At 70.6% G+C, this 461,373-nt stretch carries 379 protein-coding genes, 3 tRNA genes and 14 pseudogenes (2 of these 396 only partly in view); 215 read left to right on the top strand and 181 right to left on the bottom strand.

Annotated elements, in window-relative coordinates; translation table 11 throughout:
• Positions 1 to 2,051, bottom strand: partial view of a hypothetical protein gene (locus tag OG787_RS22210; RefSeq protein WP_405536161.1) — the 5' portion only. Its footprint begins 619 nt before the window's first position; 2,051 of the gene's 2,670 nt are visible here — the first part of the coding sequence; the start codon lies at positions 2,049 to 2,051; its stop codon lies off the left edge, out of view.
• A 31-nt stretch (positions 2,052 to 2,082) separates the two neighbouring features.
• Between OG787_RS22210 and OG787_RS22215 the strand changes: the two are divergent.
• From OG787_RS22215 to OG787_RS22240, 6 genes and pseudogenes are all read left to right on the top strand, one after another.
• Positions 2,083 to 2,541: pseudogene (locus tag OG787_RS22215) on the top strand (ATP-binding protein); the annotation flags it as partial.
• Between the two features lie 360 nt (positions 2,542 to 2,901).
• On the top strand, positions 2,902 to 5,400 hold the full coding sequence (locus OG787_RS22220; protein WP_405540550.1) for a LuxR C-terminal-related transcriptional regulator: 2,499 nt from the start codon (positions 2,902 to 2,904) through the stop codon (positions 5,398 to 5,400).
• A gap of 456 nt (positions 5,401 to 5,856) precedes the next feature.
• Complete coding sequence (locus tag OG787_RS22225; protein ID WP_369030294.1) at positions 5,857 to 6,747, top strand: hypothetical protein; 891 nt, start codon at positions 5,857 to 5,859, stop codon at positions 6,745 to 6,747.
• A 206-nt stretch (positions 6,748 to 6,953) separates the two neighbouring features.
• The gene (locus tag OG787_RS22230; RefSeq protein WP_405536162.1) at positions 6,954 to 7,715 is read left to right on the top strand and encodes an SDR family NAD(P)-dependent oxidoreductase; all 762 of its coding nucleotides are present in this window, start codon (positions 6,954 to 6,956) and stop codon (positions 7,713 to 7,715) included.
• A gap of 69 nt (positions 7,716 to 7,784) precedes the next feature.
• Complete coding sequence (locus tag OG787_RS22235; protein WP_405540552.1) at positions 7,785 to 9,260, top strand: MFS transporter; 1,476 nt, start codon at positions 7,785 to 7,787, stop codon at positions 9,258 to 9,260.
• Positions 9,261 to 9,405: 145 nt separating this feature from the next.
• Positions 9,406 to 10,110: pseudogene (locus tag OG787_RS22240) on the top strand (sensor histidine kinase); the annotation flags it as partial.
• Between the two features lie 17 nt (positions 10,111 to 10,127).
• Here the strand turns inward: OG787_RS22240 and OG787_RS22245 are convergent.
• The 3 genes from OG787_RS22245 to OG787_RS22255 form a co-directional block, all read right to left on the bottom strand.
• On the bottom strand, positions 10,128 to 11,138 hold the full coding sequence (locus tag OG787_RS22245; protein ID WP_369030291.1) for a TAXI family TRAP transporter solute-binding subunit: 1,011 nt from the start codon (positions 11,136 to 11,138) through the stop codon (positions 10,128 to 10,130).
• A gap of 262 nt (positions 11,139 to 11,400) precedes the next feature.
• Positions 11,401 to 12,861: a sensor histidine kinase gene (locus OG787_RS22250; protein WP_405536163.1), complete on the bottom strand. Its 1,461-nt coding sequence runs from the start codon at positions 12,859 to 12,861 to the stop codon at positions 11,401 to 11,403.
• A 10-nt stretch (positions 12,862 to 12,871) separates the two neighbouring features.
• Complete coding sequence (locus OG787_RS22255) at positions 12,872 to 13,540, bottom strand: response regulator transcription factor (RefSeq protein ID WP_405540553.1); 669 nt, start codon at positions 13,538 to 13,540, stop codon at positions 12,872 to 12,874.
• Positions 13,541 to 13,710: 170 nt separating this feature from the next.
• Between OG787_RS22255 and OG787_RS22260 the strand changes: the two genes are divergently transcribed.
• The 3 genes from OG787_RS22260 to OG787_RS22270 are packed head-to-tail and all read left to right on the top strand — an operon-like array spanning position 13,711 to position 17,067.
• A complete protein-coding gene (locus tag OG787_RS22260; protein ID WP_405536164.1) occupies positions 13,711 to 14,736 on the top strand; it encodes an amidohydrolase family protein in 1,026 nt (341 codons plus the stop codon).
• Between the two features lie 5 nt (positions 14,737 to 14,741).
• On the top strand, positions 14,742 to 15,662 hold the full coding sequence (locus OG787_RS22265; protein ID WP_405536165.1) for an amidohydrolase family protein: 921 nt from the start codon (positions 14,742 to 14,744) through the stop codon (positions 15,660 to 15,662).
• A gap of 1 nt (position 15,663) precedes the next feature.
• A complete protein-coding gene (locus tag OG787_RS22270; RefSeq protein WP_405536166.1) occupies positions 15,664 to 17,067 on the top strand; it encodes an MFS transporter in 1,404 nt (467 codons plus the stop codon).
• Positions 17,068 to 17,278: 211 nt separating this feature from the next.
• On the opposite strand, the pseudogene OG787_RS22275 reads toward OG787_RS22270, so the two are convergent.
• The 4 genes and pseudogenes from OG787_RS22275 to OG787_RS22290 form a co-directional block, all read right to left on the bottom strand.
• A pseudogene (locus OG787_RS22275) lies at positions 17,279 to 17,603 on the bottom strand (RNA polymerase sigma factor); the annotation flags it as partial.
• A 182-nt stretch (positions 17,604 to 17,785) separates the two neighbouring features.
• Positions 17,786 to 19,276 (bottom strand): MFS transporter, encoded by a 1,491-nt coding sequence (locus OG787_RS22280; RefSeq protein WP_405536167.1) that lies wholly within the window; start codon positions 19,274 to 19,276, stop codon positions 17,786 to 17,788.
• A gap of 157 nt (positions 19,277 to 19,433) precedes the next feature.
• The gene (alr, locus tag OG787_RS22285) at positions 19,434 to 20,600 is read right to left on the bottom strand and encodes an alanine racemase (RefSeq protein ID WP_369030284.1); all 1,167 of its coding nucleotides are present in this window, start codon (positions 20,598 to 20,600) and stop codon (positions 19,434 to 19,436) included.
• A gap of 89 nt (positions 20,601 to 20,689) precedes the next feature.
• Positions 20,690 to 20,854, bottom strand: a complete 165-nt coding sequence (locus OG787_RS22290) for a hypothetical protein (RefSeq protein WP_369030283.1) — start codon at positions 20,852 to 20,854, stop codon at positions 20,690 to 20,692.
• Positions 20,855 to 21,133: 279 nt separating this feature from the next.
• On the opposite strand from OG787_RS22290, the gene OG787_RS22295 reads away from it, so the two are divergent.
• Both OG787_RS22295 and OG787_RS22300 read left to right on the top strand, forming a co-directional pair.
• A complete protein-coding gene (locus tag OG787_RS22295; protein WP_405536168.1) occupies positions 21,134 to 21,283 on the top strand; it encodes a hypothetical protein in 150 nt (49 codons plus the stop codon).
• Positions 21,284 to 21,302: 19 nt separating this feature from the next.
• A complete protein-coding gene (locus OG787_RS22300; RefSeq protein WP_369030281.1) occupies positions 21,303 to 21,587 on the top strand; it encodes a hypothetical protein in 285 nt (94 codons plus the stop codon).
• Positions 21,588 to 21,734: 147 nt separating this feature from the next.
• Here OG787_RS22300 and OG787_RS22305 read toward each other — a convergent pair whose 3' ends face one another.
• A complete protein-coding gene (locus OG787_RS22305; RefSeq protein ID WP_369030280.1) occupies positions 21,735 to 22,730 on the bottom strand; it encodes a DUF6879 family protein in 996 nt (331 codons plus the stop codon).
• A gap of 29 nt (positions 22,731 to 22,759) precedes the next feature.
• Positions 22,760 to 23,560: an SGNH/GDSL hydrolase family protein gene (locus OG787_RS22310; protein ID WP_405536169.1), complete on the bottom strand. Its 801-nt coding sequence runs from the start codon at positions 23,558 to 23,560 to the stop codon at positions 22,760 to 22,762.
• A gap of 132 nt (positions 23,561 to 23,692) precedes the next feature.
• On the opposite strand from OG787_RS22310, the gene OG787_RS22315 reads away from it, so the two are divergent.
• The 6 genes and pseudogenes from OG787_RS22315 to OG787_RS22340 all read left to right on the top strand — a co-directional run bounded on the left by OG787_RS22315 (position 23,693) and on the right by OG787_RS22340 (position 32,137).
• A complete protein-coding gene (locus OG787_RS22315; protein ID WP_405536170.1) occupies positions 23,693 to 24,862 on the top strand; it encodes a sensor histidine kinase in 1,170 nt (389 codons plus the stop codon).
• 110 nt (positions 24,863 to 24,972) lie between these two features.
• Positions 24,973 to 25,638 (top strand): response regulator, encoded by a 666-nt coding sequence (locus OG787_RS22320; RefSeq protein ID WP_369030277.1) that lies wholly within the window; start codon positions 24,973 to 24,975, stop codon positions 25,636 to 25,638.
• Between the two features lie 147 nt (positions 25,639 to 25,785).
• Positions 25,786 to 26,208 (top strand): hypothetical protein, encoded by a 423-nt coding sequence (locus OG787_RS22325; protein WP_369030276.1) that lies wholly within the window; start codon positions 25,786 to 25,788, stop codon positions 26,206 to 26,208.
• Between the two features lie 33 nt (positions 26,209 to 26,241).
• Positions 26,242 to 26,925 (top strand): annotated as a pseudogene (locus tag OG787_RS22330) (ABC transporter ATP-binding protein); the annotation flags it as partial.
• A 458-nt stretch (positions 26,926 to 27,383) separates the two neighbouring features.
• The gene (locus OG787_RS22335) at positions 27,384 to 29,909 is read left to right on the top strand and encodes an FtsX-like permease family protein (RefSeq protein WP_405536171.1); all 2,526 of its coding nucleotides are present in this window, start codon (positions 27,384 to 27,386) and stop codon (positions 29,907 to 29,909) included.
• Positions 29,906 to 32,137 (top strand): BTAD domain-containing putative transcriptional regulator, encoded by a 2,232-nt coding sequence (locus OG787_RS22340; RefSeq protein ID WP_405536172.1) that lies wholly within the window; start codon positions 29,906 to 29,908, stop codon positions 32,135 to 32,137. The genes OG787_RS22335 and OG787_RS22340 overlap by 4 nt, the downstream gene beginning before the upstream one ends.
• A 262-nt stretch (positions 32,138 to 32,399) precedes the next feature.
• Here OG787_RS22340 and OG787_RS22345 read toward each other — a convergent pair.
• A pseudogene (locus OG787_RS22345) lies at positions 32,400 to 32,756 on the bottom strand (protein kinase domain-containing protein); the annotation flags it as partial.
• Positions 32,757 to 33,064: 308 nt separating this feature from the next.
• Here OG787_RS22345 and OG787_RS22350 point away from each other — a divergent pair.
• The 3 genes from OG787_RS22350 (at position 33,065) to OG787_RS22360 (ending at position 36,390) form a co-directional block, all read left to right on the top strand.
• Positions 33,065 to 34,375: an ice-binding family protein gene (locus tag OG787_RS22350; protein WP_405536173.1), complete on the top strand. Its 1,311-nt coding sequence runs from the start codon at positions 33,065 to 33,067 to the stop codon at positions 34,373 to 34,375.
• A 310-nt stretch (positions 34,376 to 34,685) separates the two neighbouring features.
• Positions 34,686 to 35,273, top strand: a complete 588-nt coding sequence (locus tag OG787_RS22355; RefSeq protein WP_405536174.1) for a DUF5819 family protein — start codon at positions 34,686 to 34,688, stop codon at positions 35,271 to 35,273.
• Positions 35,263 to 36,390, top strand: a complete 1,128-nt coding sequence (locus tag OG787_RS22360; RefSeq protein ID WP_405536175.1) for an HTTM domain-containing protein — start codon at positions 35,263 to 35,265, stop codon at positions 36,388 to 36,390. Before OG787_RS22355 ends, OG787_RS22360 begins: the two co-directional genes overlap by 11 nt.
• Positions 36,391 to 36,428: 38 nt before the next feature.
• On the opposite strand, the gene OG787_RS22365 is transcribed toward OG787_RS22360, so the two are convergent.
• Positions 36,429 to 37,094 carry a response regulator gene (locus OG787_RS22365; protein ID WP_405540555.1) on the bottom strand — a complete coding sequence of 222 codons (666 nt, stop codon included), beginning with the start codon at positions 37,092 to 37,094 and terminating at the stop codon, positions 36,429 to 36,431.
• Positions 37,079 to 39,454, bottom strand: a complete 2,376-nt coding sequence (locus tag OG787_RS22370) for a histidine kinase (protein ID WP_405536176.1) — start codon at positions 39,452 to 39,454, stop codon at positions 37,079 to 37,081. Before OG787_RS22370 ends, OG787_RS22365 begins: the two co-directional genes overlap by 16 nt.
• A gap of 147 nt (positions 39,455 to 39,601) precedes the next feature.
• Between OG787_RS22370 and OG787_RS22375 the strand changes: the two genes are divergently transcribed.
• Together OG787_RS22375 and OG787_RS22380 are read left to right on the top strand one after the other, a co-directional pair.
• Complete coding sequence (locus tag OG787_RS22375; RefSeq protein WP_405536177.1) at positions 39,602 to 40,726, top strand: CPBP family intramembrane glutamic endopeptidase; 1,125 nt, start codon at positions 39,602 to 39,604, stop codon at positions 40,724 to 40,726.
• A 328-nt stretch (positions 40,727 to 41,054) separates the two neighbouring features.
• Positions 41,055 to 41,825: a polysaccharide deacetylase family protein gene (locus OG787_RS22380; protein ID WP_369030334.1), complete on the top strand. Its 771-nt coding sequence runs from the start codon at positions 41,055 to 41,057 to the stop codon at positions 41,823 to 41,825.
• A 9-nt stretch (positions 41,826 to 41,834) separates the two neighbouring features.
• Here OG787_RS22380 and OG787_RS22385 read toward each other — a convergent pair whose 3' ends face one another.
• Complete coding sequence (locus OG787_RS22385) at positions 41,835 to 43,478, bottom strand: helix-turn-helix domain-containing protein (protein WP_369030267.1); 1,644 nt, start codon at positions 43,476 to 43,478, stop codon at positions 41,835 to 41,837.
• A gap of 476 nt (positions 43,479 to 43,954) precedes the next feature.
• Between OG787_RS22385 and OG787_RS22390 the strand changes: the two genes are divergently transcribed.
• The 8 genes and pseudogenes from OG787_RS22390 (at position 43,955) to OG787_RS22425 (ending at position 51,830) form a co-directional block, all read left to right on the top strand.
• Positions 43,955 to 46,129: a fibronectin type III domain-containing protein gene (locus OG787_RS22390; RefSeq protein WP_405536178.1), complete on the top strand. Its 2,175-nt coding sequence runs from the start codon at positions 43,955 to 43,957 to the stop codon at positions 46,127 to 46,129.
• The gene (locus OG787_RS22395; protein ID WP_369030265.1) at positions 46,126 to 47,106 is read left to right on the top strand and encodes an AAA family ATPase; all 981 of its coding nucleotides are present in this window, start codon (positions 46,126 to 46,128) and stop codon (positions 47,104 to 47,106) included. The genes OG787_RS22390 and OG787_RS22395 overlap by 4 nt, the downstream gene beginning before the upstream one ends.
• Entirely contained in the window at positions 47,106 to 48,263 is a 1,158-nt protein-coding gene (locus OG787_RS22400; protein WP_405536179.1) for a DUF58 domain-containing protein, read from the top strand. Before OG787_RS22395 ends, OG787_RS22400 begins: the two co-directional genes overlap by 1 nt.
• Complete coding sequence (locus tag OG787_RS22405) at positions 48,260 to 48,415, top strand: hypothetical protein (RefSeq protein WP_369030262.1); 156 nt, start codon at positions 48,260 to 48,262, stop codon at positions 48,413 to 48,415. Before OG787_RS22400 ends, OG787_RS22405 begins: the two co-directional genes overlap by 4 nt.
• Positions 48,412 to 48,567: a hypothetical protein gene (locus tag OG787_RS22410; protein ID WP_369030262.1), complete on the top strand. Its 156-nt coding sequence runs from the start codon at positions 48,412 to 48,414 to the stop codon at positions 48,565 to 48,567. The genes OG787_RS22405 and OG787_RS22410 overlap by 4 nt, the downstream gene beginning before the upstream one ends.
• Positions 48,564 to 50,858, top strand: coding sequence for a DUF3488 and transglutaminase-like domain-containing protein (locus OG787_RS22415; protein ID WP_405536180.1), 2,295 nt, complete (start codon positions 48,564 to 48,566; stop codon positions 50,856 to 50,858). The genes OG787_RS22410 and OG787_RS22415 overlap by 4 nt, the downstream gene beginning before the upstream one ends.
• 148 nt (positions 50,859 to 51,006) lie before the next feature.
• Positions 51,007 to 51,216, top strand: a pseudogene (locus tag OG787_RS22420) (hypothetical protein); the annotation flags it as partial.
• A complete protein-coding gene (locus OG787_RS22425; protein WP_369030260.1) occupies positions 51,213 to 51,830 on the top strand; it encodes a DinB family protein in 618 nt (205 codons plus the stop codon). The pseudogene OG787_RS22420 and the gene OG787_RS22425, both read left to right, overlap by 4 nt.
• Before the next feature lie 130 nt (positions 51,831 to 51,960).
• On the opposite strand, the gene OG787_RS22430 is transcribed toward OG787_RS22425, so the two are convergent.
• Positions 51,961 to 52,524 carry a hypothetical protein gene (locus OG787_RS22430; RefSeq protein ID WP_369030259.1) on the bottom strand — a complete coding sequence of 188 codons (564 nt, stop codon included), beginning with the start codon at positions 52,522 to 52,524 and terminating at the stop codon, positions 51,961 to 51,963.
• Between the two features lie 740 nt (positions 52,525 to 53,264).
• Between OG787_RS22430 and OG787_RS22435 the strand changes: the two genes are divergently transcribed.
• From OG787_RS22435 to OG787_RS22480, 10 genes are all read left to right on the top strand, one after another.
• Complete coding sequence (locus OG787_RS22435; RefSeq protein WP_405540556.1) at positions 53,265 to 54,296, top strand: LacI family DNA-binding transcriptional regulator; 1,032 nt, start codon at positions 53,265 to 53,267, stop codon at positions 54,294 to 54,296.
• Between the two features lie 58 nt (positions 54,297 to 54,354).
• Complete coding sequence (locus OG787_RS22440) at positions 54,355 to 55,956, top strand: FAD-dependent oxidoreductase (protein ID WP_405536181.1); 1,602 nt, start codon at positions 54,355 to 54,357, stop codon at positions 55,954 to 55,956.
• A gap of 85 nt (positions 55,957 to 56,041) precedes the next feature.
• Positions 56,042 to 58,186, top strand: coding sequence for a hydantoinase/oxoprolinase family protein (locus OG787_RS22445; RefSeq protein WP_405540557.1), 2,145 nt, complete (start codon positions 56,042 to 56,044; stop codon positions 58,184 to 58,186).
• 44 nt (positions 58,187 to 58,230) lie between these two features.
• Entirely contained in the window at positions 58,231 to 58,830 is a 600-nt protein-coding gene (locus tag OG787_RS22450; RefSeq protein ID WP_405536182.1) for a hypothetical protein, read from the top strand.
• A gap of 2 nt (positions 58,831 to 58,832) precedes the next feature.
• Positions 58,833 to 60,113, top strand: a complete 1,281-nt coding sequence (locus tag OG787_RS22455; protein WP_369030255.1) for a TRAP transporter large permease subunit — start codon at positions 58,833 to 58,835, stop codon at positions 60,111 to 60,113.
• Between the two features lie 38 nt (positions 60,114 to 60,151).
• Entirely contained in the window at positions 60,152 to 61,153 is a 1,002-nt protein-coding gene (locus OG787_RS22460) for a hypothetical protein (protein ID WP_369030254.1), read from the top strand.
• A 79-nt stretch (positions 61,154 to 61,232) separates the two neighbouring features.
• Positions 61,233 to 61,835, top strand: a complete 603-nt coding sequence (locus OG787_RS22465) for a hypothetical protein (protein ID WP_405536183.1) — start codon at positions 61,233 to 61,235, stop codon at positions 61,833 to 61,835.
• 141 nt (positions 61,836 to 61,976) lie between these two features.
• Complete coding sequence (locus tag OG787_RS22470; protein WP_405536184.1) at positions 61,977 to 63,185, top strand: 4-hydroxybenzoate 3-monooxygenase; 1,209 nt, start codon at positions 61,977 to 61,979, stop codon at positions 63,183 to 63,185.
• A 73-nt stretch (positions 63,186 to 63,258) separates the two neighbouring features.
• Positions 63,259 to 64,968 carry a methyltransferase gene (locus OG787_RS22475; RefSeq protein ID WP_405536185.1) on the top strand — a complete coding sequence of 570 codons (1,710 nt, stop codon included), beginning with the start codon at positions 63,259 to 63,261 and terminating at the stop codon, positions 64,966 to 64,968.
• Positions 64,965 to 65,429 carry a GNAT family N-acetyltransferase gene (locus tag OG787_RS22480; protein WP_405536186.1) on the top strand — a complete coding sequence of 155 codons (465 nt, stop codon included), beginning with the start codon at positions 64,965 to 64,967 and terminating at the stop codon, positions 65,427 to 65,429. The genes OG787_RS22475 and OG787_RS22480 overlap by 4 nt, the downstream gene beginning before the upstream one ends.
• Here OG787_RS22480 and OG787_RS22485 read toward each other — a convergent pair.
• The 5 genes and pseudogenes from OG787_RS22485 to OG787_RS22505 all read right to left on the bottom strand — a co-directional run bounded on the left by OG787_RS22485 (position 65,414) and on the right by OG787_RS22505 (position 68,090).
• Positions 65,414 to 66,049 (bottom strand): hypothetical protein, encoded by a 636-nt coding sequence (locus OG787_RS22485; RefSeq protein WP_369030249.1) that lies wholly within the window; start codon positions 66,047 to 66,049, stop codon positions 65,414 to 65,416. The two genes, OG787_RS22480 and OG787_RS22485, sit on opposite strands and share 16 nt — an antisense overlap.
• Before the next feature lie 41 nt (positions 66,050 to 66,090).
• The gene (locus OG787_RS22490) at positions 66,091 to 66,462 is read right to left on the bottom strand and encodes an STAS domain-containing protein (protein ID WP_369030248.1); all 372 of its coding nucleotides are present in this window, start codon (positions 66,460 to 66,462) and stop codon (positions 66,091 to 66,093) included.
• Between the two features lie 243 nt (positions 66,463 to 66,705).
• On the bottom strand, positions 66,706 to 66,909 hold the full coding sequence (locus OG787_RS22495) for a hypothetical protein (protein ID WP_369030247.1): 204 nt from the start codon (positions 66,907 to 66,909) through the stop codon (positions 66,706 to 66,708).
• 29 nt (positions 66,910 to 66,938) lie between these two features.
• Positions 66,939 to 67,406, bottom strand: a pseudogene (locus OG787_RS22500) (DUF5994 family protein); the annotation flags it as partial.
• Positions 67,407 to 67,604: 198 nt separating this feature from the next.
• Positions 67,605 to 68,090: a DUF5994 family protein gene (locus tag OG787_RS22505; RefSeq protein WP_369030246.1), complete on the bottom strand. Its 486-nt coding sequence runs from the start codon at positions 68,088 to 68,090 to the stop codon at positions 67,605 to 67,607.
• 129 nt (positions 68,091 to 68,219) lie between these two features.
• Between OG787_RS22505 and OG787_RS22510 the strand changes: the two genes are divergently transcribed.
• The 3 genes from OG787_RS22510 (at position 68,220) to OG787_RS22520 (ending at position 69,312) form a co-directional block, all read left to right on the top strand.
• Positions 68,220 to 68,513 carry a hypothetical protein gene (locus tag OG787_RS22510; protein WP_405536187.1) on the top strand — a complete coding sequence of 98 codons (294 nt, stop codon included), beginning with the start codon at positions 68,220 to 68,222 and terminating at the stop codon, positions 68,511 to 68,513.
• A gap of 257 nt (positions 68,514 to 68,770) precedes the next feature.
• On the top strand, positions 68,771 to 69,127 hold the full coding sequence (locus tag OG787_RS22515; protein WP_369030244.1) for a PRC-barrel domain-containing protein: 357 nt from the start codon (positions 68,771 to 68,773) through the stop codon (positions 69,125 to 69,127).
• Between the two features lie 11 nt (positions 69,128 to 69,138).
• Complete coding sequence (locus OG787_RS22520) at positions 69,139 to 69,312, top strand: hypothetical protein (protein WP_369030243.1); 174 nt, start codon at positions 69,139 to 69,141, stop codon at positions 69,310 to 69,312.
• A 31-nt stretch (positions 69,313 to 69,343) separates the two neighbouring features.
• On the opposite strand, the gene OG787_RS22525 is transcribed toward OG787_RS22520, so the two are convergent.
• The 5 genes from OG787_RS22525 to OG787_RS22545 form a co-directional block, all read right to left on the bottom strand.
• The gene (locus tag OG787_RS22525) at positions 69,344 to 71,335 is read right to left on the bottom strand and encodes an RICIN domain-containing protein (protein ID WP_405536188.1); all 1,992 of its coding nucleotides are present in this window, start codon (positions 71,333 to 71,335) and stop codon (positions 69,344 to 69,346) included.
• Positions 71,336 to 71,454: 119 nt separating this feature from the next.
• A complete protein-coding gene (locus OG787_RS22530; RefSeq protein WP_405536189.1) occupies positions 71,455 to 74,574 on the bottom strand; it encodes a fibronectin type III domain-containing protein in 3,120 nt (1,039 codons plus the stop codon).
• Positions 74,575 to 74,755: 181 nt separating this feature from the next.
• Positions 74,756 to 76,108, bottom strand: coding sequence for a phosphatase PAP2 family protein (locus tag OG787_RS22535; RefSeq protein WP_369030240.1), 1,353 nt, complete (start codon positions 76,106 to 76,108; stop codon positions 74,756 to 74,758).
• A gap of 108 nt (positions 76,109 to 76,216) precedes the next feature.
• Entirely contained in the window at positions 76,217 to 77,812 is a 1,596-nt protein-coding gene (locus OG787_RS22540) for a GMC family oxidoreductase (protein WP_405536190.1), read from the bottom strand.
• Between the two features lie 145 nt (positions 77,813 to 77,957).
• Positions 77,958 to 79,217 (bottom strand): MFS transporter, encoded by a 1,260-nt coding sequence (locus OG787_RS22545; RefSeq protein ID WP_405536191.1) that lies wholly within the window; start codon positions 79,215 to 79,217, stop codon positions 77,958 to 77,960.
• A 117-nt stretch (positions 79,218 to 79,334) separates the two neighbouring features.
• Here OG787_RS22545 and OG787_RS22550 point away from each other — a divergent pair, with 117 nt between their 5' ends.
• Together OG787_RS22550 and OG787_RS22555 are read left to right on the top strand one after the other, a co-directional pair.
• Positions 79,335 to 79,940, top strand: coding sequence for a CGNR zinc finger domain-containing protein (locus OG787_RS22550; RefSeq protein ID WP_405536192.1), 606 nt, complete (start codon positions 79,335 to 79,337; stop codon positions 79,938 to 79,940).
• A 40-nt stretch (positions 79,941 to 79,980) separates the two neighbouring features.
• Positions 79,981 to 80,810, top strand: a pseudogene (locus OG787_RS22555) (IS5 family transposase).
• Positions 80,811 to 80,839: 29 nt separating this feature from the next.
• On the opposite strand, the gene OG787_RS22560 reads toward OG787_RS22555, so the two are convergent.
• The 6 genes from OG787_RS22560 to OG787_RS22585 form a co-directional block, all read right to left on the bottom strand.
• On the bottom strand, positions 80,840 to 81,331 hold the full coding sequence (locus OG787_RS22560) for a flavin reductase family protein (RefSeq protein ID WP_369030237.1): 492 nt from the start codon (positions 81,329 to 81,331) through the stop codon (positions 80,840 to 80,842).
• A 58-nt stretch (positions 81,332 to 81,389) separates the two neighbouring features.
• A complete protein-coding gene (locus tag OG787_RS22565) occupies positions 81,390 to 82,814 on the bottom strand; it encodes a trehalose-6-phosphate synthase (protein WP_405536193.1) in 1,425 nt (474 codons plus the stop codon).
• 97 nt (positions 82,815 to 82,911) lie between these two features.
• Positions 82,912 to 83,711 (bottom strand): IS5 family transposase gene (locus OG787_RS22570; RefSeq protein ID WP_369033439.1). Its coding sequence is split into 2 segments (ribosomal slippage): positions 82,912 to 83,363 and positions 83,363 to 83,711, totalling 801 coding nucleotides; the frame shifts between segments, so codons are not numbered across the junction.
• Between the two features lie 43 nt (positions 83,712 to 83,754).
• Positions 83,755 to 84,822: a zinc-binding dehydrogenase gene (locus tag OG787_RS22575; RefSeq protein ID WP_369030235.1), complete on the bottom strand. Its 1,068-nt coding sequence runs from the start codon at positions 84,820 to 84,822 to the stop codon at positions 83,755 to 83,757.
• A 69-nt stretch (positions 84,823 to 84,891) separates the two neighbouring features.
• Entirely contained in the window at positions 84,892 to 86,103 is a 1,212-nt protein-coding gene (locus OG787_RS22580) for an acyl-CoA dehydrogenase family protein (RefSeq protein ID WP_369030234.1), read from the bottom strand.
• Positions 86,104 to 86,271: 168 nt separating this feature from the next.
• Complete coding sequence (locus OG787_RS22585) at positions 86,272 to 87,198, bottom strand: ParB N-terminal domain-containing protein (protein WP_405536194.1); 927 nt, start codon at positions 87,196 to 87,198, stop codon at positions 86,272 to 86,274.
• 420 nt (positions 87,199 to 87,618) lie between these two features.
• On the opposite strand from OG787_RS22585, the gene OG787_RS22590 reads away from it, so the two are divergent.
• From OG787_RS22590 to OG787_RS22600, 3 genes are all read left to right on the top strand, one after another.
• Positions 87,619 to 88,737, top strand: coding sequence for a helix-turn-helix domain-containing protein (locus OG787_RS22590; protein ID WP_405536195.1), 1,119 nt, complete (start codon positions 87,619 to 87,621; stop codon positions 88,735 to 88,737).
• A gap of 213 nt (positions 88,738 to 88,950) precedes the next feature.
• Positions 88,951 to 89,160 carry a hypothetical protein gene (locus tag OG787_RS22595; protein WP_369030231.1) on the top strand — a complete coding sequence of 70 codons (210 nt, stop codon included), beginning with the start codon at positions 88,951 to 88,953 and terminating at the stop codon, positions 89,158 to 89,160.
• A gap of 126 nt (positions 89,161 to 89,286) precedes the next feature.
• Entirely contained in the window at positions 89,287 to 91,509 is a 2,223-nt protein-coding gene (locus OG787_RS22600) for an MMPL family transporter (protein WP_405536196.1), read from the top strand.
• Positions 91,510 to 91,776: 267 nt separating this feature from the next.
• Here the strand turns inward: OG787_RS22600 and OG787_RS22605 are convergent, their stop codons facing one another.
• The 4 genes from OG787_RS22605 to OG787_RS22620 all read right to left on the bottom strand — a co-directional run bounded on the left by OG787_RS22605 (position 91,777) and on the right by OG787_RS22620 (position 95,990).
• The gene (locus tag OG787_RS22605; RefSeq protein ID WP_405536197.1) at positions 91,777 to 92,016 is read right to left on the bottom strand and encodes a hypothetical protein; all 240 of its coding nucleotides are present in this window, start codon (positions 92,014 to 92,016) and stop codon (positions 91,777 to 91,779) included.
• A gap of 159 nt (positions 92,017 to 92,175) precedes the next feature.
• Positions 92,176 to 94,992, bottom strand: a complete 2,817-nt coding sequence (locus tag OG787_RS22610) for an FtsX-like permease family protein (RefSeq protein WP_405536198.1) — start codon at positions 94,990 to 94,992, stop codon at positions 92,176 to 92,178.
• A gap of 3 nt (positions 94,993 to 94,995) precedes the next feature.
• A complete protein-coding gene (locus OG787_RS22615; protein ID WP_369030227.1) occupies positions 94,996 to 95,769 on the bottom strand; it encodes an ABC transporter ATP-binding protein in 774 nt (257 codons plus the stop codon).
• The gene (locus OG787_RS22620) at positions 95,766 to 95,990 is read right to left on the bottom strand and encodes a hypothetical protein (protein ID WP_369030226.1); all 225 of its coding nucleotides are present in this window, start codon (positions 95,988 to 95,990) and stop codon (positions 95,766 to 95,768) included. The genes OG787_RS22615 and OG787_RS22620 overlap by 4 nt, the downstream gene beginning before the upstream one ends.
• A gap of 443 nt (positions 95,991 to 96,433) precedes the next feature.
• Between OG787_RS22620 and OG787_RS22625 the strand changes: the two genes are divergently transcribed.
• The 4 genes from OG787_RS22625 (at position 96,434) to OG787_RS22640 (ending at position 99,324) form a co-directional block, all read left to right on the top strand.
• Positions 96,434 to 97,723 (top strand): sensor histidine kinase, encoded by a 1,290-nt coding sequence (locus OG787_RS22625; protein ID WP_369030225.1) that lies wholly within the window; start codon positions 96,434 to 96,436, stop codon positions 97,721 to 97,723.
• Positions 97,724 to 97,745: 22 nt separating this feature from the next.
• Positions 97,746 to 98,405: a response regulator transcription factor gene (locus OG787_RS22630; RefSeq protein WP_369030224.1), complete on the top strand. Its 660-nt coding sequence runs from the start codon at positions 97,746 to 97,748 to the stop codon at positions 98,403 to 98,405.
• A 28-nt stretch (positions 98,406 to 98,433) separates the two neighbouring features.
• Complete coding sequence (locus OG787_RS22635; protein ID WP_369030223.1) at positions 98,434 to 98,649, top strand: LysR family transcriptional regulator; 216 nt, start codon at positions 98,434 to 98,436, stop codon at positions 98,647 to 98,649.
• A gap of 186 nt (positions 98,650 to 98,835) precedes the next feature.
• On the top strand, positions 98,836 to 99,324 hold the full coding sequence (locus OG787_RS22640; RefSeq protein WP_405540558.1) for a flavin reductase family protein: 489 nt from the start codon (positions 98,836 to 98,838) through the stop codon (positions 99,322 to 99,324).
• Here the strand turns inward: OG787_RS22640 and OG787_RS22645 are convergent.
• Positions 99,212 to 99,580 carry a PRC-barrel domain-containing protein gene (locus OG787_RS22645; protein ID WP_369030221.1) on the bottom strand — a complete coding sequence of 123 codons (369 nt, stop codon included), beginning with the start codon at positions 99,578 to 99,580 and terminating at the stop codon, positions 99,212 to 99,214. The genes OG787_RS22640 and OG787_RS22645 overlap by 113 nt on opposite strands.
• 288 nt (positions 99,581 to 99,868) lie before the next feature.
• Between OG787_RS22645 and OG787_RS22650 the strand changes: the two genes are divergently transcribed.
• Positions 99,869 to 100,531: a GAF and ANTAR domain-containing protein gene (locus OG787_RS22650; protein WP_405540559.1), complete on the top strand. Its 663-nt coding sequence runs from the start codon at positions 99,869 to 99,871 to the stop codon at positions 100,529 to 100,531.
• Positions 100,532 to 100,623: 92 nt separating this feature from the next.
• A pseudogene (locus OG787_RS22655) lies at positions 100,624 to 100,728 on the top strand (DUF6766 family protein); the annotation flags it as partial.
• A gap of 30 nt (positions 100,729 to 100,758) precedes the next feature.
• Here OG787_RS22655 and OG787_RS22660 read toward each other — a convergent pair.
• Positions 100,759 to 101,319 (bottom strand): SRPBCC family protein, encoded by a 561-nt coding sequence (locus tag OG787_RS22660; RefSeq protein ID WP_405536199.1) that lies wholly within the window; start codon positions 101,317 to 101,319, stop codon positions 100,759 to 100,761.
• Positions 101,320 to 101,575: 256 nt separating this feature from the next.
• Here OG787_RS22660 and OG787_RS22665 point away from each other — a divergent pair, with 256 nt between their 5' ends.
• Positions 101,576 to 102,490: a peptidoglycan-binding protein gene (locus OG787_RS22665; RefSeq protein ID WP_369030219.1), complete on the top strand. Its 915-nt coding sequence runs from the start codon at positions 101,576 to 101,578 to the stop codon at positions 102,488 to 102,490.
• 53 nt (positions 102,491 to 102,543) lie between these two features.
• Here the strand turns inward: OG787_RS22665 and OG787_RS22670 are convergent, their stop codons facing one another.
• From OG787_RS22670 to OG787_RS22680, 3 genes are read right to left on the bottom strand one after another with little or no spacing between them, the layout of a single operon-like run.
• Positions 102,544 to 104,400, bottom strand: coding sequence for a carbohydrate-binding domain-containing protein (locus tag OG787_RS22670; RefSeq protein ID WP_405536200.1), 1,857 nt, complete (start codon positions 104,398 to 104,400; stop codon positions 102,544 to 102,546).
• Complete coding sequence (locus tag OG787_RS22675; RefSeq protein WP_369030216.1) at positions 104,397 to 105,212, bottom strand: polyphosphate polymerase domain-containing protein; 816 nt, start codon at positions 105,210 to 105,212, stop codon at positions 104,397 to 104,399. The genes OG787_RS22670 and OG787_RS22675 overlap by 4 nt, the downstream gene beginning before the upstream one ends.
• Positions 105,209 to 105,811: a DUF4956 domain-containing protein gene (locus OG787_RS22680; RefSeq protein ID WP_369030215.1), complete on the bottom strand. Its 603-nt coding sequence runs from the start codon at positions 105,809 to 105,811 to the stop codon at positions 105,209 to 105,211. The genes OG787_RS22675 and OG787_RS22680 overlap by 4 nt, the downstream gene beginning before the upstream one ends.
• Before the next feature lie 238 nt (positions 105,812 to 106,049).
• Here OG787_RS22680 and OG787_RS22685 point away from each other — a divergent pair, with 238 nt between their 5' ends.
• Positions 106,050 to 107,363: a glycosyltransferase gene (locus tag OG787_RS22685; protein WP_405536201.1), complete on the top strand. Its 1,314-nt coding sequence runs from the start codon at positions 106,050 to 106,052 to the stop codon at positions 107,361 to 107,363.
• An 87-nt stretch (positions 107,364 to 107,450) separates the two neighbouring features.
• Here OG787_RS22685 and OG787_RS22690 read toward each other — a convergent pair whose 3' ends face one another.
• Positions 107,451 to 107,888, bottom strand: coding sequence for a PIN domain-containing protein (locus OG787_RS22690; protein WP_405540561.1), 438 nt, complete (start codon positions 107,886 to 107,888; stop codon positions 107,451 to 107,453).
• Between the two features lie 65 nt (positions 107,889 to 107,953).
• The gene (locus tag OG787_RS22695; RefSeq protein ID WP_369030213.1) at positions 107,954 to 108,226 is read right to left on the bottom strand and encodes a hypothetical protein; all 273 of its coding nucleotides are present in this window, start codon (positions 108,224 to 108,226) and stop codon (positions 107,954 to 107,956) included.
• 300 nt (positions 108,227 to 108,526) lie between these two features.
• Here OG787_RS22695 and OG787_RS22700 point away from each other — a divergent pair, with 300 nt between their 5' ends.
• The 3 genes from OG787_RS22700 to OG787_RS22710 all read left to right on the top strand — a co-directional run bounded on the left by OG787_RS22700 (position 108,527) and on the right by OG787_RS22710 (position 115,491).
• Positions 108,527 to 111,376, top strand: coding sequence for an AfsR/SARP family transcriptional regulator (locus OG787_RS22700; protein ID WP_405536202.1), 2,850 nt, complete (start codon positions 108,527 to 108,529; stop codon positions 111,374 to 111,376).
• Between the two features lie 168 nt (positions 111,377 to 111,544).
• Positions 111,545 to 112,381: an alpha/beta fold hydrolase gene (locus OG787_RS22705; protein ID WP_369030211.1), complete on the top strand. Its 837-nt coding sequence runs from the start codon at positions 111,545 to 111,547 to the stop codon at positions 112,379 to 112,381.
• Positions 112,382 to 112,461: 80 nt separating this feature from the next.
• The gene (locus tag OG787_RS22710) at positions 112,462 to 115,491 is read left to right on the top strand and encodes an AfsR/SARP family transcriptional regulator (RefSeq protein WP_405540562.1); all 3,030 of its coding nucleotides are present in this window, start codon (positions 112,462 to 112,464) and stop codon (positions 115,489 to 115,491) included.
• Between the two features lie 21 nt (positions 115,492 to 115,512).
• On the opposite strand, the gene OG787_RS22715 is transcribed toward OG787_RS22710, so the two are convergent.
• Entirely contained in the window at positions 115,513 to 116,292 is a 780-nt protein-coding gene (locus OG787_RS22715) for a DUF4232 domain-containing protein (RefSeq protein ID WP_405536203.1), read from the bottom strand.
• 219 nt (positions 116,293 to 116,511) lie between these two features.
• Here OG787_RS22715 and OG787_RS22720 point away from each other — a divergent pair, with 219 nt between their 5' ends.
• The 4 genes and pseudogenes from OG787_RS22720 to OG787_RS22735 form a co-directional block, all read left to right on the top strand.
• Positions 116,512 to 117,858, top strand: a complete 1,347-nt coding sequence (locus OG787_RS22720) for a helix-turn-helix domain-containing protein (protein WP_405536204.1) — start codon at positions 116,512 to 116,514, stop codon at positions 117,856 to 117,858.
• Between the two features lie 342 nt (positions 117,859 to 118,200).
• Positions 118,201 to 119,496 carry a sensor histidine kinase gene (locus tag OG787_RS22725; RefSeq protein WP_369030207.1) on the top strand — a complete coding sequence of 432 codons (1,296 nt, stop codon included), beginning with the start codon at positions 118,201 to 118,203 and terminating at the stop codon, positions 119,494 to 119,496.
• A 137-nt stretch (positions 119,497 to 119,633) separates the two neighbouring features.
• Positions 119,634 to 121,115, top strand: coding sequence for an MFS transporter (locus OG787_RS22730; RefSeq protein WP_369030205.1), 1,482 nt, complete (start codon positions 119,634 to 119,636; stop codon positions 121,113 to 121,115).
• 230 nt (positions 121,116 to 121,345) lie between these two features.
• A pseudogene (locus OG787_RS22735) lies at positions 121,346 to 121,798 on the top strand (GtrA family protein); the annotation flags it as partial.
• A 185-nt stretch (positions 121,799 to 121,983) separates the two neighbouring features.
• Here the strand turns inward: OG787_RS22735 and OG787_RS22740 are convergent.
• The 4 genes from OG787_RS22740 to OG787_RS22755 all read right to left on the bottom strand — a co-directional run bounded on the left by OG787_RS22740 (position 121,984) and on the right by OG787_RS22755 (position 125,046).
• Positions 121,984 to 122,445 carry a PIN domain-containing protein gene (locus tag OG787_RS22740; RefSeq protein ID WP_405536205.1) on the bottom strand — a complete coding sequence of 154 codons (462 nt, stop codon included), beginning with the start codon at positions 122,443 to 122,445 and terminating at the stop codon, positions 121,984 to 121,986.
• On the bottom strand, positions 122,442 to 122,708 hold the full coding sequence (locus OG787_RS22745; protein WP_369030203.1) for a CopG family transcriptional regulator: 267 nt from the start codon (positions 122,706 to 122,708) through the stop codon (positions 122,442 to 122,444). The genes OG787_RS22740 and OG787_RS22745 overlap by 4 nt, the downstream gene beginning before the upstream one ends.
• Positions 122,709 to 122,807: 99 nt before the next feature.
• Entirely contained in the window at positions 122,808 to 123,608 is an 801-nt protein-coding gene (locus OG787_RS22750) for an SGNH/GDSL hydrolase family protein (protein ID WP_405536206.1), read from the bottom strand.
• A 154-nt stretch (positions 123,609 to 123,762) separates the two neighbouring features.
• Positions 123,763 to 125,046, bottom strand: a complete 1,284-nt coding sequence (locus tag OG787_RS22755) for a PucR family transcriptional regulator (protein WP_405536207.1) — start codon at positions 125,044 to 125,046, stop codon at positions 123,763 to 123,765.
• Between the two features lie 306 nt (positions 125,047 to 125,352).
• Between OG787_RS22755 and OG787_RS22760 the strand changes: the two genes are divergently transcribed.
• Complete coding sequence (locus OG787_RS22760) at positions 125,353 to 126,231, top strand: DUF4394 domain-containing protein (protein WP_369030200.1); 879 nt, start codon at positions 125,353 to 125,355, stop codon at positions 126,229 to 126,231.
• Positions 126,232 to 126,262: 31 nt separating this feature from the next.
• Here OG787_RS22760 and OG787_RS22765 read toward each other — a convergent pair whose 3' ends face one another.
• From OG787_RS22765 to OG787_RS22775, 3 genes are all read right to left on the bottom strand, one after another.
• Positions 126,263 to 126,553: an SCO4225 family membrane protein gene (locus tag OG787_RS22765; protein ID WP_369030199.1), complete on the bottom strand. Its 291-nt coding sequence runs from the start codon at positions 126,551 to 126,553 to the stop codon at positions 126,263 to 126,265.
• Between the two features lie 91 nt (positions 126,554 to 126,644).
• Entirely contained in the window at positions 126,645 to 127,334 is a 690-nt protein-coding gene (locus OG787_RS22770) for a response regulator (RefSeq protein WP_405536208.1), read from the bottom strand.
• A 106-nt stretch (positions 127,335 to 127,440) separates the two neighbouring features.
• On the bottom strand, positions 127,441 to 130,347 hold the full coding sequence (locus tag OG787_RS22775) for a histidine kinase (RefSeq protein WP_405536209.1): 2,907 nt from the start codon (positions 130,345 to 130,347) through the stop codon (positions 127,441 to 127,443).
• A gap of 189 nt (positions 130,348 to 130,536) precedes the next feature.
• Between OG787_RS22775 and OG787_RS22780 the strand changes: the two genes are divergently transcribed.
• Complete coding sequence (locus OG787_RS22780) at positions 130,537 to 131,016, top strand: DUF5707 domain-containing protein (protein ID WP_405536210.1); 480 nt, start codon at positions 130,537 to 130,539, stop codon at positions 131,014 to 131,016.
• A 3-nt stretch (positions 131,017 to 131,019) separates the two neighbouring features.
• On the opposite strand, the gene OG787_RS22785 is transcribed toward OG787_RS22780, so the two are convergent.
• Positions 131,020 to 132,075: a formylglycine-generating enzyme family protein gene (locus OG787_RS22785; RefSeq protein ID WP_405536211.1), complete on the bottom strand. Its 1,056-nt coding sequence runs from the start codon at positions 132,073 to 132,075 to the stop codon at positions 131,020 to 131,022.
• Between the two features lie 223 nt (positions 132,076 to 132,298).
• Between OG787_RS22785 and OG787_RS22790 the strand changes: the two genes are divergently transcribed.
• Complete coding sequence (locus tag OG787_RS22790; RefSeq protein WP_405536212.1) at positions 132,299 to 133,771, top strand: FAD-binding protein; 1,473 nt, start codon at positions 132,299 to 132,301, stop codon at positions 133,769 to 133,771.
• Positions 133,772 to 133,831: 60 nt separating this feature from the next.
• On the opposite strand, the gene OG787_RS22795 is transcribed toward OG787_RS22790, so the two are convergent.
• The 3 genes from OG787_RS22795 to OG787_RS22805 form a co-directional block, all read right to left on the bottom strand.
• On the bottom strand, positions 133,832 to 134,251 hold the full coding sequence (locus OG787_RS22795; RefSeq protein WP_405536213.1) for a hypothetical protein: 420 nt from the start codon (positions 134,249 to 134,251) through the stop codon (positions 133,832 to 133,834).
• A 33-nt stretch (positions 134,252 to 134,284) separates the two neighbouring features.
• Positions 134,285 to 136,543 (bottom strand): hypothetical protein, encoded by a 2,259-nt coding sequence (locus OG787_RS22800; RefSeq protein ID WP_405536214.1) that lies wholly within the window; start codon positions 136,541 to 136,543, stop codon positions 134,285 to 134,287.
• Positions 136,544 to 136,743: 200 nt separating this feature from the next.
• Entirely contained in the window at positions 136,744 to 140,127 is a 3,384-nt protein-coding gene (locus OG787_RS22805; RefSeq protein ID WP_405536215.1) for a S8 family serine peptidase, read from the bottom strand.
• A gap of 342 nt (positions 140,128 to 140,469) precedes the next feature.
• Between OG787_RS22805 and OG787_RS22810 the strand changes: the two genes are divergently transcribed.
• From OG787_RS22810 to OG787_RS22820, 3 genes are all read left to right on the top strand, one after another.
• A complete protein-coding gene (locus OG787_RS22810) occupies positions 140,470 to 140,592 on the top strand; it encodes a hypothetical protein (protein WP_268828177.1) in 123 nt (40 codons plus the stop codon).
• A gap of 105 nt (positions 140,593 to 140,697) precedes the next feature.
• Positions 140,698 to 141,879, top strand: coding sequence for an NAD(P)/FAD-dependent oxidoreductase (locus OG787_RS22815; RefSeq protein WP_405536216.1), 1,182 nt, complete (start codon positions 140,698 to 140,700; stop codon positions 141,877 to 141,879).
• Positions 141,880 to 141,935: 56 nt separating this feature from the next.
• Positions 141,936 to 142,862, top strand: coding sequence for an RNA polymerase sigma-70 factor (locus OG787_RS22820; RefSeq protein WP_405536217.1), 927 nt, complete (start codon positions 141,936 to 141,938; stop codon positions 142,860 to 142,862).
• Positions 142,863 to 142,983: 121 nt separating this feature from the next.
• Here OG787_RS22820 and OG787_RS22825 read toward each other — a convergent pair whose 3' ends face one another.
• Positions 142,984 to 144,306: an MFS transporter gene (locus OG787_RS22825; protein ID WP_405536218.1), complete on the bottom strand. Its 1,323-nt coding sequence runs from the start codon at positions 144,304 to 144,306 to the stop codon at positions 142,984 to 142,986.
• A gap of 244 nt (positions 144,307 to 144,550) precedes the next feature.
• Here OG787_RS22825 and OG787_RS22830 point away from each other — a divergent pair, with 244 nt between their 5' ends.
• From OG787_RS22830 to OG787_RS22900, 15 genes are all read left to right on the top strand, one after another.
• Positions 144,551 to 145,369, top strand: coding sequence for a 2-amino-3,7-dideoxy-D-threo-hept-6-ulosonate synthase (locus OG787_RS22830; protein WP_369030187.1), 819 nt, complete (start codon positions 144,551 to 144,553; stop codon positions 145,367 to 145,369).
• Entirely contained in the window at positions 145,366 to 146,577 is a 1,212-nt protein-coding gene (locus OG787_RS22835) for a 3-dehydroquinate synthase II family protein (RefSeq protein ID WP_369030186.1), read from the top strand. The genes OG787_RS22830 and OG787_RS22835 overlap by 4 nt, the downstream gene beginning before the upstream one ends.
• Before the next feature lie 6 nt (positions 146,578 to 146,583).
• Positions 146,584 to 147,984 (top strand): class I adenylate-forming enzyme family protein, encoded by a 1,401-nt coding sequence (locus tag OG787_RS22840; RefSeq protein WP_405536219.1) that lies wholly within the window; start codon positions 146,584 to 146,586, stop codon positions 147,982 to 147,984.
• A gap of 124 nt (positions 147,985 to 148,108) precedes the next feature.
• Positions 148,109 to 148,393 carry an acyl carrier protein gene (locus OG787_RS22845; RefSeq protein ID WP_369030184.1) on the top strand — a complete coding sequence of 95 codons (285 nt, stop codon included), beginning with the start codon at positions 148,109 to 148,111 and terminating at the stop codon, positions 148,391 to 148,393.
• The gene (locus OG787_RS22850; protein WP_369030183.1) at positions 148,390 to 148,680 is read left to right on the top strand and encodes an acyl carrier protein; all 291 of its coding nucleotides are present in this window, start codon (positions 148,390 to 148,392) and stop codon (positions 148,678 to 148,680) included. Before OG787_RS22845 ends, OG787_RS22850 begins: the two co-directional genes overlap by 4 nt.
• A complete protein-coding gene (locus OG787_RS22855) occupies positions 148,670 to 149,950 on the top strand; it encodes a beta-ketoacyl-[acyl-carrier-protein] synthase family protein (protein ID WP_405536220.1) in 1,281 nt (426 codons plus the stop codon). Before OG787_RS22850 ends, OG787_RS22855 begins: the two co-directional genes overlap by 11 nt.
• Complete coding sequence (locus tag OG787_RS22860; RefSeq protein ID WP_405536221.1) at positions 149,947 to 150,690, top strand: hypothetical protein; 744 nt, start codon at positions 149,947 to 149,949, stop codon at positions 150,688 to 150,690. Before OG787_RS22855 ends, OG787_RS22860 begins: the two co-directional genes overlap by 4 nt.
• Positions 150,677 to 152,386 (top strand): AMP-binding protein, encoded by a 1,710-nt coding sequence (locus tag OG787_RS22865; protein WP_369030180.1) that lies wholly within the window; start codon positions 150,677 to 150,679, stop codon positions 152,384 to 152,386. Before OG787_RS22860 ends, OG787_RS22865 begins: the two co-directional genes overlap by 14 nt.
• Positions 152,383 to 152,952: a hypothetical protein gene (locus OG787_RS22870; protein ID WP_369030179.1), complete on the top strand. Its 570-nt coding sequence runs from the start codon at positions 152,383 to 152,385 to the stop codon at positions 152,950 to 152,952. Before OG787_RS22865 ends, OG787_RS22870 begins: the two co-directional genes overlap by 4 nt.
• A 5-nt stretch (positions 152,953 to 152,957) precedes the next feature.
• Positions 152,958 to 153,887: an NAD-dependent epimerase/dehydratase family protein gene (locus OG787_RS22875; protein WP_405536222.1), complete on the top strand. Its 930-nt coding sequence runs from the start codon at positions 152,958 to 152,960 to the stop codon at positions 153,885 to 153,887.
• A complete protein-coding gene (locus tag OG787_RS22880; protein ID WP_405536223.1) occupies positions 153,884 to 155,860 on the top strand; it encodes an FAD/NAD(P)-binding protein in 1,977 nt (658 codons plus the stop codon). The genes OG787_RS22875 and OG787_RS22880 overlap by 4 nt, the downstream gene beginning before the upstream one ends.
• 5 nt (positions 155,861 to 155,865) lie before the next feature.
• Complete coding sequence (locus OG787_RS22885) at positions 155,866 to 157,320, top strand: adenylosuccinate lyase family protein (protein WP_405536224.1); 1,455 nt, start codon at positions 155,866 to 155,868, stop codon at positions 157,318 to 157,320.
• A complete protein-coding gene (locus tag OG787_RS22890; protein ID WP_405536225.1) occupies positions 157,308 to 158,912 on the top strand; it encodes an MFS transporter in 1,605 nt (534 codons plus the stop codon). The genes OG787_RS22885 and OG787_RS22890 overlap by 13 nt, the downstream gene beginning before the upstream one ends.
• Before the next feature lie 65 nt (positions 158,913 to 158,977).
• A complete protein-coding gene (fabG, locus tag OG787_RS22895) occupies positions 158,978 to 159,700 on the top strand; it encodes a 3-oxoacyl-ACP reductase FabG (RefSeq protein ID WP_369030329.1) in 723 nt (240 codons plus the stop codon).
• 118 nt (positions 159,701 to 159,818) lie between these two features.
• A complete protein-coding gene (locus OG787_RS22900) occupies positions 159,819 to 160,865 on the top strand; it encodes a Rieske 2Fe-2S domain-containing protein (RefSeq protein WP_405536226.1) in 1,047 nt (348 codons plus the stop codon).
• A 135-nt stretch (positions 160,866 to 161,000) separates the two neighbouring features.
• Here OG787_RS22900 and OG787_RS22905 read toward each other — a convergent pair whose 3' ends face one another.
• On the bottom strand, positions 161,001 to 161,192 hold the full coding sequence (locus OG787_RS22905) for a DUF397 domain-containing protein (RefSeq protein ID WP_369030173.1): 192 nt from the start codon (positions 161,190 to 161,192) through the stop codon (positions 161,001 to 161,003).
• Entirely contained in the window at positions 161,179 to 162,066 is an 888-nt protein-coding gene (locus tag OG787_RS22910) for a helix-turn-helix domain-containing protein (RefSeq protein WP_369030172.1), read from the bottom strand. The genes OG787_RS22905 and OG787_RS22910 overlap by 14 nt, the downstream gene beginning before the upstream one ends.
• A 576-nt stretch (positions 162,067 to 162,642) precedes the next feature.
• On the opposite strand from OG787_RS22910, the gene OG787_RS22915 reads away from it, so the two are divergent.
• Both OG787_RS22915 and OG787_RS22920 read left to right on the top strand, forming a co-directional pair.
• Positions 162,643 to 162,843 (top strand): hypothetical protein, encoded by a 201-nt coding sequence (locus OG787_RS22915; RefSeq protein WP_369030171.1) that lies wholly within the window; start codon positions 162,643 to 162,645, stop codon positions 162,841 to 162,843.
• Entirely contained in the window at positions 162,840 to 163,223 is a 384-nt protein-coding gene (locus tag OG787_RS22920) for a hypothetical protein (RefSeq protein WP_369030170.1), read from the top strand. The genes OG787_RS22915 and OG787_RS22920 overlap by 4 nt, the downstream gene beginning before the upstream one ends.
• A gap of 58 nt (positions 163,224 to 163,281) precedes the next feature.
• Here the strand turns inward: OG787_RS22920 and OG787_RS22925 are convergent, their stop codons facing one another.
• The gene (locus tag OG787_RS22925) at positions 163,282 to 164,034 is read right to left on the bottom strand and encodes a phosphotransferase family protein (RefSeq protein ID WP_369030169.1); all 753 of its coding nucleotides are present in this window, start codon (positions 164,032 to 164,034) and stop codon (positions 163,282 to 163,284) included.
• 789 nt (positions 164,035 to 164,823) lie between these two features.
• Here OG787_RS22925 and OG787_RS22930 point away from each other — a divergent pair.
• Entirely contained in the window at positions 164,824 to 165,192 is a 369-nt protein-coding gene (locus tag OG787_RS22930) for a hypothetical protein (RefSeq protein WP_405536227.1), read from the top strand.
• A 339-nt stretch (positions 165,193 to 165,531) separates the two neighbouring features.
• On the opposite strand, the gene OG787_RS22935 is transcribed toward OG787_RS22930, so the two are convergent.
• From OG787_RS22935 to OG787_RS22945, 3 genes are read right to left on the bottom strand one after another with little or no spacing between them, the layout of a single operon-like run.
• Positions 165,532 to 168,477 (bottom strand): CHAT domain-containing tetratricopeptide repeat protein, encoded by a 2,946-nt coding sequence (locus OG787_RS22935; protein WP_405536228.1) that lies wholly within the window; start codon positions 168,475 to 168,477, stop codon positions 165,532 to 165,534.
• A 16-nt stretch (positions 168,478 to 168,493) separates the two neighbouring features.
• Positions 168,494 to 169,837 (bottom strand): hypothetical protein, encoded by a 1,344-nt coding sequence (locus OG787_RS22940; protein WP_405536229.1) that lies wholly within the window; start codon positions 169,835 to 169,837, stop codon positions 168,494 to 168,496.
• The gene (locus OG787_RS22945) at positions 169,837 to 171,216 is read right to left on the bottom strand and encodes a hypothetical protein (RefSeq protein ID WP_405536230.1); all 1,380 of its coding nucleotides are present in this window, start codon (positions 171,214 to 171,216) and stop codon (positions 169,837 to 169,839) included. Before OG787_RS22945 ends, OG787_RS22940 begins: the two co-directional genes overlap by 1 nt.
• A gap of 150 nt (positions 171,217 to 171,366) precedes the next feature.
• On the opposite strand from OG787_RS22945, the gene OG787_RS22950 reads away from it, so the two are divergent.
• Together OG787_RS22950 and OG787_RS22955 are read left to right on the top strand one after the other, a co-directional pair.
• A complete protein-coding gene (locus OG787_RS22950; RefSeq protein WP_369030164.1) occupies positions 171,367 to 171,804 on the top strand; it encodes a hypothetical protein in 438 nt (145 codons plus the stop codon).
• 1 nt (position 171,805) lies between these two features.
• Positions 171,806 to 172,312, top strand: a complete 507-nt coding sequence (locus OG787_RS22955) for a hypothetical protein (RefSeq protein WP_405536231.1) — start codon at positions 171,806 to 171,808, stop codon at positions 172,310 to 172,312.
• On the opposite strand, the gene OG787_RS22960 is transcribed toward OG787_RS22955, so the two are convergent.
• The 5 genes from OG787_RS22960 to OG787_RS22980 form a co-directional block, all read right to left on the bottom strand.
• Positions 172,302 to 174,893: a hypothetical protein gene (locus tag OG787_RS22960; RefSeq protein WP_405536232.1), complete on the bottom strand. Its 2,592-nt coding sequence runs from the start codon at positions 174,891 to 174,893 to the stop codon at positions 172,302 to 172,304. The two genes, OG787_RS22955 and OG787_RS22960, sit on opposite strands and share 11 nt — an antisense overlap.
• A 185-nt stretch (positions 174,894 to 175,078) precedes the next feature.
• Entirely contained in the window at positions 175,079 to 178,429 is a 3,351-nt protein-coding gene (locus tag OG787_RS22965; RefSeq protein ID WP_405536233.1) for a S8 family peptidase, read from the bottom strand.
• 144 nt (positions 178,430 to 178,573) lie between these two features.
• Positions 178,574 to 179,650, bottom strand: coding sequence for an ABC transporter (locus OG787_RS22970; protein WP_369030160.1), 1,077 nt, complete (start codon positions 179,648 to 179,650; stop codon positions 178,574 to 178,576).
• Positions 179,647 to 180,579 carry an ABC transporter ATP-binding protein gene (locus tag OG787_RS22975; protein WP_369030328.1) on the bottom strand — a complete coding sequence of 311 codons (933 nt, stop codon included), beginning with the start codon at positions 180,577 to 180,579 and terminating at the stop codon, positions 179,647 to 179,649. Before OG787_RS22975 ends, OG787_RS22970 begins: the two co-directional genes overlap by 4 nt.
• A 4-nt stretch (positions 180,580 to 180,583) precedes the next feature.
• Positions 180,584 to 181,081 (bottom strand): GntR family transcriptional regulator, encoded by a 498-nt coding sequence (locus OG787_RS22980; protein WP_405536234.1) that lies wholly within the window; start codon positions 181,079 to 181,081, stop codon positions 180,584 to 180,586.
• 216 nt (positions 181,082 to 181,297) lie between these two features.
• Between OG787_RS22980 and OG787_RS22985 the strand changes: the two genes are divergently transcribed.
• From OG787_RS22985 to OG787_RS23050, 14 genes are all read left to right on the top strand, one after another.
• A complete protein-coding gene (locus OG787_RS22985) occupies positions 181,298 to 184,552 on the top strand; it encodes an FG-GAP-like repeat-containing protein (protein ID WP_405536235.1) in 3,255 nt (1,084 codons plus the stop codon).
• Between the two features lie 356 nt (positions 184,553 to 184,908).
• The gene (locus OG787_RS22990; protein WP_405534951.1) at positions 184,909 to 186,111 is read left to right on the top strand and encodes an IS110 family transposase; all 1,203 of its coding nucleotides are present in this window, start codon (positions 184,909 to 184,911) and stop codon (positions 186,109 to 186,111) included.
• Between the two features lie 367 nt (positions 186,112 to 186,478).
• Positions 186,479 to 187,183: a Crp/Fnr family transcriptional regulator gene (locus OG787_RS22995; RefSeq protein ID WP_389356302.1), complete on the top strand. Its 705-nt coding sequence runs from the start codon at positions 186,479 to 186,481 to the stop codon at positions 187,181 to 187,183.
• Between the two features lie 105 nt (positions 187,184 to 187,288).
• Positions 187,289 to 188,011: a hypothetical protein gene (locus OG787_RS23000; protein WP_405536236.1), complete on the top strand. Its 723-nt coding sequence runs from the start codon at positions 187,289 to 187,291 to the stop codon at positions 188,009 to 188,011.
• The gene (locus tag OG787_RS23005; protein ID WP_405536237.1) at positions 188,008 to 190,482 is read left to right on the top strand and encodes a hypothetical protein; all 2,475 of its coding nucleotides are present in this window, start codon (positions 188,008 to 188,010) and stop codon (positions 190,480 to 190,482) included. Before OG787_RS23000 ends, OG787_RS23005 begins: the two co-directional genes overlap by 4 nt.
• Positions 190,475 to 191,659 carry a hypothetical protein gene (locus tag OG787_RS23010; protein WP_405536238.1) on the top strand — a complete coding sequence of 395 codons (1,185 nt, stop codon included), beginning with the start codon at positions 190,475 to 190,477 and terminating at the stop codon, positions 191,657 to 191,659. The genes OG787_RS23005 and OG787_RS23010 overlap by 8 nt, the downstream gene beginning before the upstream one ends.
• Positions 191,649 to 192,218 carry a Pycsar system effector family protein gene (locus OG787_RS23015; protein WP_369030153.1) on the top strand — a complete coding sequence of 190 codons (570 nt, stop codon included), beginning with the start codon at positions 191,649 to 191,651 and terminating at the stop codon, positions 192,216 to 192,218. The genes OG787_RS23010 and OG787_RS23015 overlap by 11 nt, the downstream gene beginning before the upstream one ends.
• 155 nt (positions 192,219 to 192,373) lie before the next feature.
• On the top strand, positions 192,374 to 194,704 hold the full coding sequence (locus OG787_RS23020) for a VWA domain-containing protein (protein ID WP_405536239.1): 2,331 nt from the start codon (positions 192,374 to 192,376) through the stop codon (positions 194,702 to 194,704).
• A 250-nt stretch (positions 194,705 to 194,954) separates the two neighbouring features.
• Complete coding sequence (locus OG787_RS23025) at positions 194,955 to 198,491, top strand: tubulin-like doman-containing protein (RefSeq protein ID WP_405536240.1); 3,537 nt, start codon at positions 194,955 to 194,957, stop codon at positions 198,489 to 198,491.
• Positions 198,488 to 201,178 carry a hypothetical protein gene (locus OG787_RS23030; RefSeq protein WP_405536241.1) on the top strand — a complete coding sequence of 897 codons (2,691 nt, stop codon included), beginning with the start codon at positions 198,488 to 198,490 and terminating at the stop codon, positions 201,176 to 201,178. The genes OG787_RS23025 and OG787_RS23030 overlap by 4 nt, the downstream gene beginning before the upstream one ends.
• Positions 201,175 to 203,379 carry a hypothetical protein gene (locus tag OG787_RS23035; RefSeq protein ID WP_369030149.1) on the top strand — a complete coding sequence of 735 codons (2,205 nt, stop codon included), beginning with the start codon at positions 201,175 to 201,177 and terminating at the stop codon, positions 203,377 to 203,379. The genes OG787_RS23030 and OG787_RS23035 overlap by 4 nt, the downstream gene beginning before the upstream one ends.
• A 77-nt stretch (positions 203,380 to 203,456) precedes the next feature.
• A complete protein-coding gene (locus OG787_RS23040) occupies positions 203,457 to 205,223 on the top strand; it encodes a hypothetical protein (protein ID WP_369030148.1) in 1,767 nt (588 codons plus the stop codon).
• Between the two features lie 56 nt (positions 205,224 to 205,279).
• Complete coding sequence (locus tag OG787_RS23045) at positions 205,280 to 205,804, top strand: hypothetical protein (protein WP_405536242.1); 525 nt, start codon at positions 205,280 to 205,282, stop codon at positions 205,802 to 205,804.
• A gap of 219 nt (positions 205,805 to 206,023) precedes the next feature.
• Complete coding sequence (locus OG787_RS23050; protein ID WP_405536243.1) at positions 206,024 to 207,379, top strand: alpha/beta fold hydrolase; 1,356 nt, start codon at positions 206,024 to 206,026, stop codon at positions 207,377 to 207,379.
• A gap of 122 nt (positions 207,380 to 207,501) precedes the next feature.
• Here OG787_RS23050 and OG787_RS23055 read toward each other — a convergent pair whose 3' ends face one another.
• The 8 genes and pseudogenes from OG787_RS23055 to OG787_RS23090 all read right to left on the bottom strand — a co-directional run bounded on the left by OG787_RS23055 (position 207,502) and on the right by OG787_RS23090 (position 214,667).
• Positions 207,502 to 207,903, bottom strand: coding sequence for a hypothetical protein (locus OG787_RS23055; RefSeq protein WP_405536244.1), 402 nt, complete (start codon positions 207,901 to 207,903; stop codon positions 207,502 to 207,504).
• A 447-nt stretch (positions 207,904 to 208,350) separates the two neighbouring features.
• Positions 208,351 to 208,631: pseudogene (locus tag OG787_RS23060) on the bottom strand (type II toxin-antitoxin system RelE/ParE family toxin).
• A gap of 4 nt (positions 208,632 to 208,635) precedes the next feature.
• Positions 208,636 to 208,917: a type II toxin-antitoxin system Phd/YefM family antitoxin gene (locus OG787_RS23065; RefSeq protein WP_405536245.1), complete on the bottom strand. Its 282-nt coding sequence runs from the start codon at positions 208,915 to 208,917 to the stop codon at positions 208,636 to 208,638.
• 170 nt (positions 208,918 to 209,087) lie between these two features.
• Positions 209,088 to 209,555, bottom strand: a complete 468-nt coding sequence (locus OG787_RS23070) for a hypothetical protein (RefSeq protein ID WP_405540824.1) — start codon at positions 209,553 to 209,555, stop codon at positions 209,088 to 209,090.
• Between the two features lie 487 nt (positions 209,556 to 210,042).
• A pseudogene (locus tag OG787_RS23075) lies at positions 210,043 to 210,975 on the bottom strand (IS481 family transposase); the annotation flags it as partial.
• Between the two features lie 1,156 nt (positions 210,976 to 212,131).
• Positions 212,132 to 212,257, bottom strand: a complete 126-nt coding sequence (locus tag OG787_RS23080; protein ID WP_405536246.1) for a DUF6959 family protein — start codon at positions 212,255 to 212,257, stop codon at positions 212,132 to 212,134.
• Positions 212,254 to 213,210 (bottom strand): BsuBI/PstI family type II restriction endonuclease, encoded by a 957-nt coding sequence (locus OG787_RS23085; protein ID WP_405536247.1) that lies wholly within the window; start codon positions 213,208 to 213,210, stop codon positions 212,254 to 212,256. The genes OG787_RS23080 and OG787_RS23085 overlap by 4 nt, the downstream gene beginning before the upstream one ends.
• Positions 213,207 to 214,667, bottom strand: coding sequence for a class I SAM-dependent DNA methyltransferase (locus OG787_RS23090; protein WP_405536248.1), 1,461 nt, complete (start codon positions 214,665 to 214,667; stop codon positions 213,207 to 213,209). Before OG787_RS23090 ends, OG787_RS23085 begins: the two co-directional genes overlap by 4 nt.
• A gap of 1,690 nt (positions 214,668 to 216,357) precedes the next feature.
• Between OG787_RS23090 and OG787_RS23095 the strand changes: the two genes are divergently transcribed.
• The 3 genes from OG787_RS23095 (at position 216,358) to OG787_RS23105 (ending at position 218,608) form a co-directional block, all read left to right on the top strand.
• Positions 216,358 to 216,984: a hypothetical protein gene (locus OG787_RS23095; protein WP_405536249.1), complete on the top strand. Its 627-nt coding sequence runs from the start codon at positions 216,358 to 216,360 to the stop codon at positions 216,982 to 216,984.
• Positions 216,985 to 217,030: 46 nt separating this feature from the next.
• Positions 217,031 to 218,192 (top strand): IS3 family transposase gene (locus tag OG787_RS23100; RefSeq protein ID WP_405536250.1). Its coding sequence is split into 2 segments (ribosomal slippage): positions 217,031 to 217,300 and positions 217,302 to 218,192, totalling 1,161 coding nucleotides; the frame shifts between segments, so codons are not numbered across the junction.
• Positions 218,189 to 218,608 carry a hypothetical protein gene (locus tag OG787_RS23105; protein WP_405536251.1) on the top strand — a complete coding sequence of 140 codons (420 nt, stop codon included), beginning with the start codon at positions 218,189 to 218,191 and terminating at the stop codon, positions 218,606 to 218,608. The genes OG787_RS23100 and OG787_RS23105 overlap by 4 nt, the downstream gene beginning before the upstream one ends.
• A 101-nt stretch (positions 218,609 to 218,709) precedes the next feature.
• Here OG787_RS23105 and OG787_RS23110 read toward each other — a convergent pair whose 3' ends face one another.
• On the bottom strand, positions 218,710 to 220,116 hold the full coding sequence (locus OG787_RS23110) for a TerD family protein (RefSeq protein WP_405536252.1): 1,407 nt from the start codon (positions 220,114 to 220,116) through the stop codon (positions 218,710 to 218,712).
• A 175-nt stretch (positions 220,117 to 220,291) separates the two neighbouring features.
• On the opposite strand from OG787_RS23110, the gene OG787_RS23115 reads away from it, so the two are divergent.
• Entirely contained in the window at positions 220,292 to 220,657 is a 366-nt protein-coding gene (locus tag OG787_RS23115; RefSeq protein ID WP_369030141.1) for a hypothetical protein, read from the top strand.
• Positions 220,658 to 220,772: 115 nt separating this feature from the next.
• Positions 220,773 to 221,258: a DUF4265 domain-containing protein gene (locus OG787_RS23120; protein ID WP_405536253.1), complete on the top strand. Its 486-nt coding sequence runs from the start codon at positions 220,773 to 220,775 to the stop codon at positions 221,256 to 221,258.
• A 53-nt stretch (positions 221,259 to 221,311) separates the two neighbouring features.
• Here the strand turns inward: OG787_RS23120 and OG787_RS23125 are convergent, their stop codons facing one another.
• Together OG787_RS23125 and OG787_RS23130 are read right to left on the bottom strand one after the other, a co-directional pair.
• Positions 221,312 to 222,730, bottom strand: coding sequence for an ATP-binding protein (locus OG787_RS23125; protein ID WP_405536254.1), 1,419 nt, complete (start codon positions 222,728 to 222,730; stop codon positions 221,312 to 221,314).
• 185 nt (positions 222,731 to 222,915) lie between these two features.
• Positions 222,916 to 224,511 (bottom strand): carbohydrate-binding protein, encoded by a 1,596-nt coding sequence (locus OG787_RS23130; protein ID WP_405536255.1) that lies wholly within the window; start codon positions 224,509 to 224,511, stop codon positions 222,916 to 222,918.
• Positions 224,512 to 224,762: 251 nt separating this feature from the next.
• Here OG787_RS23130 and OG787_RS23135 point away from each other — a divergent pair, with 251 nt between their 5' ends.
• On the top strand, positions 224,763 to 225,620 hold the full coding sequence (locus tag OG787_RS23135; protein ID WP_405536256.1) for a calcium-binding protein: 858 nt from the start codon (positions 224,763 to 224,765) through the stop codon (positions 225,618 to 225,620).
• Positions 225,621 to 225,719: 99 nt separating this feature from the next.
• Here OG787_RS23135 and OG787_RS23140 read toward each other — a convergent pair whose 3' ends face one another.
• The 3 genes from OG787_RS23140 to OG787_RS23150 all read right to left on the bottom strand — a co-directional run bounded on the left by OG787_RS23140 (position 225,720) and on the right by OG787_RS23150 (position 229,657).
• Complete coding sequence (locus OG787_RS23140) at positions 225,720 to 225,884, bottom strand: hypothetical protein (protein ID WP_369030136.1); 165 nt, start codon at positions 225,882 to 225,884, stop codon at positions 225,720 to 225,722.
• Positions 225,885 to 226,042: 158 nt separating this feature from the next.
• Positions 226,043 to 227,761, bottom strand: a complete 1,719-nt coding sequence (locus OG787_RS23145; RefSeq protein WP_369030135.1) for a lysyl oxidase family protein — start codon at positions 227,759 to 227,761, stop codon at positions 226,043 to 226,045.
• A 195-nt stretch (positions 227,762 to 227,956) separates the two neighbouring features.
• Positions 227,957 to 229,657 carry a sigma-70 family RNA polymerase sigma factor gene (locus OG787_RS23150; RefSeq protein ID WP_405536257.1) on the bottom strand — a complete coding sequence of 567 codons (1,701 nt, stop codon included), beginning with the start codon at positions 229,655 to 229,657 and terminating at the stop codon, positions 227,957 to 227,959.
• Between the two features lie 157 nt (positions 229,658 to 229,814).
• Between OG787_RS23150 and OG787_RS23155 the strand changes: the two genes are divergently transcribed.
• From OG787_RS23155 to OG787_RS23170, 4 genes are all read left to right on the top strand, one after another.
• A complete protein-coding gene (locus tag OG787_RS23155) occupies positions 229,815 to 230,228 on the top strand; it encodes an SsgA family sporulation/cell division regulator (protein ID WP_369030133.1) in 414 nt (137 codons plus the stop codon).
• 82 nt (positions 230,229 to 230,310) lie between these two features.
• Positions 230,311 to 231,051, top strand: a complete 741-nt coding sequence (locus OG787_RS23160; RefSeq protein WP_369030132.1) for a response regulator transcription factor — start codon at positions 230,311 to 230,313, stop codon at positions 231,049 to 231,051.
• Positions 231,048 to 232,529, top strand: a complete 1,482-nt coding sequence (locus tag OG787_RS23165) for a sensor histidine kinase (protein WP_405536258.1) — start codon at positions 231,048 to 231,050, stop codon at positions 232,527 to 232,529. Before OG787_RS23160 ends, OG787_RS23165 begins: the two co-directional genes overlap by 4 nt.
• Positions 232,530 to 232,731: 202 nt before the next feature.
• On the top strand, positions 232,732 to 234,072 hold the full coding sequence (locus OG787_RS23170; protein ID WP_405536259.1) for a DUF3500 domain-containing protein: 1,341 nt from the start codon (positions 232,732 to 232,734) through the stop codon (positions 234,070 to 234,072).
• Positions 234,073 to 234,139: 67 nt separating this feature from the next.
• Here the strand turns inward: OG787_RS23170 and OG787_RS23175 are convergent, their stop codons facing one another.
• Positions 234,140 to 234,871, bottom strand: coding sequence for a dienelactone hydrolase family protein (locus tag OG787_RS23175; protein ID WP_369030129.1), 732 nt, complete (start codon positions 234,869 to 234,871; stop codon positions 234,140 to 234,142).
• A 272-nt stretch (positions 234,872 to 235,143) separates the two neighbouring features.
• On the opposite strand from OG787_RS23175, the gene OG787_RS23180 reads away from it, so the two are divergent.
• Positions 235,144 to 235,566: a hypothetical protein gene (locus tag OG787_RS23180; protein ID WP_369030128.1), complete on the top strand. Its 423-nt coding sequence runs from the start codon at positions 235,144 to 235,146 to the stop codon at positions 235,564 to 235,566.
• Between the two features lie 14 nt (positions 235,567 to 235,580).
• Positions 235,581 to 235,769, top strand: coding sequence for a hypothetical protein (locus tag OG787_RS23185; protein WP_405536260.1), 189 nt, complete (start codon positions 235,581 to 235,583; stop codon positions 235,767 to 235,769).
• A gap of 13 nt (positions 235,770 to 235,782) precedes the next feature.
• Here the strand turns inward: OG787_RS23185 and OG787_RS23190 are convergent, their stop codons facing one another.
• On the bottom strand, positions 235,783 to 236,439 hold the full coding sequence (locus OG787_RS23190) for a TetR/AcrR family transcriptional regulator (protein ID WP_405536261.1): 657 nt from the start codon (positions 236,437 to 236,439) through the stop codon (positions 235,783 to 235,785).
• An 88-nt stretch (positions 236,440 to 236,527) separates the two neighbouring features.
• On the opposite strand from OG787_RS23190, the gene OG787_RS23195 reads away from it, so the two are divergent.
• From OG787_RS23195 to OG787_RS23245, 11 genes are all read left to right on the top strand, one after another.
• On the top strand, positions 236,528 to 237,361 hold the full coding sequence (locus OG787_RS23195; protein ID WP_369030125.1) for an SDR family oxidoreductase: 834 nt from the start codon (positions 236,528 to 236,530) through the stop codon (positions 237,359 to 237,361).
• Between the two features lie 190 nt (positions 237,362 to 237,551).
• Positions 237,552 to 237,770, top strand: coding sequence for a hypothetical protein (locus OG787_RS23200; RefSeq protein ID WP_369030124.1), 219 nt, complete (start codon positions 237,552 to 237,554; stop codon positions 237,768 to 237,770).
• A gap of 64 nt (positions 237,771 to 237,834) precedes the next feature.
• Positions 237,835 to 240,069, top strand: coding sequence for an MMPL family transporter (locus OG787_RS23205; protein WP_405536262.1), 2,235 nt, complete (start codon positions 237,835 to 237,837; stop codon positions 240,067 to 240,069).
• A 262-nt stretch (positions 240,070 to 240,331) separates the two neighbouring features.
• Positions 240,332 to 241,336, top strand: a complete 1,005-nt coding sequence (locus OG787_RS23210; RefSeq protein ID WP_405536263.1) for a GDSL-type esterase/lipase family protein — start codon at positions 240,332 to 240,334, stop codon at positions 241,334 to 241,336.
• Between the two features lie 22 nt (positions 241,337 to 241,358).
• A complete protein-coding gene (locus tag OG787_RS23215; protein WP_405536264.1) occupies positions 241,359 to 241,961 on the top strand; it encodes an SDR family NAD(P)-dependent oxidoreductase in 603 nt (200 codons plus the stop codon).
• A gap of 59 nt (positions 241,962 to 242,020) precedes the next feature.
• On the top strand, positions 242,021 to 243,055 hold the full coding sequence (locus OG787_RS23220) for a zinc-binding dehydrogenase (RefSeq protein ID WP_369030120.1): 1,035 nt from the start codon (positions 242,021 to 242,023) through the stop codon (positions 243,053 to 243,055).
• A 171-nt stretch (positions 243,056 to 243,226) separates the two neighbouring features.
• Positions 243,227 to 245,530: an MFS transporter gene (locus tag OG787_RS23225; protein WP_405536265.1), complete on the top strand. Its 2,304-nt coding sequence runs from the start codon at positions 243,227 to 243,229 to the stop codon at positions 245,528 to 245,530.
• Positions 245,531 to 245,741: 211 nt separating this feature from the next.
• Complete coding sequence (locus OG787_RS23230) at positions 245,742 to 246,554, top strand: YceI family protein (protein WP_369037649.1); 813 nt, start codon at positions 245,742 to 245,744, stop codon at positions 246,552 to 246,554.
• A 169-nt stretch (positions 246,555 to 246,723) separates the two neighbouring features.
• On the top strand, positions 246,724 to 247,464 hold the full coding sequence (locus OG787_RS23235) for a hypothetical protein (RefSeq protein WP_405536266.1): 741 nt from the start codon (positions 246,724 to 246,726) through the stop codon (positions 247,462 to 247,464).
• Positions 247,465 to 247,573: 109 nt separating this feature from the next.
• Entirely contained in the window at positions 247,574 to 248,149 is a 576-nt protein-coding gene (locus tag OG787_RS23240) for a YdeI family protein (protein ID WP_369037647.1), read from the top strand.
• Between the two features lie 173 nt (positions 248,150 to 248,322).
• Positions 248,323 to 248,583 carry a hypothetical protein gene (locus OG787_RS23245; RefSeq protein ID WP_369037646.1) on the top strand — a complete coding sequence of 87 codons (261 nt, stop codon included), beginning with the start codon at positions 248,323 to 248,325 and terminating at the stop codon, positions 248,581 to 248,583.
• A gap of 16 nt (positions 248,584 to 248,599) precedes the next feature.
• Here OG787_RS23245 and OG787_RS23250 read toward each other — a convergent pair whose 3' ends face one another.
• Positions 248,600 to 249,502 (bottom strand): NAD(P)-dependent oxidoreductase, encoded by a 903-nt coding sequence (locus OG787_RS23250; protein WP_369037645.1) that lies wholly within the window; start codon positions 249,500 to 249,502, stop codon positions 248,600 to 248,602.
• A gap of 95 nt (positions 249,503 to 249,597) precedes the next feature.
• Here OG787_RS23250 and OG787_RS23255 point away from each other — a divergent pair, with 95 nt between their 5' ends.
• Complete coding sequence (locus tag OG787_RS23255) at positions 249,598 to 252,711, top strand: beta-N-acetylglucosaminidase domain-containing protein (protein ID WP_405536267.1); 3,114 nt, start codon at positions 249,598 to 249,600, stop codon at positions 252,709 to 252,711.
• Positions 252,712 to 252,834: 123 nt separating this feature from the next.
• Here the strand turns inward: OG787_RS23255 and OG787_RS23260 are convergent, their stop codons facing one another.
• The 7 genes from OG787_RS23260 to OG787_RS23290 all read right to left on the bottom strand — a co-directional run bounded on the left by OG787_RS23260 (position 252,835) and on the right by OG787_RS23290 (position 258,669).
• Positions 252,835 to 253,122 carry an SCO5918 family protein gene (locus OG787_RS23260; protein ID WP_235476686.1) on the bottom strand — a complete coding sequence of 96 codons (288 nt, stop codon included), beginning with the start codon at positions 253,120 to 253,122 and terminating at the stop codon, positions 252,835 to 252,837.
• Between the two features lie 62 nt (positions 253,123 to 253,184).
• Entirely contained in the window at positions 253,185 to 254,735 is a 1,551-nt protein-coding gene (locus OG787_RS23265) for a DEAD/DEAH box helicase (RefSeq protein ID WP_405536268.1), read from the bottom strand.
• A 323-nt stretch (positions 254,736 to 255,058) separates the two neighbouring features.
• Positions 255,059 to 255,262: a cold-shock protein gene (locus OG787_RS23270; RefSeq protein ID WP_006373337.1), complete on the bottom strand. Its 204-nt coding sequence runs from the start codon at positions 255,260 to 255,262 to the stop codon at positions 255,059 to 255,061.
• A 395-nt stretch (positions 255,263 to 255,657) separates the two neighbouring features.
• Complete coding sequence (locus tag OG787_RS23275) at positions 255,658 to 256,404, bottom strand: amino acid ABC transporter ATP-binding protein (RefSeq protein ID WP_369037642.1); 747 nt, start codon at positions 256,402 to 256,404, stop codon at positions 255,658 to 255,660.
• A complete protein-coding gene (locus tag OG787_RS23280) occupies positions 256,401 to 257,051 on the bottom strand; it encodes an amino acid ABC transporter permease (RefSeq protein ID WP_369037641.1) in 651 nt (216 codons plus the stop codon). Before OG787_RS23280 ends, OG787_RS23275 begins: the two co-directional genes overlap by 4 nt.
• Before the next feature lie 5 nt (positions 257,052 to 257,056).
• The gene (locus OG787_RS23285) at positions 257,057 to 257,791 is read right to left on the bottom strand and encodes an amino acid ABC transporter permease (protein WP_369037640.1); all 735 of its coding nucleotides are present in this window, start codon (positions 257,789 to 257,791) and stop codon (positions 257,057 to 257,059) included.
• Between the two features lie 41 nt (positions 257,792 to 257,832).
• Positions 257,833 to 258,669, bottom strand: a complete 837-nt coding sequence (locus OG787_RS23290; RefSeq protein ID WP_369037639.1) for a transporter substrate-binding domain-containing protein — start codon at positions 258,667 to 258,669, stop codon at positions 257,833 to 257,835.
• A gap of 227 nt (positions 258,670 to 258,896) precedes the next feature.
• Between OG787_RS23290 and OG787_RS23295 the strand changes: the two genes are divergently transcribed.
• Together OG787_RS23295 and OG787_RS23300 are read left to right on the top strand one after the other, a co-directional pair.
• Positions 258,897 to 259,703: an IclR family transcriptional regulator gene (locus tag OG787_RS23295; protein ID WP_369037638.1), complete on the top strand. Its 807-nt coding sequence runs from the start codon at positions 258,897 to 258,899 to the stop codon at positions 259,701 to 259,703.
• 24 nt (positions 259,704 to 259,727) lie between these two features.
• Positions 259,728 to 260,063, top strand: a complete 336-nt coding sequence (locus tag OG787_RS23300; RefSeq protein WP_369037637.1) for an ArsR/SmtB family transcription factor — start codon at positions 259,728 to 259,730, stop codon at positions 260,061 to 260,063.
• Between the two features lie 102 nt (positions 260,064 to 260,165).
• Here OG787_RS23300 and OG787_RS23305 read toward each other — a convergent pair whose 3' ends face one another.
• Entirely contained in the window at positions 260,166 to 260,351 is a 186-nt protein-coding gene (locus tag OG787_RS23305) for a hypothetical protein (protein ID WP_369037786.1), read from the bottom strand.
• A gap of 177 nt (positions 260,352 to 260,528) precedes the next feature.
• Here OG787_RS23305 and OG787_RS23310 point away from each other — a divergent pair, with 177 nt between their 5' ends.
• On the top strand, positions 260,529 to 261,215 hold the full coding sequence (locus OG787_RS23310) for a DUF4142 domain-containing protein (protein ID WP_405540563.1): 687 nt from the start codon (positions 260,529 to 260,531) through the stop codon (positions 261,213 to 261,215).
• 6 nt (positions 261,216 to 261,221) lie between these two features.
• Here OG787_RS23310 and OG787_RS23315 read toward each other — a convergent pair whose 3' ends face one another.
• Positions 261,222 to 262,901, bottom strand: coding sequence for a glycoside hydrolase family 13 protein (locus OG787_RS23315; RefSeq protein ID WP_405536269.1), 1,680 nt, complete (start codon positions 262,899 to 262,901; stop codon positions 261,222 to 261,224).
• A 309-nt stretch (positions 262,902 to 263,210) separates the two neighbouring features.
• On the opposite strand from OG787_RS23315, the gene OG787_RS23320 reads away from it, so the two are divergent.
• Complete coding sequence (locus OG787_RS23320) at positions 263,211 to 264,158, top strand: LAETG motif-containing sortase-dependent surface protein (protein WP_369037789.1); 948 nt, start codon at positions 263,211 to 263,213, stop codon at positions 264,156 to 264,158.
• 200 nt (positions 264,159 to 264,358) lie between these two features.
• On the opposite strand, the gene OG787_RS23325 is transcribed toward OG787_RS23320, so the two are convergent.
• Positions 264,359 to 265,363 carry a nucleoside hydrolase gene (locus OG787_RS23325; RefSeq protein ID WP_369037790.1) on the bottom strand — a complete coding sequence of 335 codons (1,005 nt, stop codon included), beginning with the start codon at positions 265,361 to 265,363 and terminating at the stop codon, positions 264,359 to 264,361.
• Between the two features lie 149 nt (positions 265,364 to 265,512).
• On the opposite strand from OG787_RS23325, the gene OG787_RS23330 reads away from it, so the two are divergent.
• Positions 265,513 to 266,499, top strand: coding sequence for a hypothetical protein (locus tag OG787_RS23330; RefSeq protein WP_369037791.1), 987 nt, complete (start codon positions 265,513 to 265,515; stop codon positions 266,497 to 266,499).
• 19 nt (positions 266,500 to 266,518) lie between these two features.
• Here OG787_RS23330 and OG787_RS23335 read toward each other — a convergent pair whose 3' ends face one another.
• Positions 266,519 to 267,286, bottom strand: a complete 768-nt coding sequence (locus OG787_RS23335) for an ANTAR domain-containing protein (RefSeq protein ID WP_405536270.1) — start codon at positions 267,284 to 267,286, stop codon at positions 266,519 to 266,521.
• 103 nt (positions 267,287 to 267,389) lie between these two features.
• Between OG787_RS23335 and OG787_RS23340 the strand changes: the two genes are divergently transcribed.
• The 3 genes from OG787_RS23340 (at position 267,390) to OG787_RS23350 (ending at position 272,550) form a co-directional block, all read left to right on the top strand.
• Complete coding sequence (locus OG787_RS23340; protein WP_405536271.1) at positions 267,390 to 270,413, top strand: BTAD domain-containing putative transcriptional regulator; 3,024 nt, start codon at positions 267,390 to 267,392, stop codon at positions 270,411 to 270,413.
• Positions 270,414 to 270,517: 104 nt separating this feature from the next.
• A complete protein-coding gene (locus OG787_RS23345; protein ID WP_405536272.1) occupies positions 270,518 to 272,092 on the top strand; it encodes a hypothetical protein in 1,575 nt (524 codons plus the stop codon).
• Positions 272,093 to 272,226: 134 nt separating this feature from the next.
• Positions 272,227 to 272,550: a MiAMP1 family antimicrobial peptide gene (locus tag OG787_RS23350; protein ID WP_405536273.1), complete on the top strand. Its 324-nt coding sequence runs from the start codon at positions 272,227 to 272,229 to the stop codon at positions 272,548 to 272,550.
• A 66-nt stretch (positions 272,551 to 272,616) separates the two neighbouring features.
• On the opposite strand, the gene OG787_RS23355 is transcribed toward OG787_RS23350, so the two are convergent.
• From OG787_RS23355 to OG787_RS23380, 6 genes are all read right to left on the bottom strand, one after another.
• Complete coding sequence (locus OG787_RS23355; RefSeq protein WP_405536274.1) at positions 272,617 to 274,695, bottom strand: TerD family protein; 2,079 nt, start codon at positions 274,693 to 274,695, stop codon at positions 272,617 to 272,619.
• 119 nt (positions 274,696 to 274,814) lie between these two features.
• Positions 274,815 to 275,477, bottom strand: coding sequence for a hypothetical protein (locus OG787_RS23360; protein ID WP_405536275.1), 663 nt, complete (start codon positions 275,475 to 275,477; stop codon positions 274,815 to 274,817).
• Positions 275,474 to 276,082 carry an RNA polymerase sigma factor gene (locus tag OG787_RS23365; RefSeq protein WP_369029254.1) on the bottom strand — a complete coding sequence of 203 codons (609 nt, stop codon included), beginning with the start codon at positions 276,080 to 276,082 and terminating at the stop codon, positions 275,474 to 275,476. The genes OG787_RS23360 and OG787_RS23365 overlap by 4 nt, the downstream gene beginning before the upstream one ends.
• 68 nt (positions 276,083 to 276,150) lie before the next feature.
• The gene (locus OG787_RS23370; protein ID WP_405536276.1) at positions 276,151 to 276,903 is read right to left on the bottom strand and encodes a TIGR03943 family putative permease subunit; all 753 of its coding nucleotides are present in this window, start codon (positions 276,901 to 276,903) and stop codon (positions 276,151 to 276,153) included.
• Positions 276,900 to 277,937: a permease gene (locus tag OG787_RS23375; RefSeq protein ID WP_369029252.1), complete on the bottom strand. Its 1,038-nt coding sequence runs from the start codon at positions 277,935 to 277,937 to the stop codon at positions 276,900 to 276,902. Before OG787_RS23375 ends, OG787_RS23370 begins: the two co-directional genes overlap by 4 nt.
• Positions 277,938 to 278,016: 79 nt before the next feature.
• Positions 278,017 to 279,360, bottom strand: a complete 1,344-nt coding sequence (locus OG787_RS23380) for a tetratricopeptide repeat protein (protein ID WP_369029251.1) — start codon at positions 279,358 to 279,360, stop codon at positions 278,017 to 278,019.
• A gap of 138 nt (positions 279,361 to 279,498) precedes the next feature.
• Here OG787_RS23380 and OG787_RS23385 point away from each other — a divergent pair, with 138 nt between their 5' ends.
• Together OG787_RS23385 and OG787_RS23390 are read left to right on the top strand one after the other, a co-directional pair.
• Complete coding sequence (locus OG787_RS23385) at positions 279,499 to 279,672, top strand: hypothetical protein (RefSeq protein ID WP_369029250.1); 174 nt, start codon at positions 279,499 to 279,501, stop codon at positions 279,670 to 279,672.
• Positions 279,673 to 279,760: 88 nt separating this feature from the next.
• Positions 279,761 to 284,119: an NACHT domain-containing NTPase gene (locus OG787_RS23390; RefSeq protein ID WP_369029249.1), complete on the top strand. Its 4,359-nt coding sequence runs from the start codon at positions 279,761 to 279,763 to the stop codon at positions 284,117 to 284,119.
• A gap of 35 nt (positions 284,120 to 284,154) precedes the next feature.
• Here OG787_RS23390 and OG787_RS23395 read toward each other — a convergent pair whose 3' ends face one another.
• Positions 284,155 to 284,709 (bottom strand): Uma2 family endonuclease, encoded by a 555-nt coding sequence (locus tag OG787_RS23395; RefSeq protein ID WP_369029275.1) that lies wholly within the window; start codon positions 284,707 to 284,709, stop codon positions 284,155 to 284,157.
• Between the two features lie 224 nt (positions 284,710 to 284,933).
• Entirely contained in the window at positions 284,934 to 286,469 is a 1,536-nt protein-coding gene (locus OG787_RS23400; RefSeq protein WP_405536277.1) for an NCS1 family nucleobase:cation symporter-1, read from the bottom strand.
• 267 nt (positions 286,470 to 286,736) lie between these two features.
• On the opposite strand from OG787_RS23400, the gene OG787_RS23405 reads away from it, so the two are divergent.
• Together OG787_RS23405 and helR are read left to right on the top strand one after the other, a co-directional pair.
• Entirely contained in the window at positions 286,737 to 287,969 is a 1,233-nt protein-coding gene (locus OG787_RS23405; protein WP_405536278.1) for a glycosyltransferase, read from the top strand.
• 4 nt (positions 287,970 to 287,973) lie between these two features.
• Positions 287,974 to 290,178 (top strand): RNA polymerase recycling motor ATPase HelR, encoded by a 2,205-nt coding sequence (gene helR / locus OG787_RS23410; RefSeq protein ID WP_405536279.1) that lies wholly within the window; start codon positions 287,974 to 287,976, stop codon positions 290,176 to 290,178.
• 61 nt (positions 290,179 to 290,239) lie between these two features.
• Here the strand turns inward: helR and OG787_RS23415 are convergent, their stop codons facing one another.
• The gene (locus tag OG787_RS23415) at positions 290,240 to 291,130 is read right to left on the bottom strand and encodes a LysR family transcriptional regulator (protein WP_405536280.1); all 891 of its coding nucleotides are present in this window, start codon (positions 291,128 to 291,130) and stop codon (positions 290,240 to 290,242) included.
• A gap of 188 nt (positions 291,131 to 291,318) precedes the next feature.
• Here OG787_RS23415 and OG787_RS23420 point away from each other — a divergent pair, with 188 nt between their 5' ends.
• The 5 genes from OG787_RS23420 (at position 291,319) to OG787_RS23440 (ending at position 294,307) form a co-directional block, all read left to right on the top strand.
• Positions 291,319 to 291,765, top strand: a complete 447-nt coding sequence (locus OG787_RS23420; RefSeq protein ID WP_405536281.1) for a nuclear transport factor 2 family protein — start codon at positions 291,319 to 291,321, stop codon at positions 291,763 to 291,765.
• A gap of 81 nt (positions 291,766 to 291,846) precedes the next feature.
• Complete coding sequence (locus OG787_RS23425) at positions 291,847 to 293,052, top strand: NAD(P)/FAD-dependent oxidoreductase (RefSeq protein WP_369029274.1); 1,206 nt, start codon at positions 291,847 to 291,849, stop codon at positions 293,050 to 293,052.
• Positions 293,053 to 293,069: 17 nt separating this feature from the next.
• Positions 293,070 to 293,192, top strand: coding sequence for a hypothetical protein (locus tag OG787_RS23430; protein ID WP_369029243.1), 123 nt, complete (start codon positions 293,070 to 293,072; stop codon positions 293,190 to 293,192).
• Positions 293,189 to 293,857, top strand: a complete 669-nt coding sequence (locus OG787_RS23435; RefSeq protein WP_369029242.1) for an NAD(P)-dependent oxidoreductase — start codon at positions 293,189 to 293,191, stop codon at positions 293,855 to 293,857. The genes OG787_RS23430 and OG787_RS23435 overlap by 4 nt, the downstream gene beginning before the upstream one ends.
• A gap of 138 nt (positions 293,858 to 293,995) precedes the next feature.
• A complete protein-coding gene (locus OG787_RS23440; protein WP_369029241.1) occupies positions 293,996 to 294,307 on the top strand; it encodes a DUF6401 family natural product biosynthesis protein in 312 nt (103 codons plus the stop codon).
• A gap of 4 nt (positions 294,308 to 294,311) precedes the next feature.
• Here the strand turns inward: OG787_RS23440 and OG787_RS23445 are convergent, their stop codons facing one another.
• Positions 294,312 to 295,499, bottom strand: coding sequence for a helix-turn-helix domain-containing protein (locus tag OG787_RS23445; protein ID WP_405536282.1), 1,188 nt, complete (start codon positions 295,497 to 295,499; stop codon positions 294,312 to 294,314).
• A 170-nt stretch (positions 295,500 to 295,669) separates the two neighbouring features.
• Between OG787_RS23445 and OG787_RS23450 the strand changes: the two genes are divergently transcribed.
• Both OG787_RS23450 and OG787_RS23455 read left to right on the top strand, forming a co-directional pair.
• Positions 295,670 to 296,245, top strand: a complete 576-nt coding sequence (locus OG787_RS23450; protein ID WP_369029239.1) for a hypothetical protein — start codon at positions 295,670 to 295,672, stop codon at positions 296,243 to 296,245.
• 160 nt (positions 296,246 to 296,405) lie between these two features.
• Positions 296,406 to 297,602 (top strand): glycoside hydrolase family 64 protein, encoded by a 1,197-nt coding sequence (locus OG787_RS23455; RefSeq protein ID WP_405536283.1) that lies wholly within the window; start codon positions 296,406 to 296,408, stop codon positions 297,600 to 297,602.
• Here the strand turns inward: OG787_RS23455 and OG787_RS23460 are convergent.
• The gene (locus OG787_RS23460) at positions 297,595 to 301,752 is read right to left on the bottom strand and encodes a hypothetical protein (RefSeq protein ID WP_405536284.1); all 4,158 of its coding nucleotides are present in this window, start codon (positions 301,750 to 301,752) and stop codon (positions 297,595 to 297,597) included. The genes OG787_RS23455 and OG787_RS23460 overlap by 8 nt on opposite strands.
• A gap of 299 nt (positions 301,753 to 302,051) precedes the next feature.
• Between OG787_RS23460 and OG787_RS23465 the strand changes: the two genes are divergently transcribed.
• Entirely contained in the window at positions 302,052 to 302,915 is an 864-nt protein-coding gene (locus OG787_RS23465) for an NPP1 family protein (RefSeq protein WP_405536285.1), read from the top strand.
• A gap of 120 nt (positions 302,916 to 303,035) precedes the next feature.
• Here OG787_RS23465 and OG787_RS23470 read toward each other — a convergent pair whose 3' ends face one another.
• Complete coding sequence (locus tag OG787_RS23470; RefSeq protein WP_369029235.1) at positions 303,036 to 303,836, bottom strand: mechanosensitive ion channel family protein; 801 nt, start codon at positions 303,834 to 303,836, stop codon at positions 303,036 to 303,038.
• Positions 303,837 to 304,065: 229 nt separating this feature from the next.
• On the opposite strand from OG787_RS23470, the gene OG787_RS23475 reads away from it, so the two are divergent.
• The 3 genes from OG787_RS23475 (at position 304,066) to OG787_RS23485 (ending at position 308,372) form a co-directional block, all read left to right on the top strand.
• Positions 304,066 to 305,346, top strand: coding sequence for an amidohydrolase (locus OG787_RS23475; RefSeq protein ID WP_405536286.1), 1,281 nt, complete (start codon positions 304,066 to 304,068; stop codon positions 305,344 to 305,346).
• 324 nt (positions 305,347 to 305,670) lie between these two features.
• Positions 305,671 to 306,174 (top strand): hypothetical protein, encoded by a 504-nt coding sequence (locus OG787_RS23480; RefSeq protein WP_405536287.1) that lies wholly within the window; start codon positions 305,671 to 305,673, stop codon positions 306,172 to 306,174.
• On the top strand, positions 306,171 to 308,372 hold the full coding sequence (locus tag OG787_RS23485; RefSeq protein WP_405536288.1) for a tetratricopeptide repeat protein: 2,202 nt from the start codon (positions 306,171 to 306,173) through the stop codon (positions 308,370 to 308,372). The genes OG787_RS23480 and OG787_RS23485 overlap by 4 nt, the downstream gene beginning before the upstream one ends.
• 196 nt (positions 308,373 to 308,568) lie before the next feature.
• Here the strand turns inward: OG787_RS23485 and OG787_RS23490 are convergent, their stop codons facing one another.
• Together OG787_RS23490 and OG787_RS23495 are read right to left on the bottom strand one after the other, a co-directional pair.
• Positions 308,569 to 308,793 carry a DUF397 domain-containing protein gene (locus OG787_RS23490; protein WP_405536289.1) on the bottom strand — a complete coding sequence of 75 codons (225 nt, stop codon included), beginning with the start codon at positions 308,791 to 308,793 and terminating at the stop codon, positions 308,569 to 308,571.
• Positions 308,790 to 309,659 (bottom strand): helix-turn-helix domain-containing protein, encoded by an 870-nt coding sequence (locus OG787_RS23495; RefSeq protein WP_405536290.1) that lies wholly within the window; start codon positions 309,657 to 309,659, stop codon positions 308,790 to 308,792. The genes OG787_RS23490 and OG787_RS23495 overlap by 4 nt, the downstream gene beginning before the upstream one ends.
• 222 nt (positions 309,660 to 309,881) lie before the next feature.
• On the opposite strand from OG787_RS23495, the gene OG787_RS23500 reads away from it, so the two are divergent.
• From OG787_RS23500 to OG787_RS23510, 3 genes are read left to right on the top strand one after another with little or no spacing between them, the layout of a single operon-like run.
• Positions 309,882 to 310,319, top strand: a complete 438-nt coding sequence (locus tag OG787_RS23500) for an ATP-binding protein (protein ID WP_405540564.1) — start codon at positions 309,882 to 309,884, stop codon at positions 310,317 to 310,319.
• A complete protein-coding gene (locus OG787_RS23505) occupies positions 310,316 to 310,588 on the top strand; it encodes a hypothetical protein (protein WP_405536291.1) in 273 nt (90 codons plus the stop codon). The genes OG787_RS23500 and OG787_RS23505 overlap by 4 nt, the downstream gene beginning before the upstream one ends.
• Complete coding sequence (locus OG787_RS23510; RefSeq protein WP_405536292.1) at positions 310,578 to 311,216, top strand: ATP-binding protein; 639 nt, start codon at positions 310,578 to 310,580, stop codon at positions 311,214 to 311,216. The genes OG787_RS23505 and OG787_RS23510 overlap by 11 nt, the downstream gene beginning before the upstream one ends.
• Positions 311,217 to 312,191: 975 nt before the next feature.
• Here the strand turns inward: OG787_RS23510 and OG787_RS23515 are convergent.
• Both OG787_RS23515 and OG787_RS23520 read right to left on the bottom strand, forming a co-directional pair.
• Positions 312,192 to 312,905, bottom strand: a pseudogene (locus OG787_RS23515) (hypothetical protein); the annotation flags it as partial.
• A 126-nt stretch (positions 312,906 to 313,031) separates the two neighbouring features.
• Positions 313,032 to 314,216, bottom strand: a complete 1,185-nt coding sequence (locus OG787_RS23520) for a PP2C family protein-serine/threonine phosphatase (RefSeq protein ID WP_405536293.1) — start codon at positions 314,214 to 314,216, stop codon at positions 313,032 to 313,034.
• Between the two features lie 99 nt (positions 314,217 to 314,315).
• Between OG787_RS23520 and OG787_RS23525 the strand changes: the two genes are divergently transcribed.
• The gene (locus OG787_RS23525; protein WP_369029231.1) at positions 314,316 to 314,729 is read left to right on the top strand and encodes a hypothetical protein; all 414 of its coding nucleotides are present in this window, start codon (positions 314,316 to 314,318) and stop codon (positions 314,727 to 314,729) included.
• A 2-nt stretch (positions 314,730 to 314,731) separates the two neighbouring features.
• Here OG787_RS23525 and OG787_RS23530 read toward each other — a convergent pair whose 3' ends face one another.
• Positions 314,732 to 315,163 (bottom strand): SH3 domain-containing protein, encoded by a 432-nt coding sequence (locus tag OG787_RS23530; RefSeq protein ID WP_369029230.1) that lies wholly within the window; start codon positions 315,161 to 315,163, stop codon positions 314,732 to 314,734.
• A gap of 155 nt (positions 315,164 to 315,318) precedes the next feature.
• On the opposite strand from OG787_RS23530, the gene OG787_RS23535 reads away from it, so the two are divergent.
• Positions 315,319 to 316,260, top strand: a complete 942-nt coding sequence (locus OG787_RS23535) for a hypothetical protein (protein WP_369029229.1) — start codon at positions 315,319 to 315,321, stop codon at positions 316,258 to 316,260.
• On the opposite strand, the gene OG787_RS23540 is transcribed toward OG787_RS23535, so the two are convergent.
• Positions 316,166 to 317,530 carry a PLP-dependent aminotransferase family protein gene (locus OG787_RS23540; protein WP_369029228.1) on the bottom strand — a complete coding sequence of 455 codons (1,365 nt, stop codon included), beginning with the start codon at positions 317,528 to 317,530 and terminating at the stop codon, positions 316,166 to 316,168. The genes OG787_RS23535 and OG787_RS23540 overlap by 95 nt on opposite strands.
• 101 nt (positions 317,531 to 317,631) lie before the next feature.
• Between OG787_RS23540 and OG787_RS23545 the strand changes: the two genes are divergently transcribed.
• The 3 genes from OG787_RS23545 (at position 317,632) to OG787_RS23555 (ending at position 321,497) form a co-directional block, all read left to right on the top strand.
• Complete coding sequence (locus OG787_RS23545; RefSeq protein ID WP_369029227.1) at positions 317,632 to 318,405, top strand: alpha/beta fold hydrolase; 774 nt, start codon at positions 317,632 to 317,634, stop codon at positions 318,403 to 318,405.
• 134 nt (positions 318,406 to 318,539) lie between these two features.
• On the top strand, positions 318,540 to 319,520 hold the full coding sequence (locus OG787_RS23550) for an endonuclease/exonuclease/phosphatase family protein (protein WP_405536294.1): 981 nt from the start codon (positions 318,540 to 318,542) through the stop codon (positions 319,518 to 319,520).
• A gap of 30 nt (positions 319,521 to 319,550) precedes the next feature.
• Entirely contained in the window at positions 319,551 to 321,497 is a 1,947-nt protein-coding gene (locus OG787_RS23555) for an FUSC family protein (RefSeq protein ID WP_369029226.1), read from the top strand.
• A gap of 83 nt (positions 321,498 to 321,580) precedes the next feature.
• Here OG787_RS23555 and snpA read toward each other — a convergent pair whose 3' ends face one another.
• A complete protein-coding gene (snpA, locus tag OG787_RS23560) occupies positions 321,581 to 322,222 on the bottom strand; it encodes a snapalysin (RefSeq protein WP_405536295.1) in 642 nt (213 codons plus the stop codon).
• A gap of 240 nt (positions 322,223 to 322,462) precedes the next feature.
• On the opposite strand from snpA, the gene OG787_RS23565 reads away from it, so the two are divergent.
• A complete protein-coding gene (locus OG787_RS23565) occupies positions 322,463 to 323,416 on the top strand; it encodes a LysR family transcriptional regulator (RefSeq protein ID WP_405536296.1) in 954 nt (317 codons plus the stop codon).
• Positions 323,417 to 323,427: 11 nt separating this feature from the next.
• Here OG787_RS23565 and OG787_RS23570 read toward each other — a convergent pair whose 3' ends face one another.
• Positions 323,428 to 325,488: a PhoX family phosphatase gene (locus tag OG787_RS23570; RefSeq protein ID WP_369029223.1), complete on the bottom strand. Its 2,061-nt coding sequence runs from the start codon at positions 325,486 to 325,488 to the stop codon at positions 323,428 to 323,430.
• Between the two features lie 322 nt (positions 325,489 to 325,810).
• Between OG787_RS23570 and OG787_RS23575 the strand changes: the two genes are divergently transcribed.
• A complete protein-coding gene (locus OG787_RS23575; RefSeq protein ID WP_405536297.1) occupies positions 325,811 to 327,478 on the top strand; it encodes a VWA domain-containing protein in 1,668 nt (555 codons plus the stop codon).
• A gap of 236 nt (positions 327,479 to 327,714) precedes the next feature.
• Here OG787_RS23575 and OG787_RS23580 read toward each other — a convergent pair whose 3' ends face one another.
• A complete protein-coding gene (locus tag OG787_RS23580) occupies positions 327,715 to 327,936 on the bottom strand; it encodes a transposase (protein ID WP_405536298.1) in 222 nt (73 codons plus the stop codon).
• On the opposite strand from OG787_RS23580, the gene OG787_RS23585 reads away from it, so the two are divergent.
• Positions 327,935 to 329,158: an RNA-guided endonuclease InsQ/TnpB family protein gene (locus OG787_RS23585; protein ID WP_405536299.1), complete on the top strand. Its 1,224-nt coding sequence runs from the start codon at positions 327,935 to 327,937 to the stop codon at positions 329,156 to 329,158. The two genes, OG787_RS23580 and OG787_RS23585, sit on opposite strands and share 2 nt — an antisense overlap.
• A gap of 91 nt (positions 329,159 to 329,249) precedes the next feature.
• Here OG787_RS23585 and OG787_RS23590 read toward each other — a convergent pair whose 3' ends face one another.
• Positions 329,250 to 329,666 carry a PIN domain nuclease gene (locus tag OG787_RS23590; protein ID WP_369029220.1) on the bottom strand — a complete coding sequence of 139 codons (417 nt, stop codon included), beginning with the start codon at positions 329,664 to 329,666 and terminating at the stop codon, positions 329,250 to 329,252.
• Complete coding sequence (locus OG787_RS23595) at positions 329,663 to 329,872, bottom strand: type II toxin-antitoxin system VapB family antitoxin (protein ID WP_369029219.1); 210 nt, start codon at positions 329,870 to 329,872, stop codon at positions 329,663 to 329,665. Before OG787_RS23595 ends, OG787_RS23590 begins: the two co-directional genes overlap by 4 nt.
• A gap of 129 nt (positions 329,873 to 330,001) precedes the next feature.
• Here OG787_RS23595 and metG point away from each other — a divergent pair, with 129 nt between their 5' ends.
• On the top strand, positions 330,002 to 331,726 hold the full coding sequence (metG, locus tag OG787_RS23600; protein ID WP_405536300.1) for a methionine--tRNA ligase: 1,725 nt from the start codon (positions 330,002 to 330,004) through the stop codon (positions 331,724 to 331,726).
• Between the two features lie 9 nt (positions 331,727 to 331,735).
• Here the strand turns inward: metG and OG787_RS23605 are convergent, their stop codons facing one another.
• Positions 331,736 to 332,176, bottom strand: a complete 441-nt coding sequence (locus OG787_RS23605) for a hypothetical protein (RefSeq protein WP_369029217.1) — start codon at positions 332,174 to 332,176, stop codon at positions 331,736 to 331,738.
• A gap of 258 nt (positions 332,177 to 332,434) precedes the next feature.
• Here OG787_RS23605 and OG787_RS23610 point away from each other — a divergent pair, with 258 nt between their 5' ends.
• Together OG787_RS23610 and OG787_RS23615 are read left to right on the top strand one after the other, a co-directional pair.
• On the top strand, positions 332,435 to 332,800 hold the full coding sequence (locus OG787_RS23610; protein WP_235476740.1) for a PH domain-containing protein: 366 nt from the start codon (positions 332,435 to 332,437) through the stop codon (positions 332,798 to 332,800).
• Between the two features lie 115 nt (positions 332,801 to 332,915).
• The gene (locus OG787_RS23615) at positions 332,916 to 336,113 is read left to right on the top strand and encodes an FG-GAP repeat domain-containing protein (RefSeq protein ID WP_405536301.1); all 3,198 of its coding nucleotides are present in this window, start codon (positions 332,916 to 332,918) and stop codon (positions 336,111 to 336,113) included.
• Positions 336,114 to 336,183: 70 nt separating this feature from the next.
• Here OG787_RS23615 and OG787_RS23620 read toward each other — a convergent pair whose 3' ends face one another.
• From OG787_RS23620 to aspS, 5 genes are all read right to left on the bottom strand, one after another.
• The gene (locus tag OG787_RS23620; RefSeq protein WP_405540565.1) at positions 336,184 to 336,966 is read right to left on the bottom strand and encodes an MFS transporter; all 783 of its coding nucleotides are present in this window, start codon (positions 336,964 to 336,966) and stop codon (positions 336,184 to 336,186) included.
• A complete protein-coding gene (locus OG787_RS23625; protein WP_405536302.1) occupies positions 336,876 to 337,538 on the bottom strand; it encodes an MFS transporter in 663 nt (220 codons plus the stop codon). Before OG787_RS23625 ends, OG787_RS23620 begins: the two co-directional genes overlap by 91 nt.
• Before the next feature lie 186 nt (positions 337,539 to 337,724).
• Positions 337,725 to 338,726 carry an intradiol ring-cleavage dioxygenase gene (locus OG787_RS23630; protein ID WP_405536303.1) on the bottom strand — a complete coding sequence of 334 codons (1,002 nt, stop codon included), beginning with the start codon at positions 338,724 to 338,726 and terminating at the stop codon, positions 337,725 to 337,727.
• A 165-nt stretch (positions 338,727 to 338,891) separates the two neighbouring features.
• Positions 338,892 to 339,803, bottom strand: coding sequence for an intradiol ring-cleavage dioxygenase (locus OG787_RS23635; protein WP_369029213.1), 912 nt, complete (start codon positions 339,801 to 339,803; stop codon positions 338,892 to 338,894).
• Positions 339,804 to 339,925: 122 nt separating this feature from the next.
• On the bottom strand, positions 339,926 to 341,689 hold the full coding sequence (gene aspS / locus OG787_RS23640) for an aspartate--tRNA ligase (RefSeq protein ID WP_369029212.1): 1,764 nt from the start codon (positions 341,687 to 341,689) through the stop codon (positions 339,926 to 339,928).
• A gap of 286 nt (positions 341,690 to 341,975) precedes the next feature.
• Here aspS and OG787_RS23645 point away from each other — a divergent pair, with 286 nt between their 5' ends.
• The 3 genes from OG787_RS23645 to OG787_RS23655 all read left to right on the top strand — a co-directional run bounded on the left by OG787_RS23645 (position 341,976) and on the right by OG787_RS23655 (position 346,524).
• A complete protein-coding gene (locus tag OG787_RS23645; RefSeq protein ID WP_405536304.1) occupies positions 341,976 to 344,126 on the top strand; it encodes a SpoIIE family protein phosphatase in 2,151 nt (716 codons plus the stop codon).
• A gap of 66 nt (positions 344,127 to 344,192) precedes the next feature.
• A complete protein-coding gene (locus tag OG787_RS23650) occupies positions 344,193 to 345,581 on the top strand; it encodes a cytochrome P450 (RefSeq protein ID WP_405536305.1) in 1,389 nt (462 codons plus the stop codon).
• A 73-nt stretch (positions 345,582 to 345,654) separates the two neighbouring features.
• On the top strand, positions 345,655 to 346,524 hold the full coding sequence (locus OG787_RS23655; RefSeq protein WP_369029209.1) for a Bro-N domain-containing protein: 870 nt from the start codon (positions 345,655 to 345,657) through the stop codon (positions 346,522 to 346,524).
• A 90-nt stretch (positions 346,525 to 346,614) separates the two neighbouring features.
• Here the strand turns inward: OG787_RS23655 and OG787_RS23660 are convergent, their stop codons facing one another.
• The 3 genes from OG787_RS23660 to OG787_RS23670 all read right to left on the bottom strand — a co-directional run bounded on the left by OG787_RS23660 (position 346,615) and on the right by OG787_RS23670 (position 350,332).
• Complete coding sequence (locus OG787_RS23660) at positions 346,615 to 347,586, bottom strand: pirin family protein (protein ID WP_369029208.1); 972 nt, start codon at positions 347,584 to 347,586, stop codon at positions 346,615 to 346,617.
• A 113-nt stretch (positions 347,587 to 347,699) separates the two neighbouring features.
• Entirely contained in the window at positions 347,700 to 349,634 is a 1,935-nt protein-coding gene (locus OG787_RS23665; RefSeq protein WP_405536306.1) for a YncE family protein, read from the bottom strand.
• A 233-nt stretch (positions 349,635 to 349,867) separates the two neighbouring features.
• Complete coding sequence (locus OG787_RS23670) at positions 349,868 to 350,332, bottom strand: SseB family protein (RefSeq protein WP_235476750.1); 465 nt, start codon at positions 350,330 to 350,332, stop codon at positions 349,868 to 349,870.
• 228 nt (positions 350,333 to 350,560) lie between these two features.
• Between OG787_RS23670 and OG787_RS23675 the strand changes: the two genes are divergently transcribed.
• The 4 genes from OG787_RS23675 (at position 350,561) to OG787_RS23690 (ending at position 355,287) form a co-directional block, all read left to right on the top strand.
• Positions 350,561 to 351,418, top strand: coding sequence for an intradiol ring-cleavage dioxygenase (locus OG787_RS23675; protein ID WP_405536307.1), 858 nt, complete (start codon positions 350,561 to 350,563; stop codon positions 351,416 to 351,418).
• Between the two features lie 174 nt (positions 351,419 to 351,592).
• Positions 351,593 to 353,419 carry an acyl-CoA dehydrogenase gene (locus OG787_RS23680; RefSeq protein ID WP_369029205.1) on the top strand — a complete coding sequence of 609 codons (1,827 nt, stop codon included), beginning with the start codon at positions 351,593 to 351,595 and terminating at the stop codon, positions 353,417 to 353,419.
• A gap of 246 nt (positions 353,420 to 353,665) precedes the next feature.
• Positions 353,666 to 354,988 (top strand): M18 family aminopeptidase, encoded by a 1,323-nt coding sequence (locus OG787_RS23685; protein ID WP_405536308.1) that lies wholly within the window; start codon positions 353,666 to 353,668, stop codon positions 354,986 to 354,988.
• A gap of 83 nt (positions 354,989 to 355,071) precedes the next feature.
• Positions 355,072 to 355,287, top strand: a complete 216-nt coding sequence (locus OG787_RS23690; protein ID WP_405536309.1) for a hypothetical protein — start codon at positions 355,072 to 355,074, stop codon at positions 355,285 to 355,287.
• A 6-nt stretch (positions 355,288 to 355,293) separates the two neighbouring features.
• Here OG787_RS23690 and OG787_RS23695 read toward each other — a convergent pair whose 3' ends face one another.
• Positions 355,294 to 355,698, bottom strand: a complete 405-nt coding sequence (locus OG787_RS23695) for a cupin domain-containing protein (protein ID WP_369029202.1) — start codon at positions 355,696 to 355,698, stop codon at positions 355,294 to 355,296.
• 51 nt (positions 355,699 to 355,749) lie between these two features.
• Here OG787_RS23695 and OG787_RS23700 point away from each other — a divergent pair, with 51 nt between their 5' ends.
• Positions 355,750 to 356,763 carry a helix-turn-helix domain-containing protein gene (locus tag OG787_RS23700; RefSeq protein WP_405536310.1) on the top strand — a complete coding sequence of 338 codons (1,014 nt, stop codon included), beginning with the start codon at positions 355,750 to 355,752 and terminating at the stop codon, positions 356,761 to 356,763.
• Positions 356,760 to 357,254 (top strand): LURP-one-related/scramblase family protein, encoded by a 495-nt coding sequence (locus OG787_RS23705; RefSeq protein WP_369029200.1) that lies wholly within the window; start codon positions 356,760 to 356,762, stop codon positions 357,252 to 357,254. The genes OG787_RS23700 and OG787_RS23705 overlap by 4 nt, the downstream gene beginning before the upstream one ends.
• Before the next feature lie 161 nt (positions 357,255 to 357,415).
• Here the strand turns inward: OG787_RS23705 and OG787_RS23710 are convergent, their stop codons facing one another.
• Entirely contained in the window at positions 357,416 to 358,213 is a 798-nt protein-coding gene (locus OG787_RS23710; protein ID WP_369029199.1) for a carbon-nitrogen family hydrolase, read from the bottom strand.
• Positions 358,214 to 358,448: 235 nt separating this feature from the next.
• Between OG787_RS23710 and OG787_RS23715 the strand changes: the two genes are divergently transcribed.
• Complete coding sequence (locus OG787_RS23715) at positions 358,449 to 359,273, top strand: maleylpyruvate isomerase family mycothiol-dependent enzyme (protein ID WP_369029198.1); 825 nt, start codon at positions 358,449 to 358,451, stop codon at positions 359,271 to 359,273.
• Between the two features lie 158 nt (positions 359,274 to 359,431).
• On the opposite strand, the gene OG787_RS23720 is transcribed toward OG787_RS23715, so the two are convergent.
• Together OG787_RS23720 and OG787_RS23725 are read right to left on the bottom strand one after the other, a co-directional pair.
• Positions 359,432 to 360,787, bottom strand: coding sequence for a nitrate/nitrite transporter (locus tag OG787_RS23720; RefSeq protein WP_405536311.1), 1,356 nt, complete (start codon positions 360,785 to 360,787; stop codon positions 359,432 to 359,434).
• Positions 360,784 to 361,446 carry a GntR family transcriptional regulator gene (locus OG787_RS23725; protein WP_405536312.1) on the bottom strand — a complete coding sequence of 221 codons (663 nt, stop codon included), beginning with the start codon at positions 361,444 to 361,446 and terminating at the stop codon, positions 360,784 to 360,786. The genes OG787_RS23720 and OG787_RS23725 overlap by 4 nt, the downstream gene beginning before the upstream one ends.
• 314 nt (positions 361,447 to 361,760) lie before the next feature.
• Between OG787_RS23725 and OG787_RS23730 the strand changes: the two genes are divergently transcribed.
• The gene (locus OG787_RS23730) at positions 361,761 to 362,666 is read left to right on the top strand and encodes a D-alanyl-D-alanine carboxypeptidase family protein (RefSeq protein WP_405540566.1); all 906 of its coding nucleotides are present in this window, start codon (positions 361,761 to 361,763) and stop codon (positions 362,664 to 362,666) included.
• A gap of 69 nt (positions 362,667 to 362,735) precedes the next feature.
• On the opposite strand, the gene OG787_RS23735 is transcribed toward OG787_RS23730, so the two are convergent.
• The 3 genes from OG787_RS23735 to pdhA (OG787_RS23745) are packed head-to-tail and all read right to left on the bottom strand — an operon-like array spanning position 362,736 to position 366,500.
• Positions 362,736 to 364,139 (bottom strand): dihydrolipoamide acetyltransferase family protein, encoded by a 1,404-nt coding sequence (locus tag OG787_RS23735; RefSeq protein WP_405536313.1) that lies wholly within the window; start codon positions 364,137 to 364,139, stop codon positions 362,736 to 362,738.
• Between the two features lie 10 nt (positions 364,140 to 364,149).
• On the bottom strand, positions 364,150 to 365,175 hold the full coding sequence (locus OG787_RS23740; protein ID WP_369029194.1) for an alpha-ketoacid dehydrogenase subunit beta: 1,026 nt from the start codon (positions 365,173 to 365,175) through the stop codon (positions 364,150 to 364,152).
• Positions 365,176 to 365,177: 2 nt separating this feature from the next.
• Positions 365,178 to 366,500: a pyruvate dehydrogenase (acetyl-transferring) E1 component subunit alpha gene (pdhA, locus tag OG787_RS23745; RefSeq protein ID WP_369029193.1), complete on the bottom strand. Its 1,323-nt coding sequence runs from the start codon at positions 366,498 to 366,500 to the stop codon at positions 365,178 to 365,180.
• 320 nt (positions 366,501 to 366,820) lie between these two features.
• Here pdhA (OG787_RS23745) and OG787_RS23750 point away from each other — a divergent pair, with 320 nt between their 5' ends.
• The 4 genes and pseudogenes from OG787_RS23750 (at position 366,821) to OG787_RS23765 (ending at position 370,024) form a co-directional block, all read left to right on the top strand.
• Positions 366,821 to 367,510, top strand: coding sequence for a response regulator (locus tag OG787_RS23750; protein WP_405536314.1), 690 nt, complete (start codon positions 366,821 to 366,823; stop codon positions 367,508 to 367,510).
• A 101-nt stretch (positions 367,511 to 367,611) separates the two neighbouring features.
• Positions 367,612 to 368,028, top strand: a complete 417-nt coding sequence (locus OG787_RS23755; RefSeq protein ID WP_369029191.1) for a pyridoxamine 5'-phosphate oxidase family protein — start codon at positions 367,612 to 367,614, stop codon at positions 368,026 to 368,028.
• A 103-nt stretch (positions 368,029 to 368,131) separates the two neighbouring features.
• Positions 368,132 to 368,605 (top strand): annotated as a pseudogene (locus OG787_RS23760) (phosphotransferase); the annotation flags it as partial.
• A gap of 378 nt (positions 368,606 to 368,983) precedes the next feature.
• Positions 368,984 to 370,024: a phosphotransferase gene (locus OG787_RS23765; protein WP_405540567.1), complete on the top strand. Its 1,041-nt coding sequence runs from the start codon at positions 368,984 to 368,986 to the stop codon at positions 370,022 to 370,024.
• Positions 370,025 to 370,094: 70 nt separating this feature from the next.
• Here OG787_RS23765 and OG787_RS23770 read toward each other — a convergent pair whose 3' ends face one another.
• A complete protein-coding gene (locus tag OG787_RS23770; protein ID WP_405540568.1) occupies positions 370,095 to 371,693 on the bottom strand; it encodes a protein kinase domain-containing protein in 1,599 nt (532 codons plus the stop codon).
• 348 nt (positions 371,694 to 372,041) lie between these two features.
• On the opposite strand from OG787_RS23770, the gene OG787_RS23775 reads away from it, so the two are divergent.
• Positions 372,042 to 373,631, top strand: a complete 1,590-nt coding sequence (locus OG787_RS23775; protein ID WP_369029190.1) for a protein kinase domain-containing protein — start codon at positions 372,042 to 372,044, stop codon at positions 373,629 to 373,631.
• A gap of 82 nt (positions 373,632 to 373,713) precedes the next feature.
• Here the strand turns inward: OG787_RS23775 and OG787_RS23780 are convergent, their stop codons facing one another.
• Positions 373,714 to 374,256 carry a bacterial proteasome activator family protein gene (locus tag OG787_RS23780; RefSeq protein ID WP_235476769.1) on the bottom strand — a complete coding sequence of 181 codons (543 nt, stop codon included), beginning with the start codon at positions 374,254 to 374,256 and terminating at the stop codon, positions 373,714 to 373,716.
• A gap of 148 nt (positions 374,257 to 374,404) precedes the next feature.
• Between OG787_RS23780 and OG787_RS23785 the strand changes: the two genes are divergently transcribed.
• The gene (locus tag OG787_RS23785) at positions 374,405 to 374,815 is read left to right on the top strand and encodes a hypothetical protein (RefSeq protein WP_405536315.1); all 411 of its coding nucleotides are present in this window, start codon (positions 374,405 to 374,407) and stop codon (positions 374,813 to 374,815) included.
• 8 nt (positions 374,816 to 374,823) lie between these two features.
• Here the strand turns inward: OG787_RS23785 and OG787_RS23790 are convergent, their stop codons facing one another.
• Positions 374,824 to 375,804 carry an NAD(P)H-quinone oxidoreductase gene (locus tag OG787_RS23790; RefSeq protein WP_405536316.1) on the bottom strand — a complete coding sequence of 327 codons (981 nt, stop codon included), beginning with the start codon at positions 375,802 to 375,804 and terminating at the stop codon, positions 374,824 to 374,826.
• A 162-nt stretch (positions 375,805 to 375,966) separates the two neighbouring features.
• On the opposite strand from OG787_RS23790, the gene OG787_RS23795 reads away from it, so the two are divergent.
• Both OG787_RS23795 and OG787_RS23800 read left to right on the top strand, forming a co-directional pair.
• Entirely contained in the window at positions 375,967 to 376,980 is a 1,014-nt protein-coding gene (locus OG787_RS23795) for an ATP-binding cassette domain-containing protein (protein WP_405536317.1), read from the top strand.
• Positions 376,977 to 377,828 carry an ABC transporter permease gene (locus OG787_RS23800; protein ID WP_405536318.1) on the top strand — a complete coding sequence of 284 codons (852 nt, stop codon included), beginning with the start codon at positions 376,977 to 376,979 and terminating at the stop codon, positions 377,826 to 377,828. Before OG787_RS23795 ends, OG787_RS23800 begins: the two co-directional genes overlap by 4 nt.
• Before the next feature lie 8 nt (positions 377,829 to 377,836).
• On the opposite strand, the gene OG787_RS23805 is transcribed toward OG787_RS23800, so the two are convergent.
• The 6 genes from OG787_RS23805 to pdhA (OG787_RS23830) are packed head-to-tail and all read right to left on the bottom strand — an operon-like array spanning position 377,837 to position 384,825.
• On the bottom strand, positions 377,837 to 378,937 hold the full coding sequence (locus tag OG787_RS23805) for a TrkA family potassium uptake protein (RefSeq protein WP_369029185.1): 1,101 nt from the start codon (positions 378,935 to 378,937) through the stop codon (positions 377,837 to 377,839).
• 31 nt (positions 378,938 to 378,968) lie between these two features.
• Entirely contained in the window at positions 378,969 to 380,393 is a 1,425-nt protein-coding gene (locus OG787_RS23810; RefSeq protein WP_405536319.1) for a molybdopterin molybdotransferase MoeA, read from the bottom strand.
• Positions 380,390 to 381,328 (bottom strand): NTP transferase domain-containing protein, encoded by a 939-nt coding sequence (locus OG787_RS23815; RefSeq protein WP_369029183.1) that lies wholly within the window; start codon positions 381,326 to 381,328, stop codon positions 380,390 to 380,392. The genes OG787_RS23810 and OG787_RS23815 overlap by 4 nt, the downstream gene beginning before the upstream one ends.
• A gap of 55 nt (positions 381,329 to 381,383) precedes the next feature.
• Positions 381,384 to 382,688, bottom strand: a complete 1,305-nt coding sequence (locus OG787_RS23820; protein ID WP_369029182.1) for a dihydrolipoamide acetyltransferase family protein — start codon at positions 382,686 to 382,688, stop codon at positions 381,384 to 381,386.
• A complete protein-coding gene (locus OG787_RS23825) occupies positions 382,688 to 383,692 on the bottom strand; it encodes an alpha-ketoacid dehydrogenase subunit beta (RefSeq protein WP_369029181.1) in 1,005 nt (334 codons plus the stop codon). Before OG787_RS23825 ends, OG787_RS23820 begins: the two co-directional genes overlap by 1 nt.
• Positions 383,692 to 384,825, bottom strand: a complete 1,134-nt coding sequence (gene pdhA / locus OG787_RS23830) for a pyruvate dehydrogenase (acetyl-transferring) E1 component subunit alpha (RefSeq protein WP_369029180.1) — start codon at positions 384,823 to 384,825, stop codon at positions 383,692 to 383,694. The genes OG787_RS23825 and pdhA (OG787_RS23830) overlap by 1 nt, the downstream gene beginning before the upstream one ends.
• 190 nt (positions 384,826 to 385,015) lie before the next feature.
• Here pdhA (OG787_RS23830) and OG787_RS23835 point away from each other — a divergent pair, with 190 nt between their 5' ends.
• The gene (locus tag OG787_RS23835) at positions 385,016 to 385,501 is read left to right on the top strand and encodes an Lrp/AsnC family transcriptional regulator (RefSeq protein WP_235480016.1); all 486 of its coding nucleotides are present in this window, start codon (positions 385,016 to 385,018) and stop codon (positions 385,499 to 385,501) included.
• 20 nt (positions 385,502 to 385,521) lie between these two features.
• Here the strand turns inward: OG787_RS23835 and OG787_RS23840 are convergent, their stop codons facing one another.
• Positions 385,522 to 386,112 carry a TetR/AcrR family transcriptional regulator gene (locus OG787_RS23840; protein ID WP_235476780.1) on the bottom strand — a complete coding sequence of 197 codons (591 nt, stop codon included), beginning with the start codon at positions 386,110 to 386,112 and terminating at the stop codon, positions 385,522 to 385,524.
• Positions 386,109 to 387,623, bottom strand: coding sequence for a 3-hydroxyacyl-CoA dehydrogenase (locus tag OG787_RS23845; RefSeq protein ID WP_405536320.1), 1,515 nt, complete (start codon positions 387,621 to 387,623; stop codon positions 386,109 to 386,111). Before OG787_RS23845 ends, OG787_RS23840 begins: the two co-directional genes overlap by 4 nt.
• 172 nt (positions 387,624 to 387,795) lie before the next feature.
• Between OG787_RS23845 and paaN the strand changes: the two genes are divergently transcribed.
• Complete coding sequence (paaN, locus tag OG787_RS23850; RefSeq protein ID WP_405536321.1) at positions 387,796 to 389,487, top strand: phenylacetic acid degradation protein PaaN; 1,692 nt, start codon at positions 387,796 to 387,798, stop codon at positions 389,485 to 389,487.
• Positions 389,488 to 389,580: 93 nt separating this feature from the next.
• Here the strand turns inward: paaN and OG787_RS23855 are convergent, their stop codons facing one another.
• From OG787_RS23855 to OG787_RS23865, 3 genes are read right to left on the bottom strand one after another with little or no spacing between them, the layout of a single operon-like run.
• Positions 389,581 to 390,345, bottom strand: coding sequence for a TrmH family RNA methyltransferase (locus tag OG787_RS23855; RefSeq protein WP_405536322.1), 765 nt, complete (start codon positions 390,343 to 390,345; stop codon positions 389,581 to 389,583).
• Positions 390,342 to 391,607, bottom strand: coding sequence for an HTTM domain-containing protein (locus OG787_RS23860; protein ID WP_405536323.1), 1,266 nt, complete (start codon positions 391,605 to 391,607; stop codon positions 390,342 to 390,344). Before OG787_RS23860 ends, OG787_RS23855 begins: the two co-directional genes overlap by 4 nt.
• On the bottom strand, positions 391,604 to 392,461 hold the full coding sequence (locus tag OG787_RS23865) for a DUF5819 family protein (protein ID WP_405536324.1): 858 nt from the start codon (positions 392,459 to 392,461) through the stop codon (positions 391,604 to 391,606). Before OG787_RS23865 ends, OG787_RS23860 begins: the two co-directional genes overlap by 4 nt.
• A 323-nt stretch (positions 392,462 to 392,784) precedes the next feature.
• Here OG787_RS23865 and OG787_RS23870 point away from each other — a divergent pair, with 323 nt between their 5' ends.
• Positions 392,785 to 393,918 carry an acyl-CoA dehydrogenase family protein gene (locus tag OG787_RS23870; protein ID WP_369029174.1) on the top strand — a complete coding sequence of 378 codons (1,134 nt, stop codon included), beginning with the start codon at positions 392,785 to 392,787 and terminating at the stop codon, positions 393,916 to 393,918.
• A gap of 45 nt (positions 393,919 to 393,963) precedes the next feature.
• Here the strand turns inward: OG787_RS23870 and OG787_RS23875 are convergent, their stop codons facing one another.
• From OG787_RS23875 to OG787_RS23885, 3 genes are all read right to left on the bottom strand, one after another.
• Positions 393,964 to 394,293: a rhodanese-like domain-containing protein gene (locus OG787_RS23875; RefSeq protein ID WP_369029269.1), complete on the bottom strand. Its 330-nt coding sequence runs from the start codon at positions 394,291 to 394,293 to the stop codon at positions 393,964 to 393,966.
• Positions 394,294 to 394,330: 37 nt separating this feature from the next.
• Positions 394,331 to 395,218 carry a hypothetical protein gene (locus OG787_RS23880; protein ID WP_369029173.1) on the bottom strand — a complete coding sequence of 296 codons (888 nt, stop codon included), beginning with the start codon at positions 395,216 to 395,218 and terminating at the stop codon, positions 394,331 to 394,333.
• 109 nt (positions 395,219 to 395,327) lie between these two features.
• Positions 395,328 to 396,782, bottom strand: coding sequence for a DUF2252 domain-containing protein (locus tag OG787_RS23885; protein ID WP_405540570.1), 1,455 nt, complete (start codon positions 396,780 to 396,782; stop codon positions 395,328 to 395,330).
• A gap of 273 nt (positions 396,783 to 397,055) precedes the next feature.
• Between OG787_RS23885 and OG787_RS23890 the strand changes: the two genes are divergently transcribed.
• Entirely contained in the window at positions 397,056 to 398,027 is a 972-nt protein-coding gene (locus OG787_RS23890) for a substrate-binding domain-containing protein (protein ID WP_405536325.1), read from the top strand.
• A gap of 72 nt (positions 398,028 to 398,099) precedes the next feature.
• Here OG787_RS23890 and OG787_RS23895 read toward each other — a convergent pair whose 3' ends face one another.
• Both OG787_RS23895 and OG787_RS23900 read right to left on the bottom strand, forming a co-directional pair.
• The gene (locus OG787_RS23895) at positions 398,100 to 400,544 is read right to left on the bottom strand and encodes a family 78 glycoside hydrolase catalytic domain (protein ID WP_405536326.1); all 2,445 of its coding nucleotides are present in this window, start codon (positions 400,542 to 400,544) and stop codon (positions 398,100 to 398,102) included.
• Positions 400,545 to 400,891: 347 nt separating this feature from the next.
• The gene (locus OG787_RS23900) at positions 400,892 to 401,023 is read right to left on the bottom strand and encodes a hypothetical protein (RefSeq protein WP_405536327.1); all 132 of its coding nucleotides are present in this window, start codon (positions 401,021 to 401,023) and stop codon (positions 400,892 to 400,894) included.
• A gap of 149 nt (positions 401,024 to 401,172) precedes the next feature.
• Here OG787_RS23900 and OG787_RS23905 point away from each other — a divergent pair, with 149 nt between their 5' ends.
• The 6 genes from OG787_RS23905 to OG787_RS23930 all read left to right on the top strand — a co-directional run bounded on the left by OG787_RS23905 (position 401,173) and on the right by OG787_RS23930 (position 406,777).
• Complete coding sequence (locus OG787_RS23905; RefSeq protein ID WP_405536328.1) at positions 401,173 to 401,697, top strand: DsbA family protein; 525 nt, start codon at positions 401,173 to 401,175, stop codon at positions 401,695 to 401,697.
• On the top strand, positions 401,690 to 401,845 hold the full coding sequence (locus OG787_RS23910; RefSeq protein WP_369029168.1) for a hypothetical protein: 156 nt from the start codon (positions 401,690 to 401,692) through the stop codon (positions 401,843 to 401,845). The genes OG787_RS23905 and OG787_RS23910 overlap by 8 nt, the downstream gene beginning before the upstream one ends.
• Before the next feature lie 100 nt (positions 401,846 to 401,945).
• Positions 401,946 to 402,536, top strand: a complete 591-nt coding sequence (locus OG787_RS23915) for a TetR/AcrR family transcriptional regulator (protein WP_405536329.1) — start codon at positions 401,946 to 401,948, stop codon at positions 402,534 to 402,536.
• A 330-nt stretch (positions 402,537 to 402,866) separates the two neighbouring features.
• Positions 402,867 to 405,203, top strand: a complete 2,337-nt coding sequence (locus OG787_RS23920) for an MMPL family transporter (protein ID WP_405536330.1) — start codon at positions 402,867 to 402,869, stop codon at positions 405,201 to 405,203.
• Between the two features lie 159 nt (positions 405,204 to 405,362).
• Positions 405,363 to 406,151, top strand: a complete 789-nt coding sequence (locus OG787_RS23925) for a LuxR C-terminal-related transcriptional regulator (RefSeq protein WP_405536331.1) — start codon at positions 405,363 to 405,365, stop codon at positions 406,149 to 406,151.
• Positions 406,091 to 406,777, top strand: coding sequence for a response regulator transcription factor (locus tag OG787_RS23930; protein WP_405536332.1), 687 nt, complete (start codon positions 406,091 to 406,093; stop codon positions 406,775 to 406,777). The genes OG787_RS23925 and OG787_RS23930 overlap by 61 nt, the downstream gene beginning before the upstream one ends.
• Positions 406,778 to 406,919: 142 nt before the next feature.
• On the opposite strand, the gene OG787_RS23935 is transcribed toward OG787_RS23930, so the two are convergent.
• Positions 406,920 to 407,003, bottom strand: a tRNA-Leu gene (locus tag OG787_RS23935).
• Between the two features lie 439 nt (positions 407,004 to 407,442).
• Between OG787_RS23935 and OG787_RS23940 the strand changes: the two genes are divergently transcribed.
• From OG787_RS23940 to OG787_RS23970, 7 genes are all read left to right on the top strand, one after another.
• Entirely contained in the window at positions 407,443 to 408,315 is an 873-nt protein-coding gene (locus tag OG787_RS23940; protein ID WP_369029163.1) for an FhaA domain-containing protein, read from the top strand.
• A gap of 10 nt (positions 408,316 to 408,325) precedes the next feature.
• Positions 408,326 to 408,850: an FHA domain-containing protein gene (locus tag OG787_RS23945; protein ID WP_164315837.1), complete on the top strand. Its 525-nt coding sequence runs from the start codon at positions 408,326 to 408,328 to the stop codon at positions 408,848 to 408,850.
• Between the two features lie 98 nt (positions 408,851 to 408,948).
• Complete coding sequence (locus tag OG787_RS23950) at positions 408,949 to 410,505, top strand: Stp1/IreP family PP2C-type Ser/Thr phosphatase (RefSeq protein ID WP_405540571.1); 1,557 nt, start codon at positions 408,949 to 408,951, stop codon at positions 410,503 to 410,505.
• A gap of 27 nt (positions 410,506 to 410,532) precedes the next feature.
• Positions 410,533 to 411,972, top strand: coding sequence for an FtsW/RodA/SpoVE family cell cycle protein (locus OG787_RS23955; RefSeq protein WP_369029162.1), 1,440 nt, complete (start codon positions 410,533 to 410,535; stop codon positions 411,970 to 411,972).
• Positions 411,969 to 413,441: a peptidoglycan D,D-transpeptidase FtsI family protein gene (locus OG787_RS23960; protein ID WP_369029161.1), complete on the top strand. Its 1,473-nt coding sequence runs from the start codon at positions 411,969 to 411,971 to the stop codon at positions 413,439 to 413,441. Before OG787_RS23955 ends, OG787_RS23960 begins: the two co-directional genes overlap by 4 nt.
• A 171-nt stretch (positions 413,442 to 413,612) precedes the next feature.
• Positions 413,613 to 415,604 carry a Stk1 family PASTA domain-containing Ser/Thr kinase gene (gene pknB, locus OG787_RS23965; RefSeq protein WP_369029160.1) on the top strand — a complete coding sequence of 664 codons (1,992 nt, stop codon included), beginning with the start codon at positions 413,613 to 413,615 and terminating at the stop codon, positions 415,602 to 415,604.
• A gap of 145 nt (positions 415,605 to 415,749) precedes the next feature.
• Complete coding sequence (locus OG787_RS23970; protein WP_369029159.1) at positions 415,750 to 416,799, top strand: restriction endonuclease; 1,050 nt, start codon at positions 415,750 to 415,752, stop codon at positions 416,797 to 416,799.
• 102 nt (positions 416,800 to 416,901) lie between these two features.
• Here the strand turns inward: OG787_RS23970 and OG787_RS23975 are convergent, their stop codons facing one another.
• Genes OG787_RS23975 through OG787_RS24000 form a run of 6 tightly spaced genes read right to left on the bottom strand, consistent with a single transcriptional unit; the run spans position 416,902 to position 421,422 of the window.
• Positions 416,902 to 417,654, bottom strand: coding sequence for a class E sortase (locus OG787_RS23975; RefSeq protein ID WP_405536333.1), 753 nt, complete (start codon positions 417,652 to 417,654; stop codon positions 416,902 to 416,904).
• A 43-nt stretch (positions 417,655 to 417,697) separates the two neighbouring features.
• Positions 417,698 to 419,047, bottom strand: a complete 1,350-nt coding sequence (locus OG787_RS23980; RefSeq protein ID WP_405536334.1) for a class E sortase — start codon at positions 419,045 to 419,047, stop codon at positions 417,698 to 417,700.
• Positions 419,044 to 419,682 (bottom strand): aminodeoxychorismate/anthranilate synthase component II, encoded by a 639-nt coding sequence (locus OG787_RS23985; RefSeq protein ID WP_369029156.1) that lies wholly within the window; start codon positions 419,680 to 419,682, stop codon positions 419,044 to 419,046. Before OG787_RS23985 ends, OG787_RS23980 begins: the two co-directional genes overlap by 4 nt.
• Positions 419,679 to 419,861: a hypothetical protein gene (locus tag OG787_RS23990; protein ID WP_198539328.1), complete on the bottom strand. Its 183-nt coding sequence runs from the start codon at positions 419,859 to 419,861 to the stop codon at positions 419,679 to 419,681. Before OG787_RS23990 ends, OG787_RS23985 begins: the two co-directional genes overlap by 4 nt.
• A gap of 43 nt (positions 419,862 to 419,904) precedes the next feature.
• The gene (locus tag OG787_RS23995; RefSeq protein WP_405536335.1) at positions 419,905 to 420,615 is read right to left on the bottom strand and encodes a class E sortase; all 711 of its coding nucleotides are present in this window, start codon (positions 420,613 to 420,615) and stop codon (positions 419,905 to 419,907) included.
• A gap of 27 nt (positions 420,616 to 420,642) precedes the next feature.
• On the bottom strand, positions 420,643 to 421,422 hold the full coding sequence (locus OG787_RS24000) for a DUF881 domain-containing protein (protein WP_369029154.1): 780 nt from the start codon (positions 421,420 to 421,422) through the stop codon (positions 420,643 to 420,645).
• A 142-nt stretch (positions 421,423 to 421,564) separates the two neighbouring features.
• Here OG787_RS24000 and crgA point away from each other — a divergent pair, with 142 nt between their 5' ends.
• A complete protein-coding gene (crgA, locus tag OG787_RS24005) occupies positions 421,565 to 421,819 on the top strand; it encodes a cell division protein CrgA (RefSeq protein ID WP_006383246.1) in 255 nt (84 codons plus the stop codon).
• Between the two features lie 317 nt (positions 421,820 to 422,136).
• Here crgA and OG787_RS24010 read toward each other — a convergent pair whose 3' ends face one another.
• Both OG787_RS24010 and OG787_RS24015 read right to left on the bottom strand, forming a co-directional pair.
• A complete protein-coding gene (locus OG787_RS24010; RefSeq protein WP_369029152.1) occupies positions 422,137 to 423,033 on the bottom strand; it encodes a rhomboid family intramembrane serine protease in 897 nt (298 codons plus the stop codon).
• Between the two features lie 152 nt (positions 423,034 to 423,185).
• Positions 423,186 to 423,713 carry a peptidylprolyl isomerase gene (locus tag OG787_RS24015; protein ID WP_369029151.1) on the bottom strand — a complete coding sequence of 176 codons (528 nt, stop codon included), beginning with the start codon at positions 423,711 to 423,713 and terminating at the stop codon, positions 423,186 to 423,188.
• A gap of 390 nt (positions 423,714 to 424,103) precedes the next feature.
• Between OG787_RS24015 and OG787_RS24020 the strand changes: the two genes are divergently transcribed.
• Positions 424,104 to 424,811, top strand: coding sequence for a DUF5324 family protein (locus OG787_RS24020; RefSeq protein WP_405536336.1), 708 nt, complete (start codon positions 424,104 to 424,106; stop codon positions 424,809 to 424,811).
• Positions 424,812 to 424,934: 123 nt separating this feature from the next.
• On the opposite strand, the gene OG787_RS24025 is transcribed toward OG787_RS24020, so the two are convergent.
• Positions 424,935 to 425,531: a GtrA family protein gene (locus tag OG787_RS24025; RefSeq protein WP_405536337.1), complete on the bottom strand. Its 597-nt coding sequence runs from the start codon at positions 425,529 to 425,531 to the stop codon at positions 424,935 to 424,937.
• 241 nt (positions 425,532 to 425,772) lie between these two features.
• Between OG787_RS24025 and OG787_RS24030 the strand changes: the two genes are divergently transcribed.
• On the top strand, positions 425,773 to 426,228 hold the full coding sequence (locus tag OG787_RS24030) for a tellurite resistance TerB family protein (RefSeq protein ID WP_235476813.1): 456 nt from the start codon (positions 425,773 to 425,775) through the stop codon (positions 426,226 to 426,228).
• Positions 426,229 to 426,312: 84 nt separating this feature from the next.
• Here the strand turns inward: OG787_RS24030 and OG787_RS24035 are convergent.
• Positions 426,313 to 426,385, bottom strand: a tRNA-Ala gene (locus tag OG787_RS24035).
• 182 nt (positions 426,386 to 426,567) lie between these two features.
• Here OG787_RS24035 and OG787_RS24040 point away from each other — a divergent pair.
• Together OG787_RS24040 and OG787_RS24045 are read left to right on the top strand one after the other, a co-directional pair.
• A complete protein-coding gene (locus tag OG787_RS24040; protein ID WP_235476814.1) occupies positions 426,568 to 427,116 on the top strand; it encodes a DNA-binding protein in 549 nt (182 codons plus the stop codon).
• Positions 427,117 to 427,359: 243 nt separating this feature from the next.
• Positions 427,360 to 429,231, top strand: coding sequence for a serine/threonine-protein kinase (locus OG787_RS24045; protein WP_405536338.1), 1,872 nt, complete (start codon positions 427,360 to 427,362; stop codon positions 429,229 to 429,231).
• A 46-nt stretch (positions 429,232 to 429,277) separates the two neighbouring features.
• Here OG787_RS24045 and OG787_RS24050 read toward each other — a convergent pair whose 3' ends face one another.
• Both OG787_RS24050 and OG787_RS24055 read right to left on the bottom strand, forming a co-directional pair.
• Entirely contained in the window at positions 429,278 to 430,669 is a 1,392-nt protein-coding gene (locus OG787_RS24050) for a hypothetical protein (RefSeq protein WP_405536339.1), read from the bottom strand.
• A gap of 190 nt (positions 430,670 to 430,859) precedes the next feature.
• On the bottom strand, positions 430,860 to 430,988 hold the full coding sequence (locus tag OG787_RS24055; RefSeq protein ID WP_003999697.1) for a DLW-39 family protein: 129 nt from the start codon (positions 430,986 to 430,988) through the stop codon (positions 430,860 to 430,862).
• Between the two features lie 318 nt (positions 430,989 to 431,306).
• Here OG787_RS24055 and OG787_RS24060 point away from each other — a divergent pair, with 318 nt between their 5' ends.
• Positions 431,307 to 431,636: a DUF6344 domain-containing protein gene (locus OG787_RS24060; protein ID WP_369029146.1), complete on the top strand. Its 330-nt coding sequence runs from the start codon at positions 431,307 to 431,309 to the stop codon at positions 431,634 to 431,636.
• Positions 431,637 to 432,107: 471 nt separating this feature from the next.
• Here the strand turns inward: OG787_RS24060 and OG787_RS24065 are convergent.
• The 9 genes from OG787_RS24065 to dnaA all read right to left on the bottom strand — a co-directional run bounded on the left by OG787_RS24065 (position 432,108) and on the right by dnaA (position 445,025).
• Positions 432,108 to 432,184, bottom strand: a tRNA-Ile gene (locus tag OG787_RS24065).
• A gap of 143 nt (positions 432,185 to 432,327) precedes the next feature.
• Positions 432,328 to 433,233: a DUF3566 domain-containing protein gene (locus OG787_RS24070; protein ID WP_369029145.1), complete on the bottom strand. Its 906-nt coding sequence runs from the start codon at positions 433,231 to 433,233 to the stop codon at positions 432,328 to 432,330.
• 18 nt (positions 433,234 to 433,251) lie between these two features.
• Positions 433,252 to 435,858, bottom strand: coding sequence for a DNA gyrase subunit A (gyrA, locus tag OG787_RS24075; RefSeq protein ID WP_405536340.1), 2,607 nt, complete (start codon positions 435,856 to 435,858; stop codon positions 433,252 to 433,254).
• Positions 435,859 to 435,900: 42 nt separating this feature from the next.
• Positions 435,901 to 437,973, bottom strand: a complete 2,073-nt coding sequence (gene gyrB, locus OG787_RS24080; RefSeq protein ID WP_369029143.1) for a DNA topoisomerase (ATP-hydrolyzing) subunit B — start codon at positions 437,971 to 437,973, stop codon at positions 435,901 to 435,903.
• A gap of 374 nt (positions 437,974 to 438,347) precedes the next feature.
• Positions 438,348 to 438,908 (bottom strand): DUF721 domain-containing protein, encoded by a 561-nt coding sequence (locus OG787_RS24085; protein ID WP_405536341.1) that lies wholly within the window; start codon positions 438,906 to 438,908, stop codon positions 438,348 to 438,350.
• Positions 438,905 to 440,026, bottom strand: coding sequence for a DNA replication/repair protein RecF (gene recF, locus OG787_RS24090; RefSeq protein WP_405536342.1), 1,122 nt, complete (start codon positions 440,024 to 440,026; stop codon positions 438,905 to 438,907). The genes OG787_RS24085 and recF overlap by 4 nt, the downstream gene beginning before the upstream one ends.
• Positions 440,027 to 440,078: 52 nt before the next feature.
• Positions 440,079 to 440,954 carry a phosphogluconate dehydrogenase (NAD(+)-dependent, decarboxylating) gene (gene gnd, locus OG787_RS24095; RefSeq protein WP_405536343.1) on the bottom strand — a complete coding sequence of 292 codons (876 nt, stop codon included), beginning with the start codon at positions 440,952 to 440,954 and terminating at the stop codon, positions 440,079 to 440,081.
• 163 nt (positions 440,955 to 441,117) lie between these two features.
• On the bottom strand, positions 441,118 to 442,248 hold the full coding sequence (dnaN, locus tag OG787_RS24100; RefSeq protein ID WP_105970234.1) for a DNA polymerase III subunit beta: 1,131 nt from the start codon (positions 442,246 to 442,248) through the stop codon (positions 441,118 to 441,120).
• 881 nt (positions 442,249 to 443,129) lie between these two features.
• Positions 443,130 to 445,025, bottom strand: coding sequence for a chromosomal replication initiator protein DnaA (gene dnaA / locus OG787_RS24105; protein WP_405536344.1), 1,896 nt, complete (start codon positions 445,023 to 445,025; stop codon positions 443,130 to 443,132).
• A 387-nt stretch (positions 445,026 to 445,412) separates the two neighbouring features.
• On the opposite strand from dnaA, the gene rpmH reads away from it, so the two are divergent.
• The 9 genes from rpmH to OG787_RS24150 all read left to right on the top strand — a co-directional run bounded on the left by rpmH (position 445,413) and on the right by OG787_RS24150 (position 452,443).
• The gene (gene rpmH / locus OG787_RS24110; protein ID WP_006381191.1) at positions 445,413 to 445,550 is read left to right on the top strand and encodes a 50S ribosomal protein L34; all 138 of its coding nucleotides are present in this window, start codon (positions 445,413 to 445,415) and stop codon (positions 445,548 to 445,550) included.
• Between the two features lie 21 nt (positions 445,551 to 445,571).
• Entirely contained in the window at positions 445,572 to 445,943 is a 372-nt protein-coding gene (gene rnpA, locus OG787_RS24115; protein ID WP_105970237.1) for a ribonuclease P protein component, read from the top strand.
• Positions 445,940 to 446,293 carry a membrane protein insertion efficiency factor YidD gene (yidD, locus tag OG787_RS24120; protein WP_105970238.1) on the top strand — a complete coding sequence of 118 codons (354 nt, stop codon included), beginning with the start codon at positions 445,940 to 445,942 and terminating at the stop codon, positions 446,291 to 446,293. Before rnpA ends, yidD begins: the two co-directional genes overlap by 4 nt.
• Positions 446,294 to 446,296: 3 nt before the next feature.
• Complete coding sequence (yidC, locus tag OG787_RS24125) at positions 446,297 to 447,583, top strand: membrane protein insertase YidC (protein WP_369029138.1); 1,287 nt, start codon at positions 446,297 to 446,299, stop codon at positions 447,581 to 447,583.
• Between the two features lie 15 nt (positions 447,584 to 447,598).
• Positions 447,599 to 448,114 (top strand): protein jag, encoded by a 516-nt coding sequence (locus OG787_RS24130; protein ID WP_369029137.1) that lies wholly within the window; start codon positions 447,599 to 447,601, stop codon positions 448,112 to 448,114.
• A gap of 181 nt (positions 448,115 to 448,295) precedes the next feature.
• Complete coding sequence (rsmG, locus tag OG787_RS24135; protein WP_405536345.1) at positions 448,296 to 449,012, top strand: 16S rRNA (guanine(527)-N(7))-methyltransferase RsmG; 717 nt, start codon at positions 448,296 to 448,298, stop codon at positions 449,010 to 449,012.
• Positions 449,013 to 449,320: 308 nt separating this feature from the next.
• A complete protein-coding gene (locus OG787_RS24140; protein WP_369029266.1) occupies positions 449,321 to 450,394 on the top strand; it encodes an AAA family ATPase in 1,074 nt (357 codons plus the stop codon).
• Positions 450,391 to 451,494: a ParB/RepB/Spo0J family partition protein gene (locus OG787_RS24145; protein ID WP_369029136.1), complete on the top strand. Its 1,104-nt coding sequence runs from the start codon at positions 450,391 to 450,393 to the stop codon at positions 451,492 to 451,494. Before OG787_RS24140 ends, OG787_RS24145 begins: the two co-directional genes overlap by 4 nt.
• Positions 451,495 to 451,825: 331 nt before the next feature.
• Positions 451,826 to 452,443: a GNAT family N-acetyltransferase gene (locus OG787_RS24150; protein ID WP_369029135.1), complete on the top strand. Its 618-nt coding sequence runs from the start codon at positions 451,826 to 451,828 to the stop codon at positions 452,441 to 452,443.
• A gap of 85 nt (positions 452,444 to 452,528) precedes the next feature.
• On the opposite strand, the gene trxA is transcribed toward OG787_RS24150, so the two are convergent.
• The 7 genes from trxA to OG787_RS24185 form a co-directional block, all read right to left on the bottom strand.
• Positions 452,529 to 452,858: a thioredoxin gene (gene trxA, locus OG787_RS24155; protein WP_369029134.1), complete on the bottom strand. Its 330-nt coding sequence runs from the start codon at positions 452,856 to 452,858 to the stop codon at positions 452,529 to 452,531.
• A 42-nt stretch (positions 452,859 to 452,900) separates the two neighbouring features.
• Complete coding sequence (trxB, locus tag OG787_RS24160; RefSeq protein WP_369029133.1) at positions 452,901 to 453,872, bottom strand: thioredoxin-disulfide reductase; 972 nt, start codon at positions 453,870 to 453,872, stop codon at positions 452,901 to 452,903.
• Between the two features lie 169 nt (positions 453,873 to 454,041).
• Positions 454,042 to 454,884 (bottom strand): anti-sigma factor family protein, encoded by an 843-nt coding sequence (locus OG787_RS24165; protein ID WP_405536346.1) that lies wholly within the window; start codon positions 454,882 to 454,884, stop codon positions 454,042 to 454,044.
• Positions 454,881 to 455,591 carry an RNA polymerase sigma factor SigM gene (sigM, locus tag OG787_RS24170; protein WP_405536347.1) on the bottom strand — a complete coding sequence of 237 codons (711 nt, stop codon included), beginning with the start codon at positions 455,589 to 455,591 and terminating at the stop codon, positions 454,881 to 454,883. Before sigM ends, OG787_RS24165 begins: the two co-directional genes overlap by 4 nt.
• Before the next feature lie 21 nt (positions 455,592 to 455,612).
• Positions 455,613 to 457,310, bottom strand: coding sequence for a protein kinase family protein (locus tag OG787_RS24175; protein WP_405536348.1), 1,698 nt, complete (start codon positions 457,308 to 457,310; stop codon positions 455,613 to 455,615).
• Between the two features lie 116 nt (positions 457,311 to 457,426).
• Positions 457,427 to 459,688, bottom strand: a complete 2,262-nt coding sequence (murJ, locus tag OG787_RS24180; RefSeq protein ID WP_405536349.1) for a murein biosynthesis integral membrane protein MurJ — start codon at positions 459,686 to 459,688, stop codon at positions 457,427 to 457,429.
• Between the two features lie 47 nt (positions 459,689 to 459,735).
• On the bottom strand, positions 459,736 to 461,373 hold the 3' portion of the coding sequence (locus tag OG787_RS24185) for a DUF6049 family protein (protein ID WP_369029128.1). 744 nt of this gene lie beyond the right edge of the window; only the last 1,638 of its 2,382 coding nucleotides appear in the window; its start codon lies beyond the right edge, outside the window; the stop codon is at positions 459,736 to 459,738.

The raw sequence follows: 461,373 nt of genomic DNA on the forward strand, positions 1-461,373 counted from the left end.
AGCAGCGACCGGGCCTGTCCGGCCTCTCCCCTGACCAGGTCGCACAACGCCTGTGCGGAATCGAGCAGATGGGGCAGCATCGGCTGTCTGGCACGGGCCAGCGCGAGGAGTTCGCGGGCCCGGGTGAGTCTGCCGCCGCACACCAGCTGGACCGCCGCGTGGTGGTACATCGCGCTCTGGACGGCGTCGCAGGTGTGCACGCCGGTGACCGCGCTCCGGCGGGCCAGGTCCATCGCCTCCCGGGGACGCCCCCGGTGGAGGGCGATGAGCATCCGGCTGGGCAGGCCCAGCTGTCCCGGGGTACGTCCCGTGTCGGCGAGGAGTTGCTCGGCCCGGCGGATCTCGCCGAGCGTCAGCAGCTCGCCGACCCGGGAGTGCACCTCGGCGGCCGTGACCCCTCCCGCGCGGTGGCGGGCGGGCAGGGTGGCCGTGCTGCGGTCCGTCCCGTCCCTGTCGCCCAGCCACAACTCCGCCGTCGCGACGAGGAATTCGGCCCTCCATTCGGCCAGACCGCGCTCGTCGTGGCGCCGGACCGCCCCCAGCAGGTCGCGGACCTCACGCCAGCGGCCGAGCAGCAACAGGGCGCATCCGCGGGTGAGGGCACGCTCCAGCGGTCCGGCCGGGCCGTGGCCCTGGAGGGTGCCGTCGGCCGCGATCTTCTCCAGTGTGGCGAGTTCGCCCGCCCGGTACAGGGCGGCCAGGTGTGCGAAGCAGACGTCGAGGAGCTGGTCCGGACGCAAGGCGGCGCGATGGGCCCGCAGGACGAGCCGCAAGGAGTTCAGCCCCTCCTCGGGCCTGCCCTGCGCCAGGCAGATCTTGGCGTGCTCCAGCAGCAGGCGGGGCCGTTCCACCGGGTCCGCGGTCAGTTCGGCGGCCGCGCGCAGCCACCGTACGGCGCGGTGGTCGTCGTAGGCGTCGCCGTTGTGGCGTGCCAACCGCTCGGCGGCGGCCATCAGTTCGGCCCTGGCCCGCTCGGGGTCCACCAGCCGTCCGGCGGCGGCGAGCTGCTCGGGGAGGTAGCCGGGGTCGGCGCAGCGCGCGGTGCCCTGCCAGAGCGCGGAGACGGCGATCCGGGCCAGGCTCCGGCGCTCGTAGGGGCCGAGCGACGCCCCGGCGGCGGCCCCGGCCAGTGGCAGCCGGTACTGCCAGGCGGAGTCCGACCGGTGATAGCGCAGTACGCCGGCGTCGGCCAGCCGCGCGAGCAGGTCGTGGGCCTCCCGCTCGGTGACCTGGAGGGCCTCGGCCACCAGCCGTGGCACGGCCTCGCCCAGCGGGCCCAGTACGGCCACGGCCTTGGCGACCTGCCAGGAGCGGCCGTTCGTCTCGCGGACGGGCAGCACCAGTTCGCCGATGGTGGACGGGCACGCGCAGGGGCCGCCGCTCACGAGATGGGCGTGCCGGTCGACCACCCGGACATGGCCCTGGTCCCGGGCAGTCCTGAGCACCGCGCGGGCCGCGGCGGGCCAGCCCCGGGTGAGGGCCCACAGCCAGTCGACCAGCGCCGGCTCGGCCCTGGCCTCCAGCTCGGCGGTGATCATGGCGCCGAGCCGGCGCCGTGACAGGGGGCGCAGGTTCACATGGTGGACCAGGCCGTCCTGCCGCAGCCGGCCGGTCACGGCGGCGAACGCGGCGCGGGAGGCGCGGGGCACGGGCAGCGTGACGGTGCACACGCAGCGCGTGTTCGTACCGTCGAGCTGGCGGATGACGTGTTCCAGGGAGAACAGTTCGTCCGGGGACAGGTACTGGAGATGTCTGAGCACCAGGATCATCGGGCGTTTCTCGCCCGCGGCGACGCGCCGGAGCAACCTGTCGACCATGGGAATTTTCGGTGAAGAATCGTCGAAGGAAATGCGCACCAATTCCGGGGGCGGGCCGACGGCCTTCTCCCGGAAATTCCTGTCGCGTGCCGACAACTCATCGAGAACGGAACCGAGTTCGAGCGCGGAGGGCCCGCTCACCACGACGACATTCGGAGTTCCGGGCGTGTGGACCGCCGCGACCGTTTCGACGGCGACACGTTCGTAGGGCGGGACGCTATGCGCTGTGTGCATGAATCCTCGCTGAGCAACGGGGGTCAACCAGATGCTAACCGGCCGCGTCCTACCGGTGGTGACGACAGGGAGTGGGGCCGTGTCCGGCAGAGAGGCCGAACTGTCGGCGGTCGACGAGGTGTCCGGACGCGCTCTGCTGCTGGTCGTGCGCGGACAGTCCGGCATGGGGAAAACGACCCTGCTGAAGGAAATCCACCGCACGTGGCGTTCCCGTGGCCCCGGCATCGTACGGATTCACTGCTCCGCCGCCGCAATTCCGCGGTGGGACCTGTTCGGCGCGCGTGCGGTACTGAAAGGGTTCCGGAACGCCTTTCCCGACCTCGGGGATTCGCCGCCGGCCGATGCGATGGCGGCGGTGAACCGGCTGTGCCGGCCGGAGAGTTACGGGTCCGCCCGTGCGCGGTCCACCCTCTTCGCCGAACTGGTACGGCTTTTCGGACACGTGAGCGGGAGCGCGCCCGGCGCCGTGCTGATCGACGACGTGCACGCGGCTCCCGACCCGGCGCTCATCGTGGCGGCGGCCCATCGCGTCGGCTGCACGGTGGTGGCGACGTATCGGGAGGACGGGTGGGGGGCTTGGCCGACGGGGGTGGGGTCGGGGTGGGGGTCTGGGTCGGGTTCAGGGGCTGGTTGGGGGTCGGGCTCAGGGTTGGGATCGGGGTCGGGCGCAGGATCGGGGTCGGGTTCAGGGGCTGGTTGGGGGTCGGGCTCAGGGTTGGGATCGGGGTCGGGCGCAGGATCGGGGTCGGGTTCAGGGGCTGGTTCGGGGTCGGGCTCAGGGTTGGGATCGGGCTCAGGGTCGAGGTCGGGCTCAGGGTCGAGGTCGGGCTCAGGGCTCGGGGTGGCCTCGTTGAGCGGCTTCGCGGATCGGGTCGTCGACCTCGGTCCGTTGCCGGAGCACCGGATCGACGCCCTGCTGGCCGACGCCGCACGCGAGCCGCTGGACGCGGCCCTGGTACTCGCGCTGCGCTCCGCGCTGGGCCCGCTCGCCGGGAACCCTGGCACCGTCCTGGACACCTTCGAGGCGCTCCGCCTCGACGGGCGCCTCGTCCGGTTCCAGGGGCACCTGTGTCTGCGCGACCCCGCGACCGGATTGGCGCTGCCCGTCGACCACCCTCTGGTGCGGCGGGTCGAGGAGTGCGGTGACACGGGCAGGCAGTTGCTCGCGCTGACCACCTCGGCCGGCCGCTTCGCCATGGACGACCTGCCGGACTTCGCGGCGGCCACCGGCCACGAACTCGCCGCCTGCGGCCACACCGTGGACCGTCTCGTGGCCGTCGGAGCACTGGTCTGCGACGAGTACGGGGTCCTGCGCGTCCCCTGCCCCGCGCTGGTCCCCGCCGTACTGCCCGGCACGGCCCGGGACGAGGCGGGCGAGGTGCACCGCGCGCTCGCCGAACACCTGCTGCGCGGCGAGCGCGTGCCGTCGCCGGACCCCATGGCCACGGCCGAGCACATCGCGCTCGCCGGCTCGGCGCTGCCGGCCACCCCCTCCGCCGTACCGCTCCTGGAGCGCGAGGCCGCACGGGTACTCCCGACCTGCTCCACCATGGCCGCCCGCTGGTACCGGGCCGCCCTACGGCACTGCGAGCCGGGCGACCAGGCGCACGCGCGCGTCCTGGCCACCCTGTTGCCGCTGCTGATGCGGATCGGCGACTACGAGGGGCTCGCTGCGGCGGTGGCGGAGGCGGTGCGAGCCGACTCCGACGGCAACGGTGGCGGTGGCGGTGGCGGTGGCGATCGCCGACGTGCGGAGTTGGCGGCGTACGCCGCGCTGGCCGCCGTACACACCGGGCGCCCGGTGGCGGAGGGGGTGCGTGAGGGTCTGGCCGAAGGCGACGGCCGGGCGGCCGGTGGAGCGGCGGGCGGTAGAGCGGCTGCCAACGATCCGACAGCCGGTGGACCGATGAGCGGCGAACGGGTGGCCGACAAACCCGCAGGCCGCGAACCGGCGAGCGGCAAGCCGGCGACCGATGAACCCGCAGCCAGCCAACCGGCGGGCCACGAACCGACAGCCGACAAACCCGCGGGCGGCGAACCAGCGGCCGATGAACCGGCAAGCCCCGCGCTGGAGTTCACCGACCGCTCGGCCACCGGGCAGGAGCCGCTCCAGCCGAGCGAGGCCGACCACGACCGGTCCGACCCGACGGCCCGTGAACCGGGCGGCAGTGAACCGGCAAGCCCCGCACTGGAGTTCGCCGACCGCTGGTTCAGCGGGCGGGTGCCGCTCCGGGCTGGTGAGGTCGGGGCCGTCTTTTCCTGTCTCCGCCCAGGTGGGACCTCCGAGGACGGTCCGCCCCGAGTGGAGGGGACGAGTGCCGATCGGCTCGATCCGGTCGGGCTCTTCCGGCAGGTGGTCGGGGTCGCGGGCTACGGCGAACCCGTCACCGGGCCGCTGGCCGCGTACGCGCGGATCGTGCGGGACTATCGGGACGGGGACTGGGCCGGGATTCCGTCCGGGGCCCGTGCGCTCGAGCTGGCGGGGCCGTACCGGACCCCCGTTCACCATGTCGTGCGGCTGATCGCCGCGGAGGTGCACTCGACCGTGGGTGACTTCGAGCGGAGTGCCGCGTGGCTGGGGTTGGGGCTTGTGGGGGGCGACTGTCCGTTTCCCGCTCTGCGCACCTGGGCCGGCATGGGGCTCGCCTACCGGACCGGGCAGTGGGAGCGTTGCCGGGAACTGGGGTGGGCCTTCTGCGAGGAGCCGGTGGAACGGGCCGCCGAGGGAAGCTCGGTGGGCATCGACTGGCTGCTCGTCCGGCTCGCGTTCGCGCAATGGGGTAACGGCGGTCGTCAGGTGGTGCTGCCCCGGCTGCGTGAGCGGTCGGAGGAGTGGTACGGCCGGCTCGGCGGTACCGGGCTCCAGGCCGCATCGCTCATCGTCCGCGCCTTCGCCGAGCGCGACCTCGTCAGCGCGCACGCGGCCGTGGACCTCCTGCGCGAGCACGGCGGGCGGAGCGAACTGATGCGGGCGTGCATGACCGTCGCGTTCCTGGCCGACGACCCGCGTCCCTGGCACCAGGAGGCCCACGACATCGCCCGGAGCCTCGGCGACGGCCTCCACCGGACGACGATCACGGAGTCGATGCGGGCCTCCGGCACGGATCCGGCCTCCGACGACGCCGATCGTGACAGCTCCGTCGGCCTGTCCGGGCTCGAAGGGCGTATCACCTTCCTGGTCGGACGTGGACTGACCAACCGGCAGATCGGCCGGGAACTCCAGGTGAGTGAGAAGACCGTCGAGAACAACCTCACCCAGGTGTTCGCGAAGACGGGCTGCCGCTCACGGCTGGACCTGGCCCTGGCCGTGATGGAAGGCCGTCTCGCGGGGCTCCTCCGGCGTTCGTGAGGGATTCCCCCCGGGAAGCGGTCGTGCCCTCCGGCCAAGTGGACTACTCCACCAGGATGTCCGACAGAGGCGCACATCCGCCTCACAGCACACCAGCACACCAGCACGGAAGGTACGGCACCCCCCACCCGGCGCCGAACGAGCCCTGGCGGCTCCCTCTCGGCCTTAGCCGGCCCCGGCGCGACGTCCACGACGCCGGCGACCGACCCATCGACGTCAAACCCGTCCAAGACGTCGGCTACGTCAGCTACGTCATCGGCGTCAATGACTCGATGGCCCCGCGGATCTGATCCGCCATCAACTTCTCATCCCCACCGGGGAGTTCACCACCTCAGCAGAGCGGATCTCCGCCTGCTCACGGTGGCGTGCGGCTCCTCTCGTGAGCCTCCCCCGCTCCCCCACACCCCCCCACTCCCCCACATCTTCGGGGCTTCCCGCCCCCCAGAAAGGAAGATCATGAAGGACCGGGCCAAGGTCGAGGACCTGCTCGTGACGTCGGATCTGCTGGTGCAGACCTCGGAGACCGCGTGGAAGCACGTCCACGCCGAGTACGTCGACATCATCGACGACATCCTGGCGACGCTGGCGCCGAGCGGGCCCTACGCGTACACCGTCAGCCCCTCGGTCGAGGAGGGCAAGGAACTCCCGACCCAGCGCATCGTCACCACGTTCGACGAGATCGCCGCGTCCTACCGCGGCATGCACCGGTTCGCCGCCGTGGTGGCGATCCGTCCCGTGGCCGAGATCAACTCCTCCTGGTACACGTTCGTCAGCGGCCGGGGTCGCGGGCGCCTCAAGACGACCGGTGAGGAGAGCGAGCGGCCGGTCGTCGTGATCTTCCCGACGATGGGCTCCGAGGGCATCACCGGCGAGCTGTTCTGGGGCAGGACCCAGCAGGACAGCATGCCGGGAGACCCGGCCGACGGGGCGCTGGCCAGCCGGTACTCAGTGGCCGAACTGCACGGGACGCTGCTCGACGCGTACCGCAAGGGCGATGTCGACGCGATCGTCGAGAAGGCGCACCCCGAGATCCAGGGGGGTGTGCGTGACTACGTGTCGCATTCCGGGACCCTGCCCGAGATGCACACCAAGGACGATCTGCGGGCCCACCTCGAAGCCTTCTACGACGCGTACTCCGTCCGCTCGATCGAGGTCGTCCAGCGGCACTTCGACGACTGGTTCTTCTTCCACGAGCTGCGGTGGACGGTCGAGGCACGACAGGGCGCGGACGCCGGGCAGAGCTTCCGCTACCACACCGCCGAGTACGCCGAGGTGTCGGCCGCCGGGCTCGTCGTCGCCCACATCGGCCACGGGACGGACCAGATCAGGCTCGGCCGTCGACCGTAACACCGACTGATATCACCTGATATCTGTCGATATTCCCTGATAGCCCACCCCCTCTGACCGGGGGCGCCCTGAGCGGGGGTGCCCCCACCGCGCCGCGTCCCGTGGGGACGGGGAACGGCGCTTCCTTCGGGCCCGGCGGCCGGGGCGACCCCTGCCCCGGCGCCGGGTCCGAGGCAGACACAGCCGGCCGAGAAGGAGCACCCCGCATGAGCACCGGCCTTGAAGGACACAGCGTCATCGTCACCGGTGCCGGGTCCGGCGCCGGCCGGGCCGCCGCCGTACGGTTCGCGCGAGAGGGCGCGTACGTGCTGGTCGCGGACGTGAGACGGGCGGGTGCCGATGACACCGTCAAGGCCGTCGCGGACGTGGGCGGCACGGCCGTCGCGGTCGTCGGGGACCTCAGCGACCAGCAGATCGTGCACCGGGTCGTCGACACCGCCGTCGAGGCCTTCGGCGGAGTGGACGTCCTTGTGCACAGCGCCGCGATCCTGGACCGGATGTCGGTCGTCAGCGAGACCGACGACGCCGAGTGGTACCGCGTCATCGAGGTCAATCTGACGGCACCGTTCCTGCTGACCCGCGCCGTGCTGCCGCACATGATGGCCGAGGGGCACGGCTCGATCGTCTTCACGGCGGCCGAGGCCGGTCTGCGCGGCAGCATCGCCGGGGCCGCCTGCACCGCCGCCAAGCACGGCGTCCTCGGCCTGGTCAGGTCGCTCGCCGTGACCTACGTCGGCGTCGGCGTCCGTACGAACGCCATCGCCCCCGGCGGCACCGGGCCCGACTTCTCGGTCGCCGCCCGGCCCGAGACCCACGGCGACAACGTCCTCGCTCCCCGGTTCGGCGGCATCGGGCGCATCGCCACCGCCGAGGAGCAGGCCGCCGCCATCGTGTTCCTCGCCTCCGACGCCGCCGCCCACATCAACGGCACCGTCCTGCCCGTCGACGAGGGCTGGTCCGCCGCCTGACGGCCGGACCGTCCGCCCTCGACTCCCGCGAAACCAGCGGTTCCAGAAAGCGAGTTCCTCATGGCCACGATGAAGTCCGAGCCGGCCGGCGAGACCGGCGAAGCGGGCGCCGATGCCGCCGGGCTGGTGGCGGTGCTGGCCTTCGCCGGGATCGTCGTCTCGCTGATGCAGACCCTGGTCATCCCGATCCTCCCCTCGCTGCCGAGGCTGCTCGACGCGTCGGCGTCGAACACCGCCTGGGCGGTCACCGCCACGCTGCTCGCCGCCGCCGTCGCCACCCCGGTCGCCGGCCGGCTCGGCGACATGTACGGCAAGCGCCGCATGCTGCTGGTGAGTCTCGCCCTGCTGGTGACCGGTGCGGTCGTGTGCGCCCTCAGCGACTCCCTGGTCCCGATGATCGTCGGCCGTGCCCTCCAGGGGCTGGCCGCCGCCGTCGTACCGCTCGGCATCAGCGTCATGCGGGACGTCCTGCCCGCCGAGCGGCTCGCCGCGTCGACCGCGCTGATGAGCGCCTCGCTGGGCATCGGCAGCGCTCTCGGCCTGCCCGCCGCCGCCTTTCTCGCCGACCGGTTCGACTGGCATCTGCTGTTCTGGGCCTCCGCCACGCTCGGCACCCTCGCCGCCGTACTCGTCACGGTCGTCGTGCCCGAGTCCACGGTCCGTACCGGCGGACGCTTCGACCTGGTCGGCTCGCTCGGGCTGGCGGCCGGTCTGGTCTCCCTGCTGCTGGCCGTCTCCAAGGGCGGCGACTGGGGCTGGGCCAGTCCCGCCACGCTCGGTCTGTTCACCACCGCGGTCCTCGTCCTGCCGGCCTGGGGCCTCTACGAGCTGCGCACCGGCCAGCCGCTGGTCGACCTGCGGACCACCGCCCGCCGCCAGGTGCTGTTCACCAACCTCGCCTCGGTGGCGTTCGGCTTCTCGATGTTCGCGATGTCCCTGGTGCTGCCGCAGGTGCTCCAGCTGCCCGAGGGCACCGGGTACGGCCTGGGCAAGTCCATGCTGGCCGTCGGTCTGGTCCTGGCTCCGCAGGGCCTGGTGATGATGACGATGTCGACCGTGTCGGCGCGCCTCACCAGGGCCAAGGGCCCGAAGACCACGCTGATGTGCGGCGCCGTCATCGTCGCCTGCGGCTACAGCCTGAGCCTCGTGCTGATGTCCGAGGTCTGGCACATCACGCTGATCGCCTGCACCATCGGCGCGGGCATCGGCTTCGCCTACGGCGCCATGCCCGCGCTCATCATGGACGCCGTACCCGCCTCGGAGACGGCCGCCGCCAACAGCCTCAACACACTGATGCGGTCGCTCGGTACGTCCTTCGCCGGGGCCCTCGCCGGTGTCGTCCTCGCCCGGATGACGACCGACTTCGGCGGCTATCCGCTGCCCGCCGAGAACGGCTTCAAGGTCGTCATGGCCATCGGCGCGGGCTCGGCCGTCCTCGCCTTCGCCGTCGCTTCCTTCATCCCGGCCCGGCGCACCACCGCGCAGGAGGAGCCGGCGGCCGACGGCGCGGCGGAGGCCGCGGAGGCCACCCGGGCGAAGGCCTGAGACATCGCGCGCACGGGCTCCCCGCGGTCGCCCGGCGGAGGATCCCCACCGACCCCGACCCCGCCCCCGACCTGACCCCGCCCCCGGCGCCGAAGGGAACGAGCTCGTGACCAGGACCAGGACCAGTACCAGTACCGTCGTCCTCAGCAGAGCCCTGCTCAAGCTCAAGACCGTCCGACCGAAGGCGCGGCTCGTCGAGCCGGTACTCGTCGAGCCGGCCTCGACCCGGGCGGGGGCCGTCGCGGCGCACAGCGCCGAACTGCGCCGTATCGAACGGGACCTGCACGACGGCACCCAGGCCCGGCTGGTCTCGCTGTCCCTGCGGATCGGCCTCGCGCAACGTGCGTACGACCGTGATCCACAGGTCGCGCACCGGCTGCTGGAGGACGCACAGGAGCAGGCCCAGGAGGCACTGGCGGAACTGCGGCACATCGTGCGCGGCATCCACCCGCCGATCCTCACCGACCGGGGGCTGGTCGGCGCGGTACGTGCGCTCGCCGCGAGCAGCGGACTCGACGTCACGATGCGCGTGGACGGCCTGGAGGACAGGCCGGGGGCCGGGCCGCGGGTGCCGGCGGCGGTCGAGGCGGCGGCGTACTACGTCGTGGCCGAGACCCTGGCGCTCGCCGCCGGACGCGGAACCCGACGGGCCTCGGTCCGGCTCGCGCGGCTGGGTGCCCGGTTGAGGGTCGTCGTACGGGACGAGGGGAGGGGAGCTACGGAGGAGACCGACGGCCCATGTCTGCTGGGAGTCCGCCGCAGGGTCGCCGCGCTGGCCGGGACGGTGACGGTGAGCGGCCCCGCCGGGGGCCCGACCGTGATCGAGGTGGAGCTGCCGTGCGTGTGGTGAGTTGAGCCGGGGAGACGTCAGCCGTGCAGTGAGCGGTACGCCGCTGCCGCACCGGGGTGCAGGGGGATGCCGCCCGTGCCGATCAGGCTGCCGACGTCGAGGAACTGGGTGCCGACGGCGTTGTCGGGGACGAGGGCGGTGGCGCGGAGGACCAGCAGGCGGGTCAGCGCGTCTGCGACGGTGCGGGGCAGGTCGGGGCGGCACACCAGCAGGTTGGACACGCCGATGGTGGCGACTCCGCCCGCTGTCCGGTACGCGCTCTGCGGCAACGACACCTCCTCCAGACCGGAGCCGGCCAGGCCGTCGCGGCCACCGAGCCCGGGCAGCAGACCGGCCAGCGGCAGGAACCGCAGGCCGGGGCGTTCGTCGAGGCCGGAGAGGACCGGCAGGGGCACACCGCCCGCGACCAGCAGGGCATCGACCGACCCCGCCCGCATCGCGTCGGCCGCGTCGGCCAGCGGGAGATGCCGTACGGGGACGTCTGCGCCGGGGGCAAGGCCCGCGGCGTGCAGGATCCGTTCGCCGAGCACGGCCGCGCCGGATCCGACCGCGCCGAGCGAGACGGTACGCCCGGCCAGGTCGGACACCGCACGCACGGGCGAGTCGGCGCGGACGACGAACTGTAGGTAGGTCTCATACACCCGGCCGATCGCCCGCAGGGGCACCGGGCGCGGGAAGAGGGCGGTGCCCTGGGCCGCCCGCGCGGTGTCGGTGAGGACCAGGGCGAGATCGGCGCGACGGTCGCGCAGCAGCTCGATGTTGGCGACGCTGCCCGCAGTGGTGCGGACGCGGCAGCGCAGGCGGGGGTACGCCGTTTCGACCTCCGCCGCGAGGAGGCGGCCGAACGCCTCGTAGAACGCCGTGGGTTCCCCGGTCGCGAACCGCAGAACACCACTCGGGCCGGGACGCTGCCGTGAGACGTCGCCGGTCAGCGCGCCGCCGAGCACGGCTACGGCTGCCGCGCCGAGGCCGGCGTGGAGGAGGGTACGGCGGTCGACGGGGCGGGGGTGGGGACGGGCACGGGTCATCGCGCACCACCGTGCGGGTTCCCCGGGACGGTGGCCCCGGGGAGGCCCGGGCCGAAGTCGGTGCCTCTGCCGCTGCCGGGACCGGAAGCGCCCCACCCGACCCCCGACCGACAAGCCCCGGAGCCGCCGTTCACCACACACCCCCGACGGTCACCACACGCGGTACGACCGACCAGGCCGAAGCCGGTGCCCGTGCCCGTGCCCGTGCCCGAACCGGCAACACCCCGCCCCACCCCCGACCGACAAGCCCCGACGCGCCCGTTCACCACGCACCCCCGTCGCTGCAACCGGCGCCACCACCGCCACCGCGGACGCCGTCCACCCCGTCGGACATCGCCCGCGGCACAACCGCCCTCGCCCGCAACCCCCGTGGCTTCGCCGCCCCCAGTTCCAGTCGGCCGCCCCGCCCTGCCAGCAGCTGTTCGGCGATGGCCAGGCCCAGCCCCGTGCCCGCTGTGCCTTCGTGCCGTTGGCGGCCCGCGCGCCAGAATCTCGTGGTGGCCAGGGCGAGTTCCTCCGTGCCGAGGCCGGGGCCGTCGTCCGTCACCGTGAGGACTGTGACCGGGCCCTCCGTCGTACAGCTCAGGGTGATCTCGGCACCCGGCCCCGCGTACTTGATCGCGTTGTCCAGCAGGATGTCCGTGATCTGGGCGAGTTCGCGGTCCGTGCAGGCCGCCGGGGACGGGGACGGGGCCGTCTGAAGGGTCAGGTGGGCTCCGGCGCCGTGGGCTACCGGCTCCCACAGGCCGTACTGGGCCCGCGCCACCGCCGCCGCGTCGCAGCTCGCGTCCGAGTCGTCGGTCACCGTCAGTTCGCCCGCCCGGTGTTCGGCGGTGGCGAGGGCCAGCATGTCGTCGAGGAGGGTTTCCAGGCGGTCCAGCTCGGTGGTGACCCCCGTGTACGTGCGGTCGGCGGACGCGGGGAGGTGGGTGTGCAGGGCGTCTACGCGCAGGCGTAGTGCCGCCATGGGGTTGCGCATCTGGTGGGACGTGTCGGCTACCAGCCTGCGCTGCTGCTCCAGGGCCGCCGTGACCGTACGGGCCATGCGGTTGAAGCCGGTCGCGAGCTGGCGCAGTTCGGGCGGGCCGCCGGCCCGGGTCTGTTCCGGCGGGAGACCGGCCGCGAGCTGCCCGACCGCCCGGTCGAGGCGGCGCAGTGGACTGACCACCCATCCTGTCGCCGCCCGGGCCAGGACCGTACAGGCGACGGCGACCAGGGCCGTACCGGCGAGGACGAGTGCCCAGCGGCGGGTGATGTCGTCCGCCGCGGTGCCCACCGAGGCCCGCAGGACGACCGCCCCGGAGACCCGGGTGCCCGTGCCGGCCGGCTCGGCGAACATCCGGGACCCGCGTGACCAGGGACGCAGCGCGCCCCCGGGATGCTCGGCCTGGTTGCGCAGCGCCGCGTCGAGCAGCCGGGCCACGGCGGGATCGGCGGCCCGCATACCGCCGGTCTGGACGACCGGGCTGCGGTGGGTGTCGATGACGACGAGGGGTTCGCCGTACAGCTGGGTGTAGCGCCGCGCCTCGGCGACGACGGCCGATGTGTCGCCGGTCGCCGCGGCCTGGTCCATGAGGGACGCGAAGCGGTCGAGGTCGGCGCTGCGGGCGAGGACCAGCTGCTGGGTGCGGTCGGACGCGGTGAACAGCAGCAGCGGTACGGCGAACGCGGCCACCGCGATCACTACGAAGAGCAGTAGCGCGGCCTGGACCCGGGTGCGCACGCCTCGCCTCTCAGCTTCCGTCGTCCCCGAAGCGGTAGCCGAAGCCCCGGATCGTGGTGAGCAGCTCGGGGCGGCGCAGCTTGGCGCGCATCTGGGTGAGGTGGACGTCCAGGGAGCGGGACACGGTGTGGGAGGCGTCGCCCCACACCTCGTCGAGCAGCTGCTCGCGGCTGACCGCGGTGCCCGCGCGTCCGGCCAGCACGGCGAGGATGGCGAACTCCTTGGCGGTCAGCTCGACCTCCGCCCCGCCGACCCGGACCCGGCGTGCGTCGAGGTCCACCTCCACGTCGCCGGCGCGGACCGTCCGTACGGCGGAAGCACTCTTGGCCGCGCGCCGTCTGGTGACTGCGTCGATGCGGGCCAGCAGCTCGGCGAGACGTACCGGCTTGACGAGGTAGTCGTCGGCGCCGAGCCGCAGCCCGCGTACGACCGAGCGCTCGTCGCCGCGCGCGGTGAGGACCACGACCGACATGTCGCTCACGGCCCGCAGGGTGCGCAGCACGTCGAGACCGTCGGTGTCGGGCAGGCCCAGGTCGAGAAGGAGCAGGTCGGAGCTGCGGTGGTAGGTCAGTACGTCCCTGCCGTAGCGGACGCGTCTGGTGACGTGACCGTGGTCGTACAGGACCTCGACGAGCGCCGAGGCCACGCCGTCGTCGTCCTCGGCCAGCAGAATCTGCACCCTGTCCACCTCCTCCTCGGCCACGGTTCGCAGCCGAATGTAGACCACACCGGCCGCGCGCCCGCCGGAGTGTTAAGGGGAGGTTAGTTCTGCGTTCGGTCCTCTCCCCCGCGGGTGCGGGGCGGGGTCAGGCTGCACGGCACCCAGCACAGCCTGAGAAGGACGCCGTAATGATCATTGACTGTCACGGTCACTACACGACCGCCCCGCCCTCCCTGGAGGCCTGGCGGAACCGGCAGATCGCCTCCCTCACCGACCCCTCGGCCACCCCCACCCGCACCGATCTGCGCATCGGCGACGACGAACTGCGCGAGACCATCGAGCCGAACCAGCTGCGGCTGATGGACGAACGCGGCATCGACGTGACGGTCTTCTCGCCCCGCGCGTCGTTCATGGCGCACCACATCGGGGACTTCGAGACCTCGGCCGCCTGGGCGGCCATCTGCAACGAACTCTGCTTCCGGGTGAGCGAGTTGTACCCGCAGCGCTTCGCACCCGCAGCGATGCTCCCGCAGTCGCCCGGCGTCGACCCCGCCACCTGTATCCCCGAACTCACCCGCTGCGTCGAGGAGTTCGGCGCCGTGGCGGTGAACCTGAACCCCGACCCCTCGGGCGGCCACTGGACCGCGCCGCCGCTCACCGACCGTTCGTGGTACCCGCTGTACGAGAAGATGGTGGAGTACGACATCCCGGCGATGGTCCACGTCAGTACGAGCGTCAACCCCGCCTTCCACACCACCGGCGCGCACTATCTCAACGCCGACACCACGGCGTTCATGCAGCTGGTCCAGGGCGATCTGTTCGCCGACTTCCCGACCCTGCGCTTCGTCATCCCGCACGGCGGCGGTGCGGTGCCGTACCACTGGGGCCGGTTCCGGGGGCTCGCGATGGCGCTCGGGAAGCCTCCGCTGGAGCAACACGTCCTGGGAAACGTCTACTTCGACACCTGTGTCTACCACCAGCCCGGCTCGGACCTCCTGTACGAGGTCGTCCCGGCCCGCAACATCCTCTTCGCCTCGGAGATGATCGGCGCCGTACGAGACATCGACCCTTGCACGGGCCACCACTTCGACGACACGCGCCGCTACGCCGAGGCGGCGAAGCTCCCCCCGGACGACCTGGCGGCGATCCAGGAGCACAACGCCCGCGCGGTGTACCCCCGCCTGGACGCGCTGCTGAAGCGCCAGGGCCGGTGAGCCGCATGAGCACGCTTGCTCCGAAGAGCCCCAACTGGCTGGACTGGTACGAGAATCCGTCGAAGCCGACTTTCCAGCTGCCGCCCGGGACCGTCGACGCGCACTGTCATGTCTTCGGCCCGCAGGCCGAGTTCCCCTTCGCGCCGGAACGGAAGTACACCCCCTGCGACGGCGGGAAGGACCAACTGTTCACGCTCCGCGACCACTTGGGCGTCGCCCGGAACGTCATCGTGCAGGCCACCTGCCACGGCGCGGACAACAGCGCCATGGTCGACGCCGTCCGGGCGGCCGACGGCAGGGCACGCGGCATCGCGACCGTCCGCCCGGACATCACCGAGGGCGAGCTGCTCGCACTCGACGCGGCGGGCGTACGCGGGGTGCGGTTCAACTTCGTACGGCGGCTGGTCGACGCCTCGCCCGAGGACGACCTGCGCACGATCGCGAGGAAGGTCGCCCCGCTGGGCTGGCACGTCGTCCTGTACTTCGAGAGCGTCGACCTGCCCGAACTGGAGGGCTTCTTCGGGGAGTTGCCCGTTCCGCTGGTGGTGGACCACATGGGCCGACCGGACGTGACCCAGCCGGTGGACGGGCCGCAGTTCACCCGGTTCCTGCGCTTCGTCGACGCCAACGACGTGTGGGTGAAGGTGAGTTGCCCCGAGCGCCTCAGCGTGACCGGGCCCCCGGCCCTGGACGGCGAACGGCACGCCTACACCGACGTCGTCCCCTTCGCCCGCCGCGTCGTCGAGGAGTTCCCCGACCGCGTCCTGTGGGGCACCGACTGGCCCCACCCCAACCTGACCACCCACATGCCGGACGACGGCCTCCTCGTCGATCATCTGCCGCACATCGCGGTCACCGACGAGCAGCGGCACAAGCTCCTGGTCGCCAACCCGATGGGCCTGTACTGGCCCGGCGAGGACTTCTGACATGACAACCTCCGACACGACACCTTCTGACGCGACACCTTCTGGCACGGGTCACGCGAACGCGCTGAACCGGCTGGACCGGCTTCCGGTCTCCCGGTTCCACAAGGTCACCCTGCTCGCCGTCGCGTTCGCCTATTTCTTCGAGTTCGCGGACATCAACAGCTTCGCCACCACCGCCCCGAAACTGATCAAGCTGTGGGGCATCACGGTCGACCAGATCGCCTACGTCACCTCGCTCTCGTTCGTCGGCATGTTCGTCGGGGCGATCGTCGCCGGGTCCATCTCCGACCGTTGGGGCCGCAAGCGGGCCCTGCTCTGGACGACGCTGTTCTTCGGCGTCTTCTCGTTCGCGGCGGCCTTCTCCTGGGACCTCGTGTCCCTCGGCGTGTTCCGCGTCCTGACCTCGGCGGGGCTGTCGGCGATGACCGTCGTGGGCGTCGTCTACATCAACGAGATGTACCCGTCGGCGATCCGCGGCAAGTTCCAGGCGTACGCCATCGTCATCGGCATCTGCGGCACGCCCGTCACCAACCTCATCGCCAGCGCGGTCGTCCCGCTCAACGACTGGTCGTGGCGGCTGGTCTACGTCTGGGGCTCGCTGGGCATCCTGCTCGTCCTGTTCACCCGGCACCTCAAGGAGTCACCGCGCTGGCTGGAGAGCAGGGGCGAGCACGCCAAGGCGGACGCGGTCCTGAGGGAGATCGAGGCGAGCGTCGCCGCGGAGCACGGCCCCCTCGCCGACCCCGCGCCCCCGGTCCCCGAGACCCCGTCGGCGAAGGCGCCGCTCCGCCTGCTCCTCCAGAAGAAGTACCTGTACCCCACCCTCCTCCTCACGGTCCTGTGGATGACACAGACCATCGGCTTCTTCGGCTACTCCAGCTGGGCGCCCACCCTGCTGGCCAAGGAGGGCTTCAGCGTCGAGAAGTCCGTCTTCTACGTCGCCCTGACCACGGTCGGCGCACCGCTCGGCTGCTATCTGGCGTCCCTGGTCACCGACCGGTTCGAACGCAAGTGGTGCCTGGTCGCGTTCGGCACGGTGATCGCGGGCTGCGGCCTGCTGTACGGGCTCACCTTCAACCCGGCCCTCATCATCGTGTTCGGCTTCCTGGTGAACCTCTTCGAACGCGGCTACACGGCCCTCGCCTACGCCTACTCCCCCGAGCTGTTCGACACCCGCAGCCGCTCCCTGGGCACGAGCGTCTCGTACGGCCTGGGCCGCCTGTCGAACGCCGCCGGCCCCCTGATCGTCGCGGCGCTCTACAACGGCCACGGCTACCAGAGCGTCTTCTACTTCATCGCCGGCACGTGGCTGGTCGGCGCGATCGTCCTGGCCGTCTTCGGCACCCGCACCCGCTCGACCCGCCTCGCCGAGACGGAACGGCAACGGGTGGGGGTCCCTGCCTGAGGCGGGGACCCCGGTCCGAGTCAATGGCGAGACGGAGCCGCTCTCCGAGAACAGGGAATCACGCGGCCGGCGTCTCGCCTGTCTCGTCCGTGACCCCCACATCCAACAGCGCCTCGTCGGTCGAGCCCAGGAAGGCGAGGGAGTTCCGGTCGAAGACCCAGACCGTACGGTCGTCGCGTTCCCCGTAACTCAGGCCGATGCCGGGGCGGCCGGGGAGCCGGGCGAGCGCGGCGCTGTGCCGGCGGGCGGCGCGGCGCGTGTTGCGCAGGACGTTGGTGGCGATGCCGTACAGCCAGGGGCGCAGTCCGTCGGCGTCGGACGCGTCGGCGTCGGGGGGCCGCCTCGGCCTCGGGTCTCAGTTTCTCCCTGAGCCGCCAGGCTTCCAGGAAGGTCAGGGACACCACGTCCTCCGCGGTGCCCCGGTCCGCCGACAGACGGGCGGCATGTCCGTAGACGGCCCGGGCATGCGCGCCGAACAGTTCGGCGAAGGCTGCCGGATCGCCGGCGCGTATCCGGTCACGCAGGGAAAGTTCCACAACCAGCCCTGTCCGCTTGGCAGTTGCCGTCTCTGTGGCGACGATCACACGGGGGGGCGGCCACGGTCGACAGCGGTGCGCGTTCGGTTCCCTCCCACCCGCTCCATGGTGAGACCCCAGGTCGATGACCTGGGGTCTCGGTTGGCATCTGGGCCGATTCGTCGGGGTTGGACCGCCGACCGCTACGACGCCAGGCCGAGGTTGTCCCGGTTGACGGCCTTGGCCTGGGTCTGGTCGGTGAGGACCGGGGTGGTGGCCGGGGCCGGCGTACGGCGGAGGAAGACGAACGTGATGGCTGCGGTGGCGGACAGGATCGCCACGCCGGTCAGGACGCCCGTGCGGAGGCCGTCCAGGAAGCCGGCCTGCTTGCTGACCAGTCCGCCGAGCAGGGCGATGGCGAAGCAACTGCCCACCTGGCGGCAGGTGTTGAGGACGGCCGCCGAGGTCGCGGCGATCTCGGACGGTACGCCGCCCAGCAGGGTGGACGTCAGGGGCGGTACGGCGAGCCCGGCGCCGAAGCCGAGGGGAAGCAGGAGGAGTGCGGTGAGCCAGGCGGGGGTCGAGCCGTCGACCAGGAGCATGAGGCCCGCGCCGAGGGCCATCAGCAGCTGGCCCCAGACCAGGAGTACCCGGGCGCCGAACCTGGCTTCCAGCTTCATCACCACGATGTTGCCCAGCGGGTCGACGGCGCACATGGGGAGGAAGACGGCTCCGGCCAGTACCGGGCTGTAGCCGTTCACCTGCTGGAAGTAGAGGCCGAGCGCGAACACCATCCCGTAGAAGACCGCGTTGACGGCGAATCCGGCGGCGATGGTCACCAGGGCGGGGCGGCTGCGCAGGATCTTCGGGGGGACCATCGGCTGGGCGCGGCGGGCCTGGAGGGTGAAGAAGACACCGAAGGCCAGCGCGGAGAGGAGCAGCAACTGCGGTACGGGGTACGTGAATCCGGCGTGGCCCATGGTGATGACCGCCTGCGTGACGCTGACCAGGGCGAGCAGGAACGTCAGCTGGCTGGGGATGTCGATCGGGGCGGGGCGGCGGGGCGAGCGGGCGATACGGGCGAGGAGGGCCAGGCCAAGGAGGCCGATCGGGACGTTGAGGAGGAAGATCATCCGCCAGCCGGTGGCGGAGGTCACGGCCCCTCCGATGACCGGACCCAGGGCGATGGCGACACCGCCCACCGCCGTCCAGATCGCGATGGCACGTGCTCGTTCCGCCTGGTCCTCGTACGCCTGACGGATCAGGGCGAGGGAGGTGGGCAGCATCAGCGCCGCCGCCAGGCCCTGTGCCATCCGGGCGGCGATCAGCGCGTTCAGGTCCGGTGCCAGGAAGCAGACGGCGGAGGCGACGCTGAACCCGGCGAGTCCGATGGCGTACACGCGCTTGGCGCCGAGGCGGTCGGAGAACACTCCCGCGGACAGCATGAACGCGGCGAACGTGAGGGTGTAGCCGTCGATCACCCACTGGAGGCCCGACATACCGCCGCCGATGTCCTTCGAGATGGCCGGCAGCGACACGTTGATGGCGGAGCCGTCGAGCGAGATCAGGAAGAAGCTGACCAGGGCCGAGTACAGGACGAAGCGCTTGGACGAGCCGGCGGGGGCGCTGCTTGACGCGGACGTGGCCTTGGACCGGCCGGTCGTGGCGGGGCGCCTGGGCATGACGAGAGACATGAGGGCATCCGTAAGGGGTCGCGCGGCCTCAAGGGCCGGGTGGCAGTGGGGTTCTGGCGTCAAGGGCGGGGCGGAGTGGCAGCGCGGTGCTGCGGATGCCCTTGGGATGAGGGACGAGAAAGGTGTGCGGTGTCGGGTTCTGTGTCGGCGGGGTCGGTCAGGCCGGTTCCCCCGCCGCGTTCAGGAAGACGCGCGGGACCCGTGGGCCGATCCTGGTGACGATCTCGTACGCGATGGAGCCTGTCGCGTCGGCCCAGTCCTGGGCGGTGGGCTCGCCGTGGTCGCCCGGTCCGAAGAGCAGTGCCCGGGAGCCGGGCGGCACGGTGTCGCCGCCCAGGTCGACCGCGAACTGGTCCATGGCGATCCGCCCGGCGACCCGCCGCCAAGCGGTCTCGCCCTCGATCAGCAGCGGTCCCCGGCCGGAGGCGTGGCGCGGGATGCCGTCGGCGTATCCGACGGGCACGAGGCCCAGGGTGGTCCTGTGGGTGGTCGTGTAGGTGTGGCCGTAGCCGACGCCGTGTCCGTCGGGCACTTCCTTGACCTGTGCCAGCGACGCGGACAGCGTCATCACCGGCCGTAGTCCGAAGTCCTCGGGCCGGCCGAGTCCGGGGCTGGGCGGGATTCCGTACAGGGCGATGCCCGTTCGTACGAGATCGAAGTGTGTTCGAGGGAGGGTGAGCGCTGCCGCGGAGTTGGCGATGTGGCGGACCTCCGGCTCGACGCCGGCCTTCTCGGCGTACGTGGTCATCTCGTGGAAGAGGTCGAGTTGTGCGTCGATCGAGGGGTGTCCGGGCTCGTCGGCGCACGCGAAGTGCGACCACAGGCCGGTGACGGTCAGCTCGCCCGCGTCCTGGCGGGCGAGTGCCATGTCGACCAGTTCGGCCCAGTCGGCGGGCTGGCAGCCGCTGCGGCCGAGTCCGGTGTCGGCCTTCAGCTGCACCCGTGCGGGGCGGCCCGCCGCACGGGCGGCGGCTCCTGCCTCGGCGAGCGCCCAGAGGTCGCTGACGGATACGTCGATCGCGGCCTCGACGCATGCCTGCCAGGGGTCGCCCGGTGTCCACAGCCAGCACATGAGGGGGCCGTCGATGCCCGCTGCACGCAGGGCCAGCGCTTCGTGCGGGGTGGCCGTGCCCAGCCATCGCGCACCGGCCGTACGGGCGGCGCGAGCGCACTCGACCATGCCGTGGCCGTATGCGTCGGCCTTCACCACGGCCATGAGTCCGGCGCCGCCGGGCGCGACCCGCGCGCTCAGGGCGCGCACGTTCGAGCGCAGCGCGGCGAGGTCGATCTCGGCGCGTGCTCTCACCTGGGGTGCGTGGCGCATGAGGCGGCTCTCCTGACTCGGGTTCACGTGGTGGCGGCTGGCAGGGAAGGGCAAGGGCGAGCGGGAGGTCAAATGCCCGGCGGTCGTGGTCAGTTGACCAGGACGAAGTCGTTCCGGTTCAGCTTGCGGGGCTGTGCGGCGATCATCAGGACGGGGACACGCGCACCCCGGTCGCCGGTCCCCGTACCCCTGTTGCCGCGTACGGCGGTCGTGGCGGTCGGGCGGACGGCGGTGGAAGCAGTGTGGTTGGCCATGATCGGTTCTCCCTGGGTGCGGCGGGGGCCGGTCCCGACGACCGGCGATGTCGCCAATCATTACGGGCCGTTCGCGGCGGACGACAGCCGAGCGGGCTGGTCGGAACAGGCCTGTCCGCAAGCGTCCACGGGGCCCGCGCGCGGTGCCGCGGTTGTCACCTTGCTGCCAGGCCGGTTGGTGCCGGCCTTCTCGCCTTCCGCACTCCCACCTGCCGGTACAGACTTGATTCCGGAAGACGGAGCCGCCCGGCCTCCCCGAATTGAGCGAATGGATCTGCCATGCGTGTCACGACCCGAACCCTGGTCTCCCTGGTCCTGTCGGCCGCGGTGCTCTTCGGCCTCGCGTCCGCCGTGATGGAGACGTCGGGGGGCGGCGGTGACCGCACGGTCGGCGCCGAGGCCGGCACGAGCAGCGTCATCTGGGACTGAGGGGAAGAAGGGGGATGAAGTGATCTGTGCGTACACGTACTTGAGACGGCACGACGGTCTGCCGCCGGGGGTGGGGGAATCCCAGATCGTCCAGGACGCCGTCTGGGTGCATTCGCGGCCGGAGGACGGACTTCAGCACATCAGGGTGCGGGACGACGGCGCCGGTCTGGCGCTGCATCTGTTCCTCCGGGGGACGGACGCGGGCGAGGTGTCCTCGCGGCTGGAACGTCTCCTGAGGGGGCTGCGGATCGTCCCGGCGCTTCAGGCGTACCAACGTCTGAGCGCTCCGATGGAAGTGCCGTGACAGGTCGTCGGTCACCTGCGGCATCGTTGTGGCTGGTCGCGCCCACGCGGCGGAGCCGCAAACAGACACAGCCCCGCGCCCCTTTGGGGCGCTGCCCGCTGAGCCGTGGCATACCGGCTCAGCGGGCTGGATCCGGGGGTGGGGGCTCTACAGCCACCCCCGTCTGGCGGCGTTGATTCCCGCCTCGAAGCGGCTGGACGCGCCGAGGCGCTCCATCAGTGCCGCCATCTGGCGGCGCACCGTTCTCATGGAGACGCCCAGGCGTCGCGATGCGGCCTCGTCGGTGATGCCGCTCGCGAGGAGCCGGAGGATCTCCCGCTCCGTCGGGGTCAGGCTGCCCGCGTCCGACGTCCCGTCCGCCCCGAGGGGTACGGCCATCTCCCACGCCTGCTCGAACATCGCCACGAGGTTCCTCACCACGGCGGGATCCTCGGTACGCAGGGCCCCGGCCCGGGTGTCGGACGGCTTGAGCGGGATCATGGCGATGCGGCCGTCGAAGACCAGCAACCGCGGTGGCAGGAGCGGCGCCGTACGGACCTGGCCCTCGTGCTCGGTCAGCCATTTCGCGTGCTCGATGGTCGCGGCGTCGTTGCGGGCGCTGTCCTGGTAGAGCGTCCGCATCTGCACGCCCCGTGCGAGGACCTCCGCGTCGAGGGGGCGGGCCGCGGCCAGCGCCGCCGCGGACTGGGCGCCGCCCGGGACGACGGAGCGGAGATCCGAGCGCAGGCCCCGGGCCAGGACCTCGAGTTCGTTCTGGATGGCGTCGAGGCCGGTGATACGGACCGACCGGTGCTCGTCGCCGCTCTCCACCCGGCCCGGCCGCTCGAACTCCGCGAGGACCTGTGCGGCCTTGGCCTTGCTGTCCGCCAACTTCCGCTGCTTGCGGTGGAGTTCCTCTTCCTCCTGCTGGAGAGCCCGCTCCAGGGCCACCCTCGGGTCGACGACCCTGAACATGCCGGGGGTCGCCCTCGACGGTTCCAGCAGTGCGCTGTCGGCCAACGCGTCCAGTGCGTCCGCGACTTCACCCACGGTGAGCCGGAGCATGCCGCTCAGCTCGGCCACGTCGGCCGCGGGGTTGCCGAGCATGGCTCGGTAGACAGCGGAAGCCGTCGTGTCGAGACCTATGACATCGGACAGTGACACAGTTCGTCCTCCTGTTGCCTGTTGCGTGGTCAGCCCCAGGTCGCCTTGAGCTTGGCGGAGTAACCGTTCGTGTAGCCCGCCGCGTTGGGGTGGAAGACCTCGGCCGTCCCCTTGCTCAGGTCGTTGATCCACGAGTCGGAGCCGCACGCGCCGTGGCCGGTGAACGTCGCCCGCATGTCGAGGAAGTAGACCGGCTCCTTGACGGACGCGGCCTTGGTGCCCTCGGCCAGGGCGTCGGCCAGGCCGTTCATGGCGGTGCGCTTGGCGGAGCTGAGATCGATCACGGGGCACGTGCCGGTGTCGGCGAGCGTCTTCGGGTAGCCGAGGACCAGGATCAGGGCCTTCGGCGCACGGGTCTTGATGTCCTTGTAGAGGCCGGCCAGCTCCGTCACCAGCTGGTTCCTGGCGTAGTACGACATCCAGCCGGTGGCCGTCCGGCAGTAGCTGTCGCTCTCGGTGAGGCAGGCCTTGACCACCGAGGCGAACTGGGCGTCGTTGCCGCCGACCGTGAGGGTGACGAAGCTGGTCGTCGAACTCAGGGCGGACAGCTGGTTGTTGCGCACATCCGCGATGGTCGCGCCGCTGCAGGTGACGTCCTTCAGCGTGTACTCGGGGTTCGCGGCCGCCCACTGGTGCGGGTAGTTGAGCGTGCTCCGCTTGCAGTCGCCGCTCGCGGTGTCGTACGAACCGGCGCCGACGCCGGATGCGTACGAATCACCCAGGGCCACATATTCAGGGGCCGACGCCGCCTGGGCGGAAGTTCCGGACATTGTCGCGGCACCGGCGAACGCCAGCATCGCACCGAAGACAACCGACTTGAATTTACGCATGAGTTCCCTCTGATTGCAGATCGCGGATCCGAAGGTAACCGCGGCCTGTTGCTCGGGAATTGTCGGTTTGTTGTCGGGAATTGACTTCCTTTCAAGAAAGCCGGCGCGTGGCGATGTCGTAGCCTGTTCGCCATGTTGCGCCGCATACAGGCACTGCCGTGGATCCACACGGCGTACGACATCGCCATCGTGGTCCTGATGGTCTGGCTGGCTCTGCGCTACGAGGACGCGAACGACTGGTTCATCGGCGTGGCGATGGCCCTGGCACTGGCGTTCCGCCGGCGTCGGCCGATGGCGGTGATGGGCCTGGTCTCGGGGCTCGGGCTGATCCAGTACGCGCTGGCGTCCGTCCCGGCGTCGTACGACCTGGCGCTGATCGTCGCGATGGTGTCGGTGGTCACCCACTCCCCGCGGATGTGGCAGCACTTCACCGCGGGCGGGATCGTCCTGCTGGGTTCGGCGATGGCCTTGGGCGCCCACGAGGCCCTCATCGACATGATCGCCCTCGAGGGTGTCTGCGCGGCCGTGTGGCTGACCGCCACGGCCATGCGGACCCGTCGGCTGTACGCGGAGAGCCTGGAGGCCCGGGCCGCCACCGCCGAACGGGAACGTGAGCACCTGGTGCGGATCGCGGCCGCCGAGGAGCGCGCGGAGATCGCCCGGGAGCTGCACGACGTGGTGGCCCACAGTCTGGCGGTGATGACCCTGCAGGCGGACGGCGCCAGGTACGTCCTCAAGTCGGATCCGGACAAGGCGGGTTCGGCACTGAAGGCGATCGGCGACACCGGGCGCGACGCGCTGGAGGACATGCACCGGATCGTGCGGGTGCTGCGGACCGGCCGGACCTCCGCGCAGTCCGCGCAGGACACCGACCCCGGCTCCGTGCGCCGTCGGGTATCGCTGGACGACCTGGAGACGGTGGCCGAGCGGGCCGAGGCCGCGGGGCTGAAGGTGGACCTGATGGTCGAGGGTGAGCGGGGCGGGCTGTCGACGGCGGACGAGCTGACCGTGCTGCGGATCGTCCAGGAGAGCCTGACCAACGTGCTGCGGCACGCCGGTCCCGGTGCGCGGGTCGAGATCACCCTGCGCTTCGACCGGGACGTCGTACGGATCGGCGTGGTCGACGACGGGGCCGGCCGGCTGGCCGACCCCGGGGCGGCGGCGGAGCGGGTCAGCGGTGGGAACGGGCTGGTGGGCATGCGCGAGCGGGTGGAGGTGTCCGGCGGCCGTTTCACCGCCGGGCCGCGCCTGGGCGCGGGGTGGCAGGTCGACGCGGAGATTCCGGTGAGGACGAGCGCATGAGTGGCAAGGGCGTGAGTGACGAAGGTGTGGGTGACGGGGGCGTGGGTGACGAGGGTATGAGTGACCGGGGCGTGGATGGCATGAGCGTGGATGGCATGGGCGTGGATGGCATGAGCAGGCCCATCCGGGTCGTCGTGGTGGACGACCAGCCGCTGATCCGGGCGGGGTTCGCGATGGTGCTGGCCGCGCAGAGCGACATCGAGGTCGTGGGGGAGGCCGAGAACGGCGCGGACGCCCTCGCGTTGCTGGCCCGCACCAGGGCCGACGTGGTCATCATGGACATCCGGATGCCCGTCATGGACGGGGTCGAGGCGACTCGACGGATCGGCCAACTCTCCTACACACCGAGGGTGTTGGTGCTCACCACCTTCGACACCGACGAGGACGCCTTCGCCGCGCTCCAGGCCGGGGCGAGCGGCTTCCTGCTGAAGAACACCCCGCCAGAGGAGGTCGTCTCGGCGATCCGTGTCGTGGCGGCCGGCGAGTCCGTCGTCGCCCCGCGCGTCACCCGCCAGCTCCTGGACCGGTTCGCGGGGAAACTGGCGCCCGAGGCCCGCCACGACGCGCGGCTGGACCTGCTGACCGCGCGGGAGCGAGAGGTTCTCGGTCTGGTCGGCGAGGGGCTGTCCAACAGCGAGATCGCCGCCCGTCTGTTCATCGCGGAGGCGACCGTGAAGACGCACTTCGGCAAGATCCTGACCAAGCTGGAGCTGCGCGACCGGGTGCAGGCCGTCATCTTCGCCTTCGACTCGGGGCTTGTCAGCCCACAGTCGTAGGCCCGCCCTCTAACCGCGGTTGCAGATACGGGGCGTAGGGATCGGGTTCCGGTCCGATGTGCCGCGCCGCCCGGCCTTCGAGAATCGATCCGTACCGAATGACGAAAGCGTCGGACGGAAATCGGACGGAATTCCTCGGAGGTCATCATGACTGCTCTCGCACGCCCGCGGCACAACAGGGCAATTCTTTTCGGCGTCGTCGCCATGCTCTTTCTCACGGGGGCCGGGGTCGCGGGCGCCTCTTGGTGGAAGAGCGAGCGCGACCGGCCGAGCCAGGCGTCCAGGACCGACTGCCGGCTGGCGCAGGAACTCGTCGACTCCGCGCGGGAGATCCCCAGTGGCGGGGCGGCCGTGGAGAAGTGGGTGACGAGCGAGCGGCAGCTCAGGGCGCAGCTGGATGACGGGTACCTCGGCGCCAGCATCTCGGTCTACAGCGGGTGGGCGGCCCAGAACGCGAAGGGGGAGGGCACGCCCCCGGCGAAGGAGAGGTTGCAGGAGTTGGCGGACGACGCCAACAGCCACTGCTCGAATGCGAAGGTCACGATCCAATTCCCTCCGATCGCCTCCTGAGTACGACGGGACGGAGGGAAGGGAATTCAGCTCATGAACATGCCGGAACACATCGCCGCGGCCGTGGACCTGGTCAAGGTCTACCGTCAGGGCGAGGCCCAGGTCAGGGCTCTGGACGGAGTGACCGTCGGGTTCGCTCCCGCGCGGTTCACAGCGATCGTGGGCCCGTCGGGCTCGGGCAAGTCGACGCTGATGCACTGCCTGGCCGGGCTCGACTCGGCGACCTCGGGCCAAGTGGTCCTGGGCGACACGGAGTTGACCGGTCTGTCCGACCGGCAGCTGACCCGCGTACGACGGGACAAGGTCGGTTTCGTCTTCCAGTCGTTCAACCTGCTGCCCCAGCTGACGGCCCTGGAGAACATCGTGCTGCCCGTCACCCTGTCCGGCCGGCACCTGGACAGCGACCTGCTCGACCACCTCGTCGGGGTGCTCGGCATCGGCGACCGGATGACCCACCGACCCGGTGAACTCTCCGGCGGCCAGCAGCAACGCGTGGCACTGGCCCGGGCCCTGCTGGCCCGACCCGTCGTCCTCTTCGCCGACGAGCCCACCGGCAACCTGGACTCCCGCTCCGGCGCGGAGGTCCTCGACCTCCTGCGCCGCTCTGTACGCGACCTCGGCCAAACCGTGGTCATGGTGACCCACGACCAGCAGGCCGCCGCCCACGCCGACCGCATACTCGTCCTCGCGGACGGACGCGTGGTCGAGGACGTCGATGCGACGCGGGGGCCGGGGATGCGGGGGATGGCGGGGACGCCGGGCACGACGGGAGCCGCGGACACCGCAGGAGCCGCCGGAGTCGCAGGAGCCGCCGGAACTACAGATGCTGCATGCCTCGCCGGAACCGCGGGCTTCGCCAGAACCGCTGGCACTGCGGGCAGCGCGGGCAGCGCGGGCAGCGCGGGCAGCGCGGGCAGCGCGGGCAGCGCGGGCAGCGCGGGCAGCGCGGGCAGCGCGGGCAGCGCGGGCAGCGCCGGAACCGCGGGTTTCGCCAGAACCGCTGGCACTGCGGGCAGCACAGGCAGCGCAGGCAGCGCGGGCAGCGCCGGAACCGCGGGTTTCGCCAGAACCGCTGGCACTGGGGGCAGCACAGGCAGCGCAGGCAGCGCCGGAACCGCCGGAACCACAAACACCGTGGGCGCCGCCCCAACCGCGCGCCCCGCAGGGAGGACCCGGTGAGCGTCTCCTGGCGTGCGAGCGTTCTCGGCTCGCAGCTTGCCGAACTGCTGCGTCGGCCAGGGCGGTTGCTGACGACCGGGCTGTCCGTGCTGGTGGCCGCCTTCGTGGTGTTCGGCGCGGTCATGGCGCAGGAGATCGCCACCAACACCGCCCTCGACCGTTTCCGTGGCACCCCCGAGACCGTGAGCCTGGTCGCGATCGCCGGTGACTCGAACATCAGCGGTGCCGCGCTCGAGCGGATCCGCGCGCTGCCCGGTGTCGCCGAGGCCGTCGGCCGGGTCGACTCCGGCGCGCCGCTCGCCGGCCCGTCCGAGCGCTGGCTGGAGCTCCGCGCCGACCCCGGCACCGGACCGCTGTCCCTGGTCCGGCTCGTCGAGGGCAGCTACCCCGACCGGGCCGGCCGGATCGCGGTCAACCGGCGGGCCGCCGAGGAGCTGGGCCTCGCCCCCGGCTCCCGCACGACCTTGGTGATCCCTGATCCCGAGGACGCGGAGAGAACCGTCAAGGTCGCCGTCATCGTCACTGGCGTCGTGAAGAGCACCACCACCGCCGAGCAGCGGTCCAGCGGTTACACCACCGACGCGTACGTCGGGCGGCTCGCGGATCTGCCGGGCTATCAGCACGTCGACATCCGCGCCGAGGACGGTGCCCCGGCGGGTGAGCTGTCCGCACGCGTGCGCGACGTGCTCGGTGGCGGCGCGTCGCTCAAGGCCGGTGCGGCCGTACGGGCCCAGGAGGAGCGCGAGGCCGTGGGCGGGGACCTGCGTGAGGTGTTCCTGCTTCTCTCCGTGTTCCTCGCCGTGGCGGTGGGGGCGGCCGCTCTGGTCGCCACCTCGTCCTTTCGTATCGTCTTCGCCCAGCGGCTGCGGCAGTTGGCGCTCCTGCGCGCCATCGGTGCCTCGCGGCACCGGCTGGTGACCGCGCTCGCCGTCGAGGGCGCCCTGGTGGGCGGGATCGCGGGCTCGCTCGGGGTGGCGGCTGCCCTGGGTGCCGGGCACCTGGCCCCCGTGGTGGCCCGCAGCGCCGGACGGGAACTGTCGGCGCCGGGTCTCCCCGTGACGTACGCCGTGCTCGTGGTCTTGGGAACCATGCTGGTGACGGTCGGCGCGGTCCTCGCCCCCGCACTGTCGGCGGCCCGTGTGTCCCCGCTCCAGGCGCTGCGCGCGGCGGGCGGTGGCGCGAGCGAACGCCGTGTCGAGGCCTCCCGCCTCGTCACCGGAGCCCTCCTCGCCGCCGCGGCCACGGCACTCGCGGCACTGCGCGGCAGTGACCGCGACCTCGCCATGATGACCACGGTCGCGTCCGCCGCCCTCGCCTTCCTGGCGCTGATCGCCCTCGGCCCCCTCCTGGTCCGCCCCGTCCTGACGGTCGCCGGATGGCCGCTGCGCCGGCTCGGCACCACCGGCAGGCTGGCCGTCAGCGGTGTCGGAGGCATGCCCCGCCGTGCCGCCGCCGTCTCCGTCGTCGTCGCCCTCGGTGCCGCCCTGGTCTCCGGCGCCCTCGTCTGCGTCGCCTGTCTGGGCGGCTACATGGAACGCACCGACGCCGTCGACGCCCCCGCCGACTTCCGGGTCGCGGCCGGCGACAAGGGCCTGGACGCCACCGTCGTACGGCAGTTCGCCGCAGCGCCCGAACTCACCCATGTCACCGGCTACCGCACCGTCCAAGTCACGGCGGGATCCCGGGAGTTCGAGGTGACGGACCTGGACCCCGGCGCCCTCCCCAAGGCCGAGTCCATCGACACCGCCACCGGCTCCCTCGACGAACTCGGCCCGGACCACGCGGTCGTCTCGGCCGACGTGGCCGACCTCCTGGGCGTACGGGCGGGCGACACCCTCACCCTCGCCTCCCGGCGCGGCGACATCCGGCTGACCGTCGCCGCCACACTGCCCGGCAAGGGGCCGGGCCTCGCGGACGTACTCGTCGCACCTGCCGATCTCGACCGGATGGGCGCCGCCGAGAACGCGAGCGGCATCTACGCCGACGCCGCCACGGACGGTCTCGTCGCCCGCGGCAAGGCGCAGCGGGCCCTGGAGAGCACGATCCGCGCGCAGGTCGCCGACCCGGACGACGTCGGCATCAGCGTCCTGGCGGAGAGCCGGGACAGCAGCCAGGACACGGTCCGCACGATGGGCACGGTCTCTCTCGGGCTCGTCGCCCTGACCGTCCTCATGGCCGTCGTCGGTGTCACCGCGACCACCAGCCTGACCGCGATCGAACGCACCCGTGAGTTCGGGCTGCTGCGCGCCCTGGGACTGAGCGGCGGCGCACTGCGCCGGACCATCACCCTGGAGGCGGGCCTGTACGGGGTCCTCGGCGGCGTCCTCGGGCTGGCGCTCGGCATCCCCTACGCCCGGCTCCTCATCAGCACAGCCGTCACCGACGCGCCGCTGCGACTACCGGGCGCACAACTGCTACTGGTCTTCGCGGGGTTGGCGGTACTCACCGCGCTCGCCGGTCTGCTGCCCGCCCGCCGCGCCACCCGTATCACGCCGATGACCGCGCTGGGAGACACCGAATGAACCAGGACCGCCGCGAACCGCACGCGGACGGCAGCGGAGCGACACCCCCTCGGCCGGCCGCTCCGGGACCCGCGGTGTCGGCGGCGAGCACCGGCGGCGGTAGCGGTAGCGGGGCGGCCGGGACCGGACCGGGCGCCCTGGACCGCTCTCCCCTTTCCTCTCTTTCTCCCCTTCGCCGTGCGGCCCGCATGCCCCAGGACGTGTCCGGCCCGTCGGACCTGCCTCACGCGCACCCGACGCGGTTCTGCGTGCTCGGTCCCGTCGAGGTGCTGCACGGTGACGTCTGCCTCGAAGTGGGGCCCCCGCAGCGGCGGTTGCTGCTCGTCCGGCTGCTCATCGAGGACGGCCGCCCCGTCTCGCAGGACACCCTCCTGCGCGATCTGTGGCCCACGGACCGGCCGACGGGTGCCGCCTCCTCCGTACGCGCCCACATCAGCAGGCTGCGCGCGGTACTCGACCCCGTACGGCAGGGCCGCTCCACCATGCTGGTCAGCGGCCCGACCGGCTACGCCCTGAAGGTGCCCCGCGAAGCCCGCGACACAACCCTGTTCGAGGAGTCCGTGAGCAGGGCCCGCGAGGCCCTGCGGAACCGTCAACTCCCCGCCGCCCGGCAGGAGATCGACACGGCGCTCGGGCTGTGGCGCGGCGAGGCCCTCGCCGAGGCCTGCGAGCACGCCTTCGCGATGCGCGAGCGCACCCGGCTCGACGGCGCCCTCCAGGACGCCAGGGAACTCCGGGCCACGATCCTCGTCCAGCAGGGCGAGACGGAACAGGCGATCGACGTCGCCGACAGTCTCGTACGCAGGGACCCGCATCGGGAGACGTCCTGGGCCCTGCTGATGCGCGCGCTCTACGCGGCGGGGCGGCCGGTCGAGGCGCTGCGGCAGTACGAGCGGTTCCGCACCAGGCTGGCCACGGAGCTGGGCCTGGACCCCAGCCCCCAGCTGAGGGACCTGCACACCGCGATCCTGCGACACGACGTCGACGTACTCGGCACACCTTCGTCCGGCTCCACGTCCGGTTCCACGTCCGGCTCCTCGTCCGGTACGACGCTGTCCCCAGGGTCCGGCTTCGCCACCGCGTGCGTACGCCCCGAGCCGGAACCCTTCGTGGGCCGGGACGAGGAGATGACGCGACTGGCGGCCCTGCTGGCGGCGGCTTCCGCGAACCGCCCCCAGTGGGCCGTGGTGGGCGGGGAGCAGGGAACCGGCAAGACCCGGCTGGCGGAGGAGCTGGCCGCCCGGGCCGTGGCGGCCGGGTTCACCGTCGCCCGCACCAGGGCCGGCCAGGCGCTCAGCGGGAACCGCGGGATCTCCCGCACCTGCCCCACCGTCCAACTCCTGGACGCGCTACGGCAGGACGGCACCGACTCCGGCCAGGACGACGTCGCGCGCCAGGACCCGCTCGGCACGGTCGTCCGGGAACTCACCCAAGCCCCCACCCTGTGTGTCGTCGACGACCTCGACCAGGCCCCGCAGGGCTTCCACCGCCTCCTGAGGCGCCTCGCGAAGGTGCTGCGGGAGGCCCCGGTCGTCTTCGTGTGCACCCTGCGCGACCCCGACGCCCCCGTGTCCAGCCTGCTGCTCGCCGACCTGGCCCGGCTCGGCGCGACCTGGCTCACCCTGGACCCGCTGACCCCCGACGACGTGGCCGAACTGCTCGCGGCGCACGGCGAGAAGGGCGTCCCGCCGGAGGAGGCGGCGGCGCTGCACCGGCGTGCGGAGGGGCACCCGTTCGCCCTGGCCGAGCTGCTCAGGCTTCCGCCGGCGCGGCGCACCGGTCCCAGGGCACAGGTGCCGGCCGCGGTACGCAACATCCTGCACGCCAGACTGGTCGAACTGCCCGACGGGACCCGGACGATGCTCGCCTTCGCCGCCGCCGACGGTGACTGGCTGGACGTCGGCCTGCTCGCCGCCGTCCAGGGCCTGGCCCCGGACGGGTTGCTGCGGCTGATCGACGCCGCCGTCACCGCCCGCGTCCTGGTCTGGGACGCGGATCCCGGCACGAGCGGCACCGGCCGCTACCGCCTGCCCGAGCTGGCCCGCGACGTGGTCCTGAGCACCCAGACGCCGTCCGCCCGACAGCTCCGGCACGCCGTACTCGCCCGCGAACTGGCGTCCCGGCCCGACACCGACCCGGCCCGCCTGGCCCGGCACCTGCGCGGGGCCGGCCCGACGGCTCCGGGAGCGTGCCCGGCCCGCAAGGACGACCCCGCCTCGGGACACTGACACTCTCGCCTTCTCTCCGGGGTGCGACTGCGCTCGCAGGCGCCCCTCTGTCCACGGTCGCAGACGGGCGGGGCGCGGGGGCTGTCGTGGTCTGCGTCTGGCGGTGTCGACGGTTGGACCACTCACGTGGCGGGACGCCCAGCATCGCTCTGCCGGTCAGCGCGAGCGCGAAGACGGTGCGCACACTGCCCGTCGTGCAGTGGGTGACGTCGCTCCACAGGGCCCGTGAGATCCCGAAGCCGGTGAGTCTCGCGACGCCTTCGCCGGTGACGATGATGTTCTCCGGAGTCACATCGCCGTGCAGCACGCCCTCGTGGTGGGACTTCGCCAGCGCGGCCGCGATCTGGCAGCCGATCGACCCGGCCTCCTCAGGCGTGAGCGGGCCACGCTCCGTCACGATCTGGGCGAGGCTGCGCGAGGAGACGTACGTCGTCCAGGCGTGCGCACTTGACCGCGACCCGCCGTTCGAGCCGCTCTTCCCAGGCCAGCCAGACGACGCCCATCCCACCGCTGCCGGTGTTGCCACCCCGGTCCTGATCCGAGCACTCACTCTCCACGAAACGCCTCCTACTCGGACCTGAAAGGCCCTGACACCGCCTTGGAGAATCGTTCGGTGCATGAATACAAATCCTGGAAATCGCCCGCGAAGCAGGGAAATTAATTCCCGAACCCGCACCTCGGCCAGGTTGCTCTCGCACCACGCTCACGAGGGCCGTCGGCCCGCCGTCAAGCCAGGCGAACAGCAGCAGCATTCAGCCCATTAATCATTTGTACAGCTATCACAAAGGGCTCTTCCATTTCAGCTACCTCACCCGGAGAGGCAAGAAACCGGAGTACTTTTCTGCGTAATACGCCACCCGCAGAATCAGGCGATTCTGCGCGGCCGAGAATCGCCAAGATCATCCTCTCAAAGGAGTTGGCCCCTCGATGACGCTGAATATCCAAGACGCGCCTGCGCGGCGCACGATGTCGATGTGGATCACGGCGGTGACGGCCGTGGTGATCGCCGCTGTCGTGATCGCTCTGACGCCGACACGCGCAAATGCCATTGCCACCCCCGTACCGATCGGTACGACGCTGGCCACTTACGGAGTACTGGGTGGGGCGACGGTCACCAACACCGGCCCCACGGTGGTCGAAGGTCTCAACGTCGGTGTGAGCCCCGGTACAGAAATCGTCGGGTTCACAGGACCCCCGGCGGGCACCGTGACCCCGCCCGGGACTCTGCACGCTGCCGATGCCCACGCGGGCCAGGCCAAGATCGAGCTGACCACGGCGTACAACCAGGCCGCCGGACAGTCGCTGGACCCCGTGGTGTACAACGACGCTCCCCACGAGTTCGGCGGCCAGGTGCTGACGCCGGGCCTCTACAGGGCGAACAGCAGCGCACAGATCACCGGCACACTCACCCTGGACGCCCTGGGAAACCCCAATGCCGTCTGGGTGTTCCAGATCGGTTCGACTCTGACGACGGCAGCCGAGAACAGCACGGTGAGCCTGGTCAACGGCGCCTCACCGTGCAATGTGTTCTGGCAGGTGGGCAGTTCGGCCACGCTCGGTACCCACACCTCGTTCGTGGGCACCATCCTGGCCAACACCTCGATCAGCGCCACCACGGGGGCGATCATCAACGGCCGACTGCTTGCCGATGCGGGCGGTACCGGTGACGGCGCCGTGACGCTGGACACGAACAGGATCTTCCTGGGCCCGTGCGCGACCGGCGGGACCACGGGCGGGCTGGTCAGCGGCGGTGTCATCGCCGGGGCCACGACCACGGGCACCACGGGCAGCACCACCGTCGGCGCCATCGGCGGCGTGCCGACGGGCGGCGGAACCGGCGGCACCCCGGGTGGCCTCCTCGGCGGCGTCCTGACGTCGGGCGGCACCACGGGCGGAGTGCTCGGCGGCCTGGTCGCCGGCACCACGACAAGCGGGACCACTGGCGCCACCATCGGAGGCGTCAACGGCGGCGCGAACGGCGGCGGCAACGGCGGACCCGGACACGACCACGGCGGGCAGCCGGGCAAGCCCGGTGGCCATGGCCACGGTGGGAAGCCCGGCGAACACGGCGAGCACGGCGGACACGACGAGCACGGCGGACACGACGAGCACGGCGGGAAACCTGACGAGCACGGCGGTTACGACGAGTACGGCAGCAAGCCCGAAGAGCACGGCGGTTACGACGAGCACGACAGCAAGCCCGGCGAAGACGACCACTACGTCGACGCTCGTCACTGAGTCGTACATGCGTCCCTGAGGGGACGGACGGCGCCCGGCGCGCGGCGGATCGTTGTCGATTCCGCCGCACGCCGCCGCCGAAAGCTCGGGAGAAGCAGTGAGAGAAGCCGGGATCGAAAGGCCGGGTGGGGCCGTGCCGGATGGCGTTGCGTCGACGGATGCGGACGTATCCGCGGACGTACCTTCGGACGAATTCACGCAGAAATCCACGCGGGAATCCACGCGGGAACCGACGGAAGAATCCGAGGAGAGACCCACGGAACAATCGGAGCCTCCGCCGGTCCTCCTGAGAGCGGCGACGAGTGCTGCCGTGTTCCTCTGCCTGACGACAGTCCTGGTCCATGTGCTCCTGGTGTTCCTGCACGTGGCACCCCCGAATCCGCTCTCCCAGCAGTACAGCCGCCAGGTCAACGCGTGGGTCTTCCCGCTGTTCGAGCAGAACTGGCGGCTCTTCGCCCCGGACCCGGAGTCCGTCAACCGGCAGATCTCAGCGAGAACCACGCACACCGCGCCGGACGGCACCGTGCAGGTGAGCGGCTGGTTCGAGCTGACCGCCGTGGACAGTTCCGCGGTGAAGCACAACGTCTTCCCGAGTCATACGGCGCAGAACATGCTGCGCCGGGCCTGGAGTTCGTACCTCGAACACCACGGCGGCGACGACCGGCCGCGCTCGCAGCGGGCGTTGATGATTCAGCGGTACCTGACCAACATCGCGTCGGAGCGCGTCGCCGGGCGCCGTGGCGGGAGCTTCGAGGCCATCCAGCTACGGGTGGTCACCGTGCCCATCGCCGCGCCCGCCCCGGCGGGCGGCACGGGCGTGGCCGCGGTCGCGCCAGGAGCGGCCGACACGCGGTATCTGCCCTGGTGGAAGGTGGAGGCGGACTCCCATGGAAACTGAGCCGGCACCCGTACGGCACCCTCGTACCGCCGAGAGGGCCGGGGCGGGCGGGCCGCACCGCGCACCCGACCGTGTTCATGCGGCCCTCGGCGTCCTGACCGAGCGGCCGGTCTCCCTGTACGCCGCGGCGGTCCTGCGCATCGGATACGGATTGCTCTACCTCGTCTTCCTGCTCCGCGAGTTTCCGCACCGCGACGAGATCTGGGGTCCGGGATCACCGTGGACGCCGGAGCTGGCGCGGCAGCTGTTCGACCAGACGGGATGGGTGGGCATCCTCACCCTGTCCGACAACCGGGCCTACTTCGAGGCCTGTTACGCGCTGGCCCTCGCCGCGTCGGCGCTGTTCGCCCTCGGCTGGCGGACCAGAGCGGTGTCCGTGCTGTTCGCGGTCGTGGTCGCGTCGTTCCACGGCAGGGCGATCTTCATGACCGACGGCGGAGACAACCTCATCCTCCTCATGGCCGTCTACCTCGTCCTCACCGCATGCGGCCGTCGCTGGTCCCTGGACGCACGCAGAACCCGGCTTCGGGCGGGCGCGGATGCTGAGGCGCGCCTGCCGGTGGACCGGCCGGCGGGCGGGCTCGGGCAGCACCTCCGCGCCTCCCGGCGGACGCTGACCGCCGTACTGCACAACTGCGGGATGTTCGTCATCGCGGCCCAGGTCTGCTTCCTCTACGGATCCGCGGGTCTGTACAAGGTGCAGGGCGGATCCTGGGGCAACGGGACCGCCCTCCACTACGTCCTGAACCTCGACCTGTTCCGGCCCTGGCCCGAACTCTCCCTCATGGCGGACGAGCACGACCTGCTGATCGCCCTCGCCTGCTACCTGACGGTGCTGTTGCAGGTCGCCTTCCCGTTCGTCCTGTTCGGGCGGCTCAAGTACCCGGTCCTGACCATGCTGTTGGGCATGCACCTGGGTATCGGGGTACTCATGGGACTGCCCCTCTTCTCCGGCGCGATGATCATCGCCGACGCCGTCTTCCTTCCGGACCGCTTCTACCTGGCTCTGGGACGGCTGTGGCGCCGCACCGTGCGAGGAGCAGGTTCCGGAAGGACTGCGGACGCGTCCCGGACACCCCGCGCACGGGTACCCGCACAGAGCGAACCGGTTGGCTGAGGCCACGCCGACCCGCGCTGGGGTTCGCTCTCCCGTGCTCAGGCCGTTCCGCGCGGCCTGACCAACCCGCTCTCGTACGCCAGGATCGTCGCCTGGACCCGGTCCCGCAGGCCCAGTTTGGTCAGCAGGGCGTTGACGTGGGTCTTCACCGTGCCCGTGGTCACTCCGAGGGCGGTGGCGATCTCCGCGTTCGTCAGGCCCGAGGCGATGTGCAGCAGGACGTCGTTCTCGCGGGGTGTGAGGGAGGACAACTCGCCTGTCACCGACGGTGGTTGCGGGGCACCCTGGGCGAAGGTGTCGATGAGGCGGCGGGTCACGGTCGGGGCCAGGATGCCCTCGCCGGTGGCGACCACGCGGATCGCGGACAGCAGGTCCTCGGGGAGGGCGTCCTTGAGCAGGAACCCGGAGGCCCCGGCGCGCAACGCCTCGTACACGTAGGCGTCCAGGTCGAAGGTGGTCAGGACCAGGACGCGGGGGCAGGGCTCCTGCGCGGTGATGAGACGGGTCGCGGTGAGGCCGTCCATGCCGGGCATACGGATGTCCATCAGGACCAGGTCGGGCGCCGTGGCCGCGGCGAGTTCCACCGCCGACGCCCCGTCACCGGCCTCGGCGACCACCGTCAGATCGGGTTCGGCGTCCACGATGGCGGCGAATCCTGCGCGGACCACCGCCTGGTCGTCGACGACCATCACACGGGTGGTGATGACGGGAACACCTCCTGGACGGGCTCCCGCGGACTCGGGCGCGTCGACAGCAACACCCGTACCGTACCGGTCTGTTCGAAGGTGACGCTGCCTGTTCCCGTCCCCACCTGCACCTTCAGGCGTTCCGCCACGGGGCCGGTCACGGCCGCCGGTACGCCCGTCACCGTGACGCGCAGGGTGTTCCGCCGTCGGCGCAGCGTGACCCGTACCGGGCCCCGGCCCCCCGCGTCGAGCGCCGCCTCGACCATCCGGTACGCCGACCGGGTCACGGAGGGCGGCAGGTTTCGCGCGGCCCTCGGCAGGCCCCGCAGCGTGACGTCCCGGCCGGCGGCGCGCATCGACCGGCACAGCGCGTCGAGGTCCGCCGCCGTGGGCGCCGGAGCAGGCCCCGGCCCGGGAGCCTCCTCCGGTTTCCCCAGGCTGTGGAGAAGTTCGCGCATGGCGGCCAGAGCCGCACGGGCACCGGCGGCGACCTCCTCCAGCCGTCCCTGCCTGGCCTGTTCGACCAGTGCCGTCGTGGGGTGCAGGACGGCGTCGTGCAACTTCGCCGCCAGCCGGTGCCGTTCGGCGTCCGCGGCCCGTTCCGCGTGCCACAGGGTGCCGGCCAGCGCGTAGTCGTCCCAGGCGAGGATGCGCAGGCGACGGCGCCTTACGGCGAGTCCGGCGCCCCACAGGGCGGCGAACACGGCGGCGAACAGCACGGTCAGCGGGATGAACATCACCAGGGCGACGGGCCATATCGAGGTCTCGTCCATCAGCCTGCCGTCCGCGCCCGCCGTCGCGACGAGGGTTCCGGAGAGCGAGACCGCCGCCGCGCACCACGCGGGCCAGGTGCGGGCGGCTCCCCGGCCGTAGACCGCGACGGCGTACACCGCGAGCAGTTCCGCGAGCGCTCCGCCGGCGAAGAACTCGGACACCCGGGACGGCAGGCCGGCCACGGCGACCGCCACCGGCCACAGCCACGATGTGGCCAGCACGCCGAGGAACGCCGGCCACGGAGCGCGCCGCCGCCACAGCAGCGGCACCGCGTGCGCGGTCAGCAGCGCGGCCACGAGGAGCAGGTCCGGGAGGGTGGCGCGCAGGCTCGTGGCCGTCCACTCCTCCATCGTGACCAGGGCGAACACCAGGGGGAGGAGCGTCGCCGTCAGCACCAGTGCGGGGTCGGCCAGTCGCTGTTCCCGCAGCACGTCGCGCCCGCCCGCGCCCTCGGGTGCGCCCCACGGCCCCGTGACGTCGGGCAGCGTGGCCCGCACCCGCCAGCCACCGCCGGGTGCGGGGCCGGCCGTCAGTTCCCCGCCCACGGCCGCCGCCCGCTCCTTCATCCCCGCGACACCGCGCCCCGACCCCAGACCGGCCACGCCGCCGACACCGTCCGGCACCGCGCCGCGCGGGGGCGCGTTGTCGACGGTGAGTTCCAGTACGCCCTCCCCGCGCACGACGCTCACGTGCGCCGCCGAACCCGGGGCGTACCGCAGGGCGTTGGTCAGGGCCTCGCGGACGATCCCGTGGACCGCCTCGGCCGCCGGACCGGCCAGGTCGGCGGGGAGTACGGCGTCGATCGGACGGCCCAACCGGCCGAATCCGGCGATGAGTTCCTCGATACGGGCGGTCATCGGGCGCGGATCCGGGCGGTCCGCGTCGCGCAGCAGGCCTACGAGCCGTCGCAGCGCCGTCAGGGTCTCGGTGCCGGTGCGCTCGGCGAACGTCAGCGCCTCGGCCGTCAACTCCGGCCTGCTGTCGCCGAGTCGGCGTGCGGCGTCGGCCGTGATGACGACGGAGGTGAGGTGATGGGCGCTCACGTCGTGCAACTCGCGGGCCAGCCGCTGCCGTTCGGTGTCGCCCGCCCGCCGCCGGGTCTCCTCCGCGCCGGCCAGCCGCCCGGCCGCGAGCGAGCGCCCCTTGAGCCACTGCCGCCGCGCCTCACCGAGCCCCACGCACACGGCGTACACGAGCGCGCCGAGCACCAACTCCGCGGCGAGCGCGGGCCGGACCCCGAGGTGGACGAGGGAGAGGAGCCACTCGACGCCCACGGCGGCGGCGAGCGCGCGTACGGTCACGGGGACCGGGCAGCGGACCGCGACCGAGTACAGCGCGATCGGCGTACCCAACCCGAAGTAGCCGTCCTGCCAGGCCAGTTGACCCACGAAGAGGGCGCCGAGGGACCAGGCGAGGGCCCGGACCGGTGTCTGTCGTCGCCGGCCCAGCGCGGCCGTCTCGGCGGCCACCGCGCCCAGGACGGCGACAAGTGCCGCCGCCCCGGGCACCTCCGCGCCGACCAGGCCGGCTCCGGGCCACAGCCAGGCGAGCTGTCCGGTCGCGAGCAGCGCGGGGAGCAGCCAGTTGCGTATCGTCGTCTCCATCTCGGCACGAGCGTAGGACCAGGGCGCTACGGCCGACACGGGACCCGGGTGCCAGGTCGCTCTCCACCCGCCTCTACCCTCCGACAGAGGCGGCGTTCGTGCCGGCGGCGGATGTGGGTGCCCGCGCCCACGGAGAGGCTTGTCCCCATGACGAACCCCCTCCCCGAACTGCTCCCCTACCACCGCATGGCACGCGTCTCGGTACGCCATCGATGGTGGCGGCCCGTGCTGGGCACCGGGTTCGTGGCCGTGGCGTGTGTGGTCGTGGCCGGGCTGCTGTACGGCATCGGCTCCGTCCTGGGGTCGGCCAAGGGGTATCCCGAAGGTCCCGACGGGACCGTCGAGTTCGGCCCCGTCACCGGCACGGCCCTCGATCTGCTGGCGATCGCCTCCGCCCTGCCCGTCGTGCTGCTCGCGGTGCTCTGGATCGGCCGCCGCCCGGCGGGCACCGTCTCGTCCGTGACGGGCGGACTGCGGTGGCGCTGGCTGGGGTGGTGCGTGCTGGCGGCCCTGCCGGTCCTCGCCGTGACCACCGGAGCCATGTTCCTCCTGCCCATGGACGATGCCGAGCCGGCGCGGTGGGCGGGCTGGGAGGTCTTCGGTCCGGCCCTCGCCATGCTGGTCGTCCTGGTGCCGCTTCAGGCCGCCGCCGAGGAGTACGTCTTCCGCGGCTGGCTCACACAGGCGGTCGGCGGTTTCCTGCGCTCCCCCTGGTGGGCGCTCGTGCCGCAGGCCGTCCTGTTCGGCGCCGCCCACGGCTGGGGCACCCCGTGGGGCTTCGCCGATCTGGTCGTGTTCGCGATGGTCGCGGGCTGGCTCACCGTACGTACGGGTGGACTGGAGGCGGCGATCGGGCTGCACGCCGTGAGCAACCTGCTGGCGTTCGGCGTCTCGGCCGCCGTCGTGGACGGCCTCAAGACCGACGACACGGCTGCGGACGCGCCCTGGCAGGTCGTGGCCGTCGACCTGACCGGCATCGCCCTGTACACGGCAGCCGTCCTCTGGCTGGCCCACCGCCGCACGCCGACCCGCACCGTCCCCGCGCCGGCACCGGTCCCACCGCCGCTGCCCTTCTCGGCCGCGCATCCCCAATCCCCCGCCGCGTACGCCCAGTTCCCCTCGGCGCACCCCCAGTTCCCCGCAGGTCACGCCCCTCTCCCCTACGTCCCGGGCCCGGCTCCCCACGGCGGCCGCACGAACGCGCGGGACCTGCCGCCGGGGGCGACTCCCACCGCACCCCCACCCGGCGACACCACCCGGCCCCCGCACTGACGGCGTACGGCCCTATCCCCCACGTCCCAGACGTCCCAGACGTCCCAGTGCCCGGTTCCCCCGGCGGCCACACAGACGCGCCGGATCTACCGACGGGGACGACAACTCTCGCCGCACCCCCGCCCGGTGACTCCACCCGGCCCCCGCGCTGACGGCGTGCTGGCGGCGTGCTGGCGGCGCGGAGCCCGTTCCCCCGTTGTCCGGGAACCACCCCGGGATTGTCCTTGATCGGTAACGGACGCATCCTCCGGCCTCCGTTCCTCGTCCTGCCAGTTGGTCGCGAAGTGACCAAGGAATCGGCGTGGAACTGCGGGAGAGCGGGGCGGACATGGCACGGCACAGCGGCGGGCGTGGCTGGTACGGCAAGGTGCTCGGCGCGGCGCTCGGGGTGACGCTGCTCGCCACCGGTGCCTCGATGTGGACCGCGCAGGCCGGAGCCGTCGGCGACGCGTCGCCGAAGGTGACCTCGGCCAAGCCGGCCACCGCCGTCAAGCCGGTCGCGGTGACCATCGCGCACGCCTCGGACGCGGGTGCGCGCGGCGTCAACATCACCATCGACGACGGCCCCGACCCCGAGTGGACGCCCCAAGTCCTCGACGTACTGCGGGAGTACGGCGTGAAGGCCACGTTCTGCATGGTGGGGACGCAGGCGCAGGCCCACCCGGACCTCGTGAAGCAGGTCGTCGCGGCCGGGCACCGCCTGTGCGACCACTCGGTGTCCCACGACACCACCATGGACAAGAAGTCCGAGGCCTACCAGTCGCAGCAGATCCTCGACGCCGAACGCATGATCACCGAGGCCTCCGGCGGCGTACGGCCGATGTACTACCGGGCGCCCGGCGGCGCCTTCACCCCCTACAGCCGCAAGCTGGCCGCCTCCCGGGGCATGCGCCCGCTGGGCTGGAACGTGGACACCAAGGACTTCGAACTCCCGGGCGCGGACGCCATCGTCGCCACCGTCGAGCGCGAGCTGCCCAACGGGCCGACGCTCCTCTTCCACGACGCCGGAGGCGACCGTTCGGAGACCGTCGAGGCCCTGCGCCGGGTCCTCCCCCAGCTCAAGGCCGAGGGCTACGCCTTCGGCTTCCCGGTGCGCTGAACCCCCGGCTCACTGCCACCTGGTGTCACGGGCGATGGGGGACAGCGAGGACCGTGTCTGGATCTTCTCCGTCGAGAACCCGTACGTGTCGAAGACCGTCCGGTCCGCGATCCAGCGGTAGCCGTACCACGCGTCCCAGATGTAGGTCCGCAGGCTGCCGCTCGTCCTGGCCATGAACGCGTCGGCGAACTCGCGGGCCTCGTCCCACCCGCAGTCCGCGAAGACACCTCCGCTGACGGTGGCGACCCCACGATAGTCGTCGTCCCAGAGGTTGAAATAGACGGTCGCGTCGGGGATGTAGTAGAGGCGGCTGCCGGGGCCGACCAGGTACACCCGGTCGTGGGTGGCCGTCTTGAACCGCTGCCCCGGCGCCGGGCAGTTGGCGGCCGTGGACGTCGAGGACGACGAGGACGCGGGGGTGTCCGGTGGCGATGTCGCCGGCCGGCTGTCGACCGCCTGCACCAGGGCAGGACCCGTCGCTGTGGAAGAGGCGGAAGAGGCGGTGGGGGCCGGAGAGGCGGCCCGGTCGCAGTTCGGCCAGTCCCCGAAGTTCTGCGCGCGGCTCCACAGGCGGTGGGCGGCCTGGATGTTCCACTCCGGGTCCAGCGCGTCGCGAGGTGTGCCGCCGAGTTGCCGCAGCGTGGCATCGGAGATCTGGAAGACGCCCCAGTTCCGGGTGGTGTCGGTGTTCGGCAGGACGTGCAGCGGATCGAGGAACGACTGGCAGTCCGCGATGGCGACCGCACGGTCGGGTTCTTCGCCGAACACCTCGCGGATCCGCAGGCGCACCTTGTCGGGCGACCAGGTGTCCATGCGGGTCTTCGACGCGTAGAGCGCCTTCTTCGTCTCGTCGCCGACCACCCCGGTGACACCGACGCCGGACAGCACCTGGAAGGCGGTCACCCGGCGCAGGGTCACCGGGCCGAACTCGCCGTCGACGTCCAACTCGGCCCCGGCCCGGGCGAGGAGCCGCTGCATCTCCCGTACGCAGGCACCGCGCTGCCCCATGGTCACCGGCCCGGCGCACGCCGCCGAGAACAGCGGACGGTCCTCGTCGTCGGAGGATCCGCCGCCGGACCCGGCCGTGAGCCCCCATGCCGTCGCCCCCAACGCGAGGGACAGCACGATCACGACGAGAGCCGATGATCTCCTGCGGTGCCAGGGCGGGCGGGGGGTGGGTACGGCGGGCAGGGCGCGGGTGGGTATGGAGGCGTCCGGGTCCGGGGCCGGGTCCAGGGCTGGGGCCGATCCGTGGGGCCCGTCCTGGGCGACGTCTTGATCGGCAGCCCGGTCGACAGCCCGGTCCCCCACACCCCCGTCGGCAGCCCGGTCGGCACGACGACCGTCTCCCCGGCCGTCCCGCCCCCGCCCCCGCTCCGTGTCCGTCCCGCGTCCCGGATCCCGTGCGGCGTCCGCCAGGGCCCAGAGCCGGTGTAATCGGCGCAGTTCCTCCGGTGACGCCCCGCAGGCCGTGGCGAACCGGTGCGCCGACCCGTAGTCCTGGGGAACGTACGAGCCGGAGCAGTACCGGTGCAGGCTGGATCCACTGATGCCGGTCTTCCCTGCCAGCGCCTCGTAACTGAGGCCCGCCCGTTCCTTGAGCGCCCGCAGACAAGCCGCGAACTCGTCGAACTCCACGGGCTGCGATCCCATTACGTCCTGCCCCCTTGACCCCAACCGTCATGCCGCGCCGCTGCCCCGTCCCACCGGCGTCCCAGCAGACCCCCGAAGTGCAAGGTCACCACGTGTCTCGGAGTCCCAGCATCCCACCGGACGCCGATTCGTTGCCAGGCGCCGGAGCGTCCTGCCAGCGTCGGCACGGCCCGGGCACGGCACCGGCTCTCCGGTCCCGTCCGACACGGGGGTATCGGTCGGCGACGGGGGCCGGACCGCGCCCGGGCAACTTCGCACACACACCTGTGGGCACAGCAGCACCAAGCCGACCACAAGGGGAAGCATGCTCGTACGTGTTTTGAGCCATCCAAGTCGTGAGCCATCCGTGTCCTGAGTCGTCCCTGACAGTCACACCTCTGTCAACTACCCTGGCCCCAGGAGGAGTTGCGCGTCTCACCAGGGAGCACGAGATGTCGGGGGAATCCGCGAGGCCCGGGGTCCGACAACGTTGTTCGATGCTGGTCACGGCGGCCCGGGCAGGGCTGCGGCCGACCGGCAACCGCGTCACCGGCTACCTGGCGATCGGCGCGGTCGGCGCGCTCGTCGCCACCTCGCTCGCCGTCGGAGCCGGTACGGCCGACACCCGGCCCGGGCTCGCCGACATCGGTGCCTGGCTGGCCAGCAGCGGGAAGGGCGAGGTCGCTCACGCCCATGGGCTGACCGGCGCGGTGGACGGCAAGGCCGTGCTGCCGGCCGGGATGGCGGGCCACCCGCTCTCGATCGCGCAGAACGGCGACACGACCCTCGTGCTGGACGAACGTACCGGCCGGGTCGTACGGATCGACTCCGCCCAGCTGACCGCCGAACAGTCGGCGGACTACGGCACGGCCGGGCTGCAACTGGCCGCAGGCGGCGCGTACGCGTACGTCCTCGACCCCGCGAAGGGCACCGTCCAGCGGATCGACCCGGCGCTGACGACGCCCGAGAGCCCGCCCGTCGAACTGGGCGGGAAGCCGGGAGCCGCCGTGGTGGACGGGCAGGGCACGCTGTGGGTGCCGTTGCCTGACCAGGGCACGGTGGTGCCGTTCGTCAAGGGCAGGAAGGGCACGGCGGTCGAGGTCGCCGACGCGGGCCACGATCTGGCGCTGACCGTGGCCGACGGCCGCCCCGTGGTGACCGACAAAACCGCCGCAGCGATGAAGGTGCTGACGGTCAGGGGCGTGCAGGGCACCTTCGAACTCGGCGGCGCGCCAGCAGGGGCGGACCCGGCGGCCGGTCTCCAGGTGCCGACCGGCACCGACGGTTCCGTGGTGCCGGTGCTGGACACCGACAGCGGGGATCTGGTGGTCGTCGACGTCCGCAGCAGACACACCCTGCGCGCCCGTGTACCCGTACAGGGCCAGGAGTTGGGGGCACCCCAACTGCTCGGCAAGCGGGTCTACTTACCGGACGAGTCCACCGGCAGGCTGCTGGTGTACGACACGTCCCTCTCCGCGCTCGGCGAACCGGTACCGATCACCGACGGGCCGGGCGAACTCGAACTCTTCGTCCGCGACGGCCTGTTGTGGGTGAACGACCAGGACGGTGCCGCCGCAGCGGTGATCGACGCCGACGGCGAGGTCAGGCACATCGGCAAGTACGAGACGGACGTGCCGTCCGCCCGCAAGCCCGGGGAGAGGCCGGTCGAGGACAGCGTCCCGACGAGCGTCCCCGCCGCACAGCTGCCGCCCGGGGCGCCCGCTCCGGGCGTGACGGTGACGGCCCCGGGCGCGACCGTCACCCCGTCGAACGGCACGTCGGTCCCGGCACCGGTGCCGGGACAGCCCGGACCGACGGAGACGGGGCCCTCGCCCTCGGCGCCGCCCGTCCAGGAGCCCGGGGCCCCGGGAGCACCGCAGTCGGAGTCGCTGTCGGGCGCCATCCGGATCACCTTCGCCGAGGCGCTGGGCGCGACTCCGCAGCGCTATGTCCTCAAGGGCGCGACACCGGACCAGACCGTGACCCCGGCCGAGATCGGCCCCGACGGCCCGTTCGCCTTCGAGGTCGAGGGCGGGTCGTGCGAGGAGCAGTACAGCTTCACGGTGGTCGCGGAGTACGACGGGGGCAGGCCGGGCAAGGAGTCCGCGCCCTCGGCACTCGCGCGGCCGTGCATCGCGCCGGGGGCACCACGGGAGTTCACCGTGACTCCCGCCCAGGGCGGCCACGGCGGCACGGTGAGCTGGCAGCCGCCGCAGGACATCGGTGGCACGGTGACGTACGCCGTCAGCGGGCCCGACGGGACGGTGGAGACCGAGGAAACCAGTCACACGTACGCGAATCTGGAGAACGGCTACGCCCATGTGGTGTCGGTGACGGCGCGCAACGCCGCCGGGGCGGGCGGCGCGGCGGTCGGGACGCTCGACCTGATCCCACGTCCTCAGAAGATGAACATCGTGAACAACCAGAACAACAGTGCCACCGTCGGGATCCGTACGAAGCCCACCACCCAGGAAGGCGAACGGGCAGGCAGCATCCCCGGCAAGACAAGCCCCGAGGTCACCGTCACCTGCTACACGCAGGGCGAGGAACTCACCCAGCTCGGTGAGACGACCAACATCTGGGCTCGCATCACCTACCTGGGCATGAGCGGATACACGTTCGACGTCTACGTCCACGCCCGGTTCAACCCCGACGTCTGGGAATGTAAATGACCTCTCCCCCCACCCACAGCACCGACAGCACCGCCCGCCTGGCCAAGTGCTTCCACGCCCTCGCCGACAACGTCGAGCGGGTCGTCAAGGGCAAGCGCGACACCGTCGAACTCGCCCTGATCTGCCTGTTCGCCGAAGGGCATCTCCTCATCGAAGATGTGCCCGGCACCGGCAAGACCACCCTCGCCCGTTGCCTCGCCGCCTCCATCGAGGCGGACTTCGCGCGGGTGCAGTTCACCCCGGACCTGCTGCCGTCCGACATCACCGGCGTCACCGTCTACCGGCAGAACACCGGCACCTTCGAGTTCCTCCCCGGCCCGGTCTTCGCCAACATCGTGCTCGGCGACGAGATCAACCGCGCCTCCCCCAAGACCCAGTCCGCCCTGCTGGAAGTGATGGAGGAGCGCCGGGTCACCGCCGACGGCACCGCCCACCCGGTGCCCCGCCCGTTCATGGTGCTCGCCACCCAGAACCCGGTCGACATGGGCGGCACCTACCCGCTGCCCGAGGCCCAGCTCGACCGCTTCCTGATGCGGATCACCGTCGGCTACCCCGACCACGCCTCCGAGGTCGCGATCCTGACCGGAACCCCAACAGCCCCCACCCCCGAGTCGCTGACCCCCGTCACCACCGCCCACGAGATAGCCGAACTCATCGCGTCCGCCGACGAAGTGCAGGTGGCCGACGCGCTGTACGACTACCTGGTGCGGGTGGTGGCGGCGACCCGCGCCCTCCCCGACGTACGCCTCGGCGCCTCGCCGCGCGGCTCCGTGGCCCTGCTGCGCGCGGTCCGGGTGCGGGCGGCCTCGCAGTCCCGGCCGTACGCCTTCCCCGAGGACGTCAAGGCGCTGGCCGGGCCCGTCCTCGCGCACCGGCTGATCCTCACCCCGGAGGCCGAACTGAGCGGCCGTACCGGCACGGACGTGATCGACGAGGTGCTGGCCACCGTCCGGCTGGACAGCGGGGCACGCGTCTGATGCTGTCGGCCACCGGGTGGGGCACGCTGGCCGCGGGCGTCGTACTCACGGCGACCGGTTACGCGTTCGGGTACGGCGAGGCCGCGGCGCTGGGTGTCACCTGCCTGCTCGCCGTCGCCGTGGCCGTCCTGTGGGCGCTGCCCGCGCCCGCGCTGGACGCCGAGCGGCGAACCGCGCCGAGCCGGGTGGTCCGGGGTTACCACGCCGAGGCCGTCGTCACGCTCACCAACACGGGCGACCGCACGCGGCGGGGCCTGCGCGCCCTCGACCGGTGCGGTGACCGGGACATCGCCGTCGACGTGCCGCCGCTGCGCCCGGGCACGTCCCACGAGTTGCGGTACGCGCTGCCCACCGCCCGCCGTGGCCGCGTCCCGGTGGGACCGCTGCGACTGGAACGCACCGACCCCCTCGGGCTGGCCCGCCGTATGCGCCCGTACGGCGACGCGGACACGCTGCTCGTACGGCCCCGGATCTGCCCGCTGCCCGTGCTGCCGTCCGGGCGGGCGCACCATGTGGAGGGGCCGGCCTCCGACACCGCCGACGACGGCTCGCTCACCTTCCACGCGCTGCGCGAGTACGTGCTCGGCGACGACCTGCGAAGGGTCCACTGGCGGTCGACGGCCCGCACCGGCACGCTGATGGTCCGCCAGATGGTCGACGTCTCCCTCCCGCACACCACCCTCATGCTCGACACGCGGCAACGCGCCCACGCCTCGGAGGACGACTTCGAGCTGGCCGTGGACTGCGCGGCCTCCGTCGCGTACGCGGCCGCCCGCTCCCACTTCCCCGTGCACCTGGTCGGCGCGGCCGGACCGCTCCTGCACACCGAGGGCTCGGGCGACGACGGCGAGGCGCTCCTGGACGCGCTGGCCGTCGTACACCGCGCGGACCTGACGTCCGTGACCGCCGCCTTCGACGGCCTGGAACACCACCGCGGAGGCGGAACCCTGATCGTCGTCACCGGCACCGGTGACACCCGGGGCCTCGGCACAGCCGACCGGGTACGCCACCGCTTCGACCGCGTGACCGTGCTGCGCGTCGGCACGGAGGACGCGGCCACGCACGAGACGTCCGGCCCCGGTACCGACGTACCGCAGATGCGCGTCACGTCCCTGGAGGACCTGGTGACCGGATGGCGCCGGGAGGCCGTCCGATGAGCACCGTCACCGCCGTCCGCGACACACCGGACAGCGGCGCCGAGGACGCGGCCACGGGCGAAGGCGTCGGCCCCGGCACCGACGTACCGCAGACGCACGTCGCGCCACCGGAGGACCCGATGGCCGGATGCCGCCGGGAGGCCGTCCGATGAGCACCGTCACCGCAGTCCGCGACACACCGGACAGCGGCGCCGAGGACGCGGCCACGGGCGAAGGCGTCGGCCCCGGCACCGACGTACCGCAGACGCACGTCGCGCCACCGGAGGACCCGATGGCCGGATGCCGCCGGGAGGCCGTCCGATGAGCACCATCACCGCAGTCCGTGGCACCCCGGGCCGAAGCGACGTACCGGCCCCGGCCCCGGCGGCGAACCCCACCGCGGACGAGGCCGACCGGGCCCGGCGGCTGTGGTCGTTGTTGCCCGTGGTGGTCATGTCCGGTGCCGCCGGGTACGGATTCGCGCGGGTCTTTCCCGTGTCCGAGCTGCTTCCGGTGGTGGCGGTGGCCGTGTTCGCGCCGGTCGTCCTGTCGGCGGTGCTGTCGGGGCTGCTCCGCCGCCGGACAGAGCCGACAGCGACCGCGCCGCTCTGGCCGTCCGTGCTGCTGACCGGCGTCGCCTGGGCCGTCGTCGTCAGTGCGACGCTGTTCCACGAGGTGAGCGACGGGCTGCCCGGCGGGCCCGCACTGCGGGCCGCGTGGGCCGCGCTGCTCGACGCGCCGCACGCGCTGCTCTCCACCATCCTGCCCGCGCCCGGCGAACCCGAGCTGCTGGTGCTGCCGCACGCCGTCGTGTGGACGGCCGCCGCCGTCTCCGCGGAACTCGCCCTGCGCACCCGCGCCCCGCTGCTCCCGGCCCTCCCGGCGGTCCTCGCCCTCGGCTTCCCGCTGGTGCTCGGCGCGGACGGGCCGGGGTCCGCCTACCCGGCCGCGGGTGCGCTGGCCGGGGCAACTGCCCTGCTGGTGCTGGTGCGTTCGCGGTCCCGGCTGCCGCTGCGCGCCATGGCGGTCCGGCTGCCGGTCGTGGCCGTGCCCGCCCTCGTCGCGGCGCTGCTGGGCCCGCACCTTCCGGGTCTCGGTGCCCCTTACGACCTCGCGGAGACGGTCACGCCGCCGACCGTACGGCCGCAGGCCACCAGCCCGCTGGACCAGGTCGCGGCCTGGATGCGCAACGGCGACGAGAAGGTCTTCACCGTACGGACCTCGGGCACGGCCCCCGGGAACTACCGGCTGGCGGTCCTCGACCGGTACGACGGGACGACCTGGACCAGCGGCGCCGGGCTGACCCGTACCGGTGGCCGGGTCCCGGCAGAGAAGGACGCCGACCCGGGCCGCACCAAAACGCTCGAACAGCGCTTCACCGTGCAGTCGTTGCCCGGCATCTGGCTCCCCGCCGCCGACCGGCCCGCGTCGGTGAGCACGCCCGGCGGCACCTCCCTGTCCGTCGACCCGGACAGCGGCGTGCTCTCCACGGGAGAGACGGTCCCGCCCGGTTTCACCTACACCGCGACCTCGCACCTCCCCGTGTACGACGCCGAGCGGTTGCGGTACGCGACCGCCGCCGACGACCCGGCACGGGTGGCCCTCCCCGCCGTCGACGCGGCCGGGCAGCCGATCGGCTCGGTGCGGTCGTTCCGGAAGATCGCCGAGCAGGTGACCCAGGGCAGCACCCAACCGTACGAGCAGGCCGTGCGGCTCGCCGACTGGCTGCGCACGGCCTACCGGCTCGACCCCGGCGCGCTGCCCGGCCACACCTACCGCAGCCTGGAGTTCTTCCTGGCGGACGGCGGACGCGGTACGTCCGAGCAGTTCGCCGCCTCCTTCGCGGTACTGGCGCGCACCCTGGGCCTGCCCACCCGAGTGGCCGTGGGGTTCCGCCCGGGCACGCAGACCGGCGCCGGCACCTGGCAGGTGCGGGGACAGGACGTACTGGCCTGGCCGGAGGTGGAGTTCACCGGGGTCGGCTGGGTGCCGTTCCATCCGACGCCCGGCGAGGCCGCGCAGGGCGGTTCCGTCGGCGTATCGGCGCAGGAGCCCGAGGAACCTCGGAACGCGGGCCGGGACACCACCGAACCGACGCGGCCGTCGCCCTCTACGTCACCGCGCACGCCGGACACGGCGGCCCCCGCCGCCGGAGGCGGGCCCGGCTCGGGTCCGCCCCTCTGGCTCACCGTCCCGCTCGCGCTGCTCCTCCTCACCACGGCCTATGTGCTGTACGCGCTGTGGCTGCCGTACCGCAGGCGCAGCAGACGGCGCGGCGACCCGGACACGCGGCGCAGGGTCCTCGGCGCCTGGCAGCAGATCATCGAACGCCTCACGGAGATCGGCCTGCCCGCCACGGGAGCACACACGGCGCAGGAGGTCGCCGACTTCGGCGCGGAGCGCATGGGCGGCGCCGTGGGCCGGCGCCTGCCGGCGCTGGCCACCCTGGTCAACGAGGTCGAGTACGCGGGCCGCAGACCTGACGCCGCGACCGCCGACGCAGCCTGGGCGGACTGCGAAGCGGTCGAGGAGACCGTCCGGGACCGCGTCCCGCGCCGCACCCGCCTGCTTCGCCTCCTGCGCTCCGCGGCCCCGGGGCACGGGCGAAGGGCGTGACGGACAGCCCGTCAGCGGCCATCTGCACAGGTCAGACCCTCCTGTGCCCCCTCAGTGGGGGTCGAACAATCGCATCCGCAGGCCAGGGCGGGCGCGGTTGGCCCGGTGATCGCCAGGCCGAGCGGATGGGACGGCCGGTCCGAGCCTCGGCTCCCTGGCCCCCGCACGCGGCCTTTTCTGGCACCCCGCCCCCGGCACCGATCCCGCCGACGACATCTGGTTCCACTACGGCTGCACCGGCACCGGCGTGTGGATCTCGCCCAGGCTCCAAAGGTGGGCCTCGGCTCTGCCAGTCGTTGCGGACCACGTACGGGATCTTGAGACCACGAACAGCCCATGGAAGGCTCATGCCGCATGATCGACGATTTCGCGAAGGACAACCTGCACAGGAGACTGCGGCGGGACCGCGAGGCGCTGCTCTGGAAACTCGACGGCTTGTCCGAATACGACGCCCGCCGGCCTTTGACAGCGACCGGGACCAACCTCCTCGGCCTGGTCAAACACGTGGCCGCCGTCGAGGCCAGGTACTTCGGCGAGGTCTTCGACCGTCCTTCTCCGGAACCGTTGCCCCGGTGGCAGGACTACGACGGCGGCGATCTGTGGGCGGCCGAGGACGAGACCCGCGATCAGATCATCGGGTTCTACCGGCGCACGTGGGAACACTCGGACGCGACGATCAACGAGCTTCCCCTCGACGCCCCCGGCCACGTGCCGTGGTGGCCGGAGCCTTGTCCCAACACGAACCTGTTCGCCGTCATGGTCCACGTCCTCGCCGAGTCCAACCGGCATACCGGCCACGCCGACATCCTGCGCGAGGGCCTCGACGGCCGGACCGGGGTGCGCCCCGAACACGAGCAGCAGATCGACGAAGAAGCCCGTGCGGCCTACCGCGCGAAGATCGAGCAGGCCGCCAGGTCGGCCGCACCAAGAGATCGCGGGTGTGAGCCCGAGGCGGCAGGGCAACCCACTTGAAGTGATCTCACCCTCGAGGGCAGACTCCAGCAGCCGCTTCGTCAGCTGCTGGAGTCTGCCTGCCCTCACCTGTCAGCTACAGGCCCTGGGCCACCGCCTTCGCAGACTGCGGTCCCCCTCGGGCCGTGGATCAGGCGATGACTTCCGCGGTCGTGAGCCAGGAGTCACGGGACGCGTCGTACACGTCGATGTAGACGTAGGTCCCCTCAGCGATGCCCAGGTCGACGATCTTGTAGTCGATCACGCTGCTCGTGCCGGTCGGCTGGACCAGGCCGGTCGAGTGGTAGGCGCCGCTCCCGTCGAACCACCATGCTTCCGCGTAGATGCCGTCGCCGTCGTTCTTGGTGTCGTACACCCAGAGCTTCTCGGCGTAGGGGTGGAACTCCACCTTGGCGATGTACGAGCCGCCGTAGTACAGATTGACCTTGGCCGCGTAACCTCCGGCGTCCTTCTCGAAGTACGTGCCGTCGAACGGATCACTGATCGAGCACGGGCAGTTGTCCGTGTCGCGGTAGTTGATGGTGTGCGTCGGCAAAGGCGAGTACGCCTGGGCCGGTGCGACCGCCGTGCCGAGCAGGGCTCCGGTCGCCAGGGCCACCCCCGCGGCGAGTCCCAGCGTCCTCCGCCACACGCGGCCGGCCGATGATGTGGTTGCAGCTGACGAGTCCGCAGCAAAGCCCCTACGAGTGTTCATGGTTGATTTCCTTCTCCTTCATGGGTGAGACCGGGTCGCTCCACCCACGGTGTTGCCGGGTGGGCGCGGCCGTTCCGGATTGGGTCCACACAGGCCGTTGCGCACCGCTTCGCTGCCCGTCGGCCGCTGTAGAGGGCACCGAGGCGGTACGACCGCCCTCAAAGGCTGCTTACGGGGCCACCACGCGACAAGCTGCTGCGGCGAACTGGGATGCTGAGACGCCGTCGGCGTTCCTGACCTGCGCACTCTGTTGCGCGGTGGGACGCTCCTGGGACGCGAATGCCCTCCCGGGCTGTGCACCGGGCCGACGGCCCCTTCGGCCGGGCCCGCCCCGGCCCGCCTCGCGGCCAGGCGGCGCCGAGCGGCCTGCATCCGTACGGCACCGGCGTTCCAGCCGCGGGCCGAACCGGCCAGTCCCCTCCGAGCGGCTTCCTGGCTGCGGCGTCCGGGAGCCGGACTGAGCAACAGCGCCCGCCGGCTCCTCCCGGCAACACCCATCGCCCTGCCGCCGAGCGCCGACTCGGTGGTGCCGCTCTGTCCCGTCGCACTTCCGTCCCGGTACTTGACCCGCCGGGCGGGGAGGTACAGTCTCCATTAATGCGCATTAGGTAATACGCATTAACTGGCGCCTCGGAGGAGAGAGGCCACCTCGGAGGAGAGGAGCCCCCGTGGCACCCAGGAAGCGGCCCGGCCGGACCCCCGCGCCCACCGGACGTACCGCACGGCCACGGCAGGCCGAGGTGGCCCGGCTCGCGGGTGTGTCCCAGGCGACCGTGTCCCTGGTGCTCTCCCCGAAGCCCGACGGCAAGGGCCCTCTCATCTCCGAGGAGACCCGCCGACGGGTCCTGGAGGCGGCCCGCAGCCTCGGTTACGTGCCCGACCCGGCCGCCCGGCGACTGGCCGCCGCCCGCAACAACCTCCTCGGCGTCTTCAGCTTCACCGCCACGTTCCCCACCGATGTGCGGCACTCGTACTACCCCTTCCTGGTCGGCGTGGAGTGCGAGGCGGCGGCGCTCGGCTACGACCTGGTGCTGTTCACCGGGTCGAGCAGTGGCGGTGCGGGGGCCTCGGGTCCCGACGCGCTGGGGCGGGTCCGGCTCGCCGACGGCTGTCTGTTCATGGGGCGGCACACTCCCCGGGCGGAGCTGAAGCGGCTGGTCGAGGACGGCTTTCCGGTCGTCCACCTGGGCCGCCGCGAGGAGTTGGAGGGTGTCGCGTGGGTGGGTGCGGACTATGTCCACGCCACCCGTGAAGTCGTGGGCCATCTCGCCGAGTTGGGGCATCGGCGGATCGTTCTCGTCCGGGAGGACGACGACGCGCCTGCCTCGGCGGATCGTCAACGCGGCTTCCTGGAGGGGCTGGAGGTCGCCGGTCTGCCCTCCGGGCCCGCCGCCGTCTTCCGGTCCGCCGATCCGGAGCGCGACCTCACGCCCGAACGGCTGCGCGCCTGGGCCGACGAAGGAGTGACGGCCTTCGTCGCGGAGGAGACCGACACCGGGGCGGCCTGGCGGAGCCTGCTCTCCGCCGTGCGCGGGGCGGGCCTCGACTGCCCGGCGGACGTGTCCCTCGCCCTGCTCGGCAGCCCGCCCTCGGATCTGGCGAGCGAGCCCGTGCCGACCGGATTCGACATCCCCCGGCCGGAGTTGGGCGCGGCGGCGGTACGGCTGCTGGCCTCGCTCGTGGCCGGTGAGGAGGGGACCCGGGAGCCACTCGTCGGTTGTCCCTTCCGGCCGGGGCCGACCACCGGACCGCCCCCGCCCGCCCGTCCCTGAGCACGGTCCGCACAGCCCCCTCCCCCCACCCGCCCGTGAAGCAGCAGCAAGGAGCAGCGTGATACCCGAAGCGGACATCCTCGTCGTGGGCGGTGGCCTCGGTGGTGTGGCCGCCGCGCTCGCCGCCTGCCGGGCCGGACGCAGCGTCGTGCTCACCGAGGAGACGGACTGGATCGGCGGCCAGCTCACCAGCCAGGCCGTGCCGCCCGACGAGCATCCGTGGGTGGAGCGGTTCGGCACGACCGCCTCGTATCGGCGGCTGCGCGAGGAGATCCGGCGGTATTACAGGCACTGGTATCCGCTGCGGGCCGAGGCCCTGGCCCTCACCGACCTCAACCCCGGAGCGGGCCGCGTCAGCAAGCTCTGCCATGAGCCGAGGGTCGCACTCGCCGTCCTGGAGGGCATGCTCGCGCCCCACCGTGCGGCGGGCCGGCTGACCGTACTCACCGAACACCGGCCGGTCTCCGCCGAGTCGGACGGGGACTTCCTGCGGGCGGTGACCCTGCGGGATCTGCGTGACGGGACTCGCCGTACCCTCACGGCGCGTTACGTCCTGGACGCCACCGAGACAGGCGAGTTGCTCTCTCTCGCAGGCGTCGAGCACGCCAACGGGGCCGAATCGCAGGCCGAGTTCGACGAACTGCACGCTCCCGACGAGGCCCAGCCGGACAACCAGCAGGGCATCACGGTCTGCTTCGCGCTCTCCCATCACGAGGGCCAGGACCACACCATCGACCGCCCGGACGACTTCGACTTCTGGCGTGCGTACCGGCCTGCCTTCTGGCCCGGCCCTCTGCTCGGCTTCGAGGCGCCCGACCCGCGCACGCTGGAGCCGATGCCGCGCACCTTCGTACCGAACCCCGAACTCGACCCGCTCGCCGTCTCGGCCGACCAGAGCGCCGACGCCGGTGACAAGGAGCTGTGGGGCTTCAGGCGCATCCTCGCGCGCAAGCTGCACACGCCCGGGGCCTTCGACTCCGACATCACGCTCGTCAACTGGCCGCTGAACGACTACTGGTTGAAGCCGTACGTGGGAGAGCAGCAGGCCGAAGCGCTGCGCGAGGCACGGCAGTTGTCGCTGTCGCTGCTGTACTGGCTCCAGACCGAGGCCCCGCGCGCGGACGGCGGCACCGGCTTCCCGGGGCTGCGGATCCGCCCGGACGTGACCGGCACGGCGGACGGGCTGGCCAAGTCGGCGTACGTGCGCGAGTCCCGCCGTATCAAGGCCGTCACCACGGTCACCGAGCACGATGTCGCGATCGACATCGTCGGGCCGTACGGCGGCACCCGGTACCGGGACTCCGTGGGCGTGGGCGGGTATCGCATCGATCTGCATCCCTCTACCGGTGGCGACAACTACGTCGACATCGGGTCCGTGCCGTTCGAGATCCCGCTCGGGGCGCTCGTACCGCGCCGGGTGCGCAATCTGCTGCCCGCCGGCAAGAACATCGGCACCACCCACATCACCAACGGCTGCTACCGGCTCCACCCGGTGGAGTGGAACGTCGGCGAGGTCGCCGGCGCGCTGGCCGCGCACTGCGTGGCCGAGGACGTCGAGCCGCAGCAGGTGCAGGCCGAGGAGAAACGGTTCGAGGACTTCGCCCGGCTCCTCGACCGCGACGGAGTGCAGCGCCACTGGCCGGACGTACGCGGCTACTGAAACTCCCCCGCACACGGACGGTACGGACAGTACAAGGAGGTGCCCCGACATGAACTCTGCCCACGACCCCGACTTCAGCCATGACATGAACACATCCCGCATACGCGTCGGCATCGACGTGGGCGGAACCTTCACCGACGCCGTGGCCGTGGACGCCACGACCCTCGAACTCCTGGGGCAGGTCAAGGTCCCCACCAGCCACCACCACGCGGACGGTGTCGCGCACGGCATCGTCGAGGCGCTCGACCGGCTCATGGAGCAGACCGGCCGTGCCCCGGCCGACGTCTCCTTCCTCGCGCACGGCACGACCCAGGCCACCAACGCCCTCCTGGAGGGCGACGTGGCGACCGTCGGACTGATCGGCATCGGGACCGGCCCCTCGGCGGTGTTCACCCGCCGCCTCGCCTCCTTCGGCAAGCTCGAACTCACCCCCGGCAAAAGGCTTCCGCTCGTCTACGCGCATGTCGCCGACCCCAGCGACACTGCGGCCGTCCGCCGTGCCGTCGAGCAGTTGAAGGACGAGCAGCTGCCCGGCGGAGGCGCCCAAGTCCTCGTCGCCAGCCAGCCGTTCAGCGTCGACCGGCCCGAGGGCGAGCGTGCCGTGCTGGACGCGGCCCGGGCGTACGGGCTGCCGATGACCGCCGCGCACGAGATCACCTCGCTGTACGGGCTGCACAAGCGCACCCGTACCGCCGTGGTCAACGCCGCGATCCTGCCCCGCATGCTCGCCACCGCCGACCTCGTCGACGCCTCCATCACCAAGGCGGGCGTGACCGCGCCGCTGATGGTGATGCGCTGCGACGGCGGGGTGATGTCCCTCGACGAGATGCGCCGACGGCCGCTCCTGACCGTCCTGTCGGGACCGGCCGCCGGAGTCGCGGGCGCGCTGATGCAGGAACGGGTGAGCGAGGGCGTGTTCCTGGAGACCGGGGGCACGTCGACCGACATCAGCGTCGTACGGCGCGGCAAGGTCGCCGTCCGGCACGCCACCATCCTCGGCAAGACCTCGTACCTCAACGCCCTCGACGTGCGCACGGTCGGCGTCGGCGGCGGTTCCATGGTGCGGATCGGAGACGGTCGAATCACCGGCGTCGGACCGCGCAGCGCCCATATCGCGGGGCTGCCGTACGCCTGCTTCGCCTCCCCCGCCGAACTGCGCGACGCGCGCGTCGACACCGTCCGGCCGATGGACGGCGACCCCGACGACTACGCCGTGCTCGACGCGGCGGGCGGACGGTTCGCCGTCACCATGACCTGTGCCGCCAACGCCCTCGGCCGCGTCCCCGAGGGGGACTTCGCCCACTGCGACCCGGAGACCGCACGGGCCGCGATCGCGCCGCTGGCCGCCCTGCTCGGCACCGACATCGCGACCGCTGCCACGCGGATTCTCGACGCGGGCGTCGCCCAGGTGCGGAAGGTCGTGGACGCCATGATCCGCGACTACCGCCTCGACAAGGACACGGCTGTCGTCGTCGGCGGGGGCGGCGGGGCCGCGTCCGTCACCCCGCACCTCGCCCTCGTCAGTGGCATGGAGGGGCGGATCGCCCGCCACAACGAGGTCATCAGCCCCATCGGCGTCGCCCTCGCGCTCGTACGGGAACAGGTCGAACGGATCGTGCCCGGCGCCTCGCAGGAGCAGATCCTCGCCGTCCGCGCGGAGGCGGAGCGGGCGGTCGTGGCCCAGGGTGCCGCCGCCGAGGGCGTCGAGGTCGAGGTCACCGTCGATCCGCAGACCCACACCGTGCGCGCGGTCGCCACCGGGGCCACCGAACTGCGCACCCAGGACCGGGCCCACCGCGCCGACGACACCGAGCGGCTGCGTGCGGCGGCGGCCAGCCTCAAGGCCGACCCGGCTGCCGTCCACGTCCTGGCGGGCACGGCCGCGCACACCGTCTACGGGACGGAGACGCGCCGCCGACTGCGACCGACCCGACACGCCGTACGGATCGTCGACATGGACGGCGTCGTACGCCACCACGCCGCCGACGCCCACGTGGAGACCACCACCGTGGCCGGCGCCCCCGAGGTGCTCGCCCGGCTGGTGGGCGAGTCCACCTCGTACGGCGACGGCGGGGTACGCGCTCCCGCCCTGCGGCTGCTGCTCGGCTCCCGTATCGCCGACCTGTCCGGCGTCCTCGACCCGCAGCCGCTGCTCGCGCTGGCGCAGAGCGAGTTGCGGGCGCGAGCAGGCGACGAGCCGGTGGTCGCGGTGCTGGAGGTGCGGTCATGACGGACCGTCATCTTATTTATGCAGAAGGTGAGTTGATGGACCCGATGTCCATCGATGAGGTCGACGACATCGAGTGGGGAGTCCGGCTGCTCGCCGCCACGCCCACCCACGAGGGCCGCGACCCCGAGCTGCTCCGCCAATGGGCCCGTACAGCCGACGAGTTCGGATCCCGACTCGCCCTCGCCCCCGTGCCCTCCTCCACCGCACGCGTGGTCGAGCGGGCCGACGGCCTGGAGCGGATGCTGCTCGCCCGCTACACGTCACGGCCCCCGACCGTCGAGCTGTACACCGACACGCTCGCCCTCGCCGAGGAGTTGGTCGACGCGCGTGGCTGGCGGGCCTGGTATCCGCCGGGCTCGGTGCGGGCCGCCGCGCTCGCCCACGAGGCCGTGCACGCGCACCTGCACCACGGCCCGGCGAAGGCCGCGCTGAAGCAGGCGCTCGGCCACACCGTGCTGCGGCTCGGCCGCCACCGCCTGGCCGGCCATGTCGCCGGTGCCGAAGAGGTCGCCGCCCACGCCTACGCCCGGACCGTCTGCGGGCTCGGCCGCAGCCCCCTGCTCATCACCGCCGCGCTGCGCACGGCGCTCACCCGGCCCGGGACTCCAGCTCCGCGAAGCCCCGCTCCGAGAAGAGAGAACTGACCATGGGCGTCGTCATCCTCCTCGTCATGGCCGCCGGTGTCGGCCTGATGCTCACCCGCAGACTCCCCACCGCCTTCGCGCTGGTGCTGCTCGCCGTCGTCATCGCCTTCCTCGCCGGGGCGCCCCTCACCGGCGAGAACAGCGTGCTGGACACGGTTCTCCAGGAGGGCGCGCCGACCCTGGCGGCCACGATGATCGCGATCGTCCTGGGCTCCTGGCTGGGCAAGCTCCTCGACGAGACCGGGATCGCGGCCACGCTCGTCCGCAAGATCGTCGAGTTCGGCGGCGACCGCCCGACCGTCGTCGCCCTCGGCGTCCTCGCCGTGTCCGCGCTCGTCGGTACGGTGACCGGCTCGGCGCCCGCCGCCATGCTCGCCGGGATCATCGGCATCCCCGCGATGATCGCCGTCGGCGTGCCCAAGGTGACGGCGGCGGGCACGGTGCTGATGGGCATCGCCGTGGGCATCCCCTTCGAGCTGCCGCTGTGGCAGTTCTTCTCCACCGCGCTGGACCTGCCGGTCCCGACCGTGCGCGGCTTCATGGTGAAGCTCTTCCCGTTCGCGCTGGTTGCGGCCCTCGCGTTCGTCCTCGTCGAGACACGGCGGCGCGGCACGGAGCACGCCTGGTCGCTCAAGTCCCTTGAAGAGAAGCCCCGTTCACGTCGCCGAGAGCTGGGCGACGCGCCCTGGTACGCGCTGCTCGCCCCCGCCGTCCCGCTCGTTCTCGCCCTGGGCCTCGAACTCGCCATCATTCCCTCGCTGTTGGCGGGCGTCCTGTACGCGCTGGTCACCACGACCCGGCCCGGCGAGATGAACAAGCGGCTGCTGCGCACGCTCTACGGCGGCTTCGAGGTGGCGGCCCCGCCGCTCGTCCTGTTCATCGCCATCGGCATCCTGCTCTCGGCCGTGAAACTGCCGGGTGCCGTGGAGGCGCTCGAACCGCTGGTCAAGTCGGTCAGCCCGCAGAACCCGGTGCTGTTCGTCCTCGTCTTCACGCTGCTCGTCCCGCTGTGCCTCTACCGGGGCCCGCTCAACGTGTTCGGGCTCGGCGCGGGCATCGCCGGTGTCCTCATCGCCGCCGGGATCTACCCCGCGGTCGCCGTCCTCGGCATGGCCACCTCGTACAACCAGGTCTTCGGCGTCGCCGACCCCACCAGCACCCAGACCGTGTGGAGCGCCCAGTACGCGGGCGTCACTCCCCAACAGGTGATGGTGCGCACACTGCCGTACGTGTGGGCGGTCGCCCTCGGCGGGCTGTGCGTCACCGCCGCCACCTACCTCTGACCACCTCTGAGTCCCCCAGTCCGCCATTGGAGCCCCCCATGCACGACCACCACCTCGGCCGGCGCCTCTTCCTGCGCGCCGGCGCCGCCACCGGAGCCGCGCTCACCGTCGGTACGACGCTGGGTGCCCAGCCCGCCGCCGCCGCGCCCGGCGGATTCCCCAACTACACCTACAAGGGCACACTTCTGACAGCGTCTCAGCTCAAGTACAACCCCACCAACGAGATCATCTTCCCCTGCATCAGGGGGGTTTACGACAAGATCGCCTCCCCGCTCGGCCGCTACTACCTCTACTACGCGCCGCACGACCCGCCCGGCGGGATCTGCCTGGCGTACGGGGACTCGCTGGAGGGGCCGTTCACGGAGTACCCGGCGAACCCGATCGTCTCCAACAACTGGGCGGGGCACTATTCCGTCAGCCATGTCTCGTCGCCCCACGTGCTGTGGAACGCGGACGAGAAGGAGTTCTGGCTGTACTTCCACGGCGAGAACCACACGACCCGCCTGGCCCGTTCGGCCGACGGGATCCACTTCACGTACGACAAGGTCGTGCTGTCGAAGTCCATGCTCCCGGCCGGGACCACGGAGACGTCGTACGCCCGGGTCTTCCGCCACGACCTGCCCGCACGCGGCGCCCGCTACGTGATGCTCTTCATGCTGAACAACACCACCAACCACCGTGACATCCACTGGGGTTGGTCCGCCGACGGCCGCACCTGGACCTTCGACCAGACGGCGCTGATCCGGCACACCGACGTCGACGCGGTCAACGTCGGTGGCCCGCACCTCCTCCACCGGAACGACAGCACGTACGTCGTCTACAACAAGGACAAGTCCAGCGGCGGCGACATCATGATCACCGAGGTCGGCAACGACTTCGGCAAGCGCTCCCACCTCGGCGTCTTCTACAACTCGCACAGCGCGGCACCCGAGGACGGGCGTGCCGCGGCGCCTTCGTTCGGTACCGACGGCGGCGTCCCGTACATGATCTACGAGGCGGGCGAGCGGCTCTCGGGAGCCATCGCGGTGGCCCGGGGCTGACCACGGCTTTCCTGATTCACCCGATTCCAATTCACCCAATTCCAAAGCCAGTTGCACCTCTCGGAAGGAACCACCCGTAATGAACCGCCCCCTGCGCAGGACCGTCTTCGCCACCGCCGCGCTCACCGCCGGCCTGCTGATGACGGCCTGCCAGAGCGGCACGGACGACAACTCGTCCGGCTCGGCCGGCTCACCCAGCACGTCCAGCTCACCCACCGCATCCAGCTCGCCCAGCTCGTCCGCCACGACTGGAACGGACTCGGCGTCGGGCTCCGACACCTCCCAGGGCACCCAGGCCACCCCGCCCGGAAGTTCCGACGCGGACTCCTCCGGCTCCTCCGACTCCGGCTCCGATTCCGACTCCGGTTCCTCCGGGACCGTCGTCGAGGGCCTCAACGACGGCAAGGGCGTCAGCGGAACCTGGTTCGGCAACGTCTCCTACCTGGCGCCGGGCAAGTACACCGTCTCCGACTCGAAGGGCACCGAACAGCAGTTCTTCACCGCCGAGGACACCAAGATCATCGGCTACGACGACATCTGCGACGCCATCAACACGGGTCCCGGCGGCGAGGGCGGCGTCGAGTGCACCGAGGCCCAGCTGGAGACGGCCGCCAAGAAGGGCTTCAGCGCCGAGGTCGTGATCAGCAACGGCATAGCGACCAGCATCCGCGACGACAACTGAGCCACACCCGCACGTGAGACGGGTGGAGGCCCGGGTCGGCGCGCCGACCCGGGCCGCACGCCCCACGTCACTGCTACGGCTCTCCTCGTTCAGGTGATTTATGTCCAGTCGGTGACGTAACTGGACCTAATATCCCGTCTCATGACAGAAAGTCAGACCCGGCGGGCGACCGACACCGACGTGGTCATCCTCGGTGCCGGACCCGCCGGGCTCGTGCTCGGCAACCTCCTCCAGGACAGCGGCGTCGACTGCGTCGTCCTGGAGCGTGCCGAGCGCGCGCACGTCCAGACGCGGGCGCGCGCCGGGTTCCTGGCGGCCAACACCATACGGATCCTGGAGCGGCACGGGCTGGCCGAGGGCCTGCACCGGCACGGCCAGGCCCACAGCACCTGCGAGTTCCGCACCCCCGACGGCAGGTTCCGGCTGGACTACAGCGGGCTCGGGCGCGGTGAACGGCACACGGTCTATCCCCAACAGCTGCTGGTCACCGATCTGTTGACACGGTTCCTGGCCGCCGGCGGGCGGGTCGACTTCGCCACCGAGGCGGTGGCCGTCCTCGACGCCGGCACCGACCGGCCCTCGGTGACCGTGCGCGAGGCGGACGGCCGGCCCGGCCGATGGCACGCGCGATACGTGGCCGGGTGCGACGGACGGCACGGCGCGGCCCGGCGGTCACTGCCGCCCGGCTCGGTGCGCCGGCACCACCGCGACCACGGCGTGACCTGGCTCGGCCTGCTCGCCGAGGCACCGCCGAGCCTGGACGCCGTCGGCTACGCGGTGCACGAGCGGGGCTTCGCCGGGCACATGGCACGTACGAGCGAGATCACCCGCTACTACGCGCAGTGCGAGCGCGGTACGGCGCCCGACGCCTGGTCCGAGGAACGGATCTGGGACGAGCTGGACCTGCGGATGCGGGCCACGGAGTACGGCCCGCTGCACCGCGGCCGCATCGTCCAACGAGCCGTCGTCGACCTGGAGTCCGACGTCCTCGAACCCCTCCGGCACGGCTCGCTGTTCCTGGCGGGCGACGCCGCCGCCCTCATCAGCCCCTCTGCCGCGAAGGGCGCCAACCTCGCGATCCTGGAGGCGGAGATCCTCGCCGAGGCCCTGGCCGACGACGTCGTCCGCCATGACTCCAAGGGGCTCGACGCCTACTCCGCGCGCTGTCTGCCGTACATCTGGCGTGCGCAGGAGTTCTCGCACTGGATGATCCGGCTGCTGCACAGCCCGTCCGGCGCCTCGGACGAAACGTCACTGTTCCTCAACTCCCTGCGGCGCTCCCGCATGACGTCGCTGCGGACTTCGCGCAGCGCCCAGGACTGGTTCGCCGAGCACTACGTCGGCGTCTGAGGCCCCTTTCCCCGACCCCTTTCCCGACCCTTTTTCCCTTTTTTCCTTACGTCTATGAATGAGGACCCCCGCAATGATCACGACGTTGTCGGGCGACACGTCGCGCCTGCTCGCGACGGTCGGCTTCGTCAAGGAGCAGGACACCGCCGCCCTGCTCCCGCTCCTGTTCCCCGGGCTCGACGGCCCCGAGCTGCGGACGCTCGTCGAGCACTGCCGCTTCTCGCATGCCGCGCTGCTCGTCTTCCCGTCGGACGAGGCGGAGTTGGGCGCCATGCTCACCGACTGCGGACTCGTCGCGGCCCTGCCGGCGCAGCCGAGTGTCGTCGTACGGGAGCGACTGGCCGTACGGCACCGGCGACGACCGGCCGAGCTGGACGTCGGCATCCTGCGCCCCGCCGTGACCGGCGCGGACGGCGCACACCGCATGGTCGAGGTGTTCGCGCTGACCGTCCCGCCGGGCTCCGGCCTGGACACGATCGCCGCGTACGAGCGTGAGCGGCAGCACGAGACGCACGTGGCCTTCGACGTCGCCTCGCCCGACCCTCTCGTACTGCGCGGCCTGTGCGCGACCTTCGCGCGGTACGGGGCCACCCCGGACGGCGGCGGCTACAACCCGCACGAGAACGGCACGGTGTTCTACTTCGGCGCGCCCGCCGAGGCCAAGGTCGGCTACCGGCGCGTGGAGCTGTACGTCCCCGGCGACCACCGCGACGTACTCGCCGCCCACCTGGACGAGCATCGCGCCCACCAACCCGCCGAAACGCTCCTGCGCCTGCTGACCGGGGCCTGGACGACCCAGGCACTGGCCACGTTCACCCAGCTCCGGGTGCCCGACGCCATGGACGTCGAGCGAGGGGTCGGGGTCGAGGAACTGGCACGGAAGGTCGACGCGAGGCCACGGAACCTGGCGACGCTGCTGCGCTATCTCGCGATGCTGGGGGTGGTGACGGAAGCCCGCGACGGCTTCCGGCTCACCGGGTCGGGCGCACTGCTGCGGACCGGCACCCCAGGCTCCATGCGGGCGCTGGCGCTGATGTACGGCGGCCCGTTCTACGAGTCCTTCGCCGCGCTCGGGCACACCGTACGCACGGGAGAGGTCGCCTTCGAGCACGTCTTCGGCGAGAACCACTTCGACCACTTCGCCCGCGACCCCCGCCTCGCGGAACTCTTCGACCAGTCCATGGCCGCCGGATCCGCCATGTTCGACCCGGTCCCCGCCCACCCGGCGCTCACCGCGGCGGCCGAGGCGCCCGCCGGGGCCACGGTGGTCGACATCGCGGGCGGCAACGGGGAACTGCTCGGCCGCATCCTCGCCGCGCACCCCCGTCTGAACGGGGTCCTGCTGGAGCGCCCGCACGCGGTCGAGGCGGCCCGCTCGCGGCTGTCGGAGTCCGGCCATGCCACCAGATGCGCCTTCGTCACCGGCGACTTCGCGGACGTACCGACAGGCGGAGACATCTACGTCCTCTCCCGCGTCCTGCACGACTGGGACGACGACCGCTGCCGCGACATCCTGCGCCACTGCGCCCGCGCGATGCCGGACCACGCCGACCTGCTCGTCGTCGAACGCGTCCTGCCCTCCGACGGCTCGGTCTCACTGGCGACCGCCTGGGACCTCCACATGATGTGCAACGTGGGCGGACGAGAACGCCGGGCCGCCCACTACGACAGGCTCTTCACCGACGCCGGCCTCACCCTGGTGGACCAGACACCACTGCCCCTGGACGGCAATGTGCTGCACGTCAGAAAGGCCCGGCCCGGTCATGCAGTATGTAATGCATGACAAGGACAGCTAACCCTTACTCGCTGATTGCCGGCGTCCCGTCCGTCGAGGTCTTCCGCCGCCTGCGGACCGACGCCGGCCTCTCGGACAAGGCCCCCGAAGCGGTCGAGCTCGCCCTGCCCAACACCTGGCACGGCGTGGTCCTGCACCACGAGGGGGAGCCCATCGGCATGGGACGGATCATCGGCGACGGCGGTACGGCGTTCCAGATCGTCGACGTCTGCGTGCACCCCGCCCACCAGGGGCGGGGTCTCGGCAGACGCATCATGGCCGCACTGACGGAGGAACTGGAGCGCCGGGCACCCGCCACCGCGTACGTCTCCCTCATCGCGGACGGCCCCGCCCGCTTCCTCTACGAGAGGTTCGGCTTCGCCGACACCGCCGCCCACGACTCGATCGGCATGTACCGCGTGATGACACGGGACACCGTCCCGCCGCCCGGGCGTCAGTCGGGCCGTTGAGTGCGGTTCTCGTGGGCGAGGCCGTCCGGGTGGCCGGCCGGGTGTGGCCCGAGGGCGAGGACCAGCGCCCGCAGCGGCACGGGGGCCGGCGGGCGGAGGATCGAGGGATCCGGCGGACGGAGGATCGTCCCGATGTCCTGCCATCCCCACGACCGGAAGGCGTCGTAGGCCGGAGCGTCGGTCCCGTCGACCAGCGTCGCCCCGAGCGAGGCGTGGTGGTCGGCGAGGAGCCGCTCCTGGAGCCGGCGGGCAAGGTCCTGGTCGCCGGCATGAGGGTGCACCACGATCTCGGTGATCGCGAAGACGTGTCCGGAGGCGGTGAGCCGTTCCACGCTCTGCGGAAGGGGCCCGTCGAATCCCCTCCACCATGTCCCGTCACGCGGTACGGAGAATCCGTAGGCGCATCCGGCGAATGCCGTGTCCTCCGCGATCAGCAGGGCGAATCCGGGCTTCCGGATGCTGCCGGTGAGCCGGCGCAGGAACCTCTCGCGACCTCGGTACTCCTGGCCCGCCTGCGCGCGGGAGGACTCCACGTACAGATCGGCCAGGTCCTCCCGCAGGGTCTCGGCCTGCCAGCGGTTCAGCCGGCGCAGCCGGACCGCCCGGGTGGGAGTCGGCATGCCACCCGTACCCCGTGCCGGCCCCTGGCGGGGCGGGGCCGTCACGGCGCACCGCCCGCGACGGCGAGAACCCGGTGCGAGGGCGGTCGGGGGGCATGGGCTTCATGGAGGAGGAAGCCGGAACCGGTCATCTCGATGACGCGGGCCATGATCGGCGGCGGACAGTGCAGTTGGAGGGTCATTCCGGCATCGACGCCGAGCCGGGATGCCGTGAGGAACGCGTTGAGCCCACTGGCGTCGCAGAAGGTGACCGCCGTGAGATCGACGTCGACGGTCCGGACGCCGTCGCGCAGGCATCCGGCCACTGCGGCGTGCACCAGCGGGGCGGTGGTCAGGTCGATCTCTCCGGCGAGAGTGATCAACGTGCGGGTGGTCCGGTCGTGCCGGTGGACGTGCAGATGGGGAAGGGGCATGGCTCCTCGGTTCGGGGTGCCCGTCGAGAGTGCCGCGCGACTGGGCCGGGTCCGGCCCTCGCGGCGTGCCTCCGGTACGGGGTGTACGCGGTAACGGGTGAACGGCCGGTCCGGCAGGCCGAGTTGGCGAGCAGGGGGTGGATCGGCCGTCCGGGGATGCGCCGAAGACGGATGGGGCGGCGCGTACTGCGGGCGTCGTTCTCCGGTCGTGTTCTCAGGGGCCGCCCGGTCCGGGCGGACGGCTCAGCGGTGGGTGCGGCGCCGGAGGCGGAGCCACTCGCGGACCTTCCGCGGAGCCGACGGAGCCGGTCCCGCCACGGGCATCCCGGAGCGGCCGTAGTGGAAGGAGGCGATGCGGTCGTCGTGCTGCGAGTTGAGCCGGTGGATGAGGAGCACCCCCACGGCGATCATCGCGATGGTCACGATCACGGTCACGAATGTCTCCACGGTTCTCACCTTCCCGTCGGCTGATACGTCGACTGCTCCATCAACCGGCTCGCGGTCGACGTGCCCAGTGGGTCGCTCGCCGCGGCCATCAGCCACGCGGCCGGGGCGGCGGGCGTCTGCGGCGGGACCACCAAGAGGTTCCAGCGGCCCGTGCGGTACGAGAGCAACAGCAGTTCGTGCGGGTCCTGTTCCGCCAGGAACCAGCCCACCTTCACCACGCGCCCGCCGACGGCCACCTTGCGCGGAACGACCGGCCAGTGGACGGGATTCACCGTGACCCGGGTGATCCGCCCCCACAGCGGATCCAGTACGGCGGTCAGGGCGGGGAGTTCCGCGCCGAGGTCGCGGGAGCGGGGCCACCATGCGCCGTCCAGCAGAGCGGGTGCGGGACCTGCGGGAGCCAGCGACAGACGGAGAGAGGACGGGGACGAGGACGAGGCTGAGGCGGACCGGTCGTCGGCTTCGGCTCTCGGCGGGTGGGAAACGGTCGCGGTCATCACGCGAACCCTGCCCCGGGCCGGTCACGACCGGTCCGGCGTATTCGATCGCCGAAAACGACACGGGCATGGCAGCCCGTGCGCGAAGTGTCCTCGGTAGTTCCAGAGTACTCCGCGGACAGGCCGGACGGACCGTACGGCCGACGGCGAACCAGTCCCGTACGCCTGTGCCCGGAACCGCTGTCCCTGGGGCAACGGTCAAGTCTGCCGCGCGCGGGTGCCGGTGTCGATGAGGATCTGTTCGGCCCGCCTCCCGCTGTCGGCCCGGACGGCCTCGGCCATGGCCGCGCGTGCGGCGTCGGGTGTCGCGTGCGGTGGGATCACGAGGAGGGAGAAGAGATCCTGTTCGCCCCGGGTGATGAGCACGGTGTCGTCGCCTACCGGGAAGGAGTCGAGATGGACGACGCGGCCGTCGATGGTCATCCGCGTCGGCAGCGCTTCCCAGGCCCCGGTGTCCAGGCCGACCCGGGTGACGGGCCCGAGGTGCTCGGTCAGTGCGGTGATCAGGCTGGGGAGTTCGGCGGTGATGTCGCGGGAACGGGGCCACCACACTCCGTCGAGCACGCCCCGCCGGTCATGTGTCGTCTCCAGCCGTACGACAGCTGTCCCGGGCCGCACGGCCTGGTGGACGGCGTCCGGGAGGAGCCTCGTCACACGTGGGGAGCCGGAGTCGAATTCGACCATCGCACTCACCTGCCCGCCTGCCTGGAATGAAGGGGTTCAGGTGGATTCCTCGTTCTCACGGTACTCCCCGGCAGTAGGGTGAGGTATCCGGCCCCCTCCCGTACGGGGACACCGAACCCCGAGGTCGCCATGCAGGCCATGCAAACACCTTCGGACGAGTACGCCGAGGTCCGGGTCGTCGCCGCATCCCCCGAGGTCGCCCGTCGGGTCGCGGAGATCCTCCGCCGTTGCTTCGACACGACCGAGCAGCGCAGCTATCCGGCTGGCCCGGACGGCGGGACCCTCCTCGACCTGACCGTGGACACCACCCACGCGGCGGAACCCGCTCGGTCGTGGCTGGAGACCAGCCGGTCCGCGGGGGCGGCCCCCGGCGAAAACGGGACGCCGTCCCGGAACGGTCCGCGCGGCCCCGTCGGGGAGTAGCGTGAACTCACCGGGAGCACTTCGTACACCGACTCCGATGCCGGTGTCGTTCCCGGTGAGCGACAGCACCGGGCAACTGCCCTTGAGCAGCGGTCCGGAGACGGGTCTGCGCGATGTCCGCGACCATCCCTCGCCCCCACCCGTGATCGTCGCCCTGGCCGTTGGAGTGGGCACTCGATGCCGACGAAGTGTTTCGGTCATACGATGACAAACAGGTCCACCACCCGCCGGAGTCCGCACAAACCAGGGAGCAGGGCATGATCCGTTCAGCCGACATCCGCGAGTGGCGCAACCAGGACGTGGTCGACGTCAAACAGCGTCGGATCGGCATGCTCGAAGCGGTCTACGTGGACACGGCCACCGACGAACCGGCCATGGCGACCGTCCGGACCGGGCTGCCCACGCGCCACCGGCTGGTCTTCGTCCCCCTCGACGACGTGGTCCTCGGGCCGGGGTACGTCCAGGTCTCGTACGACAAGGGGCGGGTGCGGAAGGCTCCGTCGATCGGGACGGACGACGTGCTGCCCGCCGAGCAGGAGGAGGAGATCTTCCGGCACTACGGCATGACGTACCGGCCGGGAGCCGGGGGCGAGCGTCAGCTCGCCCGGCGCTGAGGCGGTCCGGCGTGCCGGCGCTCTTTCTGCTGCTGGTCCTGGTGGCCGTCGTCCTGGGAATCATCGGTGCGGTGGCCGACGGGCTGGGTTTCCTGCTGGTCATCGGCATCGTGGTCTTCGTCGCCGACCTGGTCTTCTTCGGCGCGCGGGTGTCCCGACGCGCCCGGCGGCGCCCCGTCCGCTGATCGCGTACGGGACGCCGGTCGTCCGTGCGGTTCAGTCCGTGAGGTGCGCGATCGACAGGGTCGTGGTCGTCGGGGAGGTGCCCGACATCGCGGAGCCGTAGTCGGGCGTGGCGGACGCGAAGGCCCAGGCGAGGCTGCCGTCGGGGAGGGTGGCTATGTCTCCGGCCATCCGGGCGTCCACGACCTCGTCCGCCGCGACCGGCTTCCCGGTGGCGTCGACGACGCGCAGGTGGGTGCCGGTGAACTTCCCGGTGCAGGTGCCGTCCTTGCAGGTGGCGTCGGCGACGCTCTCCCAGGAGACCAGCAGGTTCTTGCCGTACGGGGTGACGCGGACGTTGCGGTGATCGGTGCCGGGGTCGTTCGTCAGCGCCACCACGCTGCCCGGTGTCGAGGCGTCCTTCAGAAGCGCGAGCGCCACCTGGTGGGTGTCCGTCTTGGGGGTGACCGTCCAGCCTCGGCCGCTGCTGTCCGCCGTGTTCTTGACCGCCGAGGCCGCTCCACGGGAGGCGAAGGCGGTGGCGTATCCGCCGGTGGACGTCTTCACCAGGTCACCGGAGTTGCCGGGGTACGCGCCGCCGCAGTAGCCCGCCCAGCACTGCTCGCGCTGGACGACGGGGGCGTCGTCCGGAGCGCTGATCCCGGTGCTGACGAACAGTCCGGAGCGCCAGTCGTCGAAGCAGAGGGACGGGAAGTCGCCGGAGGCCGCCGGGGCCAGGGCGATGCCCTCGTTGTGGCTGCAACCCCAGTCCCAGCCGCCGGACTTCACGGCCCCGGTGTCGTCGACGTAGGCCAGCTTGTCGCCGTAGTGGCCGTCCGCGAAGCCGCCCGCGCCGTGCACGACGAAGTAGGCGCCGTACTTGCTGCCGTTCCACTTCAGCGCGCCGTCCAGCACCGGCGAGGTGTCGTTGCTCGCGGTGCCGGTCAGCTTCTTGCTGAACAGGGCGGAGCCGTCCTTGTAGCGGATCAGGGCGGCGGCCGTGTCACCCCACTTGTTGGTGTCCGGGACCCTGGTCAGCAGCGCGAAGCCGTCGTCGTGGGCGACGAGTCCGCCGACCTCCTTCGTGTCCGGGACCACGGTGTCGGTGCCCTGCCGTGCCAGGGCCGGTGACAGCGAGGTCACATGGACGCCGTCGGACGCCGGCCAGGCCACCCGTACCGAACCGTCGGGGGCTGCCTGGGTGTCGACGCGGGTCCACTCCCGGAGCTGGTTGTAGCCGGGCTCCTGGTAGCCGAAGGCCACCGGCAGGGTCACCTTGGAGACGCTGAGCTTCTGGGCGAGCGTCGCGCTCGTACCCGTACTCGCGGAGGCGGAAGGCGAGGCGACCGGGGCGGCGGAGGCAGATGCGGAAGGTGAGGCGGTGGCGGAGGGCGTCGCCGATGTCGACGGGCTCGCAGAAGCCGTACCGGTTCCCGTACCCGTACCGGGAACCGCCGCCAGCTTCCACTGCTGGTTGCCGCCGCCGTTCGCCTTGTACTGGATGATCCCGGCACCGTCGGCGGTCGAACGCCCCCTGACGTCCAGCACCTTGCCGCTGTTGCGGTTGACGACCTTGACGGCGCCGCCGGTCAGGTCGGTGATCTTCCACTGCTGGTGCGTGGCCCCGGAGTCGGCCGACTGGTCGACCGCGGCCTTGTCGGTCTTCGAGGCGCCCCTGACCTCCAGCGCCTTGCCGCTGTTGCGGTTGACCAGTGCGTAGTAGCCGCCGCTGGTGGACTTCAGCCGCCACTGCTGGTTCGCGCCGCCGTTGTCGGTGCGCTGGACGGCCGCCGCGCCGTCGGCGGTGGAACCGTCCGCGACCTCCAGCACCTTGCCGCTGCTGACCGACACCAGACGGTAGTAGGCGGTGGAATCGATCGTCGCGGCCTGGGACTCCGGCTGGGAGAGCAGCAGATACGGCCCCACCACCGCCGGCACGCCGATCAGCAGGCCGGTCACGGTCCAGCGTCTGCGGTGCCGGCCGCGCGGTCGCCGCCGGGTGCCGGCCGCCCGGTCCGTGCGGCCGGGCTCCTTGATGTCGCTCATGCGCTGGATCTCCTTGGACGCGCCACGTACGGGTCGATCCACGAGCCGACTCGTGGATCGGCTCGTGGATCGATCGGTAGTGGCCGCCGAGGAGAAGAAGGTTGCCGGGCGCGGTGCCCTTATGCCGCCGGGCGGGTGCCCGGCACCGCTCCGTGGCCGATCTGCTCGGGAATGTCACTGTCCTGGCCGTACACCTGGACCCGGTAGTACGAGGTGGCCCCGGCCGGTGCCTCCGTGTCCAGGTAGGAGACCGCCGTGCCGGGAAGGGTCGAGGTCAGTTCGTCCCACACCTGGGTGGTGGTGTTCCAGCGCTGGATCGCGACCGAGGACGGTTCCGGGCAGAAGTCCCACTGGCAGGCCCACGCCCAGGTGAGCAGCACACCGTCCGCCGAGCCGCTCGCGGCCAGGGTCATGGAGTTGCCGAAGCCCGCGCCGATCCAGGGCAGCACCTTCGCCTCGGAGCGGACGCCGGCCGCGTTCACCGCCACCACCGCGTAGTAGCCGTTGGAGTGGTCGACCATCGCGTCGGTGTCCGTCACGGTGGCGGCGGCCACCGGCTGCTCCTGGATCCGGATGCCGGGGTGGGCCGCGTCGTTCCAGTACCGGTAGACCAGGTACCCGGTGGCGTCGGGCACCGGCTGCCAGGACAGCACCACCGTCAGGTCACCGGTCCGCCGTCCCGTGAGGTCCGCGGGCCGGGCGGGACGCGTGACGTCCTCGGCGTACGGGCGTACCGCGCAGGTGTCCTCGGAGAAGTTCGAGCGGACGCCCGCCGCGCTCACGGCGATGACCCGGTAGCAGGCGGGGACGCCGGCCGGTGCGCCGGTGTCGGTCCACTCCGGGGCGGCCGTGGCGGTGAGGCCGTCGACGGCCTTGATGTACACGGCGTCCGTCTCGGTGCGCCGCCAGACCTCGTAGCTCGCCGCGGCGGGGTCGTTGAGCGGCCAGGTCAGCCGGATGCCGTCGGCGGTGGCCGCCGCGGCCGGCATCTCCGGGATCTGCGGGGCGCCGGGCAGCGGCCCGTCGTTCGAGTCGGGCACGTCGACCCAGATCCAGTCGCTGTAGTTGCCCTCGAAGCCGCGCACCCGCAGGCAGTAGCGGGACTTGCGGTACGGATCGGTGTCCAGGTAGTAGGAGTCGACCGTCTCGAAGGTCCAGGTGCCCATGTCGCACACGCCGCCGTAGGTCGTGCGGAACAGGTAGTAGCTGTAGACCTCGGACGGCGGGGAGTCGTTCCAGTCGAGCAGGATGCCGGCGGTGGAGGGGTCGCGGGTGGCGGTCAGTCCGGTGGGCGCGGGCGGCTCGGGCGCGGGCGGGGCCAGCCGCTGGAGCCGCACGACGGTGCCGGCGGAGCGATTGCCCAGCTGGTCGACGGAGACGACCCGGTAGTACGGGCTGGCATCCGCGGCGATCGGGCTGTCGGTGAGGGTGCAGCGGACCAGCTCACCGGCGTCCGGCAGGGCCGCGCACTGGGGCGTGCGGGCGCTCCCGCTGTCGGTGAACGGGCCGTCGGCGCTCGTGCTCCGGGTGATCTGGTAGCCGGCGAAGTCCTGCTCGTAGCCGGGCCAGCCGGTGGTGGTCCAGGCCAGGGTGGCGGTGGTGCCGCCGACGGGTGCGGTGACCTCGGGCGCGGCGGGCGCCTGGGGCGCGGTGGTGTCGGGCGGCAGCGGACGGCTGACGGAGACCGGCTCGGTCCAGGCCGAGTACGTGCGCGATGTGCCGCCGTCGATGACCTTGCCGACGGCACGCACCCGGTAGTGGCGGGTACCGCCCGCGGGCAGGCCGGTGTCGGTGAACCACGGCATGGTGCGGGGGGTGTCGGCGCCGACGAGCAGGTCCCAGGGGCCGGAGGCCGAGGAGGCGGACTGCACCTGGTAGCCGGCGGTCAGACCGTGCACGGGGCTGCCGAACGGGTTGGCGGTCCAGTCCAGCACGGCCTTGTCCTCGCTCGACGAGCCCATGAGCCCGGTAGGGCGCTGCGGCGGGTACAGCCCGGTGTCGGGGCGGAGCGCGGAGGCGACGGTCTGGGCGTACTCACCGGGTTCGGTGGTGGCCGGGGCGGACTCGTTGCCGGCGGTGTCGACGGCGGTCACCTTGTAGTACGCGGTGACGCCGATCGGGGCGCCCGTGTCGTCGTACCCGTTGTCCTGGACCACTCGGGCGTCGGCGCTCCGGATCCGGGTCCAGGGGCCGCCGGGGGCGGTGGCGCGGTAGATGTGGTAACCCGCGAAGGCGTCCGTCGTACTGAAGTCGTCGTCCCAACTCTGGCCCCAGCTCAGGAAGTTATGGCCGAGTTCGTCGCCCTCGTCGGGTACGCCGTTGCCGTTGAGGTCGATGTCGCCGAAGCCGTCGGCGCCCAGGATGTCCGGGGCCTTGGGCGGGGTCTTGTCGGCCGGGACGGCGGAGACGTCGGCCGAGGCACGGGACTGGTTGCCCGAGCGGTCCACGGCGGTGACGGCGAACCAGTACTTGGTGCCGTTGCGCAGCCCGGTCGAGTTGAACGAGTTGCCGGTCAGCAGGGCGGAGCCGCTGACCCGGTGGGCCGTGTCGATCTTCACGGGGGTGCTGGTGGAGCGGTAGACCCGGTAACCGGCCAGGTCCGCCTCGGCGTTGCGCGCCCAGCTGACGGTCGCCCTGGCGTCGCCGGGCGTCGCCTTGGCCGAACCGGGGGCCAGTGGGGCCACCTTGTCCGGGGTGGTCGGGGCGAGGCCGGCCGAGACGTTGGCCGAGCCCGTGTAGGCCACGTAGTCGACCCGCACGGTGTGGGTCCCGGCGGGCACGGTCACCTTGACGCTCGCGCGCTGCGTGGAGGCGTAGTCGCGCCACAGGTTGACGTACCGCTTGCCGTCGACCCAGACCCGGATGCCGTCCTGGGCGGCGGTCTTCAGCAGGAAGGGGCCGCCACCGCCGAAGTTCCTGCGCATCGTCCAGCGGACGCCGAAGCGGTCGTTGGGCAGGGAGATCCCGGCCGGGTGGCCCTTGCCCCAGTTCTCGCTGACGGCCTTGTCGCACAGGGACTTGCGGGGTGTGCCGGTGAGGGTGGTGTTGGCGTAGTAGTCCGCCTTCCACACCCCGGCGGCACAGCTCACGGCCGCGACCGGCACCGTGTCCGGCCCGGCCTGGGGCGCGGACGGAGGCTGCACGGTACTGACGAAGAGCGCGGCCCCGGCGGCGGTGACCGGCAGCAGCAGCCGGTGCGGCGCTCGGACACGGGAACGCGGGGGAACGGGTCTGCCCATACGGGGCGGCATCCTTCCTCGGGCCCGGGGCAGCACCAACTGGCAGGACGGATCGGATGGTTCCCCCGGGTGATCACTTTTCCTGCCCGGCGATGATGACATGCGCACAGTTGTTCGCGCGCCAATTCGTGCAGAACTCGTACAGAGATCGTGTCCGCGTGTGGAAGCGGTGCGATGCGGCTCAGACCGGTTCGAGTCGCCGGTCCCCGTCCCGCCGCGATTCCGGTTGCGGTTCCGTTTGCCCGGGCGGCGCCTGCTCCCTTTCCCACTCTCCGGTCGTGCGCAGATAGGCGTCGACGACCGAGATCATCGCCAGGAGGATCAGGGGGCCGAAGACCCACGGCTGCCCGGCCAGCTCCAGCGACAGATAGCGGTACGACACCAGCAGCAGGGCGAAGACCGCCGTGCCGTGGGCGACCAGTTGGATTCCGGATCGGTCCCAGCCGCGTGCGTGCGCGCGCAGGGCCCCCTCGACCGTGAGCGCGAACACCACACCGGCCACGAGATCCGCGCCGTAGTGGTAACCGAAGCCCAGGGTCGCGGTGAGCGTGGCGATCAGCCAGAACGTGCCCGCGAACCGCAGGAACCGCGGCCCCTTGCGGGAGTGGATGAAGATCGCCGTGGCCCACGCCGTGTGCAGGCTCGGCATGCAGTTGCGGGGCGTGATCCCGTCGTACGGCATCGGCTGCGGGACGCTGTGCGGCGGGAGCGTGTTGGGCCACAGGTCGGCCACCGCCCAGTGCCCGCCGCCCGTGCCGAAGGCGCCGGTGCCGTAGGCGAAGACCGGGCCGACCACGGGGAAGATCATGTAGATGCCGGGGCCCAGGACGCCGATCGCGAGAAAGGTGCGCACCACGTGATGGCGGGGGAAGCGGCGCTCGGCCGCGACGTGGCGCAGCTGGTACAGCGCGACGAGGACGGCGGCCACCGCGAGCTGGATGTAGACCCAGTCGAGGAGATGGGCGCCGACGGGGCCGGTGGCCCGGACGATCCGGCCGACGACCCACGCCGGGTCGCCCAGCGCGTGATCGGCGGTCGCCACGTACTGGTCGAGCACGAACGGGCGGGTCTTCGCCGTGATCAGCAGCCAGGTGTCGCCCGCCTTGCGCCCGGCCACCAGCAGCAGAGCGAGCCCGACACCCTTCAGCAGCAGGACCCGTTCCCGGCCGGTGCGGCGCGTGACGGCGACGACCCCACAGCCGAGGACCACCCACAGCGCGCCGTTCCCGAAGCAGTGCCCGCCGCCCGTACCGGCCCCGGCCGCCCATCGCACCAGCGCGAAGACGAGGTCGATGCCGACCGCCGCACCGGCCGCGACGAAGCGCTGCCGCCGGGTGAGCACCACCGTCATCAGCGCCATGCTGGCGTACAGCAGAGGCCCCGACTTGGGAGCGAACACGACCTCCCGCGCCTGGTTGGTGATCGGCCCCGGCAGGCCGTGGCGACGTGCGGCGATCTCCAGTGCGAGGAGGAATCCGCCTACTGCCACGGCCGCCACGGCCCAGGGTCTGAAGAAGGGTATTCGCGACGGCATGGACTGCTTCCCCCTGGTTTGCCGGACTGTTGCTCGGTGTTCATGGCTTCCGGCAGAGGAAGAGGGAAAGATCGGCGTCCGGGTTCCCGTCGGGGTTCCGTCGGTCGGTCAGCGTTGCGGAAGAAGGACTTCCTGCTGGACGTCCTGTTGGTCGGCGTCCTGCTGGAGGAGGACGTCCGCCGCCCGTTCCGCGAGCATCGTCACGGGGGCGTGCGTGTGGGCTCGTACGATGCTCGGCATGGCCGAGGCGTCCACGACGCGCAGGCCCGTCAGGCCCCGGACCGCGAAGGTCGGGTCGACGACCGACTGTTCGTCCGTGCCCATCCGGCAGGTGCTGACGAGGTGGTGGATGCTGCCGCCCGTGGCGCGGACGTAGGCGGCGATGTCGTCGGCGTCCTCGGACAGTGCTCCGTCGGTGAGCGGCTTGCCGAGCCACTCGGCGAAGTCCGGCTGCCGCAGGACGCCTTGGGCGGCGCGGACCCCCGCCACCAGGGTCGCCAGGTCGTCGCCGTCCGGGTCCGAGAGATAGCGCGGGTCGATGACCGGGGCTTCGTGCGGATCGGCGCTGCGGAGCGTGATCGCGCCCCTGCTGCGCGGGCGCAGGAGGATCACGCCCAGGGCCATGCCGTGTTCGGCGGTCCGCTGGTGCTCGCCCAGGGGAAGCACCAGGTGGACGACCTCGATGTCCGGGGCGTCGAGCTCCTCGCGCGTCCGCAGGAAGAGCAGGGCCTCGGAGATGATCGAGTCCAGGGTGCCGTGGCGGTCGCGCAGATACTGGTCGATCTGCTCGGCCGACGCCCCTGATCCGGGCGACCAGAACCCCATCGCCTCGAAGGCCAGCGGGACGAGCAGATGGTCGGTCAGGTCCCGGCCGACGGACGGGAGATCCCGTACGACGGGAACGCCGTGCCGGGACAGCTCCTCGGCCGGGCCCACGCCCGACAGCAGCAACAGGTGGGGGCTGCCCACGGATCCGGCGGAGAGGACGACCTCGCGCCGGGCGCGGATGATCTCGGTGCGCGCGCTTCCCTCGGCCTCCGCCTCGATCTCGACGCCGATCGCCCGGGTGCCCTCGAACACCACCCGGCGTACCAGGGTGTCCGCGAGGACGGTGAGGTTCGGGCGTTCGCGGGCCGGCGTGAGGTAGGCGTCGGCGGAGCTGTGGCGGAGGCCGTCGCGGTGGGTCGCGCGGGCCAGGGCGTAGCCCTCCTGGACCTCGGCGGCGGGGACGTGCCCGAGGCGGGCGCACGCGTTGGTGAACGCCGGGGTCACCGGCAGCGGGTAGCGCAGGCCGGCCAGGCTGATCCGCTGCTCGGCGCGCTCGAAGTAGGGCTGGAGGGTGTCGTGGTCCCAGCCGTCGAGGCCGGCCTCGGCCCAGCCGTCGTAGTCCGCGCGGTGGCCGCGGGTCCACAGCTGTGCGTTGATCACCGAGGAGCCGCCGACCGCCTTGCCGCGCGGGATCGGTATGGTCCGGTCGGCCAGGCCGGGCTGCGGCGCGGTGGCGAAGTCCCAGTCCAGGTCGCCGCCGAAGAGGCGGGGGAACAGGATCGGCACCTGGACCTCGGGGCGGGTCTCCGGTGTTCCCGTGCCGGCCTCGATGAGCAGCACCTGTGTCGTGCCGTCCGCGCTGAGCCGGTCGGCGAGCACGCATCCGGCCGAGCCGGCGCCGACGATCACATAGTCCCACTGGCTCTCGCTGCTCACTTCGCTCACCTCACTCACTTCGCGACCGCCTCTCGGCTCCGGTCGAAGGCCACACCCCAGGTCGTGCTCCTCAGGCGGCGATTCTCGGTCATGACGACTCCATTCCTTGCCGTGTGTTCACTGTCTGTGTGCGTACGCGTGTGCTTCAGCGGGTCGCGGGTACGCCGTCCCCGGTGGCGGGAGCCGGGGCCTGGGCCTGCGCGGCCTCGGGGTGCCGGTCCCGCAGGACGTGGCGGAGCAGGGCGAGGCCCGCCAGCAGGGCCACCAGGCCGCACACGCCGTTCCAGCCGAAGGCGGAGTACGCCCGGACGCCCAGCCAGGATCCGGCGCTGCCGCCCAGGAACGCACAGGTCATGTACGCGGTGTTGAGGCGCGAGCGGGCCTCCGGGCGCAGCGCGAAGATACGGGCCTGGTTGGCGACCTGACCGGACTGCATGGCCACGTCGAGCAGCAGCATCCCCGCGCCCAGGCCCACCAGACCGACGGCGCCGCCGAGATGACCGGTGAGGAGCAGGGCCCCCGCGGCGATGGCGCCCACCATGCACACCAGGTTCACGGGGTCGGGGCCGAGCCGGTCGACGCGCCGGCCCGCGACGGGCGTGGCGAACATGCTGGCCGCGCCGACCAGGGCGATGACGCCGACGGCCGGGGTGCCCAGGTCGTAGTGCGGGCCGGTGATGTAGAGGGCGAGGGCGGTCCAGGCGGCGCTGAACGCGGCGAACACCAGGACCTGGTACTGGCAGGAGCGGCGCAGCAGCGGTTCGGTGCGCAGCAGGTGCAGGGAGGCCGCGATCAGGGCCGGGTAGCGCTGGTCGGTGCTCGGCGTGGTGTGCGGGAGGGCGGCGGCCAGCGCGAGGGTGAGGATCAGGACCAGGCCCGCGGCGACCAGGTAGGGGGCGCGCCAGCCGAGCCATTCGCCGAGGGTGCCGGAGAAGGTACGGGCCAGCAGGATGCCGCCGATCAGCCCGGAGAGCAGGGTGCCGGTGACCGCGCCGCGGTGTTCAGGGTCGGTCAGACCGGCCGCCATCGGGATGAGGATCTGCGGGACGACCGTGGTCAGACCGACCAGGGCACTGGCGACGGCGAGGACGGGCAGCGAGTCGGCCGCGCCGGCCAGGACGAGGCCCACGCTGGTCACCAGCAGCAGGGTGGTGACCAGCCCCCGGTGGCGGAGCCGGTCGCCGAGGGGGACGAGCAGGAAGAGGCCCGCGGCGTAACCGAGTTGGGCGCACGTGACGACGACGGCCGCGGAGGCGGGGCGTACGTGCAGGTCGTCGGCGATCAGCGGACTGATCGCCTGCGGGAAGTAGATGTTGGCCACCGCGACGCCGCAGGCGACGGAGAGCAGCAGGATCAGCGGCCGGCTCAGCACCGGCGGCGCAGGGGAGGGAACGGCAGAAGCCACGACACACCTCGACCAGGAAGGGAGAAATGAGAGGGGTGGCACCGCCACCCCAGGGAACCGTTTTAACCGGTTCCATCAACGTACCAGTAATACCGGTTCCGCAGTAGGCTGTCTGCCATGACCGCATCCCCCGCACCGCAGACGTTCCGATTCCGCAGCGGCTCCGGACGGATCTCTCTGGACTTCATGCGGACCCTGAGGCTGCGCGGCCTGGACGGTGTCACCGAGGAACTGGACACCCCCGAGGCGCTGACCGCCTGGGTCGTCCAGCTGGGCCCGTACGCCGAGGACACCGTCGTCCCGGTTCCGTCGCGGGCCGTGCTGCGTCAGGCGCGGGAGGTGCGGGAGGCCGTCCACACGCTCCTGACGACGGCCCGCGACGGCGGCGGCCCCGCCGGATGCCCTGCGGAGGTCCGTACGCTGCTGAACCGGGCGGCCTCCGCCGCGCCGCCGGTGCCGGTGCTCGACGACCACGGCAGGCTCGTCCACACCGCCGCGGACCCGGTCGGCGCGGTGCTCTCCGACATCGCCCGCGACGCGCTCACCCTGGCGACGTCCCCCGCCCTGGAGCGGGTCCGCGCCTGCGCCGGTCCGGCGTGCGCGGCCTGGTTCCTCGACACGTCACGCCCGGGCAACCGGCGCTGGTGCTCGATGGACGCCTGCGGGAACAAGGCGAAGAAGACGACGTGGCGGACGAAGCAGGTGACAGGTACGAGGGCCTAGGTCGTGTCCGCAAAGTGGTGGGGTCGTTGGTCTGTTCGTGGTGCGTCGTCATGAGCTGATTGATGAGTCGTGGGCGGTGATTGAGCCGTTGCTGGCTCCGTCGAGGATGGGCAGACCGGTGCGCGATCGCCGCCAGGTGGTCAACGGGATCCTGTGGAAGCTGTCCACGGGGGCGGCCTGGAGAGATCTGCCTGAGCGGTACGGGCCGTGGAAGACGGTCTACGAGCGTTTCCGCCGCTGGTCGCAGGACGGTACCTGGGACCGGCTGTTGGCCCGTGTCCAGCAGCACTGCGACGCTGTCGGCGCCGTCGACTGGACGGTCGTCTGCGTGGATTCCACCACTGTGCGGGCCCACCAGCATGCGGCCGGAGCCCGAAAAGGGGGCTCTGGCCGGGCGAGGCGATCGGACGGTCCCGCGGCGGGCTGACCACGAAGATCCACCTGGCCTGCGACGGGCAGGGCCGGCCGCTCGCCTTCACCCTCACCGCCGGGAACGTCAACGACTGCACCCAGTTCGAGCAGGTCATGGCCCGCATCAGCGTCAGCCGGTGCGGGCCCGGCCGACCCAGATCGCGGCCCGAGCGGGTCGTCGCGGACAAGGGCTACTCATCCACGAAGATCCGCTCCTACCTGCGCAGACGAGGCATCAGAGCAGCGATCCCCGAACGCATCGATCAGATCAACGGCCGCATCCGGCGCGGCGAGAGCCGCTGCCGACTCAACCGGGCCGCCTACCGGCGCCGCAACGTCGTCGAACGCTGCTTCAACAAGCTCAAACACAACAAAGCCCTCGCCACCCGCTACGACAAACGCGCCCGCCACTACCAGGCCCTCGTCACCATCGCCTGCCTACGACTCTGGCTCCCCTGACATTGCGGACACGACCTAGTACGAGTACGTCACTGGACCGGGCGGACGAAGGCGCGGTCGACGTACACCAGCGCGTCCCTCTCCACGTCGGTGACGCAGTCCAGCACATGGCCGATGAGCATGCTGTGGTCGCCGCCGTCGACGACGTCGTGCAGCCGGCACACGAGCCGGACCGCCGCCTCGGGGATGCCGGGCAGCCCCCGTTCGAGCGGGACGGTGTCACCGGCGGCGAACCGGTCGACACCGGAGGTCGCGAAGCGCCGGGCGATGTCGGACTGGTCGTGGGCGAGCACGTTGACCATGAAGTGCCCGGCGGAGGTGAAGGCGGAGTGCGTGCTGGCCTTCTTGTCCAGGCTGACGGTCACCAGCGGCGGGGCCAGGGACAGCGAGACGAAGGAACTCGCGGTGAAGCCCCAGCGGCGGCCGGCCTCGTCGACCGTGGTGGTGACGACGACGGGCCCCGGGACACGGGCCATGGCACTGGTGAAGTCGAGCTCTCGGGTGTCGGTGTCGGTAGGCATGGGATACGGCGCCTCCTCGAACGAAGTCGGGAACAAAAGGGGTTGGTCATGCGGCGGGTCATGCGGCCAGTTCGCCGCTGCGGAAGTCGGCACCGGCCAGGACGTCGAGGAAGGACCGGGCCCAGTGGTGGACGTCCCGTTCGCGGACGTGCCGGTGCAACTCCCCCATACGGAGCCTGCGTTGGGCCTCGTCCAGGTGCAGGGCCGCGGCCATGACGTCCTGGAGTCCGGCGAGATGGTGCGGGTTGACCAGGAGCGCCCGGGTCAGTTCGTGCGCGGCGCCGGCGAACTCGCTGAGCACCAGCGCCCCGCCGAGGTCCGGGCGGGCGGCGACGAACTCCTTGGCGACCAGGTTCATCCCGTCGCGCAGGGGCGTCACCAGCATCACGTCGGCGGCCCGGTAGAGGGCCGCGAGTTCGGTACGGTCGACGGTGGTGTGCAGATAGTGGACCGGCACCCGGCCGACCGTCCCGAACGTCCCGTTGATCCGGCCGACCTGCGCCTCGATCCTCGTACGCTGACGCCGGTAGTGCTCGACGCGCTCCCGGCTGGGGGTGGCGATCTGGACGAGGACGGCGTCCCGTGCGGTGACCCTGCCCTCGGCCAGGAGCCCCTCGAAGGCCCGCAGTCGCTGTTCGATGCCCTTGGTGTAGTCGAGCCGGTCGATACCCAGCATGATCCTTCTGCCGTCGCCCAGTTGACGGCGGATCCGCCGGGCCCGTTCCCGTACGGCCTCGCTGCGGGCCAGGGTGTCGAGGCCGGCCGCGTCCACCGAGATGGGGAACGCGCCGACGTGTACGTCCCGTTCGGGCAGCCGTACAGTCCCCGCCACCGGCGTACGGTGCGGACCCCCGACGCCGCCGACGCCGTGCAGTCGACGTACCAGCCGCAGGAAGTTCTGTGCGCCGCCGGGCAGTTGGCAGCCCACGAGGTCCGCGCCGAGCAGGCCCTCCACGATCTCGGTGCGCCAGGGCAGTTGGAGGAAGAGTTCCGGGGGCGGGAAGGGGATGTGCAGGAAGAAGCCGATCCGCAGATCGGGCCGGAGGGCCCGCAACAGGGCCGGGACCAGCATCAGTTGGTAGTCCTGGACCCACACGGTGGCCCCGGGCCCGGCGACGCCCGCCGTGTACTCGGCGAACCGCCGGTTGACCCGGTGATAGCTCTGCCACCACGTCCGGTCGAACTCGGGCGCCGCCACCGCGTCGTGGAACAACGGCCACAACGTGGCGTTGGAGAAACCCTCGTAGTAATCCCGGTGTTCGTCGGCATCGAGGGGCACGGGATGCAACCGCACCCCCTCGTGCCGAAAGGCGGCGGGCGTACTGCCGGTAGTCCCCGCCCACCCCACCCAGGCCCCCCGCCGCCCCCGCAACACGGGCTCCAGAGCGGTGACAAGCCCACCGGGACTGCGCCGCCACTCCCCCGACTCCAGATGAACGGGAAGACGATTGGCGACGACGACAAAATCGGCGTCCGTTTCCATTTCCCTGCATCCCTTTCTCCGCGCCCCAAAGGGACGCGGGGAACTGCGCGACCAGCCACGACGAACCAGCAGCCGAAGAACGACCTAAGACATCATCTCATTTGGCGAGTCTGCGGTAGCAGATGAGGGTGCAGGCGATGCTGGTGAAGGCCAGGAAGTGATCGGCTTTGCGCTCGTAGCGTCGGTGCAGTCTGCGGCATCCGGCGAGCCAGGACATCGTGCGTTCTATGGTCCAGCGGTGGCGGCCAAGGCGGGTCGAGGACTCGATGCCTCTGCGGGCTATGCGGTGCCGGATGCCGCGTCCGCGTAACCATCGCCGCAGATGGTCGTAGTCGTATCCCTTGTCGGCGTGGAGTTTGGCCGGCCTGCGCCGTCGGCGTCCGCGCCGGGAGCGGATCGGCGGTATCCCTTTCACCAGCGGGATCAGCGCCTGGCTGTCGTGCAGGTTCGCCCCGGAGATCCCGACGGACAGGGGCAGACCGGTCCGCTCGGTGATCAGGTGGATCTTCGAGCCGTACTTGCCTCGATCCACAGGATTCGGGCCTGTCAGCTCCCCCTTTTCAGGGCCCGCATGTTGACGGAGTCGATCGCACAGCGGGACCAGTCCAGCTCGCCGCGGGAGCCGAGTTCGTCGAGGACCAGGCGGTGGAGCTTGGCCCACACCCGGGCCTTCGACCACTCGGCAAAGCGCCGGTGAGCCGTCGCTCCCGACGGACCGAACGACGCGGACGGCAGCTGCTGCCACGTGCAGCCCGACGTGGCCACGAACACGATTGCCGCCAGTACCTCCCGGTCACCATGCCGACGCCGACCGCCGCCCTGAGGCCGCGACGGCGCCTCCGGCACCACTCGCTGGAACAGCTCCCACAACTCATCCGGCACCAGCCGCTCAACGATCGAAACCACGACGGACAGGCTACCGAACCAAATGAGATGACGTCTAAGCGGCCCGAAAATCGACGATCGTCTTCAAATCCGTCGTGCTCCGATAGTTCTTGAAGATCTCGACGAGCCCCTCATAGTCCTCAAACCGATGCACGGTCGACAGCAACCGCCGCCCATCCACAATCCCCGACAACAACATCTGCATCGCCGCCTGAATCACATTGGCGGAGTGATGCATCGGAAACGCCGTGACATCGAACGGCGACGCGCTGATGTTGATCCCCTTCGCGAGCATCAGCCACGTGTCGAACTTCTGCATCTCCTGCGAAGCCCCGTACAGCACATACCGCCCCTTCGGCTTCAGCCGCCGCATGGCAACCCGCCGGGGATCCTTCTCCTCGTCGTCGACCTTGACGGTCGGCAACGCGTCGAAGACATAGTCGAACGTGTTCTCCGGAACCTCGGCGATCAGCTCCTCCGGCAGATACGCCCGCTCCGAGAAGTGCTCCCCGGCATGCTGGTTGCGCACCGGGTTGGCGTCCACGGACACCACCTGGTTGGGGGCGAACATGCGCCTGATGACGCTGCCCGCGATGACACCGATCGGGCCGGTGCCCATGATGAGGACCCGGTCGCCGATCTTCGGCGGGTTGGCCAGGATCGAGCGCAGGGCGCCGGTGGTGGGCTCGATGAACGACGCCTGGAGGTCGTCGAGGGCGTCGGGGACCTTGACGGCGGCGGCCCGCAGATCGTCGGAGAAGTTCCGGTCGGCCCAGAACACGTCCTCCTTGACCTCCCCGGAGAAGATCGGGCGCAGCGTGCGGTACTCGGCGAAGCCGCCGAAGTCGGTCTGTCCCCAGTAGACGATCCGGTCGCCGATCGCGATGTCGGGGCGGGTGAACTCCGGCCCCTTCTCGACGACTTCGCCGAGGTACTCGTGGCCGAGGACGATCGGGTACTCGGAGGGGAACAGGTGCCCTTCGAAGAAGGAGATGTCCGTCGAGCAGATCGACACGCAACGGGTGCGCAGCAGCACGCCGTCGGCCGGCGCCGAGGGACGCGGCACCTCCGCGACCTGGGTCTGGCGCGGGGCGACGAGCTGGAGGGCCTTCATGGTCGGCATGGTTGTCCTTCCGGGCAGATGACGATTCACGACAGATTCCGACAGATTCACGACAGGTTCAGGTGGCTGCTAGCGGCGCATGCTCAGACCGCCGCCGAGCAGGTACTGGCCGGTCATCTCGACGTTGGTCGGCGACAGGGTGATGTGCTTCGCGGCCGAGTGCGCGTCACGGAAATAGCGTTCGAGCAGGCTGCTCGCGTACAGCGAGGACGTACCGGCGACGGTGAACAGGCTGTCGATGGCCTGGCAGCACTGCTCGGCCACGGTCGCCGCGGCCAGCCGTACGGTCGCGCTGAGTGCGTCCCCGCCGACCTCGCCGAGCCGTTCCGCGTGCCAGGCGGCGTCCGCAAGGAGCAGCCGGGCCGCCCGGACCTGCGCCTCGGCGCGGGCGTACCGCTCCTGCACGGTGTGACTCGCGGCCAGGGTGGTCGTACCGGCCATCGGCCTCTTCGCGACGGCGAGCCGCTGGAACTCGTGCAGCGCGCCCCGGGCCGCGCCCAGCACGGTCGAGGACGAGCCGAACAGCCCGAAGTCGTAGTAGCTGATGCCGTATCCGCGCGAGGGACGGGCGGGCGGGGCGAGGAACATGTCCCGCTGGGCGACCGTGTACGCGTCGGCGACGAAGACGTCCTCGACCTCGTAGTCCTCGCTGCCGGTGCCGCGCAGCCCGAGGGTGCGCCAGTTGTCCAGCATCCGTACGGCGTGCCGGGGCACGAACAGCATCCGGATCTCCGGGCCCTGCTCGGTGAGCCGGGGTGTGCCGCCGTCGGTGATCCGGGCCGCGCACACCAGCCAGGTGGCGTGCGCCGAGCCGCTGGCGAAGCCCCAGCGCCCGGAGAGGCGGTAGCCGCCGTCGACGGCCTCGGCGAGCCCCGTGGGGTTGACGGAGCCGATCACCAACCCGTCCTGGTCCCGGAAGAGTTCACGCGCGACCGGCTCGGGAAGGTAGTCCGACAGCCGGCCGATGGCGGCCTGCACCCCCATCTGCCAGGCGACCGCCGGGTCGAGCCGGGAGAGCGCCTGGAGTGCTTGCGACCCCGTCTCCAGGGTCACCTGGGAGCCGCCGAGGCCGTGGGAGACCAGCATGCGGGGGAAGCCGGCGTCCCGCAGTGCCTCGAACACCGGCACCGGGGAGAACCGCTGCCGCTCGCCCTCCTCCCGCCACTTCTCGATGACCGGGGCGATGTCGTCGACCCGCCCGAGCCAGTCCGCGGTCTCGGCCGGTACGGGCCTGTCGTCGACCAGTGCGAAAACCTGATCGCTCTCTTGGTTCTGAGCCATGTCCACCTCCTGATGTTGGTGGGAACGTAGGCGGAGGAACCTCGCGTTCAAGACCGGAATCCGGCGGGCGTGGGGGCCTCTTGACCGACGTATTACGGCGGGAAGAGACACGGAAAAGGGGGTGGCCGGCGTCCTGAGGACGCCGGCCACCCCCTGTAGAGCGGCAGATCAGCCCGCCCGGTCGAGTATGTCGACGAAGGCCAGCCAGATGTCGATGTGCTGGTGCACGGCCACGGTCAGGGCGGCCCGGCTGTGCGGCGGTACGGCCGCCAGCAGGGCGTCGCCCCCGGCCCCCAGCAGGGCCCGGTTGTCGAGCAGGCGCAGCAGTTGCCGCCCGGACGCGGAGAACCGCAGGGTGGGGTCACGGGCCAGGACGGCGAGCGGGTCCTTGCCCGGGGCAGGGCCCGTCGGGGTGCGGGGCCGGGCCGGTTCCCGGAGGCGCCCGTTCCGTTCCACGGCGGTCAGCGCCACGGGCTCGTCCCGTACGGCGGCTGCTGCGGCTGCTGCTCTGCGGCCGACGGGATCCTCGCCCCGCTGCACCCGGGCCCGGACGTCGCGGGCGGTCCCGACGGAGATCCCGGCGGCGCCCGCGATCTGGCGCAGGGAGGCGTCCGGGTGTTCGCGCAGATAGGTGGCGGCGCGTCTGCGGCCGATGGTGGGGTCCACGGGGCGGGCCCGGCCGTCGCGGCCCACCCGGGTGTTCGACTGGGGCTCCTCCCCGGTTGCACGCCGTCTGACGGCCGCCACCGTCTTCGTGGACAACCCCGCGGCCTGGGCGACCGCACGGTTGGACCAGCGCGGGTAGGTGGCCAGGATGCGCCGGGCCGCCGCGAGCCGCTCCCGCTGGTTCAGCCGCCGCCCGCGGTGCAGATTGGACTGGACGGCCTCGACGAACGCCTGCTTCTCGTCGCCGTCGAAGTAGCGGACGTCGATGTCCGCGCGGCCGGCCAGGGTCGCCGCCGTGAGCCGGTGCATCCCGTCGATGACGCGCAGGCTGCGCCGGCACACCAGGATCGGCGGCAGGTCCCGTACCTCCGACAGTGATCTGGCGTAGGCGAGATCGATGTCCCCGGCACGCGGGGAGTCGGCGGGCACGAGCGCCGCGACCGGTAACCGTCCGGTGGGCGACGCGGCCCCATTTTCAGGTGGTTCTCGAACTGGAAAAAGCGCAGAACTGCTGGTCATGCTCCGACTCCCCCGTCGTATGGCCGCACGTAGCTCTCTGCAATCGCTCCACCACCGAGTTCACTTGGCGCCCGGTCCGATTGCCAGGGGCAGTTGTGGCCGACTGGACACAAGCGGCCAGAATCGCGCGTTCCGCACCCCCGGATCCGCGTCGCGGCCTCCCCCGTCCCCCCTGCCCACGGCACCCCGGGCGCCTCCTCAGCAACCCCTCCGACCTGCGCGGACACCTCGAAGACGGCAATTTTCCGCACAAGTTCCGGTCAGTTCACGGGAGTTGTAACGGACCTTTGGGAGAGTGTGGCGCTCGAACACAGAACGGGGAGGAAGAAAGTGGACAACCGGCCATTGACAGCCGCGGCACCCATTGACGTTTCGGCCGACATCCGGGCCAGGCCTCTCGGCGCGGCCTCGGAGCTGCTGACCCGGGCCGTCGACACGCTCGCGGCGCTGACGAGTGCCGAGATCGCCGACAGCTACCGCGCCCTCGCGGAGGCGGACGGGCCCACACCGCTCCAGGAGGCCGACGCACCGCACCAGGCGCGGGGCGGGAGTTCGGCCCCGCTGCTGGCCCTGGGCCTCGCCCATGTGCTGCCCCACGACCCGCCGCTGCTGCGGGCGGCGGCGCCGGTGCCGGCCGTGGAGGCGGCCCTGGTCCACAAGAAGCACGAGCTGGACGCCCAGTACGACGTCGTCGCCCGCGCCCAGCGCGAGGTGCTGCGCATCCGCCAACTCGCCGACCAGCAGGCCCAGGACACCTCCTCGCACCGGCTCGCGCAGGTGCTCACCGACTCCGACGACATCGCCGCCCTGTCCAACACGATCGGCACGGCGGCCGTCCAGGAGCATCTGACACTGGAGACCTTCCAGTACGACCTCCCCCTGAAGGCGAGTTCGGCGCAGCCGCCGACGGACGCGTCGATCGCGCGGGGCGTACGGCACCGGAGCATCTACGAGACGGGCTTCCTGAGCGACCCCGTGGGCACCGAGATCGTCGAGCACTGTGCAGCGGCAGGCGAGGAGATACGGCTGCTGCCCCGGCTGCCGATGAAGCTGAAGATCACGGACGGCGCGCAGGCCCTGCTGGCCCTCACCCCGACCGGGTCGAGCGTGGCCCTCCATCTGACCTCACCCGTCGCCGTGGAGGCGCTGCGCCACTACTTCGAGCTCCTGTGGCGCGAGGCCCGCCCGCTGACCAACGCCCCCTCGCCCAGCGGCAGCGACCGGGAACGGCAGCGCCACGAGATCGTCGCGCTGATGCGGCAGGGCTTCAAGGACGAGGCCATCGCCCGGAGGCTGGCACTGACCCCGCGTACCGTGCGCCGGCGCATCAGCGAGTTCATGGACGAACTCTCCGCCGAGACCCGTTTCGCCGCGGGGGCGGAGGCGCAGCGGCGCGGCTGGTTCGACGCGCCGGACACGTCGGACACGTCGGACACGTCGGACGAGTAGGGCGAGTAGGGCGAGCAGAGCAGCCGAGGGGAGGCGCCGCCGGGTCCCGCGTCCTGCGCGGGCCCGGTCGCCGTACGGCCCGGGAGTGGAGCCTGCTACACCATCGATCAGGGAGGACGCTCCCTCGTGGCGTCGAGCCGTTTCCGGGATCGTCGATCTCACCAGGTCAGCGGCTCCCACCGGGAGCCCACCCCTCCCGAAAGGCTGTCTCCCGTGAAGGCGCTGCTCTCCTCCCGTCCCGTCCTGTGGTTCCTGTTCCTGTTCAACCTCGTGGTCGCCCTGGCCGCGCCGCTCATCGACGACAGCGCGAAGGGCATCGCGACCAGCCTCGGCATGGCGGTCGTCTCCCTCGGCGCGGGAAGCGCCCTGTACAAGGGCCGCGCGCAGGCCCGCGTGGAGACCGCGCAGGGCCGGCGGCACTGACCGGGTCCGGTCCGGCACGAGCGGTGGAAGGGCACCTCCTCCTGCTCCTGAGGGCCGGCCCGAGATGCGGGACTCCACGGCCGGCTCCACTCTGTGAGCCGGGGGCAACCGTGAGGAGTGCCGTTCATGGCTTCGCTGCTCTACCGGCTGGGCCGCTTCGCGTTCCGGCGGCGCTGGTACGTGACCGTCATGTGGGTCGTGGTCCTCTTCGCCCTCGGCGGTGCCTCCGCCAAGGCTCCCGAGGCGCCGAACAGCACGTTCTCGGCGCCGGGCATCGAGGCGCAGCGCGCGTTCGACCTGATGGAGCAACGGTTCCCGGGTGCCCAAGCGGACGGCGCGACCGCCCGGATGGTGTTCGTCGCCCCGGCCGGGCAGAAGGTCACAGCACCCGCCAACCGGGCGGCCATCGACCGGGCCGTGACCCGAGCGGCCGACGGGCAGCAGGTCGTCTCCGCCGTGGGGCCGTTCCAGGCCCGGGCGGTGAGCAAGGACGGTTCGACGGCGTACGCGACCGTCACCTACACGGTGGCGGCCGACGACCTCACCGACGCCGCCAAGGACACCCTGCGCGGCGCTGCCCAGTCGGCCCGTGACGCGGGCCTGACCGTCGAGATGGGCGGCACCGCGCTGGCGACCACGCCCTCGGCGGGCGGCGCCGGCGAGGTGATCGGCATCCTCGTCGCGGCGGTGGTGCTGCTGTTCACCTTCGGTTCGCTGGCCGCCTCGGGGCTGCCGCTGCTGACCGCGGTGCTCGGCGTCGGCATCAGCATGACCGCGATCACCGTCCTGTCCGATCCGTTCGGGCTGTCCTCGACGACCGGCACGCTGGCCATGATGCTGGGGCTGGCCTGCGGTATCGACTACGCCCTGTTCGTGGTCTCCCGCTTCCGCGAGGAGCGGGCCAACGGGCACAGCGAGGACGTGGCGGCCGGACTGGCCGTCGGCACGGCGGGCTCGGCGGTGGTCTTCGCGGGGCTCACCGTGGTCATCGCGCTCGCGGGTCTCTCGGTGGTCGGCATCCCGATGCTCACCAAGATGGGCCTGGCCGCGGCGGGCGCGGTCGCCGTCGCCGTCCTCGTGTGCCTGACCCTGGTCCCGGCCCTGATCGGGTTCTGGCCGCGTGCCGTCCTGTCCCGCCGCTACCGCAGGACCGGGCGCCGCGTCCAGGGTGTGCTGGGCAACTTCGGCAGCCGCTGGGCGGAGTTCGTACAGCGCCACCCCTTCCCCGTACGGTTCACCGCGATGTGCGCCCTGATCGTGCTCGCGCTCCCCGTTCTCGGCCTCCAGCTGGGCATGCCGGGCGACGAGACCAAGCCCACCTCAAGCACCGAGCGCCGTGCCTACGACGACCTCGCCCAGGGCTTCGGGCCCGGCTTCAACGGCCCGCTGACCGTCGTCGTCGACGTGCGGGACGCCGACGACCCGAAGGCCGCCGTGGCCGCGGTCGAGAAGCGGATCGGGGCCACGCCGGGAGTCGTCTCGGTCAGCACGCCCCGCTTCAACGCCGCCGGTGACACCGCGGTCTTCTCCGCCGTACCGGCCGACGCGCCGACCGACAAGAAGACCGAGGACCTCGTCCACACCATCCGCGACGAGCGCGCCGCGACCGTGGCCGGCACGGGGGCGACCTTCGAGGTCACCGGCTCCACCGCGCTGAACATCGACGTCGCCCAGAAGGTCCAGCGGGCCCTGATCCCGTATCTGGTCGTCGTGGTCGGTCTGGCCGTCGTACTGCTGCTGATGGTCTTCCGGTCGATCTTCATCCCGCTCAAGGCGGCCATGGGCTTCCTGCTGTCGGTGCTCGCCGCGCTCGGCTGCGTGGTCGCGGTCTTCCAGTGGGGCTGGGGTGCGAGCCTCATCGGGGTCGAGTCCACCGGTCCGATCATGAGCATGATGCCGATCTTCCTGGTGGGCATCGTCTTCGGTCTGGCGATGGACTACGAGGTCTTCCTGGTGTCCCGGATCCGCGAGGCGTACGTCCACGGGGAGGGGGCCGGACAGTCCATCACCACCGGGTTCCGCTACAGCGCCCGGGTGGTGGCCGCTGCTGCACTCATCATGATCGCCGTGTTCGCGGGCTTCGTCACCGCCGACGAATCCATGATCAAGATGATCGGTTTCGGTCTCGCGATCGCCGTCCTGTTCGACGCGTTCGTGGTCCGTATGGCCTTCGTCCCCGGTGTCCTCGCCCTGCTCGGCGACAAGGTGGCCTGGCTGCCGAAGTGGCTCGACCGCATCCTGCCGCACCTCGACGTGGAGGGCGAGTCGCTCAGCCGCGCCCACCCCGTACCCCGGAAACAGCAGGACGAGGAGCCCGAGAACCGCGAGGAGACCTCGGTTCCCGGCTGAACGCCCCACTTCGGCCGTGCGGGCCGGCGCCGCAGTCGGTGGTGCTCACGGCGAGGAGGACACCCGAACAGGTCGGTACGACGCGGGAGTTGATCCGCACGGCGGCGGAACGGCTGTTCGCCGGGCGAGGTGTGCACACCGTGTCCGACCGCCGGGCAGGGGCGACAACACCGCCATCCACACCCTCGCCGTGCAAGCCGACCGGAACGAAGTAGGCGACCTGCGTACGCGACGCGCCGGTCGGCCCGTGGTCCGCTCCCGTTCCCGTCACGCGGTGATCCGCTCGGGCCCGCGGTCGCGTCGCCGTTCCATTTCGACGAGTGCGACGCGCGCCTGGAGCGCGACCAGTCCGGCGACGAGGACGACGGCGACGCCCTGGCCCGCGTCGACGGAGTAGGAGACGACGGGCACGGCGGCCACACCGGCGAGGAACAGCGACCACAGGACCGGGGTCGAGCGCCTCGACGACTGCGGCGACTTAGGCGACTTCGGCGACTTCGTGTTCATGACGGGACTTCCCTTCGGGCCTTCAGAGCGGGGCCTCTGTTGCTTGAAGGAACGATCCCGCTTCCCACCCCTCGGCCACGAGGGCGCGTACTCCCGAACGCATGGTGCAGCAGGCTCCACCATGCCTGCTCTTGCAGGCCGACAGTGATCCTGACCCGCTCACTGTGCGCGGAGGGCGTCCGCGGGTGGGGTGCGGAGGGCCTGGCGGGTGGGGAGTTCGATGGTGAGGAACGCTGTGACGGTGACCGTCAGGGCGAGGGCGGGCAGCAGCCAGACCGGGCCCGCCGGCCAGGGGCGGCCGAGGAAGCCCTGGCCCACGAGGGCGAGGGGTACGGCGGACAGCAGCAGGGCCGTGGTGAGTGCGGTGGCCGCGGTCACCGCCGCCTCGCGGCGCATCATCGCGCGGATCTGGCGGGGCGTCGTGCCGTTGAGGCGCAGGGCGCCCAGTTCGACCCGGCGCTGGGCGGTCGCGGCGACGAGCTTGTTGGCGATGCTGAGCAGCAGATAGACGAGCAGGACGATGATCGTGGCCAGGTTGATCCACACCTCCGGCGGCGCGTCCTTCAGCCCGTCACCGGAGGAGACCGGGTCGGTGTCCTCTACCGCGAGCCCCGGGCGTGACGCGGCGAATGCGGTGAGGGCCTGCCGGGCGTCCGCCGTGCCGTCCGTACGGACCAGGATGCTCTGGTCGAGCCCGGTCGTGGTGTGACCGGCGGCCAGGTCGTGCGAGAGGACCACGTCGCCGAAGCCGAGGCCCCGGTCGTAGACGGCGACCACCTCGGCGTCGGCCTTCGCGCCGTCGCCGAGCACGAGACTCACCCGACGCCCCACCCCCGCGTCCCGCGAGCGGGCGGCATCGCTGCTGACGGCGACGGTCGCACCGGTGAGCCGGCTCAGACTGCCGTCCCGTACGCCGAGGTCCAGGACGTCCGCCGCGTCCGGCGTGAGGATCATCGCGGAGCCGGACTCGGCCTGCGGCTCGCCGAACTGCTCGTACGTCCACACCACACCGGTGTCGCTCACGGGAGCCGCCGCACGCACACCGCTGGTCCCGCGTACGCCGTCCAGCGTGCCGCCGGGCAGTCCGCCCAGTCCCGGTGCGCTCAGGCGCTGTTGGGCGAGGGTGCCGGTGCGGGTGTCGTCGGCGGTGGCGGCCAGCACGGTGGTCTGGGTGAGGGTGTACGTCAGCACGAACACGACCGCCATGGCCAGCGTGCTGACGATCCCCGCGTTGCGCAGGGCGTAGGCGCGGACGTTGGCCATCGCCAGCCAGGTCGGCGCGGAGGCCCCGGTACGCGTCAGCCGGACCGCCGCACCGCCGATGCCCCGCACGAGCGCCGGGCCGGCCAAGGCCAGACCGATCGCGCCGAAAACGCCCGCAAGGGAGGTGGCTGTGGCGCCGATGACCGTACGGGAGAAGAGCGGCAGGACCGACATGGCGGTCGCGCCGACGATGACGAGGACGCCGACGCGCGTCCGGATCCGCGAGGGCTCACGCGGCTCGCTGCGGGACTCGGCGACCGCCTCGGTGGCCGGCATCCGCGAGGTGCGCCACGCCGATCCCCGGGCCGAGACCTGCACGACCAGGCCCAGCAGAAGGACCGTCGCGAGGGCGGGCAACGGGCTGAAGGTGAGCGGGAGTTCGGCGGGGACGAAGCCCCGATCCGCCAGCAGCCCACGGAACCGCCCGGCCAGCAGATAGCCGAGCGCCACACCGGGTACGAGGGCCACGGCCGCGACGACGCTCGACTGCGCGGCGGCAAGTCGCCGTATCTGCCGGGGAGTTGCTCCCACGGCCCGCATCAGCGCGAGATCGCGGCGCTGCCCGCCGATCGACACGGCCAGCGCACTCGCCATCACGAACCCGGTGATCAGCAGGACGATCCCGGAGAGCGACCCGGCGAGCACGATCAGGAGAGAACGGGACGCACCCGCGCCGGGTGACACCAGGTCCCCGCGATCGGCACCGGTGACCACTTCAAGTCCGGTGCCCTTCAACTTCGTTCGGACTTCGGCGGCGACTTTCGCTTCGGCGCCGGGGACGGTGCGGAGGGCGATCAGGTCGACGGTTCCGGCGCGGGGGCTGGTGGTGCTGGTGCCGTTTGTGGGGGCGGTGCTGCCAGCGCCGCTGCTGCTGCCGGGCGTGGTGTCGGCGGCGATGCTGCTGACGGTGGTGTCGCTGTCGGTGACGGAGGCGGAGGCGGAGGCGCCGCTGCCGCTGCCGCTGATGGTGTCACCGCTACTGCCGATGCCCTCGCCGCTGGCGCCGGTGGGGCCGGCGCCAGTGCTGCCAGCGCCGCTGCCGGTCTCACCACTGCCCCCGCTGACCCCGCTCCCCCGCCCCGCCAGTCGCACGGCCGTCGCGTCCGCGAAGAAGACTCCGGTGTCCGGTGCGTCGACGATCGCCGAGACGCGGTAACCGGTGGCCGGGCGGGCGTTCGCCATCACCTGGATCCTGTCGCCCAGCTCGACGCCCGCCGCCGTGGCAGTGGCGCTGTCGACTGCGATCTCGTCGGCGCCGGTCGGCCCGGCGCCCTCCACCCTCGCATCGCCCAGCAGCTTCACCGAGGACCAGCCGTGCCCGGCGGCCCGGGGATCTCCGGCCGGTACGACCCGACCCTGGGCGTCGACGAGCGCGGCGGGGAAGCCGAGGTCGCCGACGGCGTCGGTGACGCCTGGCAACTCCGCCAGTTCGCGCACCAGTTGGGCCGGGACGGTACGGCGTTCCGGGAGCGCCAGAGGCAGGTCGCCGGGCGGATGGAACTCCTGGTCGGCGGCGACGATCACGTCCGCGCCGGCGAGCCGGCCGGCGGGGAGGTGGGAGCGCAGGCCGGACTCGGCGAGAACGCCGGTGCCGGTGATCAGGGCCGCGCCGCCGAGGACCGCGCACGCCACGGCGATCAGCGCGGAGATACGGTGCCGGACCATCTGTACGGCTGGACCAAGCATGGCAGTCTTGCCAGTCATGGCAGTCATGGGTCAGACCTCTCCCAATTCGACGAGACGGCGGGCCAGTTCGGGGGCGGTCGGTGAGTCGAGGGCCTCGACCACCCGGCCGTCGGCCATCACCAGCACGTGGTGTGCGCGGGCCGCGGCGGCCGGGTCGTGGGTGACCATCACGACCGTCTGACGCAGGTCGTCGACGAGGTCCCGCAGCAGGTCGAGCACCTCGTGCGCGCTGCGCAGATCCAGCGCGCCGGTCGGCTCGTCGGCGAACACGACGGCTGGCCTGGCCACCAACGCCCTTACGACGGCGGCCCGTTGCTGCTGCCCGCCGGACAGTTCGGCCGGGCGATGGGCGAGCCGGTCGCCGAGCCCGACCCGCTCCACCAGCGTCCGCAGCCAGTCGCGGTCCGGCGTACGGCCCGCCAGACGCAGCGGCAGCGTGATGTTGTCCTCGATGCTGAGCGAGGGGATCAGGTTGTACGCCTGGAACACGAACCCGACGCGCTCCCGGCGCAGTTCGGTACGGCGGGTCTCGTTCAGGCCGGCGATCTCGTGACCGTCGATCCGGACGCTGCCCGAGGTCGGGGAGTCGAGCCCGGCGGCGCAGTGCATCAGCGTGCTCTTGCCGGAGCCCGAAGGGCCCATCACCGCGAGGAACGTGCCGCGCCGCACGGTCAGCGACACCTCGTCGAGGGCGCGTACGCCACCCGCGTACTCCTTGCCGACCCGGTCCAGGACGATGGCCGGCGCCGACGCGTCGTACCCGGTGGCCTCGGGGCGGCGGGTCCGGGCGAACACGGGGCTCATCGACGGCCCCGCAGGCTGCGTACGACGAGGGTGCCACCGGCGAGCACGGTGACCGCACCGCAGGACAGGTTCACCCAGGTGTGCGCACCACTGAACGAGGCCGCCATGTTGGCGACCGCACTGAGCACCACCAGGACCCAGAGCAGGCTGCGGGCGATGTCCGCACGGCTGGGAGCGGTGTCGCGCCGCTGGTCAAGGGGGTAGGGGTCGGTGTTCGTCATGGGGTTCCTCCCGAGGTCGGCTGTCGTCACCGACGCTATGGACCGGACCCCCCTCGGACCGATCCCGCAGCCCGCCCGGTTCGGGGTACAGCAGGCTGTACCCCGAACCGCGACCACCCGGCTCCCGGACCGCGCACTCCGGGTTCCCGGCGGCGGCTTCCGGCACCCGGCCCCGGCCACCGAACTCCCGGTTGCCGGCTCCCGGCTACCCCCCGGCCCCGGCTCCCGACTTCCGGCCCCGGCCACCGGGCTTCCGGTTGCCGACTACCCGCTCGCGGCTACCCGGCCCCGGCTCGCGACTCGCGGCGCCTGGGCCACTGGTCCCCCAGGCCCCGGTCCCCAACCCCCGGCTCGCTGCTCGCAGCCCCCAGCCCCCCCCTTGCCCCCGACCGGACAGCGAACGGCCCTACGCCATAAGGTCCTTGGCGACAGAGGGAGGGCGTATGGCCAGCCATCGAGAGGGCCTCGCCGGTGACCGGAGCGCGGAGTTCAAGGACTCGGGGCTCCAGGAGACCGTCGTACGGAGTCTGCGTGCCGCGCGTGCCGCCGTCGGGGAGCTTGCTTCCGGGCTCCGTACCGCTCTCCCCGCCCTGCTTCTGCTGCTCTGGCTGGCCGTCACCGCCGTGACCAGCGTGGTCGGTGTCGGGCTGCTCATGGTGCCCGCGCTGTTGCGCGCCCTGCACGGGCTCGCCGGGCGGGAGCGGGCGCGGCTGGGGCGGCGTGGGCCCGAGGTCGTCGCGCCCGAGGCCCCGCCCACGCGGCTGCGGGCTGCCCTCGTCGACCCCACCACCCGGCGGGAGCTGCGCTGGCTGGTGCGGCACGCCAGTCTGGGGCTGGGACTCGGGGTGCTCGGCGTGCTGCTGCCGGTCGTCGCCGTGCGCGACACCCTCTTCCCGCTGTACTGGACGTTCATGCCCGGCAACGCCACGGCCACGTCCGTCGGTTACGGCAACGCGCACTCCTGGCCCGACGCCCTCGCCGTGTCCATGCTCGGCCTGGGCTGGATCTTCATCATCCTGGGGCTCGGTCCGGGTATGGCCCGGCTACAGGCACGCCCCGGGCGGGAACTCCTCGCGGCCGGACCGGAGACGGATCTGTCCCTCCGTATCGTCGAACTCACCGCGACCCGCGCCGCCGCGCTCGACGCCCACGCCACCGAACTGCGCCGTATCGAGCGGTCGTTGCACGACGGCACCCAGAACCGGATCGTCTCCGTGACCGTCCTGCTCGGCGCCGCCCGCCGCATGGTCGCCCGCGATCCGGCCGGCGCCGACGAACTCCTCGAACGTGCCCAGTCCGCCGCCGAACAGGCCCTGGCGGAGCTGCGTACCGTCTCCCGGAGCATCCTGCCGCCGGTGCTCGCCGACCGCGGTCTCGCCGGGGCGCTCTCCGGGCTCGCCGCGAACTGCGCGGTGCCCTGCCGGGTCGACGTCGACGTGCCCGCACGCTGCGCCGCCTCCGTCGAGGCCACCGCCTACTTCGTCGTCGCCGAGGCCCTCACCAACATCGCCAAGCACAGCGGCGCCACCCAGGCCACCGTCACCGCACGCAGCGGTGGCGGCCGGCTCCTGCTGTGCGTCGAGGACGACGGCCGGGGCGGCGCCGACGAGGACGGCGGCTCCGGACTCACCGGCATCCGCGGCCGGATCGCCGCGCACGACGGCACCCTCTCCCTGGCCAGCCCGCCCGGCGGCCCGACGACCCTGAAGGTGGAACTGCCCTGTGGAGCATGACCGTACGGATACGGATACCGGTATGCGGATCGTGATCGCCGAGGACGACGCCCTGTTGCGCGAGGGCCTCGCCCTGCTGCTGCGCGCCGAGGGCCTCGACGTGGTGGCCACCGCGGGCACCCCCGACGAGGCGCTGGCCGCCATCGACGCGCACAAGCCGGACGTCGCCATTCTCGACGTACGGATGCCGCCGACCCACACCGACGAGGGGATCGTCGCGGCGGTCGAGGCCCGGCGCCGACGGCCCGACCTGGCCGTCCTCGTCCTGTCCGCGTACGTCGAACAGAGCTTCGCCACCGAGCTGTTGGGCGGCGGGGTGGGCGGGCTCGGCTACCTCCTCAAGGAACGCGTGGGCCGGGTCGAGGAGTTCCTCGACGCCCTGCACCGGGTGGCGTCCGGCGGCACCGCCATCGACCCCGAGGTCGTCGCCCAACTCTTCACCCGCTCCCGCCAGGACACCCGCCTCGACCGGCTCAGCCCGCGCGAACGGGACGTACTCGCCCTGATGGCCGAGGGACTCGGCAACACCGCGATCGCGGAACGGCTCGTCGTCACCGAGGGCGCCGTCCACAAGCACATCCGCAGCATCTTCGCCAAGCTCGACCTCTCCCCCACCGACCGGGTGGACCGGCGGGTGGCAGCCGTCCTGCGCTACCTGGAGGACCTGCGCCGACTGGCCTGACCGCCGCCAGAGAAACAACGGAGACCCGATGGAACGACGTCAGCTGGAGTATTTCATCGCCGTCGTCGGGCACGGCGGATTCACCGCCGCGGCCGTCGCACTCCATGTCGCCCAGCCCTCGCTGTCGCACGCGATCCGTTCCCTGGAGCGGGAATTCGGCGGCCAGTTGTTCCACCGGCTGCCACAGGGCGTCGGCCTGACCGCCGCCGGCGAGGCGATTGTTCGGCAACGGCTCGAATTGTGAGCCGTCTTTTCGTCCGGGAGCGGCCCCCTGTTCCGTACGTATTCACCGACCGCCGCCGAGACAGGGCCGCGGGCGGACGGCAGGGGCGGCTCTTTCGGTGGGAGGCGCATGCGCACCGAGTACCCACGATCGGACCGCTCACCTGCCGGCTTCGCCTCCCAGTGTTCGATTCGGCCGGCCCGGTTCATGGTCTGGCTGTCCAGGGCCAACCGGACCTACCGGGTGGCCCTGCGCGCCGAGCGGCTCACGGTCCATGGTCTCCGCCGCGACCAGGACCGGCTGGCCCGGCTCTTCGGCGGTGAGACCGGCGACCGCACCGACAAGTTCACCGGCGTCGCATGGCATCCGGGACCGGCCGGATCGCCGGTCCTCGACGAGGCCCCCGCCTGGTTCGTCGGCCGCGTGGAGAACCGGATCGACGGCGGCGACCACGTCGGTTTCCTGCTGGCTCCGGAGGCGGCGGAGAACGTCGTGGGCGACCGAACCACTCTGCTGTCGCTCAAGGACGCGCACGGCATCACCCCCGGGTCATCCGGTGGACTGACCGCCACCCCGCTCCGGGTCAGGCGTGCGGGCCGCCGAACGGGGTGCCCGTGCCGTAGTGGGTGCCCAGCTCGTCGTGGTAGCCCTGGTTGCCGAGATGCTTCTCGCGGTCGAACTCCGGAGCGTCCTTGATCTCCTGCTTGGTGAGACCGACGAAGATCTTCCGCTCGTTCGGGTCGATACCCACGACCGTGCTCGCCGGGAGCAGGACCTCCTTGCCGAAGATCCACACACCGGTGTCCACCACCAGGTACGCGGCATCGGCGTCGTCGGAGTGCTTGTCGACCTTGCCGATGCTGCCGTCCGTTGCCTCGACCTTGAATCCGATGAGGTCGACGCCCGCCTGATGGCCCGCGGTCGCACCGTAGTTCCACATATTCTCGGTCACGCGAAAACAACTCCTCCGGTAAACAGAGGGGGGCGGGAATTCCCGCCGCTCCTCCTTTTTCCGTACATCCCTTTTCCGTGCGTCGTGCACGGCGGTTTTCGTGACCGCCTTTTTGCGAGTGCCCTACGTCCGGGGTTCCACACACACGGGAAATGGCGGCGGGGCGGTGATCCGGTTCGCCGACGCGGTTGTGTACGTCGCGTGAAAAGTTGGGTAGGAGACGTGTCCAGGCGGCGCGGAACGCAGGAGGACGCAGTGGACGTGGACTGGGGCCGGTTCGCGCAGCAGATGGCGTCGATGGCACGGGACCTCCTGGCACAGGAATCGGTGGAGGCCACGCTCGAGCGGATCACCGCGTCGGCCACCGAGCTGGTGGACGGGTGCGACGCGGCCGGCATTCTCGTGCTGCGCGACACGAAGGTGGAGACCCTCGCTCCCACGCACCGGCTGGTCGTGGACAGTGACCTGCTGCAACAGCGGCTGAGCGAAGGGCCGTGCTTCGATGCCGCCCGTACTTCGCGGGGGGAGCGGGTCTTCCGCATCTCCGACCTCACCGACGAGCACCAGCGCTGGCCCGCCTACGCCCCGCAGGCCCGCGCGCTCGGCGTGGGCAGCATGATGGGCTTCCTGCTGTTCACCGAGGACGAGGACCTGGGCGCGCTGAACCTCTACTCCCGCGAGCCCGGCGCGTTCACCGAGACCAGTGAGCTGGTCGGATGGCTACTGGCCTCGCACGCCGCGGTCGCCTTCTCCAGTGCCCGCACCCACGCCCAGATGGAACAGGCCGTCGCCACCCGCCATGTCGTCGGCGAGGCCATGGGCATTCTCATGGGCCGCGACCACGTCACCGAGAAGGAGGCGTTCGACATGCTGCGTCACTCCTCACAGGTGAACAACGTCAAGCTCCGCGAGGTCGCCCACCGGGTGTGCGAAGAGGGCGGCCTCCCGTGACCCCGGCCGGCCCGCCGCCACCCGTCGGCGGCGACTTCACCCAGGTGTCGGCCGGGCGGGGGAAGGCCGAGGCGCGGTAGCCGTCCGTGCCGGCCGTCGCCTCGATGGCGGTGCCGTCGGTCTGTCTCCGCCGGCGGGGTTCCCCCGAGTCCAAGCCGGTGGGCGCCGCGCACGACGCCACCGGCGTGGAGGGGTAGGGCTCTGACAGAGCTGTCAGAGGTCGGCTGTCAGAGGATCGGGCCCGGGCCGCCGGGGGTGCCAGGGGCACCGGGCATGCCGCCGGGGCTGCCGGAGGGGCCGGGCGTACCGGGCGTACCGGGGTCGCCCGGCTCTCCGGGCCGGATGCGGCCCCGCCAGGCACCCGTCTCGCCGCCGCGCTCCTCGATGTAGTCCTTGAAGCGGTGCAGGTCGCCCTTGACCCGGCGGTCGATGATGCCGAGCGCGTCCGCGCCCTTCTCGGCCATGCCGCTGGGCTCGACGTCCATGGTCAGCTCGACACGGGTATGCGTGTCGTCCAGGCGTTCGAATCGGACCGAGCCTCGCTGCTCTGTGTCACCACCGACGGACCGCCAGGTGATCCGGTCGTCCGGCAGCTGGTCGACGATCTCGGTGTCGAACTCGCGCCGCACCCCGCCGATCTTGGTGGTCCAGTGGTTGTGCCGGTCGTCGAGCTGCCGCACCTCCTCGACGCCCTCCATGAACCGCGGGAACTCCTCGAACTGCGTCCACTGGTTGTAGGCGGTGTGGACGGGAACCTCCACGTCCACCGCTTCCTTGACCGTGCTCATGGTTTCCTCCTCATTCGCGCCGTTAGCGGTTTTTCTTCCGTACGACGCCGGGTACCCACCTCGGCCGATTGAAGACATCCGGAACAGACACGGCCGGCCGCGGCCCTGATCGTCGTCCGGCCGGGGTCGTAGTCCGGCCTCTAACCCCGGTTGTAGACAGCAATGTTGGGATCACACGGTGAGTCGATGTCCCGCGGAGCCCGTTCTTCAAGAATGATCGGGCCGATCAAGGAGACAACCGACTCAGGAGTCTGTGATGAGCACCAAGACGGGACCCCAGCGCTTCCCCGGCGCGAGCCGTGCGAACTGGTACCAGGACGACTTCGGTGGTGACCCGATGCAGGTCGACGTCGTCGTCCTGCACACCACGGAGGGTCCCACCCTGCCCGGGTACGACGGCGGTTCCTCCGCGCCGAACCTGACCGCGGTCCCCGACCTGGCCGCCAAGAAGCTGAAGTGGTACCAGCACTTCGACATAGAGACGTCCTCCAGAGCGCTGGTCAACCTGCGCGGCGGCGTCGAGACGAACACCCTCAACGTGTGCCAGGTCGAGCTGGTCGGCACCTGCGACCCGAAGACCCACGCGAAGTGGCAGAAGTCCGGTACGGCGCACATCTATTGGCCCGACGCGCCCGACTGGGCCCTCCAGGGCGTCGCCCGCTTCCTGGCGTGGATGCACGAGGAGCACGGCGTACCGCTGTCCGGCCCCAAGTCGTGGCCCGCGTACCCCACTTCGTACGGAGCGGGCGGCCAACGGCTGACCGCCGCGCAGTGGAACGCCTTCAAGGGCGTCTGCGGGCACATGCACGTGCCCGAGAACGTCCACGGCGACCCCGGCGCGATCGACTTCGCCAGGATCGTCAAGTACGCCAAGGCCGAACTGGACCTGGACGACGACACCCCGGCGACGAGCACCCCGGCCAAGCCGGCCGTCCCCGCGTTCCCGGGGCGCAAGTACTTCGTCGCCGGGGCCTCGAACGCGTACGTCCTCCAGCTCGGCAAGCAGCTGGTGAAGCGCGGCTTCGGCGACCACTACAAGGTCGGCCCGAGCAAGTCCTGGGGCGAGTCGGACCGGCTGAACGTACGGGACTTCCAGAAGTCCCAGAAGCAGCTGCGCGGCGACGCCGACGGCACGCCCGGGCCGCTGACCTGGCGTCTGCTGTTCTCCTGACGGTTCTCCCGGCGGGCACCCGTCGGGCTGTGTGTGCGGAACGGCCGTCAGTGTCAGGGGCGGCCGCCCCCGCCTCCGCCCCCTCCGCCGAAGCCTCCGCCGCCCTCCGGGGCCTCCCCCGCCGTGACCGTGGCGATCTTCTCGGCGGAGCCCAGCTCACCCGACTCGGCCAGACCGCCGGTGTCGGTGCCCGAGGCACTGCCACCGGCGTGGACCGTGTACTCCTCGCCGCTCTTGATGCCCGCGCCGGAGTACACGATGTTCTGGGCGGCCTTCGAAGTGACGTACGACGCCACAACCTTGCCGTCGGAGTCGACGATGTGCACGGTCGTGCCGGCCTCGACGGCCGAGTCGAGCGTCGCCGAGAGCCAGCCCTGCGCGGACTCGCTGTCCGGGGCGACGACCATGCCCGCGCTGCCGGCGGCGAGCAGTGTGCCGCCGCTGACGGTGAAGCTGCCGTTGACGTCGAGCGCGCCGTTGCCGTTGCGCTCGGGCCCGTTGACGACGACCGTCCCGCCGGTGATCTCGGCGGTGCCGTTGGAGTCGAAGCCGTCGCCCTCGGAGTCGATGACCAGGCTGCCGCCGGTCACCTTGACGATGAAGTCGCCGACGCCCTCACCGCCGCCGCCCCCACCAGGACCGCCGCCTCCACCGAAGCCGCCCTGGTCACCCTCTTCACTCGAAGTGGCCTCGCTGCCCGACGCGTTGACGCCGTCGTCACTCGACGTGACGTCGGTCGAACCGCCGCTGACGAGGATGTCCTTGCCCTCCAGGCCCTCGTTCGCCCGCGTGACCTTCACCGTGCCCGCGCTGATGACGAGTTCGCCCTCCGCGTGCACTCCGTCGTCACCGGCGGCGAGAGTGGCGGCCACGCCGCCGAGGTGGACGGCGCCGTCGCCGTGCAGGGCGTCGGCCGAGGACGTGACGTCGACGGTGCCGCCCTCCAGGACGGTGATGACGCCCGACTTGAGCCCGTGGGCGGAGGAGTCGTCGGATGCCTCGCTGGTGACGGTGACCTTCCCGCCGGTGGTGACGAGGTCGGTGGCCGCGTCGACGCCGTCGCCCGCGCTGGTCACCTTGACGGTGCCGCCGCCGACGGCGATGTAACCCCGGTCGGCGTCCTCGGTGTTGTCGGCCTTGAGCCCGTCGCCCTTGGCGGTGACGGTGACCGTGCCGCCGTTCACCACCACGTAGTCCTTGCCGCGGATACCGTCGTCGGCGGCGTCGACGGTGAGGGTGCCGCCCTGGATCACCAGACCGTCGGTGCTGGTGATCCCGTCGTTGCCGTTGCCCTTGACGGTGAGCGAGCCGCTGCCGCCGATGGTCAGGTCGGCGGCGCTGTGCAGGGCGGCATCGGCCGTCGCGTCCTCGGCGTACGTGTCCGTGTCGCTCAGCGTGTTGGCGCTGCCGTCGGCGAGGGCGACCACGACCTCGTCGGCGTCGGTGACGTCGATCGCGGCGCCCTTGGAGTTGGCGATCTTCACGCCGTCGAGGATCAGCGTGACCTTGGCCTCGGGGGCGGTGACCACGACCTGCCCGTCGTCGAGACTCCCGCTGAGCCGGTAGGTGCCCGCGGCCGTGACGGTGACGGTGGTCCCGTCGACCTTGACGCCGGCCCCGTCGGAGGAGGCGGAGTCACCCGTCAACTCGATACCGACGACCCCGGAAGCGTCCACGTCCACATCCGTGTCGTCCGACTCCGCGTGGACGTCCTGGTTGTCGGCGAGCACGGCGGCGGCCTTCTGGGACCCGTCGACGGCAGCGGCGGCCGACGACGATCCCGAACCGGCCTCGGAGGACCCGGAGTTGTCACCGGACGAGGACGAGCATCCGACGAGCGCGGCGCCGGCGAGTCCCACCGAGGCGAGCAGACCCGCCAGTTTGTACGCGCTCCTGTTGTAGGCGCTCATGCTGCGCTCCCGTGAAGTGCGGTCGGATCGGTCGGAAAGTTGGGGAAGTGGCGCCGCAGAACGGGCAGCCACCGATGCGCGGGCAGTCCGGGCCGCAGCGCGGCAAGCCCGGTGCCGTACTTGGAGAGCGGAACAGGCCGGTGCTTCAGCGACCACAGCAGCCGGTCCGCCTCCGACCCGGCCCGCCCCGACTTGGTCTCGACGACGGCCCGTTCCGGCGTACGCAGCCCGGTCCCGTCGGGCAGCGCCCAGGTCAGCCCGGTGTCGACGGTCACCCTGCTGTCGCTCGCGGGCAGGAACAGGGTCGTACGCCGGTACGAGGTGACCAGCGTGGGCACGAACCGGAACCCGCCGGAGTCGATCCCGGCCCCGGCGAGCACGTCGTCGGCGTACGCCCGCGCCTCCGGCGACAGACGCCACAGATCACCGTCGTACGGGATGCGCTGCTTGACGGTCGTACCGCGCGGGCCGCTCGTCTTGACCTCGAAGTAGTGGTCCCCGGAGTCGAGATACGTACGGACACGCAGCTTGTACCGGCGCCGGCGGCGGCGCGCGGTCCGCAGATAGCCGTCCAGCCCGGGGGTGTCGAAGTAGACGGACCGATACCCGAAGTCCCGCGCACCACCCATCTCCAGAACCTGCACACCCATGCCCAACCCACCTACGAACAGGGGGAGTTCACGGACCGGAAGCACGTACTTCCGGTCCAGACGGGTCAACAGCGAGGCCCGCTCGACGAGTTCGTCGAGGCCGATCGGGCGCAGGGCGCCGACCATCGGACCGAGGCCGAGGGAGGAGGCGGGTGCGGTCACGCCCCGACTCCCTGCCGTGCGGGGGAAGTTCCGGCCTCCCGGGGTGCCTTCGACCCCTCGGTGACGAGGTAGCGGACGTCGACTTGAGTGGTGTCGTTGACGAGGTCGACGCCCTTGACCGACAGGTTCACCACGCGTCCGCCGAGCAGCACCTCCAGATGCGCCCGCAGGGCCTCGTCGTCGGTGTAGGCGGAGTCGAGCCGCAGGCTGAGCTGCCGGTGCCGGCCGAAGAGCCGGGGGTGGTCGCCGACGTACATCGTGAGGACGATCAGCCCCATCAGGGCGGTCGTCAGCACGTTCACGCTCGTCGGCAGCCCGGCGAGCAGACCGAGAGCAAGAGCGGAGAAGTAGTAGGCGATCTCGTGCTGGGCGATCTCGTACGACCGCAGCCGGATGATCGACAGAACCCCGAACAGCCCCATCCCCAGCCCGATCCCCACCGAAGCGGAGCTGAGGGTCATCGCGACCGAGAGAACCCCGACGTTCACACCGAGGAAGGCGGCGATCAGGTCCCGGCGATGGTGGCGCGGGAAGTAGACCCCGAAGGTGAGGGCGGCGATGGCGACGAGATCGACGGCGACGAGCAGCGACTGGTTCACGACGCGCTCCCCGACCCAGTCTTTACGGTGACTTGGCTCATTGTTTGACCATGAGCAACCTGGCTGTGAATCAACTGGGCCGTTTCTTAAGGAACCTTGAGAATCGCGGGCACCACAGCGGACAACTCGGGCAAGGCAGGCAGGGCGGGCAGGGCGGGGACGCACTGCTTCTGCACACAAGATCCCTACGCTCCCGTGGCAGCGACCGACCGTCCACCGAGCGCGCAGGGAGTCGTCCATGACACTCGTCATCGCCACCGCAACGCCCTTCCACGGCCATGTCCAGCCCGTCCTCACCGTCGCCGCCGACCTGGTACGGCGGGGACACGAGGTCGTCGTACTGACGGGGAGCCGTTTCGCCGAGCAGGTGCGGGCCGTGGGAGCCCTCCATGTGTCGCTGCCGTCCGCCGCGGACTTCGACGACCGGAAACTGGAGCTGTACTTCCCCGAGCGCGCCGCTGTCCCGGTGGGCCCGGCACAGATCGACTACGACATGAAGTACATCTTCGGCGACCCGACGGCGGCCCAGTACGGCGCGTTGAAGAACCTCCTGGACCGGCGCTTCCCGGCGTCGGTGGTCATCAGCGACCCCTTGTTCCTGGGAACGGCCGCACTGGCCCTCTCGGCACCCCCCGGCCGCCGACCGGTGACCGTCAGCCTCGGCATCACGATGCCGACCCTGCTCAGCGAGGACGCCCCGCCCATCGGACTCGGTATGCAGCCACTGACCGGGGAGGACGCGAGGGAACGGCACAGGGAGATGAACGAGCAGGTCAAACAGATGATGGCGGGAACCCAGCAGCACATCGAGGAAAACTTCGGCGAGAGCGGAGTCGAACTCCCCGGGTTCTTCCTCGACTGCCTGATCACCGTGCCGGACCACTACCTCCAACTGACCGTCCCGGGCTTCGAGTACCCACGCGGCAACGCCCCGTCCTCCTTCCGCTTCGTAGGACCGCTGACCACCGCACCCCGCACCACGGAGGAACTGCCGGAGTGGTGGGCGGACGTCCAGAACGCGGGCCGGCCGGTCGTCGTGGTCACCCAGGGCTCACTCGCCAACCGCGACCTCGGCCGCCTGATCCGCCCCACCCTGGAGGCCCTGGCCGACGAGGACGTCCTGGTCGTCGCCGCAACAGGCCGCCCGGACGGCCCGGCCGAGCTCGAGTCCACGGGCCCGGTCCCGCCCAACGCCCGCCTGGCCGGCTACGTCCCCTTCGACCTCCTCCTCCCCCACGCCTCCGTCCTGGTCACGAACGGCGGCTACGGCGGCGTCCACCAGGCCCTCCAACACGGCGTCCCCCTCGTCGTGGGCGGCGACGGCGAGGACAAGCCGGAGATCGCGGCACGGGTGGAGTGGAGCGGCGCCGGCATCGACCTGCGGAGCGGGGACCCTTCGGCGGCGGATGTGCGGAAGGCTGTGCTTACGGTGCTGGGGGAGACGGGGTATCCGAAGCGGGCGGGGGAGTTGCGGGGGGAGTTCGGGGGACGGGATGCGTTGGGGGTTATTGCGGGGGTGGTGGAGTCGGCGGGGGCGGCGGCAGGGTCGTGACTCGTCGGGCCCTCGGGGGCGACACCCGCTCTCCTGAGGCGGGTGTCGCGGGTTCGGATCCTGCCGGAGGCACGGAGAAGTACCAGGTCAGGAGTGCTTCCGTCCGACGAAGGAAGGGCCTCTGCGGTGGCGGCACACATACGGCACCGACGCCGCGGGGCCACCTAACAGTTGCTGCTCCCACGGATTGACCACCAGAGCCCCGGTTCGGGCCATGTGCTTGATATTGCGTGTGGCCACCGTCCAGCCGCCGGCCAGGGCGGTCGCGGCGATCAGGGCGTTCGGTGGGTCGATGCTGGTGCCGGCGGCCTTGAGCGTCTTGTGGATGGTGAGGTAGGCGGCCGCTTCCGCTTCGCCGATCGCTGCGATGCGGTCACGGAATTCGTGCCGTACCGCAGCGAGGGCTTGTGCGTAGCGGGCTTGTCTTACGGGGTCCGGGGTCGAGGCAACGCCGGCCTCGATCTCGGCGACGGTGATCACGCTCAGGAAGCGGTTGGGGCGGGCCGTGGACCGGAACCAGGCCAGAACGCGCGGATCGGGCTTCGCCCGGGTCGTGAGTTAGGCGACGACATTGGTGTCGAACAGGTAGATCACTCGGCGTCCGTCTGCGCATCGTAGGAGCGGGCGCCGAACTCCAGACCCTCGAACGGCCGGGAGAGCAGGAATTCCTCGAAACCGTCGTTGCTCAGCGCCACCCAGCGGTGCAGCATCTCGGGCAGAGCCTCGATCTCCGTGTCGGCGAGCTCCGCGTCGAAGTGCCGACGCCGGTCCTCAGGCAGAGACTCCCGGATGTCACGGATCGTCCGCAGCGGATGCGACGACGAGCGCGGCAGGTGAGGCACACCGCTCGGAGCCGTGGTCATCGGCAACCCTTCCGCGTGCATCGGGCTGCGTACTGCTGCTGGTCCCAGGCTACTCCACCAGGAGTTCCTTCAAGAACGAGCCCACGCCGCGGATCACGCGTAGGACCCGGCTCCGAGCCGCAGGAACAGCCACACGCCCCCCGGAGCCCGTCTCGAATGATCGGACTCTACGAAAGCGCGAAGCCTCGGGGAAGAGCAGACCGCACCCTCCCGATTACGCCGCGCCCGAAATGTCCTACCCCGTGAGTGCCATCCCCCCGATCCCTAGCATGAGAATCCGGTCGGGGGTGGAGGTGAAGCGTGCCAGAGGAGCCGGTTCCTCTACGGTTCAGGGTTCTTGGGGAGGTGCGGGTCTGGCGGGGTGGGGTCGAGGTCGATCCGGGGCCTCCGGGGCGTCGGACTCTGCTCGCGCTGCTGCTGGCGCGTGCCGGTTCTCCGGTGCAACTGCCCGACATCGTCGACGCGTTGTGGGCGGACCGGCCGCCCGGGCATGCCGTGAACATGGTGCACCGGCATGTGGGCGAGCTGCGGCGACTGTTGGAGCCGGGGCTGCCGCTGCGGGCCGAGGGCGGGCTGCTGTTGCGCGGGGGCGGGGGCTATCGGCTCGCGGTGCCGCCCGACGCCGTCGACCTGCTTGTCTTTCGTCAACTCGTGGGGCGGGCCAGGGAGTCCGGTGATTCCGCGGGTGCCGTCGACCTCTTCGTCGAGGCGCTCTCCCTGCGGGGCGAGCCCGCCTCCGGACATGCCGAGGTTTCGGCGTCTCCCCACCCTCTCTTTGTCGAACTGGAGCGCGAGTACGACTGCGTTGTGCGTGAGGCCGCCGCATTCGCGCTCGGCTGTGGGCGGGCCGACCGTGTGCTGCCCGTCCTCTCCGCCAGTGCGGCTCGGTGTCCGCTCGACGAGGGGATACAGGCCCTGCTCATGCGCGCCCTCGCCGCCACCGGGCGCCCCGACCGGGCCCTCGCGGTGTTCCGCGCCACCGCCGCCCGGCTCGCCGACGAGCTGGGTGTCGACCCCGGGCCCGAACTCACCGCCGCCCGGCCGCAGGTGACCGAGAGACCCTCGACTACCTCGGCCACCTCCAATACCTCGACTTCCCCGGCTCCCCCTCCCCTCACCACCCCACCCGTCCCTCCCGCCCAACTCCCCTCCGCCCTCCCCGCCTTCGTCGGACGGCATGCCGAACTGGAGTTGCTGCGCGGGCTTCTGGAGGGCGTCGACGGGGCCCGCCCCTCCTCCGCCCCCGTCATCTGCACGATCAGCGGCACAGCCGGTGTCGGCAAGACCGCGCTGGCCGTGCATCTGGCCCACGAGGTCGCCGACCGGTTCCCGGACGGGCAGTTGTACGTCGATCTGCGCGGCTTCGCCGCCGGGGTGTCGCCCACGGCGCCGGAGAACGCCGTACGGGGATTCCTGGACGCCCTCGGTGTGCCGGCCGCGCGGGTGCCCGAGTCGCTGGACGCGCAGGCCGCTCTGTACCGGAGTCTGTTGGCGGGGCGCCGCATGCTGGTGGTGCTCGACAACGCCCGTGACGCCGCGCAGGTCAGGCCGCTGCTGCCCGGTGGCGGCGGGTGTCTGGTCCTTGTCACCAGTCGGAACCGGCTCAGCGGGCTCGCCTCCGCCGACGGCGCCCGGCCCCTCACCCTGGATCTCGTCACGTCCGACGACGCCCGCGACGCGCTGGCCGCGCGGATCGGCGCCGACCGGGTGGCCGCCGAGCCCGAGGCCGTGGCCGAGATCGTCGCGCTCACCGCACGGCTGCCCCTCGCCCTGGCGGTCGTCGCCGCCCGTGCCGTCGTCCACCCCTCCTTCCCGCTCTCGGCACTCGCCGACCAACTCCGGGGCTCGCACAGGGCACTTGACGGCTTCCACGAGGCCGGCGCCGACACCGCGACCGACGTACGGGCCGTCTTCTCCTGGTCGTACGACGCGCTCGGGGCCGAGGCCGCCCGGCTCTTCCGGCTGCTGGCCCTGCATCCCGGGCCCGATCTCACCGTTCACACCGCGGCGGCCCTCGCGGGTCTGACCGTCGGACGGACCCGGCCGCTGCTCGCCGAACTCGCCGACGCCCACCTCCTCACCGAGCGGGCCCCCGGCCGGTACGTCTTCCACGACCTGCTGCACGCCTACGCCACCGAACTCGTCCACGCGGACGAGACCGACGACGAACGGCGGGGCGCTGTGCGGCGGTTGCTCGATCACTGTCTGCACACCGCCCACGCCGCCGCGCTCCACTACGACCCTCCGACAGCCGTCATCACACCGGAAGAGGCGTCCCAAGGGTCCGTGCAAGCCCAGGCGCTCGGCGACGACGCCGCCGCCTGCGCCTGGTTCCGCTCCGAACGGCCGCTGCTGCTCGGGGTGTTCAGACAAGCCCTGGAGCACGGTCTCGACGGCCATGTGTGGCAGCTGGCCTGGTGTCTGGAGCGGTATCACGAACGGCTCGGGCACTGGCACGAGTACCTCGCCCTGCAACGTGCCGCCCTGCCCGCCGCCCGTCGGCTGGGCGATCCGGTCGCCCTCGGGCACGCCCATCGCGGGCTCGGCCGGGCCTGCGTGATGCTGCGGCACTACGCCGAGGCGGAGGAGCAACTGCGGTGTGCACAGGGGGTGTTCGAGGAGGCCGGGGACGGTCACGGCCTGGCGCAGGTCCAGTTGTCGCTGTGGCTGCTGCTGACCCGGCAGGATCGGTTCAAGGAGGGGCTCGACGAACTCGCGCCCGCCCTCGGCATCTACCGGGCGTCCGGCCATCGCCGGGGGCAGGCGTACGTCCTGGTGGCGACCGCCTGGGGCGAGGCCTGCCTCGGCGACTGCCGCAACGCCCTCGTCCACGCCCACCAGGCACTCGCCCTGTTCCAGGAACTCGGCGCCCGGCTCCCCGAGGGCTACACCTGGGACACCCTCGGCCATGTCCACACCCGACTCGGCGAGCACCCGCGGTCGGTGACCTGTCACCAGCGGGCCCTCGCCCTGTTCCGTGAGGCCGGCGACCTGTTCAACGTGGCCTGTGTGCTCGACCGGCTCGGCGACGCCCACCTCGCGGCCGGCGACCGGGCGGCGGCCCTGAGCACCTGGCGGGCCGCGCGGGAGGCCATGCAGGACTTCGACCCCGTATGGGCGGCCGAGGTGCGGAGGAAGATCGATGCGTGAGGTCGTGAGGTCGTCAGGCCGTGAGGTGCCGAAGCGGTGATCACTGAGGTGTTGAACTCCTGCCGCGCGCTCCGCTCCCCCGCTCACAAGCGAGGCACACTTCGTCCACTCCCCCCTGCCTACGCTCCCGCCGACATCGCCAACACCCGTACACGGGGAGCAAGTTCCATGACGTACACCATGATCAACGGAAACCGGCTGTTCCACACCGACGAGGGGCCCGCCGCCGACGCGCGCGGCGAGACGCTGCTGCTGGTGCACGGCGCGACCTGCGACTCGCACGACTGGTCCGCGCAGATCGACGCGTTCTCGGCGCGGCACCGGGTGATCGCGCCGGACCTGCGGGGGCACGGCCGTTCGTCGGGGCTCACGGGCGGTCAGCGCCCGCGCGACTTCGCCGCCGACCTCGCGGAGCTGCTCGACAGCATCGACTCCGGCCCCGTGGTCGTGGTCGGGCACTCGCTGGGCGCGGTCGTCGCCTCGGTACTCGCGGTCGAACACCCGTCGCTGGTACGGGCCGTGGTCGCCGTCGACCCCGGCTACGGCTTCGAGGACGGCTTCGCGCCGCAGCTCGCCGCCGCCTTCCGCGTCCCGGACCCGGTCGGCACCGCCGTGGCCGTCATCGGCGGGCTGGAGAACAACACCACGTCCGGACCCGAGGCGGAGTCCCTGCGATCCTGGCACCGTCGGCGGATCCTCGGCATGGACCCGATGACCGTGCGGGACGTCTTCCACGGCCTGTTCGACGAGGCGGCGACCCCGCTGACCTCCCGGCCCGGCGTCGAGACGTTCCTGGCGCGCAGGGCATGCCCGGTGCTGTCGCTGTCGGCCGCCAGCTCACTGAAGGCCAAGGGGATCGACGGGGACTGGGAGGAGCGGCTCAGCGGGCATCCGTACAGCGCCTCGGTGGTGCTGGAGGGGGTCGGACACTGGCTCTTCCAGGAGCGGCCGGCCGAGTTCAACGCGCTCGTGCTGGGCTGGATGGACGGGCTGCCCGCCGTCTGACGGAGAGTGGGGAGTGCGGACGGCGGGGCGAAATCGGGGGGCGTACGTGCGGGGCTACAGCGGGAGTTACGACGGTGACTATGCGGTTCTCGGTACTGGGACCGGTGCGGGTGTGGCGCGACGGCGGGGAGGTGCGGCTGGGGGCCGCACAGCAACGGCTGTTGCTCGCCCTGCTGATGGCGCACGCGGGGCAGCCCGTGACCATGGAGGAGACGGTACGGGCACTGTGGGGCGAGTCGCCCCCGGGCCGGCCCGCCAACGCCGTGTACCGGCACATCGGGGTGCTGCGCCGGTTGCTGGAACCGGAGTTGGCGATGCGCGCGACGGGCGACTGGCTGATCCGGGACATCGGCGGCTACCGCCTCAACGCGTCGCCCGACACCCTGGACCTGCTGCGCTTCCGGGAGTTGGCGCGCCGAGCGCGGGCGGCAGCGAAGGGCCTTGAAAACAGCGGCACTTCACCAACTGCCGCTGTTCCGCTGTTCCTTGAGGCACTGGCCCTGCGAACCGGGGCCGTCGCCACGGGAATTCCGGCCGAGGCCCGCTCGCATCCCGCGATCGAGGCGCTCGAACGCGAGTACCTGACGGTGGTGAAGGAGGCCGCCGACGTGACACGGGCGGCCGGCGCGTCCGGTCAGCTGCTCGGCGTACTCCACCGCACCGCCGCCGACCACCCGCTCGACGAGTCCCTCCAGGCCCGGCTCGTACGGGCGTTGGCGGCCACCGGGCAGCGCGCGGAGGCCCTGGACACCTGGCAGCGCGTACGCGTCACGCTCGACTCCGAGCTGGGCGTGGCCCCCGGCCCCGAACTACGGGCCGCACAACGGGATGTACTGCGGCTGGACACACCCGCGCCCAGCGCCCGGACAAAGGGCCCGACGGGCACGCCGGTCCTGGCCCGCGCGAACGGAACAGCCCGTACGCCGCGCACGGAGCGCGTGCGGCCCGTGGCGTCCGGCCACCTCACCGCCGTCCCCGCACCGGCCGAGGCCCGGCACGGGGAGTCCTCGGCGGGCGACGGCGCCGGTCCCCTCGTACAGTCCGCCCCCGATCCCTTCGTACGGCCCGCCCAACTCCCCGCGGACCTCGCCACGTTCGCGGGTCGCAGGGCCGAACTCGCCCAGGTGAACGGACTGTCGGCGGATCCGGCGCCCGGGCTGCGGATCGCCGTGATCAGCGGCATGGGCGGCATCGGCAAGACCACGCTCGCCGTGCGCTGGGCGCACCGGATCGCCCACCGTTTCCCGGACGGGCAGCTGTACGTCAATCTGCGCGGCTTCGATCCGGGCGGGGCGGCGACGGACCCGGGGCAGGCCCTGCGCGGGTTCCTGGAGGCGCTCGGGGTGCCCGGGCAGCGCATACCGGCCGGGGCGAACGCCCAAACCGGGCTGTACCGCAGCCTGTTGGCACGGCGCCGGGTGCTGATCCTGCTCGACAACGCGCGCGACGCCGAACAGGTCCGCCCGCTGCTGCCGGGCAGCCCCGGCTCCTTGGTCGTCGTCACCAGCCGGGACCGGCTCCTCGGCCTGGTCACCGCCGAGGCCGCCCGCCCCCTGGCCCTGGACCGGCTGCCCGCCGCGGAGGCCCGCGAGACACTCGCCCGCCGCCTCGGCGCCGAACGTGTCCTGACCGACCCCGCCGCCGTCGACGAGATCGTCGCCCGCTGCGCGGGACTCCCGCTGGCCCTGGCCGTGGTCGCCACCCGGGCCGCCACCAACCCGGACTTCCCGCTCACCGCCGTCGCGGACGAACTCCGCACCGCCCAGGGCAGTCTGGACGCCTTCACGGACACGGACCCGGCCGGGGACGTACGGGCGGTGCTCTCCTGGTCGTACCGTGCGCTGAGCCCCGGCGCGGCCCGGCTGCTGCGGCTGCTGTCCCTGCATCCGGGCCCGGACGTCACCGTGCCGGCCGCGGCAGCCGTCGCGGACGTCGAACCGGGGGCAGCGCGCAGCCTGTTGGCCGAACTCACGCGCTCCCACCTCCTCACCGAGCACGCCCCCGGCCGCTACATCTGCCACGACCTGCTGCGCACCTACGCGATGGAACGCGCCGGCCAGGACGAGACGACGGAGGCCCACGAGGCCGCCGTACACCGACTCCTCGACCACTACCTCCACACCGCGCACGCCGCCGGACTCCTCTACTCCCCGCTGTGGCGGACCAGTCCGCTGGCCGCCGCCGCACCGGGCGCACGCCCCGAGGCGCTCGCCGACGACGGGCAGGCGCTGCGCTGGTACACGGCCGAACGTCAGGTGCTGCACGCCGTCGCCGCTCTCGCCGCCGAACAGGGGTACGACGGCCATGTCTGGTCCCTGGCCTGGACGCTGGAGCGGTTCATGGACCGGCAGGGGCACAGCCACGAGTCCGTGGCCCTGCACCGGGCCGGCCTCGACGCGGCCGTCCGGGACGGCGACCGCACCGCCCAGGCCCATCTGCACCGCGGGCTGGCCCGTGCCTCGGCCCGGCTGGAACAGTACGACGACGCCCGCGCCCACATCGGGCGGTCCCTCGCCCTGTGCACCGAACTCGGCGACCGGCCCGGCCTCGCCCACGCCCACCGCAGCCACGCCTGGCTCCTGGACCGGCTCGGCGACTACGACGGCGCCCTCGAAGCGGCCGGCCGCGCCCTCACCCTGTACCGGGCCGTCGGCGACCACGCGGCGGCGACCAGTGCGCAGCACGCCCTGGGCTGGACCCACGTCCTGCTCGGCGACCACCGCCGGGCCACCGTGCATCTGGAGGAGGCCCTGGCCGGGCTCGACGGGCACTACGGCACCCGCTACGGCAAGGCCAACACCTGGGACAGCCTCGGTATCGCCCGCCACCACCTGGGCGAACACCAGCGGGCCATCGCCTGCTTCCAGTGCGCGCTGCGGCTGTACCGGGAGATCGGCGACACCTTCAGCGAGGCCAACACGCTGCGCCACCTCGGCGACACCTACCTCGCCGTCGGCGACCCGGGCTCGGCCCGCACGGTCTGGGAGCACGCCCTGCGCCTCCTCGTCCGGACCGACCCGGCGGCGGCCTCGGAACTCCGGACGAGACTGCGGGCCCTGGGCGACGCGGTACCGGCGCCGAGGATCAGCGCCGTGTCCGCGTACCCCTGACAGGGATGTCACCAGGGGATGTCACCAGGAGAGAGCGTCGGCCATGTCCGACTGCCAGTACGTGACGGTGATCGAGCTGTCGACGTACACGCCCTTGGCGGGCAGGGTCGGGCGGGCCGGGCTCGTGCTGTCCGTGTTGAAGTAGACCTCCAGGGTCTTGGCCGTGTAGCCGTCCCTGCCGCTGCCGTCCGCCGCCGAGACGGTGACGCCGGCGTAGCCCGACTCGCCGGGGGCGAGCGTGACGACGGCCTGCGGCTGGGAGTCCTCGATGACCGGCGGGACGGACTGGGCCTCGCCGAACCGCACGGCCGGGTAGTACGCGAGGTCGCAGTTCCCGGCGCCGGTGTTGGTGACGGTGAGCAGGACGTGGTTCAGGGGACGGTTGACCACCGTGGCGGTCGTCCTGGTGTTGGCGGGGGTGCAGGGGGACAGGTTGGACTCGGAGTCGTCCGAGCTGTCCGAGCCCGTGGAGCCCGACGAACCCGTGGACCCAGAGGTGCCCGAGGAGCCCGTGGAGCCCGAGGTGCCGGTGGAGCCCGTCGTCCCGCTGGAGCCGCTGCTACCGGTCGAGCCGGAGGTGCCGGTGGTACCCGTCGAGCCCTTGTCGCTCGCCTGTCCCGCCCCCGTGGTCGTCCCCCCGCTCGTCGTGGACGAGGAGGAGGACCCGGTGGCGGTGGAGGAGGCGGACGGGGCGCCCTCGTCGCGGGTGCCCTCCGCGCTGCTGCACGCCGTCATCGTCAGAGTGGCGACCGTGAGTGCGGCGGCGGCGAGCAGACGGGTGCGGGCGGTACGTGCGGACATGTGATTCCCCGATTTCGCTACAAGAAGGGTTTGTACGCAGGCCACTTGACCGGGTGCCGGAAGCGGCGTGCTTGGATGGCCAGAGCTTGTCCGGTGATCCGTCCCAGCCGCCACATACGCCGGGGCATCCGGGACGCTGGAACGCCAGAACCCCCTCTGACCTGGGGGAACAACACCCGCCTGGAACGGCGGTCCGGGACACGGGAAGAGGGAGGAACGGTGACGGGGGATGAGTTCCCGGAACTGCTGGGCCGGTTGAAGGAACGGTCCGGGCTGAGTTACGGCGTGCTCGGGAAGCGGCTGCACATGAGTGCGTCCACGCTTCACCGGTACGTCAACGGGGACGCCGTACCGGCGGACTACGCACCCGTGGAGCGGTTCGCCCGGCTGTGCAAAGCGACACCCGAGGAACTGGTGGAGCTGCACCGGCGGTGGATCCTCGCGGATGCCATGCGGGGGCAGCAGAAGGCGGGCGCCGCCACGGCTCCGGTGACGGAACCCGTGGGTGCCGTGGCCGGGGAGGCTGCCGCAGCCGCCGTATCCGCTGAAGCCGAAGAGGAACCGAAGGTGCCGGCGGCGGACCCGGCGGCCGAAGCGGACAGGCCCGTGACCGTGGAAGCGGTGGCTCCCACGGCTCGGCGCCGGCGAACCGTCGTCCTCGCCGGGGCCGCCGTGGTCGCGGCCGTCGTCGCCGCCACGCTCGTGGTGAATCTCGTACCCGGCAAGGGAGATGACGACGAGAGCGGGAAGCGGTCCGTGGGGGTCGCGGTCCCCGGGGCCGACAGCAGTCCCAACGCTTCCGCGCCGACCGGCGCGAAGAGCGCGTCGGCCGCACCGTCCGTCTCGTCCAGCGGCAGTCCTACGGTCTCCTCCTCGCCCTCCGTCTCCGCCTCCCGGAGCGCCGAGGCCGGGGCAGGGGCGGGAGCGCAGGACGACGCCGTCGAGGACGGGGCGACCGCGCCGATCGTCACCGTCAACCCGTACAAGTGGGCAGACCCGTGCGGTCCGCACCTCCTGATCGACCGGGAGCCCGATCAGGTGCCTCCGCCGCCGAACGAGCCGGACGCGCGCGGCTGGAACACCGCGCTCGGCGGGGTCACCGCCGGGCAGCAGATGATCGCGCTGACCATCCAGGGCACCGGGAAGGCCACGGTCGTCCTGGAGGACCTGCATGTGCGGGTGGTGGACAAGGGCGATCCGCTCGCCTGGAACGACTACCAGATGCACGACGGCTGCGGCGGCGGCGTGGACACGAAGGCCTTCGACGTGAACCTCGACGAGGGGCGGCCCCTGGTCTCCCCCAGGTCGGGTCAGCGCGGCTTCCCGTACAAGGTGAGCGAGTCGGATCCCGAGGTCTTCTACATCTTCGCGGACGCACGGGCGTACTACGTGGGCTGGTACCTGGAACTGGAGTGGTCCAGCGGCGCACAGCACGGAATCCTGCGCCTCGACGACAACGGCAACCCCTTCCGCACGAGCGGCAACGTGGGCCGACCCTCGTACGTGTATCCGAACGGTTCCTCCGCCTGGGAGCGCCACCCGTACGAGCCCAACATTCCCGGCTGACGGTGGAGCCGGCTACACCCCCGGTCGGGGAGGGCGCTCCCTGGCGACACCAGGGAAAGGTTGCTTGACTTAAGTAACTCGATTATGTTTGCCTAAGTCAAGCAATGAAACCCCCGAACCGGGGCCGCCTCAACGCGGAGGAGGCCCCGTCGCGCCCGACCCGTGGGGACGGGGAACGGCGCGGTCACCGGACCGGAATCCGGAAACACCCCCCATCCGGCATCCGGTCCGGTGACACCCACAACGCCTACGGCACCCACGACGCCCCTCTTCGGCGCACACGAGGCCGACATCCCCCGCACCGCTGCCAGCCCGCCCGCCACCGGACAGGAACGCTCCCCCATGATCAGCAGCCTCAAGCGGCAGCTGCGCAGCCGCCCCGGCCCGAATCCGCACACCAACCCGAGCCCGACCGGGCATCCCGCCCCCGTGCGCCGCCCCGGCCGCACGGACGCGGCCGTCGCCGTCGCGGTCTTCGCCTGTTCCTTTCCCGGCAGTGTCTTCACGCTCCCCGGCGGCCCGGAACTGCCCTGGGGGCCGGGCGCGCTGCTGACCGGCGTCTCCTGCGTGGCGCTGCTGTGGTACCGCTGCCTGCCCCGCACCACCGTGGTGGTGACCGTCCTGTGCGCCACGGCGATGGCCGGGATCGGCCACGTGCTCTCCGTCCTGCTGCTCGGGCCGCTCATGGTCGCGCTCCACTCGCTGGCCCTGCGCACCGACCGCAGGACCGCCAACCTCTTCACCCTCGGCGGGATCGTCCTGCTGGTCGGCACGGGGCTCTTCGTCGGCCCCGCCGGTGAACCGCTGATCCTCAAGCTGGGCGGTCCCGCCGCCTGGCTGCTGCTCCCGACCTCGCTCGGCACCGTGACCCGGCTGCGCGGGGCCTGGCTGGAGGCGGTCCAGGCCCGTGCCGAGCACGCGGAACGCACCCGGGAGGAGGAGGCGCTGCGCCGGGTCGCCGAGGAGCGGATGCGGATCGCGCGTGATCTGCACGACGTGGTCGCCCACCATCTGGTCCTGGCCAACCTCCAGGCCGGCGCCGTGGCCGGCCGGCTGCCCGACCGGCCCGACGAGGCGGCGCGGATCGTCGCCGACCTGACCGGCACCACCGCCTCGGCCCTGCGTGAACTCAAGGCCACTGTGGGCCTGTTGAGACAGTCCGACGACAGGGACCGGCCGGACCTGCCCACGGAACCCACCCCCGGACTCGCCCGGCTGCCGGAACTCGCCGCCTCCTTCGAGCACGCGGGGCTCAAGGTCGCCGTCACCGTCGAAGGGGAACCTCGGCCACTGTCGGCCGGTGCGGACGTCACGGCGTACCGGATAGCGCAGGAGGCCCTGACCAACGTCACCAAGCATGCCGCCGCCCGGTCCGCCGAGGTGCGGCTCACCTACTCCCCGGCGTCCGTCGTGCTGGCCGTCACCGACGACGGGCCGGGGAAACAGCCCCGCGCCGGTGCCGGCACCGGCGCTCCGTCCAACTCCCCTTGCCCGAGCGGCGGTTACGGCCTCATCGGGATGCGGGAGCGGGCGCACTCCGTCGGCGGGCACTTCCGTGCCGAGCCTCGACGCGAGGGCGGCTTCGGGGTGGTCGCCGAGCTGCCGCTCCGGTCCGAGGAGACCGATCGGGCCCAGTAGGCCCAGCGGGCCGAGCACGACTCACTGTGATCTAACCCACGCCCCACCCCCTCGATTTAACTTGCGTAAGTCAAGCAACCCTTCTTATGCTTGCGTAAGTCAAGTAATTGATTCTTCCCAAACGGAGGCCCGACGCCATGTCCGACGCCCTTACCCGTCCCGCCGGAGCGGGGACATCCGCCCCGCCGCGGCCGAACGCCGTGGTGGCGGTGCTGGCCCTGGCCGGGATCGTCGTCTCGCTGATGCAGACCCTGGTCATCCCGATCGTGCCCGAGCTGCCGAAGCTCCTGGACGCCCCCGCGTCCGACACCGCCTGGGCGGTCACCGCCACCCTGCTCGCGGCCTCCGTGGCCACCCCGGTGGTGGGCCGGCTCGGAGACATGTTCGGCAAGCGCCGGATGCTGCTGGTCAGCATCGTGCTGCTGGTGTCCGGCTCGCTGGTCTGCGCGATGGCCGACTCCCTCGTCCCGATGATCATCGGGCGCGCCCTCCAGGGCCTGTCCGCCGCGGTCGTCCCGCTCGGCATCAGCATCATGCGTGACGCGCTGCCCGCCGACCGTCTGGCCGGCTCCACCGCGCTGATGAGCGCCTCGCTCGGTGTCGGCGGCGCCCTCGGTCTGCCCACGGCCGCCTTCATCGCGGACCGCTGGGACTGGCACATCCTCTTCTGGGTCTCCGCCGCGCTCGGCACCCTCGCCCTCGTTCTCGTCCTGCTGATCGTGCCGGAGTCGAAGGTGCGTACCGGCGGCCGGTTCGACCTGGTCGGCACGGTGGGTCTCTCCGCCGGGCTCATGTCCCTGCTGCTGGCCGTCTCCAAGGGCGGCGACTGGGGCTGGACCAGCGGCACCACGCTCGGCCTGGGCGCCGCGTCCGTCCTGATCCTGCTGGCCTGGGGCTGGTGGGAACTGCGCAGCACGCAGCCGCTGGTGGACCTGCGTACGACCGTCCGCCCGCAGGTGCTGTTCACCAACCTCGCCTCGATCGCGCTCGGCTTCTCGATGTTCGCGATGTCCCTGGTCCTGCCGCAGCTGCTCCAGCTGCCCGAGCAGACCGGCTACGGCCTGGGCAAGTCCATGCTGACCGTCGGCCTGGTGCTGGCTCCGCAGGGTCTGGTCATGATGGTGATGTCGGCGGTGTCCGCGAAGGTCACCAAGGCCAAGGGCCCGAAGGTCACCCTGATGATCGGCGCGCTGATCGTGGCCGGCGGCTACGGCCTGAACCTCCTCCTGATGTCCGAGGTCTGGCACCTGGTCCTGGTCTCCTGCGTCATCGGCGCCGGTATCGGCTTCACCTACGGCGCGCTGCCCGCCCTGATCATGGGTGCCGTGGACCCGACCCAGACGGGTGCGGCCAACAGCCTCAACACCCTGATGCGGTCCCTGGGCACCTCGTTCGCCAGCGCCCTCGCCGGTGTGATCCTGGCCCAGATGACCACGGACTTCGGCGGTGCGGCACTGCCCGCGGAGAACGCCTTCAAGGTCATCATGGCCATCGGCGCCGGAGCCGCCCTGCTGGCCTTCCTCCTCGCCTCCTTCATCCCGCGTCGCCGTGAGCCGGCGCAGGAGGCCGTGGCCGACAGCCCGGCCGGGACCCCGAAGACGGCCGCGGTCAAGGCCTAGGCACCAGGCGCAGGCATACGTCTGCACAGGCACCCCCCTCAAGGAGGCCGCCGTCCGCACCCGCGGGCGGCGGCCTCCTTGCGTGATCCGCGCAACATCCGGCGCCATCTCCACCCCGACTACTTGCGTAACTCAAGCAATTCCATATACTTGAGTAAGTCAAGCAATCTAAACGACGGCATCGCGACCGCTCGCACGAATCGCGAACCACGAACCGGATGGAGACCGCCATGGAGAACACGCACCGGACCCCGGCGGCTCCGACCGCTCCCGGTCCGTTCGCCTCCTTCGTCCGGTTCGTGGTGTGCGGCGGCGGGGTCGGGGTCCTCTCCAGCTTCGCCGTGACCCTGCTGGCCCTCTCGATGCCGTGGGGACTGGCGAACGCAGTCATCACCGTCGCCTCCACCGTCCTGTGCACCGAGCTGCACGCCCGCTTCACCTTCGGCGCCGGCCGCCGCGCCGACCGGCGCGAGCACTGGCAGTCGGCGGGTTCGGCGGCGGTGGCGTACGTGGTGACCTGCGCGGCGATGCTCCTGCTGCACCTGATCCAGTCGTCGCCCTCGGCGCTGACCGAGCAGATCGTCTACCTCGGCGCGTCGGCCCTCGCGGGGCTGGGCCGGTTCCTGGTGCTGCGGCTGGTCGTCTTCGCGGGCGGTCGCGGTGACCGTGGCGCCAAGGAAACCGGTCTCGGCACGGCGAGCGGTCCGGTCACGGCGAACGGTCTCGTCACGGCGCCGGTGCGGGAGTACGTCGTCCCGGTCGGCGCGGGTGTTGGCGGGCGGCACGGGGTCCCCAGCGGGGGCCACACCACGACGGCACTCACGGCGCGTCGACTGTGCCCGCCCTCCGCACGGCCCCGCCCCCGGCGTCAGAGCGGCAGGTCGTCGGGGAGCACCCGGAACGCCTTGTGCCGACTCAACGGTCGCACGGCCCTGAAGTCGCGCCCGTCGAGGGTGAGGATCGCGTCGGTGTCGTAGTCGGCCGCCAGCGTCACGTTCACGGCGGCGGCCAGGTCCAGGTCCAGGTCCAGGTCCAGGTCCAGCGCACGGTAGCGGGCACGGACCGACTGAGCGGCGGACAGATGGTCCTCCGTGATCTCCGGCAGGACGACACGGCCCCGGCTCATCCAGCGACGGATGTCGTCGACCGCGCTGAGGGCGGCCTCGCGCCCGAGTTCGCGCGTGGCAACGTGATCCAGTTCCGCCAGCAGGAGCGGGGACATGACCAGGAGGCCGGCCGCCGTGATCGCCTCGTTCGCCGCCGCACGCTCCGGGTGGGCGGAGTCCAGGGCCGCCAGCAGGCCGGACGGGTCCGCGATGACGATGATCACCTGTCGGCTCCGGGCTCGGGGTCGGTCTCGCGGCGGACCGCGTCGGCGACCGTGTCACGGACCTCGGCCTTGGACGGCGTACGGCCCGGTCCCTCGAAGGTGCGCGAGAACAGCGGCTCGTCCCAGACACGGTTCGCCATGGCCGCGAGATGGATCCCTTGGCGGATGATCTCGGCCTCGCTTATCCCCCGGCGCTTGGCGGCCTCCTTGATGATCGCCAGATCCTCGGGGTCGGCGTAGACATTGGTGCGCTTCATGGACATGTACCAACGGTAGTCCATGTACCAGAATGATGTACGGGAGTGATTCAGGCGTGGCGGCCCGGGAAAGACTCCACCCCGGGCCGCCCGGCGAAGCCCAGGTCAGGAGTCCAGGGCCTTGTTGAGCTGGTCGGCGTAGTAGATGTAGCCCGTCAGGTTGGGATGGAAGACCTCGGTCGTTCCGCTGCTCAGGTTGTTGATCCACGGGTCGGTGCCGCACGCCCCGTGGCCCTTGAACGTGTCGCGGACGTCGACGAACGTGACCGACTCCTGGGCCGTCGCTGCCTTGGCGCCCTCGGCGAGCGCGTCGGCGAAGGCGTTCATGTAGGTGCGCTTGGCGGTGCTGAGGTCGATCACCGGGCAAGTACCGGTCAGGGAGAGCGCCTGCGGGTAGCCGACGACGACGATCTCGGCGCCCGGCGCCTTGGCCTTGATGTCCTTGTACAGCGTGGCCAGCTCCGTCACCAGCTGGTTCTTGGCGTAGTACGACATCCAGTCCGTGGCCGTCTTGCAGTAACTGTCCGACTCCAGCAGGCAGTTCTGGACGACGGTGGAGAACTGGGCGTCGTTGCCGCCCACCGTGAGCGTGACGAGGTCGGTGCCGCTGGTCACGGCGGACAGCTGGTTGGCGCGCACGTCCGCGATGGTGGCGCCGCTGCACGTGACGTCCTTCAGCGTGTACTCGGAGTGCGCCGCGGCCGACTGGGCCGGGTAGTTGAGCTGGCTGCGCTTGCAGTCGCCGCTCGCGGTGTCGTAGTACCCCGCGCCGACCCCGGAGGCGTACGAGTCGCCCAGGGCGACGTACTCCTTTTCGCCCGCCGCGTGGGCGGGGGTGCCGGCCACCGCCGCCATACCGGCGAATGCCACCACAGTGCTGACGACAACTGACGCCACTTTACGCATGAGTTCCTTCTGGAGACTGGAAGGGGGAGGGCGTGAGGATCGTAAAGTGGTGCATCATTCGGGCAATTCGGGGCCGCCCAGCCGCAAGTGAGGGAAAATGCCCGGCATTTGGTGCCCTCGTCGCCGAGTACTGCCCCCGTTCCTGTACCGGGGGTCAGCGCCACGCGCCCGACAGGTCACGGGCGACGACCGCGCTGAACAGCCGTACACCGTGGGTCGAGCCGGGGTCGGTGTCGGTGAGTTCGCGGACCCGGCGCAGGCGGTAGTCGAGGGTGCGGGGGTGGATGTTGAGGGCCGCCGCCGCGGGACCGCGGTTCATGTCGTGGCGGTAGTACGCGTCGAGGGTGACGAACAGGTCCGGGCCGGACTCCAGGCGCCGGGCGGTCGTACGGAGCCAGTCGTCGACGAACGGCACCTCGCCGACGGCGAGTTCGACGAAGACGTCCGCCAGGGTGTGCGGTCTCAGCCGGGTGGACGCCCGCCGCAGCGGGGCCGCCCTGCTGATCCGGCGGGCCCGGTCGAACGCCTCGGCGAGGCCGGTCAGCGGTGCGGTGGCGGTGCCGGCGGCGCAGGGGCGGCCGAGGGCGTCGGCGAAGTCCCGTAAGAGGTCGGGCACGACGTCCGGTAAGAGGTCCGGTACGAGGCGTCCTGTCTGGTCCGGTGGGAGGTCAGGCAGCGCGTCGGGGGCGGGATCCGGGACCAGGGCGACCAGTTCGCCGCCTCTGCCGGCACCACCACTGATGACGGCGCCGTCTCCTTCGTGCTCCGGGTACCACGTCATCGGCACCTGGTACGTCTTCACCAGCGCCTCGATATCGTTGTCCAACTCGCGGTCGCCGGGCGAGCGGTCCGGCACCCGGATCACCAACACCGTGTAGGACTCGGCCGGTTCCATGTCCGCGACCTGAGCCAGTTCCGCCGCCGCCCCGTTCTCGGACAGCAACGCCCTTGCCAGCAGGGCGACTTGTTCGACGTACGGCATACGGCGGCGCATGACCGTCACGAAGCCCCGGCGGTAGGCGCCGATGCCACGCTCGCCCTGGGGGGCGAACCAGCCCATGATGCGCATGAGTTCGTCGAGGTCGCCGCCGCGCTGGGCCTCCGTCGCCTCGTTGATCTCGCGCAGCATCAGCTCGGTGTGGACGCGCAGGATGCGTTGCCGTGAGTCCAGCGACATCCCGGCGCCCGCCCGGACCTCGCCCATCGACGCGATGTAGCCGAGGTCGTCGTCGGTCAGCACGTCGTTGCCCGGGGCCAGTGCGACCGTGCGGCGGCGGAGCCAGACCGAGTACTCCATGGTCTCGGCCCTGGCCCGGGAACTCGTGTCCAGGGACCCGAGTTCCGGTATCTCACGTACGTACGTCTCGACCTCGCGGTGGGCGTTGGTCGACGCCCGCCGGGCCAGTTCGGCGAAGAGGCTCCCCATAAGCGTGAGCATGTCACCCACGGTGAGGGGGTCGACAGACGAAAACCGGACGGGCATTTATCAATCCGGGTGAAACGGTGAAGGGTGTGCGGGTGGCGTATTTGTCACAGTGCGCAAAGTTCCCGTATCGGGGCGTTCTTGCGGCTCGATTCCCTTGTGAGGGGGCTGTGGCCTCGGCTTAATGAGAACCGTGCCCGACGCCCAGGGGGACCGTTTCGGAAAAGGGACCACCTTCGAATTCGCGGGGCTCGTGCCACCCAGTGACCTGTGTTCTCCAGTGACCTGTGTTCAAACGGGAGGGTAACAATGCTGAAAGCCATGAAATCCGGAACGAGAAAGAGAATCGCGACCGCGGTCGCCGTCGTGTCCGCGGCCACCGCGCTCATGGTGACCGCGCCCGGCTCAAGCACGGCCGCCGTCACCGCCACCCCCAGGCTGTTGGCGTACGGGATCACCGCCGACGGCCTGACCATGGCGAGCTTCTACACCGACACCCCGGGGACCCTCAACTGGGTCCAGGATGTCACCGGACTCAGCGGCGACACCAGGCTGGTCGGGGTCGACCAGCGGGTGCAGAACGGTCTCATGTACGGGCTCGGCGAGCAGGGCGGCATCTACACGATCTCCACCCCGCCGACCACCTCGGCCGTGGTCGTCACCAAGGTCTCCCAGCTCAAGGTCGCGCTCTACGGCACGTCCTTCGACATCGACTTCAACCCGGCGGCCGACCGGCTGCGGGTGATCAGCAACAACGGCCAGAACCTGCGGCACAACCTGAACGACGGCACCACGGTCGCCGACACCAACCTGAACATCCCGCCGTTGACCACGGCCGCCACCGGGGTGACCGGCGCCGCGTACACGAACAACGACCTGGTCGGCGCCACCGGCACCACGCTCACCAACGTGGACACCTACAACGACCAGATCACCATCCAGTCGCCGCCGAACGCCGGCAACCTCGTCGCGACCGGACTGCTCGGCTTCGACGCGAACCTCGAAGCCGGCTACGACATCTTCAGCACCCTCACCAACGGCAAGACGACCGCCAACACCGCCTTCGCCGCCCTCACGCCGTACGGCGGCAGGGCGTCCTTCTACGGCATCGACATCCTCACCGGCACGCCGACGCTCATCGGTACGTTCCCGAACTTGGTCCAGCTCACGGACTTCACCGTCAGCCTCAGCGGCAGCTGACTCTCCGAGTCCTCGACAGCGCCTACGGCACCTACTCGCCGCGGTCCGGCTTTCCCGGGCCGCGGCGCAGTACGCGGGCGCACCAGCCGATGACCGTGGCGTTGACCAGGGCCCCGACGCCTATGGCGAGGACGACCATCGCGGGGCCGTCGGGCAGGAAGAACAGCACGAAGCTGGCCGGGGCGGTGGCGAGCATCGGGATGACGAGCGCCATGGACTCGTCCGTGCTGTCGTTGATCGTCACGACGAGCGCCCACACGAGCAGGACGGCGCAGATGCCGAGGTAGACGAGGGCGGCGAGGTCGCCTAGCGCGTGCCGCACCCGGCGGGGAAAGGTACTGGGAAGACTTCGGCCGGAATCGGAACCGGTACCGGTCACGGGAACTCCTGAATCGTGTCGATGACCGTGGTGGTCAGAGGTGGGCGGCGCCGGGCGGGTTCGGGCGGGCCAGCCCGAGGTCGTACGCGAGGATCGTCGCCTGGACGCGGTCGCGCAGGCCCAACTTCCGCAGCAGCGCGTTCACATGGGACTTCACGGTGCCGACGGTGATGCCGAGTTCCTCGGCGATCTCCGCGTTGTTGAGTCCGGCGGCGATCAGGGCGAGGACGCCCCGCTGGCTGTCGGTCAGGCTGTCCAGTTCGCGGGGGCCGCCGCTGTCGGTGCGGTTCCCGGCGTTCGGCCGGGAGGCGTAGTGGCCGATGAGGCGGCGGGTCGCGGACGGGGCGAGCACGCTCTCGCCGGTCGCCACCACCCGTATGCCGTCGAGCAGTTCGGCCGGGCGTACGTCCTTGAGCAGGAACCCGGAGGCACCGGCACGCAGCGCGTCGAAGACGTACGCGTCGAGGTCGAAGGTGGTCAGGACGAGGACGCGGGGCGCGTTCTCCCGGCCCGTGATGATCCGGGTGGCGGCGATGCCGTCCAGTTCGGGCATGCGTACGTCCATCACGATCACGTCGGGAGCCAGTTCCTCGGCGAGCCGCACCGCTGTCGCTCCGTCGGCGGCCTCGCCGACGACCGTCAGGTCCTCCTCGGCGTCGATCACGGCGGCGAATCCCGCCCGGACGATGCCCTGATCGTCGACGACCAGCACCTTGAGGCTCATCGCTCCCCCAACTCCCTCTTCTCGTCGGCCGGCTCAAGTGGGAGCCGGAGGTGGACCGTACAGGGCCCGTCCGTGGTCGGCGTGCCGACGACCAGCGCCTTGAGCGTCATCGCTCCCCTCGCCCCCTCTCCTCGCCGACCGGCGCGAACGGCAGCCGGAGGTGGACCGTACCCGGCCCGTCCGTGGTCAGGGTGCCGCCGAGTGCCTCGACCCGGGCGGCCAGCCGTTCCCGTACGGCGGAACCGGCCGCGCGCGGGACGCCGGTGGCCGTGAGCGTCAACGTACCGTCGGTCGCGTCGAGTTCGAGCACCGCCGGGTCCTCGCCGCCGGCCGCGAGGACCGTCTCGGCGGCGTGGTAGGCGGCCAGGTCGACGGCGGTGGGCAGGTGTTCCGGTACGCGCTCGGTGAGGCGTATCTCGACCTCGCGGCCGGTGGCGCGGCACTGGTGGGCGAGCAGGTCGAGGGCCTGGAGGGTGGGCTGCGGGCGCAGTTCGGGGCCCGCGCCGCCCTCGCCACCCTCCTCCTCCGGCTGCCGGACCGCGTCCAGGAGGGCGCGCATCGCGGCGAGGGCCTCGCGGGCGCGTTCGGCGGTCTCGTCGAGGCGGCCCGCCTCCGCCTCCGCGACCATGTCGGCGGTGCGCGAAAGTACGGTCGTCTCCAACCCGGCGGCGATCCGGCGCCGTTCGGCCCACGCGTCCCGAACGGCTTCCTCGGTCCAGGCAGCGAGCCGTTCGTCGTGCGTACCGCGGTCGGCCCGATCGCGCCGCCCGCGCACGGAGCCGGCCCAGATGGCGGCGACGACCACGAGGGTCGCGCCGCCCCCGGCGCCGAGGGCCACCGCCCAGAACGGGAGCGTGGTGCCCCGGTCCAGGACGGCTGCGGCGACGGCGACACCGTGAACCACGACGGCCAGTACCGGGAGCACCCGCTCCCAGGGCGGAAAGACACGGGCGGCAGCGGAGTTCCGGGCACCGCCCACCGACCGGAACGGACGCGTCACACCCCGGACCAGCACAGCCACGACAGCCGCGACCCCGGTGGCCACCACCGCCGGGGCCGGGACCACCCGGTCGTCGGACGGCGAATCACCAGCAGCAGCCGAGTTGCGGGCACCGCCCACCGACCGGAACGGACGCGTCACACCCCGGACCAGCACAGCCACGACAGCCGCGACCCCGGTGGCCACCACCGCCGGGGCCGGGACCACCCGGTCGTCGGACGGCGAATCACCAGCAGCAGCCGAGTTGCGGGCACCGCCCACCGACCGGAACGGACGCGTCACACCCCGGACCAGCACAGCCACGACAGCCGCGACCCCGGTGGCCACCACCGCCGGGGCCGGGACCACCCGGTCGTCGGACGGCGAATCACCAGCAGCAGCCGAGTTGCGGGCACCGCCCACCGACCGGAACGGACGCGCCGCACCCCGGACCAGCACAGCCACGACAGACCCGACACCGTGGGCCGCCGCCGACGGGCTCGGGAGCCCCCGGTCCTGGGACGGCGAGTCGTCCGTGGCCGTTCTGCGGGCAGTGTTCGTCGCCAGGGCCGTGCAGGTTGCGAGTGTGCTCAGGGCGGGTGGGAGCAGGGCCGGGCCCGTGTAGTGGCCGACCGTCATCGCCACCGGCCAGAGCAGGGCGAGGGCGAGCAGGGTGCCCTGGGTGATGCGGGGTGCGCGGCGCAGCCACAGCAACGCGACCGCCTGGGCCGCCGCCAGCAGTGCGAAGAGCAGGCCCGCCGACACCCGCCCGCCGCTGGACGCGGTCTCCGCCCGGAAGATCAGCGCCGGGAGCAGTGGCTGGAGGACCAGGCCGGCGGCGGCGATCAGCTGGGCCGCGCGGTAGGCGCGTGGCACCGACCGTTCCACGGGGGCGGCGGTACGGCCGGGCAGGACCGCGCTCACCTCCCAGCCGCCCTCCGCCGTGGGACCGCTGTGCAGGGTGCCGCCCGCCTCCCGGGCCCGGGACCGCAGGAACCCCTGGCCGCGCCCTCCACCGAGGCCGGCGCCGTGTGCCGCCGCGCCGGCGGGCGGGGCCGCGCTGATGACCGCGACGTCGGTGCGCGTGTCGCCGTACCGCACGAGGACCCGGGTGTGCGCGCCCGGTGCGTGCCGGGCCACGTTGGTCAGGCCCTCGCGCACGATGCCGTACACCGCGTCCGCGACGGCGCCGTCCGGCAGGGGGTCGATCTCGCAGTCGACCTCCTGGTCGAGGCGCCGGAATCCGGCGACCAGGTCCAGGAGCCGTTCCTCCGGTGAGGGAAGGTCTTCGCGCGAAGGTGCCGGGGCCCGTACCGCGCCGAGGGCCCGAGTGACCTCGCGGCCCGTGTCGACCGCGAACTCCAGGGCCTCGGCGGCGAGTTCGGGCCGGCGTTCGCGCAGTCCGAGGGCGGCGCCCGCCGTGACGACCACGGCGGTCAGATGGTGGGCGCTGACGTCGTGCAACTCCCTTTCCATTCGGCGCCGTTCGGCCGCCGGGAGCCGGTGGCGCTCGGACTCGGCGCGTTTGAGGAGGAGTTCGGCCGTCCGGCGGGCGAGCCGGGTCCGGCGTACGAAGAAGCCCGCGCCGCAGGCCGACCCGTACAGGAGGGCGGTCAGGGCGAGGTCTAGGCCGTCGTGGTCACGGAGGCCGTGCAGGGTGATGTCCTGGAGGGCCTGCCAGACCGCGAGCGACAGCACGCACAACACCGTCGTGAACGTGTCGCGTTCGGTCGCCACGGTGAACAGGGCCAGCGCGACCCCGGCGGTGCCGAACACCGCCGTCGCACCGGTGGGCAGCGCCCCCGCGCCCAGCGCACAGGCGACGGCGACCAGGGTGAGCGTGACCACCGGGCGGGTGCGGCGCAGGGCGAGCGCGGCCGTGACGGGGCCGGCGACCAGGGCAGCGACGAGGAGCGCGGACGCGGACGGGAGGTTGCCCCGTACCAGCGCCGCGCCGGGCCAGACCGCGGCCTGGGCGCAGAGCAGCAGGACCGGGAGGAGCCGGTCGTCGGTGGTGATGTCTGTTCGTCTCATGGCTCGACCAGGCTAGGTCCGCAGGTGAGCGGCCCGGCTCCCGCTGAAGGGGGATCCCTTTCCCGGTCTCTCTATCTCCGGTTGCACGCGCTGATCGTCCGTCCGCTCGAAGACCGGGCGGTGTGCCCGGCCATAGATTCGATCACATCAACCACAGCGGCCGAGCCGCCCAGTTCAGGGGGATCTCCCATGTTCAAGACGTCCAGCTCCTCGAAGCACATGCTCTTCTCCTCGCTCCTCGGTGTCGCCCTCGTCGGCGGTATCGCCGCCGGTGGCCTCGCCATGGCCTCCGCCTCCGCGCCGACCGAGCCGACCCTGGAGAACGGCTCGGCCCGCTTCACCGCCCCGTCCGACGGCAAGGCCGGCGCGCTCACCTTCACCGCCGACGTGAGCGACGACTCGGGCGTCAAGGGCGTCAAGGTCATCGCCTGGCCCGCGAGTTCGAAGCTCGACCCGACCGAGGCGGAGCTGCGGAACGTCGACAGCGCCGTCTGCACGAAGGCCACCGACGACACCTCCCGCTGCACCTACACCCTGCGCGTCACCAAGGCGGAGGCGGCCGAGTTGGCCCAGGGCACCTGGTACGTCTCGGCGCTCGCGACGGCCGTGGACGGCGGCACGACGTTCGTACCCCGTGCCGCCACCTTCGACGTCACCGTCACGCACTGATCGTCACGCACCGACCGTGGCGGCGACGCGGAAGCCGACGGTCGGGTAGCGGCCCGACGGGTCGCGACCCTCGCCCCGGTAGACGGCGGTGCAGCTGTTGAGGTTGGCGTACCAGGAGCCGCCCCTGATGGCGTTGACCTGCTCGCCCATCTCGCCGCCGTGGGTGGCGGTGATGACGGAGGTGGTCCACTCCCAGCAGTTGCCGCAGAGGTCCAGCAGGCCGGTGGTGCTCGTCCCGCCCGGGTAGGCGGTGACCGGGGTGGTGTAGCCGCCGGTGCCGGTGAGGGCGTCGTAGACGTCGGTGTAGACGAAGCCGGTGCGGCTCGCGGTGACGTTCCAGCCGGCCACGGTTCCGGTGCCGCCGATCGAGAGGATCTCCGAGATCGGGAAGCTCTGCCCGTACAGGTCGGAGCCGGTGGCGGTGTAGGTGGCCAACTCGTCGCCGTGCTCGGCGAGTTCATAGGCCGCGCAGACCGCCATGTAGTTGTAGTTGCTCGTCAGCACCAGGTCGGCGTAGGTGGTGCCGGCCGTGTCGCCCCAGGGGTAGTCGAGCGCGTCGGGGCCGGAGGCGGCGTACTCCCACTCGGCCTCGGTGGGCAGCCTGAAGGTCCAACCCTCCGTGTCCGCCTGGCTGTTGAGCCACGCGCAGTAGGCGGTGGCGGAGTCGAGGGAGACCGTCAGTACGGGGTGGTCGGCCTTGCCGTCGGGGTAGGTGCCGCCGTCCCAGTACGGGGGCGCGGTCCGGCCGGTCTCGGTGACGAACTCCAGGTACTGGGCGTTGGTGACCTCGTGGACACCGAGCCAGTAGCCGGCGTCGATGGGCGAGGCCTCGCCCGAGCCGGCCGTTCCGGCGAGGTCGGTGGCGAAGACGAAGGCGGGGTTGGCCGCTATACCGGCCAGCTCCTGGCCCGCGACCGTGTTCGTGACCGTCGTGACGGCGGCGGTGGCGGCGGTGGCGGTGGCGGTGGCGTGGGACGGCCGCAAGAGGGCTGCCGCACCCGTGAGGGGGAGGAGGCCGAGAAGGGTCCTTCTGTCGATACCGGGGGAGGTCGCGTCCATGACTGCTCCTGAGGTGATGACGTCGCGCGTCTCTGCGCAGAGCTGATGTTCCATCAACTCCCCTTAACTGTCGACACTTTGGCGCGTAACAGTCAGCTTAGAGCCTGCTGTGCGTGCACCGAGTCGACACTGTTCAAGACGGTCATACTGCGGCCAAATGGATGAACTCCCTTACACTGATCCGGAATTGACCATTCCAGGTTGTTTGCGAGGTGTAGCGCACATGTCCCACACACCGTCACGGCGTAGCGTTCTGCGCGGATTCACGGTCACCGGCGCGGTGGTGACCGGTTTCGCCACCGGCACCCGGAGCTGGGCCACCACCGGCTCCCCCACCGGCCCCGACCTGGCCCAGCTGCCACCGCTGGACGGGACCCTCGTCATGGACGAGGCGTCACTCACGGCCGCCGCCGACGACTACGGCCACATCGTGCACCGCCGTCCCCGCGCCGTCCTGCGCCCCGGGTCGGTCCACGACGTCGTCGCCATGGTCCGCTTCTGCAACGAGCACCGGCTGAAGGTCGCCCCGCGCGGCCAGGGACACGCCACCAACGGCGGGGGCCAGGTCGAGGACGGTCTGGTCATCGAGACGGCGACCCTCGCGACCATCGGCGCCCTGTCACCGGGCGCCACCACCGTCACCGTCGGCGCCGGCGCGAGATGGAGCGAGGTCACGAAGGCGGCGCTCGTCCACGGCCTCACCCCGCCCGTCTTCACCGACTACGTCGAACTCTCCGTCGGCGGCACGCTCTCCGTGGGCGGTCTCGGCGGCCAGAGCCAGCGGTACGGCGCCCAGACCGACAACGTCACCGAACTCCAGGTCGTCACCGGGGCCGGCGAGTTCGTACGCTGCTCACCGACCCGCCGCCCCGACCTGTTCCACGCCGTCCTCGCCGGCCTCGGCCAGGTCGCCGTGATCGTCGGCGCCACCCTCCGGCTGGTGCCCGCGCCCGAGACCGTACGGCACTATCTGCTGCCGTACGACGACCTGGAGACCTTCCTCGACGACCAGCGCACCCTCGTCCGGGACGGCCGCTTCGACTACGTCGAGGGCCAGATCTCGGCGGACGCCGACGGGAAGTTCAGCGTCCCCACCCTGGAGGCCGTGGCCTACGGCCCGCCGGTCGGCCCCGCTCCCGACGACGCCGTCCTGCTGCGCGGCCTGCGCCACGACGCGGCCGGCGTCCAGGTCTCCGACCTCGCCTACTACGACTTCATCGACCGGCTGGCCCCCGTCGTCGCCATCCTGAAGGAGGCCGGCATCTGGGCGTACGCCCACCCGTGGCTCAACCTGCTGCTCCCCGGTGAGTCCGCCGGCTCGCTCCTCGCGGCGGAGCTGGCCGACCTCACCCCGGCCGACGTGGGCGCGGGTCTCGTCCTCACCTACCCGATCCCCAGCGACCGCCTCGCCACCACGCTCCTGCCCACCGCCGACGACGAGTTGACGCACCTCTTCGCGATCCTGCGGGCCACCCCGCCGGCCGACACCGCCACCGTCGACCGCCTCCTGGCCGCCAACCGCGCCGCCTACGAGGCCGTCGCGGCGGCGGGCGGCACCCAGTACCCGGTCGGCAGCATCCCCTTCACCCGCGCCGACTGGCGGGCCCACTTCGGCGCGGCCTGGCCGCGGTTGAAGGAGGCGAAGCGCAGATACGACCCGCGAGGGGTCCTGGTCCCGGGCCAGGGCATCTTCTGATGCGCTAGCAGCAGCCAGGGGTGACTGCGCCAACCGCCGCTGTCCGGGCGGTGGTTGGTGTCAGGCGCCCAGGGTTCCCCGTACCGTCTGGGCGAGTTCGCCGACCGCGACGACCAGCGGGGTCACCGGCTGGACGAACTCGGTCAGCCGGTCCAGGGCGCGGCGCAGCACCGTCGGCTGCGGCTCCTCCTCGTCGAGTTCCTCGCGCAGGCGCCGCAGTTCGCGGGTGGTCGCCTCGGGGTCGGCCAGCGCCGCGTGGTGCTCGGACAGCAACTGCTCGACGTACACGAGGAGTTCGGCCGTACGGGCGGCGGCCTGTGCCGGGTCCTGCGGCTGGAAGCCGACCGAGCCGGAGAAGGCCTGGGCCCGGTTTCCGATCGCCTGGTTGCCGACGTAGTGGGTGCCGCCGTTGATCACCAGCCCGTTGTTGACGGGCGGTTGGGGCGCCACGGGACGGCCGTCGTCAGTGCTGCTGTTCATCGCGGACTCCCTTCTCTCTCAGGCTACTTGTGGCTACTTCTGGGCGGGCGCGGCGGCGGCCGGGCCGGTCTGCCGCGGGAGGTTCTGTGTCGCGTTGGCCCCCGTGCCGATCGCCTGGTTGCCGACGATGCTCGTGCCGCCCTGCTGGATGACGCCCTGGTTGAGGATGGTCTGCTGCTGGGCGCGGAAGTCGGTGGTGTCGTAGCCGCGCGCGTCGAGGAACTCCCGGATCGCGGCGAGGGTGTGGCGTTGCACCGCCGAGGTGACCCGGTCGGCGTCCACGACCTGGAAGTAGTTCTGGTAGACGGGGCTCGTCGCGATCTCCCGCATGCTCATCCGGGCGCCGTAGTCGAAGACCGGGTCCTGCTCCATGGCGGTCAGTTCGTCCGCCATCCGCTGGGTGCGCCGGGTCTCGAAGCGGGCCTGGCGCAGCGCCCGGGAGGGCGCGCCGAAGAACGCCGGGCCGGTGCGGTGCAGGGCCTCCGCCAGCAGTCCGCGCTGTCGCTCGGGGGTGAGCGGGTCACGCAGCCGGTCGACGACGTGGTAGACGGCGCCGACCGGACCGAGCACATGGTTGCCGCAGTGCAGGTGCAACGTACTGCCCTCGGTCGAGAAATGCAGGAGCACGCTCGGCACCACGTCGCCGCCCCACAGCGGCACATGGACCGCCAGATGGTGGCGGACCGTGCCCGTCGGACGCAGCATGATCTCCTCGACCGCCTCGGCCGGCAGCCGCGTGGCCGGTGTCAGGCCGGCGGTCGTCATGAACCGTTCGTCGTCGCCGATGGTCGTGCCGTCCACGAAGACCCGGTCCTCGATGGTGAGGGAACCGAGGGACTCGGGGGACGCCGGGGCCTTCGGCGCGGTGTCCGCGATCCCGTCGGCGCCGTCGCGCGCGGCGACCGTGCGGAGGTGTTCGCGTACGTGGGCGACGAGTTCGACGACGGTGAAGGCAACCGGACCACCGGGACGCGGGCGCTTGTCCACCGGGTCGTCGGCCGGCAGGAGCGGCACGGCGACGGACCAGGTGGAGGCGGGCGGCGCGTAGCCGACGAACGGTGAGAACCCGCTGTACACGGTGACGTTGCCGTCCCGTGCCTCCTTGACGACCGCCATCCGGTCGACGATCCACTGCTTCAGCGGCAGGGCCGGCAGCCGGCGCCGGGCGAACGCCGCACGGGTCATGGTGGTGCGCAGCAGCAGGTCGATGCCGAGTTCGTGCCGTACGACCGTCACATACGCGAACACCACCGCGCCGACGGAGGCGAGCACGGCCGGAACCCCGGCCAGATAGGCGCCGAGCAGCCAGGCCATGAACCCGGACACGGGCAGGGACGCGATGGCGGCGGCGAGGGGGAAGGCGAAGGGCACCGCCAGCGCCGCGGTGACGACCGTACTCACCAACGCCCTGTTGCCGGGCTGGTGTTGACCCCGGGTGGCGAGGCTGGGCCGGGAGCGGCCCACGCTCGCGGTGAACGAGAGGAACAGCGCGCTGAACAGCAGCCACAGCGGCGCGAGCACCGCCACGACCGCGAACGCGCCCGCCAGCCGCAGATCGCGGCGGCGGCGGATCTCCTGTGCCGCCAGGCAGTGGTGGGCCACCGCCACCAGGTCGACACCGGGCGAGGGCGCGACGGCGCTGGCCTCGTCCGCGAGCACCCCGTCCACCACCCGGTCGGCGAACTCCTCGTCGACGTAGGCCGCGGCGCACAGATACCGGGTGACATCACCCGGCATGCTCCCGACCGGCATGTGCGCCTGCGGGGTCGTCATGGCGACACCTCCCTTTCTCAGGCGGAACGGCGCCCGGGTGGCGCCGGTCGGCCCTGTGATCCGTACACGTGGCGGCCCGGCGGTCAGAAGGGCGAGCAGGACTCCGGCCAGCAGGCCGAAGGCGAGGGGGGCGTGCAGGAGTTCGGTCCGCAGTCCGGCGGAGGACAGCTCCAGTCCGTCGACGAAGGTGTCGAGCATCCACCAGCGCAGGAGGGCCACGGCTTCGGACACCAGCACGGCCGCGACTAGACAGCGGCTCCAGCCGGACACCCCCGGGGTCCGGGACCGCGACATCACCCGGGCGAGCGCCACGAGCAGCAGGACGACACTGAGGTCCTGCACGACCAGCGTGGACGGGCCGAGGTAGTCGATGTACGCGTCGGGCGAGAAGTCCCACCTGGGGACGAACGCCCCCTCGACCAGCCAGCGCGTGATCGCGCCGTCGTAGTGGTCCAGGTAGAGGTCCTCCACGCGGTCCTGCCCCCAGGGGCTGCCCACGAGGAGAAGAAGGGCGCACATCAGGGTGATGCGCCCGCGCAAGGACGATCGGGGCAGGGACGATCGGGATAAGGACGATCTGAGCCGGGACACACTCCGTCGAGACGTCAACACCTGGCGTTCCCCCTGTCGCCGGTCCCCCGCGGCCCCCCGGCCGCACCCTATGGCTGTCCCCGTTCGGGGCGGTGTCGACACCGCCCCGAACGAGAGTTCTGTGACAGTTACAGGGTTGTGAGGTAGGCGCGCTCGATCGTCTGGACCAGGGTGTTGCCGGCCCGGTCGGTCAGCTTGGCGCGCAGCGAGACGGAGCCGGCCGTGGCCGGGTGGGTCAGCGCCAGGTGCGTACCGACGGCCTTGGCGTGCTGCCAGGTGGCGCCGTCGTCGTACGAGACCTCGAAGGCGAGCTTGGCGGGCCGCTGACCGGCCGCCGCTCCCTCGACGGTGAAGGGCACCGAGAACCGCTTGCCCGCCTTCGCCGTGCTGGACAGGCTCAGGTCGGGCGAGAAGCGGACCACCGACAGCGGCAGCCCGGTGTTCTCGTCCTCGGGAGTGGTGGCGGAGCGGAAGGTCCACTCCGTCCGGACGCGGGTGCTGACCGGATACACCGCCGGATCACGTGAGGCGTCCACGGTCAGCTTGTACGCGCTGTCCTTGGCGGGAACCGTGTATTCGGTGAGGTCGATCGGCGAGTAGCCGTAGTCGTCGGGGATCTCCTTGCCGTCCGCCTGGAGCGAGCTCGACACCGAGGTGTAGTCGCTGAGGCCCCAGTGGCCGGAGCCGTCGCCGAACTGCGGCAGGAAGGCCCTGATGGTGTTCCCGTACCGCACGATGCCGGGCAGTCCGCGCTCCGGTCCGAGGTCGCCCGCGGCGGGCAGGACCGGGCCGAAGACGCCGACGTTGAACCGCTCGGTGTAGCTCCGTCCGGCCGCCCAGTTTCTCGGCATCCGCATCAGGAAGGTCTCGGAGTGCCTGTCGCGGTCCTCGCCGAACATCTGCCACATCCGGAAGGACCACTTGACGTCGTTGTCGAGGACGTAGTCGGTGGTGCTCATCGGCAGGTCGCCCCGCAGGTCGGAGGCGCCGAAGATCAGGTCGCCGTCGGGTGTGTGCGGCGTCACCTCGATCTGGACGCCCCTGCCGCCGACGGGGACGCCCGCCTGGAGGTCGACCTTGGCGAGCTGGTTCTGCTCGACGGTGGCGGCGAAGCCGTCCAGCCTGCCGGTGCGGTTCCAGGCCAGGTGGTAGGTGACGGGCCGGCCCTCGTCGTCCTCTCGGGTCCAGTCACCGGCGTACACGGCGAACGTGCCGTCGGCGGTCGGCTCGGGTCCGAGCTGTCCGAACGTGGTGCCCTCGAAGGTCGGCAGGAGGTACTCCATGGTGGCCGCGCCCAGGTCACCGCCCCGGTCGTAGCTGAAGAGGACCGTGGCCTCGGTGTTCTCGGCCGCCGCGTCGGGGACGGTGACCTTCACCGGCCGCGTCTGCCGGGCGTCGATGGTGACGGTGGTGTCCTTGTCCAGGGTCATCATCGGCTGGACCAGGATGGCGTGCTCGGCGGATTCGTAGGAGGGATGGATCACCCCGTTCAGCGTGTAGACGCCCTTGGGCACCCGTACGGTCAGCTCGCCGTCCTGCTCGTCGGCGAGGTCGGCGTAGAAGTCGCTGTGGATGGCGCTGATCGAGGTGGCGGCGTCGCCGATCGGCTCGCCGTTCTCGTCGAGGTGCTTGATCGTCAGGTCGTACGACTCGACCTCGCGCTCCACGCCGACAGCGGTCCGCACCTGGACCTTCCCGTCGGCGGACACGGCCTGCACCGAGCCGCCGAAGGAGCCGTCGGTGGTGCCCGCACGGGTGTCGGCGGTGACGGAGGCGCTCGCCTCGCCGCCCGCCGGGACGGTGAGCCGCTTCGGTGAGACCTCGAACATGCCCTCGGCGGCGGGCTTGCCGTCCACCGAGAGGGCGTCGACGGAGAGGTCCAGGGTGACCGGCTCCGTACCGAGGTTGCGGTACGTCACCTCCTTGGTCGCCGGAGCGTCGTCGCCGTGCGGCCACTGCTGGAGACCGAAGTCGAGCGGCTGCTGCTCGGTGACGACGCTCTGCTCCAGCGCCCGCACCAGATCCGTACGGCCGGTGCCCTGCTGGAAGGAGCTGTACGCGCCCGGCTCGGCCGAACCGGTGAGGACCGCCTTGATGCGCTCGCCGCTCCAGTCGGGGTGCTGCTGGGCGAGGATCGCGGCGGCGCCCGCGACATGCGGGGTCGCCATGGAGGTGCCGTCGAGGGTGAGGTAGCCGGGTATGTCGGAGGGGTAGAACTCCTCCAGCTTGCTGCCGGCGGCAGCGGCGGCCGTGATGGCGGCACCGGGCGCGGTCAGGTCGGGCTTGACCCCGCCGTCACCCACGCGCGGGCCACGGCTGGAGAAGTCGGCGAGCGCGTCGGCCTTGTCGACGGCACCCACGGTGAGCGCGGCGTCCGCACTGCCCGGCGAACCGACGGTGCTCTCACCGAACTCGCCCTCGTTGCCCGCCGCGATGACGAAGAGCGAGTCGGACTCGGCGGAGAGCCGGTTGACCGCCTCCTCCATCGGGTCGATGCCCGGCATGTCCGTGCCGCCGAGGCTGAGGTTGACGACGTCGGCGCCCTGCGCCACCGCCCACTCCATGCCCGCGATGATCCCGGAGTCGTAGCCGCCTCCGTCGTCGTCGAGGACCTTGCCGTTGAGGATCTTCGCGCCCGGGGCGACGCCCTTGTACTTGCCGCCGTCCTTCGCGCCAGTACCGGCCGTGATGGACGCCACGTGCGTGCCGTGGCCGAACCTGTCGGCGGGGCCGGACTCGGAACCGGTGAAATCCTGCTCGGCGATCACCTGGTCGGAGAGGTCGGCGTGGGTCTTGTCGACGCCGGTGTCCAGCACGGCGACCTTGGTGCCGGTGCCGTCGAACCCGGCGGCCCAGGCGGTCGGCGCGCCGATCTGCGGGACGCTCTTGTCGAGGCTGGCCTTGCGCCGCCCGTCGAGCCACACCTTCTCCACGGCGGTGGGGGCGGTGAACTCCGCCGTTCCCTCCGCCTGGTCACCGGCGACGGCGTTCCAGAACTCGGTGGCGCGCTTCTTCGCCGGCCGCATCGCCTTGCCGTTGACCACCGGAAGCGCCCGGCCGATCCTCGCCCCGGCTCCCGTGAACGGGGACATCGAGGGCGCCTTCTTGCCCTTGAACGTGACGATCAGCGGTACGTCGGTACGGCCCGCGTCGTCGTACCCGTCGGCGACCAGCTGGGTCACGTCGAACAGGCGGGCGTCCAACTTGCCCTGCGCCAGCAGCAGTTCGGCGTCACCGGGCACCACCCGGGTGTGTCCGTCGACCTCCCGGACGGAGAACGGCACCCGCTCCCGGCCCTCCGCACGCACCACCCCGGTGACCGTTCCGGCACCGTCCACCATGACCTGGTCACCGGTGACGAGGGTGACTGTCTTCACGGCCTCGGCCGAACCGGCCGCCTTGCCGACACCCGCCTCCGCCGTACTGACCGTGCCGGCGCCGCCGGCGTCCTGGGCTTCCGCACCCGGCACACCGGCCAGCAGAAGGGCCGTGGAGGCGACCCCCGCCGCCACGACCGCACGCCTTGGTCTTGCGCGTAACTCCACCTGAACTCCTGACACTTCGGAATCGGAAGGCTTCGGAAGGAAGCCGTCCCGCGAACGCCGGACGACTCGCGCCTAGAGACGGACGGGGGTGGCGCCGGGTTGGAAAAAGATCCGACGCGTTTCTGACGAGAGATCAGTCTCCCGCCCGCCGTGGAACCTCCGCCTCCACCGTTCGGCCAGTACAGAGGGGGTTTCGGTCCGTGGGTTCCGGCCGTTCGGCCGAGGCGGCGGTGCCCTCCGAGGCAGCAGATTGGGCTGCCGGGACCCGGGCAGATGCGCGGGGTGACACGAGCCGCGAGGGAGTAGGACATGACGAAGGCACCACTGCACGGGCCGCGGACGAACCGGCACCTGGCGTGGGTCACGGCGCTGGCCGTGGCCGCGCTGATCGCCACCCAGTGGCTCGCCTCCGCGGGCCTCCCCGCCCACTGACCTGCGCCACCTGCGGTGTGGGCCACGTCTCATCCGTGGGTTGTTACGCCGGAGGAGGCTGCGGTGTCTCCATGCCGACGGGGGCGACAGCACTAGGGAGACATCATGGACAAGAACGTCGAGGTGGTCGTGGTCGGCGGAGGGTACGGAGGTGTGACGGCCGCCAACCGTCTGGCTCGGCGCGACGGTGTGTCGGTGACCCTGGTCAATCCGCGGCCCGAGTTCGTCTCGCGGATCCGGCTGCACCAGCTCGTGACCGGCTCCGACGACGCGGTCGAGGGCTTCGGCGAGGTGCTGGGCGGGAACGTGCGGCTGGTGGTCGACAGCGCGACCCGGATCGACGCCGCCGAGCGCCGGGTGGAGCTGGCGGGCGGTGACACGCTCTCGTACGACTACCTCGTCTACGCGGTGGGCAGCGGCGCCGCCGATCCCGGTGTGCCCGGAGCCGCGGAGTTCGCCCACTGGGTGTCCGACCTCGAGGGCGCCGAACGACTCCGGTCGGCGCTCGACGCTGCGCCCGCTTCGGCTTCGGTGACCGTGGTCGGGGCCGGTCCGACCGGTCTGGAGACCGCCGCCGAGCTGGCGGAGACGGGCCGCAAGGTCACCCTGGTCTGCGGCAGCGTGCTCGGCCCCTCCCTGCACGCCCGGGTCCGCCGCCCGGTCGCCCGCCGGCTCGCCCGGCTCGGTGTGACCGTCCTCGAAGGCCCCGGCGCACAGGTGACGGAGGTGACGGGCGAGGGCGTACGACTGGGCGACGGCCGCGAGGTGCCCGGCGCGGTGACGATCTGGACGGCGGGCTTCCGGGTCCCGGACCTGGCCGCCCGCAGCGGGCTGCGCACCGACTCCGCGGGCCGGCTGCTCACCGACACGACGCTGACCAGCGTGGACGACGAGCGCATCGTCGCCGCCGGGGACGCGGGGGTGATGCCGGACCACCCGTTCCGGATGAGCTGCCAGGCCGCCGTACAGCTGGGCCCGGCCGCCGCCGACACGATCCTGCGCCGGATCGCGGGGAAGGCGCCCGCTCCGGTCCGGATGTTCTTCGCCGGGCAGTGCCTCAGCCTCGGCCGGAAGGAGGGCGTCACCCAGTTCTCGTACCCGAACGACAAGGTGAACGCGCTCAGTATCAGCGGGCGGACCGGTGCCGGCGTCAAGGAGATCGCCTGCCGCTTCACCCTCAACAAGCTGGTGTCCGGGGCACGCAAGGCAAGTTCGCGCCCGGCCCACGTGTCCCCCGGCGACACCACCGGCCGTACGACACCGTCCGACGCCCGGCCCGCGGCCTAGGGTCTGGCTGTCCGTCCGGTATGGGGGATCGACCGCGAGAGAGGTAAGCGCACGACATGGACGACCACGTCACCGGCCCTGTCCCCGACCCCGGCCCGGTCATCGACCCCGCGACCGAGGCCTTCGTCGCCCATCGGGACCTGCTGTTCACCGTCGCCTACGAGATGCTCGGCTCGGCGGCGGACGCCGAGGACGTCCTCCAGGAGGCCTGGCTGCGCTGGGCCGAGGTCGAGCTGGCGGAGGTGCGCGACCCGCGCGCGTACCTGGTGCGGATCACGACCCGGCAGGCACTCAACCGGCTGCGCACCCTGAAACGGCGCAAGGAGTCCTACGTCGGACCCTGGCTGCCCGAGCCGCTGCTCACCGCGCCGGACGTGGCCGAGGACATCGTCCTGTCCGAGAGCCTGTCGCTCGCCCTGATGTTCGTCCTCGAAACCCTCTCGCCGACCGAGCGCGCCGTCTTCGTCCTGCACGAGGTCTTCGACTTCGGCTACGAGGACATCGCGGCCGTGATCGACAAGTCCCCCTCCGCGACACGCCAGATGGCCTACCGCGCCCGCAAGCACGTCGACGCCCGCCGGCCGCGCACACCCGTCTCCCCGGAGGAGACCCGGGCGGCGCTCGACTCGTTCCAGCGGGCGCTCGCTACCGGGGACCTCCAGGGGCTGCTCGACGTGCTCGCCCCGGACGTCGTCTTCGTCAGCGACGGCGGCGGGCTCAGGATGGCGGCCCTGAAGCCGGTCGTCGGCGTCGACAAGGTGCTCCGATACATGGCGGGCAGCGCGGGCAAGGCCGGCGGCACCCTCACCGGTGAGCCCACGACGGTCAACGGCAACCCCGGGCTCGTCCTGCGCGTGGACGGTGTGATCGACGGCGTACTGGCCGTCCGGATGGAGGACGACCGGATCACGGGTCTGTACTACGTCCGCAACCCGGAGAAGCTCACCCGCGTCGAGTCCGAGACCTCTCTCACCTCCCGCTGAGCCGAGAGCTGAGACGAGAGCTGAGACGACAGGAGACAAGGGGCAGGAGGCCAGGGGACAGGGGACAGGGGGTCAGGGGGTCAGGAGCCCGGGACTTCTGGCTCCTGGCCCCCTGTCTGCCTCAGGCGTCGAACTCGTGCTCCCGGGTCTCCGGCAGCGCCAGCAGACACAGGAGGCTCACCAGGCAGAGGCCTCCGGTGTAGAAGCCGAGGACCAGCGGGGACGCCCAGTGGCTGTTCAGCCAGGTGGCGACCGACGGGGCGAAGCCGCCGCCGAGGGTGTTGGCCAGGATGAACGCGGCGGAGGCGCCGGTATAGCGCATCCGGGCCGGGAACAGTTCCGGGAGGAAGGCCGCCACCGGGGAGAACATCAGCGCGAGGAACATCAGGCCGACCGTGTAGGCGCCGGTGATCACCAGGCCGTTGCGTGAGCTGAGCGAGGCGTACATGGGTATCGCCCACACCACGCAGCCGGCGGCCCCGGCCAGCATCAGCGGGCGGCGGCCGATCCGGTCGGACAGCCTGGCCACCGGGAGGGTGATCGCGATTCCGGCCGCCGCGCCGATGCTCGCCGCCGTCAGCATCGTGTTCCGGGGGATGCCGAGTTCCTGTGGACCGTACGAAAGGCTGTAGACGATCGTCAGGTAGTAGACGGCCGAGCCGCCGATCGCGGCGCCGGTACCGAGCAGCAGCCGGCCGGGGTACTGCTTGACGAGCGTGCCCAGCGGGAAGCGGGGCGCCGACTCCGGCTGAGGCGTGTGTGTCCTGGCCTTGAAGACCGGGGACTCGGAGACCGTCGCCCGCACCCACAGGCCGACCACGACGAGCACGGTGCTGAGCAGGAACGGGATGCGCCAGGCCCAGTCGGTGAAGCCCTCCATGCCCACGATGTTCATGGTGGGCAGGATGACCGCGGTGGAGAGCAGGAAGCCGAGCGAGGGGCCGATGTTCGGGATCGACGCGTAGAGCGCGCGGCGGCCCGGTGGCGCGTGTTCGGCGGCGAGCAGCACCGCCCCGCCCCACTCGCCGCCCATGCTGACGCCCTGGAGCAGACGGAGTGTCACCAGCAGTACGGGGGCGAGGAGTCCGGCGGTCTCGTACGTGGGCAGCAGACCCACGCCGACCGTGGCCACGCCCATCAGCAGCAGGGAGACGACCAGGGCCTGTCTTCGGCCGAGCCGGTCACCGATCGTGCCGAACAGGACGACGCCGAGGGGGCGGGAGAGGAAGGCGGCGGAGAAGGTGAGGAACGCGGCCAGGGACGAGAGGGTCGCGTTGCCGGAGGGGAAGAAGGCGGGGCCGAGGACGAGTGCGGAGGCGGTGCCGTACACGGCGAAGTCGTAGTACTCGATCGTCGTGCCGACGAGACTCGCGACGGCGACTTTCGGCGCCTCGGTCTTTTCCGACCGTTGTGGGGAAACGGTCATTGTCGGTAATTCAGGCATGGGGGGTCACTTCCAGGTCCTGAGGTGGTCCTGATTGGGGAGGGGAGTCACCCTAATCATCGATATTGAATTTCGACAAGAAACGATTCCTGTCAATTGGCTGTCAATATTCATACTGTTGGCCGTATAAAAATTTACCGACGGTTACACCTTGCCAACCAGCAGTCACACGAGAATGCTCGTGTCCGCATAACTTGAAAGTTCTACAACCATCGATTTTCGGACACGGAGAATCGCAATTCCCATGCTGAAAACGGGCAAGCAATTACGCTTGAGAAGACTTTCGCTCGCGGGTGACGACCGCCATCTGCTCATACCTCTCGACCACAGCGTTTCGGACGGTCCAATCGTCCCCGCCGACAAATGGGACGACCTGCTGCGGGCCCTGGTGGCCGGCGGCGCCGACGGGATCATCGTCCACAAGGGACGCGCCCGCTCCTTCTCCCCGGACATCCTGAGGAGCTGCGCGCTCGTGGTGCATCTGAGCGCCAGCACCGCCTGCTCCGCCGACGTCCACGCCAAGGTGCTGGTCGCCGACGTCGAGGAGGCGCTGACCCTCGGCGCGGACGCGGTCAGCGTCCATGTGAACATCGGCTCGGACACCGAGGCCCAGCAGCTGGCCGACCTGGGGGCGGTGGCCCGGTCCTGCGACGCGTGGGGCATGCCGCTCATCGCGATGGTGTATCCGCGCGGCCCCCGGATCGAGGACCCGCGCGATCCCGCCCTTCTCGCCCATCTGGCCAATGTCGCCGCCGACCTGGGCGCGGACATGGTGAAGACGTCCGTCGCCCTGCCGATCGAGCGGATGGCCGAGGTCGTCGCCAACAGCCCGATTCCCGTCCTCGCGGCCGGCGGTCCCCCGGACGGCTCCGACCTCGTCGAGTACGGCACCGCAGTGATGGCGACGGGCTGCCGGGGGCTGGCGATCGGGCGCCGGATCTTCTCCTCCCCCACGCCTGCCGCACTGGTGTCCCGGCTGTCGGCGGTCGTGCACGGCAACGACGGACTCCCTGGTGACATGCGCATGACTAATTACTCGACGATCGTGGCAGGAGTGGCATGAGGTTCGCATGGATCGACCTGCGTGAGGTTCCCCGTCCGCAGCTCCAGGCGGTGGTGGACGCGGCAATCCACGCCCGGATGGCGGGAGTTGTCGCCTCCGACGCGGAGTTGCTCGGGACCTTGCCGCCGACTGTCACGCGGGTGCTGGTCCCAGGAGGGCCTGCGCCTGCGACGGTGAAGAAGCTCGGCGACAAGGAGTCGAAGGAGGTGAAGGAGGCGAAGGCCGGGGACAAGGAGGCCAAGTCCCCCTCCGGGAGCGGTACTTCGCCGTCCGGCGCCGGAATCGACGTGCTCCTGCGGAAGTTCTCCACCCAGGACGAGCTGGACGCCCTCGCCTCCGATCACCGCGCCTCCACCGACAGGCAGGTCTCCGGCTTCATCGACGTACGGGACGACCGCACCCTCCAACTGTCCTGCGCGGGCGCGATGGTGCTGCCGTACACGGTGATCCACTTCGCCGATCCGACCAAGATCCCGCTGGAGATCGTGCTCGCGGCGGCCGAGTCCGCCGAGGGCAAGCTGGTGACGGTCGTCGACGGTCTGGAGGAGGCGGCGATCGTCTTCGACGTGCTGGAGCGCGGCTCGGACGGCATCCTCTTCACGCCCCGCAGCGCCGACGAAGTGTTCGCGCTGGCCCGGCTGTTGGAGGCGACGACGCCCCAACTGGAGCTGTCCACGCTGACCGTGGAGAGCATCCGGCACGTCGGACTCGGCGACCGGGTCTGCGTCGACACCTGCTCGCACTTCGAGGAGGACGAGGGCATCCTCGTCGGCTCCTACTCCTCCGGGTTCGTGCTGTGCTGTAGCGAGACCCACCCGCTTCCGTACATGCCGACCAGGCCGTTCCGCGTCAACGCCGGTGCCCTGCACTCGTACACGCTCGGCCCTGACAACCGTACGAACTACCTCAGCGAGGTCGGCTCGGGCAGCGCGTTGCTCGCCGTCGGCGCCGACGGGCGTACCCGGCGGGTCGTCGTCGGGCGGGCGAAGCTCGAATCCCGGCCCTTGCTGGAGATCCGTACCCATGCCGAGGACGGCCGGCTGGTCAGCCTGACCGTGCAGGACGACTGGCATGTACGGGTGCTCGGCCCGGGCGGGAAGGTCCTCAACGTCACCGAGCTGCGGACCGGGGACGAGTTGCTCGGCTATCTGGCCGCCGACAAGCGCCATGTGGGGCTGCCCATCGGCGAGTTCTGCAAGGAGGTCTGAGGTTCGATGGGCGAACTCGAATCAGATCTCGCATCAGATCTGGCCGCGCTGGTGCGGCGGCTGTTCGACGCGCACGACGACCGGCTGCCGTATCTGACACACCAACAGGAGACGGTCACCCGGGGCGAGTTACGCGAGCGGGTGAGCAAGCAGGCCGCCGTCTTCGCCGGGTACGGCATCGGGCCCGGCTCCACTGTCGGACTGCGGACTCCGCCCAGTTTCACGCAGATCGAGGTGCTGCTCGCCCTGTGGCGGCTCGGCGCGCAGGTGCTGCTCTTCGACTTCCGGCTCAAACCGCCCGAGGTGGCCGCGCTGTGCGGCTCCTGCCGGCCGCAGTTCATGGTCAGCGCCGGGTCCAACGTCCGGGCCACGTTCGGTTTCCGGTCCGAGTACGAGGTGCTCACCGAGCGGCGCCGAACCGGCCTCCCGGCCACCACCGGGCACCGGCTCGTCCAGTTCAGCTCCGGCTCCACCGGACGTCCGAAAGTCATCGGCAGGACGGCCCGTTCGCTCGCCACCGAGGTGGACCGGTTCGCCGGGGTCCCGGGGATGCCGGTCAAGGGCGACCGGCTGCTGCTGCTCAGTTCGACCGCGCACAGCTTCGGTCTGATCGGCGGTCTGCTGTACTCCCTCGCCTCCGGTGTCTCCGTCGTCTTCGCGCCCCGCGTCTCCGCCCGCGACATCCTACGGACCGCGCGCGAACACCGGATCACCGCCGTGTTCGGCGTCCCCACGCACTACGAACTCCTCGCCGCCGCCACCGATCCCGGCGCCCTCCCCGACCTGCGGGTCGCGGTGTCGGGCGGCGAGATCATGCCCCCGCAGGTCGCGGCGGAGTTCGCGCGGCGGTACGGCGTGGGGGTGGGTGAGGCGTACGGGACCACGGAGACCGGCATCGTCGCCATCGACGTCGGTGGCACGCTGCGGCCGTCCGTCGGCCGGGCGGCTCCCGGTGTGGTGGTGCGTGTCGAACGGGGCGAACTCGACGTCGCCCTCGACGAGTCGCCGTACCTCTTCGACTCGGGCGGTACGCAGTACGCCGACGGGTGGCTGCACACCCGGGACCGGGCCGAGGTCGACGTGGCCGGCGCGGTGTTCGTGCGGGGGCGGGCCGACTCCCTCGTCGTCATCGGCGGGCTCAAAGTGGATCTGACCGAGGTGGAGAACGTACTCCGCGAACATCCTGCCGTTGAGCAGGCGGTGCTGGTTCACGAGGGCGTGACCGAGGCGTATGTCGCGCTGCGGGCGGGTTTCGAACGGCCTTCCGCCGAGGAGTTGGTGCGGTGGTGTCGGGAGCGGGTGGCTGATTTCAAGGTGCCTCGGGTTGTGCGGGTGCTGGATTCGCTGCCTCGTACTTCCAACGGGAAGTTGGTGCGGCAGGCCGCGGCTTTGCGTTCCGCCGGGTAGGGCCGCTTGTTGCGGTCGTCGGTTGACTGCCGGCCCGTTGTGGCTTGTCGCGCCCCGCGGCGGAGCCGCAAATGTCACAGCCCCGCGCCCCTATCGGGGCGCTTTACTCCCCCTTTTTCTGGAGATGTTGGCCATGAGTACCTCTACCCTGGAAGACGAGATCCGCGAGTTTGTTCTGGGCGCGGTCATTGACGACATGAACATCCTGATGAGCCGTGACGGCATCACGGACGACAGTCCGGTGACCGTGGGTGGGCTGGATGTCGACTCCCTGAGCCTGATCGAACTCACCCTGCGGCTGGAGTCGCGGTTCGGGGTCGAGATCCCGGACACCGACATCGAACCCCTGGCCACCCTGACCCTCGGCGGGCTCGTCGCCGAGGTCGTCCGACGCGGTGCGAAGGCATGAGCACGAGTACGGGGGCCGCCGGCACCGGCACCGACATCACCATCGACTCCGTACGGGAGTTGCTGTCCGACCGGAAGGTGTTCCCGGGGCTGCCCGACGATCTCGGTGAGGACGCCGAACTCGTCCTGGACTCCCTGGGGTTGGTGTGGCTGCTCCATGTGGTGGAGGAGCGGTACGGGCTGGTTGTCGAGCCCAGTGACGAGGAGATCGCCGGGCTGACCTCGCTGCGGCGGCTCACCGGGTATCTGCGGGGCGCCCAGGAAGGGGGCGTTCGGGGTGAGTCGTGAAGTGACGGTCACCGGGTATGGCGTGCGGAGTGCCTTCGGCGAGGGGGCGGATGCTTTGCGGCGCGGGGTGTTCGCGGGGGTGCCGGCGTTTCGGCCGACGACCCGGTTCGATACCGGGCCGTATCGTACGGCGTTCGCGGCTGCCGAGCCCGACGGTGTCGGCGCGGTGGAAGGGTGGGCGTTGCGGCATGCGCTCGGGCGGTGTGGAGACGATGCCCTGAGCATGGCCGGGCTCGGGGTGGGGGCCGACGCTGCGGTACTGCTTGGGGTTGCCGGGGATCATCGGAGTGTTACCCGGTATTGGCGGGGGGCCGGGGATTCTGGGGCGCGCGATGAGTCGTATGTCGGGCGCGGCTCCGTTGTGGCTGGTCGCGCAGTTCCCCGCGCCCCTGTCGGGGCGCTGCACGCGGCGGAATCGGACAGAAGCCGCGCGGACACCGCCTCCCACCTCGCCGACGCCGTGCCTGCTCGGCTCGCCGAGTTGCTCGCGAGCCGCCTCGGCCTGCACGGCCCCCGGCTCACCTTCACCAATGCCTGTGTCGCCTCCGCCGCCGCCCTCATTCATGGGTGTCGGCTGATCTCGTCCGGGCGGGTCGATGTCGTCGTCTGTGCGGGTGGGTATCTCGTCGAGGAGGAGACCTTCGGGAAGTTCGACTCCGGGCGGGCGTTGTCGCGGGACGGGATGGTGCGTCCGTTCAGTGCCGAGCGGAGTGGGCTGCTGCTCGGCGACGGGGTCGCGGCCGTCGTGCTGGAGTCCGCCGGGCACGCCAGGCGGCGCGGGGCCCGGCCGCTCGCGTCCGTCGTCGGGTGGGGCGCCGCCACCGACGCCCACCACATCGCCCAGCCGCACCCGGAGGGTGCCGGCCTCGCACGGGCCGCCCGGCAGGCGTTGCGGCTGGCCGGGGATCCGGACGGGGCGTCCCTCGACTACATCAACGCCCATGGCACCGGCACCAAGTACAACGACGGCGCCGAGACGCGCGGTCTGCGTGCCGCCTTCGGGAAACGCGCCGAGTCGATACCGGTCAGCTCGACCAAGAGCACCACCGGCCACCTTCTGGAGGCCGCGGGCGTCGTGGAGTTCGTGATCACGATGCTCGCCCTGCTGGACGGTGTCCTCCCGCCGACCGCCGGATACGGCACCCCCGACCCGGAGTGCGACCTCGACTACGTGCCGAACAAGCCACGCCCCGCCGACCCTCGCCGCGCCCTCACCATCAACGCCGCCTTCGGGGGCGCCAACACCGCACTCGTCCTGGAGCGGCCATGACGACCACGACCGACTCCGCGGTCCTGCCCACCTCCCCCGCCTTTTCCGTCCTCGCAGCCGCCACCGCCACCCACGGCACCGGCCGGGACGGCGACATCGCGCTGCCGAAACTGCCCGGCTTCGTGGAGTCGGCGTTCAGTCCGCTGGCGTACGAGGTCGCCGCGACATGTCTGACGGCGTGCCACGGAGACGGGGACCGTACCGCCGTGGCGCTGGTCAGTCTGGCGGGTGACACCACCACCGCCGATCTGGCCAGCTCGCGCATGGTGTCCGGGCGGGTCCACAACCCGCTGCTGTTCATGCAGGCCACCGCCAACTCCGTGCTGGGGCACATGAGTCGGGAGTTCGGGATCACCGGCCAGATGTTCAGCCTCTCCACCCTCGCCGACCCGCTGACCGAACTCCTCGCCATGGCCGAGCTGTTGCTGGAGGAACCGGAGCTGGACCGGGTGCTGGTGCTCGGTGTGGAGCTGGGGGGTGGCGAGCGCGTGGCCGCCGTGCACCGTGAACTGGCCGCCGAGTACGCCGAGTACAGCGCGCGTCCGGTGCCGGTCCTTCCCGCCTCCGCCGGACTGGCGGCGGCCGTGCTGCTCGGGCGGCCCGGAGACAGCGGGGCACCGCAGGTTCCGGTCCGGCCCACCGCAACGACGACCGGTCGACTCGGCAGCATCCAGACCCTGTTCGAGCTGGCCGCCACCCACACCGAGACGAGAGAGTCCCATACCCATGCTCATCAGTAGGCAGGAGCGGGCCCGGATCTGCTCCGACACCGAACTGGGCGCCGGTAACGTCCTGGCGCGGCTCGCGGCGTACGAGCGCCCGCTCGACGAGGTCGTCCTGCGCGTGGACGGCACCTGGCGGGCCCCCGACGGGAGTTGTCCCGCACAGCTCACCCTCGGGGAGTTGTGCGAGGTCGTCGAGACCTACGCCGGCTGGTACGCCGCCCAGGGTGTCCGGCCCCGTGACCCCGTCGCCCTCCACTCCTACTCCAGCGCCGAGTTCGCGGTGAACTTCCTCGCGCTGACGTCCCTCGGCGCGATCCCGTCGTTCGTCAACGGCAACCTGCCGCCGGACATCGCGCGGGAGTACGTACGCCGGCAGGGCGCCGTGGGCGCGTTCACGGACCGGGAGCATCACGACGTGCTGGCGTCGGCATCCGGATCGGCCTCTGGCCTCGGATTCTGTGTGACCGCCGCCGACATCCGCCCCGAGCACCGCGCCTCGCTCCCGTCCGCCTATCCCTACCGTCACGACCCCACCGACCCGGTGCTCATCTCGCACTCGTCGGGAACCACCGGTATGCCCAAGGGAGTTCCGCACACCCACCGGACGCTGATGTACGCGCAGTTGCACCGCCTCCGCTACTCCACCGGCACCGACATGGAACGGACGCTGGTCGGGCTGCCGGGCGCGCACAACGCGATGGTGGCGACGCTGCTGTACTGCCTGCTCCTGCGCACCGACATCAGACTCCTCTCCAGCCAGCGCGGCACCGAAGTGCTGGACGCCATCGAGGAGTTCAGGCCCACCACCGTGCTGGCCTTCGCCGGGACCTTCGGCGAGATGGCCGCCGAGGATCTGACGGACCGTGATCTGTCCAGCGTGCAGGTGTGGTTCAACACCGGGGACGCGGCGCACGAGGCGCACATCCGGGCCCTCGTACGGCACGGCAGCCACCAGACCATCGGCAAGGATCTGCGGCGGGTGCGGGTGGACGGCTCTGTCTTCGTGGACGGGCTCGGCTCCTCCGAGGCCGGCTACTCCGTCTTCCACAACCGGCACACCAAGGACACCTCGGCCTACTCGCGCTGCGTCGGCCGGCCGATCAGCTTCGCGGAGGCCGCCGTACTCGCCGAGGACGGCACCCCGCTGCCGCCCGGCGAGATCGGCCGCCTCGGCCTCAAGTCCCCGACGCTCACGCCCGGTTACTGGAACGACTCGGTGACCTGGAACCGTATGCGCCTCGGCGGCTACTGGCTCACCGGCGACCTCGCCCACCAGGACGAGGACGGCAACTTCTACCACCTCGACCGCGCCCCGGACGCCATCCGCACCCGCGCCGGCGTCGTCTTCAGCACCCGTACCGAAGAACTCCTGCTGCGCGAACTGCCCGAGCTGGCCGACTGCACGGTCGTCGGGGTCGCCGAGGACGGCGTACGGGCGGACTGGGACGGCGACGGTGTGGCGGACGCGTACGCGCTGCTCCAGCTCTCCCATGAAGATGAGGGCGCAGATGAAGAGCGCCCCGGCGACGGGGAGTTGACCGAGCGCGTGAACATGGCCCTCAAAGCCGCCGGCTTCCCCCCGATGACCCGCGCCCTGCGCATGAAGCCCGACGACGTCGCCAAGGGCGCCACCGGCAAGGTCCTCAAGCGGGTCATGCGCGACCGCTTCACCACCTCCCTTGCCGCCCCCGCCGCCGAGGAGCGCCGATGAACGCGGGCACCGAAGGCGTCAACCACCGTGCCCGGGCCGGTGAGGCGTACCGGCTCTGGTGGCAGCACGACGCCAACTGGTACCAGGCGGTGGCGAGTCGGTTCGGGCAGGACGCCGCGAACGAGCTGAACGCCGAGGCCCTGCGCAAGGTCGCGACACACGTCGGACAACGCGTCGGCCGTCTCGCCGGCCCGCTGCCCGACACCGGCGACACCCGCAAGGACCTGGAGGAACTCCGCCGCCGGTACGACGACTGCGGCGACCGCATGTTCCCGCCGGAACTGCGCAACGCCTCCACGGAAGTCGAAGAGGATGACTTGATCGTCCTCACGCTGCGCCGGAACTTCGCGATCACCATGGTGCGGATGGCAGGTTCGCTGGACGGCTACCGCTGCCCGTGCACCGACATCCACGCGGGCTGGTCCGAGGGCCTCGGCGTCACCCTGACCGAGAACCGCGCCGAGACCTGTCTGCGCGACGGCGACAAGGCGTGCCGCCTGCTGATGCGCGTACGCACCCCCCTCACTCACGCACATCCCGCCACTCACGACGGTACGGAGGACTGAACACCGTGCGGATACTTGTCGCCGGAGCCACTGGCGTGGTCGGACATCCGCTGGTGGGCGCGTTACGGGCGCGCGGCCACCAAGTCGGCGCGCTGGTACGGGAGGAGTCCCGGGCCCGCGCCCCCGAGGCGGACGCGCTCGTGGTCGCCGACGCCCTCGACCGGGCCGCGCTGCTGGCCGCCGTGTCGGACGTACACCCCGACGTGGTCGTTCATCAGCTGTCGGCGCTACGGCTGTTGCGCGACGACCCGCCCGAAGCCTTCGCGCGGACCGCCCGGTTGCGCACCGAGGGCACCGCCAACCTGATCGCGGCGGCCCGCGCGGCCGGCGCCCGGCGGCTGGTCGCACAGAGCATCGCCTTCGCCGCCGCGCCGACCGGGGAGACGGTCGTCGACGAGAGCGCGCCGCTGTACGTGGACGCCCCGGACCCGGGTTGGGCGGCCACCGTACGGGCCGTAACCGACCTGGAGTCCCAAGTTCTGGACAGCTCGCCGGAGTTGAGCGGGCTGGTGCTGCGGTACGGGACGCTGTACGGCCCCGGCACCGCGTACGCCCGTACCGGCGGCGGGACGGCTGAGCGAGTGCTGGCGGGGAAGTTGCCGCTGCCCGAGGGCGGGGCCGGGATCACCTCGTTCCTGCATGTGGAGGACGCCGTGGGAGCGGCGGTGGCGGCCGTGGAGTCGGAGGCCACCGGCGCCTTCCACATCACGGACGACGAACCGGCCCCCGCAGCCCAGTGGTTGCCCCACTACGCCGACGCGCTGGGCGCCCCTCCCCCTCGTACGATTCCGGCGGCGATGGCACCCCGGTTGCTCGGCTGGTTCATGGCCCACCAGTTGACCTCGGCGTCCGGGGCGTCAAATGCCCTGGCCCGTACGGCACTTGGCTGGAAGCCGGTGCGGCCGAGCTGGCGCGACGGGCTGGGCCAGGAATGACCGAACCCGCGCCCAGTCCGGGTGAGGTTCTCACCGTGTGTGTGATCGGCGCCGGTCCGCGCGGGCTCTCGGTCCTGGAGCGGCTCTGCGCCAACGCGGACCAGGCCGGCCGCCCGGTCGTGGTCCACCTCGTCGACCCGTACCCGCCGGGGCCGGGCGCGGTGTGGCGCACCGACCAGCCGCCCGAGCTGCTGATGAACACGGTCGCCTCCCAGGTCACCCTGTTCACCGACGACAGCGTGCCGTGCGCGGGCCCGTCGATACCGGGCCCGAGCCTGTACGAGTGGGCGCGCGCCCTGGGACCCGGGTCGTACCCGGCCCGGGTCCTGGCGGAGGCGCGGCAACTGGGACCGGACACCTATCCGACCCGCGCCTTCCACGGCCACTACCTGAGGTGGGTCTTCCAACACCTCTTACGTACGGCCCCCGACCGGGTCACGGTCCACACGCACCGCTCGACCGCCGTCGCCCTGGCCGACACCCCGGACGGGCGCCAGACGGTGACCCTGGCGGACCGTGAGCGGCTGACCGGGATGGATTCGGTCGTACTGGCACTGGGGCACGGTGAGTCGACCCCGGCTCCCGAGGAGCAGGACCTGCGCTCCTTCGCCGCCGGGCACACCGGTCTGGCCTACGTCGGTCCCGCCAACCCGGCCGACGCCGATCTGAGCGATATCCAGCCGGGCGCCCCGGTCGCCCTGCGCGGGCTCGGCCTGAACTTCTTCGACCAGCTCGCGCTGCTCACCGAAGGCCGGGGCGGCACCTTCAAACAGGGCGACCGGGGCGCGGGCCTCGTCTACATCCCGAGCGGCAACGAGCCGGTGCTGTACGCCGGTTCGCGGCGCGGAGTGCCGTACCACGCGCGCGGCGAGAACGAGAAGGGCGCGCTCGGCCGCCACCACCCGCGCTTCCTGACCCCGGAGGTCATCGCCGGACTGCGGCGACGCCCGGTCGGCTTCCGCGCCGACATCTGGCCACTGATCGACCGCGAGGTACGGACCGTCTACTACGAGGCGTGGATCCGCGCCGCCCAAGGACCCTGGGCGGCAGCGGAGTTCGTACGGTCCTGCTTCGCGGGCCGCGATCCCGAGCCGGTCCTCCTCGACCGGTACGAGGTACCGCCGGACGAGCGCTGGGACTGGCGGCGCATTGAACGCCCGTACGGCGACCGGCATTTCACCTCCCGCGCCGACTTCCGGGAGTGGCTGCTCGGCCATCTGCGCCGGGATGTCGTCGCCGCCCGCCTCGGCAATGTGAACGGCCCGCTGAAGGCAGCGCTGGACGCGCTGCGGGATCTGCGCAACGAGGTCCGGCTGGTGGTCGACCACGGCGGGGTCTCCGGTGCGTCGTACCGGGCCGAACTGGACGGCTGGTACACGCCGTTGAACGCGTTCACGTCGATCGGCCCGCCCGCGTTCCGGATCGAGCAGCTGATCGCGCTGATCGAGGCGGAGGTGGTGCAGGTGGTGGGGCCGGGGATGCGGGTGCGGGTACGGAGGGCGAACGGTGTTCCCGGTGTCGGCGACGCCGGTTTCCTCGTGGACGCGGAGGGGGTGTCGGAGGCGCCGGTGCTGGTGAGGGCGCTGGTCGAGGCGCGGCTGCCGGACATCGACGTGCGGCGCAGTGCCGATCCGCTGGTGCGGGGGCTGCTGGCGGAGGGCGGGTGCGTCCCGTACCGACCGGGCGGCCAGGCGTCGTACGAGTCGGGCGGGATGGCGGTGACCGACGGTGCTCCCCGGCTGCTGGACGCGTCGGGACGGCCGCACCCGCGCCGGTTCGCCTTCGGGGTGCCGACGGAGGGGGTGCGCTGGGTGACGGCGGTCGGTATCAGACCTGGCGTGGGCTCGGTGACGTTGGAGGACTCGGACGCGATCGCACGGGCGGTGCTGGGGCTGGTACTGGAGGAGTCGGAAGTGCCGTCGCACACACCCGAATTGGTGATCGGTCAGACATCAGGCGCAGGGAGTCGGTGAAACCGATGAGCATGAGCGGGAGGAAGGTGTCCGCGTCCTCCGTCGGCACCGACGCGGGGCTGCTCGCCCCCACCTGGGCGGGTACGCCGACGGCGGCCGAGGTGACCGACGAGGCGTGGCTCCAGGCCATGCTGGACGTGGAAGTGGCCCTGGCCCAGGCCCAGTTCGCGGTGGGCCTGACACCGGCGGCCGCTCTGGCGGCCATCGTCTCGGAGGCCCGGGCGGACCGCCTCGACCTGGTCGCCCTGGCGCACGGGGCGCGGGCCGCCGCCAATCCGGTCGTCGCCCTCGTCCCCGCCCTCACCGAAGCGGTGGCCGCCAAGGATCCGGCCGCCGCCGAGTACGTCCACCGGGGTTCGACCAGCCAGGACATCCTCGACTCGGCGGCGATGCTGATCGCCCGCCGCGTCCTCACCCTGATCTCCACCGACCTCGAACGCACAGCCGCCGCCCTGGCCGCACTCGCCGACACCCACCGCCACACCGTCCTGGCCGGCCGCACCCTGGCCCAGCACGCGGTTCCCACCACCCTCGGTCTGAAGGCGGCGACCTGGCTCCAACTGGTCATGGACGCCCGTACGCGAGTTGTGGCGGTGGCAGGCACACTCCCGGCCCAACTAGGCGGCGCGGCAGGCACGTTGGCGGCGTACCGCGAGTACGCGGCCCTCGACGGCGGGGAGGGCAGAGCGTCCGAGGGTACGGGCGGAGTCGAGCTGCTGGCCCCCTTCGCGAAGGCCCTCGGCCTGGCCGAACCGACCCTCCCCTGGCACACCGTACGCACGCCGATCGCCGAACTGGGCGCGGTGCTTCAGCTGGTCACCGGGGCGCTCGGCAAGTTCGCGCTGGACGTGCAGACCATGTCCCGTACGGAGATCGGCGAGGTCTCCGAACCGGCGGCGGCAGGACGCGGAGCCTCGTCGGCGATGCCGCAGAAACGCAACCCGGCCCTCGCGACGCTGATCGTGTCGGCGGCCCGCCAAGTACCGGCGTACGCCCTGGTGTTGGCGCAGTGCCTGCTGGCCGAGGACGAACGCCCGGCCGGGGCGTGGCATGCCGAATGGCAACCGCTGCGGGAGGCACTGCGCCTCGCGGGAGGCGCGGCGCACACGGCGGTGGAGCTGGCGGAGGGGCTGATCGTCCACCCGGACCGCATGCTGGCCAACCTCCACCTGACGGGCGGAGCCGTCGTGACCGAGCGCTTGGCGGTGGCACTGGCCCCGGTACTCGGCAAGGCGAAGGCGAAGAAGCTCCTCGCGACGACCTCGGCGGAGGCGGCGGAAACGGGCCGCCCGCTGACCGAACTCCTGACCACGCACGAGGAGTTGTCCGGGAACCTCACCCCAGCCCACCTGTCGGACCTGCTCGACCCGACCCGCTACACGGGCGCGGCGGACGCCCTGATCGACCGAGCGCTACGCGCATACGAGGGCAACGGAGGCGTCGTCCGATGGGCAAAGTGAGAGTGAGCGGTACGGGCAGTACGGGTGGTGCGAGCGGCGCGGGGAAGCCCCGGTCGTCCTGGCCGGTCCTCCTGGTCGTGGTCTGCGCGCAGATGCTGATCTGGCTGGACACCTCGGTCCTCAACGTCGCCGTCACCACCCTGGCCGACCCGGCCGACGGACTGGGCGCGTCCCCTGCCGAGTTGGAGTGGGTGGCGAGCGCGTACACCCTCGTCTTCGCGGGCGCCCTCTTCGCGGGCGGCGCGCTGGCCGACCGTTTCGGCCCCCGGACCACGCTCCTGGCGGGCCTGGCACTGTTCGGCGCGGCCTCGGGAGCAGGTGCGTTCGTCTCCTCCCCCGGCTGGCTGATCGTGGCGCGGGCCGTGATGGGCGCGGGCAGCGCACTGCTCATGCCGGCGACGCTGTCGGTGATCGTGCAGAGCACCCCGGAGGAGAAACGTACGCGGGCGATCGCGATCTGGAGTTCGTCCAGCGGACTGGGCGTGGCCGTGGGCCCGGTGGTCGGCGGGGCGCTGCTCAGCAACTTCTGGTGGGGCTCGGTGTTCCTCGTGAACGTGCCGATCGTGGCGCTGTGCATGGCCGGAGTGGCAGCGGTCGTACCGGAGTTGAAGAGTCCGAGGCGCCGCCAGCTGGACCTCCCCGGCCTGGCGTTGTCGGTCGTAGGCCTCGGCGGAGTCGTCTACGGGATCATCGAGTTGGGCAACGGCCGGACCTGGTACGGCCCTCACGTCCTCCTCCCCCTCCTCCTGGGCGGCGCGTTGCTGACCGCGTTCGTGGCGGGTCAGCGCAAGTCACCGGCCCCCAGTCTGGACGTACGGCTGTTCCGGCAGCCCGGGTTCGCGGCGGGCAGCGTCGTGCTGCTGATCGCGTTCATGGCCCTGGCCGGGCACCTCTTCTACGCGGCCTTCTACCTCCAGGGCCCGCGCGGCCTCTCCCCCGCCGACGCCGGGACGGTGATGATCGCCGCCGCGATCGGCATAGTGCTGGGCAGCCAGGCGTCCCCGGCGATGAGCCGCCGGCTCACGGCCCGTTGGACGGTGGCGGCTGGGGTCCTGGCCACGGCTGTCACGTACATCGCGTACGCCTGGCTGGACGGCGGAACCCCGATCTGGTTCATCGCCACGCTGCTGTGGGTGCAGGGCTTCGGCATGGGCCTGGTCGGTACGCCGGTCACGGCCGTGATGATGAGCGGGGTGCCGCCGCAACTGGCGGGCGCGGCGTCGGCGGTCAACAGCGTCACGCGTCAGGTGGGCGGGACGCTGGGGGTGGCGATGGCGGGTTCGATCCTGTCGGGGGTGTACCGGGCGAGGATGTCGGACACCTCCGAACTACCTGCTGGGGTAAGAGAGTTGCCCGCCCCCGCCGCAGAGCAGGCCCGCACGTCCGCGGAGGCGGCCCGCTCCCTGGCCGACTCCCTCCACCTGCCGGAACTGGCGACGACGGCCGACCGGGCCTTCCTCGACGCGATGTACGCGGCCACCCTCTCCATCGCCGCCCTGGCCCTGATCGGCTTCGCGGTGTCGGTGGTGGGCCTGCGGACACGGCCGCCGGAACCGCAGGCCGCCGTCCCGTCGAAGGTGGACTCCGCGTAGCGGACGCAACCCAGGAGAAGGAGGAACAGAGGGTGGAGGAGAGGAACTTGGAGAGCGAGGCCATGATGGCGCAGGCGACGCCCCGGTCGGTCTTCGTCACCGGCGGGAACAGGGGGATCGGGCTGGCGATAGCCCGCCGTTTCGCGATGGCGGGCGACCGGGTCACGGTGACGTACCGGGAGGGGAAGCCGCCGGCGTCGGAGGGATTCCTGTCCGTACGCTGCGATGTGACGGACAGTCAGCAGGTGGATCAGGCCTTCGAGGAGGCCGAGGCGGCACACGGCCCGGTGACGGTCCTGATCGCCAACGCGGGCACCTCGAACGACCGTCTGCTGGTCCGGATGACGGAGGACGACTTCGCCTCGGTCATCGACACCAACCTCACCGGCGCCTTCCGGGTCACCCAGCGCGCGGTACGCGGAATGCTCCGCGAGGGCCACGGCCGTATCGTCCTGATCTCCTCGACGGCAGCCCTGCACGGCTCGGCCGGCCAGACCAACTACGCGGCGGCGAAAGCGGGGTTGATCGGCTTCGCCCGCTCCCTCACCCGCGAACTGGGCCCACGGGACATCACCTGCAACGTCGTCTCCCCCGGCCTCACGGAAACAGACATGAGCGCCGCCCTCACCCCCGACCAGCGCCGCGACCTCCTCCGCCAGACCCCGGCGGGCCGCCTCGGCCACCCGGACGAGATCGCGGACGCGGTGACGTTCGTGGCGGGGGCGGGGGCCGGGTATGTGCGGGGGGCGGTGATTCCGGTGGACGGGGGTGCGGGGTTGGGGCATTGAGGGGGTACGAGGTGCGAGGTGGGCGCCGAGTTCGCCGAGCGCGGCCATCTGCACCGGCCACGAGATCGACCTCACGACCCTCTACAGCCCCACCCGCCCCACGCCCTAGCATCGGCACATGCGCTTATGGCGGAGTCATGACACGGTCGCGGCCCTCCCGCGCGACCCCCGGGCCGACGAGTATCCGATGCCGATCGTTCCGTACGGGTGGTACGCCGTGCTCCGCAGTGGCGAGTTGCGTTCCGGCAAGGTCGTCAGCCTGCACTACTTCGGGCGGGCGCTCATCGCCTTCCGGGGGGCCGACGGGCGGGCGACCGTGCGGGACGCGCACTGTCCGCACTACGGCGCGCATCTGGGCGCCGGCGGGAAGGTCGTGGACGGGACGGTGGTGTGTCCGTTCCACGGCTGGCGGTTCGGCGCGGACGGCAAGTGCGTGGAGGCGCCGTTCGCCACCCGCACCCCCAAGGTGTCCCTCGGCGGCTTCCCGGTCCGCGAACACAGTGGACTCGTCTTCGTGTACGCCGGACCGGGCGAGCCTGCGTGGGAGGTGCCGGAGATCCCCGAGACGCGGTCCCGGGACTTCGCCGCGCCGATCGACGACACCTGCCGGGCGCGCATCCACGTCCAGGAGATGCGCGAGAACATCGTCGACGAGTCCCACTTCCACTTCATCCACGGACAGAGCGAGCCCCCCGTACAGGAGTGGCGGGAGGACGGCCCGTACGCCGAGGCCCGCGGCCGGATCTCCCGGCGCGTCCTCGCCTGGGACATCGACAACACCTTCGACGCGTTCATGTACGGCCCGGGCGTGATGGTGGTCCGCGTCCACGGCCCCGTCCTGTCGGTGACCGCGGTCGCCCTGACGACCCCGATCGACGACAGCACGAGCGAACTCCGCATGCTGTACCACCTCCGCAAACCGGCCCGCCTCCCCTTCCTCACACCTGCGCTCAAGCTCGTCTTCCGCGCGGAGGCCCTGGGAGAGGTGCGCGAGGAACTCCGGATCTGGGACCACAAGATCCACCAGGCCCGTCCTGTGCTGCTTCCGCACGAGAAGGGGATCAGGGCGCTGCGGCGGTGGTACGGGCAGTTCTATCCGTCGGGTGGGACGAATGCGGTGCCGGGTCAGCCGGTCCGGACGGGTACGCGAGGAGGCGGGACTTGATCGCCCCTGACCTGCTCACTCAGCACTAGGTGCTAGCGACGGAAAGCGAGCCCGTGCCCGTCGATGCTCCTGACGTCTCCGGCAGGGGAGCACCCCCGACCGTGCGGTTAGGGGTGCTCTTCTCCTGCTCTGCGGTCAGTGCTTGATGTGTTCCACAAAGGCGCCCCACGCTGCTTCGGAAGCAACCAGGATCGGCCCGTGGAGGTTCTTGCTGTCGCGAATCGGCACGGTGCTGGTGCCGAGGAAGGCGACTTCCACACAGGCCGACTGTCCGTTGCTGCGGCTGGACTTGATCCATATCGCGTCCGACAGATCAATTCTTTTCATAACTCCCTACCACTTCAGAGATCAGGTCTCTTGACGCCTGGTCGTCGAGCGCTGTGTTCCAGATGTTGTCGAAGGCAGCCTCGTAGCGCGCCACTTCGCTCGCCTTGTCCAGGTACAGGTCTCCGGTGTAGCCGTCCGCGTACACCGTGGGTGGCTCGGTCGGACTGCCTTCCCCGTTGAGGGGGAACCGCAGGATGCCGAACGGGCCCGACATGACCCCCAGGTGGAGTCCCGCATCGAACGGAACCACCTTGATGGTGACGTTGGGGTACTCGCCGACCTTCAACAGATGGCGGAGTTGTCCCGCCATGACGGTGGTTCCACCTACGGGGCGCCTCAACACCGCTTCGTTCAGGGCGACGTTCAACCGCGTCGGTTCGGTCGCCCGAGTGAGAAGCACCTGTCGGGCGGTACGAAGGTTCACCCGCCGTTCGATCTCCTCGTCGTCCTCGGCCGGGTTGTCAGCACCCATGACCGTGCGCGCGTAGTCCGCAGTCTGGAGGAGTCCGGGGATCAGCTCGCTCTCGTACCAGTCGACGTCACACGCGGCCTCTTCCAGCCCGATGAAGAGATCGAACCCGTCGGGGATCACATCCCCGTAGGCATGCCACCAACCGCGCGCCTTGGTCTCCTTGGCGAGCCCCATCAGGGCATCGCGCAGATTGTCGGGCGCTCCGTAGACCTTGCACATGGCCTCGACGTCCAGACTCCGCAGGGAGGTCTGGCCTGTCTCGATCCGCCACATCTTCGCCTCGGACCACTCCAGCTTCCGCGCTGCGGCACGGACGGTGAGACGTGCCTGGTTGCGGAGATCCCGGAGGTACCTCCCCAACTGCCGGCGCGGAACGGTCGAGCCCGTCGGTCCCTCGGCCATCGCCACCCCTTCCCTTCTCTCAGTATGAAGCACTCTCAATACCCGAAATGAAAGCATCGCTGTGCTCGCTTCACAATGAGAGTCATGAGTTCGAATATCGCTTACTGAATTACTCAAAATGAAGTCTTGCAAGTTGAGTACTTCAGAGAGCATGCTGAGGCTGCCGACACGGTGTGTAGTGGTCCGTGTACGGCATCGAGACCGCAAAGACCCCCGCGACGCGGCGAACGTCCGGGGGCATGGCCCAGCAACTGCATAGGAGTTGATGAACATGGCCGAGCGTAGCGCTGCCGCGCTGCACTGGGTTGGGGTGGCCCTGGTTCTCTGGGGCCTCACCCGCCTGATCCCACCGACCGGCGTCCGCCGGAAAACTCCGACGACGGCACCAACCGTCATGACCAGTGCGAACGCCAGTGACCTTGCCGGTTCGGCGGTACGAGTGCCCACTGCACGCCGGTCGCCGTACAGCACCGACCGGGCGCCTCTGGACGGTTCGGCGTCCCGACTGTCCCGGCCCTACCTCCCCGCCTTCACTGACCTTGTTGTCCACGCCGAGCTGAGTGCGGTGGGGGCCCGATGACCGGCCGGAGGGATGCGAGGGTCCAAGCGGCCGTACGGCAGGCCGAGTTGCCCATGTTGCGTGCCTACCGGCTGTGGTTCGAGCATGCCCGTAAGTGCACCGGCTGCAAGCCCGCCCGCAGGGCACTGGACGGGTGCGAGACCGGACAAGAGCTGTGGGGCACCTACCGCCGCACGTACGACGGAGGTGCCGGATGACCACTCACTCCACCGACACCTGCGGGACGGTCCGCGCCTCGCTCTTCTACCGTGCGCCGATCCTCAGCGAGACCGGCTCGTGCGTCCTCCCCAAGAGGCACGAGGGCGACCACCAGGACGCCAAGGGCGCACGCTGGTACGTGATTCCGCTCGTCGGCGGTGCGGACCTCGGCGGGGAGAGGGGCCACGCGATGACCCACGAGTCGGCGACCTGGACACCGGAAGCCCCCTTCCGTTCGCCCCGCTGTGTCCTGGGTCAGCACGCCGAGTGCCGCGACTCCGAACCCCGCGACACCGGCGTACCCGGAGTCCGCTACCTCGTGTGCACCTGCGCCTGCCATCGCCCGGCGGTGACGGACGTGGTCAATGAACTGCCATGATTTCAGGGTTAGTTGGCTGCGCGTGCGATGCGGCCCGTGCTCCAGTCGGGCGGCCGTCTCACATCCGGGATCTCAGAACGTCGACCTCACAACCCGGCGCGAAGGGGTCGAAGCCGTGCTCGGTCAGCCAGCGAACGCTCAGCAGGCCTCGTAACGACCACCACGCGTGGATCACGTCGAGGTCGATGTAGATGTCGGTGCCGTAGCCGGTGACGACGTCTTCGAGGTGTTCCTCGTGTCCGAGCGTGAAGGTGGCGAGGTCGTACAGGGCATCGCCCTGGCCCGCCTCGGACCAGTCGATGATGCCGGTGACCTCGTCGCCGTCGACGAAGACGTGCGCGATCTGCAGGTCGCCGTGTGTGAACGCCGGAGTCCACGGCCGGAGCGCGGCCTCGGCGACCTGGCGGTTGCGGGTGACCAGGTCGGCGGGCAGGAGGCCGTTCGTCACGAGCGAGCCGCACTCGTGGTCGAGTTCCGCCGTCAGCGCGGCGATGCTCCGGCCGGCCTGGCCAGGTCGGGGTGGCAGGGGTGCTTCGTGCAGCTTCCGGATGGCGGCGCCCGCTGCGGCCCACGCCGCCGGCGATCCGGTCGACGGCCCGCCGAGGCGCCCGAGCGTCGTCCCCGGGAGTGCGGCGAGCGCGAGCGCGGACGGCTTGCGCCACAGGACCTCCGGGGTTGGGACCGGCGTGAGGGACATCGCCTCGACCTCGGCGTCGAGACGCGCCTGATCGGCGTCCACCTTCAGGAACACGTCACCGACGCGCAGAGTCACGCGCTCGGAATGGGCGACGACGACTTCGACCTCATCCATAGGCGACCAGTATCCCGGGGTCGATCGCCGACGTCGCCGGGTTTATCGTGTGCGATCACGCGGCTGACCGTGTCCCGCTGCCCGGCGGTCTCGTGCACGACACCGGCCTCTGACCAGGTCAAGCCCACCACGTTTGTCAGGAGTTACTAGCACCGCAGCACCATCCACAAGTCGGGTTCCGTGCCCCGCCTTCCTTTTCTCTCTTCTCCGTGCGGGAGTTGTGACATGGGTGGTCATCGATTGCTTTCCGGAGAAGAGGGTCGACAAAGCTCTGTCGGCCATGGCCGACAGTTCGGCCGTTCTGCTCCGGGAGTGCGAAGCCGAAGAACGGCGCATGGAGGAGTTGGAGGCGCTCAGCGAGGCCGGTATTCGGCAACACGCTGACAAGAGGCAGAGTTCCAGGTACGACGCTGAAACCGTGCTGCTGACGGTCCGTCTGGATCTGGCCGTCCGCTGCGCCAAGGCGCACCGTGACGCCGCGCGCGAGTTCGTCTGCTGGTGGCTGGACACGTCCCTGGCTGCCTGGAATTCCGCCGTCCACGGAACGCCGCTGCCTCACGCCCGCATGGGTGCGGCCGCGCTAGACACCCTGATGACCGACGAAGAGATGTCGGTCCTGCCTCGTGCGGACGAACAGATGCGTCAGCTTGTGGAGTTGGGCACCTTCCTGGGTGCCCCTCGGCCGGATTCCGTATCCGGCGACAACGATGACCTCGTAGCAATGACCGCCGACCTGGCGGCCCGCGCCGGAGACTGTTCGTCCAGCAGGACGACGCGGGCGGTATCAACGTGGTGGACAGTGCCGATCCGGAGGCGCGACGACGCCGCCTCTGGGGAGACTTCTGGCTCGAACACGGCATTCCGGCCCTGCCCGAGCCGGACGAACTCGACGTTCTCCTCGACCGCACACCCGGCGAGGCCGCAGACCGCCTGCGGAGCGCCACTCAGGAAGTGATCCGAGCCGTCATGGCCGGATCACGTGCCTCCGAGATGGAAGCCGCCGAGGACCCATGGACACCCGCAGACATTGATGAGTACGACCGACTCTCCGACCAACTGAATCGTCTGAAGAACCTTCTCGCCGACTGCGCACAGATCATCACCGACAGCCTTCCCAGGACCCGGGCGGCGAACCAGAGTCGGGCCGGCGCCGGCTGAACTGTTGCGGGGCGAGGCGAGGCGAGGCGGGGCGGGGCTGCCGTCGTTCGGTGGCGTCTGCGCCCGGCCGTTTTCCGTACTGGATCTCAGGACCCCTTGATCAGCTTCCTGATCTGCCGGCGACGCCTGGCCGTCCCCGTCGTCCGACGACGACGCGCACGCGGCGGACACCGCGACGGTAGCCGCGGCCACGACAACCCTCCTCTGCGGTGTTGTCGCAGGTCGGTCGTGTGATCACCGCCCGGGCCGAGTGGGCCAGGGCAATTCGCACGTGCGGCCTCCCTGGGTACCGCTTCGCTTCCGGAGTCGTCGCCGGTGTTCAGTCCGGACGTTCAGCGGTCATACGACGATGCACGTCATCGCCGCCCACAGCAGCGGCGAGTGTTCGGTCCTGCCCTCCGACCGCCAGTGGTCCAGCTGTTCACGCTGCCAGCCCGCCAAGTTGCCTACCGGGTCGGGGTGTTCGTGGGCGCTGTCTATCGCGCGTATTGCCTCCGACAGCGGGCGTACCGACTCCGGGACGTCAGCCAGGTGGTGGTACGCGAAGCTTGTGGGGAGGGTCCAGCGGGTTGCCGTCACCAGGTCGGCGCCGTTGTGGAGCATGGCCGTGGCCAGGCCGAACGGTTCCGTGAAGCGGAGGTCGGCGGCGCTCTCGCAGCCGATCAGGGCCACCCGGGGTGGGGCGGGCCAGATACGGGAGCCCGGTTCGCCGTCCGGGCGCAGGGGCAGGGTGCCCAGCAGGAGGTCCTTGGCCGACAGTGGGCGGTGGGTGCGGATCGGGTCGGTCAGGCCTGTGGTGTGTGGACCGCAGGACAGGTGGAGCGTGCCGTCCTCGCTCTGGCCGCCGGCTGTCGGCGCGCCGCTCACATGGCCTACGTAGAGAAGTCTGCGGGCGCCCTTGCGGAGTACGTCGCTCAGCCAGTCCCTGTCCAGGTCCGTGCGGCGGAACGCCTCCGCCGGGGTGGCGACGGACGGGACGGCCGTACCCGCGTCCAGGTGGTTCTGGACCAGGGCCAGCAGTTCCGGGTCCGAGCCTGGCGGGCCCAGGACCGAGCCGAGCGGGGAGTCCGCACGGAATCCGGGGACCCTGGGGTCCAGGACCAGGACGACTGTTTCGGAGGGGGGCGCGGACTTGTCTTCTTCGTCTTCGGGGGTCGTCTGCCTTCTCAGTGACGTCGGTGCCGTCGTCACCACGTCCGCCAGGTCCAGGAGTCGGATGTCTGTCCCGTCTTCTACCGCCAGTAGCTCCCAGGGGACCTGGGCGACCCGTGGCGACGGCTGGATCCGGATCAGGGGGCGGCCCGCTCGTGCCGACACCTGGCGTATCTGTGCCGTCAGGCCCTCAGGCCACAGCACCTCCGCCAGCAGCCTGGCCAGGTCGTGCTCCGTGGCTTGGTTCGTCAGCGGGCTCGTCTCGAACGCCCGGCGCATCCCCGCCGCTCCCTCGCCCGACGTCGGCAGCGCCCCCGCCAACTCCCCTACCGCCCGGTCGACTTCGTCGGCAGGAGCCCAACCCGTGCCGAAACCCTTCGCGCCGCCCGCCCAGGTCCAGGTCATGAACAGGTCGCCGGCGTCGGCCAGTCGGACCTGGACCACCGGGCGGCTCGTCAGGTCGTCGGTGATCCAGAAGGGGACCTCTTCGTCGTTCACGATCCGGCGGTGATAGCGGAACTCGGCCGACTCGATGTACTCCTGGAGTGCGACCCGGCCGGGGCCCTGGGCCGCCATCCGTACCTTCGGGGGCGGTGCCACGCGCAGGCCTGCCGAGGCCGCTGCCTCCGCCGCCACTCCTCCGAGCGTCGTCGGGCCGTCCGCCCGCTCGTACGCCCCCTCCGCCTTCATCGCCGCGTTCGGGAAGAGCCTCGTACCGTCCTCGGCTCTCGTCGGCGGGCGCGGGGCGGGGTCCAGGGACAGGGGTGCGCCCGCGCTGCGGTGTTCCACCAGTTCGAAGAGCAGGCCCTGGTCCTGACGGCGCACTGCCAGGCGGAACGCCAACTCCATGCCCTCGTCCGCCAGTTGGAGCCATTGGGCGCGTGCGTGGGCGGTGGCGAAGTCGTAGCGGGCCGCCTGGAGGGTGAGGGCGGCGGGGAGGGCCAGGGAGAGGGCGTTGTCGATCGAACGTCTCTCGTGGGCGCCGTGGTCCGTCCGGTTCAGGTTGTCCTCGAGCGTGGTCGCCAGCATGAGGTCGACCTGTGCGCAACGCTCGTACACCTCCCGCTCCTGGTAGACGTCACGAGCTGTCTGGGCCAGGCGCTTCATCTCCTCGATGTCGCCACGGGCGTACGCGTGTTGGGCGCCCAGCAGCATCGTGTCCGCGGCCGCGAGTGAGGCGCCCAGTTCCTCGAACCGGGCCAGGCTCGCCGTCGTCAGGTCGACCGCGCCGGTCATGTCGCCTCGTCGGCCTGCGAGATATGCGCGGGCCTGTTCGCAGGTCGCCAGGTCGCCGTGCAGTTGCTGCTGCTCGAAGTACGCGGACGCCTCCGCGAACAGCCGTTCCGCCAGGGCGTGTTCGCCTCGGTCCATCGCGATCCATGCCCGGTACGCGAGCATCGACCGCTGCTCACCGATGTCCCCCAGCGCCCGGTAGCGCTCCTCCGCGCGGGCCAGGTGGTCCTCGGCCTCGTCGAAGCGGCCGGTCGAGGAGCAGATCATGGCCAGGGCGGTCAACAGGCGTGGGACTGTCTCCAGTTCCGCTGCCTCGGTTGTCTGGAAGGTGGACAGCAGCGCCGTCGCGTGGTCCTCCGCCGGGCCCCACTCGCCCCTGTCCATCAGCAACAGCACCCGGTTCAGGGCCAGTTCGGACGCACGCAGTCCCTCGGGGTCGTCGAACTCGGGCAGTCTGGCCGCCGCTTCGTCGAGACACGCCAGCGCCTCGTCCAGGCGTCCGGTTCTGCGCATCAGGTCGCAGCCGGCGATCAGCGTCCTCAGCAGCATCTCCAGCCAGAGTTGACGGCCGCGCGGGCCCATCGGCGCCGACGCGATGCCGTCCAGCAGGGTGCGGGCGCGCTCCACCGCGTCCTCGGCTCCGGCCAGGTCCGTGGCGGTGAGCCGGACGCTCGCGAGGTTGGAGAGCAGGTGGGCGCGCAGGAAACGTACGTCGGGCGAGTCCTCGATGGACTCCGCGAACGTGAGCAACTCGTCGTAGACGGCGCACGCGGCCGACAGGTCGCCCGCCAGCTGGTGCTCCTCGGCCAGGGCGAAGGCGCTGTCGAGCGGCTCCCCGTACAGCTGCATGACACCCGCGGTCGTGTCCTGCTCGCCCTGCGAGATCTCCTCGTTCGGCATACGTCAGTCGTCCTCGTCAGTAGTCCTCGTCGGTGGCTGCTGCCGCGGTCTCGGCGAGGAACGGTGCCGAGGGTGTGTCGTGCGGCGAACCGTCGTGTGTCGTGGGTTCCGTCGCTGTGGTCAGTCGGCGCCGGACGAGGGCCCGTACGGCTTCACGCGCTGCGCGGTCGCCCGGCGTGCCAGTTGCCGGGTCGAAGCCCGGCAGCAGGACGCCGACCTCGATAATCGGTGCCGGTATCCCGGCCAGCAGGTCCGGGGCCAGCTCGCGGCGGCCCGTCCACAGGTCGTCCCGCCTGGTGAGGGGCACGCGGTGCGGGTCGCCGCCGTCGACGTGGACCTCCGCGACCAGGGGTGCGCCGGTGGTCGGCGCCGTGCTGTGGGCGACGACCTCGACCTCGATCCGTCGCCGTGCGCCGACTGCGCGGGCGGTCCAGGTCACGGCGTTCTCGGCGGCGTCGACGAAGCCGGGCGGGTAGCGGCGCCAGTCGTTGGTCCCCTGGCCCCGGGCGATCAACCGGCCGCCGGTGCCCAGTGGTTCGCCCGCCGCCAGGGCGTAGCCGCCGGGGCGGGCGAACAGTGCGCCGAGGTCGGCCCACGGACCGGTCGGGCCTCGCCCGTCCAGGGCCGAACGGAGGTCGCGCAGGGCTGGCCCGTCCAGTCCGGCGGTGTCCGCCGCGTCGTCGATCAGGCGTAGGACGCCCTCCAAGTGGCTTGCCGTATCCGCCTGTTGGGGTGTGTCTCGCCACCACTGGAGGAGGGGGTCGAGGGCCGCCTCGTGCTCCGCGATCAGCTCCGCCGCGCAGTCGTCCGGCTGATCGTCACCGAAATCGCCCTCGCCGTCGAACAGTTGCTGGCAGTGGTGGGTGAGCGCCGCCAACTCCAGCCCCAGCAGGTCCGGTTCGAGCGCGGGTATCTCGTCCGGGTACGACGCCGGCCACCACCGGGCCGCCCAGTGGCCCAGGGCGAGCCGGGCGGCGCTGCCCGCGAGGGCGGTCGGGTGCGCTGTCACCCGTACACCGGTCGACTCCCCGGTCGTATCCTCCGTCGTACGGTCGTGGACAGCGGCGGCGATCCGCTCACCGTAGAGCGCCCACAGCCACTGTTGGGCCCGCCCCGGATCGTGGATCTCCGCCGACGGCAGAAGCCCAGGAGTACCGAGGACCGGCCAGGTCAGGACCGCGCCCGCCACATCGAGGACCGCCCGGGTGAAGTCCGGTTCCTCGGCGGCCACTTCACCGTCAACCGCGGCCACTTCACCGTCAACGGCGGTCACTTCGCCGTCCACGGCGATCCGGACCGTCCCGTCCTCGCCCCGCGAGACCCGCACGTCAACGCCCGCCCCCGCGCCCGCCCCCGCCATCACGCGCTCCTCGCCCCGGCCGCCGACGCATGGCTGCCCGTCGACAGGACGCGCAGCGCCGAGCGGACGCGAGCCCGGTGGTCCATCATCACGGAGCGGGCGACCCCGTCGAGCACCGACCAGGCCGACGCGAGGTCCGGCAGGGGTGCGTCGCGGACGTCGCGGCCGTGCAGCCGTACCCAGAGGCGTCGCATGTAGGCGGCCCACGGGGTACGGAGATCCTGGGCGAGGGCGTCCAGGACGCCGCCGTCCGGGTCGGGGTGCGGCGAGACGGTCATCCGGCGGGCGCGCAGCACCGATGCCTCGCGTTGCCAGCGGCTGTTGACGGCCCGGTGCGCCGCCGTCCCCCCGCCCGATTCCCCGGTGCCCAGCGGGTCGAGGCCCGCCGCGAGCCGGCCGCCGAGGACGACGGCGACGCGCAGGCTCTCGTCGTACAGGCCGAGCGGGGCGCAGCTGCGGCCGGTCTCCCGTGCGAGGAGTTCCGGCACGGTCGGCAGCTCCTCGCGGTGGGCGGACGACTGGAGGACGACGAACAGGCGCTCGAAGAGCGTGCGGTCCAGCGGTGCGGGCAGGGTCGCCGTCGAGGCGCCCCGGCCGACCTCGGGCCGTGGCGGTGTCCGAAGCCCGGTCAGCCCGAGGTGGGCCGGCAGGTCGTCGTGGCCCCACACTCCGCTCGTGTACGTCCACAGGGCCCGGCCGAACAGGCCGCCGTGGCCCGCCTCGACCATGGCGGTGTACGACGGTGAGGTGCGCGTCGCGCCCGGCGCACCGCATGTGTCCAGAGCCTCGGCGGCCCGTGCGGTGATCGCCGCGATCGAGGCCGCGTCGGCGGTGGCCGGGGGCCGGCGCTCCCAGGCGGCGGCCAGCTCGCCGTCGAGCCGGAACCGCCGTGCGGCGTCGGCCAGATGGTCCTTGAGCGCGTCCACCGTACGTCCGCCGGGTGTGTCCGCCACCTCCTCGACGACAGCCCTCGCTGTCGCGTCCCCATCGAGCGAAGGCGCCCCGAACTCCGTGGCCAGCTCGAAGCACCGCTGGAAGTACAGGTCCTGGGGGTTGCCCGCGACGATGCCCAGCGCTCGCCGCGCCTTCTTCAGCAGCGTGAACCACTGTGCCGTCGCCGCGAGACGCGCGCCCGACTCCCGGATCAGCCCGTCGAGGCGTGCGGCCTGCGCCGGGTCGAGGAAGTCCGCCGCGAGTTCGGGACGCAGTGCCGGTCTGACGACCAGCGGCAGCAGGATCAGCTTGACCGTCCGGGTCAGCGGTGCCCCGCCGGGGCCGCTCAGCGGTTCAAGGCCGGGTCCGAGGCCGCGCCAGGCATGGTCGATGACCAGGGCGCGCGGTCGGCGCTCACCGGTCGGCTGCTGGCTGGAGGACGGCATGCGAGGAGCGTACGCCGAGGAAAAACGGGCGGTCACGGCGAGGGGAGACGGTGCGGACAGACGGCCGAAACCTGGGATCGGTAGGCGTCGCGGCCCGCCTAGCGTCCACCTCGTCATCGTCGGATGAGGGAATCGAGAGGGGAACAAGTCATGGGAATCTTCGGGCGCCGCAAGAGCCGTGAGGAGAAGGCCGCCGAGATCGCGGGCAAGGTGGCGAGCGGCAAGGGTTTCTACGGCCGGACCACACGCGCCTTCCTCGGCAAGGAGGACTTCGCCAGGGTGCAGCAGTCGATAGGCGCCTACAACTCGGGCCTCGATGTTCAGCAGTTGCTCGCGGCAGGGGTGCCGACCGTACCGGCCGTCGTCGTGTCGATCGGCGACACCGGCAAGCTGATCAACTACGACCCCGTCGTCGACCTGGTCCTCCAACTGCCCGGCGCCGCCGACCGGATCGCCCTCCAGACCATCGTCTCCAAGCTGCGGATCCCGCGTACGGGCGACCAGGTGCTCCTGATCGCCGACCCCGCCCGCCCCGGTGCCTATCTCTACGCCGGTGACGGCGTGGCGACGGACAGGCCGGAAGCCTGAGATGACGGACCGCGCGGACGGCACGGACGGGGCAGAGGGAGCCGGCGGAGCAGATGGCTCCGGGCCGACCCGGGTCGACCGGATCGGCCCGCTCGGTGCCCTGCTCCTCTACTTCTCCTCCGCGATGATGGGCCTGTGCGGACCGGTCATGCTGGCCTGCACCTTCCTCGCCGATGCCGGCATCCTCCTCGGAGGCATCCTCTGCACCGTGCTCTGCACGCCCCTCGGCTTCGCCTTCTGGGCCTACACCAGCACCGAGCGGGAGAACAACCGGCGGCTCGACGCCTTCGGGGTGAGGGCGACGGCGGAGATCACCGACCTCACCCCGTGGGAGGACGCCGACGACGCCGGTGTCGTGGCGGCTCTGCGCATCAGCGGACCGGGATTCCCGACGTTCGAGACGACCTGGAAGCACTCCCTGCACTCCGGTCTGCGGGTGGGCGTACGACTCACCGCCGTCGTCGACCCGGCCCGCAATCTGTTCCGCATAGACGGAATCAGTTCCTGACCGTCAGATACAGCCACCCGCCCCAAGTGCTCACGTTCGTCGTGTCCTTGGCGCTGCGCACGTACTCCGCCCGCACCCGGAACCTCTGGTTGACCGCGTTGGTCAGGCTCAGGTGCGTGACGCCCACGCTGCCCGGGGCCATGGAGAAGCAGGGTGAAGTGGTGAGCGTGTGCCAGGCGCCGCCGTAGTACTCCTGGGCCTGGAACTTGGCGCACTGGCCGGACTTGTCCGGTGTCACCGTGGCGACCACCTGCGGCTTCACGGTGTGGTGGTAGACGCGGTACGGCGTGCCGTTGTACGTCACGTTCCCGTAGTAGCCGCCCAGCGTCGTCGCGACCCGCACCTGGCCGTTCACCGTCCGCGTCGCCGACTTCGGGGCATACCGGTAGTCGCCCGCGAAGGACGCCGTGAACGTCGTGTTGTGGGTCAGCCTGTACGTCGCCGTCAGATTGCCCTTGCTGTCCACGGCCCCCGTCTTGACCAGCGTCTTCGTGCCGCCCGCCGGTGTCGCCCAGATCGACACCGTACGGCTGTTGTACGTCGTCCCCAGGTGCGCCGTGACCGTGCCCGTCGCGCCGTACGTGTAAGTGGACGCGTTCGTCGCCACGGAGACCGTTGTCGCGACCCGCGACACCTGGACGATGGCCGAAGCGGTCGCCGCCTGGTGCGAGGCGTCCCCCGGATAGCTGACCGTGTAGGTGTTGGCGCCGCCGATGCTCGGGGTGTCCTTGACCGTCACCGTGCCGCCCGCACCCACAACGCTCGTCCACCGCACCGGAGTTGTGGTGTGTCCGGCGTCCGTGCGCGTCACGGTCACCGTCTCGCCGCTCGCGTAGGGCGCGTCGGTCAGCGTGCCGGTGAAGCTCAGCGCCGCGCCCCGCGTCGCCGTCGCGGGCGCCTTGAGGGTCAGGGCCGGGGTGTACGGGGAGACCTGGACGGTCGCGTCCGAGGAGGTCGGCTCGTGTGTCGCGTCGCCCGCGTAGGAGAGGTGGTAGGTGAACCTGCCCGCGGCGGCCGGAGCGTCCGTGACCTTGAACTCCGTTGTCGCCGGGTCGACCTGGACCGACGGGAGCTGCACGGTCTCCTGTGTGTCCTCGTTCGTCCGGGAGACCTGGACCGTCGTGCCCTGCGGGAGGCTGCCCAGGTTCAGGGAGGTCGTCAGCGAGCCCGTGAACGCCACCGAGTCCGGCGTCGCCGACGTCATGTCCGGGAACGGGATCGTCGTCGACAGTTTCGCCACGTGCACCGTCAGCGAGGCCGTCGACGGGCGGTGCGTCGCGTCGCCCGGGTACGTCACCTCGTACGTGTAGGCACCCGCGTCCGGGCGGGTGTCCGTGACGGCGAACGAGCCGTTCTTGTCCAACGTGGCCGTGACGTCAGGGAGTTCCTCGCCGTCACGGGTCACCTTCAGGCTCTCGCCCGTCGGTGTCCAGCCCTTCGTGCTCAGGGTTCCCGTGACGGTGAACTGCTGCGTCGGGACCGCGTACTGCGGGTAATTCAGGGCGAGTTCGGTGTCGGCGAGCTTCGGCTCGGCAAGCACGTCGAGGGTGTAGGCGCCCGCCGAGTCCTTCGTGACCGCGTACAGCGTCGTGCCGTCGCCGCCCCACTCCAGACCGTCCGGGGCCAGGGTGCCGGAGGGGAACGTGACGTGGTTCTCGGCGAGTTGGGAACCGGCGTACAGATACAGACCCGCCGCCGAGCCCGCCGTGGAGCCGACGGCGATCGTCCCGTCGGTGTCGACGGCCAGGGAGTTCGGGGCGGAGTCGACGCCGCCGGTGTAGTAGACGGAGGGGCTGGCGGAGGCTAGGTCAGCTGTGCGGTAGGCCTGGAGGGCGGCCGACTGAGGCGCGGCAAGCAGCAACCGGGCACCGTCGCCGGTGACTTGGAGGCCCGTCGCCGTACCGCCGTAGACCCCCAGGTTCGCCTTGGCCGTCGCCGTACCGGAGGAGACGTCGAAGGTGGCGACATGGCTGAGGTTGCCCATGGGTACCTCGGCCGCGAGGACCTCGCCGCCGGCGGCGAGCACCGGCGCCACCGACCAACTGTCCATCGTGGGCTGGGGAGTTGCCGCCGGTTCCGCCGCTGCCGGGTCCACCGAACCGATGGCACCCTTGCCACCCGCCGCCGCGTCCGTGTAGCCGTACCAGACCTTGCCGCCCGCCACCGCGACCGAGACCGGGGCGCTGTCCGTCCCGGTCGGGACGCGGGTCGTCTCGCTCAGCGTCGCCGTGTCGATCGCGGACAGGGCGTCGCCGTCCGTCAGGGCCGCGTACAGCGTGCTGCCGTCGGCCGACAGGGCCAGGCCCGTGGCGCCCTGTTCACCGGCGATGGTGGTGACCGGGGTGCCGGACAGATCGGTCACCACGATGTCCGTCGAGCCCGCGCCCTGGCTGAAGAAGATGTGCTGGTGAGCGGTGTCGACCAGCATGTGCGCGTACGTGGCCAGCGGCAGCGCGGCCGTGCTGTCGGCCCAGGCGGCGGAGCCGGTGAGACCGGCGAGTCCGACACCGGCGGTGGTCAGCGCCGCGACGATCGATATCGACGTCGCGAGGGCGAGCGAGGCCTTTCTGGGGCGGCGCATGAAGCTCCTGGAACGGAGAAAAAGGAAGAGCGGAAAGGGCGAACAAGCAGGTCGGACGATAACTCTCCCTGCCGGCCCAGCTGTAGTGAGTCAGGCCCCTCAGCCGTCATGAATCCGGTAAGAACCAGAAAGCGCCCGGACCGGCCGAAGCCGATCCGGACGCCTCTCTCCTTGCTCTGTTCGCTCTACTTGATGGTGCGGTAGGCCCGATTGATCGTCTGCTTCAGGGTGTTGCCGTCCTTGTCCGTGAGCGTCACACGCAGGGACACCGTGCCCGCCTTCGCCGGGTGGCGCAGGTCGAGCCGCTTGCCGTCGACCGCCTTCGCCACGTGCCAGGTCCGGCCGTCGTCGTAGGAGACCGAGAAGGCCAGCTTGCGGGCGGTGCGTGCGGTGGCCGCGCCCTCGACGGTGAACGGGACGGAGAACCGCGTACCCGCCTTGGCCGTGCTCGCCAAGCTCAGCTTGGGCGAGAAGCGGACCGCCGACAGCGGCAGCCGCTGCCCGACACCGGTGACGTGCGCGGAGGTGAAGGTCCACTCGGCGGTGACGCGGGTGGAGACCGACGACAGCGAGGCCGGGCGGGAGACGTCCGTGGTGAGACGGTACGTGCGCTTGGCGGCGGGGAGTTCGTACGAGACGCCGGCCAGGTCCGAGTCGATGGCGAAGACCTTCGTGCCGCCCGCGTAAAGGGTGCTCCTCGCCTTGCTGTACCGGGAGTCGCCCACATGCCCGGCGCCGTCGGAGAAGAGAGGAAGGTACGCCATGAAGGTGTCACCGACCCGGACGGCACCCGGACGGTCCTCGTTGCCCGTCAGCGGACCCGTGAGGTGCGGGCCGAAGACCCCGGTGTTGAACCGCTCGGTGTACTGCTTGCCCGCGCTGTACGCACGGGGGTTCGCCGTCCACTGGCCGGCGTCCCACACCGTTTCGCCGTCCGCGTCCTTGCCGCCGTCCTGCGAGACGGAGTACCTCCACTTCACGCCCGGCAGGACGTAGTCGGTGAGGTTGCCCGGCAGGGAGAACTCGGTCGGGTAGAAGTCGGCCCAGCCGCCCGGCATGAGGGGCGCCGCGACGAGCGACCCCGTCTTGTCCTTGGCGGGCTCACCGGCGGCGATCGTGATCTTGGCGAACTGCGCGCGCTTCAGGTTCACGGTGAAGCCGGACAGATCGCCGGTCCGGTTCATCGCCGGCCGGTAGCTCGTACTGCCGTGCGTCCAGGTGCCGTTGTACTGCGCGAGCGCCTCGTTCGCGGGCAGCCGGGCGCCGAACTGCCCGACGCGCAGCTTGCTGAAGCTGCCCATCAGGTACGTGGAGGTGCTCTGGTTCCCGTCGATGTCGAACCCGAAGTTGAGGGTGGCGTCGGTGTGCTTGGCCTTGCTGTCCGGCACGGTGATCCGGATGGGCTTGGCCTTGCGGGCGTCCATGACGACGGTGGTGTCCCGGGTGAGCGAGAACTTCGGGTTGAGGAGCAGGGCGAGGTTGCCGGCGTCAGGGTCGGCGCCCGTGTCGATGTCGATACGGCCTTCGAGGCTGTAACGCCCCTTGGGCAGCCGCACGGTGAACTCGCCGTCCGTGTCGTCCGAGTAGTCGTTCCAGATCTGGTTGTCCAGCCCCTGCACCCCGGTCTCCGAACGCCCGGCCGGCTTCCCCTTCAGGTCGAGGTGCCTGACGGTCAGGTCGTACGACTCGACCTCGCGCTGTAGGCCGACACCGGTCCGCACAGAGTTGCTGCCCCCGTCCGTCGCGACGACCGAGCCGCCGAAGCCGCCGTCGGCCGTGCCCGCGCTGGAGTCGGCGGTGAGCTGCGCGGTCGCGGTGCCGCCCGCCGGGACGGTGAGCTGCTTCGGCGAGACCTCGAACATGCCCTCGGCGGCGGGCTTTCCGTCCTCGCCGTACGCCTCGGTGGTCAGGTCGAGGGTGAGGGGCGCGTCGCCGTCGTTGCGGTAGGTGATGGTCTCGGTGACCGGCTGGTCGTCGGTGTGCGGCCACTGCTGGGTGGCGAAACCGACGGTGGCCGGGGTGGTGGTGAGCTGCTGGCCGAGGGCGCGGACGAGGTCCGTACGGCCCGTGCCCTGCGCGAACGCCGACACACCGGCGGCCGGCTTGGCGGACGCGGTGAGGGCGGCCTTGATGCGCTCGCCGGTCCAGTCGGGGTGGCGCTCGGCGAGGATCGCGGCGGCGCCCGCGACATGCGGGGTCGCCATCGACGTACCGCTCATGGAGACGTAACCGTCGGCGGCGGGGTCGCCCTCCGTGCCCTCGGCGGCCTTCGCGGCGACGATGTCGACGCCGGGGGCGGTGAGGTCGGGCTTGAGCGCACCGTCCGCCGTCGGCCCCCGGCTGGAGAAGTCGGCCAACGCGTCATCACGGTCGACCGCGCCCACGGTGAGCGCGGCGGCGGCACTACCGGGCGAACCGATGGTGCCGGCAGCCGGACCCTCGTTGCCGGCGGCGATCACGAAGAGGGCGCCGGAGGAGGCGGACAGGTCGTTCACGGCCTGTTCGAGCGGGTCGTCACCGGGGCCGTCGGGGCCGCCCAGGCTGAGGTTGATCACCTTGGCGCCCTGGGCGACGGCCCACTGCGCACCGGCGATGATCCCGGACTCCTCGCCGTAGCCGCTGTCGTCGAGCACCTTGCCGCTGATCAGCCGGGCGCCGGGAGCGACTCCCTTGTACTTGCCCCCGGACTTCGCACCGGACCCCGCCACGGTCGAGGCCACATGCGTACCGTGCCCGACCCGGTCGACGGTGTCCGCGGACTCGGAGAAGTTCTTCGCCGCGTCGATACGGCCCTTCAGATCCGGGTGCGTGCCGTCGACCCCGGTGTCCAGCACGGCGACCTTGACGCCCTTGCCGTCGTACCCGGCGGCCCACGCCTCGGGGGCGCCGATCTGCGCGACGCTCCGGTCGAGAGCCGCCTCGACCTTCCCGTCGAGCCAGATCCGCTCGACCTTGTCGGCGGCGGCCGACATCGCCCGCGCCGACCCCCCGCTCCCGGTGAGCGTCTCCCACAGCTCGGCGCCCTCGGCCTTACGGGCCCTGAGCGCGTCCCCGTTCACACTGGGCAGGTCCCGGCTCACCCGGGCCCCGGCGGCGGACAGCGCACTCGGCGCGAGAGCACGGCCCTTGGCGTACGTCACGATCAGCGGCAGATCGGCGCGGGAGGCATCGTCGTACCCCCACTTCACCAGCTGCGTCACATCGAACAGCCGCCGGTCGGCAGTGCCGTCGGCGAGCAGCCGCTCGGCGTCACGCGGGACGACAAGGGTCCGGTCGGCGTCCCGCGCTATTCGAAAGGTGATCCCTTCCCGCCCCTTGGCGGCCCGTACACCGGTGACCTGCCCGGCGGAGTCCAGGGTCACCCGGTCCCCGGTGACGAGGGTGACTGTCTTCGCCTCACCGAGACCGCCGGCCACACCATTCCCGGTCTGCGCGGCCTGCGACCCCGGCGCCCCGAGCAGGGTTCCGGTAAGAGCGACGGCGGTGAGCAGGGCGAGGGCCGTGGCCTCACGTGCCCGTCTGTTGCGGTGGTTCAAGGGAAACCTTTCTCTCCGGACTTCCGGGCACGGCAAAGCAGCCCGTCCGACGGGACAAAGAAACAAGGAGTGGGGGAGGCGCCCCGATAGGGGCGCGGGGAACTGCGCGACCAGCCCCCACCGGGCCCGCAGTCGAAGAACTACTCAGACGAGCCGCTTACGACCCCAGACGAAGAGGAACACCGCGATCCCAGCGGTCAGGGCGAACAGAATCGACGCCCCGAACCACTGCATACCGTTCATCTGAGACATCGGCAGATAGTCCACCGACCACCCCACGACATCCGCCTTCTTCAGGCACACCTCACGCACCGCATCCGAATCCCCCTCCGCACACGTGCTCCAACCAAGCAGCTTCCCCGTGCTGGTGATGTACGACTCGTCGAGCTGGTACACGCCGTCGGGCAGCGACGGGAACGAGTTCTCGGCGATGACCCCCTTGTTCGTCGTGACCGTGATGACGTTGCCGAGCGACAGGATGAAGTGGGACCAGACGAGCTGGAGCACGACGGTGAACCCGAAGGTCACCACCATCGACATCAGCGTGCGCCGCAGCACCGCACCGATCGCCACGCCACCGATGACGGAGAGCAGGGTGAGGGCGACGGGCACCGGGCCCGTCGTGTTGAACGCCTCGTTGGAGGTCCAGTCCATGACCGTGACCTCGGACTTGACGGGGCTCCACCACCAGCCGAACGCGGCCGACAGCGCGACCGTGATCACCACGACCACCAGAGTGGTCAGCCCCAGCTTCGTGGCCAGCCAGCGGGTCCGGCTCGTGGACTGGGCGGCGACCAGCTTGGCCGTGCCGTTCTCCAGGTCGCCCGCGAGCAGCGGGGCGCCGAGGAAGACGCCGAGCAGGATGGGTATCGCCATGAGACCGGTGGAGACGGAGGTGAACGCCTCGCCGTACTGCTGGAACTCGTTGCCCACCTCGTCGAGGCTCTTGGTGGGATAGCCGTAGCCGTCGAGGAAGTCCATCATCTGACCGCGCTGGTAGACGATCCACGCCACCGAGAGCGCGGTGGCGGCGAGGATGGTCCAGAAGGCGGCCCGGTGCTGGCGCCAGACCAGCCAGGTCATTCCGCTGAGTCGGGGGCGCCGGGTGGCCTCCGTGGTGGTCGTCGCGCTCATGGTCCCGTTCTTGCTGTCGGTCGAGGTGCCGGAAGAGGCGTTCTTCGGGGTGGAGTTGCTGGTCGAGTTGCTGGTGGAGATGCTCATGCCGCCACCGCCCCGGTGCCGTACGCCTGGCCCTGGACCTGGGCGGTGGGGGTGATCAGGGGCGGTGCCTCGGGTGAGCGGAGGTAGGCGAGCAGGAGTTCCTCCATGTTCGGGGCGTCCGTCTCCCAGGGGCCGGTGACCGGGCCCTCGGGGCGGATGAGCGCGGTGAACTGCCGTCCGCTGGTCCGGGATTCGACGAGGGTGTGCTGCGCGAGGCCGGTGGGCACGCCGTCGCCCTCCTTGGCGCCCGTGACCAGGGTGTGCACGGACATCAGCTCGTCCACGTCACCGGCGAGGCGTACTCCGCCGCCGGAGACGACGACGAGGTAGTCGCACACGTTCTCCAGTTCGGCGAGGACGTGGGTGGACATCAGGACGGTCGTGCCGCGCTCGGCGGCCTCCGCGAGGAGCGTGCCCATGAGTTCGTGGCGCACGACCGGGTCGAGGTCCGACATCGGCTCGTCGAGGAGCAGCAGGTCGGGGCGCTTGCCGAAGGCGAGGGCGATGGCGACGCGGGTGCGCTGGCCGCCGGAGAGGGTGTTGATCTTCGCCTCGAAGGGGACGTTGCCCGCGCGGACGATGTCCTCGGCGGCGCGCTGGTCCCAGCCCGGGTTCAGTTCCCGCCCGAGGCGCAGGGTCTCCGCCACGGTGAAGCGGCGGAACAGGGGCTTCTCCTGGGCGAGGAACGCGGTGCGCCGGCCGGACTCGACCGAGCCCGGCGCCTCGCCGAACAGGCTGATCGAGCCGTTCGTCGGCTGGAGGACATGGGCCGCGATGCTCAGCAGCGTGGTCTTGCCGGCCCCGTTGGGTCCGACCAGCCCGCAGATCCGGCCGGCCGGGAGCCGGAAGGAACAGTCCCGCAGCGCCCAGCCCCGCCGGTAGCGCATCCCCAGTCCGTACGCCTCAAGCGCCGGCTCCCCCGCGTACATACCGTCACTCACCTGTGCTCCTAGTTGTCGTGGCCCCCGTGGACCCCGTTGTGGTGGACCCCGTTGTGGTGGACCCCGTTGTCGAGGCCCCCGCCGCCGGCGTGTTCCCGGCGGCGTACTGCTTCTCCATCGCCGACGTGACCAGTGCGGCCACGTCCTCCTGCTCCAGACCGGCCCCGGCCGCCTTCGACATCCAGGCCACCAGCTCCCCGTACAGCGGGGAGTCGGTGCCCGCCGAGGGGCGGGCCAGCGTGCGGCGTACGAAGGTGCCCTGGCCGGGTCGCGGTTCGACCAGGCCCTCGCGCTCCAGCTCGCGGTACGCCTTGAGGGTGGTGTTCGGGTTGACCGCGCTGATCTCGGCGACGTCCTTGGCGGTCGGCAGCCGGTCACCCGGCACCAGAACGCCCAGCCGCAGGGCCTGCTTGGTCTGCTGCACGATCTGCTGGAAGGCGGGGACCCCGCTCCGCCTGTCGATGCGGTACTCCACGATCACCACCACCATTCCACTACTTGATTAGTGGAATGATGATGAAGGGACGCGACGGCGATTGTCAACGGGGCTCGGGAAGAGAAAAGTGATCACTGTTGGCCATGGGCATGCTGTTACGCTCGGTCACGCACGCGCATGGGGGGACGGCCGGGGGGCCGAGCGAGAAGTCAGGGCGCTGTCGTACGTACGTTCCCGCCGCGCCTTCTTCTTGCCTTCCCTGGAGGAACGGTGGCCCGACCCGGCCGACGCCGACACAGACCTGTCCGTACCGCCACCGCCGTCGTGGCGGTGGCACTGAGCCTCGGCCTTCCGCTGAGCGCCCTGCCCGCGTCGGCGGCGCCCTCCGCGGTCGCCGCGGCCGGAGAACTCGTCCTGCCGGCCGCCCCGCGTGCCGTTCCCCGGGCCACGCAGATCCTCAACGCCGGGGCAAGCGGCTTCCTCTGGGCGCAGGAGGGCGACGACCGGCTGCTGTGGACGTCGTACGCCACCGGTGCGACCACCGCGCTGGAGCAGCGGCTGCCCGCGCCGGTCGAGTACGACATCGACAACGGCTATTTCCGCGGCGAGTACGCCTCGTTCCACCCGGGCTGGTACGGGGACGGCTCCGACACCGTCGCCCTGTACTCGGAGGAGGACGACCAGGTCACCCTCCTCCACGGCGACGGCGCCTCGGGCGGCGCCGACGTGGTGCCTGTGCCCGAATACCACGACTACCAGGGCACTTTCGGCGACACCGTCCTCACCAGCACCAGCGGCAGGAACGGGAACCCGAACGCCTATCAGCTGTGGCGTGTCCAGGACGGGGGCGGGGTCACCGAGACGCCGGTGACCGGGCTGCCGGACGGCGCGGGCAACATCGTGGTCGAGGACGGCGACGCACGGTCCGTCATCCTCCACTTCAGCACAGGTGACAACGAGGACGGCTGGGGTCACTGGGGCATCGTCGACCTCGCCACCGGCGTGTTCGGCGCACTGCCCGACCGGGCCGACTCCTCCGACGGGGGCTGGGAGGTGACCGGCTTCCGACTGGGCACCGACTCGGTGGTGCGGCTGCGCCCGGGGCGAGGCAAGACGGACGTGTACGACCGCGGCGACCTGACCGCCCCACCTCGTACCGTCGAGACGGCCTCCTTCAGCTCCGATGCCGCGTTCGGCATCGTCGGCGACACGCTGCTCGGCGTCGAACCGGTGTGGCCGGGCAACGACCTGTACCGGGGCCAGCCCCTCTGGGCCCTCGCCTCCGACGGCACGGACACGACGAAGGTCATGGATCCGGCCGCCCACCAGCTCGTCCAGGCACCCGACGGCTCCATCCTCGTGGCGGGCGCAGAGCGGTACGTCGAGCGCGGCGACCTCGACTGGGGTGTGTACCGGGTCGCGCCTGCCGCCGACGGCTCCGTCACCCGTACCCGGCTGACCGCCGTCGAGCCGTTCCCCGCCCAGATCCGCGGCCTCTCCCTCGGCAGCGGCATCCTCACCACAGCCGACAACAGCACGATGTACGCACCAGGCACGATCCTCGGCGCGTACCGCAGCACCTGGCTCACCACACCCGCCGAGGGCACCGTTCCGGGCGTTGCCAGGACCACCGTGGACGGACTGGTCAGCGGATGGGACGGCTACTGCTCCGGCAGCGAGCACCGCTGCATCCCCATGTTCGCCGACGGCACCGGTCTGCACGGCCGCCGTGACGCCACCGAGTCCGACCTGACCATGCTGTACGCCAACGGGGCCGCCAACTGGGGCCCGACCCTCGACACGAACGACAGCTCCCCCCAGCTCACGGACCTCTCCGGGCGGTACGCGATCGTCGACGGAGCCTCCTCGGGCCGGCAGTACATCGGTGAGTTCCCCGCCGGTGCCGCCGGAAAGGTCCTCCAGGAACGCGACCGGGTCGCCGCCGCCGTCTGGGGCAACACCCTGTGGAGCGGCGCCGCCACCGGAGGCAAGGTCACCGCGACCCGGCTCCCCGCCGGCACCGCGGTCGAGTCCTTCACCACGCCCAACGGCTGCACACCGTCCACCCTCCAGGCCGTGGGCCGCTGGGTGTACTGGACCTGCCTGAACAACTCCGGCGATGTAAGCGGCTCGGGGATCTACGACCGCACGGCCAAGCGCACCGTCACCGCCCCGGCCGGCCAGGTCCTCCTCGGCGACGGCTACCTCGTCCAGCGCGTCACCGGCACGCAGTCGAACAGCGGCCTGACCCTGATCGACCTGCACGGCGGACTGCCCTCCAGCGGCGTCTACACCGACCTGCCCAGCCGCAAGCTCGCCGACTGGACCGACCTCGGCCGGGACAACACCGGGGCGCGCACCACCTGGACCGTGGACCGCTTCGGCGGCCCCGTCGCCCACGCCGACGACGAGCAGCGCGTCCACATCGTGCCGACCGGGATCCCCGCCTCCGCGCTGACCGCGATCGACTCGACCATGACCCCCAACTCCACCGGCTGGTCCGGCAGTTGGTGGCTGTCCAAACCCGCCGCCGGCTGGCAGGTCACCGTCCGGGACAAGGCGTCCGGCGCCACCGTCCGTACCCTCTCCGGCTCCGCCGCGCGCGGTCTGCTGACGGCCGCCTGGGACGGCAAGGACACCGCGGGCCGGCTCGTCGCCAACGGCACCTACACCTGGACGCTCACCGCGAAGCCCGCCGACGGCCAGGGCGCCTCCCTCACCCTCTCCGGCACCACCAAGGTGACGGCGGGCTCGGCGGCCCCCCGCGACTACGCGGGCGGCGACGGCGTCGGCGACCTCCTCACCCTCTCCGCCAACGGCACGCTCACCGTCCAGCGCGGCACCGGCACCGGCACCCTGGGCGCCAAGATCACCGGCACCGGCTGGCCGACCAGCGCGAAGTTCGTACCGTACGGCGATCTGAGCGGCGACCGCTGCAACGACGTCCTGGTCCGGCTGAGCAACGGCGCCCTGCGCGCGTACCGCCCGGCCTGCGGCAAGGCGGCGACGCCCTCGACGCCGTACACCGCGCTCGGCACCGGCTGGAACCAGTACGACGTGCTGACCTCGCCCGGTGACGTCGACGGCGACCGGCGGCCCGACCTCGTCGCCCGCCAGGCCTCGACCGGGGACGTCTTCCTCTTCAAGGGCACCGCCACCGGCAAGCTCTCCGCCCGCGTGAAGGTCGGCGCCCGCTGGACCGGCTACAAGAAGATCGTCGGCGTCGGAGACCTGAACGGCGACGGCCGCGGCGACCTCGTCGCGCAGGACAAGTCGAACGAGCTGTGGCGGTTCGACGGGACCGGCACCGGTGCCTTCAAGGCGCGGGTGAAGATCGCCAACGACTGGGGCACCCCCTACAACGTGGTCGTCGGCGTGGGCGACTTCACCGGCGACGGCCGCGCGGACCTCGTGTCCCGGGACACCGCCGGGAACGTATGGCGCAACAACGGCACCGGGAAGGGCACGTTCGGCCCGCGTACCCGGATCGCGACGGGCTGGCAGGGCTACAAGGCCGTCATGTAAGGCCAGTCGACCTACACCCACGCGGCCCGGCAGTCCCCTACGAGGGGCTGCCGGGCCGCTCCCGTCTCCTCACCGTCCCGCCCCCGCGGCCCCCGTTATCTTCTTCGCGGTCCTGCAAGAGGACCGCTGGCCTCCGGGCCCGGCATGGCTGTTCCCCCCTGTCGAACCGATGACCTGGGGGGTGGTGCCACCGGGCCCGAGAGGCGCCGTTGGAGACGCTGATGAGAGGTCCGACTACCGCCTGGCCTGGTGCAACGCCCGGCCGCTTGCGGGCGGCAGGTCTGCATAACGTGGATGCGCGCATACGACGCCAACGCCCTGGCCAGCACCGCACGAACCCCGTTCAGGAGGATGGGTTGGACGACATCGACGACGTGGGCGTCTTCCTCGGCCTGGACGTCGGCAAGAGCACCCATCACGGGCACGGGCTCACCCCGGCCGGCAAGAAGGTCTTCGACAAACCGCTGCCCAACAGCGAACCGAAACTGCGGGCCGTCTTCGACAAGCTGGCCGCGAAGTTCGGCACCGTCCTGCTGATCGTGGACCAGCCCGCCTCGATCGGCGCCCTGCCACTGACCGTCGCCCGGGACGCGGGCTGCAAGGTCGCCTATCTGCCCGGCTTGTCCATGCGGCGGATCGCCGACCTGTATCCGGGCGAGGCGAAGACCGACGCGAAGGACGCCGCGGTGATCGCGGACGCCGCCCGGACCATGCCGCACACCCTGCGCGCGCTGGCACTGACCGACGAGATCACCGCCGAACTGACCGTTCTCGTGGGCTTCGACCAGGACCTGGCGGCCGAGGCCACCCGCACCAGCAACCGAATACGCGGCCTGCTCACCCAGTTCCACCCCAGCCTGGAACGCGTCCTCGGCCCGCGCCTGGACCACCCCGCCGTGACCTGGCTGCTGGAACGCTACGGATCCCCGGCCAGCTTGCGAAAGGCCGGTCGCCGCAGGCTCGTTGAGGTGATCCGGCCCAAGGCCCCGCGCATGGCTGCCCGGCTGATCGACGAGGTCTTCGACGCCCTCGACGAGCAGACCGTCGTGGTCCCGGGCACCGGCACCCTCGACCTCGTGATCCCCTCGCTGGCCCGCTCGCTCGCGGCCGTCCACGAACAACGACGAGCCCTGGAAGCACAGATCGGACAGCTGCTGGAGGCGCACCCTCTTTCCGCGGTCCTGACCTCGATTCCGGGGGTCGCGGTCAGGACCGCCGCCACCTTGCTGGTCACCGTCGGCGACGGCACCAGCTTCCCCTCCGCCGCCCACCTGGCCTCCTACGCCGGCCTCGCCCCCACGACCAAGTCGTCGGGGACCTCGATCCACGGCGAACACGCACCCAGAGGCGGCAACCGGCAGCTCAAACGCGCGATGTTCCTGTCCGCGTTCGCCGCCCTGCACGATCCCGCCTCCCGCACCTACTACGACAAATGCCGGGCCCGCGGGAAGACCCACACCCAGGCACTTCTCCGCCTGGCCCGCCAGCGGATCAACGTGCTGTTCGCCATGCTCCGCGACGGCACCTTCTACGAACCCAGAACCCCACGCCTCGCTTGACGAAAGACATAGAGGCACCCCCCCCTCACCACCACACCCCCATCACCACTTCCGCACCGGAAACCTGATTTTTCGCCAAGTACGACGCATCCGGCCGGTTCCTTGCGTTGTGGTGGACGGTCGTTCGAGTGGTGGGGCTGACCTGAGGGTCCTCCGGGGGAAGCCTGGTCCGCGTGGTCGGGGTGGGGGTTTGCCCGCAGGGGCCGTATGGGCAGGGATTCCGGGTCCCCGGGCGGTTTACGTGCCCATACATGAATTACCGGTCGGTACACCCGATATGGCGTGATCCGCTCAGGCCAGAACTTCGCTCTGTCACCATCAACGCCATCGCAAGACCAGGGGTCCGGAACGCGGCGGGGGGCGTGCCATGGGACTGCTAGGCAATGAGCTGGCGTTCGCGCAGTCGCTGACCGCCCAGGAGCGCGAGGGCGTCATGGCTCTCGGCAACCCGAAGCACTTCGCGGCCGACGCCCATCTCCTCACCGAGGGCGACCGATCCAGCCACGTCCTGATACTCGTCAAGGGCTGGGTGACCGTCTCCGTCGCGACGGACCGGGGCGCCACCCGGCTGATCCTCGGGCTCCGCGGCCCCGGTGAACTCCTCGGCGAGATGGCCGCGTTGGACCCGCATCCGCGCAGTGCGACCGTCCGCGCGCTGGGGCCGACCCAGGCCCAGGTCATATCGGGGGACGCTTTCCGCAGGTTCCTCGCCGAGCATCCCCGGGTGAGCGGGCTGGTGATACGCCAGCTCACCTTCCGGCTCCGCAGCGCCGACCAGGAACGGTCCGCGCTCGCCTCCCTCACCGTGCTCCAGCGCCTGGCCGGCCGGCTCACCGAACTGTCGGGGTCGGGCGGCGCACCCCGCTCCCCGTACGTCCCAGCCGGATCCTCGGTCGTGCAGCTCGCCCAGGACGAGCTGGCCGCGAGCATAGGGGCCACCCGGGAAGCCGTCGCCAAGAGCCTGCGGCTGCTGCGCACCCAGCAGATAGTGCGGACCGGCAACCGTGTCGTGGAAATCCTCGACCCCGAGTTGCTCGCCCTCCTCGCCGACGGGCACGCGGAGAGCGCGTAAATCTCCGGCCCGCCGTGTGTAAACGGCTACAGACGGCCCCCGCCCCGGGCCCGAATCTGAAGGGGCGACCGAACGACGATCGAACAGCACCAAAGGGGGCACGGGGTGGACGACCGCGACGCCATGGATCTCTCCGAAGCGCGCTACGAGTTGGTGATCAGCGTCGACGCCCGGCGTTCCGGGCAGTACGACGACATCGACAGGCCGCGGATGCGCGCCCGGATATACCGGGTCGTGGAGACGGCGTTCACCCACGCCAAGGTGGCCCGGGACGCCGTACACATGGAGGACCGCGGCGACGGCGTCCTGCTCTCGGTGTCCGCGCAGATCCCGGTGACCCGGCTGCTCGGGCTGTGGACGGTCGAGCTGCACGAGAACCTGCGCGACGAGAACCGCGCCCTGAAGGTGCCTCTGGGGCTGCGGATCGGCATGCACGTCGGTCCCGTACGGCACGACGAGCACGGGATCAGCGGACGCGCCGTCGACCTGGCCTGCCGCCTCGCCGATTCCGCCGCCGCCCGCGAACTCCTCGACGCCGAGGGCGCCGACCTCGTCCTGGTGACCTCGAACTCCCTGTACGAGGACGTGGTGCGCGGCGGCGGCAAGTTCATCGAGCCGGAGCGCTACACCTCGGCCCGGCTCACCCTCAAGGAGGGCGAGACGACGGCCTGGTTCCACCTGCCGGGCAGAGCGGCGGCGGCCTCCTCCCCTCGTACACCTGCCCCGGTCGTGGACTCCGGCAGGACCTACACCGCCGGGCGCGACATCTCCGTGATCCAGGGCAGCACCTTCCACCGGGACGTCCGCATCGGCGGTGACGACAAGTGAGCGACGACGACCCGCAGCCGGACGACACCCCCGAGCCTCCCGAGAACAAGGAGGTCCCCGAAGACAAAGAAGACAAGAAAGAGAAAGAAGACAAAACAAACAAAGAGGACAGCGACCGGGACGAGAAGGAGAAGGAAAAAGAGAAGGAACGGGAACTCGCCGCCGAGCGGTTCAAGGAGTACACCCGCGCCCCCTTCGCCGAGGAACAGGGCGAGGACGCCCCCACCGACCTCGCCGCCGCCTCCCGTACGCGCCGCGCCACCCGGACCCTGTTCGAGGCCGGCCGCGACCTCACCAGCGTCGACCGCTCCTTCATCAGCAGCGCCCACTTCGGCGACATCTTCCTCGGCACCGACTCCCGCCTGCGCGGCCCCGCCCTGCGCAGCGGTCCCGTGCCCGAGGACGAGCTGCGCAGGCTCCGCCGCGCGCACGTGGTCCCCGACGGCTACGTACGGCTGCGCAACGCGCTGAACGCCCGCAGTCTGCTGGTGCTCGGCGCCGCCCCGGGCACCGGCCGTACGAGCACGGCGCTCTCCCTGCTCGCCGAGGTCACCGCCGGATCGGGCGTGCGCCGCGTCGACCCGGACGGCGGGATCCGTCGGCTGGCCGCCCAGTTGGGCAGCGGCGACGAGTTCCCGCCCGGCACCGGCTATCTGCTGGAACTGTCCCTCACCCGGCCCGGCGTACTGCCCCCGGACGAGATGGACCTCGACGAACTGGCCACCGCCCTGGCCCGGTTCGAGTCCTTCGCGGTGCTCGTCGTCACCGTCGGCTCGACGGCGGGCCCGCTGCTCGCCGGCCGCTACGGCATGCTCTGCCCGCCCGCGCCCACCGAGGAACTGCTCACCACCCGGCTGCGGGAACGGCTGGAGGAACGGCTGGGGCAACGGATAAAGGACCATGTCGCCGCCGCCCCCGAAAGCGCCCTCAGCATGGAGCAACTCCTCGACCGTGCCCAGGAGTTGGCCGAGCGCGCGGAGGTCGTGGACGCGGTCGGGCTGAAGGACCTGCGCCCCGCCGAGGCCGAACTCCTCGCCTCCCTGCTGGCCGGGCGGCTGCTGGGCGACCTGTCGTACGAGGAGCTGCTGGCCGGCTGTCGCAGCCTCGCCGCCGAGCAGGCCCAGGAGTGGTTCACCGGGGTGGACCGGGCGCTCACCGCACCGGCCGACGGCAGGAAGGAGGGCGCGGGGAGCGACCAACGGCCGGGCACCGCCGCCCTGTTCCACCCCGTGGCGTTCCGGATCGCGCTCGCCGTGCTCGGCGGGGCCTCGCACAGCGCGGTGGCCTCCGCCGCGCATCTGCTGACGTGGGAACTGTCCGTCCAGTGCGACCCCGACCACACCCCGGCCCGCCCCCTGTTCTGCGACGACCCGGTGGCCGACCTGGCCCTCTCGCGCGCCGAACTCACCGACGGCCAGGTCGAGGTGGCCGGCGCGGAGGTCGCGGCGCGGCTGATCTGGTACCGGGGCGGCGCCCTGCCGTCGGCGGTGCTGGCCGAGCTGTGGGACCGGCACTTCCCGGTACGGGCGCCCGTGGTGCGCTGGCTGCGGCTGCTGGCCGACGACCAGCGGCCCCAGGTGTGGGTGCGCGCGGCGGTCGCCGCCGGGGAACTGTGCGTACGGGACTTCGACCACGGCTTCGCCGAACTGGTCCGGCCGCTCGCCGAGGGCACCGCCCACCGCAGGCTGTTCGCGGCCACGATGCTGGACCAGGCGGCCGGTCACCCCTCGCACCGCAAGGCCGTACGGAAACTGGTCGAGGACTGGAGCCGGTCGGCGACCTGGACCCAGCGCTCCACGGCGGCGGCGGCGCTGGGCTACGGCAACTGCGCGGACACCGTCGACGACGCCCTGGACGCCCTCGCCCGGATCGGGATCCGCGAGGACGCGGAGCAGTCGCTGCGGGCCGCCGCCGCGTTCAACGTCGTACGGCTGCTGGCGCTCCCGGACAGCGAGCGGACCGCGAAAGTGCTGCGGCGGATGGCCGACTGGACCCAGCACAAGCGCGAGGGCTACCAGACCCTCGGGCTCGCGGCCACGATCTGGCTCGCCGAGACCCGGGTGGACAAGCTGCTGATCGACGAGCCGGAGCCCGCGCTCGGCGAACGCGGCGACTGGCCGCTGGCCCTCGCCCTGGCCGCCACCCGGCCCGAACTCGCCCTGCCCGTCGCGGACCTGCTGTGGACCGCGCTCAACACGGCCCGCTCGAAGGACGTCGCCATGGACGCGCTGGAGCGCATGCTGCGCACCGCCGTCCGCAAGAAGGGCGCCGAGTGGACCCGGCCGGGGCTGGCGGCGCTGCTGCCCGCACTGGCCGCCGAGGAACCCGACCGGCGGCGGCTGGACTGGCTGCTGCGCCGAATGATGAACGATCCGGACGATCCGCTGCCCGACGCCCGGGCGCGCTCCCTGTGGCGGCTCGCCGTCGACCGGCGGACCCGGAGCGGCCAGGAGGAGAGAAGCCATGGCTGAGAACGACGCCGCGCGGGCCCGGGCGGGCGAGGCGCGCGCGAAGGAGCGGCTGAAGGCGCGCAGAGCCGCCGCCGGTCCGGCGGGTCCGTTCCTGAAGGAGTACCCGCCGACCGCCGCCCAGCCGCCGATCAGCGCCCAGACGGCGCTGGTGCGCTTCTACCGCAACGGCGGCTACAGCGTGATCACCGTGACCGGCACCCGGCACGTGGACAAGCCGGTGCTGGCCCGGCCGCACACCGTATGCGAGATCGCGCTCGGCACCTACCAGACGCCGCTGGAGATGGAGTTGCCCGCGGCCGGCGGCACCAGCTTCTTCAAGGCCGAGGTGGACATCCACTGGACGGTCGACGACCCGCACCTGGCCGCCGTCCAGGTCGTGACGGACATCGCCAAGCGGCTCACCGCCCCCGTCCTGGAGCGGCTGCACGAGGTCACCTCGACCTACCGGGTGCACGAGGCCGAGCAGGCCAACCGGGCCATCACCCGCGAGTGCACGGGCGGACGGTGGGGCGAACTGGGCACCGAACTCGGCCTGAAGGTACGGCTGTACGTCCGGCTGCGCGTCGACGACCGGGCCATCGAGCACATGAACGGCATCCGGGACGCGCACGCCTCCGCCGAGGTGACGAAGGTGCACCAGGAGCGGTTCCGGGCCATGCTCCAGGGCGGGGAGCTGGAGCAGCTCACGTACATGCTGGCGGCCGAGCCGACCGAGGCGAAGGACTTCCTGGAGAAGATCCGGCAGGAGGGCCGGCAGGACGAACGGGAGCGTGTCGACCGGCTGTTCGACATGGTCGAGAGCGGTCAGATCCAGTCCAACGACGTCGAGGCGCAGGCGCTCTCCCTCCTCAACCGGGGGCGGATGGGCGGGGTCCAGGGGCCCATCGGCTCGCTGCCCGCCCGCAGGAACGGCCGGAACGGCAGGGCCGCTCCCGAGCTGGAGGCGTCCTCCGCCGAACCGTTCACTCCGGACTGGGTGTCGGACGACCCGCCCGCCCGCGCCCGGCGCAGGCCCGCCGACGCCCACGATCCGTACCAGGCGGATCCCTACGCCGACGACGACTCCGCCCCGGAGCCGCCGCGCCGCAAGCGCCCCCGGGACGACGGCTGGGACTGGGCGGACGGCAGCGACGGCGGCGACGACAGGCCGAAGTCAGGGACACCCGATGACCGGTGACGGGGGGACCGGGGGGCAGGTCGGGCCCGAGCCGTACGGGGGTCGGCACGGGCCCGACCGCTCCGGGGAACGCGTGAGCGAGCGCGTCGCGGAGCGGCTGCTCGGCACCATCAGGGAGGACCTCGGGCGGGCGGACTCGAAGGCGGCGGTGCTGCTGTCGGGGACCCTCGCACTGCCCGCGTTCCTCATCGGCTGGCAGGGCGCCCCCGGCTGGCACGGGCCCGCCGACGTGACGCTGGTCCTGGCCGGTCTGCTCTGGGCGGTCTCGGTGACCGCGCTGGTCGCGGCGCTCATGCCGCGCACCGGCACGGTCCGGGAAGACCGGCAGGGGCAGGCCCGGGTGACGTACTTCGGCGATCTGGTGGGCGCCCGCCGCGATCTCGCGGGGCTCGCCGCCCGGGTCGCCGAGGCGGGGCGCGATCCGGCGGGCTGGCTGCTCGTCCAGGCCGTCGACGTCAGCGCGATCCTCTCCGCCAAGTACCGGGCGATCCGCTGGGGGGTGGGTTCGCTCGCGCCCTCGGCGGTGCTGGCCCTGGCGTGGAGCATGACGGCGCGCTGAGGCGGGGGCGGGAGCGCTGAGGCGTCGGCGAGGGGCGCCGAAGTCAGGAAGTTCACCCATAAGGACGTATCCGCGCGCACGACGGAACCCGTGCGCGCCCAGTAGCGACGATCCAGGAACACCGGAAACGGGAAAACGGGGAACAGGGGACGGCCGTGGGACGAGTCAACGGAGTACGCGAGACAAGAAAGGGCGGGGCGCGCCGTGCCGCGCTCGCCGTGCTGGGCGCCGCCGCGGTGCTCATGTCCCTGTCGACGCCCACCGGTCGGCCCTCCGGCGGGGACGCCGTACCGGTGGCGGAGACCGAACCGGCCTTCCCGGCGGTCAACTACGCGGTCGCCGTGGACGAGTCGGCCAGCCTCGCCGACGCGGACATGGCCGCCGAGAAGGCCGCCGCCGCGCGGATCGCGCTGGGTGACGTGTCCTCGTCCTCCCATGTCACGGTGTTCGGTTTCGCCGCCGCCGAGGGCGGGGGCCAGAGCGCCGTGGACCCGGTGTGCCCGCGTACGACGCTGGACGCGGCGGGCCGGGAGACGATCGGCGCCTGTGTCGGCAAGCTCCGCAAGCGCGAGGCGGGCGAGGGCACGGGCACCGACTTCCCGAGCGCGATCCGGCAGGGTGTGCACGAACTGACCAACGGCACCGACCCGTCGGAGCCCCGGGTGCTGTTCCTGCTGACCGACGGGATCATGGAGGTCGAGGACAGCCCCAAGTACGGCGACCCGGCCCACCGGAAGGCCGAGGGCGAACGGCAGTTGACGCTGGCCCTGAAGGACGCGGCCGAACAGGGCGTGCAGATCTGGCCGTTGGGCTTCGGGCCGAAGCCGGACGAGAAGCAGCTCGCCCGGATCGCCGCGGGCGGCTACCAGAAGGGCTGCGTCGAACTGCCCTCCGCGACGCCGAAGGCGGAGCTGGTCGGCGGGTCCGAGAAGGTCGGCACGACCCTGGAGCGGATCTTCGCCGCCGCCCACTGCATGCGCCACGAGGAGGGCCCCGCCCCCGAGCGCCCGCCCACGACCTTCGAGATCGGCATCTCCCCGCTGGCGACCGTGGGCAGCATCGTCGTCGACAAGGGCGACCCCGAGGTACGGATCACCTACACCGACCCGGCCGGCGACAAGGTTGCGACGTCCGGGACGCACAAGAACTCCCGCTTCGAACTCGCGGGCGGCACCGGCACCGTGGAGGCGCTGAAGATCACCGACCCGCTGCCCGGCGTGTGGAAGGTGAAGGCCGAGGCCCCGGAGGGGCACCGCTCGCTTCCGGTCGCCGTGAGCGTGCTGTGGCAGGGCGAACTGGGCGGCGCCATCAGCATGGACCCGCCCTCCCCGCGCGCCGGGGACGAGGTCACGGTGACGATGCGGGTCCAGACCCGCGAGGGCTACCAGATCAAGGACCCGAGCGACTACGAGGGGCTGCGCGTCACGAGCGAGCTGACCGGCGACGGCTTCACCCCGCTCGCGCTCACCCTCTCCGACGACGGCAAGGGCAAGGACGCGAAGGCGAGCGACGGCTCGTTCACCGGCACCGCCGAGATCCCGGCGGACGCCGCCGGCGCGCTGAAGGTGAGCGCCACACTGACCGCCGCCGGCCTGAGCGCCGACACCCGCAGCGAGGACGGCCAGGTCGCCCCCGGTGAACTGCCCGTCACCACCGCGCTCGACATCCCCGAGGGGGACACGCATCCCGGCGGCAGGGTCACGGGCACGCTGGCCGTCCACAACACGAGCGACACCCCGCGCACCCTGAAGCTGTCGGTCACCGACGTCAAGGCGGGCCTGCTCACCGTCACCCCGGCCCAACTCACCCTGAAGGCAGGCGAGTCCGCGACCCGCAAGGTGACCGTCGAGGTCGCCCCGGCCGCGGTCTTCGGCGACCGGCTCACCGACGACGGCCTGTCCCTCGCGGGCAACGTCACCGTCGTCGACACCACTGACGGCGACCTCACCCTCGTACAGTCCCCGCTGTCGGTGGACGTGACGCCGGAGCCCGGCATCTGGGACCGGTTCTGGTGGGCGTTCCTCGCCACCGCCGTCCTGATCGCCCTGGCCGTCGCGGCCGTCCTCGCCCTGATCCGGCTGCGCCGCGCCCGCCGGGACCCGCACGGCCTGGTGCTGCGGCTCCTCGACGAGCACGGCGAGCCGCTGCCGGGCGAGCACGTCGCCGGACACGGACACAAGCAGTGGTACGAGTTCGGCGTCGCCGAGGCCCACATCAGCCCCCGTATCGAGCGCCGCGCACACGGCCCGTACGCCGTCCGGCGCAACCCCAACGGCGGTGCGGTGCTGCGCCGCCGCGACGGCGGCCGAACCCCGCTGTCGGCGGCCATCCCGGTCCAGCTGACCGACGGCCTGAGCCTGGCCCTGGGCGAGGAAACCCGCAACTCACGTAGACAGAAGGGCAGTTCGGCTCCCGCCGCTACCACGCCCGGCACCAACCCCGGCGGCCAGGACAGCACGAACGCCTACGACCAGACGTACCTGTGAAGCGGTTCCCGAAGCGCCCCTGAAGGGCCGCAGGCACCTTCAGGGGCGCGGGGCTGCATCGATCTGCGGCTCCGCCGCGCGGGCGCGACGAACTCGGAGGCGCGCAGCGCCCCGAAAGGGGCGCGGGGCTGTGTTGCATGTGCGGCTACCGCCGCGTGCGCGCGACCAGCCCCCACGGCGCCGCACCAGAACCACCCACAAACGCACCGAGCACCAACACGCGGCCCAGCCGTAATCGGAGAGGAAACCCATGAAGATCTTCCAGCCGATGCTCTTCGTCGGCCTGGGCGGCACCGGTGGCCTGGTCGGCGCCGAGCTGGAACGCAGGCTGCGCGCCGAACTCTGCGGCCCCGACGGCTCGGCCCTGAGCCGCCTCAGCGGCAACGCGCCCTACCAGCTGCCCGACTGCCTCCAGTTCGTGTACGCGGACTACAGCGAGTCGGACCTGATGCGGCTCCCGCAGTTCAACGTCGACCCGTCGCTGCGGGCCGCCTACTCCCGTACCTCACGGGCGACCCACGACCTGCTGCCGAACTTCGACAGCTCGCCCGAGGTCACCAAGATGCTCCGGGCGAGTCTGCGCGGCGAGGTCGCCGACTGGCTGCCGCCGCGCACCGACGAACCGCGTGTCACCCCGCTCCACAACGGCGCCGGACAGCTGCCCACCGTCGGCCGCGCCGCCCTGTTCGCCACGCTCCGGCACGGCCTCGCGCCCGTCCTGACGCCGCTGCTCCAGGCGATCGACGCGATGGCCAGGGCCGGCGGCGAACTCGCCGAGCTGGGCGGCGGAAAGGTCACCGGCTGCGATGTGTTCGTGGCGTTCTCGGTGGCGGGCGGGACCGGCGCCGGGATCTTCCTGGACTACCTGCACCTCATCAACCACGCCTTCCAGCTGCGCCGGTTCAACGGCGTGAAGATCTACCCGCTGGTCGTCATGCCGTCGTCGTTCTCCTCGGCGACCGGCGGCGGGCGCGAGGCCGAACTCAACGCGGCCCGCGCCCTGGTGGACCTCTTCCGGCTGGTCGACGGGCAGAACGCGCCGACCGAGGGCGCCGAGATCGGCGACCTCGACCAGCCCGCCGGGCTCGGCGTCCGCTACCCGGGCAGCCAGCCGATCCGGCTGCGCACCGGCATCCTGCCGACGTCGTTCCTGTTCAGCCCGACCGCCGGTATCCGCCCCGACGACCTTCGCCGCTCCATCGTGTCCCTGGTGATGTCGCTGATCGGCACCGAACTGGGCGACACCCGCACCCGGGGCCGGACGACGGTCAGCGACGACGACTTCCAGACCTTCGCCGCGAGCTTCATCAACCGGGGGGTGCACCGAAGTGCCCTCTCCCCGACCGGAATCGGCCGCCAGGGCGTCTCCACCAGCCTCGTCGCGTCGATGACCGTCCCCATGGACCAGCTCGCCGACCTCGTCGCCGGACGGATGCTGCGGGAGGCGGTCACCGACCTCGTGGACCGGCCCCGGGCCGCGCTGCGCGAGGCGACCGTGCCGATGATCCGCCAGCTGTTCGCCGACTCCCACCTCGAAGAGCTGTGGGAGCGAAGGCAGTTGCCCGTCCTGGACCCCGAACCGCTGCCGCGCGGCGGCAAGGCCATAGAACAGGCGCTGGGCGAGCGCGTCTCGGACATGCAGCGGCTCCTTGCCGACCTGCGGTCCGTCGCCGAACGCTCCGCCGCCACCATGGCCGACCGTTTCTCGCCGCGCCCCGCGATCGACAAACTCCTCCAGAACGTGGACCCCTTCCACGCCGACCGCGTCGTCCGGGGCGTCCCGGAGAGCGACGACGCGATCGCCCGGCTCGGCTTCCTCGGCATGCTGGACAACCGCTCCCGCGCCCCGCAGCGCCCGCCGGGCATGACGGAACAGCCGCCCAAGATCCCCCGGATCAAGGGCCGCCTGGCCGGGATGTCACCGGCGCGCTGGGGCGACGACGACGTCCAGGCCGCGCTCCAGGAGCAGGACGCCTGGTACCAGTGGCGCTGCCGGACCATCTGGCACGAGGCCTGGCGCGAACAGCAGCAGCACTGGCGGGCCCAGGCCGACACGGCGGGCGCGGACATCGCCCGGCTGGTCAACGCCTTCCGCGCGCACAGCGACCAGGAGCGCAAGGTCTCCGCGCAGAAGGGCATGGAACTGTACGAGGACCGCACGGGCATCTCGTACCTCCTGCCGCCGCAGCGCACCCTCAACCACTTCTACGAGGACGTGGTGACGAGGCTGATCCGCCGCGAGGGCCTGCGCGAGACGGAGGACGCGGCCTCGCTGCTGCTGAAGCTGGTCGACGGGGACACCTGGCGTGACGTCCACGCCCGCAGCAGGCGCAGCCCCGACGACGCGGTGTCGGTCGTGAAGGCCCAACTGGAGGGCAGGATCACCAGGTTGTTCGCGGAGGGTGGCGAACGCCTCGAAGAGCGCCCGCTGTTGCCGTCCATGAGTACGCTTCTGGCCGCCGCAGCGGGGGACTCGGACGCCACCGACCAGGTCAGCAAGGAGGCCCTCGACCTGTTCGGCCGCAAGCTGACCGGACTCCTGCCTGTCGGTTTCACTCCCGAGGGCACCGGCCCACTGCGCGTATTGGTCACCTACCCGCGCGTGGAGGCGGTGGACGAGGTCGAGCAGTACCTGGGCAAGGCACTCCGCCTCCCCTCCGACGCCCGAAACTCCGTCGAATACAGAGGAGTTGAGAGCGATTCGGTCACGGTCGTCCTGTTCCGCAGCGAGATGAGCCTCACCCAGGTGCCCGAGGCCCGCAAGGTGCTGCGCCAGTGGGCCAGGGCCAAGGACAACGAGCAGGCTCAGGACGTCCTGCGCTGGCGCCAGCGCCTCGGCTACCGGGACAGCTGGATGGTCAGCGGCGAGGAGGACCGCCGCGTCATCCTGCACCGGCTGCTGTGCGGCATGTGGAACGGCCAGGTCGACGTCGTGGACGGCGAGTCGGCGTCCCCGGACCGCGTCCGGCTGCGCCTGCACCCCGAGAAGGGCCCCCAAGTACCGGGCGTACGGCTCAGGTTGGGCGACTTCCCCGGCGGAGTATCGAGCTGGGCGGAACTGCTCCGCTCGTACGAACGCTGGACCGTCCTCGACGACGAGCGCACGGTCGAGGACTACTGCCGCGAACTGATGGGCGCCCAGCCCCTCGGCCTCACCAGAAGCGGCACCGACCCGCACCCCCTGTTCGTCGAACTCGTCGAGGAGATCGCCCCGCGCCAGCTGGCCCTGCTCACGGAGCGCCGCGAGCGGGACGGCGAACGCGTCGAGGGCTGGGTACGCCCCCTCTGGGAGTTCTGGGCGGAGACCCTCCCGGCCGCCCTGGACACGGAGTTCGGCGACCAGCGAGCGGTCCAGCCGACGCTCCGCACCCTCCTCGAACACGTCCGAGGCGGCACCCCCGCCCCACGCCGCCGCCCGGAACCGGAGACCCCCCGCCGCCTGATCGACGACGAGGACGACTGGGGTACGGCGCCCCGGATCCCGGAGCCGGACACGCGTGGCGTGTCCATGGACGACGGCTACACGAAGCCGTCCGCCGACAGCCACGACGACAACGCCGGGCGCGACAACGACGGTGTGTACGGCGGCAGTTCACGCTTCTCCACCCGGGACGGCGCCGCCGGTGGCAACCTGGGCGGCCGCACGGACGGCCGGGTCAACGGCTCCGCGCGGGGCACCGAGCGCTTCTCCGCCCCCTGGGACCAGCCCGACGACACCGACACCGACACCGACCGCCGGTACGACCGGGACGGCGACAGCTCGCCCTGGGACGGAGACGCCCAGTGAGCCTGCCCACCATGGGGTCCGGCCCCGCCGTCATCCAGCTCGACCTGCGCTCCGGGGCGGCGGAACTCGACACCGCCCAGGCGCTCCGGGCCCGCGTCGCCCGTCTGCTCGCCCGGGCCGGGCAGCCGGAACCCGACGACCCGCTGTTCCTGGTGACCGACACCCCGGCCGGCCTCACCGACCACCAGCGGCAGTACGAACTCCTCTCCGGCTACCGGGCCGTGGGCGAGGTGAGGATCCTTGTCCTGCTGGTGGGCAGCGCGCCGGGCTCGTACGCCGATCAGGACGAGGCGTTCCGGCCCGACCGGCGCCTGCTGCGCCCCTCGGTACTGCGCACCTCCGGCACCGCCCTCCTGTGGGCCGGTGACCTGCGCGCCGCGCGCACGGCGGTCGAACACCCGGCGCCCGACGACCCGGACGCGCTGGCCGTCCTGGTGGACGTGCTGTCGGTACCGGACGTGTACCTCCGCGTCCTCCACGACCTGGAGTGCCTCCCAGAGGCCGTCGCCGCACCGGGCGTACGCCTCCTCGAACAGGACCTTCCCCCCGAGGTGCGCGACCGGGCCTGGCGCGACGCGCTCACCCGGTTCGCGGGCCACGACACCGACCACGCACCGCCGACGGCGGTCGCCTCCGGCGCCGATCTGCCCGAGCCGCTGCGGTCACTGGTGACCGGCCGGGGCGGCCGGGACCAACGGCACCGCGAACCGGGCGGCCCGGCGGACGGCACGTACCGCGCCTGCGCGGACGCCCTCGACTACGCCGACGAGGCCCTCGCCGGCCTCCGCACCCTCCCCGGCCTGCTCCGCCCGTCGCGCCGCGCCGCCTTCGAGACGGACCTGGACCAGGCCCGCCAGTCCCTGGACGCCTACAAGTCCCTGGTGAGCAGGGCCCTGACCACCAGCACCACCTCAACCGCCGAGGCATCGGCCCACCTCACGGCCCTGGGCCTACGAGTCCCCACAGCAGAGGGCATGCGCGACCGAATCGGCGAGTCCCTACGCGAATACGCCGAGAAGCTACTGGCCCAGGGCCTCGCCCTACGGTCAGTGGCCCAAAGGTTCACGACCTTGGCGGGCAGGGTGGAACCGGTACCGAGTTCGGCGCTCACGCGGAAGCTCTCGGCGTTCGGCAGCGCCCCGACAGGGGCGCGCCCCTCAGGGGCGCGGGGAACTGCGCGACAAGCCACAACGGACCCGCACCCTGACAACGACCCTCCGCGCGGAACGCTGAGCAGCGCCTTCGTAGCAACAATCGCCGCGCTGCTGGGCGCCCTGTGGCAGGGCCCCCTACTCGCACTCACCCTGATCGTCCCGCTCCTCTTCCTCACCACCACCCTCCTGGCCAAGTCCCGCCTGGGAGGCACGCGCCGCTGGGCACTGACCCCCCAGCTGGCCTCCTGGACCGGCGCCCTGACCGGCGCATCGGTCGCCTACGCAACCAACCCCCCACTCTGGCTCAGCACCGCCGGTCTCCTCATCGGCCTGTGCGCCGCAGCGGACACCGCCCGCCGCCTCTGGCGTACCGCCGCCGACGCCTGGAAACCCGGCCACGCCACCGCGACCCTCCGCCAGGCCCTGCAAGGCCTGGACACCCTCCTCGCCGAGGGCGTCCGGGAACACTGGGCCGTGGAGGAGCGCCTGAACTGCGCGGACGCGGCCCGTTCGGTCGCCGGTGTACTGCGAGCGACGGCAGCGGCGGCGGAGGCCGAAGCGGTCCCCGAGCCCGAGCGGGCCACGGTCGGGGCCGCCGCGTACGACACCTACGGCACCGACGGATTCCCGGCGGACGACTGGCTGTCGAGCACCCCGGACGCGTTCTCCGGGACCGGCGACGGCCCCACCGACGACAAGGCCGCCAACGACGACTGGATGACCACGTACGCCTGGCCGGACGCCCCGTCCTGGGACGACCCGGCGAACCGCACGGACACCGCCGTACCCGCTCCCCGCGAGGAACCCCCCGTGTCCACCCCGCCCCGGGCGGCGGACCGCACCGCCGCCACCCCCCGCTGGCTGGACCGCGAGACCGCCGAGGGCGGCCCGGAGCTGGTCGCCACCCTCGCCCGCGACCTCACCGACGCAGCCCTGAAGGCGATGGCGACCTACTGGGGCGCCGTGGAACGCGGCCAGGCCGGCACGCTCGCCGCGACCCGGATCGAGGGCCGGGTCGCCGAACTCCTCTCCACGGCCCGAAGGCACCTACGGCACAACGGAGTTCTGGCCGCACCCCCCTTCGCCGCCACCCGCCGCACCCGCGCCAACTCGGCCGGCCTGCTGGGCACCGACCCGCACGCACTGGCCGGACTGGTCGGCGCGGAGACCGACCGCCAGTCCGTGGTCCAGCTGTCCTCGCCCGACCAGGGCGCACTGCTCAGCCGCGATCCGGCGGCGGCCGTGTGGATCAGGTTCGCGCCCCTCGCCGTACGCGACGAGGTCGAGAAGGTCTGGCGTACGAACGGTACGGACCGCCCGGAGGAGGTGGAGTGGACGTCGTCGGGACGGTACGCGGGCCTGCTCCGGCTGACCCCGCTGCGCCCCGGAGTCGTCGACACCTTCCGCCCCCGCCACGACGACTTCGGCGACGGGGACGACGGGCACAGGAACGCGAACGGCTACGAGTTCCGGGACGGACACGGCTACGAGTACGAAAGCCCGTACGACCGAGGGGACGGCGACAGCTGGTGACCCCCACCACGCATCCGGGACCGGAGCGTCCGGCGGGTCCCGAGGGCCCCGCCGACGCCAAGCTCGGCTTCACCACCCCCTCCGGGCGACGCCACGTCGCCCGCGCCCGCTTCGGCCCCGAGTCCCGGCGCGACCCCCAACTGCCTCCGCTGATCCGCAACGCCCTGCTCGACGACCGGGGCCAGGGGCAGCGCTGTGTACAGGTGCGGCTGTCCGCCGCCGACGCGACGGAACCGGCCGCGCGCGCCCTCCTCGACACCGAGGCGGGCACCGCGCTGCGGCTGCACCGGCTGGTCGACGGCACCGAGTTCGCCCCGCTGTTCCCCCGGCTCATCGGCTACGAGCTGGACACGGACGAGCCGTTCCTCCTGTACGACCCACCGCGCGGCGCCACCGCGGCCAAGACCCACGTCATGTCGTCGACCGACCAACGCGTCCTCGCCCGCGACCTGATGCTCGCCCTGTGTCTGCTGGACGGCCAGGGTCTGGTGCCGCGCGGCATCTCGCCCGCCAACGTCCTCTGGGACGGAACGTCCTTGCAGCTGTGGGGACTTGAGGGCGTGGCGCGCGTCGGCCGCCCCCGGTCCGCGTGGGGCCGGGCCCCGTACTCCTCGCCCGAACAGCGCCTGGGCGAGGGCGTGACCGACTCCCGGGACGCGGTGTGGAGCGCGGCCCAGGTGCTCTACCGGCTGGTGACCGGACGCCCCGGCCACGCCGACCACGCACCGGCCGACCTCGGCGAACACCGGGTCCTGGCCGAGACGTTGAGGGACGCCTTCGCCCCCCGGGCGACCGGCCGCCCGACCCCGGCCCAGCTCCTCGACCTGCTGTCTCCGGGAGCGTCCGGCCGCGCCGCGCTCCTCGCGCCCGCCGACGAGAGCCACCAGGACCGGCAGGTCTTCGAACAGGCCCTGCGCGCCAAACGCCAGGCACCCGTGGCCCCTTCGACCCCTGGCGCGGGAACGGCCCTGACCGAGAGCGAGGTGATCTGCCCGTACTGCCTGGAGACCATCCAGCTCGACCTCGGCGCGCTGTACGTCACCGACAGCCGGATGCAGTACCAGCCCCTGAACCTCGCGGGCGTCGGCAAGCTGCGCCGCCAGGACGTCATGCGCGGCGCGGTCCAGAAGTGCACGGCGGACCCGGACTTCCCCGAACACTTCATCCCCGTCCCGTACTTGACGTACGGCCGCCCGCTGACGGTGGCGATGGTCGGCCAGTCCTCCACCGGCAAGAGCCATCTGCTGACCCAGATGATCGCCGAGATCACCGACGGCGGCCTCGAACCCTTCGGCCTGAGCTGGCAGTCGGTCAACCCCGAGCAGCACGCCCGGTTCGTACGGGAACGGGTTCAGCCCCTGCGCAACGGCCGCGTCCTGGACCACACCACCGCCCTGGGCCTCGACGGCTTCGCCCGCTTCGTCGAGTCCCTCCTCATCACCGACGCGCACGGGCAGGTGCGTCCGGTCGCCTTCTTCGACCTGGGCGGCGAGGACCTCGTACGCACGGACGCGGCCCTGCGGTTCCTGCTCGGGGTGGACGCCCTGGTGTTCGTCGTCGACCCCGTACTGGCGCTGCCGCTCCCGCAGTTGGACCACGCGAGGGAACGCGGCGGGGTCGAGGTGAACCGGGACGGCGACCTCGCCTTCGCGACGGTCCTGGACCGGCTCCCGAAGACGGGCCAGTACCTGGAGGTGGCGGCCACGATGGTGCTGGGCAAGGCGGATCTGCTGCGCTTCCAGTCGCCGGTCGACCGCTGGCTGGCCCGGCCGACGGCCGCCTCGCTGGACGCCACCCTCATCCGCGAGGAGAGCCAGGACGTCCACGCGTTCCTGCGCCGGCACGCGGGCCAGGCCTGGCTGCGCCCCTTCGACGCGATCCGCCGGTGCACCCTGCACGTCGCGTCGGCCACCGGCGGCCAGGAGGACCAGGGCCGCTATCCGGCGGGCGCGGCACCCCGGCGCGTACTGGAACCCCTCCTCTCCCTGCTCGCGATGCACGGCCTGATCGACGTCCCGGGCGGCCCCGAGGCGTTCGCGCGGGGCGAGGCGGCGGCGTGGGAGGCGGTGCCGACGGAGGGCGGGGAGGGACCCGGGCAGTTCGGCGTGCCGGGGGCGCGGGGAGCCGGAGGGCCCGGACGTGAACGGGATCGAGAGCGGGAGCGGCAACGGGATCGGGAACGGGGAGAGGAAGAGCAGTGAGCGAGTTCCAGGACATGCCGTCGGCGCCTTCGTCGCCTTCGGCGGCATCGGCGGCATCGGCGCATCCAGTCCCGTCGGTGCATCAGCTGGTCTTCCGGTGGGAGGGCAACCACGGCCGGCAAGGCACCGGCATGAAGGCGGTCGCCCACTCCTGTTCGGCGGAGCGGGCCGAGCAACTGGGCCGGGAACTGGGCCCGTTGCTGTGGGTGTCCGGCCCGGGCGCGGCCCGCCCCAGCGTCGTACGCACCGTGTCCCGCGACGGCGAGATCCTGCTCGCCCGGCGCTGGCCCACCAAGGACCCGTACGGCCGTCCGAGCACGATCAGCCATGTCCTGGTCGGCTCCCCGGGCACCCTGAAGACCCGTCAGTGCCTGGGTCTGGCGTACGGCGGCTGGGGGCCCCGGGAGTCCGCGGAGCAGGCGAGCGGAACCCTGTCGACGGTCGAGTGCGCGCAACTCGACGCCCTGGCGAGGCAACGGCTGCCGGAGATGCTGGGGCGGCTGGAGAGCGTACGGCGGGCCCTGATCCTGGTCGCGGCGGAGTGGCTGCGCGATCCGGCGCAGCGGGTGTCGCTGCTCGTGGAGGAGACGAGCCCGCCCGGCTGGCCGGACCGGGACGGCGCCCCGCTGGTCTACCTCGGCCTGTTCCTCCTCTTCGGCTCCTGGCCGGGCCACGAGTGGACGTTCGCGACGTACGACACGGTCGACACCCATCCCCTGCGCCTCACGTCCGTCCCCCGCTGGGAACAGGACACCGGTGGCTCGGGCCCACTGGCCCGCGTGGTGATGGGCCGTACGCCCGCCACCCCCCAGTTCGAACACCGCGCGGCGATCCACCTGGTCGATCACCTCCTGGCCCACCCGGATGCGGCCGCGGGCGTACCCCAGCTGCTGGAGAGGCTGAGCGACGGAGCGACGCTGGACTGGGCACGGCGACGGGACCTGCTCGGGCAGATCCTCACCGCTGAGGGCCGGGGCGTCGAGCGGCGGAACGGCGAGCGTCAGGAGGCGCCGGCACCACCACGTCCCACCCCGCCCGCGGAGCGCCCGTTCCAGGAACTGACGGACGTGGACCGGGACTGGGACCGGCCGTCTCCAAAGCCCCCGCTGCCCGCGCCCACGATCACTCCCCCGCAGCCCCGCCGTACGCCCGACCCCGAACCGTACGGACTCCACGAGGAGTTGCGCGACCACCGGCGCGGGGATTTCCAGCAACGCACCATCCTAGAAGCGATGTTGCGCCCACTGCCCGACGAGGTGCTCCTGCGCGAGCTGCGCACGGGCGAACTGCCGCCGGACGCACTGGACTTGGTGCTGTCCGAACTGGGCGGTGCCGAACGCCGCCGAACCCGCCCCCTGGAGATGCGGCACACCCTCTGCGCCCAAGTACTGCACAACAACCTCTACTTGACCCACCACGGGCAGCCGGGCGAATTCACGTCGCGAGCGGCCCTGGCGGAGCGGGCGGCCGACCTCTTCACCTGGGCGGTGGCCCCCCTGGCCCGCGACGACCGCTATCTGCTCGACCTCCAGGAACTCCTGGCCAGAATGTGCCGCGACCCCCATCCCACCGCGGGCAACTGGCTCCGGCACACCGTCATCGCCCCGCCGAACGGCGAGGTCCCCGACCTCCCGCCGACGGTGTGGCAGCAGATCCTGCACGTCCTGCTGACCCGCCCGAACGGACCACAGCAGACCGTTCCCCCGCCACCGCCCACCACGACACCGGAGCCCCCGGACGCGGCGTCGCGCTTCTCCGACCTGACGAACAGCGTGGGCTGCGTGGTGGGCCTCTTCGCAGCCGTGATCGCCGTACTCATCGGGATCGCACTGATCGTCATGTAGGGAGTGCGGAGTTAGGCTGACCGTCTTTTTGCGACAAAGACGGGCGGAAGAAAGACATGTCCAGCAAGAGACGTCTGATGGCGGCTGCTCTGACGGTGGTCCTCATGGCCGGCCTCGGCGCGTGCGGGGGCGGAGGCGGACAGGACGACGCCTCGCGGCAGGACTCCAAGGTCAGCGGGGACAGCGCGGGCGACCAGTACGACGAGGGCACGGACGAGGGCGTGGACGACGCCCCGCCCACGGTCTCCGGCCTGCGCAACGCTGTACGCCACCTCCCCCGCAAGACGACGAAGGCGACCCGCCCGCACACGGTCCGAAAGTGCACCACGTCCAGCAAGTCCGGCAAGTCCGGCAGGAGCACCCGGACATGCAAGACCGTCCGCAGCGGCACGGAGACGTACACCCGGGTGGTCCACCAGGAACTCTGGTGCGTGAGCCTGGACGACGTGGACGGCGACACGTCCAAGGACGCCGTCTGGTACGAGGTCACGAGCGCGACCTACGAAGAGGCCGTCGCGGCGGAGCCTCACACCCCCCTCAGTTTCACCCCTCGGACCACCACCCCCGGCTGCAATCCGTAACCCGCAACTCCCCCCAATTAGACAGCGAGTCAAGTTACTCAACCGTAACCTACCGACTGCTACCCGAGGTAACCGACCAGTAGGTACGGTCCAGGCGAACCGCCGAGCAACAGGTACCGAGAGACGGTGACTTGCTCCACCCGTGGGACGCGGGCGGAGCAAGCCGCCGCTCCCCCACCTCACCCCTACTCCTGCCAGCCGCTTCACAGGAGGTTCGCCATGCCCGCACGCAGACGGCTCCTGGCCGCAGCAGTAACCGCTGCGACCTGTCTAGGCGCTCAGGCACTCTCGTACGCAACAGCAACAACAGCCACGGCAGCGACGACCACGTCCCCCACAGAGACGATCGTGTCCCGGGGCGTGGAGATCCCAGCGTTCTACACGCCACCGACAACCCCCCTCCCCACCCCCGACGGCGCACTGATCCGCACCGAACCCCTCCCCCTCGCCATCTCCCTCCCCACCCTCGACGGCCCCCTGCCCGGCCGGGCGACCCGCCTGATGTACAAGTCCACGGACTCGAACGGAGCCCCGGTCGCGGTCACCGGCGCATACATCGAACCGACGGCGACATGGAAGGGCGGCGGCACGCGCCCGCTGGTCGCGGTGGCCCCCGGCACAATGGGCCAGGGCGACCAGTGCGCGGCATCCATGGGCCTGGAGCACCCCCTGCTCCTCAACGGCCGTACGGTGTCGGTCGGTTACGAGGACATCGCGATCTACCGCCTCCTGGCGACCGGCGCCGCGGTGGTCGTCACCGACTACGCTGGCCTGGGCGCGACGGACCGCCTCCACACGTACGTCAACCGCCTGGACGAGGCCCACGCGGTACTGGACGCGGTACGCGCCGCCCGCAACCTCCCCGGCACATCGGTCACTTCCACGTCCCGGGTGGGCCTGTTCGGCTACAGCCAGGGCGGCGGAGCAACAGCCGCAGCGGCGGAACTCCAGCCGTCCTACGCCCCCGACATCACCCTGTCCGGCACCTACGCGGGCGCCCCACCGGCAGACCTGACGGCGGTCACGAAGGCGATCGACGGCAGCGAACTGACGGGCGCCCTGGGCTGGTCCCTGAACGGCTTCCTCCAGTCGGACCCGACCCTCCGCCCGATAGCGGAGGCCCACCTGAACACAGCGGGCAAATCGGCCTTGGCCGACCTCTCAACGATGTGCGTAGGAGACGCACTCCTGAGCTACGGCTACACCAAGAGCACGAAGTGGACGACGGACGGCAAGTCCATCTCCGACATCATCGCGTCGACCCCGGCCCTCCAGACGTTCCTGAACAGCCAACGCATCGGAAACCTCAAACCGTCAAGCCCGGTACGCGTGGCAACAGGCACCAGCGACAACCTGGTACCGCACGGCCAGGCCCGCCGCCTGGCGACGGACTGGTGCGCGAAGGGCGCGAACGTCACGTACCGCCCGGTGATCCTCCCGAACGTGATCAGCCCCCTCCTGAACCACTTCGCCCCGCTGCTGGCAGATCAGGGCAGCGCGGTGAGCTGGCTGACGGACCGGTTGTCGGGGGAGCCGGCGAGGTCGAACTGCGGGGTGTTGCCGGTCCTGCCGTGAGCGCGTGAGCGACCGCGCGTGTTCGGCGGCGACCGAGGCCCGGTCGCCGCCGCATCCAGAGTGACGTGCGCGCCCGCCCCACGGTGTCGGGGCGGGCGCGCAGATCCAAGCTCAGGGAGCCGCTATGCCACGGGAAGATTGACGGTCAAGGGACCGTTCGGAGGCTTCTTGATCGGGACGTTCTTGTTCTTGTACGTATTCGTGTCACCTTCATCGTCTTCGCAGACAACCTTGAAGGTGGCGGTCGTGCCAGTATTCGGAATGCCTGTGAGTTTGATCGTGTACTGTTCGACCTTTTCCTCGCCCGGCGGTTCATCCTCGCCGGCAACCCCCTTCTTGGGGGTTATTGTCACCGTCTTCGGTACTGAATCATCGAATTTCGCGCAACTCACCGTTCCAGTGACAGTGACCTTCACGGCTGCTTGCGCCGTGCCGACTGCTGCCACGGATGCAGCAAGTGTCAGCGCGGCCAAGACCGCGACGGAGCTGAGTGTCTTCCTCTTGACGCTGCTGAAATTCTGCATGTCAGACTCCCGTACTGATTTCAGACGGCTTTGTCGAGAGCGCCGGACTACCTAAAGTGCGGGCCGCAGCGGTGAATCGCGAATGTTCGACGTACGCCGTCACGTGGGTCCACGCGCCCGCCACCGAGGGCTGCACCCGACCCTCTGGTTCAAACATGCGGGGTAGGCCGTGCATCGCATCGAATTACGCAGATTGTCATTGATAAGCCGGTTGACTCCGGCCTTGGGACGCCGACCGCCTTGCCTGCCGATTGGTTCTTCAAGCGTGGCATCCGTTAATCGATCCTAGCCAGAGGTGAGCACCGTGTCCACTTTTGGCTCAACGCACGTGATTGACGGCTAAATCACCGTGGTGGCGCCATAGGTCGCCGCCAGAATGCAAGATGTTCGTCCTATACGGGCCCTTGCCCGCCGGCGGACGGTCGGCGCTGCTTACACCGCAGGGGCCTATGGAAGTTGGCAGTCGATTTCGCGACGCTTGCCGTGGCCAGGACCCACACGATCAGCTGACCGTCCCCAACGGTGTAAACGGCGCGGTAGTCGCCGACTCTGAGCCGCCAGCGGGCGCCTTACCCCTGAAGGGCCTTGATGTCGAACGGTGCGGTGTCGCCAACGTCCAGTGCTTTCTGGAGTTCGGCGAGGCGGTGCAGGATACGAAGGGCATCCGGGCGCGGGACCTTGAGAATGTCCCGCTGAGCGTGCGACGTGAACCGCGTGACGTACCCCACGAGTTCAGCCCTGCCGGGCCCGCAGCAGGGCGGCCATCTCTTCGAGCGAGACCGCCCCCTCCGTCCCCTCGGACTCGGCTTCGTCGGCCAACCGATTGAGCCAAGCCTCCTCAGCGCTCTCCGCGATCTCCCGCAGCCGCTGGTACTCCTGAATGTCGATCACAACAGCTTCCTGCTTGCCCCGCCGAGTGATGATCGTCGGCGTGCCCTCCCGGCGGGCACGATCGATGACGTCAGCGAGGTGACTGCGGACATCGGCCATGGATTCGATCACTGGATCAGCCATGTCACGAATGTGTCAGATGTACATGAGGGTGGGGGTGTCCCGGATTGGGATGGGCACGGCGCCATCGATCTCCGCGAGTACGATCCGGGAGCGGGCAGGCGAGCGCAGGATCCGCCTCCCAGTCTGCGCCCACGACTTCAAAGCCCCGACCAGCCACAGAACCGGGCTGTCTAGTCCCAGGTGATGGCTGACGTTCTGGTCCCAGTTGATGCTTGACGGTGGGCCTGGACAACATCGGGAACTTCGTAGGGTTTGTTCGCTTTCACGTGGCGGACGGGGATGTCGGTGGTGCGCCGGATGACGCGGACCTGGCCGTCCAGTTCGACGGTGATCGTCGAGTCCGCCACGTAGACCGTCACGGTCTGCCCCGCGTACGTCCGCCCGAGCGAGACAACCTGCCGACAGACCATGACCGTGCCCGTCGCGCTGATCCGCCGCTGCACACGGACCGGCTCCACTCTCGGCCTTGGCGGCGGGCCCGCGGGCCGCAGACCGCGCAACCGCTGGACCTCGTCGCCGGTGAGCGGGTTGGGCTGCACCCGCAGCAGTTCCCGCGAGGACGGATCGAAGAACGACAACGTCTCGCCATCGATCCGGATGCCTACCTGACGGCCGCCCAGGATCTCCGCCGCCAGCACCTGATGCCCGCCCGCCCAGGCCCACCAGCCCGCCGTTGTTCACCACCCGGTCCACCTCGAACGCGGCCGCATCACCGGCCGGCAACGGTGCCGGTCCAGCCGCACGATCCCCGCGAGCCGCCAACTGCACGAGATCCGCCACCGACAGGTGCGAACGCACGCTCTCGACCCGCGTCCCGGCGACCAGGAGATGGATCACCGCAGTGTCGGCCCAGAACGTCACCGTCAGCCCCGACCGGGCCGGACCGAGCCAGAACTGCTTGCCCGCCACCTGCAGATTCCCACTCGCAGGGACCACCCGCTCGAACTCCACCGGCCCGCCCTGCTCCACCGCCACCACCGCCGCGGCCGCGGCCGCCTCAGACGGACCGGCAGGAACAGCCGGCGCTTCGGCCGGATCCGGCACCACAGCGGGAGCCGCCCGCTGCTGCGGCACCATCGCAAGCACTCCAGGCACCCACACGCCCAGCGCGCCCCGCTCCGACTCGGGAACCGGAGTGAACCGGTCGGCAGGAGACCGCATGTCCAACGCCTGATGCGGACGAACGGAGTTGTACTCCTGCACCCACGCATCCAGCGCCGCCTGAGCCACACCGATGCTCTCGAACGCGCCGCAGTCGTCGAGGAGTTCACGCCGCAGCATCTGATGGAACCACTCGACCTTTCCCGTCGTGGTCGGCGACGCCGGCTACGTCAGCCGGTGCGCGATCCCGTTCTCCCGGCAGATCCGGTCGAACAACACCTCACCACCCTGCCCGAACCGGTCGGTGAACTGCTTCCCGTTGTCCGTGAGCACCTCCTCCGGCACCCCGAACGCCCGCAAAGCCCGCACGAACGCCGAACACACCGCCCGCCCCGTCGCCCGCTCGACCACCGACGCGATCACGCAGTACCGGGAATGGTCATCCACACCGGTCACGACCTTCGCCTCGGTCAGCTCGCCGGTCACCGGGTTGACCAGCATCACCCCGCCCACGATGTCCATCTGCCACAACTGCATCGGCCGGTCCCGCTGCCAGCGCTTGTAATCCGACCGCTTCCGACGCCTTACCCCCGGCTCCACCAGCCCGTTACGGACCAGGATCCGATACACCGTCATCCGCGACGGCACCGGCGCCACCGCCGCCGACCGCTCCAGCACATGAGCGATCCGCCGCGGACCCCACCGAGGATGCTTGCGCCGCAGCTCACACACAGCCGCCTCCACCTCGGCACAAGCCTGATGCGGACACGAAGCCGGCCCGCGCGACCGGTCCACCAGCCCCGCCAGACCAGCAGCGGAATACCGCGACTTCCACCCACTGAACGTCTGCCGCGAGACGCCCAACTGAGCGGCGACCTCCGTCACCGTCACACCGGCCAGCACCGCCAGAACAGCCCGGTACCTCTGCTCGACAACCGACAACTCCACCAGAGCCAATCGCGGCCTCCCGCCACGCGCCGAAACAACGCGCACAGCAAAGCCGATCACGGCCACCGTCAACCAAGCTGGGACCGAAGTGTCAAGCATCTCCCGGGACCGGACAAACCTCAGCAGACCGACTGAGTTACAACTTTCTCTACTGGTTTGAAAAAGACAGCGCTGAAGGAGAAGCGCTGCGTCAAGTATGTCAACTTCGAGTAGAATGCCCTGCCAGGTGGTCAGAAGGTACCCCATACAGCCTGACCCTCTGCGTCATCCTCTACTCTGATGCTCTTCCCAGCCTATCCACTGCTAGCGGCGAAGACAGTAACTTCGACATCCCGCTAAGCGCACATGTTAGACAGTGGCTTCATAACGACGACATGACGCCGAAAGCCTCCTCTGACAGGATCGCTCGCGAGATCCAGAAATCAGACGTACTACCAGAGGATATTCACTGGCTTTGGATAGCCTTGGCTCGATCGTGGGCTCAGAAATGCACTCCTGCACGACGCGATCAGACTCCAATTGTTATGACGGCGGTCGACATGATCGAAGCTGATGTCGTGTCAGAAGATCGTTACCCGCTCTCCAGGTATCGCCGCAGCGAGGAACTCGATCTTGATCATCTTTCTGGGCCGAGTCCCGTTTAAGGCACCATTGGGGCTGAGGCAAGCGGACTAGATGATGCGATGAGTGTCTAACTGCGTGACAACGCCAGCAGACCGGGACGAGCAGGTGTGGACTTTTAGACCATCAACGCAGGAAATCCACCTCAGCCCAAGGTGGCATCCTTATCCAAATCGATTCCGGACAACGAGGTCATCGCGCTGGGTGCCACCCATACGCTTCCGCCGTAGCGCCTTACTCTGATCGACGGCCGACAACGTGGCTCAGGCCAGCAGGGGTACAGCGAGGCACACGCGCGCGTGCACGGTCGGCTGACTCGCCATCGTGGCTGGCTGTCGTCGGCTGAGGCTCAGGCCCTCTGGGACCCCCACTCCGCCAAGGAACGTGCGGGGTGAAGGGACCGTGCCATTTCGCGTGCCAGGTCGTGCGGGGAACCACGGGGATTCGTCACGGGTGCGACCACGCTCCGACACCACCCCGCCGCAGGTCAGCGCAGCGACAGCCGCCAAGAGACCCAAGCTTCCCAAGCTGATGGTCCAACAACTCAGTACGGCCGCGGAATCCCGTGCTCGTTCACCGCAGCCTCGTACCGCGCCAACAGAGCATCCACGTCCGCCAGAAGAAGGCCGGCGGAGTCCCGACAATCAGAGCGCGAGCTGAAGAGGCTCACTCATAGGGGCCTAGGAACCGTGAGCCGTTCAGGTGGATCAGGTGGTCAGGCGCGTCAGCCACCCAGGCTTCGGTCTCCCATGCGAGGTCGGCCAGCCACTTGCGCATCGTGGCGCGGTCCGGGAAGCAGTTCACGAACACCAGCCCTGCCTTGTCCGTCGCGAAGAGGTTCTTCAGGTGCTCACGCCGTCCGAAGTCGATCGGTCCGTGAGAAGTGACGGCCTCCATCAGGAAAAGCCAACCGCGCTGCTCGTCGTAGACCACGAGGTCCGGGTTCTTGCCGTGCTCGTCGAAGGCCAACCCGAGACGTGCGAAGACATCGTCTTGGCGGATGTCGTAGCGGTGATCCTTGGCGTCCCCCAGATAGAGCACCTGTCCACCGGGGGCGAAGCGAGGACAAAACTCCTCGACCATGTTCCGGATCAGGGGGTTCTGGCCACCGGGAGAGAGGCTGAACAGAGAACCGTCGGGCAGCGTGACCGGGAGCATCTGCATCTCGCGGGTGGCCTTGTAAGCGGCCTGCTGGGTGGGAGCTTCGGCTATCCAGGCGTCGAGGGCATCTTGGAACCCCCGGGTGCCGAAGAGACGCACTACGGACAGAGCAGCCGGAGCGATCCGGTAATTGTTCTTAGAGGAGTTGACCGCGCGCCCTTCGGGAGCATCGGAGTTGTGCTCAGCGAACCCCGCGTCGACGAACTGGTGGAGCGTCTGCTTGCGGAAGGTCTCCCGCGAGTTCGGGGCGTACTCCTTACCCCACTTCTCCGCAATGACGCCCATAACTTCCGTGACGCCGAGACGCGGGTTGGTCGCCGTGTCCCACGGCTCGCCTGGCTCCAGGCCGAGCAGCACGAGGGCCGTCAGGGCGGACCTGTCATTGCAGCGGACCTTGTCGAAGTCGAAGGCTTGCAGGAGGGCGCTAGCGTTCTCGACAGATGCTCGTAAAGTGCTGATCACTCTGCGGAGCCTACGACAGCGGGGAACAAGTCAGCCACGAGGGCGTCGAGCTTTGACTGCTCTGGGAGCCATTCCGGCGCGTTCTGTGCCAAGCGCACCAGGTCGTCGCGGGAGGGGAAGGGGAGCGTCTTGACGTCCCCGGCGTTGACCTGGGTGTGCCCGGAGAAGGTGCGAAAGATCGCGTCGAGTGTCGAGGAGTTCAGCCAGAGCATCAACCCGTGCGCGAGCTGAGGGTCGATAGGCCCCTTCTTCTCGTGCAGGTAGTTGGTCTTATTGTCCAGGGCAACTGGGCCATCGTGCTTCCAGACGCCCGCGACCACGCGCCGCTTCTCCTCCTTCGCGGAGAAGCGCTTAATGACGACGTAGTGCCCTTCAGGCAGGAGCAGTTTGCGGGCGGCCTCGGTGCTGGGGGAGAAACCCTGCGGCTTCTTCGCGGGGCGCTGTGGCCACTCGATCTCTCCGCCGCGCACGTTGGCCTGGTAGACCATCGGCACGACACTGTCGGCGCTGAGGTCTCCGGTCAAGTGTTCGCGGTTACGGAAGTCGACGACCTTGCCCGTGCTGACGCCCAAGCCCAGGTCGGCCAAGGTGAACGAGACTGCCGGCGGCACGGCAGCGGAGTCATCGAAGCGGACGAACCGCTCGCGATCCCCGGGCAGGACCACGGCGTCGAACGGGACGGTGCGGCGCAGCGGGGCGTCGTCGTGCGCGATCGACGCCGACAGGACGACCTGTGGCTGCTGCTCGCCCCGTGTGCCAACCACGATGACGTTTTCCTGGAGGACGCCGGTGTCGGCGAAGACTGTGTTGCGGCTCTCGAAGACGTGGAGGAGGTCGAGGCTGGTGCGGTCGAGCATCCACCGACGAAAGGCGCGGTGGTAGGTGCCGTTGGCCCAGGAGCGGGGCACGATGATCGAGATCTGACCGCCGGGGGCAAGGGTGGCTGTGGCCCTGGCCCAGAAGGCCGTGTAGATGTTGCTGGTATCGACCAGGTGGTGCGCAGTGCGCGTACGGTGCAGGCTGCCTGCGGCGAGCTTTCCGTAGGGTGGGTTGGCGACGACGAGGTCGAACGGCCCGTCGATGAGTGCATCATCGTCGGTGAGGTAGTCGCCCTGCACGAGGTCGAAAGTGGTGCCGTAGGTTGCCCTACATTCCTCGAGCGTGGCCTGCAAGTAGGGCACAACCTGCGGGTCGGTCTCCACAGCAACGACGTGAACGTCCACGCCGGGGCGCTCTTCATGCAGTCGGACCACCAGTGCGGCGGTCAGCGAGCCAACCCCGGCGCCGGGGTCCAGAACGCGCACAGTATTACTCAGCGCGTCTAGGCGAGGCATCGAGGCGATCAGGGCAGCGGCTGGTGCAGGGGTAAAGAACTGCCCCAAGGCGGCCTGGGTTTCAGGGGCAAGGACACTGAGCGCCTCCACCCGGCGTGCCTCGGTGTTCTCGATCAGTTTCACGTCCGTGATCCTCTCACGGCCCCCCTTGGGGTCGTTGGTGGATATACACGCGGGCGTCGCTGGACGAACTCCAGCTCGACAGGGCGACTGACGACCTGCGGCAGTTCATTGTGCCAGCCGCTGACATGCCATGACCCCAAGCCTCTATTTTACAAACAGATCCAGAGACTACCAGAATCGTCGGAATCTTAAGGGGCCCCATGGTAACTCGCACCAAAATCGCTCCGCCGACCTCGATGCAACTCGCAATTCAAGTCAGCGCTGGTACAGGATAGGAAAACCATCACGGTGCATGGATTCCAAATCAGCACAAAATCGGCCCTTCACATAGGCGGGAAACTCTGCGAAAGGCCGGAACATAGCAGTCCTAAAATAAGCAGCATCTCTCGTTTCGCGTGGACGCCTTCGGACCGATTCAAGGTGCTGGAGCATGTCCCACGGTCGGGCGAACCACAACCCCACTCCTACATACCGTTCTGTCGGTGCGTGCGCTCGCCCGATAACCTGGGCATGGACCAAGAAAATTGGGATCTTCAACGCTACTGCGGCCGCCCTTATGTCATCGCAGTCGGTTGCGTCAAGTTGGAACTGCGACATGGGACTTCCTACGCCACCTCCAGTAAGTGCACTGCGGCCGCTTTTAAGTTCGATCCCAAGCGCAGCTTCACCTGACACGTAATCGGCCACGAAGTCAGCTATCGCCACCCGATCCGCGTCTGACCTCTGCCCCCGAGGACGCAACTCAACAGGATCGGTTTCCCGCAGTGATAGCCCCGAAGCCCCCTCGAATGTGTCCGCCCACACCGATTCAACATATTTGGCAGACGCAAGGCCCCGCCCGATCGATCGGACGACACGGTCACAGGTACCGCAAAGAAACCACTGGGTGAGGCGCACTCCTCGACGTTCATTACAGTGGCCGCAGTACCCCTCGACCTGCTCCCTCGACACCCACTCCGGACTCCGATCGCCGAAGGCGAGGTGACCGTAGGCCTCCCTGCACGAGTTGCAAAGGAAGTACGCTCGCAGTTCGGCGTCCCGGGCGACGTCTGAATGGCGTGCACACTCATACGCCGCGTAGGGGTCAGCAGCTAGAGCTAGTCCTGCCTCCTTCAGCGCCGAGACGATGTGCGTTATGGTCGTCGGTCCTATCCCAGGCAACGATCGAAGCTCGCGCTCGTTCAACGCAAGCAGCTGCTCAACACTGACGATCTGGGCCCGCAGCAACTTCTTCTCGACTGCGCGCTCGAATGACACCACTGAACCGCGGAACTCCACGGCCTCCCCCACCTGTCGACCCAACCGGGCGATCAACCTAACAAGGGACCGCTTCAAGGTCGAATCGTCACAATGATGACATTTCGACCGCCATGCTCTTGGCGTTAGGCGGGGCGACACTGGTTGCAGTGTTCAGCAGCAGCGAACCGCCACAGCGGTCAGCCCCTGTCTCGAGCCCCGTGGATCCTCAGAGGCCTTGACCGGGATGACCATCGCTGGATGCACCGGGGTGGTGCTGAGTGTCTAACTGCGTGACAACGCCGACAACCACCGACGGACAAGCACGAACGCCTGCGGACCATCAGCCCAGTTGAGAGACACACCAGCCCAAGGCACAGCCCCCACCCCAGTTGCTTCGGGACGAAGCAGTCATCGGCTATCCGCACGAATCGCAGAGGCCCGTCGAAGGCAGTTGGACGAAGCAACGCTCACAAACCCGAGCGGGCTTATCAGCACGCTCGCGGCGGCGTTCGACAGCGGCTTGCAATCTGGGGGCGAGTGCCGGCACGCCACCACCAGGTGGCAGGGTTGCCCCAAAGCGGCGGTAGCAAGCAAGGCGGGCGTCGGCAGCGTGGTGCTCACGTTCCAGCTCGTCATCTACTGGCGACTCTTCAGCGACCGCCAGGACTTCCTTGTAGCCGCTGCCTACCTTGCCGTCGTCTGTGTGGACCACCAGAGCTGTCAGTGGTGGGTCACCACGACGGTGCGCTTCACGCACCACCCAGCCCAAGACAGGACCGATCCAGTTGTGCAGGAGAGTCTTGGTCCGGATTCCAGTCCTGCTCTGGATTTCTTCGGCCAACTCCTTGTAAGTGATCACAGCGTGGTACGTCTGCGCTACGCCCACGAGGATCAAGTACGCCTCTGCGCCCCAGACTTCGCGTGCCTCTCGGCCCGTCGGCTGAGCAGTGCCGACCACAGGCTCAGAGTCCCCCTGCCTCATCCCCACCCCGCCGTGCTCTCGATCGTTGGCACTCTCTTGCATCCTCCCCTACCGAAGGGCGACGGCACCATGGGGGTCTGCTGCACGATCGGGTGACATCTGAACTGGCTTGCCCTGTGGGGCGGGTGGGAAGGATGTCGCTGTGCCCAAGCCTTATCCGGAAAAGTTCCGCGAAGACGTCGTGCGGGTCGCGAGGAACCGCGGCCCGGGCGTGACGGTCGAGCAGGTGGCCGCCGACTTCGGAGTGCATGCGATGACGCTGTGGAAGTGGATGCGCCGCGCGGACATCGACGACGGGACCAAGCCCGGATCGACCAGCCAGGACAACGCGGAACTACGGGAAGCACGCCGGCGGATCAAGCTGCTGGAGCAGGAGAACGAGGTCCTGCGCCGGGCCGCGGCCTACCTGTCACAGGCGCATCTGCCGGGAAAGGATCTACCCGCTCGTGAAGGAGCTGGCCACGGGCGGAATTCCCGTCACTCTCACGTGCAGGGTCCTGAAACTCGCCCGCCAGCCCTACTACCGCTGGCTCGAACGTCCCGTGACCGATGCCGAGTTCCAGCAGGCCACACGCGCGAACGCGTTGTTCGACGCGCACCGCGAGGATCCGGAGTTCGGCTACCGGTTCCTGGCCGACGAGGCCCGCAGCGCGGGATCCGGCATGGCCGACCGGACCGCGTGGCGGATCTGCCGGGACAACAACTGGTGGAGCGTGTTCGGCAAGAAGCGCGGCAGTACCAAGAACGCCGGCCCGCCGGTCCACGACGACCTGGTCCGCCGTGACTTCACCGCGGATGGCCCGAACCGGCTGTGGCTCACCGATATCACCGAACACGCCACCGGTGAAGGGAAGTTGTATCTCTGTGCGATCAAGGACGTCTTCAGCAGGAGGATCGTCGGCTACTCGATCGACACGCGGATGAAGTCCCGCCTGGCCGTCACAGCCCTCAACGACGCTGTTGCCCGGCGTGGACACGTCGACGGGTGCATTCTGCACGGCGATCGCGGATCGCAGTTCCGGTCACGGAAGTTCGTCCGGGCCCTCGACCGGCACCGGATCGTCGGCTCGATAGGGAGGGTCGGCGCGGCAGGCGACAACGCGGCCATGGAGTCCTTCTTCAGCCTGCTGCAGAAGAACGTCCTCGACCGCCGATCCTGGGCCACTCGCGAGGAACTGCGGATCGCGATCGTGACCTGGATCGAGAGGACCTACCACCGGCGCCGCAGACAAGCCGCACTCGGCCGGCTGACCCCCGTCGAATTCGAGACCGTCATGACCACACCGGCCCTCCAGGCCGCGTGACCGAACCTGTCACCCAAACCTGCACCAGACCCCAGCAACTGCGGCGTGAGGTGTTCGAGGCAGGGGACTACTACTGGGTCAACGGTGCCGACTGGCGACCGGAGGCGGAGCGGGAGCCTCGGCCGCGGACTCTGGAGGAGCTGTGGGAGGTCGAGTTGGTCCATGAGGCCGGCACCCACTCGGTCCTCGATGTCTTCGTCGTACTGGGACCGGACGACACCCCCGACTACAACACCGTGGAGCTCGTGACGGCCGAGGAGGCACTTGAGTTGCTCGGGACGGAGAAACTGACCCGCGCGCACGTCCCGGACTTCGACGTCTTCCCTCGGTCTCGCTGGGTCGGACGGTGCGCGGTGCTGCACGACAACGAGGGCAAGCCCCAGGAGATCCGCTTCTGGGGGCACTCGGGCGACTGAACCTCCGGCTGAGCAGCACGCCAGGATTCTTGCTGCCCTGCTGACCGTCCACGCGTCACCCGGTCGAGAACTTCTCGTCCGCACCGATGTGGACGAGGCGTTCAGCGTCTCTTGAATTCGACCGGTCCCGCGTTCATCTCGATGGTCCCGTCCGGGTGGAGAACCGGGCGGCGTTCGGTCATGCGGGCGCTGTAGGCCTCGATGTGGTGGATCGCCGCTCCGTCGGCCTCGGTGAAGTCGACGAGGGCGATGGCCACCCAATAGCGGGTCTTGGTGTTCTCGAAGAGCGGGACGGTGACGGTGGACCCCCGCCCGTCCGCAATGACGATCTTCGCGCCGAAGCTGCGGAAGGATCCGATGCCGTTACTGACCGCGGAATAGGCGCAGAGGAGAACGTAGCCCTGCTCGCTGGGACGAACGATACGAAGTGACTCGCGCCCCGGAACACGTGAGTCGCCATCGAGGCGAATGTAGGGTCGGCCCTTCACCGAGCCGAGGCGCTTGTAGTAGACGACATCAGCGCCCTTGCCCTTCTTCGCTGTTCCTGACGCTGCCGTCGCCCCTGAAGCAGTCGCGGGCACAGTCGCTCCAGGTCTCAACGGCACCCCTTGTGCCCTGTGCCTGGATTTGACCAGGGCGCCGGGCGCTTTACCTCCGCGCAGAGCCTTCGAGGCGGGTACGAACAAGGCGTACAGGTCGAGGTCGGCGCCCTGTCTGCGGCGCCGCTCGCTCCCTCCGTCCCACTCGAGTGAGGCGGTGACCACCAACTCGCGGTCGCTCTTGTCCAGGCTCATGGAGACCTGGCCGCCCTTTTCGAGGCTGACCGTGCCGAGCGGAGGCTTGCGCAGGCTCGTCGGGACGGCGGAAGCAGCGGCCGGCGGCATCGGCTCGGCCTGCCCGGGAGTCTCCGCCGTAGGCACGGCGTGAAGCGTGGACCTGCTTTCTTCCGTGTCTGCCTGTTCCGCCTCGGACTGCCCCTGCGGCTCCTGTGACTCCTCCACCTGGATCCCGAAATCGGTGGCTAGGCCGGCCAGTCCGTTGGCGTAACCCTGGCCGATGGCGCGGAGCTTCCACGTCAGGCCTCGGCGGTACAACTCCATCAGGAGCACGGCGCGTTCACCGTCTATGAGGGCAGGCGGGCAGAAGCGGACCGGATCGGCTCCCTGCTGGACAGCACGTACCAGCACCTCTTTCACGTCGTGAAAGGTGCGCGTGGCGTCGTCGGGGTCGCAACTGCCCACCAGGACAACCCGATCGACATCCGCGGGGAGAGTGGCCGGGTCGATCTCAATGCGCTCGGGACCCTCGGCGTCCGCGGCGAGGTGCCGGACCGAACCGGACTCCGCAGAGGGCTGGTTGTAGAAGACCAGGTCGTCGTCGGACCTGACCTTGCCGTCCGCGGCGACCAAGAGCGCGCTGAGGTCCACCGGATCGCCCACAGTGTGCAGCTCGGCGGTGACACGCCCCGAGCCAACCGCCGTGTTCTCGCCTTTACGGAGTTCCGGCATCTCGCCCACCTCCACAGAATTCCCGCATCACCTTCGAGCCACCTTGTCACATCAGGACCAGAACGGAAGGTGCTTCCCACAAGCGTTCGCCACATTGCCTGTCGGCCGCCCAAGGCGGATTTCAGCCACCGCACCGGACTACACGTGGCTGCGCCTGGCCCGTATGGTTTCCGCCATGTTCGAGTCGATCCAATGGCGCTGTCACGTACACGCGAACGATCGCCGCAGCGCCGAGCGGGTGGTCGGGCGCCTTGCGGATCGATTGGATCGCCCCGTCGAGATCGAGAACTACGAGCGGTACTGCAAGTTTCCCGAACTGGCCGTGTTGCGGCTGGTCTCCCCGCTCCAGTGCCCTACTCCGGAGCGCGCTCTGATGACCGTCCTCGAGTGTGCGTGGAAGATCGCGACTCCATGGAGCCTGGGCAGTCAAGGGCCAGGCAACCAGCACGAGTTCGAGGGCATCGCGGCTGCCAACATCGGTGCGCACTTCAACGTCCCGGGCGTCGAATGGATGGAGTTCCGCATCGCCGATCGGCATTGACGCATTGACGAGGCACAGCCACCGCATGCGCTCCTTCCGGGAAGGCACGCGGCAGCATGTCGGCCCGCGCCATCCTCCGCGGCTCTCATGTCGAGGGGGCGGGCATCCTGACGGGATGACCGAGAGCTGGGCCAACTACGTGAAGGTGCACTTCCGCCTTGAGCTGGAGGACAACTGGCCTCCAGCGGGAGTGGAAAGCCTGTGGGCGATCGATCAGGGCGACGGCACCGTGAAGCTCGACAACGTCCCGTGGTTCGTACGGGGGGTCGCATGTGGTGACGTACTCGCGGCGAACCCCGGTGAAGAGGGCGTGCTGTGGGCCGGCGACGTGGTTCGTCCGTCGGGGAACTGCACCATTCGCCTGATCGTGCTTCGCGAGGGAGGCTCCGGTGCTGCGCGGCAGAGCGTCCTCGACGCCTTTCACCGCTTGGGCGTGTGTGGCGAGGGGATCGAGCGCTTCGGGATGGTCGCGTCGGACATCCCTCCTACCTCGGATCTCGCTCAGGTCCAACGGCTGCTCAACCATGGTGTGGCCAAGTCGTGGTGGGACATGGAAGAGGGGTGTGTCACCGCCGAGTGGCGCGCTCTCAGCGCTGACTGACCTGGTTGTTCGACGGTGTCTCTCGTGCAGCGGCGACGCCACTCCTCCCCCGGTCAGGATGGCCATGCCTCCAAGAGTCTCGCCGGGCCGTATTCGGCGTCGAGTCCCGTGCAGTCCGTGCCGCTGCGCGAGACCGCGACCACAGGAATCGGTTCGGACGTGAGCATCGCGCGGTGGCGCAGGAGCGCCGACAGGTCGTGACGGTCGAAGGGCGCGTTCTCCAGCCACTTCACCGAGCCGACGAACAGCAACTCCTTGGCGATGGGGGCACGGTCCGCTCCGACGATGTCGATCTCCACGTCATTTGTACGCGTCCAGTAGGCGCCGATCGCGGGGGCGGCGGGAAGGGACGCGTCCGGCAGCAGGCGTGCCAGGGCCTCGCGTACGAGGGGCTCGACGGCGCGACCACGCCAGCTGGTCCAGTTCTCGCGGACGCGCCCCAGCGTCAGATCACCCCGGCCCCGTTCGATCTCCTCCATCGCCGGCCCGAGGAATCGGAGCCAGAAGCGGAGATAGGGGTCCGCGACCCGGTAGCGCCGGTCCTTCGAAGGGCCTGTGGACACAGGGAGTTCGGCCGCGATCACCCTCTTGTCCGTGAGCGCGCCCAACGAACGCTGGAGCGGAGTGGCTCCTATACCGCCGGCCGCACGGCCGATGTTGCTGAAGGTCCGCTCGCCGCTCCCGATCGCCGACAGCACCGTGCGCGCCTGCACCTGCTGCGAGAACTCTGCGGCCAGCGACCGCTCGGCCGATACCAGCAGGGCGGACACCGGATCGTTCAAGGCAGCCGACAGAAAGTCCCAGACCCCCGCACCGTGTGGCCACTCCGCGCAGATCAGGGGCAGCCCACCGGTGATCAACGCCGCGTCGAACGCCTCGGCCGGGTCAAGGCCCAGCATCCCGCCCACTTCAGCCGGATTGAGGGGACCGAGCACCATCTCCCGGCCGCGCTGATGGAAGGGGCGGCCGTAGCTGTTCAGGGCCTCCATCATCGACAGATCGGAGCCGATGAGGATGAGCAGAACCGGCCTGACCTCCAGCACCCTGTCCCACGCCCGCTGCAACGTGCCCTCGAACGCCCCCTCCGCATCCATCAGATACGGCACTTCGTCCATGACCACGATGCTCGCCCGGTCGGTGGGCAGGGCTGCCGCGAGCACGTCGAAGGCGTCGTCCCAGTTCGCCGGACGGGCCGAGGCCAGCAGGCCGGCCAACGGAAGGTTCGACGCCTGGGCGTCCCGCCCGAGCCGATCGAGGTCGATCTGCGGCGAAGCTCCCGTGGCGGCGTAGAAGACGAAGGGTGCGCCGGACCGCTCAGCGAACCGCTCGACCAGCCGGGACTTCCCCACGCGCCGGCGCCCCCGCAGCATCAGGCACCGCCCGGGTCGCTCCCCGCCGACCCCGGCCGCCACCTTGCCGAGTTCCCGGTTCAGCGTCTCCAGCTCGCGCGTCCTGCCCACGAAATCGCCCACGCCATTGCCCTTCGTATGTCCGACCAGCCACTCAGCCTCGACCCCAGAGACTTACTAACCTCAATGTTACTAACATCTACGTTAGTAACATCAGTGGCCATTCGAAAGGGCACCTCCAGGTCACCGACCCGAAGGTGCCCCAGGGCAGCGCACACGCACAGCCCAACTCGGTCCAGTACGGCCCCCTACCCCCCGAACACCACCCCCAGCCGCCCATCCGAACCAAACGACCAGCTCAGCCCACCCCCATACGCCGAGCACCGCCCCCCATTGCTCCCCGACCAGAACTGGTTCGACGTATCGGCATCGCCGATGACCCGGTCGTTCGTGCCGCTGCCGCTCCGGCACGACGTGTTGTCGCGGAACACCGATGTGCCGCCGTCGAAGTTGAAGTTGCGCTCGGTGTTGTCGATGCTCACGTTCCCCGACACCGCCATGGTCCCCGGGTTGCTGTTCCAGGTGAAGCCGTGTTTGCCGTTGTTGTAGGCGATGCTCCGGCGGACGATGTGGTTGACGGCGATGTCGTCGCCGCCGAGCTTGTAGCCGTTGCGGTCGCCGTTGCCGGCCTGGGAGCCGTCGGTGAGGGTGCCGTTCTCGTAGGCGAGGGAGTCCTCGATGGTCACCGGGCCGATGGGGCCCGTGTCGGTCTTGGTGTAGAGGTCCCAGCCGTCGTCGATGTTGTTGTGGGAGACCGCGTAGCGGAAGACGTTGCCCGCGCCTGTCGTCAGTTTCGCCGCGAAGCCGTCCGCGTCCTCGCCGTCCGAGTCGGCGTTGTCGTGCGACTCGGCACTCAGGATCAGGTTGTTGGCCGGCCAGTCGGCTGCCGGGGTGCTGGAGGAGATACGGCCGAGCTGGAGGCCCGTGTCGCGGTTGAAGCGGGTCACCGTGCGCTCGATGACGTTGTTGCTGCCGCCGACGTAGATGCCGTTGTCACCGGCCCGTTCGACGACCAGGCCCTTGATGTGCCAGTAGTTGGCGTTGAGTTGCAGGCCTCGGTTCGATGAACTCTCCGTCTGGGAGGAGAAGTTGAGGACCGGGGTTTCGCCCGGGTACGCGGACAGCGTCGTGCGGGTCGTCGACGTGCCGTTGTTGCCCGCCGGGATCGTGACCGTCGAGGCGTAGGTGTACGTGCCTCCGCGGACGTAGATCGTGCCGCCCGCGGTGATACGGCTGATCGCGGAGGTCAGCGTCGTCGGCGCCGTCGACGTGCCCGCCGCGCTGTCCGTGCCCGACGGGGATACGTACAACGCCGACGCCGTGGGGGGTGTCGTGCCGCCGCCGTCCGGGACGTTCGCGTCGAGGTAGTCGATGTTGGGGAGGCCCGCCGCGAGCGTCGGGTTCAGGCGGATCGTGTTGCTGCCCGCCACCACGGGGACGGTCAGCGTTTTCGTCGTCCAGCCCGTCCAGGTGCTCGTGCTCTCGAAGGAGGCCGTCGTGGTCGTCGTGCCGTTCACGATGACGTCCACCGCACGGGCGGTGGTCGTGCCGTTGGCGAAGCGTACGCTCAGTGTCGCCGTGCCCGATGCGGGTGCGGAAACGGTGAACTGGGCGTACGCGCCTGCCGCGTTGGTGCCGTTGCAGAATCCGCTGCCGGAGTAACCGGTCCAGTCGGAGTCGATGGTGCCGGTGCAGACCGACGGGGAGGTCTCGGCCTCGTAGCGGGTGGTCGCGGCCTGTGCGGTCGTGCCGGACAGGGCGACGAGGGTGCCGGCCAGCAGGCCGACGCACGCCGTGACTGGTCTCAGATGCCTCAGGTGACTCGGGTGACTCGCGTGGCTCATGGTTCTCCATCTCCAGGACGGTGGATCGGGATGGATCAGCTTCCGGGCCGGATTGGAAAGCGCTTTCTCCCGGAAGGTAGGGGGGTGGTCCTGGACACGTCAATAGTCACGTACTTGATCGTTGTTCATGTGCGTGGACGTCAGCGTCCCTTCTGCCCGAACGCTTGGCCGTTCGCTTGGGCAGGTCACCACAACCCAGGGATCCCCCCGGCCGTCTCACATGGCGTCACCGAACCTGGAGGTTACGCACCATGTCCTCATCCCCCACCGGCCGTCGGGCGACCCGAATCGCGATGGCCCTGGCCCTCGGCACCGGACTCGCGGCCGTCCCGCTCGCGCTGGCCGGTACGGCCGGTGCCGCGACGCCGTCCGCGAAGGCCGAAGTCAGCTTCAACGACCGCGAGTTGAGCTACACGGCCGCCGCCGGCCAGACCAACAAGCTGACCGTCACCGAGGCCTACCCCGACGCCACGGACCACACGGACGTCACCTTCGCGATCGACGACGTCGTTCCGATCAGCATCGGGCGCGGATGCGTCTACCCCGACTCCGCCGACCGCACGAAGGTCCTGTGCACGGTCGTCACCGTGGACAGCCAGAGCCCGTACAACATCCTGACGATGGACCTCGGCAACGGCAACGACGTGCTCGACTTCACCAACAAGACCGGCGAGGCCTACTACGGCAACTCGATCAGCCTGGGCGCCGGCAAGGACAAATTGACCGACCGGGGCAGCGTCGACGCCAACGGAGTCGACGGTGGGGCGGGCGACGACACCATCACCGCGGGCCCGGCGTCGTTCGTGCGCGGCGGTGACGGCAACGACACCATCACCACCAACGGCGACATCGCGGAGGGCGGCCTGGGCAACGACGTGCTCCGCGGCGGCGCCGACGGCCAGCTCCTGTACGGCAACAACGGCAACGACACGATCTACGGCGGGCCCGGCGGCGACAACCTGTACGGCGGCGCGGGCAACGACGTCATGTGGGGCAACAGCGGGGTCGACTACATGTGGGGCAACAACGGCAACGACAAGCTGTACGGCGGCCCCGCCAAGGACATCCTCTCGGGCGGCACCGGCACGAATGTCGTACGCCAGGACTGACCAGCACTGACAGCTACCGACACAGCCAGAGGCCCCGGAGGACTTCTCCGGGGCCTCTCTGGTGTTCGGGTCGGCCGATCAGTACGTACACGTACGGGATCAAGCCGCCTGCGCCAGACGGTGGAAGGCCTGGGTGGTGTGCGGGTGGGCGATCTCGTCCAGGATGTGCCGCCAGTCCAGGTCCACGACGGTGGCGGTGGGGGCGGCCGGGTGTGCCTGGTCCCAGGCCGTGAGCAGCGGGGTGAGGTCGGTCTCGGTAGGCATCCCTGGTTCCTTTCGCGGGGCTTCGGTTCGTTGGGTTCAACAATGCCGTTGCCCGGACGACCGAACCATGGAGCGACCCACCCGATCGGGGGTGTAGCTGGCTGCACCCCCGAGGGGCTGTTCTCCCCCTCGGAGGTGCAACACACGCCAGGTACGGGTTACTTGACGTCGATCAGGTCGTGCGGCGGTACCGTCACCGTCCGCGCGCCCTCCGTGCCGCCGAGGATCACCTTGCGCAGGGCGACGTTGTTGTTGAGGTTGGTCTCCTGGAGGCGCTTCTCCGGGTTGGCGATGACCTGGATGTAGTACGTGCCGTTCGGCAGGCCCGTGATGTCGAAGGACTGGCCGGGGCGGTACTGGGTGTACGTGTCGCCGGAGCCGACGTCCAGGACCTCACGTACCGAGAGGGAGTTCTTCTCGCCGCACGCCGTCGACAGATCGGTGTTGTACGGGTGCCAGTTGGCGTTCTTCACCGTGTAGTCGATCGCGTCGGTGTTGGCCAGGCAGAACGCCTCCTTGCCGCTGCGCACCTCCTTGGTCTGGTCGGCGCTCAGCAGGCGGTAGCTCGCGAAGTCCGTGAAGTGCCAGTGCTCGTGGCCGACGCGGGGGTCCCACTCCATGGTGCCGGTGGGCGTGTAGCCGACCTGCTTGCCGTTCGCGTCGTAGAAGTACTGGTAGGCGTCCATCAGGTCCTTGCCCCGCTGGCGGAAGCCGTCCACCACCAGGGGCGCGGGACCCGCGTTCCACACGTTCGCGCTGAACGCCAGGTAGTCCTTTCCGGGTACGTCCCCGTCCTCGCCGTCCGTGATGGCGATGTCCCACGCGGGCAGTGAACGCAGGTCGGGCTTGGGCACGTTGGCCGGTACGCCCGCCCTGCCCGTGGGCCGCTTGGCGGCGGCCTTCAGCGCGGGCGCGACGCGTGAACCGTCGGTGTGGCCCGGACCGTCGCCCAGGTGGTGTGCCGTACCCCGGTCGACGAGGGCGTTGGGGAAGGCCGGGATGGTGGGCGCGTCCGCGCCGCGCGGGCCGTAGTGGTGCGACGACGCGAGCGGTGCCCCGTGGGTCCCATGACTGTCATGGCCCCCTCCGTGATGGGCGGAGGAACGCGCGGTCAGGCCGACTCCGCCGCCGCCTCCGCTCTCGCCGCCCTCGCTCTCGGGCAGTACCGACACCTTGATGGTCGGCTGGTCATCGGGCATGCCGAACAGGTCGCGGTACGCCTTCCCGATCGACACCTTCGCCGTGTACTCGCCCACCGGCAGATCCACCGGCTTGTCGTAGTCGATCGAACTGGCGTTGGCGGCCCAGCCCTTCTCGATGCCCCACACCCCGCCCAGCGTGAACGGGTTACTGGCGCAGCTCTCCGGGAAGTGCGAGGTCGCCGGGGCGTCCGGGCGGATACGTCCGGAGGCGTTGTTCGGGCAGAACGTGCCCTTGTTCTTCGCGACCTCCTTCCCGGCCGCGTCCCGGAACGACACCTCCAGGAAGCCCGGCAGGCCCTCGAAGTCCTTCACCATGCCGGCGGGCAGCCGCTTCGCCTGCACCTTTCCGCCCTTGCGGATGATCTGCTCGGCGACCACCGGGTCCTTGTACGACTTCCGGGTCACCTTGAACTCCAGCGGTACGTCGTCCACCGTGACGTACGTGCCGAGGTCGAGGTAGACGCCGGGTTCCCCCTCCCAGCGCTGGGCCGTCACGGAGTCCGTCGCGGCCACGAGTCTGAGCTTCGGCTTGGTGGGCGCGGCGCTCGGAGCGGCCCCGGCACCGGGCGCCGCTCCGGCCACCGACACGACGACGGCCAGCGCGGCCCCCGCCGCCAGCGCCGAGTGCTTCATCCGTTTGTTGGTCTTGGTACTGCTGTCCTGCTGAGTGGTCATCGGTTCCTCGTCTGTCTGCCGGTGCCATGGTCAAGTGGCACCGGGCTGGACACAGCCCACGACCGGCCGACCTACGTACGGACGCACCCCACGCGCCCAGGCCATGTCTGTGAGCAACCTGTGAGACAGGAGAAGCGCTGCCCAGGTTGCCTGGCGAGGAAAACTTCAGCCGAAAGCGGCTTCCCGACCGTCCGGTCAGCAGGGCCCGGGGTCAGGAACCGGGGTCTCCTCAACAGGGGCGGGATCGACGGGAGTTGGAGTGACCGGGTCCGGGTCCGGGGCGGGATCGGGGACCGGAACCTCCGGAGGCTCGGGGGTCACCGGGGTCTCGATGACCGGCGGCTCCGGCGTCTCCACCACCGGGGGTTCCTCAACCGGGGGTTCCTCCACCGGAGGCTCCTCAACGGGCGTCTCCACCACCGGAGTTTCCGGGGTCTCCGGCGTCTCCGGCGGCACATACACCGGAACGTCCGGAGTCTCAGGCGCCCCAGGCTCCTCGCTCACCGGCGGCGCCGGTTCCTCGACCGGAGGTTCCTGCACCACCGGTTTGGGCTCGGGCTCGGGCTCGGGTTCCGCGACAGGAGGATCCGGCACGGGCTCGACCGGCGCGCTGGGCTCACTCGGAGCACTGGGCTCACTGGGCTCACCCGGAGTCGTGGGAGCACTGGGCGCATCAACACCGCTGTCGCTACCGCTCCCCCCAGTCACCGTGACCACCGAAGCGACCGGTATCCGTACCCGTACCGCCTCCCGTACCGCCTCCCGTACCGCCTCTCGCACCCCCTCCGGAACCGCCGCAGCCCCCCTCTCCGGGGCCGGCACGGTCGCCGGAGTCGCCTTCAACGGCAGGGGCACCGTCGCCGGTACCTCCGCCACCGGTGCCGGGGACAAGGGCTTGTCCGCCAGCGGGACCCTGGACCGTTCCTGGAGCTGGACCTGCGGGGAGGTCAGCGCGAGGGTGACCGCGACGGCCGCTGCCGCCGCCCCCGCGCTCACCGCGATCGCCTTCGGCATCTTCGAACCGCCGGCCACGGCATGACGTACCGCGTGCAGCACCCCACCGCCCTGGCCGGCCACGGCGCCCAGCGCGGTCGACGCGCCTGCGGAGCCCGCCGCGAACGACAGCAGGTACTTGCCCGTACCGCCCACCACGAGCACCAGCAGGGCCGGGCCGACGAGCACGGGCAGCCGGTCGTTCGTGCGCATCAGCAAAGCGAGGCGGTGGCGGCAGTCGTCGCAGGTGTCCGCGTGGGCGAGGAGCTGGTCGGACTGGCGGCGGGTCGCGGTGCCGCGTACGTACGCGGGCATGCGGACCCAGTACGGCTCGCAGGCCGTGCTGTTGGGGACGCCGGGCTGCTCGCGCAGGAATGCCTGGCGCATGCCCTCGCGGGCGCGGTGGAGGAGTACCGCGGTGGCGCCCTCCTTGATGCCGGTGCCGATCTGGGGGCCGATCGCCGCCAGGGGCTGGCCCTCCGCCTCCGCGAGCCACAGCGCCTTGACCCAGCGGTCGGGGAGTTGGCCCAGCACGCGTACCAACAGGTCGACCGAGGAGACCTGTTCGGCGGGGTCGTCGACGTGACGCCCCTGGGACACGACCCGTTCCGAACGCTCCAGCCGCTCCGGCCCGTCCTGCGGATCCTGCGGGGTCTCGCGCGCCGAGTTGCTGCCCACGGTGGACGCCAGGTGCCGGACCGTCGTCATCAGGTACGCGGGCACGTTGTCGATCTCGTGCCCTGCCGACAGGCGTCGCCACACACGGAAGTGCGCCTCGGCGACCAGGTCTTCCGCGGCCCAGCTGCTCTTGGTGAGCGAACGCGCGTATGCAACGAGACGCGGCTGCTGCTCCTCGTAGATGCGGGCGTACGCGTCGGTCGCGGTGGCGGTGTTGTCAATCATGGGCAGGAACGCTCCAGTTACCTGCGGACGGGTATTGGGGACGAGTTTGTAAGGCTAGATGACAAAAATCTCAAGTAATTACAGGAAGTGACACACGTCACATGCGGTGACTCCCGTAACGGCGTAATACCGGACCCCTCCCCAGAGTCGAGGGGGCATGAACAGAACCTTGGAACACTCCGCCCGCGCCCGCCTGATCACTCCCGGCTACCAGGAACTCCCCCTCACCGTCACCCTGCGCTACGACTCCGCCGACCCGCTCGCCGTCAACATCGACTTCCCCGTCGATGTCTCGGTCGACGGGGAAGCGGTGACCTGGACCTTCTCCCGGACCCTCCTGGCAGAGGGACTCGAGCACCCGGCCGGGATAGGCGAGGTCCACCTGTGGCCCTGCGGCCCGACCCGCACGGTCGTGGAACTCCACTCGCCGTACGGACTGGCCGTGGTCCGCTTCCGTACGGCACAGCTCCAGCGCTTCCTGCACCGCTCGTACGGCGTCGTCGCACCCGGCACGGAGGACCTGGCGGCGGAGGTCGAACGCGGACTCGCCCTGCTGCTCGGCGGGGTCTGAGAAATCCCGCACCCGCACCCACCTCGACGCGGCTCAGCCCGCACACAGCCTGCCCACAGCCCGCTCAGGAATGCTCGGCACCATGTCTGGCACGACTGACACCCCCAAGGCAGTGGCCCCCGAAGGCGCCGTACGTGTGCTGATCGTCGACGACGAGCCGGAGCTGACCGAGTTGCTGTCCGTGGCCGTGGCCGGAGCCGGCTGGCAGCCGTTTCTCGCGGCGGACGGACACAGTGCGCTGCGGATCGCGCGCGGCTGCGCCCCGCATGCCGTCGTGCTGGACGGGATGCTGCCCGACGTGGACGGGCTCCAGGTGCTGCGCGGGCTGCGACAGGAGCACGCCGGACTGCCCGTGCTCATGCTCACCGCCCGGGACGCCCTCGAACACCGTATCGACGGGCTGTCGGCGGGCGCGGACGACTACGTCACCAAGCCCTTCTCCCTCGAAGAGGTCATGCTGCGGCTGCGCGGACTGCTGCGCCGGAGCGGCGCGGAGGCGGCGGCCGAGGACGAGTCCGTACGGGTGCTCGGCGATCTCGTCCTGGGCGAGAAGACGCGTGAGGTGCAGCGCGGCGGGGTCCGAATCCCGCTCACCGCCAAGGAGTTCGACCTGCTCCGCTTCCTGATGGAACATCCGCGTCAGGTGCTCAGCAAGGCCCAGCTGCTCGACCACGTCTGGAACAGTTCCTTCGACGGCGAGGGCAATCTCGTCGAGGTCTACATCTACGGTCTGCGCGCGAAGCTCGACAAGGGCCGGGCGCCGATGATCCACACCGTGCGCGGGGCCGGGTACACCATCAGGGCTCCGGAGAACGGCAGTTGACACGTCTCCGAGCACGACGGTCGCTGCGGACCGGCCTTGTGCTGTTCATCTCGGGCACCCTCGTGGTCGTCTGCACGGTGATGGCGCTCGCCACGGTCCTCGTCCAACGCGCCTATCTGCTGGGCGACCTGGACCAGCGCGTCACCGACGCGGCCAACCGCAGCCAGGGCGGACTTCAGCGCCGGACGGGCGGCGCGACCGACCTGGGCTTCCTCAACGAGCGCGGCCAGCCCGCCGGTACGCTCGCCGCGCGTTTCACCGGCGGGGACACGGACGGCGGGGTGATCGCGGCCGAGGTCGTCACCGCCGACGGTCTCCAGCGCACCCTCACCACCGCCCAGCGGGCCGCCCTCGACGGCATCACGCCGGACGGCTCCCTGCACACCCGTACGATCCCGGGCCTCGGCACCTACCGCGTCACGGCCATCGGCGGCGACGGCGTGCCCGTGCTCGCGGGGCTGCCCATGGGCGACGTACAGAACACGATCAACCGGCTGGTGGTGGTCGAGGCGGCCATCGCCGTCGTCAGTCTCGGGGTGGCGGGGTGTGTCTCGGCGGTGGTCATACGGCGCCGGCTGCGGCCCCTGGACCGGGTCGCCGCCACGGCGGTCGAGGTCTCGCGGGTGCCGCTGGACCGGGGCGAGGTGGCCGCGCTGACCCGGGTGCCCTCGTACGACACCGACCCCGGGACCGAGCCCGGGCAGGTCGGCGCGGCCCTCAACCGCATGATCGACCACGTCGAGTCGTCGCTCGCGGAACGGCAGCGCGGCGAGGTACGGATGCGGCGCTTCCTGGCCGACGCCAGCCATGAACTCCGTACGCCGCTCGCGTCGATCGCCGGGTACGCCGAGCTGATGAGCGGCGACGAGGAGGTGCGGGGTCTGGAGCCGGACCTCGCCTGGCGGCGGGTGTCGGCGCAGTCGGCGCGGATGACCGGGCTGGTGGAGGATCTGCTGCTGCTCGCCCGGCTGGACGAGGGGCGGCCGTTGCGGTCGGCGCCCGTGAACCTCGCGACGCTGGTCGCCGAGGCGGTGTGGGACGCGCGGGCGGCGGGCGCCGACCACGACTGGCAGCTGGCGCTGCGGCTCGACGGCCCGGCGACACCGGCGACGGTCGTGGGCGACGCGGCACGGCTCCACCAGGTGGTGGCCAACCTGCTGGCCAACGCACGCGTGCACACGCCCGCCGGCACGAAGGTCACGGTCGTCGTGGAGGCCACCGCCACCGACCGGGTGATCCGGGTCCGCGACGACGGCCCCGGCATCCCGCCCGCCCTCCTCCCGACGGTCTTCGAACGCTTCACCCGCGCCGACGCGTCCCGCTCCCGCACAGGCGGTGATGGTGAGGGCGGCGGCTCGGGCCTCGGGCTTGCCATCGCGACGGCGATCGCCCGGGCGCACGGCGGCCGGATCGACGTACAGAGCGAACCGGGCCGTACGGAGTTCACGGTGACACTCCCGGCCGAGGGCAACGCCTGAGCCTCGTCCCCCTCAGGTCGCGCAAACGCTAAGGGTGTCCACAGAAAGCCAGTTCAGAGGCAGTGTGTACGACGTCCAGCGCGCCCGTTCCGGCCCGCCCGCGGGGCCCGCTTCAGCCCTGCCTCAGTTGGCTGGACCAGGGTTGTCGACGTGCGGCCGGCCGGTCATCGGGGACGCGGCCACGACGAAGGGAACCAGTGCGATGAGCGAGCACGAGACCGGGCAGCCAGGGGAGTCGGCAGCGCCGGAGACCGCACGTCACGCACTCGCGAACCGGCGCAACTTCATGCGCAAGGTGTTCTTCGCCGGCGGCGCCACGGCGGTGGTGACGATGGGCGGCGCCGGCGCCTGGACCGCCCTCGCGGACGAGACGACGGGCACGGCGACGGCGGACGCGTCGGCGTCTCCCAGCGGGGCGCCGAGCGGGGGCCCGGGCGGCGGTACCGGCGGCGGCCCCGGCAACATGACGATCACCGAGGACTTCTTCGGCCTGACGACCGACGGCAAGCGAGTGGACGACCTGTTCACGATCCACTCGACAAAGGTCGCCACCGCCCCGGTCATCACCGCCGCGAACGCCTTCCTGGCCGGGCTCACGGACACCCAGAAGGCGTCGACGCAGTTCACGGTCCACTCCACGGAGTGGCGACTGTGGAGCAACATCGACTCGTACGAACGCCAGGGCGTCTCGCTTGCAGATCTGACGGATGCTCAAAAAGCCCTGGGAACAGCCCTGTTGAAGGCAGCCCTGAGCGCGGACGGCCTGGAGACCACAGAAAGGATCCGCAGGATCAACCAGGCGGCGGGCGAGGCGATCGGCAACACGACGGCCTTCAACGAGGACGCGTACTACTGGACGGTGATGGGCACCCCGTCGGCGACCGAGCCGTGGGGCTTCCAGTTCGACGGCCACCACCTGGTCGTCAACTACTTCGTCCTCGGCGACCAGGTGGTCATGAGCCCCTGTTTCTGGGGCTCGGAACCGACGTCCATGGAGATCGACGGCGAGACGGTGACGGTCTGCCACGAGGAGGTCGTGGCGAGCCTGGCCTTCATCAACTCCCTGACGACGGCGCAGCAATCAGTCGCGATCGAGTCGACGACGAAGTCGAACGAGTCGATGAAGGCGGGCGCGTTCGCCGACAACACGGTCCAGGAGTACGCAGGCCTGCGCGGCAACGCGCTCACCTCCCTCCAGAAGAAGAAACTCCTCGGCATAGTCGAGGCGTTCGTCGGCCGCGCGAAGGCGGACGCGGCGAAGGTGCGGATGTCCGAGGTGAGCAAGCACCTCTCCGACACCTACGTCACCTGGGCGGGCGGCACCGCCGACGACTCCGCCTTCTACGTCCGCGTCCACAGCCCCGTCGTCTGGGTCGAGGTCGACTGCCAGGGCCCGGGCCCGCTGGCGGGCGCGTACGGGGCCACGCAGGGCGACGGTGCGACGCAGAAACACGTCCACTCGATCATCCGCACCCCGAACGGCAACGACTACGGAAGGGAGTTGCTCAGGCAGCACTACCTGACATCACCTCACCACCACTGAGGTTTCTCTGTCATGGCGCGGGCCGCACCCATGGGTCGTCATGGGTGCGGCCCGCGTACGTGAGGTCTTACCTCAGGTGCCGGCCGAAGAACCGGTTCCCGTCGTCCACCTCGAACCACGGGGTGCCGGTGTGCCCGCCCAGATTGGCGTGCAGCGTCTTCTCCTTGGTACCGAAGGCGTCGAACAGGTCCAGGGCCCGCTGCCGGGGGTTCCCCTCGTCGTCCCACTGCAACAGGAACAGCAGCGGAACGCCGACCTGCCGGGCCTCCTCGCGCTGGGCGCGGGGCACATAGCCCCCGGCGAAGAACCCGGCGGCCGCGATACGGGGTTCGGTCACCGCGAGCCGGATACCGACGGCGGTCCACCCCGAGTACCCGACCGGGCCGCCGATCTCGGGCAGCGCGAGCAGAGCGTCCAGGGTGGTCCGCCAGTCCGGGACCGCCTTCTCGACCAGCGGGCCGATGTAGGACTCGAAGATCTCGTCGACCGGCTCGCCGGCCCCCATGGCCCGGCGGATGTCGGCGCGGGCCTGCTCGTCGGCGGCGGAACGGGGCCGGTCGCCGCATCCGGCGGCATCGATGGAGGCCACCGCGTAGCCGTACGCCACGGAGTGCCGGGCCCGGGCCACCAGCCGGGGTTCCCTCTTGGACAGCCCGTTGTTGTGGGCCATCAGGATCAGCGGGACGGGCGCGGCGGACGTGGCGGACTCAGGGGTCCACAGGGTGCCGGGGATCTCGCCGAGGGTGAACTCGCGTTCGAGGACGCCGTCGTCGAGGCGGCGCTCAGAAGTGAAGTGCATGGTCATGCCTTTCGGGAGGGCTCATGTACGGCGCTCCCGGGCGACCTGCCTACCGCCCGACCGTGACCCCGAAGGAGAGCACCCATGTCGATACAACGTTCACGGGTACCACCTCCTCGTCCTGACGCACGGCCTCCGGAAAGCTAACAGGGGCGGCCGTGGCCGGCCAACTGGTTTTGCGACGCCGGCTGTTGCATGGCGACCCGTTATTCCGTGGTGGCCCACTGCGAGGACCTGTACGTTCCCTCCCATGACCGACAGCCGAAAGGCCAGTGCCGCGTAGGCGCCCGTCCGCCCTACGGGGCGAGATTCCCGCACGGAGACAGCACTGGGGGCGGCCCGCCTCCATCGACCGGCTCTCCGCTTCCTGCAACGCCGACATCCGCCGACTCGAACTGAGCCGCCGCTGGTACGAGTCCACGGCCGGCGCCTTCTCCCAGTGGAAGCTTCTGGCGTACGGGCCGTCGCGCCGGTTCGCGGAGCCGTTTCCGGCGGAGGCGTGCGGCATCCCCGGATGCGGCTGCTGCCCGGGCTACTTCCGCGACCACCTCGAAGCGGTGCTCCACGCCCTGCCCAGAAAGAGCGCCCGCGAACTGCGCACGCTCGTACGGTCGTTGGACCGCGTCATCCTCGACCGGGCCCGGATCATTCACATCGACCATCCCGACGAGCCCTGGTGGCGCCGGCAGTTGTGAGGGAGAGGGAGATCGTGAGCAGGAGGCGTTACGTCGCCCGGGGTGTGCCCGGTGGGTATCGGATCTGGGACAACCGGGGGCGCCGCTGGTGGGGCGATCTGTACGAGCTGTGCCCCGACGACCTGCTCACCGAGCTGAACGGGGCCGCCGACCAGGACCGGATCACCGCCCTGCTCAAGCGGTACCGGGCCCTGAAGCGGTAGAGCGTGCGGGACTTCAGGAACCTTCCCTTCGCAACCCCGCCATCACCACATCCAGCAACCCCTCCACCCGCCGCCCCGACACCCCCGACCCGCCCAGCAGGATCTGGTGGAGGAGGGTGCCCATGAAGGCGTCGGCGACCGCCTCCAGGTCGGCGTCCGGGCGGATCTGGCCGGACTGCACCGCCGTCTGGAGGCGGTGGACCAGGGCCTTCTGGCCGGGGCCCGCGAGTTGTCGGTAGAGGGACTCCGCGTCGGCCGGGTTCTCGGCCGAGGCGACCGTCAGGGCGCGGACCAGCGCTCCGTACTCGGGGTCGGCCATCGCCGTGGCCGTGATGTGCAGCCAGGTGCGCAGGTCGTGGTCGATGTCGCCGGTGTCGAGCGGGGAGGCCGTGCCGTCGGTGGTCGTGGACAGGTAGCCCTGGATGACCGCCTCGCCGACCATGGGGGCCTTCGAGGGCCAGCGGCGGTACACCGTCTGCTTGCCCACGCCCGCTCTGGAGGCCACCCGGTCCATGGTGAGGCGGGCGTAGCCGCCCTCGATCAGCAGGTCACGGGTCGCCTTGAGGATCGCCTGGTGGGTGGCGGTGCTGCGCGGCCTGCCCCGGCGCTCCTCCACCGTGTCTCCCGTCTCCCCCGCATCCCGCGTCTTCGACATTTTCCCCTCGCGCATGTTCCCAGCGTAGGGCGCGGGTCGTATGCTCCGTTTATTACGAGACAGTTAGTCTCGAAATTAATTCCTGGAGCAAGGACGGGCCGCCATGAGCATGGACGTACTGGTTGTGATCGGCGTCGGAGGTATGGGGCAGGCGGTCGCGCGCCGGCAGGGCCCGGGCAAGGTCGTGCTGCTCGCCGACTTCAACGAGGCCCTCCTGAAGTCGCTCGCCGACACCCTGCGCGGCGACGGCCACGCCGTCCACACCCGCAAGGTCGACGTCTCCTCGCGCGAGTCCGTCGCCGCCCTGGCCGAGACGGCGGCCGGCCTCGGCAATGTCACCCAGGTCGTCCACACCGCCGGCCTCTCCCCGGCCCAGGCACCCTCCGCCGCGATCCTCGCCGTCGACCTGCTGGGCGTCGCCCTGGTGCTGGAGGAGTTCGGGCAGGTCATCGCCCCGGGCGGAGCCGGCGTCGTGATCTCCAGCAGCTCGGCGCACATGATGCCGCCGCTGACCCCCGTACAGGAGGAGGCGCTCATCAACACGCCCGCCGACGAGCTGCTCGACCTGCCCTTCGCCACCCCGGAGGCCAACCCCGACCCGGGCCGCGCCTACGGCTTCTCCAAGCAGGCCAACATCCTGCGCGTCAGGGTCGCGAGCGTGGAGTGGGGCAGGCGTGGCGCACGGGTCAACTCCCTGAGCCCGGGCGTCATTTCGACGCCGATGGGACAGCAGGAGCTGGACGGGGAGTCCGGCGCCTTCATGCGCGCGATGGTCGAGGCCTCCGGCAGCGGGCGGCTCGGCACCCCCGACGACATCGCCGACGGCGTCGCGTTCCTGCTCGGCCCGACGGCGTCCTTCGTCACCGGCACCGACCTCCTCGTCGACGGCGGCTCGGTGGCGGCCGTACGCGCGGGACGGGTCAAGCTCTCCGCCTGAGACAGGGACAAGGGACAGGGAGAGGAGCAACAGGACAGGGGACAGGGGCAGGGCGAAAGGTGTAGCGGGCTACACCTCCGGTTCGGGAGAGCACTCCCTCGTGGTGGAGAGCCGTTCCCGGGATCGTTGATCTCGGAAGCAAACGGCTCCCCATCAGGCCCTTTCCGGGCCCCACGTGGAAGGAAATCCCATGAAGTCCCTGCTCGCCTCCAAGCCGGTCCTCTGGTTCCTGTTCCTGTTCAACCTCGTCGTCGCGGCCGTCGCGCCGTTCGTCGTCGACGGTTCGCAGGGCGTCATGACCGGGGTCGGCATGGGGGTCGTCTCGCTCGGAGCGGGCGTCAGCCTCTTCAAGAGCCGCGGGCAGCAGCAGGGACAGCAGGGGCGTGGGTCGCACCGCCAGCGGATCTGACGGTCCGCCCCCTTCCGAAGAAGACGTCCCCTGCCCGTACCGCAGATCCTGGAGATCGGTTCCCGTGGCCACGTTCCTGTACAGACTCGGCCGTCTGGCCTTCCGCCGACGGTGGTCCTTCCTCCTCCTCTGGGTGGCCGTACTGGCCGCCGTCGGCTTCGGCGCCGCGTCGGCGCCCGCCGCCCCCGACGATCAGAACAGCATGCCTGGGATCGAGTCCCAGAAGGCGTTCGACCTCATGGAACAGCGCTTCCCGGGGGCCGCCGCCGACGGCGCGAGCGCCCGGATCGTGTTCATCGCGCCGGACGGTGAGAAGGTCACCGCCACCGAGAACCGCGCGGTGATCCAGAAGCTCGTGACCGACGCGGGCAAGGGTGCCCAGGTCGCCTCCGCCGTGAGTCCCTTCCAGGCCGACGCGGTGAGCAAGGACGCGACCACCGCGTACGCCACCGTCACCTTCAAGGCGAAGGCCGACGACCTCACCGACGCCAGCAAGACCTCCCTCGAACACGCCATCGACACGGCCCGGGCCTCCGGGATGACCGTCGAAGTCGGCGGGGACGCCCTCGCCACCCAGCCGTCGGCGGGCGGCGCGGCCGAGGCGATCGGCATCGCGATAGCCGCCGTGGTCCTCCTCATCACCTTCGGCTCGATGGCCGCCGCCGGACTCCCCCTCCTCACCGCCATCCTCGGCGTCGGCATCAGCATGGCCGGGATCATGGCCGTGGCCAGCACCTTCGGCCTGTCGGAGACCACCGGCACCCTCGCCACCATGCTGGGCCTGGCCTGCGGTATCGACTACGCCCTGTTCATCGTCTCCCGCTACCGCGAGGAGCGCGGCAAGGGGCACACGCCTCAGGAAGCCGCCGCCCTCGCCACCGGCACCGCCGGTTCGGCCGTCGTCTTCGCCGGCCTGACCGTCGTCATCGCCCTCGCCGGACTGTCCGTCGTCGGCATCCCGATGCTGACGAAGATGGGCCTCGCGGCGGCCGGCGCGGTCGTCGTCGGTGTCCTGATCGCCCTCACGCTCGTCCCGGCCGTCCTCGGCTTCTGGCCGAACGCCGTCCTGTCCCGCAAGACCCGCAAGCGCGGCCACGCCAAGGAGGACACCCGGAACAACGGCGGCAGCCGCTGGGCCCGCTTCGTCCTGCGCCGCCCGGTCCCCGTACTCATCGCCGCCGTCGCCGGTCTCGGCACCCTGGCGATACCCGTGATGGACCTCCAGCTGGGCATGCCCGGCGACGAGGCCAAGCCCACCTCCACCACCGAACGCCGTGCCTACGACGCCCTCGCCGACGGCTTCGGCCCCGGCTTCAACGGTCCGCTGATGATGGTCGTGGACGCCAAGGGGGCGAGCGACCCCAAGGCCGCCGTCGCCACGATCGAGAAGAAGATCGCCGCCACGGACGGCGTGGTCTCCGTCTCCCCCGCCCGCTTCAACAGCGCCGGTGACACGGCGATCTTCACCGCGGTCCCGGCCACCTCGCCCACAGACAAGAAGACCCAGGACCTCGTCAAGACGATCAGGTCCGAACGCCCGGCCACGGAAGGTGCCACCGGCGCCGAGTTCGAGGTCACCGGCACCACCGCCCTCAACATCGACGTCGCCGAGAAGACCCAGTCCGCCCTGATCCCGTATCTGATCGTGGTCGTGGGTCTGGCGATCCTGCTCCTGCTCCTGGTCTTCCGCTCGATCCTGGTACCGATCAAGGCGGCCCTCGGCTTCCTCCTCTCGGTCATGGCCGCGCTCGGTTCCGTCATCGCGGTCTTCCAGTGGGGCTGGGGCGCCTCGCTCCTCGGCGTCGAGACGACCGGCCCGATCATGAGCATGATGCCGATCTTCCTGGTGGGCATCGTCTTCGGACTGGCCATGGACTACGAGGTGTTCCTGGTCGCCCGGATGCGGGAGGCGTACGTCCACGGGGACGAGCCCAAGCAGGCGATCGAGACCGGGTTCCGGTACAGCGCCCGGGTCGTCGTCGCCGCCGCGCTGATCATGATGGCCGTCTTCTCCGGCTTCATCGGAGCCGGCGAGTCGATGATCAAGATGATCGGCTTCGGGCTCGCCATCGCGGTCCTCTTCGACGCCTTCATCGTCCGGATGGCCCTGGTCCCCGCCGTACTGGCCCTGCTCGGCAAGGCCGCCTGGTGGATGCCCCGCTGGCTCGACCGAGTCCTCCCCAAGGTCGACGTGGAGGGCGAGGCGCTCACCCACCACGCCACCCCGGCGACGGCCACGGCACCCACGCCGGTCCCGCCGCCCGGTCCGACCCCGGTGCTCGTACCCGACCGGGACTGACCCCCGTACCGGGGCCGCCTCCGTAGCCAGAGGCGGCCTCAGCGCCGGACCCGTGGGGACGGGGAACGGCGCGCACGTCCCGGGGCCGGCGGCGGACAACTCCCCCCGTCCGCCGCCGCCCCGAGGACACCCCCTTCACCGGCACAACACCGCCTGTGTCACCGCTCATCGGCCCGCAGCCGCAGTCCACGGCCCGCCGGCAACCAACAAAGAAGCACCGCAACGGCCCGGCCCACTGAGACGGAAGCAGGACGGCACCCCCATGAAGACCCCCACGATGGCAGGCCTCGCCACTCTGGCGGCAGGCGGCGTTTTCCTCGCCGCGATGACCCTCGGCAACGACGACGACAGCAACGACAAGACCCCGGTGGCGGTCACCCACCAGAAGACCCCGGCGACCAACTCCCCCACGATCTCCACGACTTCACCGACTTCCCGGGAGAACGGCCCGTACGTGGCCCTCGGCGACTCCTACACCTCCGGCCCGAACATCCCCTCCCAGGCCTCCTCCACCCCCGCCGGCTGCGACCGTTCCGACCGCAACTACCCCTCCCTGGTGGCCGAGCAACTGGCCCTGGACCCGGCCGACTTCCGCGACATGAGCTGCACCGGCGCCACCATCGCGGACCTCACCTCCCCCCAGTCCACCGACAACGGCGTCAACCGCGCCCAGCTCTCCGCCCTTTCGGACGAGACCCGTCTGGTCACGATCGGCATCGGCGGCAACGACATCGGCTTCAGCTCACTGATCAAGCAGTGCATGAAGTCGGGCGTCCTGTACTACGCGATGGGCAGCGGCAAGTACACGGGCGTCGCCGCACCCTGCCGCGAGGAGTACGTCTCCGGTGGCACCGACGAGATACAGCAGCGGATCGACACCGCGGGCACCCGCCTCGCCACCGCACTGGCGGAGGTGAAGCGCAGGGCCCCGCAGGCCGAGGTGTACGTCGTCGGCTACCCGGCGATCCTGCCGCCGACGGCGAGCGACTGCGGCCGCGAACTGGGCCTCGCCCCCGCCGACGTGCCCTTCCTCCACAAGGAGGCGCAGTCCCTCAACACCACCCTGCGCGAACGGGCGGCGGCGGCCGGTGCGGTGTACGTCGACACGTACAAGCCCTCCGTCGGCCGCGACGCCTGCTCGGACCGTACGACCCGCTGGATCGAACCGATGATCCCGCTCGCCCCCGCGGCCCCGGTCCACCCCAACGCCCGAGGCGAACGGGGCATGGCGGACGCCGTACTCCACGCCATCGACGCCGCCAAGTAAGCCACGGCCCACGGAGCCCCCCATGAGCGACAACAACAGCAGCAGCACCGGCGAACTCCACGGCCGCAGGGTCGTCGTCACCGCCGCCGGTTCCGGCCTCGGCCGGGCCACGGCACTGGAGTTCGCCGAGGAAGGCGCCCACGTCCTGGTCACCGACCGCGACCGGGACGCCGTACGCCAGGTCGTGAAGACCATCGAGTACGGCGGCGGAACGGCCCTCGCGATCGTCGGCGACCTCGGTGACCAGCGGGTCGCGGAGCAGGTCGTCGCCACCGCGATGGAGGCCTTCGGCGGCATCGACGTCCTGGTGAACAACGCCGGGGGCATGGACCCCCTCACCATGGCCGCCCTGCCGCACCTGCTCGCGGACGGCGGCGGCTCGGTCGTCTTCGCCACCGCCGATGCCCGCGCCGTGTCGCGGCACAGGATCGCCGACCTGGTCGAGAAGCTTGCTGCCATGTACCGCGACCAGGGCATACGCGCCAACGCGATCACCACCGGACCCGCCGCGAACGGCACCGCGCCCGAGGAACAGGCGGCCGCGATCGTCTTCCTGGCCTCGGACGCCGCCCGCGACATCAACGGCACGGTCCTGCCGGTCTCCGTCGGCCGGCCGACGGTCTGACCTCCAGCCCCCCAACCCCCCACCACCCCAACCTCGTTACAGAGAAGGCGAGTTATCTCATGTCCACCACCATGAAGTCCGTGCACACCGCGAAGGACAAGGTCGAGGTCGTCGACGTCGAACGTCCGGTCCCCGGGCCCAAGGACGCCCTCATGCGCATCCGCGCCTGCGGCATCTGCGGCACCGACACCTTCTTCCTCCACCTCGGCGGCATGCCCGGCGCCGACGGCTCCATGCGCTCCATCCCCCTGGGCCACGAACCCGCCGGAGAGATCGTCGAACTCGGCGCCGACGTCAAGGACCTGAAGGTCGGCGACCGCGTGGTCGTCAACCCACAGGACGCCCCGACCGGGATCATCGGCTGTGGTGGCGCGCACGGCGCGATGAGCGAGTACCTGCTCCTCGAGAACGCCGAGGTCGGCAAGACGGTGGCCGTCTTCCCCGACACCGTCCCCTTCGAGGTGGCGTCGTTGAACGAGCCGATGGCGGTGGCCCGGCACTGCGTGAACCGCTCCGAGGCCACCCCGGACGACACGGTCGTCGTCTTCGGCGCCGGACCCATCGGACTGGGCGCCACCATCTGGCTCAAGCTGCGCGGCGTCAAGCACGTCGTCGTCGCCGACGTCCTGCCCGAACGCCTGGAGACCGCCCTCGCCGTCGGCGCCGACGCCGTCATCAACTCCAGGACCGAGAACGTCACCGAACGCCTCACCGAACTCCACGGCCAGGCCGCCAACGCCCTCGGCCAGCCCCGCCCCGCCACCGACATCTACATCGACGCCGCCGGCGCCCCCGCCGTCTTCCAGACCGTCGTCGACAACGCCAAATGGAAGGCCAAGCTCGTCATGGTCGCCGTACAGAAGAAGGGCTCCGACATCGACCTCGGCGGCATGCTCCGCAGCGAACTCACCCTCATCGCCTCCCAGGGCTACCCCACCGAGATCTTCGAAGTCACCCCCGAGATCGTCGAACACCACGAACGCTTCGCCAAACTCATCAGCCACCGCATCCCCTTCAACGAGGTCGACACCGCCTTCACCCTCGCCCTCACCCCCGGAGCCGCCGAAAAGGTCGTCGTCACCTTCGACGAGTAGGACATGACGGACGGGCGGGCCCAGGGGACGCACCCCCGGGCCCGCCGGTGCCGCCCATGACCCACATCCCCACAGGACATCCACGAACTACTACATGTGCCGTATTGCTTGACTTAAGCAAGAACTTTACTGTGAGGGTGCAGCTGTACGTCCCCCCACGGAGGCCCGACCATGACCCACGCAATCCCCCGCCCCGCCGACGTCGGAAGGTCCGCACCGGCGCGGCCCAATGCCGTCGTCGCGGTGCTGGCCTTCGGCGGCATCGTGGTCGCACTGATGCAGACGCTGGTGATCCCGATCGTCCCCGAGCTGCCGAAGCTCCTGGACGCCCCGTCCTCGGACACCGCCTGGGCGGTCACCGCGACCCTGCTGGCCGCCGCCGTCGCCACGCCGATGATGGGCCGGCTCGGAGACATGTACGGCAAGCGCCGCATGCTCCTGGTCAGCCTCGTCCTGCTGGTCGCCGGTTCCGTCACGGCCGCCCTCAGCGACTCCCTGGTCCCGATGATCGCCGGACGGGCCCTCCAGGGTCTGGCCTCCGGTGTCATCCCGCTCGGCATCAGCATCATGCGCGACGAACTGCCCGCCGAGCGGCTCGGTTCCGCGACCGCCATGATGAGCGCCTCGCTCGGCGTCGGCGGCGCCCTCGGTCTGCCCGCCGCCGCGCTCATCGCCGACAACTTCGACTGGCACGTACTGTTCTGGAGCTCGGCCGCCATGGGCGTCGTGGCCCTCGTGCTGGTCCTGGCCTTCGTACCGGAGTCGAGGGTCCGCACCGGCGGGCGCTTCGACCTGATCGGCGCGGCCGGTCTCGCGGTCGGGCTGATCTCGCTGCTCCTCGCCATCTCCAAGGGCGCCGACTGGGGCTGGGGCAGCGGCACCACCCTCGGACTGTTCGCCGCAGCCGTGGTCGTCCTGCTGGCATGGGGCTTCTTCGAGCTGCGCACGAGCCAGCCGCTGGTCGACCTGCGCACCACCGCCCGCAGCCAGGTGCTCTTCACCAACCTCGCCTCGGTGGCGCTCGGCTTCGCCATGTTCGCGATGTCCCTCGCCCTCCCGCAGCTCCTTCAGTTGCCTGAGGCGACCGGCTACGGCCTCGGTCAGTCGCTGCTCGCGGCCGGCCTGGTCATGGCCCCCTCCGGCCTGGTGATGATGGCCACGGCCCCGGTCTCCGCCGCCGTCTCCAAGGCCAAGGGTCCCAAGGTGACGCTGATGATCGGCGCCCTGATCGTGGCCTCCGGCTACGGCCTGAACATCGTGCTGATGAGCGAGCTGTGGCACTTCATCGTGGTCTCGTGCGTCATCGGCGCCGGCATCGGCTTCACCTACGGCGCGATGCCCGCCCTCATCATGGGCGCCGTGCCCGCGTCCGAGACGGGCTCCGCGAACAGCCTCAACACCCTGATGCGGTCCATCGGTACGTCGTCCGCGAGCGCCGTCGCCGGTGTCGTCCTCGCCCAGATGACGACCGACTTCGGCGGCACCGCGCTCCCGTCGGAGAACGGCTTCAAGACGGTCCTGGCCATCGGCGCCGGCGCCGCCCTGGTCGCCTTCGCCATCGCCTCCTTCATCCCGGGCCGCCGCGCGGCGACGGAAGGAACGGCTCCCGAGGCGCCCACCGCCGAGCAGAAGACCCTGACCCCGGCACCGGCAGCACCCGCCCTCACCGGTACGGCCGTCCCGGCCCCCGTCGAGTCCGACGAAGGCATCCCGGTGCGCGGCCGGGTCCGCGGCGCGGAGAGCGTGCCGGTACCGGGCGCCGCCGTCACCCTCATCTCCCTCGAAGGCCGCCAGCTGAGCCGCTCGGTCACCCGGACAGAGGGCACCTACGCCGTCCAGGCGCCCACCCCGGGTTCGTACGTCCTGATCGCCTCCGCCGACGGCTACCAGCCGCAGGCCTCGACGGTCACCGTGACCGAGCAGCCGGTGTCGTACGACGTGCTGCTGAGCGGCACGAGCGGCCTGGTCGGGGTGGTCCGCTCCGCCGACAGCGGTACGCCGGTCTCCGGGGCGGTGGTGATCGTGACCGACGTCCGGGGCGACGTACTGGCCGGTGGACAGACCGACGTACTGGGCGAGTTCACGATCGGCGACCTGGTCCCCGGCCCGGTCACCCTCGCCGTCAACTCGGCCAAGCACCGCCCGCTGGCCCTGCCCGTCGAGATCGGCGGCGCCGGGAACACGCGCGTCGAGGTCGAGCTGAAGCCGGGCGCGAACGTCCGGGGCACGGTACGGGGTGCCGGGCTCCCCCTGACGGACGCGAGCGTCACGCTGATGGACGCGGCCGGCAACGTCGTCGCCACGACGACCACGGGCCTGGACGGGGCGTACGCCTTCTCCGACCTGGACACCGGCGACTACACGGTCATCGCGACGGGCTACCCGCCGAGGGCCAGGCAGGTCACGGTCTCCGGCGCCGGAGTCGACGACCACGACGTCGAACTGGCCCACCAGGGCGACCAGTCGACCGGTTGAACCCCGGTTCGCGTGCGGGCGCTCGGAGCGGAGGCAGTGCGCGCGCGGACCGGTAGGGCCAGGGCCCCCGGCAGGCGGCAAGGGACGGCAGGGGACGGCCGTGCACCCCGCCACCGGGGACCCCGCCCAGGGGTGCACCTCCGTCATCCACATCCACCCCGCGGAGGTGCACCCCCACATCACAGAGCGGCGGACGGAAGAGAGAACGACGATGGCGCTGAGCGCATCGATCCGCACCCGGGACGGCTGGGCCGTGCCCCACGCGGTGATCACGGTGACGGACATGACCGGTACGCAGATCCTGCGCGCCGAGGCCGACGCCGAGGGCGTCGTGCGCGACGCCACCGCGCTGACGCCCGGCCCGTACACGGCGATCGTCACGGCGGTCGGCTACTCCCCCGTCGCCTCGACGGCGCTGGTCACGGCGGGTGGAGTCGTACGGCTCGGCCGGATCACCCTGGCCCGCCAGGCCGACATGGAGCTGCCGCCGCCGGGCCCGTGGACCGTCGACCCGGTCCACTCGTCGGTTGAGGCGGTGGCGCAGCACCTGGGCCTGTCGAGCGTGCGGGGTCGCTTCGGCGACTTCTGGGCGCACATCGACATCGCCCAGGATCCCGGCAAGTCCCGGGTGGAGGCGGTGATCCGCGCGGCCTCGATCGACACGGGCAACTCCCTGCGCGACGACCACCTCCGCTCCCCGGACTTCCTGGACGCGGCCAGGCACCCGGACATCACGTTCACCTCGACGGGGCTCGGCCCGGCGGGCGGCGACCGCTGGACGGTCCACGGCGACCTGACACTGGCGGGCGTCGTACGGCCGGTCGACCTGGACCTGGCCTACCTCGGCACGGGTCCGGACCCGTGGGGCGGCGTACGGGCGGCGTTCCGCGCGACGACGGAACTGCGGCGCGAGGACTTCGCGATGAACTACAACCAGGTGGTGCGGGCGGGCATCGCGGCGGTGGGCGCGACGCTGAAGGTGGAGCTGGACGTGCAGGCGGTGCAGGGGGAGAGGCTCCCCTGACAGCCGAATGGCGGCGGACGGCGCAGTGAGCCGCCGCACGGGTGAAAAGTGCAGGTCAGAGGCGTGTCACAGTGGACCGGACGGTTACTGAGTGCCAGCGAGCGGTTGCGGCCGGTGTCCGGTGTTCTCACCGTGGGCCCAAAGAGAGCAGCTCTCGAAAGGACTGCGCATGCGCGCCCTCGTTTCCCGTTCCGGCCCCCGCTCCCGCGGGCTCCTCCTCCCGTCGTCCGTGGTCTGTGCCGCGCTGATATTCGGCCCGGTCGGCGCGGCGGTCGCCGTCACCGACGCGAGCCGGGACGCCTACGCCCGTGTCGGCGTCGGCACGACGTGGTCCTCCTCCACGTACGCGGACCGGATACTTCAGCGACTCGGCGCCCTGGAGCGCGCCGACCGCAGCGACGTACTCACCCCGGTCCTGAACGTCCTGACCGACCTCACCGAGCAGACGGGCACCGGCCGTATGACCGCGCCCCAGGCGGCCGGTTTCGCGAAGGCGGTCGAAACGGCGAACGCCTCCCTCAAGCAGCGTCTGGCGGACCGGATCGGCACGTCGAACAGGGCCGCGACCGTCCGCGCCGCCGCCCTGGCCGACCCGATCTCGGACCTCCTGGACCAGCTCTCGGCCACCCTCGCCGGCCTCCTCGACACGGTGACCGGCCTGGTCGGCGGCCTGCTGGACACGGTCACGGGCCTCCTGGGCGGCATCCTCGACACCCTGGGCGGCCTTCTCGGAGGCCTCCTGGGCGGCCTCCCGCCCCTGCCGGTGGAGCTGCCCCCGCTCGAACTCCCGCCGCTGGAACTGCCGCCCGCGGCAGCGGTACCGGCGACGCCAGCACTCCCTGCGCTGCCCGCGCTTCCGGCTGTGCCCGCGCTTCCGGCAGCGGGGACGGCCGCGGACCCGGTCCGCTGACGACCCGGTAGAGCCCCGCGACCCGTCTCGCCCCGCTCAGCCTGATCCGAGGCAGGGCGGGACGGGTCAGGGCGGGTCAGGGCGGGCCCCGATGTGGTTCGCTGCCTGAATGACTCAGGACCTGGAGACCCTCGCGTTCGAATCCGCCGAGGCATTCGAGGCGTGGCTCGGCGAGCACCACGCGACCTCGCCCGGCATCTGGCTCAAGCTCCGCAAGAAGACCCCAGGGGCTGTCGCCCTGGACTACGCCCAGGCGCTCGACGTGGCGCTCTGCTACGGCTGGATCGACGGTCAGAAGGCCGGGCTCGACGACCGGTGGTGGCTCCAGCGGTTCACCCCGCGCAGGCCGCGCAGCAAGTGGTCGAAGATCAACCGGGGCAAGGTGGCCGTCCTGATCGAACAGGGCCGGATGCGTCCGGCCGGGCAGGCCGAGATCGACCGCGCCAAGGCGGACGGCCGCTGGGAGGCCGCGTACGACAGCGCGAAGACCGCCACCGTGCCGGACGATCTCGCGGCGGCCCTGACCGCCGACCCGGCCGCGGCGGCGTTCTTCGAGACCCTGGACCGGCAGAACCGCTACGCGATCCTGCACCGGATCCACGAGGCCAAGCGCCCCGAGACCCGGGCGCGCCGGATCGAGACGTACGTGGCGATGCTGGCGAAGGGCGAGAAGCTCCACCCGTGACCGACCGGCGCGGTCGCCGCTCATCACCTCGCCGGTTCGGCGACGCCGCCAAGGGGCGCGGGGCTGTTCTGAATTTGCGGCTACCGCCGCGTGGGCGCGGCCGGCCACGACGGCGCCGCAGCCGAAAGACAACCCATCACGGCACATCCGGCGGAGCGCTTAGGGAGTACCGCATGTCCGGCGAGAACGAGAAGGACCATGGCCCCCGGAACCTCACCCACGACCCCACCGGGGCCCTCACCGAGACCTTCGCCTTCACCTGCCTCGACTGCGGTACGGCCTGGCACCGTACCTTCGAGGTCATCGTCCTCCCCGACCCGGCCGGCTGCCTCAACCCCCTGGAGTACGTCGACGAGGACGGCCGCGCCATGCGCTCCCCGCTGACCGACGCCGTGTGCGCCGCGTGCGGCAGCCGAAAGGTACGCGTGGGCTGACGCTCACCGGCCCCGGTTACTGCTGCTTCTCCTCGAAGGACGCGAAGTACGCGGCGGCCATGTCCTCGTCCCCGTGCCCCTGCTCGGCGGCCCGCCGGAACCTCTCGGCGCTCGCGGCGGCCACGTCCAGCCGTACGCCGTTCCGCTCGCCCGCCTCGACGATCAGCCGGGCGTCCTTCGCGGCCGTGGACACCGCGAAACTCGCCGGGGTCAGCCCGTCGTTCAGGATCAGGCCGGCCTTGGCCCGCAGATAGCCCATGTCGAGCGGACCGCCCTCGATCGCGTCGAAGAAGTTCTGCGGCTCGACACCGAGGGCCTGCGCGAGGGCCAGCACCTCGCCGGTCGCGTTGGTGACGGCCAGCACCCAGCTGTTGGCGACGAGCTTGAGCCGCGTGGCACTCCCCGCCCCGCCCTCCTCACCGGTCCACACCGTACGGGCGCCGACCGCGTCGAGGACGGGCACGACGGCCGCCCGGTGCTCGGCGGGCCCGGCGGCGAGCACGAGCAGCTGCCCGGCCTCGGCGGGCTGCCGGGTCCCGAGGACGGGAGCGTCGAAGAAGACGAGCCCCAACTCCTCGGCCAGTGAGCCGAGTTCAGCGATGGCGTCCACCCCGGCCGTCGTCGACTGCACCCACGCGGCCCCCGCCCGGAGCGCGGGTGCGGCCTCACGCACGACCTCCCGGACGGCATCACCGTCGTACAGCATGGTCAGGACGACATCGGCGTCCCGTACGGCGTCGGCGGGCGTGTCGGCGAGCATGATCCCGCCCTCGATGGCCAGGGGCTCGGCCTTGGCGCGGGTCCGGTTCCACACCCGGACGGTGTGCCCGGACCGGGCGAGGTTACGGGCCATGGCGGCGCCCATGATGCCGGTGCCGAGGACGGCGACGGTGAGGGAGGGGGTCTCGGTGTCGGTCATGAGTTCAGTTAACCAAGTGGACGGGGTCTTGCCAGCCGGTGAATCCATCCACCAAGATTCCGCCCGATGGATAAAATAATGAACCGGAGCCGGCCGTGACCCCGGCGCTGAAGTCAGCAGGCGGTCTCCTCACCGCCGCCCTGACCCTCTGTGTGCTGGGCGCAGCCCCGGCCCCCGCAGCGACGGCGACACCGCACTCCGCCACGGCTGCATCCCCCCTCCCCCACATCTGGCCGACCCCCCAGCAGCTGAGCCCCGGTCACGGCACCCAACAGGTCCCGAAGCAGGTCGTCGAGGTCATCGGCAAGGCCACCGACCCGGCGGCCCGCACCCTCGTCGAACGCGTCCTGCGCGACGCCGGCGCCCACACCATCCGTACTGTCGCCGCAGGCCGCCCGATACCCCACGCCGCCCTCACGGTCTACGTAGGCGGCCCCACGGAAAACCCGGCAACGGCAAAGGCACTCAAGCACCTGGGCGCCAAGCCCCCCACCCAACTCCCCTCGGGTGGCTACACGTTGGCGACGGGCAAAGGCACCGTCGCCCTGTCCGGCGTGGACACGACGGGCACGTTCTACGCGGCCCAGACCCTCCGCCAGCTGATCACCCACAACTCGATCCCCTCCACGACCATCCGGGACTGGCCGACAACGGCCCTGCGAGGAGTGATCGAGGGCTTCTACGGCGCCCCCTGGACACAGCAGAACCGCCTCTCCCAGCTCGACTTCTACGGCCGTACGAAGCAGAACGTGTACGTCTACTCCCCCAAGGACGACCCGTATCTGCGCGCGAACTGGCGCGACGAGTACCCGCCGGACCAGCTGGCCACCCTGAAACAACTGGTCGACAGGGCAGCCGAGAACCACGTCCGCTTCACCTACGCCCTCTCCCCCGGACTGTCGGTCTGCTACTCCTCGGCGGCCGACGTCAAGGCACTGGTGACCAAGTTCGAGTCGTTGTACGCGATCGGCGTGCGCTCGTTCGCCGTACCGCTGGACGACATCAGCTACACGGCGTGGAACTGCGCGGCGGACAAGGAGAAGTTCGGCACGGGAGGCGGAGCGGCGGGCGCCGCCCAGTCGGCCCTCCTCAACAACGTGGTCAAGGACTTCGTCGCCGCCCACACGGACGTGACCCCGCTGGAGATGGTCCCGACCGAGTACTCCGACCTCGCCGACTCCCCGTACAAGACGGCACTGCGCGAGCAGCTGGACCCGTCGGTCGTCGTCGAGTGGACGGGCGTAGGAGTGATCGCACCGACGATCACCACCGAACAGGCCCGCCAGGCAAAGGAGTTGTTCGGTCACCCGATCCTGATCTGGGACAACTACCCGGTGAACGACTACACCACCAGCCGCCTCCTCCTGGGCCCCTACACGGGCCGCGAGGCAGGCGTACCCACCCAGGTCACGGGCATCACCGCCAACCCGATGATCCAGGCGGAGGCCAGCAAACTCGCCCTGTTCACCTCGGCGTCCTACGCCTGGAACCCGAAGGCGTACGACCCCCGGGCAGCGTTCCTGGCCTCGGTGAAGGACTTCGCGGCGAACGCCCCCAGATCGACGGCAGCCTCCCTCCGAGTCTTCGCGGAGAACAACTACTCCTCCCTCCTGGATGCCACGGAGTCCCCGACCCTGACTCCCCTCCTCAAGGCGTTCACGACGGCGTACGAGAGCGGAGAGGGCCTGGACAAGGCGGCCGACGCACTGACGGCCTACTTCAAGTCGATGACGGATGCCCCGGCAGACCTACGAGCGAACCTCGCGAACGCCCAGTTCCTGACCGAGACTTCGCCCTGGCTGGACAAACTCGGCGCATACGGCGAGGCGGGCACGACAGCCGTAGCCCTGATGCTGGCGCAGACGAACGGCGACACGGACTCCGTCTCGACCCTCTACGCCCGCCTCCAGTCGCAACGCAAGCAACTAGACTCGGTCCCCCAGCAGATCGCCCCCGGCGTACTGGACCGCTTCCTGTTCGACGCGACCCTGAGAGCGGCCCCGGACCCGGGCCCGGACGCGTCCTTCACCCCGACGTCTCTGTCCCTGACCCCAGGCGCCAGCGCCACCTCAACCCTGACGATTGCCGACAACCGCTCCACGACCACCAGGACAACAACCTGGAAGATCAAGGAGGTTGACGGCCTGACGGTCACCCCGTCGTCCGGCACGGTCACCGTCCCGGCGGGCGGCAAGGTCACGGAGACCCTGACCTTCACGGCGGCGAGCGGGGCGAGTGCGGGCACAAGATCGGTAGCAGTCACCGGAGATGGACTGGTGAGCCGGGTAATCCCGGTGCAGATAGCCGCAGTCGGCGGCAGCGAACGGGCCCTGACCGCCAACTTCAGTGGCGCGTCGGTCAGTTCGGTGGACCTGACCTCCGGTGGTTCCACCGAAATCCCGGTCGGCAACAACCCGGGTGAGGTCGTGATCAGCCCGGACGGCCGTACCGCCTATGCGGCGAACCAGGGTTCGGACACGGTGAGCGTCATCGACGTCAGTACGTCGAAGGTCACGGCGACCGTGGCGGTCGGGGACGTACCGGCGGGCCTGGCCCTCACTCCCGACGGCCGCACGCTCTGGGTCGCGGACTACTCGGACGACGCGATCCAGCCCATCGACCTGGCAACCGGCACGGCGGGCGCGAAAATAGCGGTGGGCGACGGCCCGGAGAACATGGCGATCACCCCGGACGGCACCACCCTGTACGTGGCGAACATCCACGACAGCACGGTGAGCCCGGTGAACCTGTCAACGGGCAAGGCGGAAACGGCAGTTGCCGTCGGCCCGAACCCGTTCAACGTGGTCGCGGCGCCCGACGGGAAGACGGTGTACGTGTCCAACTCGGGCGGCTCGACGGTCACTCCCATCGACACCGCCACGAACGACACCCGCCCGACCTACCTGGTCACGGGTCAGGCGTACGGCCTCGCCCTCTCCCCGGACGGCCGCACCCTCTGGGTCAGCGCGAGCAACGGCGACACGATCACCCCGCTCGACACGGTGACCGGCGCCCCGGGCAACCCGATCACCGTAGGCCGCTCAGCCTTCGACACAGCCCTCAACTGGAACGGCACCACGGCCTACGTCACGACAGCCGACGCAGGCACCTTGGTCCCGGTGACAACGGCGACGGGCACGGTGGGCACGCCCCTGAAAACGGGTGCATACCCGCTGGCCGCGGCAGTAACGGGGGTGCCGGTCAGCTAGACGGGTCCGGCAGTAGACGGTGCTGGCAGTCGCGCGGTTCGACAGCCCGCCCCAAAGGGGCGCGGGGAACTGCGCGACCAGCCACAACGAGCCCGCAGACGAAGCACACCGCCCGTCCGATGGCTACTGCATCTCGGCCCAGGGATCAATGACCGCCGGACGGGCCGGCGCCGGCGCCGCAGTCGCCCGGCAGGTGAACCCCAGCCGATTCAACGCGGCGATCATTTCCTTCTCGGTGAAGTCACGCCGGTCCAGCCGGGTAATCACCGCACCGACCTGCTTGACCGGGTAGTCCACTCCACCGATGACGACGGCCGCACTGGTGATGGGCTCGGGAGCAACCCCGTCCATCTTGTGCGTGACCTCACTCATGATCAGGTCGAACGGGAATCGTGCGATCACACAACGCATGGTGCCTCCGCAGGTCGGGAAGGGTTACGGGTGCTGTACAGGTGCTCGTTCTGAAGCTGGTGCTAGCTGCTCTGACGTGCGTCGGTACCCGGACGCCGGTTGCGGGGCGCCCGACGCCGACGGCTGCGTGGCTCTCCGGAGCCGTCCTGCTCCGTACGGCCGGACGCACTCCCACCCGGCGTACGCGGCGGCTTGGCACCGCCACCGGTCGGACGCGACGCCTTCTTGCCGCTGCCGCCACCCGACGTACGCGATCCGGCGCCGCCACCGGCACCCTCCGCACCCCCGCGGCGCGACCGCGTGCCCGAGGAACCCGAAGCCGAACCCGTGCCCGAGCCGGAACCCGAGCGGGAGCCGGACCGGGACCGCGAGGACCTGGACCGGCCGGAGCCGTCGCCCTTCGACGGGGACGGCGGGGTCGGGGCCGGGACCGGGATGACGACGGGTATGCCCGAAGGCGTACGGGCGCCGGTGATACGGGTCAGTTCGGCGGCGCCGGGGCCGACCTTGGCGGTGTTCGGGTTGACGCCCGCCGCCCGGGTCAGGCTCCGCATCTCACGGCGCTGCTCGGGCAGGACCAGGGTGACCACGCTGCCGGAGGCTCCGGCACGGGCCGTACGGCCGCCGCGGTGGAGGTAGTCCTTGGCACCGCCGGGCGGGTCCACGTTGACGACCAGGTCGAGGTCGTCGATGTGGATGCCTCGCGCGGCGACGTCGGAGGCGACCAGCACGGTGACCTCGCCGGTCTTGAACTGGGCGAGCGTGCGCGTGCGTTGGGGCTGGGAACGGCCGCCGTGCAGGGCCGCCGCACGGACACCGCTCTTCAGCAGGTGCTTGGTGAGGCGGTCGACGCTGCGCCGGGTGTCCATGAACATCAGGACACGTCCGTCGCGGGCGGCGATCTCGGTGGCGACCGTCTTCTTGTCGGCGTCGTCGACGTAGAGCACGTGGTGCTCCATCGTCGTGACGGCGCCGGCGTGCGGGTCGGTCTGGTGCACGACCGGCTCGTGCAGATAGCGGCGGGCCAGCCGGCCGACGTCCGCGTCGAGCGTCGCCGAGAACAGCATGCGCTGTCCCTTGCGGGGCACCTGGTCGAGCAGGTACGTGACCTGCGGCAGGAAGCCCATGTCGACCATCTGGTCGGCCTCGTCGAGGACGGTGACGGAGACCCGGTCGAGGCGGCAGTCGCGGCGGTCGACGAGGTCGCGGAGCCGGCCGGGCGTCGCGATGACGACCTCGGTGCCGGCGCCGAGCGCACGGGCCTGACGGGAGATGGGCAGCCCGCCGACGACCGTGGTCATCTTCAGCTTCATGGCGCGGGCGTGCGGGGTGAGCGCGTCCACGACCTGCTGGGCGAGCTCACGGGTCGGTACGAGGACGAGCGCCAGCGGGCGTCCCGCTTCGGCGCGCTGTCCGGCGAGCCGGGCCAGCATGGCCAGGCCGAAGGCCAGGGTCTTGCCCGAGCCGGTCTGGCCGCGGCCCATGACGTCGTGGCCCGCGAGGGTGTCCGGCAGCGTGGCCGCCTGGATCGGGAAGGGGACGGTGATGCCCTCGGCGGTGAGGGAGGCCAGCAGCGAGGGCGGCAGGCCCAGGTCGGCGAACGACCGGTTCATGCAGAACCTTCCTCAATGCGGCACGTCGGCAGAGAACACGGCAGCGCTCAGCGTCCGCCGCGACAGCGGCGGCACACAGGACAGAAAGGCCGTGGGGACGGGCCGAAAGGAAACGAGCGGTGAAGGGGTTTCTGAGACACCCCAAGAATCAGGGACGGTGGCGACCGGAGTCCGGTGGAGTCCGATGCGGAACCGTCCCGAAAAAAACTGTGAGCCGGGGCCCACACCCCTAGGTGCGGGCCCCGGCCACAATCACGTGTGTTGTCGATCCACCAGCTGACTAGATTGACCAGCTGACTAGTGGACCGGCAGGTTCACGCGGATCAGGCGGGGAGGATGTTCTCCGCCTGCGGGCCCTTCTGGCCCTGCGTGACGTCGAACGTCACCTTCTGGCCCTCGTGGAGCTCACGGAAGCCCTGGGTGGCGATGTTCGAGTAGTGGGCGAAGACGTCGGCGCCGCCGCCGTCCTGCTCGATGAAGCCGAAGCCCTTTTCCGCGTTGAACCACTTAACGGTACCGGTGGCCATGTCAAATCTCCTTGGGGCATGCTCGGGGGCCCGCACCGTGCGGACCCCGCGTCGCCGCAATGATTGCCCCGCCGGAACTAACACCGGAAATCTTTGGGAACCACAACTGCAACTGAAAACCACGCTAGCACAGAACACGCCCCCACGGACGTGCGGCAATGTCACACGTCCGACGGGAATAGTCCCCCCAGGTCACCCCACCCAGAGCCCATGCGGCCACCGTCCCGACCGAGCGGTTTTTCGCCCCCGCCGCCCCTACCCGTCCCATCCTCGGGGGCTCCGCCCCCGAACCCCCGCTCCTCAAACGCCGGAGGGGCTGAAATACCGAGCCAAGGGGGGTCTGGGGGCGCAGCCCCCAGGGATGGGAACGGGTAGGGGCGGCGGGGGCGAAAGAACTACACGTCCAGAACCCGGTGCAGGAACTGCTGAGTGCGTGCCTCGGCAGGGTTGCCGAACACCTGGTCCGGTGGTCCCTGTTCGAGGACTACTCCGCCGTCCATGAAGACCACCCGATCGGCCGTGTCCTTCGCGAAGCGCATCTCGTGCGTGACGACGACCATCGTCATGCCGTCCTCCGCGAGGGACCGCATGACCCCGGTCACCTCACCCACCAGCTCCGGATCGAGCGCGGAGGTCGGCTCGTCGAAGAACATCACGGCGGGGTCCATGGCGAGCGCGCGGGCGATCGCGACGCGCTGCTGCTGACCGCCGGAGAGCTGGGCGGGGTAGGCGTCGGCCTTCTCCGACAGCCCGACCCGTTCCAGGACCGCCCGACCGCGCTCCTCCGCCTCCCCCTTCTCCAGCTTCCTGACCTTCCGCAGCGCCAGCGTCACATTGCCGAGGGCGGTCTTGTGCGGGAAGAGGTTGAACTGCTGGAAGACCATCCCGACGTGCCCGAAGATCTCCGGCGCCCGCTTGGCGTCGTGCAGGGGAACGCCGTTCACCCACACCTCACCCGCGTCCGCGCGCTCCAGATCGCACATGATCCGCAGCAACGTCGACTTGCCGGAACCGCTCGCGCCGATGAGGACGACGACCTCACCCGCCCCGACGTCGATGTCGACGCCCTTGAGGACGTCCAGCGAGCCGAAGCGCTTGTGGACGCCGGTGAGGAAGATGCCCGTAGGGGAAGCGGTCGTCATGCGAGGACAGCCTTTCGTTCCATCCGCCGCACGACGAGCGACAGCGGGTAGCAGATGACGAAGTAGAGGACGGCGACCGCGAGATAGGTGGTGGCCGGGTCGCCGGCCCGGTCGATGACCGCCTGCCCCTGGCGCAGGAGTTCGACGTAGCCGATGACGACGGCGATCGAGGTGTCCTTGACGAGGGACAGGTACTGCCCGACCAGCGGCGGCAGCACGATCGCCCGGGTCTGCGGGAGGATCACCGAGACGAAGCTCCTTGCCCGCCCCAGTCCCAGGACCCTGGCCGCCTCCCACTGCCCCTTCGGCACCGCCTCGATGCCCGAGCGGAAGATCTCCGCGATGTAGGCGCCCTGGTAGAGGGTCAGGGCGAGCAGCGCGGCGCCGAAGACGGTGATGCCTGCGAGGTTGAGGTAGGCCGCGCCGAAGTAGATGAACAGCATCTGGATGAGGAGCGGGGTGCCCCGGAAGACCTCCAGATAGACCCGGGCGAGCTGCGCCAGCACGGGCACCCTGCTCGTCCGTACGGCCGCCACGACCAGCCCGGCGAGGGTGCCGGTGACTATGGCGGCGGCGGACAGCTGCACGGTGGCCCACAGCCCCGAGGTGAACAGTTCGCGGTTCGACCAGATGACCGACCAGTCCATGCGGCTCAGGCCTCCTTTCGCACACGCACGGGCAGGAGCCGGCGTACGGCGTCCAGCGGGCGGGGTCGTACGGCGGCCGGGCGCAGCGGGGGCTTGAAGGCCACGCGGCCGATCAGGCCGGCGGCGAGGACCACCAGGTTGGTCAGGACGAGGTAGAGGACTGCGGCGATGCCGAAGACCTCGATCGTCAGCAGGGTGCGGGAGTTGATGACCGTGGCCGTGCCGGTGAGTTCGGGCACGGAGATCGCGGAGAGGAGGGAAGAGCCGAGGATGATCTGCACGAGCTGGTTGACGACCGCCGGATAGACGTTGCGCAGCGCCTGGGGCAGGACGACGTGCGCGAAGGTGCGGACCGGGCCGAGGGCCAGGACGCGGGCCGCCTCGCTCTGGCCGCGCGGCACCGCCTGGATGCCGGCCCGGAAGATCTCGGTGAGGTACGCGCCCACGTTGACGCCGAGCGCGAGGACGCCCGCCTGTACGGGGCTCAGGCGCAGGCCCGCCGAGGGCAGGGCGAAGTAGGCGACGAACATCTGGAGCAGCACCGGGGTGTTGCGGATGACCTCGACGTACACGGCCGCCGGTGCGCGCAGGACGGCGTACCGGGATCGACGGGCGAGGGCGCCCAGCAGGCCCAGGACGCAGGCCAGGGCGAACGCGGCCAGGGAGAGGCGCAGGGAGAGCCAGGCCGCGTCGAGGTAGGTCGGCCAGTCCTGGAGGGCGTAGTTCCAGTCGGTGAGCACGTCGGGGTCCTCCTCAACAGGTCAGCGAGTCAACGGGGCTGTCAGTAGGAGGGGTTGAGGGGGTACGGGCGCTCCACGCCGAACCACTTCTTGTAGAGGGTGGCGGCCTCGCCGGAGGTGTTGAACTCGCGCAGCCAGGTGTTGACCCACTGGAGCCAGGTCGGGTCGCCGGCCTGGACGCCGATGCCGTTGTACTCGAGCGGTACGACCGAGTCCTTGGTGACCTTGAGGGAGGGGTCGGTCTTGGCCTGGTAGTTGAGGAAGTTGGAGTCCTCGACCATGGCGTCGGCCTGGCCCTGCTTGACCGCGAGGACGGCGGCGGCCGAGGTGTCGTACTCCTGGATGGTGGCCTTGGGGTTGCCGGCCTTGACGGCGTCGCCGTTGGTGGAGCCCTTGGTGACGGCGACCTTCTTGCCGGTGAGGTCGGCGAGCGTCGAGATGCCGCTGCTCTTCTTCACCAGCAGGACCTCGCCCGCGACGATGTACGGATCGCTGAAGGCGACCTGCTTGGCGCGTTCGGCGGTGGTGGTGAAGTTGCAGACCACCGCGTCGACCTTCTTGGTCTGGAGGTTCGGGATGCGGTTGGCGGACGTCGTGTCGACGATCTTCACCTTGACGTCGAGCGCCTTGGCCATGGCGGTGGCCACGTCGACGTCGAAGCCCTGGGGCTTGTTGTCCTTGCTGAGCGAGCCGAACGGCGGGAACGTCAGACAGCTGGCGACGTTCAGCGTGCCGCGCTTGATGACCGTCTGGAGCGTGGACGAGGCCGCGCCGGATCCGGTGGTGCCGGAGGAGGAGCTGCACGCGGTGAGGAATGCGGCGCCGGTCACACCGGCACAAATCACCATCATGGGGCGGGTACGGTGACGAAGGCTCATCGGGGTTCCCTTCGGGGAGGGCTGCACAGGGGGAGAGCGAAGAGGGCGGCGAACGTCGACGGTCACCAGAAATGGGGACGAGCGATGGGGTTGTTTTGCTATGCAAAACTTCATTTCGCAGAACGCGGAACGTTGGGCAGAAGTTAGCCCCGGGGATTCGCAGTCGTCAATGGTCGATTTCAATATGTGACATCCCATTTTGCTATGCAGCACGCTAGGATGCGGGGGTGACCGACACACCCACGCCCCCAGAACCCCGTCGCAACGCCTCGTCGTCCCTGCGGCGCGCGCTGGGCATCCTCATGTACCTCGCCGAGGACCGGGGGCATCCGCACGGCGTCACACTGACCGACCTCGCCGCGGGGCTGGAGCTGAGCAAGTCCACCGTGCTGCGGCTGGTCGCCCCGCTGCGGGACGCGCGGCTCGTGGACCAGGATCCCGAGTCGGGCCGCTACCGGCTGGGCCCGCAGAACGCGCTGCTCGGCCAGGCGTATCTGGAGCGCCGGGACACCCGGCAGATCACGTCACCGGTCCTCCACCGGCTCGCCGAGGACAGCGGCGAGACCGTGCACCTCGTCACCTTCGACCCGCCGGAGATCGTCTACATCGACAAGGTCGAGAGCCCGCAGGCGGTACGGATGCACTCGCGCGTGGGCAGCCGGCAGCCCGCGTACTGCACGGCCACCGGCAAGGTGTTCCTGGCCCATGGTGCGGAGGACACGGTGGACCGGGTGATCGCCGCAGGCATGCCCGCCCGTACCCCGGCCACCATCACGACCGCGGAGCGTCTGCACGAGGAGCTGGCCCGCATCCGTGCGCGCGGCTACGCCGTCGACGACGTCGAGAACGAGCAGGACATCCGGTGCGTGGCGGCGCCCGTGTACGACCACAAGGGCGAGGTCACGACCGCGGTGAGCATCTCGGGGCCGGCGGCGCGGGTCACCCGCGAGCGGCTGCCCGAGCTGGGGGCGCTGCTGGCGGCGGCGACGGTGACGATCACGGAGAGTCTGGGTGGGCGGGGTCCGGTCGACTGATTCGACGTGTGTGAACATAGACGTATGTCGAATATGCCGAGTACGGAGACGGTTGTGGCGTGCTGTCCGCCGCTGACCGAGCGTCCGCTCACCGCGGAGGAGGCGGAGCGGACGGCGGCGATGTTCAAGGCGCTCGGTGATCCCGTCCGGCTGCGGCTGTTCTCGCTGGTCGCCTCGCACGAGGGGGGCGAGGCGTGCGTGTGCGACATCTCCGACGTAGGCGTCTCCCAACCGACGGTCTCCCACCACCTGAAGAAACTCAGGGAGGCGGGCCTGCTGTCGTCCGAGCGACGCGGGACGTGGGTGTACTACCGGGTCGAGCCGACGGTGATGGCGATGATGGGCCGCTTGCTGGCGTAGCCCGAGCCGGCTTTTCCTCGCCCCCGCCGCCCCTACCCGTCCCATCCCTGGGGGCGCGGCCCCCAGGGATGGGACGGGTAGGGGCGGCGGGGGCGAAAACCTTCACGAACCGTCGTCCGACGACGTCGACTTGCGGCCCCATTCCGCCTTGCGCACCGCCTCCCCCGCGAACAACGTCACCCGGGACACCCCACGCACCCACCGCGGCCCACCCCTGGCCGCCCACACGACACACACGCATCCCCCGACGACCAGCACCAGAATGCCGCTCAGCACAGCTATCGCCATGTTCTTCCCCTCCATCTACGACCCGCGACATCCTGCCAGCCATGGCGCACCTTTTGCGCAGGCCTTACGGAGAGCAAAGGTTCCGGGCGGCCCCACAGCCGTACTCCTCCTCGACGACCCCCCGTCGCAACAGGAGGCAACGTGCGCTTCAACCGGAGCTCGACCGGCACCCTCGTCGTGGGTGGCGCGTTGGCGCTGACGCTGGCCGCGCTCGCCTATCCCGCGATGCTCGGTGTCCAGACCGTGTCCAGCTCGCCCTCGCGGATCGTCGCCCAGACCTCCACAGGACCGCTGACGGAGGCCGACCGGGACTTCGTCGTGAAGGTGCGGGCGGCGGGGCTCTGGGAGTACCCGGTCGGGCAGATGGCCATAGCGAAGGGGACCTCGCCTGCCGTCGTCACCGCCGGACAGCATCTCGTCGCCGGGCATGCGGCCCTCGACGCGACCGTACGGCAGATCGCCCCGCAGCTCGGAGTCACCATCCCCAACCTGCCCAGTCCGCAGCAGCAGGGGTTCATCGACACCCTGAACGCGGACAGCAGGGGCAAGCAGTTCGACACCGACTTCGCCAACATCCTGCGCGTCACCCATGGGTCGATCTTCAACACCGTCGCCAAGATCCGGTCCACCACCAAGAACACGCTGGTGCGCGCCCTCGCCGACCAGGCCAACACCACCGTCCTGGACCACATCACGGTCATGGAGAAGACCGGGCTCGTCAACTTCGACCAGGTGCTGTTCCAGGAGACCACCCCGCCGAAACTGCCCGCCTCCGACGTCACTCCGCCCGTCCCGGTGCCGGGCTCCCCGACCGTCGTCCTCACCCCGCCGCCGAACGCTTCCCCGAGTCCGACAGCGGGGTGAGGCCCCCTACTCCTGGCCGAGCCAGACCGTCATGTCCGGGCCCAGACCCCCGTCCGGCTCCAGTGGTGCGCTGCTCAGCAGCAGCTCACCCGGCGGAAGCGGGACCGGTGCGTCCGACAGGTTGGCCACACAACGCCAGCCGTCCGTGCGCGTGAAGTCCAGGACGCCCGGCGCCGGTTCCGGCGTCCAGGTCAGGTCCTCGCCGTCCAGGAGGCGGCGGCGCAGGGCCAGGGCCGTGCGGTACAGCTCCAGGGTCGAGCCCTCGATGCCGTCCTGTGCCTGGACGGCGTACGACGCGAAGTGCGGTGGCTGCGGCAGCCAGGCCGCGCCCGCGCCGAAGCCGTACGACGGGCCGGTGGTCGTCCATGGGAGCGGGACCCGGCAGCCGTCGCGGCCCTTGTTCCTGTGGGCCGTCTGTTCCCAGATCGGGTCCTGGAGGGCCTCGGGCGGCAGGTCGGCGACCTCGGGGAGGCCCAGTTCCTCGCCCTGGTAGACGTACGACGAACCCGGCAGCGCCAACATCAGGAGTGTGGCCGCACGGGCACGGCGCAGGCCTGCCCGCTCGTCGAGCGGTGGGGCGGTGCCGTCGGAGAGGAGCCAGGTGTTCGGGTCGGTGCCCGGGGGGAGCGACAGGCGGGAGGCGTGGCGTACGACGTCGTGGTTGGAGAGGACCCAGGTGGCCGACGCGCCTGCCGAACGGGCCGTCGCCAGGGAGTCCGTGATCACCTGCTTGAGCTGCTCCGCGTCCCAACTTGCCTGTAGGTACTCGAAGTTGAAGGCCTGGCCGAGTTCGTCCGGGCGGGCGTACAGGGCGCGGCGGGCGCCCGGGACCCAGGCCTCGGCGACCGCCATGCGGGGCGGGGTGTAGGCGTCGAGGATCTTGCGCCAGTCGCGGTAGATCTCGTGGACCTCGTCGCGGTCGAAGAAGGGGTGGGTGCCGGGCGGGAGGGTGGCGAGGGCCGCCTCGGCGCTCAGTTCGGGGGCGCCGAGGTCGCGCAGCGGGACGTCGAGGTCCTTCGCCAGGGCGTGCGCGACGTCGATGCGGAAGCCGTCGACGCCCCGGTCGGACCAGAAGCGGAGCGTGGTGCGGAAGTCGGCCCGGATTTCTTCGTTGGCCCAGTTCAGGTCGGGCTGTTCCGGGGTGAAGAGGTGCAGGTACCACTGGCCGTCGGGGGCCTGGTCCGGCTCGACCCGTTTCCACGCGCTGCCGCCGAACACCGACTGCCAGTCGGTGGGCGGGAGTTCGCCGTGCTCGCCCTTTCCGTCGCGGAAGACATAGCGGTCGCGGGCCGGGGAGCCGGGCGCCGAGCGCAGGGCCTCCTCGAACCACACGTGCCGGCGCGAGGTGTGGTTGGGGACGATGTCGACCATGACCTTGAGGGCGAGCCGGTGCGCCTCGGCGACCATCGCGTCGAAGTCGTCGAGGGTGCCCAGGCGGGGGTCGACGTCACGGTAGTCGGCGACGTCGTAGCCGCCGTCGGCGAGTTCGGAGGGGTAGAAGGGGCTGAGCCACAGGGCGTCCACGCCGAGGGCGGCCAGGTGCGTGAGGCGTTCGGTGATGCCCTTCAGGTCGCCCAGTCCGTCGCCGTCGGCGTCGGCGAAGCTGCGCGGATACACCTGGTAGATGACGGCCTGGCGCCACCAGTCGGGGTCCCGGGAGGAAAGGTCCGGAGTCGGTTCGGGCACTCGTTGTCTCCTTGTTGCTGGGCGGACTACGACAAGCCCAACTCTGTCCAATTCGCCGGGAAGGTGAACGCACGCGCCCCCGGAACACATCCTTCCTTGTGTGGCGGATTTGTGATGACCCCGGAACGCCCTTTGCAGTTCCCTGAGTTGACACTCCGGTCCGCAAGATCGACGATGTGCGAACGCTGTGGCGCATTTGACCGATGGGCTCGGCGTTCCTTCGACCACATTCCCCCGGTACGGCCCGGCAGCGACGTGCTGCCCTCTCGCCGTACCCGGGTTCTCGCCCACGCGAAGAATGGGATCTGCATGTCCATAGCGAGACGTGTCACCGCGCTGCGCCTGCTGGGGACGGGTGCGGCTGCGCTCGCCCTGTGCGCGGCTTCGGCCTCGGGGGCCTGGGCCACCGGTACGCCCGGCGGTGACGGCTGGGGTGCCAAGACCGGCGGCTACAAGCCCGGCGCCGGAGCGGGCACGAAGACCGAGACCGACCGCTGCCAGTTCTCCCTCGACGGGAAGAACTTCTTCGACTCGGTCCGTGTCGACGACCAGAACCTCAAGCCCACCGAGGACGGCAAGGTCCACATCCAGGTCCGCACCGCCGGTGACGCCACCACCTGCACCGCCTCCCTCGCCTCCTACCTCGCCCACGGCGCCACTTTCGGCACCTCCGGCGAGCAGGTCTTCGTCGACTTCGACACCGTGACGGTCAAGCAGGGCCAGACCGACTCGCTCGACATCGCGGTCCCGGACGCGGGCTGCTTCGGGCAGATCGACCTCTACCGGGGCAAGACCAAGTTCGACGGCAAGTTCGACGCCAACGACGGCTTCGAGCACGGCGACCTGCCCAAGGGTCCGGACCGTCCGGTCATCAAGGATCTGCTGATCGCCGCCTGGAACGGCGGTACGAAGGACTGCACGACCACGCCTCCGCCGGCCGAGGAGACCCCGGGCACGCCGACCGCGACGCCTCCGGCCGAGGAGACCCCGGGTACGCCGACTCCCTCCGAGCCGGTGTCCGAGACGACCCCGCCCGCCTCCGAGACGCCGTCGACGCCGACGCCGTCCGAGTCGGTGCCGGAGTCGACCCCGCCGGCCACGCCGACGAGCCCGGACAGCTCCGAGCCGCCGCTGGCCGAGACGGGTGGCGGCAGTGCGACCGGGCCGATCGCGGGGGGTGCGGCTGCGCTGCTGATCGGTGGGGCGGCGATCGTCGTCGCGACGAAGCGGCGGAAGTCGGCTCGCGCCGGGGCTTGATCCGGTTCAGTAGCTCCTGAGTACGACAGCCCCGGTGCCGCTTCTCGCGAGCGGCACCGGGGCTGTCGTTTTCTGCGGCGGTGAGGGTGAGTGGGTGGGAGCCATGCGGTGGGTGGGAGCGTGAGTGGGTGTCTGCGGGCTCGGTGGGGGCTGGTCGCGCAGTTCCCCGCGCCCCTAGGTGGGGGGGCTTCGCCCCCCACCTATCGGGTCTCGATCGTCTGTAGGTAGAGCTTCACGTAGCGGTTTACGTCGATGTCCAGTGCCACGTCCACCAGGGGGTGTTCCCGGGTGCCGTGGTGGATTTCTGACTCCCCGTGGCGTGGTCTGCGGTCTACGACCGTCTGGCCTCGGGTCGGGCCGGGGGTGAGGGAGACCTCTACCGGGAGGAGGCTGGTGGTCAGGCCCTGCGGGTCGGCTACCGCGCAGACGGCGCCCGCGTCGCCGAGGCCGCCGGTGGGGGTGGGGTCGCCTGAGGCGGCCGGGTCGCGGTGGGCGAGCAGTTCGCCGGCGAGACTCGCGCCGGGTTCCGTGCTCGTGCGCAGGCGCTGGACGTCGGCGGCCGGTACTACTACGCGCTGGAAGACGTCCAGGCCGTACATCGTGATCGGGACCCCGGCGGTGAGGAGGACGGCGGCGGCCTCCGGGTCGTGCCACACGTTGTACTCGGCGACGGGCGTGGCGTTGCCGGTGGCCACCGCGCCGCCCATGAAGACGATCCGCTCGATGTTGCGGGTCACCTCGGGGTGCGTACGCAGCAGCAGGGCGATGTTGGTGAGCGGCGCGGTCGGTATGAGGGTGACCGGGCGGGGCGAGCCGAGTATCTCGCGGCGCAGCAGGGTCACCGCGTCCACGTCGACGGCGGTACGGCTGGTGGGCGCGGGCAGGCCGAGATCGCCCATGCCGTCCCGCCCGTGCACATGCGAGGCGGGCCGCGCGGGCTCGATCAGCGGGCGTTCGGCGCCGCGCGCGACGGGCAGATCGGGGGCGCCGGCCCGGTCGAGGACGGTGAGGGTGTTCCGTACGACCTGGTCGACGTCCGTGTTCCCGGCGACACAGGTGACCGCGCGGAGGTCGAGTCCCGGGTGGCGTACGGCGAACAGCAGGGCCAGGGCGTCGTCGACGCCGGTGTCGCAGTCGATGATGACCGGGATGGGGTCGGCTGAACTTGCCTGGTGGGCCAGGGGGTTGGGCTGGGCGGTCGTCACAGTGAGGGCTCCTTTCCCGGCTGCACAGGCTGCCATGTGTCCCTCGGGGTGAGTCACCCGTACGGCCCGGCCCGCTGGTGGGAGTGCCCGGGCGATGGTGCCGTCGGAGGAGGAATCGGACGTACCGGCCCTTCTGGAGGAACCCCTTGATGACCCGTCGGCCCTCTCCCCGTGCGGTACGTCTGCTCGCCTCGGCCCTCGGGATGGGCACCCTGCTGACGATGGCCGCGTGCATGCACGACGGGGACGGCGGCGCCGAGGACACCACGGAACGCCGGCAGGCCCGGCCCGCCGCCGCCTCCCCGAAGGCTCCGTCCCCGATCGCGAAGGCGGCGACCGCTCCGCCCGCCCTGACCGACGTCCAGGCGCAGAGCGCGCTCCTCACCGACGCCGACCTCGGGGCGCCGTGGACCCGTACCGAGGGCGCGGCGCTCTGGCGGGACGCGCTGCTCAAGGCGACGACGGACAACGCCGACTGCGGACGCCTCCTCGACGCCGTGTACACGGAGGAGCTGCTGGGCGAGCCGGCCGGCGCCCGGGCCGTCGCCGGGTTCGACGACTACGACGACGGCGCCCAGCTCCGCTACCAGGTCACCGCCGCCCACCGCGCCGACGTCGACAAGGGGCTCGCCTGGCTGAAGACGATGCCGCAGAAGTGCGCGCGGTTCACGGCGACGAGCCCGCGCGGCGCCAAGCAGGAGGTGCGGGTCACGGAGGTCGGGCTGCCGGAGGCCGGGGAGGCCAGGCAGGGCCTGCGGCTGGCGACGAGGGGCGAGCTGGACGGCGCCCCGGCCACGCTCACCCTGGACCTGGCCGCCGTACGGGTCGGCGACGACGCGATCCTCGTCACCAACGGCGGCCTGACCGAGCCCCGCACGGAGTACACGGTCCACGCGCTCCAGGTGGGCGCCGAGCGACTGAAGCAGACCAGGAACGACACGTCGACCCCGCCGCAGACCCCGGTGCAGGGCCAGAGCCCGACACCCACGCAAGCGCCGGAGCAGGGACAGAAGCCGGACCAGGAGGCGCAGCCGGACCGGGAGCAGCCTCAGGAGGACGTCCAGGAGGACGGGCAGGAGCCCGGGACGGAGACAGAAACAGAGACCGAGACCGACGCGGATCAGGACGTGTACTGACCCGCGCCCCCTTCTCCTCTCACTCCCTGTCGAGCCGCCTCCGTCGGCCCAGTACGTCCCGGGCGACGACCAGCACCGTGCGGCCGTGGGCGAAGGCGTGGGCGCGGAGGCGGGCCAGGGCGTCGTCCGCGCCGATGCCGAGCTGGGCCATGATCATCCCGGCGGCCTGGTGGATCTCGTCGTGGTCGGCCAGATCCACCAGCCCGTCCCGTCCGTCGAGACGGGCCGTCCTGGACAGGTCCGTCAGCGACACCGTGACCAGCCGCGCCACGCATCCGGCCGTCCACAGCTCGTCGGAGGTCAGCTCGCCGACGGTGTCGCGGTAGAGGTCGAGGGTGCCCACGCAGACCCGGTCGCTGCCCAGCGGGAGCGCGTACACCGCGCACACGCCCGCCGCCGTCGCCTGCTGGGCGAAGACCGGCCAGCGGTGCGCGTCCCGGCCGGCGGTCAGGTCGGACGCGAGCACGGGGGTGCCGGAGGCGCCGGCGCAGGGGCCGGGGCCGTCGCCCAAGGTCGCCTGGATGTCGGTGAGTTGGGCGGCCCGGTCGTCGGTGGCGGTCAGCCGCAGGGGCACGCCGTCGGCGCGCAGCGACACGCTCGCGCCGGTCACCGGCAGGAGTTCGACGGCGACGGCGCACAGCCGCGCGGGGATCTCACCGGGGCGGGAGTCCCGTACGCGCTCGACGATGGTCTCGGCGGTCCGGCCGTTGCTCCGGCCGTTGCTCCGGCCATCGCTGCGACCGTCGCTCGGTCCGCCGCTCCGACCGTCCCCGAATCGCACGGTCATCGCCTCCCTGGGCCCTTCGGGGGTTCCGAGTACCCAGGACAGCGCCTTTACGCCATGCACACGCCGTAGCGCGACGATTACGCTGCGTTCTAGGATCGTCGCAATGGGCGCACAGGTGGGGGCAGGGGCGAGGTCACGGACGGGGGCGCGATACGAGTTCGGGATCCTGGGGCCGCTCACCGTCGTACGGGACGGGGAACGGGTGGCCGTCGGTGCCGCCCAACTCCGGGTGCTGATCGCCGCGTTGGCGATCGACGCCGGTCAGGTCGTCGGCGTGGACGCCCTGGTGGACCGGCTGTGGGGCGACGAACCGCCGCAGGGCGCGCGGAACGCCGTACAGAACTATGTGCTGCGGGTGCGCCGGGTGCTCGGTGCGGGCGTGCTGCTGACCGACCGGCTCGGATATGTGCTGGCCGTGGCGCCGGACGCGCTGGACGCGCACCGGTTCGGCGTGCTCGTCGGGGAGGGGCGGGCGGCGCTGGCCGGGGGGCTGCCGGAGCGGGCGGCGGAGTTGTCCGGGGCGGCGCTCGGTCTGTGGCGCGGGGAGGCGCTGGCCGATCTGCCGGCGGAGCGGTTCCCGGACGTCGTCGCCGTGCTGTCCGAACAGCGCCTGGCCGCACAGGAGCTGTGGATCGACAGCGTCATCGCGTGCCGTCGGCCCGCCGACGCGCTGCCGGAACTGCGGCGGCTGACCGAACTGCATCCGCTGCGGGAGCGGTTCTGGGCGCAGCGGATGCTGGCGCTGTACCGGTGCGGCCGGCAGGGCGAGGCGCTGGCGTGTTTTCGCCGGGTCTCCGAACTGCTCGCCGAGGAGCTGGGCATCGATCCGGGCGCCGAACTCCGGTCCCTGCACCAGCGGATGCTCACGGCGGCGCCCGAACTGGACCCCGGCCCTTCGGACATCAGCGGCCCTTCTCACCCCGTACCGGCCGCTCCCGGGAACCTGCCCGCCGAGACCACCTCGTTCGTCGGCCGGGAGAAGGAACTCGCCGAGGCGGGGCGCCTGTTGGAGCGTTCGCGGCTGGTCACGCTGACCGGGACCGGCGGGGTCGGCAAGACCCGGCTCGCGCTGCGTACGGCGGCCCGGTCGGCGTCCGCCTTTCCCGACGGCGTCTGGCTGGCTGACCTCGCGGCGCTCACCGATCCGGCGCTGCTGGAGCGGGCCGTCGCCGAGTCGCTGGGGCTGCGCGACCAGTCGGCGCGCTCGGCGGCGGACGCGGTCGACGACCATCTCCGGCACCGGCGGCTGCTGCTCGTGCTGGACAACTGCGAGCACCTGGTGGACGCCGTGGCCGCGCTGGTGCTGCGGCTGCTGCGCGCGGCGCCCGGACTGCGGGTGCTGGCCACCAGCCGCGAGCGGCTCGGCGTACCGGGGGAGCATCTGCTGCGCGTACCCTGTCTGACCCTGCGGGACGGCGCCGACGGGACACCGAGCGAGGCGGTGCGGCTGCTCGTGGACCGCTCGACGGCGTGCGCGGCCACCCTGGGCGCGGAGCCCGATGACCGGCCCGATCGGCAGGGTACGTCCGCCACCGCCGAGTTGTGCCGTCGGCTGGACGGCATCCCGCTGGCGATCGAACTGGCGGCCGTACGGCTGAGTTCGCTGACCGTGGAGGAGGTGCTGGAGCGCCTGGAGGACCGCTTCCGGCTCCTCTCCCACCCACGGGCGGCAGCCGGCCCCTCCCCCGGCCGCTACCGCAACACCCTGCGCGGGGTGCTCGACTGGAGCCACAGCCTGTGCACGCCGGGCGAACGGCTGCTGTGGGCACGGCTGTCGGTGTTCGTCGGCGGCTTCGACCTGCGGGCCGCCGAGGCGGTGTGCACGGGCGAGGGCATCGCCCGGGAGGATGTGCTCGACCTGGTCGACGGCCTCGTGCACAAGTCGGTCGTGACGGTGGAGCACCAACGCGGAACGGGAAGCGGTGGTGGTACGAGCCGCCGTACGGTCCGCTACCGGCTCCTGGAGACCATCCGCCAGTACGGGACGGACCGCCTGCGTGCCATGTGCGACGACACCCGCCTCCGTATCCGGCACAGCGAGTACTACCGCTCGCTCACCACCCGCGCCGCCGCCGAATGGTGCGGCCCCGACGAGGTCGGCTGGCTCGTCGGTCTCCGCCAGGAACTGCCCAACTTCCGCTCGGCGCTGGACTTCTGCCGCCTCCACCCCGACCGCGCCCAGGCCCTGACCGGCACCGAGATCGCCATCGACCTGATGCGTTCCCGCTGCTGGTTCTTCGCCAGCACCCTCGGCGAGGCCCGCCACTGGGTCGACACCCTGGCCGCCCGCCTCGACCCGGCCCCCGACGAACCGGTGGCGGTCATGGCGGCGACGGTGAGCGCGTTCATCGCCACCCTCCAGGGGGACCACGCGGCGGCGGCGATCCGCATCGCGGCGGTCTGCCCCACGGAGTCCACAGAGTCCTCGGAGTCCACAGAGTCCACGGAGGGTGAGTCGGACGGGCCTCCGCCCATCACCTACATCAAGGGCGTACGCGGGCTGCTCATGCGCTCCGACCCGGCCTGTGTACGTCAACTCGCCCTGGCCCGTGAGGGGTTGATCGCCGCCGGGCTGACGGGCGACGCGCACATGGCGACCATGTTCTGGTCCCTGGCCGCGACCTTCCTGGGCGAGGCCGCCGAGGCGCGCGCCGTCTGTGACCTGTACGTCGCCGAGGCGGAGGCGGCCCGCGCGGGATGGGCGATCACCTGGAGCCTGTGGACCACGGGCCTCACCGAACTGCTGCACGGCGACCCGGCCCGCGCCCTGATGCCCCTGTGCGACGCGCTCGTACGGCAGCACTCCGTCGGCGACAACTGGGGCCCGGCCTGGACGCTGGAGACCCTCGGCTGGACGATCGGCGCCCTCGGCCACCACACCGACGCGGTCGTCGTCCTCGGCACGGCCCACGGCTACCGCCGGGTGACAGGCGCCGAACTGACGGGACTCCGCCCCGTCGCCGCCCTGCACGACCGTACGACGACGGCCGTACGGGAACACCTGGCCGCCCCCGCGTACACGGCGGCCTGGGAGCGGGGCGTGGGCGCCGAGGACGGTATCGCCCTGGCCCTGGGCATCGCCCACGAGGTGTTCCGCCGTACGACGAGCGGCGCTGACCCGGAGTGACCGGGCCGTTACCGAAGTGACAGCGCGGGTCGGAAGGGTGAGGCACAGGACGTCGGACGGGGCGGATCGCCTCGTCCGGCACGACTGAGCGAGGAGTGCGCCCCATGCCGCCCACCACCCCGGACTTCGGTCCACGCATCGACGACTACGCACGGTACGAGGGGCAGCGGGGCTGCGATCCGGCCGCCAAGCCCGGTCTGCTCGCCTTCCGGGACCTGGTGCTCGCCGCCTACCCGGGGACCCGGAGCCTGGGCATCGGCAGGGAGTGCGGCAAGCCCGGGGTGAGCGAGCACAAGGAGGGGCGGGCCTGGGACTGGGGTGTGGACGCGCACACCCAGGGGCACATCGCCGACGACCTGATCGGCTGGCTGCTGGCCACCGACCGCCACGGCAACCCTCATGCGCCGGCCCGGCGGTTCGGGATCATGTACATCATCTGGAACCGGCGCGTCTGGCAGGCCTACCGGGCGGGCGCCGGCTGGACCCCGTACACCGGGACGAGCCCGCACACCGACCATGTGCACTTCAGCTTCGGCTGGGCGGGTGCCCGCAAGGAGACGAGCTGGTGGACCGCTCCCGGCCCGGTGCCGGGCGGGCCCCGGGTGAGTGTCGGGGTGCCGTCGGTGGTGGACCACGGCGCGGGCATGGTGCTGTCGGGCGTGGACGGCTCCGGTGCGGTGACCCACCGTTGGCAGAACGCGCCGGGCGGCGCCTGGTCGCCCTGGACACCCCTCGGGCGGCCCGCTCCGGGTGCGGTGGGCAGGCCGTGGACCCTGGTGGGCCGGTACGGCAGACTCGCGTCGTTCGTGCGCGGGAACGACGGCGCGCTGTGGCACACCTGGCAGTCGCAGACGGGGGAGTGGGCGCCGGACTGGGTGTCGCTGGGCGGCCGGTTGGCGAGCGACCCGTCGGTGGTGCTCAGCCCGAACGGCGCACTGTCGGTCTTCGCCCGTGACCCCGAGGGCCGGATCACCCACACCTGGCAGCGGGGTGCGGAGAACGGCCATGCCTGGCAGGGCAGTTGGGTGGACATGGGCGGCGCGGTGCAGGGCCGGCCGACGGCACTGGTCGGCCGGGACGGCGGCATGGTCTTCTTCGTCCGGGGCAGGGACGGCTCGCTGCATCACCGGTGGCAGACGGTCACCGGCGGTCCCTGGTCCGAATGGGGGCCGCTGGGCGGGCGGTTGGCGAGCGATCCGGCGGTGGTGCTGAGTCCGAACGGGGCGTTGTCGGTCTTCGCCCGCGACCCCGAAGGCCGGATCACCCACACCTGGCAGCGCGGCCCCGAGAACGGGCATGCCTGGCACGGCAGTTGGGCCGACATGGGCGGCGCCGTGCAGGGCAGGCCGACGGCACTGGTCGGCCGGGACGGCGGCATGGTCCTGTTCGCCCGGGGGACGGACTCCGCCCTCCACCACCGCTGGCAGACCGGCACGGGCGGCCCCTGGTCGGACTGGACGCCCCTGCACGGCGCCCTCACCGACGACCCGGCGGTCGTCCTGGGCCCGAGCGGCGACCTGTCGGTCTTCGGCCGCGACCCGCAGGGCAGGGTGACGCACACCTGGCAGCGGGGCCCGCAGCACGGGCACGCGTGGCACGAGACGTGGGTCGACATGGAGGGCAACCTGGCCCGGGACCCGGAGGACTCCCGGGTCGGCGCGGTCGTCGGCTCCCGGTGAGCCGGACGACCCCGCAGGTCCTGCTGGTCCCGGTCGGCCGCGCCCGCCGACGCGCACCGCCTCGGCCGTCGCCCACACCGGCGACGAGCAGGTCAGCAACAGCACCAGCGACACCACGAACGAACTGGAGTCCCATGCGTACGCGACAAGCCCTCCGTACCGCCGTCAGCGCCACGATGCTCGCCGGAGCACTCGTCCTGGGCAGCGGCACGGCCTTCGCGAGCACCTTCCTCAGCTGGGAGGGCCCGCAGAACACCGGCAGCGCCAGCCAGGTGGCCGCCTGCGGCTGCAACAACATCAGCCCCGCCCACAAGGCGGCCTACCGCTTCACGTACACCGGCCAGACGGCCGCGATGTACAACGAGCCCGACTGCCAGGGCCTGGTCCACCACACCTTCCGGGGCAGCCAGGAGAGCCGGGACCCGTTCGGCTGGAAGAGCGTGTTCTTCCACTGCTGAGCACCTGACGGGCTGAGCGGCCCGGTGCGGGGGTATCGCCGATACCCCCGCACCGGCCACTCCGGCTCAGCCCGCGGCGACCGCTTCCCGCACACGGGACGAGGAAGAGGAGGACGAAGGGGGCGACGACGCCGTACGCCGGTCCAGGTGGACGACGACATGGGCGTGGAAGCGGTCCACGGACTCGTCGACGCTGCGGATGAAGCCGGACTCGGCGTTGCCGCGGGTGTTGCCCATGCCGCGGAAGAGGGACAGGCGGAAGCCGGTGATCGGCGTGCCGTCCTTGGGCAGCAGGTCGGCCGGTTCCGGGCGGAGGCGTTCCAGGGTGCCGCGTGGACCGGGGGCCTGGCCGGCGAGCAGCGCCTCGACGTGCAGGTCGGCCGGGGCGTCGGACAGTTGGCGTACGAGCCGCTTGGACCAGGTGAGCGGGTAGCCCTGTTCGGGCGCCGCGATCTCGATGGACGTACGCAGCTTGCCGGTGCGCAGATCGGCGCAGAGGGCGAGGATGCCCGGGGTGCCGTCGATACGGAGTTCGGCCTCCAGCCGGCCGTCGGTGCAGAGCCGGTCGGCGAGGGCGGCACGGCGGGTGCGCGGGTCGCTGCCGCGTTTCGTCCGCTGGACGGGCAGTACCTTCTGGCCGAGTTCGCCGCCCAGCCGCAGGCACACCTGCCGGACCAGCCGCTCCCAGCTCTCGACGACGTCGACCGCGCGCGAGTCGCCCTGGCACAGGGTCTCGTCGTCGATGCCGTTGCGTACGGGGACCCAGGCGGGGCCCATGTTCTGGAAGCCGTGGCAGCCGGAGTTCTCGTGCTGGAGGTAGTGCAGCAGTTCCTGGAGCAGCCAGGCGTGCGCCGCGTTGCCGACACCCTCGTGACGGATCAACATCTGGGCCTGGTGGGCGACTTCGGCCCAGGAGAGGTGCCAGAGGGCGACCTTGTGCTTGCGTCGGCCGTCCATCTTGACCTCGACCAGCGGGCTGCCGTCGAGTTCGACGTCGTTGGAGAGGGTGATGACGGCCTCGTAGCCGCGCCGGGCGGCGATGTCCGCGTACGCCTGCACCTGGTCCGGCTTGAGGGAGTTGCCGTTCGTCTTCGTCTCGACGAGCGCCGTCCAGAGCTTGCCGGCCCGCTCGACCCGGATCACACCGTCGGGTCGGCGCGGGGTGTCGCCGTGGGGCAGGCTGACCTCGGTGAACGTCTCCATCCGGCCGGACGGCGCCCCGAACGCCGCCGTCAACCGCCGCCCGAACTCCGGTACTTGGGTCATCACCGACAGCAGCACGGAGGTCGCCCGGGTCTCGCGCTCACGGTCGCTCTTGAGGGCGGAGGCGGGGAAGAGCCGCGCCACCCGCCAGGAGTCGTTCTCCGCGAGGGACTTCTTGGCCACCTTGGGGAGGGTGACCTTCTTCTTCGCGGTACGGGGGCGGGCGGTGGCCTTGGCGACCGGCTGCTCCGACGGCGGGGGAGGTACGGGGGGTACGGGCTGTACGGACTCCACCGGGCGTTCGTCCGCCGCCTGGGTGGGGATCGCGGCGGGCAAGGGCTCGCCACCCTGCACCTCCGTCTCCGCCTCCGCAGCCACGTCCTCCCCGGTCTCCGCCTCGTCGTCGATGTCGACCCCGAAGTCCGTTGCCAGGCCCGCGAGTCCGGACTCGTAGCCCTGGCCGATCGCCCGGAACTTCCAGTCCCCGCCCCGCCGGTACAACTCGCCGAAGAGCAGGGCGCTCACCTCGCCGGGGTTCTCGACGGAGAAGCGCAGCAGGCTCTCGCCGGCGCCGTCGGCGAGCGTCAGGCACAGGTCGTGCAGGTCGGAGAAGCGGGCGCCCTCGTAACGGCTCGCCGCGACGACGATCCGCTCGGCGTCGGCCGCGATCGCCGTCAGGTCGAAGGTGATGCGGTCCTCGTTGCCGTCGGCCGTGGGTGCCTTGCCCAGCAACTGCACGCTGCCGTCGGCGGCGACCGGGTTGTTGTAGAAGTAGAAGTCCCCGTCGCCGCGCACCTTGCCGTCGGCGGTCAGCAGCAGGACGGACACATCCGCGTCGCCCTCCCCGGACGGACTGCTCCAGCTCAGCCGCACCATCACCGAGCCGACGTCCTCGCTCAGTTCCGCCAGACCGACGTTGGCGCCTTTGACCATCTCGTGCATGAGGCCCCCCGGATGCACCGCAGTGACATGTGACGCGCACCACACCCCGCGCATCAAGGGAACCCTAGCGCCGGACAGCGCCCAATGGTCCCAAATGGCCGGAAGGGACCCCCTGTCCGCTAGTTCCCAGAGGTCTCGAACGCCTCCCGGAACATGGCCCTCGCCTCGTCCGTCGCCTCCGTCGTGCCGCCGCAGATCGGGACGACGCCGTCGTCGCCGGTGACGAGGTAGTGGGCGCCGATCCGGAAGTCCGGGGCCTCCGAGTTGGCCTCGTCGTTGATGAGGCCGACCGTGTCGGTCGGGTTGGCCAGGTTGGGGTCGAGGCGGTACCAGTGGTCGACCCTGAGGTCCACGCGGTCGCCCTCTGCGGCCGTCACCGTGCCCTCGAAGGCGAGTTCGTGGCGGCGCAGGAGGTCGGGCGTGGGGGCCACGCACTTCACCGCCACCGAGTCGGCGGCCGGGAAAGTCAGGGTCAGGGGGCCGAGCTTGGGCAGCGGATTGACGTCCGACACACCTGCGTCCGCGGTGTCCGCCGTACTTTCTCCGCCCCGCGCGACACCCCAGGTGACACCGCCTCCCACCAGCAGCAGTGCGGTGAACGCCAGCGCCGGTACGAGGAGGCGGCGGCGCCGTTCCGCGCTCTTGGCGGGCGTGATCGTCGTCGTGTTCGTGGTCGTGTTCATCGTGGCCTCCACAAGACGGGGGACGTCGGGTCGCGGAGCCTTCGAGGTCAGTGCCGGGTCCGTGGCCTTCAGGTGGGCCAGCAACTCGTCGTCGTTCATCGACTGCTCCTTCCGTTTCCGGTTCCGGTTTCTTGTCCTTCGTCCGTCTCATGTCCGGGGTGCGGGCCGGTCTTTCGCTCCAGTTGGGCCGCGAGTCTCTTCTTGGCCCGGTGCAGCCGGATGCTCACGGCGTTCGCGCTCAGACCGGTCACCTCGGCGATCCGGCTCGGGGTCAGCTCCTCGTACGCCCACAGGAGGACCACCTCCCGGTCCAGCGCGCGGAGTTGGGCGAGTGCCGAGTGCAGGGCGGTGTGGTCGGGGTCCCCCGTCTCCCGCGCCGGGTCCGCCGCCGTCCACGTCAGGCGTTCCAGCAGGGAGCGTCTACGCCGGTCCGCGCGGCGGGCGTTGGCCAGGCAGCCACGGGCCACGCCGTAGCACCAGGGCAGTACGGAGTCCGGGTCGAGGACGTCCCCCGGCGCCCCCAGGCCCGGTACGTCCTCGATCCTGCGCCACAGCACCAGCAGCGTCTCCGAGAGGATGTCGTCGACCTGGTCGGCGTCGGCGCGCCGCAGCAGATAGCGGTGCAGCGGCTCCGTCACGACATGCGCCAACGCCTCGAAGCGGACCCGTTGATCCCGGGCAGCCCTCTGTTCCGTCTCCGTCATGGATTCCACGACCTGCCTTGTCCGGCACAGGGGGGATCCTTTCACCGCCGCTCACTTACGAACGACAGTCACCGTTTCTCGTACGGGTTCGACGGCTCCGGGACCTTCTTCACGGACCCCGCGTCCAGCACCGGCGGCCAGGCCGCGTCCGAGCCCAGCTTGCCCTTGGGCACCCACGTTCCGGTGACCGTGACCCAGGTGTCCGTCACCGGGGCGTCGGCGTCGCGGATCTCGACCTTGCCCGCCGCCGCGTCGGCCGCGCAGCAGGAGACGAGGAGCCGGGTGACGTACCAGGTGCCGTCGTCCCCGTGGGTGACGAAGCCGGTCAGGCTGACGGTACGGCCCGTCAGGGACCGCCCGCTGTCGAAGATCGCGCGCGAGCTGAACTCGCCGACCGTCAGCGGCAGCGGATTCCCGGCGGGCAGCGCGGGGAACGCGCCCACGCCCTGCGCGGCCTGCTGCGCCGCCTCCCGGTCCGCGCTGTACGAGCCCAGGGCGGGCGGCGGGAAGAGGAGCAGCGCGAGGGCGGGAAGGGTGAGCAGCCAGGCGATCCGGGGTCCGTGGCCATACCCGTGACCATGACTGTGCCCATGGTCGTCGTGATCCTGAGCCTGGTCGTGCTCGTGCTCGTCCTCGCCGCTCCCCCGAGCCACGGCAGCCGCAGCGACCACCCCCAACACCACCAGCACAACCCCGGACACCACCAGGTAGGGCCGCAGCCCCACCTGCACGTACCGCAGATACAGCTCGCTGAACAGCGAGATCCGCAGCACCGCCCCGCCCGTGAGCAGCAACAGCACGGCAGCCCCGTACCGCCTCACAACAACCACCACCCGACGACCACACTGCTGGCGACCGCGACCACCCATGTCACGGACGAGAACCGGACGGCGAAGGACCGGCCGAAGGTGCCCGCCTGGAGGGCGAACAGCTTCAGGTCGACCATCGGGCCGACCACCATGAAGGCGAGCCGGGCCGTGGGCGAGAAGCCGCTGAGCGAGGCCGCGACGAAGGCGTCCGCCTCGCTGCACACGCACAGCACGACCGCCAGTACGGCGAGCAGCAGCACGGACAGCCAGGGCGAGCCGGTGAACACGTCGAGCACGGATCTCGGTACGACGATGTTGAAGGTCGCCGCCGCGCCCGCGCCGAGCACGAGGAAGCCGCCCGCGTGCAGGAAGTCGTGCTGGAGCCCGGGCAGGAACCCGCGCCAGCCGGAGTCCGCCGCCCCACCGGCCGAGGTCGGCTTCCGCAGCCACTCGTCGCGCCCGAAGCGCGCCCAGAGCCAGCCCATGATCACCGACGTGGCGAGCGAGGCGACCAGCCGCCCGAGCACCATGTCCGGCTGCCCGGGGAAGGCGATGGAGGTCGCCACGAGCACCACGGGATTGATGGCCGGGGCGGAGAGCAGAAAAGCAAGCGCGGCGGCCGGAGCCACGCCCCTCCGCATCAGACTCCCCGCGACCGGCACGGACGCGCACTCGCACCCCGGGAGTACGACCCCGGCGGCGCCCGCGATGGGCACGGCGAGCGCCTGGTTGCGCGGCAGCAGCCGGGTGAACACCTTCTCCGGTACGAAGGCCGCGATCGCCGCCGACACCACCGTGCCGAGCAGCAGGAAGGGCACCGCCTGGACGACGACCGCCGTGAACACCGTCCACCAGGCGGCCACGGCGGGCGTGTACAGGTCGAGGGCGAGGGTGGGTCCGAGGACGGAGGCGACGGTCGCGATGACGATCAGCGCGAGCCCGGCGACGACGGCGTACGCGACCACGCGGACGGCGAACCGCAGCCCGTCGACGACACGGGCCCCGCCGCCGTACTGGCCGTACCCGCCGCCGTGCTCGCTGTCCACGCGCTCGTACCGTCCCGGTGAAATGTGCAGAGGTCCGGCCGCAGGCTAACCCCCAGGACTGTGCGCCACCCAACCTTCGTCAAAGAGGAGGCTGTGCGGGCGCGGGCCCGAGGGTGGTCGTCCCGGGGGCCGTACGGTGGCCCAGTCCCGTCCGATAGGCGTCGAGCGCGGCCTCGACGCGTCCCGTCCGGCGCAGCAGATCGCCGAGCAGCCGGCACAGGTCGGCGAGGTCGCCGGCGGCACCGGCCCGCTCCAGCACGCTCAGGGCGCGTACGTAGTGCTCCTCGGCCTTCTCGGTGTCCCGGGCGTCCTCGGCGATGATGCCGAGGAGGCGGTGGGCGGCGGCCGAGTGCATGGCGCCGCGCTCCGAGGAGAAGTCCCCGAGTACGTCGTGCAGCAGCGCCGCCGCCTCCTCGGACTTGCCTCGCCGGTGCAGTACGTCGGCCAGCTCGACCGCGACCTGGCTGCTGTAGAGGGCGGCACGCTTGGCGGAGAGCATGGCCTGCGCCTCCCGCAACTCGCTCTCCGCACGGGCGAGTTCGCCCTGCTGGGCGTACAGATACCCGCGCATCCAGTGGCAGTTGGCCAGCTCGGTACGGATCTGGAGCTGCCGGTACAGCTCGGAGGCCTTGGCCAGCGAGGCGTCGGCCTCCGCGTACCGTCCCTCGGCGAGCATCGTCCGGGCGACCTGCCGGTGCATACGGGCGATCAGCGCCGGGTCGCTCACCTGCGGGGCGAGCGCGAGGGCGAGTTCGGCGGCCTGGGCGGCCCGGGCGTGGGCGCCCATGTCCATGTAGGGGGCGATGGAGCTGGCGTACAGCGGCAGCAGGGCATCGGGATCGTGCAGCCCACTGCGGTTCAGCTCGTCGATGGTGGACTCAAGAAGGTATACGGAATAACGGAGTTCACCGGCGAGATAGTGAGCGACGGCGCGCCCGCGCAGGGCAGGCACGCGCCCGGTGAGCGGCCCGTCGGCCAGACACCTCTCCGCCAGCTCGAAGTGCTCCTGGGCGGCGGCGAGATCGCCGGTCTCCACCCCGCACTCGCCGAGCCCGAGCAGCGCGGCGGCCTCCTCGGGAAGCAGCCCGAGCCGCGCGGCCTCCTCCCGCAACTCGCCGTACTGCTTGGCCGCCGCCTCGGTCTCGCCGGTGGCGAGGGTGCGCTGGGCGTCGGTCAGCCGGAGCCGAACATCCGTGGCCAGATGGGCCGGACGCCCGGTCACCAGCTCCTCGTACGCCACCCCGAGCCGCTCGGCGATGTGCCGCAACGCCTCGTCGGAGGCCCGCACGCGGCCCGCCTCCAGCGTGGAGATGTACGCGGGGGTGTAGGCGGGCTCCGCCAACTGCCTCTGCGTCAGCCCCTGCTCGATACGCAGCCGCTGCACCCTGCGCCCGATGACTTCCGGGTCGTCGCGCTCCGCCATCGCCCAACTCCCCTGCGCCTACTTGCCGTTGAGGTCCGTCAAGCTCTACGTTAAGCCACGGATTAAACGCGCTTAATACATCGCTGTTATCGCTGTTATCGCTGTTGTTGCTGTCGTCGCTGTTGTTGCGAGGTTGCCGTGCTCTCACACACCAGAGCGATCTGCGCGGCGATCGTCGCCGCCGCCACACTCATCATCGCAGCGAACGCGGGGCCCGCGCGGGCGGATACTGCGGAGCCGGTGCCCGGGGGCATCCGGGTGACCGTGGAGTACGCCGAGCAGTGGAGTACGCCGAGCAGCGGTCGACGCTGACGTTTCCACTGCGGCGCGGTGGCCCGTCCGGGAAAATGCGCGCGTGAGCAATTCGGGGGATTCACGCTGGGCTTGGACGTTCGCTCGGGTGACGGCCGGAGCCGCCGTCACGGCCTCAGCCGCAGCGGCCTGGTCCATGGGCGCGGGCACGAGCAGTGTCGTACTCTCACTGATCGCCGGACTCGCGGGCCTTGCCCTGCTGACCAGGAGCATCCGGCTCCACCGGGACGCACGACCGCTCAACCCAGGCCTTCTCCACTCGTCCGCCGAACTGCTTCGGGACCGGGTCATGGCGGTGGAGTCCGAGCAACTGCGCCGCCTGGGAGAGACCCTGAGCCCTCCCCTCGCCTTGGCGTCATCGGGAGTCGGCCGGGCATCCGACCAGACGCTCGTGGAACTCGCGGGCCGGTTGGACGAACTGCGCCGCAAACGCCTCGTTCTGCTCGGAGATCCGGGGTCGGGCAAGACCACCACCGCACGCAGGCTCGTGATCGACCTGCTCTGGCGGTCGGGGTCTCAGCCACCGGGCATGGGGCCCGTGCCCGTGATGGTCGCCCTCTCCTCCTGGAATCCGGCGTCGGAGAGGCTGGAGGACTGGTTCACCGCATGCCTCGCGGACCGTTACGGGCTCCGCCAGACAGCCGTTCGTGGGCTGGTCCAGCATCGGCGCGTCCTACCGGTGATCGACGGGTTGGACGAGCTTCCGGCCTCTCAGGGAGGCACCGCCATACCCTTTTTGCTGCACTGGCTCAACGGATTCGACGGCTATGTCCTGACCTGCCGTACCTCGGCCTTCCTCGAACTGGACGGGGACGGTCCGCTGAGGAGTCCCCTTCATCTGACGGCGTTGCTGGGGCCGCTGCCGACGGCCACCGTCACCGACCACCTGCGCCAGGCGGACGAGGAGCGCTGGCGCCCTGTCGCCCAGGCTGTCGAAGAGGAACCGCACGGGCCGCTGGCCGAGGCGCTCTCCTCGCCATGGCTCCTGTCCCTCGCGGTGAACGGGTACGCGGGCAACAGCCACCGGAACCCGGCGGAGCTGACCGACCACACCCGACTGCCCGACGTCGCATCGATCCGGCAGAGGATCCTCAGCACCGCCGACCCGACGGCGAGCATCGAGGGCTGGGGCGCAACCGGAAGACAGCGCCTCGAACTGCTCACCGACGCGATGGGGCGCGAGAACGACGGGCTGCTGTTGTGGTGGCGGATGGCGAACCGGTACGGCTCGGCACGCGTACGACGGATTCTGTGCGCCGTACTGCTGGGGCTTCCGGCGCTTCTCGTCATGACGGAGGACAGGTCGCTGGGAGTGAGGTTCCTCCTGCTTTTCGCGGCTCTGGGCGTCCGGGTCGGCGCCCCGCGTACGGAGGACGACCAACTACTGCCCAGGCGATTCGGGCAACGCAGGATCAGGACCACGTCGCGGTCGGCGCATGCCAACGTCACCGGCTGGACCCGCACCCTGATGTTCGGCCTCTACCTGAATGTTCTCTCGCTCTTCATAATTCCGTCCTTCTTCCTGCGGCCGAACAACTCCCCCACCTCCGTGCCCGGCCCGAACATCGACACGCTGACCGGCTGCACCCTGGCCGCGCTCGTCGTCGCGGTCACCAACCGGGCCGCCGAACCCCGTCATGTGCCCCGGGCCGGACAGCTGCGCACCGATCTGTGGGCCGCACTCGCCAGGGCGGCGGCCGGTGCTCTCCTTGTCCTGCTCCCCTTGAGCCAACCCGGTCTGAACGCCTTCGGGATCGGGGTCGAACTGCCATGGCCCACCTGGGTAGCAGCGGTCTCGGGTCTCTTCGGCACCTTAATGATCGACAGCGCGTGGGGACGCTACCGCCTAACCCACCTCGCCCTCGCCGTGAAGGGGCGGCTGCCTTTTCGGCTGGCCCGGTTCCTGGCAGAGGCACAGAAGCAAGGGCTGCTCGTCCCCGCAGACGGATACGGCAACGGCTGCTACGCCTTCCGCCACGACCTGGTCCGCCAGGCCCTCGTCGTCCGGGGGACCAGCCGCCTCTCGCACGTCCGAGCCGCAAGGCGGATCCAGAGCGAGATACGGGACGAGGTACTGACCCGCCCGGAGTCCGTGTCCTACCTCGCGTACATGTCGGACGGCGCCCCGGACGCGTACGCGCACGAGTCGGAACGCATCGCGGAGCTGACCGACGGCGTACTCGCCGGGGAACTGCGGGTCGTGGCGGACTCGGGCCTCGATCCATACCTGCGCTACCACAGCGCCCGGGAGCGACTGGTCCGCGCGGTGCCCGTGCCGGGATGGGCCAAGCGAGGCCTGGCCCGGTTCTACTCGGCCCTGGCCGTGGTCACGGGGGTCGTAGCGTACGAGGCAGCCCTGCTGCTGATCGACCGGGACCTGACCTTCCTGCTGCTGTGGACCATGACGGGCGGCGCGTTCTCCTTCAGCGTGTTGCACATCGCCCGCGCATCGGCGATCGCCCAGGCGAGGCCGGTCGGCGTCAGAGACGAGACCTTGCTCAAGGTCCCTCTCGTCTGGGTCACCGCCTTCTTCTTCCTCGACCCCCTCGTCCTTCCGAACCACATGAAGACCGTGGCCGTGATCTCGGCCGCCCTCGCCACAGTCTCTCTCTGGGCCTGGCTCTACGCCCGCCCCTACGTGGTCAGGGCCCAAGCCGCTCTCGGCGACGATCCCAACGCCTGGCCCGACGTCCCCGCCGCCCACCTCCGACTCCGCAACGCCGCCCTCCAGGCCCGCCAGGACTGGGTGACCGCGCTGGCCCGGGACGGTGTGATGCCGTTGATCCGGGACCGGCTGCGGGTGAGCGAGAACGCCGGGACCTCGCCCACCACCCCCGCTCTGCCCGCCATAGACTCCTCCCGGCTCACCGGCAGCCGCAGCTCGGACCAGTTCGTCGGTACGGTGGCTGCCGACGAGGTCGCTTTTCACCTCGGGGCGCTGAAGACCGGCAGCATCGGTGTCAGCGGGCAGCGCGGGGCGGGGAAGTCCAGCCTGATGCAGCGGTTCTGCACCCCCGGTCCCACGTCCAAGGCCGACGACCTGCTCGTCCTGGTGCCCGCCCCGACCTCCTACGATCCCCGCGAATTCCTGATCCATCTGTTCGCCGAGGTGTGCCGCAAGGTCACCGGGGACGGACCTGCCGACGACGGACGCCCGGGCCCGGACCTGGGGCGCCGCAAGTCACTGGCCCTGCACACGGGCGCCGCCCTCACCACCCTCGCGGGCGTCGCACTTCTCGTCCTCACGCTGCTCAGGTCAGAACTCACCAGCGCCGCGCGCACGATCACGGAGCACACGCACAACCTCCTGGTCGCCGGAGGCGTCCTGCTCCTCGTGGCCGGTGTCGTGTGGGAGCTGCTGCTCCCAGTGCGAGCGGGGCGGCGCATCGGAGTCCGTTCCGGCCGTACCCAGGCCGTCGCCCTGGCCGCCGACCATCTGCGCACCCTCCACTACCAGTTGACGGTGATGCGCACCCGCAACGCCCAGCTCGCGCTGCCCGCCGGACTCCAGGTCGCCGACGGATCGCAGGTCCAGCACACCCGGCAGATCCTCACCCACCCTGAGCTGGTCGCCCGTTTCCGCACCTTGCTCAACCAGGTGGCTGCGGAACGGCGGGATCTCGGAGGACGTGTCGTCATCGGCATCGACGAACTCGACAAACTCGGCAGCGCGCAGGAGGCCGAACGCTTCCTGAACGACCTCAAGGCCGTCTTCGGAGTTCCGGACTGCCACTTCCTCGTCACCGTCTCCGAAGACGCACTCACCGCCTTCGGACGGCACACCCTCGACGTACGCACCACATTCGACAGCGCCTTCGACCGGGTCGTCGCCGTAGGACCCCTCGGACTCGACCAGGCGCGCCGGCTCCTCGAACTGCGGGGTGTCTGGCTGCCGGAACCGTATCTGTGGCTGTGCCAGGTGCTGTCCGGCGGGCTGCCTCGCGAACTGCTGCGGTCGGTGATGAGCCTCGCCACGCATCGCACCCTGCACAACACCACGGACATGCGGCGTCTGATGTCCACACTGATCGAGGACGACGCCCGCGCTGTCCTCTCCGCACAGACCCGGTATGCCACCACTCTCACCGGCGAACGGGGCCCGTCCGCCGCGCACTGGATAGCCAGAGCCTCCCAGGCGCCGGCCTCCGTCGGTGAATGGGAGGCCGCTCTCCTCGATGCCCCTGGTATCGACCCGGACGAGTACGAGACGGCTCACGCGGTGACACAGGTACGCGCGTTCCTCTCCCTGGGCGCCACTCTCCTGCGCACCTTCACGGAGGGCTCGGACTCCGACATCGCCCAGCGCCTAAATCGGGTACGCGCTGTGGGCCCGGACCCGGTCGACCGCCTCACCACCGCCCGAGCCAAGCTCGCCGCCGAGCCGGAAGCCTCGTTGGCAGCGGTGGCCCGCTACCGCACGGAGGTACTGAACCTGCCGTCGGCGTGATCAGCCGGGATCGGTACTCAGAGCCGCGCCCGCCCTCAGAACTCCGCCGTGTCCAGCTCGAACTCCAGGGGCGCGGGCAAGGGCACGGTCAGGCCCAGTTTGTGCTTGAGGCTCTTGGCGTAGTCGTCGCCCGACGGCTCGGAGTACACCAGGACCTCGCCCTCCTCCCGGTCGATCACCAGGTAGACGGGGATACCGGCACGGGCGTACCCAAGGATCTTCTTGTCACGGTCGCGTGCGGCGGTCGAGGTCGAGGTGACCTCGGCCACCAGGAGTACGGGGGCCGAATCGTGCCACTCCTCCTCGTCGTCGAAGCTGCCCTTGGGTGCGACGACCAGGTCGGGGATGACATGGCCGGTCTCGGAAGCCCCGGGAACGTTCAGACCGATGCCGGTGTAGCGGCCCAGCTTCTTGTCGTGATCCCGGACCTGCCCGCTGAGCTCGGACACGATCTCCTCGTGCTCCCCATTCGCCGGTGGCACCACGTAGATCTCCCCTTCGACCAGCTCTACGCGCCAGCCCTCAGGGGCCGCCGCACTGAACAGCTCGAAGGCCTGCTCGACGCTTGCGCCGCCCAGGTACTCGCGCATACGCCTCTCGTAGCGCTCGCCGTCGGGATCATCAGGATCGTCGTACGGGCCGTGAATGGCCTCGCCCTGGTAACCCGGCATGATGATCGGCTCCGCCGTCGCCATGTCAGACCTCCTTCGCTCAGCGCGACAGTCCCAGAGTAGACGGGCGGCCCAGATGCGGAATCCGGAGCCATTCACTCGAACGAGTGTGCTGTTACGTTTCCGCAGGCCGCTCGCCCTCCTCAGGCCGCAGGCGTCGCCGAAGTCTCCGGAGCCGCCGAAGCTCCCGGCCGCCCCGCCAGCGGGCTCTTCCCCCCGCTCACCCCGAAGTAGATCGTCCCCGCGACCAGCACCCCGATGAACCAGGAGTACGGCCCGAGTGCCGCCCCGTACCCGGACGGCCCGTACGTCGGCAGGATGCTGGAGAAGACCGCGCCGACCGCCGCCGCCGCGAAGGCCCGCACATTCCAGCCGCCCTGGAAGCGGAACTCGCCGTCCTCCTTGTAGAGGTCGGGGACGTTCAGCTGCGCCTTGCGGAGGAGGTAGTAGTCGACGACGACCACGCCGAAGATCGGGCCCATCGTCGAGCCGATGGCGTTGACGAAGCTCGGGGCGTTGTCCCAGGGGTGGAGGGGGTAGAGGAGCAGGGCGATCAGCGCTGCTATCAGGCCGCCTCGTTTGAAACTGATGTGCTTCGGGGCGACGTTGGCGAAGTCGAAGGCCGGGCTCACGAAGTTGGCGACGACGTTGATGCCGAGCGTTGCCACCGCGAAGGTCAGGGCGGCCAGGAGGACCAGGAACGCGCTGTCGAACTTCGCCGAGATCGCCGCCGGTTCCAGGATGACCTCGCCGTACACCTTGCTGGCGGAGGCCGTTGTCAGCGCCGCTACGAGGGAGAACAGGATCAGATTCACCGGCAGGCCCCAGACGTTGCCCTTCTTGAGGGTCTTCTCGTCCGGGGTGAAGCGGGCGAAGTCGCCGAAGTTCAGGAACAGCGCGGCGAAGTACGTCACCCAGGTCGCCGCGATGGCCGCTATCGCGGCGAACGAACCCGGCGTCACGTCCAGGCCCGTCGCGTTCTTCGCCAGCGCGGCCAGGTCCTTGGCCGGCATGTCGACGGAGAAGGAGAGCGTGCCCGCCTTCACCGACAGGGCCACCGCCAGCACCAGCATCATCAGCCAGACCGCCGGGCCCGCGAAGTCCTGGAACCGGCGGACCGTCTCCATCCCCTTGCTGATGATGAGGAGTTGGGCGGCCCAGACCGCCAGGTAGCAGATCACTTCCAGGCCGCTGTGGTCGAAGAGGCGGGTCGTCTCGTGCAGGTCCTTCGGGCCGTCGTAACGGATCAGGAAGGCCACGATCGCGCCCGCCGCCGCGCTGGTCTGGGCGCCGTACCAGAAGGTGGCGACCACGGCGCGGACCAGGGCGGGGACGTTGGCGCCGAAGGTGCCGAAGGAGGCGCGGGCCAGGACGGGGTACGGGACGCCCGTCTTCACACCCGCCTTGCCGATCAGCGTCATCAGGTAGTAGATGACCAGCGATCCCACACCGATGCCGACCAGGAACTTGAAGGTGTTACCGGCGACCAGGAACAGGCTCGCGGCGAGGAAGTAGCCGTACAGGCTGTGTACGTCCGAGGTCCACACGTTGAAGATGCTGAACGCGCCCCACTTGCGCTCGGTGGCCGGGGCGAGGTCCTCGTTGTAGAGCCGGGGGGAGTAGCCCTCCGGGACTGTGCCCTCCAGGTCGCTGCCTGTGTCTCTGTCCGTGTCCGTCATCGCGTTCTCTTCCTGCGCGGGTCGCCACGATGGCGCCGGATGGCGTAAAGAGAACGGGCAGGGTGTTTCTCCCAAATGCCGCAGACGTAACCGGCCCGTCAACGCGGGCCGGCTGCAAAAAAAGCAAAGGCAAGGAGTTCTGAACCCCTTGCCATACTCAAGATATAGCGCACAGGGGGGCTTGCGGCAAGGCCCCCGTTGTCCCGCAGAATCTCCGTTCCAGGCCGATGTCCAGGCCGGATCGCTGCGGAAACGGGGAGTCGCGTAGTGCGTGTTCTGCTGTCCACCTATGGGTCGCGCGGGGATGTCCAGCCGATGGCCGCGCTCGCCGTCGCGCTGCGGGGACTCGGTGCCGAGGTGCGGGTGTGTGCGCCGGCGGACGAGGAGTTCGCGAAGTTGCTGGCCGGGGTCGGGGTGGAGTTCGTGCCGGCCGCCGATCCGGTGCGTGCGGTGGTGACCGGGGGCGCTCCGATGACACCGGAGGGGCTGCCCGCGCGGGCAGCCGCACTGACCGCCGCTCAGTACGAGGCGGTCCTGGCGGGAGCCGAGGGGTGTGATGCCGTCGTCGCCACCGGGCTCGTTCCTGCCGTGGCCGCCGCCCGGTCCGTGGCCGAGACGCTCGGCGTTCCCTTCTCCTACGTGGCCTACTTCCCGACCATGCTGCCGTCCCTCCACCACAGGCCGCACGCGCTGCCCGGGCGGGCGTTCCCGCCCGACGAGACCGACAACCGGGTGCTCTGGGAGATCAACTCCGAGAACTTCAGCCTTCTTTACGGGCCCGGCATCAACTCCCATCGGCAGGCGGTCGGGCAGGCCGTCGTGGACGACATCGTCCGGCATGTCTTCACCGAGCGGCCGTTGCTCGCCGCCGATCCGGTTCTCGCCCCTTGGCCCGAGCCCTCCGACCCCGGCCTCGACCTCGACGTCGTGCAGACCGGTGCCTGGATGCTGCCCGATGAACGGCCCCTGTCCGACGAGCTGTCGGCGTTCCTGGCGGGCGGTGAGCCGCCCGTGTACGTCGGGTTCGGCAGCATGCCCATGCGGGAGTCGGCCGACGTCGGCCAGGTCGCCGTCGAGGCCGTGCGTGCGCAGGGGCGGCGGGTGCTCCTCGGGCGCGGGTGGGCCGACCTCGGGCTCGTCGACGAGCAGGACGACTGTTTCGTCGTCGGCGACGTCAACCACCAGGCGCTGTTCCCCCGTACGGCCGCCGTCGTGCACCACGGCGGCGCCGGTACGACGACCACGGCCGCGCGGGCCGGTGCGCCCCAGGTGATCGTGCCGCAGCTCGTGGACCAGCCCTACTGGGGCGCCCGGATCGCCGAGTTGGGCATCGGGGCGGTGCACGACGGTCCCACGCCGACCTTCGAGTCCCTCTCCGCCGCGCTCACCGTCGCCCTCGCCCCCGAGACCCGCGAACGGGCCACCGCCGTGGCCGCCACCGTCCGTACCGACGGCGCGACCGTCGCCGCGAAGCTGCTGCTCGACACGGACCGGAGCTGATTCAGTGACACCTCTGACCGCCGCCACCAGTGCTTTCGACCTTCCCGAGCGGCTCTCCGCCAAGGCCGACCCGAAGCTGATCTCCCGCGACGAGCGGCACTTCGCCGCCATCGCGGAGTGTCTGGAGCAGACGATCGCCGAGCTGTCCGACCGGCTCGACGCCACACGCAGGGCGCCCGGCGGTACCGGGCGCGAGGCCATGGACCGGGACACCGAGATCCATCGGCTCACCGGTCGGCTGCGCGCGCTGCGCCGCTTCGGGCTCGACCTCTGCCTCGGGAACATGGTCGGCGCCGGTGATCCCGAGCAGCCCGTGTACGTCGGACGGCTCGGCCTCACCGACAGCAGCGGGCGTCGGCTGCTGCTCGACTGGCGTTCGCCCGCCGCCGAGCCGTTCTTCGGCGCCACCCACGGCAACCCGATGGGGCTGGCGAGCCGGCGCCGGTACCGCTGGACCGACGGCCGGATCAGCGACTACTGGGACGAGGTGTTCGCGGCGGGCGAGTTCGACGAACACTCCGCCGCCCTCGACGACCAGTCCGCCTTCATCGCCAGTCTCGGCGGGAATCGTTCGCCGCGCATGCGTGATGTCCTCGGCACCATCCAGGCCGACCAGGACGCCATCATCCGTGCCGGTTCGCGGGGTGCGCTCGTCGTCGACGGCGGGCCGGGGACCGGTAAGACCGTCGTCGCACTGCACCGGTCCGCCTACCTTCTCTACGCCGACCCGCGTCTCGGTCACCAGCGCCGTGGCGGCGGTGTCCTCTTCGTCGGTCCGCATCGGCCTTACCTCTCCTACGTCGCCGATGTCCTCCCCAGCCTCGGCGAGGAGGGCGTGCAGACCTGCACCCTGCGGGACCTCGTCGACGAGGGGGCGTCGGCGGCGGTCGAGTCCGACCCGGACGTGGCCCGGCTGAAGTCGTCCGTGGAGTTGGTGAGTGCCATCGAGAAGGCGGTCGCCTTCTACGAGGAGCCGCCGACCCGGGGGCTCACGGTCTCGACCCCCTGGTCCGACATCCGGCTGACCGCCGGTGACTGGGCCGTCGCCTTCGAATCGGCACCCGGTGTGCCCCACAACGAGGCCCGCGACCAGGTCTGGGAGGAACTGCTGACGATCCTCGCCGAGAAGCACGAGGCGGCCGACCCCGACAACGACCTCGGCGTCTCGCCCGACCGACTGCGCAAGTCCCTTGCCCGGGACGGTGAGTTGCTCGCCGCCTTCAACAGCGCCTGGCCGCTCCTCGAAGCGACCGACGTGGTCGGAGACCTGTGGTCCGTCCCCGCCTATCTGCGGATGTGCGCGCCCTGGCTCGGCCCCGACGACGTACGGACACTCCAGCGCGCGGACGCCCACGCCTGGACGGTGTCCGACCTGCCGTACCTCGACGCGGCCCGCCAGCGCCTCGGCGACCCGGAGGCGGCCCGGCGCAAGCGCAGGCACGACACCGTCCTCGCCGCCCAGCGCGAGCGTATGGACCAGGTCGTCGACAACCTCATCGACGCGGCGTCCGCCTCCGGCGCCGACGGGGACGAGGGGGTGGGCCTGGTCAGGATGTTGCGCGGCCAGGATGCCAAGGTCAGCCTGGTCGACGAGTCCGAACTGCTCACCGCGGACCCGGACCTGCTCGCCGGTCCGTTCGCGCACATCGTCGTGGACGAGGCACAGGAACTGACCGACGCGGAGTGGCAGATGCTGCTTCTGCGGTGCCCCTCGCGGAGTTTCACGATCGTCGGGGACCGTGCGCAGGCCCGGCACGGGTTCACGGAGTCGTGGGAGGAACGGCTGGCGCGGGTCGGGCTCGACCGGGTCACCCTGGCCTCCCTCACCATCAACTACCGGACGCCGGAAGAGATCATGGCGGAGGCCGCGCCTGTCATCCGGGCCGCCCTCCCCGACGCCAACGTCCCGACGTCCATCCGTAGCGGCGGGGTTCCTGTCGTCCACGGTTCCGTGTCCGACCTGGACGACGTCCTCGACACCTGGCTCGCCTCACACGCGGACGGCATCGCGTGCGTCATCGGCGACCCGGGGTACGAAGCGACCTCCCGAGTGCGGTCACTCACCCCGGAGCTGTCCAAGGGGCTCGAATTCGACCTGGTGGTCGTCATCGACCCGGAGTCGTTCGGCGAGGGCATCGAGGGTGCGGTGGATCGCTACGTCGCGATGACCCGGGCGACGCAGCGACTCGTCGTCCTCACGAGCAACTAGACGATCGATCCCGGGAACCGACGGGGCTCGCGCCGTCCTGCCGGCTGCCCGTCGTCCGCTGTCACAGGGAGACGGGACCGAGGTCGGCGGCGGTCTGGGCCAGTGCGCGGAGGGTGGGGCCGTCGGCGGAGGTTCGCCACGTCAGGGCCCAGTGGACGGTGGGGGCGTCGCGAAGGGGGAGGAAGACGATGCCGGGGGGACGGTTGTAGCGGGCGGCGATCTCGCCCAGCGGGTGGACACACTGTCCGGAGGCGACCAGGGAGAGCACCTCGTGGAAGGTCCGCGCGGCGGGCCCGCGCGGGATTCGGCGGCCGAGCGGCGTACGCGTGGGGACCATGGTCGTGACCCAGTACTCGGGGGCGCCTGGGCCGAGGTCGACGACATGGTTGTCGCCGAGGTCCTCCAGTGACGCGGTGCCGCGCTCGGCCAGCGGATGGTCCGCCGCCACGGCGAGCACGCGGCCTCCGGTCAGCACGGTCGGGCCGACCGTGAGATCCGGTTCGGCCACCGGAAGCCACAGCACGTGCGCGTCGTGCTCTCCGGTGCGCAGCGCGCCGAACGGGTCGCTGCCGTTGATCTCGCCGAACTGGACATCGCTGCCCGGGTGGCGGGAGCGGAAGGCCTCGATGAGGGGGCGCAGTTCGTGGCCGGCATGGCCGAACACACCCAGGCGCAGGGTCTGTCCCGTCCCCGCGCCGGCCGCCTCGGCACGAGCCAGCCCCTCCCGGAGGAGGTCGACAGCCTGCTGGAGGTCCTCGCGGAGGCGCCGGCCGACCGGGGTCAGCGCGACGTGGCGGCTGGTGCGGTCGAACAGGACGACGCCGAGGCGTCGTTCCTGCTTGGCGATGGCCTGGCTGACGCGGGCCTGGGACACATGGAGCCGCTCCGCGGTGCGGCCGAAGTGCAGTTCCTCGGCCAAGGTCAGGAAGATCTCGATGTCACGCAGTTCCATGCACAACCCCCACCCATGGACGCCCCCCACCCCTGCACAACCACCACCCATATATAACCGCCACATTATGGATAGCCCGAGGAACCTTACATTGTTCCGCCTGCCGCCCACCCCGATGCTGGATCCATGACCACCGGTCAGGCGGCCCCCGCCTGACGCACACATGGACATGGACGGGGAGGGAACCGATGGGCGACATACGGGCCATCACCGATCGCGTCGAGATAGAGGCGCTGCGAGCGGAGCTGACGGACGCGGTGATGATGCGTGACTTCGGCCGCGTCGTCTCGCTGTTCACGCCCGAGGGCACGATGAGCTGGCCGCACATCGACAAGGAGTTCGTCGGTCACGAGGAGATCCGCGCGGGGATCGAGTGGGGCCAGTCGCTCTGGGAGTTCTTCGTGCAGAACGTCCACCCGGGCGTCATCCGGCTGGACGGCGACACCGCTGCCGGCCGGGCGTACATCCAGGAGTTCGGACGGATGCGCGACGGCAGCTCGCACCTGAACCACGCCGTCTACCACGACCGTTACGAGCGCACCGCCGACGGCTGGAAGTTCAGCGAACGCGTCTACGAGGTCCGGTACCTGGACTCCACCCCGCTCCCCGGCTCGGCGCCGCAGCGCCTCGGCTGATCCGTCCCGCGTGCACATTCCTGACCTGCGAATCCCTGAAAGCGGAGGAGAGAAACCATGGCTGAGAACACCGCTGAGAACATCACTGAGAACACCGAGGTCGTCGTGATCGGCGGCGGTTACGCCGGCGTCATGGCCGCCAACCGGCTGACCCAGCGCGACGACGTGACCGTGACGCTGATCAACGCCCGCCCGGACTTCGTCGAGCGGATCCGGCTGCACCAGCTGGCGGGCGGGACGCACTCGGCCGTCGACGACTACCGGAAGATCCTGGGCGAGCGCGTCCGGCTGGTGGTCGACACCGTGACCCGGATCGACGCGACGGGGCGCGGCGTGGAGCTGGCGAGCGGCGGCACGGTCGGCTACGACCACCTGATCTACGCGGTGGGCAGCGGCAGCGCCGACCCGGGCGTCCCCGGAGCGGCCGAGTTCGCCCGGCCGATCGCCACGTTCGAGGAAGCCCAGCGGCTGCGGTCGGTCCTCGACGCCGCTCCCGCCACGGCCCCTGTGACAGTGGTCGGAGCCGGGCCGACCGGCATCGAGACCGCCGCCGAGCTGGCGGAGGCGGGCCGCACCGTGACCCTGGTCTGCGGCGGGCAGCTCGGGCCCTATCTGCACCCGAACGGCCGCCGCTCGGTCGCCGGGCGGCTGGCCGGCCTCGGGGTGACCGTGCTCCAGGGCCCCGGTACGAAGGTCACGGAGGTGACCGGCGACACCGTACGGCTCGGCGACGGCCGTGAGCTGCCGAGCGAGGTCACCGTCTGGACCGCCGGTTTCGGCGTGCCGGACCTGGCGGCCCGCAGCGGGCTCAGCACCGACTCCCTGGGCCGCCTGCTCACCGACGAGACCCTGACGAGCCTCGACGACGAGCGGATCGTCGCCGCCGGGGACTCGGCGGCACCGTCGGACATGCCGTTCCGGATGAGCTGCCAGGCCGCGGGCCCACTGGGCGCGATCGCCGCCGACACGGTGCTCAGCCACATCGCGGGCAGGCTTCCCGCACCGGTCGACATGGGGTTCGCCGGCCAGTGCATCAGCCTCGGGCGCCGCGCGGGCATCTTCCAGTTCGCCCACAAGGACGACACCGCGAAGCGGCTCCACCTCGGCGGCCGGACAGGCGCGAAGGTGAAGGAACTCGTGTGCAGGCTCACCGTCAAGCAGCTGGTGAACGAGGCACGCAAGCCCGGCTCCCACACCTGGATCAAGGGCGAGCAGGGCCGCCGGCTGCTGCGGGCCCAGCGCCGCGAGACGGCGGCCACCGCCGAACTCTCCCGACACACCCACTAGGGACCGGGGGTTCAGTCATGACCCTGATCACCGGGGCCACCGACACCGTACGGCGGCTGCTGGCCCGCCCGGCCCGCACGTACGCCACCACCTCGGCACGGGACCACCGTGCCGCCTTCACTGCGGGAGGATCCCGATGAAACTCACGATCATTGCCGCCACCGGCGGTATCGGACGGCACCTGGTCGAGCAGGCGGTGGCCGGCGGGCACGACGTCACCGCCGTGGCCCGCCGCCCGCGTGACCTGCCGGACGGCGTCCGGGCGGTCGCCGTCGACCTCACCCGACCCGACATGCCGACGCTCACCGAGGCGGTGCGCGGCGCCGACGCCGTACTGTCCGCGCTCGGCCCACGAAACCCGCGCGCGGACGCGGGCATCACCTCGCGGGGCACCCGCGCGATCGTCGCGGCGATGCGGGCCGAGCACGTCCGGCGGATCGTCATCGTCAGCGCCGCACCCGTCGGACCGGTGCCGGTGCCTGGCCGGCCGACACCGCCCAGGCACGATCCCGGCGACGGCTTCTTCATGCGCCACCTGGGCGTCCCGCTGACCCGGGCGATGTTCGGCCGGCACTACGCCGACCTCGCCGTGACCGAGCAGACCCTGCGCGACAGCGGACTGGAATGGACGGTGTCGCGCCCGCCCAAGCTCACCGACAAGCCCCCGACCGGCAGGTACCGGACCGCGCTGAACCGCAACATCCGGGGCGGGTTCTCCGTGCCACGCGCCGACGTCGCCCACCACATGCTCGCCATGGTGAACCAGCCGGACACCGTTGAGCAGATCGTCGGAATCGCGACCTGACGAACAGCGCACCCGCCCGCCTCCGGCGCCCGTACGGGGAAGAACGTCTGGTTCGAGTGCGAGAACAAGGAGCCGGTGTGATGGAAACCATGACATACCCCCCTCCTCCCTCCCGCTCCTCCCACATACCGTGGAGCGATGTCCCCCTTGGCCAGGATCAGCAGCGCGTTCGCGCCCCGTTTCGCGGAGTTCGTGTTCGAGCCTGCCTTCACGGCCGCCGTGGACCAGCACGTCGCGGAGATACGGGAGCGACTGCAAGCCAACCACCCCGGGCTCGTCCCCCGGCAGCCGCACCGCGAAGACCTCGCCGACTACGCCCTCGGATTCCTCGACGCCCTCGACGAACTCGACTGGCGCGAACCCGTCGGCCACGACTACGCGGTGTGCCGCCTGACCGCCATCAGCTGGCTGGTCGAGCGGCACGACCTCCTCGCCACGCCCACCGAGTGACGGCCTAGGGCCTGTCGTACGGGACCCAGGCCCGCTCGCCCGCGTCGTTCGTGCCGTACCAGTAGTGCGGCAGCCCCTCGATGCTGGTCATGTGGAACGGGCGGCCGTCGTCGTCGATGCGGATCGTGCCGGTCCGGCCCTGGGACGACCAGTCGAGTTCGAGGTACCAGCGGGCGTCGTACGCCTGTGTCGTCGCGTCGACCAGCAGCACCTCCGGATCCTCGGCGGAGACACGGTACGGGAAGCGCACGGCCGGGATGGTCTGTTCCCTGTCGGTGCCGTCCTTCGGGCGGGCTACGGGGCGGTCGGCATCCAGGTTCACGGTGAAGCGGCGGGGCGTGAGGTCACCGCCGCAGCCCTGGTCCATGGCGTACGCGGTCCCGGTGGCCGGGGTGCCGCGGCTGACGACGCGGACGTGGAGCGCCTCCAGGACCACGGCCGTGGACGACCGCCCCTGCACCGAGACCTGCACCGTCGTATGCCGCCCGTGCACCGCACCCTGCGTCGTCGCCCACACCCCGGCGTCCTGCTCCACCGGCGGCGGAGGCACTCGTACAGGCGGCTGGTCGATGACGTAGTCGTGGCCGCAGCCCTTGTCCCAGACCAGGGAGTCGGTGGTCCAGGCGAGGGGCAGGGCGGTGGCCGGCTTCGCGGCCGGGGCGGGAGCCCCCTCCTGCCGGGGGCCGGGCGAGGAGGGGTCGTCCGACAGGACAGACGTATATGCGCTGCTCAGAGTGGCCAGCAGCGCGCAGGCGACAGCGACGGACGCCAGGAACCGTCGGCGGCGGTACCAGGGGCGGGGAGCGGGGGCGGGGGCGGGTGCAGGTGCGGAGGCAACGGGTTCCAATTCCGGTTCCGGTTCCGGTTCCGGCGCCGGTGCCGGTGCCGGTGCCGGTGCCGGTGCCGGTGCCGGAACGGGCGCCGCCACCCGCTGCCGAGCCGCCACCGCCGACAACCACAGCCGGTGCAGTTCGAGCCGTTCCTCCGGGGTCGCCCCGCTGAAGGCCGCGAGGCGCTCCACGGGGGCGAAGTCCTGCGGCACCGCCTCGCCCGCGCAGTACCGGTGGAGCGTGGAGGTGTTCATGTGGAGGCGGCGGGCCAGGGAGCCGTAGCTCCGGTCCGTGCGGTCCTTCAGGCCGCGCAGGAGCGCCGCGAACTCCTCGACCTCGTCGACGTCGTCCCGAATCGACACCGTTCCTCCGTCGTCCGCCCGCGTTCCCGTATCCCAGGCACTCATGTCCCTGCACGTCAGACGGGCCGGGATGGTTCCACCTTCGGCGGCCGTTGTGCCCGGCTCCGGCTACCGCCAATGCTCTTGGTGGCGCACCGAACGACGTGGCGCAGGAGAAAAGGAGTACGCACATGGACAGCGTGAACGACATGAACAAGAAGTCCCCCGCACACCCCGCACGCCCCTCACACCGTCGTCCGGGCCGCCGCCTCGCGGCCGTCGCCGCCGGCCTCGTCCTGACTGTCGGACTCGGTGTGTCGACGCAGATGTCGGCGCAGGCGTCCGTCCCCGCCTCCGCGAAGGTGTCCACAAAGGTGTCCGCCGCCGCGCAGAAGCCGATCAGCGGCACGACCGGCCAAGTGGTGACCCGGGTCGCCGACTTCTACGGCGCGTACGTCGACGCGAAGGGCGACTACACGGACCCGGACTCCGCGCTGGCCGCGGCGCTCCGCAAGCACTACCTGACGCCCGACTTCGCCAAGCGGCTGGCCGCCTGGGAGAAGAAGAACGGGGTGGACGGCGTCCTGCGGGCCCAGAACGTGCCGGTGCGGTGGACGGTGGCCGACAACGGAAGCATGGGCCACAGTCACGAGGTCGTCGTCACCTTGACCTTCGGCAGCGGGACAACGACGCAGAAGATCAAACTCTTCGTGCTGGTGGAGCGTTACAACCACATCTCCGGCATCGAGACCACGAGCGCCCGCTAACACCCACCAGCACCCCCTAGCACCCACTAGCACCCACTAGCACCCACTAGCCCATCTTGGTCTAGACCTTGACGTGTCCCGTTCACGAGAGCAATCTGAGAGCGCTCTCAAGCACGCGCAGCAAACACAGCACGCATGCGAGGACACGAGGAGGACGAACTTGTTTGCCACTCGGAAGGTGCTGGTGCCCCTGGTCGCCGCGGCGGCCGTCGCCTCAGGGCTGACGGCCGCCGGACCCGCGACCCTCGCCGAGGCCGCGGTGCCCACGACCATCCCGCTCGACTTCAAGAACAACTCCGGGCGCGGCGACCAGATCTACGTCTACAACATCGGGACCCTGCTCTCGACCGGACAGCAGGGCTGGGCCGACGCCAACGGGACGTTCCATGCCTGGCCCGTCGGCGGCAACCCGCCGACCCCCGCGCCCGACGCGTCGATCGCCGGTCCGGCCAACGGGCAGACGATGACGCTCCGGATGCCGAAGTTCTCCGGGCGGGTCTACTTCTCGTACGGCCAGAAGCTGGTCTTCAAGCTGACCACCGGCGGTCTCGTGCAGCCCGCCGTGCAGAACCCCTCCGACCCGAACGCGAACATCCTCTTCAACTGGACCGAGTACACGCTGAACGACGCAGGTCTGTGGCTCAACAGCACACAGGTCGACATGTTCTCGGCCCCGTACGCGGTCGGCGTCAAGAACACCTCCGGTGCCGTCAAGAACACCGGTCATCTGAAGGCGGGCGGTTACGCCGGGGTCTTCAACGCCCTGCGGGCGCAGTCCGGCGGCTGGGCGGGCCTCGTCAGGACCCGCTCCGACGGGACGATCCTGCGCGCCCTCTCCCCCGGGCACGGCATCGAGTCCGGCGCCCTGCCGAGCACCGTCATGGACGACTACATCAACCGGGTGTGGAGCAAGTACGCCACGTCCACGCTGACGGTGACGCCCTTCGCGGACCAGCCCGCCACCAAGTACTACGGCAGGGTCTCCGGCAACGTCATGAACTTCACCAACGGTTCCGGCGCGGTCGTCACCAGCTTCCAGAAGCCCGACGCCGACAGCGTCTTCGGCTGCCACAAGCTCCTGGACGCCCCGAACGACCAGGTGCGCGGCCCGATCTCCCGCACCCTGTGCGCCGGCTACAACCGCTCCACCCTGCTGACCAACTCCAGCCAGCCCGACACGAGTTCGGCCGGCTTCTACCAGGACTCGGTGACCAACCACTACGCCCGGACGATCCACGCGCAGATGGCCGACGGCAAGGCGTACGCCTTCGCCTTCGACGATGTCGGCGCCCACGAGTCGCTGGTCAACGACAGCGACCCGCAGACGGCGTACATCACGCTCGACCCGTTCAGCTGACGCAGACCTTCCGGTACGCCACCTCCGGCACGTACGTCTCCCACTGCTCCCGCGAGAGATCGGCGCCGGCGCCCGCCCGGGCGCACACCCGGGTGGCCGCCCGATCCGCGTCCACGACGTACCGCTGGAGCGGGACATGGGCGCTCCCCGCGTACAGCGTGCCGCTGTCGGCGCCGAAGGTGAGGGAGTCGATCTGCTCGCCGGGTGTGGTGAGCGGGCCCCCCAGGGGCTGTTGGGTGGCGATGTCCCAGAGCTGGAGTGTGCCGGTGCTGCCGCCGACGGCCAGGGTGGCGCCGTCGGGGCTGACCGCCAGCGCGCTGACCGACTCCGGTTCCTCGCCCAGGGGAGCGGGGAAGACGTTGCGCAGGATGCCCGTACGGTGGCCCAACTCGCCGTCCCACAGGGCGACTCGGCCGGTCTGGTCCCCCGCGGCGAGCCGCGAACCGTCGGCGGCGAAAGCGAGGGCGCCGATCTGCTCACCCTGGACCAGCTCCGCTCCGGTGACCTTGGCGGTGACGTTGCCGGTGACCTCGCCGCCGGTCTTCGCCGCGGGCATACGGAGGGTGCGGTTGTCGCCGACGAGGAGGTGGCCGTCGGGGCGGACGGCCAGGTGGGTGCTGGTCAGGCCGGGGATCACCGTCGATCGAGGACCCGTCCCGGTCGTCCACGCCTCGTTCGTCGGCTCGCCCAGGACCGGGAGGCGGGTCGCGTACAGGGTGTCGCCCGCCGGGCCCAGGGCCAGGGCGACCACCGGGGCGGCGGACTCACCGGCCGCCAGGTCCAGGGTTGCGCGGGGTCGGGCGCGGGTGGTGTCCCAGACGGTGAAGCGTTGCGGGGCCGCGTTCCTGCCGGGGGCCGAGACGCCGTACGAGAGTGCCTTGCCGTCGGGACTGAAGGCGAGGAGGGCCACCATGTGTTCCGGGATCACCGGGTCGGCGGGGTCGGCCGACACCGGCCGGGGCGGGGCCGGGAGGGTGTGCAGAAGGTGGCCGTCGGAGGTGGCTCGGAGTTCGAAACGGTAGCGGTCGCCGACGAGTTCGGCGGTGGCGTACGTACGGGCGTCCGGGCTCATCCGTACCGCCGTCAGCGGGTGCTCGCGCCAGGAACGGGTGACCGCCGGGCCCAGTTCCAGGCAGTGGACGGCGCCGCCTTCGAGGTAGCGCAGGATGTTCGGGTGGGCGGGGTCCCAGGAAAGTCCGTACAGGTGCTGGTTGTTGAGGGGGTGCCGGAAGACGGGGGCCGCCGGGTCGGACAGCCGCCACACCCGGATCTCCTCGCCGTCGGCGGTCGCGAGGAAGGTGCCGTCCCTCGTGAACGCGGCCCGTTCGGCGCCCGGTTCGGCGATGTCGGCGACTTCGCGGGCCGACTCGGTGTCCCAGACCTTCGCGCCGGACTTCGAGAGCGCGGCGAGGCGGTCGCCGTCCGCGCCGCCGAACACCAGGGCCGTCTGTTCCTCCTCGCCGCACAGGCCCTGGGCCCGCTCCCACGGGCCGGGGCGGACGCGGTGGCGGACGGTGTCCCAGACCTGCGGGGAGCCGTCGGCGGGGCAGACGGCGACCAGGCGGCCGTCGGTGCTCACGGCCGGGGTGACCAGGCCCGCCGCCCGACCCTCGTACAGCACACTGCCGTCCGTGAGGGACCGCAGCCGGACCCGGTCGTCGTCGATGTCGCTCACGAGGTAGCCGCCCGTGGTGATGTCGGCGTCGGAGGTGAAGGGGAGGGGGCGCGGGTCGCCGGTCCAGCGGCCGGTGGCCGTGTCCCACAGGCGGATGCCGTCGTCCCCGGCGATCGCGAGGACCCGGGCGTCGGGGCCGGCCGCGAGGACCTGCCCGGCCGGGAGCCGTCCGGAGGCGGTGCGGCGGCTCTTGAGCACGTTCCAGGTACGCCAGGTGCGGCCGTCGACGCTGAGCAGCGTCCGGCCGGAGTCGGCGAGGAAGCGTGCGGGGCCGTTGCCCGGGGCGGGGTCGGTGAAGATGGCGTGTTCCGCCTGGGCGAGGGAGCCGAGCAGGGCGCGGCGGGCCTCGGGCAGCGGGGAGACGCGCCAGGCGGCGACACCCAGCAGCATCGCGGTGTGCGGGTCGGTCGTCCGCATCGCGTCGGCGACCTCGGCGACGCGGCGGGCGGCGGTGTCGGTGCGGTGGCGTTCGTTGTCGCGGCTCTGGTGCCAGGCGGCGAGGCCGATCACGAGCGACACCGCGAGGATTGCCGCGAACGCGGAGACGAGGGCGCGGGAGCGGCGGGTGGTGCGGGTCTCGGCGCGGTGTTCCGCCTCGCGGGCGTCGAGCGCGGCGGTGAGGAAGTTTCGTTCCAGGGCGGTCAGTTCGGTGGTCCACTGCGGGCCGGTGGAGGCTGGCCGCGCAGTTCCCCGCGCCCCCGACGGGGCGCTACCGCGCACCCGCCATCCCCGACGCCGCACAGAGCCGCCCCTCCCACCGGCGGGGGCGGTCAGTTCGGTGGTCCACTGCGGGCCGGTGGGGGCTGGCCGCGCAGTTCCCCGCGCCCCTGACGGGGCGCTGCCGCGCACCCGCCATCCCCAGCGCCGCACAGGGCCGCCCCTTCCCCCGGCGCCCTTGGCTCCCTCGGCCCCCTCGGTTCCTCCAGTCCTCTCAGCTCCCCCAGCTTCCCCGGCCCCCTCAACTCCCCCGGGCCCCTCGGCCCCCTCAACTCCCCCGGGCCCCTCGGCCCCCTCAACTCCTCCCGACTCGTCGGCCCCCTCGGCCGCGAACAGCTCCTCCGCTCGGGACAGGCGGGCGCCTCGGTAGAGGGCGCCTGGGTCTCGGTCGTGTTCCAGCCAGGCTTGGGCGGCCTCTGTGAGGCGGCGGTGGTGGCGGATGCGGTCGCGGTCCTCCTCTATCCAGCCACGTAGCCTCGGCCAGCGCGTCATCAGGGCCTCGTGGGCGAGTTGGACGCAGTCCTCGTCGACGGTGACGAGGCGGTTGCGGGCCAGCTGCTCCACGACGGCGGGGACGTCGGGGTCGGACCGTTCGGCCAGTTCGGCGCGGGTGAGGGGGCGCCGGGTGTCGGCGGTGCCCCGGCCCGGCTCGATCAGGCCGAGGAGCAGCCGGCGGGCGGTGCGTGCCTGGGGCGGCGACAGATGCCCGTACACCTGTTCGGCCGTCGCGGCGATCGCACCGCTCACCCCTCCCGTGGCCTCGTACGCGCTGAGGGTGAGGAGCCGGCTGCGCCGCCGTCTCCACGTTTCGAGGAGGGCGTGGGAGAGCATCGGCAGCGCGCCCGGCTGGTCGAGGACCTCGTCCACGATCCGCGCGGTCAGCTCGCGCTCGACGAGGAGCCCGGCGGCCTGTGCCGGGCCGACGACCGCCTCCCTCAGCTCGTCCGCCGTCATGGGGCCGACCAGCAGGCCCGCCCCGTACAACGCGTCCGCGAGGTCGCGGTGTTCGGCGCAGCGGGGGTAGAAGTCGGCGCGTACGGCGATGAGTACGCGCAGACGGCTCTCCGGGGCGCGGGCGGCGAGCAGCAGGTCGATGAACCGGTTCCGCTCCGCGCGGTCCCGGCACAGGGTGAAGACCTCCTCGAACTGGTCGACCACCACCCAGCTCTCCGGCTCCCCCTCGGCCGAGGTCAGCAGCTGCCCGTACGTCTGCGCGGGTCTCACCCCTGGGGTGAGCACCCGCAGCACTGCCGGGCAGCCGAGGTCGGCGATCTCCTCCCGGAGGCGGGGGATCAGCCCGGCCCGCAGCAGCGACGACTTCCCGCTCCCCGACGCCCCGAACACCACCGCGAACCGGTGCGAGCACACCAGCTCCTTCAGCTCCGCCACCAGCCGGTCCCGGCCGAAGAACAGCGCGCGGTCGTCCGGTTCGAAACGGGCGAGCCCCCGGTACGGCGGCGCCGCGTCCTCCGTCTCCGCGCGCAGGGCGCCCGCTGCCTCCGCGTCGGCGTCCTTCCACCGGGTCTCCCACTCACCCGGGTCGCCACCGCACGCCCGTACGTACCCCTGGACCACGGGAAGCGACGGCAAGCGCTTCCCCGCCGCCGCGTCGGACAGGGTCGTCGCGGAGAATCCCGCCGCCTCGGCCATCGTCCGGTACGAGGGTCCGCCCGCGGTCCTGCGCAGTTCGCGCAGCTCATGGGCGAGCCGTTGTACGGGACCGGCCTCGGGATCGACGGGCCGTTCTGGACGCCCCACGGGACCACCCACTTTCGTCCGCTTCGGTCACGCCCACACAGCGGATGGCAACGACGTTCGGGGCGGTCAACCTATGTTTGGCGCCCGTGCGGCGTAAACACTGTGTGGTGCAGGTGTGGCGCGGATGACAGCCATGGAAAGCGGTGTCGAACAACGCGATGCCGCCCCCGGAATCACGGGGCGGACGCCTCGGGAATTGATTGACCTGATGAAACGGGGTGCCGGTCAACTTCCCGTTTGCCAGGGTCGGTCCAGCACCGCCCCTCACCGAGCAGGTCGAGCCAGTGGAGAGCACCCGCATGCCTCAGGCAACCCAGGCAACCCAGACAGTCACGGCAGGCACGTCAGCCACGACAGTGCCCGCGGTCAAGAACCGCAGGAAGTCCCGCTTCGCGAAGTCCGCGCTCGTCGCGCTCAGCGCCACCGGCCTGACCGTCGGGCTGACGGGCAGCGCCAACGCCGCCGTCCTGAACCCGCTGCCGTGGAACGCGAGCACCTTCCAGAACAAGTACATGCCGCTCTTCGACTACGACTCGGACAGCTGCTTCCCCGTCGCGGCGGTCGACGCGAGCGGCAAGCTCAACGGCGGCCTCGACAACACCGGGTCGATCACCGGCGGTTGCCGCCACCCCGGCAAGGCCAACACGTACTCGCAGGGCTGGTGCAAGAACGGCTGGTGCGCGTACGTCTACGCGCTCTACTTCGAGAAGGACCAGACGCTGAACGGCGCCGACGCCTTCGGCCACCGCCACGACTGGGAGTCCGTCGTGGTCTTCCAGAAGCAGGGCGAGGAGAGCCCCCGATTCCTCTCCGCCTCCCGGCACGGCGGCTACAGCACCCACCCCATCAACGAGGTGCCGATGGGCAAGGTGAACAACGAGCCGAACTACAACCGCGTCGAGATCGTCTACCACAAGGACGGCGCGAGCACCCACGCCTTCCGCTTCGCCAAGTGGGGCGAGAGCCCGGTCGTCTGGGGCAACGGCACCTGGGACCGCCCGGCCCTGGTGACCATGGAGAACATGGCCGACGCGCCGCGCAACGCCCTGTGGAACTCCAAGTGGGGCAAGGCCAACTTCCCGCTGACCGGCAACCTCCAGGCCAACATCAACAAGGCCCGCGAGGCGGACAGCCGGGCCAAGTCCGCGATCCCGGCGTTCTGATCCCCGGGTTCGTGACGTACCGGTCGGTGCCGGTGACGTCCGGCCCCGCATGAACGGCCGCCGGTGGGACATCAACTCCCCCCTCCGTCCCACCGGCGGCACCCGTCATGACCGTATGGATCACATGTCGGTCGTACGCGGCAGGTCTGTCCGCTCCCGCACCGGCTGGTTGGCGAGGGCGTCCTCGCGGCCGGCCTGGTAGGCGCTGACGCTGCCCTTGGCGTTCACGGTCTCGCGCTCGACCGTCGTCAGCATCCGCTCCCAGCGCTGGCGCATCGGCCCGATCATGCCGCCGCCGACCCCGACGATCAGGATGCCGGCGACCGTGGCGAGCCCGGCGTACAGCACCGGCCGGGTCACATCGGTGGCGATGCCCGCCTGACCGAGGGCGGCGATGACGCCCAGCGCCACGATGCAGCCCCAGACGATGTTGGCGACCGTACGGCCGTACGAGACGGACGAGAGCGCGCCGGCGACGATCTCGCGCACGGCGTTCGCGATGGCCATCGCCACGACGACGAGGACGACCGCGACGATGGCGCGCGGCAGCCAGGCCACGATGCCGTTGATCATCGTGCTGACCGGGTTGGCGCCGAAGACGCCGAGGGCGAGCTGAAGCGTGATCAGCATCAGGGCGTAGTAGACGATCCGGCAGACGATGCCGGTCATGTCGTACGCGGAGTCCCGCAACAACCGTGCCGTACCGGCCCGTTCGGACAGCCGCTCGGAGCCGACCTTGCGCAGGACCCGGTCCAGGACACGGGCGATCAGCTTCGACACGAACCAGCCGATGACGAGGATGACGAGGAAGCCGATGAGCTTCGGCACGAACTGGGCGATCTTCGACCAGGCGTCGTCGAGGCCCTGGGTGAAGTCGATGGCGAGCGAGGTGCTGGTGCGGGTACTGCTGCTGGTGACCATGGGGTGGTCTTCCTTCGTTAGGTGATGTGCGCTCCGCGGGATACGTCGTGTTCTGTCTGCGGCCCGGTGGGGGCTGGTCGCGCCCACGCGGCGGAGCCGCAAATGTCACAGCCCCGCGCCCCTTTGGGGCGCCTCTCCTTGTGGATATCAGCGGGGGCGGACGGTGGCCGTGGATGCGCGGCCGAACGAGTGACCCTGGATCTGCACATCCGGGGAATACGCTGCCCTCGTGACGACGACTCCCTCGCCCGCGGCCCGCACAGCGCTCGACCTGACCGCCGATCTCCCGGTGCAGGCGCTGGAGGACATGTACCGCGACCTGCACCGCCACCCGGAACTGTCCCTGGCGGAGCACCGCACGGCGGGGCTGCTGGCGGAGAGCCTGCGGAAGTCGGGGTACGAGACGACGGAGGGCGTGGGCGGTACGGGCGTCGTGGGCGTCCTGCGCAACGGCGACGGCCCGACGGTCCTGCTCCGCGCCGACATGGACGCGCTCCCGGTGCACGAGGAGACGGGACTGCCGTACGCCTCCACGGTCCCCGGCGTGATGCACGCCTGCGGCCACGACCTGCACGTGACATGGCTGGCGGGAGCGGCCCAGGCCCTCGCAGCGGGCCGGGACACCTGGCAAGGCACCCTCATCCTGGTCGGCCAGCCGGCGGAGGAGACGGGCGAGGGCGCGCGGGCGATGCTGGCGGACGGCCTGTACGAGCGTTTCCCCCGCCCGGACGCCCTGCTGTCGCAGCACGCGGCACCGGGCCCGGCGGGCCTGTACCCGCACGTGCCGGGCCTGATCATGTCGGCGTCGACGGACGTGGATGTGATCGTGCACGGCAGGGGCGGCCACGGCTCCCGCCCGGAGACGACGGTGGACCCGGTGGTGACGGCGGCGTATCTGGTCACCCGCCTCCAGACGATCGTCGCGCGGGAGGTGGCGGCCCGTGACTCGGCGGTCCTGACGGTAGGCGTGATCGAGGCGGGCACGCGGCACAACATCATCCCGACCACAGCCCGTATCGCCCTGAACCTGCGCACCCAGTCGAACGACGTACGCGACCGCATGCTGGCCGCGATCAGGCGCATCGCGCAGGGCGAGTGCGTAGCGGCGGGCTGCCCGCTCGACCCGGAGATCCGGGTGGGCGCGACGTTCCCTGTGACGGTCAACAACGCCACACTCGACGAACAGGTGGCGGAGACCCACCGCGAGGTCTTCGGCGCGGGCACGGTCTTCGACCCCGGCCCGGCAATGGGCAGCGAGGACTTCGCCCACCTGGCGGTGGACCAACTCCCGTACAGCTACTGGTTCGTGACGACCACACCGGGGGAGGTGTGGAACGCGGCAGAGGGCAACGGCGACCTGATGACACAGCTCGCGGCGGTCCCGAGCAACCACAGCCCGCTGTTCGCGCCGGACCTGTCGACGGTGGCGCCGGGGGTGCGGACGTTGGTGTCGGGGGCGCTGGCTGTGTTGTCGGCGGGGGTGGGCGGGGTGCGGGGCGCCGGGGGCTGACGGCATGCGGGGCGCCCGGGGCTCATGGCCTGCGTGGTGGCCTGATCCGCTCCACCTCGCGCCGAGGTGTTCGGGCTCGACGAGAAGACCGCGAGGCATGGGGACTCATCGGTGATCGCGCCGTCCGCCGGGGGTCCGGCTGGTGACGTCGGATCCGCCGAGCGTCCAGCCGACACGCGGTGGCACTGCCCGCAGCGACTCGACCACGGCGGTGACTGCCGACCCATCGGAGCGGGCAGGTCCGTATGCGCGATCAGCCCCCAGGGCAGGGGAGTTACTGCCATTGTGGTCGCGGATGTGACGGTACGGGTCAAGGGGGCAGGCATGCGGCGAAATCTCCGGTGGGCGGCTGCGGGACTGGTCACGGCCATGGCCTTCGCGCTGCCCACGTGGCTGTGCGGTGCCGTGTTCCTGCCGTCGAGGATCACGGATCCCTCGGTCCGCTGGTCGCTCTCGTCGACCCTCGGGGTGGTACTGGCCACGCTGGCCGTCGCATGGGGGCAGAGCTTCGCCACCCGCGGCCACCAGGAAGACACCCCCGCACCGCCGTCCGACGGCCCGGTCACGGCATCCGGGAAGCGCAGCATCGCCATCAAAGGCAACCCGACCGGCAACATCTCCACCGGGGACTCCGGGGCACGCAGTGCTCCGGCCCGTCCGGATACCGCGACTCCGGCCGCCTCGGCACCGGATCCAGCACAACCCGGGCCCGAGCCCGAGTCCCGGCCGGGCTCGGTGACCGCGTCCGGAGAACGGTCGATCGCCATCAAGGGCAACCCCGGGGGCACCATCTCCACCGGAGACCAGTTCGGCGGGGACCCTGCGTGAAGCGGCCCTTCACGGAACAGCCCAGGGAACCGCAGGCGCCTGGGCCCGATGCCCTCCCCCACACCGAAGTCCACACCGAGGCATCCGGGACGCGGTCCATCGCGATGAACACCGGCGGCGGCGATTTCCTGGGGACCGCCCTGACCGGGGACAACGCCACGGCCATTCAGCTGCCGCGCGAGGCGCTCGTCCCGGCGTCCGAGGTCCAGGCCCCGCCAGGGCTGGACAACCTGCCGGTACGCCCGGCCACGTTCGTGGGCCGCGCCCAAGAACTGGAGCGGCTGGACACCGCGCTCTCCGCTGGGGGCCAAGCGGTCATCCAGGCGGTGCACGGGCTGGGCGGGATCGGCAAGAGCACCCTGGCCGCGCACTGGGCCGCCACCCGCCCCCACGGCCATGCCCCCGTCCGGTGGATCAACGCCGACGGCCCCGCCGCCGTCCAGCAGGGCCTGGCCGACCTCGCCACCGCCCTGCAACCCGCCCTGGCCAAAGCTCTGACCGCCGAGGCGCTCGCCGAACGCGCCGCGCAGTGGCTGGCCACCCACACCGGCTGGCTGATCGTCCTGGACAACGTCAACGATCCCACCGACATCACGGGCCTGCTCGCCCGCGCCCGGGGCGGACGCTTCCTGATCACCAGCCGCCTCGCCACCGCCTGGGCCAACGCCACCACAGTGCTCCGCCTGGACATCCTGGACCCGGACGAGTCCCTGGACCTGTTCACCCGTATCACCACGGCCCAGCACCCCGAACGGGACCTGGACGGCGCGGCCGACCTGTGCGAGGAACTCGGCCACCTGCCCCTCGCCATCGAGCAGGCGGCGGCCTACCTCGCCCAGAACCCGCTCACCACCCCCCGCGCGTATCTGACCCTGCTCGCCCAGTACCCGGCGGCCATGTACCGCCACGGCGCAGCCACTACCCCGGCCGAGCGCACCATCGCCCGTATCTGGAACATCACCCTGGGCCGCATCACCGACCTTCAGCCCGCCGCCGCCGACCTGCTACGGACCCTGGCCTGGTACGCCCCCGAGCACATCCCCACCACCCTGACGGGCCCCGCCGACCCACCCACACAGAACGCCGCGCTGGGCCTCCTGACCGCCTACAGCATGATCACCCCCGACCCCGCCACCGGCACCCTGGCCATCCACCGGCTAGTCCAGGCCCTCGCCCGCACCCCCGACCCCGACGACCCCCACCGCACCCCCCACCACATCACCCAGGCCCGCGAACAGGCCACCACCAACCTGTACACCGCCCTGCCGACCACCTGGGACACCCCCGCCACCTGGCCCACTTGGCGCACCCTGCTCCCCCACATCGACGCCTTCGTCGACCATGCCACCCACGAGACCGACAGCGCCATCACGGCAGACATCCTCAACCGCACCGGGAACTTCCTCGACAACCAGGGCCAGCACACCCGCGCCATCAGACACCTTCAACGCGCCCTCGCCGACTGCACCCGGGTACTGGGCGAAGACCACCCCAACACCCTGACCTCCCGCAACAACCTCGCCTACGCCTACGAGTCGGCGGGGGACCTGAGCCGCGCGATCCCGCTGTACGAACAGACCCTCACCGACACGGTGCGGGTGTTGGGCGAAGACCACCCCTCCACCCTGACCTCCCGCAACAACCTCGCCTACGCCTACGAGTCGGCAGGGGACCTGAGCCGCGCGGTCCCACTGCACGAACAGACCCTCACCGACCGCACCCGGGTGCTCGGCGAAGACCACCCCGACACCCTGACCTCCCGCAACAACCTCGCCAGCGCCTACGAGTCGGCAGGGGACCTGAGCCGCGCGATCCCGCTGTACGAACAGACCCTCACCGACACGGTGCGGGTACTGGGCGAAGACCACCCCGACACCCTGACCTCCCGCAACAACCTCGCCTACGCCTACGAGTCGGCAGGGGACCTGAGCCGCGCGGTCCCACTGCACGAACAGACCCTCACCGACCGCACCCGGGTACTGGGCGAAGACCACCCCGACACCCTGACCTCCCGCAACAACCTCGCCAGCGCCTACCGAGCAGCGCGGAGACTGCTGAAGGCGATCGCCATGTTCCAGCAGGCGTTGCAGGACATGGTGCGGGTGATGGGCGACGACCACCCTGCCACCCGCACGACACGCAACAACCTCGCTTCGGCGTTGGCGAAGCGGGCAGTGGACGGGCCGAAGCTCTGGTGACCGGTGTCTCACAAGCCTGGATGTGACGCCGGCTGTCGAGGCCGCGCAGTGATCACGTCCCCGCAGGTCGGCCTGTGTCGGACGGACTCGGTGACGCCGCACACTGCCCTGATCCCCGCAGGCCCAATGACATCGTCGGTCTCGCAGCCCGATCCACGGCAGAAGACCGGGCGCGTTCGTTCGGTGAATCCAGCTGCTACGCCTGGCCGAACTCGCCTATGCCGGCACCGGCGCCGGCTATGAACCTGGCGAACTCCGCGCCGGAGAACGTGAGCACCGGCCCCGATGGGTCCTTGCTGTCACGCAGCGCCCGGCCGCCACCGGGCAGAGCGGCGACCTCTACGCAGTCACCGTTGTTTCCTGAGTACGACGACTTCACCCACGTCAGTGGGGTCGAAGCAGGCTGAGTGTTCGGCTTCATCTGCCCTGTTCCATTTCGTGAAGGGCGTTCTGGATGAGCGCCCGGGACTTGCTGACGTTGGCCGCGGCCATGTTGAGGCGACGGAACAGCGTCGTGTACGTCTCCACGTCGGCCGCTTCCTCGTAGAAGAGGGTGCTGGTGGGTGACTCGGTGCAGACGACATCCGTCTCCGCCGAGGTGGGGAAGCTCATGATCACGAACGGTCCGAACAGGCAGGCGTTCATGGGGTCTTCGCGCGGCAGGACCTGAAGCTCGATGTTCTGCTTCCTACTGTCCGCGATCAGGGACTCAAGCTGGGTGTTCATCACCTCGCGGCTGCCGACCTGGTGGTACAGGACGTTCTCAGCGATGATGACCCACAGTTGCAGCGGATTGTCCCTGGTCAGGATACTTTTCCGCTCCCGACGCACGTCGACCTGACCGTTCACGTGATCCTGCGTGGCTTCTGGCACCTGCAACCGGATCAACGCTTCGGTGTACTCGGGAGTTTGCAGGAGACCGGGCACCAGGTTGGTCTGGACGTTGTAGAGCTCGCTCGCATCCCATTCGACAGCCGCGTATGCCGCGTACGCCGGATCGACCACGTTGACGTATCGGCTCCACCAGCCCTTCTGCCTGGACTCGCGTGACAGTTTCTCGATCGCGGCCCGCGTGGTCGGGTCGGTGACGTTGTACGCGTCCATGAGAGCGCGAAGGTCCGGCAGCCGGATACCCGACTGGGCGTTCTCGATCCGGCCGACCTTCGATTCCGCCGAGCCGAGCACCTTGGCCGCATCGGCGTGCGTAAGCCCGGCCTTGGTCCGCAGCTCGCGCAGCGTCCGGGCCAACTGCCTCTGACGGAACGTCGGGTTGTGGTTGATGGGCACCGGTCGGCCGCCTCCCCTATTCCTTCTTGCAGGTCAAGTGTGCCGCTCGCCTCATGGTGAGGGCAACAGGCATTCAGAACCACTCAAAGTGTGGACTTGACACTTTGGGGTATCCATCCTCCACAGTACTCACTATAGAGAGTCACTCGCTCACGCTGAGCGAGGCCTCCCAGGCCCGCCCGCCCGCGAACCCGTCCGAGGGGACCTCGTATGGCTGAAACCATGAAATTGCAGGTGCGGTACAGGAGATACCGCCCATCCGTGCCGGTCGCCCGAGCCCAAGCCAGAGCCCTCTCCAGGGAATGGCGCTTACCCGATCCCGTCGCCGACTCACTGGAGTGGGTAGTCACCGAGTTGGTGACAAATGCGGTAATCCACGGCCGAGCAACACGAGGAAGTCGCGTAGCGGTGACCTACCACCTTGACGATGGTCGTCTGCGCGTTGACGTCCGTGACGCGGCCAGCGGCATGCCGAGTGTCGGTTCGCCCACTCCCAAGGACGGCGACGAATCCGAAGGCGGCCGGGGACTTCGGATCGTGGCGGCGCTCGCTGACGACTGGGGTGTGACGCCGCGGGTCATCGGAAAGAGCGTGTGGGCCGAGCTGGCCGTTTCCCCGAAGGGCTCGAACTCGAAGGGCTCGAAGGAGGGGGCCGCATGACCGGTGTCACGAACCGTCCCCGCCTCGATGGTGTCGACGAACAGGAAGAACCGCGCCTCGTCGCGGCCATGACGGACTTCGCCGAACGCGCGGGACTCATGCTGACGTCGGTGGCGGTCGAGAAGCAGCCGGGATACGTCGTAGCCCTGCCCGCCGTGACCCGCTGCTGCCGGAACCACGGCGTCCGCAGCGTGGTCGCGCCAACTTACGAGCACCTCAACCAGTTGCCGCCGCTTCCGCCGGAGGGGAAGCCTCGTCATGCCCGCTGACCACCAGGAACGGCGGGACGACGTGACCACCAAAGACACCGTGACCCCGATTCCCCTCCTGGCCGCGTCGCTCCGTCTGGTCGCCGTACCCACGGCGGTCCCGTGCTCACGGATCTTCGTGCAACACACGCTGTCTCACTGGCACTTCGAGGAGCACACCGACACGGCGGCGCTCATCATGAGCGAACTCGTCACCAACGCGCTCAGGGCCGGCGGCATCATCGACGACCGGCCGAAGTCTGGGCAGATCACTTCGGAGCATGTCATCGGGATACAGCTCCGGGCACTGGAGACCAGCCTGTACGTCGAGGTCTGGGACAGAACGGAAGCGGTGCCGGTACGGCAGAACCCCGGCCCTGAAGCGGTCGGCGGGCGGGGGCTGCTGCTCGTCGAGGCGTTGGCGGGGCAGTGGGACGTCTTCCGCCCCGTCGTCGGCGGCAAAATCGTGTGGGCGGAACTGCCACTCGGTGTGTCGATCGAGTCGCGCCCCCACCAGGAGCGCCCGTCGCTTGTCCTGCCACCGGGCATCCGGGCATCACGAGGGCCAGTAGCAGACCAGGCACGTTCGGCGCTGCTGGACCAGCTGTTGACCACAACGATCACTGCACAGGCCAAACGTGCGGCCTAGTCAGCCGGGCACGTGTTGGACGGACTCCAGCTTCTGTAGCTGCCGTTCTGCGTGCCGTACGGCACCCTCGCGCCGCCCCGGCACCCGACGCCTCAACTCGACGACCACGGGGCCGAGTTCACGCGCGTCGGCACTGTCCCCGAGGCTCGTCCACTGGTGGTGGGCCCGGTCGACAGCCGCCTCGACGGCGGGTGCATCTGGCGCCTGCCCAGCACTGAGCCGAGTCCCGGCAACGGCCAGCCAAGCCCGGCAACTCCGGGCCGGATCCCCGGCGAACATCGCGAGATCGGCCCGCACCTCGGTCCAGTGCAGCGCGTCTTCGGAAGCGGCACCGTGAGCCAGAAAGGCGGCCTGCTCCCACTGAGCGGCAAGCGCATCGGCGTCACCGTGACGACCGGCTTGAACAGCGGAGGTGATGAAGGTGTGGGGGTCACTGTCGGGCCCGGGCGGGGCGTTGTGGGCGTGGCCCGGTACGTTTTCGGCTCGACCCGACGCAACCTCGGCTCGGCCCGACGCGTTCTCGGCTCGGCCCGGCGCGTTCTCGGAGCGGCCCGGCGCCGCTTCGCCCCGGCCCGGCACCTGGTCGCCACGGTCCGCTGCCGCTTCGCCCCGACCCGGCACCTTGTCGCCACGGCCAGCTGCCGTTCCTGCTCCGGCCAGCACCTTCAGCCCGGGCGGCACCTCTTCGGCTCCGCCGGGAACCAATTCAGCTCCGGCCGGTGCCTTGTCGCCCCAGCCCAGTGCCTGGTCTCCCCGGCCCGGTGCCTGGCCTCCCCAGCCCGGTGCCTTCTCGGCTCCGGCCAGCACCTTCAGCCCGCCCGGCACCCCATCGGCTCCGGTGAGCACCTTCAGTACGTCCGGGACCTCATCGGCGCCGGTGGGCGTCTTCTCGGCACCGGCCAGTACCTTCAGCCCGGGCGGTGCCTCAGCAGCTCCGCCGGATGCCTCTTCAGCCCCGGCCCGCCTCTCCAGCCCGTCCGGCGTTTGAGGACGAGCGCGTTCAGCGCGTTCTGGGGGTCTGGGGGCGAAGCCCCCAGGTACGGATGGGACGGGTAGGGGCGGCGGGGGCGAGGAAACTCCCCCGTTCACGCCCGCGTCCCGCGCCAGGATCAGATCCCCGTACGCCGCGCCTTCCGAGGACAACCGCCCCAGCACCGCCTGATGCAACTGCCCCGCATCCGGCCGATACCCGCTCCGCAGAATCGTCGCCACCGTCCGCATGTACGCCGGCACAGCCACCACCCGCCGCCCCTGCGGCGGAGCCACCCGCCCGTACACACTCACACCCCGCCCCACCTCGAACGGCCTCCCCGTGACGTACTGCCACGCGGCCGCATCGGCGTGCAGGTCGAGGAAGAGCGTCGTCGTGCCCGGGGCGCGCAGCCGCAGCTCCTCCCCGATCCAGTGCCACGGAAACCCGGTGTAGCGAACCGTCGCAGGCGTCGTACGCGCCAGCGCGAGATGCGGAAGGTGCTGCTTGCGGTCGAGCTGGAGCTGACCGGTGAGGTAGATGGTGAGCGGCCCGGGGGCCACCGCAGCCGCGCGCAGCCGGGTCAGGACGGCCTGCGGCTCCAGCGGGTCGGCGAGTTCGACGACGTTCGCGGTGTCGGTGCCGGACAGCACGGCGGGGGAGACGGCGGCAAGAACCGGCAGCACGGACGCCGCGTCCACGAGACAGCCCTTGCCCATGGGCGAGGCGGCAAGCAGCAACGCGGTACCGGTGGTTCCAGCCACAGTCCCTCCCCTCACATCGGTCACATGCCTAAGCAGCACCGTAACCGGTGCGACTGCGAAGGGGGATTGCCGGGAGGACTATCACCCTCTTTGGTCGGCTTGTACGGCCCGCACCGCGAACACCGTGGTGTCGTCGGCGAGATGACCTCCGCAGTGCCGCAGCGTGCCGTCCCGTACGAACGCCACCAGGCGCGGCGGCTCGGCGGTGCGCGGATCGTCGGCGACGGCCTCGGCGACACGTTCGCGCAGCGGGAAGAAGACCCCGTCGGCGTCCCGGGCCTCGGTGACCCCGTCGGTGACGAGCAGCAGGGTCTCCCCGGCGCCGAGCCGCACCCGTGCCACGGACGGCAGCGCGTCGCCGCCGAGCGTCAACTCGCTGAGCCCGAGCGGGAGTCCGTCCCCCGGCGGCAGACTCCGTACCCCGTCGGAGGACACGATCAGGGAGGGCTCGTGCCCGAAGTTGACGACCTCGATGACGAGTTCAGCCCCTGCCGGCTCCAGTGGGAAACCGATGAGCACGGCCGTCGCGAACCGGTCCCCCTCGTCACGCCCGACCGCCGCCCGGTAGCGGACGTGCCGCAGCATCCGTACCTCCAGCCGTTCCGCGACGGTCGCGAGCGCCGGTTCGTGGTACCCGGCCTCCCGGAACGTGCCGAGGAGAGCCGCCGCCGCCTCGACCGCGCCGAGCCCCTTGCCCTGGACGTCACCGATGAGAACCCGGGTGCCGTGCGGGCCGGGCTGGATGTCGTAGAAGTCACCGCCGACCCGGGCGACGGCGTCGGCGGCCAGGTACACCGCCGCGTGGTCGAGGCCGCCCCAGCCAGGTGGCAGCGGGCGCAGCACCGTACGGCGGGTCGTCTCGGCGACGTCCCGCATGTGCAGCATGCGCCGCTGACCGCGCACCCGGACCGCGCAGGCGAGGACGGCCAGGACCCCGCCGAGGGCGACGAGGATGAAGTCGGGCAGCCCGGTCTGGTACTGGTGCGGCCAGGCGCCGTCGACGAAGACGTAGGTGGCGAGGGACAGGGCCGCGAAGACGGCCGTGCCGATCACCCCGCACAGCGCGGCGGCGATCCCGGGCACCAGCACGATCCAGGAGATGATCCGGAACTCGCCGGTGGTGTTCCAGTCGAGGACCGCGATCCCGATGAGCAGCACCAGCGGCGGCAGCCAGCCGAGGCCGCGCCCGGCGGGGTCGGCCGGGAGGGCGGGCCCCTCGTCCGCGCCCACCCTGCCCACCGGGCCCGTCCGGCCCACCGGCTTCATGGAACTCAGCGAAACACGGCCGCCTCCCCCTGTCGACTTGCCAGCGGCCTTTCACAGGTGTGCTCTGGAGGGCGGGGGCGAGAAGAGAGGAGCACTCTCATGGCTCACGCGACGCCCGGTTACCCGGACATCTTCAGCGCCCGGACCCACCAGGCCGTGAACCGGACGCTGCCCGTCCTACTCGGGCTGGTCTACGGCTTCTGGGCCGCGGCCAACCGGCGCGACGGCGGCCCGATCACCGGCTGGAACGTCCTCTTCGGCTTTGTGACCGCGCTGGCGTTCGTGGTGGCGTTCATCGGCGTACGGGCGCTGGCACCGCGGCTGAAGCGGGAACTGCACGCGGTGACGTGGGCCTCGTTCGCCGGGGTCGCGTTCGGGTTCCTGTACAGCCAGACCGGGGCGAGTGTGCTGCGGTCGACGGGGAACGCGCTGATGGTGGCCGGGTTCGTCTTCGCGGTGCTGTTCTACCGCTACTACACGCACGAGGACGCGGCCGGTCACCGGGTGAGCTGACGTCAGCCGAAGGTGACGTTCCAGCTGAAGCTCCACGTCCCGGAGAAGCTCCACTGGCCGTCGTCGTCCTTCCACTCGGGGCAGGGGTCGGTGCAACCGGGCACCGACCTGCCTCCGGTGTCGATGAAGGCGGCGCTCGCCCAGGCGTTGACGCCGGGCAGCCAGTACCAGTGCGGGTCGCCGCGCACGGTCTGTCCGACGACCGAGCACTCGACGCGGCCGTGGCTGCCCGGTGACAGCTGTCCGACGACGGCCGAGTCGGTGGTCGGCTGCTTCCGCAGGTTCAGGTCACCGGCGGAGACGACGGTGCCCCGGACCCCGGAGCCGTCCGCGCCCGCCGGCGTGGCCGCCATCGCCGTACCTACCGGTACCGCCAGGATTCCGCCGGTGAACAGGGCCGCGGTCAGGGTCCGCAGGGCCGGGGTGGTGCGCATGGTCCGCCTCCTTCTCCCCCGCCATCGCCCCAAAACCAGGAAACACCCGTTCGGGTGAACGCTCCACCGGAGGCTCCACCGCGGAGGCTTGTCCCGCACGCCCATATGCAGTCAACCGGCTCGCGTTTCCCGCCCCCGAGCCCTTGCCTGGGGGAGTGCCTCACCGTCTCCGGAGCGCCCTGTCGGCCGTCCTCACCGCCCTCGCGTGCCTGCTGCTGCCCTTCGGCGCGCTCTCGGCCTGGGCGGCGTACGGGCTCGCCGACACCGGCCGGTACGTCACCACGATGGCTCCGCTCGCCGAGAACCCGTACGTCCAGGACGCCATCGCGGACAACCTCGGCGCCGGGATCGTGCACGCGATCGACGTCGGCCCGTTCGATGCCGGCGCCAACCACTTCGTACAGGACGCGGTGCACTCGTTCACCCGCACCGAGGCCTTCCGCGCGGCCTGGGACACGGCCAACCGCGCCACCCACGAGGCCGTCCTGCACGCCCTGCGCAACGACGCCCCCAGCACACAAAGCACCTATGGCAGTTACGGCGGCGAGGGCGCCGTAACCATCGACCTCGCGCCGGTCACCGCCCAGGTCAAGCGCCAACTCACCGACGACCACGTGCCGTTGGCGAGCCACATCCCCATCGCGCACACCGAGGTCGCGGTGCTGCCCGCCCAGGATCTCGTACCGCTCCGGAAGGGTTTTCGCGTGCTCGAAGTCGCCGGTTTCTGGCTTCCGGTGACGGCCGGCGTCCTCGCCGTCACCGGTATCGCGCTCGCCGTCCGGCGCCGCCGGGCGATCACGGCGACCGCCCTCGGTACGGCCCTCGGCGGGGCGCTGCTCGGCGTCGCGCTGGCGATCGTCCGCCGTCTCACCCTCTCCGACCTGCCGCCGGGCGTCTCCGCACCGGCCGCCGGCGCCGTCTACGACGCCCTGACGGCCACCCTCCGCACGGTCTCCTGGCTGCTCCTCGCCCTGGGTCTCGCCGTGGCCCTCGGCATGTGGGTCACCGACCGGTACGGCCGCGCCGGGCGACTGCGGCGAGCGTCCGCAGCGCCCGGGCCAGCTCCGGTTCCGGAGCCGACGCGAGTCCGAGCCTGACGGCGTCCGGCGCCCGCTGCGGCCCCACGGCGAAGGCGTCCCCGGGTGTGACGGCGATCCCGTGCGCCGCGACGGCGGCCGTGAAGGTGTCCGCCCGCCAGGACGCGGGCAACTCCCACCAGGCGTAATAGGCGTACGGATCGGACCGCACGGCGCCCCCGAACTCCGCCAACTCCCGTGCCAGCAGCCGCTGTCGACGCGCCGCGTCCACCCGCTTGGCGGCCACGAGCCGCGCCACGGTCCCGTCCTCGATCCACCGCACCCCGGCCTCCAGCGCGAACCGCCCCGCACTCCACCCGCCCGACCGCACGGCCGCCGCGACGGCTTCGGCCCGGTCCGGCGGTACGACGAGAAAGCCCACGGTGAGCCCGGGCGCGACCCGCTTGGACAACCCGTCGACGACATGGGCGAGTTCGGGGAGGTGGGCGGCGAGGGGCGCACCCGCACCCGACGGCTCGGTGAGGAACGACCAGATCCGGTCCTCCACCAGCGGTACACCCAACTCCCGCACCACACGCGCGAGTTCACGCTTCCTCCCCTCGCCCATGGTCACCGACGTCGGGTTGTGCAGCGTCGGCTGGACGTACAGCGCGGACAGGGGAGCGCTGCGGTGGGCGGCGGCGACGGCGTCGGGGCGCACGCCGTCCTGGTCCATGGCCAGCGGCACCAGGACGATGCCGAGGCGGGCGGCGATCTCCTTGACCAGCGGGTACGTCAGCGCCTCGACGCCGACCCGGCCGCCCGTCCGGACCAGGGAGGCGAGGGTGGCGGCGATCGCCTGCCGGGCGTTGCCCGCGAAGAGGACACCGTCGGGGTCGGGCCGCCAGCCCGGGGTGGCGAGGAGCCCCGCGACCGCCGTCCGGGCCTCGGGGGTGCCGTCGGCGGGCGCCGGGCGCAGCGCCTCCGTCAGCACATCGGGCCGCAGGAGAGGCGCGAGCGCCGGGGCGAGCAGCTCCGACTGACCGGGCGCGGAAGGGTAGTTCAGCTCCATGTTGACCCTCGGGGCCAAGGCGGTGGCGGCCACCGGCTCGGCGAGCGCGCGCCCGTTCGGCGCGGGTGGCGCGGCCCGGACGAACGTGCCGCGTCCGACCTCGCCGACGACCAGTCCACGCCGTACGAGTTCGCCGTACACCCGCCCGGCCGTCGACCCGGCGATCCCGCGCCGCCGCGCGAACGCCCGCTGCGGAGGCAGCCGTTCACCGGGCCGGAGGCGTCCGCTGGCGATGTCGTCGGCTATGCGGTCGGCGAGACGCCGGTAGTCGTCGTCCATCAAGTACCCCCGTACAGAAGCGAATTGCCGTCCCGGCGAAATTGCACCGAGAGCAAAGATCTTATTGCACCGAGGAGTTGGGTCGATCTAGGGTTGCCCACATGACCCCCCTTACCCCTCTTACACCCCTTACCCCTCTTGTCCTGATTCACGGCCATCCCTTCGACCGTACGATGTGGACCCCGCAGACCGAGGCGTTCTCGGCCACCCGCCAGGTCATCACGCCCGACCTGCGCGGCTACGGCAGCTCCCCGCTCGCCCCCGACGCCGTCACCCCTCTCTCGCGGTTCGCGCAGGACATCGAGGCGCTGCTCGACGAGGCGAAGGTCGAGTCGTGCGTGCTGGGCGGGCTGTCGATGGGCGGCCAGATCGTCATGGAGTGCTGCGCCCGGTTCCCGGAGCGCGTCCGGGGTGTGGTCCTCGCCGACACCTTCCCCGCCCCCGAGACCCCGGAGGGGCACGTGGCCCGCAACGCGATGGCGGACCGGCTGCTCGACGAGGGCATGGGCGGGTACGCCGACGAGGTGCTGGAGAAGATGGTGGCGCCGTACGCCGACGCGGGAGTCAAGGCCCACGTCCACCGCATGATGACGGCCACGGACCCCCGGGGCGCGGCGGCGGCACTCCGGGGCCGGGCCCTGCGCCCCGACTACCGCCCCCTGCTGACCCGCCTCACCGTCCCGGCCCTGGTCGTCGTGGGCGCCGACGACGAGTTCACCCCGGTCGCGGACGCCGAGGCCATGCACGCGGCGCTCCCCGACTCCACCCTCCAGGTGATCGAACGCTCGGCCCACATGCCCAACCTGGAACGCCCGACGGAGTTCAACAGGGCCCTCGCCGACTTCCTGGCGACCCGGATCGACTCGGCCGCCTGAAACCTCGTACAGCACTATGCGGGGAATCGACGAAAGCGCCCCAAAGGGGCGCGGGGAACTGCTCGACCAGCCACGGACGGCCCGCAGCTTTACTACCGCGTTTCCCTTCCCCGTGCCCCCCGTATGGTCGAGCCGTGGGAGGACTACGGGACCGATGGGCGACGGCGGCGGTCCGGTGCGTGGGCGCCGGGTTCGGTGCGGTCAGTGTCGTCGTCGTGTGCCGGGCCGTCGACGCCGATGCCGTGACCCCCGTACCGCAGCTCCTCGCCTTCCTGCCCTGGCTGCTCGCGCCCACCGCCGCCGGCCTGCTCCTCGCGCTGGTCGCGCGCTGGCGGGCCGGGATGGTGTGGGGCGTGGTGCTGCTGGCGGTCACCGGGTGGTTCACCCAGCCGTACGGGACGGGGAGCGAGCCCGGTGGGGCGGTCGTCGCCGAGGTGCGGGTGCTGACGGCCAACGTGGAGTTCGGGGAGGGCACCGGCGCGCTGATCCCGGTCGTGCGGCGGGAGCGGCCCGACCTCGTGTTCGTCGAGGAGTGCGAGTACCGCTGCCAGAGCGCCCTCTCGGCTGCCTTCGACCGCCGCTATCCCTACCGGGAGGCCGTCCCGGGGGCCGGTTCCGAGGGTTCCGTCATCCTCAGCCGCTTTCCGCTGGAGGGTACGGACGGTATCCCCGGCAGCACGATGGGCATGCCCGGTGCGGTCGCCGAACTGGCCGGCGGCCACTCCGTACGGGTCCAGCTCGCCCACCCGATGCCGCCGGTCCCCGGCCAAGTCGGCCTCTGGCGAAAGGAGTTGGGGGCCCTGCGCGACTTCGCCGCGGAGAACCCCTCCCGTACGCCCACCATCCTCGCGGGCGACTTCAACGCCTCCCAGGACCACGCCGCCTTCCGCCGCCTGCTCGACACGGGACTGCACGACTCCGCCCGGCTGGCGGGGGCCGCCCGTACGCCGAGCTGGCCCGCCCGTACCGCTCCGACGGCCGGCGCGCAGATCGACCATGTGCTCGTCTCCGGGGAGTTCTCGGCGAGCGGCGCCCGTTTCCTCGGCGTCGCCGACAGCGATCACCGCGCGCTGGTCGTCGACCTGGCCCTCCACCAGCACGAACGCGCCCGCTGAAAGGCAGGCGCCTGCGGCGATAATGGGCCCATGCCCCGCGAGTTCCCCATCGGCCTCACACCTCCCGACTGGCTGGTGCGGAACCTCAAGCCCCAGCCGGCTCCGCCCGTCAACCGCCCCGCCATGGCCCGCGCCGCCATCGCCATGTCGCTCCCCCTCGCCATCGGCCTCGCCACCGACCACCCCGCCTATGGCGCCCTCGCCTCCATGGGCGCCCTCTCCGGAGTCATCGGGGACACCGCCGACGCCTACCGGATGCGCATCCTCAACATCGCGATCCCCCAGCTCTTCGGCGCCCTCGGCGTCACGCTCGGCTCGCTCGTCTACGGCCAGGGCTGGACCGCCGTCGTGGCCGTCACCTGCGTGGCCCTCGTCTCCGGGATGATCTCGACGATCGGCGCGGTGGCCTCCGTGTCCGGACTGCTGCTCCTCCTCAACTCCGTGATCGGGGCGGGCCTGCCGCTGCCGGGGCAGTGGTGGCTGGCGCCGGTACTGATGTCCGGCGGCGGCCTGCTCGTCCTGGCCCTCGCCCTGCTCGCCTGGCCGCTGCGCTCGGGGGTGCCGGAGCGGGCCGCGGTCGCGCAGACCTACCGCACGGTCGCCGAACTGCTCGCCGCCTGCGCCACCGACGGCTACGAGGACGCCCGGTACGCCGTCACCCAGTCCCTCAACCAGTCGTACGACCTCGTCCTCGCCCGGCGCGCCCGCCACCACGGCCGCAGCCCCGAACTCGTGCGGCTGCTCGCCCAGTTGAACGCCATCACCCCGGTCGTCGAGGCCGCCCCCGCCGCCCACCAGGCCGGCCGCCCCCTGCCGCCCGAGGTCCCGGAGGCGGTCCGCCACCTCGCCGACGCCGTCGACACCGGCTATGGCGGCCCGACAGGGCTGAGCGTCCCCGCCCCGACCGACCACACCGGCCGCGCCGTCGAACAGGCGCTGCGGCACGCCGCCGAGGTGGTCGGCAGCCGCTCCCCCGACCTGCGTGTCTCCGGGGTCGAGGACAGGCTCGGGCGACCGGGCGCCCTGCGCGCTCGCGCCACCGGCGCCGCCCGGGACGTCGTCCTGTCCGCCGACTCCTGGCGCTACGGCGTACGTCTCGCCCTGTGCATCGGCCTCGCGCAGGTACTGGTCTCGATCGTGCCGGTGCCACGCTCCTACTGGGTCGCCCTCACGATCACCTTCGTCCTGAAGCCCGACTTCGGCTCCGTCTTCTCCCGGGCGCTGCTGCGCGCCCTGGGCACGGTCGCCGGGCTGGTCGTCGCGGCGGCGGTGCTCGTCCAGGTCCCGCGCGGCTGGTGGGACGTACCGGTGATCCTGCTCCTCGCCACGCTGATCCCGGCGCTCACCCCACGCGGATACGGCTACCAGACGGCCGCCATCACCCCGGTGATCCTCCTGCTCTCCGACATCCTGAACCACCAGGGCACCGGCCTGCTGCTGCCCCGACTGCTCGACTCCCTCATGGGCTGCGCGATCGCCCTGGTCGCGGGCTATCTCCTCTGGCCGGAGAGCTGGCACACCCGCGTCGGCGACCGCCTCGCCGACGCGGTCGCGGACACGGCCCGCTACGTCGAATCGGCGTTCCGCGCCGACACCGAGGGTGCGGCCCGCGCCCGGATGCGGCGCCGCCTCTACCGCGATCTCTCCGTCGTCCGTACGGAGTTCCAGCGCGCGCTGACCGAACCGCCGCCCACCGGACGACGGGCCGCTGCCTGGTGGCCCCTGGTCGTCGCGGTGGAACGCATCGTCGACGCGACGACAGCGGCCCGGGTCCACATCAAGCAGGGGGCGAAGCCGCCGTCCGACGCAGAGATCGCCCAAGTGGCCGTACAGCTGCGGGAGTTGTCGGACGGCCTGCGCCGGGTGGAGACGCTGTACGCGGTGCGTACGGACCTCAGCGGGCCGGCGGACAGTGTGCTGGAGCCGCTGCGGCAGGAGGTGGCGGCGGCGCGGGCGATCACGTCGCCGAAGGAGTAGGGAGGAAGGGGGGCGCGGGCCGTCCCTGTGCAGAGGGACGGCCCGCGCCTGTGGGGGGTGGGGGCTACTGGGGTACTGGGGTGCTAGCGCAGGGCTGCGGCAAGCCCGTTGATCCACAGCTGGTTCACTCGGGCACGTTCGGCCGCGTTCGGGGTGGCGTTGGTGCAGGACGTGCCCGGACCGCCGCCCGACATCAACTCGCTGCACGGGCCGGAGTAGTGGTCGGGCAGACCGAGGACGTGGCCCGTCTCGTGGGCGGTGATACGCGTCGGGTCGTACTGCTCGCTCTGCGCGTAGTCGATGAAGATGTAGCCGCTGCCGTGACCGTCCGTCGAGGCGTACGAACCGTTGGAGCTGTTGCCCTCGCGGTAGGTGAAGTCGGCGGCGGACGCGGTGCCCGACTGGAGCTTCACGTTCGTCACCGAGCTGTTCCAGATCGAGGTGGAGCGGGCTATCTCGGCGCTGAAGGAGGGCGCGCGGGACGCGTTGTAGATGACGGTGACGGCAGCCGCCGAACGCGGGTTGGCGGCGCGCTTCTCGGCGACGGACTTCAGTACGGCCTCGAAGAAGGCCTTGTTCGCGGCGGCCTCCTCGGCCGACCCGGCGTACGACGCCCGTACGGCGGGACTGGGACTGGCCGTGGCGGGAACCGCCGTACCCAGCGCGAGAGTTGCCAGACTGAGGCCTAACGCCGCCGCCACGACACCAGAGGTGGACTTGCGCATCGATGACTCCTTGAGTGGGGGGTGAGTCGATCGGTCGTATCGTGAGTGTCGGTCCCTGTACGGCGGCTGTGATGATGGCAAGTGGCGATAGCCCGGCGCTATCGCGCCCCAAAGAGGCGCGGGGCTGTTTCGATTTGCGGCTCCGCCGCGGGGCGCAACCAGCCCCCACCGGCCCGCACCCTGTGTACCGTCGGATGACATGGACACGAACATGCGCGCACCCCGGGCGGAGCCCCCCGCATGGAACTAGAAATACGGCACCTCAGGGCGCTGTGCGCCATAGCCGACACCGGCAGCCTGCACCGCGCCGCCCGCCAACTAGGCGTGGCCCAGCCCTCGTTGAGCACCCAGTTGCGCCGGATCGAGCAGGAGCTGGGCGGCGAGCTGTTCACCCGCACCCGGGCCGGCTGCCGTCCGACACCGCTCGGCCGGGTGGTCCTGAGCCGGGCCCGCCCCCTGGTGGCGGAGATGCGCTCCCTGGTCACGGAGGCGAGGGCGGCAGCGGCAGGAGGACCCCAACTACGCATAGGTTCGACGGCCAGTCGCGCCCTCTCCGGCTGGCTCCGCCGACTGCGCCAGCGCCAGCAGGAACCCACCCTCCGCATGGACGTCTCCGCGAACGCGCTGCTGCGCATGGTGGCCGACGGCCAGCTGGACGTGGCGTTCGTGCACGAGGTCGAGGGCTGTCCGCTCCGGGTCCCGGACGGCGTGTGCCTGCGCGTACTGGTCGACAGGGAACCCCAGTTCGTGTCCCTGCCCGCCGACCATCCGGCCACCGCGAGACCGGTCGTCCACCTCTCCGAGCTGGCCGGCGACCGCTGGATGGTGGACGAGACGGTCGACGGCGAGTTCGACGCCGTACTGCGCATGCTGCGCACCGCCGGCCTCAACCCCCGTGTCCTGCACGGCGATTACCACACCACGGCCTCGCTGGTGGCGACCGGCGAGGTCGTCACCGTCTGCCAGGCGACCTGTCTGCCACGCCCCGAGATGGCGGTACGCCGGCTCCACGGCGACCCGCTCGGCGTACGGCTGCTGCTGGCGGCCCGTACGGAGACGGACCTCGACGGAGTGCATCCGGCGCTGGCGGAGGCGTACGAGGAGGTGGCGCGGCAGGCACCGGCGTACAGGGAGTGGCTGGAACAGAGTGCTACGAAATCAGGTACGAACCCCCCGGTCCCAGCCCTCCCCTAGATACCGCCGGGTCAGCTGCCGATGTCGCAGCCGTCCTTGCGCCACACCGCGACGACCGCCGGGCGGACGTACGTGCCCGGGCCGTCGGGCCAGGTGCTGGCCGGGGTCTCGACGGTCGCGCCGGTGATCTCGCCCGGGTGCTGCACGGCGACGAGCACCTGGCGCTCCCCGATGACCGGACCGCAGGTCTCGGCGCCCTTCGGCACGGTCAGGAACTGCTTCAGGTCACCGCGCCGGGCACCCTGGGTCGCCACGCCGAACAGGCCGTCGTGCGAACCGAGCTGGGAACCGTCGGTGGAGATCCACAGGTTGCCGTGCGGGTCGAAGGCCACGTTGTCCGGGCAGGAGATGGGGCTGACGTCGTCCTTGGGGAAGCCGGCGAAGTAGGTCGCCGGGTCCTCCGGGTCGCCCGCGACGAGGAAGAGCAGCCAGGCGAACGAGGTGCTCTCCGGCCGGTTCCAGCGCTCGGTCAGCTCCAGGATGTGGCCGTGCTTGTTGGCGTTGCGCGGGTTGGGCTCGTCGGCCTTGGCGTTCGTACCGACACCGCGGTTGGTGTTGTTGGTGAGGGCGACGTAGACCTTGCCGCTCTTCGGGTTGGGCTCGATGTCCTCGGGCCGGTCCATCTTGGTGGCGCCGACCTTGTCACCGGCGAGCCGAGTGAAGACGAAGACCTCCTCGGCACTCATCCCCTCGACGTGCGAGACGGCGCCCTTGGCGGTGGCGGTCGCCAGCGGGATCCACGTACCGCTGCCGTCGAACTCACCGTCGGCGGGCAGCTTGCCGGTGCCGTCGATCTCGATGGCGGGGGAGTCACCGGTGAGCTTGGCGACGTACAGCGTGCCCTCGTCGAGCAGGGAGAGATTGTGCTCACGAACAGACCGCGAATCCCCGTGCCGCATCCGCTTGCTGCTGACGAACTTGTAGAAGTAGTCGAAGCGCTCGTCGTCGCCTGTGTAGGCGACGGGACGCCCGTCGGAGGTCAGCCGGATGGTGGCACCCTCGTGCTTGAAGCGTCCGAGGGCGGTGTGCTTGCGGGGCGTGGAGGAGGGATCGTAAGGATCGAACTCCACCACGTAGCCGAACCGGTGAACCTCGTTGGGCTCCTGGGCGACGTCGAACCGCTTGTCGAACCGCTCCCACTTGCGCTCGCTGGCGCCGGTGCCGATGCCGTACCGCTTGTCGGTGGCGCTGGAGGCGTTGGCGAAGTACTGGTTGAAGTTCTCCTCGCCGTGGAGGGTGGTCCCCCAGGGCGTCGTACCGCCGGAACAGTTGTTGAGCGTGCCGTAAGCCTTCCGCCCGGTCGGATCGGTGGAGGTCTTGAGGAGATCCGACCCGGCGGCCGGTCCGGTGATCCGGAACTCGGTGGTGGCGGTGACGCGCCGGTTGAGCGGGTGGCGGGGTACGGGCGTGAGCTTCCCGGTCCTCCGGTCCCCCTCCACCACCACAGCGGAGAGCCCGTGCGCGGCCCAGGCGATCTCGACCTGCTCGCGGGTGGGGTTGGCGGCGTCGTAGCCGCGGAACATCAGGATCTCGTCGGTGTACTCGTGGTTGGCGACGAGGAGCTTCTGGCTGCCGTGCAGGGGGAGCAGGGCGAGGAAGTCGTTGTTGTACCCGAACTGACCGGCCTGCGCGGCGGCGGTCTGGTGCTCCGGGTCGAAGGCGGGAGCACCCTTGACCATGGGCTCACCCCAGCGGATGACGACGTTCTGGCTGTAGCCGCCGGGGATCGTCACGGCGTCGGCGGTGTTGGGCTCGACGGCGGTGAAGCGGAGCCCGCGCGGCACGGAGGAGTGGGAGGGGCGGAAGGTGGAAGTGGCCGCTTCCGCACCCTGGGCGCCGGCGACGTTCACGGCGGTACCGGCCGCGGTGGCCACGGTGACGACGGCGGCGGCCCGCATCACGGAACGGCGGCTGAGGGCGCCGGCGATCACATCGCCGACGTATTCGTTGGTGCTGGTGTTGGGAACCTCGTGGAAGCAGGCGTCACCACACCGGAAACGGCAGGTCATCGCGGACCGGCCGCCAGGATGCGATTCGGACGGCGATCCGATCAACGGCAGCAGCTTGCGCACTTTACTCTCCCCTTGGTGTCCCCATACGTGCCCTTGGTGTGAGCGTGACGCTAGGGGGGCGGGGGTGCAGGGGCGGGGCCGCCGGGTGAACGAACGGTGAACCTGTGGGAGCGGTAAGGGTGTTGGGGACGCGAATGGCATGCTCGCGGCCTGGTGGGGAGGGGGACGGAGAGGGGACTTCGAGGTTGGCGGAGTGGCACCCTTGACGTCCGTCGGGTTCCGTGAAAGACCCAGCCCAAGATCGCCAGCGCGGCCCGCTAACCTTACGTGTCCGTCCTGGCCAGGGATTGACGGGCTACAACTCACGTGAAGGGTTGCGCACATGGGCATTCTCACTCTCCTGCGGAACGCGTTCGGCAAGTCACGCAAGGGGCGGGACGCCGAGGCGGCGCCCGCGCGGGAGGCGGAGTCGGCTCCTCAGCAGGAGGCCACCGAGCCGAAGATTCCGGCACCGTCCCCGGAACCGACCCTGACGGAACCCCCGAAAACCCCGGAAGCGACCATCCCGGCACCTGCGCCGGAGCCAACTCCGGCCCCCGCCCCGTCATCGGTGGTGGACGACCTGGTGTCGGCAGCCTTCGACAACGTGACGGTCCCGAAGCCGGCAAAGCCGGTGGACGAGGCCGAGGCGACGCCGGTGGCGACCGAGGCGGAGCCGGTTACCTCCGAGGCGGAGCCTGCGGCAACTGAGGCGGAGCCGGTGGCTGAGGCTGCGGCGGAGGCCGAGGTGAAGGCGGAAGCTGAGGTGAAGACGGAAGCTGAGGCTGAGGCTGAAGTAAAGGCGGAGGCCGAGCCGGTCGCCGAGGCCGAGGTGACGCCGGAGCCCGAGGTTGAGGCTGAGGCTGAGGCTGAGGCTGCCGTTGAGGTGACCCCGGAGCCTGAGACTGAGTCCGAGGCTGCCGTCGAGGCGACTCCCGAGCCGGAGCCGGTGGCCGAGGTGACCCCCGAGGTCGAGGCCGAGGCCGAGCCGGTCGCCGAGGAGTCGACGCCGGAGGCCGAACCCGAGGCCGCGCCGGTGACCGAGGTCGAGCCCGAGGGTGAGCCCGTCGCCGAGGAGCCGACGCCGGAGGCCGAACCCGAGGTCGCGCCGGAAGCCGAGGCCGAAGCGGTCGTCGAGCCGACCCCCGAACCCGAGGTCGAAGCGGTCGCCGAGGAGTCCGCTCCCGAAGCCCCCGAAGTGACGGCGGAGCCGGAAACGGAGCCGGAGTCCGTGCCCGAGCCGGCTGACGACCTGGAACCGGCAGCCGCCGACGCGGGGGAAGCCCCACAGGGGCCACCCGCACCCGACAACGAAACCGCCACGGGCGGTGCGGGTGGGAACACTGACACGGCCGATGGCGAAGCCGAGGCCGAGACCCCCGTCCCCGCAACCCTCCTCACCGCCTACAACGCCGCCACCGAAACCCTCACCACCCTCAACCTCACCAACACCACCGCCAAGATCTACCTCGTCCTGGACCGCAGCGCGTCAATGCGCCCGTACTACAAGGACGGCTCCGCCCAGGCCCTCGGCGAGCAGACCCTCGCCCTCGCCGCCCACCTCGACCCCGACTCCCAGGTCCACGTCGTCTTCTTCTCCACCGAACTGGACGGCACCGGCGAGCTGACCCTCCCCGACCACGAGAACAAGATCGACGAACTCCACGCCGGCCTCGGCCGCATGGGACGTACGAGCTACCACGTGGCCGTCGAGGAAGTCCTCACGCACTACCAGAAGTCCGGCACCACCGACCCCGCCCTGGTCGTCTTCCAGACGGACGGCGCCCCGGACGCCAAGACCCCCGCGACCCAGTCCCTCACGGACGCGGCGAAGAGCCACCCGGCCGTCTTCTTCTCCTTCGTCGCCTTCGGCGAGCAGGACAACAAGGCCTTCGACTACCTCCGCAAGCTGAAGACCGACAACACGTCCTTCTTCCACGCGGGCCCGACCCCGCGCGAGCTGACGGACACGGAACTGTACGAGGGCGTACTGGCGAACTGGCGCCCGTAACTCCTCATAGAACCCTCCGCACAACAACCGGCAACCACCCGAGAACGACGACAGGGCCCGGCCATGCTCCGGGCCCTGTCCCTGTATTCCCCCCATAGCCTGATGGCTGCGATGCGGAGATTTGCATGTTCCTGTCCGGCGAAGCCGGAAGCCCCGTCTTCACCACCCGTGGCACGGAGCGCCACAATGGCAGGTCCCGGCGGAGCCGGGTGAGACGGTGACCTTGGGTGGGAAGTTCACCGGAAGGTGGACGGGGCTGTTCCTACCAGTTCGCACTCGAAGTCCGCACACACCAACCGCATGATCTCCTCAACACGCGCCAGGTGAACATCTGTGAACACCTTGCGCCGGAACCTGGTCACGAAGACCAAGTGGACATGCATCACGAGAGCACAGTGCCTACCAGTTCTGATCTTCTGGATCTCACCCATAACCCAAGTACATAGCGTGGCCGTCATGCAGCTTCGGTACAGCTTCCGCCTGCACCCGGACACCGGCCAGCAAGCGGCACTGGCCAAGGCGTTCGGGTGCGCCCGCGTCGTGTTCAACGACGCCGTGCGCGCCCGCGAGGACGCCCGGAAGGCTGGCGAGGCGTTCCCGACGGCCGGTGAACTCTCCAGGAAGCTGATCACCGAGGCCAAGCGGACCGGCGAGCGGTCCTGGCTGGGCGAGGTCTCCGCCGTCGTGCTCCAGCAGTCGCTGCGGGACGCCGAGGCTGCCTACAGGAACTTCTTCGCCTCCCTCAAAGGAGCTCGCAAGGGTCCGAAGATGGGTGCGCCCAGGTTCAAGTCCCGCAAGGACAGCTGGCAGTCGCTCCGATTCACGGCCAATGCCCGCTGGTCGATCACCGGTAGCGGGCGGCTGAACCTGCCGAAGATCGGGGCGGTGAAGGTGAAGTGGTCCCGCACTCTGCCCACCAGCCCCACCTCGGTCACCGTGATCAAGGACTCTGCCGGGCGGTACTTCGCGTCCTTCGTGATCGACACCGACCCGCACGCCGACGCCGCCGCGATGCCGGACACCGACCAGCAGGTCGGCATCGACCTCGGGCTGACGCATTTCGCCGTCCTCTCCGACGGCACGAAGATCGACTCCCCACGGTTCCTGCGCCGCGCGGAGAAGAAACTGAAGAAGGCCCAGCGCGAACTGTCCCGCAAACAAAAGGGATCGCAGAACCGGGAGAAAGCCCGCCTGAAGGTCGCCCGCGCCCACGCAAAGGTGGCCGACGCGCGCCGCGAGTTCCACCACCAGCTCTCCACACAGCTGATCCGCGAGAACCAAGCGATCGGTGTGGAGGACCTGGCGGTGCAGGGACTGGCGCGCACCCGGCTGGCCAAAAGTGTGCATGACGCGGGCTGGTCACAGTTCGTGGCCATGCTGGAGTACAAAGCGGCCCGGTACGGACGGACCCTGGTGAAGATCGGCCGGTTCGAGCCGACCAGCCAGGTCTGCTCGGCCTGCGGGTTCAAGGACGGTCTCAAGCCCCTGTACGTGCGGGAGTGGACCTGCGCCGCGTGCGGCACGTTCCACGACCGGGACCACAACGCCGCGAAGAACGTGAAAACGGCCGCCGGACTGGCGGAGACAGCCTGTGGAGCGCAGGTAAGACCAGGACTCGTCCCGGCACAGCGCGACGAAACAGGAAGCCACGGATTCTCCCCCGAACCCCGTGCCGCGTAGCAGCACAGCAACGGACGAGAAGGCCAGAATCCCCGGGCGCCAGCCCGAGGAGCAAGTCAAATCACGGAGCAGGAGCCCTGGGACGACCGATTCAGGACTCGGGCCCCAGCCAGACGGTCGACTGCCCCGTACAGCGAGCGACGGTCTCGAAGTCCCGGTCGTGATGGAGAAGTGTCAGGCCCGACAACTCGGCCGTGGCGGCGACGAGCAGATCGACCGGCCCGGCCGAGCGCTGCTCACCGTTGTCGGTGAGCAGCAGCTGAACCTCGCGAGCACGCTGGTAGATGCCGGCGGGCATCAGGGTCCCGCTGAACAGCTGCCGCAGCTCCTCCTGAATGCCGTCGCGGTCCGCTCGTCCGCGAGCCGAGAAGAGAATCTCCAACTCGGTCAGATCACACAGCGCGACCAGCCCGTTGTCCAGCGCCTGCCCCCAGGCTTCGTCATACGCATCACTGCTGAGCAGGCGCACGGCCGCCGAGGTGTCGATCAGGTACGAGAAGTCACTCACCGACGGTAGTTCCTCTTGTCCAGAAGGATGTCGAAGTCACCGCGGGCCCCCCACTCACGGAGCTTGGCCAGCGCTATGGCCCGGCGGCGCCGCTTGGCGACCTCCAGCAGCGCGGTGTTGACAGTGTCCTTCTTGGTCTTCGTGCCCAGCAGTAGTTGCGCTTCCGCCAGAGCCTCGTCGTCGACCTCGATGAGCAGCTTCGACATGACAGACCTCCCCAAACAGCCATATAGATGAACACCCAAAGCATATATAGGCTCCGCTACCCTCCACGCGCAGCTACGATTCCAAGGTTCGCCAAACAGCACGAAAATCAACCTGGGAGCAGCCCCCCGATGGCACAACACCTCATCACCAGCGCCCTTCCGTACATCAACGGGATCAAGCACCTGGGCAACATGGTGGGGTCCATGCTCCCGGCGGACGTCTACTCCCGGTACCTGCGGCAGCGCGGTCACGACGTCCTCTACATCTGCGCGACGGACGAGCACGGCACCCCGGCCGAGCTGGCGGCGAAGGAGCAGGGCATCCCCGTGGCGGACTTCTGTGCGCAGGCGCACGACGCGCAGAAGGCGGTGTACGACGGGTTCGCGCTGGCCTTCGACTACTTCGGGCGGAGTTCCTCCCCGCAGAACGTCGAGATCACGCAGCACTTCGCCCGGCGGCTCAACGAGAACGGGTTCATCGAGGAACGCGCGATCCGGCAGGTGTACAGCCCCGCCGACGGCCGCTTCCTCCCGGACCGTTACGTCGAGGGCACCTGCCCCCACTGCGGCTACGACAAGGCGCGCGGCGACCAGTGCGAGAACTGCACCCGGGTTCTCGACCCGACCGACCTGATCAACCCGCGAAGCGCCATCTCCGGCTCCACCGACCTGGAGGTCCGTGAGACCAAGCACCTCTTCCTCCTCCAGTCGAAGCTCCAGCACGAGGTCGAGGAGTGGGTGGCCGCCCACGAGGGCCAGTGGCCCCACCTCGCCTCCTCGATCGCCCGCAAGTGGCTGACCGAGGGCCTGCACGACCGCGCGATCACCCGCGACCTCGACTGGGGCGTCCCGGTCCCGGCGGACACCTGGCCTGAGCTGGCGGCGGAGGGCAAGGTCTTCTACGTCTGGTTCGACGCCCCGATCGAGTACATCGGCGCGACGAAGGAGTGGTCGGACCTCGACCCGGAGAACCGGGACTGGAAGTCCTGGTGGTACGAGGCGGACGGCGGCGACAACCCCGTCCGGTACACGGAGTTCATGGCCAAGGACAACGTCCCCTTCCACACCGTCATGTTCCCGGCCACGGAACTCGGCGTCCGCGAGCCGTGGAAGAAGGTCGACGTCGTCAAGGCCTTCAACTGGCTGACGTACTACGGCGGAAAGTTCTCCACGTCCCAGAAGCGGGGCGTCTTCACCGACCAGGCCCTGGCCATCCTCCCGGCCGACTACTGGCGCTACTTCCTGATCGCGAACGCCCCCGAGTCCGACGACTCCTCCTTCACCTGGGAGCACTTCACCGCCACGGTGAACAAGGACCTGGCGGACACCCTCGGCAACTTCGTCAACCGTGTCCTCTCCTTCTCGAAGAAGCGCTTCGGCGACGAGGTCCCGGCGGGCTCGGCGGCCGGCGAGGCGGAGACGAAGCTGGGCGAGCAGATCGCCGAGCTGCTCGCGGAGTACGAGAACCAGCTGGAGGCGCTCCAGTTCCGCAAGGCGGCGGCAGCCCTGCGCGCCCTCTGGTCGGCGGGCAACTCCTACCTGGAGGAGAAGGCCCCCTGGCTGGAGATCAAGACCGACCAGGACGGCGCGGCCCTGACCCTGCGTACGGCGATGAACCTCATCCACCTCTACTCGGTGGTCTCGGAGCCCTTCATCCCGGCGTCGTCGGCGACGATGCGTGCCGCGTTCGCGCTGGGGGACGACACCAGGACGTGGATCACGGCCGAGGAGGCCAGGTCCCTGTCCACCGTCCCCGCCGGCACCGCCTTCACGGTCCCGCCGGTCCTGTTCGCGAAGCTGACGGACGAGGACCTGGAGACGTACAAGGAGCGCTTCGGCGGCGCGTCCGAGTAGCCGCACAGGTCACGCGGTGACCCCGAACCGCCCGTGGACTCCCCGGAGTCGACGGGCGGTTCTGGCTACCGCCTCGTCGTCGACATCGGCATCGACCTCGGCGCCCGGCGGACCGGACGCCTGCCCGAGAGCGGCGCGGGCGGCCCGTACGTACTGGAGCCCTTCCACAGCGGTCTGCCGCGCGAGCGCGTACTCGGCGGGAGTGCGGGCGGTGGCCAGCTGGCCCCGGGCGGCGTGGTGCCGTCCGGTCGCCTCGGCCAGCGCCTGCGCGGCGGCTTCGTCGGCGCCCGGCCGCAGCCCGGCCAGACTTCCCCCGAGCCGTACGACCCACCGGTTGGCCTCGACCTCGGCGTCCAGCCCGGAAAGTCCGGCCTGCTGCCTGCGCAGCAGCACGACGGAGGCCACCGCTCCCACGATCAGCAGCAGCGTGAACGGAACGACGATTCCCATGACTTCCTCCAGCGAGCGCGAGTGCGGCAGTTCCCATGGAACGTCCCCCCTCTGTGCGCTCCCGACGAGAAGTCTGTGTGCCGCCTGCGAACCTCCGATGTGATCCCGCGATCCAGGCCCATCTCCGCATGTACGGAATCTCCCGCTCCTCTAGGCAGGCCATTGTTTCGGCCGATATACAGGCCGAAGATCATGTGAAGCCAGTCAATTACCGAGACATGGGCAGAGATTTGCATCTGTCCACAGGGGGGCACAACCATGGCACTTTTCGGCAACGCGCACACCGTCGACCCGACGGCCGCCCAGCAGGACTACGCCCGGCTGCTCGGCCAGAACGAGCAGGTGCACGCCGCCTACCAGCTGGTCCGCGACACCATCCTGTTCACCGACCGCCGGCTCCTCCTGGTCGACAAGCAGGGCATCACCGGCAAGAAGGTCGAGTACCACTCGGTCCCGTACCGCAGCATCACCCACTTCGCGGTGGAGACCGCGGGCACCTTCGACCTCGACGCCGAACTCAAGATCTGGATCTCCGGCTCCCCGACCCCGGTCCAGAAGACGTTCACGAAGGGCGTCGACATCTACGAGGTGCAGGCGATCCTGACGCAGTTCGTGGCCAAGTAGGCACACCAGGGAAAGCAGACACAGCGGGACGCAAGATCACGGCCCGTCCCAAGCCCTGGTAAAGTCCGCTCACTTGTGCGAGGGCTGGGGAGCCCTCCTGGGGAGGGAACCTCACGTGGGCAGACACGCCCTGGGACGGGGCGGGCCTACCGCGCTCGTCTCCGCTTTCGCGGTCGCCGTAGCGGCCGGCACCATCACCCTGTTCGCCGCGACGCCCGACGGCGGCGGCGCGGCGCAGGCCGCCTCGGTGGCCGGAACACCCGCCACCACCGAGATCGTCCTGGACGATCCCCGCTCGACGACCCCCCGCACCGAGCGCCTGCTCGCGGCGGGCGAGACCGGTTTCCTGCACCGGCAGAGCGGCGTCGAGGGGCTGTTGTGGACGAACTACGCGGACGGCGTCACCGTCACCGTGCGGGGACCGAGCGGGGTCTACCAGCCGAACGCGTCCGCCGGTTGCTACGACATCACCGAGGCGTGCCCTTCGGGCTTCTTCGCACAGGGCGCGGACATCGTGGCGATGCCACCCGGCGACGGCAGCAAAACGGCTGTGCTGTGGAGCCCCGACGGCAGCCTGCGGAGCGTCTCCCTGTCGTCGAGCGACTACATCGGCACCTACGGGTCGACAGTCGTCACGACCGACAAGGACAACATCGTGGGTGACGGTGCCGGGACGGACGGCACCTGGCTGGAGCTGATCGACCTCGTCGACGGCGAGCAGCGCAACCGTACGGTGACCGGCTTCCCGACCGACGACTACTTCGGCTACGCGTTCGGCAAGACCGGCGACCAGGCCGGTGCGGTCCTCTCCTACTCGGTCAAGCAGGCCGACGGCACCCGCAAGTCCACCATCGGCTATGTGGACTTCGCGACCGCCGAGTTCACCGTCGCCTTCACCGGTGCGGACGACTCTCCGAAGGTCGTCCTCACCGAGGACCGGATCGGCTGGTACACCCCGGCCTCCGGCCTGCACCTGAAGCCCCGCGCCGATCTCACCGCCGACGAGACGGTCCCGGTCGCCGGGGACCCCGACATCGGCGAGGTCAGCTACGTCCCCGTTCCCGTTCTCGTCGGGGACTGGCTCGTGCTGACGAAGCCGAACGGCGGCAGCACCGCCGTCTCCCTGGCCGACGGCACCACACGCACCCTGCTGGACAGCACCTACGGCAACCCGCTGGCCATGCCCGACGGCTCCGCCCTGGTCACCGGCGGCACCGGCGCCGCCGACTGGTGGGTCCACCGGATCACCGAAGGCCCGGACGGCGCACCGCAGTTGACGAAGCTGTACAAGGTCGCCCCCAGGGAGAACACCAAGACCGGGCTCGCCCTCAGCCGGGGCAGCCTGCGGGTCGCGGAGGACACGTCGACGACCAGCACCACCGACTCGACGTCCGTCCGCACCCTCACCACGGACAACGCCACCACCCTGACCGCGTCCACCGCCACCGAGGGCGAGACGGTCAACTCCATCTGCCCGTACGCGGACACCACCTGCTCGGCCCTGTGGGGCAATGGCGGCCACAGCGGCACGGAGCCCGAGGACGTCTATCTCCAGAAGACGTCCGGTGGCAAGGAACGCCTGGTGTCCATCCACGAGGAGAGCTCCAACGGCGTACTGGAGTTCGGCACCGGTGGCGGCGTCATCGTCGACGTCTCCGACAACTTCGCCGTCTACAACTCCGGCGGCACCACACCCGCGCAGTACGTGGGCGAGTTCGGCCAGGGCCAGAAGCTGAAGCGGACGATCCGCGCCGCCGCCCTCAACGGCCCCACGCTCTGGAGCGCCACCGCCACCTCGGGTCAGCTCACCTCGTACAGCCTCACCGCGAACAAGACGCTGGCCACGGTCACCGTCCCGGGCCTCGGTTGCGTCCCGAGCGAACTACAGGCGGCGGGCCGCTGGGTGTACTGGGCCTGCGGTACGGACTCGGCGGGCGTGTACGACACCGCGTCCCGCAAGTCGATCGCCGTGCGGCCCGGTGACGTCCTGCTCGGCGACGGGTTCACCGTCCGCCACGACCACGCCACCGACGAACTGGTGCTGACCGAGACCCGCACCGGCACCACCCGCGTGCTCGCGTCCCGCGTCCCGGACACCGGCCTCGCGGCGGACCGGCGTTACCGCTGGACGGTGGACGAGTACACGGGTCTGGTGGCCTGGTTCGACTCGTACGAGCAGACGCACGTCGCCACGACGGCGGTCGCCCCGTCCAACCTGACGGTCATCGACACCTGGACCAACACCATCGTTTCTCCCTCGTCGCCCTGGACGACCGGCTGGGACTTCTCCCGCCCCGCCACCTCCTGGTCCCTCACCCTCACCTCGGTCCAGAGCGGCCCCACGGGCCGGGCCACCCGCACGCTCACCGGTTCCGGCACGGCAGTGCAGGGGGTGTCGGTGTCGTGGAACGGCAAGACGGCGAGCGGGGTGTACTTCCCCAACGGCTCCTTCACCTGGACCCTCAAGGCGACCGGCCTCGGCACCTCGGCGCAGATCACCCTGGCGACCGGACGCGGCGGTGTGGAACGCGGGTCGGCCGTGCGCCACGACTTCGACTACGTCAACGGCTCCGGCGACCTCGTCACCCTCAGCCGCTCCGGCGCCCTGAGCTTCCACGAGAGCATGGGGTGGGGCAAGTTCGACGACCCCGGTCACTCCGGCAACGGCTGGCCCACCTCCATCACGGCCGTCCCCTTCGGGGATCTGAGCGGCGACCGCTGCAACGACGTCCTCATCCGGCTGGCCAACGGGGCCCTGCGCCTCTACAAGCCGGGCTGCGGAGCCACCGTCCACCCGAAGACGGCGTACACCACCCTCGCCACCTCCGGCTGGACCCAGCACGACATCCTCACCTCCCCCGGTGACCTCACCGGCGACGGCCGCCCCGACCTGATCGCCCGCAAGGCGTCCACCGGGGCCGTCTACCTCTACAAGGGCACCAGCGCGGGCAAGCTCTCGGGGGCGGTCGCGCTGTACGCCAACTGGAAGGGCTACAAGAAGATCGTCGGCGCCGGGGACCTCAACGGCGACGGCATCGGCGATCTGCTCGCCCAGGACAAGGCCAACAACCTGTACCGGTTCAACGGCACGGGCCGGGGCACCTTCACGGCCCGTACGAAGCTGTTCGGGTCGTGGGGAGCCTCGTACAACGCGGTCGTCGGCGTCGGTGACATCAACAGCGACGGCAAGGCGGACCTCGTCGCCCGCGACACCGCCGGCAACCTGTACCGCCAGAGCGGGGACGGGAAGGGGTCGTTCGGGGCGCGTACGAAGATCGGGAGCGGCTGGGGGACGTACAAGTCCGTTTCCTGACCGTGAGGTTGAACGACTGCCAGGCGCCCGGGGTGTGTTCGCCCCGGGCGCCTCGCCGTTGCGCACCGTCTCAGGACGCGACCGCGCGGGTGCCCGGCGCGACCCCGGACCTCGTGGTCCCGCGGGTGTTCCTGATGGCGAACACCCCGATCACCGCGAGCAGTGACGCGGCGGAGAGCGTGTACAGGCCGCCGTTCGTGCTGCCCGTCGTGTCCTTGAGGTAGCCGAAGAGGAAGGGGGCGACGAAACCGCCCAGGTTTCCTATCGAGTTGACCACCGCCAGGCCCGGCGCGGCGACCTTGAGGTCGAGGCCCGACTGGGCCATCGGCCAGTACAGGGTGGCCGCGCACTTCCCGCCGACCGCGGCGAGCGTGAGCGCGGCGAGGCCGAACCAGGGGGAGCCCAGGGTGGCGAGGAAGGTGCCGACGGCCGACAGGACCAGGGCGACCGCCAGGTAGGGGCGGCGGTCGGGGGCCTTGTCGGTGAAGTGGCTGACGGTGTATATCGCGATCACCGCGCAGATCCACGGTACGGCCGTGAGCAGCCCGACCTGGAAGGACGACAGCCCGCCGATGTCGTCGACCAGGCTCGGCAGCCAGAAGGTGATCGCGTACCCGGTGAGCGCCATCGCGAAGAAGACGCCGGTCAGCAGGGCGACCTGGGGGTGCAGGATGAGTTTGATCCGGGACACCTTGGGGGCGCGGGCGCGGGCCTCCTCGTCACGGGCGACCGCCGTGCTCAGCGCCGTCTTCTCCTCCGGAGTCAGCCAGCGCGCGTCCTCGATGCGGGAGACCAGGAAGAACCCGGCCACGAATCCGACGAGGATCGAGAAGACGCCCTCCAGCGCGAACATCCAGCGCCAGCCGGCGAATCCGCCCGTCCCGTGCATTCGAGGAGCGCCCCGGTGATCGGGCCGGTCACGATGTACGCCGTCGCCGAGCCGCCCAGGAAGATCGCGCTCGCCCGGCCCCGGCTGGAGTCGGGCAGCCACTGGGTGAAGTAGAGGAGCACGCCGGGGAAGAAGCCCGCCTCCGCGACACCGAGGAGGAAGCGCAGGACGTAGAACATCGTGACGTTGTGGATGAAGCACATCGTCACGATCACCAGACCCCAGGTGATCATGATGCGGGTGAGCCAGACCCGGGCGCCGAACCGCTCCAGGAGCATGTTGCTGGGCACCTCGAACAGCGCGTACCCGATGAAGAAGAGCCCGGCGCCGAGCCCGTACGCGGTGGCGCTCACCCCGACGTCGGCCCGCAGCTCGTCCTGGACGAAGCCGACGTTCGTCCGGTCCATCTGGTTGACCAGCAGCATCAGGACCAGGATCGGCAGCATCCGGCGCAGGAACTTGCCGACGGCCCGGCTCTCGGCGTCGGACACCTGACCGTCGGGCAGCCGTCCGGCGGGCACCACAGCTTCTGACATCGTTGTCTCCCTCTGTGCATATACGTGAACAGCAATCACGTACACGGGCATCAGAGGAGACTACGGAGGCCGAACTTCCGGGTCAATGGGTTGGATCGACGTACATGTATGTGAACTCCTCGGACACGACGAAGGCCCGGAACCTGGGGGAGGGTTCCGGGCCGCCCTTCGCGGGCCGTACGTCCGTCAGCTCGCGGAAGCGGAGGGCGAAGCCGTGTCCGTCGCCGACTCGGACGCGCCCGGCTGCACCGCGTCGTCCGTGCCGGTGTGGGTCGCCTCGGGGTCGACACCCATCGTGATGGAGCCGATCACACCCTTGGCGATGTTCTTCTTGTCGTACTTCAGCTTGAGCAGACCGCCCGTGGTCCCGCTCTGGTCGTAGATCGTGTCCTCGGTGAGCGTCGTGCGCTCGGTCGTCGACGTCGAGTACGGGTCGACCTCGGCGGAGGCGAGCACCGACTCCTCGTCGAAGAAGAACTGGCCGGTGTGGCAGGTGGTGCCGCCCTCGTAGCCGGCGTCCGTCCAGGTGCCGTCCACGTGCACCTTCGTGTGGATGTGGACGCAGCGGCCCCGGTACCAGCCCGGGAAGATCGTCTTGAAGGTGACCCGGCCATGCCGGTCCGTCTTCCAGGTGCCGCGCAGGTAGCGCTTGTCGTCGGTGGGCTCCTCGTGGCCACCGCCACCGCCCGTACCGCCGGAGGGGGCGCCGGACGGCGCGTCGGTCGGGGGCTCACCCGTCGGGGTGCCCGAGGGGGCGTCGGTCGGGGCGCTGCCGCCACCGCTGGAGAGGCTCTCGTAGCCGGAGTACAGGCCCAGCGCGTCGCAGTGCCAGACGTCGACGGCCGCGTTGACGATCGGCTTGCACGTCTCGGAGTCGATCACCCGCAGGCTCAGGGTCAGCGGGATGCCTTCCTTGTCCTCGGTGATGTCCTGGCGGAGCTTGTCCGCGTCGATGTAGTACGGCCCTTCGGTGGTCTCGGAGGTCAGCGTGTAGCAGACCTCGGAGCTGGTGCTGGTGCTGGTGCTGGAGGCCTTGGGGGTGGGGGTCTTCTTCCCCGTCCCGCCCGCGAACGCGCCCGCGGCGACTCCGCCCGCGACGCCCACCGCGGCGACCGCGCCGGCGCCGGTGACGACGACCTTGCGACGCGTCAGATCCCGTTTGTGCTTCGGCCCTTGGTTCTCTGTCATGGGTCTGGAACTTAGGTAAGACGCCTGTCAGGACCATGGGAAAGGACTGTGCTTTGCTTTGCCTTTTCATGGATCTTCGGAGAATCAGCAAAGGGGGCGAGAAATAGCCGTCGATTTCCCGCCCCCCTGCATTGATTGGGCATTAATTAGGTAAGGCTTACCTAATTAATTCTCCTCCTCCGGCGCCACGCCCATCGTCAGCTCGGCGAGAACTCCGCGCCCGATGTCCGTCTTCTTGTAGCGCAGCCGCAGCAGCCCGCCCTCGGCCCCGTTGTCCGGGTAGATCGTGTCCTCGTCGAGGGTCGTCCGGGTGGCCGTGTTCGTCGAGTACGGCTCCACCACCGCCGAGAGCAGCACCGACTCCTCGTCGAAGAACAGCTGGCCCGTGTGGCAGGTGTGCCCGCCCTCGTAGCCCGCGTCGGTCCAGGTGCCGTCCACGTGCACCTTGACGTGGATGTGGACGCAGCGGCCCCGGTACCAGCCCGGGAACACGGTCCGGAAGGTGACGAACCCGCGCCGGTCCGTCTTCCACGTACCGCGCAGATAGCGCTCGTCGTCGGTCGGCTCCTGATGACCGGGGCCGCCGGGGCCATCCGTGGGGGGCGGACCTGTGGGGACGTCCGTCGGCGCGTCGGTGGGCGGGGTGCCGCCGCCACCACCGCCGCCGTTGCCCATGGCCTCGTAGCCGGAGTAGATACCGAGCGCCGAGCAGTGCCAGATGTCGACGGCCGCGTTCCGCACCGGCTTGCAGGTCTCGGCGTCGATCACCTTGAGCCTGAGGGTGAGGGGGATGCCCTCCTCGTCCTCGGTGACGTCCTGCCGGAGCTTGTCGGCGTCGATGTAGTACGGGCCCTCGGTGGTCTCCGTGGTCAGTACGTAGCAGGCCTCGGGCGTGCCGGTGGGGGTGCCGGAGCTGTGCGCGCCCTTCACCGTCGGCGCTTCCGGCGCTCCCTGTGCGGAGGCGAGCCCGGCGCCCAGGGCCGCCACCGCTGTGGCGGTCACCGCCGTCGCGCCACCGGCGACAACGACTCTGCGGCGCGTCAATTCCCGTAATTCTTGCTGGGGGGTGTCAGTCATGGGCCCGGAGATTATGAATGGGACCTGTCAAAGAGCTGTGATTTCCGGGGTTTCCTGAGCACCGCATGAGAATGGCTCGGAATCGCCGCCGATTCCGAGCCACCCCAAAGAAAACCGCCCCTTTACTTGGGCTGCGGCTTCCGCACCGAAATGTGCAGCTCCCGAAGCCGCGTCTCCTCCAGCTCCGTCGGCGCGCCCATCATCAGGTCCTGGGCGTTTCCGTTGAGCGGGAACGCGATCGTCTCGCGGATGTTCGGCTCGTCCGCGAGGAGCATGACGATCCGGTCGACGCCGGGCGCGATCCCGCCGTGCGGAGGGGCGCCGAAGCGGAACGCGCGGAGCATGCCGGCGAACTCGCGCTCGACGGTCTCCTCGTCGTAGCCCGCGAGGCCGAACGCCTTCAGCATGATGTCGGGCTCGTGGTTGCGGATGGCGCCGGAGGACAGCTCCGTGCCGTTGCAGACGATGTCGTACTGCCAGGCCAGGATGTCCAGCGGGTCCTGGGTCTCCAGTGCCTCCATGCCGCCCTGGGGCATCGAGAACGGGTTGTGCGAGAAGTCGATCTTCCCGGTGTCCTCGTCCTTCTCGAACATCGGGAAGTCCACGATCCAGCAGAACCGGAACACGTTCTCCTCGAAGTGCCCGGCCCGCTTGGCGGCCTCGACGCGCACCGCGCCCATGATCTTCGAGACCTCGTCGTACTCGCCCGCGCCGAAGAACACGGCGTGACCGGCCGACAGGGACAGGCGCTTGGTCAGCTCGGCGACGTTCTCCTCGGTGAGGAACTTCGCGATCGGCCCGGACAGCGAACCGTCCTCGGTGACCCGCACCCAGGCCAGGCCCTTCGCGCCCAGCGTGACGGCGAAGTCGCCGAGCTGGTCGAAGAACTTCCGGGGCTGCGCGGACACGTCCGGCACCGGCAGGGCGCGTACGTGCTTGCCGGCGAAGGCCTTGAACTCCGAGCCCTCGAAGACATCGGTGATGTCGACCAGCTCCAGCTGGGCCCGCAGGTCCGGCTTGTCGGAGCCGTACTTCAGCATCGACTCGCGGAACGGGATGCGCGGGAACGGCGAGGTGACCTCACGGCCGTTGCCGAACTCCGTGAACAGCTCCGTCATCAGCTTCTCGATGGGCTGGAAGACGTCCTCCTGCTCCACGAAGCTCATCTCGACGTCGAGCTGGTAGAACTCGCCCGGCGAACGGTCCGCGCGGGCGTCCTCGTCCCGGAAACAGGGCGCGATCTGGAAGTAGCGGTCGAAGCCCGAGATCATCAGCAGCTGCTTGAACTGCTGCGGGGCCTGGGGGAGCGCGTAGAACCGGCCCGGGTTGAGACGCGACGGCACGACGAAGTCGCGGGCGCCCTCCGGGGAGGTCGCCGTCAGGATCGGCGTGGCCATCTCGTTGAAGCCGAGCGCGGTCATCTTGTGACGAATCGCGGAGATGACGGCCGTACGCAGCATGATGTTGCGGTGCATGCGCTCGCGGCGCAGGTCCAGGAAGCGGTACTCCAGGCGCCGCTCCTCGTTGACCCCGTCCTCGGTGTTGATCGTGAAGGGCAGCGGCTGGGCGGCGCCGAGCAGCTCCACCTCGCCGACCTCGACCTCGACCTCACCGGTGGGCAGCTCGGAGTTGATGTTCTCCGCGCCGCGCGAGACGACCTTGCCGTCGATCCGGACCGTCGACTCCTTGGAGACCTTGTCGAGGGCCTCGTAGGCGGGCGTGCCGGGGCGGGCGACCAGCTGCGTGATGCCGTAGTGATCGCGGAGATCGATGAAGAGGATGCCGCCCAGGTCGCGCCGATTGTGCAGCCAGCCGCTCAGCCGGACGTCACTGCCGACGTCAGAGGCGCGTAGCTCGCCGCAGGTGTGGGACCTGTACCGATGCATCGTCGTTCATCCAGCCTTCGCGGATCGGGGATGGGATCAGGGTCGGGGTCGTGGCCGGTGTTTCACGTGAAACACCGGCACACCGGAACCTCGAAACCTTGAAAAGCTCAGCCCCAGGGTACCGGCCGCCCCGATACCGCTTCCCCGCAATTGTTCGCACGCGTACCCTGTACCGCTTCCGCGCAGCTTGCCCCGGCCCGCACAGCCAGGCACGCACAGCTTCCACACAGCTTGTCCTGTACAGCTTGGGTGGCACGCTGCGATCACCTCTCCATAAAGTGGGTCAATGCGCACTGGTGAGCCCCTGCCCGCCGTGGGGGACGTCCTGGTCGCCCTCGCAACCGGCATGTGGCATTGGGACACAGCAACAAATCTGGTCACGCTCGACGCCGAGGCGGCCCGCCTGCTCGGCCTGCCCGCCGAGCCGACCACCCTCACGGAGGCCGCGGCCCGGGCCCGGCTCCACCCGGTCGACTGGAACGAGATCGGCGGGGTCATGCAGCTCGCCGTCACCGAGGGCACCATCGCCGAGACCCGGGCCAGGGTCATGGACGACCGGGGCCGGGTGATCCGTACCGTCCGCAGCAGGGCGAAGCCGCACTTCGAGGCCGACCGCAAGGCGTACGACGTGCTGGGCACCCTCCAGGAGGTCACCGAGCCCGCGCCGGGCACCGCCGCGCGCACCCCCGTCACCGGTGACTGGCGCCGCTCCCGCGAGGCGTTCCTGCTGGACGCGGGCCGGGCACTGGCCGAGGCGCGGTCGACGGAGGAGGTGCTGCGGGTCGCGGCCGGTCTGTCGATGCCCGGCTTCTCACCGGACGGCCTGGCGGTCTTCGGCGTCCAGGGCGACCGCCTCACCGTGATCGGCCACCACGGCCAGCGCCCCGGCGACGAGCGTCCCTTCTCCCACATGCCCCTGGAGACCGACTACCCGGCCGCCGAGGTGGTCCGCACCGGCCGGGCCGTCTACCTCTCCTCCCCCGAGGCCTACAAGGCCCGCTACCCCACCGCCTGGCCCCTCGCCCAGGTCTTCGACCGCCAGTCCTGGGCGTTCCTGCCGCTGACCGTCGCGGGCCGCACCATGGGCGCCTGGATGGCCGGCTTCGCCTACCCGGTCAGCTTCACCCCCGACGAACGCTCGGTCCTGACCACGGTCGCCCGCATGCTCGCCCAGGCCCTGTCGAGGGCGGGAGTGGCGGAATCGGAACGGGAGCTGACCGACGGCCTGCAACGCTCCATGCTGCCGACCCTCGGCCCCGAGATACCCGGCATGGACGTCGCCGCCCGCTACATACCGACCGGCGGCGGCCTCCAGGTCGGCGGCGACTGGTACGACATGATCCCGCTGCCCGGCCGTGGCCGGTTCGCCCTGGTCATCGGTGACGTCCAGGGCCACGACGTCCGCGCCGCCGGTCTGATGGGCCAGCTCCGCATAGCGCTGCGCGCCTACGCCTCCGAGGGCCACCGCCCCGACGCGGTCCTCTCCCGCGCCTCCCGCTTCCTACACGGCATCACCAACGATCAGGGCAGCGGCGACCTGCGCTTCGCGACCTGCCTGTACGTCGAGGTCGACCCCTCGACCGGGGTCCTGGAGATCGCCCGCGCGGGCCACCCGGACCCGGCGATCCGGATGGCGGACGGCACGGTACTGACCCGCCCGACCGCCGGCGGCCTGCCCCTGGGCATCGACCCGGACGCCGACTACCCCACCACCCTCCTCGCCCTCGAACCCGGCGAGACCATGCTCCTGTGCACGGACGGTCTGATCGAGACGGGCGGCCACGACCTGGAGACGGGCTGGCAGCGCATCCGCAGGACGCTGGAGGAGCACAAGGGCGACAAGGGGGATGCGGACAACGACCTGGAGGGCCTGGCCGACGCCCTGGTCCAGGCCGTACACGGCCCCTCGTCCCACCACACCACGGGCCCGCTGGCCGACCGCCGCGAGGACGACATAGCGCTGCTGCTCCTGAGCCGCCCGGAGGAGTGCGTGACGGACGGCACCGCACCCCCGAGGACACGCCCCACGGTCCGCCGCACGATGCTGACGATCGCCCAGGCGGAGCCCGAGCGGGTCGCCGTGGCCCGCCAGCAGCTCCGCGAACAGCTCCACGACTGGCCCAGCCCCGACCAGGTCGACTCGGCGGTCCTCCTCATCTCCGAAACAGCGACCAACGTCCTGGTCCACACGGACGCCGACGCCCTGGTCGTGGCCGAGGTCACGGGCGACCCCGGCAGCCGCCGCATCCGCGTCGAGGTCACAGACGTGAGCGACGACCTCCCACACAAACGCCGCCCGGGCGAACTGGCGTCGTCGGGCCGGGGACTGATGCTGATCGAGATGCTGGCGGACGCGTGGGGAGTGGACCCGCGGGGCGAGGGGAAGAGCATCTGGTTCGAGTTGTATGAGAAGGAGGGGGAGGGGGAGGGGAAGTAGGTGCAGGGCGGGGATGGTCCGAAAGAAGGATGCCCCCGGGCGCCGTGAAAAGCGGATGATACGACCATGACCGTCGCGCGCACACGCCCCGGAAGCAGCACCGCACCCACCCCCACCGGTCACCCTCTGCTGGGCTCGGCCCTCGACCTCCGCCGGGACCCGCTCGGCACCTTCGTCCGTGCCCAGCGGGAGTACGGCGACGTGGTCCGTATGACGGCCGGCCCGCCCGGCCTCCGCGCGGTCATGTACTGCGTCTTCTCCCCCGAGGGCGCCCAGCAGGTCCTGGCCGCACAGGCCACCAACTTCCGCAAGGACAACGTCTTCTACGAGGAGATACGCCAGACCGGGGGCAACGGCCTCCTGACCAGCCAGGACGACGTCTACCTCCGCCAACGGCGCCTGATCCAGCCCCTGTTCACCAAGAAACGGGTCGACGGTTACGCCGCGACGATCACCGGCGAGGCCGAGGCGACAGCGGAACGCTGGCGGAACAGGCCCGAGGTGGACGTCGTACGGGAGATGGACCGGCTGGCGCTGCGCACGGTCTCCCGCGTCCTGTTCGGCGCGGACGTCGAGACCGCGGTGGACGTCATCCACGCCAACTTCCCGGTCATCAGCGCGTACATCACGCAGCGCGCCTACTCCCCGCTCAGGCTCCCGCGCACCTGGCCCACGCCCGCCAACAGGCGCGCGGAGGCGGCGACCCGGGCGGTGTACGAGGTCTGCGACCGGATCATCGCGGCACGCAGAGAAGAGGGAGGGGATACAGGTGAAGCCGGTGACGACCTGCTCTCCCTCCTCTCCCGGGCGTCGAACGAGGAGGACGGCAGCCTCGACGCGACGGAACTCCGTGACCAGGTCCTGGTGTTCCTCCTCGCGGGCCACGAGACGACAGCGACGTCACTGGCCTTCGCCCTCCACCTCCTGGCCCGCCACCCGGAGGCAAGGGCAAGGGCGCAGGAGGAGATCGACGCACTGCCGTCAGGGCAGCCGTACACCGCTGCGACGCCGGATCACCTTCCCTACCTGACAAGGGTCCTGAAGGAGACGATGCGCCTCTACCCGGCCGCTCCCCTCGTGGGCAGGCGGGCGGTCGAGGAGACGGAGATCGACGGTCACGTCATCCCTGCGGGCGCGGACGTCCTGGTCGCGCCCTGGGTCACCCACCGCCACCCGGCCCACTGGACCGACCCCGACCGCTTCGACCCGGACCGCTTCACCCCCGACCAGGAGACCGCCCGCCACCGCTACGCCTGGCTCCCGTTCGGCGGCGGCCCGCGCGCGTGCATCGGCCGTCACTTCTCGATGCTGGAGTCGGTCCTGGCCCTGGCGGTGCTGCTCCGCGAGTACGACATCGAGACACCGGACGTGGACATCCCGGTGACGTCGGCGGTGACGTTGCAGGCGGTGGGGGAGGCTCGGGTGAGGGTAAAGGCGAGGGCGCATATCCACTAAAGGATGAACATCGTTGCTATGAACACGAGTTGCGCCTCCAGCTGCCTAGATTCCGGGGCGGAGGTGATGCTCGATGAACGAGCAGAACAACACGCGCAAGGACGCGATCGACATCAACGACTTCGTGTACGCGGCCACGGGGGCGCGGGTACGGAGGCTGACCCTGCCGGACGGGACGCACTGGTTTCCCGCGGCGGACGTACTCAACAAGCTGGGGTACAGGAACCCTCAAAAAACTCTGGCGGACCATGTCCCCACAGAGCACCGAGAGATTCTTGAGACCCTAACTGGAGGTTATGGTCTCAGCATTCCCGCAGGTCGGGAGTGGCGCCGAGACATGAACCTCATCGATCTCCAGGGCCTGATCCGCTTGGTCAACGGCTGCACCAAGCCCGCGTCCCAGCCCTTCAAGGCCTGGGTCACCGAAGTCATCGTCGCCATCCATCGCGACGGCTCCTACTCCCTCGAACCCGCCGCCCTGCAACCCACCCCGACCACCGTCACCGCCTACGCGGTCCCCCAGCAACTCGCCGACGCCCTCGTCCGACTCGAAGAACGCGTCGACCGGCAGGACGAAACCCTGCGCCAGATCGACACCAAGCAGAACGTGATCGTCGACCTGCTCCGCGACATCACCCAGACCCTCCGCCGCACAGGCGACCGAACCCGCCAGGTCCAGGCCCCGGAGCTGACACCCCAACAGCTCCTGTCCAACTGGAGGTCCAGGAACCTCGTCGTCACCGAGGACGTCCACAAGGTCGCCGCCCACCTGGCCCCGGCACTGCTGCACGGCGGCGCCAACTACAGCGTGGAGGAGATCTCCGTGCACACCGAGCTGTCACCGGACCGCGTCCGCCACAGCCTGGAGCTGCTGTCCGAGCAGGGATGCGTACGCGAGGCCGGCCGCACTCCGGACGACACTCCGTTCTACGTGCTGCCGTAGTCCAGTAGCGCCGAAGACAGACGGGCCCGAAGTCGCAAACCAAAGTTGCGGCTTCGGGCCCGGTCGTACACTACTGAACTTTTCTGCGGTCTACAGACCACCCTCGGACATTCCATGCACCGCCGGCACAGTTCCCAGCCGGCCCTTCTGGAAGTCCTCGAACGCCTGCTCAAGCTCCGCCCTCGTGTTCATCACGAACGGGCCGTAGTGCGCCATCGGCTCGCGGATCGGCTGTCCGCCGAGGAGTACGACCTCCAGGTCCGGTGTGTTCCCGTCCTGCTGTTCGTCCGCGCGGACCGTCAGGGACGAGCCCGCACCGAAGACCGCGGTCTGGCCCTGGTGGATCGGGCGCCGGTCCGGGCCGACGCTGCCGCGGCCGGCAAGGACGTACGCCAGGCCGTTGAAGTCCTCGCGCCAGGGGAGTGTGACCTCCGCGCCCGGAGCCAGCGTCGCGTGGACGAGGCTGATCGGGGTGTGGGTGACACCGGGGCCCTCGTGGCCGTCCAGCTCGCCGGCGATGACGCGCAGCAGCGCGCCGCCGTCGTGGGACGTGAGGAGCTGGACCTGACCGCCGCGGATGTCCTGGTAGCGCGGGGCCATCATCTTGTCCTTGGCCGGGAGGTTCACCCACAGCTGGATGCCGTGGAAGAGACCGCCGGAGACCACGAGCGACTCCGGGGGCGCCTCGATGTGGAGGAGGCCCGAGCCGGCCGTCATCCACTGGGTGTCCCCGTTGGTGATGGTGCCGCCGCCGCCCTGCGAGTCCTGGTGGTCGAAGACACCGTCGATGATGTACGTGACGGTCTCGAAGCCGCGGTGGGGGTGCCAAGGGGTCCCCTTCGGCTCTCCAGGCGCATACTCCACCTCGCCCATCTGGTCCATCATGATGAACGGGTCGAGATGGCGGTAGTTGATCCCGGCGAACGCCCGGCGCACCGGGAAGCCCTCGCCCTCGAAACCGCTCGGCGCGGTCGTCACACCGATCACGGGACGCGGCACGGCGTCGGCCGGAGCGGCCACACGGGGCAGGGTCAGCGGGTTCTCGACGGTCACTGCAGGCATGTCGGGACCTCCTTGTGCGGCCAGTTTAGTTGATTGTTGAACTTCCTGCTACCCCTAACAGAGGAGGCCCGGAGGGCATTCCCTCCGGGCCTCCCGAGCCGACCGAGGATCGGCTAGTTGCTGAAGTACAGGTACTTCCAGGAACCGTACGCAGTCGAGTTCACGTTGTCCCCGGAGGCGCCGTCGACGTAGACCGACCGGACCCGTGCCTTGATGCCGGCTTCACCGGGCGCCCCGAGCTGCACCGCGGACTTGCCGTTCGTGGCGACCGAGAAGTACTCGGACGCCGTGGTGTGCCACGAGCCCTGGTAGAAGACCTGGAGGTCGAGGCGCTGTTTGCGGCCCGGGTAGTAGTTCATGGTCGTCGTGAGCACCGGGTCGGTGTTCTTGTGGAACCAGTAGTACGACTGCGAGCCGATCCGGCCGGTCTTGTAGTGCTTGGAGACGGCGGTGGAGACCCTGGCCCTGCCGTAGGCGGTGGACCTGACCGTCCGGGGCGCGTAGCGGGCGTCGCCCTTGAAGACCGCGGTGACGACCATGTCCCGGGTCATGTCCACGGTCGCGGAGAGATTGCCCGCCGAGTTGACCTTCCCGGTCTTCAGCAGCTTCTTGGGCCGGTCGGTGCCGTACGGGTCCACCCAGATCTCGACCGTGCGGTTCTTGTACGTCGCCCCGAGGTGCGCGGTGAAGGAGACGTCCTTGCCGTAGTCGTACGTCTTCTTGTTGTTGTTCAGGGTCAGCGCCGGCGTCGTACGCGAGACCTCCACCTTGTCGGACGCTGCGGCCGGCACATGCTCGGCGTCTCCCGCGTACGACACCTTGTAGGTGACCGTGCCGCCGGCCGGCGGGGAGTTCGTGAACGAGTACGTACCGTCCGCCTTGACCATGACCGAGGGCAGCGCATGTCCGCTCGGGCTGTCCAGGTCGGTGCGGGTGACCTGGAGCTTGGTGCCGGCCGGCAGCGGCACCGTGGCCGAGATCCTGCCGGTCACAGTGAGCGGCTTGGTCCGCGTGCCCTTCGCGGGGGCGTTCACCGTCAGGGTCGGAACGTTCTTCGTCGGGTCGGTGAGCGTCCGCAGGGCGAAACCGTTGCCGTTGTGTTCGAGCACGAAGATCCGGGAGGCGTCCGGGGCCCAGGCCAGGTCGTTGAAACCGACGGGGTAGGTGCGCAGCGGCTGGACGGCGTTCTGCCGGTAGACCGCCACCGACGTGCCGCCGATGCCCTGCACGACCAGGCCGTTCGGGGCGATGTCGGCCTGCCAGCCTGCCGGGTAGGAACCAGCGGCGCTGAACCCGCCGTCCGCGTAGACGTACCGTTTCGTGCCGTTGACCAGCACCTCCGAGGTGCCGGGGACGAAGTCGATGTCCCCGATGCCGTAGGTCGACGTGCTGGTGCCGTCATGCCACGCCGTCACCTTCGGCGTGCCGTCGGAGACATCGAGGACGGCCATCGAGTTCGCGGCATAGTTCTGGCCGACGGCCAGCAGTCCGGGCGCGCTCGGGTCGGTGTCGAGGATCACCTGGTCCCGGACTCCGGGCGCGGCGTCGGCGGGAAACAGCCCCGTTGTCACCGGGTCGGTCCCGCTCGCCGGGTCCACTGTCGGGTCGATCGACCCGAGGTTGGCGTCAGACCGCCCGCCGTAGGTGAACCACACCCTGCCGCCGGTGAAGGCGATGTGGCGTGGACCCGATTCGAAGGGGGCCCTGTAGTGGGCCTTGATGTCGAGGGTGGCAGTGTCCAGGGCCAGGATGCTGTCCCTGTCGACCACCACCACGTACAGGGTGGCGCCGTCGTCCGACAGGGCGAGGTCGGTGACCGAGCCGAGACCGCTGACCGAGTCGACGACGGTGCCGGAGTAGTCGGTGGCCAGGATCCTGCCGCCGCCGCTGTCACCGACGAAGACCCGCTTCAGGGTGCCGTCGACGACCAGGCCGCCGGGCCCGGAGACCACAGCGGTGGCGGCCGATGCAGGCCCCGCCCCCAAGACGCTCAGCGCCGCCGAGCTGAAGATGACCGCGAGCGCCGTCGCGGCCGAAGTGCTGCGCATGCGCACAGTGCTGAACCCCCCACAAGGAACCCGGGATCACCGGGAGCTGAGAGCGCCGCGCGACACCCAGGCACGACCGCCGGAAGCGGTGGCATGTGGGGCGCGGCTGCCAGGAGGAACCCTATGGCATGCCTGTGACAAACGCGGAGGGGATTTCCGGCAGGGGCAGGGGCAGGGGCAGGAGATTTCCGGCGCCCGGGGAGACAGCACCCGGGAAGACAGGGGGACGACCCTCAGCCGTACATCCTGCGCATCGCGAACTCCACCATCTGCTCGACCGCCTTCGCGTCGAACACCATGCGGTGCTCGCCCTCCATGTCCACGACGAAGCCGTAGCCGGTCGGCAGCAGGTCGATGACCTCGGCGCCGGTGATCACGAAGTACTTGGACTCCTTGCCGGCGTAGCGGCGCAGCTCCTTCAGGGAGGTGAACATGGGGATCACCGGCTGCTGGGTGTTGTGCAGGGCCAGGAACCCGGGGTTGTCGCCGCGCGGGCAGTACACCTTCGACGTGGCGAAGACCTGCTGGAAGTCCTCCGCCGACATCGAGCCCGTCGTGAAGGCGCGCACCGCGTCCGCGAGGGACGGCGGGGACGGCTCGGGGTACAGCGGCGGCTGCTGGCCGTACCCGCCCGGCATCTGCTGCTGCGGCTGGGCGTACTGCTGCTGCGCACCAGCGTTCTGGTCATAGCCGTACATGCGCGCAAGAGTACCGAGAGCGCGGGAGAACCGGGGCGGCCCGGTCCCCTGCTTCTGCCGCCAGGACGCTTCCGCCCGGCCCGCCCGGTACGTCCCATGGGGAGTCCACAGGTTCGGCCCTGGTTTCCCACAGTGGGCGCTCATACCGTCGGCCTCGACAAAGAAACCATCAGGCGGCGGCAAAGGCCGGGCAATCACCGGCCGGGTACGGGTAAAAGGGAGACGGCCATGAGCGGACAGGCACACGGACACGGGCACCACGACCACGACGACCACGAGCACGACAGAGGCCTCTCCTACGACCTCCCCGTCCTCGCCCGCCGCCGGATGATCCGGCTGCTGGCCGGCGCGAGCCTGGTCCCGCTGGTGGGCTGCGCCGCCGACGACGACTCGACGTCCTCGGCAGCCTCCGACACCTCGGCCGGCTCCAGCGGGACGACCGCCTCCTCCGGCGAGTGCGCGACCATCCCGAACGAGACCGCCGGCCCCTATCCGGGCGACGGTTCGAACGGCGTGAACGTGCTCAAGGAGAGCGGAGTCGTCCGCAGCGACATCACGTCCAGCTTCGGCAACTCGGCGGGCGGCAAGGCCGAGGGCGTGCCGCTCACCATCACGCTCACGGTCGTCGACGCGGCCTCCGGATGCGAGACCCCCAAGGTGGGCGCGGCCGTCTATCTGTGGCACTGCGACCGCGAGGGCAACTACTCCCTCTACTCGGAGGGTGTCACCGAGGAGAACTACCTGCGGGGCGTCCAGGAGACGGACGACAAGGGCCAGGTCACCTTCACCAGCATCTTCCCGGCCTGCTACACGGGCCGCTGGCCGCACATCCACTTCGAGGTCTACGGCAACCTGGAGGACGCGACCGCGGCCACGTCGATAACGAACACCTCGCAGCTGGCGTTCCCGAAGGACGTCTGCGACACGGTGTACGCGACGGACGGCTACGACCGGAGCGTGGAGAACCTCGGCCAGCTCTCCCTGGAGACGGACAACATCTTCAGCGACGGCTACGACCAGCAGCTGGCGACCGTGGAAGGCAGTGTGGACAAGGGCTACACGGCCACCCTCACCGTCCCGGTCTAGACCATTCACCTGGCCGCGACCGGCCTTCGTGCGCGTAACGCGTCACAGATGACCGGTTGGGGTTGCGCCTTATTACCGGTGGGTAGCATCATCGTGGAGAAGAAGCTACTAGTTGGTATGCGTATTAGGCGCGAGGAGTCAGTGCCTCGCCGATCTCTCTACGGAGCAGTCGCCATGGGGCACTACAAGTCGAATCTCCGCGACATCGAGTTCAACCTCTTCGAGGTCCTCGGGCGCGACAAGCTGTACGGGACGGGTCCGTTCGCGGAGATGGACACGGACACCGCCAAGAGCATCCTGGAGGAACTGACGCGCCTCGCGGAGAACGAGCTGGCCGAGTCCTTCACGGACGGCGACCGCACCCCGCCGGTCTTCGACCCCGAGACGAACACCGCGCCCGTCCCGGCGTCCTTCAAGAAGAGCTACAAGGCCTTCATGGACTCGGAGTACTGGCGCCTCGGCCTGCCCGAGGAGATCGGCGGCACCACCGCTCCGCGCTCCCTGATCTGGTCGTACGCGGAGCTGCTGCTCGGCGCGAACCCGGCCGTGTGGATGTACGCCTCCGGGCCGGCGTTCGCCGGGATCCTCTACGACGAGGGCAACGACGTACAGAAGAAGATCGCCCAGATCGCGGTCGACAAGACCTGGGGCTCCACCATGGTGCTCACCGAGCCGGACGCCGGCTCGGACGTGGGCGCCGGGCGCACCAAGGCGGTCCAGCAGGAGGACGGCTCCTGGCACATCGAGGGTGTGAAGCGGTTCATCACCTCCGGTGAGCACGACATGGAGGAGAACATCCTCCACTACGTCCTGGCCCGTCCCGAGGGCCACGGCCCCGGCACCAAGGGGCTGTCCCTCTTCCTCGTACCGAAGTTCCTCTTCGACTTCGAGACCGGCGAGCTGGGCGAGCGCAACGGCGTGTACGCGACGAACGTCGAGCACAAGATGGGCCTCAAGGCGTCCAACACCTGCGAGATGACCTTCGGCGACCGGCACCCGGCCAAGGGCTGGCTGATCGGTGACAAGCACGACGGCATCCGCCAGATGTTCCGGATCATCGAGTTCGCCCGCATGATGGTCGGCACGAAGGCGATCTCCACCCTCTCGACCGGCTACCTCAACGCGCTGGAGTACGCCAAGGAGCGCGTCCAGGGTCCGGATCTCGCCAACTTCATGGACAAGACGGCGCCCAAGGTCACCATCACGCACCACCCGGACGTCCGCCGCTCGCTGATGACGCAGAAGGCGTACGCGGAGGGCATGCGCGCGCTGGTCCTCTACACCGCCTCGATCCAGGACGACATCCAGGTCAAGGAGGCGGCAGGCGAGGACACCGCCGCGCTTGAGGCCCTGAACGACCTGCTCCTGCCGATCGTGAAGGGCTACGGCTCCGAGAAGGGCTACGAGCAGCTCGCCCAGTCGCTCCAGACCTTCGGCGGCTCCGGGTTCCTCCAGGAGTACCCGATCGAGCAGTACATCCGCGACGCCAAGATCGACACCCTGTACGAGGGCACGACGGCGATCCAGGGCCAGGACTTCTTCTTCCGGAAGATCGTCCGCAACCAGGGCGCGGCCCTCAACTCCCTCGCCGAGGACATCAAGAAGTTCCTCGCACCGGGCACGGGCGGCGAGGAGCTGGCGGCGGCGCGCGAGCAGCTCGCCAAGGCGGCCGTCGAGCTGGAGGCGATCGTCGGCCTGATGCTGACGGACCTCGCGGCGACCGAGCAGGACGTCAAGAACATCTACAAGGTGGGCCTCAACACCACCCGCCTGCTGATGGCCTCGGGCGACGTCGTCGTCGGCTACCTGCTCCTCAAGGGCGCCGCCGTGGCCGCCGAGAAGCTCCCGACGGCATCCGCGAAGGACGTCCCCTTCTACACCGGCAAGATCGCGGCTGCGAAGTTCTTCGCGGCGAACGTCCTCCCGGGCGTCACCGGCGCCCGCAGGCTCGCGGCCGGCGTCGACCTCGACGTGATGGAACTGGACGAGGCGGCCTTCTAGACCCACCCTTCTCGTACGCACGCACGCACACACACGTACGGACGTACAGCAGGCCAAGTACGGCGGCCCGCACCCGGGTTCACCCCGGGGCGGGCCGCCGTCCTGCTGAACCGGGACACACCCCCACGGTCCACCCGGTGTCCGAAAACTGAATGTCCAGCCAGTTGTCCGGCCTTCACACCCCCGTTACGAGAGCCCGCTCACCATCCCAGGGAGCGGGCCCTATTACGTCGTTAAGGTGAACCCATGAGCGCACCCCACCGCTTCGACCGCGGCCACACCGACGACCTCATGTCCTTCCTGGCGGCGAGTCCGTCGCCGTACCACGCCGTGGCGAACACCGCCGAGCGGCTGGAGAAGGCCGGCTTCCGCCAGGTCGCGGAGACGGACGCCTGGGACGCGGAGACATCGGCGGCCTCCGCCACGGGCAGCGGCGGCAAGTACGTGGTGCGCGGCGGCGCGATCGTGGCCTGGTACGTCCCCGAGGGCGCCGCGCCGCACACCCCCTTCCGGATCGTCGGCGCCCACACCGACTCCCCGAACCTGCGGGTCAAGCCGGTGCCCGACCTCGGCGGACACGGCTGGCGCCAGGTCGCCGTGGAGATCTACGGCGGACCGCTGCTCAACTCCTGGCTCGACCGCGACCTCGGCCTGGCCGGCCGCCTCTCCCTCCGGGACGGCAGCACGCGCCTGGTCAACATCGACCGCCCCCTCCTGCGAGTCCCCCAGCTCGCCATCCACCTCGACCGCGCCGTGAACACGGACGGCCTGAAGCTCGACAAGCAGCGCCACCTGCAACCCATCTGGGGCATGTCGGACGACGTCCGCGAGGGCGACCTGATCGCCTTCCTCGAAGAGGAGTCCGGGCTCGCGCCGGGCGAGGTCACCGGCTGGGACCTGATGGTCCACTCCGTCGAACCGCCCGCCTACCTGGGCCGCGACCGGGAGCTGGTCGCGGGCCCGCGCATGGACAACCTCCTGTCCGTGCACGCGGCGACAGCGGCCCTGACGTCCGTGGCGACGAGCGGCCGCGAGGTCCCGTGCATCCCGGTGCTCGCGGCCTTCGACCACGAGGAGAACGGCTCGCAGAGCGACACGGGCGCGGACGGCCCGCTGCTCGGCAGCGTGCTGGAGCGTTCGGTGTTCGCGCGCGGCGGATCGTACGAGGACCGGGCGCGGGCGTTCGCCGGCACCGTCTGCCTCTCCTCCGACACGGGCCACGCCGTCCACCCCAACTACGCGGAGCGGCACGACCCGACGCACCACCCGCGCGTCAACGGCGGCCCCATCCTCAAGGTCAACGTCAACAACCGCTACGCCACGGACGGTTCGGGCCGCGCGGTCTGGGCCGCGGCCTGCGACAAGGCCGGCGTCCCGTTCCAGAACTTCGTCTCCAACAACTCCATGCCCTGCGGCACGACGATCGGCCCGATCACCGCGGCACGGCACGGCATCAAGACCGTCGACATCGGGGTGGCGATCCTGTCGATGCACAGCGCACGGGAGTTGTGCGGCGCGGACGACCCGCACCTGCTGGCGAACGCGCTGGTGGCGTTCCTGGAGGGGTAGTCGCGCATACCTGCCCCGGGGCCGGGCACCCGGAACCGACCGGACCATCCGGAACTACCGGACCGGGCAGGGAGGCGACAGTCATGAGTCTCGGCGGATGCATCATCCTCATCGCAGTGGGAGCCATCCTCACCTTCGCGACCGGCTGGGAGATGGAGGGGGTCAACCTCGACCTGGTCGGCGTCATCCTGATGATCGTCGGGGTGATCGGCGCCCTGGTGTTCCGCAGCGTCGCCCGGCGCAGGCGGGTCCTGCTGCCGAACTCGACGACGGTGATCGACGAGGACCGCCGGTACTGAACCGCCCTAGGACGAGAGAACGTGCCCTGTCGTGACGTCCACATGACCGGGTACGTCGTCGTGACGGTCGCCCACGCTCAGGGTGCCGGTGGGTTCGATGACGAGGATCTCGGTACGGACCGGGGCGTAGGGCTTGTGCTCGATGCCACGGGGGACCGTGAAGGCCGAGCCCTTGGGCAGCACGACCGTGCGCTCACCACCCGACTCCGACTCCCGCAGGGCGATGTGCAGTTCACCGTCCAGAACGAGGAAGAACTCGTCAGTGCGGTCATGCACGTGCCAGACATGCTCGCCCTCGACCTTGGCGACGCGTACGTCGTAGTCGTTGACCGTGGTGAGGATGCGGGGGCTCCAGAGGGCGGAGAAGGAGCTGAGGGCGGCGGGCAGGGAGACGGGCTCGGTGGATGTCATGGCCCCATCGTGAGACGTGACCACCTCGCGTACGAGTGCTAGAAATCGCACATGCCGCAAGGATCCTCTCATTCCGCTGCCGGACGGCACCCGCACCGCGTCGCCGTGATCGTCGACGAGGGCACGAACCCGTTCGAGGTAGGTGCAGCGACCGAGCTGTTCGGACTGCCGCGCCCCGAACTCGGGCTGCCGGGCCCGCTGTACGAGGTCACGGTGTGCGCCCCGACCCCCGAAGTACGCCTCAACCACGGCTTCTTCACCCTCACCGGAGTCACGGGCCTGGAGGCGGCGGACGAGGCCGACACCCTCGTCGTACCGGGCCGCCCGGACAACGTCGTCCCGCGCGGCGAGGCCGTGCTCGACGCCGTACGACGCACCCACGCGCGCGGGGCACGCGTCATGAGCCTGTGCACGGGAAGCTTCGCGCTGGCGGAGGCGGGCCTGCTGGACGGCCGCCGGGCAACGACCCACTGGCTATGGGCAGACACGTTCAGGCAACTGCACCCCAGGGTCCTCCTGGAACCGGACGTCCTGTTCACGGACGACGGCGACATCCTGACCGCAGCCGGCAGCGCCGCCGCACTGGACCTGGGGCTGCACATCTGGCGTACGGACCATGGCGCCGAGATCGCCAACGCGGTCTCCCGACGTCTGGTGTTCGCCTCCCACCGGGACGGCGGGCAACGCCAGTTCGTGGAGCGCCCGGTGCCGTCGACACCGGACGAATCCCTCGGCCCTCTGCTGGCCTGGGCCCAGGAACGCCTGGCGGACCCCCTGACAGTGGCCGGCCTGGCATCCAGGGCGTCGGTCTCACCGGCCACCCTCCACCGCCGCTTCCGCACCCAACTCGGCACAACACCCCTGACCTGGCTGACAGGAGAGCGGGTCACCCTCGCCCGCCGTCTGATCGAACGCGGCGAGGAACGCCTCGACGTCGTGGCGGCACGCAGCGGCCTGGGCACGGCGGCGAACCTGCGCGCCCGGCTCCGCCGCGAGACCGGACTCAGCCCATCGGCGTACCGACGGCGTTTCGGCGGCGGTGACGGGGAACCGGTGAGTACATGAGATTCCTCGTACGCGACCGGCTGCTCGGCATCGGCGACGACTACTGGATCGAGGACCAGCACGGCAACAAGGTCTATCTGGTCGACGGCAAGGCGATGCGCCTGCGGGACACCTTCGAGCTGAAGGACACGCAGGGCAGGGTGCTGATCGACATCCACCAGAAGATGTTCGCCCTGCGGGACACGATGGTGATCGAACGGGACGGCGACCAGCTGGCCACCATCAAACGCAAACGCCTGTCCCTGCTCCGCAACCACTACAGGGTGTCCCTGGCGGACGGCACAGAACTGGACGTCAGCGGCAAGATCCTCGACCGCGAGTTCGCAGTCGACTACGACGGCGAGCTGTTGGCCCAGATCTCCCGCCGCTGGCTCCACATCCGGGAGACCTACGGAGTGGATGTCGTACGGGACGACGCGGACCCGGCCCTGCTGATCGCGGTGGCGGTATGCGTGATCCACCTGGCGGAGAAGGAACGGGGAGAGGACTGATCTTTGAGCCCGTCCGGGGGCTGATCTTTCAGCCCGTCCGGCGTTTGAGGACGAGGCCGTTCAGGCCGATTTTTCCCCACCCACCCACCCCACCCAGGGGGGTCTGGGGGCGCAGCCCCCAGGGGATGGGAACGGGTAAGGGCGGCGGGGGCGAGAAAAACTCAACCCCGCCCCGGAACCCCCAGCCCCAGCACCCGATCCTTCAGCGCCGGAAACACCTCCCGAGTCTCCCCCACCTTCGCGGGATCGAACTCGACCCGCAGAACCTCCTCGCCGGCCCCCGCCTCCGCCAGCACCTCACCCCACGGATCAACCACGATCGAGTGACCGGCCTGAGGAACCCCCGCATGCTCCCCAGCCGTTCCACAAGCAAGAACGAACGCCTGGTTCTCGACCGCCCGAGCCTGAGCCAGCAACGTCCAGTGCGAACGCCTCCGCTCCGGCCACCCCGCCGAGATCACGATCGTCTCGGCCCCCGCATCGACAAGCCCACGGAACAACTCAGGAAACCTGAGGTCGTAACAGGTGGCGACACCAACCGTCGTCCCAGGCAGCCGGACGGTCACCAGCTCCGCGCCCGCCCCCATCAACACGGCCTCACCCTTGTCGAAACCGAACCGATGGATCTTGCGATAGGACGCAGCCAGCTCGCCGTCGGGCGAGAACACGAGGGAGGTGTTGTAGAGCGGCCCCTCAGGGTCCCGCTCCGGGATCGAGCCGGCATGCAGCCACACGCCCGCGTCACTCGCGGCCTTGGCCATGGCCTCGTACGTCGGCCCGTCCAACGGCTCGGCCTCGCTCGCGAACAGCTCGTACGCGAAAGCCCCCGTCGTCCACAGCTCGGGCAGTACGACGAGATCGGCACCGGCCTCGTCCCGTACCAGCGACGCCACACGCCGCCGACGCGATTCGACCGATTCGCCCTCTTCTGCACCGATCTGGATGAGCGAGGCGCGCACACTACCACCGTCCTGACATTCGAGCCGTTCACACGGGCCTACGATCGTCACACGAAAGCACTGCCGGGGTGCCTCACAGCAGCGTAACTTAACGTTCCAAGACACCCGCTGACAGCAATCCCGCTATCCCGTCCGTGCCTTCGCACCCACCGACAAAGCCGTCGACATCCGCCGTCACCCGACGTCACACGCCGTCACCACTGCCCGCGCACCGACCGCCGAGGGGTCCCGTTCCGTGAGTCTGCATCCCACTCTCCAGCCCTACGCCGACGCCTGGACCCACTCCATCGAAGCGATATCCGAGCTGGTGACGCCGCTCGTGGAGGGCGAGTGGAACCGCCGGACCCCGTGCCCGGGCTGGTCGGTCCGTGACATCGTCTCGCATGTCATCGGCCTGGAGTGCGAGATGCTGGGCGATCCACGCCCCATCCACACGCTCCCGCGCGACCTCTACCACGTGACGAACGAGCAGCAGCGCTACATGGAGATGCAGGTCGACGTACGGCGGCACCACACGGCGCCCGAGATGACGTCGGAGCTGGAGTACACGATCATTCGCCGCAACCGCCAGCTGCGCAACGAGTCACGGGAACCGGGGGCGAAGATCCGCGGCCTCTACGGCCGTGAGACCGCCCTCGAAGTCGCGATGCGCAACCGGGCGTTCGACGTGTGGGTGCACGAGCAGGATCTGCGGACCGCTCTCGGTGTACCCGGCAACATCGACTCCCCCGGCGCGCACATCGCGCGGGACATGCTGCTCAGCGCGCTGCCGAAGGTCGTCGCCAAGGACGCGGGGGCGCCGCGCAGTTCGGCGATCGTCTTCGACGTGCACGGTCCCATCGAGTTCCTGCGCACGATCCGCGTCGACATCAACGGCCGCGGCACCCTCGAAACGTCCCCGGCCCTCGGCCCCGCCGCCACCTTCGCCCTCGACTGGGAGACCTACTTCCGCCTGGCCTGCGGCCGGGTGACCCCGGAGTCGGTGGCCGACCGCATCAAGGCAGAGGGCGACCCGGGCCTGACGGCGGCAATCCTGCGCCACTTCGCGGTGACGCCCTGAGTCTGTCGGGCTGGCGGTCACCCATCGAGCGTGACGGCCACCTCTCAGCGCCGGCCCGCATCTTCAGCCCGTCCGGCGTTTGAGGACGAGGCCGTTCAGGCCGAAGCGGGGGCCTGGGGGCGGCAGCCCCCAGAGACGCCCACACCAACACCGCCCACCTACACCGGAACGTGCACTGTAGACACCCGACTAGCCACCAACCGCTCCGACTCCCGCAGAGCGGCCCGCTTCCGCAACCGCAGAATCTGGCTGACGCCGACCCCCTGCAACAGGAACACGAACGAGAACGCCACCGTGTAGTCGTCCCCGGTCGCGTCGAGCAGCACACCGACCGCGAACAGCGTCGTCATCGAGGCGACGAACCCGCCCATGTTGGTGATCCCGGACGCCGTCCCCTGACGCTCGGGCGGATTCGCGGGCCGCGCGAAGTCGAACCCGAGCATGGACGCGGGCCCACAAGCCCCGAGCACCGTGCACAGCACCACCAGCAGCCACATCGGGACGTGCTCGGCACCGGACACCGCCGGGTAGGCGAGCGTCACCGCCCACGTCACCGCCGTCAGGCCCACCGTGCCCAGCGCCAGCGGCAGCCGCGCCGTGTGGTGCCGGGCGACGATCTGGCCGTACACCAGGCCGATCACCATGTTCGACAGCACGACCAGCGTGAGCAGTTCGCCGGCCGTCGCCCGCGTGAGCCCCTGTGCCTCGACGAGGAACGGCAGGCCCCACAGCAGCAGGAACACCATCGCCGGGAACTGCGTGGTGAAGTGCACCCAGAGGCCGAGCCGGGTCCCGGGTTCACGCCACGAGGCGGCGATCTGCCGGCGCACGTAAGCGGCCCCCTGATGCGGGAACGGCTCCGGTTCGTGCCCCTCGGGGTGGTCCTTGAGGAAGACGAGCATCAGCACCAGCACGACCACACCCGCGAGCGCGCTGCCCGCGAAGGCCGCAGTCCAGCCGATGCCGTGCAGCAGCCGGGCGATGACGAGCGTCGAGACGAGGTTGCCCGTCATCCCGGCCAGCCCCGCGAGCTGGGCGACGAGCGGCCCGCGCCGCGCCGGGAACCAGCGGGACCCGAGCCGCAGCACGCTGATGAACGTCATCGCGTCACCGCACCCGAGCAGCGCCCGGGAGGCGAGAGCGGTGCCGTACGAGGGCGAGAAGGCGAACCCGAGCTGCCCGGCCGTGAACAGCACCGCCCCGATGGCCAGCACCTTCTTGGTGCCGAGCCGGTCGACGAGCAGGCCGACGGGTATCTGCATGCCCGCGTAGACGAGCAGCTGGAGGATCGAGAAGGTCGACAGGGCGGACGCGCCCACGTGGAAGCGGTCGGCGGCGTCGAGCCCGGCCACCCCCAGGGACGTACGGAAGATGACGGCGACGAAGTACACGGAGACGCCGACCGACCAGACGAGGACGGCCCGGCGCCCCCCTGGGGGTCCCCCCTCTGGGGGAGGATCACCGGGCAGCGAACCGGAACCGGAACTGCTCTTCACCGCACCCCCGTCACTCATCGGACCTCGCCCCGCGCCAGGTTGGAGAACCAGCTGACGTGCCGGTGCACGATCGCGACCGCCGCCTCCGGATCGCCCGAGCGCAGCGCGTCGAGGATCTCCTGGTGCTCGACGAGCGTCTTGGTGATGCGGTCGGGGTGGGCGTGCATGACGGCGACGCCCATCCTCAGCTGCCGGTCGCGGAGTTGGTCGTACAGCCGGGAGAGGATCTCGTTGCCCCCGCTGCGGACGATCTCGGCGTGGAAGCAGCGGTCGGTCACGGCCGCGCCCGCGAGGTCGCCTGCGGCTGCCTGTTCGCGCTGCCGTTCGAGGAGTTCGGTGAGGCGGGCGATCAGCCGGGGCGAGGCGGGGACCGCCTTGCGGATCGCGTGCTCCTCGACCAGCTGCCTGGTCTCGACGACGTCCGCGATCTCCTGCGCGGAGACGGGCAGGACGAGCGCGCCCTTCTTCGGGTAGAGCTTGATCAGCCCCTCGGCCTCAAGACGCAGCAGCGCCTCGCGCACCGGGGTGCGCGAGACCCCGACGGCCTCGGCCAGCTCGCCTTCGGTGAGCAGCGTCCCGCCCTCGTAACGGCGGTCCAGGACACCCTCTTTGACGTGGGCGTAGACGCGGTCGGCGGCGGGAGGTTGCTTCACGTGCTGCACGGCCAGGCTGCTCATGCCGACAGCATAGATACAACACGTACGCATGAGGGCGGCCGTCCGCCATATGGACCGATCCTTCCGGCCGATCCCCGGTCGGGGCGTGACGTCGCCGCACGGAGAGCAGTTCAATCTCCGGAAGGGTCGCGGGAACCACGAACCGCCATACGGCGTCCCCCAGAAAGGGAAAATCGGGGAACCCGCCTCAGCACGCGCACAACCAACTGTGCTAGTTACGAGTCACACGAGAGCGGCGTTCCGCCGACGACTCGGCCAACTCGGCCGCTCTCCAGGGGCATTCGGACGATTCAGACGTAATCGGGGTATTGAAGTTGATAACCGGCATCCAGGGCATCCGTTTCCGCAGAGCCGCAGCCGTCGTGGTCACCACCGGCGCCGTGCTCGCGACCGGAGCGCTCACCGCGGCGCCCGCGCAGGCCGCTGTAGCCGTTCCGACCATCGCCGCCAAGGGCGGCTACCTGATGAACAACGCCAACGGCCAGATCCTGTACGGGAAGCTCCCGAACAACAAGCTGTCCACCGGTTCCACCACGAAGATAATGACGGCGAAGGTCGTACTGGCACAGGCGAACCTGAACCTCAACGCCAAGGTCACGATCCAGAAGGCGTACAGCGACTACATCGTCGCCAACAACGCCTCCTCGGCCCGGCTGATCGTCGGCGACAAGGTCACCGTCCGCCAGCTGCTGTACGGGCTGATGCTGCCCTCGGGCTGCGACGCCGCGTACGCGCTCGCGGACAAGTTCGGCACCGGCTCGACGCGTGCCGCCCGGGTCAAGTCGTTCATCGGCAAGATGAACAGCACCGCCCGGAGCCTGGGCATGACGAACACCAAGTTCGACAGCTTCGACGGCATCGGCAACGGCTCGAACTACTCGACGCCGCGCGACCTGACGAAGCTCGCCAGCAACGCCATGAAGAGCGGCGCCTTCCGCACGATAGTGAAGACGCAGAACTTCAAGGAGAAGGTCACCACCAAGACCGGTGGCACCCGCTGGATGGCCTGGGAGAACACCAACAAGCCGCTGCTGTCGGGCTACTCCGGCACCATCGGCATCAAGACCGGCTCCGGCCCGCAGGCCAAGTACTGCCTGGTCTTCGCCGCGACCCGCAACGGCAAGACGGTCATCGGCACGGTCCTCGCCTCCACGTCGGTCGCCACCCGCACGGCGGACGCGAAGAAGCTGATGAACTACGGCTTCGCGCGCCTGGGCTGACGCTCAGCAGTTGAAAAAAAAGGGGGCCTGCCGCGCTGAGCGCGGCAGGCCCTCTCTGCTGTGCCCGGGTCACGCCCAGGTGATGAGCTTCTTCGGCTGTTCCAGGATCGCCGCCACGTCCGCCAGCACCTTGGACCCCAGCTCCCCGTCCACCAGGCGGTGGTCGAAGCTCAGCGCCAGTGTGGTGACCTGGCGCGGCTTGACCTTGCCCTTGTGGACCCACGGCTGGAGCCTGATCGCGCCGACCGCGAGGATCGCGGACTCGCCGGGCGGGAGGATCGGCGTGCCCGTGTCGACGCCGAAGACGCCGACGTTGGTGATCGTCACCGTGCCGCCCTGCATCGCCCCGGGAGAGGTCTTGCCGTCCCGCGCCGTGGACACCAACTCGGCGAGCGCCGCCGCCAGTTGCGGGAGCGTCTTCTCGTGGGCGTCCTTGATGTTCGGCACGATCAGACCGCGCGGGGTGGCCGCCGCGATGCCCAGGTTGACGTAGTGCTTGAGCACGATCTCCTGGTTCGCCTCGTCCCAGGACGCGTTGACGTCCGGGTTGCGCCTGATCGCGACCAGCAGGGCCTTGGCGATGAGGAGCAGCGGATTCACCCGCACCCCCTCCATCTCCTTGTCCTGCTTCAGCTCCTCGACCAGCTTCAGCGTGCGCGTCACGTCCACCGTCACGAACTCCGTGACATGCGGCGCTGTGAACGCCGAGCCGACCATCGCCAGCGCGGTCGCCTTCCGTACGCCCCTGACCGGGACGCGCGTCTCCCGCGTGCCGTCGTACGTGGTCACCGGAACGGTCGCTGCCGGGGCCGCGACCGGCGTGGTGCGCACCGGCTCGGGGGTCGGCGGGGCCACCGCCGCGTGGACGTCCTCGCGCGTGATGACGCCGTCGGGGCCCGACGGGGTCACCGTCGTCAGGTCGACCCCGAGATCCTTGGCGAGCTTGCGCACCGGCGGCTTCGCCAGCGGACGGACGGCTCCCGCGGCCGGACCGGCCAGGCCGTTGACAGTGCTGTGGCCGTTCAGCTCCTGCTGGACCGCCGCAGCGACCTCCTGGGCCGGGACGTCGGCACCCTTGCGGGGACGGCGCTTGGTCGAGGACACGGCCACGCCGTAGCCGACGAGCACCGGCTGCCGGGCCGGGGGCTTCGCCTCCTCGGGGGCTTCGGCGACAACCGGAGTCCCGGTCTCCGCCGCGGCTCCGCCACCACCACCCCCGACATCCACCGCGATGATCGACGTACCCACGTCGACCGTCGTGCCCTCGGGGAAGTGGAGTGCGCGGACCACCCCGTCGTACGGGATGGGCAGTTCGACGGCCGCCTTGGCGGTCTCGACCTCGCACACCACCTGGCCGTCGGTGACCGTGTCGCCCGGCTGGACATACCACTTGAGGATCTCGGCCTCGGTGAGTCCCTCGCCCACGTCGGGCATCTTGAACTCGCGAACGGACGCGTCAGTCATCGTCGTCACGTCCCTCTCCTCAGTACGCCAGCGAGCGGTCGACGGCGTCGAGCACCCGGTCCAGGCTCGGTAGGTACTCCTCCTCCAGGCGGGCCGGCGGGTACGGGGCGTGATAGCCGCCGACCCTGAGCACCGGTGCCTCCAGGTGGTAGAAGCAGCGTTCCGTGATCCGGGCGGCGATCTCCGCGCCCGAGCCGAAGAACACCGGTGCCTCGTGCACCACGACCAGGCGGCGGGTCTTCTCGACCGAGGCCTGGACGGAGTCGAAGTCGAGAGGGGAGACCGACCGCAGGTCGAGGACCTCCAGGGACCGGCCCTCCTCGGCCGCAGCGTTCGCGACCTCCAGGCACAGCTTCACCATCGGGCCGTAGGCGGCGAGGGTGAGGTCGGTGCCCTCACGGACCACCTGGGCCTTGTGCAGCGGGCCCGGGATGGCCTCGACATTGACCTCGGCCTTGTCCCAGTAGCGCCGCTTCGGCTCGAAGAAGATCACCGGGTCGTCGCTCTGGATGGCCTGCTGCATCATCCAGTACGCGTCCGACGCGTTGGACGGGGACACCACCTTGAGGCCGGCCACATGCGCGAAGAGCGCCTCCGGGGACTCCGAGTGGTGCTCGACCGCGCCGATGCCGCCGCCGTACGGGATGCGGATGACGACGGGGAGCTTGATCTTGCCCAACGCGCGCGCGTGCATCTTCGCGAGCTGGGTGACGATCTGGTCGTACGCCGGGAAGACGAAGCCGTCGAACTGGATCTCCACGACCGGGCGGTAGCCGCGCAGGGCGAGGCCGATGGCCGTGCCGACGATGCCGGACTCGGCGAGCGGGGTGTCGATGACGCGCTCCTCGCCGAAGTCCTTCTGTAGACCGTCGGTGACCCGGAAGACCCCGCCGAGCTTGCCGACGTCCTCACCCATGATCAGGACCTTGGGGTCCGACTCCAGGGCCTTGCGCAGCGATTCGTTGATCGCCTTGGCCAGGGCCATGCTCTTGGCCGTCACGGTCTTCGCCGCCGCGTTCGTCGAAGCCACTGTCTCTGCCGCCATGATCACGCCCCCTCCACATCTGCGAACGACGCCTGGTAGGCGGCGAACTGGGCCCGCTCCTCGTCCACGAGCGCGTGCCCGTCGGCGTAGGTGTGCTCGAAGATCGCGAAGTGGTCCGGGTCCGGCATGGCACGGACCGCTTCACGCACTCGCCTGCCCAACGACTCGCTCTCGGCCTCCAGTTCCGCGAAAAATCCCTCTTCCGCGTGGTTTGAGGCCTCCAGATATGTGCGAAGGCGGGCGATCGGGTCCTTCGCCTCCCAGGCCGCCCGCTCGTCGTCGTGCCGGTAGCGGGTCGGGTCGTCGGAGGTGGTGTGGGCGCCCATGCGGTACGTGTACGCCTCGACGAGCGTCGGGCCCTCGCCGCTGCGGGCCCGCTCCAGGGCCCACTTCGTCACCGCGAGGACGGCCAGGACGTCGTTGCCGTCCACCCGTACGCCCGGGAAGCCGTAGCCCTGCGCGCGCTGGTAGAGCGGGACGCGGGTCTGGCGCTCGGTCGGCTCGGAGATCGCCCACTGGTTGTTCTGGCAGAAGAACACCACGGGGGCGTTGTAGACCGAGGCGAAGGTGAAGGACTCGGCGACGTCGCCCTGGCTGGAGGCGCCGTCCCCGAAGTAGGCGACGACCGCGGAGTCGGCGCCGTCCTTGGCCACGCCCATGGCGTAGCCGGTGGCGTGCAGGGTCTGGGAGCCGATGACGATCGTATAGAGATGGAAGTTGTTGCTGTTGGGGTCCCAGCCGCCGTGGTTCACCCCGCGGAACATGCCGAGCAGGTTGATCGGGTCGATGTCCCGGCACCAGGCGACACCGTGCTCGCGATAGGTCGGGAAGACGTAGTCGTCGGTGCGGGTGGCGCGGCCGGAGCCGATCTGGGCGGCCTCCTGGCCGAGCAGCGAGGCCCACAGGCCCAGCTCGCCCTGGCGCTGGAGGGCGGTCGCCTCCGCGTCGAAGCGGCGGGTCAGCACCATGTCGCGGTACAGACCGCGCAGGTCGTCGGGGGTGAGGGCGGCGACGTACGGGTCGTAGGCGGCGTTCTTGACGCGCCGGCCCTCGGGGGTGAGCAGCTGGACGAGGTCCGGATCGGCGCCCGTCGCGGCCGGCTCGGCGGCCCGCTTCTTGGGGACGGCTCGTTTGGCGGGGGCGCGTTTGGTGGTGGCTCGCTTCGCGGCCGTGGCCTTGGACGCGGGGGCGGTGGCGGGCTGCGCGGCCGTGGCTGATGCGTCGGCGGCCGGTGCGTCGGCGCTCTGCGCGGTGGTGCGGGTGGTACCGGTCTTGCTTCCGGCGCTGCGTCGCGGTTTGCGCGCGGCAGTGCTCTCCACGGTCACGTGTACTCCTCCGTCGGTCCGGCCCCGGGGTTGCCGGGTAACCAGTGCGGTCACCTGTTCCCGATACCCGTGCACGGGGTGGGTGCCACTCGGCCGGGAACAGGCGTGACAGGTGTCCCGGCGAGCGTCCGCAAGCATCACGTTACCCAGTGCGCCATATTTCTATGAAACCCCCCTGACCTGCGATTTTGCTTGGAAATCCAAGTAAATTGAACAAGTCGGGAAGGGGCCCTGGTCACAGCCTTGCAGGGGGCCGGAACAACGGCACGTTATCCCGCGCACCCAGGCCACGGGAAGAGTCGGTATGTGAGACTGTCCCCGTGTCCGAAGACGGAAAAATCACTGTATTTCTCCTCGATGACCATGAAGTCGTCCGCCGAGGGGTCCATGAACTGCTCTCGGTCGAGGACGACATCGTGGTGGTCGGCGAGGCCGGCACGGCGGCCGACGCGCTGGTGAGGATTCCGGCCACCCGCCCGGACGTGGCGGTGCTGGACGTACGGCTCCCGGACGGCAGCGGTGTCGAGGTGTGCCGCGAGATCCGCTCCCGGGACGCGGGCGTCAAATGCCTGATGCTGACGTCGTTCGCCGACGACGAGGCCCTCTTCGACGCGATCATGGCGGGCGCCTCCGGGTACGTCCTGAAGGCCATCCGCGGACATGAACTACTGGCGGCCGTACGGGACGTGGCGGCCGGCAAGTCCCTGCTCGACCCGGTCGCGACGGCCCGCGTCCTGGAGCGGCTGCGCAGCGGCGGCGGCGCAGCCACGGGCGTGCAGGGGGACGAGCGGCTCGCGAACCTGACCGACCAGGAGCGCAGGATCCTCGACCTGATCGGCGAGGGGCTCACCAACCGGGCGATCGGCGAACGGCTGCACCTCGCCGAGAAGACGATCAAGAACTATGTGTCGGGGCTGCTGTCCAAGCTGGGCATGCAGCGGCGCGCGCAGGCGGCGGCGTACGTGGCACGGATGCAGGCGGAGCGACAGGGGCAGACCCGGGGCTTCTGAGGTCTTGGGCCCTCCGGGGCGCCCGAATCGGGACCTAAGGCCTCTCTTCTCGGGGCGAGCGCCCCTGGTGTGCCCGTTTGTCCGTCGCCCACAGTGAGTGCATGCCGACCGAGGAACAGCACGAGCAGGACGACCAGCGCGCCGCCGACCTCCTCGGCCGCGTCGAGCACGGCCGGGTCGCGACCAGCATGCGCGCGCTGCCCTTCCTGGCGTCCGCCCGGCACATCGTCGTGGACGGCCGGGTCCTGCTGCGTCTGCACAGGGGGCACGGGTACCACCGGGCGTGTGTGGGCGGTGTCGTCGCGTACGGCGCGGACGTGCCGTCGGCCCGCAACCGGCGGTCGTGGTCCGTGCAGGTCGTCGGGGAGTGCGCGGCCGTGGAGCCGACCCCCGCCGAACTCGACCGGTTCGGGCCCGCACCGCGCTCGGTGGACGGCGTGCCCTTCGACCCCGTCTATCTACGGGTCGAACCCCAGTTCGCCACTGTGCACTCCGTGATCGAAACCGACTGCCCGTGACAGCCCACGGTCACCTGTGACTGCCTGTGACAAGCGCCCCGCTCACGCGCCCGGCTCGTGCCCTAGCATCTGGCGCGTGCCGCGCTCATCTGTACCACCCCTTGTGCCCCACGCTCCCCCTCTGGGCGCCCTCCTCCGCCAGTACTCCGCCGGGTCCGCGCTGACCTGCGACCCCGTCGACCAGGGGCTGCTGAACCGCGGCTACCGGCTCGCCACCACGCGCGGCGACTACTTCCTGAAGCACCACTTCGACCCCGAGACCGCCGACCCCGCCGCGATCGCCCGCCAGCACCGGGCGACCCAGCGCCTCGCGGATCTCGGCGTACCGGTGGCCCCGCCGCTGCCGGGCCGCGACGGCCGCACGGTCGCCGTCGTCGGCGGCCACGCCTACGCCCTGCACCCCTGGATCGACGGCCGCCACCGCCACGGCGGCCAGCTGACCACGGTCCAGTGCGGCCGCCTGGGCGCGCTCCTGGGCGTGGTCCACGCAAGCCTGGAACGCGTGATGCCGACGCGGGTCGGTCCCGAGGGCACCGGACGGAACCGGGGCGTCCCGGCGCCGAGGGCGTCCGCCGACCGCGAGCCGGCCGCGGTACAGGTCAGCCTCTCCCCACGGACGGAGGCAGGCCGACGAGCGGGAACGGCCGGCCACACCGACCCCACCCACCAGGGAATCGCACCCCGGCAGGGCGGCTCCGCCGACCAGAACCAGGGCGGCCCGGGCGACCGGAACGGATCCACCGACCGGAACCAGGGCCTCCTCGCCGACCGGGACCGAAGCGGACCCGCCGCCCCGCACCGGGACGGCCGCGCCGGCCGGAACCACGGCGCCCCCACCCACCAGGACTGGGACGGCCCGGCCCGCCGACCTCAAGGCCTCGTCGCCGACCGGCACCGGCACGGATCCGCAAGCCGAGACCAAGCCGCCCCCGACAGCGGGAACTGGGGCAGCCCCATCCCCCGGAACTGGGACGCAACCGCAGGCCGAAACCAAGCCGACCCCGCAGACCAGCACCAGGACAGCCCGACCAGCGAGGCCTGGGACGGACCCATCGGACGGAGTCGGCACCCAACCAGCGGCCGACACTGGGCCGGGCCCGTCGGTCGGCACTGGGCCGACCCCGCAGGCCGGCATTGGGAGGGCCACGCCGGCCGAAACCAGGACCTCCTCGCCGACCTGGACCGGGGCGAACCCGGCGACCTGCACGGGGACGGCCCCGATGCCCGATGCCCGGCGACCGGCCGGAACCGGGCCACCACCACCGCGACCCCCGCCACCGGAGCTGGAGCCTCCGCGAAGTCCCCCTCCCCGTGCCCCTCCCCGGCAGCCCCGGGCCCGGCTCCCGCCGTTGGCTTCGTCCAGCACACGCGCGCAGCCGACGCCCACCACCCAGCCGATTCCCACGCCCCCACCGACCCCCCGCACGCCCCCTCCGCCGACCCCGCCGACACCTTCGCGCTCATCGACGACCTCCTCGCCCAGGTCCGGCGCCACCGCCCCACCGACGCCTTCGACGAGTTGGCCCGCTACCGGCTGCTGGAGCGGCGGGCGCTGCTGGAGCAGCACGCTGACCGGCGGCCGCCGCCGGGGGGCTCGGTGGGGTGGGTGCACGGGGACTTTCACCCGTTCAACCTGCTCTACAAGGGGGACGCGCCCGCCGCGATCGTCGACTGGGACCGGCTCGGTGTGCAGCCGCGCGCGGAGGAGGCCGTACGTGCCGCCGCGATCTTCTTCGTACGGCCCGCCGGCACGCTCGACCTGGCCAAGACACGGGCGTACGCGCGCGCGTACCGGCGTACGGCCGGGGCGACGCCCTCCGAGCTGGCCGCCGCCGTGCACCGGGTGTGGTGGGAGCGGCTCAACGACTTCTGGATGCTGCGCTGGCACTACGAGCGGGGGGACACCCGCGCCGACTCCCAGTTCCCGGCCGCCTCGGCGCTCGCGGTGTGGTGGACGCGCGAGTACGACGCGGTGTGCGGGGCGTTCACGGACTGACGCCCGCGGAGTACGAAAAGGCACGCGCGCGTGGAGCCCTCTTCGGGCCGCACGCGCGCGTGGGGGCTGATTACGGGGTGGTGCCGCCCTCGGTACCGCCGTCTTCCTCACCGGTGTCGCCGGTCTCCTCCTCCGAGGGAGTCGCCGTGTTCGTCGCCTGCGTCGCCGTGTTCGTCGGCTGCGCACTCGTCTCCACGTCCGACGGTGTGCTCGACGGCTGGGAGGAGGGGGTCACGGACGGCGTGTACGACGGGGTGGCCGACGGCGTCCACTGGGACTCTCCGTCCGAGCCGCTGCCGTCGTCCGTCTCGACGCTCGACGTCTCCTCGGAGACCTCGTCGCTCGGACTCGCCGTGGAGTCGTCGTTCGTCGCGGTCTGCGAGGTGGTCGGAGACTCGGAGGTGCCGGTACTGCCGCCGTCGCCGGTGCCGCCCTGTAGGGCGAGAGCGACGCCCGCCGCGATGGCGATCACCGCGAAGAACGCCAGTATCCACAGCTTGCCCCGGCCGCCGCCCCGGTTGCCGTGCCCCTCGAAACCGCCGTCGTCCCCGCCGCCGTACCCGGCGGGGAGGATCGGCTGGGGGATCTGGGTGGTCCCGGAGTGGTCGCCCGGGTGCTGGTTCATCACCGTCGTGCCGGCGAAGCCGCCCGAGGGGGTGTGCCGGCCGTCGTGCATGTCGACGGGCCCGGTGTTCCAGGTGCCGGTGTGGCCGCCCTGGTCGTACAGCATCTGCAAGCCGTACTGGATCAGCCCGCGCATCTCCTCGGCGGTCTGGAAGCGGTCGTCGGGTTCCTTGGCCAAGGAACGCATGACGAGCCCGTCGAGTTCCGGCGGCGCCGCGTCCGAGACCTCGGACGGGGGCACCGGAATGTCCTGGACGTGCTGGTAGACCACGGAGAGAGGGGTCTCGCCCGTGAACGGGGGCCGCAGCGCCAGGAGTTCATACAACAGACAACCGGTCGCGTACAGGTCCGAGCGGTGGTCGACGGCCTTGCCGAGGGCCTGCTCGGGGGAGAGGTACTGGGGTGTGCCCATGACCATGCCGGTCTGTGTCATCGTCGTGGACGCCCCGTGCAGGGCGCGGGCGATGCCGAAGTCCATGACCTTCACGGCGCCGTTGTGCGTGATGATCACGTTGGCGGGCTTGATGTCACGGTGCACGATGCCGTGCTGGTGCGAATAGGCAAGCGCTTCCAGCACTCCGGAGACGATGATCAGGGCCTGCTCGGGCCCGGGCGCCTCGGCGTTGATGAGGAGGTCACGGATGGTGCGCCCCTCGACGATCTCCATCACGATGTACGGGACGGACTGGGCGCCGCCCGCGGTGAAGCCGCCGTTGGACACCGTGTCCTCGCCGGAGTCGTACACGGCGACGATCGCGTGGTGGTTGAGCCCGGCCACCGACTGGGCCTCGCGGGTGAAGCGGGCCTTGGAGATCGGGTCCTCGGCGAGATCGGCGCGCAGCAGTTTGACCGCGACGGTGCGCCCGAGGCGTACGTCCTCGGCGGCGAACACCTCCGCCATGCCGCCCCGGCCGAGTCTGTGGGTGAGCCGGTACCGGCCGTCCCCCACCAGTCCGCCGTTGCCCCACAACTCAGGCGCGTCTGACATACCGCCGCCTGCCGCCTCGGGGTCGGACGGGCCCTGAGCGCGCTGCTGTGCCATCAGTCCTCGCCGTCGTTTCTGCCCGCGGTGCGCGCGGTGTTGTCACGGTCTCCGTCGGCCACGCTACAGCCTCCACGCAAGCCTCCGGTCCGGGAGCCGGTCCCTGAGCGGCTCCGGAAGGAGCCTGGGTACGGGTGCCGGGCGGACCGGTCATCAAACCCGTTGCGGGTATCGTCGTGCAAATTCCGTGCCCCGTCCGTCCAGCACCTGTAACGCTTCCGCGACGCTTCCTCCTCGTACGGTCACGGAACGGGCACCGCGCTTGACGTGTCAGTGCCCTCCGGCAGACTTGGCCCGGTATGAGCCAATCGATCACGTGCGGCTGTGAGAAAGCTCGGGGGACGCTGAGACATGAGCCACGACGGCGCACACGGCCGGTACACGGGGCAGGCGCTCGCCGGCGGGCGCTACCAGCTGCGCGATCTGCTCGGCGAGGGCGGCATGGCCTCGGTGCACCTCGCGTACGACTCGGTCCTGGACCGGCAGGTCGCGATCAAGACACTGCACACCGAACTGGGCCGGGAACAGGCGTTCCGCGAGCGTTTCCGCCGCGAGGCCCAGGCCGTGGCCAAGCTCACGCACACCAACATCGTCTCGGTCTTCGACACCGGTGAGGACGATGTTGCGGGGACGATGACCCCGTACATCGTCATGGAGTACGTCGAGGGGCAGCCGCTCGGTTCCGTTCTGGACGCGGACGTACGGCAGTTCGGGGCGATGCCCGCGGACAAGGCGCTGAAGGTCACCGCGGACGTGCTGGCGGCGCTGGAGATCAGCCACGAGATGGGGCTGGTCCACCGGGACATCAAGCCGGGCAACGTCATGATGACCAAGCGCGGCGTCGTGAAGGTCATGGACTTCGGCATCGCCCGCGCCATGCAGTCGGGCGTCACGTCGATGACGCAGACCGGCATGGTCGTCGGCACCCCGCAGTACCTCTCCCCTGAACAGGCGCTGGGCCGAGGCGTGGACGCCCGCTCCGACCTCTACTCGGTCGGCATCATGCTGTTCCAACTGGTCACCGGGCGGCTGCCGTTCAACGCCGACTCGGCGCTTGCGATCGCGTACGCGCATGTCCAGGAGGAGCCGGTCGTCCCCTCCTCGGTCAACCGCGCGCTGCCCCCTGCGGTGGACGCGCTCGTCGCCCGCGCGCTGAAGAAGAACCCGAACGAGCGTTTTCCGAGCGCCGTCGCCATGCGCGACGAGTGTCTGCGCGTGGCCGCCTCCCTCCACCCGGCCGCCCCGAACATCGTCCCGGGCACCCCGTCCCAGAGCGGCGCGGGCGTCGCCTCGGCGGTGTTCCCGCCGGTGGACCAGGCAACTCCGCCCCCGCCGGGCCCCGTACAGACCCCGTACCAGCCGGCCCCGACCCCGAGTCCGTACAGCGCGGCTCCGGCGTACGGCTATCCGCAGCAGGCCGCGTACCAGGCGCCCGCCGCGTACGCACCGCAGTACGCGCCGACGCCCGCCCCCGGAGGGGGACGGAAGAGCAACACCCCGGTGGTCGTGGGCTCGATCGTCGTCTCGCTCGTCGCCGTCGGCGGGCTGCTCCTGGCCCTGAACCTGGGCGGGGACGACACCGACAACGGCGGCGGCAGCGGTGCTAGCGCCTCGGCCTCACAGACGTCGGGGACGGGGGCGGCCACGGGGTACAAGGGGCCGGACCTGAGCAAGAAGATCGACGCGGAGGAGTGCTCGGAGGCGCCGGAGTCGTACACCGACCCGGACAAGATCCGGCTGCCCGACTTCCGCTACAAGAACCTGACCTCGGTCAAGTCCTGTTTCCAGGCGGCCGGGTGGCGGATGAAGGTCACGCGGATCGACGAGAACACCTTCGGCAAGGACACGGTCACCGACCAGTTCCCCTCCGCGGGCACGGACGCCGACCCGGAGGACATGCCGGTGATCGAGCTGAGCGTGTCGTCGGGCAACCCGTCCTGAGCGGACGGTCCAGAAGTTCGACGGTTCATGGGGAGGGGCCCGGCGGCCGGTCGGTCGGCTGCCGGGCCCCTCCCCACAAGGGTTACAGGTACGGCCCGCCCGTGCGTCCCCCGGTGCGCGGATCGTCGTCGCCCTCGTGGCCGCCGACTCCCGGCGGCAGCGCGCGGCGCATCTGCTCCAGCTGGGCCCGCGCGGCCATCTGCTGGGCGAACAGGGTGGTCTGGATCCCGTGGAAGAGGCCCTCCAGCCAGCCCACCAGCTGTGCCTGCGCGATCCGCAGCTCGGCGTCGCTGGGAACGCCCTCGTCCGTGAACGGCAGGGACAGGCGCTCCAGTTCGTCGACCAGCTCCGGCGCCAGACCGTCCTCCAGCTCCTTGACCGAGCTGGCGTGGATCTCCTTCAGCCGCACCCGGCTCGCCTCGTCGAGAGGGGCCGCGCGCACCTCCTCCAGCAGCTGCTTGATCATGCTGCCGATCCTCATGACCTTGGCAGGTTGCTCCACCATGTCCGTCACCGGGATCTCTCGGGAGTCCTCGTCACCACCGCCCCCAAGAGCCATCCCGTCCTGGCCAACGACCAGGATCTGGGGGTTCTCCGGCGACCTTTCGTTCCTCGGCATCTCCATACCGCCATTCTGTCGCACCAGGTCGCGGTTCCGGCCGGTGGGTCCGGCCCTGCGGTGTCCCGTCCGGGATGCCGGACGGGCGGGTGCGTGTGAGGCTGGTCCCGTCGAACCCTGGTGACTGGCGACTCCGCGGCGGGAGGGGCCCGACATGACTCCATGGCTCCACACACTGCGCGTCTGCGGCACCCTGCTGGCCCTGGCGGCACCCACCCTCGCCGCCGCCCCGCACGGCGCGACACTCTCGTACGACAACGCCGCGCACGTCGCCCGGCCCGCCCCCGACGCCTCCCGGGCCGGCAGCCGGGCGGGCGAGGGACGGGAGCGCCCCGGGCGGCAGGAGTCCGCGCCGCCCGAGGAGGCTGCGTACGAGGAGACCGTGCCTGTCCCCGTGCCCACCTCCGTCCCCGACCCGGGCGAGGCACGGGACACGGCCGCGCTGCCCGCCCCGGTCACGCACCCGGTGCTGCGGATACTGCCGCTGGGCAGCGGGCTCGTCCTCATCGGCCTCGGCCTGGGCCTCGCCCTGCTCGCACTGCGGCTGCGCGTACAGCGGTCCTGAACCCGGTGCTACGGGGCCACGAGCAGCACCTTTCCCACGTGGCCGCTCTCCTCCACCAGCCGGTGGGCCGCCGCCGCGTCGCTCATCGGGAACTCGCTGTCGACGACCGGCCGGACCTGACCGGCGGCGATCAGCGGCCAGACGTGTTCGCGTACGGCGGCCACGATCGCCGTCTTCTCGGCGAGCGGGCGGGCGCGCAGCGAGGTCGCGCTGATCGCGGCCCGCTTGGTGAGCAGGGCGCCGATGTTCAGTTCGGCCTTGATGCCGCCCTGCATACCGATGATCGCGAGCCGTCCGTTGACGGCGAGGGCGCGGACGTTGCGGTCCAGGTACTTGGCGCCCATGTTGTCGAGGATCACGTCGGCGCCGGTGCCGCCGGTGGCCCGCGTCAGCTCCTCGACGAAGTCCTGCTCGCGGTAGTTGACGAGGATGTCGGCGCCCAGCTCGGCGCACTGGTCGAGCTTCTCCTTCGTCCCGGCCGTCACGGCGACCTTCGCACCGACCGCCTTGGCGAGCTGGATGGCCATGGTGCCGATGCCGCTGGAGCCGCCGTGCACAAGGAGGGTCTCGCCCGGGCGGAGGTGGGAGATCATGAAGACGTTCGACCAGACCGTGCAGACCACCTCGGGCAGCGCCGCCGCCCGCTTCAGGTCGACGCCCTCGGGCACGGGCAGCAGCTGCCCCGCCGGCACGGCCACCTTCGTCGCGTAACCGCCACCCGCGAGCAGCGCGCACACCTCGTCGCCCACCGACCACCCGGACACTCCAGGACCGACCTCGGCGATCCGGCCCGAGCACTCCAGGCCGGGGTACGGGGAGGCGCCCGGCGGCGGGTTGTAGAAGCCCTGGCGTTGCAGGATGTCGGCACGGTTGACGGCGCCGGCCACCACCTCGACCAGCACCTCGCCCTCGCCGGGCACGGGATCGGGGACCTCGGCCCACACCAGCGCCTCGGGCCCTCCGGGTTCGGGAATCGTGATCGCATGCATGAGGGGACGCTACTCCCCGCTCCGCCGAAATCGATGTGCGGTCCGCGTCTGGCGGAGAGACCGTGGAGAGACGTACGGTCGCGCGACCGATGAGTTTCCGGCCGACCGACGGTCTCCTTTTGCGTCACCCCGTACGCAAGGACTCCGGAAGGACCACGAGACATGAGCCCACAGGCAGCCAGAGCGGGCAGGGCGGCCGAGGCGCCCGACCTCGCGATCGAGACCGCGAGTCTGGTGAAGACGTTCGGCGAGACCCGGGCCGTCGACGGCGTCGACCTCACCGTGCCCACCGGCACGGTCTACGGAGTCCTCGGGCCGAACGGCGCCGGCAAGACGACCACCGTGAAGATGCTGGCCACGCTGCTCCGGCCGGACGGCGGCGAGGCGCACGTCTTCGGCCACGACGTGGTGCGCGAGGCCGACGCGGTACGCGGCAGGGTGAGCCTCACCGGCCAGTACGCGTCCGTGGACGAGGACCTCACCGGCACCGAGAACCTGGTGCTGCTCGGCCGGCTCCTCGGCCACCACAAGCGGACCGCGCGCGAGCGTGCCGCCCAGCTCCTGGAGGCCTTCGGGCTCACGGAGGCGGCGGCGAAGCAGGTCAAGCACTACTCCGGCGGTATGCGGCGGCGCATCGACATCGCCGCGTCCATCCTCAACACCCCCGACCTGCTCTTCCTCGACGAGCCGACGACCGGTCTGGACCCGCGCAGCCGCAACCAGGTGTGGGACATCGTGCGCGCGGTGGTCGCCCAGGGCACGACCGTGCTGCTGACCACGCAGTATCTGGACGAGGCCGACCAGCTGGCGTCCCGGATCGCCGTCATCGACAAGGGCAAGGTCATCGCGGAGGGCACGAAGGGCGAGCTGAAGGCGTCCGTCGGCGCCGGCTCCGTGCACCTGCGGCTGCGCGATCCGGCCCAGCGGCCCGAGGCGGAGGAGGTGCTGCGGCTCGCCCTCGACGCGACCGTGCAGCGCGAGCCCGACCCGGTCGCGCTGACGGCCCGCATCGGGACGTCGGTCAGCGACACCGCGGCCGAGCAGGCGGCCCGCGCGCTCGCCGAACTGGCCCGCTGCGGCATCCACGTCGACAACTTCTCCCTGGGCCAGCCCAGCCTGGACGAGGTGTTCCTCGCCCTCACCGGACACGACACGGAAGACGAGGTGGCGGCATGAGCACCGCGACCACCACCACCGAGGGCCGGGAACTCGCCCCCGTCAGCGCCGAATCCCTCGCCGCGCTGCTCGTCACCAAGGACCGGCCGCCGCGCCCCAGCGCGCTCTCCGCGTCCCTCACCTTCGGCTGGCGCGCGATCCTCAAGATCAAGCACGTCCCGGAGCAGCTCTTCGACGTCACCGCGTTCCCGATCATGATGGTGCTGATGTACACGTACCTGTTCGGGGGCGCCCTGGCGGGCTCCCCGCGCGAGTACATCCAGTTCCTGCTGCCGGGCATCCTGGTGATGTCGGTCGTGATGATCACGATGTACACAGGTGTCTCGGTCAACACGGACATCGAGAAGGGCGTCTTCGACCGCTTCCGTACGCTGCCGATCTGGCGGCCGGCCGTGATGGTCGGCTATCTCCTCGGCGACGCCCTGCGCTACACCATGGCGTCCGTGGTGATGCTGACGGTCGGCATCATCCTGGGCTACCGCCCCGACGGCGGAGTGGTGGGCGTGGCCGCCGGCATCGCCCTCCTCCTGGTCTTCTCCTTCGCCTTCTCCTGGATCTGGACCATGTTCGGGCTGCTGCTGCGCACGGAGAAGTCGGTGATGGGCGTCAGCATGATGGTGATCTTCCCGCTGACCTTCCTGTCGAACGTCTTCGTCGACCCGAGCACCATGCCCGGCTGGCTCCAGGCCTTCGTCAACAACAGCCCGATCACCCATGTGTCGTCGGCGGTACGGGAGCTGATGGCCGGCGAGTGGCCGGCCGCCGAGATCGCCTGGTCGCTGGGGTGGGCAGGCCTGCTGATGCTGGTCTTCGGCCCGATCACGATGCGCCTCTACAACCGCAAGTAGTCCCAGCCCTACGTGAGTTTGCGGGCGTCGGGTGCCACATGGGCGCCCGGCGTCGCCCGCACGATGGTGATGAGCCGGTCGGCCACCTGGAGCTCCCCGATGGACGGATCGTCGTAACCCAGCACGCGATGCCCGCGTACGACGCTCACGACCAGGTCGTCCGTCTCGCGCGGCCCCTTGCCCACCTCGGCCTTTATGACCGGCCGTTCGACGATGTCCAGCCCGCTGCCCTGCTGGATGAGGTCCTCCATGACCATGCCGGCGGCGGGGCTGAGCACGGACAGCCCGAGCAGGCGCCCGGCCGCGCTCGCGCTGGTGATGACGGCGTCGGCGCCGGACTGCTTGAGCAGCGGCGCGTTCTCCTCCTCGCGCACGGCGGCCACGATCTTCGCCGTGCGGTTGAGCTGCCGGGCGGTGAGCGTGACGAGGACGGCCGTGTCGTCGCGCTGGGTGGCGATGATGATCTGCCGCGCCTTCTGTAGCTCGGCCCGCAGCAGTACGTCACTGCGCGTGGCGTCGCCGATCACTCCGGCGTACCCCTCGGCGGTGGCCGCCTCCACGGCCTTCGCGCTGGGGTCGACGACCACGACCTGTTCCTTCTTCAGCCCGGTGACACAGACGGTCTGCACGGCCGACCGTCCCTTGGTCCCGAACCCGATGACTACGGTGTGCTCTCGCAAGGCCGCCCTCCAGCGGTTCTGCCGCCACTCCTCGCGCGTGCGCTCCGTGAGGACTTCGAGAGTCGTGCCGACCAGGATGATCAGGAAGAGCACGCGCAGCGGTGTGATGACGAAGATGTTGGTGAACCGGGCGGCGTCACTGACGGGCGTGATGTCGCCGTACCCGGTGGTGGAGAGGGTGACGGTGGCGTAGTAGAAGGCGTCGAGGAGGTCGACGGAACGGTCGGAGTTGTCGGTGTAGCCGTCGTGGTCGGCGTAGACGATGAGGGCGGTCCCGACCAGCACCAGCAGCGCCATGGCGACGCGTTTTCCGACCTGGCGGATCGGCCGCTCCACCACGGTCCGGGGAAGTTTCACCCGATGGGTCACCAGATGCTCGTCCGCCTGGCGGGCGATGGCGTCATGGCCCGGCAGTTTCACGTGAAACATCCTCCTGTGCGGCCCGGCTGTATCGAATGTTTCACGTGAAACACACCCCGGCTTCGGTGGCTGCCGCCCAGGGCAGATCGAGCAGTTCGAGTTCCTGACCGGGGCGGGCGCCGCCGGGCGGCACGACCGCGAGGGCCTCGGCCGCCGCGATACCGCGCAGCATCGCCGGCCCGTTGTAGTGCAGCGGCACGGCCCGGTCGCCGCGTACGACGACGGGGATGAGCCGGGTGTCGTGCGGGTGCCCGTGCACCTCGTCCTTGAGCGGCAGCGTGTACGGCTCCGGCGCCGCCCGTCCCGCGAGGGTCCGCAGCAGGGGCTCGGCGAGGGTGAGCAGCCCGGAGACGGCGGCCAGCGGGTTGCCGGGCAGCCCGACGAGGTGCTGGTTCTCCTTGATCCGGGCCAGCAGCATGGGGTGCCCGGGGCGCACCTGCACACCGTTCACGAGCAGTTCGGCGCCGAGGCGGTGCAGGGTGGGGTGGACGTGGTCGACAGGTCCGGCGGCGGTGCCACCAGTCGTGACGACGATCTCGGCGGGAGAGTTCTTCAGGGCCGCGTAGAGCGCCTCGGCGTCGTCGCCGAGCCTGCGTACGGCGATGACGTCGGCGCCGAGCGAGCGCAGCCAGGGCGGCAGCATCGGGCCGAGCGCGTCCCGGATCAGACCGTCGTGCGGGAGTCCCTCGGTGAGCAACTCGTCGCCCAGGACGAGGACTTCGGCCCGGGGGCGGGGGATCGCGGCGAGGGTGTCGTACCCGGCGGCAGCGGCGAGGCCGAGCACGGCCGGGGTCACGAAGGTACCGATGGGCAGCAGCTGGTCGCCGGAGCGGCACTCCTGGCCGCGCGGCCGGATGTCCTGGCCGTGGCTCATGTCCCGGGTGGCGTGCAGCCGGCCCTTGTCGTCGGTGCGGCCGTGCTCGCTGCGCAGGACGGCGGTCGTGTCGTACGGGATGCGGGCGCCCGTCGCGATCCGTACCGCGCTGCCGTCGGTGAGCGGCTCGGGCTGGGCGTGCCCGGCGAGGACACCGGCCTCGCGCACGTCCCAGGGGCCGGGTCCGGCCACCGCCCAGCCGTCCATCGCGGAGGTGTCGAAGGAGGGGAGATCGGTGAGGGCCGCCAGGGGAGCGGCGAGGACCAGGCCAAGGGCGGCGTCGAGGGGGACGGAGACGGGGGCCGTGGCGGTACGGGGGACCTGGCGGGCGGCGCGCTCGGCGATGGCGCGGGCCTGGGGCCAGGGGGTGGCCCGGGGGCGGGCGGGGGCGGGAGTGAGATCCCCTTTGGTGCCGGGGCCGGGTTGGTCGGCCTCCACGTCGTAGACGCCCTCTCCTGTGGGGGCGGGTACTGCGGCGCCCTCGGGGGTCGGCCTGTCACCATGCCCACCGCCGCCACGGCCATTGGCTTCGTTCACGAGGGCGAGCGCCTCCTCGGCGCCGAGGTCGTCCAGGTCGCTGCGGGCGGTCATCCGGCGTCCGGGCGGCTGTCGGGGGCCTGGCCCGCACCGGGTTCGGCGTCGGCGGTCTTCGCGTCCGCCTTGGCCTCCTCGGCCCAGCGCAGGGCGAGGGCGACGGCCTTGCGGGTGGCCTCGGCGACCTCCTCCGGGCCTCCCCCGGCCCGGCCCGCCGCGTATCCGACGAGGAACGTCGTCAGTGGGGCGGCCGGCCTGGCCACTCCGTGCGCGGCATCGCGGGCGAGGTCGAGGAGGAGGCCGGTGTCGACGTCCAGGTCGATGCCCAGTTCGTCCTTGGCTGCGGAAATCCATTCGTCCAACACGTGCCCATGCTCCCTGATGCGTGCTCTGGCGGCGGCGATGTCGTCCCAGGTGTCGCAGTCGAAGGACGCGACGGGGTCGGAGACCCGGGTGAGTGCGAGCGCGCCGGTCAGCCGGCGCAGCGGCAGGCCGGTGAGGCCACCGTGTTCGAGGGCGAGCGCGTCCAGCTCCCGGCGCAGCGCGGACGTCCGGTACGCGGCCACGAGCGGCTGGTCCCGGCCGTCGGGGTCGGTGAGCAGCGCGCCCTCGGCGCCGCTCGTCTCCAGGGCGTCGAGGAGCCGCCGTACCGTCGCCGGTTCGAGGAACGGGAGATCGGCGGAGAGGACGACGACCTGCGCGGCCCCGGTCTGTCGCAGGCCCGCGTCGAGCGCGGCGACGGGTCCGCCGCCCGGCGGGTCCTCGTGGGCCCAGGTCACGGGCCGTGCGGTGGGCCGGGGGCCGGCCACGACCACGGTGGTGCCGGCGTCGGCGCAGGCGGCGAGCACCCGGTCGAGGAGCGCGCGCCCGCCCACCCTGACGCCGGGCTTGTCGGCGCCGCCGAGGCGTCGGGCGGCCCCGCCCGCGAGCACGACGGCGTCGTAGCCGTCGGCGCCGGGGATCCCTGAGGGCTGGGGCTCATGCGCGGTCACCCTCCGAGTATGCGGGCCCCCGCTGATCACAGGGAACGGGCGCGCGCCCCCCTGATCACAGTGTGCGCAGCAGCACCGCCGGCTGTTCGACACAGTCCGCCACATAGCGCAGGAAACCGCCCGCCGTGCCGCCGTCGCACACCCGGTGGTCGAAGGTGAGCCCCAGCTGGACGACCTGGCGCACCGCCAGCTCGCCCTCGTGCACCCACGGCTTGGGGACGATCCGGCCGACGCCGAGCATGGCCGCCTCGGGGTGGTTGAGGATCGGTGTGGAGCCGTCGACGCCGAAGACGCCGTAGTTGTTCAACGTGAAGGTCCCGCCGGTGAGTTCGGCGGGGGTGAGGGTGCCGGTGCGGGCGGTCTCGGTCAGCCGCGCGATCTCCGCGCTCAGCGACTCGGCGTTCCTGGTGTGCGCGTCCCGGACGACGGGGACGACGAGCCCGCGTTCGGTCTGGGCGGCGAAGCCGAGGTGGACGCGGTCGAGCCGGACGATCTCCCTGGCCTCCAGGTCGACCGTGGAGTTCAGCTCCGGGTAGCGGGCGAGGGCGGCGGTGCAGATCCGGGCGAGCAGGGCGAGGAGGGAGATCTTCGGCCCCCCGGCGCCGTTCATGTGCACGCGCGCGTGCATGAGTTCCGTCGCGTCGGCGTCGACCCAGCAGGTCGCGTCCGGGATCTCGCGCCGACTGCGGGAGAGCTTGTCGGCGACGGCACCGCGGATGCCCTTGAGGGGGACACGCGTGCCCTCGGCGGAGGCGGCGGCAGGTACGGGAGTAGCGGTCGGGGCCGGGGACTCGGTTCGCGCCGCGCCGTCGCGCAGGGCGCGCTCCACGTCGGCGCGCAGGATCAGTCCGTCGGGCCCGGAGCCCGCCAACTCCCGCAGATCCAGGCCGTTCTCGCGGGCGAGCCTGCGTACGAGCGGCGAGATGACCGGCACGGGACCGTCGCCCCGGGCGGGGGCAGGAGCCTGTACGTCCGTGACGGCCACCGGAGCGGCGGGCACCGCCTGTTCCCGCCGTACCCTGCGCCGCCGCGCGGGCGCCTCGGACGTGCCGTAACCGACGAGCACGTTCCCGGAGCCCCGGTCCGCGTCGCCCGCCGGTTCGGGGTGGGCCGGGGTCCCGACCGCGACCGTCACCAGGGGCGCCCCGACGGGGAGTTCGGTGCCCTCCTCGCCGAAGCGGGCGGTGACGACACCGCCGTAGGGACACGGCACGTCGACCATCGCCTTGGCCGTCTCGACCTCGACGACCGGCTGGTCCACGGCGACGACCTCGCCGACCTCGACCAGCCAGCGCACGATCAGCGCCTCGGTGAGTCCCTCGCCGAGATCGGGGAGCCTGAACTCCAGTACCTGTGCCATCAGCGTTCCGCCTCCCATTGCAACCGCCCCACGGCGTCCAGGACACGGTCGACGCCGGGCAGGTGGTGCCGCTCCAGCATCGGCGGCGGGTACGGGATGTCGAACCCGGCGACGCGCAGCACCGGCGCCTCCAGGTGATGGAAGCAGCGCTCCGTGACGCGGGCCGCGATCTCCCCGCCCGGGCCGCCGAAACCGCCCGACTCGTGGACGACGAGGGCCCGCCCGGTCCGCCGTACCGAGGCGCAGACCGTCTCGTCGTCGAACGGGACCAGGGAACGCAGGTCGACGACCTCCAGGTCCCAGCCCTCCGCCTCCGCCGCCTGTGCCGCTTCGAGGCACACGGGCAGCGACGGCCCGTACGTGATGAGCGTGGCGCTGCGACCCGGGCGCCGCACCACCGCGCGTCCTATCGGTCCAACGGCCGACGGCTCGTCCGGGTTCCAGGAATCCTTCGACCAGTACAGGCGCTTGGGCTCCAGGAACACCACCGGGTCGTCGGAGGCGATGGCGGCCCGCAGCAGGCCGTACGCGTCGGCGACCGTGGCGGGCGTGACGACATGGAGGCCCGGGGTCGCCATGTAGTACGCCTCGGAGGAGTCGCTGTGGTGCTCGACGCCGCCGATGCCGCCGCCGTAGGGAACCCGGACGGTGATCGGCAGGGGCATGGCGCCGCGCGTGCGGTTGCGCATCCGGGAGACGTGCGAGATCAGCTGCTCGAACGCCGGGTAGGCGAACGCGTCGAACTGCATCTCGACGACCGGGCGCAGACCGTACATGGCCATGCCGACGGCCGCCCCGAGGATGCCCGCCTCGGCCAGCGGGGTGTCCGTGCAGCGGTCCTCGCCGAACTCCTTCGCGAGCCCGTCGGTGACCCGGAAGACCCCGCCGAGAGTCCCGACGTCCTCACCCATGACGTGCACGGCCGGGTCGGCGGCCATGGCGTCGCGCATCGCACGCGTGAGGGCCTGCGCCATGGTGGCCGGTTTGAGGGCGACGGCGGTCATCAGTGCGCCCCTTCCGCCCCGGCGTCCAGCTCGGCCCGCAACTGGGCCCGCTGCTCGCGCAGTTGAGGGGTGGGTTCGGCGTAGACCTGGGCGAACAGGTCCATGGGGTCGAGTGCCGGGTCCTGGTTCATCCGGGCGCGCAGGTCGGCGGCGAGTGCCTCGGCGTCGTCGCGCGCGGCCCGGATGCCGTCCTCGTCGAGCAGCCCGCGCGCGGTGAGTTCCTGTTCGAGGAGGTCGATCGGGTCGTGCTCGCGCCAGGCGGCGACCTCGGAGTCCGTCCGGTAGCGCTTGTCGTCGTCGGCGTTGGTGTGCGCCTCCAGGCGGTACGTCACCGCCTCGACGAGCGTGGGACCACCACCCGCGCGCGCGTGCCGTACGGCGTCGCTCAGCACCTCGTACATGGCGACCGCGTCGTTGCCGTCGACCAGGCGGCCCGGCATCCCGTAGCCGACGGCCTTGTGGGCCAGCGACGGGGCTGCGGTCTGCTTGGCGAGCGGCACGGAGATCGCGAAGCCGTTGTTCTGGACCAGGAAGACGACCGGCGCCTGCCACACGGCGGCGAAGTTCAGCGCCTCGTGGAAGTCGCCCTCGCTGGTGCCGCCGTCGCCGACCATGGCCAGCGCGACCACGTCGTCGCCCTTGAGCCGGGCGGCGTGCGCGAGCCCGACGGCGTGCGGCAGCTGCGTCGCCAGCGGGGTGGACAGGGGCGCCACCCGGTGCTCACGCGGGTCGTACCCGGTGTGCCAGTCGCCGCGCAGCAGCGTCAGCGCCTGTACGGGGTCCACGCCACGGGCGACCACGGCGAGCGTGTCCCGGTAGCTGGGGAAGAGCCAGTCGCGGTCCTCCAGGGCGAGCGCGGCGGCCACCTCGCAGGCCTCCTGGCCGACGGTGGAGGGGTACACGGCGAGCCTGCCCTGCTTGGTGAGGGCGGTGGCCTGCGCGTTGTACCGCCGCCCGCGCACCAGCTGCGCGTACAGCCTGCGCAGCAGTCCCGGGTCCGCCTGCGCCGCCGCCTCGGTGCCGAGGACGCGGTACGGCGCCGCGTCGGGCAGCAGCGGCGCGGGGTCGGTACGGGGCTGCCAGGCGGGCGGCGGCGTGGGCCGGTATGCGCCCCGCTGCTCCATGACCGTCATGACGGCACCTCCTCGTGGGAGACGGCTTCGGGCACACCACGGATGTGAGGCGCCTCACCTACCGATTGTTCGGTCGTCGGCACATTTTGGCTACAGGCACCGCCAGGCTGTGGACAAACGGTTCTCCACAGCCTGAGATGGACGCAGTACGTCCATGGTAGGGAGGCGGGGGGACATGGCACCTGAACAAATGGCCGAACGCCCGGAGGGCGGCAACACCCTGCCGCCCGCGCGCCCGCTGGACGCCATCGATCAGGACATCCTTCAGATGCTCCAGGCGGACGGCCGGGCCTCGATCCGGTCCGTGGCCGAACGTGTGCACGTCTCCCGGGCCAACGCCTACGCGCGCATCAACCGCCTCATGGAGGACGGCGTGATCCGCGGTTTCGGCGCCCGCGTGGACCACGAACGCGCCGGGCAGGGCACCTCGGCGTACATCACCCTGAAGATCGTGCAGAACTCCTGGCGCACGGTCCGCGAACAGCTGCGGCAGCTCCCCGGGGCGGACCACATCGCCCTGGTGGGCGGCGACTTCGACGTGCTGCTCCTGGTCCACACCCCCGACAACAAGGCGCTGCGCGAGCTGGTCCTGATGCGCCTACAGGCCATGCCGGAGGTGCTCAGCACGCGCACGCTGCTGGTGTTCGAGGAGGAGGACCTGGACCTGGAGGGCTGAGGCGCCCCTCCACAGGACGCTCACTCCGGGCTGCGCAGCCCCCCGAAGACCAGCCGCACCACCGCGTCGGAGACCTCCCGCTCGCCCATGCCTCGCCCGTCGGGCCGGTACCACTCGACGACCGAGTTGATCATCCCGAAGACGAGCCGCGTCGCGAGCCGCACCTCCACGTCGCCGCGTACGTCCCCCTCGGCCGCCGCGGCCCTGAGCAGGTCGGCGACCCGGTGGTCGAAGTCCCGGCGCCGTTCCAGGGCCCAGCGCTCGGTGTCGGTGTTGCCGCGCACCCGCAGCAGCAGCGTCACGTACGGCAGTTCGGCCATGAGCACCTCGACCATGCGCCGTACGACGTACTCCAGACGTCCTGCGGCGGGCCCCACGCGCGCGTGCTCCTCGTCGAGGATCCCGAAGAGCCCGTCCAGCGCCCGGCTGACAGCGAGGCGCAGCAGCTCCTCCTTGCCGGTGACGTGGTGGTATATCGACGACTTGGAGATGCCCGCGGCCTTGGAGAGGTGCTCCATGGAGGTGCCGTCGTAGCCGCGCTCGTTGAACACCTGGACGGCGACCTGGAGCAGCGTCGTCGGCGTGTACGTGTCGCGCTTGGCGGTGGTCATGGGGTGCCCTCCCGCTTGTCGGTGGCGTACGCGTGGCGGTAGAGCGCGAGGGACGGCGCGTACCGTCCGCTCGGGTCGCGCTGGTGGAGTTCGTCGAGGATCTCGTGCGCCCAGCTCCGGCCGAGCCTGCGGCTCCATTCGAAGGGCCCGAGCGGGTAGTTGACGCCGAGGCGCATCGCCGTGTCGACGTCCTCCTCGGTGGCGACGCCCTTGGCGACGGCGTCGTGCGCGAGGTCGACGATCCGGGCCACCGTACGGGCGACGATCATGCCGGGGGCGTCCCCGAGGACGCTGACGTCCTTGCCGAGGGCCTGGAAGAGACCGATGGCCTCGGTGAGGGTCTGCGGCTGGGTGTCCTGGGAGGCGGACAGGGCCATGCGGGTCGCGCGCCGGTAGTCGAGGGCGAGGTCGAAGTAGACGACGTCCCGGAACTCGACGCTGGTCTGCCCGTCGGCGAGGACCAGCTGGCCGCCGCTGGGCAGCACCAGCCGGGTGCCGTGGTCCTCCTCGTCCTCGCGGACGGGAATGCCCGCCTCGCGGATCAGCGCGAGGAGGTCGGACGCGGGGCCCAGGTCGCCCTCCGCGACGACGTAGGCGGGCGCCTGGGCCTTCTCCGCGGTGTGCGGTTCGGCGCGCTCGGCGTCGTCCCCGTACTCGTACCAGCCCTGCCCGGTCTTGCGGCCGAGCCGGCCCGACTCGACGAGCCGCCGCTGGGCCAGCGAGGGCGTGAACCGCACGTCCTGGAAGAAGGCCTGCCACACGGAGTGGGTGACGGCCTCGTTGACGTCCTGCCCGATGAGGTCGGTCAGCTCGAAGGCGCCCATCCGGAAGCCGCCGCACTCGCGCAGCACCGCGTCGATGGTGGCGGGGTCGGCGGACTGCGCCTCGTACGCCGCGAAGGCCTCGGCGTAGAAGGGCCGGGCGAGGCGGTTGACGATGAAGCCGGGGGTGTCGGCGCAGGCGACCGGGGTCTTGCCCCAGGCGCGGGCCATCTCGTACGCGCGCGTGGCCGACGTGACGTCGGTGGCGAACCCGGAGACGACCTCCACAAGGGGCAGCAGCGGCGCCGGATTGAAGAAGTGCAGGCCGACGAACCGCCCGGGGTTGCGCAGGACGCCCCCGATGGCGGTGACGGACAGCGAGGAGGTGTTGGTGGCGAGCAGACAGTCGTCGTCGACCACGTCCTCCAGCGCGCGCAGCAACTCCTGCTTGACGTCGAGCCGTTCGAGGACGGCCTCGACGACGAGGGAGCAGTCGGCGAGTTCGCCGAGGCTCCCGGCGGCGTGCAGCCGGCCCCGGGCGGTGTCCCGGTCGGCCGCCGTCATCCGGTCCTTCTCGACGAGCCGGTCGAGCCGCGCGCCGATCGCGTCGGCGGCCTCCCGGGCACGCCCGGGAACGGCGTCGAACAGCCGTACGTGATGGCCGGCGACCAGCGCGACCTGGGCGATGCCCTGGCCCATGGTGCCGGTGCCGACGACGGCCACGGGGCTGCTGAGGTCGAGTGCTGTCATGTGCGCGATCCTCCCGCACGGGGTTGTCCACAGATGCGGCGGACCCCCTTGTCCCGACCGATCGTTCGGTTACTCTAACTCTGTCGTGCCTTTCCTGCCCAGGTCATGGCCCAGGTCATGTCCGAGGCCATGAGCTCAACGAAGTGCTCTTGAGACGAGGAGTTGTTCCCCGATGGCCGCCGAACTCACCGCGCACCAGCTGATCGCCCAGCACCGGCCCACCCTCGACCAGGCGCTGGAAGCGATCCGCACGCGCGCGTACTGGTCCCCGCACCCCGAACACCCCAAGGCGTACGGGCAGGACGGCAGCCTGGACCTGGCCGCCGGCAAGGCCGCCTTCGACGCCGTCCTGAACACCCGCCTCGACCTCGGCCAGCCCGGCACGGACGACTGGGTCGGCGGCGAGGAGTCCCCGTACGGCATCGTCCTGGGCGTCACCTACCCGCACGCGGACATCGACGTGCTGCTGCCCGCCATGAAGGCCGGCCAGCGCGCCTGGCGGGACGCGGGCGCGGAGGTGCGCGCGATGGTCTGCCTGGAGATCCTCAAGCGGATCAGCGGGCGGACGCACGAGTTCGCGCACGCGGTCATGCACACCAGTGGCCAGGCCTTCATGATGGCGTTCCAGGCAGGCGGCCCGCACGCCCAGGACCGCGGCCTGGAGGCGGTGGCGTACGCGTACGCGGAGCAGGTCCGCACCCCCGGCACCGCGGAGTGGAACAAGCCCCAGGGCAAGCGTGACCCGCTGGCCCTCACCAAGGAGTTCACCCCGGTCCCGCGCGGTGTCGCCCTCCTGATCGGCTGCAACACCTTCCCGACGTGGAACGGCTACCCGGGCCTGTTCGCGTCCCTGGCCACGGGCAACGCGGTCCTCGTGAAGCCCCACCCGCGCGCGGTGCTGCCGCTCGCGCTGACGGTCCAGGTGGCGCGCGAGGTCCTGGCGGAGACCGGCTTCGACCCGAACCTGGTGGCACTGGCCGCCGAGCGCCCCGGCGAGGGCATCGCGAAGGCCCTGGCGACCCGCCCGGAGATCCGCATCATCGACTACACGGGCTCGACGGCGTTCGGCGACTGGCTGGAGGCCAACGCCCGCCAGGCGCAGGTCTACACGGAGAAGGCCGGCGTCAACACGGTGATCGTGGAGTCGACCGACGACTACAAGGGCATGCTGTCGAACCTCGCGTTCGCCCTCTCCCTGTACAGCGGCCAGATGTGCACGACCCCCCAGAACCTCCTGATCCCCCGCGACGGCATCCGTACGGAGGAGGGCCACAAGTCGTACGACGAGGTGGTCACCGGTCTCGCGGCGGCCGTCGGTGGCCTCCTGGGCGACGACGCGCGCGCGAACGGTCTGCTGGGCGCGATCGTCAACCCCGACGTGAAGGCCCGCCTGGAGGCGGCGGCCGGGCTCGGCGAGGTCGCCCTGGCCTCACGGGAGATCACGAACCCCGACTTCCCGGACGCCGTGGTCCGCACCCCCGTCATCGTGAAGCTCGACGGTGCCAAGCCGGACTCGGAGGCCGCCTACATGAGCGAGTGCTTCGGCCCGGTCTCCTTCGCCGTCTCGGTCGACTCGGCGGCGGACGCGGTGGAGCTGCTGCGGCGGACGGTCCGCGAGAAGGGCGCGATGACGGTCGGCGCGTACACGACCGACCCGGAGTTCGAACAGGCCGTCGAGGAGGCCTGCCTGGAGGAGTGCGCCCAGCTGTCGCTGAACCTGACCGGCGGGGTGTACGTCAACCAGACGGCCGCCTTCTCCGACTTCCACGGCTCGGGCGGCAACCCGGCGGCGAACGCGGCCCTGTGCGACGGGGCGTTCGTGGCGAACCGGTTCCGGGTGGTGGAGGTACGCCGACCGGCGTAGGCGCTCGTCTGGGGACGCGGCCTGTTCACCGCGGGCCGGTGGGGGCTGGTCGCGCAGTTCCCCGCGCCCCGTAAGGGCGTGGCTCCGCACCGCTCAGAAGGCCGCGCCGCTCGTGACGCTCCAGTGGTACAGCGTCATGGCCACGCTCGTCGCCAGGTTGTAGCTGGAGACCTGGGGGCGCATCGGGAGGGACACCAGGTGGTCGGCACGCGCGCGTAGGTCGGGTGACAGCCCGCTGCGCTCGGAGCCGAAGGCGAGGACGGCGTCGTCCGGGAGCTTCAGGCCCCGGATGTCGTCGCCCTCCGGGTCGAGCGCGAACACCGGCCCGTACGGCAGCTCGGCCACCGTCAGCCGCTCCACGGCGGTCGCGAAGTGCAGCCCCGCCCCACCGCGTACGACGGTGGGGTGCCAGGGGTCGAGCGTCCCGGTGGTGACGACCCCGGTCGCGCCGAACCCGGCCGCGAGCCGGATCACCGCCCCGGCGTTGCCGAGGTTGCGCGGGTTGTCGAGGACGACGACGGGTGCGGTCCGGGGTGTGCGCGCGAGCACCTCCAGATGGGCCGCGCGGGAGGGCCGTACGGCCAGGGCGGCCACCGCGGTGGGGTGCGGGCGCGGCACGAGGGACGTGTACGCCGTCTCCGGGACCTCGGTCAGCAGGGCGTCCAGGGTGTCCCGTACGTCCGGGGCCAGCTCGTCGGCGAGAGCGAGCGTCGCGCGTCGGTCCGTGGTCACGGCCACCGGAATCCGCGCGCCGAAGCGGACGGCGTGCTTGAGGGCGTGGAAGCCGTCGAGCAGGACGGAGGAGCCCACGAGCCGGTGCCACTCGGCCACCACGGGCCCTGTCGCCGCTTCCGTCATGCCTTGAAGCCTACGTGCGGGGGTTCCGCCGACTCGTCCGCGGCGGGCTCGTCGGCCGCCCCGGAAGCTGGTGGGTCCGGCTCCGCACGCCCGTGGCCCCGCAGCCGGGAGACCAGGCGCACGCGCGCGCGTGCTGCCCGGTCGCCGAGGCGGCGCAGGAAGGAGGTCGGCAGGAACACGGCGTCCGCGGCGATCATCGCGAGCGAGAAGAAGGGCAGCCCGAGGACGACGGCGATCACGGCGTGCTCGGTCATCATCACGGCCAGCAGGACGTTCTTGACCCGCCGGTTGAACAGTGTGAAGGGGAAGGCGACCTGCACGATCACCGTCCCGTAGGTCACCAGCATCACCATGGTGCCGCTCGACGACATCAGGTCGGAGAGCGCGGGCCACGGGGAGAAGTAGTCGAGGTGGAGCGGGTAGTAGACGGCGGTGCCGTCCTGCCAGCGCGAGCCCTGGATCTTGTACCAGCCGGCCGTCGCGTAGATCAGACAGGCCTCGGCCATGATCACGAAGAGGGCCGCGTTGTGCACGAGGTTGCCGACGATGTCGAGCAGCATCCGGGGCTCCCCGCCCCGCCCCCGGCGCGACACGGCCCACCACACGGCCTGCGCCAGCCACATGCCCCAGAGGATCACCGGGACCAGCGGGTCGCCGTCGAGCCTGCCTGCGGCGGTACCGGCGACGAGGAGCAGCCCGAGGACGGTCCAGAGCGCCGGGCCCACCCGGTCGGGGGCGGGGTCGAAGAGCACGCGCGCGCGTGCCTCGCGGGCGCGCCGGGCGTCCAGGGACCACACCTGGCCACAGCGCGTGAACACCAGATAGAGGGACATCAGGTGCAGGACGTTGTCGCCGCCGTCGCCCACGAAGATGCTGCGGTTCTGGAGCGAGAGCACACCGACCATGAAGACCACGGACACGGTGCGGGTCCGCCAGCCGAGCAGCAGCAGAAGACTGGCGAGCACGGCGAGCACGTAGACCAGCTCGAACCAGATCTGGCTGCCGGACCACATCAGAACGGTGAAGGCGCCGTTGTCGGCGGTGAGCTGCTGGGCGAGATCCCAGCTCCAGGGGCCGTCGGGCCCGTACAGCTCCTGTCGGTGCGGGAACTCGCGCAGCAGGAACAGCAGCCAGGTCGCCGAGAAGCCGATCCGGACGACGGCGGCCTGGTAGGGCCCCAGGGCGTTCTCGGTGACCCGCCCGATGCCGAGGGAGACGGAACGGGCCAGCGAGCGGGCAGCGGCCGGCGCGGGGCGGGTCATGAGGCGTCCGCCCGCGTCGTGTCGGCGGCGCCCGCCGCCCGGGCCGCCTCCTCGTCGTCGGGGACGGGCCACCAGGGCAGCACGCGGTACGTCGGCTTCTCGGGCACCTGCACCTGTTCCTGGCTCCACTCGGGCGGCCGGACGTTGCTGCTGCGGGAGCGGACCTGGACGCGGTCGATCGTGCCGCCGGGGCCGGCCGCGTCCTCGCGGTCGAGGCGCAGGACGACGATGCGGCGCAGATACTGCTCGGCGAGGGCCCCGCGCAGGCCCGAGGGGCGGTTCTGGGCGTCGTGCGAGGCGACGAGGAAGTCCCAGGCCCGGCGCAGCTCGTTCTGCTGGGTGTGGCTCGGCACCGGATTGCCGTGGATGGCCTCGCCGTCCAGCGCGGAGAGGTCGTACCAGGCGGTCGTACGGGCCCCGCCGTCCGCGGTGCGGACATCGGCGCGGACCTCGACAGCGATGTTCTGCTGGAGCGGGTTGGGGGCGAACAGCTTCCAGTTCTGCTCGAACTCCGGGTAGATCCAGTCGTCGATCGTCCGCGCGTGCGCCTTGGTGACCGTGTTCGAGGGCGCGACGTGCAGAAAGACCATCCCGAGGTGCGCGCACGCGGCGACGGCGACGACCGCGAGGGCCAGGGCGGCGCCAATCTGGTACGGGAGGGAGAGGGCGGCCAGCGAGGGGCGGGGCGCTTCCCGGGAACCGTCGGGGGCCGGGGAGCCGAGGGGAGACGCGCTGTCACCCTCCGGCGGGCCGGACCCGGGCGACGGCGGGGGGCCGTCGGGCGCGGAGCCCTCGGCCCCGTCGGGCGCGTCACGCCCGTGCCGGGCGTCCGAGCCTGCCTCGTACGCGTCCATTCCGCCCCGTCTCCCGATACCCGGTCCCACGCACCCCACGACACGGCGTGCGCACGGGCACGGTACTCAGGCCCACCCTCCCTGCGCAGCCCCCTCAGCACACCTGCACGACCTGCACACCGCACCCGCGAGGGACGGCCCGGGGAGTTGTCCACAGCCGTTGACACCCTACGACCCACCGCCGGATCATCGACTCGGGCGAACCGAACGATCGGTCGGTGCACTCGCCCCACGCCCTCGCCCTCCGTCCGTTCCCTTCTTCTAGAACCTGTTCTATCTTGACGCCCCGTCAGATACCGGCCCCGCCCCGAGAGGACAGCACCATGGACTTCAGGTTCAGCGAGGAGCAGCAGGCGGCGGTCGAGGCGGCCCTGGCGGTGTTCGGCGGAGTCGCGCCGGACTCGGTGCCCAGTCCGTCACTCGTCGCGGGCGCCGTCGCGGACGACTTCGACCGGGCCCTGTGGGAAAAGCTTGCCGGTGCGGATCTGCTGAGTCTGCTGCTCGACGAGGAGTTCGGCGGGGCCGGCCTCGACGCCATCGCCCTGTGCCTCGTGCTGCGCGAGTCCGCGAAGGTGCTGGCCAGGGTCCCGCTGCTGGAGAGCTGCGCGGCCATGGCGGCCGTACAGACGTACGGGGACGAGGAGGTGCGGGACGAGGTGCTGCGCCGGGCCGGGACCGGCGAACTCGTGCTCACCGTCGCCGCGCACGGCCGCACCGGCCACGACCCCGCCGAACTCGCCGTGACCGCCGGGCGGGACGGTGACCTCTGGGTCCTCGACGGCACGCAGACGGCGGTGCCCTGGGCGCACAACGCCGACTTCGTCCTCGTACCCGCGCGCACCGGCGCCGACCGGACCGTCCTCGCCCTGGTCCCCCGGATCCACGAAGGCGTCGTCCTCGGCGAGCAGATATCCACCGCCGGTGAGCGGCTCGGCGAACTGCGCCTGGATTCGGTGCGGTTGCCTGATCGGTACGTCCTGGACGCCGAGGGTGCCTGGCCGTGGCTGCGCGATCTGCTGACCGTCGGGACGTGCGCGCTGGCGCTCGGGCTCGGGACGGCGGTGCTGGGCATGACCAGCGACTACACCGGCAAGCGGGAGCAGTTCGGGTATCCGCTGGCGACGTTCCAGGCCGTCGCCGTGCAGGCCGCCGACCGGTACATCGACCTGCGCGCGATGGAGGTCACGCTGTGGCAGGCCGCGTGGCGGATCAGTACCGGGGCCGGGGGCGCGCTGCCCGTGTCCGGGGACGTCGCCGTCGCCAAGATCTGGGCCTCGGAGGGCGTACGACGGGTCGTGCAGACCGCGCAGCACCTGCACGGCGGTTTCGGCGCCGACACCGACTATCCGCTGCACCGGTTCCACGCCTGGGCCAAGTACCTGGAGCTGTCACTCGGCCCGGCCGCCGCACACGAGGAGGCCCTGGGCGACCTGCTGGCGGCCCACCAACTGGGCTGAACCCGGCGGCGGGCCGTCACAGGTACAGGGGCCGGGATACGGGGTTCAGGCGACGAAGCCCGGCGCACCCTCGTCGGTCACGACCGGACGGCCCGCCGCCTCCCACACCTGCATACCGCCGCCCACGTTCACCGCGTCGATGCCCTGCTGGACCAGGTAGTTGGTGACCTGGGCCGAGCGGCCACCGGAACGGCAGATCACATTGACCCGGCCGTCCTGCGGTGCCGCCTCGGTCAACTCTCCGTAACGGGCGACGAACTCGCTCATCGGGATGTGCAACGCCCCCTCGGCGTGACCCGCCTGCCACTCGTCGTCCTCGCGGACGTCCAGCAGGAAGTCGCCGTCCTTGAGGTCCGTGACCTCGACCGTGGGCACACCAGCTCCGAAACTCATGTCCCCGACGATACCCAGGTCACTGCTCCAGCAACTCCGCGAGTTCCCTCTCACGCTCCGCGACCTGCGCCAGGAGCTGCTCGGCGATCTCCTCCAGGAGACGGTCGGGGTCGTCCGGGGCGAGCTTCAGCATCGCGCCGATCGCGCCCTCCTCCAGCTCACTGGCGACCAGCGTGAGCAGTTCCTTGCGCTGGGAAAGCCATTCGAGGCGGGCGTACAGCTCCTCGCTGTGACTCGGCTGCCACTCGGCGGGTGCCGGGCCGGCCGCCCACTCCTCGGCCAGCTCCCGCAGCAGCCCCTCGTCGCCCCGCCCGTAGGCGGCGTTGACGCGGGAGATGAACTCGTCGCGCCGCGCCCGTTCCTCCTCGTCCTGCGCGAGGTCCGGGTGGGCCTTGCGGACCAGTTCGCGGTAGAGCTTGCGGGCCTCGTCGCTCGGGCGGACCCGCTGCGGAGGCCGCACCGGCTGGTCGGTGAGCATCGCGACGGCCTCCGGGAACAGTCCCTCCGAGTCCATCCAGCCGTGGAACAGCTCCTCGACACCGGGCATCGGCATGACCCGCGCCCGTGCCTCCTGCGCCGCGAGCAGATCCTCGGGAGCGCCGGTCCGCGCGGCCTTCGCCTCGGCGATACCGGCGTCCAGTTCGTCGAGGCGGGCGTACATCGGGCCGAGCTTCTGGTGGTGCAGCCGGGAGAAGTTCTCGACCTCGATACGGAAGGTCTCGACGGCGATCTCGTACTCGATGAGCGCCTGCTCGGCGGCCCGTACGGCCCGCTCCAGCCGTGCCTCGGGCCGATCCGCCTCAGCCACGCCCTCGGCCGCGCCGGACGGCGCCTGCGCGTCAAGGGGCTCCCGCGGCCCGTCGGCTTCGGGCACGGACGAGGACTGCTCAGCTTCCGGGGTCGTCACCCGCCCAGCGTAGGCCACGGCTCACCCGCGCGGCCAAGGCCACCGAACAGACCCCGCGCCGCCCCGCCCCCGTCCCCCGTCCCCCGTCCCCCGTCCCCCGTAACAACCGTCACACCCCCATCTCCGCGTCGATCCTCCCCGCCCGCACCGCCTCCACCAGATCCGCGTGGTCCGCCTCCGTGCGGTCGGCGTAGGACATGGCGAACGTCGCCATCGCCTCGTCCAGCTCGTCGCTCTTGCCGCAGTAGCCGGCGATCAGGCGCGGGTCGGCGCTGTGGGCGTGGGCGCGGGCCAGGAGGGCGCCCGTCATCCGGCCGTAGTCGTCGACCTGGTCGGCGGAGAGTGCGGCCGGGTCGACGCTGCCCTTGCGGTTGCGGAACTGCCTTACCTGGAAAGGCAGTCCGTCGACGGTGGTCCAGCCGAGGAGGATGTCGCTGACGACCTGCATGCGCTTCTGCCCGAGCACCACCCGGCGCCCCTCGTGCATCGCGCCCGTGGCCTCCACCGGGTCGAAGCCGGCGGTCGCCAGATGCGGAACCAGCGCCGAGGGCCGGGCCTCCTTCACCTGGAGCACCAGCGACTCACCACGGTGGTCAAGGAGCAGCACGACGTACGACCGCGCCCCCACGCTCCCCGTGCCCACGATCCGGAACGCCACGTCGTGCACCGAGTGCCGGGCCAGCAGCGGAAGCCGGTCCTCGGACAGAGTGCCCACGTAGTCCTCCAGGGACGCCGCCACCGCCGTGGCCTCCGCGTCCGGCACCTCACGCAGCACCGGCGGGGCCGCCACGAAGCGCCGCCCGCCGTCCTCGGTGACCTGCGTCGACCTGGCCGCGAAGCGCCCGCTGGTGTTGCCCCGCGCCTTCTCGGAGACCCGCTCCAGGGTGCCGATCAGGTCGTGGGCGTCCGTGTAGGAGACGAGTTCCTCGTCCGCGATGGCGTTCCACGCGTCCAGCACCGACAGTTTCGCGAGGAGCCGCATCGTGCGGCGGTACGCGCCGACCGCGCCGTGCGCCGCCCCACGGCAGGTGGCCTCGTCCGCGCCCGCCTCCCGGCCCGCGAGCACGAGCGAGGCGGCCAGCCGCTTGAGGTCCCACTCCCAGGGGCCCTGGACCGTCTCGTCGAAGTCGTTGAGGTCCATGACCAGACCGCCGCGCGCGTCCCCGTACAGCCCGAAGTTGCCCGCGTGGGCGTCGCCGCAGATCTGGGCCCGGATCCTGGTCATCGGCGTACGGGCCAGGTCGTACGCCATCAGGCCCGCCGAACCCCGCAGGAACGCGAACGGGGTGGCCGCCATCCTGCCCACCCTTATCGGGGTCAGCTCGGGGATACGGCCGAGGTTGGACTCCCTGACCGCCGCCTCCGCGTCCGGACGCGAACCGTCCGTGCCGGAGTCGAAGGAGGCGTGCGCGGCCCGCGGGACCTGCCGCCGCAGCGCCTTCCCCTCCTCCTTGGGGGAGGAGCCCTGCGCCTGCCACTGGGCGAAGCCACGCACCCGGGGAAGCTCCCGTGCCCGGCTCGGCGCCGCTCCGGTACCCGCAGACTCCGTACTGACCTCGGTCATCGCGACCGCCTCCCCCGCTTCGTTCACCACTGTCAACATCAACTCGCGACGACCGTACCGCCACCGGACAAATCCCGTCAGAGCCTGTGGACAACTCTTCGGCCCCGGGTCGGCTCACGGGACGTACCTCGGTGCCGCGGGCCAGGTGGCCGGCAGCCCCCGCGTCCCGGCCGCTCGATACGCACGGCGTTGAGCAGCGCATACCCTGGCTGAAGTCGAAGAAGAGGGGCTGGACCAGTGGGTGCCGGGGTACGCCGTCCGACGATCCGGGATGTGGCGAAGCTCAGCGGGGTCTCCGTGGCCACGGTCAGTTACGTGCTCAACGGCAAGGAGTCCCAGACGATCAGTGAGGAGACGAAGCGGCGGGTGACCGCGGCGGTCTCCGAACTCGGATACGTGCGCAACCCCGTGGGTACCGCTCTGCGCCGCGGACATTCGAACGTCGTCCTGGCGGTCTTCGACCCGACCTTCGTGGGGGATGTCAGCGAGCGCTGGAACGGTGCGGTCATCGGCGCCCTGTCCGATCTCGGCCACACCGTCGTGACACACACGCTGCTCCAGGAGGCGGAGGCGGTGAAGGTGGTGCGATCGTTGCAGCCCTTCGGCGTCGCGCTGTTCGCCTTCGTGACCGTACGGACCCATGAGGAGATACGTGCCGCCGGAGCCCGGCACGTGTTCGGGTTCCCTGCCGCCGAGGCCGATCCGGAGGCGGCGGACCGGCCCTGGGAGCGGGCGATCGGCCGCGCTCAGGTGGCGCACCTGGCGGAACGCGGATACGAACGGGTCCGGTACGCGTTCCCGGAGCCTTCGAGTCGGCGAGTGGTGGCCGAGCACCGGCTCCGGGGCGTACGGGAGGAATGCCTGCGGCGGGGGATGCCGCAGCCCGAGGTGTTCACCCTGCCTCTCGACCGGCCGCAGGCGGTGGCCGCCCTGTCGGCGCTGGGTCCGATGCGGGGTTCGGCGATCTGTGCGGCCGACGACCGTCATGGGCTGGCCGTACTGGCCGCCGCCGCGGATCTCGGCCTGCGGGCCCCGTCGGATGTGGCGGTCATCGGCGCCGAGGACACCGTGGAAGGCCGCCTGGCGATCCCCGCGCTCACGACCACACGCCTGGTCGATTCCGACAGACTCACAGGTCTGCGCGCCTGGCTGGAGGCGGAGCTGAACGGTCGGCGGACTCCGTTCGGCCGCACGATCTGGGAGAGCGCGGCTTCGGCGGAGGTCGTCGTCCGCCGGTCCACCTGAACCGACCGAACCGACTGGACCGGCCGGGCCCCGAGCCCGCCCCCGTCTGCGTGCTCGGGGCCCGATGCCTGGTCAGGACACGTGGAACACGTGCGTACCGCCCTGCACCCGGTAGACGACGTAGCCGGCCTTCTGCTCCACTCGGGTCGCGCCCCGGCCCGCGGTGATGCGCCACGCACCGTCCGGGACCGGGACACGGACCTCGGCCGGTGTCCTCACGGGCACCGTCACCGTGAGGGTCAGACGGCCCTTCTCCTGGCGCCAGCCGGCGCTGACCTCGCCGCGCGGGGTGGTCACCCGGGCCGAGGCGTACCGCAGGCCGTCCGGCACGACCGGCGCGACGAGCACCTTGCCGTAGCCGGGAGCGGCGGCCTGGATGCCCGCCAGATGCTGGTAGAACCAGTCGTCCACCGTGCCCAGGAACGGGTGGTTCATCGAGAGGTCCTTCTTGGTCATGGACCAGGTCTCCCACGAGGTGGTGGCGCCCTGCTTCACCCAGTAGCCCCAGCTGGGGTAGCTGGTCCGGGTGGCGATCCGGTAGGCCAGGTCGGCGCGGCCGTTCCCGGTCAGGACGGGGAGCAGCAGTTTGGTGCCGATGGCCCCGGTGTTCAGGTGGTCGCCGCGGTCGGTGATGTCCTTGACCAGGTTGGCGAAGACCGCGTCGTGGTGTTCTGCGGGGACCAGCCCGTAGGCCAGGGCCACCAGGTTGGAGGTCTGGCGGTAACCGGCTTCCACGGGCGTCCGGTAGACGCCCGCGTCGGCGTCGAGGAACGTCTCGTTGAACTTCTCGACGAGGGCGTCGGCCATGGTGTCGAACCGGGCGGCGTCGCCGGAGTGACCGAGTTCCCTCGCGGTTCGGGCCAGGAGACGGGCCTCGTGGTAGAGGTCGGCGTTGGCGGTCAGCAGGGAGCCCTCCGGCGGCCTGAGGGCCACGGTGGCGGCGTTCTCCGCACCGGGCGGTGACCAGTCGCCGAAGGAGAAGCCGGTGTACAGACCGTTCGTTCCGGCGATGGTGGTGCGCATCAGGTCGAGCCAGCGCGCCATGGCCGGGTAGTTGTCGGAGAGCACGCCGGCGTCGCCGTAGTGCTGGTAGTGGGTCCAGGCGGAGGAGATCAGCGTGCCCGACCAGGACGGGTCGTTCCACAGGGGGAAGCCGCCGGGGTTCGGTGCGATCACCGGCAGGGCGCCGTCGGCGCGCTGGGAGTCCCGGAACGTCCGCAGCCACTGGCGGTACAGGCCCTCGACATCGAAGTTGAGGGCCGCCGAGTCCAGGTAGAGGTAGGCGTCGGCGGTCCAGCCCTGCCGGTCCCGCCAGGGGGTGTCGGTGGGAATGCCCCACATGTTGTCCAGCAGGGACGCACGCTGAATGGCGTTGATCCTGTTCAGCAGCGGGTCGGCGCTGTCGAAGCGGCCCGTCGACGCCACCGCGGTGTGCGCGACGCGGGCCTCGATCCCGAACGAGGTCAGCGGCGCCGAGGTGGACACCTCGACATAGCGGAAACCGTGCCGGGTGAAGCTCGGTTCCCACGTCTGCGTTCCCTTGCCGCCCAGGACGTAGGAATCCCGGTGGGTGACCGCGGCGGGACCGAGCATGGCCGACTGGAACACGGTGCCTTCGTCGTTCAGCTGCTCGCCGTAGACGAGGGTCACCGTCGTTCCGGCCGTGCCGCTGACCTTGATGCGGGCCCAGCCTGCCGTGGTGCGGCCGAAGTCGTAGACCCGGGTGCCGGTCGTGAGCCTCGTGACGCCGACAGGCCCGAAGGTGTCGGTGACCTTGACCGGTGGCATGTCGGCGGGCACCACCTGCTTGGTGGGCGCGGGCTGGACGCGTGCGGCCTCCCAGGCCGAGTCGTCGTGGGCGGCGTCCGTCCAGCCGGGTCTGGCCAGGCGGGCGTCGTACGACTCACCGAAGTACAGGGCGTCACGGGTGGGCCCGTCGGTGATCTTCCAGGTGCCGTCGCTGACGACCCGGCTTGTGGTGCCGTCGCCGAAGACGATGTCCAACTGCGCCAGCAGCCGGGGCTCCTGTGTCCAGGGGGCCTTCGACAGGCCGAACAGCGTCGTCGGAGTGGTCTCCGGTGTGCTGAGGTAGCCGCGCCCCAGGGTGACGGCGATGGCGTTGTCCCCGCCGCGCAGCGACTTCGTGACGTCGAACGAGCGCGAGTACGCGGTCTGGTCGTAGGCCGACGGCGGCGGGTCCAGGACCTGGTCACCCACTCGGTGGCCGTTGATCCAGGCCTCGTAGTAGCCCAGTCCGACGATGTTGAACCTCGCCTGCTTGACGCGCTTGCCCAGCCCGAAGACCCGACGCAGCAGCGGTGCGGGGTTCTGCTTGCCCAGCGCGGGCGCCACCGAGGGGGTGTCCCGTCCGATCCACTTCGCCGTCCAGTCGTTTCCGGCGGAGGCGGCCGTGGACGGTGACCCGTAGGCGAGCCCCGGGCTCACCACACCGATGACCACGGCTGCGGCAGCGGAACCCACCACTTGCCGACGCGTGGCCGACCTGTTGAGAGACATGCCCGTTCCCTTCTTGTCAGTGAACCTGCCTGGCAGGTCTGTGGGGGGGGGACAGGAGGCGCTCACAGGCGTCCACGCACGCCTCACGACGCGGACACCCACTCCCCGGAGGTGCCGCAGCACTCGGCCGGTTTGGAACGTTTCGGCGCACGCTAATGAGAGGGCGCAACTTGAGTCAATAGGGTTACTTAAACGTTTCTGGCTTGGGAGATCAGATCGCGAAGACGCGTTCTGCTTGCTTGCCGGGAAGAGCGAGCAGCGATCATGCGCCCTGACTGGCCCACATGATGAATCGATTCACTCCAGGCTTGGGAGGAAGACGGGCGGTCCCTCACCCCGGTCGCCTGTCAGCCGACGGGCACCGCCTGAGCGGCGAGGACGGCGGCGGCCATCAGCTCTTCGCGGGGCGCGTCGACGGCGGCGTCGACGGCGAGGCCCTCGGCGGTGGCCATCACCGGCTCGGCCGGATCGCCCGTCACCCCGATGACACTCGAGTAACCCCGCTCACCTGACGAAAGGCGGTGCCCGAGATGACATCCCCTCGACTGACGATCGCCGTGCGGGCGGACGTGCTCTGCCCCTGGTGCTACATCGGCGAGCACCGTACGCGGCCCGCATCGAGGTGAGGATGCACACGTGGCAGCTCGACCCGAACGTGCCCACCCGGGTCACCTGGATCCCGGAGTACCGGGTCGAGAAGTTCGGGGTCACTCCCGACCAGGCGCGCGCGATGGAGAAGGAGGTCGCCGGGCAGACCGCCGCCGACGGTCTTCCTTACGTCCTCGACCGGCCGGTGCGCAACACCCTCGACATGCTGCGCCCGGTCCACCCCGGCAACGAACACGGCGTCGGCGCGCGGTACATGGCGGCGATGCAGGCCGAACTGTTCGGCGGAAACCCCGACGCGTTCGGGCACTACACGCTGATCCACCTCGGCGGGAGACCGGGCATCCCCGCCGACGAGATCCGCGACGTGCTCGCCACCGACCGCCACGCCGACGCCGTACAGGTCGACCACGCCGCCGCGGTGGCCCTGGGCGCCCGTGGAGTGCCCTGCACGGTCCTCGGCAACCGCCTGGCCGTTCCCGGTACGGCCGGCCTTCCCCAGTACGCCGATGCCGTCGCCCAGGCATGGGAGCGGATCAATGGCTGACACGCCCCCGGCCCCCGCGTCGCTGCTGCTCGTCGAAACCGGGCCGGACAGTGGCTGGTGCGACGCCGCGACCGGTATCTGTACGGCCTTCGCGGCCGACCCGGAAGGCCCGCTCTCCGAGAGCGAAGACACCACCGAAGACATGTGACTCACGTCACTTAGGAAACGGTGCCGTTTTCTTCGCGGTCTCGCTAATCTGATGCCGTCCGAAGAAAACGGCACCGTTTTCCGCAGGGAAGGAGCAGGTCATGGCCGAGCAGTCCACCGCTCGGGGCAGCCGCTTCACCCCCCTGCGCGCGGCACAGCTCTACGACGCCGTGCTCGACCTCCTGCAAGAGGTCGGATACGAGGCCCTTTCGATGGAGGCCGTGGCCACCCGCGCACGGTTCAGCAAGGCCACCCTCTACCGCGACTGGGGCGGCAAGCCGCAACTGGTCGCCGCGGCCGTGGAGTTCCGCAGGCCGACCCGGGTCGGCCTGATCGACACCGGTTCGCTGCGCGGCGACCTGTACGTGATGGTGGAGCAGGCCGACGACAACCAACTCGCGCGGGACGCCGCTCTCCAACTGAGCGTGGGCCACGCGATCTACAACAACCCCGAACTCCGTCGCACCCTGAGAGAGGTGAGGCTCAACCCGGCCCTCGACGACATCGGCGCCATCCTCCGGCGCGGCGTCCAGCGAGGCGAGGTCGCCCCGGACAACCCGGCGCTGGACCTCGTCCCGTCCATGCTGGTCAGCCTCATCGTCGCCCGCCCACTGCTGAGCGACACGGCGATGACCCAGGACGACCTCAGGCGGAACATGGAAGCACTGGTCTTCCCCGCACTGGGTATCTGACCCACCCGAAATCCGACCCACCCGTAGTCCGACCCACCCGTCTCCGGGTCTTCACGATCCGGGTCCTCACGCACCGACCTCCCCCACCGTCGGCGCGCACAGCACACCTTTCCCGCCCCGGCCTCCCCGTGCCGTAGGCGTCCCGCGCCCTGCCCTCCGGCCGATGACGGCCGTGTGACCGAGGCGCTCCTCCCTTGCTCGCCGTGCCCCCGCGCGGCCGAACACACCCCCACCTGACCCTGACGCGCACCGCTCACGTCGTCGGCGTACCCCTGCACGCCCTCATGCCCTGACGGGCGTTCCCAACGACCTGACCGAGAGAGCACCACCATGGCTACATTCCTGTACAGACTGGGGCATACAGCCTTCCGGCGGCGCCCCGTCGTCCTCCTCGTCTGGCTCGCCCTGCTGGGCGCGGCCATCATCGCCGCCCTCAGCGCACCGGCCACGAAGGCACTGCCCTTCACGCTGCCCGGCGCGGAGTCCCAGAAGGCGTTCGACCTGCTGGACCAGCGGTTCCCCGGCTCCGCCTCGGACGGAGCGACCGCCCGGATCGTCTTCAAGGCCCCCGAGGGCCAGACCATGACCACCGCGGCCAACAAGGCCGAGGCCCAGAAGGTCACCAAGGAGATCGCGAGCGGCTCCGACCAGGTGGCCTCCGCGGTCGACCCGTACACCGCCAGGGCCGTCAGCAAGGACGGCTCGACCGCGTACATCTCCGTCACCTACAAGGTGACCGCGGCCGAGGTGGACTCCGACTCCCACGACGCGCTCGACAAGACCGTGGAACAGGCGCGTGCGTCCGGGCTGACCGTGGAAGCCGGCGGAAACGCCGTCAAGGTGGCGTCCCACGGCGCCGCCGCCGAGGTCATCGGCGTGATCGTCGCGGCGATCGTCCTGGTCATCACCTTCGGCTCCCTGGTGGCCGCCGGACTGTCGCTGCTGACCGCGCTGATCGGCGTCGGCATCGGCTTCCTCACCCTCGCCGCGCTGAACTCGCCCCTCGAACTGGGCGACAACGCGGGGGTGTTGGCCCTGATGCTGGGGCTGGCGGTCGGTATCGACTACGCGTTGTTCATCGTCTCCCGCTACCGGTCCGAACTCGCCGAGGGACACCCGAGGCAGGAGGCCGCCGCCCGTGCCACGGGCACAGCGGGCTCCGCGGTGGTCTTCGCGGGCCTGACCGTGATCATCGCGCTGGCCGGACTCGCCGTCGTCAACATCCCGATGCTGACCAAGATGGGCTTCGCCGCCGCCGGATCCGTCACCATCGCGGTGATCATCGCCGTCACCCTCGTACCCGCCATGCTCGGCTTCGCCGGCGACCGGGTGCTCTCCAAGAGGAAGGGCGAGAAGAAAGCCGGGAAGAAGGCCGACAACAGCAGGCTCGGCAGGAACATCGGCAGGAACAAGGGCGACATCAGGGCTGTCGCGGACGACGCGGCGGAGAGCGGCACGGCGAGGTCCCCGGAGCCTCCGAGGCCCCCGGAGTTCTCGAAGCCCCCGATGGGCGTGCGCTGGGCGCAGTTCGTGCTCCGGCGTCCGGTCGCCGTCCTGCTGACCTGCGTCGTCGGCCTCGGCGTGATCGCCATCCCGACGGCCTCCATGACCCTGGGCCTGCCCGACGACGGCGCCCAGCCCACCGACACCACCCAGCGCCGCGCCTACGACCTGCTCTCCGAGGGCTTCGGCGTCGGCTTCAACGGCCCGCTCGTCGTCGTGGTCGACGCGGCGAAGAACGAGGCCCCGGAGACGGCCGTCGGCGAGGTGGTCACCCGGATCGGCAAGCTCGACGACGTGGCCGCCGTCGCCCCGGCCCGCTTCAACGAGGCCGGGAACACCGCGATCATCACGACCGTCCCGTCGTCCAAGCCCGCCTCCGAGGCCACCGAGAAGCTCGTCGAGCACATCCGCGACACCGGCACGGCCATCGAGCAGGACACCGGCGCACGGCTCCTGGTCACCGGCCAGACCGCGGTGAACGTCGACTTCTCCCAGAAGGTCAACGACTCCCTCGTCCCCTACCTCGCCCTGGTCGTCGGACTCGCCTTCCTCCTGCTGATGGCCGTCTTCCGGTCCGTCCTCGTCCCGCTCAAGGCCGCACTCGGCTTCCTGCTCTCGGTCCTCGCCGCCCTCGGCGCGGTCGTCGCCGTCTTCCAGTGGGGCTGGCTCGCGAGCCTGATCGGAGTGGAGGAGACCGGGCCCATCATGAGCCTGATGCCGATCTTCATGGTGGGCATCGTCTTCGGCCTGGCCATGGACTACGAGGTCTTCCTGGTCACCCGGATGAGGGAGGCGTACGTCCACGGCGAGGGGCCGGGACAGGCCGTCCTCACCGGCTTCCGCGACGGAGGGCGCGTGGTCACCGCCGCTGCCGTCATCATGATCGCCGTGTTCTCCGGCTTCATCGGCGCCAGCGGAGCCATGATCAAGACGATCGGCTTCGGCCTCGCGGTGGCCGTCCTCTTCGACGCCTTCGTCGTCCGCATGGCCATCGTGCCCGCCGTACTGGCCCTGCTCGGCAAGTCCGCCTGGTGGCTGCCCGCCTGGCTCGACAGGATCCTGCCCAACGTCGATGTCGAGGGCGAGGGGCTCGCCAAGTCCACCGCCCCGCACCCGGGTTCGGGCCCGGGGAACGACGACCACCCCCAGCCCGTCCACGTCTGACCCGTCCACGTCCGACCCGTCCACGTCCGACCCGTACGTCGATGCCCCGGGCACGCGCCCAGCGCCCGTGCCCGGGGCCCGACCGGACCGCCCTCGCGCACCCCGCACACCGCTCCCACCGCCCCGTGGACACCCTTCCCCACACAGGAGCAGTCCGGCATGATCACCGTCCTCCTCGCCGACCCCCACGCCCTGCACCGCCTCGGCCTGCGCACCCTCCTCGGCTCCTGGCACGGCCTGACCGTCGTCGGCGAGGCGACCACCGGCGCCGAGACGGCCCGTATGCACGAACGCCTGCGACCGGACGTCGTCCTGCTCGGCAGCGGCCTGCCCGCCACCGGCGTCACCACGACCGTCCGCCGCCTCAGACAGACCCGTGCCCCCGGCTCCGCGGCGCCCCGCGTCCTCGTCCTCAGCTCCGCACACCGCGACGAGCACGCCTACGACGTGCTGCGCGCCGGAGCCGACGGCTTCCTCCCCGCCACCGTCACCCCCGACGACCTGGTCGCGGCCCTGATCGCCGTGGCCGCCGGAGACGCCGTCGTCTCCCCCCGCCTGGCCGACGCGCTGATCCACGCCGTCCGCTACGGCCCCCGCCCCGCGGTACCGGTCCCCAAGGCCCGGCTGGAGGATCTCACCGAACGCGAACGCGACGTCCTGACCGCCGTCGCCTCCGGCCGTTCCAACGCCGAGATCGCCGCACAGCTCTCCATCGCCACGACCACCGTCAAGTCCCACGTCGGCAGAATCCTCACCAAGACCGGAGCCCGCACCCGCGTCCAGGCCGTGATCTTCGCCTACGAATCCGGACTCGTACGCCCTCCGCTGCCCCCTGCCGGCCCCGCCCTCCCAGCCCCCCACCGAACGACGGACCGCGAGGAACCGACATGCGCGTACTTCTCGTCGAGGACGACCCTGCCATCGCCGAACCACTGGAACGCGGCCTGAGGCGTTACGGCCACACCGTGCACCTGGCGGCCACCGGACGGGACGCCCTGCGCGCCGGGACGGCCTGGGACATGGTCCTGCTCGATCTGGGGCTGCCGGACATCGACGGCCTGGACGTATGCAGACAGCTGCGCGCCGCCAGCGACGTCTCCGTCATCATGATCAGCGCCCGGGACAGCGAGGCCGACAAGGTCGTCGGCCTCGAACTCGGGGCGGACGACTACCTCGTCAAACCCTTCCTGACACGGGAGTTGATCGCCCGTATGCGCGCGGTGCGACGCCGCCGCGCGAGCGCCCCAGCACCCGCCCCGGAACCCTACGAACCCGGCCGGGTGGTCCTGGACCGACAGGCCCACCGGGTCTTCCTCGACGGGGCCGAAGTCGCCCTGCCACCCCGGGAGTTCGCCCTGCTCGCCTTCCTCACCGCGCGACCCGACGTCCTGGTGACCCGCGAGACCATCATGTCCTCGGTCTGGGACGCCAACTGGTTCGGCCCCACCAAGACCCTGGACACCCACGTCTCCGCCCTGCGGCACAAGTTCGGCGACGCCCTGACCATCCAGGCCGTACGCGGCGTCGGCTTCCGCCTGTCGATCGCCCCCACAGGCCACCTCACCACCCAGTGAGAGACCTCACACCGACAGGAAAATCACACCGCCAGCAGCTCCGGCCCCGACCACGACAGCAAAAAAGGAACGGCCCCCACCGTGATCACGATGAGGACCGTTCCGTCACTGCTCAGGACACCGACTCGTCGGTGCTCCGTTGTGCGCGAGGGGGGAGTTGAACCCCCACGCCCTTTCGGGCACTGGAACCTGAATCCAGCGCGTCTGCCTATTCCGCCACCCGCGCATTGGGTGTGTCCTCAGGCCCTGCTCCTGGCGGTGCTGGGGCCTTCCGACATCGAGAAGATTAGCACGCTGGAGGTGGTGGGTTCACATCCCTTTCCCTCCGCCCCTGGTCACCCCGACCGAGCCGGACCGGCTGCGACTACGTATCAACACGTGCCGGTTCACGTATCAACCTCGTACCGGTCCAGCCCATCTCCTCAGGAGGCGGGCAAGCTGCACAGTCAGGTGCGGGACACTGGTTTGGCGCCGCCTCTACGATCTGAGTACGCCCGAGGAGTTCGAAGGGGAGCTTCTCAGGGAACTTCGTCAGGCGTCGACACCCGTCGACCGGGCTGACAGGGGGAACCAGCCGATTTCCCGGCGCGTGGATACGATCAGTAAGCAGTACCAAGTACGGCACGCACGGCTCAGACAGAGCAGCAACTAGGAGGAGGTGCCCCATGGGAGTCCTGAAGAAGTTCGAGCAGCGTCTCGAAGGTCTGGTCAACGGCACCTTCGCCAAAGTGTTCAAGTCCGAGGTCCAGCCCGTGGAGATCGCGGGCGCGCTCCAGCGCGAGTGCGACAACAACGCGACCATCTGGAACCGCGACCGGACCGTCGTACCCAACGACTTCATCGTGGAACTGAGCACACCGGACTACGACCGCCTCAGCCCGTACTCCGGGCAGCTCGGCGACGAACTCGCCGGGATGGTGCGGGACTACGCCAAGCAGCAGCGCTACACCTTCATGGGCGACATCAAGGTGCACCTGGAGAAGGCCGACGACCTGGACACCGGTCTGTACCGGGTCCGCAGCCGTACGCTCGCCTCCTCCACCAACCAGCAGGCCCCCGGCCGCCCGGGGCCCGGCACCGCCGCTCCCGCGGCACCGCCGATGGGCCGGCCCGGCGCGGGCGCGGGCGCAGGTGGCTACGGCTATCCGCCGGCCGCCGCACCGCCCCCGATGCCCGCCGCACCGCCGCCCGGCGGACGTCCCGGAGCCGCCCCGGCGGGTCCGCCCATGGGACAGCGGCCGACAGCGGGAGCGGGCCGCACACGCGCGTGGGTCGAGATCAACGGCGCACGCCACCAGATCACCCGCGCAACGCTGGTGCTGGGCCGCAGTACCGAGGCCGACGTCCGGATCGACGACCCCGGCGTCTCGCGCCGGCACTGTGAGATCCGTCCCGGAACGCCCCCGACGATCCAGGATCTCGGGTCCACCAACGGCATCGTGGTGGACGGAACGCACACCACCCGCGCTACGCTCCGCGACGGCTCGCGGATCGTCGTGGGCAGCACCACCATCATTTACCGGCAAGCCGAAGGGTGAAGCGGGGGCAATGTCAGAGCTGACCCTCACGGTCATGCGGCTGGGTTTCCTGGCCGTACTGTGGCTGTTCGTGATCGTGGCCGTGCAGGTCATCCGCAGCGACCTGTTCGGTACGCGTGTCACCCAGCGCGGGTCGAGGCGTGACAGCGGCCGCCAGCAGCAGGCGGCCGCCCGACAGGCCGCCGCGCCCCCGCAGCAACGCCAGCAGCAGCCGTCCGGCGGCGGCAGGCAGCGCCGGGGCGCACCCAGCAAACTGGTCGTCTCCGAGGGCACCCTGACGGGCACCACCGTCGCGCTCCAGGGGCAGACCGTCACGCTCGGCCGGGCCCACGACTCCACCATCGTGCTGGACGACGACTACGCCTCCAGCAGGCATGCCAGGATCTACCCGGACCGGGACGGCCAGTGGATCGTCGAGGACCTCGGGTCCACGAACGGCACCTATCTCGACCGGACCCGACTGACTACTCCCACACCGATTCCGCTGGGCGCGCCGATCCGCATCGGCAAGACCGTCATCGAGCTGCGGAAGTAGTGCTACATCATGAATAGGCGCGAGCGGAGCGAGCACGCGGCGGCGGTCCACGCGACGGACCGCGGCGCGCTCCCGACCGGAGGGTGGGCACCGTGCGGATGTACCCGGAGCCGACGGGCGAGGTGCGCATGAGTCTGTCACTGCGCTTCGCCGCCGGATCGCACAAAGGCATGATCCGCGAGGGCAACGAGGACTCCGGCTACGCCGGTCCACGCCTCCTCGCGATCGCCGACGGCATGGGCGGACAGGCGGCCGGTGAGGTCGCCTCCTCCGAGGTGATCTCCACGATCGTCGCCCTCGACGACGACGTCCCCGGCTCCGACATCCTCACCTCGCTCGGCACCGCCGTGCAGCGGGCCAACGACCAGCTCCGCATGATGGTCGAGGAGGACCCCCAGCTCGAAGGCATGGGCACCACGCTCACCGCCCTCCTGTGGACGGGCCAGCGCCTCGGCCTCGTACACGTGGGCGACTCGCGTGCCTACCTCCTCCGCGACGGCGTCCTCACCCAGATCACGCAGGACCACACCTGGGTGCAGCGCCTCGTCGACGAGGGCCGCATCACCGAGGAAGAGGCCACCACCCACCCGCAGCGCTCCCTGCTGATGCGCGCGCTGGGCAGCGGCGACCACGTCGAGCCCGACCTCTCCATCCGCGAAGTCCGCGCCGGCGACCGGTACCTGATCTGCTCCGACGGCCTGAGCGGCGTCGTGTCCCACCAGACCATGGAGGACACCCTCGCCAGCTACCAGGGCCCCCAGGAGACCGTGCAGCAGCTCATCGAGCTGGCCCTGCGCGGCGGCGGCCCCGACAACATCACCGTGATCGTCGCCGACGTCCTCGACCTCGACACCGGGGACACCCTCGCCGGGCAGCTGTCCGACGTACCCGTGGTGGTCGGCGCGGTCGCCGAGAACCAGCACAACCTGCACGACGGCGGCGCCATGCAGACGCCCGCCGGACGCGCCTCCGGGCTCGGCCGGCAGCGCCCCGCGCACGGCGGGGGCGGCGAGTTCGGCCCGCCCGGCTCCGGCGACACCACCGGCTACATCCAGACCGGCGGCTTCGGCGGCTACACCGACGAGGACTTCGTCAAGCCCAGCGCCGGCCGCAAGTGGTTCAAGAGAACCCTGTACATCACGCTCGCCCTCGCCGTCATCGGCGGCGGCCTGTACGGCGGCTACCGCTGGACCCAGACCCAGTACTACGTCGGCGCCAACGACGAGCACGTCGCGCTGTACCGGGGCATCAGCCAGGACCTGGCCTGGGTCTCGCTCTCGAAGGTCGAGAAGGACCACCCCGAGATCGAACTCAAGTACCTGCCGTCGTACCAGCAGAAGCAGGTCAAGGCCACGATCACCGAGGGCGGCCTCAAGGACGCCCAGTCGAAGATCTCCGAACTGGCCACCCAGGCCTCCGCGTGCAAGAAGCAGGAAGCCCGGCGCGCGGCCGACAACGCGAACAACGCCGAGACCGGCGAAGGCGAGGCCGGAGGCACCACGGGAACCACCCGTACCGCCGCCGCGTCCAAGGCAACGCCGAGCCCGACGCCGTCCGGATCGGCGTCCCCGTCCACAACCGCACCCACTCCCACACCCGGCCCCAGCCTCTCCGAGGAAGAGCAGAAGCTGGTCTCGCAGTGCGGTAAGCAGTAGGCAAGCCGTGAGGGGCCACTTCATACGATGAGCAGTACAACCAACAGTCCGACACACCACACGTCCACGATCGGCGCGATCGGCACACCCAGCCGACGCAACACCGAACTGGCACTGCTGGTGTTCGCCGTGGTCATCCCGGTGTTCGCCTACGTCAACGTGGGTCTGGCCATCGACGACAAGGTCCCGGCCGGACTGCTCAGCTACGGCCTCGGCCTCGGCCTGATCGCCGGCGTCGGCCACCTCGTCGTACGCAAGTTCGCCCCGTACGCGGACCCACTGCTGCTGCCCCTGGCCACGCTGCTCAACGGCGTCGGCCTGGTCGTCATCTGGCGCCTGGACCAGTCCAAGCGGCTCCAGCTGCGGGACACGTTCGTCGAGGCGGCACCCCGCCAGCTGCTGTACTCCGCGCTGGGCGTCGCCCTGTTCGTGGCCGTACTGGTCTTCCTCAAGGACCACCGCATCCTTCAGCGCTACACCTACATCTCCATGGCCGGCGCGATCGTCCTGCTGATCCTGCCGCTCGTCCCGGGCCTCGGCGTCAACATCTTCGGCGCCCGCATCTGGATCAAGATCCCCGGCCTGGGCACCGTCCAGCCCGGCGAGTTCGCCAAGATCGCCCTCGCGATCTTCTTCGCCGGCTACCTGATGGTGAAGCGCGACGCCCTCGCCCTCGCCAGCCGCCGCTTCCTGGGCCTCTACCTGCCCCGCGGCCGCGACCTCGGACCGATCATCGTCGTCTGGATCATCTCGATCCTGATCCTCGTCTTCGAGACCGACCTCGGTACGTCGCTGCTGTTCTTCGGAATGTTCATCATCATGCTGTACGTCGCCACCGAGCGGACCAGCTGGATCGTCTTCGGTCTGCTGATGTCGGCGGCCGGCGCGGTCGGCGTCGCCAGCTTCGAGACGCACGTCCAGCAGCGCGTCGAGGCCTGGCTCGACCCGATGAACGAATACCTCCTCAGCCAGAAGGGCGTCGCCGGTCACACCGAGCAGTCCATGCAGGCTCTGTGGGCCTTCGGCTCCGGCGGCACCCTCGGCACCGGCCTCGGCCAGGGCAACTCCGACCTCATCGGCTTCGCCGCCAACTCCGACTTCATCCTCGCCACCTTCGGCGAGGAACTCGGCCTGGCCGGCGTCATGGCGATCCTGCTCATCTACGGCCTGATCGTCGAACGCGGCGTCCGCACCGCCCTCGCCGCCCGCGACCCCTTCGGCAAGCTGCTCGCCATCGGCCTCTCCGGCGCCTTCGCCCTCCAGGTCTTCGTCGTCGCCGGCGGTGTCATGGGCCTGATCCCCCTCACCGGTATGACGATGCCGTTCCTGGCGTACGGCGGTTCCTCCGTCATCGCCAACTGGGCCCTCATCGGCATCCTGCTCAGAATCAGCGACACCGCCCGCCGGCCGGCGCCCGCCCCGGCCCCCAGTCCCGACGCCGAGATGACCCAGGTGGTCCGACCGTGAACAAGCCCCTGCGCCGGATCGCGATCTTCTGCGGGCTCCTCGTGCTCGCCCTGCTCGTCCGCGACAACTGGCTCCAGTACGTCCGGGCCGACGACCTCAAGGACGACACCCTCAACCGCCGCGTCGCCATCGAGCGGTACGCCACACCCCGCGGCGACATCATCGTCGACGGCAAGTCGATCACCGGCTCCACCACGTCCAACAGCAGCGACTTCGAGTACAAGCGCACCTACAAGGACGGCGCCATGTGGGCGCCCGTCACCGGGTACGCCTCGCAGGCGTTCGGCGCGACACAGCTGGAGTCCATCGACGACGGCATCCTCACCGGCAACGACGACCGGCTCTTCTTCCGCAACACCCTCGACATGATCACGGGCAAGAAGAAGCAGGGCGGCAACGTCGTCACCACCCTCAACGCCGCCGCCCAGAAGGCCGCGTACGACGGCCTCAAGGGCCGCGGCAAGGGCGCGGTGGCCGCGATCGACCCGTCCACCGGCGCGATCCTCGCCCTGGCCTCCTTCCCCTCGTACGACCCCTCGGTGTTCGCCGGGAACTCGACGAAGGACGCGGAGGCCTGGCAGAAGCTCCAGAAGTCCAAGAACCCGAACGACCCCATGCTCAACCGGGCCCTGCGCGACATCTACCCGCCCGGCTCCACCTTCAAGGTCGTCACGGCGGCGGCGGCTCTCGAGAACGGCCTCTACACGGACGCCGACGAGAAGACCGACTCACCGCTCCCCTACACCCTGCCGACGACCACGACCGAGCTGAAGAACGAGGGCAACATCCCCTGCGAGAACGCGACCATGCGCGTCGCCCTCCAGTACTCCTGCAACACCGTCTTCGGCAAGATCGGCGCCGACCTCGGCAAGGACAAGATGCTCGCCGAGGCCAAGAAGTTCGGCTTCAACGAGCAGCAGTTCGTCCCGGTCCGCACCGAGGCCTCCAACTTCCCCGAGAAGATGGACGAGCCGCAGACCGCCCTCAGCTCGATCGGCCAGTTCGAGACCGCGACGACCCCGCTCCAGATGGCCATGGTCGCCTCCGCGATCGCCAACGACGGCAAGCTGATGAAGCCGTACATGGTCGACAAGCTCCAGGCCCCCAACCTCGACGTGCTCGAACAGACCGAGCCCGAGGAGATGAGCCAGCCGCTGTCCTCCAAGAACGCCCAGATCCTCCAGTCGATGATGGAGACGGTCGTCAAGGACGGCACCGGCAAGAACGCCCAGATCAGCGGCGTCACCGTCGGCGGCAAGACCGGCACCGCCCAGCACGGCGTCGACAACAGCGAGAAGCCGTACGCCTGGTTCATCTCGTACGCCAAGCTCGCCGACGGCAGCTCACCGGTGGCCGTCGCGGTCGTCGTCGAGGACGAGGGCGCCGTCCGCGACAACATCTCGGGCGGCGGTCTGGCCGCGCCCATCGCCAAGAGCGTGATGGAGGCGGTCATCCAGAGCAAGCAGTGAGCCCCGTCACGTCCCCTTCACATCGGTGCACGTTGCGATACCGGTCCGGTATCGGCTGACGGGCTTGGCCAGGTCACACAAATGAACCCGGGTACCGTGTTCCCGGACGGCACACCGCCGGACCACACAGCAGGTGCGGTCGGGACCGACGGAGAGGGCTGGTAGGAAGCTATGGAAGAGCCGCGTCGCCTCGGCGGCCGGTACGAGCTGGGCCAGGTGCTCGGCCGTGGTGGCATGGCGGAGGTATACCTCGCACATGACACCCGCCTGGGCCGCACCGTGGCAGTGAAGACGTTGCGCGCCGACCTCGCGCGCGACCCTTCCTTCCAGGCCCGGTTCCGCCGGGAGGCCCAGTCGGCCGCCTCGCTCAACCATCCCGCGATCGTCGCCGTGTACGACACCGGCGAGGACTACATCGACGGGACGTCCATCCCGTACATCGTCATGGAGTACGTGGACGGCTCGACGCTGCGCGAACTCCTCCACTCGGGCCGCAAGCTGCTGCCCGAGCGGACACTGGAGATGACGATCGGGATCCTCCAGGCATTGGAGTACTCCCACAGAAGCGGCATCGTCCACCGCGACATCAAGCCGGCGAACGTGATGCTCACGCGCAACGGCCAGGTCAAGGTCATGGACTTCGGCATCGCCCGCGCGATGGGCGACTCCGGCATGACGATGACGCAGACATCGGCGGTCATAGGAACGGCCCAGTACCTCTCGCCGGAACAGGCGAAGGGCGAACAGGTCGACGCGCGAAGCGACCTGTACTCGACCGGTTGTCTTCTGTATGAGTTGTTGACGGTACGTCCGCCCTTCATCGGGGACTCCCCGGTCGCGGTGGCCTACCAGCACGTACGGGAGGAACCGCAGCCCCCGTCGGTGTTCGACCCCGAGATCACGCCCGAGATGGACGCCATCGTCCTCAAGGCCCTGGTCAAGGACCCGGACTACCGCTACCAGTCCGCCGACGAGATGCGCGCCGACATCGAGGCCTGCCTCGACGGCCAGCCGGTCGCCGCGGCGGCCATGAGCGCGGTCGGCTACGGCGGCTACGGCTACCCCGACGACCAGGCCACCACCGCCCTGCGCTCCGACGCCGGCGCGACCACCATGCTCCCGCCGATGAACCCGGACGACGGCGGCTACGGCTACGACGACCGCGGTCCCCGACGGCGCCAGCAGCCGAAGAAGTCGAACACCTCGACGATCCTGCTGGTCGTGGCGGGACTGCTGGTGCTGGTGGGCGCGGTCCTGATCGGCAGGTGGATCTTCGACGGCCAGAACGCCAACGACTCCACCATCACCAACCCCAACTTCGTCAGCCAGACCAAGGCCGACGCCGAGAAGGCAGCGGTGAACGTCGACCTGAAACTGACATTCACGGAGAAGGCCTGCGAGGCGGAGCCCAAGGGAAACATCTGCGATCAGACTCCGAAGGCTGGTGTCGACGTCAAGAAGGGCGACACCATCGCGCTGGTGGTGTCGACCGGGGCGCCGAAGATCGCGGTGCCGAACGTCATCGACAAGGACGTCGACACCGCCACGTCCCAGCTCCAGGACAAGGGTTTCGACGTCAAGACCAAGGAGACCGAGTCCTCCCAGGACCCGGGCACCGTCCTCAGCCAGAACCCGGACCCCGGTACCGAACTGGAAAAGGGCTCCACGGTCACGCTCGAAGTCGCCAAGGAAGAAGAGAAGTCGACCGTCCCGGACGTCACCGGCCAGGACTGTGACGCCGCCAAGCAGCAGATGGACGCCAACGGCCTCGTCGGCGAGTGCACCGAGGTCGAGACCGGGGACAACAACCTGATCGGCAAGGTCATCGCGACCTCGCCCCAGGCCAACACCCAGGCCGACCCGGGCTCCACGGTCACCATCCAGATCGGCAAGGCGGCCGACAAGACCGAGGTCCCGAACGTCGTCGGACAGACGGTCGGACAGGCCAAGCAGACCCTCCAGGCGGCCGGCTTCACCAACATCCAGTTCACCAACGACAGCGACCAGAGCGACACCGCGATAGTCACCGGCCAGGACCCGGGCCAGGGCAACGAGGTCGAGGATCCGGGCAACACCCAGGTCACGCTCCAGAGCGTCGGCTTCGGAAACAACAACAACGGCGGAAACAACGGCGACAACGACAACGGCGGCATCTTCGGCTGACGTCTCTTGTCACGCAGCTGAGCCCCGGCACCTGAGAAGGCGCCGGGGCTCACTCATACCCATGTGCGAAATCCGACCAGAACTTCGTATGCCTGGACTCGTTGGACGGGTGAGGAAAACCCGACGAGTCGAGGAGAAACGGAACGTGATCAACGAAACGGCACTGCTGGAGTCGAAGGCGCTGAGGGACAGTGCGCTGGAGCGGACGGATGTGCTCGACAGGGTGAAGACGCTGTCACTGCTGCCGGACGGGATGCATGTGACTACGGCGATGGTGGCGACGTACTTCGAGGTCGCCGAGACGGTCGTCAACAACCTGCTCACTCGCCACCGGCAAGAACTCGAATCCAACGGCCTGCACATCATCAAGGGCGCTGACCTGCGCGAATATCAGGAACTCAACTTGAGTTCCGCTTCCGGCAGTTATCCACAGCGGCGCTCCAGCCTCGCTCTCTGGTCCCGCCGAGCCGTCCTCAACGTCGCCATGCTCCTCCGCGACAGCGAAGTCGCACGTCAGGTGCGTGTGTACCTCCTGGACATGGAGTACCTGGCACGCACCCAGCCTGTAGACAACCCTGTCCAGCAGGACGTCGCCTCCCTCGACGACCGCATCGACCAGCGGATCACCCAGATCCTCGGCAAGACCGTCGTCCCCATGTTCAACGCCCTGATCGAAACCTCAGGCGAACATCGCAAGGAACTCATCGCCCTGCGGGCCGGCGTCCAGCGAGTCGAGCAACGGCTCCGGCAACACCACGCCCGGCTACAGAGGCTCGAAAGCCCGCACGAGGGCCGCCCCCTCCCCGGAGTCATGGCCTCCATGGACGCCATGAACGGCCGAACGTTCGAGCACCACGTGGCCAAACTGCTGCGCCGCGACGGCTGCACCAACGTCGTCGTACAGGGCGGTCACGGCGACCGGGGCGTCGACATCATCGCGCTCACAGCCGACGGACGACGCCTCGTCGTCCAGTGCAAGAGGTTCGCGCCGTACCTCAACATCACCAGCCCTGACGTCCAGAAGTTCGTCGGCTCAGCCAAGGTGCTGTACAGCGCGGAAGTGGCGCTCTACGTGGCAACGTGCCCCTTCACCCCAGAGGCGCTGAGCATCGCCGCCAGCGGCGGCATCACCGCCGTACACCGTGGGCTGCTGGAGGAGTGGAGCGCCGGAGCGCCGCTGGAAATCCTGGAGTAACTGCGGCACCCGCAGGAAGAGGCCCGAAGCCGCAAGAGAAAGTTGCGGCTTCGGGCCTTCGTCATGCTAGAGGACTGAGGTCCTCCCAGGACCTCAGTCACCTCACCGCAACTCCTTCGGCACCGTCCGCTTCGAATCCACCTTCTCCACCCGCACCAGCTCCCCCCACACGATGTACCGGTACTCCGACGTGAACACCGGGGTGCAGGTCGTGAGGGTGATGTACCGCCCCGCCTTCCGTTTCCCCGACTCCTTCGGGATCGGGGACAGGACCTGGACGTTGTACTTCGAGGTCTCCGGGAGGGTGTCGTAGACCTTGTAGACGTACCACTCGTTCTTCGTCTCGAAGACGATCGGGTCGCCCTTCTTCAGCTTGTCGATGTTGTGGAACTTGGCGCCGTGGCCGTCCCGGTGGGCCGCCAGCGTGAAGTTGCCCGACTTCGCCTGGGGGAGCGCCGACTTGATCGGGTCCGTGTAGTAGCCGGCCACGCCGTCGTTCAGGACCTTCGACGACGTGCCCTTCTTGACCAGAACCTCGCCGTTCCTCATCGCCGGGACATGCAGGAACCCGATGCCGTCCTTGGTGTCCAGGGCGCCGGGGCCCGTGTCCGCGTCGGCCCAGTGGTCGCGTACCTCGTCGCCCTGCTTGTCCGCCTCGCGGTCCGCGACGACGTTCGTCCACCAGAGCGAGTACGCGACGAACAGGCCCAGCACCAGGCCCGCCGTGATGAGGAGTTCACCGAAAACGCTCACCGCGGTGGCCAGTTTGCCGGTCGTGCCCCTGGGACGGGCGGCCTGCGAAGGGGAAACGGACGCGTCCGCGGTCTGCTCGTCGTGGTCCGTCGTCGCTGCCACTCTTCATCGCCCTCACTGCTACTGCACGAGCCCACCGCCGCTGCTACAGCAACGCGTCCGGCTTGCCCTTGCTGCGCGGCCGTTCCTCGACCATCTTGCCCCACACGATCATCCGGTATTTGCTCGTGAACTCCGGAGTACACGTCGTAAGGGTGATGTAGCGGCCCGGCTCGGTGAAACCCGAGCCATTGGGGATCGGGTCCAGCACGCTCGTGTTGCTCGGCGACGTGACCGGCAGGATCGCCTCCATCTTGTAGACGTAGTACTTGTCCTGCGTCTCCACGACGATCGCGTCGCCCTTCTTCAGCCGGTTGATGTACCGGAAGGGCTCGCCATGCGTGTTGCGGTGCCCCGCGAGCCCGAAGTTGCCGGTCGCCGCCGACGGCATCGCCGTAGTGAGGCCGCCCTCCGCGTAGTGACCGACCATCCCCCGGTCCAGCACCTTCTTCTTGCTGGTGCCCTCCGCGATCGGCACGACCACGTCCAGCTTGGGGATGTCCAGGATGGCGAACCCCTGCCCCGGCTCGAACACCCCCGGCGCCCGCTTCCCGCTCGCCCAGTCGTCCTGGAGGCTGCTCGCCTCGTTCCCGGCCTGCGCGTGCGCCCGTACATTCGTCCACCACAGCTGGTAGGTCACGAACAGCAGCATCAGTACGCCGGTGGTGATGAACACCTCGCCGATCGCCCGGCTCGCCATCACGGCCATGCCCGGCTTCTGCGCCCGCGCCGCCTGCCGCGCGGCCACCCGCGAGAGGGGCGCCCCCTCCGCCGCGTCGACGGCCGCGCCCTCCGATGCCTCCTGAGGGCCTCCATGGCGCCCGTGACGGGCCTTGGCGGCCTTCCGGCGCGCTGCCCGCCCACCGGCCGCCGAAGGGCTCTCAGAGGCGCCTGTGGCCCCTGCGCCGCCCGAGGCGGCCGACATCGAGTCCTCGTCGGGTATTCGCGGCAGGTCCGCCAGCCGCAGCGCCACCGTCTCCTCGTCGACCGGCGGCAGCACCACGGGAGGAGCCACGGGCGGCTGCGCCGCACGAGGGGCCGCGGGAGCCACGTACGGCACCTGCTCCTCGTACACCCCCACCTGCCAGTCCTGCGCGTACCCCCGCGAGTCGTACCCCGACTCCGGCCCGGAACCCCGGTGCTCCGCCGCCCCCTGCTCGGCCGAGGCGTCGTACGGGCGCGCATGACCGCGCCTGCGCCGCCCGCTGCCCGGACCCGGAGGCGGATCGTTCCGCTGCCCCGGCAACGGGTCGCTCAGCGGATCCACCGGCCGCTCCGCCGGCGCCTCGAACGCACCCGGCACCCCGTACGGCTCCTGCTGCCCGTACGAGGGTCCCTGGTCGCCGGTGTCTCCGTACGCGGAGCCGGACTCGCGCTCGGGGCGCAGGGCGGTCACGCCGTGGCCCTGCCCACCACCGGGGCGAGCCCCGACGACCTCGCCACGGCACCCCGGTCACCACACTCCACCAGCCAGTTGGCCAGCATCAGGTGACCGTGCTCCGTCAGCACCGACTCGGGGTGGAACTGCACACCCTCGACCGGGAGTTCACGGTGCCGAAGGCCCATGATGATCCCGTCGTGCGTACGGGCCGTGACCTCCAGCTCGGCCGGCACCGTCTCCGGTTCGGCCGCCAGGGAGTGGTAGCGGGTCGCCGTGAAGGGCGTGGGCAGGCCCGCGAAGACGCCCTTGCCCTCGTGTTCCACGAGGGACGTCTTTCCGTGCAGCAGCTCGGGCGCCCGGTCCACCACACCGCCGTACGCCACCTGCATCGACTGCATGCCCAGACAGACCCCGAACACCGGCACCCCGGTGGCCGCGCAGTGGCGCACCATCTCGATGCAGACGCCGGCCTCCTCGGGCGTACCCGGGCCCGGCGACAGCAGCACACCGTCGAAGCCGTCCTGCGCGTGCGCCGTCGACACCTCGTCGTTGCGCAGCACCTCGCACTCGGCTCCCAGCTGGTACAGGTACTGGACCAGGTTGAAGACGAAGCTGTCGTAGTTGTCGACGACGAGAATCCGCGCGCTCACTGGTCGTTCACCGTCACATCGTTGAAGGGGAGGAGAGGTTCGGCCCACGGGAAGACGTACTGGAAGAGCACATAGACCACCGCCAGCGCCAGTACGAGGGAGAGCAACGCCTTCACCCACGCGTTCCCCGGCAGATGCCGCCAGATCCAGCCGTACATGCCGTCCCTTCCGTCGCCCACGGCACCCGACTCGCGGCACCGGACTCACGCGTACCTCACCAGATTAACGGCGCAGCGCCGCAGGTTTCCCGGCCTCCACAGGCTGTGTGGAATCCAGGTGCGCCCAGACGATCAGCCGATGGCTGTGGCCCCACTCCGGATCGCACGTGGTCAGCGTGAGATAACGACCCGGACGCGTGTACCCGCTCTTACGTGGCACAGGATCGATCACCTCAATGTCCGTGGGCACTGTTTTGTAGGGGCCTTTGTCGATCCGATACGTGAACCACGTCGTCCCGTCCGTCAGCACCACCGCGTCCCCGCGGCGCAGCTTCGGGAAGTCCTTGAAGGGATCGCCGTACGTACGCCGGTGGCCCGCGACCGAGAAGTTGCCCTCCTGGCCGAGCCGCGCGGTGGTGGCGTAGTGGCCCAGCCCCTTCTTCAGAGTGCTGGTCTTCGTGCCTTCGAGCACCGGCTTGTTCCACGTGAAACCAAGCCGCGGGATGTACATGATCGCGAAGGGTTTGCCCGAGGAGTAGGGGCCGGGCGGCTTCGGGGCCGCCGCGCGCGTGGGAGTGGCCGAAGGCTCCGGTTCCGGCGCCTGCGTGACCGTCCCCTTCGACCACTGGTCCTGTAACTGGTCGATCTGGTCGTCCATGACGCCGTCGGCCTTCACACCGGTCCAGAACAGCACGTACACGACGAAGAGCACGATCACGGTGCCCACCGTGACGCACAGTTCACTGACCGTCCTGATGATCACGCGCCCCGACACAGGCCCCCCAGTGGTGAGCTACGCCAGCTACTTCACAGGTGTCGCGTACTGCAGATCCACTGTGCCCGAGTAACCGGGCAGAGTCACCGTCCCGTCCTCGTCGACCTGCCAGCCGAGCCCGTAGACGTTGACGTACACCATGTAGTTCTGGATCGCCTTGGACGCCGTGAGCGCGTTCCGCAGCTTCTCCGGGTCACCTACCGCCGTGATCTTGTACGGGGGTGAGTAGACGCGGCCCTGGAGGATCAGCGTGTTGCCCACACAGCGGACGGCGCTGGTGGAGATGAGCCGCTGGTCCATGACCTTGATGCCCTTGGCCCCGCCCTGCCACAGGGCGTTCACCACGGCCTGGAGGTCCTGCTGGTGGATGACCAGGTAGTCGGGCTGCGGCTCGGGGTAGCCGGGGAGCTTCGCGGTGGCGTTCGGCGGGGCGTCGTTGAGGGTGACCGTGAGGGCCTCGCCCTTGAGCTTCTGGGTGCCCGCGGCCTTCTCCAGCGCCGCCAGCCTGGCGTCCTCGGCCTCGGTGCTGCCGTCGTCGCGCTCGGCGAGCGCCTCGACGTCGTCGCGCAGGGCCGCGTTGGACTCGTCGAGCCGGCCGTTCTTGTGGCTGCGCTCCTGGATGAGGTCCGAGAGCCTCAGCAGCGAGGCGTCCGTGCGGATGTTCGTACCCTTGGCCGTGTCGAAGCTCGTGAAGAAAATCAGGCCCGCGAGGGCGAAGACCCCTACGGTGAGCACCCGGACCGGGCGGAAACGGCGGTTACGGGCAGGACTGGAATCCGTCCCGGGGGAGTCGGCAGAATTGCTCAACGTACCCTTATCTCCTTCGGCGCCGCGGAAGCACTACGCTAACGGACGCCCGGGGGAGCACTAAGTGTCCCCTTGTACGCTGCCCCGGAGCCCGACCCAGTTCCCTGCGCGGCCACGCAGCGCATCGACAGGAGAGACCCTCGTGCCGAAGTCACGTATCCGCAAGAAGGCCGACTACACGCCGCCGCCCGCCAAGCAGGCGACGGCCATCAAACTGAACAGCCGCGGCTGGGTCGCACCGGTCATGCTGGCGATGTTCCTCATCGGCCTGGCCTGGATCGTCCTCTTCTATGTGACCGACGGCACGCTGCCGATCGACTCACTGGACAACTGGAACATCGTGGTGGGCTTCGGCTTCATCGCCGCGGGCTTCGGTGTCTCCACGCAGTGGAAGTAGGGCCTTCAGGGCGGGCCCTCAGGGCTCTGCCCAGGGCTTTTCACTGAGTTATCCACAGCCAGGTTGAATTTCCACACCCCGCCTGGGGAAAAGACGACGATCTGTGGATAACTCATCGAGTGTTGACGCCGGTACGACTGACACACCGGTAACCGCAAGCTTGTTCGCCCCCTGCCTGACCTGGGAAAACTCCGGTCGGTGACAGGGGGCACAGCTGTTCCCGCACACTGTGCACAGGTAGCGCCACGGACTGTGGACAACAGGCACTCAGTGACAGGAGTGACCTGTCGGGGCGCGCCGAAACCCGTCGGGGCGTGCTAGATGAGCTGGCCCGTGCGGATCAGTGTCATGGCGACCACCGCGACCAGGACCACCGCGCAGACTCCGTACTGGACCAGGGATCTGCGCTCGCGCGGGGCGTGGACCATGGCGTAGCCGATGACGACACCGGCGACGAGGCCGCCGATGTGGGCCTGCCAGGCAATGTTGAGCGGGCCGAAGGTGAAGATGAGGTTGATCACCAGCAGGGCGATGATCGGCCGCATGTCGTAGTTGAGGCGGCGCATCAGGACGGCGGTCGCGCCGAACAGGCCGAAGATGGCGCCGGAGGCGCCGAGCGACGGCTGGTTCGCGGGGGCGATCAGATACGTCAGCGCGCTGCCCGCGAGACCCGAGACCAGATACAGCGCGAGGTAACGGGCACGGCCGAGGGCGGCTTCCAGGGGTCCGCCGATCCACCACAGGCTGAGCATGTTGAAGAGGATGTGCATGACACTGCCGTGCAGGAACATCGAGGTCAGCAGGCGGTACCACTGCCCCTCGGCGACACCCTGTGCCGAGCCGAACCGCTCGTAGTAGGCGCTGCCGATGAGTTCGAAGCGTTGGGTGAACTGGTCGCCCACCGTCATCTGGACCAGGTAGAGGGCGAGGTTGATGCCGATGAGGATCTTGGTGAAGAGCCTGGGGTCTGCCGTGACGGTGCCGCCGGCGAGGGTGCGGGGGGTGGAGGCCTTCGGCGCGTGTCCCGTGCCGGAGCCGTTGCGCACGCATTCCGGGCACTGGAAGCCGACGGAGGCGCTGACCATGCACTCGGGGCAGATCGGGCGTTCGCAGCGGGTGCAGCTGATGCCTGTCTCGCGGTCCGGGTGGCGGTAGCAGGTGGGCAGGCTCTGGGCGTCCTGCGGGCCCTGCGGGCTGCCTGGCGCCTGGTCCATGGGATCCCCTAAGTCCGTCAATCCGTCGTCGTGCGGTTCCGCGTCGTACGCAATGCACCGCCCCGCCCATCCTTACGGATGAGCGGGGCGTTTGGTTCCCTGCTGGTCCCCTCCGGAAAAGAGCTGGCGGGAGGGGTTCCCTGGGGTGAGCCCTAGCGGGTCTCGACGACGACCGACTCGATGACGACGTCGTTGACCGGGCGGTCGGTGCGCGGGTTGGTCGCCGCTGTCGCGATGGCGTCCACGATCTTCTGGCTGGCCGCGTCGGTGACCTCACCGAAGATGGTGTGCTTGCGGGTCAGCCACGCCGTCGGGGAGACGGTGATGAAGAACTGCGAGCCGTTGGTGCCCGGGCCGGCGTTGGCCATGGCCAGGAGGTAGGGCTTGTCGAAGCGGAGGTCCGGGTGGAACTCGTCCTCGAACTGGTAGCCGGGACCGCCGGTGCCGTTACCGAGGGGGTCGCCGCCCTGGATCATGAATCCGCTGATCACCCGGTGGAAGACCGTGCCGTCGTAGAGCTTGTCCGTGGACTTCTCACCCGTCGCCGGGTTGGTCCACTCACGCCCGCCGGTGGCGAGTTCGACGAAGTTCTGGACCGTCTTGGGCGCGTGGTTCGGCAGGAGCCGGACTTCGATGTCGCCGTGATTGGTCTTCAGGGTGGCGTAAAGCTGCTCGGCCACGATCTGCCTTCCGTTGTCCTCTTGTGACTCCCCGATCCTCGCACGGTCCACGCCGTGAATCGCTCGGCACCCTCCTCCGAGCGAAAATCCGGCGGTTTCGCTTGCGCTTCCGGCACGGCGCAGAAATCCGGTCGAGTAGGCACGGGACGGGGGCGCGGCACCGCGATCCGTGGCATTGTCGACGACAAGCTCCTGTTGCCCGGTATTCATCGCTATTGCATGTGATCGTCATCCGCTGTCACATGCGACCGGTCCGGTGCCGTCAGTCCCGCGCGATCGGCCGCCCATGACCCGGATGCCCGCCCTCGCATGCCTCACGGTGTATTGCCAGGCATGATCCGTAAAAGGGTGGAGAGTCGATAACCGTACGCCACCGACGAGGAGGATCCCGTGACCCGCATCGAAAGCGTGCGCGCCGCAACCAGCTCGGCGAAGGACAGCGTCCTGCACGCCGCGGACGTGGTGGCGCCCTACGCCGACACAGCCAAGGACAGGGCCACCCAGTACGCCCACGAGACACGCGTACGACTTGCTCCCAGGGTGTCCCAGGCCGCGGAGCAGGCCCGTGTCCAGTACGGCGCGCATCTCGCTCCGCGACTGGAGCAGGCCCGTACGCATGTGCCGCCGAAGGTCGACCATGCCGCTCACGAAGCCGCTGCCCGTACCGCCAAGGCGGCCCGGCAGGCCGCCGACTACACCGCGCCGCGCGTGGAGCGGGCGGTCGCGGCGGCCGGGCCCGTACGCGACGAGGCGGCCGCACGTGGTGCTGCGGCGCTGGCCGCGCTGCGTGGTCAGGTCACTCCGCAGGAGATCCGGAAGCTGGCCCGCAGGCACGAGCGTCGGGCCCGGGCGGGCCGGCTCGCCAAGGGGCTGGTCGTGCTGGGCATCCTGGCGGGCGGCGCCTTCGCCGCGTGGAAGTGGTGGGACAAGCAGGCCAACCCCGACTGGCTGGTCGAGCCGCCCGCCGCGACCGAGGTCCCGGAGACGGGCGGTCGTCTCACATCGGTGGACGGCACCGCCCCCTCGCTTCTTGACCCCGAGGTCGAGGCGAAGGAGGCCGAGTCGGGGGCGGCGGAGGGCGACGAGGACCGCCGCTGACGGTTCGGCTCGTGGGTGGTGTCGCCGTGGGGCGGGAGACCCTCAGGTCTCCCGCCCCACGGCGATGTTTCACGTGAAACACCACTCTGCTCCGTTTCACGTGAAACATCGTCGTCCCCGCCGTCAGGAGACGGCCAGCTGCGGGCTCGTCCTCAGCCCGCCGATGCCCCTCACGGCCGGGGCCCGGAGGATCGTGCGGCGGACGGTCGAAGGCACCTGGACCTCCGGAGCCACCGGCTTCGCCAGGGTCACCGGGACCACAGAGACCTTGTTCTTGCTGCGGCCGGCGGCGAAGACGTACAGCCGGAGGACCAGGAAGCGGCCTATGCCGGCGAGGCCGGAGGCGCTGAGGTAGACGATCTGCTCGGTCAGCATGCCGGGCGACGACTGGACCAGGTGCAGGACGAACATCGCGACGCAGGTGACGACGTAGGCGGCGGTGGCCGAGCCCGCGGACTGCCAGTGCTGGCGCCATCCGGCGCGCTTGCCGCCTCCGAAGGTGAAGCGGGCGTGGAGTTCGGTGCACAGGATGGTCGAGGCGACCGTGATCAGCGCGTTGGCCAGCACCCAGGGCATCGCCACCGCGAGCAGCGCGACGGCGCCGCTGGACAGGAGGCCGACACCGCCGCCGCACAGGACGAACCGGGCGAAGGAAGCGAGCGGTCCGGGAGCAGCAGCGGCGCCGGTCGTGCTGGGCTTCGACGAGAGCTGCGACTTCACGGCGGTTTCCTTCCGGCGGGGTGGCTGTGGACCTCTGTGGATCACGGGGATCAACTGGGTTCAACGATGCCGTCGCGCGCTCTCGGAAACGATGACGTGTACTCCCGAACCGGGGGTGTAGCTGGCCCCACCATCGGGGTGCGGGAGGCGCTACCCAGGGCAGGGAAAAGAGCGGCTGATAGCTTCTACACGAACGTAGAAACAGACGTAGAGACAGACGAAGAAGCAACGAGGAGTTCTCATGGCCCTGTGGGACCGCATCAAGGAGTCCGCATCGACGATGCAGACCCAACTGGAGGCGAAGAAGAACGACTTGAAGAGCGGCGCGTTCCGGGACGCGAGCATGGCGATGTGTGCCCTGGTCGCCGCGGCCGACGGCACGATCGACCCGGCGGAACGGCAGCGCGTGGCCCAGCTCATCGCCACGAACGACGTTCTACAGAACTTCCCCGCGGACGATCTGCGCCGCCGTTTCGACGAGAACATCGGCAAGCTGACGGCCGACTTCGCCTTCGGCAAGGTGACCGTGCTCCAGGAGATCGCCAAGGCCAAGAAGAAGCCGGCCGAGGCCCGTGCCGTGATCCAGATCGGCATCGTCATCGGCGGCGCGGACGGCGACTTCGACAAGACCGAGCAGGCGGTCGTACGGGAGGCATGCTTCGCCCTGGACCTGCCGCCGCACGAGTTCGACCTCTGACGCGACGCGCACGGCCCAGCGGGCCGACAGCTGCAAAAATGCCCTCTGAACTGCGTTCCCGCAGTTCAGAGGGCATTTCGGGTGTGGAGCCTAGGGGAGTCGAACCCCTGACATCTGCCATGCAAAGACAGCGCTCTACCAACTGAGCTAAGGCCCCGAGGGAAAGGCGTCCGCCCAGAACAACCAAGTCCTGGTGGGTGCCGTCGACAAGAGTACCGGGTCATCCCCGGTATCCCGCAAAAGGATTGGGGGTCCCCGTGGACGACCACTCTCCGTAAGATGCTCGTCGTGGTTCGCTACAGCGAACCGCGGTATTTGGGGAAGCGATGGGGAGACGCAATGGATGCCGCACAGCAGGAAGCCACCGCAAGAGCGCGGGAGCTTCAGCGGAACTGGTACGGAGAGCCGCTGGGGGCGCTCTTCCGTAAGCTCATCGACGATCTTGGTCTCAACCAGGCTCGTCTCGCGGGGGTACTGGGGCTGTCCGCGCCGATGCTGTCACAGCTGATGAGCGGCCAGCGGGCCAAGATCGGCAATCCGGCAGTGGTGCAGCGGGTGCAGTTGCTCCAGGATCTGGCCGGTCAGGTCGCGGACGGCAGCGTCAGCGCGGCCGAGGCGACCGAGCGGATGGACGAGATCAAGAAGTCGCAGGGGGGTTCGGTGCTCAGCAACACCACGCAGTCGACGACGAGTTCGGGGGCGCCCACGGTCAAGCGGGTGGTCCGCGAGATCCAGTCGCTGCTGCGCTCGGTGGCCGCCGCAGGCGACATCATCGAGGCGGCGGACACTCTCGCCCCGACCCACCCGGAACTGGCAGAGTTCCTCCGGGTGTACGGCGCGGGCCGCACCTCGGACGCCGTGACGCACTACCAGTCCCACCAGAACTGAGCCGCCGGCCCGGCCGCCGACCGGGGGTTCGGCGGCTGGGCTCCGGCTCAGGGGCGGCAACGGGGCAGGCGTACACGGGAGATGGACAGGAAGAGTCGGGGAGACGGGCGGGAAAACAGGTACGGAGACAGGTTCTGGGCGAGCGGGGTGACAGCGGGCTCCGGAGCAGGGTAGGAGGAGCCGTACCAACCGCCGGTCCGGAGGCGACCGAGCGGGGATCCGAAGGGGGATCGACGCAGAGCCATGGGTGAGGTCTTCGCCGGCCGGTACGAACTGGCCGACCCGATCGGGCGCGGGGGAGTCGGCGCCGTCTGGCGCGCCTGGGACCACCGCCGCCGCCGGTACGTGGCCGCCAAGGTCCTCCAGCAGAGCGACGCCCACTCGCTGCTGCGCTTCGTCCGCGAACAGGCACTGCGGATCGACCATCCGCATGTGCTCGCCCCGGCCAGCTGGGCCGCGGACGACGACAAGGTCCTGTTCACCATGGACCTGGTCGCCGGTGGCTCGCTCGTCCATCTGATCGCGGACTACGGCCCTCTGCCGCCCGGGTTCGTCTGCACTCTCCTCGACCAGCTCCTCTCGGGCCTCGCCGCCGTGCACGCGGAAGGCGTCGTCCACCGCGACATCAAGCCCGCCAACGTGCTGCTCGAAGCGACCGGTACGGGCCGTCCGCGGCTGCGGCTGTCCGACTTCGGCATCGCGATGCGGCTGGGCGAGCCGCGCCTGACGGAGACCGACTACGTGGTGGGCACGCCGGGTTACTTCGCTCCCGAGCAAATGCTGGGCGCGGACCCGGACTTCCCCTCCGACCTGTTCGCCGTGGGCCTGGTCGCGCTCTATCTCCTGGAGGGCGCCAAGCCGGACTCCAAGGCCCTCATCGAGTACTTCGCGGAGCACGGCACGCCCAGCGCCCCCCAGGGCATACCGGAGCCGCTCTGGCAGGTCGTGGCCACGCTGCTCCAGCCGGACCCCCAGGCGCGGTTCCGCACGGCCACGGGCGCCCGCAAGGCCCTCGGCCAGGCCGCCGAGCTCCTGCCCGAGCCCGGCCCCGACGACGAGCTGATCGAGATCTTCGACCAACTCGGCCCCCTCCCAAGGGGTTTCGCCCAGGCCGGCCCCCTCAAACCGTCCCCCGGCGTCACCACGAACGGCGCCCGCACCGGCGGGGCGACGGGCGGTCCGGCCACAGGCACCGGACACGGCGAGTACGGCGGCCCGGACTCGAACAGCACGCACACCGGCCCGGGAGCGGCCCGCCCGTACGACCCGTACCGCGAACCGAACCCGGACGGCACACCCACCGGTCCGGCGACGGGCGGCACGCACACGGGACCGGGGCTCGGGCCGAAGCGGAGTCCGTTGCCCGGCCCGATGCCGGCTCCCGTCTCCCCACCCCCCGGACCAGGCACGGGTGCCATACCCTCCCGGCCGGTCGAGGCCCCCGCACCCACCGGCTCCGAACAGCCCTGGCAGTCCTCCGGCGGCGCCCCGGGCAGGCCGGGCACCGACTCCGTACGGCCGCCCCAGCCGCCGGGCCCGGAGCAGCCTCACCCCGCTCGGCGGAACGGCATCCCGCCCCTCCCGGACGTCACACCCCCGCGCCCCCCGCACCCACCGTCGACGGCGCCTTCCCGGCCCTCGCCCACGGGCCCGAACGGCGCCCAGGCCGCCGTAGCTCCGATCCCCCCGCAGCCGCCGTCAGCGGCCCCGCCCCAGCCGTCCGCCATGTCGGACACGGGCAGCTTCCACCTGCCCCCGCCCCAGCTGACCGCCCCCGCCACTCCCCCCACGGCCGCCAAGCACGTATCCGCACCCTTCGAGACCACGCACGCGCCCTCCCCCCAACCGCACCCGCACGGAACCACCACGCAGACCCAGGCTCCGACCGCGACGGCGACCCCCACTCCGACGCTGCGCCACCAGGACGCGTACGTCCCCACCTCTTCGTACGTCGCTCAGGTCCCGCAAGTTCCCGCGTCCGCGCAGGCGGTTCCGCAGCGCCGCGGCCGACGTCGCCAGCGTCGTCCCGGGCCGCCCGCGAAGGTGGCGATACCGGTGCTGTTCCTGGCCCTGGCCTGCTACGCGGTCGGTTTCTGGGCCCTGTTCCGCATCTGAACCACGCGACTACGCGCGCGGGCCGTCGATTCCTCGTGCCACGCGGCTACGCGCGCGCGGCCCGCCGCCGGGCGACCACCGTCCACAGCCCGAGGCCGAGCATCAGCAGGCTCCCCGCCCCGATGCCGCTCACCGCGACCACCCGCATCACGGCGTCATCGCCCCCGCCGCTGCCCGCGGCGCTCTCATCGGCTTCGGTACCGCCCGCCACCCCACCGGACGTCCACCCGCCGGCCGCCTCCCGCTCCTCCTCCGTGACCGCGAAGGTGTCCCGGGGCACGGACTGCCCCAGAAACGCGGGCGCGTCCTGCGCCGTACCGGTCACCTGGACCCGCAGCGTCAGCCCGTACGGTCCCGCGCCGAATCGTTCCGTCATCTGCTCGGCGAGATGGACGACGAGGTAGTACGAGCCGGCGAACCGCATCCCCTGCATCCGGTCGCCGACGCCGAAGCGGTTGGCGTACTCGACCGGTGGCAGCGAATCGAGGGCGGCGGAGGCCTGCTTGCCGTTGTAGCCGAGGCCCTCGTCGTCGACGTACCCGCGCGCGGGGTTGTAGAGCGACATGACGAGCACGTTGCCGAGGAACCCTTCTCCGCCGGTGGAACTGCCCAGTTCGGCGACGGCGTGCAGCTGCTGGCCCCAGTCGACCGGGACCCGGTAGAACAGCGTCCGGCCGGGCGTGATGTCGTCCTGCCAGACGCCCTGCCCCACCGCCGTGGCCGTGGCGAAGCCGGCGCCGCCCGCGCGCGGGACGGCGTCTCCGGTAAGGGGAGCGGGCGAGGCGGAGTCCCAGGACCCGGGGGACTCGGGCGCGACCGTCGCCGTCTCGTTGACGAGGCCCGGCTCCGACACGTAAGTCAGCTCCAGGTCCCAGTCGTCCGAGGACGAGCCCGCGGAGTCGATGCGGTCGACGACCACGTAGTACGTACCGGCGCTCTGGCAGGCCGTCGTCTCGCCGTCGGTCGTGCGCGAGGCCCAGGCGGCGACCGGATGCGGGCTGCGGGAGGCCCCGAAGCGGGTGCTGTCGTAGGAGCAGGAACGGGCGTCGGCGTCCTGCACGGACACCTTGACGCCGTCGGAGGAGGACACTGTCGTGCCCTGCCGGGGGACGGCGGTGGCGGAGACGTACGCGTTCGACGTGGCGTCGAGTGCGAGGCGGTAGTACAGCCTGCCGTTGACCGGGAGGGTGCTCCGGTAGGTCCCGCCGGGCTCCAGCCGCACGGCGTCCGTGGTGCTCGCGGCCCCTTCGACGACCTGGGCGTCCTCGGCGAAGTCGTAGGCGTACGCGTCCTGCGCGGCGACCGCCTCCGGGCCGGCCCCGGGGCCCGCACCCACTCCCACCAGCGCACACAGCACCGCCGCCACGACCGCGCCCCGCACCGTGCGCCGCCCCATCACGCGCCACCCCTCGTCCCGCTCGCCGCCCGAACCGCCCACCGGCCCGGCTCCGTCCGGGCACCGTTTCTGCCCGGACCGTCGCTCATCCTGCCCCGCCGTCCACCCCGGCACCGCACGATTCGCACGACCGCCCGAAACGGCTGCCCTTTATGCGCCGTGATTTGCCCCAGCAACACAAAACCCCGACCGCGTCGGCGGCCGGGGTCTGCTCACAGACTGCTGTCGATACTCAGGAACCCGTGGGCACGGAGTCGGTCGCCTCCGTCCACAGATCCTGCTCGGCGCGATCCGCCTGGATCTGGCGGTACACGAGGAGCCCGCCGATGGCGGCCAGTGCGACCAGGAGAAGCTTCTTCACCGTGCGACCTCGTCTTTCCTTGACGTAGGGGACCTTCTGGCGCCCGACTATACCCTCCGGCCGAGACCGATCAGTGACCTGCGCCGGCCACCAACTCCCGCCCGGCACACCGCAGTAGAAGTGGACGTCACCGCTCCGATCGGAAGGTGATCACACCTCCACGCACGGTGACCATTTGCGACCATTGCTCCCCTTACGCCCATCCGGGTGGTGTTCATCAGAAGATCGACGCGCCACGGCCCTAGGTCCGCCACTTCCCGCCCGCCATACACATCATGAGGAAAGTACGCAAATCGCCCGACCCGAAAGTGAGGGGCCATGGCCCAGAACAAGGTCATGAAGCTGTGGACCGCCGTCGTCACCGCCTTCCTGGCGCTGTGCACGACGCTTGGACTGATCACGACGACCGCCACCACGGCGGTAGCCGACAGCCGCCCGGCGCGCAACTGCACCGCACCCGCGGCAGCCTCCTGGGACTGGTCCTACGCCCGCTCCCTGCCCCCCACGATGAAACAGCGCATCGGAGCCGAGGCCCACGGCTCCTCCCCGAGCTGCCGCCACCACTCACCCGCGGACACGGACGCGGACACGGAAGCCGGCCCAGAGACCGACACGGACGCGGAGACGGCGGCCCAGCCCCTCTCCTGACCCACCTGGCACGCCCCCTTGCCCCTCCCCATGTAGCGGCGAACTTGCGTACAAAGCCACACGGAGAAGCACCAGGACAAACGAAAGACCCCCAACCATCACTGGCTGGGGGTCTTTTCGCTGTGTCCCGCGCTGGACGTCAGGAATCCTCGCCCTCTCGGCAAGCAGCCTCGGCCTGTTGTGAACGTCTGGCCGACCGAACCCTGTAGCAGACGACCCAGCACAGCAAAAGGATCACGAGACTCAGGACGCTCAAGATGAGGGGGTTGCCGTCTGCGGCTTTGCCCCAGGCACCTCGCGCCAGGTACGCCTGGCCGGCAATGAACACCAGCCACCCCCACCGACCCCGCCCAAGGAACCGCTTCACCTGACGTCCGCTTGATGCAGCAACAGCCCTGATGGTCATGACGCCCCTCCGCGCTGCTGGAGATGACAAAAACCCCCAGGCGAATCGCCTGGGGGTCTTCGTGCTGGTGGGGCTAACAGGATTTGAACCTGTGGCCTCATCCTTATCAGGGATGCGCTCTAACCAACTGAGCTATAGCCCCGCCGCGCTCTGCGGTGTACGTCCCGCGCGCTGACCTCTGAAGATTAGCGCACGACGTGGCCAGTCCCAAAATCGATAGCCGGGCGACGTTTGAGGCCTCTCCTCACCGGCGCGAGACCCGCACGTCACCCGGACTTCACATGCTCACTCGTCCTCCGCGAGCGTCAGCTCGATGCCGCCGACGAAGCCCGCGGAGAGGTTGTAGATGAACGCGCCGAGGGTCGCCAGCGCCGTCGCGAGGACGACGTCGATGACCGCGATGACCGACGTGAACAGCACGACGTTCTGCAGCGACAGGAAGGACTGGAGGTCGAAGCCGTTCGACTCGTTCGAGCCCGTGGCCTCCGAGATCGTGCCGCCGACCGTCGAGAAGACGCCCATCGCGTCCATGACCATCCACAGGACCACCGCCGCCACGATCGTGCAGATGCCCAGCGCGATCGACAGCAGGAAGCTGACCTTCATCACCGACCACGGGTCGGCCTTGGACACGCGCAGCCGCGCCTTGCGCGTACGGGGCAGGGTGCGCGCGCCCGTGCGCGGACGCCGTACGGCTCCTGACTGATTCGCCCCCGGAGGCTGGACCTGGACCGGGGGGACCGCCGGAGCGGCCGGCGGGTAGGCCTGCGGCGGGTGGTAGGGCCCCGCGGGCTGCTGCGGCTGGCGCTCACCGGGCAACGGCGAAGCCTGCTGCGGCGGCGCCGTGGGACGCTGCGCGGCCGGCTCCGCCACCGGCAGGGCACCGGGGGCGCCCTGGGCCGCCGGGCCCGCGCCGGCCCCGTACTGCTGGGTCTGCGGACCTCTGGCGTCCGTCACAGTTCCCCCCTGGGATCCCTTGGATCCATGTGTGTCGGGCGAGCGTGAACCGGTCTTGTGCGGCTTGATGGCCTGCAGGTTGGTCGTGTGCGGATCTGTCGCACTCTGTGCGTCCCTCGCACCCTGCGCATCGGTCGCACGTGCGGCGGAGCCACGACCGCCGCCGTCTTTGTCCGTACCGGTCGAGGGACCGGACGAACTGCCGGACGAACCGGCGCCCGTGGCTCCGCTCACGATGACTCACTCCTCGCGCTACTCCGACGAGGACTGATCGCCCTCGTCCGTGCCGGTGGTCGCGGCACCCTCGGCCGACTCGTCGACGGCGTCCTCGCCGTCGACCTCCTCGGCCTCACGTCCCGCCTCGGCGTTTCGTGCGATGCCGACTACGGCATCGCGCTTGCCCAGGTTGATCAGTTGGACGCCCATGGTGTCACGGCCCGTCTCCCTGACCTCATTGACCCGCGTACGGATCACACCGCCGGAGAGCGTGATGGCGAGGATCTCGTCGGTCTCCTCGACCACCAGCGCACCGACGAGAGAACCACGGTCCTCGACGATCTTGGCGGCCTTGATACCGAGGCCGCCGCGCCCCTGGACGCGGTACTCGTCGACGGCGGTCCGCTTCGCGTACCCGCCGTCGGTAGCAGTGAACACGAACGTACCGGGTCGAACAACATTCATCGAGAGCAGCTGGTCTCCCTCACGGAAGCTCATGCCCTTGACACCCGAGGTGGCACGGCCCATCGGACGCAGTGCGTCGTCCGTCGCCGTGAACCTGATCGACTGTGCCTTCCTGCTGATCAGCAGGAGATCGTCCTCGGACGAAACGAGTTCGGCTCCGATCAGTTCGTCGTCGGAACCGTCCTCCGTCTCACGGAGGTTGATCGCGATGACACCACCGGAACGCGGCGAATCGTAATCCTTCAGAGGCGTCTTCTTGACCAGACCACCCTTGGTGGCCAGGACCAGGTAGGGCGCCGCCTCGTAGTCGCGGATCGCGAGGATCTCCGCGATCGCCTCGTCCGGCTGGAAGGCCAGCAGGTTGGCGACGTGCTGTCCACGCGCGTCACGTCCGGCGTCCGGCAGCTCGTACGCCTTCGCGCGGTAGACGCGGCCCTTGTTGGTGAAGAACAGCAGCCAATGGTGGGTCGTCGACACGAAGAAGTGGTCGACGATGTCGTCTTCCTTGAGCTTCGTGCCCCGTACGCCCTTGCCGCCGCGCTTCTGCGAGCGGTAGTCCTCGGTCTTGGTGCGCTTGACGTAGCCACCGCGCGAGATCGTGACGACGATGTCCTCTTCGGCGATCAGGTCCTCGATGGACATGTCACCGTCGAACGGAACCAGCTTGGAGCGCCGGTCGTCGCCGAACTTCTCGACGATCGCGGCGAGTTCCTCGCTGATGATGCCGCGCTGACGCACCGGCGAGGCCAGGATCGCGTTGTACTCACGGATCTTCGCCTGGAGCTCGTCGTGCTCGGCGACGATCTTCTGCCGCTCCAGAGCCGCCAGCCGGCGCAGCTGCATCTCCAGGATCGCGTTGGCCTGGATCTCGTCGATCTCCAGAAGGCCCATCAGGCCCTCACGCGCGATCTCCACGGTGTCACTGCGCCGGATCAGCGCGATGACCTCGTCGATGGCGTCCAGGGCCTTCAGAAGGCCACGCAGGATGTGCGCGCGCTCCTCGGCCTTGCGCAGCCTGAACCGCGTACGCCGGACGATGACCTCGATCTGGTGCGTCACCCAGTGCCGGATGAACGCGTCCAGGGACAGGGTCCTCGGTACGCCGTCCACCAGCGCCAGCATGTTCGCGCCGAAGTTCGTCTGGAGGTCGGTGTGCTTGTACAGGTTGTTCAGGACGACCTTGGCGACCGCGTCCCGCTTCAGGACGATGACCAGGCGCTGCCCCGTACGGGACGACGTCTCGTCGCGGACGTCCGCGATGCCGCCGATCTTGCCGTCCTTCACCAGGTCGGCGATCTTCTGCGCGAGGTTGTCCGGGTTGACCTGGTACGGGAGTTCGGTGACCACCAGGCACTGGCGGTTCTGGATCTCCTCGACGTCGACGACCGCGCGCATCGTGATCGAGCCACGGCCCGTGCGGTACGCCTCCTCGATGCCCTTCCGGCCCACCACGAGGGCACCACTGGGGAAATCGGGGCCCTTGATGCGCTCGATCAGGGCATCGAGCAGCTCCTCGTGGGAGGCCTCGGGGTTCTCCAGGTACCACTGGGCACCCGCCGCGACCTCGCGGAGGTTGTGCGGCGGGATGTTCGTCGCCATACCGACCGCGATGCCCGCCGAGCCGTTGATCAGCAGGTTCGGGAACCGGGCCGGCAGAACCGTCGGCTCCTGGTTACGGCCGTCGTAGTTGTCCGTGAAGTCGACGGTCTCCTCGTCGATGTCACGGACCATCTCCATGGACAGCGGCTTCAGCTTGCACTCGGTGTACCGCATGGCGGCGGCCGGGTCGTTGCCGGGAGAGCCGAAGTTGCCGTTGGAGTCCACCAGCGGCATCCGCATCGACCACGGCTGCGCGAGACGAACCAGCGCGTCGTAGATCGAGGAGTCGCCGTGCGGGTGGTAGGTACCCATGACGTCACCGACGACACGGGCGCACTTGTAGAAGCCCTTCTCGGGCCGGTAACCGCCGTCGTACATCGCGTACAGCACACGGCGGTGGACGGGCTTGAGACCGTCCCGTACGTCGGGCAGCGCGCGCGACACGATGACGGACATCGCGTAGTCGAGATACGAGCGCTGCATCTCGGTCTCGAGCCCGACGGGCTCGACGCGCAGCGCGATCTCGCCCTCTTCGGGAGCGTTCGGACCGTTGGGGGGAAGAGGAGTCTCGTCGGTCATTGCTGGTGAAGATCCTTTCTGGTGCGGTCAGCTGAGACCGACTCAGATGTCGAGGAAGCGGACGTCCTTGGCGTTGCGCTGGATGAACGCGCGGCGTGCCTCGACGTCCTCGCCCATCAGGACCGAGAACAGGTCGTCGGCCTGCGCGGCGTCGTCGAGCGTGACCTGGCCGAGGACCCGGTGCTCCTGGTCCATCGTCGTGATGCGCAGCTCCTCGGCGTTCATCTCGCCGAGACCCTTGAAGCGCTGGATCGAGTCCTCGCGGACCCGCTTGCCGCTCTGCCGGCCCAGCTCGATCAGGGCGTCGCGCTCACGGTCCGAGTACGCGTACTCGAAGTCGTCCCGACCCCACTTGATCTTGTACAGCGGCGGACGCGACAGGAACACGTGTCCGGCCTCGACCAGCGGCCGCATGAAGCGGAACAGGAAGGTCAGCAGCAGGGTGTTGATGTGCTGGCCGTCGACGTCGGCGTCCGCCATCAGGATGATCTTGTGATAGCGCAGCCGCGCGATGTCGAAGTCCTCGTGGACCCCGGTACCGAACGCCGAGATCAGCGCCTGGATCTCCTGGTTCTGCAGGATCTTGTCGATCCGCGCCTTCTCCACGTTCAGGATCTTGCCGCGGATCGGGAGGATCGCCTGGTACTCGGGGTTCCGGCCGGACTTGGCCGAGCCGCCGGCGGAGTCACCCTCGACGATGAAGATCTCGCACTTGACGGGGTCGTTCGACTGGCAGTCGGACAGCTTGCCCGGCAGCGACGCCGTCTCCAGCAGACCCTTGCGACGCGTGAGGTCGCGGGCCTTGCGAGCCGCCACGCGCGCGGTGGCCGCCTGGATGCCCTTGCGGATGATGTCCGAGGCCTCGACCGGGTTGCGGTCCAGCCAGTCGTTGAGGTGCTCGTAGACCGCCTTCTGGACGAAGGTCTTCGCCTCCGTGTTGCCCAGCTTGGTCTTGGTCTGGCCCTCGAACTGCGGCTCGGCCAGCTTGACCGAGATGATCGCCGTCAGACCCTCGCGGATGTCGTCGCCCGTGAGGTTGTCGTCCTTCTCCCTCAGCAGCTTCTTGTCGCGCGCGTACTTGTTGATCAGCGAGGTCAGCGCCGCCCGGAAACCCTCCTCGTGCGTACCGCCCTCATGCGTGTGGATGATGTTGGCGAAGGAGTACACACCCTCGCTGTAACCGGTGTTCCACTGCATCGCGACCTCGAGGGACAGGCTCTTGTCCTTGTCCTCCGCCTCCAGGTCGATGATGGTCGCGTGGACCACGTCTCCCTTGCGGGAGTTGAGGTGCTTCACGAAGTCGACGATGCCGCCCTCGTAGTGGTACGAGACGGTCCTGACCTCGTCCTTCGCGTCGGCACCCGCCTCGTCCGCACCGGTCGTGGCCTTCGCTACCTCGCGCTCGTCAGCGAGGTTGATCGTCAACCCCTTGTTGAGGAACGCCATCTCCTGGAAGCGCCGCGAGAGCGTCTCGAAGGAGTACTCGGTGGTCTCGAAGATGTCGCCGTCGGCCCAGAAGGTGACCGACGTGCCGTGCTCCTCCGTCGCCTCGTGCTGGGCCAGCGGAGCCGTCGGGACACCCAGCTTGTAGTCCTGCGTCCAGCGGAAGCCGTCGGTCTTGACCTCGACGGCGACCCTGCTGGACAGGGCGTTCACGACGGACACACCGACGCCGTGCAGACCGCCGGAGACCGCGTAGCCGCCGCCGCCGAACTTGCCGCCCGCGTGCAGCACGGTCAGCACGACCTCGACGGCCGGTTTGCCCTCGGACGGGACGATGCCCACCGGGATGCCACGGCCGTTGTCGATGACGCGCACTCCGCCGTCGGCGAGGATCGTCACGTCGATGGTGTCCGCGTGACCGGCCAGCGCCTCGTCGACGGAGTTGTCGACGACCTCCTGCACCAGGTGGTGCAGACCGCGCTCACCGGTCGAACCGATGTACATGCCGGGTCGCTTGCGGACCGCGTCCAGACCCTCGAGGACGGTGATGGCGTTGGCGTCGTACGCCGTCGGCGAGGCCTCGGCGGTTCCGGCCGTCGGGGCCTCGGTGGACGGGATGTTCTCGTTGGGGTTGCCGGAATCGGCCACGAAGCGCCCTTTCTGGCACAGCACAAGCCGAACTCCCGGCGGGGTGGCCGGAGCGGCTGCGGCATGTTGCGTTGGTAAGCCTTGGTCAGCGGTGGGACACCATTTCCCGGTGATCCCCTCCAATGGGGCGGGATTAGCTTCCAGTCTACCGGTAGCGCCGACAGTGATGGGGGTTTGCCGGTACCTGAGTCCGCATGTGCCGCCCTCAACCGGTCTCTCCCGAGTCCCCATATGCGGAGCGGGGCTCCAAGAGGCTTGGAGAGGCACTCAGCGCTTCCGGGTGTCAACCCTTGGCTACCGGGGAGTCAGGTAGCGATTCGCAGAAGCGCGCACCACCGTCCGCACGCCCCCGACCCGCCCGACATGTGACACACCTCACCCACAGAGAGTGGCGGGGCTCACCCGTAGGTGTCGCCCGGACCCGTGCTCCCGGGCGCCCGCAACGGGCCGAACCGACGGGCCGGACCATTGGGTCCGAGCACCTTGAGGAACCGCACCCTGCCGTGCCCGAGGTCCTCGTTCAGACGTGCGACCAGCTGCGGAGCGAGCAGCCGCAGATTCGTCGCCCACGCCGTCGAGTCGCAGCGCACGACCAGCACCCGCTCGTCCTCGTCGTACGACTCCGGTTCGCAGTGCTTGGCCAGGTCCGCACCGACGATCTCCGGCCAGCGCCCCATCACCCCGCCCACCGCGGCCGGCGCCTCCCACCCGCGCTCCGTGACGAGGCGGTTGATCGCCGCACCGAGCGCCATGGGGTCACGCCTGTCCCGCCCCGAGCCGGAGCGCAGGCCGCCCCCGCGCCGCGACTGCTTCTTCTGCTGCGCCGCGTCCCCACGCGCGCGTGCCGCCTCTTTCGCCGCCCGCAGCGCCACCCGCGCCAGATCCACCCCGGAGGGCTCAGGGGACGGCTTGGGGGCTTCCTCGGGGCTTCCCCCGGACAGCGGTTCCTGGGCACTCATGCGCGCTCCACCGCCCCGTCCGCCACCGAGTACCGCGTCCCCGCCAGCACATGCGGTACGTCGTCGTCGACCGCGGCCGTCACCAGGACCTGCTCGCCGGGCGCCACCAGCTCCGCCAGCCGCTCCCGGCGCCGGGTGTCCAGCTCCGCGAACACGTCGTCGAGCACCAGCACCGGCTCGTTCCCCTCGGCCCGCAGCAGGTCGTACGAGGCCAGCCGCAACGCCAGCGCGTACGACCACGACTCACCGTGGGACGCGTACCCCTTGGCGGGCAGCTGACCCAGCTTGAGGTGCAGATCGTCCCGATGCGGACCCACCAGGGTCACGCCCCGCTCGATCTCCTGCTTGCGGACCTCCGCCAGCGCCCCCATGAGCTGCTCGTACAGCTCCTCGCGCGCGTGTGCCTCACCCGGCGCCGACGGCTTGTACTCCAGGGCGATCGGACCGCCGCCGGGCGCCAGCTGCTCGTACGCCTTGTCGGCCAGCGGCTGGAGCGCCGCGATCAGGTCGAGCCGCTGGGCCAGCAACTCGGCCCCCACGCGCGCGAGATGCTGGTCCCACACGTCGAGCGTCGACAGGTCCATCGTGCGACCGCCGTGCCGCCGGGCCAGCGCCGCCGACTTCAGCAAGGTGTTGCGCTGCTTGAGGACCCGGTCGTAGTCGGAGCGCACACCCGCCATCCGCGGGGACCGCGCGGTGATCAGCTCGTCGAGGAACCGCCGCCGCTCACCCGGATCGCCCTTCACCAGCGCGAGATCCTCCGGCGCGAACAGCACAGTCCGTACGATCCCCAGAACGTCACGGGGCCTGACCTGCGACGACCTGTTGATGCGGGCGCGGTTCGCGCGGCCGGGGTTCAGCTCCAGCTCGACCAGCTGCTGCCGCTCGCCCTGCTTGACCTGGGCCCGGATGACCGCGCGGTCGGCGCCCATGCGGACCAGGGGCGCGTCCGAGGAGACCCGGTGGCTGCCCAGCGTGGCGAGGTAGCCGACCGCTTCGACGAGGTTGGTCTTGCCCTGCCCGTTGGGGCCGACGAACGCGGTGACGCCCGGATCGAGCGGGACCTCGACCCGGGCGTACGAGCGGAAGTCGGCCAGCGAAAGATGCGTGACGTGCATGGTCGTTCGCCGACCTCCCCCGAACTTGTGGACCGCTGAACGGCCCTGTGGATTACTTCGCCTCGACCGCGTGGCCGCCGAACTGGTTGCGCAGCGCCGCGATCATCTTCATCTGCGGGGAGTCGTCCTGCCGGGACGCGAACCGCGCGAACAGCGACGCGGTGATCGCGGGCAGCGGAACGGCGTGGTCGATCGCGGCCTCCACGGTCCAGCGGCCCTCCCCGGAGTCCGCGGCGAACCCGCGCAGCCTGTCCAGGTGCTCGTCCTCGTCGAGGGCGTTGACCGCCAGGTCGAGCAGCCACGAGCGGATCACGGTGCCCTCCTGCCAGGACCGGAAGACCTCGCGCACGTCCGTGACGGAGTCGACCTTCTCGAGCAGCTCCCAGCCCTCGGCGTAGGCCTGCATCATGGCGTACTCGATGCCGTTGTGGACCATCTTCGAGAAGTGCCCGGCGCCCACCTTGCCCGCGTGGACCGCCCCGAAGTCGCCCTTGGGCTTGAGGGCGTCGAAGACCGGCTCGACCTTGGCTATGTGCTCGGCGTCGCCGCCGTACATCAGCGCATAGCCGTTCTCCAGGCCCCAGACGCCCCCGGAGACACCGCAGTCGACGAAGCCGATGCCCTTGGCCGCCAGCTCCTCGGCGTGCCTCTCGTCGTCCGTCCAGCGGGAGTTGCCGCCGTCCACGACGACGTCACCGGGCTCCAGGAGCTCGGCCAGCTCGTCGACGGTGGACTGGGTCGGGGCGCCGGCCGGGACCATCACCCACACCACGCGCGGGGCGCTGAGCCCGTCCACAAGCTCCTTGAGGCTGTGGACATCGGCGACGTCCGGGTTGCGGTCGTATCCGACGACGGTGTGGCCTGCGCGGCGGATCCGCTCGCGCATGTTGCCGCCCATCTTGCCGAGGCCGACGAGACCGAGCTGCATCAGTTGTTCCTTAGGTTGCGACGTGGCATGAGGGCACTCCTGTTGCTCGTACCCATGTCCGAGCCTAAACCCGGACGCTCACGCACATCTGTGGGCATACGCGCTCAGACGTATGCCCACACCTGCGGCCTGCCTGTGGAAGACGGCCAGCTGCGAAAAGACCTCAGCCGCTGAGGCGGACCGGCATGATCAGGTACTTGTACGCCTCGTCCGCCTCGGCGTCCACGGCCGGCTTGCCGCTGAGCAGCGCGGGCTTCGTGGACGTCGTGAAGGAGAGCTGGGCGACCGGGGAGTCGATGGCGCTCAGGCCGTCCAGCAGGAACGTCGGGTTGAAGGCGATCGAGACGTCGTCGCCCTCCAGCTGGGCGTCGACCCTTTCCACAGCCTGTGCGTCGTCACTGGAACCCGCCTCCAGGATGAGCACGCCCTGCTCGAAGCTGAGCCGCACCGGGGTGTTCCGCTCGGCCACCAGGGCCACACGCTTGACGGCCTCCACGAAGGGGGCGGTCTCGATCACGGCGATGGAGTTGAACTCCGTCGGGAACAGCGAGCGGTACTTCGGGAGGTCGCCCTCAAGCAGCCGCGTCGTCGTACGGCGGCCCGCACCCTCGAAACCGATGAGGCCCTCGCCCGCACCCGAGCCGGACAGGGCCAGGATCACGCTGTCGCCGCTCGTGAGGGCCTTGGCGGTGTCCAGGAGCGTCTTGGCGGGCACCAGGGCCACCGCGGACGCCTCCGGGTCCTCCGGCTTCCACAGGAACTCACGGACCGCGAAGCGGTAGCGGTCGGTGGACGCCAGCGTCACCCGGTCGCCCTCGATCTCGATGCGCACACCGGTGAGGACGGGGAGCGTGTCGTCGCGGCCGGCCGCGATGGCCACCTGGGCGGCGGCGGACGCGAAGACCTCACCGGGCACCGTGCCGGTCGCGGTGGGCATCTGCGGCAGCGCCGGGTACTCCTCCACAGGCAGTGTGTGGAGGGTGAAGCGGGAGGAGCCGCAGACCACCGTCGCCCGTACGCCGTCCATGGAGATCTCCACCGGGCGGTTGGGCAGAGCGCGGCAGATGTCGGCGAGCAGGCGGCCGGACACCAGGACCGTGCCCTCCTCCTCGACCTCGGCCTCGACCGAGACCCGCGCGGAGACCTCGTAGTCGAAGCTCGACAGGCTCAGCTGGCCTTCCTCGGCCTTCAGCAGCAGCCCGGCGAGGACAGGGGCCGGCGGACGGGCCGGGAGGCTGCGCGCCGCCCAGGCAACTGCCTCCGCGAGTACGTCGCGTTCCACCCGGATCTTCACTGTTGCCGCCTCCTGCTGTTGCCGGCGCTTCTCGGCCTGCCTGGCTTCGTCGTCTGTCTCGGTGTCGTCGGTCCCCGTGCTGGGAAGGACACCGGGGAACAGTCTGACGCACGGCACTGACAGTAGGTGCCCGTCGGGGTCAAGTCGTGACGAGGGGCAGCCGGGCTCCCGACAGCGAGTTGTGCACAGGACCCACTTCGAAACGGATTCCCAGCTCTCTCTAGTTGTCAGTAGTAGTAGGGGCTGTGGATACCGTGGATAACCCCGTTTTCGCAGCTCAGGCGGGAGATTTTGTCCACTGACCCTGTGGGTGGAGGCGGTGGATAACGAGGCCTCTCTGTGGAGAACAGAAAGTTCTGCACACCCCATGCACAGCCGGGGGTCACTTCTCCCCAGCGCCGTCCCCAGCTTTACCCATCTTTCCCACAGCCCAACCCGGCACCTTCGTGTGACGCCTTTCACTCGACACGGTGAGGAGGCGCGTCGTGTTGCCGAACAGTGGACAGGGGTGTGGAGAAGCCGGTGATCGCTGGGGACAACCGGCCACAGCCTGTGGGCCGCCGGTGGACAACTCCGTGCACAGCCTGTGGATCATTTCTTCGTCCACAGCCTGTGGAGATCTTTTGTCCACCGATCCACAACCACCTGACCTGGTCTGATGGTTTATCACCAGCCTGGCCTGTGGACACAGTCTGGACAACTTCCCGGTCCCCAGGGTGTGGACGCGAGAAAGTCACCAAATCTGTGGAGGGTGGCCGTAACCCGGCCCGCATTCGAACAGCGGGTTGCGGCCCGGCAACGGCCGCCGGGTGCCGGAAACGCCGAAGGGCGCCCTCGGGAACTCGTCCCGGGGCGCCCTCGGTGGTCTGACTGCCCTGCTGTCAGCCGTTCTTGATGCGGTTGGTCAGCTCGGTGACCTGGTTGTAGATGGAGCGGCGCTCGGCCATCAGCGCGCGGATCTTGCGGTCGGCGTGCATGACGGTCGTGTGGTCGCGGCCGCCGAACTGCGCGCCGATCTTCGGCAGCGAGAGGTCCGTGAGTTCGCGGCACAGGTACATGGCGATCTGGCGGGCCGTGACCAGCTGGCGGCCGCGTGAACTGCCGCAGAGGTCTTCGACGGTGAGGCCGAAGTAGTCGGCGGTCGCCGCCATGATGGCCGGCGCGGTGATCTCGGGGGTCGAGTCCTCGCCGCCGGGGATCAGGTCCTTGAGGACGATCTCGGTGAGGCCGAGGTCCACCGGCTGCCGGTTGAGCGACGCGAACGCCGTCACCCGGATCAGCGCCCCCTCCAGCTCGCGGATGTTGCGCGAGATACGGGAGGCGATGAACTCCAGTACCTCCGGCGGGGCGTTGAGCTGCTCCTGGACCGCCTTCTTACGGAGGATCGCGATGCGCGTCTCCAGCTCGGGCGGCTGGACATCGGTGATCAGTCCCCACTCGAAACGGTTCCGCAGCCGGTCCTCGAGAGTCACCAGCTGCTTGGGCGGCCGGTCGGACGAGAGCACGATCTGCTTGTTCGCGTTGTGGAGCGTATTGAAGGTGTGGAAGAACTCCTCCTGCGTCGACTCCTTGTCCGCGAGGAACTGGATGTCGTCGACGAGCAGGATGTCCATCTCGCGGTAGCGCTTGCGGAAGCTGTCGCCCTTGCCGTCGCGGATGGAGTTGATGAACTCGTTGGTGAACTCCTCCGAGCTGACGTACCGCACGCGCGTGCCGGGGTAGAGGCTCCTCGCGTAGTGCCCGATCGCGTGCAGCAGGTGGGTCTTGCCGAGTCCCGACTCCCCGTAGATGAAGAGGGGGTTGTACGCCTTCGCGGGCGCCTCGGCGACGGCGACCGCGGCCGCGTGGGCGAAACGGTTCGACGCCCCGATGACGAAGGTGTCGAACAGGTATTTGGGGTTGAGGCGTGCGGTGGGCTCGCCGGGGCCCGATGCCGGGCTCTGCCTCGAGGCGGACGGGCCGGGGGCGCCTCCGCCGGGGCGCATGGAGCCACCGGGCCCTCCGGGCCCGCCCCGGTGCGGGTGACCGCCGCCCGACGGGGACTCCGGGAGGTCGCGGCGGTTGTCGCGCTGCTCGTACTCCGAGCGCTGCTGTTCGTAGTCGTTGCGCTGCTGGCCGTACTCGGACTGCTGTTGCTCGTATTCGGACCGCTGTTGTTCGTACGGTGAGCGGTCGCGCGGCGGCTGGGGCCGGTAGTCCGAGGACGGGGAGGCGTACGGGTCGCGCTCCGGGAAGCCGAGCCGGGGCTGCTGCCAGCCGTAGTCGTCCTGGGAGGTCCGGGGCCAGGCGCCGGGTTCGGGGCGCTGGTACTCGGACGGGTAGGCGGGGCGGGCGGTGGGGAGCTGGTCGCCGTGGGAGGGCTGCTGGCCGTCGCGCGTCTGGGAGTGGTCCTCGGCGCGGTGGCGGCCGTACCCCTGATACGGGTCGCGGGACGGCGGCAGCTCGGGCTCGTCGTAGCGCGACTGCTGCGGGGCGGGGGGCGCGGGCGGGGAGGACTCGCCTACGGAGTCGTCCACGGTGATCGCGATTCGGATCGGCCGGCCGCACTCGCGGCTGAGGGTCTCGCTGACGATCGGAGCGAGGCGGCCTTCGAGCACGCCTTTCGCAAATTCGTTCGGTACGGCGAGCAGTGCGGTGTCCGCGACCAGGGCCAGCGGCTGGCAGCGCCTGATCCAGCGCTCGTCCTTCACCTCGACGCCCTGTCCACGGCCCTCGCCGAGGAGATGTTCCAGCACTCGTGGCCACACTGCGGCAAGATCGGCAGGTACGTCAGCCACAGGGCACGCTCTCTCACGGGTCCCACGAACGTGTGGTTCTGGGACGTATCGGGATGTACATCGGGTGGGACGGGCGAATGGGAGTCCGGCCAAGGTAGTCAGGGCGACGGGTGCGGTTCAAGTTGTTGTCCCCAGGCTGTGGATAGTGTCTCGCCCTGGGTGCTGGTTTGACCGGATGGCGTAGCCCCGCGTACCGTAACCAGGTCGAGTTGTCGATGGCTGCTGCCGCCTGCCTCCGATGGGCATAGATCACCAACAAGGGCTCCCACCAGGGCACCTTCCAGTGATCGGGAGCGGTGCACTCGGGCGTAAGCGAGCTACTCGTGGGCGCACGGTGACAGCCAAGACGGCACCCCGGTACCTACCGATTCTTTCTGGAGCCCCCGAGTGAGCAAGCGCACCTTCCAGCCGAACAACCGTCGCCGCGCGAAGACCCATGGCTTCCGCCTGCGGATGCGTACCCGTGCCGGTCGCGCGATTCTCGCGAACCGCCGTGGCAAGGGTCGCGCGAGCCTGTCCGCCTGATCCTGATCAGGTCATGACGTCGTGCTGCCTACCGAGCATCGGCTGAGGCGGCGCGAGGACTTCGCGACCGCGGTACGACGGGGTCGCCGGGCCGGCCGCCCGCTCCTCGTCGTCCATCTTCGTAGCGGTATCACAGACCCGCACGCGCCTGGGGAGAGCGCTCCCCCGACGCGTGCGGGTTTCGTCGTCAGCAAGGCAGTGGGCGGCGCGGTCGTCCGCAACAAGGTGAAGCGCAGGCTTCGCCACCTGATGCGGGACAGAGTCGCCGAGCTGCCCCCCGGTAGCCTGGTAGTCGTACGAGCGTTGCCCGGTGCGGGCGATGCCGACCATGCACAGCTGGCCCGAGACCTGGACGCCGCTCTGCAGCGGCTGCTGGGAGGGGGCGCGCGATGAAGTACCCGCTACTGGCTCTGATCAAGCTGTACCAGTGGACGATCAGTCCGCTGCTCGGGCCGGTCTGCAAGTACTACCCGTCGTGCTCCCACTACGGCCATACGGCCATCGACCGGCACGGCGCGGTCAAGGGAACGGCACTCACGGCTTGGCGCATCCTGCGGTGCAACCCGTGGTCGCTCGGCGGTGTGGACCATGTCCCGCCGCGAAAGCGTCCGCGGTGGCACGAAATGCTGCGCAACGCCTGGCATGCACGCAAGGGCGGGACCTCCGCCGCCGGCGCGGCCATCGAGGGGCAGAATCCTTCGAGTCCGGCCGCCGAGACCCCGTCCCATGTCCAAGGAGCATGATTAGTGGACACGATTGCCAGTATTTTCAGCTTCATCACGACACCCGTTTCCTGGGTCATCGTCCAGTTCCACAGCGTGTACGGCGCGATCTTCGGCGACGACACCGGGTGGGCCTGGGGCTTGTCCATCGTGTCCCTGGTGATCCTGATCCGCATCTGCCTGATCCCGCTCTTCGTGAAGCAGATCAAGGCGACCCGGGCCATGCAGACGCTGCAACCCGAGATGAAGAAGATCCAGGAGCGCTACAAGAACGACAAGCAGCGCCAGTCCGAAGAGATGATGAAGCTGTACAAGGAGACGGGCACCAACCCGCTCTCCTCGTGCCTTCCCATCCTGGCGCAGTCCCCGTTCTTCTTCGCGCTGTACCACGTGCTCAACAGCATCGCGAACAACGACACCATCGGTGTCATCAACCAGGGACTGCTGGAGAGCGCGCAGAAGGCGCACATCTTCGGCGCTCCGCTGGCCGCGAAGTTCACGGACAGCGCGTCCGACGTCGCGGCGCTCGACGCCTCGCTCAGCACCGTCCGCATCGTCACCGCGGTCATGATCGTCCTGATGTCGGCGTCGCAGTTCTACACGCAGCGCCAGCTGATGACGAAGAACGTCGACACCACGGTGAAGACGCCGTTCATGCAGCAGCAGAAGATGCTGATGTACGTCTTCCCGATCATGTTCGCCGTCTTCGGCATCAACTTCCCGGTCGGTGTCCTCGTCTACTGGCTGACCACCAACCTGTGGACCATGGGCCAGCAGATGTTCGTCATCCGCAACAACCCGACCCCGGGCAGCAAGGCACAGGCCGCCTACCTGGAGCGCCTGCACAAGCACGTAACGCACCACGGCAAGACCCGCAGCCGCGGTGAGCGCGCCATCGTGAAGGCCATCGTCACCAAGGGCCGCGACCGCAACGAGTTCGAGCGCAAGTTCATCAACGGCCTGAACAAGGCGGGCCTGGCGGCCCAGGCCGACGGCACGGTGACGAAGGGCGTGAACCCGGAGGTCACCGAGACCGAGGACGGTACGCCCGCCACCGGTACGCCCAAGCGCCAGCAGCCCAAGCGCCAGAGCAAGTCCCAGCGTCAGTCGGGCGGCCCCAAGCCCGCGGGCGGTGCCGATCAGGACACCCCCACCACGTCGCTGAGCAAGTCCGACGAGCCCGAGGACGCCAAGCCGGCCGGAGGAGCCGCCAAGCAGGCCGCCTCCAAGCCCGGCTCCGGTGCCCGCAGCAAGGCCCAGTCCGGACAGCGCAAGGGTCCGCAGCGCCCCAAGTCCCCGTCCAAGAAGTAAGAAGGAGTCCATCCCGTGACGGAAGGCACCACCACCTCCGCCGCAGCAGAGGGTGTCGACACCCTGTCCCGCCTGGAGCAGGAGGGCGAGATCGCGGCGGACTACCTTGAGGGTCTGCTGGACATCGCCGACCTCGACGGCGACATCGACATGGATGTCGAGGCCGACCGCGCCGCTGTCTCGATCATCAGCGACGCCGGCAGCCGCGACCTGCAGAAGCTGGTCGGCCGGGACGGCGAGGTGCTGGAAGCACTCCAGGAGCTCACGCGCCTGGCCGTGCACCGGGAGACCGGGGACCGCAGCCGCCTGATGCTCGACATCGCGGGCTACCGCGCGAAGAAGCGCGAGGAACTGTCGGAACTGGGCGCCAAGGCGGCGGCCGAGGTCAAGAGCTCCGGCGAGCCCGTCAAGATGAAGCCGATGACCCCGTTCGAGCGCAAGGTCGTGCACGACGCGGTGAAGGCCGCCGGCCTGCGCAGCGAGTCCGAGGGCGAGGAGCCCCAGCGCTTCGTCGTCGTTCTTCCCGCCTGATCGATACGTACGTCACTCCGGCCCCGTCTGTTGCGCAGACGGGGCCGAACTTTGTCAGCCTTGGTTCCCGGCAGCTGTTGTCCCCCTGTTCGTCCCCTTGTGGTCCTCGACAGCACCGGTCCCTGATAGTCCTGGTGATCAGCGCCCAGTGCGCTCATGCGGTACGGAAGGACGGTCCCCCGTGACGGAGGCAGCGGAGCTTCCCCCGGCGCCCGAGGAGGCGCGCGAGGTGTTCGGCGATCGCTTCGCGGACGCGGTCCGATACGCGGAGCTGCTCGCCGAGGCGGGTGTGCAGCGCGGTCTGATCGGGCCGCGTGAGGTGCCCCGCCTCTGGGAGCGGCACCTGTTGAACTGTGCGGTGCTCTCGGAGGTCGTGCCCGAGAACGTGACGGTGTGCGATGTCGGTTCGGGTGCCGGGCTGCCCGGTATTCCGCTGGCACTGGTCCGGGAGGACCTGAAGATCACGCTGCTCGAACCCCTGCTGCGCCGGACCAACTTCCTCTCCGAGGTCGTCGAGCTGTTGGGCCTGGACCATGTGACGGTCGTCCGTGGGCGTGCCGAGGAGGTCATGGGGTCGCTCCAGCCGGTCCATGTGGTGACGGCGCGTGCCGTTGCTCCGCTGGACCGTCTGGCCACCTGGGGTATCCCGCTGCTGCGTCCGTACGGGGAGATGCTCGCGCTCAAGGGGGACGCAGCGGAGGAGGAGCTGAAGGCTTCTGCCACCGCGCTGAGCAAGCTCGGGGCGGTCGAGACGTCCATCCTGCATGTGGGTGAGGGCGTGGTGGACCCGCTGTCCACCGTTGTGCGGGTCGTGGTCGGGGAGAGCCCCGGCGGAGTGCGGTTCGCGGCGAAGCGGGCGAAGGCTGCCCGGACGGGGCGGACCCGGCGCCGACGCTGAGGGTGTCGGCTCCGAGTCGGGAGTTTTTCGTCACGTTCGTTGATCCGCACTGACGACGAGCCTTACTCCACACAAGCTGCCAAACCTATACATCTCGGAGTGTCGCGCCGCCGTGGCCCTCGCAGCTAGGCATCTTGTTTCACGTGAAACGTCGCTCACTGCTGCACGGCATCATCAGCCGCGGCCGGGCCGCGGCCGCTCCCCGCGACCGAAAGCCGCTCCGTTCACTCGGAGAGGTAACGGAGTTGTCCACAGAGGTGGATTTCTCCACAGAACACCAGGCCTCACTGGTTCACGACCCCGAAGACATGGCAGGCTCTGTTCATTGCGAGCCTGAAGTCGAGGAGAGTGAATCCTTGCGGTCCAACGCCAACATCGCGGGACCGATGACCGATCCGGTCCCCGGTCCCCGAACCGAGTCGATTGGGGAGGATGTTTCACGTGAAACACCGCCCCCGATGGACGACACTCCCATCGGTCGTGCTGCCCAATTGGCGGTGGAGGCTCTGGGGCGGGCCGGCGAAGGCCTGCCACGGCCGGAGCAGACCCGCGTCATGGTGGTCGCCAACCAGAAGGGCGGGGTGGGGAAGACGACGACAACCGTCAACCTCGCCGCCTCGCTGGCCCTGCACGGGGCTCGCGTTCTGGTCGTGGACCTCGACCCTCAGGGCAACGCTTCCACGGCACTGGGGATCGACCATCACGCCGATGTTCCTTCCATCTATGACGTGTTGATCGACAGCAAGCCACTCTCGGAAGTCGTTCAGCCGGTCCCCGATGTCGAGGGCCTCTTCTGTGCACCCGCCACCATCGATCTCGCCGGTGCGGAGATCGAGCTGGTGTCACTGGTCGCACGAGAGAGCCGGCTTGAGCGAGCGATCCAGGCGTATGAGCAGCCTCTGGACTACATCCTCATCGACTGCCCTCCCTCGCTCGGTCTGCTGACGGTCAACGCCCTGGTCGCCGGTGCCGAGGTCCTCATCCCGATCCAGTGCGAGTACTACGCGCTGGAGGGCCTGGGCCAGTTGCTGCGCAACGTCGATCTGGTTCGGGGTCATCTCAACCCGGACCTGCATGTCTCGACGATCCTGCTCACCATGTACGACGGGCGAACGCGTCTTGCGTCGCAGGTCGCGGACGAGGTGCGCAACCACTTCGGCGACGAGGTGCTGCGGACGAGCATTCCGCGCTCGGTCCGTATTTCCGAGGCACCGAGCTATGGACAGACGGTGCTCACCTACGATCCAGGATCGAGCGGTGCCCTGTCCTACCTTGAGGCAGCCCGGGAAATCGCGCTGAAGGGTGTCGGCGTCAGCTATGACGCGCAGCACGCCCACATCGGCGCACAGAGCGAACAGAGCATCGTGGAGGGGATCCAGTGAGCGAGCGACGGAGGGGGTTGGGCCGTGGTCTCGGCGCACTGATCCCTGCTGCACCGACCGGAGACAGGCCGACGCCACCGGCGATGGGGGGTGGTGCCGCCTCCACCTCACCCGCTGCGGTACCCGTACTCACCGCCGAGCGCGGAGTGGCCGCGGCGAAGGTGGCCACGTTGCCGCCTGTTTCACGTGAAACAGAGGACTACTCCTCGAACGAATTCGGGGAAGCACCGGCGCCGCCCATCGGTGCTCACTTCGCCGAACTGCCCCTCGACTACATCACGCCGAACCCGAGGCAGCCGCGTGATGTGTTCGACGAGGACGCGCTGGCAGAGCTGGTCACCTCCATCAAGGAGGTCGGTCTCCTCCAGCCCGTCGTCGTACGGCAGGTGGGTCCCGCTCGCTATGAACTCATCATGGGTGAACGGCGCTGGCGGGCCTGCCGCGAAGCCGGCCTTGAGGCGATCCCGGCGATCGTGCGGGCCACGGAGGACGAGAAGCTCCTCCTGGACGCGCTGCTGGAGAACCTCCACCGGGCTCAGCTGAACCCGCTGGAAGAGGCGGCGGCCTACGACCAGTTGCTCCAGGACTTCCACTGCACGCACGATCAGCTGGCGGACCGGATCGGCCGTTCGCGTCCGCAGGTCTCCAACACCCTGCGGCTGCTGAAGCTCTCGCCGGCGGTCCAGCGCCGTGTCGCCGCCGGAGTCCTCTCCGCCGGGCACGCCCGGGCGCTTCTCTCCGTCGACGACTCGGAGGAGCAGGACCGCCTGGCCCACCGGATCGTGGCCGAGGGACTCTCGGTGCGGGCTGTCGAGGAGATCGTGACCCTGATGGGCTCGCGGCCGAAGGCGGCTTCGCGTTCCAAGGGGCCGCGGGCAGGGGCCCTGGTGTCTCCCGCGCTGACCGAGCTGGCGGGCCGTCTCTCGGACCGTTTCGAGACGCGGGTGAAGGTCGACCTGGGGCAGAAGAAGGGCAAGATCACCGTCGAGTTCGCCTCGATGGAAGACCTTGAGCGCATCCTCAGCTCCCTCGCCCCGGGCGAGGGGCCGGTCCTTCAGAAGAGCCTTCTGGACGACGACTCCGAGGACTCGGAAGACTGAGGCCTCGGCCGGCCGGGTGGATTTCCGCTCATTCGGCGGTCGGAGCGGGCTGTGTTCCGGTGGGTACCGGAACACAGCCCGCTCTTTGCTTTCAGGCGGTATCGATGCAATCGCTTCGTGGATACGATGCGTTCGGGTATGGCGCGTCCACCTGGCAGCACCTCTGAGTTGAGGAGGCGAGGGCCATGCGAACGGTGAGCCGCACCGGACTGGTGAGCGCGGGTCTGGGACTGGGCGCCGTCGGCGGGTTCGTCGGCAGTCTGCTCAGGGAACGGAGCGCTCTGACAGCCGCCCGCGACGCTGCGGGCGAGGGAAGCGAGGAACAGCCTTCATGGGGCGTCGGCTCGTACCGCTCACGCTGGACAACCTTCAGGACCTTCCCAAGCGCTGTCGCGCGTGCGTCTTCTGGGAGCTGGATCCCGTCAGTGGGGAAGCCGCGGTAAAGGCAGGCACGCCCGCGCTGGAGAAGGAGGCGTGGATCTCGGCGGTCCTGCTCGACTGGGGTTCCTGCGGCCGTGTCGTCTACGTCGACGACAACCCGGTGGGGTTCGTGCTCTACGCCCCTCCGGCTTACGTTCCCCGCGCCACGGCGTTCCCCACGAGCCCGGTCTCGCCGGACGCGGTGCAGCTGATGACCGCGTTCATCATGCCGGGCTACCAGGGGCAGGGACTGGGGCGCGTGATGGTGCAGACGGTCGCCAAGGATCTTCTACGACGGGGCTTCAGGGCCATTGAGGCCTTCGGGGATGCCCGTTGGAAGGAGACGGCCTGCGTCCTGCCCGCCGACCATCTGCTCGCCGTGGGCTTCAAGACGGTGCGGCCTCATCCCGTGCACCCTCGCCTCAGGTTGGAGCTGCGGACGACGCTCTCCTGGAAGGAAGACGTGGAGTTGGCGATCGACCGGCTGCTGGGAGCAGTACAGAAGGAGCCGGTGCTTCGGCCGCTGTAGACGCTGGGCGAAAGACGAGTGGGCCGGTCCTTGCGGACCGGCCCACTCGATGTTTCACGTGAAACATCGCCCACTGCGTCGACTACTAGCCGATGAAGTCCTCAAGGTCACGCACGATCGCGGCCTTCGGCTTGGCACCGACGATGGTCTTGGCGACCTCGCCGCCCTGGTAGACGTTCAGGGTCGGGATGGACATCACGCCGTACTTGGCGGCGATACCCGGGTTCTCGTCGATGTTGAGCTTGACGACCTCGATCTTGTCGCCGTACTCGGCGGCGATCGCCTCAAGGGACGGCGCGATCTGACGGCACGGTCCGCACCAGGCGGCCCAGAAGTCCACCAGGACGGGCTTGTCGTTCTTGAGGACGTCCTCGTCGAAGGAGTCTTCGGTCACGTTCTTCAGGGTGCCGGCCACAGGGGGCTCCTTAACTCGATGCTGCGGTGGGGCGGATGGGGGTCAGACAGAGGTCTTCTCGGGCTCGGCCTGCTCCTCGTTGTCCGCCAGAGCGGCGAGGAAGCGCTCGGCGTCCAGAGCCGAGGAGCAGCCGGTGCCAGAGGCGGTGATCGCCTGGCGGTAGGTGTGGTCGACCACGTCGCCGGCGCCGAAGACACCACTCAGGTTGGTCCGGGTCGAGGGAGCCTCGACCTTCAGGTAGCCCTCTTCGTCGAGGTCCAGCTGGCCCTTGAAGAGCTCGGTGCGCGGGTCGTGGCCGATTGCGATGAACAGGCCGGTCACGGCCAGGTCGGACAGCTCACCGGTCTTCAGGTTGCGCAGCTTCAGGCCGGAGAGCTTCGGGTCGCCCTGGATCTCGGCGACCTCGCTGTCCCAGACGAAGCGGATCTTCGGGTCGGCGAAGGCGCGCTCCTGCATCGCCTTGGAGGCGCGCAGGGTGTCCCGGCGGTGGACGATCGTCACCGACTTGGCGAAGCGGGAGAGGAAGGTCGCCTCCTCCATCGCGGTGTCGCCGCCGCCGATCACGGCGATGTCCTGGTCCTTGAAGAAGAAGCCGTCACACGTCGCACACCAGGAGACACCGCGGCCGGACAGGGCGTCCTCGTTCGGCAGACCGAGCTTGCGGTGCTGCGAGCCGGTCGCGACGATGACGGCCTTCGCGCGGTGCACGGTGCCCGCGGTGTCCGTGACGGTCTTGATGTCACCCGTGAGGTCGACGGAGACGATGTCGTCCGCGACGAGTTCGGCGCCGAAGCGCTCGGACTGGGCCCGCATGTTGTCCATGAGGTCGGGGCCCATGATGCCGTCCTGGAAGCCGGGGAAGTTCTCGACCTCGGTGGTGTTCATGAGCGCACCGCCGGCGGTGACGGCGCCCTCGAAGACCAACGGCTTCAGCGACGCGCGTGCGGTATAGAGCGCAGCCGTGTAGCCAGCAGGCCCTGAGCCGATGATGATCACGTTACGGACGTCGCTCACGGCGTGTTTCCTCGTTTCTGGACGGCTTCGTCGACCGGTGGGAGCCTCTCTCAGAACTCTCACCCCACCCAACGGATCCTACGGGGCCCGCATTCCCGCTGTGTCCGGGCACACAGGGGCGCCGCGCGGTACGGGATGTCGCGAGAGAGGGGAGCCGAAGCGTCCGTGCTCAGCGACGCGCGTAGGACTGCGTCAGCAGGACCTCTGCCGGTGCCGACGGCCGCTTCACACAGGCCGAGTCGACGATGTAGGCGGTGACGCGGGTGGTGTCGTTCGCTGAGGGCAGCAGGACGAGATACGCGGCCGTGCCCTCGTAGGTGCCTTCCTTGAGGCCGAGGACGGACGCGTCGGTGCGGCCGATGCCCTCCATGACGCATGTGGGGACCGACGTCGGCAAAATCCTCAGGTCCTTGTACTCGTCGGTGGTCGATTTGCTGGGCCCGGTCCCCTTGATGCCGACCGAGGGTTCCTTGCTCTGGTTGCTCTTGCCGACGTCCTGGCCCTCGAGGAGTTCGGCGACCTGGGTCTCGATCTTCTTCCCGGAGAAGGTGCTGGCAGCCTCGGGCTGTTGACTGTCGTCGCCCAGCGACGACACCAGGAGAGAGCCGAGCCCCAGGGCTGCGGCGGTGAAGACGGTGCCGAGGACAATCGTCCGGCGCCGACCGCGTCGCGCTCGGTCCTTCCGCCCCGGCCCGGTGGCCGCGTGAGCGTGACCCGAGGGACGGTCTGCGAGCCGGTCGGCGGGAGCCGATGTTTCACGTGAAACATCGGCCTCGGCTGCGAGGGCGGCGTCGATGCGGTCGGCGATGTCGTCGGGCATGCGCACAGGGCCCGGCAGGGTGCCGAGGAGGCCGCGGATCTCCTCCAGGGAGGTGTACACGTCGGTGCAGAGGACGCACTCGTCCAGATGCCGTTCCACGTCCGCGGTCCGGGACGGTGTGAGCAGGCCTTCGGTGAGGTCGGAGATCTCCGTGACGTCCGGGTGCCCGGCCGTGTCGGTCGTGGATGTCACGCTCGCCCACCTCCGCCCTTCACAGCAGCTGAATCGCTTGGCCCTGCATCCGTTGGTCCCGCTGCGGGTGGGACGGATGTCCCCGACGCCCGGTTCCGTCCATCACCCGATTCCTTGTCGCCACCGGCGTTTTCCGGCCGGAGGTGGGTGAGCAGCGGCAGGAGTCTGGCTCTGCCACGGGCGCAGCGGCTCTTCACCGTCCCGGTGGGCACGTCGAGGACGCGTGCGGCCTCCGCGACCGGGTAGCCCTGCATGTCCACCAGGACGAGGGCGGCGCGCTGGTCGGGCGGGAGGGTGCCGAGGGCTTCGATGAGCTGGCGGTGCAGATCGTTGCGTTCGGCGGGGGCCGACGCCGACTCGTGCGGTTCGAGCAGTTGCTCCAGCCGTTCGGTGTCGTCGACCGGTGAGGTCTTGCGGGAGGCGGCCTTGCGGGCGCGGTCCAGGCAGGCGTTGACCGTGATGCGGTGCAGCCACGTTGTGACGGCCGACTGGCCGCGGAAGGTGTGGGCGGCCCGGTAGGCGGAGACGAGGGCGTCCTGGACGGCGTCAGCGGCCTCCTCGCGGTCCCCCAGCGTCCGCAGGGCCACCGCCCAGAGCCGATCACGGTGCCGACGCACGATCTCACCGAAGGCGTCGGGGTCACCGTCGACATGGCGGGCGAGGAGGTCCTGATCGCTCGCCCCGTCGTACCCGTCACCTTCTGCCATCGGACCCCCTCCCTCTCAGCCTCAGCTGGTGACCTTGATGTCCGCCACCCGGCCGCGGTAGGTGCCCTCATTCGTCAGCGGGAGCTTGGTCAGCCAGATCAGAAGGTAGCGGGACTTGACGGCCTTGTCCGGCGAGAGCGCGACACTCGTGCCGGAACCCTCCGCGACCTTGCTGTAGGCGTCGAAGGAGGTGGGCTCCGAACCGGAGTCGCTGGAGGCGGCGCGCAGTTCGACGGACGTGTCGCCCACGAAGGAGACGGTGACCTTCCCGACGTCCTGGACCTTGCCGAGGTCGAGGATTATCCCGAGGCCCGGCTTCAGGTTCCCGAAGTCTGCACCGTTGTAGTAGTCCGTCTGCCAGTACGTGCTGGGGCTGCTGTCGTAGGTCTTGTCTATGTCCGACGGCTTCTCGGAGCCATCGCCGAACGGGTCGAAGTCCCGGGCATGGGCGATGGCGACCGGCGCGCTGGTGACCTTGTCCTTGTCACCGCTCTTGTCGCCGTCGTCTGTCGTCTGGGTCTGGTTCGTCTCGTCCGACTTGCCGCCCTGGTCCATGAGGGCGTCCGCCAACTGCCAGCTCCCCAGGCCCAGCGCGGCGATCAGCAGCGCGGACACGGCCCACTTGAGTGCCTTGCCCGTCCGGCTCTGGAGCGGGGGAGGCGGGGTGGGCAGGGGCTGCGTGACGCCCGGGCGGGGCGCCTGGCGGCCGTACGAGCCCTGTTGGTACGTGGTGCGTTGATACTCGGGCGGGGCCGTGAACACCGGCTCCGGCGGGCGGATGCGGGGCATCTCGCCGATCGCCTTGACCAGTTCCTCGGGCGTCGTGCACGCGGACTCGTGCCGCGAGGCGGTGGCGCCGTCGTTGGCGAGCGCGCGCATCGCGAGTTCCGAGAGGCCGCGGTGGACTCCGGCCCGCACCTGGTCGGGTGCGATGAGGCCGACGCCCTTGGGCAGCCCCGACAGGCCGTACGCGTCGCTCTCGTAGGGCCAGCGCTGCGTGAGGGCGGCGTACAGCAGGGCGCCGATCGCCTCCGTGTCCGTGCGCTGCGGGGTGTCGGAAGTGATGCCGCGCAGCGCTGCGTTGACCGCGAGGCCGCGCACGCGCCACTGGCCGGACGAACTCCGCAGGATGGTGCCCGGGGTCAGGCGCAGATGCGCGAGGCCCTCACGGTGGGCGGCAGCCATCGCGGAGGCGATCTGGCTGACCATCTGGTAGGCGTCGTGCGCCTCCAGCGGGCCGGCGGCCAGGAGCGCGGTCAGCTCCGTGGCGTCGGGCAGCCACTCGTGGACCACGTACACCAGGTCGTTCTCCTCGACGGCGTCGAGGACCTGCACGAAGCGGGGGTCGCCGAGCAGCGCCGATGAGCGGGCCGCGGCCAGCACGGAACGTGCCCGTGAGTGGTCCGCGGGCAGGATGTGCACGCCGACGGCGCGACGAAGTTTCTCGTCGACCGCGCGCCAGCTGCTGAATCCGTCCAGACGGGTGACGCACTCCTCCAGGCGGTAGCGCCTGGCGAGTTTGTGGCCGCTGTGCAGTTCGGGCGGTGAGGCCTTTTCGGGACTCTCGGTCCCGCCGCTCCCCTGTGCCTCGTCGTTCTCCGTGTCCCGCTCCCGGTTCTGGGCCACGCCGTCGGCCGTGGACTCGTCCGCCTGCGCGGTCAGCGGCTCGTCGCCGCTGTTGTCTGCCACGTCGACGGCAGCCGTGCTCCGTTCCGCCACCGTCGCTCCTGCCTCCCCATCCAATGCGAGCTTTCCGACGCCAAACCCAATTGTGCCCACAGTCCGCCGCTCTGCACGACACGCGGTGGCAGACGATGGTTGTGCTTGCCCTCGACTTACCGTCCCAGTCGCCCGCGCACCATACCCACCAACGAGTTGAGTTCTTCAATGCGCATACGGCGAGCGGCGACATAGAAGACGACCAGCAGGACGGCCCCGCCGCCGAGCAGGGAGGCGAACGAGCCGCCGACGCCCTGGCCGAGAGTGTGGCCGATGCCGTAGCAGGCCGCGCCGCTGAGCAGCGCGGCCGGTACCGAGGCGATGCCCAGCCGGGCGTAGGTCCGCAGGACGCGGGTGCCGTCGAGGTCGCCGCCGAGCCGCTTGCGCAGCCGGTTCCAGGCGACGCCGACACCGATCGCGTACGCGAGGCCGTACGAGGCCGCCATGCCGACCACGGCCCAGCGGGACGGGAGTACGAAAAAGCAGAGGGCGGAGGCCGTCGCGTTGACGGCGGCCACGATCACCGTGTTGTAGAAGGGCGTGCGGGTGTCCTCGTACGCGTAGAAGGCGCGCAGGACGACGTACTGCACGGAGTAGGGGATCAGGCCGAGGGCGAAGGCCATCAGCATGAAGCCCATGTTGGTGGCCTCGGTGGTGCCCGAGGAGCCGAAGATCAGAGTGCACATCGGGATGCCGAGGGCCACGAAGCCGAAGGCGATGGGCACGATCGCGACGGCGGTGGTGCGCAGGCCCTGGGAGATGTCGTCGCGGACCGCGCCGGCGTCGCCCTCGTGGGCGGAGCGGGCCAGCCGTGGCAGCAGGGCCGCCATCAGGGAGACCGTGATGATGGCCTGGGGCAGGCCCCAGACGAGCTGCGCGTTGGCGTAGGCGGCGAAGCCGGTGCCCTGGATCTTGGGGTTCTCGCCCGCGGCGGCGGTGGCCAGCTGGGTGACGACGAGGGCGCCCGCCTGGTTGGCGAGGACGAACAGGATCGTCCACTTGGCGAGCATCGCGGCCTTGCCGAGGCCGTGGCCCTTCCAGTCGAAGCGCAGCCGCATCCGGAAGCCGGTCTCGCGCAGATACGGGATCATCGCCAGGGCCTGTACGACGAGGCCGAGCAGTACGCCGATGCCGAGGAGCCGTTGGCCCTCCGGCGGGATGGTGGTGACCCCCATGCCGGAGTCCGCGGCGCTGCCGTAGACCCAGATGAACATGCCGAGGGTCACGATGATGACGACGTTGTTCAGGACCGGCGTCCACATCATCGCGCCGAACTTGCCGCGCGCGTTGAGGATCTGGCCCATCACGACGTGGATGCCCATGAAGAAGATCGTGGGCAGGAAGTAGCGGGTGAAGGTGACGGCGACCTCGTTGGCGGCCGGGTCGTCGGCGATCTTCACCGAGAGGGCGCGCACCAGCAGGGGGGCCGCGAAGACCGCGAGTGCGGTGAGCGTGCCGAGGGCCACCATGACGAGGGTCAGCAGGCGGTTGGCGTATGCCTCGCCGCCGTCGTCGTCCTCCTTCATGGCGCGCACGAGCTGCGGCACGAAGACGGAGTTGAGGCCGCCGCCCACGGTCAGGATGTAGATCATGGTGGGCAGTTGGTAGGCGACCTGGAAGGAGTCGCCCAGCATGCCGAGGCCGAGGGCCGACACGATCAGCGCGGAGCGGACGAAGCCGGTGAGGCGGGAGACCATCGTGCCCGCCGCCATGACGGCGCTCGACTTCAGCAGCCCCGCGGCACGACCGCTCTTCTTCGGGGCTGCCGGTGCGGCGGCGGGCGCTGTTTTGGGGGTGAGCTGCATCGTGGCGTCGGACGCCGGGCTCTGCGCCTGCGGCGCGGGGCCGTGGCCCGGGACGGGCGAGGGGGACGGGCCGGGCACCGCCGGGGGCTCCATGGGCTGCTGTCCGCCGCCCTGCTGCTGGTCCCGGAAGAGATGAGCGAAGGCGTCCGGCTCGTGCCGCTCCTCCCCGGCCTGGGTGACCAGGGCGTCGACGCCCACGTACTGGGTGGTGCGGGGGTCGTCGCCGTACGGCAGGTACTGCGTGGCTCCGTCCGGCTCGGGAGCCGGAGTCTGGGCCCAGACCTGGGGGTCGGGGGCGTACGGCGACCGGTCGGGCTGTCCGTAGAGCGGGGGCTGCGGCTGGTACGTCCCGGGGGGCGGCGGGGGGTGTGCGGCGCGGTCGTAGAGCGCCTCGGCCACCGGGTCCTGAGCGGAGAGGTCCTGTGCCCGGTACGGATCCTGGTTGTAGGCGTCCTGGAGGTACATGTCCGCGGGGGGCTGCGCCGGCACCTGGCCGTGCTCGGGCGGCGGGCCCTCGGGGTAGCCCGGGTCGCCCGCGCCCTGACCGCGGTCACCGTCGTACGGCGCGTTCATGGTTACCCCACCTCATCGTTCACCGGGCCCACCGGCCACGACATCGCTCAACGGTCCACTCTCTCACCCGTCCCGGACGGGTCTGCGCTTTCCGGTGCGGTGTCCGGCGTCGGGTCACTCGGCTGCTCCGGGGCGTCTGCCCGCAACGCGGTGTCCGACTCCCCCTGAGGACGGTTCTCGGGGCTGCCGTGGTTCTCGTCGTCCCTGTCGGTGCCTTCGGTCTCGTCCGTGGCTTCGTCCTCGGGTCCGTCGCCGGGCTCTTCGGTCCGGGCGGCGGCGCGCTTGCGCTGGGTGTACATGCGCAGGCCGGCGAGTACGAGCAGCAGGAAACCGCCGCCGATGACCAGCATCACCATGGCCGTGAACTCAGTGACCTTCACGTCGAAGGTGACAGCGGGTCCGTACTTCTGGCCGTCCTTCGTGTACAGCTGGGCGATCACCGTGACCGGGCCGTTGGCGTTGGACGACGTGGTGAACTTCACCGACTGGCTGTGCCCGCCGGAGACCTCGACGGGCTGCTCCTGGTAGTCCTCGTCACCGATCTTGAGCCGGGTCGGGTTCGTCGACGTGACTCGCAGCACGAGGTTGTCGACGGGCTGGACGAGGTTGTTCTGGACGGTCACCGGGATCGTGGCGCTGCCGCCGGAGAGCTTCGTCTCGGACTTCTTGATCAGCTTGACCTGGTCGGTCAGGACGTCGAGGTACGACTTCACGCCTTTGCGGAAGCTGTCCGCCGCGCCGGACCGGCCGCGCCAGGAGGTGGCCATCTCCCGGTTGATGGCCCGCCCGAAGGGGGTCTCCACGCGGGTCCGGTCGGTCAGGATGATCTTGAAGTTGTCGAGCTTGTCCTGCGTGGTCGCGATCTGTGCGAAGGCCGACTGCGGCAGCTGGTGTCTGCGCAGGGTGGCGGGGTACGAGGACGCCGAGGGCACCTTGGTGGTGGCGCCCGGGTCCGGCTTGGTGTCGGCGGTCGGGGTGAGTTCCTGCGACTGGGACCAGTTCGCGTTCTGGAGGGCGGTGACCGCCTCCGCCATCGTCTGGGCCTGGCTCGTGGACGGCATGCGCTGCGGGGCGACGACGACGGTGCGCTGCTTGTTGGTCTGGAGGGTGGTCGTCAGGCTCTGGGCGAGGAACTTCTGCACCGCGAGCGTGGAGCCGTCGGCGTTCGTCATGTCGCCCTGGAAGGCCGTGGACAGCCGGGTGTCCGCGACGACCGCCGTGGTGCCGCCGCCGATGGGGCGGGCGGCGGAGGGCGTGTACGGCAGGTCGCCGGTCTCCTTGAGGCTGTCGCTGCGGGCGATCACCTTGTCGGCGCCCGCCGAGGTGGCGATCTTGACGATCGACGGGTCGATGGCACCGTTCACCGGCCAGGCGAAGTCGGTGCTCGGGGTGACGTGGAGGATCGTCTCCACCGTGCTGGCGGCGACATCCGTGGCGCTCTTGAGGTGGCTCAGGGTGCCGGTGACGTTCTTGCCGTTGTGCGCGATGGAGGCGAGGTCGGGGTCGGCGAAGGGAAGGGCGACGACCTCCTTGCCCGCGACCGCGTCCTGGAGTTCGGCGAGCCACTGCTTGGCGACCGTCTGCCCGGTGCCCGGTGTCGTGGCGCCGTCGGCGCCCTGGACGCCGTAGGTGCCGATCATCGCGTCGACGGAGGCCAGCAGGTCGGGGTCGATCACCCAGGTGAC

The organism is Streptomyces sp. NBC_00075, assembly GCF_045041225.1.
Lineage (GTDB): Bacteria > Actinomycetota > Actinomycetes > Streptomycetales > Streptomycetaceae > Streptomyces > Streptomyces adonidis.

What these genes read in the sequence shown, in the direction of transcription:
- alr (WP_369030284.1), bottom strand. Translation starts at nt 20,600, where the DNA reads ATGCGCCACGCACCCCAGGTGAGAGCACGCGCCGAGATCGACCTCGCC.
- OG787_RS22850 (WP_369030183.1), top strand. Translation starts at nt 148,390, where the DNA reads ATGAGCACGAGTACGGGGGCCGCCGGCACCGGCACCGACATCACCATC.
- OG787_RS22970 (WP_369030160.1), bottom strand. Translation starts at nt 179,650, where the DNA reads ATGAGCATCTCCACCAGCAACTCGACCAGCAACTCCACCCCGAAGAAC.
- OG787_RS23260 (WP_235476686.1), bottom strand. Translation starts at nt 253,122, where the DNA reads ATGCGTTGTGTGATCGCACGATTCCCGTTCGACCTGATCATGAGTGAG.
- OG787_RS23335 (WP_405536270.1), bottom strand. Translation starts at nt 267,286, where the DNA reads ATGACCGTGCGATTCGGGGACGGTCGGAGCGGCGGACCGAGCGACGGT.
- OG787_RS23870 (WP_369029174.1), top strand. Translation starts at nt 392,785, where the DNA reads ATGGACTTCAGGTTCAGCGAGGAGCAGCAGGCGGCGGTCGAGGCGGCC.
- OG787_RS22370 (WP_405536176.1), bottom strand. Translation starts at nt 39,454, where the DNA reads ATGGAGACGACGATACGCAACTGGCTGCTCCCCGCGCTGCTCGCGACC.
- OG787_RS22900 (WP_405536226.1), top strand. Translation starts at nt 159,819, where the DNA reads ATGCGCTTATGGCGGAGTCATGACACGGTCGCGGCCCTCCCGCGCGAC.
- OG787_RS22380 (WP_369030334.1), top strand. Translation starts at nt 41,055, where the DNA reads ATGGCACGGCACAGCGGCGGGCGTGGCTGGTACGGCAAGGTGCTCGGC.
- OG787_RS23820 (WP_369029182.1), bottom strand. Translation starts at nt 382,688, where the DNA reads ATGGCACAGGTACTGGAGTTCAGGCTCCCCGATCTCGGCGAGGGACTC.
- OG787_RS23660 (WP_369029208.1), bottom strand. Translation starts at nt 347,586, where the DNA reads ATGCCTGCAGTGACCGTCGAGAACCCGCTGACCCTGCCCCGTGTGGCC.
- OG787_RS24150 (WP_369029135.1), top strand. Translation starts at nt 451,826, where the DNA reads ATGGGGCGTCGGCTCGTACCGCTCACGCTGGACAACCTTCAGGACCTT.
- OG787_RS23805 (WP_369029185.1), bottom strand. Translation starts at nt 378,937, where the DNA reads ATGTTTCACGTGAAACTGCCGGGCCATGACGCCATCGCCCGCCAGGCG.
- OG787_RS22775 (WP_405536209.1), bottom strand. Translation starts at nt 130,347, where the DNA reads ATGAGACGAACAGACATCACCACCGACGACCGGCTCCTCCCGGTCCTG.
- OG787_RS23345 (WP_405536272.1), top strand. Translation starts at nt 270,518, where the DNA reads ATGCCGCCCACCACCCCGGACTTCGGTCCACGCATCGACGACTACGCA.
- OG787_RS23305 (WP_369037786.1), bottom strand. Translation starts at nt 260,351, where the DNA reads ATGGCGATAGCTGTGCTGAGCGGCATTCTGGTGCTGGTCGTCGGGGGA.
- OG787_RS23280 (WP_369037641.1), bottom strand. Translation starts at nt 257,051, where the DNA reads ATGGACTGGTCGGTCATCTGGTCGAACCGCGAACTGTTCACCTCGGGG.
- OG787_RS23450 (WP_369029239.1), top strand. Translation starts at nt 295,670, where the DNA reads ATGGACAGCGTGAACGACATGAACAAGAAGTCCCCCGCACACCCCGCA.
- OG787_RS22320 (WP_369030277.1), top strand. Translation starts at nt 24,973, where the DNA reads ATGAGCAGGCCCATCCGGGTCGTCGTGGTGGACGACCAGCCGCTGATC.
- OG787_RS23015 (WP_369030153.1), top strand. Translation starts at nt 191,649, where the DNA reads ATGACCGGTGACGGGGGGACCGGGGGGCAGGTCGGGCCCGAGCCGTAC.
- OG787_RS23175 (WP_369030129.1), bottom strand. Translation starts at nt 234,871, where the DNA reads ATGCACTTCACTTCTGAGCGCCGCCTCGACGACGGCGTCCTCGAACGC.
- OG787_RS22665 (WP_369030219.1), top strand. Translation starts at nt 101,576, where the DNA reads ATGAGCACCAAGACGGGACCCCAGCGCTTCCCCGGCGCGAGCCGTGCG.
- OG787_RS22455 (WP_369030255.1), top strand. Translation starts at nt 58,833, where the DNA reads ATGGGCGTCGTCATCCTCCTCGTCATGGCCGCCGGTGTCGGCCTGATG.
- OG787_RS23010 (WP_405536238.1), top strand. Translation starts at nt 190,475, where the DNA reads ATGGCTGAGAACGACGCCGCGCGGGCCCGGGCGGGCGAGGCGCGCGCG.
- OG787_RS22790 (WP_405536212.1), top strand. Translation starts at nt 132,299, where the DNA reads ATGTCCCACACACCGTCACGGCGTAGCGTTCTGCGCGGATTCACGGTC.
- OG787_RS23605 (WP_369029217.1), bottom strand. Translation starts at nt 332,176, where the DNA reads ATGGGAATCGTCGTTCCGTTCACGCTGCTGCTGATCGTGGGAGCGGTG.
- OG787_RS23155 (WP_369030133.1), top strand. Translation starts at nt 229,815, where the DNA reads ATGAACAGAACCTTGGAACACTCCGCCCGCGCCCGCCTGATCACTCCC.
- OG787_RS22575 (WP_369030235.1), bottom strand. Translation starts at nt 84,822, where the DNA reads ATGCCGACCATGAAGGCCCTCCAGCTCGTCGCCCCGCGCCAGACCCAG.
- OG787_RS23320 (WP_369037789.1), top strand. Translation starts at nt 263,211, where the DNA reads ATGTCCATAGCGAGACGTGTCACCGCGCTGCGCCTGCTGGGGACGGGT.
- OG787_RS22725 (WP_369030207.1), top strand. Translation starts at nt 118,201, where the DNA reads ATGATCAGCAGCCTCAAGCGGCAGCTGCGCAGCCGCCCCGGCCCGAAT.
- OG787_RS23840 (WP_235476780.1), bottom strand. Translation starts at nt 386,112, where the DNA reads ATGACCACCGCCAAGCGCGACACGTACACGCCGACGACGCTGCTCCAG.
- OG787_RS23915 (WP_405536329.1), top strand. Translation starts at nt 401,946, where the DNA reads ATGGCCGAGCAGTCCACCGCTCGGGGCAGCCGCTTCACCCCCCTGCGC.
- OG787_RS23645 (WP_405536304.1), top strand. Translation starts at nt 341,976, where the DNA reads ATGCGCACTGGTGAGCCCCTGCCCGCCGTGGGGGACGTCCTGGTCGCC.
- OG787_RS22280 (WP_405536167.1), bottom strand. Translation starts at nt 19,276, where the DNA reads ATGTCTCTCGTCATGCCCAGGCGCCCCGCCACGACCGGCCGGTCCAAG.
- OG787_RS22845 (WP_369030184.1), top strand. Translation starts at nt 148,109, where the DNA reads ATGTTGGCCATGAGTACCTCTACCCTGGAAGACGAGATCCGCGAGTTT.
- OG787_RS22360 (WP_405536175.1), top strand. Translation starts at nt 35,263, where the DNA reads ATGGAAACTGAGCCGGCACCCGTACGGCACCCTCGTACCGCCGAGAGG.
- OG787_RS22860 (WP_405536221.1), top strand. Translation starts at nt 149,947, where the DNA reads ATGACGACCACGACCGACTCCGCGGTCCTGCCCACCTCCCCCGCCTTT.
- OG787_RS23290 (WP_369037639.1), bottom strand. Translation starts at nt 258,669, where the DNA reads ATGAGCCTTCGTCACCGTACCCGCCCCATGATGGTGATTTGTGCCGGT.
- OG787_RS22815 (WP_405536216.1), top strand. Translation starts at nt 140,698, where the DNA reads ATGGACAAGAACGTCGAGGTGGTCGTGGTCGGCGGAGGGTACGGAGGT.
- OG787_RS23635 (WP_369029213.1), bottom strand. Translation starts at nt 339,803, where the DNA reads ATGACTGACACCCCCCAGCAAGAATTACGGGAATTGACGCGCCGCAGA.
- OG787_RS23195 (WP_369030125.1), top strand. Translation starts at nt 236,528, where the DNA reads ATGAGCATGGACGTACTGGTTGTGATCGGCGTCGGAGGTATGGGGCAG.
- OG787_RS22460 (WP_369030254.1), top strand. Translation starts at nt 60,152, where the DNA reads ATGCACGACCACCACCTCGGCCGGCGCCTCTTCCTGCGCGCCGGCGCC.
- OG787_RS22840 (WP_405536219.1), top strand. Translation starts at nt 146,584, where the DNA reads ATGGGCGAACTCGAATCAGATCTCGCATCAGATCTGGCCGCGCTGGTG.
- OG787_RS22270 (WP_405536166.1), top strand. Translation starts at nt 15,664, where the DNA reads ATGACAACCTCCGACACGACACCTTCTGACGCGACACCTTCTGGCACG.
- OG787_RS22940 (WP_405536229.1), bottom strand. Translation starts at nt 169,837, where the DNA reads ATGGCGGGGGCGGGCGCGGGGGCGGGCGTTGACGTGCGGGTCTCGCGG.
- OG787_RS22395 (WP_369030265.1), top strand. Translation starts at nt 46,126, where the DNA reads ATGACCTCTCCCCCCACCCACAGCACCGACAGCACCGCCCGCCTGGCC.
- OG787_RS23050 (WP_405536243.1), top strand. Translation starts at nt 206,024, where the DNA reads ATGCCCGCACGCAGACGGCTCCTGGCCGCAGCAGTAACCGCTGCGACC.
- OG787_RS23355 (WP_405536274.1), bottom strand. Translation starts at nt 274,695, where the DNA reads ATGCACGAGATGGTCAAAGGCGCCAACGTCGGTCTGGCGGAACTGAGC.
- OG787_RS23470 (WP_369029235.1), bottom strand. Translation starts at nt 303,836, where the DNA reads ATGGTCACCAGCAGCAGTACCCGCACCAGCACCTCGCTCGCCATCGAC.
- OG787_RS22565 (WP_405536193.1), bottom strand. Translation starts at nt 82,814, where the DNA reads ATGGAAACGGACGCCGATTTTGTCGTCGTCGCCAATCGTCTTCCCGTT.
- OG787_RS22295 (WP_405536168.1), top strand. Translation starts at nt 21,134, where the DNA reads ATGCGTGTCACGACCCGAACCCTGGTCTCCCTGGTCCTGTCGGCCGCG.
- gnd (WP_405536343.1), bottom strand. Translation starts at nt 440,954, where the DNA reads ATGCAGCTCGGTCTCGTCGGCCTCGGCAAGATGGGCGGCAACATGCGC.
- OG787_RS22325 (WP_369030276.1), top strand. Translation starts at nt 25,786, where the DNA reads ATGACTGCTCTCGCACGCCCGCGGCACAACAGGGCAATTCTTTTCGGC.
- OG787_RS23210 (WP_405536263.1), top strand. Translation starts at nt 240,332, where the DNA reads ATGAAGACCCCCACGATGGCAGGCCTCGCCACTCTGGCGGCAGGCGGC.
- OG787_RS22235 (WP_405540552.1), top strand. Translation starts at nt 7,785, where the DNA reads ATGAAGTCCGAGCCGGCCGGCGAGACCGGCGAAGCGGGCGCCGATGCC.
- OG787_RS22310 (WP_405536169.1), bottom strand. Translation starts at nt 23,560, where the DNA reads ATGCGTAAATTCAAGTCGGTTGTCTTCGGTGCGATGCTGGCGTTCGCC.
- OG787_RS22890 (WP_405536225.1), top strand. Translation starts at nt 157,308, where the DNA reads ATGGGCAAAGTGAGAGTGAGCGGTACGGGCAGTACGGGTGGTGCGAGC.
- OG787_RS23530 (WP_369029230.1), bottom strand. Translation starts at nt 315,163, where the DNA reads ATGCGCACCACCCCGGCCCTGCGGACCCTGACCGCGGCCCTGTTCACC.
- OG787_RS22350 (WP_405536173.1), top strand. Translation starts at nt 33,065, where the DNA reads ATGACGCTGAATATCCAAGACGCGCCTGCGCGGCGCACGATGTCGATG.
- OG787_RS23795 (WP_405536317.1), top strand. Translation starts at nt 375,967, where the DNA reads ATGAGCCCACAGGCAGCCAGAGCGGGCAGGGCGGCCGAGGCGCCCGAC.
- OG787_RS22245 (WP_369030291.1), bottom strand. Translation starts at nt 11,138, where the DNA reads ATGACCCGTGCCCGTCCCCACCCCCGCCCCGTCGACCGCCGTACCCTC.
- OG787_RS23845 (WP_405536320.1), bottom strand. Translation starts at nt 387,623, where the DNA reads ATGACAGCACTCGACCTCAGCAGCCCCGTGGCCGTCGTCGGCACCGGC.
- OG787_RS23775 (WP_369029190.1), top strand. Translation starts at nt 372,042, where the DNA reads ATGAGCCACGACGGCGCACACGGCCGGTACACGGGGCAGGCGCTCGCC.
- OG787_RS23440 (WP_369029241.1), top strand. Translation starts at nt 293,996, where the DNA reads ATGTCCCCCTTGGCCAGGATCAGCAGCGCGTTCGCGCCCCGTTTCGCG.
- OG787_RS23365 (WP_369029254.1), bottom strand. Translation starts at nt 276,082, where the DNA reads ATGACGGAGACGGAACAGAGGGCTGCCCGGGATCAACGGGTCCGCTTC.
- OG787_RS23825 (WP_369029181.1), bottom strand. Translation starts at nt 383,692, where the DNA reads ATGACCGCCGTCGCCCTCAAACCGGCCACCATGGCGCAGGCCCTCACG.
- OG787_RS23785 (WP_405536315.1), top strand. Translation starts at nt 374,405, where the DNA reads ATGACTCCATGGCTCCACACACTGCGCGTCTGCGGCACCCTGCTGGCC.
- OG787_RS23480 (WP_405536287.1), top strand. Translation starts at nt 305,671, where the DNA reads ATGCGGCGAAATCTCCGGTGGGCGGCTGCGGGACTGGTCACGGCCATG.
- snpA (WP_405536295.1), bottom strand. Translation starts at nt 322,222, where the DNA reads ATGCGCAAGTCCACCTCTGGTGTCGTGGCGGCGGCGTTAGGCCTCAGT.
- OG787_RS23540 (WP_369029228.1), bottom strand. Translation starts at nt 317,530, where the DNA reads ATGGACGACGACTACCGGCGTCTCGCCGACCGCATAGCCGACGACATC.
- OG787_RS22945 (WP_405536230.1), bottom strand. Translation starts at nt 171,216, where the DNA reads ATGCCGTCCTCCAGCCAGCAGCCGACCGGTGAGCGCCGACCGCGCGCC.
- OG787_RS23855 (WP_405536322.1), bottom strand. Translation starts at nt 390,345, where the DNA reads ATGACGGAAGCGGCGACAGGGCCCGTGGTGGCCGAGTGGCACCGGCTC.
- OG787_RS23220 (WP_369030120.1), top strand. Translation starts at nt 242,021, where the DNA reads ATGTCCACCACCATGAAGTCCGTGCACACCGCGAAGGACAAGGTCGAG.
- OG787_RS24010 (WP_369029152.1), bottom strand. Translation starts at nt 423,033, where the DNA reads ATGGACCAGGCGCCAGGCAGCCCGCAGGGCCCGCAGGACGCCCAGAGC.
- OG787_RS23160 (WP_369030132.1), top strand. Translation starts at nt 230,311, where the DNA reads ATGTCTGGCACGACTGACACCCCCAAGGCAGTGGCCCCCGAAGGCGCC.
- OG787_RS23625 (WP_405536302.1), bottom strand. Translation starts at nt 337,538, where the DNA reads ATGTCAGAAGCTGTGGTGCCCGCCGGACGGCTGCCCGACGGTCAGGTG.
- OG787_RS23250 (WP_369037645.1), bottom strand. Translation starts at nt 249,502, where the DNA reads ATGACCGACACCGAGACCCCCTCCCTCACCGTCGCCGTCCTCGGCACC.
- OG787_RS22905 (WP_369030173.1), bottom strand. Translation starts at nt 161,192, where the DNA reads ATGAAAAGAATTGATCTGTCGGACGCGATATGGATCAAGTCCAGCCGC.
- OG787_RS22785 (WP_405536211.1), bottom strand. Translation starts at nt 132,075, where the DNA reads ATGGACGCGACCTCCCCCGGTATCGACAGAAGGACCCTTCTCGGCCTC.
- OG787_RS22915 (WP_369030171.1), top strand. Translation starts at nt 162,643, where the DNA reads ATGACCGGCCGGAGGGATGCGAGGGTCCAAGCGGCCGTACGGCAGGCC.
- OG787_RS22975 (WP_369030328.1), bottom strand. Translation starts at nt 180,579, where the DNA reads ATGTACGCGGGGGAGCCGGCGCTTGAGGCGTACGGACTGGGGATGCGC.
- OG787_RS22770 (WP_405536208.1), bottom strand. Translation starts at nt 127,334, where the DNA reads ATGAGCCTCAAGGTGCTGGTCGTCGACGATCAGGGCATCGTCCGGGCG.
- OG787_RS23200 (WP_369030124.1), top strand. Translation starts at nt 237,552, where the DNA reads ATGAAGTCCCTGCTCGCCTCCAAGCCGGTCCTCTGGTTCCTGTTCCTG.
- OG787_RS23665 (WP_405536306.1), bottom strand. Translation starts at nt 349,634, where the DNA reads ATGCGCAGCACTTCGGCCGCGACGGCGCTCGCGGTCATCTTCAGCTCG.
- OG787_RS23240 (WP_369037647.1), top strand. Translation starts at nt 247,574, where the DNA reads ATGACTCAGGACCTGGAGACCCTCGCGTTCGAATCCGCCGAGGCATTC.
- OG787_RS23135 (WP_405536256.1), top strand. Translation starts at nt 224,763, where the DNA reads ATGTCCTCATCCCCCACCGGCCGTCGGGCGACCCGAATCGCGATGGCC.
- OG787_RS22885 (WP_405536224.1), top strand. Translation starts at nt 155,866, where the DNA reads ATGAGCATGAGCGGGAGGAAGGTGTCCGCGTCCTCCGTCGGCACCGAC.
- OG787_RS23860 (WP_405536323.1), bottom strand. Translation starts at nt 391,607, where the DNA reads ATGACCCGCCCCGCGCCGGCCGCTGCCCGCTCGCTGGCCCGTTCCGTC.
- OG787_RS22670 (WP_405536200.1), bottom strand. Translation starts at nt 104,400, where the DNA reads ATGAGCGCCTACAACAGGAGCGCGTACAAACTGGCGGGTCTGCTCGCC.
- OG787_RS22625 (WP_369030225.1), top strand. Translation starts at nt 96,434, where the DNA reads ATGGCCAGCCATCGAGAGGGCCTCGCCGGTGACCGGAGCGCGGAGTTC.
- OG787_RS22950 (WP_369030164.1), top strand. Translation starts at nt 171,367, where the DNA reads ATGGGAATCTTCGGGCGCCGCAAGAGCCGTGAGGAGAAGGCCGCCGAG.
- OG787_RS23395 (WP_369029275.1), bottom strand. Translation starts at nt 284,709, where the DNA reads ATGCGCGAGTACCTGGGCGGCGCAAGCGTCGAGCAGGCCTTCGAGCTG.
- OG787_RS24060 (WP_369029146.1), top strand. Translation starts at nt 431,307, where the DNA reads ATGGCCCAGAACAAGGTCATGAAGCTGTGGACCGCCGTCGTCACCGCC.
- OG787_RS23940 (WP_369029163.1), top strand. Translation starts at nt 407,443, where the DNA reads ATGGGAGTCCTGAAGAAGTTCGAGCAGCGTCTCGAAGGTCTGGTCAAC.
- OG787_RS23500 (WP_405540564.1), top strand. Translation starts at nt 309,882, where the DNA reads ATGAAATTGCAGGTGCGGTACAGGAGATACCGCCCATCCGTGCCGGTC.
- OG787_RS23595 (WP_369029219.1), bottom strand. Translation starts at nt 329,872, where the DNA reads ATGTCGAAGCTGCTCATCGAGGTCGACGACGAGGCTCTGGCGGAAGCG.
- OG787_RS22315 (WP_405536170.1), top strand. Translation starts at nt 23,693, where the DNA reads ATGTTGCGCCGCATACAGGCACTGCCGTGGATCCACACGGCGTACGAC.
- paaN (WP_405536321.1), top strand. Translation starts at nt 387,796, where the DNA reads ATGGCCGCCGAACTCACCGCGCACCAGCTGATCGCCCAGCACCGGCCC.
- OG787_RS22640 (WP_405540558.1), top strand. Translation starts at nt 98,836, where the DNA reads ATGGTCTGGCTGTCCAGGGCCAACCGGACCTACCGGGTGGCCCTGCGC.
- OG787_RS23725 (WP_405536312.1), bottom strand. Translation starts at nt 361,446, where the DNA reads ATGAGCAGCCTGGCCGTGCAGCACGTGAAGCAACCTCCCGCCGCCGAC.
- OG787_RS22375 (WP_405536177.1), top strand. Translation starts at nt 39,602, where the DNA reads ATGACGAACCCCCTCCCCGAACTGCTCCCCTACCACCGCATGGCACGC.
- OG787_RS23835 (WP_235480016.1), top strand. Translation starts at nt 385,016, where the DNA reads ATGGCCGAACGCCCGGAGGGCGGCAACACCCTGCCGCCCGCGCGCCCG.
- OG787_RS22960 (WP_405536232.1), bottom strand. Translation starts at nt 174,893, where the DNA reads ATGCGCCGCCCCAGAAAGGCCTCGCTCGCCCTCGCGACGTCGATATCG.
- OG787_RS23230 (WP_369037649.1), top strand. Translation starts at nt 245,742, where the DNA reads ATGGCGCTGAGCGCATCGATCCGCACCCGGGACGGCTGGGCCGTGCCC.
- OG787_RS22880 (WP_405536223.1), top strand. Translation starts at nt 153,884, where the DNA reads ATGACCGAACCCGCGCCCAGTCCGGGTGAGGTTCTCACCGTGTGTGTG.
- OG787_RS22620 (WP_369030226.1), bottom strand. Translation starts at nt 95,990, where the DNA reads ATGACGAACACCGACCCCTACCCCCTTGACCAGCGGCGCGACACCGCT.
- OG787_RS23955 (WP_369029162.1), top strand. Translation starts at nt 410,533, where the DNA reads ATGAGCAGTACAACCAACAGTCCGACACACCACACGTCCACGATCGGC.
- OG787_RS22910 (WP_369030172.1), bottom strand. Translation starts at nt 162,066, where the DNA reads ATGGCCGAGGGACCGACGGGCTCGACCGTTCCGCGCCGGCAGTTGGGG.
- OG787_RS23565 (WP_405536296.1), top strand. Translation starts at nt 322,463, where the DNA reads ATGGAACTAGAAATACGGCACCTCAGGGCGCTGTGCGCCATAGCCGAC.
- OG787_RS22995 (WP_389356302.1), top strand. Translation starts at nt 186,479, where the DNA reads ATGGGACTGCTAGGCAATGAGCTGGCGTTCGCGCAGTCGCTGACCGCC.
- OG787_RS23360 (WP_405536275.1), bottom strand. Translation starts at nt 275,477, where the DNA reads ATGAACGACGACGAGTTGCTGGCCCACCTGAAGGCCACGGACCCGGCA.
- OG787_RS23045 (WP_405536242.1), top strand. Translation starts at nt 205,280, where the DNA reads ATGTCCAGCAAGAGACGTCTGATGGCGGCTGCTCTGACGGTGGTCCTC.
- metG (WP_405536300.1), top strand. Translation starts at nt 330,002, where the DNA reads ATGGCACAACACCTCATCACCAGCGCCCTTCCGTACATCAACGGGATC.
- OG787_RS23120 (WP_405536253.1), top strand. Translation starts at nt 220,773, where the DNA reads ATGACCGAGAGCTGGGCCAACTACGTGAAGGTGCACTTCCGCCTTGAG.
- OG787_RS22400 (WP_405536179.1), top strand. Translation starts at nt 47,106, where the DNA reads ATGCTGTCGGCCACCGGGTGGGGCACGCTGGCCGCGGGCGTCGTACTC.
- OG787_RS23545 (WP_369029227.1), top strand. Translation starts at nt 317,632, where the DNA reads ATGACCCCCCTTACCCCTCTTACACCCCTTACCCCTCTTGTCCTGATT.
- OG787_RS23930 (WP_405536332.1), top strand. Translation starts at nt 406,091, where the DNA reads ATGCGCGTACTTCTCGTCGAGGACGACCCTGCCATCGCCGAACCACTG.
- OG787_RS22615 (WP_369030227.1), bottom strand. Translation starts at nt 95,769, where the DNA reads ATGAGCCCCGTGTTCGCCCGGACCCGCCGCCCCGAGGCCACCGGGTAC.
- murJ (WP_405536349.1), bottom strand. Translation starts at nt 459,688, where the DNA reads ATGAACGCGCCGTACGACGGTGACCGCGGTCAGGGCGCGGGCGACCCG.
- OG787_RS23380 (WP_369029251.1), bottom strand. Translation starts at nt 279,360, where the DNA reads ATGGCGGAGCGCGACGACCCGGAAGTCATCGGGCGCAGGGTGCAGCGG.
- OG787_RS22745 (WP_369030203.1), bottom strand. Translation starts at nt 122,708, where the DNA reads ATGTCCATGAAGCGCACCAATGTCTACGCCGACCCCGAGGATCTGGCG.
- OG787_RS22510 (WP_405536187.1), top strand. Translation starts at nt 68,220, where the DNA reads ATGCAGGCCATGCAAACACCTTCGGACGAGTACGCCGAGGTCCGGGTC.
- OG787_RS23520 (WP_405536293.1), bottom strand. Translation starts at nt 314,216, where the DNA reads ATGAAGCCGGTGGGCCGGACGGGCCCGGTGGGCAGGGTGGGCGCGGAC.
- OG787_RS22535 (WP_369030240.1), bottom strand. Translation starts at nt 76,108, where the DNA reads ATGCCGTCGCGAATACCCTTCTTCAGACCCTGGGCCGTGGCGGCCGTG.
- OG787_RS23170 (WP_405536259.1), top strand. Translation starts at nt 232,732, where the DNA reads ATGAGCGAGCACGAGACCGGGCAGCCAGGGGAGTCGGCAGCGCCGGAG.
- OG787_RS22405 (WP_369030262.1), top strand. Translation starts at nt 48,260, where the DNA reads ATGAGCACCGTCACCGCCGTCCGCGACACACCGGACAGCGGCGCCGAG.
- OG787_RS23690 (WP_405536309.1), top strand. Translation starts at nt 355,072, where the DNA reads ATGAGTCTCGGCGGATGCATCATCCTCATCGCAGTGGGAGCCATCCTC.
- OG787_RS22800 (WP_405536214.1), bottom strand. Translation starts at nt 136,543, where the DNA reads ATGTGCGCCCTTCTTCTCCTCGTGGGCAGCCCCTGGGGGCAGGACCGC.
- OG787_RS22475 (WP_405536185.1), top strand. Translation starts at nt 63,259, where the DNA reads ATGATCACGACGTTGTCGGGCGACACGTCGCGCCTGCTCGCGACGGTC.
- OG787_RS22515 (WP_369030244.1), top strand. Translation starts at nt 68,771, where the DNA reads ATGATCCGTTCAGCCGACATCCGCGAGTGGCGCAACCAGGACGTGGTC.
- OG787_RS22980 (WP_405536234.1), bottom strand. Translation starts at nt 181,081, where the DNA reads ATGGTGGTGGTGATCGTGGAGTACCGCATCGACAGGCGGAGCGGGGTC.
- OG787_RS23115 (WP_369030141.1), top strand. Translation starts at nt 220,292, where the DNA reads ATGTTCGAGTCGATCCAATGGCGCTGTCACGTACACGCGAACGATCGC.
- OG787_RS23430 (WP_369029243.1), top strand. Translation starts at nt 293,070, where the DNA reads ATGACCCTGATCACCGGGGCCACCGACACCGTACGGCGGCTGCTGGCC.
- OG787_RS24045 (WP_405536338.1), top strand. Translation starts at nt 427,360, where the DNA reads ATGGGTGAGGTCTTCGCCGGCCGGTACGAACTGGCCGACCCGATCGGG.
- OG787_RS23190 (WP_405536261.1), bottom strand. Translation starts at nt 236,439, where the DNA reads ATGCGCGAGGGGAAAATGTCGAAGACGCGGGATGCGGGGGAGACGGGA.
- OG787_RS22410 (WP_369030262.1), top strand. Translation starts at nt 48,412, where the DNA reads ATGAGCACCGTCACCGCAGTCCGCGACACACCGGACAGCGGCGCCGAG.
- OG787_RS22780 (WP_405536210.1), top strand. Translation starts at nt 130,537, where the DNA reads ATGTTCAAGACGTCCAGCTCCTCGAAGCACATGCTCTTCTCCTCGCTC.
- OG787_RS22560 (WP_369030237.1), bottom strand. Translation starts at nt 81,331, where the DNA reads ATGCCTACCGACACCGACACCCGAGAGCTCGACTTCACCAGTGCCATG.
- OG787_RS23790 (WP_405536316.1), bottom strand. Translation starts at nt 375,804, where the DNA reads ATGCATGCGATCACGATTCCCGAACCCGGAGGGCCCGAGGCGCTGGTG.
- OG787_RS23130 (WP_405536255.1), bottom strand. Translation starts at nt 224,511, where the DNA reads ATGAGCCACGCGAGTCACCCGAGTCACCTGAGGCATCTGAGACCAGTC.
- OG787_RS22490 (WP_369030248.1), bottom strand. Translation starts at nt 66,462, where the DNA reads ATGCCCCTTCCCCATCTGCACGTCCACCGGCACGACCGGACCACCCGC.
- OG787_RS23215 (WP_405536264.1), top strand. Translation starts at nt 241,359, where the DNA reads ATGAGCGACAACAACAGCAGCAGCACCGGCGAACTCCACGGCCGCAGG.
- OG787_RS23270 (WP_006373337.1), bottom strand. Translation starts at nt 255,262, where the DNA reads ATGGCCACCGGTACCGTTAAGTGGTTCAACGCGGAAAAGGGCTTCGGC.
- OG787_RS22605 (WP_405536197.1), bottom strand. Translation starts at nt 92,016, where the DNA reads ATGAACACGAAGTCGCCGAAGTCGCCTAAGTCGCCGCAGTCGTCGAGG.
- OG787_RS23055 (WP_405536244.1), bottom strand. Translation starts at nt 207,903, where the DNA reads ATGCAGAATTTCAGCAGCGTCAAGAGGAAGACACTCAGCTCCGTCGCG.
- OG787_RS22835 (WP_369030186.1), top strand. Translation starts at nt 145,366, where the DNA reads ATGAGGTTCGCATGGATCGACCTGCGTGAGGTTCCCCGTCCGCAGCTC.
- OG787_RS22505 (WP_369030246.1), bottom strand. Translation starts at nt 68,090, where the DNA reads ATGGTCGAATTCGACTCCGGCTCCCCACGTGTGACGAGGCTCCTCCCG.
- OG787_RS23885 (WP_405540570.1), bottom strand. Translation starts at nt 396,782, where the DNA reads ATGACCGAGGTCAGTACGGAGTCTGCGGGTACCGGAGCGGCGCCGAGC.
- OG787_RS23680 (WP_369029205.1), top strand. Translation starts at nt 351,593, where the DNA reads ATGGGGCACTACAAGTCGAATCTCCGCGACATCGAGTTCAACCTCTTC.
- OG787_RS23630 (WP_405536303.1), bottom strand. Translation starts at nt 338,726, where the DNA reads ATGACAGAGAACCAAGGGCCGAAGCACAAACGGGATCTGACGCGTCGC.
- OG787_RS23945 (WP_164315837.1), top strand. Translation starts at nt 408,326, where the DNA reads ATGTCAGAGCTGACCCTCACGGTCATGCGGCTGGGTTTCCTGGCCGTA.
- OG787_RS23910 (WP_369029168.1), top strand. Translation starts at nt 401,690, where the DNA reads ATGGCTGACACGCCCCCGGCCCCCGCGTCGCTGCTGCTCGTCGAAACC.
- OG787_RS23490 (WP_405536289.1), bottom strand. Translation starts at nt 308,793, where the DNA reads ATGAAGCCGAACACTCAGCCTGCTTCGACCCCACTGACGTGGGTGAAG.
- OG787_RS23225 (WP_405536265.1), top strand. Translation starts at nt 243,227, where the DNA reads ATGACCCACGCAATCCCCCGCCCCGCCGACGTCGGAAGGTCCGCACCG.
- OG787_RS22705 (WP_369030211.1), top strand. Translation starts at nt 111,545, where the DNA reads ATGACGTACACCATGATCAACGGAAACCGGCTGTTCCACACCGACGAG.
- OG787_RS22825 (WP_405536218.1), bottom strand. Translation starts at nt 144,306, where the DNA reads ATGCCTGAATTACCGACAATGACCGTTTCCCCACAACGGTCGGAAAAG.
- OG787_RS22600 (WP_405536196.1), top strand. Translation starts at nt 89,287, where the DNA reads ATGGCTTCGCTGCTCTACCGGCTGGGCCGCTTCGCGTTCCGGCGGCGC.
- sigM (WP_405536347.1), bottom strand. Translation starts at nt 455,591, where the DNA reads ATGGCAGAAGGTGACGGGTACGACGGGGCGAGCGATCAGGACCTCCTC.
- OG787_RS22865 (WP_369030180.1), top strand. Translation starts at nt 150,677, where the DNA reads ATGCTCATCAGTAGGCAGGAGCGGGCCCGGATCTGCTCCGACACCGAA.
- OG787_RS22715 (WP_405536203.1), bottom strand. Translation starts at nt 116,292, where the DNA reads ATGTCCGCACGTACCGCCCGCACCCGTCTGCTCGCCGCCGCCGCACTC.
- OG787_RS23575 (WP_405536297.1), top strand. Translation starts at nt 325,811, where the DNA reads ATGGGCATTCTCACTCTCCTGCGGAACGCGTTCGGCAAGTCACGCAAG.
- OG787_RS23895 (WP_405536326.1), bottom strand. Translation starts at nt 400,544, where the DNA reads ATGTCTCTCAACAGGTCGGCCACGCGTCGGCAAGTGGTGGGTTCCGCT.
- OG787_RS23580 (WP_405536298.1), bottom strand. Translation starts at nt 327,936, where the DNA reads ATGACGGCCACGCTATGTACTTGGGTTATGGGTGAGATCCAGAAGATC.
- OG787_RS23700 (WP_405536310.1), top strand. Translation starts at nt 355,750, where the DNA reads ATGCCGCAAGGATCCTCTCATTCCGCTGCCGGACGGCACCCGCACCGC.
- OG787_RS23140 (WP_369030136.1), bottom strand. Translation starts at nt 225,884, where the DNA reads ATGCCTACCGAGACCGACCTCACCCCGCTGCTCACGGCCTGGGACCAG.
- OG787_RS23675 (WP_405536307.1), top strand. Translation starts at nt 350,561, where the DNA reads ATGAGCGGACAGGCACACGGACACGGGCACCACGACCACGACGACCAC.
- OG787_RS23650 (WP_405536305.1), top strand. Translation starts at nt 344,193, where the DNA reads ATGACCGTCGCGCGCACACGCCCCGGAAGCAGCACCGCACCCACCCCC.
- OG787_RS23925 (WP_405536331.1), top strand. Translation starts at nt 405,363, where the DNA reads ATGATCACCGTCCTCCTCGCCGACCCCCACGCCCTGCACCGCCTCGGC.
- OG787_RS22265 (WP_405536165.1), top strand. Translation starts at nt 14,742, where the DNA reads ATGAGCACGCTTGCTCCGAAGAGCCCCAACTGGCTGGACTGGTACGAG.
- OG787_RS23265 (WP_405536268.1), bottom strand. Translation starts at nt 254,735, where the DNA reads ATGAACCGGTCGTTCGCCGACCTGGGCCTGCCGCCCTCGCTGCTGGCC.
- OG787_RS23585 (WP_405536299.1), top strand. Translation starts at nt 327,935, where the DNA reads ATGCAGCTTCGGTACAGCTTCCGCCTGCACCCGGACACCGGCCAGCAA.
- OG787_RS23145 (WP_369030135.1), bottom strand. Translation starts at nt 227,761, where the DNA reads ATGACCACTCAGCAGGACAGCAGTACCAAGACCAACAAACGGATGAAG.
- OG787_RS23720 (WP_405536311.1), bottom strand. Translation starts at nt 360,787, where the DNA reads ATGAGTGACGGGGGTGCGGTGAAGAGCAGTTCCGGTTCCGGTTCGCTG.
- OG787_RS22225 (WP_369030294.1), top strand. Translation starts at nt 5,857, where the DNA reads ATGAAGGACCGGGCCAAGGTCGAGGACCTGCTCGTGACGTCGGATCTG.
- OG787_RS23110 (WP_405536252.1), bottom strand. Translation starts at nt 220,116, where the DNA reads ATGCCGGAACTCCGTAAAGGCGAGAACACGGCGGTTGGCTCGGGGCGT.
- OG787_RS22750 (WP_405536206.1), bottom strand. Translation starts at nt 123,608, where the DNA reads ATGCGTAAAGTGGCGTCAGTTGTCGTCAGCACTGTGGTGGCATTCGCC.
- OG787_RS23865 (WP_405536324.1), bottom strand. Translation starts at nt 392,461, where the DNA reads ATGGACGCGTACGAGGCAGGCTCGGACGCCCGGCACGGGCGTGACGCG.
- OG787_RS22430 (WP_369030259.1), bottom strand. Translation starts at nt 52,524, where the DNA reads ATGAACACTCGTAGGGGCTTTGCTGCGGACTCGTCAGCTGCAACCACA.
- OG787_RS22290 (WP_369030283.1), bottom strand. Translation starts at nt 20,854, where the DNA reads ATGGCCAACCACACTGCTTCCACCGCCGTCCGCCCGACCGCCACGACC.
- OG787_RS23920 (WP_405536330.1), top strand. Translation starts at nt 402,867, where the DNA reads ATGGCTACATTCCTGTACAGACTGGGGCATACAGCCTTCCGGCGGCGC.
- OG787_RS22230 (WP_405536162.1), top strand. Translation starts at nt 6,954, where the DNA reads ATGAGCACCGGCCTTGAAGGACACAGCGTCATCGTCACCGGTGCCGGG.
- OG787_RS23400 (WP_405536277.1), bottom strand. Translation starts at nt 286,469, where the DNA reads ATGACGGACACGGACAGAGACACAGGCAGCGACCTGGAGGGCACAGTC.
- OG787_RS22610 (WP_405536198.1), bottom strand. Translation starts at nt 94,992, where the DNA reads ATGACTGCCATGACTGGCAAGACTGCCATGCTTGGTCCAGCCGTACAG.
- OG787_RS22480 (WP_405536186.1), top strand. Translation starts at nt 64,965, where the DNA reads ATGACAAGGACAGCTAACCCTTACTCGCTGATTGCCGGCGTCCCGTCC.
- OG787_RS23435 (WP_369029242.1), top strand. Translation starts at nt 293,189, where the DNA reads ATGAAACTCACGATCATTGCCGCCACCGGCGGTATCGGACGGCACCTG.
- OG787_RS23505 (WP_405536291.1), top strand. Translation starts at nt 310,316, where the DNA reads ATGACCGGTGTCACGAACCGTCCCCGCCTCGATGGTGTCGACGAACAG.
- OG787_RS23300 (WP_369037637.1), top strand. Translation starts at nt 259,728, where the DNA reads ATGTCGAATATGCCGAGTACGGAGACGGTTGTGGCGTGCTGTCCGCCG.
- OG787_RS22935 (WP_405536228.1), bottom strand. Translation starts at nt 168,477, where the DNA reads ATGCCGAACGAGGAGATCTCGCAGGGCGAGCAGGACACGACCGCGGGT.
- OG787_RS23685 (WP_405536308.1), top strand. Translation starts at nt 353,666, where the DNA reads ATGAGCGCACCCCACCGCTTCGACCGCGGCCACACCGACGACCTCATG.
- OG787_RS22660 (WP_405536199.1), bottom strand. Translation starts at nt 101,319, where the DNA reads ATGAGCACGGTCAAGGAAGCGGTGGACGTGGAGGTTCCCGTCCACACC.
- OG787_RS23025 (WP_405536240.1), top strand. Translation starts at nt 194,955, where the DNA reads ATGAAGATCTTCCAGCCGATGCTCTTCGTCGGCCTGGGCGGCACCGGT.
- OG787_RS22755 (WP_405536207.1), bottom strand. Translation starts at nt 125,046, where the DNA reads ATGCTCACGCTTATGGGGAGCCTCTTCGCCGAACTGGCCCGGCGGGCG.
- OG787_RS23420 (WP_405536281.1), top strand. Translation starts at nt 291,319, where the DNA reads ATGGGCGACATACGGGCCATCACCGATCGCGTCGAGATAGAGGCGCTG.
- OG787_RS22340 (WP_405536172.1), top strand. Translation starts at nt 29,906, where the DNA reads ATGAACCAGGACCGCCGCGAACCGCACGCGGACGGCAGCGGAGCGACA.
- OG787_RS24085 (WP_405536341.1), bottom strand. Translation starts at nt 438,908, where the DNA reads ATGAGTGCCCAGGAACCGCTGTCCGGGGGAAGCCCCGAGGAAGCCCCC.
- OG787_RS23065 (WP_405536245.1), bottom strand. Translation starts at nt 208,917, where the DNA reads ATGGCTGATCCAGTGATCGAATCCATGGCCGATGTCCGCAGTCACCTC.
- OG787_RS22580 (WP_369030234.1), bottom strand. Translation starts at nt 86,103, where the DNA reads ATGGCTCAGAACCAAGAGAGCGATCAGGTTTTCGCACTGGTCGACGAC.
- OG787_RS22470 (WP_405536184.1), top strand. Translation starts at nt 61,977, where the DNA reads ATGACAGAAAGTCAGACCCGGCGGGCGACCGACACCGACGTGGTCATC.
- OG787_RS23330 (WP_369037791.1), top strand. Translation starts at nt 265,513, where the DNA reads ATGACCCGTCGGCCCTCTCCCCGTGCGGTACGTCTGCTCGCCTCGGCC.
- OG787_RS23620 (WP_405540565.1), bottom strand. Translation starts at nt 336,966, where the DNA reads ATGTTCGCGCTGGAGGGCGTCTTCTCGATCCTCGTCGGATTCGTGGCC.
- OG787_RS22525 (WP_405536188.1), bottom strand. Translation starts at nt 71,335, where the DNA reads ATGAGCGACATCAAGGAGCCCGGCCGCACGGACCGGGCGGCCGGCACC.
- OG787_RS22650 (WP_405540559.1), top strand. Translation starts at nt 99,869, where the DNA reads ATGGCGTCGATGGCACGGGACCTCCTGGCACAGGAATCGGTGGAGGCC.
- OG787_RS22390 (WP_405536178.1), top strand. Translation starts at nt 43,955, where the DNA reads ATGCTGGTCACGGCGGCCCGGGCAGGGCTGCGGCCGACCGGCAACCGC.
- OG787_RS23510 (WP_405536292.1), top strand. Translation starts at nt 310,578, where the DNA reads ATGCCCGCTGACCACCAGGAACGGCGGGACGACGTGACCACCAAAGAC.
- OG787_RS23555 (WP_369029226.1), top strand. Translation starts at nt 319,551, where the DNA reads ATGCCCCGCGAGTTCCCCATCGGCCTCACACCTCCCGACTGGCTGGTG.
- OG787_RS22635 (WP_369030223.1), top strand. Translation starts at nt 98,434, where the DNA reads ATGGAACGACGTCAGCTGGAGTATTTCATCGCCGTCGTCGGGCACGGC.
- OG787_RS23340 (WP_405536271.1), top strand. Translation starts at nt 267,390, where the DNA reads ATGGGCGCACAGGTGGGGGCAGGGGCGAGGTCACGGACGGGGGCGCGA.
- OG787_RS22630 (WP_369030224.1), top strand. Translation starts at nt 97,746, where the DNA reads ATGCGGATCGTGATCGCCGAGGACGACGCCCTGTTGCGCGAGGGCCTC.
- OG787_RS22425 (WP_369030260.1), top strand. Translation starts at nt 51,213, where the DNA reads ATGATCGACGATTTCGCGAAGGACAACCTGCACAGGAGACTGCGGCGG.
- OG787_RS23780 (WP_235476769.1), bottom strand. Translation starts at nt 374,256, where the DNA reads ATGGAGATGCCGAGGAACGAAAGGTCGCCGGAGAACCCCCAGATCCTG.
- OG787_RS23465 (WP_405536285.1), top strand. Translation starts at nt 302,052, where the DNA reads ATGCCTCAGGCAACCCAGGCAACCCAGACAGTCACGGCAGGCACGTCA.
- OG787_RS22810 (WP_268828177.1), top strand. Translation starts at nt 140,470, where the DNA reads ATGACGAAGGCACCACTGCACGGGCCGCGGACGAACCGGCACCTGGCG.
- OG787_RS22450 (WP_405536182.1), top strand. Translation starts at nt 58,231, where the DNA reads ATGTCCATCGATGAGGTCGACGACATCGAGTGGGGAGTCCGGCTGCTC.
- OG787_RS23350 (WP_405536273.1), top strand. Translation starts at nt 272,227, where the DNA reads ATGCGTACGCGACAAGCCCTCCGTACCGCCGTCAGCGCCACGATGCTC.
- OG787_RS22465 (WP_405536183.1), top strand. Translation starts at nt 61,233, where the DNA reads ATGAACCGCCCCCTGCGCAGGACCGTCTTCGCCACCGCCGCGCTCACC.
- OG787_RS22830 (WP_369030187.1), top strand. Translation starts at nt 144,551, where the DNA reads ATGCTGAAAACGGGCAAGCAATTACGCTTGAGAAGACTTTCGCTCGCG.
- OG787_RS22760 (WP_369030200.1), top strand. Translation starts at nt 125,353, where the DNA reads ATGAAATCCGGAACGAGAAAGAGAATCGCGACCGCGGTCGCCGTCGTG.
- OG787_RS22530 (WP_405536189.1), bottom strand. Translation starts at nt 74,574, where the DNA reads ATGGGCAGACCCGTTCCCCCGCGTTCCCGTGTCCGAGCGCCGCACCGG.
- OG787_RS22955 (WP_405536231.1), top strand. Translation starts at nt 171,806, where the DNA reads ATGACGGACCGCGCGGACGGCACGGACGGGGCAGAGGGAGCCGGCGGA.
- OG787_RS23610 (WP_235476740.1), top strand. Translation starts at nt 332,435, where the DNA reads ATGGCACTTTTCGGCAACGCGCACACCGTCGACCCGACGGCCGCCCAG.
- OG787_RS23670 (WP_235476750.1), bottom strand. Translation starts at nt 350,332, where the DNA reads ATGTACGGCTATGACCAGAACGCTGGTGCGCAGCAGCAGTACGCCCAG.
- OG787_RS23950 (WP_405540571.1), top strand. Translation starts at nt 408,949, where the DNA reads ATGTACCCGGAGCCGACGGGCGAGGTGCGCATGAGTCTGTCACTGCGC.
- OG787_RS23415 (WP_405536280.1), bottom strand. Translation starts at nt 291,130, where the DNA reads ATGGAACTGCGTGACATCGAGATCTTCCTGACCTTGGCCGAGGAACTG.
- OG787_RS23810 (WP_405536319.1), bottom strand. Translation starts at nt 380,393, where the DNA reads ATGACCGCCCGCAGCGACCTGGACGACCTCGGCGCCGAGGAGGCGCTC.
- OG787_RS22695 (WP_369030213.1), bottom strand. Translation starts at nt 108,226, where the DNA reads ATGACCACGGCTCCGAGCGGTGTGCCTCACCTGCCGCGCTCGTCGTCG.
- OG787_RS23905 (WP_405536328.1), top strand. Translation starts at nt 401,173, where the DNA reads ATGCACACGTGGCAGCTCGACCCGAACGTGCCCACCCGGGTCACCTGG.
- OG787_RS23525 (WP_369029231.1), top strand. Translation starts at nt 314,316, where the DNA reads ATGGCTCACGCGACGCCCGGTTACCCGGACATCTTCAGCGCCCGGACC.
- OG787_RS23235 (WP_405536266.1), top strand. Translation starts at nt 246,724, where the DNA reads ATGCGCGCCCTCGTTTCCCGTTCCGGCCCCCGCTCCCGCGGGCTCCTC.
- pknB (WP_369029160.1), top strand. Translation starts at nt 413,613, where the DNA reads ATGGAAGAGCCGCGTCGCCTCGGCGGCCGGTACGAGCTGGGCCAGGTG.
- yidD (WP_105970238.1), top strand. Translation starts at nt 445,940, where the DNA reads ATGAAGTACCCGCTACTGGCTCTGATCAAGCTGTACCAGTGGACGATC.
- OG787_RS22870 (WP_369030179.1), top strand. Translation starts at nt 152,383, where the DNA reads ATGAACGCGGGCACCGAAGGCGTCAACCACCGTGCCCGGGCCGGTGAG.
- OG787_RS22415 (WP_405536180.1), top strand. Translation starts at nt 48,564, where the DNA reads ATGAGCACCATCACCGCAGTCCGTGGCACCCCGGGCCGAAGCGACGTA.
- pdhA (WP_369029180.1), bottom strand. Translation starts at nt 384,825, where the DNA reads ATGACGGTCATGGAGCAGCGGGGCGCATACCGGCCCACGCCGCCGCCC.
- gyrA (WP_405536340.1), bottom strand. Translation starts at nt 435,858, where the DNA reads ATGACCGACGAGACTCCTCTTCCCCCCAACGGTCCGAACGCTCCCGAA.
- OG787_RS22385 (WP_369030267.1), bottom strand. Translation starts at nt 43,478, where the DNA reads ATGGGATCGCAGCCCGTGGAGTTCGACGAGTTCGCGGCTTGTCTGCGG.
- fabG (WP_369030329.1), top strand. Translation starts at nt 158,978, where the DNA reads ATGGCGCAGGCGACGCCCCGGTCGGTCTTCGTCACCGGCGGGAACAGG.
- OG787_RS23245 (WP_369037646.1), top strand. Translation starts at nt 248,323, where the DNA reads ATGTCCGGCGAGAACGAGAAGGACCATGGCCCCCGGAACCTCACCCAC.
- OG787_RS22260 (WP_405536164.1), top strand. Translation starts at nt 13,711, where the DNA reads ATGATCATTGACTGTCACGGTCACTACACGACCGCCCCGCCCTCCCTG.
- OG787_RS23275 (WP_369037642.1), bottom strand. Translation starts at nt 256,404, where the DNA reads ATGACGACCGCTTCCCCTACGGGCATCTTCCTCACCGGCGTCCACAAG.
- OG787_RS22685 (WP_405536201.1), top strand. Translation starts at nt 106,050, where the DNA reads ATGACACTCGTCATCGCCACCGCAACGCCCTTCCACGGCCATGTCCAG.
- OG787_RS23695 (WP_369029202.1), bottom strand. Translation starts at nt 355,698, where the DNA reads ATGACATCCACCGAGCCCGTCTCCCTGCCCGCCGCCCTCAGCTCCTTC.
- OG787_RS22445 (WP_405540557.1), top strand. Translation starts at nt 56,042, where the DNA reads ATGAACACATCCCGCATACGCGTCGGCATCGACGTGGGCGGAACCTTC.
- OG787_RS23755 (WP_369029191.1), top strand. Translation starts at nt 367,612, where the DNA reads ATGCCGACCGAGGAACAGCACGAGCAGGACGACCAGCGCGCCGCCGAC.
- recF (WP_405536342.1), bottom strand. Translation starts at nt 440,026, where the DNA reads ATGCACGTCACGCATCTTTCGCTGGCCGACTTCCGCTCGTACGCCCGG.
- OG787_RS23705 (WP_369029200.1), top strand. Translation starts at nt 356,760, where the DNA reads ATGAGATTCCTCGTACGCGACCGGCTGCTCGGCATCGGCGACGACTAC.
- OG787_RS22920 (WP_369030170.1), top strand. Translation starts at nt 162,840, where the DNA reads ATGACCACTCACTCCACCGACACCTGCGGGACGGTCCGCGCCTCGCTC.
- OG787_RS23150 (WP_405536257.1), bottom strand. Translation starts at nt 229,657, where the DNA reads ATGATTGACAACACCGCCACCGCGACCGACGCGTACGCCCGCATCTAC.
- OG787_RS22550 (WP_405536192.1), top strand. Translation starts at nt 79,335, where the DNA reads ATGACCGCATCCCCCGCACCGCAGACGTTCCGATTCCGCAGCGGCTCC.
- OG787_RS22925 (WP_369030169.1), bottom strand. Translation starts at nt 164,034, where the DNA reads ATGGATGAGGTCGAAGTCGTCGTCGCCCATTCCGAGCGCGTGACTCTG.
- OG787_RS22730 (WP_369030205.1), top strand. Translation starts at nt 119,634, where the DNA reads ATGTCCGACGCCCTTACCCGTCCCGCCGGAGCGGGGACATCCGCCCCG.
- aspS (WP_369029212.1), bottom strand. Translation starts at nt 341,689, where the DNA reads ATGCATCGGTACAGGTCCCACACCTGCGGCGAGCTACGCGCCTCTGAC.
- OG787_RS24140 (WP_369029266.1), top strand. Translation starts at nt 449,321, where the DNA reads ATGGCAGGCTCTGTTCATTGCGAGCCTGAAGTCGAGGAGAGTGAATCC.
- OG787_RS22820 (WP_405536217.1), top strand. Translation starts at nt 141,936, where the DNA reads ATGGACGACCACGTCACCGGCCCTGTCCCCGACCCCGGCCCGGTCATC.
- OG787_RS24040 (WP_235476814.1), top strand. Translation starts at nt 426,568, where the DNA reads ATGGATGCCGCACAGCAGGAAGCCACCGCAAGAGCGCGGGAGCTTCAG.
- OG787_RS22710 (WP_405540562.1), top strand. Translation starts at nt 112,462, where the DNA reads ATGCGGTTCTCGGTACTGGGACCGGTGCGGGTGTGGCGCGACGGCGGG.
- OG787_RS22795 (WP_405536213.1), bottom strand. Translation starts at nt 134,251, where the DNA reads ATGAACAGCAGCACTGACGACGGCCGTCCCGTGGCGCCCCAACCGCCC.
- OG787_RS23800 (WP_405536318.1), top strand. Translation starts at nt 376,977, where the DNA reads ATGAGCACCGCGACCACCACCACCGAGGGCCGGGAACTCGCCCCCGTC.
- OG787_RS23655 (WP_369029209.1), top strand. Translation starts at nt 345,655, where the DNA reads ATGAACGAGCAGAACAACACGCGCAAGGACGCGATCGACATCAACGAC.
- OG787_RS24030 (WP_235476813.1), top strand. Translation starts at nt 425,773, where the DNA reads ATGGCCCTGTGGGACCGCATCAAGGAGTCCGCATCGACGATGCAGACC.
- OG787_RS22485 (WP_369030249.1), bottom strand. Translation starts at nt 66,049, where the DNA reads ATGCCGACTCCCACCCGGGCGGTCCGGCTGCGCCGGCTGAACCGCTGG.
- OG787_RS23740 (WP_369029194.1), bottom strand. Translation starts at nt 365,175, where the DNA reads ATGGCGGCAGAGACAGTGGCTTCGACGAACGCGGCGGCGAAGACCGTG.